At 37.5% G+C, this 461,373-nt stretch carries 481 protein-coding genes, 2 pseudogenes, 8 riboswitches and 3 other annotated features (2 of these 494 running past the window's edge); of the genes and pseudogenes, 230 read left to right on the top strand and 253 right to left on the bottom strand.

The features are described from left to right. From AC1RFD_RS07490 to AC1RFD_RS07415, 16 genes are all read left to right on the top strand, one after another. Nucleotides 1-2,181, top strand: partial view of a phage tail protein gene (locus AC1RFD_RS07490; protein WP_492474727.1) — the 3' portion only. The gene continues 1,854 nt to the left of window position 1, outside the view; 2,181 of the gene's 4,035 nt are visible here — the last part of the coding sequence; the start codon falls outside the window, past its left edge; it ends in the stop codon at nucleotides 2,179-2,181. Between the two features lie 3 nt (nucleotides 2,182-2,184). Then, entirely contained in the window at nucleotides 2,185-3,105 is a 921-nt protein-coding gene (locus tag AC1RFD_RS07485) for a phage tail domain-containing protein (protein WP_492474726.1), read from the top strand. Between the two features lie 11 nt (nucleotides 3,106-3,116). After that, nucleotides 3,117-5,678: a peptidase G2 autoproteolytic cleavage domain-containing protein gene (locus tag AC1RFD_RS07480; protein WP_492474725.1), complete on the top strand. Its 2,562-nt coding sequence runs from the start codon at nucleotides 3,117-3,119 to the stop codon at nucleotides 5,676-5,678. 25 nt (nucleotides 5,679-5,703) lie between these two features. Beyond that, the gene (locus tag AC1RFD_RS07475; RefSeq protein ID WP_155483391.1) at nucleotides 5,704-5,868 is read left to right on the top strand and encodes a hypothetical protein; all 165 of its coding nucleotides are present in this window, start codon (nucleotides 5,704-5,706) and stop codon (nucleotides 5,866-5,868) included. A gap of 49 nt (nucleotides 5,869-5,917) precedes the next feature. Next, a complete protein-coding gene (locus AC1RFD_RS07470; RefSeq protein WP_054550311.1) occupies nucleotides 5,918-6,571 on the top strand; it encodes an Ntn hydrolase family protein in 654 nt (217 codons plus the stop codon). 53 nt (nucleotides 6,572-6,624) lie between these two features. Further along, nucleotides 6,625-6,855 (top strand): hypothetical protein, encoded by a 231-nt coding sequence (locus AC1RFD_RS07465; RefSeq protein WP_054550310.1) that lies wholly within the window; start codon nucleotides 6,625-6,627, stop codon nucleotides 6,853-6,855. An 89-nt stretch (nucleotides 6,856-6,944) separates the two neighbouring features. Then, nucleotides 6,945-7,217, top strand: a complete 273-nt coding sequence (locus AC1RFD_RS07460) for a hypothetical protein (protein WP_492474724.1) — start codon at nucleotides 6,945-6,947, stop codon at nucleotides 7,215-7,217. Between the two features lie 123 nt (nucleotides 7,218-7,340). Further along, nucleotides 7,341-7,946: a hypothetical protein gene (locus AC1RFD_RS07455; RefSeq protein WP_054550308.1), complete on the top strand. Its 606-nt coding sequence runs from the start codon at nucleotides 7,341-7,343 to the stop codon at nucleotides 7,944-7,946. A 58-nt stretch (nucleotides 7,947-8,004) separates the two neighbouring features. Then, the gene (locus AC1RFD_RS07450; RefSeq protein ID WP_492474723.1) at nucleotides 8,005-9,819 is read left to right on the top strand and encodes a phage tail protein; all 1,815 of its coding nucleotides are present in this window, start codon (nucleotides 8,005-8,007) and stop codon (nucleotides 9,817-9,819) included. Nucleotides 9,820-9,836: 17 nt separating this feature from the next. Next, a complete protein-coding gene (locus tag AC1RFD_RS07445) occupies nucleotides 9,837-10,031 on the top strand; it encodes a hypothetical protein (RefSeq protein ID WP_258860524.1) in 195 nt (64 codons plus the stop codon). 95 nt (nucleotides 10,032-10,126) lie between these two features. Then, nucleotides 10,127-10,684: a hypothetical protein gene (locus AC1RFD_RS07440; RefSeq protein ID WP_492474722.1), complete on the top strand. Its 558-nt coding sequence runs from the start codon at nucleotides 10,127-10,129 to the stop codon at nucleotides 10,682-10,684. 51 nt (nucleotides 10,685-10,735) lie between these two features. Next, nucleotides 10,736-10,942, top strand: a complete 207-nt coding sequence (locus tag AC1RFD_RS07435; RefSeq protein WP_492474721.1) for a hypothetical protein — start codon at nucleotides 10,736-10,738, stop codon at nucleotides 10,940-10,942. Nucleotides 10,943-11,041: 99 nt separating this feature from the next. Then, on the top strand, nucleotides 11,042-12,010 hold the full coding sequence (locus AC1RFD_RS07430) for a hypothetical protein (protein WP_492474720.1): 969 nt from the start codon (nucleotides 11,042-11,044) through the stop codon (nucleotides 12,008-12,010). 20 nt (nucleotides 12,011-12,030) lie between these two features. Next, the gene (locus tag AC1RFD_RS07425) at nucleotides 12,031-12,507 is read left to right on the top strand and encodes a hypothetical protein (protein WP_492474719.1); all 477 of its coding nucleotides are present in this window, start codon (nucleotides 12,031-12,033) and stop codon (nucleotides 12,505-12,507) included. 138 nt (nucleotides 12,508-12,645) lie between these two features. Next, nucleotides 12,646-13,053, top strand: coding sequence for a phage holin family protein (locus tag AC1RFD_RS07420; RefSeq protein ID WP_492474718.1), 408 nt, complete (start codon nucleotides 12,646-12,648; stop codon nucleotides 13,051-13,053). Beyond that, entirely contained in the window at nucleotides 13,050-13,724 is a 675-nt protein-coding gene (locus AC1RFD_RS07415; RefSeq protein ID WP_492474716.1) for a M15 family metallopeptidase, read from the top strand. Before AC1RFD_RS07420 ends, AC1RFD_RS07415 begins: the two co-directional genes overlap by 4 nt. 52 nt (nucleotides 13,725-13,776) lie before the next feature. Here the strand turns inward: AC1RFD_RS07415 and AC1RFD_RS07410 are convergent, their stop codons facing one another. Next, the gene (locus AC1RFD_RS07410) at nucleotides 13,777-15,459 is read right to left on the bottom strand and encodes a hypothetical protein (RefSeq protein ID WP_492474715.1); all 1,683 of its coding nucleotides are present in this window, start codon (nucleotides 15,457-15,459) and stop codon (nucleotides 13,777-13,779) included. Nucleotides 15,460-15,737: 278 nt separating this feature from the next. On the opposite strand from AC1RFD_RS07410, the gene AC1RFD_RS07405 reads away from it, so the two are divergent. The 14 genes from AC1RFD_RS07405 (at nucleotide 15,738) to AC1RFD_RS07340 (ending at nucleotide 26,806) form a co-directional block, all read left to right on the top strand. Then, a complete protein-coding gene (locus AC1RFD_RS07405) occupies nucleotides 15,738-15,959 on the top strand; it encodes a transcriptional regulator (RefSeq protein WP_312145572.1) in 222 nt (73 codons plus the stop codon). Then, nucleotides 15,956-17,215: a Y-family DNA polymerase gene (locus tag AC1RFD_RS07400; RefSeq protein ID WP_492474714.1), complete on the top strand. Its 1,260-nt coding sequence runs from the start codon at nucleotides 15,956-15,958 to the stop codon at nucleotides 17,213-17,215. Before AC1RFD_RS07405 ends, AC1RFD_RS07400 begins: the two co-directional genes overlap by 4 nt. 10 nt (nucleotides 17,216-17,225) lie before the next feature. Next, nucleotides 17,226-17,564 carry a YolD-like family protein gene (locus AC1RFD_RS07395; protein WP_054550298.1) on the top strand — a complete coding sequence of 113 codons (339 nt, stop codon included), beginning with the start codon at nucleotides 17,226-17,228 and terminating at the stop codon, nucleotides 17,562-17,564. Continuing rightward, a complete protein-coding gene (locus AC1RFD_RS07390) occupies nucleotides 17,557-17,910 on the top strand; it encodes a YhjD family protein (RefSeq protein ID WP_054550297.1) in 354 nt (117 codons plus the stop codon). Before AC1RFD_RS07395 ends, AC1RFD_RS07390 begins: the two co-directional genes overlap by 8 nt. Before the next feature lie 77 nt (nucleotides 17,911-17,987). After that, nucleotides 17,988-18,713: an ATP-dependent DNA ligase gene (locus AC1RFD_RS07385; RefSeq protein WP_492474713.1), complete on the top strand. Its 726-nt coding sequence runs from the start codon at nucleotides 17,988-17,990 to the stop codon at nucleotides 18,711-18,713. A gap of 298 nt (nucleotides 18,714-19,011) precedes the next feature. Then, complete coding sequence (locus tag AC1RFD_RS07380) at nucleotides 19,012-19,437, top strand: acyl-CoA thioesterase (protein ID WP_004225136.1); 426 nt, start codon at nucleotides 19,012-19,014, stop codon at nucleotides 19,435-19,437. Between the two features lie 11 nt (nucleotides 19,438-19,448). After that, on the top strand, nucleotides 19,449-19,823 hold the full coding sequence (locus AC1RFD_RS07375) for a DUF423 domain-containing protein (RefSeq protein WP_103118262.1): 375 nt from the start codon (nucleotides 19,449-19,451) through the stop codon (nucleotides 19,821-19,823). Between the two features lie 162 nt (nucleotides 19,824-19,985). Then, nucleotides 19,986-21,317 carry an SPFH domain-containing protein gene (locus tag AC1RFD_RS07370; RefSeq protein ID WP_048392584.1) on the top strand — a complete coding sequence of 444 codons (1,332 nt, stop codon included), beginning with the start codon at nucleotides 19,986-19,988 and terminating at the stop codon, nucleotides 21,315-21,317. Nucleotides 21,318-21,331: 14 nt separating this feature from the next. Then, entirely contained in the window at nucleotides 21,332-22,435 is a 1,104-nt protein-coding gene (locus AC1RFD_RS07365; RefSeq protein WP_288584977.1) for a TFIIB-type zinc ribbon-containing protein, read from the top strand. Nucleotides 22,436-22,878: 443 nt separating this feature from the next. Beyond that, nucleotides 22,879-24,084 carry an EAL-associated domain-containing protein gene (locus AC1RFD_RS07360; RefSeq protein WP_036076413.1) on the top strand — a complete coding sequence of 402 codons (1,206 nt, stop codon included), beginning with the start codon at nucleotides 22,879-22,881 and terminating at the stop codon, nucleotides 24,082-24,084. A 324-nt stretch (nucleotides 24,085-24,408) separates the two neighbouring features. After that, the gene (locus AC1RFD_RS07355; RefSeq protein WP_281216339.1) at nucleotides 24,409-25,053 is read left to right on the top strand and encodes a copper amine oxidase N-terminal domain-containing protein; all 645 of its coding nucleotides are present in this window, start codon (nucleotides 24,409-24,411) and stop codon (nucleotides 25,051-25,053) included. Between the two features lie 17 nt (nucleotides 25,054-25,070). Further along, nucleotides 25,071-25,328, top strand: coding sequence for a hypothetical protein (locus AC1RFD_RS07350; RefSeq protein ID WP_054550292.1), 258 nt, complete (start codon nucleotides 25,071-25,073; stop codon nucleotides 25,326-25,328). Nucleotides 25,329-25,380: 52 nt separating this feature from the next. Further along, a complete protein-coding gene (locus tag AC1RFD_RS07345; protein WP_492474877.1) occupies nucleotides 25,381-26,262 on the top strand; it encodes an FAD:protein FMN transferase in 882 nt (293 codons plus the stop codon). After that, on the top strand, nucleotides 26,252-26,806 hold the full coding sequence (locus AC1RFD_RS07340) for a ferric reductase-like transmembrane domain-containing protein (RefSeq protein WP_492474711.1): 555 nt from the start codon (nucleotides 26,252-26,254) through the stop codon (nucleotides 26,804-26,806). The genes AC1RFD_RS07345 and AC1RFD_RS07340 overlap by 11 nt, the downstream gene beginning before the upstream one ends. Nucleotides 26,807-26,948: 142 nt before the next feature. On the opposite strand, the gene AC1RFD_RS07335 is transcribed toward AC1RFD_RS07340, so the two are convergent. Together AC1RFD_RS07335 and AC1RFD_RS07330 are read right to left on the bottom strand one after the other, a co-directional pair. After that, complete coding sequence (locus AC1RFD_RS07335) at nucleotides 26,949-28,091, bottom strand: sensor histidine kinase (protein ID WP_319839250.1); 1,143 nt, start codon at nucleotides 28,089-28,091, stop codon at nucleotides 26,949-26,951. A 106-nt stretch (nucleotides 28,092-28,197) separates the two neighbouring features. Beyond that, complete coding sequence (locus AC1RFD_RS07330; protein ID WP_036076407.1) at nucleotides 28,198-28,863, bottom strand: response regulator transcription factor; 666 nt, start codon at nucleotides 28,861-28,863, stop codon at nucleotides 28,198-28,200. A 217-nt stretch (nucleotides 28,864-29,080) separates the two neighbouring features. On the opposite strand from AC1RFD_RS07330, the gene AC1RFD_RS07325 reads away from it, so the two are divergent. After that, nucleotides 29,081-29,629 (top strand): hypothetical protein, encoded by a 549-nt coding sequence (locus AC1RFD_RS07325; RefSeq protein WP_492474710.1) that lies wholly within the window; start codon nucleotides 29,081-29,083, stop codon nucleotides 29,627-29,629. Nucleotides 29,630-30,336: 707 nt separating this feature from the next. Further along, nucleotides 30,337-30,729: a RidA family protein gene (locus AC1RFD_RS07320; protein WP_036076405.1), complete on the top strand. Its 393-nt coding sequence runs from the start codon at nucleotides 30,337-30,339 to the stop codon at nucleotides 30,727-30,729. Between the two features lie 53 nt (nucleotides 30,730-30,782). Here the strand turns inward: AC1RFD_RS07320 and AC1RFD_RS07315 are convergent, their stop codons facing one another. Then, nucleotides 30,783-31,028, bottom strand: coding sequence for a hypothetical protein (locus AC1RFD_RS07315; protein WP_115673264.1), 246 nt, complete (start codon nucleotides 31,026-31,028; stop codon nucleotides 30,783-30,785). 426 nt (nucleotides 31,029-31,454) lie between these two features. Here AC1RFD_RS07315 and AC1RFD_RS07310 point away from each other — a divergent pair, with 426 nt between their 5' ends. After that, nucleotides 31,455-32,309 (top strand): hypothetical protein, encoded by an 855-nt coding sequence (locus AC1RFD_RS07310; protein ID WP_054550286.1) that lies wholly within the window; start codon nucleotides 31,455-31,457, stop codon nucleotides 32,307-32,309. 358 nt (nucleotides 32,310-32,667) lie between these two features. Here the strand turns inward: AC1RFD_RS07310 and AC1RFD_RS07305 are convergent, their stop codons facing one another. Together AC1RFD_RS07305 and AC1RFD_RS07300 are read right to left on the bottom strand one after the other, a co-directional pair. Next, nucleotides 32,668-33,714 (bottom strand): DUF418 domain-containing protein, encoded by a 1,047-nt coding sequence (locus tag AC1RFD_RS07305; protein WP_492474708.1) that lies wholly within the window; start codon nucleotides 33,712-33,714, stop codon nucleotides 32,668-32,670. Between the two features lie 90 nt (nucleotides 33,715-33,804). Next, a complete protein-coding gene (locus AC1RFD_RS07300) occupies nucleotides 33,805-34,758 on the bottom strand; it encodes a helix-turn-helix transcriptional regulator (protein ID WP_492474707.1) in 954 nt (317 codons plus the stop codon). Between the two features lie 100 nt (nucleotides 34,759-34,858). Here AC1RFD_RS07300 and AC1RFD_RS07295 point away from each other — a divergent pair, with 100 nt between their 5' ends. After that, nucleotides 34,859-35,389, top strand: a complete 531-nt coding sequence (locus tag AC1RFD_RS07295; RefSeq protein ID WP_288584996.1) for a dihydrofolate reductase family protein — start codon at nucleotides 34,859-34,861, stop codon at nucleotides 35,387-35,389. Between the two features lie 14 nt (nucleotides 35,390-35,403). Here AC1RFD_RS07295 and AC1RFD_RS07290 read toward each other — a convergent pair whose 3' ends face one another. Further along, nucleotides 35,404-36,411, bottom strand: a complete 1,008-nt coding sequence (locus AC1RFD_RS07290) for a serine hydrolase domain-containing protein (protein ID WP_492474705.1) — start codon at nucleotides 36,409-36,411, stop codon at nucleotides 35,404-35,406. Between the two features lie 140 nt (nucleotides 36,412-36,551). On the opposite strand from AC1RFD_RS07290, the pseudogene AC1RFD_RS07285 reads away from it, so the two are divergent. Then, nucleotides 36,552-37,072: pseudogene (locus tag AC1RFD_RS07285) on the top strand (AAA family ATPase). Between the two features lie 31 nt (nucleotides 37,073-37,103). Here AC1RFD_RS07285 and ku read toward each other — a convergent pair. After that, complete coding sequence (gene ku / locus AC1RFD_RS07280) at nucleotides 37,104-37,925, bottom strand: non-homologous end joining protein Ku (RefSeq protein ID WP_004225181.1); 822 nt, start codon at nucleotides 37,923-37,925, stop codon at nucleotides 37,104-37,106. Nucleotides 37,926-38,031: 106 nt separating this feature from the next. Between ku and AC1RFD_RS07275 the strand changes: the two genes are divergently transcribed. Further along, nucleotides 38,032-39,849 carry a DNA ligase D gene (locus tag AC1RFD_RS07275; protein ID WP_492474703.1) on the top strand — a complete coding sequence of 606 codons (1,818 nt, stop codon included), beginning with the start codon at nucleotides 38,032-38,034 and terminating at the stop codon, nucleotides 39,847-39,849. A 194-nt stretch (nucleotides 39,850-40,043) separates the two neighbouring features. Here the strand turns inward: AC1RFD_RS07275 and AC1RFD_RS07270 are convergent, their stop codons facing one another. Beyond that, nucleotides 40,044-41,006 (bottom strand): MBL fold metallo-hydrolase, encoded by a 963-nt coding sequence (locus AC1RFD_RS07270; RefSeq protein WP_048392607.1) that lies wholly within the window; start codon nucleotides 41,004-41,006, stop codon nucleotides 40,044-40,046. A gap of 138 nt (nucleotides 41,007-41,144) precedes the next feature. Between AC1RFD_RS07270 and AC1RFD_RS07265 the strand changes: the two genes are divergently transcribed. The 6 genes from AC1RFD_RS07265 to AC1RFD_RS07240 all read left to right on the top strand — a co-directional run bounded on the left by AC1RFD_RS07265 (nucleotide 41,145) and on the right by AC1RFD_RS07240 (nucleotide 46,812). Then, nucleotides 41,145-42,620 (top strand): methyl-accepting chemotaxis protein, encoded by a 1,476-nt coding sequence (locus AC1RFD_RS07265; protein ID WP_281216346.1) that lies wholly within the window; start codon nucleotides 41,145-41,147, stop codon nucleotides 42,618-42,620. 270 nt (nucleotides 42,621-42,890) lie between these two features. Continuing rightward, nucleotides 42,891-43,364 carry a GNAT family N-acetyltransferase gene (locus AC1RFD_RS07260; RefSeq protein WP_112118527.1) on the top strand — a complete coding sequence of 158 codons (474 nt, stop codon included), beginning with the start codon at nucleotides 42,891-42,893 and terminating at the stop codon, nucleotides 43,362-43,364. Between the two features lie 46 nt (nucleotides 43,365-43,410). Beyond that, nucleotides 43,411-44,067, top strand: coding sequence for a hypothetical protein (locus AC1RFD_RS07255; protein WP_492474701.1), 657 nt, complete (start codon nucleotides 43,411-43,413; stop codon nucleotides 44,065-44,067). A 208-nt stretch (nucleotides 44,068-44,275) separates the two neighbouring features. After that, the gene (locus AC1RFD_RS07250; protein WP_112118529.1) at nucleotides 44,276-45,031 is read left to right on the top strand and encodes an SDR family oxidoreductase; all 756 of its coding nucleotides are present in this window, start codon (nucleotides 44,276-44,278) and stop codon (nucleotides 45,029-45,031) included. Between the two features lie 342 nt (nucleotides 45,032-45,373). Then, nucleotides 45,374-46,249, top strand: a complete 876-nt coding sequence (locus tag AC1RFD_RS07245; RefSeq protein ID WP_048392617.1) for a cation diffusion facilitator family transporter — start codon at nucleotides 45,374-45,376, stop codon at nucleotides 46,247-46,249. A gap of 362 nt (nucleotides 46,250-46,611) precedes the next feature. After that, nucleotides 46,612-46,812: a cold-shock protein gene (locus AC1RFD_RS07240; protein WP_004225195.1), complete on the top strand. Its 201-nt coding sequence runs from the start codon at nucleotides 46,612-46,614 to the stop codon at nucleotides 46,810-46,812. A gap of 208 nt (nucleotides 46,813-47,020) precedes the next feature. Here the strand turns inward: AC1RFD_RS07240 and AC1RFD_RS07235 are convergent, their stop codons facing one another. From AC1RFD_RS07235 to AC1RFD_RS07220, 4 genes are all read right to left on the bottom strand, one after another. After that, nucleotides 47,021-47,419, bottom strand: a complete 399-nt coding sequence (locus tag AC1RFD_RS07235; protein ID WP_115673692.1) for a hypothetical protein — start codon at nucleotides 47,417-47,419, stop codon at nucleotides 47,021-47,023. Nucleotides 47,420-47,618: 199 nt separating this feature from the next. Then, the gene (locus AC1RFD_RS07230; protein WP_004225198.1) at nucleotides 47,619-47,735 is read right to left on the bottom strand and encodes a YjcZ family sporulation protein; all 117 of its coding nucleotides are present in this window, start codon (nucleotides 47,733-47,735) and stop codon (nucleotides 47,619-47,621) included. A gap of 359 nt (nucleotides 47,736-48,094) precedes the next feature. Further along, nucleotides 48,095-48,952 carry a manganese catalase family protein gene (locus tag AC1RFD_RS07225; protein ID WP_269898388.1) on the bottom strand — a complete coding sequence of 286 codons (858 nt, stop codon included), beginning with the start codon at nucleotides 48,950-48,952 and terminating at the stop codon, nucleotides 48,095-48,097. A gap of 29 nt (nucleotides 48,953-48,981) precedes the next feature. After that, the gene (locus AC1RFD_RS07220) at nucleotides 48,982-49,491 is read right to left on the bottom strand and encodes a DUF3231 family protein (protein ID WP_048392625.1); all 510 of its coding nucleotides are present in this window, start codon (nucleotides 49,489-49,491) and stop codon (nucleotides 48,982-48,984) included. Between the two features lie 273 nt (nucleotides 49,492-49,764). Between AC1RFD_RS07220 and AC1RFD_RS07215 the strand changes: the two genes are divergently transcribed. The 11 genes from AC1RFD_RS07215 (at nucleotide 49,765) to AC1RFD_RS07165 (ending at nucleotide 57,160) form a co-directional block, all read left to right on the top strand. Further along, on the top strand, nucleotides 49,765-49,902 hold the full coding sequence (locus AC1RFD_RS07215; RefSeq protein WP_492474699.1) for a hypothetical protein: 138 nt from the start codon (nucleotides 49,765-49,767) through the stop codon (nucleotides 49,900-49,902). Nucleotides 49,903-49,994: 92 nt separating this feature from the next. Next, nucleotides 49,995-50,840 (top strand): MBL fold metallo-hydrolase, encoded by an 846-nt coding sequence (locus AC1RFD_RS07210; RefSeq protein ID WP_492474698.1) that lies wholly within the window; start codon nucleotides 49,995-49,997, stop codon nucleotides 50,838-50,840. A 345-nt stretch (nucleotides 50,841-51,185) separates the two neighbouring features. Beyond that, entirely contained in the window at nucleotides 51,186-51,491 is a 306-nt protein-coding gene (locus AC1RFD_RS07205) for a YfzA family protein (protein WP_048392629.1), read from the top strand. A 15-nt stretch (nucleotides 51,492-51,506) separates the two neighbouring features. Beyond that, a complete protein-coding gene (locus AC1RFD_RS07200; RefSeq protein WP_004225203.1) occupies nucleotides 51,507-51,878 on the top strand; it encodes a GntR family transcriptional regulator in 372 nt (123 codons plus the stop codon). Nucleotides 51,879-51,883: 5 nt separating this feature from the next. Then, a complete protein-coding gene (locus AC1RFD_RS07195) occupies nucleotides 51,884-52,750 on the top strand; it encodes an ABC transporter ATP-binding protein (RefSeq protein WP_048392631.1) in 867 nt (288 codons plus the stop codon). Next, nucleotides 52,743-53,348, top strand: coding sequence for an ABC-2 transporter permease (locus AC1RFD_RS07190; RefSeq protein ID WP_313869780.1), 606 nt, complete (start codon nucleotides 52,743-52,745; stop codon nucleotides 53,346-53,348). Before AC1RFD_RS07195 ends, AC1RFD_RS07190 begins: the two co-directional genes overlap by 8 nt. Before the next feature lie 136 nt (nucleotides 53,349-53,484). Next, nucleotides 53,485-53,991: a DUF6713 family protein gene (locus AC1RFD_RS07185; RefSeq protein WP_492474697.1), complete on the top strand. Its 507-nt coding sequence runs from the start codon at nucleotides 53,485-53,487 to the stop codon at nucleotides 53,989-53,991. Between the two features lie 95 nt (nucleotides 53,992-54,086). Continuing rightward, nucleotides 54,087-54,455: a hypothetical protein gene (locus AC1RFD_RS07180; RefSeq protein ID WP_048392639.1), complete on the top strand. Its 369-nt coding sequence runs from the start codon at nucleotides 54,087-54,089 to the stop codon at nucleotides 54,453-54,455. 118 nt (nucleotides 54,456-54,573) lie between these two features. Further along, entirely contained in the window at nucleotides 54,574-54,744 is a 171-nt protein-coding gene (locus AC1RFD_RS07175; protein ID WP_175400743.1) for a hypothetical protein, read from the top strand. An 833-nt stretch (nucleotides 54,745-55,577) separates the two neighbouring features. Then, nucleotides 55,578-56,429 (top strand): hypothetical protein, encoded by an 852-nt coding sequence (locus AC1RFD_RS07170; RefSeq protein WP_269898392.1) that lies wholly within the window; start codon nucleotides 55,578-55,580, stop codon nucleotides 56,427-56,429. Nucleotides 56,430-56,680: 251 nt separating this feature from the next. Next, entirely contained in the window at nucleotides 56,681-57,160 is a 480-nt protein-coding gene (locus AC1RFD_RS07165) for a GNAT family N-acetyltransferase (protein ID WP_054550269.1), read from the top strand. 130 nt (nucleotides 57,161-57,290) lie between these two features. On the opposite strand, the gene AC1RFD_RS07160 is transcribed toward AC1RFD_RS07165, so the two are convergent. Further along, complete coding sequence (locus AC1RFD_RS07160) at nucleotides 57,291-58,232, bottom strand: DMT family transporter (protein ID WP_492474696.1); 942 nt, start codon at nucleotides 58,230-58,232, stop codon at nucleotides 57,291-57,293. 306 nt (nucleotides 58,233-58,538) lie between these two features. Between AC1RFD_RS07160 and AC1RFD_RS07155 the strand changes: the two genes are divergently transcribed. Continuing rightward, the gene (locus AC1RFD_RS07155; protein ID WP_281216356.1) at nucleotides 58,539-59,099 is read left to right on the top strand and encodes a hypothetical protein; all 561 of its coding nucleotides are present in this window, start codon (nucleotides 58,539-58,541) and stop codon (nucleotides 59,097-59,099) included. A 334-nt stretch (nucleotides 59,100-59,433) separates the two neighbouring features. Here AC1RFD_RS07155 and AC1RFD_RS07150 read toward each other — a convergent pair whose 3' ends face one another. Both AC1RFD_RS07150 and AC1RFD_RS07145 read right to left on the bottom strand, forming a co-directional pair. After that, a complete protein-coding gene (locus tag AC1RFD_RS07150) occupies nucleotides 59,434-59,598 on the bottom strand; it encodes a DUF2197 domain-containing protein (RefSeq protein ID WP_066037314.1) in 165 nt (54 codons plus the stop codon). A gap of 28 nt (nucleotides 59,599-59,626) precedes the next feature. Next, nucleotides 59,627-60,256, bottom strand: coding sequence for a TetR/AcrR family transcriptional regulator (locus AC1RFD_RS07145; RefSeq protein WP_066037315.1), 630 nt, complete (start codon nucleotides 60,254-60,256; stop codon nucleotides 59,627-59,629). Between the two features lie 552 nt (nucleotides 60,257-60,808). On the opposite strand from AC1RFD_RS07145, the gene AC1RFD_RS07140 reads away from it, so the two are divergent. Next, nucleotides 60,809-61,213, top strand: coding sequence for a helix-turn-helix domain-containing protein (locus tag AC1RFD_RS07140; protein ID WP_053075698.1), 405 nt, complete (start codon nucleotides 60,809-60,811; stop codon nucleotides 61,211-61,213). A 234-nt stretch (nucleotides 61,214-61,447) separates the two neighbouring features. Beyond that, complete coding sequence (locus AC1RFD_RS07135; RefSeq protein ID WP_048392657.1) at nucleotides 61,448-61,837, top strand: VOC family protein; 390 nt, start codon at nucleotides 61,448-61,450, stop codon at nucleotides 61,835-61,837. Nucleotides 61,838-62,117: 280 nt separating this feature from the next. Here AC1RFD_RS07135 and AC1RFD_RS07130 read toward each other — a convergent pair whose 3' ends face one another. After that, nucleotides 62,118-62,453 (bottom strand): hypothetical protein, encoded by a 336-nt coding sequence (locus AC1RFD_RS07130; protein ID WP_054550262.1) that lies wholly within the window; start codon nucleotides 62,451-62,453, stop codon nucleotides 62,118-62,120. Nucleotides 62,454-62,756: 303 nt separating this feature from the next. Between AC1RFD_RS07130 and AC1RFD_RS07125 the strand changes: the two genes are divergently transcribed. The 6 genes from AC1RFD_RS07125 (at nucleotide 62,757) to AC1RFD_RS07100 (ending at nucleotide 71,173) form a co-directional block, all read left to right on the top strand. Next, complete coding sequence (locus AC1RFD_RS07125) at nucleotides 62,757-63,077, top strand: DUF1827 family protein (RefSeq protein ID WP_048392662.1); 321 nt, start codon at nucleotides 62,757-62,759, stop codon at nucleotides 63,075-63,077. A gap of 699 nt (nucleotides 63,078-63,776) precedes the next feature. Then, nucleotides 63,777-64,376 (top strand): undecaprenyl-diphosphatase, encoded by a 600-nt coding sequence (locus AC1RFD_RS07120; RefSeq protein WP_492474695.1) that lies wholly within the window; start codon nucleotides 63,777-63,779, stop codon nucleotides 64,374-64,376. 504 nt (nucleotides 64,377-64,880) lie between these two features. Continuing rightward, nucleotides 64,881-65,342, top strand: a complete 462-nt coding sequence (locus tag AC1RFD_RS07115; RefSeq protein WP_492474694.1) for a hypothetical protein — start codon at nucleotides 64,881-64,883, stop codon at nucleotides 65,340-65,342. A 61-nt stretch (nucleotides 65,343-65,403) separates the two neighbouring features. Then, a complete protein-coding gene (locus AC1RFD_RS07110; RefSeq protein ID WP_492474693.1) occupies nucleotides 65,404-66,225 on the top strand; it encodes a DUF2785 domain-containing protein in 822 nt (273 codons plus the stop codon). Between the two features lie 538 nt (nucleotides 66,226-66,763). Continuing rightward, nucleotides 66,764-69,469 (top strand): aconitate hydratase AcnA, encoded by a 2,706-nt coding sequence (gene acnA, locus AC1RFD_RS07105; RefSeq protein ID WP_048393126.1) that lies wholly within the window; start codon nucleotides 66,764-66,766, stop codon nucleotides 69,467-69,469. A 213-nt stretch (nucleotides 69,470-69,682) separates the two neighbouring features. Next, entirely contained in the window at nucleotides 69,683-71,173 is a 1,491-nt protein-coding gene (locus AC1RFD_RS07100) for a DUF6612 family protein (RefSeq protein ID WP_279495180.1), read from the top strand. A gap of 55 nt (nucleotides 71,174-71,228) precedes the next feature. Here the strand turns inward: AC1RFD_RS07100 and AC1RFD_RS07095 are convergent, their stop codons facing one another. Continuing rightward, entirely contained in the window at nucleotides 71,229-71,813 is a 585-nt protein-coding gene (locus AC1RFD_RS07095; protein WP_054550256.1) for a DJ-1/PfpI family protein, read from the bottom strand. 141 nt (nucleotides 71,814-71,954) lie between these two features. On the opposite strand from AC1RFD_RS07095, the gene AC1RFD_RS07090 reads away from it, so the two are divergent. The 4 genes from AC1RFD_RS07090 (at nucleotide 71,955) to ileS (ending at nucleotide 77,524) form a co-directional block, all read left to right on the top strand. Continuing rightward, nucleotides 71,955-72,398 carry an Lrp/AsnC family transcriptional regulator gene (locus AC1RFD_RS07090; RefSeq protein ID WP_048393120.1) on the top strand — a complete coding sequence of 148 codons (444 nt, stop codon included), beginning with the start codon at nucleotides 71,955-71,957 and terminating at the stop codon, nucleotides 72,396-72,398. 61 nt (nucleotides 72,399-72,459) lie between these two features. Beyond that, complete coding sequence (locus AC1RFD_RS07085; RefSeq protein WP_492474692.1) at nucleotides 72,460-72,978, top strand: sigma-70 family RNA polymerase sigma factor; 519 nt, start codon at nucleotides 72,460-72,462, stop codon at nucleotides 72,976-72,978. Beyond that, nucleotides 72,971-73,939 carry a DUF3221 domain-containing protein gene (locus tag AC1RFD_RS07080; RefSeq protein WP_387254222.1) on the top strand — a complete coding sequence of 323 codons (969 nt, stop codon included), beginning with the start codon at nucleotides 72,971-72,973 and terminating at the stop codon, nucleotides 73,937-73,939. The genes AC1RFD_RS07085 and AC1RFD_RS07080 overlap by 8 nt, the downstream gene beginning before the upstream one ends. 192 nt (nucleotides 73,940-74,131) lie before the next feature. Next, nucleotides 74,132-74,370 (top strand) — a binding site (T-box leader). A 61-nt stretch (nucleotides 74,371-74,431) separates the two neighbouring features. Beyond that, complete coding sequence (ileS, locus tag AC1RFD_RS07075; protein ID WP_492474691.1) at nucleotides 74,432-77,524, top strand: isoleucine--tRNA ligase; 3,093 nt, start codon at nucleotides 74,432-74,434, stop codon at nucleotides 77,522-77,524. A gap of 42 nt (nucleotides 77,525-77,566) precedes the next feature. Here the strand turns inward: ileS and AC1RFD_RS07070 are convergent, their stop codons facing one another. Further along, nucleotides 77,567-78,169: a LysE/ArgO family amino acid transporter gene (locus AC1RFD_RS07070; protein ID WP_054550253.1), complete on the bottom strand. Its 603-nt coding sequence runs from the start codon at nucleotides 78,167-78,169 to the stop codon at nucleotides 77,567-77,569. Nucleotides 78,170-78,279: 110 nt separating this feature from the next. Here AC1RFD_RS07070 and AC1RFD_RS07065 point away from each other — a divergent pair, with 110 nt between their 5' ends. Beyond that, a complete protein-coding gene (locus AC1RFD_RS07065) occupies nucleotides 78,280-79,722 on the top strand; it encodes an aminotransferase-like domain-containing protein (protein WP_492474690.1) in 1,443 nt (480 codons plus the stop codon). Between the two features lie 327 nt (nucleotides 79,723-80,049). Continuing rightward, nucleotides 80,050-81,234 carry an oxalate decarboxylase family bicupin gene (locus AC1RFD_RS07060; RefSeq protein WP_054550252.1) on the top strand — a complete coding sequence of 395 codons (1,185 nt, stop codon included), beginning with the start codon at nucleotides 80,050-80,052 and terminating at the stop codon, nucleotides 81,232-81,234. Between the two features lie 36 nt (nucleotides 81,235-81,270). Here AC1RFD_RS07060 and AC1RFD_RS07055 read toward each other — a convergent pair whose 3' ends face one another. Next, nucleotides 81,271-82,422: an MFS transporter gene (locus AC1RFD_RS07055; RefSeq protein ID WP_048393107.1), complete on the bottom strand. Its 1,152-nt coding sequence runs from the start codon at nucleotides 82,420-82,422 to the stop codon at nucleotides 81,271-81,273. 97 nt (nucleotides 82,423-82,519) lie between these two features. Between AC1RFD_RS07055 and yeiL the strand changes: the two genes are divergently transcribed. Beyond that, nucleotides 82,520-83,182 carry a transcriptional regulator YeiL gene (yeiL, locus tag AC1RFD_RS07050; RefSeq protein ID WP_279495168.1) on the top strand — a complete coding sequence of 221 codons (663 nt, stop codon included), beginning with the start codon at nucleotides 82,520-82,522 and terminating at the stop codon, nucleotides 83,180-83,182. A 95-nt stretch (nucleotides 83,183-83,277) separates the two neighbouring features. On the opposite strand, the gene AC1RFD_RS07045 is transcribed toward yeiL, so the two are convergent. Then, nucleotides 83,278-83,589, bottom strand: a complete 312-nt coding sequence (locus AC1RFD_RS07045) for a hypothetical protein (RefSeq protein ID WP_288582279.1) — start codon at nucleotides 83,587-83,589, stop codon at nucleotides 83,278-83,280. Nucleotides 83,590-83,873: 284 nt separating this feature from the next. Here AC1RFD_RS07045 and AC1RFD_RS07040 point away from each other — a divergent pair, with 284 nt between their 5' ends. After that, a complete protein-coding gene (locus AC1RFD_RS07040; protein ID WP_009371727.1) occupies nucleotides 83,874-84,854 on the top strand; it encodes a diaminopimelate dehydrogenase in 981 nt (326 codons plus the stop codon). A 55-nt stretch (nucleotides 84,855-84,909) separates the two neighbouring features. Here AC1RFD_RS07040 and AC1RFD_RS07035 read toward each other — a convergent pair whose 3' ends face one another. After that, on the bottom strand, nucleotides 84,910-85,119 hold the full coding sequence (locus AC1RFD_RS07035) for a hypothetical protein (protein ID WP_054550250.1): 210 nt from the start codon (nucleotides 85,117-85,119) through the stop codon (nucleotides 84,910-84,912). A 302-nt stretch (nucleotides 85,120-85,421) separates the two neighbouring features. On the opposite strand from AC1RFD_RS07035, the gene AC1RFD_RS07030 reads away from it, so the two are divergent. From AC1RFD_RS07030 to panF, 15 genes are all read left to right on the top strand, one after another. Then, nucleotides 85,422-88,610, top strand: a complete 3,189-nt coding sequence (locus AC1RFD_RS07030; RefSeq protein WP_492474689.1) for a winged helix-turn-helix domain-containing protein — start codon at nucleotides 85,422-85,424, stop codon at nucleotides 88,608-88,610. A gap of 285 nt (nucleotides 88,611-88,895) precedes the next feature. Then, nucleotides 88,896-89,714 (top strand): alpha/beta fold hydrolase, encoded by an 819-nt coding sequence (locus tag AC1RFD_RS07025; protein WP_492474687.1) that lies wholly within the window; start codon nucleotides 88,896-88,898, stop codon nucleotides 89,712-89,714. 1 nt (nucleotide 89,715) lies between these two features. Further along, nucleotides 89,716-90,249: a GNAT family N-acetyltransferase gene (locus AC1RFD_RS07020; RefSeq protein ID WP_431810529.1), complete on the top strand. Its 534-nt coding sequence runs from the start codon at nucleotides 89,716-89,718 to the stop codon at nucleotides 90,247-90,249. Between the two features lie 354 nt (nucleotides 90,250-90,603). Beyond that, the gene (locus AC1RFD_RS07015; protein ID WP_492474685.1) at nucleotides 90,604-91,839 is read left to right on the top strand and encodes a substrate-binding domain-containing protein; all 1,236 of its coding nucleotides are present in this window, start codon (nucleotides 90,604-90,606) and stop codon (nucleotides 91,837-91,839) included. Nucleotides 91,840-91,899: 60 nt separating this feature from the next. Beyond that, nucleotides 91,900-92,676 carry an ABC transporter ATP-binding protein gene (locus AC1RFD_RS07010; RefSeq protein WP_054550245.1) on the top strand — a complete coding sequence of 259 codons (777 nt, stop codon included), beginning with the start codon at nucleotides 91,900-91,902 and terminating at the stop codon, nucleotides 92,674-92,676. After that, a complete protein-coding gene (locus AC1RFD_RS07005) occupies nucleotides 92,651-93,358 on the top strand; it encodes an ABC transporter ATP-binding protein (RefSeq protein WP_054550244.1) in 708 nt (235 codons plus the stop codon). The genes AC1RFD_RS07010 and AC1RFD_RS07005 overlap by 26 nt, the downstream gene beginning before the upstream one ends. Nucleotides 93,359-93,374: 16 nt before the next feature. Next, entirely contained in the window at nucleotides 93,375-94,247 is an 873-nt protein-coding gene (locus AC1RFD_RS07000; protein WP_492474684.1) for a branched-chain amino acid ABC transporter permease, read from the top strand. Beyond that, the gene (locus AC1RFD_RS06995; RefSeq protein ID WP_492474683.1) at nucleotides 94,244-95,260 is read left to right on the top strand and encodes a branched-chain amino acid ABC transporter permease; all 1,017 of its coding nucleotides are present in this window, start codon (nucleotides 94,244-94,246) and stop codon (nucleotides 95,258-95,260) included. Before AC1RFD_RS07000 ends, AC1RFD_RS06995 begins: the two co-directional genes overlap by 4 nt. Then, a complete protein-coding gene (locus tag AC1RFD_RS06990; RefSeq protein WP_288582300.1) occupies nucleotides 95,257-96,261 on the top strand; it encodes a 3-oxoacyl-ACP synthase in 1,005 nt (334 codons plus the stop codon). The genes AC1RFD_RS06995 and AC1RFD_RS06990 overlap by 4 nt, the downstream gene beginning before the upstream one ends. A 12-nt stretch (nucleotides 96,262-96,273) precedes the next feature. Then, complete coding sequence (gene phaZ, locus AC1RFD_RS06985; RefSeq protein ID WP_288582301.1) at nucleotides 96,274-97,185, top strand: intracellular short-chain-length polyhydroxyalkanoate depolymerase; 912 nt, start codon at nucleotides 96,274-96,276, stop codon at nucleotides 97,183-97,185. Then, nucleotides 97,169-97,900 carry a 3-oxoacyl-ACP reductase FabG gene (gene fabG / locus AC1RFD_RS06980; protein WP_048393085.1) on the top strand — a complete coding sequence of 244 codons (732 nt, stop codon included), beginning with the start codon at nucleotides 97,169-97,171 and terminating at the stop codon, nucleotides 97,898-97,900. Before phaZ ends, fabG begins: the two co-directional genes overlap by 17 nt. A 15-nt stretch (nucleotides 97,901-97,915) precedes the next feature. Further along, nucleotides 97,916-99,391, top strand: coding sequence for a class I adenylate-forming enzyme family protein (locus tag AC1RFD_RS06975; RefSeq protein WP_485599481.1), 1,476 nt, complete (start codon nucleotides 97,916-97,918; stop codon nucleotides 99,389-99,391). A gap of 61 nt (nucleotides 99,392-99,452) precedes the next feature. Beyond that, a complete protein-coding gene (locus AC1RFD_RS06970) occupies nucleotides 99,453-100,007 on the top strand; it encodes a short-chain dehydrogenase (protein WP_492474681.1) in 555 nt (184 codons plus the stop codon). A 253-nt stretch (nucleotides 100,008-100,260) separates the two neighbouring features. Then, the gene (locus AC1RFD_RS06965; protein WP_004227902.1) at nucleotides 100,261-100,524 is read left to right on the top strand and encodes a YhdT family protein; all 264 of its coding nucleotides are present in this window, start codon (nucleotides 100,261-100,263) and stop codon (nucleotides 100,522-100,524) included. Continuing rightward, a complete protein-coding gene (gene panF / locus AC1RFD_RS06960; RefSeq protein ID WP_048393080.1) occupies nucleotides 100,524-101,969 on the top strand; it encodes a sodium/pantothenate symporter in 1,446 nt (481 codons plus the stop codon). Before AC1RFD_RS06965 ends, panF begins: the two co-directional genes overlap by 1 nt. Before the next feature lie 40 nt (nucleotides 101,970-102,009). Here the strand turns inward: panF and AC1RFD_RS06955 are convergent, their stop codons facing one another. Next, a complete protein-coding gene (locus tag AC1RFD_RS06955) occupies nucleotides 102,010-102,780 on the bottom strand; it encodes a TSUP family transporter (RefSeq protein WP_048393079.1) in 771 nt (256 codons plus the stop codon). A 125-nt stretch (nucleotides 102,781-102,905) separates the two neighbouring features. Here AC1RFD_RS06955 and AC1RFD_RS06950 point away from each other — a divergent pair, with 125 nt between their 5' ends. Together AC1RFD_RS06950 and AC1RFD_RS06945 are read left to right on the top strand one after the other, a co-directional pair. Continuing rightward, complete coding sequence (locus AC1RFD_RS06950; protein WP_054550238.1) at nucleotides 102,906-103,688, top strand: TrmB family transcriptional regulator; 783 nt, start codon at nucleotides 102,906-102,908, stop codon at nucleotides 103,686-103,688. A 22-nt stretch (nucleotides 103,689-103,710) separates the two neighbouring features. Next, complete coding sequence (locus AC1RFD_RS06945) at nucleotides 103,711-104,097, top strand: hypothetical protein (protein ID WP_313869691.1); 387 nt, start codon at nucleotides 103,711-103,713, stop codon at nucleotides 104,095-104,097. Nucleotides 104,098-104,149: 52 nt separating this feature from the next. On the opposite strand, the gene AC1RFD_RS06940 is transcribed toward AC1RFD_RS06945, so the two are convergent. Beyond that, nucleotides 104,150-104,521 carry a nucleotide excision repair endonuclease gene (locus tag AC1RFD_RS06940; RefSeq protein WP_004227912.1) on the bottom strand — a complete coding sequence of 124 codons (372 nt, stop codon included), beginning with the start codon at nucleotides 104,519-104,521 and terminating at the stop codon, nucleotides 104,150-104,152. Between the two features lie 203 nt (nucleotides 104,522-104,724). After that, nucleotides 104,725-104,836, top strand: a riboswitch (SAM riboswitch). Nucleotides 104,837-104,959: 123 nt separating this feature from the next. Here AC1RFD_RS06940 and metA point away from each other — a divergent pair. Then, the gene (gene metA / locus AC1RFD_RS06935) at nucleotides 104,960-105,895 is read left to right on the top strand and encodes a homoserine O-acetyltransferase MetA (RefSeq protein ID WP_004227915.1); all 936 of its coding nucleotides are present in this window, start codon (nucleotides 104,960-104,962) and stop codon (nucleotides 105,893-105,895) included. Nucleotides 105,896-105,934: 39 nt separating this feature from the next. Here the strand turns inward: metA and AC1RFD_RS06930 are convergent, their stop codons facing one another. The 6 genes from AC1RFD_RS06930 to plsY form a co-directional block, all read right to left on the bottom strand. After that, nucleotides 105,935-107,083 (bottom strand): GerAB/ArcD/ProY family transporter, encoded by a 1,149-nt coding sequence (locus AC1RFD_RS06930; RefSeq protein ID WP_066036678.1) that lies wholly within the window; start codon nucleotides 107,081-107,083, stop codon nucleotides 105,935-105,937. A gap of 31 nt (nucleotides 107,084-107,114) precedes the next feature. Further along, nucleotides 107,115-107,348: a hypothetical protein gene (locus AC1RFD_RS06925; protein ID WP_259419480.1), complete on the bottom strand. Its 234-nt coding sequence runs from the start codon at nucleotides 107,346-107,348 to the stop codon at nucleotides 107,115-107,117. 4 nt (nucleotides 107,349-107,352) lie between these two features. Then, a complete protein-coding gene (locus AC1RFD_RS06920) occupies nucleotides 107,353-108,552 on the bottom strand; it encodes a Ger(x)C family spore germination protein (protein WP_492474679.1) in 1,200 nt (399 codons plus the stop codon). A 25-nt stretch (nucleotides 108,553-108,577) separates the two neighbouring features. Beyond that, the gene (locus AC1RFD_RS06915; protein WP_054550233.1) at nucleotides 108,578-110,122 is read right to left on the bottom strand and encodes a spore germination protein; all 1,545 of its coding nucleotides are present in this window, start codon (nucleotides 110,120-110,122) and stop codon (nucleotides 108,578-108,580) included. A 188-nt stretch (nucleotides 110,123-110,310) separates the two neighbouring features. Further along, nucleotides 110,311-110,601, bottom strand: a complete 291-nt coding sequence (locus tag AC1RFD_RS06910; protein ID WP_048393071.1) for a HesB/YadR/YfhF family protein — start codon at nucleotides 110,599-110,601, stop codon at nucleotides 110,311-110,313. A 19-nt stretch (nucleotides 110,602-110,620) separates the two neighbouring features. Next, nucleotides 110,621-111,223 carry a glycerol-3-phosphate 1-O-acyltransferase PlsY gene (plsY, locus tag AC1RFD_RS06905; RefSeq protein WP_048393068.1) on the bottom strand — a complete coding sequence of 201 codons (603 nt, stop codon included), beginning with the start codon at nucleotides 111,221-111,223 and terminating at the stop codon, nucleotides 110,621-110,623. A gap of 561 nt (nucleotides 111,224-111,784) precedes the next feature. On the opposite strand from plsY, the gene parE reads away from it, so the two are divergent. The 7 genes from parE to AC1RFD_RS06870 all read left to right on the top strand — a co-directional run bounded on the left by parE (nucleotide 111,785) and on the right by AC1RFD_RS06870 (nucleotide 120,092). Then, nucleotides 111,785-113,761: a DNA topoisomerase IV subunit B gene (gene parE / locus AC1RFD_RS06900; protein WP_048393067.1), complete on the top strand. Its 1,977-nt coding sequence runs from the start codon at nucleotides 111,785-111,787 to the stop codon at nucleotides 113,759-113,761. Further along, nucleotides 113,758-116,196: a DNA topoisomerase IV subunit A gene (gene parC, locus AC1RFD_RS06895; RefSeq protein ID WP_492474677.1), complete on the top strand. Its 2,439-nt coding sequence runs from the start codon at nucleotides 113,758-113,760 to the stop codon at nucleotides 116,194-116,196. Before parE ends, parC begins: the two co-directional genes overlap by 4 nt. 108 nt (nucleotides 116,197-116,304) lie before the next feature. Then, nucleotides 116,305-116,415: riboswitch (TPP riboswitch) on the top strand. Between the two features lie 153 nt (nucleotides 116,416-116,568). Continuing rightward, nucleotides 116,569-117,564, top strand: coding sequence for an ABC transporter substrate-binding protein (locus AC1RFD_RS06890; RefSeq protein WP_103118202.1), 996 nt, complete (start codon nucleotides 116,569-116,571; stop codon nucleotides 117,562-117,564). A 1-nt stretch (nucleotide 117,565) separates the two neighbouring features. Continuing rightward, the gene (locus tag AC1RFD_RS06885) at nucleotides 117,566-117,856 is read left to right on the top strand and encodes a thiamine-binding protein (protein ID WP_004227928.1); all 291 of its coding nucleotides are present in this window, start codon (nucleotides 117,566-117,568) and stop codon (nucleotides 117,854-117,856) included. After that, nucleotides 117,856-118,629: an ABC transporter permease gene (locus tag AC1RFD_RS06880; RefSeq protein WP_492474676.1), complete on the top strand. Its 774-nt coding sequence runs from the start codon at nucleotides 117,856-117,858 to the stop codon at nucleotides 118,627-118,629. Before AC1RFD_RS06885 ends, AC1RFD_RS06880 begins: the two co-directional genes overlap by 1 nt. Further along, nucleotides 118,604-119,353 (top strand): ABC transporter ATP-binding protein, encoded by a 750-nt coding sequence (locus tag AC1RFD_RS06875; RefSeq protein ID WP_103118201.1) that lies wholly within the window; start codon nucleotides 118,604-118,606, stop codon nucleotides 119,351-119,353. Before AC1RFD_RS06880 ends, AC1RFD_RS06875 begins: the two co-directional genes overlap by 26 nt. Beyond that, complete coding sequence (locus tag AC1RFD_RS06870) at nucleotides 119,343-120,092, top strand: TatD family hydrolase (RefSeq protein ID WP_492474876.1); 750 nt, start codon at nucleotides 119,343-119,345, stop codon at nucleotides 120,090-120,092. Before AC1RFD_RS06875 ends, AC1RFD_RS06870 begins: the two co-directional genes overlap by 11 nt. Nucleotides 120,093-120,118: 26 nt before the next feature. Here AC1RFD_RS06870 and brfA read toward each other — a convergent pair whose 3' ends face one another. The 5 genes from brfA to AC1RFD_RS06845 form a co-directional block, all read right to left on the bottom strand. Continuing rightward, complete coding sequence (gene brfA / locus AC1RFD_RS06865; RefSeq protein ID WP_004227938.1) at nucleotides 120,119-120,295, bottom strand: ribosome rescue factor BrfA; 177 nt, start codon at nucleotides 120,293-120,295, stop codon at nucleotides 120,119-120,121. A 97-nt stretch (nucleotides 120,296-120,392) separates the two neighbouring features. Beyond that, complete coding sequence (locus AC1RFD_RS06860; protein WP_048393165.1) at nucleotides 120,393-121,937, bottom strand: solute symporter family protein; 1,545 nt, start codon at nucleotides 121,935-121,937, stop codon at nucleotides 120,393-120,395. 8 nt (nucleotides 121,938-121,945) lie between these two features. Next, nucleotides 121,946-122,284, bottom strand: coding sequence for a DUF485 domain-containing protein (locus AC1RFD_RS06855; protein WP_048393058.1), 339 nt, complete (start codon nucleotides 122,282-122,284; stop codon nucleotides 121,946-121,948). A gap of 481 nt (nucleotides 122,285-122,765) precedes the next feature. Next, a complete protein-coding gene (locus tag AC1RFD_RS06850) occupies nucleotides 122,766-124,319 on the bottom strand; it encodes a solute symporter family protein (RefSeq protein ID WP_016993894.1) in 1,554 nt (517 codons plus the stop codon). After that, on the bottom strand, nucleotides 124,320-124,655 hold the full coding sequence (locus AC1RFD_RS06845; RefSeq protein ID WP_004227946.1) for a DUF485 domain-containing protein: 336 nt from the start codon (nucleotides 124,653-124,655) through the stop codon (nucleotides 124,320-124,322). 585 nt (nucleotides 124,656-125,240) lie between these two features. On the opposite strand from AC1RFD_RS06845, the gene AC1RFD_RS06840 reads away from it, so the two are divergent. From AC1RFD_RS06840 to AC1RFD_RS06785, 12 genes are all read left to right on the top strand, one after another. After that, a complete protein-coding gene (locus tag AC1RFD_RS06840) occupies nucleotides 125,241-125,837 on the top strand; it encodes an SCO family protein (RefSeq protein WP_004227948.1) in 597 nt (198 codons plus the stop codon). 189 nt (nucleotides 125,838-126,026) lie between these two features. Next, on the top strand, nucleotides 126,027-126,362 hold the full coding sequence (locus AC1RFD_RS06835) for an ArsR/SmtB family transcription factor (RefSeq protein ID WP_054550229.1): 336 nt from the start codon (nucleotides 126,027-126,029) through the stop codon (nucleotides 126,360-126,362). Nucleotides 126,363-126,393: 31 nt separating this feature from the next. Next, nucleotides 126,394-127,392 (top strand): NADP-dependent oxidoreductase, encoded by a 999-nt coding sequence (locus AC1RFD_RS06830; RefSeq protein ID WP_492474672.1) that lies wholly within the window; start codon nucleotides 126,394-126,396, stop codon nucleotides 127,390-127,392. A gap of 261 nt (nucleotides 127,393-127,653) precedes the next feature. Beyond that, entirely contained in the window at nucleotides 127,654-128,325 is a 672-nt protein-coding gene (locus AC1RFD_RS06825; RefSeq protein WP_048393050.1) for a GntR family transcriptional regulator, read from the top strand. Between the two features lie 278 nt (nucleotides 128,326-128,603). Beyond that, nucleotides 128,604-130,070: a 4-hydroxyphenylacetate 3-hydroxylase family protein gene (locus AC1RFD_RS06820; protein ID WP_492474670.1), complete on the top strand. Its 1,467-nt coding sequence runs from the start codon at nucleotides 128,604-128,606 to the stop codon at nucleotides 130,068-130,070. Nucleotides 130,071-130,098: 28 nt separating this feature from the next. Further along, nucleotides 130,099-130,890: a carbon-nitrogen family hydrolase gene (locus AC1RFD_RS06815; protein WP_054550228.1), complete on the top strand. Its 792-nt coding sequence runs from the start codon at nucleotides 130,099-130,101 to the stop codon at nucleotides 130,888-130,890. Further along, on the top strand, nucleotides 130,890-131,564 hold the full coding sequence (locus tag AC1RFD_RS06810) for a DUF2848 family protein (protein WP_054550227.1): 675 nt from the start codon (nucleotides 130,890-130,892) through the stop codon (nucleotides 131,562-131,564). The genes AC1RFD_RS06815 and AC1RFD_RS06810 overlap by 1 nt, the downstream gene beginning before the upstream one ends. A 1-nt stretch (nucleotide 131,565) precedes the next feature. After that, a complete protein-coding gene (locus tag AC1RFD_RS06805; RefSeq protein ID WP_115673652.1) occupies nucleotides 131,566-132,279 on the top strand; it encodes a cupin domain-containing protein in 714 nt (237 codons plus the stop codon). A gap of 161 nt (nucleotides 132,280-132,440) precedes the next feature. Continuing rightward, nucleotides 132,441-133,307: an adenylyltransferase/cytidyltransferase family protein gene (locus tag AC1RFD_RS06800; RefSeq protein ID WP_081011024.1), complete on the top strand. Its 867-nt coding sequence runs from the start codon at nucleotides 132,441-132,443 to the stop codon at nucleotides 133,305-133,307. 54 nt (nucleotides 133,308-133,361) lie between these two features. Further along, nucleotides 133,362-134,690: an MFS transporter gene (locus AC1RFD_RS06795; protein ID WP_048393044.1), complete on the top strand. Its 1,329-nt coding sequence runs from the start codon at nucleotides 133,362-133,364 to the stop codon at nucleotides 134,688-134,690. Between the two features lie 59 nt (nucleotides 134,691-134,749). After that, entirely contained in the window at nucleotides 134,750-135,223 is a 474-nt protein-coding gene (locus AC1RFD_RS06790; protein ID WP_048393159.1) for a flavin reductase family protein, read from the top strand. Between the two features lie 171 nt (nucleotides 135,224-135,394). Beyond that, nucleotides 135,395-135,937, top strand: coding sequence for a pyridoxamine 5'-phosphate oxidase family protein (locus AC1RFD_RS06785; protein ID WP_054550225.1), 543 nt, complete (start codon nucleotides 135,395-135,397; stop codon nucleotides 135,935-135,937). Nucleotides 135,938-136,195: 258 nt separating this feature from the next. Here the strand turns inward: AC1RFD_RS06785 and AC1RFD_RS06780 are convergent, their stop codons facing one another. Then, complete coding sequence (locus AC1RFD_RS06780; protein WP_054550224.1) at nucleotides 136,196-137,227, bottom strand: S66 family peptidase; 1,032 nt, start codon at nucleotides 137,225-137,227, stop codon at nucleotides 136,196-136,198. Nucleotides 137,228-137,817: 590 nt separating this feature from the next. Here AC1RFD_RS06780 and AC1RFD_RS06775 point away from each other — a divergent pair. The 9 genes from AC1RFD_RS06775 (at nucleotide 137,818) to AC1RFD_RS06735 (ending at nucleotide 146,225) form a co-directional block, all read left to right on the top strand. Continuing rightward, nucleotides 137,818-139,044: a benzoate/H(+) symporter BenE family transporter gene (locus AC1RFD_RS06775; RefSeq protein WP_281216392.1), complete on the top strand. Its 1,227-nt coding sequence runs from the start codon at nucleotides 137,818-137,820 to the stop codon at nucleotides 139,042-139,044. A gap of 26 nt (nucleotides 139,045-139,070) precedes the next feature. Then, nucleotides 139,071-140,360 (top strand): glutamate-1-semialdehyde 2,1-aminomutase, encoded by a 1,290-nt coding sequence (gene hemL / locus AC1RFD_RS06770; protein WP_281217064.1) that lies wholly within the window; start codon nucleotides 139,071-139,073, stop codon nucleotides 140,358-140,360. 133 nt (nucleotides 140,361-140,493) lie between these two features. Continuing rightward, on the top strand, nucleotides 140,494-141,933 hold the full coding sequence (gene pdxR / locus AC1RFD_RS06765) for a MocR-like pyridoxine biosynthesis transcription factor PdxR (protein WP_066036688.1): 1,440 nt from the start codon (nucleotides 140,494-140,496) through the stop codon (nucleotides 141,931-141,933). 40 nt (nucleotides 141,934-141,973) lie between these two features. Next, a complete protein-coding gene (locus AC1RFD_RS06760; RefSeq protein WP_485599447.1) occupies nucleotides 141,974-142,291 on the top strand; it encodes a hypothetical protein in 318 nt (105 codons plus the stop codon). A 210-nt stretch (nucleotides 142,292-142,501) separates the two neighbouring features. Next, nucleotides 142,502-143,002, top strand: a complete 501-nt coding sequence (locus AC1RFD_RS06755) for a sigma-70 family RNA polymerase sigma factor (protein ID WP_492474669.1) — start codon at nucleotides 142,502-142,504, stop codon at nucleotides 143,000-143,002. After that, entirely contained in the window at nucleotides 142,999-144,255 is a 1,257-nt protein-coding gene (locus tag AC1RFD_RS06750; protein ID WP_492474667.1) for a DUF4179 domain-containing protein, read from the top strand. Before AC1RFD_RS06755 ends, AC1RFD_RS06750 begins: the two co-directional genes overlap by 4 nt. Before the next feature lie 275 nt (nucleotides 144,256-144,530). Continuing rightward, on the top strand, nucleotides 144,531-145,046 hold the full coding sequence (locus AC1RFD_RS06745) for a hypothetical protein (protein WP_066036692.1): 516 nt from the start codon (nucleotides 144,531-144,533) through the stop codon (nucleotides 145,044-145,046). 58 nt (nucleotides 145,047-145,104) lie between these two features. Further along, nucleotides 145,105-145,401, top strand: coding sequence for a hypothetical protein (locus AC1RFD_RS06740; protein WP_048393027.1), 297 nt, complete (start codon nucleotides 145,105-145,107; stop codon nucleotides 145,399-145,401). Nucleotides 145,402-145,472: 71 nt separating this feature from the next. Then, a complete protein-coding gene (locus AC1RFD_RS06735; protein WP_313869679.1) occupies nucleotides 145,473-146,225 on the top strand; it encodes an SDR family NAD(P)-dependent oxidoreductase in 753 nt (250 codons plus the stop codon). A gap of 126 nt (nucleotides 146,226-146,351) precedes the next feature. Here AC1RFD_RS06735 and AC1RFD_RS06730 read toward each other — a convergent pair whose 3' ends face one another. After that, entirely contained in the window at nucleotides 146,352-147,119 is a 768-nt protein-coding gene (locus AC1RFD_RS06730; protein WP_269898423.1) for a sulfite exporter TauE/SafE family protein, read from the bottom strand. A gap of 104 nt (nucleotides 147,120-147,223) precedes the next feature. On the opposite strand from AC1RFD_RS06730, the gene AC1RFD_RS06725 reads away from it, so the two are divergent. Further along, nucleotides 147,224-148,108 carry a LysR family transcriptional regulator gene (locus AC1RFD_RS06725; RefSeq protein ID WP_269898424.1) on the top strand — a complete coding sequence of 295 codons (885 nt, stop codon included), beginning with the start codon at nucleotides 147,224-147,226 and terminating at the stop codon, nucleotides 148,106-148,108. 102 nt (nucleotides 148,109-148,210) lie between these two features. Here AC1RFD_RS06725 and AC1RFD_RS06720 read toward each other — a convergent pair whose 3' ends face one another. Continuing rightward, a complete protein-coding gene (locus tag AC1RFD_RS06720; protein ID WP_313869677.1) occupies nucleotides 148,211-149,110 on the bottom strand; it encodes a PhzF family phenazine biosynthesis protein in 900 nt (299 codons plus the stop codon). A gap of 124 nt (nucleotides 149,111-149,234) precedes the next feature. Here AC1RFD_RS06720 and AC1RFD_RS06715 point away from each other — a divergent pair, with 124 nt between their 5' ends. Beyond that, nucleotides 149,235-150,116 carry a LysR family transcriptional regulator gene (locus tag AC1RFD_RS06715; protein WP_421927000.1) on the top strand — a complete coding sequence of 294 codons (882 nt, stop codon included), beginning with the start codon at nucleotides 149,235-149,237 and terminating at the stop codon, nucleotides 150,114-150,116. Between the two features lie 123 nt (nucleotides 150,117-150,239). Here AC1RFD_RS06715 and AC1RFD_RS06710 read toward each other — a convergent pair whose 3' ends face one another. Then, the gene (locus AC1RFD_RS06710; RefSeq protein ID WP_288582362.1) at nucleotides 150,240-151,151 is read right to left on the bottom strand and encodes a DNA-3-methyladenine glycosylase 2; all 912 of its coding nucleotides are present in this window, start codon (nucleotides 151,149-151,151) and stop codon (nucleotides 150,240-150,242) included. A gap of 162 nt (nucleotides 151,152-151,313) precedes the next feature. Between AC1RFD_RS06710 and AC1RFD_RS06705 the strand changes: the two genes are divergently transcribed. From AC1RFD_RS06705 to AC1RFD_RS06690, 4 genes are all read left to right on the top strand, one after another. Beyond that, nucleotides 151,314-152,027, top strand: coding sequence for a 2OG-Fe(II) oxygenase (locus AC1RFD_RS06705; RefSeq protein ID WP_281216397.1), 714 nt, complete (start codon nucleotides 151,314-151,316; stop codon nucleotides 152,025-152,027). An 85-nt stretch (nucleotides 152,028-152,112) separates the two neighbouring features. Continuing rightward, the gene (locus AC1RFD_RS06700; RefSeq protein WP_492474666.1) at nucleotides 152,113-152,733 is read left to right on the top strand and encodes a bifunctional transcriptional activator/DNA repair enzyme AdaA; all 621 of its coding nucleotides are present in this window, start codon (nucleotides 152,113-152,115) and stop codon (nucleotides 152,731-152,733) included. Then, nucleotides 152,717-153,250 carry a methylated-DNA--[protein]-cysteine S-methyltransferase gene (gene adaB, locus AC1RFD_RS06695; RefSeq protein WP_259419687.1) on the top strand — a complete coding sequence of 178 codons (534 nt, stop codon included), beginning with the start codon at nucleotides 152,717-152,719 and terminating at the stop codon, nucleotides 153,248-153,250. The genes AC1RFD_RS06700 and adaB overlap by 17 nt, the downstream gene beginning before the upstream one ends. Before the next feature lie 30 nt (nucleotides 153,251-153,280). Then, nucleotides 153,281-154,099 (top strand): SPL family radical SAM protein, encoded by an 819-nt coding sequence (locus AC1RFD_RS06690; protein WP_387254165.1) that lies wholly within the window; start codon nucleotides 153,281-153,283, stop codon nucleotides 154,097-154,099. Nucleotides 154,100-154,186: 87 nt separating this feature from the next. Here the strand turns inward: AC1RFD_RS06690 and AC1RFD_RS06685 are convergent, their stop codons facing one another. Next, nucleotides 154,187-154,336: a hypothetical protein gene (locus tag AC1RFD_RS06685; protein WP_016992948.1), complete on the bottom strand. Its 150-nt coding sequence runs from the start codon at nucleotides 154,334-154,336 to the stop codon at nucleotides 154,187-154,189. Nucleotides 154,337-154,791: 455 nt separating this feature from the next. Between AC1RFD_RS06685 and AC1RFD_RS06680 the strand changes: the two genes are divergently transcribed. Next, complete coding sequence (locus AC1RFD_RS06680) at nucleotides 154,792-155,241, top strand: GNAT family N-acetyltransferase (RefSeq protein WP_492474665.1); 450 nt, start codon at nucleotides 154,792-154,794, stop codon at nucleotides 155,239-155,241. Between the two features lie 224 nt (nucleotides 155,242-155,465). Beyond that, nucleotides 155,466-157,622 carry an ATP-dependent helicase gene (locus tag AC1RFD_RS06675; protein WP_492474664.1) on the top strand — a complete coding sequence of 719 codons (2,157 nt, stop codon included), beginning with the start codon at nucleotides 155,466-155,468 and terminating at the stop codon, nucleotides 157,620-157,622. 55 nt (nucleotides 157,623-157,677) lie between these two features. Here AC1RFD_RS06675 and AC1RFD_RS06670 read toward each other — a convergent pair whose 3' ends face one another. Next, nucleotides 157,678-158,556 (bottom strand): LysR family transcriptional regulator, encoded by an 879-nt coding sequence (locus AC1RFD_RS06670; protein ID WP_492474663.1) that lies wholly within the window; start codon nucleotides 158,554-158,556, stop codon nucleotides 157,678-157,680. 182 nt (nucleotides 158,557-158,738) lie between these two features. On the opposite strand from AC1RFD_RS06670, the gene AC1RFD_RS06665 reads away from it, so the two are divergent. After that, entirely contained in the window at nucleotides 158,739-159,632 is an 894-nt protein-coding gene (locus AC1RFD_RS06665; protein ID WP_054550207.1) for a DMT family transporter, read from the top strand. A 188-nt stretch (nucleotides 159,633-159,820) separates the two neighbouring features. On the opposite strand, the gene AC1RFD_RS06660 is transcribed toward AC1RFD_RS06665, so the two are convergent. Continuing rightward, complete coding sequence (locus AC1RFD_RS06660) at nucleotides 159,821-160,441, bottom strand: class I SAM-dependent methyltransferase (RefSeq protein WP_492474662.1); 621 nt, start codon at nucleotides 160,439-160,441, stop codon at nucleotides 159,821-159,823. 498 nt (nucleotides 160,442-160,939) lie between these two features. Between AC1RFD_RS06660 and AC1RFD_RS06655 the strand changes: the two genes are divergently transcribed. Next, nucleotides 160,940-161,260 carry an ArsR/SmtB family transcription factor gene (locus AC1RFD_RS06655; protein ID WP_048392987.1) on the top strand — a complete coding sequence of 107 codons (321 nt, stop codon included), beginning with the start codon at nucleotides 160,940-160,942 and terminating at the stop codon, nucleotides 161,258-161,260. A gap of 548 nt (nucleotides 161,261-161,808) precedes the next feature. Here the strand turns inward: AC1RFD_RS06655 and AC1RFD_RS06650 are convergent. Further along, nucleotides 161,809-162,084: a YqhV family protein gene (locus AC1RFD_RS06650; protein WP_048395961.1), complete on the bottom strand. Its 276-nt coding sequence runs from the start codon at nucleotides 162,082-162,084 to the stop codon at nucleotides 161,809-161,811. 372 nt (nucleotides 162,085-162,456) lie between these two features. Here AC1RFD_RS06650 and AC1RFD_RS06645 point away from each other — a divergent pair, with 372 nt between their 5' ends. From AC1RFD_RS06645 to AC1RFD_RS06625, 5 genes are all read left to right on the top strand, one after another. Beyond that, complete coding sequence (locus tag AC1RFD_RS06645; protein ID WP_054550205.1) at nucleotides 162,457-163,167, top strand: cytochrome c biogenesis CcdA family protein; 711 nt, start codon at nucleotides 162,457-162,459, stop codon at nucleotides 163,165-163,167. Between the two features lie 38 nt (nucleotides 163,168-163,205). Then, nucleotides 163,206-163,739 (top strand): thiol-disulfide oxidoreductase ResA, encoded by a 534-nt coding sequence (gene resA / locus AC1RFD_RS06640; protein ID WP_115673636.1) that lies wholly within the window; start codon nucleotides 163,206-163,208, stop codon nucleotides 163,737-163,739. 3 nt (nucleotides 163,740-163,742) lie between these two features. Then, nucleotides 163,743-164,105 carry a C39 family peptidase gene (locus AC1RFD_RS06635; protein ID WP_492474661.1) on the top strand — a complete coding sequence of 121 codons (363 nt, stop codon included), beginning with the start codon at nucleotides 163,743-163,745 and terminating at the stop codon, nucleotides 164,103-164,105. Between the two features lie 50 nt (nucleotides 164,106-164,155). Then, nucleotides 164,156-164,695 (top strand): TVP38/TMEM64 family protein, encoded by a 540-nt coding sequence (locus tag AC1RFD_RS06630; protein WP_103118175.1) that lies wholly within the window; start codon nucleotides 164,156-164,158, stop codon nucleotides 164,693-164,695. A gap of 124 nt (nucleotides 164,696-164,819) precedes the next feature. Continuing rightward, nucleotides 164,820-166,355, top strand: a complete 1,536-nt coding sequence (locus tag AC1RFD_RS06625; RefSeq protein ID WP_492474660.1) for a multicopper oxidase family protein — start codon at nucleotides 164,820-164,822, stop codon at nucleotides 166,353-166,355. 446 nt (nucleotides 166,356-166,801) lie between these two features. On the opposite strand, the gene AC1RFD_RS06620 is transcribed toward AC1RFD_RS06625, so the two are convergent. Beyond that, nucleotides 166,802-168,229 carry a serine hydrolase domain-containing protein gene (locus AC1RFD_RS06620; RefSeq protein WP_492474659.1) on the bottom strand — a complete coding sequence of 476 codons (1,428 nt, stop codon included), beginning with the start codon at nucleotides 168,227-168,229 and terminating at the stop codon, nucleotides 166,802-166,804. A 559-nt stretch (nucleotides 168,230-168,788) separates the two neighbouring features. Between AC1RFD_RS06620 and AC1RFD_RS06615 the strand changes: the two genes are divergently transcribed. Next, nucleotides 168,789-169,283 carry an NUDIX hydrolase gene (locus AC1RFD_RS06615; protein WP_054550199.1) on the top strand — a complete coding sequence of 165 codons (495 nt, stop codon included), beginning with the start codon at nucleotides 168,789-168,791 and terminating at the stop codon, nucleotides 169,281-169,283. 617 nt (nucleotides 169,284-169,900) lie between these two features. Here AC1RFD_RS06615 and AC1RFD_RS06610 read toward each other — a convergent pair. Further along, complete coding sequence (locus AC1RFD_RS06610) at nucleotides 169,901-170,047, bottom strand: YrzI family small protein (protein ID WP_083225250.1); 147 nt, start codon at nucleotides 170,045-170,047, stop codon at nucleotides 169,901-169,903. Nucleotides 170,048-170,652: 605 nt separating this feature from the next. Between AC1RFD_RS06610 and AC1RFD_RS06605 the strand changes: the two are divergent. From AC1RFD_RS06605 to AC1RFD_RS06540, 14 genes and pseudogenes are all read left to right on the top strand, one after another. Continuing rightward, nucleotides 170,653-170,997: pseudogene (locus AC1RFD_RS06605) on the top strand (NUDIX hydrolase). Nucleotides 170,998-171,209: 212 nt separating this feature from the next. Next, on the top strand, nucleotides 171,210-172,157 hold the full coding sequence (locus AC1RFD_RS06600) for a helix-turn-helix transcriptional regulator (protein WP_066036714.1): 948 nt from the start codon (nucleotides 171,210-171,212) through the stop codon (nucleotides 172,155-172,157). A 67-nt stretch (nucleotides 172,158-172,224) separates the two neighbouring features. Then, nucleotides 172,225-172,761 (top strand): DinB family protein, encoded by a 537-nt coding sequence (locus tag AC1RFD_RS06595; protein ID WP_066036715.1) that lies wholly within the window; start codon nucleotides 172,225-172,227, stop codon nucleotides 172,759-172,761. Nucleotides 172,762-172,772: 11 nt separating this feature from the next. Then, nucleotides 172,773-173,246, top strand: coding sequence for an EVE domain-containing protein (locus AC1RFD_RS06590; protein WP_066036716.1), 474 nt, complete (start codon nucleotides 172,773-172,775; stop codon nucleotides 173,244-173,246). Between the two features lie 748 nt (nucleotides 173,247-173,994). After that, complete coding sequence (locus AC1RFD_RS06585; protein ID WP_333004008.1) at nucleotides 173,995-174,435, top strand: NUDIX hydrolase; 441 nt, start codon at nucleotides 173,995-173,997, stop codon at nucleotides 174,433-174,435. 346 nt (nucleotides 174,436-174,781) lie between these two features. Further along, on the top strand, nucleotides 174,782-175,108 hold the full coding sequence (locus AC1RFD_RS06580) for an ArsR/SmtB family transcription factor (protein ID WP_066036718.1): 327 nt from the start codon (nucleotides 174,782-174,784) through the stop codon (nucleotides 175,106-175,108). Beyond that, nucleotides 175,101-176,159 carry an ACR3 family arsenite efflux transporter gene (gene arsB / locus AC1RFD_RS06575; RefSeq protein WP_103118160.1) on the top strand — a complete coding sequence of 353 codons (1,059 nt, stop codon included), beginning with the start codon at nucleotides 175,101-175,103 and terminating at the stop codon, nucleotides 176,157-176,159. The genes AC1RFD_RS06580 and arsB overlap by 8 nt, the downstream gene beginning before the upstream one ends. A gap of 12 nt (nucleotides 176,160-176,171) precedes the next feature. Further along, nucleotides 176,172-176,588 carry an arsenate reductase (thioredoxin) gene (arsC, locus tag AC1RFD_RS06570; RefSeq protein ID WP_492474658.1) on the top strand — a complete coding sequence of 139 codons (417 nt, stop codon included), beginning with the start codon at nucleotides 176,172-176,174 and terminating at the stop codon, nucleotides 176,586-176,588. A gap of 45 nt (nucleotides 176,589-176,633) precedes the next feature. Beyond that, on the top strand, nucleotides 176,634-176,855 hold the full coding sequence (locus AC1RFD_RS06565; RefSeq protein ID WP_492474657.1) for a hypothetical protein: 222 nt from the start codon (nucleotides 176,634-176,636) through the stop codon (nucleotides 176,853-176,855). Nucleotides 176,856-176,951: 96 nt separating this feature from the next. Continuing rightward, on the top strand, nucleotides 176,952-178,307 hold the full coding sequence (locus AC1RFD_RS06560; protein ID WP_492474656.1) for an NAD(P)-binding domain-containing protein: 1,356 nt from the start codon (nucleotides 176,952-176,954) through the stop codon (nucleotides 178,305-178,307). A gap of 57 nt (nucleotides 178,308-178,364) precedes the next feature. Beyond that, nucleotides 178,365-178,490, top strand: coding sequence for a hypothetical protein (locus tag AC1RFD_RS06555; RefSeq protein WP_492474655.1), 126 nt, complete (start codon nucleotides 178,365-178,367; stop codon nucleotides 178,488-178,490). A gap of 306 nt (nucleotides 178,491-178,796) precedes the next feature. Further along, the gene (locus AC1RFD_RS06550) at nucleotides 178,797-179,735 is read left to right on the top strand and encodes a C39 family peptidase (protein ID WP_492474654.1); all 939 of its coding nucleotides are present in this window, start codon (nucleotides 178,797-178,799) and stop codon (nucleotides 179,733-179,735) included. A gap of 31 nt (nucleotides 179,736-179,766) precedes the next feature. Then, on the top strand, nucleotides 179,767-180,249 hold the full coding sequence (locus AC1RFD_RS06545) for a hypothetical protein (RefSeq protein WP_492474653.1): 483 nt from the start codon (nucleotides 179,767-179,769) through the stop codon (nucleotides 180,247-180,249). Between the two features lie 1,060 nt (nucleotides 180,250-181,309). Next, nucleotides 181,310-182,191 (top strand): alpha/beta fold hydrolase, encoded by an 882-nt coding sequence (locus AC1RFD_RS06540; RefSeq protein WP_376748063.1) that lies wholly within the window; start codon nucleotides 181,310-181,312, stop codon nucleotides 182,189-182,191. Nucleotides 182,192-183,180: 989 nt separating this feature from the next. Here AC1RFD_RS06540 and AC1RFD_RS06535 read toward each other — a convergent pair. After that, nucleotides 183,181-183,519, bottom strand: coding sequence for a winged helix-turn-helix transcriptional regulator (locus AC1RFD_RS06535; protein ID WP_492474652.1), 339 nt, complete (start codon nucleotides 183,517-183,519; stop codon nucleotides 183,181-183,183). 370 nt (nucleotides 183,520-183,889) lie between these two features. Between AC1RFD_RS06535 and AC1RFD_RS06530 the strand changes: the two genes are divergently transcribed. After that, on the top strand, nucleotides 183,890-184,441 hold the full coding sequence (locus AC1RFD_RS06530) for an NAD(P)H-dependent oxidoreductase (protein WP_420281887.1): 552 nt from the start codon (nucleotides 183,890-183,892) through the stop codon (nucleotides 184,439-184,441). Between the two features lie 32 nt (nucleotides 184,442-184,473). Next, nucleotides 184,474-185,187 (top strand): SDR family oxidoreductase, encoded by a 714-nt coding sequence (locus tag AC1RFD_RS06525; RefSeq protein WP_492474650.1) that lies wholly within the window; start codon nucleotides 184,474-184,476, stop codon nucleotides 185,185-185,187. Between the two features lie 150 nt (nucleotides 185,188-185,337). On the opposite strand, the gene AC1RFD_RS06520 is transcribed toward AC1RFD_RS06525, so the two are convergent. From AC1RFD_RS06520 to AC1RFD_RS06510, 3 genes are all read right to left on the bottom strand, one after another. Then, nucleotides 185,338-185,535, bottom strand: a complete 198-nt coding sequence (locus tag AC1RFD_RS06520; RefSeq protein ID WP_288582435.1) for a site-specific integrase — start codon at nucleotides 185,533-185,535, stop codon at nucleotides 185,338-185,340. Between the two features lie 274 nt (nucleotides 185,536-185,809). After that, the gene (locus AC1RFD_RS06515) at nucleotides 185,810-186,010 is read right to left on the bottom strand and encodes a site-specific integrase (protein ID WP_407716998.1); all 201 of its coding nucleotides are present in this window, start codon (nucleotides 186,008-186,010) and stop codon (nucleotides 185,810-185,812) included. Nucleotides 186,011-186,559: 549 nt separating this feature from the next. Continuing rightward, a complete protein-coding gene (locus AC1RFD_RS06510) occupies nucleotides 186,560-187,957 on the bottom strand; it encodes an MFS transporter (RefSeq protein ID WP_492474649.1) in 1,398 nt (465 codons plus the stop codon). 118 nt (nucleotides 187,958-188,075) lie between these two features. On the opposite strand from AC1RFD_RS06510, the gene AC1RFD_RS06505 reads away from it, so the two are divergent. Then, nucleotides 188,076-188,963, top strand: a complete 888-nt coding sequence (locus AC1RFD_RS06505; protein WP_048392734.1) for a LysR family transcriptional regulator — start codon at nucleotides 188,076-188,078, stop codon at nucleotides 188,961-188,963. Nucleotides 188,964-189,636: 673 nt separating this feature from the next. Here AC1RFD_RS06505 and AC1RFD_RS06500 read toward each other — a convergent pair. The 6 genes from AC1RFD_RS06500 to AC1RFD_RS06475 all read right to left on the bottom strand — a co-directional run bounded on the left by AC1RFD_RS06500 (nucleotide 189,637) and on the right by AC1RFD_RS06475 (nucleotide 195,482). After that, entirely contained in the window at nucleotides 189,637-191,517 is a 1,881-nt protein-coding gene (locus tag AC1RFD_RS06500; RefSeq protein ID WP_492474647.1) for an alpha/beta fold hydrolase, read from the bottom strand. Nucleotides 191,518-191,574: 57 nt separating this feature from the next. Beyond that, a complete protein-coding gene (locus AC1RFD_RS06495; protein WP_054550174.1) occupies nucleotides 191,575-192,141 on the bottom strand; it encodes a TetR/AcrR family transcriptional regulator in 567 nt (188 codons plus the stop codon). A gap of 330 nt (nucleotides 192,142-192,471) precedes the next feature. Continuing rightward, nucleotides 192,472-193,416, bottom strand: coding sequence for a serine hydrolase domain-containing protein (locus tag AC1RFD_RS06490; protein ID WP_492474646.1), 945 nt, complete (start codon nucleotides 193,414-193,416; stop codon nucleotides 192,472-192,474). Nucleotides 193,417-193,609: 193 nt separating this feature from the next. After that, complete coding sequence (locus tag AC1RFD_RS06485; protein WP_103118142.1) at nucleotides 193,610-194,371, bottom strand: glycosyltransferase; 762 nt, start codon at nucleotides 194,369-194,371, stop codon at nucleotides 193,610-193,612. Nucleotides 194,372-194,385: 14 nt separating this feature from the next. Beyond that, nucleotides 194,386-194,940: a GNAT family N-acetyltransferase gene (locus AC1RFD_RS06480; RefSeq protein WP_016991743.1), complete on the bottom strand. Its 555-nt coding sequence runs from the start codon at nucleotides 194,938-194,940 to the stop codon at nucleotides 194,386-194,388. A gap of 47 nt (nucleotides 194,941-194,987) precedes the next feature. Then, a complete protein-coding gene (locus tag AC1RFD_RS06475; protein WP_048392745.1) occupies nucleotides 194,988-195,482 on the bottom strand; it encodes a DinB family protein in 495 nt (164 codons plus the stop codon). A 192-nt stretch (nucleotides 195,483-195,674) separates the two neighbouring features. Here AC1RFD_RS06475 and AC1RFD_RS06470 point away from each other — a divergent pair, with 192 nt between their 5' ends. After that, on the top strand, nucleotides 195,675-196,061 hold the full coding sequence (locus AC1RFD_RS06470; RefSeq protein WP_054550170.1) for a hypothetical protein: 387 nt from the start codon (nucleotides 195,675-195,677) through the stop codon (nucleotides 196,059-196,061). Nucleotides 196,062-196,172: 111 nt separating this feature from the next. Here AC1RFD_RS06470 and AC1RFD_RS06465 read toward each other — a convergent pair whose 3' ends face one another. After that, nucleotides 196,173-196,769, bottom strand: a complete 597-nt coding sequence (locus tag AC1RFD_RS06465) for a hypothetical protein (protein WP_403018811.1) — start codon at nucleotides 196,767-196,769, stop codon at nucleotides 196,173-196,175. 307 nt (nucleotides 196,770-197,076) lie between these two features. Here AC1RFD_RS06465 and AC1RFD_RS06460 point away from each other — a divergent pair, with 307 nt between their 5' ends. Beyond that, the gene (locus AC1RFD_RS06460) at nucleotides 197,077-197,568 is read left to right on the top strand and encodes a PaaI family thioesterase (RefSeq protein WP_048392750.1); all 492 of its coding nucleotides are present in this window, start codon (nucleotides 197,077-197,079) and stop codon (nucleotides 197,566-197,568) included. An 84-nt stretch (nucleotides 197,569-197,652) separates the two neighbouring features. Here the strand turns inward: AC1RFD_RS06460 and AC1RFD_RS06455 are convergent, their stop codons facing one another. The 16 genes from AC1RFD_RS06455 to metE all read right to left on the bottom strand — a co-directional run bounded on the left by AC1RFD_RS06455 (nucleotide 197,653) and on the right by metE (nucleotide 212,475). After that, nucleotides 197,653-198,501, bottom strand: a complete 849-nt coding sequence (locus AC1RFD_RS06455; RefSeq protein ID WP_115673609.1) for a stalk domain-containing protein — start codon at nucleotides 198,499-198,501, stop codon at nucleotides 197,653-197,655. 145 nt (nucleotides 198,502-198,646) lie between these two features. Beyond that, the gene (dut, locus tag AC1RFD_RS06450; RefSeq protein ID WP_048392753.1) at nucleotides 198,647-199,084 is read right to left on the bottom strand and encodes a dUTP diphosphatase; all 438 of its coding nucleotides are present in this window, start codon (nucleotides 199,082-199,084) and stop codon (nucleotides 198,647-198,649) included. 12 nt (nucleotides 199,085-199,096) lie between these two features. Next, a complete protein-coding gene (gene nrdF / locus AC1RFD_RS06445; RefSeq protein WP_004229921.1) occupies nucleotides 199,097-200,065 on the bottom strand; it encodes a class 1b ribonucleoside-diphosphate reductase subunit beta in 969 nt (322 codons plus the stop codon). Then, on the bottom strand, nucleotides 200,053-202,146 hold the full coding sequence (gene nrdE, locus AC1RFD_RS06440) for a class 1b ribonucleoside-diphosphate reductase subunit alpha (RefSeq protein WP_054550167.1): 2,094 nt from the start codon (nucleotides 202,144-202,146) through the stop codon (nucleotides 200,053-200,055). The genes nrdF and nrdE overlap by 13 nt, the downstream gene beginning before the upstream one ends. Continuing rightward, nucleotides 202,143-202,502, bottom strand: a complete 360-nt coding sequence (gene nrdI / locus AC1RFD_RS06435) for a class Ib ribonucleoside-diphosphate reductase assembly flavoprotein NrdI (protein WP_048392755.1) — start codon at nucleotides 202,500-202,502, stop codon at nucleotides 202,143-202,145. Before nrdI ends, nrdE begins: the two co-directional genes overlap by 4 nt. After that, complete coding sequence (locus AC1RFD_RS06430) at nucleotides 202,499-202,723, bottom strand: glutaredoxin family protein (protein ID WP_004229925.1); 225 nt, start codon at nucleotides 202,721-202,723, stop codon at nucleotides 202,499-202,501. Before AC1RFD_RS06430 ends, nrdI begins: the two co-directional genes overlap by 4 nt. Nucleotides 202,724-202,841: 118 nt before the next feature. Continuing rightward, a riboswitch (cobalamin riboswitch) is annotated at nucleotides 202,842-203,019 on the bottom strand. A 370-nt stretch (nucleotides 203,020-203,389) separates the two neighbouring features. After that, on the bottom strand, nucleotides 203,390-203,671 hold the full coding sequence (locus AC1RFD_RS06425) for a hypothetical protein (protein ID WP_048392756.1): 282 nt from the start codon (nucleotides 203,669-203,671) through the stop codon (nucleotides 203,390-203,392). 9 nt (nucleotides 203,672-203,680) lie between these two features. Next, nucleotides 203,681-204,067: an SHOCT-like domain-containing protein gene (locus tag AC1RFD_RS06420; protein ID WP_016991732.1), complete on the bottom strand. Its 387-nt coding sequence runs from the start codon at nucleotides 204,065-204,067 to the stop codon at nucleotides 203,681-203,683. 12 nt (nucleotides 204,068-204,079) lie between these two features. After that, nucleotides 204,080-204,445 carry a DUF2089 domain-containing protein gene (locus AC1RFD_RS06415; protein WP_004229931.1) on the bottom strand — a complete coding sequence of 122 codons (366 nt, stop codon included), beginning with the start codon at nucleotides 204,443-204,445 and terminating at the stop codon, nucleotides 204,080-204,082. A gap of 190 nt (nucleotides 204,446-204,635) precedes the next feature. Further along, nucleotides 204,636-205,442 carry an ABC transporter ATP-binding protein gene (locus tag AC1RFD_RS06410; RefSeq protein ID WP_492474645.1) on the bottom strand — a complete coding sequence of 269 codons (807 nt, stop codon included), beginning with the start codon at nucleotides 205,440-205,442 and terminating at the stop codon, nucleotides 204,636-204,638. A 9-nt stretch (nucleotides 205,443-205,451) separates the two neighbouring features. Beyond that, entirely contained in the window at nucleotides 205,452-206,222 is a 771-nt protein-coding gene (locus AC1RFD_RS06405; RefSeq protein ID WP_269898459.1) for an ABC transporter ATP-binding protein, read from the bottom strand. Between the two features lie 13 nt (nucleotides 206,223-206,235). Further along, entirely contained in the window at nucleotides 206,236-207,045 is an 810-nt protein-coding gene (locus AC1RFD_RS06400; RefSeq protein ID WP_492474644.1) for an ABC transporter permease subunit, read from the bottom strand. A gap of 2 nt (nucleotides 207,046-207,047) precedes the next feature. Next, on the bottom strand, nucleotides 207,048-208,001 hold the full coding sequence (gene nikB, locus AC1RFD_RS06395) for a nickel ABC transporter permease (RefSeq protein ID WP_115673607.1): 954 nt from the start codon (nucleotides 207,999-208,001) through the stop codon (nucleotides 207,048-207,050). A gap of 71 nt (nucleotides 208,002-208,072) precedes the next feature. Continuing rightward, the gene (nikA, locus tag AC1RFD_RS06390; protein WP_066036744.1) at nucleotides 208,073-209,689 is read right to left on the bottom strand and encodes a nickel ABC transporter substrate-binding protein; all 1,617 of its coding nucleotides are present in this window, start codon (nucleotides 209,687-209,689) and stop codon (nucleotides 208,073-208,075) included. A 149-nt stretch (nucleotides 209,690-209,838) separates the two neighbouring features. Beyond that, nucleotides 209,839-210,031, bottom strand: a riboswitch (cobalamin riboswitch). A gap of 147 nt (nucleotides 210,032-210,178) precedes the next feature. Beyond that, nucleotides 210,179-210,538, bottom strand: a complete 360-nt coding sequence (locus AC1RFD_RS06385; protein ID WP_492474643.1) for a hypothetical protein — start codon at nucleotides 210,536-210,538, stop codon at nucleotides 210,179-210,181. Further along, the gene (metE, locus tag AC1RFD_RS06380) at nucleotides 210,490-212,475 is read right to left on the bottom strand and encodes a 5-methyltetrahydropteroyltriglutamate--homocysteine S-methyltransferase (protein WP_492474642.1); all 1,986 of its coding nucleotides are present in this window, start codon (nucleotides 212,473-212,475) and stop codon (nucleotides 210,490-210,492) included. The genes AC1RFD_RS06385 and metE overlap by 49 nt, the downstream gene beginning before the upstream one ends. 174 nt (nucleotides 212,476-212,649) lie before the next feature. After that, nucleotides 212,650-212,829: riboswitch (cobalamin riboswitch) on the bottom strand. Nucleotides 212,830-213,393: 564 nt separating this feature from the next. Here metE and AC1RFD_RS06375 point away from each other — a divergent pair. Continuing rightward, complete coding sequence (locus tag AC1RFD_RS06375) at nucleotides 213,394-214,875, top strand: Lsa family ABC-F type ribosomal protection protein (protein ID WP_492474641.1); 1,482 nt, start codon at nucleotides 213,394-213,396, stop codon at nucleotides 214,873-214,875. Between the two features lie 31 nt (nucleotides 214,876-214,906). Here the strand turns inward: AC1RFD_RS06375 and AC1RFD_RS06370 are convergent, their stop codons facing one another. Next, nucleotides 214,907-215,326 (bottom strand): hypothetical protein, encoded by a 420-nt coding sequence (locus AC1RFD_RS06370; protein WP_259950769.1) that lies wholly within the window; start codon nucleotides 215,324-215,326, stop codon nucleotides 214,907-214,909. A gap of 90 nt (nucleotides 215,327-215,416) precedes the next feature. On the opposite strand from AC1RFD_RS06370, the gene AC1RFD_RS06365 reads away from it, so the two are divergent. Further along, a complete protein-coding gene (locus AC1RFD_RS06365; protein WP_227744873.1) occupies nucleotides 215,417-215,827 on the top strand; it encodes a DUF3888 domain-containing protein in 411 nt (136 codons plus the stop codon). Between the two features lie 48 nt (nucleotides 215,828-215,875). Continuing rightward, nucleotides 215,876-216,157, top strand: a complete 282-nt coding sequence (locus AC1RFD_RS06360; RefSeq protein WP_227744874.1) for a hypothetical protein — start codon at nucleotides 215,876-215,878, stop codon at nucleotides 216,155-216,157. Between the two features lie 27 nt (nucleotides 216,158-216,184). Here the strand turns inward: AC1RFD_RS06360 and AC1RFD_RS06355 are convergent, their stop codons facing one another. The 4 genes from AC1RFD_RS06355 to AC1RFD_RS06340 all read right to left on the bottom strand — a co-directional run bounded on the left by AC1RFD_RS06355 (nucleotide 216,185) and on the right by AC1RFD_RS06340 (nucleotide 221,428). Beyond that, nucleotides 216,185-216,652 carry a DinB family protein gene (locus tag AC1RFD_RS06355; RefSeq protein WP_259950768.1) on the bottom strand — a complete coding sequence of 156 codons (468 nt, stop codon included), beginning with the start codon at nucleotides 216,650-216,652 and terminating at the stop codon, nucleotides 216,185-216,187. A gap of 48 nt (nucleotides 216,653-216,700) precedes the next feature. Continuing rightward, entirely contained in the window at nucleotides 216,701-217,204 is a 504-nt protein-coding gene (locus tag AC1RFD_RS06350) for a GNAT family N-acetyltransferase (protein WP_259950767.1), read from the bottom strand. Between the two features lie 73 nt (nucleotides 217,205-217,277). Further along, on the bottom strand, nucleotides 217,278-218,384 hold the full coding sequence (locus AC1RFD_RS06345) for a response regulator (protein WP_259950766.1): 1,107 nt from the start codon (nucleotides 218,382-218,384) through the stop codon (nucleotides 217,278-217,280). Further along, a complete protein-coding gene (locus tag AC1RFD_RS06340) occupies nucleotides 218,381-221,428 on the bottom strand; it encodes a sensor histidine kinase (RefSeq protein ID WP_259950765.1) in 3,048 nt (1,015 codons plus the stop codon). Before AC1RFD_RS06340 ends, AC1RFD_RS06345 begins: the two co-directional genes overlap by 4 nt. A gap of 347 nt (nucleotides 221,429-221,775) precedes the next feature. Between AC1RFD_RS06340 and AC1RFD_RS06335 the strand changes: the two genes are divergently transcribed. Then, a complete protein-coding gene (locus AC1RFD_RS06335; protein ID WP_048392769.1) occupies nucleotides 221,776-222,141 on the top strand; it encodes a hypothetical protein in 366 nt (121 codons plus the stop codon). A 79-nt stretch (nucleotides 222,142-222,220) separates the two neighbouring features. Here the strand turns inward: AC1RFD_RS06335 and AC1RFD_RS06330 are convergent, their stop codons facing one another. Both AC1RFD_RS06330 and pdxR (AC1RFD_RS06325) read right to left on the bottom strand, forming a co-directional pair. Next, a complete protein-coding gene (locus tag AC1RFD_RS06330) occupies nucleotides 222,221-222,652 on the bottom strand; it encodes a DUF2935 domain-containing protein (RefSeq protein WP_054550154.1) in 432 nt (143 codons plus the stop codon). A 69-nt stretch (nucleotides 222,653-222,721) separates the two neighbouring features. Continuing rightward, on the bottom strand, nucleotides 222,722-224,137 hold the full coding sequence (gene pdxR, locus AC1RFD_RS06325) for a MocR-like pyridoxine biosynthesis transcription factor PdxR (protein ID WP_103118135.1): 1,416 nt from the start codon (nucleotides 224,135-224,137) through the stop codon (nucleotides 222,722-222,724). A gap of 166 nt (nucleotides 224,138-224,303) precedes the next feature. On the opposite strand from pdxR (AC1RFD_RS06325), the gene AC1RFD_RS06320 reads away from it, so the two are divergent. Continuing rightward, nucleotides 224,304-224,921: an FMN-binding negative transcriptional regulator gene (locus AC1RFD_RS06320; protein ID WP_237900843.1), complete on the top strand. Its 618-nt coding sequence runs from the start codon at nucleotides 224,304-224,306 to the stop codon at nucleotides 224,919-224,921. 45 nt (nucleotides 224,922-224,966) lie between these two features. Here the strand turns inward: AC1RFD_RS06320 and paiA are convergent, their stop codons facing one another. Then, nucleotides 224,967-225,485 (bottom strand): spermidine/spermine N(1)-acetyltransferase, encoded by a 519-nt coding sequence (gene paiA, locus AC1RFD_RS06315; RefSeq protein WP_066036756.1) that lies wholly within the window; start codon nucleotides 225,483-225,485, stop codon nucleotides 224,967-224,969. A gap of 127 nt (nucleotides 225,486-225,612) precedes the next feature. On the opposite strand from paiA, the gene AC1RFD_RS06310 reads away from it, so the two are divergent. Beyond that, entirely contained in the window at nucleotides 225,613-226,215 is a 603-nt protein-coding gene (locus tag AC1RFD_RS06310; RefSeq protein WP_131520219.1) for a YczE/YyaS/YitT family protein, read from the top strand. Between the two features lie 47 nt (nucleotides 226,216-226,262). Here the strand turns inward: AC1RFD_RS06310 and AC1RFD_RS06305 are convergent, their stop codons facing one another. Further along, a complete protein-coding gene (locus AC1RFD_RS06305) occupies nucleotides 226,263-226,871 on the bottom strand; it encodes a DUF4304 domain-containing protein (RefSeq protein WP_288582480.1) in 609 nt (202 codons plus the stop codon). 538 nt (nucleotides 226,872-227,409) lie between these two features. On the opposite strand from AC1RFD_RS06305, the gene AC1RFD_RS06300 reads away from it, so the two are divergent. Beyond that, nucleotides 227,410-228,318 carry a C40 family peptidase gene (locus AC1RFD_RS06300; RefSeq protein ID WP_048392783.1) on the top strand — a complete coding sequence of 303 codons (909 nt, stop codon included), beginning with the start codon at nucleotides 227,410-227,412 and terminating at the stop codon, nucleotides 228,316-228,318. Nucleotides 228,319-228,446: 128 nt separating this feature from the next. Here the strand turns inward: AC1RFD_RS06300 and AC1RFD_RS06295 are convergent, their stop codons facing one another. Continuing rightward, complete coding sequence (locus AC1RFD_RS06295; protein ID WP_492474639.1) at nucleotides 228,447-229,976, bottom strand: DHA2 family efflux MFS transporter permease subunit; 1,530 nt, start codon at nucleotides 229,974-229,976, stop codon at nucleotides 228,447-228,449. 1,020 nt (nucleotides 229,977-230,996) lie between these two features. Beyond that, entirely contained in the window at nucleotides 230,997-232,427 is a 1,431-nt protein-coding gene (gene pdxR, locus AC1RFD_RS06290; protein WP_431810498.1) for a MocR-like pyridoxine biosynthesis transcription factor PdxR, read from the bottom strand. A 352-nt stretch (nucleotides 232,428-232,779) separates the two neighbouring features. On the opposite strand from pdxR (AC1RFD_RS06290), the gene qoxA reads away from it, so the two are divergent. From qoxA to qoxD, 4 genes are read left to right on the top strand one after another with little or no spacing between them, the layout of a single operon-like run. After that, nucleotides 232,780-233,670 (top strand): cytochrome aa3 quinol oxidase subunit II, encoded by an 891-nt coding sequence (gene qoxA, locus AC1RFD_RS06285; protein WP_054550145.1) that lies wholly within the window; start codon nucleotides 232,780-232,782, stop codon nucleotides 233,668-233,670. 20 nt (nucleotides 233,671-233,690) lie between these two features. Beyond that, nucleotides 233,691-235,640 carry a cytochrome aa3 quinol oxidase subunit I gene (gene qoxB / locus AC1RFD_RS06280; RefSeq protein WP_048392790.1) on the top strand — a complete coding sequence of 650 codons (1,950 nt, stop codon included), beginning with the start codon at nucleotides 233,691-233,693 and terminating at the stop codon, nucleotides 235,638-235,640. Further along, complete coding sequence (qoxC, locus tag AC1RFD_RS06275; protein WP_048392792.1) at nucleotides 235,637-236,233, top strand: cytochrome aa3 quinol oxidase subunit III; 597 nt, start codon at nucleotides 235,637-235,639, stop codon at nucleotides 236,231-236,233. Before qoxB ends, qoxC begins: the two co-directional genes overlap by 4 nt. Nucleotide 236,234: 1 nt before the next feature. After that, nucleotides 236,235-236,519 carry a cytochrome aa3 quinol oxidase subunit IV gene (gene qoxD, locus AC1RFD_RS06270; protein ID WP_036079092.1) on the top strand — a complete coding sequence of 95 codons (285 nt, stop codon included), beginning with the start codon at nucleotides 236,235-236,237 and terminating at the stop codon, nucleotides 236,517-236,519. A 385-nt stretch (nucleotides 236,520-236,904) separates the two neighbouring features. Here the strand turns inward: qoxD and AC1RFD_RS06265 are convergent, their stop codons facing one another. Further along, nucleotides 236,905-237,459: a helix-turn-helix domain-containing protein gene (locus AC1RFD_RS06265; protein ID WP_131520223.1), complete on the bottom strand. Its 555-nt coding sequence runs from the start codon at nucleotides 237,457-237,459 to the stop codon at nucleotides 236,905-236,907. A 132-nt stretch (nucleotides 237,460-237,591) separates the two neighbouring features. Here AC1RFD_RS06265 and AC1RFD_RS06260 point away from each other — a divergent pair, with 132 nt between their 5' ends. Further along, nucleotides 237,592-238,800: an MFS transporter gene (locus AC1RFD_RS06260; protein ID WP_103118129.1), complete on the top strand. Its 1,209-nt coding sequence runs from the start codon at nucleotides 237,592-237,594 to the stop codon at nucleotides 238,798-238,800. 166 nt (nucleotides 238,801-238,966) lie between these two features. Next, entirely contained in the window at nucleotides 238,967-239,824 is an 858-nt protein-coding gene (locus AC1RFD_RS06255; RefSeq protein WP_492474638.1) for a PhzF family phenazine biosynthesis protein, read from the top strand. Nucleotides 239,825-240,079: 255 nt separating this feature from the next. Here AC1RFD_RS06255 and argH read toward each other — a convergent pair whose 3' ends face one another. The 4 genes from argH to AC1RFD_RS06235 form a co-directional block, all read right to left on the bottom strand. Further along, on the bottom strand, nucleotides 240,080-241,402 hold the full coding sequence (gene argH / locus AC1RFD_RS06250; RefSeq protein ID WP_492474636.1) for an argininosuccinate lyase: 1,323 nt from the start codon (nucleotides 241,400-241,402) through the stop codon (nucleotides 240,080-240,082). 29 nt (nucleotides 241,403-241,431) lie between these two features. After that, nucleotides 241,432-243,003 (bottom strand): APC family permease, encoded by a 1,572-nt coding sequence (locus tag AC1RFD_RS06245; RefSeq protein ID WP_492474635.1) that lies wholly within the window; start codon nucleotides 243,001-243,003, stop codon nucleotides 241,432-241,434. A 292-nt stretch (nucleotides 243,004-243,295) separates the two neighbouring features. Next, a complete protein-coding gene (locus AC1RFD_RS06240) occupies nucleotides 243,296-244,591 on the bottom strand; it encodes a helix-turn-helix domain-containing protein (RefSeq protein WP_048392800.1) in 1,296 nt (431 codons plus the stop codon). Nucleotides 244,592-244,775: 184 nt separating this feature from the next. Next, nucleotides 244,776-245,657 carry a GNAT family N-acetyltransferase gene (locus tag AC1RFD_RS06235; protein ID WP_492474634.1) on the bottom strand — a complete coding sequence of 294 codons (882 nt, stop codon included), beginning with the start codon at nucleotides 245,655-245,657 and terminating at the stop codon, nucleotides 244,776-244,778. Between the two features lie 418 nt (nucleotides 245,658-246,075). On the opposite strand from AC1RFD_RS06235, the gene AC1RFD_RS06230 reads away from it, so the two are divergent. From AC1RFD_RS06230 to AC1RFD_RS06220, 3 genes are read left to right on the top strand one after another with little or no spacing between them, the layout of a single operon-like run. Beyond that, on the top strand, nucleotides 246,076-247,596 hold the full coding sequence (locus AC1RFD_RS06230) for a spore germination protein (RefSeq protein WP_054550138.1): 1,521 nt from the start codon (nucleotides 246,076-246,078) through the stop codon (nucleotides 247,594-247,596). Nucleotides 247,597-247,612: 16 nt separating this feature from the next. After that, entirely contained in the window at nucleotides 247,613-248,728 is a 1,116-nt protein-coding gene (locus tag AC1RFD_RS06225) for a GerAB/ArcD/ProY family transporter (RefSeq protein WP_115673591.1), read from the top strand. Continuing rightward, nucleotides 248,721-249,845 carry a Ger(x)C family spore germination protein gene (locus tag AC1RFD_RS06220; RefSeq protein ID WP_259950753.1) on the top strand — a complete coding sequence of 375 codons (1,125 nt, stop codon included), beginning with the start codon at nucleotides 248,721-248,723 and terminating at the stop codon, nucleotides 249,843-249,845. The genes AC1RFD_RS06225 and AC1RFD_RS06220 overlap by 8 nt, the downstream gene beginning before the upstream one ends. Here AC1RFD_RS06220 and AC1RFD_RS06215 read toward each other — a convergent pair whose 3' ends face one another. From AC1RFD_RS06215 to AC1RFD_RS06190, 6 genes are all read right to left on the bottom strand, one after another. Then, nucleotides 249,846-250,796 carry a nucleoside hydrolase gene (locus AC1RFD_RS06215; protein WP_054550135.1) on the bottom strand — a complete coding sequence of 317 codons (951 nt, stop codon included), beginning with the start codon at nucleotides 250,794-250,796 and terminating at the stop codon, nucleotides 249,846-249,848. Between the two features lie 144 nt (nucleotides 250,797-250,940). Beyond that, nucleotides 250,941-254,111 carry an ATP-binding cassette domain-containing protein gene (locus AC1RFD_RS06210; protein ID WP_054550134.1) on the bottom strand — a complete coding sequence of 1,057 codons (3,171 nt, stop codon included), beginning with the start codon at nucleotides 254,109-254,111 and terminating at the stop codon, nucleotides 250,941-250,943. 103 nt (nucleotides 254,112-254,214) lie between these two features. Continuing rightward, nucleotides 254,215-254,625 (bottom strand): SRPBCC family protein, encoded by a 411-nt coding sequence (locus AC1RFD_RS06205; protein WP_054550133.1) that lies wholly within the window; start codon nucleotides 254,623-254,625, stop codon nucleotides 254,215-254,217. Then, complete coding sequence (locus tag AC1RFD_RS06200) at nucleotides 254,622-254,948, bottom strand: ArsR/SmtB family transcription factor (RefSeq protein WP_009371344.1); 327 nt, start codon at nucleotides 254,946-254,948, stop codon at nucleotides 254,622-254,624. Before AC1RFD_RS06200 ends, AC1RFD_RS06205 begins: the two co-directional genes overlap by 4 nt. A 280-nt stretch (nucleotides 254,949-255,228) precedes the next feature. Then, a complete protein-coding gene (locus tag AC1RFD_RS06195) occupies nucleotides 255,229-255,915 on the bottom strand; it encodes a Dph6-related ATP pyrophosphatase (protein ID WP_492474633.1) in 687 nt (228 codons plus the stop codon). A 14-nt stretch (nucleotides 255,916-255,929) separates the two neighbouring features. Beyond that, nucleotides 255,930-257,006, bottom strand: coding sequence for a hypothetical protein (locus AC1RFD_RS06190; RefSeq protein ID WP_492474631.1), 1,077 nt, complete (start codon nucleotides 257,004-257,006; stop codon nucleotides 255,930-255,932). A gap of 123 nt (nucleotides 257,007-257,129) precedes the next feature. On the opposite strand from AC1RFD_RS06190, the gene AC1RFD_RS06185 reads away from it, so the two are divergent. Continuing rightward, nucleotides 257,130-257,591, top strand: a complete 462-nt coding sequence (locus AC1RFD_RS06185) for an NUDIX hydrolase (protein ID WP_492474630.1) — start codon at nucleotides 257,130-257,132, stop codon at nucleotides 257,589-257,591. 60 nt (nucleotides 257,592-257,651) lie between these two features. On the opposite strand, the gene proS is transcribed toward AC1RFD_RS06185, so the two are convergent. The 7 genes from proS to AC1RFD_RS06150 all read right to left on the bottom strand — a co-directional run bounded on the left by proS (nucleotide 257,652) and on the right by AC1RFD_RS06150 (nucleotide 264,502). Next, nucleotides 257,652-259,088, bottom strand: a complete 1,437-nt coding sequence (gene proS / locus AC1RFD_RS06180; protein WP_492474629.1) for a proline--tRNA ligase — start codon at nucleotides 259,086-259,088, stop codon at nucleotides 257,652-257,654. A 367-nt stretch (nucleotides 259,089-259,455) separates the two neighbouring features. Next, on the bottom strand, nucleotides 259,456-261,174 hold the full coding sequence (locus AC1RFD_RS06175) for a putative bifunctional diguanylate cyclase/phosphodiesterase (RefSeq protein ID WP_054550129.1): 1,719 nt from the start codon (nucleotides 261,172-261,174) through the stop codon (nucleotides 259,456-259,458). 391 nt (nucleotides 261,175-261,565) lie between these two features. Further along, nucleotides 261,566-261,736, bottom strand: a complete 171-nt coding sequence (locus AC1RFD_RS06170) for a transcriptional regulator (RefSeq protein WP_492474628.1) — start codon at nucleotides 261,734-261,736, stop codon at nucleotides 261,566-261,568. Nucleotides 261,737-261,951: 215 nt separating this feature from the next. After that, complete coding sequence (locus tag AC1RFD_RS06165) at nucleotides 261,952-262,101, bottom strand: hypothetical protein (protein ID WP_004230023.1); 150 nt, start codon at nucleotides 262,099-262,101, stop codon at nucleotides 261,952-261,954. A gap of 161 nt (nucleotides 262,102-262,262) precedes the next feature. After that, nucleotides 262,263-262,757 carry a DinB family protein gene (locus AC1RFD_RS06160; RefSeq protein ID WP_048392831.1) on the bottom strand — a complete coding sequence of 165 codons (495 nt, stop codon included), beginning with the start codon at nucleotides 262,755-262,757 and terminating at the stop codon, nucleotides 262,263-262,265. A 57-nt stretch (nucleotides 262,758-262,814) separates the two neighbouring features. After that, on the bottom strand, nucleotides 262,815-263,777 hold the full coding sequence (locus AC1RFD_RS06155) for a tyrosine recombinase XerC (RefSeq protein WP_054550128.1): 963 nt from the start codon (nucleotides 263,775-263,777) through the stop codon (nucleotides 262,815-262,817). Between the two features lie 311 nt (nucleotides 263,778-264,088). Beyond that, a complete protein-coding gene (locus AC1RFD_RS06150; RefSeq protein ID WP_103118120.1) occupies nucleotides 264,089-264,502 on the bottom strand; it encodes a hypothetical protein in 414 nt (137 codons plus the stop codon). Nucleotides 264,503-264,578: 76 nt separating this feature from the next. On the opposite strand from AC1RFD_RS06150, the gene AC1RFD_RS06145 reads away from it, so the two are divergent. From AC1RFD_RS06145 to AC1RFD_RS06135, 3 genes are all read left to right on the top strand, one after another. Then, nucleotides 264,579-266,069: a circularly permuted type 2 ATP-grasp protein gene (locus tag AC1RFD_RS06145; protein WP_492474627.1), complete on the top strand. Its 1,491-nt coding sequence runs from the start codon at nucleotides 264,579-264,581 to the stop codon at nucleotides 266,067-266,069. Further along, nucleotides 266,023-266,988, top strand: coding sequence for an alpha-E domain-containing protein (locus AC1RFD_RS06140; RefSeq protein WP_279495015.1), 966 nt, complete (start codon nucleotides 266,023-266,025; stop codon nucleotides 266,986-266,988). The genes AC1RFD_RS06145 and AC1RFD_RS06140 overlap by 47 nt, the downstream gene beginning before the upstream one ends. Nucleotides 266,989-267,049: 61 nt before the next feature. Continuing rightward, nucleotides 267,050-267,904, top strand: a complete 855-nt coding sequence (locus tag AC1RFD_RS06135) for a transglutaminase family protein (protein WP_112118676.1) — start codon at nucleotides 267,050-267,052, stop codon at nucleotides 267,902-267,904. A gap of 43 nt (nucleotides 267,905-267,947) precedes the next feature. Here AC1RFD_RS06135 and AC1RFD_RS06130 read toward each other — a convergent pair whose 3' ends face one another. Next, nucleotides 267,948-268,823: a tyrosine-type recombinase/integrase gene (locus tag AC1RFD_RS06130; RefSeq protein ID WP_315058313.1), complete on the bottom strand. Its 876-nt coding sequence runs from the start codon at nucleotides 268,821-268,823 to the stop codon at nucleotides 267,948-267,950. Nucleotides 268,824-269,190: 367 nt separating this feature from the next. Here AC1RFD_RS06130 and AC1RFD_RS06125 point away from each other — a divergent pair, with 367 nt between their 5' ends. Continuing rightward, nucleotides 269,191-269,985 carry an enoyl-CoA hydratase/isomerase family protein gene (locus AC1RFD_RS06125; RefSeq protein ID WP_492474624.1) on the top strand — a complete coding sequence of 265 codons (795 nt, stop codon included), beginning with the start codon at nucleotides 269,191-269,193 and terminating at the stop codon, nucleotides 269,983-269,985. Between the two features lie 46 nt (nucleotides 269,986-270,031). Here AC1RFD_RS06125 and AC1RFD_RS06120 read toward each other — a convergent pair whose 3' ends face one another. Beyond that, on the bottom strand, nucleotides 270,032-270,847 hold the full coding sequence (locus AC1RFD_RS06120) for an ATP-binding protein (RefSeq protein WP_492474623.1): 816 nt from the start codon (nucleotides 270,845-270,847) through the stop codon (nucleotides 270,032-270,034). A 14-nt stretch (nucleotides 270,848-270,861) separates the two neighbouring features. Continuing rightward, complete coding sequence (locus AC1RFD_RS06115) at nucleotides 270,862-271,743, bottom strand: aminoglycoside 6-adenylyltransferase (RefSeq protein ID WP_066036780.1); 882 nt, start codon at nucleotides 271,741-271,743, stop codon at nucleotides 270,862-270,864. A gap of 232 nt (nucleotides 271,744-271,975) precedes the next feature. Between AC1RFD_RS06115 and AC1RFD_RS06110 the strand changes: the two genes are divergently transcribed. Continuing rightward, nucleotides 271,976-273,151, top strand: coding sequence for an aminotransferase class I/II-fold pyridoxal phosphate-dependent enzyme (locus tag AC1RFD_RS06110; protein ID WP_016992684.1), 1,176 nt, complete (start codon nucleotides 271,976-271,978; stop codon nucleotides 273,149-273,151). A gap of 55 nt (nucleotides 273,152-273,206) precedes the next feature. On the opposite strand, the gene AC1RFD_RS06105 is transcribed toward AC1RFD_RS06110, so the two are convergent. The 3 genes from AC1RFD_RS06105 to AC1RFD_RS06095 form a co-directional block, all read right to left on the bottom strand. Beyond that, nucleotides 273,207-273,572 carry a cupin domain-containing protein gene (locus tag AC1RFD_RS06105; protein ID WP_492474621.1) on the bottom strand — a complete coding sequence of 122 codons (366 nt, stop codon included), beginning with the start codon at nucleotides 273,570-273,572 and terminating at the stop codon, nucleotides 273,207-273,209. A gap of 101 nt (nucleotides 273,573-273,673) precedes the next feature. After that, a complete protein-coding gene (locus AC1RFD_RS06100) occupies nucleotides 273,674-274,873 on the bottom strand; it encodes an AI-2E family transporter (RefSeq protein ID WP_048392857.1) in 1,200 nt (399 codons plus the stop codon). 64 nt (nucleotides 274,874-274,937) lie between these two features. Next, the gene (locus AC1RFD_RS06095) at nucleotides 274,938-275,888 is read right to left on the bottom strand and encodes an LCP family protein (protein ID WP_326141721.1); all 951 of its coding nucleotides are present in this window, start codon (nucleotides 275,886-275,888) and stop codon (nucleotides 274,938-274,940) included. Nucleotides 275,889-276,062: 174 nt separating this feature from the next. On the opposite strand from AC1RFD_RS06095, the gene msrA (AC1RFD_RS06090) reads away from it, so the two are divergent. After that, nucleotides 276,063-276,584, top strand: a complete 522-nt coding sequence (msrA, locus tag AC1RFD_RS06090) for a peptide-methionine (S)-S-oxide reductase MsrA (protein ID WP_082148145.1) — start codon at nucleotides 276,063-276,065, stop codon at nucleotides 276,582-276,584. Nucleotides 276,585-276,645: 61 nt separating this feature from the next. Here the strand turns inward: msrA (AC1RFD_RS06090) and recQ are convergent, their stop codons facing one another. From recQ to AC1RFD_RS06065, 5 genes are all read right to left on the bottom strand, one after another. Next, nucleotides 276,646-278,418, bottom strand: coding sequence for a DNA helicase RecQ (gene recQ, locus AC1RFD_RS06085; RefSeq protein ID WP_066036782.1), 1,773 nt, complete (start codon nucleotides 278,416-278,418; stop codon nucleotides 276,646-276,648). 7 nt (nucleotides 278,419-278,425) lie between these two features. Further along, nucleotides 278,426-279,529: a TcaA NTF2-like domain-containing protein gene (locus AC1RFD_RS06080; protein ID WP_342557872.1), complete on the bottom strand. Its 1,104-nt coding sequence runs from the start codon at nucleotides 279,527-279,529 to the stop codon at nucleotides 278,426-278,428. Nucleotides 279,530-279,783: 254 nt separating this feature from the next. Then, nucleotides 279,784-280,959: an MFS transporter gene (locus AC1RFD_RS06075; RefSeq protein ID WP_342557871.1), complete on the bottom strand. Its 1,176-nt coding sequence runs from the start codon at nucleotides 280,957-280,959 to the stop codon at nucleotides 279,784-279,786. 130 nt (nucleotides 280,960-281,089) lie between these two features. Then, nucleotides 281,090-282,763, bottom strand: coding sequence for an arginine--tRNA ligase (gene argS / locus AC1RFD_RS06070; protein ID WP_492474619.1), 1,674 nt, complete (start codon nucleotides 282,761-282,763; stop codon nucleotides 281,090-281,092). 44 nt (nucleotides 282,764-282,807) lie between these two features. Next, nucleotides 282,808-283,027, bottom strand: a binding site (T-box leader). A gap of 80 nt (nucleotides 283,028-283,107) precedes the next feature. Then, nucleotides 283,108-284,994, bottom strand: a complete 1,887-nt coding sequence (locus tag AC1RFD_RS06065) for an FAD-dependent oxidoreductase (protein WP_492474617.1) — start codon at nucleotides 284,992-284,994, stop codon at nucleotides 283,108-283,110. Between the two features lie 600 nt (nucleotides 284,995-285,594). Between AC1RFD_RS06065 and AC1RFD_RS06060 the strand changes: the two genes are divergently transcribed. Together AC1RFD_RS06060 and AC1RFD_RS06055 are read left to right on the top strand one after the other, a co-directional pair. Continuing rightward, a complete protein-coding gene (locus tag AC1RFD_RS06060; protein WP_004230062.1) occupies nucleotides 285,595-287,199 on the top strand; it encodes an ABC-F family ATP-binding cassette domain-containing protein in 1,605 nt (534 codons plus the stop codon). A gap of 129 nt (nucleotides 287,200-287,328) precedes the next feature. Next, entirely contained in the window at nucleotides 287,329-288,048 is a 720-nt protein-coding gene (locus AC1RFD_RS06055) for a metallophosphoesterase family protein (RefSeq protein ID WP_048392870.1), read from the top strand. Nucleotides 288,049-288,105: 57 nt separating this feature from the next. On the opposite strand, the gene AC1RFD_RS06050 is transcribed toward AC1RFD_RS06055, so the two are convergent. From AC1RFD_RS06050 to AC1RFD_RS06035, 4 genes are all read right to left on the bottom strand, one after another. Beyond that, nucleotides 288,106-288,852 carry an amidohydrolase family protein gene (locus tag AC1RFD_RS06050; RefSeq protein WP_288582546.1) on the bottom strand — a complete coding sequence of 249 codons (747 nt, stop codon included), beginning with the start codon at nucleotides 288,850-288,852 and terminating at the stop codon, nucleotides 288,106-288,108. A 201-nt stretch (nucleotides 288,853-289,053) separates the two neighbouring features. Continuing rightward, on the bottom strand, nucleotides 289,054-290,289 hold the full coding sequence (fabF, locus tag AC1RFD_RS06045; RefSeq protein WP_492474615.1) for a beta-ketoacyl-ACP synthase II: 1,236 nt from the start codon (nucleotides 290,287-290,289) through the stop codon (nucleotides 289,054-289,056). A 26-nt stretch (nucleotides 290,290-290,315) separates the two neighbouring features. Next, complete coding sequence (locus tag AC1RFD_RS06040) at nucleotides 290,316-290,873, bottom strand: TetR/AcrR family transcriptional regulator (RefSeq protein ID WP_048392873.1); 558 nt, start codon at nucleotides 290,871-290,873, stop codon at nucleotides 290,316-290,318. Between the two features lie 80 nt (nucleotides 290,874-290,953). Further along, complete coding sequence (locus AC1RFD_RS06035) at nucleotides 290,954-291,424, bottom strand: DinB family protein (RefSeq protein ID WP_016993631.1); 471 nt, start codon at nucleotides 291,422-291,424, stop codon at nucleotides 290,954-290,956. Between the two features lie 169 nt (nucleotides 291,425-291,593). Between AC1RFD_RS06035 and AC1RFD_RS06030 the strand changes: the two genes are divergently transcribed. Together AC1RFD_RS06030 and AC1RFD_RS06025 are read left to right on the top strand one after the other, a co-directional pair. Then, nucleotides 291,594-292,232 carry a hypothetical protein gene (locus tag AC1RFD_RS06030; RefSeq protein WP_048392874.1) on the top strand — a complete coding sequence of 213 codons (639 nt, stop codon included), beginning with the start codon at nucleotides 291,594-291,596 and terminating at the stop codon, nucleotides 292,230-292,232. 58 nt (nucleotides 292,233-292,290) lie between these two features. Beyond that, nucleotides 292,291-293,106, top strand: a complete 816-nt coding sequence (locus tag AC1RFD_RS06025) for a S1C family serine protease (protein WP_492474613.1) — start codon at nucleotides 292,291-292,293, stop codon at nucleotides 293,104-293,106. Between the two features lie 61 nt (nucleotides 293,107-293,167). Here the strand turns inward: AC1RFD_RS06025 and AC1RFD_RS06020 are convergent, their stop codons facing one another. The 3 genes from AC1RFD_RS06020 to AC1RFD_RS06010 form a co-directional block, all read right to left on the bottom strand. After that, the gene (locus tag AC1RFD_RS06020) at nucleotides 293,168-293,659 is read right to left on the bottom strand and encodes a YkvA family protein (protein WP_066036791.1); all 492 of its coding nucleotides are present in this window, start codon (nucleotides 293,657-293,659) and stop codon (nucleotides 293,168-293,170) included. A 274-nt stretch (nucleotides 293,660-293,933) separates the two neighbouring features. Continuing rightward, nucleotides 293,934-294,134 (bottom strand): cold-shock protein, encoded by a 201-nt coding sequence (locus AC1RFD_RS06015; protein WP_004230088.1) that lies wholly within the window; start codon nucleotides 294,132-294,134, stop codon nucleotides 293,934-293,936. 222 nt (nucleotides 294,135-294,356) lie between these two features. Continuing rightward, on the bottom strand, nucleotides 294,357-294,641 hold the full coding sequence (locus tag AC1RFD_RS06010; protein ID WP_492474612.1) for a DUF1033 family protein: 285 nt from the start codon (nucleotides 294,639-294,641) through the stop codon (nucleotides 294,357-294,359). Between the two features lie 123 nt (nucleotides 294,642-294,764). Here AC1RFD_RS06010 and AC1RFD_RS06005 point away from each other — a divergent pair, with 123 nt between their 5' ends. The 3 genes from AC1RFD_RS06005 to AC1RFD_RS05995 all read left to right on the top strand — a co-directional run bounded on the left by AC1RFD_RS06005 (nucleotide 294,765) and on the right by AC1RFD_RS05995 (nucleotide 297,197). Next, entirely contained in the window at nucleotides 294,765-296,492 is a 1,728-nt protein-coding gene (locus AC1RFD_RS06005; protein ID WP_257961003.1) for a globin-coupled sensor protein, read from the top strand. A gap of 45 nt (nucleotides 296,493-296,537) precedes the next feature. Beyond that, nucleotides 296,538-296,819: an acylphosphatase gene (locus AC1RFD_RS06000; RefSeq protein WP_016994023.1), complete on the top strand. Its 282-nt coding sequence runs from the start codon at nucleotides 296,538-296,540 to the stop codon at nucleotides 296,817-296,819. Between the two features lie 111 nt (nucleotides 296,820-296,930). Continuing rightward, on the top strand, nucleotides 296,931-297,197 hold the full coding sequence (locus AC1RFD_RS05995; RefSeq protein ID WP_016994024.1) for a CPCC family cysteine-rich protein: 267 nt from the start codon (nucleotides 296,931-296,933) through the stop codon (nucleotides 297,195-297,197). Between the two features lie 94 nt (nucleotides 297,198-297,291). Here the strand turns inward: AC1RFD_RS05995 and AC1RFD_RS05990 are convergent, their stop codons facing one another. Continuing rightward, the gene (locus tag AC1RFD_RS05990) at nucleotides 297,292-297,504 is read right to left on the bottom strand and encodes a hypothetical protein (RefSeq protein WP_048392884.1); all 213 of its coding nucleotides are present in this window, start codon (nucleotides 297,502-297,504) and stop codon (nucleotides 297,292-297,294) included. 416 nt (nucleotides 297,505-297,920) lie between these two features. Here AC1RFD_RS05990 and AC1RFD_RS05985 point away from each other — a divergent pair, with 416 nt between their 5' ends. Further along, complete coding sequence (locus AC1RFD_RS05985; RefSeq protein ID WP_004230101.1) at nucleotides 297,921-298,571, top strand: 5-bromo-4-chloroindolyl phosphate hydrolysis family protein; 651 nt, start codon at nucleotides 297,921-297,923, stop codon at nucleotides 298,569-298,571. Next, entirely contained in the window at nucleotides 298,568-299,635 is a 1,068-nt protein-coding gene (locus tag AC1RFD_RS05980) for a toxic anion resistance protein (RefSeq protein WP_009371332.1), read from the top strand. The genes AC1RFD_RS05985 and AC1RFD_RS05980 overlap by 4 nt, the downstream gene beginning before the upstream one ends. A 48-nt stretch (nucleotides 299,636-299,683) precedes the next feature. Here the strand turns inward: AC1RFD_RS05980 and AC1RFD_RS05975 are convergent, their stop codons facing one another. The 9 genes from AC1RFD_RS05975 to AC1RFD_RS05935 form a co-directional block, all read right to left on the bottom strand. Next, nucleotides 299,684-299,881, bottom strand: a complete 198-nt coding sequence (locus AC1RFD_RS05975; RefSeq protein ID WP_048392887.1) for a DUF6501 family protein — start codon at nucleotides 299,879-299,881, stop codon at nucleotides 299,684-299,686. A 263-nt stretch (nucleotides 299,882-300,144) separates the two neighbouring features. Continuing rightward, nucleotides 300,145-300,876: an amino acid ABC transporter ATP-binding protein gene (locus AC1RFD_RS05970; protein WP_004230107.1), complete on the bottom strand. Its 732-nt coding sequence runs from the start codon at nucleotides 300,874-300,876 to the stop codon at nucleotides 300,145-300,147. Nucleotides 300,877-300,888: 12 nt separating this feature from the next. Continuing rightward, a complete protein-coding gene (locus AC1RFD_RS05965; protein ID WP_004230111.1) occupies nucleotides 300,889-301,614 on the bottom strand; it encodes an amino acid ABC transporter permease in 726 nt (241 codons plus the stop codon). Nucleotides 301,615-301,784: 170 nt separating this feature from the next. Continuing rightward, entirely contained in the window at nucleotides 301,785-302,642 is an 858-nt protein-coding gene (locus AC1RFD_RS05960; RefSeq protein WP_492474610.1) for a transporter substrate-binding domain-containing protein, read from the bottom strand. A gap of 119 nt (nucleotides 302,643-302,761) precedes the next feature. Next, nucleotides 302,762-302,948, bottom strand: a riboswitch (Lysine riboswitch). Between the two features lie 340 nt (nucleotides 302,949-303,288). After that, entirely contained in the window at nucleotides 303,289-304,551 is a 1,263-nt protein-coding gene (gene odhB, locus AC1RFD_RS05955; RefSeq protein ID WP_131520250.1) for a 2-oxoglutarate dehydrogenase complex dihydrolipoyllysine-residue succinyltransferase, read from the bottom strand. 90 nt (nucleotides 304,552-304,641) lie between these two features. Next, entirely contained in the window at nucleotides 304,642-307,467 is a 2,826-nt protein-coding gene (locus AC1RFD_RS05950) for a 2-oxoglutarate dehydrogenase E1 component (RefSeq protein WP_131520251.1), read from the bottom strand. Nucleotides 307,468-307,699: 232 nt separating this feature from the next. After that, entirely contained in the window at nucleotides 307,700-309,085 is a 1,386-nt protein-coding gene (locus tag AC1RFD_RS05945) for a HAMP domain-containing sensor histidine kinase (protein ID WP_054548609.1), read from the bottom strand. After that, nucleotides 309,082-309,756 carry a response regulator transcription factor gene (locus AC1RFD_RS05940; RefSeq protein ID WP_048392894.1) on the bottom strand — a complete coding sequence of 225 codons (675 nt, stop codon included), beginning with the start codon at nucleotides 309,754-309,756 and terminating at the stop codon, nucleotides 309,082-309,084. Before AC1RFD_RS05940 ends, AC1RFD_RS05945 begins: the two co-directional genes overlap by 4 nt. 112 nt (nucleotides 309,757-309,868) lie before the next feature. Next, a complete protein-coding gene (locus AC1RFD_RS05935) occupies nucleotides 309,869-311,896 on the bottom strand; it encodes a diguanylate cyclase domain-containing protein (protein WP_048392897.1) in 2,028 nt (675 codons plus the stop codon). 542 nt (nucleotides 311,897-312,438) lie between these two features. Between AC1RFD_RS05935 and AC1RFD_RS05930 the strand changes: the two genes are divergently transcribed. Then, nucleotides 312,439-312,987: a GNAT family N-acetyltransferase gene (locus AC1RFD_RS05930; RefSeq protein ID WP_004230128.1), complete on the top strand. Its 549-nt coding sequence runs from the start codon at nucleotides 312,439-312,441 to the stop codon at nucleotides 312,985-312,987. A gap of 80 nt (nucleotides 312,988-313,067) precedes the next feature. Here the strand turns inward: AC1RFD_RS05930 and murG are convergent, their stop codons facing one another. Further along, a complete protein-coding gene (gene murG / locus AC1RFD_RS05925; RefSeq protein ID WP_048392899.1) occupies nucleotides 313,068-314,144 on the bottom strand; it encodes an undecaprenyldiphospho-muramoylpentapeptide beta-N-acetylglucosaminyltransferase in 1,077 nt (358 codons plus the stop codon). A 171-nt stretch (nucleotides 314,145-314,315) separates the two neighbouring features. On the opposite strand from murG, the gene AC1RFD_RS05920 reads away from it, so the two are divergent. Further along, the gene (locus AC1RFD_RS05920; protein ID WP_066036795.1) at nucleotides 314,316-315,662 is read left to right on the top strand and encodes an MATE family efflux transporter; all 1,347 of its coding nucleotides are present in this window, start codon (nucleotides 314,316-314,318) and stop codon (nucleotides 315,660-315,662) included. 43 nt (nucleotides 315,663-315,705) lie between these two features. Here the strand turns inward: AC1RFD_RS05920 and AC1RFD_RS05915 are convergent, their stop codons facing one another. From AC1RFD_RS05915 to AC1RFD_RS05875, 9 genes are all read right to left on the bottom strand, one after another. After that, entirely contained in the window at nucleotides 315,706-316,782 is a 1,077-nt protein-coding gene (locus AC1RFD_RS05915) for a Ger(x)C family spore germination protein (RefSeq protein WP_349724756.1), read from the bottom strand. After that, the gene (locus AC1RFD_RS05910; RefSeq protein ID WP_048392904.1) at nucleotides 316,772-317,800 is read right to left on the bottom strand and encodes a GerAB/ArcD/ProY family transporter; all 1,029 of its coding nucleotides are present in this window, start codon (nucleotides 317,798-317,800) and stop codon (nucleotides 316,772-316,774) included. Before AC1RFD_RS05910 ends, AC1RFD_RS05915 begins: the two co-directional genes overlap by 11 nt. Then, the gene (locus tag AC1RFD_RS05905) at nucleotides 317,797-319,230 is read right to left on the bottom strand and encodes a spore germination protein (protein WP_048392906.1); all 1,434 of its coding nucleotides are present in this window, start codon (nucleotides 319,228-319,230) and stop codon (nucleotides 317,797-317,799) included. The genes AC1RFD_RS05910 and AC1RFD_RS05905 overlap by 4 nt, the downstream gene beginning before the upstream one ends. A 121-nt stretch (nucleotides 319,231-319,351) precedes the next feature. Further along, on the bottom strand, nucleotides 319,352-322,306 hold the full coding sequence (locus AC1RFD_RS05900; protein ID WP_054548613.1) for an EAL domain-containing protein: 2,955 nt from the start codon (nucleotides 322,304-322,306) through the stop codon (nucleotides 319,352-319,354). Nucleotides 322,307-322,484: 178 nt separating this feature from the next. Further along, nucleotides 322,485-322,796, bottom strand: coding sequence for a helix-turn-helix domain-containing protein (locus tag AC1RFD_RS05895; protein ID WP_054548614.1), 312 nt, complete (start codon nucleotides 322,794-322,796; stop codon nucleotides 322,485-322,487). Nucleotides 322,797-322,898: 102 nt separating this feature from the next. Continuing rightward, nucleotides 322,899-323,588: a CAP domain-containing protein gene (locus AC1RFD_RS05890; protein ID WP_048392912.1), complete on the bottom strand. Its 690-nt coding sequence runs from the start codon at nucleotides 323,586-323,588 to the stop codon at nucleotides 322,899-322,901. Nucleotides 323,589-324,030: 442 nt separating this feature from the next. After that, nucleotides 324,031-324,933 (bottom strand): CobW family GTP-binding protein, encoded by a 903-nt coding sequence (locus tag AC1RFD_RS05885; RefSeq protein ID WP_054548615.1) that lies wholly within the window; start codon nucleotides 324,931-324,933, stop codon nucleotides 324,031-324,033. 68 nt (nucleotides 324,934-325,001) lie between these two features. Further along, on the bottom strand, nucleotides 325,002-326,516 hold the full coding sequence (locus AC1RFD_RS05880) for a lmo1851 family serine protease (RefSeq protein ID WP_054548616.1): 1,515 nt from the start codon (nucleotides 326,514-326,516) through the stop codon (nucleotides 325,002-325,004). Nucleotides 326,517-326,816: 300 nt separating this feature from the next. After that, a complete protein-coding gene (locus AC1RFD_RS05875) occupies nucleotides 326,817-327,590 on the bottom strand; it encodes a GNAT family N-acetyltransferase (protein ID WP_492474609.1) in 774 nt (257 codons plus the stop codon). Nucleotides 327,591-327,721: 131 nt separating this feature from the next. On the opposite strand from AC1RFD_RS05875, the gene AC1RFD_RS05870 reads away from it, so the two are divergent. After that, on the top strand, nucleotides 327,722-328,000 hold the full coding sequence (locus AC1RFD_RS05870) for a translation initiation factor 2 (protein ID WP_492474608.1): 279 nt from the start codon (nucleotides 327,722-327,724) through the stop codon (nucleotides 327,998-328,000). 43 nt (nucleotides 328,001-328,043) lie between these two features. Here AC1RFD_RS05870 and AC1RFD_RS05865 read toward each other — a convergent pair whose 3' ends face one another. The 5 genes from AC1RFD_RS05865 to fabZ all read right to left on the bottom strand — a co-directional run bounded on the left by AC1RFD_RS05865 (nucleotide 328,044) and on the right by fabZ (nucleotide 330,504). Beyond that, nucleotides 328,044-328,790, bottom strand: coding sequence for a polysaccharide deacetylase family protein (locus AC1RFD_RS05865; RefSeq protein ID WP_066036803.1), 747 nt, complete (start codon nucleotides 328,788-328,790; stop codon nucleotides 328,044-328,046). A 63-nt stretch (nucleotides 328,791-328,853) separates the two neighbouring features. Then, entirely contained in the window at nucleotides 328,854-329,252 is a 399-nt protein-coding gene (locus AC1RFD_RS05860) for a DinB family protein (RefSeq protein ID WP_492474607.1), read from the bottom strand. 43 nt (nucleotides 329,253-329,295) lie between these two features. After that, on the bottom strand, nucleotides 329,296-329,790 hold the full coding sequence (locus AC1RFD_RS05855) for a hypothetical protein (protein ID WP_048392926.1): 495 nt from the start codon (nucleotides 329,788-329,790) through the stop codon (nucleotides 329,296-329,298). 88 nt (nucleotides 329,791-329,878) lie between these two features. Further along, nucleotides 329,879-330,061 (bottom strand): hypothetical protein, encoded by a 183-nt coding sequence (locus AC1RFD_RS05850; protein WP_066036806.1) that lies wholly within the window; start codon nucleotides 330,059-330,061, stop codon nucleotides 329,879-329,881. Nucleotides 330,062-330,078: 17 nt separating this feature from the next. Continuing rightward, on the bottom strand, nucleotides 330,079-330,504 hold the full coding sequence (fabZ, locus tag AC1RFD_RS05845) for a 3-hydroxyacyl-ACP dehydratase FabZ (RefSeq protein ID WP_004230156.1): 426 nt from the start codon (nucleotides 330,502-330,504) through the stop codon (nucleotides 330,079-330,081). Between the two features lie 213 nt (nucleotides 330,505-330,717). On the opposite strand from fabZ, the gene AC1RFD_RS05840 reads away from it, so the two are divergent. Then, complete coding sequence (locus AC1RFD_RS05840) at nucleotides 330,718-331,335, top strand: LysE family translocator (RefSeq protein ID WP_004230157.1); 618 nt, start codon at nucleotides 330,718-330,720, stop codon at nucleotides 331,333-331,335. An 87-nt stretch (nucleotides 331,336-331,422) separates the two neighbouring features. Continuing rightward, a complete protein-coding gene (locus AC1RFD_RS05835; RefSeq protein WP_054548622.1) occupies nucleotides 331,423-331,902 on the top strand; it encodes a DinB family protein in 480 nt (159 codons plus the stop codon). 23 nt (nucleotides 331,903-331,925) lie between these two features. Here the strand turns inward: AC1RFD_RS05835 and AC1RFD_RS05830 are convergent, their stop codons facing one another. The 3 genes from AC1RFD_RS05830 to AC1RFD_RS05820 form a co-directional block, all read right to left on the bottom strand. Then, on the bottom strand, nucleotides 331,926-332,864 hold the full coding sequence (locus AC1RFD_RS05830; RefSeq protein WP_054548623.1) for a DUF2268 domain-containing putative Zn-dependent protease: 939 nt from the start codon (nucleotides 332,862-332,864) through the stop codon (nucleotides 331,926-331,928). Nucleotides 332,865-332,869: 5 nt separating this feature from the next. Continuing rightward, nucleotides 332,870-333,361, bottom strand: coding sequence for a GNAT family N-acetyltransferase (locus AC1RFD_RS05825; protein WP_288583104.1), 492 nt, complete (start codon nucleotides 333,359-333,361; stop codon nucleotides 332,870-332,872). Between the two features lie 99 nt (nucleotides 333,362-333,460). After that, a complete protein-coding gene (locus tag AC1RFD_RS05820; RefSeq protein ID WP_004230164.1) occupies nucleotides 333,461-333,625 on the bottom strand; it encodes a hypothetical protein in 165 nt (54 codons plus the stop codon). A 223-nt stretch (nucleotides 333,626-333,848) separates the two neighbouring features. Here AC1RFD_RS05820 and AC1RFD_RS05815 point away from each other — a divergent pair, with 223 nt between their 5' ends. Next, a complete protein-coding gene (locus AC1RFD_RS05815; protein WP_492474606.1) occupies nucleotides 333,849-334,694 on the top strand; it encodes a copper amine oxidase N-terminal domain-containing protein in 846 nt (281 codons plus the stop codon). Between the two features lie 91 nt (nucleotides 334,695-334,785). Next, the gene (locus AC1RFD_RS05810; RefSeq protein WP_196333020.1) at nucleotides 334,786-334,959 is read left to right on the top strand and encodes a hypothetical protein; all 174 of its coding nucleotides are present in this window, start codon (nucleotides 334,786-334,788) and stop codon (nucleotides 334,957-334,959) included. A 47-nt stretch (nucleotides 334,960-335,006) separates the two neighbouring features. Here the strand turns inward: AC1RFD_RS05810 and AC1RFD_RS05805 are convergent, their stop codons facing one another. From AC1RFD_RS05805 to AC1RFD_RS05795, 3 genes are all read right to left on the bottom strand, one after another. Next, the gene (locus tag AC1RFD_RS05805) at nucleotides 335,007-335,390 is read right to left on the bottom strand and encodes a VOC family protein (RefSeq protein ID WP_054548625.1); all 384 of its coding nucleotides are present in this window, start codon (nucleotides 335,388-335,390) and stop codon (nucleotides 335,007-335,009) included. A gap of 51 nt (nucleotides 335,391-335,441) precedes the next feature. After that, a complete protein-coding gene (locus AC1RFD_RS05800; RefSeq protein ID WP_054548639.1) occupies nucleotides 335,442-335,720 on the bottom strand; it encodes an ArsR/SmtB family transcription factor in 279 nt (92 codons plus the stop codon). Between the two features lie 150 nt (nucleotides 335,721-335,870). Further along, on the bottom strand, nucleotides 335,871-336,362 hold the full coding sequence (locus AC1RFD_RS05795; RefSeq protein WP_054548626.1) for an Lrp/AsnC family transcriptional regulator: 492 nt from the start codon (nucleotides 336,360-336,362) through the stop codon (nucleotides 335,871-335,873). 206 nt (nucleotides 336,363-336,568) lie between these two features. On the opposite strand from AC1RFD_RS05795, the gene AC1RFD_RS05790 reads away from it, so the two are divergent. Continuing rightward, nucleotides 336,569-337,444 (top strand): DMT family transporter, encoded by an 876-nt coding sequence (locus AC1RFD_RS05790; protein ID WP_411825116.1) that lies wholly within the window; start codon nucleotides 336,569-336,571, stop codon nucleotides 337,442-337,444. A gap of 759 nt (nucleotides 337,445-338,203) precedes the next feature. Next, nucleotides 338,204-338,716, top strand: coding sequence for a GNAT family N-acetyltransferase (locus AC1RFD_RS05785; protein WP_288583112.1), 513 nt, complete (start codon nucleotides 338,204-338,206; stop codon nucleotides 338,714-338,716). A 50-nt stretch (nucleotides 338,717-338,766) separates the two neighbouring features. Here the strand turns inward: AC1RFD_RS05785 and AC1RFD_RS05780 are convergent, their stop codons facing one another. From AC1RFD_RS05780 to AC1RFD_RS05750, 7 genes are all read right to left on the bottom strand, one after another. After that, nucleotides 338,767-338,991: a hypothetical protein gene (locus AC1RFD_RS05780; protein ID WP_492474603.1), complete on the bottom strand. Its 225-nt coding sequence runs from the start codon at nucleotides 338,989-338,991 to the stop codon at nucleotides 338,767-338,769. Nucleotides 338,992-339,236: 245 nt separating this feature from the next. Beyond that, nucleotides 339,237-339,575, bottom strand: a complete 339-nt coding sequence (locus tag AC1RFD_RS05775) for a hypothetical protein (protein ID WP_048392945.1) — start codon at nucleotides 339,573-339,575, stop codon at nucleotides 339,237-339,239. A 99-nt stretch (nucleotides 339,576-339,674) separates the two neighbouring features. Beyond that, nucleotides 339,675-340,211, bottom strand: a complete 537-nt coding sequence (locus tag AC1RFD_RS05770; protein WP_048392947.1) for a TlpA family protein disulfide reductase — start codon at nucleotides 340,209-340,211, stop codon at nucleotides 339,675-339,677. A 117-nt stretch (nucleotides 340,212-340,328) separates the two neighbouring features. Continuing rightward, nucleotides 340,329-341,522, bottom strand: a complete 1,194-nt coding sequence (locus AC1RFD_RS05765) for an MFS transporter (protein ID WP_492474602.1) — start codon at nucleotides 341,520-341,522, stop codon at nucleotides 340,329-340,331. 552 nt (nucleotides 341,523-342,074) lie between these two features. Continuing rightward, complete coding sequence (locus tag AC1RFD_RS05760) at nucleotides 342,075-344,867, bottom strand: ATP-binding protein (protein ID WP_492474601.1); 2,793 nt, start codon at nucleotides 344,865-344,867, stop codon at nucleotides 342,075-342,077. Next, complete coding sequence (locus AC1RFD_RS05755) at nucleotides 344,860-345,222, bottom strand: response regulator transcription factor (protein ID WP_048392951.1); 363 nt, start codon at nucleotides 345,220-345,222, stop codon at nucleotides 344,860-344,862. Before AC1RFD_RS05755 ends, AC1RFD_RS05760 begins: the two co-directional genes overlap by 8 nt. A gap of 23 nt (nucleotides 345,223-345,245) precedes the next feature. Beyond that, complete coding sequence (locus tag AC1RFD_RS05750; protein ID WP_404803971.1) at nucleotides 345,246-346,877, bottom strand: diguanylate cyclase; 1,632 nt, start codon at nucleotides 346,875-346,877, stop codon at nucleotides 345,246-345,248. A gap of 243 nt (nucleotides 346,878-347,120) precedes the next feature. Between AC1RFD_RS05750 and AC1RFD_RS05745 the strand changes: the two genes are divergently transcribed. Both AC1RFD_RS05745 and AC1RFD_RS05740 read left to right on the top strand, forming a co-directional pair. Then, nucleotides 347,121-347,600, top strand: coding sequence for a DUF6530 family protein (locus tag AC1RFD_RS05745; protein ID WP_016994140.1), 480 nt, complete (start codon nucleotides 347,121-347,123; stop codon nucleotides 347,598-347,600). Between the two features lie 17 nt (nucleotides 347,601-347,617). Then, nucleotides 347,618-348,997: an MATE family efflux transporter gene (locus tag AC1RFD_RS05740; RefSeq protein ID WP_492474600.1), complete on the top strand. Its 1,380-nt coding sequence runs from the start codon at nucleotides 347,618-347,620 to the stop codon at nucleotides 348,995-348,997. A gap of 271 nt (nucleotides 348,998-349,268) precedes the next feature. Here the strand turns inward: AC1RFD_RS05740 and AC1RFD_RS05735 are convergent, their stop codons facing one another. Beyond that, a complete protein-coding gene (locus AC1RFD_RS05735; protein WP_326141698.1) occupies nucleotides 349,269-350,063 on the bottom strand; it encodes a PhzF family phenazine biosynthesis protein in 795 nt (264 codons plus the stop codon). A gap of 156 nt (nucleotides 350,064-350,219) precedes the next feature. Here AC1RFD_RS05735 and AC1RFD_RS05730 point away from each other — a divergent pair, with 156 nt between their 5' ends. Then, nucleotides 350,220-351,377 (top strand): Ger(x)C family spore germination protein, encoded by a 1,158-nt coding sequence (locus tag AC1RFD_RS05730; protein WP_103118086.1) that lies wholly within the window; start codon nucleotides 350,220-350,222, stop codon nucleotides 351,375-351,377. 32 nt (nucleotides 351,378-351,409) lie between these two features. Here AC1RFD_RS05730 and AC1RFD_RS05725 read toward each other — a convergent pair whose 3' ends face one another. Beyond that, nucleotides 351,410-351,934: a GNAT family N-acetyltransferase gene (locus AC1RFD_RS05725; protein ID WP_054548635.1), complete on the bottom strand. Its 525-nt coding sequence runs from the start codon at nucleotides 351,932-351,934 to the stop codon at nucleotides 351,410-351,412. A gap of 283 nt (nucleotides 351,935-352,217) precedes the next feature. On the opposite strand from AC1RFD_RS05725, the gene AC1RFD_RS05720 reads away from it, so the two are divergent. Together AC1RFD_RS05720 and AC1RFD_RS05715 are read left to right on the top strand one after the other, a co-directional pair. Further along, nucleotides 352,218-352,523, top strand: a complete 306-nt coding sequence (locus AC1RFD_RS05720) for a hypothetical protein (RefSeq protein WP_048392961.1) — start codon at nucleotides 352,218-352,220, stop codon at nucleotides 352,521-352,523. A gap of 362 nt (nucleotides 352,524-352,885) precedes the next feature. Further along, nucleotides 352,886-353,077 (top strand): hypothetical protein, encoded by a 192-nt coding sequence (locus AC1RFD_RS05715; RefSeq protein ID WP_492474598.1) that lies wholly within the window; start codon nucleotides 352,886-352,888, stop codon nucleotides 353,075-353,077. Between the two features lie 12 nt (nucleotides 353,078-353,089). Here the strand turns inward: AC1RFD_RS05715 and AC1RFD_RS05710 are convergent, their stop codons facing one another. Next, nucleotides 353,090-353,389, bottom strand: a complete 300-nt coding sequence (locus tag AC1RFD_RS05710) for a hypothetical protein (protein WP_492474597.1) — start codon at nucleotides 353,387-353,389, stop codon at nucleotides 353,090-353,092. 320 nt (nucleotides 353,390-353,709) lie between these two features. On the opposite strand from AC1RFD_RS05710, the gene AC1RFD_RS05705 reads away from it, so the two are divergent. Next, nucleotides 353,710-354,387, top strand: a complete 678-nt coding sequence (locus AC1RFD_RS05705) for a hypothetical protein (RefSeq protein WP_233436401.1) — start codon at nucleotides 353,710-353,712, stop codon at nucleotides 354,385-354,387. A gap of 52 nt (nucleotides 354,388-354,439) precedes the next feature. Here AC1RFD_RS05705 and AC1RFD_RS05700 read toward each other — a convergent pair whose 3' ends face one another. Continuing rightward, the gene (locus tag AC1RFD_RS05700; RefSeq protein ID WP_326141695.1) at nucleotides 354,440-355,459 is read right to left on the bottom strand and encodes a serine hydrolase domain-containing protein; all 1,020 of its coding nucleotides are present in this window, start codon (nucleotides 355,457-355,459) and stop codon (nucleotides 354,440-354,442) included. A gap of 160 nt (nucleotides 355,460-355,619) precedes the next feature. Between AC1RFD_RS05700 and AC1RFD_RS05695 the strand changes: the two genes are divergently transcribed. Beyond that, nucleotides 355,620-356,318 carry a DUF421 domain-containing protein gene (locus AC1RFD_RS05695; RefSeq protein WP_492474596.1) on the top strand — a complete coding sequence of 233 codons (699 nt, stop codon included), beginning with the start codon at nucleotides 355,620-355,622 and terminating at the stop codon, nucleotides 356,316-356,318. 36 nt (nucleotides 356,319-356,354) lie between these two features. Here AC1RFD_RS05695 and AC1RFD_RS05690 read toward each other — a convergent pair whose 3' ends face one another. The 4 genes from AC1RFD_RS05690 to AC1RFD_RS05675 form a co-directional block, all read right to left on the bottom strand. Then, nucleotides 356,355-357,692: a collagen-like domain-containing protein gene (locus AC1RFD_RS05690; RefSeq protein ID WP_492474875.1), complete on the bottom strand. Its 1,338-nt coding sequence runs from the start codon at nucleotides 357,690-357,692 to the stop codon at nucleotides 356,355-356,357. Nucleotides 357,693-358,486: 794 nt separating this feature from the next. Continuing rightward, entirely contained in the window at nucleotides 358,487-359,119 is a 633-nt protein-coding gene (locus tag AC1RFD_RS05685) for a DUF2306 domain-containing protein (protein WP_048395672.1), read from the bottom strand. Between the two features lie 120 nt (nucleotides 359,120-359,239). Then, nucleotides 359,240-359,653: a GNAT family N-acetyltransferase gene (locus AC1RFD_RS05680; protein WP_259950695.1), complete on the bottom strand. Its 414-nt coding sequence runs from the start codon at nucleotides 359,651-359,653 to the stop codon at nucleotides 359,240-359,242. Nucleotides 359,654-360,368: 715 nt separating this feature from the next. Continuing rightward, the gene (locus AC1RFD_RS05675) at nucleotides 360,369-360,827 is read right to left on the bottom strand and encodes a group-specific protein (RefSeq protein WP_492474595.1); all 459 of its coding nucleotides are present in this window, start codon (nucleotides 360,825-360,827) and stop codon (nucleotides 360,369-360,371) included. Between the two features lie 83 nt (nucleotides 360,828-360,910). Here AC1RFD_RS05675 and AC1RFD_RS05670 point away from each other — a divergent pair, with 83 nt between their 5' ends. Beyond that, on the top strand, nucleotides 360,911-361,054 hold the full coding sequence (locus AC1RFD_RS05670; protein ID WP_237900703.1) for a hypothetical protein: 144 nt from the start codon (nucleotides 360,911-360,913) through the stop codon (nucleotides 361,052-361,054). Between the two features lie 5 nt (nucleotides 361,055-361,059). Here AC1RFD_RS05670 and AC1RFD_RS05665 read toward each other — a convergent pair whose 3' ends face one another. The 5 genes from AC1RFD_RS05665 to AC1RFD_RS05645 form a co-directional block, all read right to left on the bottom strand. Beyond that, entirely contained in the window at nucleotides 361,060-361,614 is a 555-nt protein-coding gene (locus AC1RFD_RS05665) for a hypothetical protein (RefSeq protein WP_492474594.1), read from the bottom strand. 69 nt (nucleotides 361,615-361,683) lie between these two features. After that, entirely contained in the window at nucleotides 361,684-361,971 is a 288-nt protein-coding gene (locus AC1RFD_RS05660; RefSeq protein WP_326141371.1) for an NUDIX domain-containing protein, read from the bottom strand. 27 nt (nucleotides 361,972-361,998) lie between these two features. Further along, nucleotides 361,999-362,187 (bottom strand): NUDIX hydrolase, encoded by a 189-nt coding sequence (locus tag AC1RFD_RS05655; protein WP_492474593.1) that lies wholly within the window; start codon nucleotides 362,185-362,187, stop codon nucleotides 361,999-362,001. 8 nt (nucleotides 362,188-362,195) lie between these two features. Further along, complete coding sequence (locus AC1RFD_RS05650; protein WP_492474592.1) at nucleotides 362,196-362,570, bottom strand: hypothetical protein; 375 nt, start codon at nucleotides 362,568-362,570, stop codon at nucleotides 362,196-362,198. A 104-nt stretch (nucleotides 362,571-362,674) separates the two neighbouring features. Further along, nucleotides 362,675-363,127 (bottom strand): hypothetical protein, encoded by a 453-nt coding sequence (locus AC1RFD_RS05645; RefSeq protein WP_492474590.1) that lies wholly within the window; start codon nucleotides 363,125-363,127, stop codon nucleotides 362,675-362,677. Nucleotides 363,128-363,721: 594 nt separating this feature from the next. Here AC1RFD_RS05645 and AC1RFD_RS05640 point away from each other — a divergent pair. Next, nucleotides 363,722-364,756, top strand: a complete 1,035-nt coding sequence (locus AC1RFD_RS05640; protein ID WP_416141681.1) for a beta-propeller fold lactonase family protein — start codon at nucleotides 363,722-363,724, stop codon at nucleotides 364,754-364,756. A 106-nt stretch (nucleotides 364,757-364,862) separates the two neighbouring features. On the opposite strand, the gene deoD is transcribed toward AC1RFD_RS05640, so the two are convergent. Continuing rightward, nucleotides 364,863-365,570 carry a purine-nucleoside phosphorylase gene (gene deoD, locus AC1RFD_RS05635; RefSeq protein WP_048395686.1) on the bottom strand — a complete coding sequence of 236 codons (708 nt, stop codon included), beginning with the start codon at nucleotides 365,568-365,570 and terminating at the stop codon, nucleotides 364,863-364,865. Nucleotides 365,571-365,681: 111 nt separating this feature from the next. Next, the gene (locus tag AC1RFD_RS05630; RefSeq protein ID WP_048395688.1) at nucleotides 365,682-365,900 is read right to left on the bottom strand and encodes a YozE family protein; all 219 of its coding nucleotides are present in this window, start codon (nucleotides 365,898-365,900) and stop codon (nucleotides 365,682-365,684) included. Nucleotides 365,901-366,148: 248 nt separating this feature from the next. Here AC1RFD_RS05630 and AC1RFD_RS05625 point away from each other — a divergent pair, with 248 nt between their 5' ends. Then, the gene (locus AC1RFD_RS05625; RefSeq protein WP_492474589.1) at nucleotides 366,149-367,990 is read left to right on the top strand and encodes a methyl-accepting chemotaxis protein; all 1,842 of its coding nucleotides are present in this window, start codon (nucleotides 366,149-366,151) and stop codon (nucleotides 367,988-367,990) included. Nucleotides 367,991-368,308: 318 nt separating this feature from the next. On the opposite strand, the gene msrB is transcribed toward AC1RFD_RS05625, so the two are convergent. The 5 genes from msrB to AC1RFD_RS05600 all read right to left on the bottom strand — a co-directional run bounded on the left by msrB (nucleotide 368,309) and on the right by AC1RFD_RS05600 (nucleotide 372,035). After that, nucleotides 368,309-368,737 (bottom strand): peptide-methionine (R)-S-oxide reductase MsrB, encoded by a 429-nt coding sequence (gene msrB / locus AC1RFD_RS05620; RefSeq protein ID WP_485599252.1) that lies wholly within the window; start codon nucleotides 368,735-368,737, stop codon nucleotides 368,309-368,311. Continuing rightward, a complete protein-coding gene (msrA, locus tag AC1RFD_RS05615; RefSeq protein WP_004230216.1) occupies nucleotides 368,730-369,263 on the bottom strand; it encodes a peptide-methionine (S)-S-oxide reductase MsrA in 534 nt (177 codons plus the stop codon). The genes msrB and msrA (AC1RFD_RS05615) overlap by 8 nt, the downstream gene beginning before the upstream one ends. 12 nt (nucleotides 369,264-369,275) lie before the next feature. Next, entirely contained in the window at nucleotides 369,276-369,857 is a 582-nt protein-coding gene (locus AC1RFD_RS05610; protein ID WP_048395694.1) for a YpmS family protein, read from the bottom strand. A gap of 4 nt (nucleotides 369,858-369,861) precedes the next feature. Beyond that, nucleotides 369,862-370,791: a GDSL-type esterase/lipase family protein gene (locus tag AC1RFD_RS05605; protein WP_244205727.1), complete on the bottom strand. Its 930-nt coding sequence runs from the start codon at nucleotides 370,789-370,791 to the stop codon at nucleotides 369,862-369,864. Nucleotides 370,792-371,192: 401 nt separating this feature from the next. Next, nucleotides 371,193-372,035: a DegV family protein gene (locus AC1RFD_RS05600; protein ID WP_036080608.1), complete on the bottom strand. Its 843-nt coding sequence runs from the start codon at nucleotides 372,033-372,035 to the stop codon at nucleotides 371,193-371,195. 275 nt (nucleotides 372,036-372,310) lie between these two features. Here AC1RFD_RS05600 and trhA point away from each other — a divergent pair, with 275 nt between their 5' ends. Next, on the top strand, nucleotides 372,311-372,946 hold the full coding sequence (gene trhA / locus AC1RFD_RS05595; RefSeq protein ID WP_054549235.1) for a PAQR family membrane homeostasis protein TrhA: 636 nt from the start codon (nucleotides 372,311-372,313) through the stop codon (nucleotides 372,944-372,946). Between the two features lie 43 nt (nucleotides 372,947-372,989). On the opposite strand, the gene AC1RFD_RS05590 is transcribed toward trhA, so the two are convergent. Beyond that, the gene (locus tag AC1RFD_RS05590; protein WP_492474588.1) at nucleotides 372,990-373,466 is read right to left on the bottom strand and encodes a dihydrofolate reductase; all 477 of its coding nucleotides are present in this window, start codon (nucleotides 373,464-373,466) and stop codon (nucleotides 372,990-372,992) included. A gap of 160 nt (nucleotides 373,467-373,626) precedes the next feature. Here AC1RFD_RS05590 and AC1RFD_RS05585 point away from each other — a divergent pair, with 160 nt between their 5' ends. Both AC1RFD_RS05585 and AC1RFD_RS05580 read left to right on the top strand, forming a co-directional pair. After that, nucleotides 373,627-374,544, top strand: a complete 918-nt coding sequence (locus tag AC1RFD_RS05585; RefSeq protein ID WP_492474587.1) for an alpha/beta hydrolase — start codon at nucleotides 373,627-373,629, stop codon at nucleotides 374,542-374,544. Nucleotides 374,545-374,606: 62 nt separating this feature from the next. Then, complete coding sequence (locus AC1RFD_RS05580; protein WP_115674429.1) at nucleotides 374,607-375,803, top strand: class I SAM-dependent rRNA methyltransferase; 1,197 nt, start codon at nucleotides 374,607-374,609, stop codon at nucleotides 375,801-375,803. Between the two features lie 174 nt (nucleotides 375,804-375,977). On the opposite strand, the gene AC1RFD_RS05575 is transcribed toward AC1RFD_RS05580, so the two are convergent. The 3 genes from AC1RFD_RS05575 to AC1RFD_RS05565 form a co-directional block, all read right to left on the bottom strand. Continuing rightward, nucleotides 375,978-377,966, bottom strand: a complete 1,989-nt coding sequence (locus AC1RFD_RS05575) for a S9 family peptidase (RefSeq protein WP_492474586.1) — start codon at nucleotides 377,964-377,966, stop codon at nucleotides 375,978-375,980. Between the two features lie 70 nt (nucleotides 377,967-378,036). Continuing rightward, on the bottom strand, nucleotides 378,037-378,714 hold the full coding sequence (locus tag AC1RFD_RS05570) for a precorrin-3B methylase (protein WP_269898528.1): 678 nt from the start codon (nucleotides 378,712-378,714) through the stop codon (nucleotides 378,037-378,039). A 52-nt stretch (nucleotides 378,715-378,766) separates the two neighbouring features. Next, complete coding sequence (locus AC1RFD_RS05565; protein WP_054549241.1) at nucleotides 378,767-379,759, bottom strand: ABC transporter substrate-binding protein; 993 nt, start codon at nucleotides 379,757-379,759, stop codon at nucleotides 378,767-378,769. Between the two features lie 163 nt (nucleotides 379,760-379,922). Continuing rightward, nucleotides 379,923-380,109: riboswitch (cobalamin riboswitch) on the bottom strand. Between the two features lie 182 nt (nucleotides 380,110-380,291). On the opposite strand from AC1RFD_RS05565, the gene AC1RFD_RS05560 reads away from it, so the two are divergent. Continuing rightward, nucleotides 380,292-382,229 carry a GTP-binding protein gene (locus tag AC1RFD_RS05560; RefSeq protein ID WP_054549242.1) on the top strand — a complete coding sequence of 646 codons (1,938 nt, stop codon included), beginning with the start codon at nucleotides 380,292-380,294 and terminating at the stop codon, nucleotides 382,227-382,229. A 136-nt stretch (nucleotides 382,230-382,365) separates the two neighbouring features. Here AC1RFD_RS05560 and AC1RFD_RS05555 read toward each other — a convergent pair whose 3' ends face one another. Next, complete coding sequence (locus AC1RFD_RS05555) at nucleotides 382,366-383,121, bottom strand: hypothetical protein (protein WP_288581013.1); 756 nt, start codon at nucleotides 383,119-383,121, stop codon at nucleotides 382,366-382,368. 226 nt (nucleotides 383,122-383,347) lie between these two features. Continuing rightward, nucleotides 383,348-383,531: riboswitch (cobalamin riboswitch) on the bottom strand. Nucleotides 383,532-383,742: 211 nt separating this feature from the next. Between AC1RFD_RS05555 and AC1RFD_RS05550 the strand changes: the two genes are divergently transcribed. After that, entirely contained in the window at nucleotides 383,743-384,510 is a 768-nt protein-coding gene (locus tag AC1RFD_RS05550) for a GNAT family N-acetyltransferase (RefSeq protein ID WP_054549244.1), read from the top strand. A 163-nt stretch (nucleotides 384,511-384,673) separates the two neighbouring features. Here the strand turns inward: AC1RFD_RS05550 and AC1RFD_RS05545 are convergent, their stop codons facing one another. Then, a complete protein-coding gene (locus AC1RFD_RS05545) occupies nucleotides 384,674-385,054 on the bottom strand; it encodes a PH domain-containing protein (protein WP_048395723.1) in 381 nt (126 codons plus the stop codon). Between the two features lie 110 nt (nucleotides 385,055-385,164). Here AC1RFD_RS05545 and AC1RFD_RS05540 point away from each other — a divergent pair, with 110 nt between their 5' ends. Beyond that, nucleotides 385,165-385,554, top strand: a complete 390-nt coding sequence (locus tag AC1RFD_RS05540) for a YhfM domain-containing protein (RefSeq protein WP_279496328.1) — start codon at nucleotides 385,165-385,167, stop codon at nucleotides 385,552-385,554. A 37-nt stretch (nucleotides 385,555-385,591) separates the two neighbouring features. On the opposite strand, the gene AC1RFD_RS05535 is transcribed toward AC1RFD_RS05540, so the two are convergent. The 20 genes from AC1RFD_RS05535 to AC1RFD_RS05440 form a co-directional block, all read right to left on the bottom strand. Next, on the bottom strand, nucleotides 385,592-386,326 hold the full coding sequence (locus tag AC1RFD_RS05535) for an ABC transporter ATP-binding protein (protein WP_244205756.1): 735 nt from the start codon (nucleotides 386,324-386,326) through the stop codon (nucleotides 385,592-385,594). 6 nt (nucleotides 386,327-386,332) lie between these two features. After that, nucleotides 386,333-387,082, bottom strand: a complete 750-nt coding sequence (locus AC1RFD_RS05530) for an ATP-binding cassette domain-containing protein (protein ID WP_054549247.1) — start codon at nucleotides 387,080-387,082, stop codon at nucleotides 386,333-386,335. Further along, the gene (locus AC1RFD_RS05525) at nucleotides 387,075-387,887 is read right to left on the bottom strand and encodes an ABC transporter permease (protein WP_054549248.1); all 813 of its coding nucleotides are present in this window, start codon (nucleotides 387,885-387,887) and stop codon (nucleotides 387,075-387,077) included. The genes AC1RFD_RS05530 and AC1RFD_RS05525 overlap by 8 nt, the downstream gene beginning before the upstream one ends. Next, nucleotides 387,884-388,852 (bottom strand): ABC transporter permease, encoded by a 969-nt coding sequence (locus AC1RFD_RS05520; protein WP_131520313.1) that lies wholly within the window; start codon nucleotides 388,850-388,852, stop codon nucleotides 387,884-387,886. Before AC1RFD_RS05520 ends, AC1RFD_RS05525 begins: the two co-directional genes overlap by 4 nt. Beyond that, nucleotides 388,842-390,428 (bottom strand): ABC transporter substrate-binding protein, encoded by a 1,587-nt coding sequence (locus AC1RFD_RS05515; protein WP_233732696.1) that lies wholly within the window; start codon nucleotides 390,426-390,428, stop codon nucleotides 388,842-388,844. Before AC1RFD_RS05515 ends, AC1RFD_RS05520 begins: the two co-directional genes overlap by 11 nt. Before the next feature lie 28 nt (nucleotides 390,429-390,456). Continuing rightward, nucleotides 390,457-391,263 (bottom strand): urease accessory protein UreD, encoded by an 807-nt coding sequence (locus AC1RFD_RS05510; protein WP_492474874.1) that lies wholly within the window; start codon nucleotides 391,261-391,263, stop codon nucleotides 390,457-390,459. Then, the gene (ureG, locus tag AC1RFD_RS05505; protein WP_048395735.1) at nucleotides 391,256-391,885 is read right to left on the bottom strand and encodes an urease accessory protein UreG; all 630 of its coding nucleotides are present in this window, start codon (nucleotides 391,883-391,885) and stop codon (nucleotides 391,256-391,258) included. The genes AC1RFD_RS05510 and ureG overlap by 8 nt, the downstream gene beginning before the upstream one ends. Nucleotides 391,886-391,902: 17 nt before the next feature. After that, a complete protein-coding gene (locus AC1RFD_RS05500) occupies nucleotides 391,903-392,643 on the bottom strand; it encodes an urease accessory protein UreF (RefSeq protein ID WP_231595761.1) in 741 nt (246 codons plus the stop codon). Further along, on the bottom strand, nucleotides 392,585-393,031 hold the full coding sequence (locus AC1RFD_RS05495) for an urease accessory protein UreE (protein ID WP_048395740.1): 447 nt from the start codon (nucleotides 393,029-393,031) through the stop codon (nucleotides 392,585-392,587). The genes AC1RFD_RS05500 and AC1RFD_RS05495 overlap by 59 nt, the downstream gene beginning before the upstream one ends. A gap of 53 nt (nucleotides 393,032-393,084) precedes the next feature. Continuing rightward, a complete protein-coding gene (gene ureC, locus AC1RFD_RS05490; protein ID WP_036080661.1) occupies nucleotides 393,085-394,800 on the bottom strand; it encodes an urease subunit alpha in 1,716 nt (571 codons plus the stop codon). Continuing rightward, nucleotides 394,797-395,165, bottom strand: coding sequence for an urease subunit beta (locus AC1RFD_RS05485; RefSeq protein ID WP_237900676.1), 369 nt, complete (start codon nucleotides 395,163-395,165; stop codon nucleotides 394,797-394,799). The genes ureC and AC1RFD_RS05485 overlap by 4 nt, the downstream gene beginning before the upstream one ends. Before the next feature lie 15 nt (nucleotides 395,166-395,180). Then, on the bottom strand, nucleotides 395,181-395,483 hold the full coding sequence (ureA, locus tag AC1RFD_RS05480; protein WP_036080666.1) for an urease subunit gamma: 303 nt from the start codon (nucleotides 395,481-395,483) through the stop codon (nucleotides 395,181-395,183). A gap of 468 nt (nucleotides 395,484-395,951) precedes the next feature. Further along, nucleotides 395,952-397,196 (bottom strand): methyl-accepting chemotaxis protein, encoded by a 1,245-nt coding sequence (locus AC1RFD_RS05475; RefSeq protein ID WP_048394485.1) that lies wholly within the window; start codon nucleotides 397,194-397,196, stop codon nucleotides 395,952-395,954. A 159-nt stretch (nucleotides 397,197-397,355) separates the two neighbouring features. After that, nucleotides 397,356-398,774, bottom strand: coding sequence for an aspartate ammonia-lyase (gene aspA, locus AC1RFD_RS05470; protein ID WP_004230240.1), 1,419 nt, complete (start codon nucleotides 398,772-398,774; stop codon nucleotides 397,356-397,358). Nucleotides 398,775-398,929: 155 nt separating this feature from the next. Beyond that, nucleotides 398,930-399,559: an NAD(P)-dependent oxidoreductase gene (locus AC1RFD_RS05465; protein WP_492474581.1), complete on the bottom strand. Its 630-nt coding sequence runs from the start codon at nucleotides 399,557-399,559 to the stop codon at nucleotides 398,930-398,932. A gap of 70 nt (nucleotides 399,560-399,629) precedes the next feature. Continuing rightward, entirely contained in the window at nucleotides 399,630-400,043 is a 414-nt protein-coding gene (locus AC1RFD_RS05460; RefSeq protein ID WP_048394490.1) for an Rrf2 family transcriptional regulator, read from the bottom strand. A gap of 105 nt (nucleotides 400,044-400,148) precedes the next feature. Then, nucleotides 400,149-400,355: a hypothetical protein gene (locus tag AC1RFD_RS05455; protein WP_036080672.1), complete on the bottom strand. Its 207-nt coding sequence runs from the start codon at nucleotides 400,353-400,355 to the stop codon at nucleotides 400,149-400,151. 45 nt (nucleotides 400,356-400,400) lie between these two features. Continuing rightward, a complete protein-coding gene (locus AC1RFD_RS05450) occupies nucleotides 400,401-400,586 on the bottom strand; it encodes a hypothetical protein (protein WP_103118057.1) in 186 nt (61 codons plus the stop codon). Nucleotides 400,587-400,770: 184 nt separating this feature from the next. Continuing rightward, entirely contained in the window at nucleotides 400,771-401,748 is a 978-nt protein-coding gene (locus tag AC1RFD_RS05445) for a thymidylate synthase (protein ID WP_279494871.1), read from the bottom strand. 47 nt (nucleotides 401,749-401,795) lie between these two features. Continuing rightward, nucleotides 401,796-402,704 carry a hypothetical protein gene (locus AC1RFD_RS05440; RefSeq protein WP_054549258.1) on the bottom strand — a complete coding sequence of 303 codons (909 nt, stop codon included), beginning with the start codon at nucleotides 402,702-402,704 and terminating at the stop codon, nucleotides 401,796-401,798. 190 nt (nucleotides 402,705-402,894) lie between these two features. On the opposite strand from AC1RFD_RS05440, the gene AC1RFD_RS05435 reads away from it, so the two are divergent. The 3 genes from AC1RFD_RS05435 to AC1RFD_RS05425 all read left to right on the top strand — a co-directional run bounded on the left by AC1RFD_RS05435 (nucleotide 402,895) and on the right by AC1RFD_RS05425 (nucleotide 406,118). Then, nucleotides 402,895-405,087 carry an ATP-binding protein gene (locus AC1RFD_RS05435; protein ID WP_288580973.1) on the top strand — a complete coding sequence of 731 codons (2,193 nt, stop codon included), beginning with the start codon at nucleotides 402,895-402,897 and terminating at the stop codon, nucleotides 405,085-405,087. After that, nucleotides 405,062-405,688, top strand: a complete 627-nt coding sequence (locus tag AC1RFD_RS05430) for a response regulator transcription factor (protein ID WP_048394499.1) — start codon at nucleotides 405,062-405,064, stop codon at nucleotides 405,686-405,688. The genes AC1RFD_RS05435 and AC1RFD_RS05430 overlap by 26 nt, the downstream gene beginning before the upstream one ends. Before the next feature lie 229 nt (nucleotides 405,689-405,917). After that, the gene (locus AC1RFD_RS05425) at nucleotides 405,918-406,118 is read left to right on the top strand and encodes a cold-shock protein (RefSeq protein ID WP_004230248.1); all 201 of its coding nucleotides are present in this window, start codon (nucleotides 405,918-405,920) and stop codon (nucleotides 406,116-406,118) included. A 130-nt stretch (nucleotides 406,119-406,248) separates the two neighbouring features. Here the strand turns inward: AC1RFD_RS05425 and AC1RFD_RS05420 are convergent, their stop codons facing one another. Continuing rightward, on the bottom strand, nucleotides 406,249-407,547 hold the full coding sequence (locus tag AC1RFD_RS05420; protein WP_048394501.1) for a hypothetical protein: 1,299 nt from the start codon (nucleotides 407,545-407,547) through the stop codon (nucleotides 406,249-406,251). A gap of 150 nt (nucleotides 407,548-407,697) precedes the next feature. Between AC1RFD_RS05420 and AC1RFD_RS05415 the strand changes: the two genes are divergently transcribed. Next, nucleotides 407,698-409,227: an AbgT family transporter gene (locus AC1RFD_RS05415; RefSeq protein WP_048394502.1), complete on the top strand. Its 1,530-nt coding sequence runs from the start codon at nucleotides 407,698-407,700 to the stop codon at nucleotides 409,225-409,227. 13 nt (nucleotides 409,228-409,240) lie between these two features. Continuing rightward, complete coding sequence (locus AC1RFD_RS05410) at nucleotides 409,241-410,431, top strand: amidohydrolase (protein WP_048394504.1); 1,191 nt, start codon at nucleotides 409,241-409,243, stop codon at nucleotides 410,429-410,431. 250 nt (nucleotides 410,432-410,681) lie between these two features. On the opposite strand, the gene ccsB is transcribed toward AC1RFD_RS05410, so the two are convergent. Further along, a complete protein-coding gene (ccsB, locus tag AC1RFD_RS05405) occupies nucleotides 410,682-411,851 on the bottom strand; it encodes a c-type cytochrome biogenesis protein CcsB (protein ID WP_416141670.1) in 1,170 nt (389 codons plus the stop codon). 344 nt (nucleotides 411,852-412,195) lie between these two features. Between ccsB and AC1RFD_RS05400 the strand changes: the two genes are divergently transcribed. Then, nucleotides 412,196-412,933: a class I SAM-dependent methyltransferase gene (locus AC1RFD_RS05400; RefSeq protein WP_066036846.1), complete on the top strand. Its 738-nt coding sequence runs from the start codon at nucleotides 412,196-412,198 to the stop codon at nucleotides 412,931-412,933. A gap of 14 nt (nucleotides 412,934-412,947) precedes the next feature. Here AC1RFD_RS05400 and AC1RFD_RS05395 read toward each other — a convergent pair whose 3' ends face one another. Genes AC1RFD_RS05395 through AC1RFD_RS05385 form a run of 3 tightly spaced genes read right to left on the bottom strand, consistent with a single transcriptional unit; the run spans nucleotide 412,948 to nucleotide 414,451 of the window. After that, entirely contained in the window at nucleotides 412,948-413,382 is a 435-nt protein-coding gene (locus AC1RFD_RS05395; protein ID WP_054549263.1) for a GNAT family N-acetyltransferase, read from the bottom strand. Then, entirely contained in the window at nucleotides 413,379-413,861 is a 483-nt protein-coding gene (locus AC1RFD_RS05390; protein WP_420282325.1) for a GNAT family N-acetyltransferase, read from the bottom strand. The genes AC1RFD_RS05395 and AC1RFD_RS05390 overlap by 4 nt, the downstream gene beginning before the upstream one ends. A gap of 2 nt (nucleotides 413,862-413,863) precedes the next feature. Further along, on the bottom strand, nucleotides 413,864-414,451 hold the full coding sequence (locus AC1RFD_RS05385; RefSeq protein ID WP_048394514.1) for an SMI1/KNR4 family protein: 588 nt from the start codon (nucleotides 414,449-414,451) through the stop codon (nucleotides 413,864-413,866). A 201-nt stretch (nucleotides 414,452-414,652) separates the two neighbouring features. Here AC1RFD_RS05385 and AC1RFD_RS05380 point away from each other — a divergent pair, with 201 nt between their 5' ends. Continuing rightward, the gene (locus tag AC1RFD_RS05380) at nucleotides 414,653-415,204 is read left to right on the top strand and encodes a GNAT family N-acetyltransferase (protein ID WP_048394516.1); all 552 of its coding nucleotides are present in this window, start codon (nucleotides 414,653-414,655) and stop codon (nucleotides 415,202-415,204) included. A 51-nt stretch (nucleotides 415,205-415,255) separates the two neighbouring features. Here the strand turns inward: AC1RFD_RS05380 and AC1RFD_RS05375 are convergent, their stop codons facing one another. Both AC1RFD_RS05375 and AC1RFD_RS05370 read right to left on the bottom strand, forming a co-directional pair. Beyond that, nucleotides 415,256-415,813 carry a histidine phosphatase family protein gene (locus AC1RFD_RS05375; RefSeq protein ID WP_492474579.1) on the bottom strand — a complete coding sequence of 186 codons (558 nt, stop codon included), beginning with the start codon at nucleotides 415,811-415,813 and terminating at the stop codon, nucleotides 415,256-415,258. Continuing rightward, nucleotides 415,806-416,372, bottom strand: coding sequence for a hypothetical protein (locus AC1RFD_RS05370; protein WP_416141667.1), 567 nt, complete (start codon nucleotides 416,370-416,372; stop codon nucleotides 415,806-415,808). Before AC1RFD_RS05370 ends, AC1RFD_RS05375 begins: the two co-directional genes overlap by 8 nt. A gap of 518 nt (nucleotides 416,373-416,890) precedes the next feature. On the opposite strand from AC1RFD_RS05370, the gene AC1RFD_RS05365 reads away from it, so the two are divergent. Together AC1RFD_RS05365 and AC1RFD_RS05360 are read left to right on the top strand one after the other, a co-directional pair. Next, entirely contained in the window at nucleotides 416,891-417,061 is a 171-nt protein-coding gene (locus AC1RFD_RS05365) for an aspartyl-phosphate phosphatase Spo0E family protein (RefSeq protein ID WP_004230265.1), read from the top strand. A gap of 172 nt (nucleotides 417,062-417,233) precedes the next feature. Then, on the top strand, nucleotides 417,234-417,704 hold the full coding sequence (locus AC1RFD_RS05360; RefSeq protein WP_048394519.1) for a hypothetical protein: 471 nt from the start codon (nucleotides 417,234-417,236) through the stop codon (nucleotides 417,702-417,704). Between the two features lie 124 nt (nucleotides 417,705-417,828). On the opposite strand, the gene thrS is transcribed toward AC1RFD_RS05360, so the two are convergent. From thrS to AC1RFD_RS05310, 10 genes are all read right to left on the bottom strand, one after another. Beyond that, nucleotides 417,829-419,745: a threonine--tRNA ligase gene (thrS, locus tag AC1RFD_RS05355; protein WP_492474578.1), complete on the bottom strand. Its 1,917-nt coding sequence runs from the start codon at nucleotides 419,743-419,745 to the stop codon at nucleotides 417,829-417,831. A 379-nt stretch (nucleotides 419,746-420,124) separates the two neighbouring features. Further along, nucleotides 420,125-420,355 (bottom strand): hypothetical protein, encoded by a 231-nt coding sequence (locus tag AC1RFD_RS05350; RefSeq protein WP_004230268.1) that lies wholly within the window; start codon nucleotides 420,353-420,355, stop codon nucleotides 420,125-420,127. A 14-nt stretch (nucleotides 420,356-420,369) separates the two neighbouring features. After that, a complete protein-coding gene (locus AC1RFD_RS05345; RefSeq protein WP_054549268.1) occupies nucleotides 420,370-420,726 on the bottom strand; it encodes a hypothetical protein in 357 nt (118 codons plus the stop codon). A gap of 11 nt (nucleotides 420,727-420,737) precedes the next feature. Beyond that, complete coding sequence (locus AC1RFD_RS05340; RefSeq protein ID WP_066036851.1) at nucleotides 420,738-421,334, bottom strand: hypothetical protein; 597 nt, start codon at nucleotides 421,332-421,334, stop codon at nucleotides 420,738-420,740. Between the two features lie 121 nt (nucleotides 421,335-421,455). Next, complete coding sequence (locus AC1RFD_RS05335) at nucleotides 421,456-421,962, bottom strand: hypothetical protein (RefSeq protein ID WP_112118757.1); 507 nt, start codon at nucleotides 421,960-421,962, stop codon at nucleotides 421,456-421,458. A 123-nt stretch (nucleotides 421,963-422,085) separates the two neighbouring features. After that, complete coding sequence (locus AC1RFD_RS05330; RefSeq protein WP_054549271.1) at nucleotides 422,086-422,550, bottom strand: hypothetical protein; 465 nt, start codon at nucleotides 422,548-422,550, stop codon at nucleotides 422,086-422,088. A gap of 47 nt (nucleotides 422,551-422,597) precedes the next feature. Beyond that, entirely contained in the window at nucleotides 422,598-423,083 is a 486-nt protein-coding gene (locus tag AC1RFD_RS05325; RefSeq protein ID WP_492474576.1) for a GNAT family N-acetyltransferase, read from the bottom strand. A 15-nt stretch (nucleotides 423,084-423,098) separates the two neighbouring features. Further along, entirely contained in the window at nucleotides 423,099-423,446 is a 348-nt protein-coding gene (locus tag AC1RFD_RS05320; RefSeq protein WP_221682317.1) for a DUF3147 family protein, read from the bottom strand. Further along, nucleotides 423,446-423,844 carry a MarR family winged helix-turn-helix transcriptional regulator gene (locus AC1RFD_RS05315; RefSeq protein ID WP_036219134.1) on the bottom strand — a complete coding sequence of 133 codons (399 nt, stop codon included), beginning with the start codon at nucleotides 423,842-423,844 and terminating at the stop codon, nucleotides 423,446-423,448. Before AC1RFD_RS05315 ends, AC1RFD_RS05320 begins: the two co-directional genes overlap by 1 nt. Before the next feature lie 34 nt (nucleotides 423,845-423,878). Beyond that, nucleotides 423,879-424,412 carry a hypothetical protein gene (locus AC1RFD_RS05310; RefSeq protein WP_115674625.1) on the bottom strand — a complete coding sequence of 178 codons (534 nt, stop codon included), beginning with the start codon at nucleotides 424,410-424,412 and terminating at the stop codon, nucleotides 423,879-423,881. 148 nt (nucleotides 424,413-424,560) lie between these two features. Between AC1RFD_RS05310 and AC1RFD_RS05305 the strand changes: the two genes are divergently transcribed. Next, a complete protein-coding gene (locus tag AC1RFD_RS05305) occupies nucleotides 424,561-424,896 on the top strand; it encodes a hypothetical protein (RefSeq protein ID WP_066036854.1) in 336 nt (111 codons plus the stop codon). A gap of 15 nt (nucleotides 424,897-424,911) precedes the next feature. Here AC1RFD_RS05305 and AC1RFD_RS05300 read toward each other — a convergent pair whose 3' ends face one another. Then, nucleotides 424,912-425,895: an HD domain-containing protein gene (locus AC1RFD_RS05300; RefSeq protein ID WP_492474575.1), complete on the bottom strand. Its 984-nt coding sequence runs from the start codon at nucleotides 425,893-425,895 to the stop codon at nucleotides 424,912-424,914. Continuing rightward, nucleotides 425,885-426,532 (bottom strand): class I SAM-dependent methyltransferase, encoded by a 648-nt coding sequence (locus AC1RFD_RS05295; RefSeq protein ID WP_066036856.1) that lies wholly within the window; start codon nucleotides 426,530-426,532, stop codon nucleotides 425,885-425,887. Before AC1RFD_RS05295 ends, AC1RFD_RS05300 begins: the two co-directional genes overlap by 11 nt. A gap of 1,068 nt (nucleotides 426,533-427,600) precedes the next feature. Between AC1RFD_RS05295 and AC1RFD_RS05290 the strand changes: the two genes are divergently transcribed. Next, on the top strand, nucleotides 427,601-428,254 hold the full coding sequence (locus AC1RFD_RS05290; protein ID WP_048394543.1) for a FusB/FusC family EF-G-binding protein: 654 nt from the start codon (nucleotides 427,601-427,603) through the stop codon (nucleotides 428,252-428,254). An 81-nt stretch (nucleotides 428,255-428,335) separates the two neighbouring features. Here AC1RFD_RS05290 and AC1RFD_RS05285 read toward each other — a convergent pair whose 3' ends face one another. The 4 genes from AC1RFD_RS05285 to AC1RFD_RS05270 all read right to left on the bottom strand — a co-directional run bounded on the left by AC1RFD_RS05285 (nucleotide 428,336) and on the right by AC1RFD_RS05270 (nucleotide 430,948). Further along, nucleotides 428,336-428,713, bottom strand: a complete 378-nt coding sequence (locus AC1RFD_RS05285) for a hypothetical protein (RefSeq protein WP_048394545.1) — start codon at nucleotides 428,711-428,713, stop codon at nucleotides 428,336-428,338. A gap of 157 nt (nucleotides 428,714-428,870) precedes the next feature. After that, nucleotides 428,871-429,317 carry an HTH domain-containing protein gene (locus AC1RFD_RS05280; RefSeq protein ID WP_048394546.1) on the bottom strand — a complete coding sequence of 149 codons (447 nt, stop codon included), beginning with the start codon at nucleotides 429,315-429,317 and terminating at the stop codon, nucleotides 428,871-428,873. Nucleotides 429,318-429,365: 48 nt separating this feature from the next. Beyond that, complete coding sequence (locus tag AC1RFD_RS05275; RefSeq protein WP_231595711.1) at nucleotides 429,366-429,704, bottom strand: hypothetical protein; 339 nt, start codon at nucleotides 429,702-429,704, stop codon at nucleotides 429,366-429,368. A gap of 347 nt (nucleotides 429,705-430,051) precedes the next feature. Continuing rightward, nucleotides 430,052-430,948, bottom strand: coding sequence for a TetR/AcrR family transcriptional regulator (locus tag AC1RFD_RS05270; RefSeq protein ID WP_054549280.1), 897 nt, complete (start codon nucleotides 430,946-430,948; stop codon nucleotides 430,052-430,054). Between the two features lie 194 nt (nucleotides 430,949-431,142). On the opposite strand from AC1RFD_RS05270, the gene AC1RFD_RS05265 reads away from it, so the two are divergent. Then, nucleotides 431,143-431,445, top strand: a complete 303-nt coding sequence (locus AC1RFD_RS05265; protein WP_259418912.1) for a gamma-type small acid-soluble spore protein — start codon at nucleotides 431,143-431,145, stop codon at nucleotides 431,443-431,445. Between the two features lie 146 nt (nucleotides 431,446-431,591). Here AC1RFD_RS05265 and AC1RFD_RS05260 read toward each other — a convergent pair whose 3' ends face one another. Further along, complete coding sequence (locus AC1RFD_RS05260) at nucleotides 431,592-432,092, bottom strand: RrF2 family transcriptional regulator (protein WP_492474574.1); 501 nt, start codon at nucleotides 432,090-432,092, stop codon at nucleotides 431,592-431,594. A 170-nt stretch (nucleotides 432,093-432,262) separates the two neighbouring features. Between AC1RFD_RS05260 and AC1RFD_RS05255 the strand changes: the two genes are divergently transcribed. Both AC1RFD_RS05255 and AC1RFD_RS05250 read left to right on the top strand, forming a co-directional pair. Next, nucleotides 432,263-432,904: an FMN-dependent NADH-azoreductase gene (locus AC1RFD_RS05255; protein WP_054549282.1), complete on the top strand. Its 642-nt coding sequence runs from the start codon at nucleotides 432,263-432,265 to the stop codon at nucleotides 432,902-432,904. 14 nt (nucleotides 432,905-432,918) lie between these two features. Further along, the gene (locus AC1RFD_RS05250; RefSeq protein WP_054549283.1) at nucleotides 432,919-433,356 is read left to right on the top strand and encodes a carboxymuconolactone decarboxylase family protein; all 438 of its coding nucleotides are present in this window, start codon (nucleotides 432,919-432,921) and stop codon (nucleotides 433,354-433,356) included. A gap of 639 nt (nucleotides 433,357-433,995) precedes the next feature. On the opposite strand, the gene AC1RFD_RS05245 is transcribed toward AC1RFD_RS05250, so the two are convergent. After that, a complete protein-coding gene (locus AC1RFD_RS05245; RefSeq protein WP_313872171.1) occupies nucleotides 433,996-434,541 on the bottom strand; it encodes a hypothetical protein in 546 nt (181 codons plus the stop codon). Between the two features lie 302 nt (nucleotides 434,542-434,843). Beyond that, nucleotides 434,844-435,191 carry a hypothetical protein gene (locus AC1RFD_RS05240; protein WP_048394556.1) on the bottom strand — a complete coding sequence of 116 codons (348 nt, stop codon included), beginning with the start codon at nucleotides 435,189-435,191 and terminating at the stop codon, nucleotides 434,844-434,846. Nucleotides 435,192-435,643: 452 nt separating this feature from the next. On the opposite strand from AC1RFD_RS05240, the gene AC1RFD_RS05235 reads away from it, so the two are divergent. Continuing rightward, complete coding sequence (locus AC1RFD_RS05235; RefSeq protein WP_333880728.1) at nucleotides 435,644-437,146, top strand: SH3 domain-containing protein; 1,503 nt, start codon at nucleotides 435,644-435,646, stop codon at nucleotides 437,144-437,146. Nucleotides 437,147-437,554: 408 nt separating this feature from the next. Here the strand turns inward: AC1RFD_RS05235 and AC1RFD_RS05230 are convergent, their stop codons facing one another. Next, a complete protein-coding gene (locus AC1RFD_RS05230; protein ID WP_036080766.1) occupies nucleotides 437,555-438,163 on the bottom strand; it encodes a YpjP family protein in 609 nt (202 codons plus the stop codon). Nucleotides 438,164-439,063: 900 nt separating this feature from the next. On the opposite strand from AC1RFD_RS05230, the gene AC1RFD_RS05225 reads away from it, so the two are divergent. Genes AC1RFD_RS05225 through AC1RFD_RS05215 form a run of 3 tightly spaced genes read left to right on the top strand, consistent with a single transcriptional unit; the run spans nucleotide 439,064 to nucleotide 440,807 of the window. Next, nucleotides 439,064-439,273: a hypothetical protein gene (locus AC1RFD_RS05225; protein WP_016993944.1), complete on the top strand. Its 210-nt coding sequence runs from the start codon at nucleotides 439,064-439,066 to the stop codon at nucleotides 439,271-439,273. 12 nt (nucleotides 439,274-439,285) lie between these two features. Next, the gene (locus tag AC1RFD_RS05220; RefSeq protein ID WP_416141623.1) at nucleotides 439,286-439,648 is read left to right on the top strand and encodes a spore coat protein; all 363 of its coding nucleotides are present in this window, start codon (nucleotides 439,286-439,288) and stop codon (nucleotides 439,646-439,648) included. A gap of 22 nt (nucleotides 439,649-439,670) precedes the next feature. Continuing rightward, nucleotides 439,671-440,807: a zinc-dependent alcohol dehydrogenase gene (locus AC1RFD_RS05215; RefSeq protein ID WP_416141622.1), complete on the top strand. Its 1,137-nt coding sequence runs from the start codon at nucleotides 439,671-439,673 to the stop codon at nucleotides 440,805-440,807. A 348-nt stretch (nucleotides 440,808-441,155) separates the two neighbouring features. Here the strand turns inward: AC1RFD_RS05215 and AC1RFD_RS05210 are convergent, their stop codons facing one another. The 4 genes from AC1RFD_RS05210 to AC1RFD_RS05195 all read right to left on the bottom strand — a co-directional run bounded on the left by AC1RFD_RS05210 (nucleotide 441,156) and on the right by AC1RFD_RS05195 (nucleotide 443,851). After that, on the bottom strand, nucleotides 441,156-441,890 hold the full coding sequence (locus AC1RFD_RS05210; protein ID WP_048394621.1) for an SDR family NAD(P)-dependent oxidoreductase: 735 nt from the start codon (nucleotides 441,888-441,890) through the stop codon (nucleotides 441,156-441,158). A 480-nt stretch (nucleotides 441,891-442,370) separates the two neighbouring features. Then, nucleotides 442,371-442,730: a DUF1304 domain-containing protein gene (locus AC1RFD_RS05205; RefSeq protein ID WP_054549300.1), complete on the bottom strand. Its 360-nt coding sequence runs from the start codon at nucleotides 442,728-442,730 to the stop codon at nucleotides 442,371-442,373. A 67-nt stretch (nucleotides 442,731-442,797) separates the two neighbouring features. Further along, entirely contained in the window at nucleotides 442,798-443,424 is a 627-nt protein-coding gene (locus AC1RFD_RS05200; protein WP_016995324.1) for a nitroreductase family protein, read from the bottom strand. A 22-nt stretch (nucleotides 443,425-443,446) separates the two neighbouring features. Continuing rightward, nucleotides 443,447-443,851: an Ohr family peroxiredoxin gene (locus AC1RFD_RS05195; protein WP_004228436.1), complete on the bottom strand. Its 405-nt coding sequence runs from the start codon at nucleotides 443,849-443,851 to the stop codon at nucleotides 443,447-443,449. 150 nt (nucleotides 443,852-444,001) lie between these two features. On the opposite strand from AC1RFD_RS05195, the gene AC1RFD_RS05190 reads away from it, so the two are divergent. Continuing rightward, nucleotides 444,002-444,439 carry a MarR family winged helix-turn-helix transcriptional regulator gene (locus tag AC1RFD_RS05190; protein WP_054549302.1) on the top strand — a complete coding sequence of 146 codons (438 nt, stop codon included), beginning with the start codon at nucleotides 444,002-444,004 and terminating at the stop codon, nucleotides 444,437-444,439. 204 nt (nucleotides 444,440-444,643) lie between these two features. Beyond that, nucleotides 444,644-445,093 (top strand): SRPBCC family protein, encoded by a 450-nt coding sequence (locus AC1RFD_RS05185; protein ID WP_048394580.1) that lies wholly within the window; start codon nucleotides 444,644-444,646, stop codon nucleotides 445,091-445,093. Between the two features lie 59 nt (nucleotides 445,094-445,152). Here the strand turns inward: AC1RFD_RS05185 and AC1RFD_RS05180 are convergent, their stop codons facing one another. The 10 genes from AC1RFD_RS05180 to AC1RFD_RS05135 all read right to left on the bottom strand — a co-directional run bounded on the left by AC1RFD_RS05180 (nucleotide 445,153) and on the right by AC1RFD_RS05135 (nucleotide 452,940). Further along, nucleotides 445,153-445,929 (bottom strand): basic amino acid ABC transporter substrate-binding protein, encoded by a 777-nt coding sequence (locus tag AC1RFD_RS05180; RefSeq protein WP_004228443.1) that lies wholly within the window; start codon nucleotides 445,927-445,929, stop codon nucleotides 445,153-445,155. 250 nt (nucleotides 445,930-446,179) lie between these two features. Continuing rightward, nucleotides 446,180-446,689 carry a hypothetical protein gene (locus tag AC1RFD_RS05175; RefSeq protein WP_066037867.1) on the bottom strand — a complete coding sequence of 170 codons (510 nt, stop codon included), beginning with the start codon at nucleotides 446,687-446,689 and terminating at the stop codon, nucleotides 446,180-446,182. Further along, a complete protein-coding gene (locus AC1RFD_RS05170; protein ID WP_004228445.1) occupies nucleotides 446,686-447,165 on the bottom strand; it encodes an RNA polymerase sigma factor in 480 nt (159 codons plus the stop codon). The genes AC1RFD_RS05175 and AC1RFD_RS05170 overlap by 4 nt, the downstream gene beginning before the upstream one ends. Before the next feature lie 193 nt (nucleotides 447,166-447,358). Then, nucleotides 447,359-448,153: a nucleotidyl transferase AbiEii/AbiGii toxin family protein gene (locus AC1RFD_RS05165; protein WP_492474572.1), complete on the bottom strand. Its 795-nt coding sequence runs from the start codon at nucleotides 448,151-448,153 to the stop codon at nucleotides 447,359-447,361. A 494-nt stretch (nucleotides 448,154-448,647) separates the two neighbouring features. Further along, a complete protein-coding gene (locus tag AC1RFD_RS05160; RefSeq protein WP_054549307.1) occupies nucleotides 448,648-449,409 on the bottom strand; it encodes an ANT(4')-I family aminoglycoside nucleotidyltransferase in 762 nt (253 codons plus the stop codon). Nucleotides 449,410-449,512: 103 nt separating this feature from the next. Next, nucleotides 449,513-450,004: an immunity 22 family protein gene (locus tag AC1RFD_RS05155; protein WP_492474571.1), complete on the bottom strand. Its 492-nt coding sequence runs from the start codon at nucleotides 450,002-450,004 to the stop codon at nucleotides 449,513-449,515. 4 nt (nucleotides 450,005-450,008) lie between these two features. Further along, entirely contained in the window at nucleotides 450,009-450,563 is a 555-nt protein-coding gene (locus tag AC1RFD_RS05150; protein WP_492474570.1) for a hypothetical protein, read from the bottom strand. 63 nt (nucleotides 450,564-450,626) lie between these two features. Continuing rightward, nucleotides 450,627-451,415: a class I SAM-dependent methyltransferase gene (locus tag AC1RFD_RS05145; RefSeq protein WP_328025219.1), complete on the bottom strand. Its 789-nt coding sequence runs from the start codon at nucleotides 451,413-451,415 to the stop codon at nucleotides 450,627-450,629. Beyond that, the gene (locus tag AC1RFD_RS05140; RefSeq protein ID WP_004228455.1) at nucleotides 451,403-451,834 is read right to left on the bottom strand and encodes a BrxA/BrxB family bacilliredoxin; all 432 of its coding nucleotides are present in this window, start codon (nucleotides 451,832-451,834) and stop codon (nucleotides 451,403-451,405) included. The genes AC1RFD_RS05145 and AC1RFD_RS05140 overlap by 13 nt, the downstream gene beginning before the upstream one ends. A 476-nt stretch (nucleotides 451,835-452,310) precedes the next feature. After that, nucleotides 452,311-452,940, bottom strand: a complete 630-nt coding sequence (locus AC1RFD_RS05135; RefSeq protein ID WP_288580865.1) for a hypothetical protein — start codon at nucleotides 452,938-452,940, stop codon at nucleotides 452,311-452,313. Nucleotides 452,941-453,410: 470 nt separating this feature from the next. Here AC1RFD_RS05135 and AC1RFD_RS05130 point away from each other — a divergent pair, with 470 nt between their 5' ends. Next, nucleotides 453,411-453,668 carry a hypothetical protein gene (locus AC1RFD_RS05130; protein ID WP_241489978.1) on the top strand — a complete coding sequence of 86 codons (258 nt, stop codon included), beginning with the start codon at nucleotides 453,411-453,413 and terminating at the stop codon, nucleotides 453,666-453,668. Between the two features lie 173 nt (nucleotides 453,669-453,841). On the opposite strand, the gene AC1RFD_RS05125 is transcribed toward AC1RFD_RS05130, so the two are convergent. The 5 genes from AC1RFD_RS05125 to AC1RFD_RS05105 all read right to left on the bottom strand — a co-directional run bounded on the left by AC1RFD_RS05125 (nucleotide 453,842) and on the right by AC1RFD_RS05105 (nucleotide 456,367). Next, nucleotides 453,842-454,042 carry a hypothetical protein gene (locus tag AC1RFD_RS05125; protein WP_004228479.1) on the bottom strand — a complete coding sequence of 67 codons (201 nt, stop codon included), beginning with the start codon at nucleotides 454,040-454,042 and terminating at the stop codon, nucleotides 453,842-453,844. Between the two features lie 408 nt (nucleotides 454,043-454,450). Continuing rightward, nucleotides 454,451-454,684 carry a DUF3953 domain-containing protein gene (locus tag AC1RFD_RS05120; RefSeq protein WP_048393774.1) on the bottom strand — a complete coding sequence of 78 codons (234 nt, stop codon included), beginning with the start codon at nucleotides 454,682-454,684 and terminating at the stop codon, nucleotides 454,451-454,453. A 93-nt stretch (nucleotides 454,685-454,777) separates the two neighbouring features. Beyond that, on the bottom strand, nucleotides 454,778-455,242 hold the full coding sequence (locus AC1RFD_RS05115) for a hypothetical protein (protein ID WP_288580857.1): 465 nt from the start codon (nucleotides 455,240-455,242) through the stop codon (nucleotides 454,778-454,780). A 258-nt stretch (nucleotides 455,243-455,500) separates the two neighbouring features. After that, entirely contained in the window at nucleotides 455,501-456,061 is a 561-nt protein-coding gene (locus tag AC1RFD_RS05110; protein WP_054549374.1) for a DUF4256 domain-containing protein, read from the bottom strand. A gap of 18 nt (nucleotides 456,062-456,079) precedes the next feature. Next, nucleotides 456,080-456,367, bottom strand: coding sequence for an RNA polymerase alpha subunit C-terminal domain-containing protein (locus AC1RFD_RS05105; RefSeq protein WP_054549422.1), 288 nt, complete (start codon nucleotides 456,365-456,367; stop codon nucleotides 456,080-456,082). Between the two features lie 420 nt (nucleotides 456,368-456,787). Here AC1RFD_RS05105 and AC1RFD_RS05100 point away from each other — a divergent pair, with 420 nt between their 5' ends. Then, nucleotides 456,788-457,075 (top strand): hypothetical protein, encoded by a 288-nt coding sequence (locus AC1RFD_RS05100; RefSeq protein WP_328025227.1) that lies wholly within the window; start codon nucleotides 456,788-456,790, stop codon nucleotides 457,073-457,075. A 193-nt stretch (nucleotides 457,076-457,268) separates the two neighbouring features. Here AC1RFD_RS05100 and AC1RFD_RS05095 read toward each other — a convergent pair whose 3' ends face one another. The 4 genes from AC1RFD_RS05095 to AC1RFD_RS05080 form a co-directional block, all read right to left on the bottom strand. After that, nucleotides 457,269-458,111, bottom strand: coding sequence for a DUF5700 domain-containing putative Zn-dependent protease (locus AC1RFD_RS05095; protein ID WP_328025229.1), 843 nt, complete (start codon nucleotides 458,109-458,111; stop codon nucleotides 457,269-457,271). 516 nt (nucleotides 458,112-458,627) lie between these two features. Next, complete coding sequence (locus tag AC1RFD_RS05090) at nucleotides 458,628-459,098, bottom strand: peptide-methionine (S)-S-oxide reductase (RefSeq protein ID WP_103117995.1); 471 nt, start codon at nucleotides 459,096-459,098, stop codon at nucleotides 458,628-458,630. 189 nt (nucleotides 459,099-459,287) lie between these two features. Then, complete coding sequence (locus AC1RFD_RS05085; RefSeq protein WP_281216532.1) at nucleotides 459,288-460,649, bottom strand: amino acid permease; 1,362 nt, start codon at nucleotides 460,647-460,649, stop codon at nucleotides 459,288-459,290. 78 nt (nucleotides 460,650-460,727) lie between these two features. Further along, nucleotides 460,728-460,979: a binding site (T-box leader), on the bottom strand. Nucleotides 460,980-461,135: 156 nt separating this feature from the next. After that, nucleotides 461,136-461,373, bottom strand: the 3' end of a protein-coding gene (locus tag AC1RFD_RS05080) for a P-loop nucleotide/nucleoside kinase family protein (protein WP_066037845.1). 260 nt of this gene lie beyond the right edge of the window; 238 of the gene's 498 nt are visible here — the last part of the coding sequence; its start codon lies off the right edge, out of view; the stop codon is at nucleotides 461,136-461,138.

Genomic DNA, 461,373 nt, shown 5'->3' with positions numbered 1-461,373 from the left:
GTAAAAATTGCGTGGAACGTCATTAAATCTGCTGTTGAAATCGGCATTAATTTAGTGATGGGTATTATCCAAACCGTAATGCAGTTAATAAATGGTGATTGGAAAGGTGCTTGGGAAACGCTAAAACAGACAGCATCGAGCGTCTGGAAATCCATTGAATCGTTCTTCCGAAATATAAACTTATTTGAAATTGGTAAGAACATTATCCAAGGGTTGATTAAAGGTATCAACTCAATGTGGGAAAATGTAAAGAAAACTGCTGCAGGTATTGCTGATTTAATTCCTGATTGGTTAAAGAAAAAGTTGGGTATCCATTCCCCTTCAAGGGTTATGGCAAGTGTGGCTAAATGGATTCCTGCGGGTGTAGCAAAAGGAGTATATTCAAACCTTGATTACGTAAAACAATCTGCTGAAGCTATGTCAAAAGCTGCTATACCGAACTTCCAACAAACAGTACAAGCTACAACAAACATGATGGATAGCGCTAAGAAAATACTTGCTTCGAAAACCAAAGAAATTGAAAAGGAAATTAGAACAGTCGAAGAAGAGTATGCGAAGAAAAAAGCAGAGGCTACTAAGAAGTCAAACAACAAGATAGCAGAGATCAATGCTAAAGCTAATGACAAAAAGAAAAAGCTTACAGCTGCTCAACAACGACAAATCTTGAAATTGCATGATGATGAAAAATCAGCACTAGAAAAAATCGAAAAAGAAAAGGCCAAAAAGATTGATGCTATTCGTGCTAAGTCAGCAAAAGAGCAGTACGACAAGTTGAAAGAATATGCAGAACATCAAGTAGGGTTGGAAAAGTGGTCTACTAAGAAACAAGCTGCTTACTGGCAGTATGCGACTAGCTTGTTTAAAGAAGGTACAGAAGAACGCATCAAAGCTCAAATTGAATACAACAAATCGATGGCTGAGTTAACTACAGAACAATTCAACAAAGAAAAGGACTACGTTGACCGTCGCAAAAAGTACAACTTGATGTCGTTGACTCAAGAGCTCGCAGCATACGAAAAGTATGTTAAAGCTTACAAGGTTGGTAGTGAAGAACGTATCTACTACGAGGATAAGATCGTTGAGACAAAGCAAGCAATCCATGACCGACTAATGGCCTTAAACGAGGAATACATTAGCAAAATTAAAGATGTGCAACAGGCTGAAATTGATGGTATCAAGGAGCTCCAAAAAGCTTATCAAGATGTGGAGGATGCCCGCGCTAAAGAGATTGCTAATGCGATCAGTATCTTTGATGAATTTGAGCGTAAAACAGATGTATTTGGTTCTAAGCTAATAGAAAACCTACGCGGCCAAGTAGACGCAATGCGTGACTGGGCAAATGATCTTCAAATGCTCGCAGCGAAGGGTGTAGACCAAGGCTTGATTGCAGAGCTACAAGCAATTGGACCGAGTGCTCAAGCTGAAATTGCGGCATTAAACAAGCTAAGTCTTGGTGAATTGAATGAGTACGAAAATCTTTGGAAAGAAAAAACGCAGATTGCTAGAGAGCGTGCTCAATTTGAGTTAACAGGTCAACGCAAAGACATGGCAGATCAAATTGAAAAGCTCCAAACAGAAACAAAATCTAAGCTAGAGCAATACCAAACCGAATGGGTTGAACAAATCAAGCAAATTCGCGAAGGTACAAAAAATGAATTTAACCCAATGATTAGTAGCATGAAAGAGATTGGTATCAATGCTATTGAAGGCTTACGTAATGGACTAGCTAGTCAAGTGCCAGCTTTACAAGCTCAAGCTAATGAGATAGCAAATACAATCGATAAAACGATTCGTAAAGCGTTACAAATCAAATCACCATCAAGGGTTCTTGAAAAATCAGGGGCGTTTTCTGGACAGGGCATTATTCAAGGACTAGCAAGCACAAAAGGCATGTTAGAAAACACTGTAAGAAGCCTAACGGATATAATGCAGACCGATATTTCAGCAGCTTCAATTGGACTGTCAACAGCTCTTAATGGTGGTATGGATTCACATTTATTAAACAGCTACGAATTAACATCAAGCCAAGATCAAATTGGAGTATTAAAACAGATTGCTGCATTGATTAGCAAACTGGATTTTGTTGTGGAATTAGATGGTGATGTGATTAGTGAATACGTAGATAGAAACCAAAGCAATAGGGTGTCATCAAGAAGAACAACTATAGGTAAAGGGGTGTAGTCAATGGATACATTAATCGAATACGGTACAGGGGCTACACTCTCCCTTGTCAAAGAGGGATACATCACACAGGATTTATTAATCAGACCTATCGAACAAAAAGCATCAAGTGTTGATTTAGATGGGCGACCAGGAGTAGTACGAGAATCAGTGAATCACGGAACAAGGGTAATCATTTTATCTATTATGTATATAGCTTCAGATGAATTAGATTTTGCTCTAAGACGCGATAAATTGTTTTCAATTTTTAGCGACTTGGAGCCTTTTTATATCTACGAAGGACGACCAACCTATAAGACTAGTACTTACGAGTTTGAATTGCCAGGGCAAACATGGGGCGAGAATCCTCAACTACCAACCAATATCGAAATACTTAAAGGTAAACGATACAAAGTGATTCGTACCAATATGAATGAGGTTGAACAGAATGGGTTGATAGGAAAGGTTGATATTGAATTTGAGACCTATCAATTACCCTACGCTGAGTCATCGGGTACCACGCTAGATGAACGTACCTTCGATAAAGAGATATGGCAAACAGGGCAGGGTTTAATTGCTGTGGATCCATCAACCTTAAAATATGTATTCCAAAACCAAACCTCTTTTCAGGTTTACAATGCTGGTGATGTGCCACTAAAAACTAATTTGCGAGATATGCTTTTTGAAATAGAGTTCCGGGGTGCAAGCACTAATCTAAGTATCATGAATGTCACGAACAATACGCAGTGGCAATACAATGGATCTAGTGGCGCAAATGATGTTATTAAGCTTGAAACACCAACTAGATTTACTAAAAACGGTAGCAGTATTTTCAAAGATACAAATCGTAAAGTGTTGGTATTGAATCCTGGATGGAACACTATTCAAATTACTGGTGCAACTCAATTTCTAATATCGTTTAAATTCAAATTTTATTACAAGTGAGGAGGGCTACAATGGCACGTATGCGTGTTGTCGGTTCATCTTTAGATAAGGGATACCGAGACGATTTAAATTATAATTTCGGGCTGTTAGAAGCCTTAATCGGTGAAGCCAATGGACTGACCGATAACTTGAGAGAGGAAATGCTTGAAAAGGTAAATAACCTTCAGCAACAAATTGATATGCTGACTGGTGAAAATATCGGGGAATTATTAGAGAGACTGAACGATTCTATACAACAAGCCTTAACTGCAGCACAGGATGCAAGGACTGCTAAAACAGCAACGGAAGAAGCGACAGCATTAGCTACAGCAGCCACAGAATTAGCGAATGCTAGTGCTTTGCTTGCAGAAGAGAAAGCAAATTATGCCAACGAAAAAGCAGTACTCGCTCAAGAGGCAGCAGATAACGCCAATCAAGAGGCCTCTAACTTATCGCAGTTAAAGATTGATGTTGTACAAGCTACACAAGATGCAAACGTAGCTACCGGAAACGCGAATCAAGCAACACTAGCAGCACAGACAGCTACTGATGCAATAAATGTAGTTTTACCAAATGTAACAGGGTTAGTGAATCTAAAGGAATGGTCCATAGAAACACAGTACAAAAAGAACAACTTCGTCACTTTAGAAGGTAACGGTTATATGGCCTTACGTGACAATAAAGGTGTTAAGCCACCCTCTTTTCCAGTCCTGTCAAATGCTGATTGGGCAATGTTTGTTCAAAAGGGGGAGAAAGGTGAACAAGGTACAGGGGTAAGGATTTTAGGAACACTTCCAGATGAAAGTGCTTTACCACCCCTTGGCGAACCAGGTGATGCTTATTTAATTAACGGTGACTTATATGTATGGTCAGATACTACAAATGACTGGACCAATGTTGGTACCATTAAAGGTCCAAAAGGTGATACAGGACCTCAAGGCCCACAAGGTGAACAAGGTCCTCCAGGACAGGATGCTGATCTTACGGAAGTTAATCAAGAAATAGCAAGTTTACAGCAAACTGTAACAAACAATCAGCAAGTTGTTGCTGAACATTTGGGACAAGATGTATTTTCCGAAGATGGCGCACATGGTATAAGGTACTTTAATGACCAGTTAGCTGTTAAAAATGACCAAGAACAATGGAATGTCGTGGAATTGGGTGGCTCAGGTGAAGTATACCAAGAAAATATAGTAGTTAATGCTACAGGTAACGCCTTAGGTAAAGCAACGTGGGCAGAAAGTGCAGACTACTTCGCCCGAGTCGGATATGTAGACACAGCTACTAACTTACTACTTGTTTCTAGTTCTGTCGGGCTTAATGTAGGCGATACTATAAAACTGTATGAGGGTGATGCTGCCTCGATTATAGATGCAGAAGTTCTAACAATAGGTACTCCTAACGCATCAGGAAACGCTCAAATAACAGTTAATCCTGCTGAGCCTTTAAGTAAAGGTATAGTCTACGCTTTCAAATCAGGAGGTACAGGAGTTAACCAGGTCGCTCTAGGGTACGCTGCTGCGGCAGTAGGAGACTCGGCTTTCGCAGTAGGTAAAGGAGCTGTGGCTAAAAATAGAGGTTCTATAGCTATAGGTAGTGATACTAAGTCATACGCTGATACTGCTGTAGCTATTGGTTCGGCAGCAGCAGCGTTAGGAAATGGTTCTATAGCATTAATGAACGCTGTAGCTAGAGGTGGTAGCGCATTTGCTTTAGGTACAGGTTCAACAGAGGCATCAGGTATAGGTTCTTTTGCTATCGGTGGGAATAGTATAGCATCAGGAACGAGAGGATACGCTATAGGTAATGAAGTTTTAGCATCAGGAAACAACTCTCATGCACAGAACATTAAAACTACAGCCAATATCTTTGCGTCAACAGCTATTGGGGTTAATAACAAGCCGCTAACAGGTCAACCGAATAATTTCTTAGCTACAGCAGATGCTTTTGTTATTGGCGGTGCTGACTACTACGCTACAACAGCCGCCAATGCTTTTCGTGTAACTTTTGACGGTAAAGCCTATGGTAAAGCTGCTTACAACTCTACAGGAGCTGACTATGCAGAATACTTCGAATGGCTAGATGGAAATGTAAATGACGAGGATAGAGTAGGCTTTGTTGTAGCTTTAGATGGTGATAAGATTCGAAAGGCTACGGCAGACGATACTTACATCTTAGGCATCATATCAGCCAACCCTTCAGTTATTGGTGACTCGTATCAAGATGATTGGAAAGGAAGGTACTTAACAGATGAATGGGAACGTATTCGCTACCATTGGGTAGAGAACTACTACCCTAGTGGTGTGCTAGACGAGGAAGGTAACGAAAAGATGGAACTACGAAAGTCTTACGTTGCTATGGAAAACCCTGATTTCATAGAGCATGAGGATTACATTCCACGGGAAAATCGTAAAGAGTGGGACGCTGTAGGTCTGATAGGTAAACTTTTGGTTCGTGAGGATGGTACTTGCGAAGTTAATAGCTATGCGAAGGTTAGTGCTGACGAGGGTACTTTAACAGCATCTAATGAACGTACAGACATGCGTGTAATTGAACGTGTAGCTCCTAATATTGTTCGTGTGTTTATAAAATAAAAAACCAATGGAGGTATAAAGAGTTATGCAATTAAAATTTGATAAGTATGTATTTGAAGGTACACCCGTTGAAATAGCAGAGTTTATTAATAAAAAACAGTTAATAGATCAGTGTAAAACACAACAACTAGTACCACAAACAGGGAATACAAAAGGACAATCTATAGGGAGTGGGGTAAAAAAAGATTGAATTAATATTTACTCCTTGTATACTAAATTATGTAAAAGGAGGAATATAAATGACGATTATTACATCAGTATATGTACCTGAAGGTATAGTTATGGCTGCAGATAGTAGGTTAACAGGTTGGATACAAAACGAATCAGGTACTGATAGATTTACACTTTCTGATAACTCACAGAAACTAATGTTAGTTAGAGAGTCAACTGTTGGAGTTTCGTTCTGTGGAGATGCAATTATTGATGGGAAAACAGTGGCGGATTTAATAAGGGTGTTTGATATAAATTTAGTCAATCGGGCAGATACTGTAAAACAAATTTCATCAAAATTGAAGGATTTTTTATATAATTATTACCCCGAATCTGAGGTAGCTTTTATCGTTGCAGGTTTTGATAATGATGAGCCTTATGTTTTTACTGTAGATAAAATGACTTGTAATAGATGTAATGTAGTAGATACAGGAGAATTATATTCTGGTGCGTTTTGGAATGGAGAGTTATTACCTGTACAAAAAATTCTCGAAGATACCGTAATTAATTTTGACTTTATGCCATTAAAGGATGCTGTTGATCTAGCAGAATTTATTGTTGAATTAACTATAAAATATGAAAGATTTGCTGATAAAATCCCAACCTGTGGAGGGCCGATAGATATTTTAGTGATAACGAAAGATTATACACAATTCTATCGACATAAAACTCTTAAGCCATAACGTTTAATAGGGAAAGTTTATCTGATGATAATTTTAATATGGAGGTAAGTAAATTGTTCAAAGAAAATATGACTTATGAAGAATTGGATAAAATGATACGAGAGCTCGAAAACGAAAATGATTTTAACTTTCATGAAGTAGCAAATAAGTTATTGAAATCAGATTTAAAGATGTATTTAAAGGCGTATCGTGAAAGGTTTGAATTAAAAGAGTCGGATTTATCGAATAATATGAAAGTGCCAGAATCTATTTATATTTATTCGGCATATTTATATAAACAATAGTTGGAAATTATGAACTAACTGAATAAGGATTATTTATTTTATCATCTTCTGATTTTCTAGTAAAATGGTAAAAAAGGAGATGACTTTTTATGAAGAGTTTAAATGGTTCTGCTGGTACTGGGGAAAAAATCTTGGATAATTGGGATTTATTTAAATATAAGTTTAATGATGAACGCAGTGAAGGGAATTTCTATTCTTATGAAGTTTCTTTTGGAAGGCAGCTAGGATATTTAAATTACGAGGTCAATAACAATGATATAGAAAATGTTAATTTGTATCTTAATGGTTTTCCCAAACCATTAAGCCAAAACAATGATAGTGCCCTAAAAAGGGTAGCGTTATTTGTTCATCCATCAAAATAGATCCATATTGTTCAGTAAGCGCTACTCAATTGAGTGGCGTATTTTTATTGAAAATTTTACTATAGCTAACCATAGAATATTTAAATCCAGTTCGGAAACAATATCGCTAAAAGGGATGAGAAAATGAAGCGAATTGTTTTTATTGGCGTACTTTTATTATTTACAGTAGGTGCTTTTGTAAAAGTTTCTGCTCTTTCTTCGCCATCAATTCATATACTAAAAGTTGATGACCACCAAGAATTATCGATAATACAAGCAATTGAATTAGCCTTTCCTTCAGCATTGAAATGGAATAAAGATGCTCAATTATTACAAGCAATAAATATAGATTTGGATAAACCAGGGAAGTCAATCGGAAGTGATGGTAAAAGAAAACATTGGAATATTTCATTTGGAGTACCAGATACGAATAAGTATTTCTTAGTTACCATTCACGATGGAAAAATTGATATGGTCAATGATCTAACAGGAGAAGGTACATCTCCCTTCCCTAAAAAGGAGTTTGTACTAATGAAGGATGTCAAATATGATTCACCGGAGTTGCTAAAAAGAGCATTAAAAATAGGTGGCATCTACCCTGGTAAAGAATGGGCGAAAGGTTATAACTTTATTCTTAGAAAAGACACTGAGAGAAATATTAACTTGTTACAAGTGATAGGTTGGAATAGAGATCAAACAGAAATGAAATCAGCTCCCTTTGATGCTTCAACAGGAAAGTATATACCTTAGATTAACCAGCGCTACTCACACCGAGTAGCGTATTTTTATTGTGAAAGAAGGTGAAGCGATGCTATCAATCACTAACTATGATGGTACCTTAACAGAAGCTTTAGTTTGTAGTGGCAAGCCAGTGGTGCGAAAAAATATAGATGGATTGTTTGAACTGACCTTGGATGCAAGTGAACGTGATAACCCACATTCATTTCATTTGATTGCAGAGGAAAGTGTTATCGAGGCAGGTGGATTTCAATTCAGGATAAAGCAGCTACAACGAAAATCGAGAGGGAATGTGAAATCAATCCTTGGACAGCATATCTTCTTTGATAACATCTGGCGCAGACAAGAGGGCACCAACGGAGGACATAAAACCTTAAATGAATTTGCTACTTTTGCATTGCGGAATACAAATTGGACCTTCACAAGTGATTTTGACGAAGATGGCTATATCGAGGCTTTTGGTAATGACAATATCGTTAAATTAGTGAATCAAATATGCGAAGCATTTGAATGTGAATATGAGATCACATCAAACAACAACATCCATTTCAGCAAAATGCTTGGCCCAGGTAACGATTTTGTCTATCAATATGGAGACAATATAGTTGAACTATCTAAATCGGTTAATACAGATAATCTAAGGACTCGTATTAGTGCTAAGGGAAAAGATAACCTTGTTGTCCGATACACATCACCACAGGCTGCTAAATGGGGTATTCGTGATGCCGATGACATGAGCGATGAACGATTTTCAGATTTAGAGAATTTGATGGATAAAGCAAGAAAATCACTAAAAGATCAGCCAGAAATATCTATTGAGTTGGATTCAATCGAGTTGTTAGATAAACAGCTCGGGGAACGTATCTGGCTAATCTATGAGCCTTGGGATTATGAAATGCAGACTCGTATTTTAGAGGTCACTCAAGTTATTGATGAAGAAACAGATGAATTCAAGACAGTGGCCGTAGTTATCGGGAATGCACTACCTCAAACATTATCAGATGAATTAACTGAAACACAAGAGATCTTGAAAGAGTCCATTAAGGAATATCGCTCATCCTTTACGCAAACAGACTCGAATATTCGTTTAGAAGTTGAACGTATCAATCATAGTATTGCAGCTATTGATATTAAAGCTGATAACATTAATTTAAGCGTGAACAACCGTATTACTAACGAGGTGGCTCAACTCAACATCCGAGCTGATAGCATAACAGCAGAGGTTACAAGGGTAGAACGTAAAGCTGATAGCACTCAAACACAAGTGTCGTCTTTATCTATTGAAGTTGGTCAGATATCAACAAGGGTGTCTAATGTCGATTCGAGGTTAGGGACAGCTGAGAGTTCTATTGTTCAACAAGCTGGTCAAATCAGTAGTAAGGTTTCTCAAACAGATTACAACGGTAATACAATAGCATCGTTGATTAACCAAACATCAACGTCAGTCACTATTCAGGCTTCAAAAATCAATTTAGTTGGTGCTGTAAGTGTTCTTTCTGATATAAGTGGGAACTTAGGGACGATTTATGCTGGAAGGATAGAAGGTGCAACAATTGATATTAGCACTGATGCTACAGTAGGGAACAATTTGTATTTAGGTAAAAGTGGTGGTTTTAAGTCATTAGTATTTAATAACTCAAATCGTATCAACAGTTCAGGTTACGGTATGGAATTAAATGCTCAAGAAATTAATTTGAACTCTGCAGATATAACAATCGGAACAGGTAGTGGCATTACTGATTTTAATGGGACGGTAGATTTTTCATACGCAACTGTTCGAGGAGTAGCTAGAGCGAATTCGTCAGGTATAGGTATTTCTTATTCAAACGGAAGATTATATGTGCAAGTTGACGGTTCAACAAAAGGCTCAGTGGCATTAACATAAAAAAGGAGATTGATATTATGAACTATCAAGTACAACTAAACAACGGTCAAGCGATCAACTTAACAAATGCCGAGTTTGATGCAACGGCATTTACGGCTACACTCAATGATCAAAAAATTAATTTTGTGAATATCGGTGGAGCTATCATTAATAAACACATTATAGTTAGTGTGTTGCCAGCAGAAGCTACACAAACAGAAACGCAAGCATAGGCTTAGCGTTATTTTTATTGTCAAAAATATATTACTGACTTTACCTACATTAAACTCAATAATAAGTAATAGAAAAGTAAATGGGGGTTTTGTCAGTGGAGTCAATTTATAAAAAAATACATGAGACAATAATAGAAGTATGGCGTTATGATATAAAAAGTGATTACAATCTTCATTTTTTATTGAGGGAAGATACGTTAAAAAATGCAATGTATTATCATATTAGAAACCGGTTGGGTGATACATTTATAAAAGATAATCATTTAGCCATTTTTACGGAATATGCTATAGATACTAGCCAAAAGATAGATTTAGTTGTTGTTAAATTAGATGTAGAAAAAGCAAAAAATGATTATCTGGGGAATTGTGTTGAAGAAATAATTGCAATTGTAGAAATGAAATATAAAGGACAATATGTCCCTGAGAAGGTTTTTATTAATGATGTAGAGAAAATAATGGCTTATACAAATAAATTTACATTTAAAGAAACTAAGTTCTTTCTAGCATTCATAAGAGAAAAGTACTTTTTTAGTGATGAAGTTACTAATTTTTTGTCGGAATATGAAGATGTACCAAAGGGTAAGATTGTTGAACTTTTATCATATAGATCAATTGAGGATGATGATATGGTTTGGAAAGTATTCGAATCTTAAGTAAAGGAAAACCAACCTTTATGTGGAAAGATAAATAAAGGAGGGATGTATATGGATGAAAAAGTGCATTTAAAGTGTGGTTACACATACTTAAGAAAAGGTGTAGAAAAATCAGCTACTTACATTTCACCTAAGGTCAGTCAGAATTTTACGAATCCAAATGTTATCGCGAGTAGGCTTGCAAATGAAATTTTAAATGCAACAGGAAGAACCGTCCAAAAGTTTCTATTTGTTGGAAAAGAACCAGCAAAAAAATAAATGAGTTCTCTCATTGGAGAGAGCTTAATTAATTGCCTATTAATAGGAGGAAATTCCTTTTTATTGTCGAATATTGGTAGATGAAAGGGAGGAATTGACTTGGTAATAAAAATTAAAGAAAAAACAAAACTTAAAATTAAAAAACCGAAGACTATTGAAAGGAAAATACATTTCTTTAAATTTGATATCAAAGAATTGCGAAGTGGTTCTAATGATTTTCACGATCATTCGAATCCATTTGACATTTTCGAAAAAATATCAAAACTTAGTTTTGTGGGAAACCATCAAAAGTCAAGGTTTATGTATTATTCCAATAATGATGTTAGTTTTCTAAATAATGTGCAAATTAGTCAAAACAAGATTAGAGGTAAATTTGCAATTTCTAGAAGAAGTTCACTACCCGAATTAGAAAAGGACGGCGTTTTAGAGCCATTAAATATTCCTGCGAATAGTGGGCTTGCCGAAATTACTCATTTCATTTATTATCATGACGAAAAAGTTTTAGGAGTTGAATTCAATTTTCACGGTCCTCGAACAACTAGCTTGGTAAGCTATTTACTGCAGAAAAGTAAGAATTTCAAAAATCCATTTGAATATATTTATCTAAATCCAATTTTAAATAAAGATTTAGACAATCGTTTAAAGGAAATTGGGGAAATTAATTTGTTGCAAATGGAAGTAGCAAGAAATGAGTTGTCAATAATTAAAGAATTAGATGAAGATTTATTCAGTGCTTTTAATTCAGCAGCAAAAGTTTCCGATGCAGAATCTGTTGAAATAATAATGAGAAAAAAGAAATATGCAAGAGAGGGTTTCGCTTGGCCATTTTCTATCCAAAAGTTAAAATCTATTTTATCTACAGAAGACAATAGACAGAAAATTAATAAACTAAAGGTCGATGCTGAATCTAAATCGGAAGAAAAAAGCCGTATGTTCGATCTGTTAGAGGACAAAATGATAAAATCTAAACAGGTTGTAACAATTGATAATAGAAGTAGATCAGTTGATTCGGAGAGTATGTTTGAAAAAATTGAGGAAGCTTTTAGTGAACTAAATGGGAATTTCTAATGAGAAGGCTGTGGTATTTATTGAAAAAATACTATAAACTGCATTTTTTAGGGATTGAGTTAGTATTAACTTTGATATTTTTAACGATTGTGGTTATATTGACGAATAAATATATTGGGTTTAATGTGATAGAACTTAGTTTAAATGGTACAAGAACAACTCTCTATGGGACCCTTGCTGCTGTAGCTGGTGCAATGTTAGGATTTGTTATAACTGGTCTCTCAGTTTTACTAACTACAAATAATGATAAACAAATGGAACAGTTAAGGAAGAGTAAACATTATAAAACTATTTTTATTATATTTTTCAGCACTAGTAAATATTTAGGGCTATTGTTAATTACATCATTAATTAGTTTAGTCCTTGATAAAGATAATAGCCCTATTATAGCATTAACAATTATTGCGCTTAGTTTGACAATAATTGTAGGAATTAGGCTTCTTCGATGTATATGGGTGTTAGAAAAAATAGTAGAAATACAAATATTAAAAAGGTAAGTTTCTTAGCACTCCCTAATGAGAGTGCTTTTATTTTTGCTATGAGAACAATCGAGATGTGCAACGGTATGCTGTACTGAATCTCGATACTTCTCATGGCTTTTTATTTACACAAAAAAGGGCAAAGGTCGTGGATAAATGGAACAAACATTTAAGTATTTACTTAGCACAGTTGGTGGAGTAGTATCGTGGCTCGTAGGTGGTTGGGGCTTATTAATGACAGTACTTTTAATTTTGAATGCGATCGATTTCTTATCCGGTATGGCAGCTAACTGGGGGACGATTAATAGCAAGCGAGGCTATCAAGGAATCATTAAAAAAGGCATGATGTGGGTCTGGATTGTAGTAGCTAATCTAATCTATTTAGTACTACAAGATCAAGGCTTTTCAATCGGACAAATCATTCCAGATGCTGTAGTATTAATGTTCATTTTGAACGAGTTAGTGAGTTTAGGAGAAAATTCAGCAAAGCTAGGGGTAGACATGCCAGCACCAGTGAAAAAGGCTTTAGAAATCTTCAATTCGAAGGAGGAAAATGCTAAATGAGCACAAGTGTTTCAACAACATGCCGCGATCTAAGCGAATTAACAGCAGCCGCACAAACAGCCTGTCAATTGCTCTTTCAAGAATGTTACAAGGCAGGAATAGACTTCGTATTCATCACAGAAACATACCGTAGCCAAGCACGCCAAAACTATTTATATGAACAAGGTCGAACAAGACCAGGGCAAGTAGTTACCTGGACGCGTAACAGCAATCATACATCGCGTAGAGCTTGGGACATTGCTGTAGCACCACCACGAAACCTTTATGATATTTCTACTCTGTCTAAGGTAGGGTACATTGCTAAGAAACTAGGTATCACTTGGGGAGGATATTGGCCTGTTGGACAGTATGATGCACCTCATTTTGAAATACCTACAAATTGGACAATGCCTAAAGGTTATAAAATCGAAGGACAAGTAATGGTGCCTACAAGCAGTTTTGCTAAAGTGCAATTGATCAAAGATGATAATAAGCAAATTCTAAATGAAAAGGATGATGACACAATGAAATTTACTAATGAAACAACAAAAACAGCAGTACGTGACTTCCTTAAGCAAGCAATAGATAAAAATCTGATTGATAAGTCGTGGCTAGATAAATTCGACCAAGGCACAATGACAAATGGCGATATTGAAGGACTAAAAATCATCATTGCACAGCGTAGGAATTAAATGTAATGACCAAGACAGCTTAAATGCCGTCTTGGTCTTCAAATACAAGTGTTTATTTTAAAACCCATCTTCTAATATTTAAAATGATAATTATAGTTATTAATACTCCCCATACAACTATAGAATAAAATATATGATTAGGATTATCTTCTCCTAAAATTGTTTTAAAGATAGTTAATAAACCTGTAAAACCTAATACAATTGTTAAGATCGAACTTATGCTTAATAGCAATAATTCATTAGCATTCTTTTTTTTATCTTTAATAATCTGAATGTCATCCTTAGATAATTTTAAAAAGTTTTCTACCTTATCTTCTAAATCATTTATATTACTTTTTTCTAATATTCGTTCGTAAAGGGTTTTAGGACTCCCGTCGGTAAAGAAAATTACATCCTTATCATAATTAAACTTTATTGTATTTAATTGCTTTATCATTCGGTTATATTCATCAATACTTCTATTTTTCGATTCACTAATTTGATTAAGTAAGTCTTTAAGAAAGTACTTTTTTACAAATGACATTTCATAAAATTTCACAAAATTTAAATTTGCATTAAGAAAATGTATTGCGGTAATTCTTTTGTATGCATCTTTATAGTAAGGAGAAGTTTTTAATTCCTCAATATTCTTTTCGATTATATTTTTCATTCTTTCACTTCGGAGTGTGAAAACAGAAGTATATGAACTACAGTAAAAGGAAAGGTCTTTATCATTCCGAATTCTAGAACTTTGTATTTCTTCTTCGCTTTCATTATTTTCAGCTAGCTGTTTATCAAAATTGAATAAATACTGCCCTATATTAGATTTATACCTAGTATAAAATGCAGAATAATCTTTATAAGGATTTTTAAAAGAACTAAAATCTCCTATACCCCAGCTAACTGAATCAAAATCATCATTTGAATATAAATCCAAGTTAATTAAATTGATAATTCTTTTTTTGTATTCAGTCAGAATATAATCAATATTTATATTTTCGAAGGTTTCTTCTTCCCAATAGTCATCAAAACTATAATATTCTTTACTTTTGTAAAAAGAGACTTCATCAAAACAATTATATCTAGGAGGTGATTCAGATAATAGTAATTGCTTTTCGATGAAATCTTGTACACAAATTTGCAATGATATTATTCCCTCTTTAAAAATTGTAATCATAACATAGTTTAATAGGTATTTTCCGTTATGCTTAATTCTTAGCGGAAGTAACATTATTCTTTCTTGAGAACTAAACCTTGCTTTAGGTGTTAAACACATTTTTTCAGCTTCGTAGAAGGTCTTATCTGCTTGGACAGCACAGTTAAATAAGTCTTCTTCATAAAGGTGGATTTTATGAAATTTTGTTACAAATTTACCTCCATATATATGAGATATTTCCTCAGTTGTGCTAAAAGTAAAGTCATCTTCTCTAATAAAATTATTTTTTAGTTTATTGAAGATTGTTTCGCTTATTTCTTCAGGATTAGTTTTAAATATTATTAATGATTCATCTTCAGTCTTGATTCCTTCAGACATGTATAAAGCGTTTTTATATTTTAAGTATTCTTCAAATTCTCTGTTTACATAAATATTTTCTGGATCTTCATGAGGTGTATAGGTAATAAAAAGTCCTGTATCATGTAATTTCTGAACAACATCATGAAAATCCTTTGAATCAAATTTGATAATGGAAAAACCAAAAATATTTTTAAAAATCAAATTAACTACCCCCGGAATATCAACCTTACTTATTTGCATTTTGAACAGTATCCAATTTTAGTACAAACAGTTGAAAATATACTTTTTATCAATTTGGATTTGAAATTTAATGTAATCTATAGACATTGGAATATTATAACATAGTAAGTAAAGGTGAGTTAAATGACTGTATATAACAAACTATAGAGTCTGGGCTTTTTTTATTTCCAAAAATTTTATCTTGTCAAAATACAAACGTTTGTTCTATCATGTATAACAAACAAGTGTTCTTGTATAAATTATAATGAGGAACATTTCACGTATTAGGAGGAACTGTGATGAGAGAGCAACTGGTTAAAGCTATGCAGCGTAATCAATTAGTAAACATGATGTATGTATCTAAAAATGGGTCTGTAACAAAAAGGCGAGTAAAAGTTATTAAAATCGTCGGTGATTCATTTCAAGCATTCTGTTTCATGAGACAAACAAAGCGTACATTTTTAATCAGTAATGTTCTTGCTGTTGTTCCAGTTGTTTATAAGGAGCGTGGCGTTGTATGAACTATGAGAATATGCCGAATCGACCCATCATTTGTGTAGACATGAAAAGCTTCTATGCCAGCTGTATCGCCATGTTAGAAGGGTTGGATATACTGAAGTACCCAATCGCAGTTGTCGGCAATTTTAGTCAACCAGGTAGTGTGGTGCTGGCTGCGTCTCCAGTCATGAAAGAACGATTCAACATTAAGACAGGGAATCGTCGTTATGAAATTCCTAAGCATCCAGATATTAAACTGTTTGAACCCAAAATGGCTTTCTTTATTCAGATGTCCATGTCAATTACAAAGTTGATCTCGAACTATGTTCCTCCAGAGGCAATCCATGTTTATAGTGTGGACGAAAGCTTCGTTGATCTAACTGGCACTGAAAAATTGTGGGGGTCTGCTGAAGAAACCGCCAAGGAAATACAAAGAGCTATACTTGATCAATTTAACGTACCTTCAGCAGTTGGCATGGGTCCTAACATGTTAATGGCTAAATTAGCGTTGGACTTGGACGCTAAAAAAACAGGATTCGCTAAATGGACTTTTGAGGATGTACCAACAAAATTGTGGCCTGTGAGACCTCTGTCGGAAATGTGGGGCATAGGTAAGCAGATGGAGGCTAATCTTAATAAGATGGGCATTCAAACGGTCGGTGGATTAGCAAATGCTGATTTAGATGAATTAGAAAAGCAGTTTGGTGTTATGGGCAATCAATTGTATCACCATGCTTGGGGTATTGACCTATCTAAACTAGGTGAACCTTTAGTCAAGAATCCATCACTAAGTTTTGGAAAAGGGCAAATGTTGATGAGGGACTATCACACTCGAAAGGAAATATCAGTAGTACTTTTAGAGATGTGCGAGGATGTGATGAAACGAGCGAGGGATGCTGGATTTGTTGGCCGCACCATTAGTTTAGGTCTATCATATAGCCGAAATGCTATGACGAAAGGATTTCATCGTTCTAAAACAATTTCTGCACCTACAAACGAGACACTTGAAATGTATAAAGTCTGTCTTGAATTACTCGATGAGCATTTTGCAGGGGAGCCAGCTCGACAGCTTTCTGTCCGGATATCCAACTTAGATCGTGAGCACAGTATTCAGTTAGATTTATTCGATGAGAGAAAACCTCAGAGACAATTAATTGGCCCTACCATGGACGCCATTAGAAATAAATTTGGATCAACTGCAATATTACGTGCTGTATCATTTACTGGAGCAGGGACAGCTATTGGACGTGATCGCCTAGTTGGTGGGCATTTAGCATAGGAGTGATTGGATGATAAAAGATCGTGGAAACATTAAATGGGCATCCATGATGATGCCTGAACATTTGGATGGACTTAGGGAATACAAAAAAGGCTTCACAGAGCAGCCGAGAGAACTAGCTGAATGGGAACTTGAAGAAATACAACAAACAATTGATCAAGCGTATAGTCGGCAACTGGACATTAAATTAGAAATGTGGCAGGACAACAAAATCATACAATGGACTGGAACTATCAAAACAATTAATTTTAATACTAATGAACTCATACTTGATACACTACTTAAAACAAAACGAATTCCAATTCAAAACATACAGTCAGCTCAATTAGAAGCTGATTTTTATGATTAAACCTGATCAACGACAGTTGTTACACAAATACTTACTAATTGAACTAGCAGTGAAGTCCTTACAGATTGATTATCAAAAAACAGAACAATTTAAAATGAAAGTTGTATTTCTTCCGCTGATGGATGCCCTTTTAAAAGATTTACGCCAAGAATATTTTGAACTTAAAAGAAAACTTGCGCAACAAAAGATACGAGTTATAGGATGGACTAATGTAGATGAATATTTCAGTGATGTACAAATAGCAACTGCTGGTAATGATGTTGTGCTTCGATATGCCAACCAAGCACTAAAGACTCAAGTAGAAAAATTATTGATCAATCATATTAATGAGAAAATGAAATTGTAATTGCCATCAATCCCTTGATTTACATGTATTCTTGTCTTATCTAACATGAGATAATGTAGAGTAAGGAGGGATATACAATGTTATTTACTCCAATAAAACCTATGCTTTTACACATGGGAAATAATGAAGAAATAAATGATAATCCTGAATGGATTTACGATATAAAATGGGATGGTTGGCGGATTCTTTTACACAAGCAAGGAGAACGGATAGAGGCTTTTACTCGACATGGTAACAATGTGACAGCTAAGTTTCCTGAACTTCAAGAGGTTGGCCGTTCAATTCAGTCACATACAGCAATTATTGACTGTGAAGGTGTAGTTCTTCGAAATGGTGTATCTGTATTTGATGATTTTGCATTCAGGGGCAGACTTTCTAATACGAGTAAGATTCAGCAGGCTACTTTAACCCATCCAGCAACCTTTATTGCGTTTGATGTATTAGGGACCAATAAACCGCATACCAACAAGCCATTAGTGGAACGGAAAGAAATCCTTTTATCAATTATAGAACCTTCTAATAGTCTGCTTATCACACCTTCTGTAACGGGTAATGGTAACAATATCTTTCAGCTAACAAAAGACAAAGGCATGGAAGGTATTGTAGGAAAGCGAAGTAATTCAACATACAAAACTAATCATAGATCCCATGATTGGCTCAAATATAAGCATTTCAAAGTAATCGATACTGTTATCTTAGGTTATAAAGAAAATCCTTTTACAATGCTTGTAGGTAAACAATTAAGTAACGGTAAGTGTAAACCATTGGCAAATGTAGAATTTGGATTCAAGCCAGAGCAATAAACTGATAACCAGGCGCTCGAATGAGTACCTGGTTATTTTTGTAGGTGCTGTATTGTAACTGCTCGTGCACGTTTATTTAATTATTCAAAAAGTGGTACCCCACGGTACCCCAGATAGTACCCCATTTAAAAGTGTTTATATGAGTTTATATGGAATAAAAATTTATATTAGAAAAATCGATATTTATTTTAAATACCGAGAAAAGCAACGCTCTATTTTTCACCGTTCTAATTTCCTCAGAGCAAAAACCCCACCAAATCAACACTTTTGCGCTATAATGTAGGACGAGGTGAAGAAAATGTTTGTGAGTGAGAAACAGATTGAAATACGGTACGCAGAGACAGACCAAATGGGCGTGGTGTACCATGCAAACTATATTATTTGGATGGAAATTGGGCGTACCCAGCTTGTAAGTGATGCGGGCTTTGAGTATGCTGCCTTAGAAAAAGATGGCTATGTATCGCCAGTGATGGATTTATCGATTTCGTATAAAGCAGCCATGCATTATGGACAAGTGGCGACGGTGCGCACTTGGGTAGAAAAGCATGATCGTTTACGAACGACGTATGGCTATGAAATTTTACATGAGGATGGCACGGTAGCAGCCACAGCTCAATCCGTACATATTCTTGCGCATAAGGATACATTGCGACCGGTATCATTAAGTAAGATTGACCCAGCTTGGGATGCCAAATATAAAGAAATTGCCGTCGAGGCAAAATAGGAGAACAATAGATGGAAATGTTTATAGCTTTAGGCGCTATTTTGGCAGCTCTTGGTGTTGTTTTAGGTGCTTTTGGTGCACATGCACTCAAGGATAAGTTTGCCTCACCGCATTATGCAGCCATTTGGGAAACGGCTGTGCAATATCAGATGTATCATGCTTTAGGGATTCTAGCCCTTGGCATTCTATCCAATGATGCATTTTTAGGAAGCTCAAGTCTACTTTCTTGGGCAGGCTACTTGATGTTTACAGGGATTGTATTCTTCTCTGGTAGTCTATATGTGCTAGCCGTGACAGGTGTGAAAAAGCTAGGTGCGATTACGCCAATTGGTGGCATGTTATTTATTGTTGCGTGGGTGCTTGTTATAATTGCTGCCTTATCCTAATACAGAAAAAGTAACGAGAACGTTCTGATGATTTATATCATTGGCGCTTCTCGTTTTTTTGTTGATAAGAAGAAAATGAAACAATTTGTCTGATTTTGCGTATTACATAGTATGAAGAGATGTTAAAATAAGCTAAACATCAATGTGAAGGTGGGAATATTTATGGGTTTATTGAAAGCAGGCGTAGGGGCATTAACAGGTGTTTTAGAGGATCAATGGCGTGAATATTTTTATTGTGAGGCATTATCCTCAGATGTTCTAGTAACTAAAGGTATTAAACGCACTTCTAAACGAGGTTCAAATAAAGGAAATGACAACATTATTAGCAATGGCTCGATTATTGCCATCAATGAAGGGCAATGTATGATGATTGTTGAACAGGGGAAGGTTGTAGAGTTTTCTTCAGAAGCTGGGGAATATGTCTATGATACATCTACAGAGCCTTCGATTATGTATGGCTCAGATTTATCTCATGGCATTATGGAAACATTTAAACAGATAGGCAAGCGTTTTACATTTGGTGGAGAACCTGCTAAAGATCAGCGAGTTTATTATTTTAATAAAAAGGAGATTGTTGGCAATAAATATGGTACTCCCGCACCAATTCCATTCCGTGTTATTGATCGTAATATCGGATTAGATATCGACATTGCCATTCGTTGTCATGGTGAGTATTCTTATAGAATCATTGATCCGTTATTATTCTATACAAATGTATGTGGAAATGTAGAGCGTGAATATACGCGAGAGGCCATTGATAGCCAGTTAAAATCAGAATTAATGACAGCGTTACAGCCAGCCTTTGCACAAATTTCAGCAAGTGGCGTTCGTTATAGTGAAATACCTGCGCATACGGTTGCGTTAGCAGACGCACTCAATAAGGTATTATCAGAAAAGTGGCTTGCTACACGTGGTTTAGCTGTTGTGTCATTTGGGATTAGTACCCTAAAGGCTTCTGAGGAAGACGAAGCCATGATAAAACAACTACAACGCAATGCGGTTATGCGTGATCCAGGTATGGCTGCTGCCCATTTAACAGGCGCTCAGGCAGAAGCGATGATTGCAGCTGCTAACAATGATGGTGGCGCTATGGCAGGCTTTATGGGGATGAATATGGCTGCACAAGCAGGTGGAGTCAATGCTGGTCAGCTTTATCAAATGAATGAGCAAAATAAGCAAGCGCAAATGGCTCAGGCTGCGATGCAAAATCAATCAGCCAAAGCATCTGGTACATGGACATGTGCATGTGGTCATGACAACACAGGGAAATTCTGTTCAAATTGTGGCGCAGCAAAACCAGCGGAAGAGGGCTGGACATGTACATGTGGAGCGGTGAATAAAGGAAAGTTTTGTAGCGAGTGTGGCTCTAAAAAACCAGCTGGTGCTTTACTCTATGCATGCGATAAATGTGGGTGGGCACCAGAGGACCCTGCCAATCCGCCTAAATTCTGTCCAGAATGCGGCGATGTTTTTGATGAAAAGGATGTCAAGTAAGGAGATGATGACCTATGTCAACGCAAGAAGTTGAACATGTCAAACAAGTAAACCTTGACTTTGATGCGGAATGTCCATCCTGTAGTGCATCAATTGAGTTTAATCCTGCTACAGGTAAGCTGACCTGTCCGTATTGTGGATTTGAATCTGAAATTGCAACCCCTGAGCAAGAAGAGGAAAAGGTTGCACAGGAAATGGACTTCTTAAAAGCAGAGGAACGTGGGAATTTCAATTGGGGCGTGGAGAAGAAAACAGTTATTTGTAAAGCTTGCGCGGCCGAGACAATTTATGATGCTCTGCAGGTCGCTGACAGTTGTCCTTACTGCGGCTCAAATCAGGTCATGGAAGCGAGCGCTGAAAATACGCTTGCTCCCAATGGCGTATGTGCTTTTGAAGTAACGGATAAGCAGGCAGGAGAACATTTTCAGAAATGGATCAAAGGTCGATGGTTTACACCAAAGGCTGCCAAAATAAGTGCAAAGCCTGATGCCTTTAAAGGGGTATACCTCCCGTATTGGACGTTTGATTCAAAAACAAGCTCCAGATACTCCGCAAGATATGGACGACATCGAACGGTTACGGATAAAGATGGTAAAACGCATACTGAAACGGATTGGTATTCAACAAGTGGGTTTTATCAGGAATTTATAGACGATCATTTAGTGAGTGCCACAACACGCTATGATCGAGATATGATGCGAAAAATTGAACCATTTAATCTTCTTAATAATAAGGCCTATAAACCTCAATATGTAGCTGGATTTTTATCAGAGCGTTACAGTGTTGGTTTGCAGGATGGCTGGAGCCAAGCAAAAAGTGAAATCCATGATCACCTCCATGCGCAGATTACATCCAAAATCCGTTGGGAAAATAGGGCGGATGTAGTATCCAATCTACGCTTTTCCACAAACCATGATGATATTACATACAAATATTTAATGTTACCGATTTGGTTATCTTCTTTCCGCTATAAGGAGAAGATTTACCGCTTTATGGTGAATGGACAAACGGGTCGAGTTGGTGGTAATGCCCCTATTTCACCGCTTCGGGTGACAATTGCAGTTATTTTATCATTAGCAGTAATCGCTCTGATTTGGTATTTCTTTATGTCTGAATAATAATAAACAGTATGCCAGTAGGAGCCTCTTATTGTCCTTTTGGGATACTGTTTTTTTCATAAAATTGTCCTTAAATACTGGGTAAATGACTGAATTAATTGACTGGTATAGGATAATCATCATCCATTATCACGGCTGTCATTGCGTCAAGTTGCATAGATTAAAGGGAGAGTAAAATATCAGAACAGCCTTGGTTGGACAAAAGCATAACGTTGCAAGATGGTGTAACAAGCAACCTACTATGTAGGAAAGTCGTTAGAAATAATGCAATTATGGTGGTTAAAAATTAGGACGGATTTCCTTTAATGATGAGAAGTGAAGTTGCGATTTTACTTTAAACAACTTATTATACAGTCAGAGAGCATTTTTTAGGCTAGTCATGATAAATGTAATGTTATTTTTGAATAACAATGAAAACGTTATTCATATTGGAGGTTTCGATGATGGACGCAATTGAAGTGTTAACAAATTTAGATCAAATACATGGGTATTATCAACCGATATTTAGCGCAGATGCGCATACGGTGATTGCCTACGAAATTTCCGGATATCTACAAATTCAAGGTCAGCAAATTAATTTAAAGGATTTTGTCAACAATGAAGATATTCCAGAAGAATATCGAATTGATATGGAACATAAAATTTTACATGCGGCATTAGCCAAAATTGATGAAATTGCACCAGAAATTGATATTTATATCCCAAGCAATCCAAATTTATTGATGCAAGATTTTGGTGAAAGTCATTTTAATATTATCCAACAATATATAGAGGAAAAAGATTTACAGCGTATCGTACTTGTGGTATCAGAGCATCGTTTTATAGGGGATATTAACAAATTACATCACGCCCTACGCTATTTTACGACGTTTGGGGTAAAAATTGCCGTTCAGGAAGTAGGAGCCGAAAGTCATTTAGAGCATATTGCGCTATTGGCACCACATATCTTAAAGGTCAATACACGTGATTTAAATTACGATTCTTGGTCCGCTCAATCGGACATGATTTCTGCCATTGGTAGCCTAGCTTATAAAATTGGAGCGAATCTATTATTTGAAGATATTGAAACGGTTTATCAGCTACAATTTGCTTGGAAAAATGGCGGTAGATTTTATCAAGGGCCATACCTAGCAAATCCAGCTATGACTTTTGTCGATAAGGATATATTAAAGGAACGTTTTAAAAAAGAATGCCAGCAATTTATTACTTCCGAAAAGAAAATGCTGGAGGCGCAATATTTGCAGTTGAAAAAATTAAGGGAGGAATTAGAGGCGATTGTTCACCGTGTGAAACCAACAAGCGACAATGTCTCCCATTTAGAGTATTTAGCTGAATTATTGGATAACTACTCCTTCCGTCTCTATATTTGTAATGAGGATGGGTTCCAGTTAACGCCTAACGTTATGCGAATTGATGGGAACTGGGAGCTACAGCCACGTGCCATCAATAAAAATTGGAGCTGGCGCCCTTATTTCCTTCAAACGATTATCAAAATGCGCAACGATCAAAGTGGGGAAATCTCTGAATTGTATCGGGATATTGAAACAGGAGAAATTACAAGAACATTCTCCATTGCCATCAACGAGCATGAATATTTGTTTGTTGACCTTTCCTATGACTATCTTTATGAGCATAAAATCTTTAGATAATATTAGTAATTTCTTTAGTGACAACATTTCATGGGTACAAATTGCAATTCGATCTATTTATTTTAATTAAATGTATTAGGTATTATGGGGGAGAATCCTAAAAGCCTAGTAAAATACTGAAGTTGCCTTCTATATTTGCAGAAGGCAATTTTTTTTGATTTCAATCAAGAATGCTATTTAAGTTCTCATAGAAAATTAACTTTCTCTATCGAAACAAAAATGGCAGTCTATACATTTGTTAAATTTGTAATGAATGATTTTGTTTTTTCAGTATTTTTTCATTTAGCTTAATTAAGATGGAAATATCATAAAGGAGCTGAAAAAATGAGGATTATCAAAATACTGCTAATTATTAGTTTAATTTGGCCATTTGTTGATGCCAACATAGCAAATGCGGATGATGAAGAAGATTATAAAAAATACGAGGGTGATGTTCATAAAAAGCACAATGATGATTATGATGATGACGAGGAAGATGATGATTATGATTATTATAAAGAAGAGGATGAATATGAATATTATGACCAAAGATACCCTGAAACAAATAGTAATACATGGAATATTTGGACAAGATCGACTTATGTAAATAAAGGAGGGTTACCCCTAAAAGAAGCGAAAGAAATTCAATTAAAACTAGAAAATAATAATAATACAGTGTCACTTTACTTGATTCCTTTAGATGGTGAAATATATGTGCCAGGTAAAATTGTTGCTGAACTTTTAGGTGCAAAAGTAGTTAATTATGATAATAGTAAAATATTGGAAATTAATAAAGCTGGTACAGAACTAATTTTTCGTGCGGGGACAAATGTAGTGTACTATAACGAGATAAAAACACCGATACCAGCTGTTACATTTTACTTGAATGATAATATATATGTTCCAATTAGTGTAATTTCAAATGGTTTGGGCTATGTGGCTGAATGGCAAGAAATGAATAACGCTGTTGTATTGAAGTTATTAAAATAAAAAAGGGAGATGATTGAATGAAAGATCAAAAGAAAGCTAAATGGATATTAGGCACTTCTGGAGTAATATTATCTTCTTTACTATTAACGCAATTTAATAATGTTCCATCAGATATAAACATAGCTGATCTAAATTTGACAAATGAACAATCAAAAAAAATGTCAGACCGAGAAAAGGAACTTGTTCAATTAGATTGGACAAATTTTGAAATTGTTGGAGTGAATCAACTACAACAAAATAAAATTCGTACCGATCGAACTACCAAACGATCCTAAACTTAGTTTGAAGTGGAGTTGAAGTTGCTTGGATACCCTTTCATTAAACACGATGAATACAAACTTTTATATTGAAATTGCAGGAACGCAAAAAATGGATTGGAAAGACAAAGTGGTGAAATGGTTGCAACACGTTGCAAGAGAGTGGTCGAGATTTGAGCCAAATAATGAGTTAAATCAAATTAATCAACTAAAGGTAGGAGAAATAGGTAGAATTTCTCCTGCATTATATGATTGTTTAAAAGCAGCAGACAACTATTATACATTAACTAATAATATATTTTCTCCGTATTTAAAATTACATTTAGAACAACATGGGTATGATCGATCCTTTCCTTTTCAAGAATCAACGTATAAGGCAATACAAATAGAAAAAAAGACAAATAAGCCATTTCTTTTTTTGGATCACAATGAAGTTTTAAAAACGGATAATCAATTAATTGATTTAGGTGGATTTGCCAAAGGATACGTAGTTGAAAAAATAGCTGATTGGCTTAGACAGGTTTCTCCAGAGTTTGGAATTGTAGATGGTGGTGGAGATATGAAAATGTGGTCGTCAGGCAAAAAGACATGGACCATTGGGATTGCTCATCCATTTCATATACACGAAGAGATCAGTTCAATTAGAATTCAAAATGGAGCAATTGCCACATCGAATCGTATATTCAGAAGTTGGAAACAGCAGGGGAAAGAAAAGCATCACTTATTAGATGGAAGAACCGGAGAGGTAATCATTAGCCCAATCCTTCAAACAACGATAATAACAAACTCATTATGTCAAGCAGAAGTGGCAACAAAACTGGCTTTTTTATTTAATGAACAAGAATTACAAGTATGGTTTGACAAACTACAGATGCCTTGTGCTTGCTTAATAGCAAAAGATGATGGAAGTATATATTGGCTGAAAGGAGGAGAAAAATTAGATGTTATTTAGTACTTGGGAATGGATTCGATTATTAGGGCTTTTAAGTTATTTTTACTTCAGTATGTCAATTTTTTTTGGTTTACTAAGGAAATCTCCTACTCTCAAGTCCAATAAAAACTTATACTTTCAATTACATCAAATGAGTGGATGGATGGGATTTATAACTGTTATTGCACATTTACTTTTACTAATGATTGATCAATACGAACCCTATACTATTTCTGAAATCCTATTACCTTTTAGCGCTAACTATCAGGCATTGTTGTCTGGGCTAGGAACCATAGCTTTTTATTTATTTTTAATAGTTCTTTTAACATCAGATATATGGATAAATAAAATGAACTTTTCACTTTGGAAGAAGATGCATTTTCTTGTTTTACCTGCTTGGATATTATCACTTATTCATGGGCTATTCATTGGTACTGACTCTAATCAAATGTTGGTAATTTTATTTTATAGCAGTACGGTAATGGTTATAATTACCGCACTACTTGTAAGATTGATGAGTGATGGATTTAAGAAGAAAGATCAAAAGCAAGGGGTTAGCAAGTAAGCGGTGCATGAATGGATGAAAGGCAGTTTCTCCATGTTAGCTAGACTGCCAAAGTAGCTCAAAAAAAATAAACTAGTTGAATGGCACTACTGATACATGTAATGCCATTCTATGGTTTATCCATCATGTAACGATGAAGAGCCTATTTTTTAGTATAAAGAGGAAATTGAATACAAAATGTTGTACCTTTTTCCAATTCGCTTTGAACTGTGAGTGTTCCTCCGTGATCTTGAACAATAGAATCAGCTATAGCAAGTCCTAGTCCTGTTCCGTTTCTGTTTCTCACAGCATCACTCCGGAAAAATCTATCAAAAATAAAAGGGAGGTCTTCCTTAGAAATCCCAATGCCTGTATCTTCAATGTAGATATATATCATTTTATCAGTTTGTAAAAGCTTTAGATAGATTGATCCTCTTTGTGTGTACTGAGCGGCATTATCTAATAATATATAAATTAATTCAGTTATATTATTTGAATTTCCAATAAATTCAACATTAGGTTGGATTTCTGTTTCGAAAACGATTGATTTCGGTAACGCTCTTTTAAACTTCCTACTAATCGTTAGTAGCAACTCTGTTAAGGAGATTTTTTCTTTAGTTGAATGAATACGATTTTTGTCATGTCGGGCTAAAAATAATAGTTTATCTAATAGCTCTTTCATTAACTCTGCTTCATGCTTTAAATCTTCAATCAATTCTTTACCGAAATCACTCATATTACTAGCTTCATCAGATTCTAAAATATCGAGTGAACTATAAAATACGCTTAGCGGTGTTCTTAACTCATGAGAAGCATCTGAAACAAAGCTTTTCTGTTTTTCAAGTGCATGTTGAATGGGAATCATGGCTTTTCCTGCCATGTAGTAACTTAAGAATCCAATTATTATTGTAAAAATTATAATTAAAACAATAAACAGTAAGATCATTTTTTGAAAAAAATGATATTGTGATGTGGTCGATTTGCCTATAACAATATATCCAAGAAATTCATCGTTCGGCTGAATGGGTTTCGATAAAATTAAAAGATGTTTATCGTTCCACTTTATATTTTTTACAAAACGTTTAGAAGGATCTTCCGTTTGAATGATTTTTTCTAGATCTTTAAATAAACCTTGATAGTTTTCGTCACCGTGGACTAGTATCTGCTCTTTTGTATAAATATAGTAAAAATACATACCATTTGGGTTAAATTCTAATTTCCCTTCATTATCATTTTTGTGCTCAAAAAAGTCATGATATTGTTCTTTATAATAAGTTTCTAGTTCTTCTATTTGTTGATAATCCATTAGTTGAACTAATGAAAAATATAGAATAATAAGAAAAGCAAAGAAAAAGCCTATAAAATAAATGGAGTTAAATAAAGTTAGTTTTTTACGAGTTTTCTTAAACATGCTACCTCACTCTGTATCCTATTCCTCTAATGTTTTCAATAATGGATTTTGGACGATTATGATCGATTTTTTTACGAACTAATTTTACTAACGCATCAAGGTTGTTGTTTGTCATTTCATGATCAAAGCCCCATACTTGTGTGTAAATTTGTTCTCTAGTAAGAATGATGCCTTTGTTGATAAAAAGGTACTCTAACAATAAAAATTCGTTTTTAGTTAATAGTATTTCTTGATTATCTTTAAAAAGTGTTCTGGAATCCAAATATAACTTTAAATCATCAATTTGAATGATTTGATGAATGGATTTATTTTTTCTTCTTAAAATGGCACGTATTCTCGCTAAGAGTTCTTCCATTTTAAATGGTTTAACAACATAATCGTCAGCACCTGCATCTAATCCGCAGATGATGTCATTGCAATCATCCTTTGCTGTTAGTATTAAAATGCCACCTTCATAACCATTTCTTCTAGCTTCTTTGCACACATCAATACCGCTTATTTCTGGCATCATCCAATCTAAAATGACTAGATCGTATGTATGAAACAGTATGTATTCTAATGCATGCTGACCATTATCTACAGCATCCACCTGATGAAATTCTTTTTGAATGATGTGAACAATGTTTTTTCTTAATCGATTATCATCTTCTGCTATCAGTATTTTCAACGAAGCTCCTCCTACCTTTTTTATATTCAATATAACTAATTTATAACAACATTATGAAATCCACCTGAATTTTTTGTGCGACCAATCTTCTACTTATTCTAAGCCAAAAAAGAAATTTAAATTAAATATCGTAATTTTTTCTAGTACCGTTTTTCAGATTTTTTTCATATTGGTTGCTTAGACTAATGTTGAACCTCAATATGGAAGGAGATCTCCTATGCGATATTTAAAAATGTTTGGGATAGTATTGGTAGTTATGTTTTTTTTGTATGATGTAAATCCCATTTATGCTGATGATATTTTTGAAGGAAAAGATGAGTATGATGAGGGTAACGGTAGACAACAACACGAAGAAGGGCGTTATGAGGACCTTGGTGAATTAATTGGTTGGTGTGCATTCATAGGAATTGGTGCAGCGGGTATGATTTTTCCTATTAGAACCTTCTTGAAGTCTGTAATTCGTACTTTCCCACAATCTAAAGGGCTATATTTATACGTAGCAAAGTTAATAGGTAGATATCATACTCTTTTTGGCACAATGGCATTGTTGTTAGGTATTGGTCATGGGATAATCATGTACTTTAATGAGGGTGAATTGGAGAATGAAGGAATTATTGGCTTAATTGCAATTATTCTTTTATCAATTACTGCTATTATAGGAATGAATTTATTCAACTATAGAAAAAATCGAAGCTTGCGAACAATCCATATCTCAATAGCGGCATTAAGTGTTATTACAGGAGGGATTCATATTTTTATCTCTTAATTATGTAAACATGACTCGGCTCATAATTACTAAGCTTAACATTTTTGTTGCATACTGCATTCATTTTCTATATTTGTTGTATAAACAATGCTTAGACAAAGAATCTCTAGTATTTGAGCTTAAAGCAAAAGGATCGCATTAGGGAAGTGTGCTGTGTAATTATATTTAAGTTTATAGTTCTTGTATTGGCTATGGTATATTTCCGTATAAGAATTCTACATCTCAGCATTACTTGCAGATGAATTAAAACTAGCTGTAATGCAGGTGGACAAAACTTAGCCAACATAAGTGCGACTCGACCCCAAATAACAAAAAAAACAGGTACCGCCAAAGAGGGGTACCTAGTTCTTTTATGCAAAGGGACACTTGGGATGGAGTGACCCTAGTAACAATTTCGGAGGTGTAAGGCTAATTTAGCTTTACACTACTATATATATGTTGTGATTGCTATGGTTGAATAGTTAATTGCCTGAGAAATAATCGATGAAATGCAAAAGAGTTTGGGTATTTCATTGATTGTCTAGGATAGAAATGGTAAAGTGAACATAACTTTAGGGACAAGGAGGAGAATTCACATGAAAAAAAGAGCTATTCGTTTTTTAAGCATGGGTATAGGGTTCTCCACAGCTGTTTTTTTCTAAAATCAACGAACAAGGGATAAGTCTGCCCTTTTTTAGAAAAAAAACAATCCTAAAGGAGAAAAGAATATGAAAACAAACATAGTACGTAAAAATCCAATGCAGGTACCTAGCCCTGTTGGGAAGTATAGCCACATCACAATCATTCCGAAAGATGCAACAATGTATGCATTCTCTGGACAAATTGGGGTTGATCAAGATGATCAACTGCCTGCAGATTTAATTGAACAAACCACCAATACATTTAGAAATATTGAAGCGCTTTTAGCAACTGAGGGATTGGATGCATCTCATGTGGTAAAGGTGAATATATGGGCGACAGAGGAGATTGATTGGCATCATTTCTATCAGCAATGGGAAGTAATGTTTGGTCATTCCTATCCCTCTATGACTATTGCTTATGTATCTGCATTAGGGCTACCAGATATAAAAATAGAGATTGAACTTTGGGCTGCTAAATAGCTTAAAAAACGACAATATCCATGTGGTATTGTCGTTTTTGTATACAGACTGAATTAACGTAACATCCTTTTTAATTGTTTCATTTCATAATTTAAATCGTCAATTTGCTTTTGTAGTTTGTCAATATCATTGCTATTACTTTCAATTTCCTTCAACTCATCCTCTAGAGCAAGACCAGCCGCAATGGTCGCTAGAGCGTCTCCAAGTGTTGTAATCGCCCCCGCAATGACAGCCAACTTAGCTGCTTGACTCACGGATTCCAATCCCTCATTATTCCGATTACCTTTATTTTGCTTCATATAATCCTCCCTACAAAAAAGGGTATTATTTGCATTGTATGCTAAGAATAAGAAACAGGTGAAGAATTTATGGGCATCAAATAGGTAACAAGGAAAAGTTGGATTTTATAAGGCGTTTTTTAGAAGTTTATGGTCTTTTCTAACATGATTCTAATGACATTCAGAGAATAAATAAATATTTTAACTCATGTAAAAATGTGTTGTCAATAATAAATTTGTAATTTTATTAAAAAATGTTATAATAGTCTTACGATCATTTTTTTATAAACGTATTTCGAATTCCGATGTCCTATTTTGCAGAAAGAATTTGGATACGTTTTTTTATTTTTAAACAGAAGAAAAATTCGAAATTGTTTTAAAGAAGTTATTTGAAATTTTACTATCTAATAGTAACTTAATTTTTATTCCATAAGGAGGACTAGATGAATGAATCTAATTAATAAGAAAGTTACACACAAGCGTTTTGGCATAGGTAGTATAGTTAATCAAAATGATTCAAGTATTGAAATACATTTTGCATCAGAAAATAAAAGGTTTGTTTTTCCAGATGTATTTGGAAAGCACCTAACAATACATGATAAAAGTGATGCTAAGTTACTTGAGGAAATTATACAAAAAAAAGAAATTGAACGAAAAGAAGAAGAATCGCGGATGGAAGAGGCCAAAGAGCTTCAACGGAAAGAACTCTTGCTTCGCTTGGAACACGAAAAACTTATGAGTAATCATAAACTTCATCCCGCATCACAGATGGTTTTTTGGTGTGATTCAGAGGAACAGAATAGTTCTGTTTCAGAGTGGAATGTTTTTTCAGGTATATTAAAGAGTGGTAATAATAAAGGGAAGCCAAACAAGCCGAGCCGCTTGCACCAAAATAGCGCTGTCCTTTTAACAGCAAGAGATTCCAGCCAGCCTGAAAGTGATAGACGCATCTTAGGTGTCTATATGGTGAATGAAAAATTCGTCGGCAAGCTGTGTGAAGATGGACATATTCCTGCTCATTCAAAATACAGAATTCAACTGACAGAACAGGAATCGGATCAGTTACTTTTCTGGCAATATTATATCAATGAAAAATTCCCCGAAAAAATGACATGGAAAACAGGGAAATATCGTTATTTCGAAAATTTATGGATGGCTCAAATTTTACTTGATATCATTTCGTTGAAAAGTGACCCAAAAGAACTGGAGTTGGCACAACAATTCTTTAAACATTTTTGTAAAATGAATCAGCTAACAGTTCAAGAAATTCCCAAACCTGATGGCGCATTAACCCGTATTTAGTACAGTGAACCAATTATCAAGATGAAGAGCTATACTTGCTTGCAAGAGAAAAATAATGGTAATGAATACAAGTCACTGGATTTTAAAATCCAGTGACTTGTATGTTTATGTCCCAGTAACTTTATTAGCTTTTAATACCTATTCCCCACAAAGTAACCCCAATGATTCACTTATTAGATGTAATAAAAGTAAAAAAACAGCGTTAATAATGGCTTAACGCTGTTTTTAAATTAGTCACTTTGGTGACTAAATAAAATGGGGATGTGTTTCTTGCTGAAGATATGAGCAAAGATGGAAAGCGAGTAGGGTACATTACCAATATATGATGTTTACCACCAAGCTGATAGGTGTTTATCCTTTACGATAAATAATCTTTCGTACTTTGTCGTAGGGGAGGAATTGTCCAATATGTCCCGATTCGCCATAGCCATTCCATAGGGCCAAAGCGGAAAAAGTATAGCCATAGCTTACTAAAGAGCAATTGGCAACCATAAATGCCTAGACAAATCCACAAAGATTCAAGATAGCGAAGTTGTCCAATTAAACCGAAAGTATGGCCAATTAAGAGAATAAGCGCTGTTTGCCCCAGGTAATTAGTCAAGGCCATGCGCCCATATGCTTTTAACGGTGCCAATAGTCGCTGGAACAAAGTGCTTTGTAATAATAGGATGATTGTTCCCATGTAAAAGGCAGAAGCGAATGGGCTAAACTGTAGTCCGATTAATGAAAATTGCTCAATATTTGTAATATGAGCCGCTAGCTGATCCTTGGGCAAATGCTGGATATTAACAAGAGGCTCAGGGACATACTGCCATTGATAAAACCAGCTAGCCATGCTTATAAAGCCCATTACAATCGTCACGAACATGATTTTATTTCGATGTAACGAGATATTTTCAAATAAATGATATTGACCAGCAGCTAGACCAAGCAAAATCAGTGGAAATGGCATTAAAATTTTTAGACCAAAATAGGCAGTGATGACTAATAGGATGAATCCAAGGATGAGATTGATGTCTTTGCGCATTTTATAAAAAGGTAAGGCTACAAAGCCAAAGATAGCATAGACAGTTAAGGCTTCACCTGGTTGGAAATAAAAATGCACTAGCCCCATAAACAGTAAAATCAAAAGCCTACGACTAAATAAGGCATAGGCTTTTTCGTCCCTTGCCTGTGCGCGTGAAATAAAGAGATAGAATCCTATTCCAAATAAAAATGAAAAAATGATAAAAAATTTACCCTCTACAAAAAGTGTCAGAAAGCGGTTATAGGCAATATCGTTTGCCAATTCAGGTGGTTCAATCCACATTAATGAGGGGATATTGACTAAAATAATGCCCAGTAAGGCGAACCCTCTTAAATAATCTAATGTGTCAATTCGTTTATTACTGTTGGTCGGTTGCAACGTATATCTCCTCCTTCAAGACCAATTATAAGGAAGATCTTTTAAAAGTAGTAACGATGAATGTTACGTGAATCTAACAAAATTGTCATCTTATAGAGGCTCTATTGGCTCAGGGTAAATCGCTAATAGCTCATATGCATGCTGACGTATAAGCTGAATTAGTGTGTACGGTTCTTTGACAATCGCATGTTGACCAAGGCGAAAGAAAAGGGAGCTATTAAAGTGGAGCTCATGTTGATCGATAATCGTATCGATATAGCCTGTTCCATCACTATGTCGAACAACCGCTTTTTCAAGATGGGGCTCACTTAAACATTGACGAACGCCCTCGCTTGATAATTCTACATATAACCGAATAGGCTGCGGAGGCTCATAGTCAGTTTCAAGCCATTGCTGCAAATTCATCGTCGTTTTATGGTTTGCTTCACTAATTTTTATCCCTTTAATTCGATCTACACGGAAGAGTAATATTCTTTCATTTGATAGCAGTAGCGCAGGCATATACCATAAGCCATCATGAGCGTACACGCCAATAGGCTGGATATGCTTAGAGGTGATACCAGATTTCGATTCATACTGGATATGCAATTGTGATTGGTTAATGATAGCCTCTAAAACGTCTGTTAAGAGTGGTGTTGTAATGGCTCTTTTAGGGTTCCAAAAGGCAATATAGGATTGCAGCGTATCCACCTTTTTCTTGGCTTCCTTCTGTAAGGATTCATACAGTTTTTGAGAGACAGACTTCATTTCAGTATTAAAGGGTAAATCACGATAATAGTGCAAAGACTGGAATGCAAAGAAAATGGCGACCGCCTCTTCCTCGGTAAATAATATCGGGGGGAGAATGGCATTTGATAGCACCGTATAGCCCCCATGTCTTCCTTGTTCCGCATAAATGGGTAGCCCCATATCACTTAAATCCAAAAGGTAACGATGCACCGTTCGCACGGAAATATGGAAGGTGTCGGCAATTTCCTGCGCTGTAAATTTCTTTTTCACACTGACGAATAGCAAAATATCAATTAATCGTTTAGCTTTGGTCATATTTTTTCACCTTTTTATTTAATCATGCCAATAGTTGTCATGTTTTATATTTAGTATAGAGATTGTACAAGAGATTTTCAAAAGAAGAGGAGCTGACGTAATGTCACGAGAAATACTGGTATTTATTGCAGGGAGTTTAGATGGATTTATTGCTAAGGAAAATGATGATCTACAGTGGCTAGAGGAAACAGAGGGAGAGGGTGATAATGGCTATACTGATATGTATCAGACTATTGATACCGTCATTATGGGAAAACGAACATATGATTATATCCTAGAACATCTTAAACCGTTCCCTTATCCTGATAAAAAATGCTATGTGTTCTCAACAACTCAAACTGGGGAAAATGAGCATGTGACGTTTATCCAGGAGGATGTCATCACATTTACTCAACGTTTAAAAGAGCAAGAAGGCACAAAGATTTGGATGGTAGGGGGAGGTAACCTTCTAGATGCTTTTTTACAGGAGCGGCTAATTGACGAATGGATTATTACGATTACACCCCATTTACTGGGCTCAGGGATACCCTTGTTTAAATCTCCCCGTCCATTCGAAAACTTAAGGCTATTGGAAACAAAACGATATGGTCAAATGGTACAACTGCATTATGAGGTAAGGAAAGAGGCTTAAATCAAGCCTCTTCTTTATTGGATAAAGGAACGATAGATTTCTCCTAAGAGACCTTGCATTTGATGGACGCCTGTATCGGTGTTAGTCATGGCAACAAAGCCTTTGTCTAGGTGGGGGTAGGCCACTAGCATACATTGATAGCCAACGCCCCAGCCAAGCGAGGATATTTCAAGCTGCTCACCAGCACCATCAAGAAATACACCAAGGCCCATCCATTCTTTACAGCCCTGAGGACGAATTAGCTCATGGATTGAAGCTAAACCAAGTGTACCCTTTCCCTTTAAGGCCTGCATTACCTCTTGTAATAATTTTGCTAGATCTGACGGTGTTGTCCATAATCCACAAGCTGCATCATACGGGTAAATAGGGTATCTTTGTGCTGTTAGGGTGCCATCTTTCTGATGACCACTTGCTGTATTGGCAGTTGGGACCGCGGAAGAAAAAAAGCTATTTGTCATGGCTAGTGGTCGGAAAATCACGTCTGTCATAAGTGTTGAAAAACTTGAGCCTATTGTATCCTCAATCAGCAATTGAACAATGCAAAAGCCAGCATCTGAATAGTGAAATTCTTGCCCGGCCTCAAAAGTACTATCGATTGGTATGGAACAATAAGGAGTTGTACCTTTTAATAAGTCAACCATCGAAGGCCTCTGCCATCGTGAATGTAAGGGAGAGAAGCTGCCTTTAGGGTCAATAATTCCGGCCTGATGACTTAACAAATGTCGTAATGTTACTTTTTCTCCCTGAGTGTAGCTATGATCTGGCATCTTCCAAGATGTGAGCTTTTGATTAATATCCTCATCTAAATCTACGATACCTTGCTCGACCAGCTTCATCACTAAAATGCTTGTAACTAATTTACTAATTGAACAGGCATTGAAGATGGTTTCGGTATTGATTCTGTTAGTTTTCCCGACCTCTAATAGACCAAAGCATTCTGCCTTCTGAAGCTCACCATCCTTTATATAGGCAATGCTGAGGCCAGCTATTTGTTGTTGCGACATTTGCTCATGTATTGTCATGAATAAAGATCTCCTAGTTTTTCCTTTATTATACCATAATTAGGAACGAATGTTCTTGGAAAACTATCGTTATGTCAGCTGAAATCTATTGTATAATAAAGGAATTATTTCTACAAAGGTACATATAATGGAGGGGTTTTGTGACAAAAGCGTTTCCACAAAAAATACATATCATTGGGTCCGTTGGCAGTGGGAAAACAACATTGGCGAGGAAGTTATCTAAAACCTTGCAGATTCCTTATTATGAGCTTGATAATGTGGCATGGATGCGAAAGGAATCAGGGGATATTCTAAGAACAGATGAAGAAAAAAAGGAGCACTTACAAACCATTCTCCAAACAACAGTTGGATTATAGAGGGGATCCATCAGGAGGAGTGGGTTGTTGATAGCTTCCAGCAAGCTGATTGCATTATCTTTCTCGATACGCCTTATAAAATTCGAGTCTTTCGTATAATAAAAAGATTTATAAAACAAAAAATGGGCTTCGAAAAAGCTCACTATCAACCTACTTTTTCGATCTTTTTTAAAATGTTTCGTTGGAATAAACGCTTTGAAAGGGTAGGAAAGCCTAAATTCTTTAAACAGCAACATGCTGTATTGGCTAAACTTTTAATGATTCAGCGCAAAAAGGATTTAGATTCCTATTTTCGACAATTCTAAAGCGTATCCCGATGTCAGGATACGCTTGTTCTTAGGCATTTTTCTTTGTACGTGTAGTCCGTTTTCTTGTAGCGGGCTTTTTTGTTTTTTCTAAAGAGGCCTGTAGAGCTGTCATTAAATCCGTGACATTTTCAGGAATTGGACGTTGTTTATCGCTTGTAGATATCGTATTTGTAGCTTTCTTTTCTTCAATTAGTTCTAATAAAGCATTGCGGTAATCATCTGTATATTTTTCAGGGTTGAATGTAGTTGTTAGTTGTTCCACTAACATGAGGGCTGTATCAAGCTCCTTTTGTACTACATCCTGTTCACTTGGAATATTAGGGACATCGCCAATGCTTCTTACCTCATCTGGATAGTGAATTGTTTCCATCACAAGGGCATTTTGATAAACACGCACAATGGCAAGCTGCTCTTTAGAGCGGATAACGATTTTGGCAATGCCAATTTTCCCTGATTGTTCTAATGTTTTTCGTAACAATGAATAGGCTTTGGCTCCCGTCGAATCGGGTGATAAAAAATAGGTGCGTTCAAAATAGATTGGATCGATTTCAGTTAATTGCACAAAATCAATAATTTCCACAGCCTTATCTTCATTTTCCTTACGCAAGTTTTCTAAATCCTCTTGATCCAACACAACAAATTTATTTTTGGCATATTCATAAGCCTTCACGATATCCTCATCTGTTACCTCTTGGTTACAGCCCTCACAAACCTTTTTATAGCTAATCGGCGTATGGCAGTCTTTGTGAAGCTGACGCAATTTGACATCTTTATTTTCAGTTGCAGCATGTAGTTTCACAGGAATATTAACAAGTCCAAAGGAAATACTGCCTTTCCACACTGTATGCATTGTTGTCACCTCGTTTTTCTTACTATGATGTATTTTGAGGTTTTTTATGTATCTTAAAATGAAATCTTCAAACACTGAATATAAAAAGCAAAGTAGGTATAGCGGAATGAAACCAATGCTTTTATCCGAAACAAACGATATTCCTAGTGGAGATGAATGGCTATTTGAAACGAAATATGATGGTTTTCGCTGCTTATTAGTTTGGGATGAGGAGCCGAAGCTCATTAGCAGAAATGGACGACAGTTAAATCACTTGTTTCCCGAAATTTTAGCTTTTTGTCAGCAAATATATACATCCATCCAAACCTTTTTACCCCTAACCTTGGATGGGGAGTTAGTTTATTTACGCAATCATTTTAAAAGTGATTTTGCCGTTGTTCAGAAGAGGGGGAGAATGCAAAATCAAGACGTGATTCAGGAACATGCTCATTCATGTCCTTTTCACTATCTAGCATTTGATGTTTTAACCCTTAAAGGAGAATCTCTCCAAAACCACTATTTAAAAACGCGTAAGGAGCAATTGGGCAAGCTTGCGACGAAGTTCAAATGGCCAAGCGTAAACTATGAGAATCCAACGCCTATCCAAGTCATACATGGTAGTGAGGAGCATGAGAGCTTATGGCAGTCCATCAAACTTTACAATGGGGAAGGCATTGTTGCTAAGAAGAAAACAAGTAAATGGCTTGAAAACATACGATCAAATCACTGGTTAAAGATAAAAAATTGGCGTTATGTCACTGTCATTGTCACACAATATGACCATAGCAATAGTTATTTTCATGGTGCAGTTTTTGAGGACAATCAATTACGAGAAGTTGTTACGTTTAAGCATGGGATGACAGAGGAAGAGCATCAAACACTTGTCAAATTCTTTCAGACTAATGGACTGCGTAAAAAGGAGCTATGGGAACTTGAGCCTTCGATTTGTGTTGATATTGCCTGTATTGATTTTGATGGTAGTAAGCTTAGGGAACCTAGATTTCATGCCTTTCGATTAGAGATATCACCTGAGGAATGTCATTGGCTGCACATGCAACGTCAACTGTATCCTATCCCTGATTCAGTTGCTATCACACATCCAGACAAGCCTGTATGGTCGAATATGGGTATTACAAAGGATCAATACTTGTTCTATTTGCAAAATATTTCGCCCTATGTAATGCCTTTTCTAAAGGATCGTCCTCTAACGCTAATACGCTATCCACATGGTGTTCCAGGCGAAAGTTTTTATCAAAAAAGTAAACCAGAAAAAATGCCTAATTTTGTGGCAACAGCTGTGATGGATGATATTGATTATATCGTGTGTAATAACTTGGAAACGTTATTGTGGCTTGGAAATCAGCTTGCATTAGAGTTCCACATTCCATTTCAAACACATCATTCTTCGTACCCGACAGAAATCGTTTTCGACTTAGATCCTCCCTCAATACAAGATTTTTCATTAGCCGTTTCAGGAGCACTTGATTTAAAGAACATTATTGATTATTTTCAGCTCCAATCCTTTGTCAAAACATCAGGTGGAAAAGGTTTACAGCTGTATATTCCTTTACCCGCAAATACATTTACTTATGAAGAGGTACGTATATTTACAGAGTTTGTTTGTCGCTTTTTATGTGAGCAAAAGCCAAATTTATATACAATTGAGCGTTTAAAAAAGAATCGTCATGAAAAATTATATTTAGATTATGTACAGCATGCAGAGGGCAAGACTATCATTGCCCCGTATTCCACTCGGGGCAATGAAATGGGTTTAGTAGCAACACCGCTTCTATGGGAGGAGGTCAATGAAAACCTAACGCCAACACTTTTTACGATTCCCTTTGTCATGGAGCGCATGAAAAAAATGAGTAATCCCTTTCAATTATTTCGTGAAGTAGGGGAGCAACAAAATTTTCAAGCAGTTCTAGATCAATTAAAGGCATGAGGACACTTATGGAGATAGGGAAAGCTTGGACAGGGCATAAGCGCAGTGCGATGTAAAGCGAGCGGTTCACCTGAAAAAAGAGCGCCTTCCGATGTAAAAGGACAGGTTTTACAAAAAGCTTGCATTGACCAGTACTATAAGCGCTTCTAAAAAAGAGGTGTCCCCAATGTCATTGGGAACACCTCTTATTGCCGTTAAAGTGGAATCTGCGCATTTGCTTTTTCGAGATAATCCAGTATGCCCATTGCGGACACAATGGTATCGAATGGGATGGTTTGATAAACAGGATGATCGGACGGAATGCCGTTTTCCTGTAGATAGTTAAATAAAAGTTCCTTTAAGCGAGCATCTAAGTAGTGAACTTGTTCTTGGAACTGGCTGGATGCTGCTTGCGCTTTTCTACCTTCTTCTAAAAAGAGTGGTGTCCAATAGCGCACCTGACGATAGGCTTCAGCTGGATTTTTATAAGCCCCATAGTGACCGAAGTACAATTCACTTGCTTGTAGCTTTTCGTACAATTTTAAGGATTGTTCCATTGTTTCAGGGTTGTATTGATTTGGAGAGGTGGACGGAATGATTAAATCAATTGCTTCCTCATCCATTTCGGGATAGCGAACACCTGTTGTATCTCCTACAAACAAGCCATTTGTTGCGGAATAAAGCATTGAAACATGATGCTTAGCATGCCCCTCAGTATGATAAAACGTTAAATGATGTTGACCTAATTGTAATAGCTGTTCGTGTTGGACTTCAATAATTCTTGTAGCGTCAATGGGCACAATTGGATCAAAAAGGCGGTCAAATTCAGCGCCATAAACCCCTTTAGCACTGCGGATAAGACGACTTGGATCAATCATGTGGGCTGCGCCTCGTGGATGAACCACTAATTTAGCATTGGGACAGCTTTGCAAAAATAACCCTGCTCCGCCTGCATGGTCTAAATGAATATGTGTCACGATGACATAGTCTATATCCTCTACTGCAATATTTAATTTCTGTAACCCTTCCATAATATAAGGTACGGATGGACTGGCCGAAGTTTCGATGAGAGCAATCTTTTCATCGATTAATAGATAGGAGCTTGTTCGCTGCTCTCGACCTAAATCATGTGTATCGATACAGTAGAAATTTGGTGCGATTTGTTGGACGCTAGTCAATTCAATTTCCCCCTTTTTTTTCAAAAATAAGCTAATTCTGCTTATAAATGCAATATTTAGCTACAAAAAGTAGTTGTTATACTATATAATAATAGAAAATTAAACTGAATGTCTATTCATTTTTTTAGGGGGATAGTAATGGAGCATAAAATTCGTTATGATACACGAAAAGTTCATCGTGTAAATTTGGCTATTATCTCAATTTTGGCCATTCTAATATGTGGACCTATGATTCTATCAAAGGGCATCCATTTTTTATTTATTGGGTTAGCTGTCATTGCTTTGGCGGTATGCAATTATTTTTTACCTATAAAGACGTATGTCAAAGGCTTTATTTTTGGTCTCATTCCATCAAGTGTTGTGTTTACCTTATTTTTGCTTGATAGCTTCTCATTAAATAAACATTATATTTTACTGTGCACAGTGGCCATTATTGCCCTGTATTTTAAAAAAGAATTGATTGTTTTTTTTGGAATTCTAACCAATCTTAGTTTTTTCATTTTATATATGGTCAACTCATCATCATTGTTAGGACCATTTGATGACACCATTGTCTTTGTGACACTTCTGGCAATTATGAATGGGGTCATTATTGCTTTTTATTTGCTGGCAAAATGGGGAAATGAATTGATTCAACATGCAGAAATCCAGCAAAATGAAGTGCAAGCATCCTTCAATCAACTACAAAATACATTTCAGGAAATCGAAAAGAGTAGTCAGGCATTGGACAAACATGTCACGCAATTCCAACAAACAATGCAAAGGATTTCTGGCTCTAGTAAGCAAATTTTAGTAGCGACAGAGGATATTTCTGCAAGTATTCAGCAGGAGGCATCTAGTTTACAAATGATTCATGGCACAATGGGTGACTCGGTTCATTTTGTCAATAAAACATTGACGATTTCGAAGGATACGGTCGCTAAATCTACTGATCTACAACAAGAAGTATTAGCAGGGTGGGATAAAATGCAGGATGCAATGACTCAAATGAGCGTCATGAGTCATGCCATGGGCTCAACTGCAGAAACTGTCAACGAGCTGCAACACAGCCTGCAAACAGTGGATAGTCTATTAAAGGGGATTACCCATATTGCAGAACAGACTAATTTATTGGCCTTAAATGCGGCGATAGAAGCAGCTAGAGCGGGAGAACATGGAAAAGGATTTGCTATTGTAGCAGATGAAGTGCGTAAGCTAGCAGAGGAAAGCGCTGCAATTACTGTCAGCATTACCAATGTGACAAAAACCTTGTTTGAAAAATCAACAGAGGCTCATCAACGCTCTGATGACGGTGAAAAGGCACTCCAGCATGGAGAACAGCTTTTACAGGATGTCAGTCATTTCTTTAATAGTTTAAAGGATTCTTTTACGGAAACGAATACAGATTTAACAAGAGGGATGCATGAATTAAGCAGTGCCATCTCCCAATTCGAGGTAATTCAAAAGCAAATTGAAAAACTGAATCACATGACCGAGCAAAATGCGGCTTCTACTGGTGCTATTCTACATTCAGTGGAGGACGAAAATCAGCTTCTAGTAAGCATGACGGATACAACGAACCACATTCAGGCTTTAAGCAACACGTTAAAGGCATTAGTGATGGCAAAGGTATAATAGAACCATTGATATTGAAATAAATGGTAGGGTAAAATAAGAGTAGGATTAACCTTCCTAGATGGAGGGTATAGAGATAGTATTCATCTACATTGTTTTATCCATATCTGGTTGTGGTGATTGTTTTTGAGTTTGTATGAGCCTCAGCACAATAACTTAAATATGCATTTGTAGTGTGTTTGTCATGGTGATTGTCACCATTTAAATAATAGCTGTAGATACATTCAGACCATAAATCTGTTGTATGACTTGAAAAGGAGGAGGGATTCCATGAACATTCGTAGTGTACAGAGTTCAGATTACTATACTTTATCTCCATTGATTAATGAGTGGTGGGGTGGTAGGAATATGTCAGACAAGCTGCCTAAATTATTTTTTGATCACTTTACAAATACAAGCCTTATTATGGAGAAGGATGGCGAAATTATTGGCTTCCTCATTGGCTTTTTATCGCAGTCCAAAACAAATGAAGCGTTCATCCATTTTGTTGGGGTCCATCCTGATTACAGAAAACAGAATATTGCAAAAAGATTATATGATGTATTCTTTCATGTGGTGAAGCAATACCATCGAAATATTGTGAAATGTGTCACGTCGCCTATTAATGAAGTATCCATCGCCTTCCATACGAATCTGGGTTTTAGAATGGAAAAAGGTGACAAAGTGATAGAAAATATGTCCATTCATAGTAATTATGGTGGTGAAAATCAAGATCGTGTGTTGTTTTATAAAATTCTACCGTAATTTACTTTCGATAGTTGGCATATAGTCCCGAATAAGGGGGCTATACATGTTTATTAAAAGGTTATTTACGTTATGGTTTCTACTTTTAAGCATTGTTTGTGGTGCATTTTTCTTTTTGGCAAATGCACCTATTCAATATGCTGAAAAAACCAATGTTTCTATGTCACAGCCTAGTAATGATGAATTATTGCGTTATATTCAGCAATATCAATTTTTAATTAGTGAGATTTCCTATACATTGCGTAAAGAATCCTATAGCTTTCTATTAGATTATGGAATTTTACCTAATGGAAAAATAGAGCTCCTTGTGTCATTACCCGACAAGGTCGATCACAAGACAAAGCAACATATAGAAGAAACAATGCTGGACGTTATCAAAGCTAATGAATTAAACCCCATCTCTTTTCAAATAACGTTAAAGCAACTCTATGAGCCAGTAGAAGCGATCTCAACTCGGCTAAGTTATAATGATGTCATGGCCAATCTATTTGAGGTGATGTTTGCAGAAAATTTTGGCACTTTCAGCATTGACCATAGTATGACGTCTGAGGAAATTCAAGTAAGAATTAATTTAACTCAAGAGAAAAATCACAAGGCTAAAAAGAAGGCTCAACAGTTAGCAGAAGATACGATAAAGCAGCATCAATTTGATGTAGAAACCTTTTCTATTGATGTTCAAAATACGATGAAAACTTTAGATTAAAAAATAATTCAGATTAGATGAAGAGGGGAATACATACTCTACATGTGACAAACTCTGTATCTTTTTCCTTTATAGGTGTGTGTCAAGGTATGATGGTCATTTTCAAAGAAGTGCAGTGTAAGGGTTTTGATTTCTAAAAACGGAGCGGACCATTATGGTGATGCTCTTTTTTTATTAATAATCTCAATAACCATGGGGGTAAAAAGAAATGAATAAAACACAACATAAAATAGCAATCATTACGGGTGCAAGCCACCCTCAAGATATTGGAACAGCTATTTGTAGAAGACTGGCTATGGATGGTGTTAATGTTTTTTTCACACACTGGCATGCTGATCGTAAGTGGATAGGAGAATTCAAACAGGAAATTTTGAGTAAGGGTGTTTCATGTGAAGAATTGTCGATTGATTTATCAGATTCCCAAGCTCCAAAAACGATACTCCAAACGGTTTTCGAAAAACTAGGTGTACCTTCCATTTTAGTGAATAATGCTGCCCATTCAGCACAAGATGGTTATCTAGCATTAGATGCTCAAACATTAGACGAGCATTACGCGGTGAATATAAGGTCAACCCTACTACTTTGTGTGGAATTTGCACGTCTTTTTGAAAAAGCTAATTTAAACTCAGGGAGAATTATTAATATGACTTCTGGTCAAGATTTAGGTCCTATGATGGGAGAGCTAGCCTATGTGGCAACGAAAGGGGCAATTTCAGCCTTTACTAGATCATTAGCACAGGAGCTAGCACCGCTGGGCATTACCGTCAATGCTGTCAATCCAGGGCCAACAGATTCTACATGGATGAATGATGAGATTAGAAGTTATCTGTTACCCAAATTTCCAATGGGGCGGATTGGGACACCAGTGGATGTGGCCAAGGTGATTAGCTTTCTTGCTAGCGAGGAGGCTACATGGATAACTGGTCAAATAATCCACTCAGAGGGCGGATTTTTACGAGGATAATTGATTAAAAGCCTTGCTACAGTTGTGGCGAGGCTTTTCTACGTGCTTATATGTACGTAAAAAGGGTCACTCCCGAAATTGGAAATGACCAAGGTTTGTTAGGTGTGTTCGTTGGAGGAAAAAATCTTAAAGAACAGATACACTACTATTTTATTCGGTTAGTATAATAATTTATAGGCTTTAAACCAGTGACAGCGTATCTTCCTAAGGGCTTTATTTTTTCCCCACATCAACACTTTTATAGTCCTCCTACTTATGTATAGCAAGGCAAAAAGGTTGCTGTAGACCCACTCGATGTTGGGTTGTTATGATGATGATGTACGTAAGTGGGAGGTAAGTGAATTGGAAGCAGAAAGATATAATAATCTTAAATTAGGTGAACGTGGTGCCATTATCAGTATTATTGCTTATATAATTTTATCCATCATAAAAGTTGGCATTGGTTACTTGAGTGGTTCAGAAGCTTTAAAAGCGGATGGTTTGAATAATACGACAGATATTATTGCCTCTATTGCAGTACTTATTGGACTAAAGCTTTCACAAAAACCAGCAGATCATGATCATCGCTATGGTCATTGGAAAAGTGAAACCATTGCATCAATGGTCGCTTCATTTATTATGATGGCCGTTGGTATTCAAGTATTGGTCGGTGGGTTTTCTTCCATTTTTCAAGGTGGAAAAGAATCGCCGGATATGGTCGCAGCCTATGTAGGGATAGGATCAGCATTGGTGATGTATTTAGTCTATCGTTACAACAAACAATTGGCTAAAAAAATCAATAGTAAAGCCGTTATGGCTGCAGCTAAAGATAATTTGTCAGACGCTTGGGTAAGTATTGGAACCGCTGTAGGAATTTTAGGGTCACAACTACATATGCCTTGGTTAGATACGGGTACTGCGATTGTCGTAGGTTTCATCATTTGTAAAACAGCTTGGGAGATTTTCAAGGAAGCCTCTCATGAACTATCGGATGGATTTGATGAGAAAATTCTTCAAACATACAAAGAGATTATTTTAAAAATAGATGGCGTTAAAGGATTGAAAGAAATCAGAGGAAGAAATTATGGGAATAATGAGGTAATTGATGTCGTTATACTTGTAGATGCAAAGTTAGATATCACGAAAGCGCATGATGTTGCTTCGGTTGTTGAAAAAAATATGGTGGAAGAGCAAGGGGTTTATGAAGTGCATGTCCATGTAGAGCCTAAGGATGCATAGGGCAATTAAGTCCTAAAATGTAATATTCAGCTTCAAAAAATATACGAGGTAAGGAATGTCGCTATTGAAATACAAAAACAATTGCCTCTAGCTACTTAATGGCGTTGAAATGACTAATTTTAACCTTTAAAATTGGTGGTACGTGCAGGTTTTAGCCTTCATTGATAAAAAAATTCACTTTTCACTGGACTAATACGATTTTTTATCATATACTGTATGTAATAGAATCTTTCTTAAAGAAATAATAAATTCACATATTACAAAGAGTAATCGTGTTTTGTTAGTTACTTTTTGTAATATGTGAATTTTTTTCTTTGGAAGTAGTATGATTTTATTTAATAACATTATTGGAGGTCATTTAAATGACACAAGGTACAGTAAAATGGTTTAACGCAGAAAAAGGTTTTGGTTTCATCGAAGTAGAAGGCGGACAAGACGTATTCGCTCACTTCTCAGCTATCCAAGGTGAAGGTTTCAAATCACTTGAAGAAGGTCAAAAAGTTGAATTCACAGTTGAAGAAGGTCAACGTGGACCACAAGCTGCTAACATCGTTAAACTTTAATTTTTAAATGAAGAAAAACATTCTTAAATAGAGTGGTTTCAGTAGACAAAGTCGATTTTTTCGACTTTGTCTTTATTTTTTTTCTCATTACATTTCAAATCAAAATACATTTGTTACTTGCCTATTCTCGATGAAAGAAGTGAGGATATGAGGTTTTACCAAGAAGAATGTAAAAGCAACACGAGGGAGTTTGTTTAGTATGATCTGTTTACAAATCAAAACTACCTAAAATCATAAAATCTACAATCACGCCACTTACTGGATTTTCCGATCCTAATACATTAATTCCTAATACTGTCACACCACTAATATTTGTAATATTAGCAGAGACATATTTCCCACTAATATTCTTCTCTCTCATTTGAACTCTCGGTCTTAAGTTTATCGTTGGATTTGTCGAGTATACACTTGCAACTGCATAGTCAATAGTAGATAAAAGAGCATTGCCATTCGCTAATGCATTGTCTGTAAAATATAATGTGGCTATTCCATTTGCATCAGAGGTAGCTTGTCCATAAACGATGCGCTTTACTTTTTTTGGATTTGCATCTCCTGCTTTAAACACCTGCATGACAGTTGGGGCAAGTGTAATAAAATCAATGCTCATAGGCATTCTCCTTTGTTATTTTTAGCCCAAATTATGCTTGATATATTCTATGAACTGTTTGTTAGATTAGTACACTAAGCAACAAACTTCCTACATACATTCTTCTATGCAACAAAGTAAGTAGTAAAAAAGGGTCACCAGGGTGGAAGACGACCCTTTGATCATAGCATGAATATTTGAGGATAATAGAAGGTAATTATTAATGATATAAGAAAGTAGCACCAGCAATAATTAAAAGAATAAAGAGGACAACAATTAGAGCGAATGATAAATTATCATGCTTGCCATAGTTTGAACCGTAAACTTCATATCCCATATGAAAGTCCCTCCTTTCGAAAATCTAGAATATGTAAAGTATAGAAAGCTTCAGGCAAAATAATCTCCTTTAAAACGAGGTTTATATAAATGAATAAATATTTAAGGGTCACTCGGCTGAAAGTGACCCTAAGTAACAATTCGGGAGGTACATGTTAAACTAGATTAGCTTAACACTACTATTTATATGAAAAGTTAACTCATTGTGCATAGTTTATTGCCTTTAAAATAAAAATAAGACTATGACGGTCAACCAACGTCACAGCCTATGCGATACACTTATTAATAGTTTGTGTAAATACAGTCTATTTTTACATTCAAAAAGCCGCAGCGTCGACAAACGCTACAGCTAAAAGTATTTTAGTTATTCATATCCATCAGGCCAGGACTGTGTTCATTTGGCATCTCTGGCATAACAGGTACTGGGAATCCTTCTGGTGGAGGGGTCACATTTAATTCTCCACCATTTCTACTTGGAGTTTGTCCTTGAAAGATTTCCCCGATACGAGTTGGATCTAATCTAAAGTTAAATTGAGCATTGTGATAACCCATTTCAACAAACTTTCTACACTCTGGGTATTTGTTGATATCGTAGTTCGGTACAGGGAATAATTTTCCCCAATCTACCCCTAAAGTTTCTAATGCTTTGGCAAATGCATTTTGATGAGCATTGTCACGAACAATTAGAAAAGCAAGTGTTTCTCTAAATGTCTGATTAGAGCTCATCTCATATATACGTGTCTTTTGAAGTACACCCGTTGACTCCAATACTAAATTATCCAATAAATCTGCAATAAGGTTTCCATGTGCATAAACCCACGAACCATTCCAGGGATTACCTGCTGCATCTACAGGCAAAGATGATTGTGCACCCACAATATAATGGTGTGGATTGGCATGTTTAACTGCCTCATCTAAAGGTGCTTGGTCCATGCCGTTATTTCCAGGAGCAGAGGATTCCCCAGAATCATTTAGTAATTGGTTGATTGTATTTTGTACAAGTTCAACGTGTGCAATTTCTTCTAAGAAAACACCCCGTAATAAATCACGATATTGGGTTTCTTTGCCTCTAAAATTAGAGCTTTGAAAAAAGTACTGCATCATGGTTCTCATTTCACCATAATGACCACCAAGTATTTCTTGCATTACTCGTGCTGCTTGAGGATCTGGTTTGTCAGGTTTAATAATGTTTATCAATTCTTCTTTATAATAATACATTTACTTTCCTCAATTCGGGGGAATAGTCTTTATTTTTCAGGATAATTAACATGTAATGGCGGTGGTACAAGCCAGCCTTTATTTTTGTTTAAACGTAAAAGTTTTGCACCAAGTTGAGCTTTAGCCATATGGAATTGCCCAAACATTAATGCGATGTCTTCACGAGTAGAAGTACCCATTGCCTGACTACATGCAACTAATCCAGCTGCTAGGTCAGCACTTAGAGCAGCGCTTATTTCTGGATCATTAAACTTTGCACCTGGAGGAATATCTTCCAGTCTTGCTACAGGTCTCTCGGGTGATGCAGGAGGTAGTGCAATCCCGTTTGTTTTTAGAATTTTTTCTAATTGCTTTACTTCTTCCCTGCATGTTTCGATGATATCTTCAATAATTTTTTTAAGATCTTCATCACCAGCATGATTATAAAACGTTTGATAGCCAGAAATCATGCCATAGTCTGCAATTAAACCCGACCAAACACTAAATACCTCACCATAATGCAACGGTTCATCTTTTGGATTTCCACCAAGAATACCCATCTGTACACATCCTTTTCTTATTTTTCGCCATTAAAGCCATGTTAGTATGGCTGAAAAAATAAGTAAAATTCACTTTTAATAAAATTTTTATTGCTAAAAATCAAAAGAAGCCACAGAGAAAGAAATCTCTGCAGCTCTTTAAGTAGTGAGACACTACGCACTTATAGAATGGATGTTTTTTGTTTAGTTATACGTTTAATGTAGCTTTGAAAAAGTGAAAAGTATAGATTTTCTTAAGAAAGGCCACTTTAAAGCATATTGGAGGTGAGTGTTTTGACAAAAGAAAAGCAAAAGAATGAAGTAGAGCAAGAAGAAATAGCAATGGAATTTAATCCTGAAGAATTAGAAGCAGTAAAAGAGGAACAAGAGCAAAAGAAAGAACAGTCCTTCAATAAAAAAGAAAAGAAGTAAGAAGGTAAGTATGCCATCATCAATGGTTATGGCATTTCCATAAAGGTTATGCTTGAACCTCCAATGACTTAATTGAAAGAAGATGATTTAAAATGGACAAGAATTTGAATTACGGGGAAGATTATAAATTTATCCCAGCAACTTCTGTTGGAAGCGGTGTAGGTATAGACATATTACCTGATTTATATCAATATACGATTCAAATTGTAAATATTGTACTTTATGGTGAACCGCAGATGAAAGATTTTGTGCTAATAGATGCGGGGATGCCCAAAAGTGCGGATGAGATCATTTCAGTTGTTGAAGAACGTTATGGTTCTAAGTCTCGACCGAAGGCAATCATACTGACTCACGGTCATTTTGATCATGTCGGAGGAATCATAGAATTAATAGAGCGGTGGGATGTTCCTGTCTATGCGCATACATTGGAAATACCCTTTTTATCTGGAAAACAAAATTATCCCGAGCCTGATCCAACGGTAAATAACGGCTTGGTTGCTAAAATGTCACCTATTTTTCCAAATGAAGCTATAAATTTAGGTGGTAACCTCAAAGTTTTACCTTCTGATGGTAGTGTTCCATTTATGGCAGGTTTCAGATGGATTCATACGCCTGGCCATTCACCAGGGCATATATCTTTATTCCGTGAGAAGGATAAGGTGCTTATTGCTGGAGATGCATTTGTTACGGTCAAGCAAGAATCTCTTTATAAGGTGATTACGCAGACAAAAGAAATCAGTGGTCCCCCTCAATATTTTACAACAGATTGGCTGGCTGCTCGAGCATCTATTGAAAAATTAGCAATACTAAAACCTTTAGTTGCCATCACAGGGCACGGATTACCAATGAAGGGCGAAGAACTGACAAGCAACCTAAAAAAACTTGTCGATGATTTTGAACAAATCGCACTACCCAAGCAGGGTAAATATTTAAATTAACCACGTAAGGAAAAAACAAAGAAAAAGCCGCAGCGTCGTCACACGCTACAGCCATTGTCTTGCCAATTTAGTCAGATGATTCATTATATCATAAATTATCAGATTGCAACTGCAGAATGAACATATTTGAATGACAAGACACAATGAGTGACCAGATTGTTAATAGGAGCCTGTTTTGATAATAGCTATCAAAACAGGCTCCTTCTTTGTATTTGAATGTCATAGATCATTTCATGGTATAAAATTTCCTTTTTAAAAAAGTGGTTGAACAAATTTTTTATTTGTGTATATAATGTTTATATAGTATATATACAATATAATAAATTTGTGGGGGGAATTGTTTAAGTGATAGGCACTGAAAAAGCGGATGAAAGTAATCTGTTAAAACGATGGATCATCACTATTGGTATATTTTTAATTGTTCAATTGATCTTTATCGCGGTCGATGGCACTGCTCTTGAGCCGAACATGAACGATAGTAATAATTTAGTTGCCAGAATGGGAAGATGGATTTTGGATTCGAGGCTTTTCACCGAATGGATAACGCCTTATTCCTTTCCTTTTTTTAATATGTTCATCACAATCCATGTTATTGCTATACTGATTGCAGCACTAGGGAATATTATTTCAACGATATTCTCAAAAAAATAAAGAAGAGGGATTGGCATGCAAATAATTATTTCGAACAGTTCAAAGGAGCCAATTTATGAACAAATTACGAATCAAATTAAATCACTTATTTTAGCAGGTGAACTACAGGAGGGCACTGCAATACCTTCCATGCGTAACCTCGCAAAGGATTTACAAATTAGTGTAATAACGACAAAACGGGCTTATGAAGAATTGGAGAAGGCGGGCTTTATCTATTCCATTGTTGGCAAAGGATCTTTTGTAGCGGAGCAAAATTTGGAGGTTATACGGGAAAAGAAGCTGAAGGTTATTGAGGAACAACTGAGTGCGGTCATTGCGAATAGCAGAGAAATAGGCCTGTCACTTGATGAGCTAAAGGAATTATTGAAGATTTTATACGAGGAGTGAAAGGGATGGAAAATGTAGTCGAATTAAAGAATGTCACAAAGAGGTTCAAGGGCTTTTCCGTAAATCATATAAATTTACAGGTAAAGCGAGGCTTTGTAACGGGTTTCATTGGAGCAAATGGAGCTGGTAAGTCTACAACGATAAAAACGATGATGAATCTATTAAGGCCAGATGCTGGAGAAGTAAAGCTTTTCGGATTAGACTACAAGACGCATGAGAAGGAGATTAAGCAGCGCATTGGGTTTGTATACGATGGCAATATATTTTTTGAAGGGTTGAACTTAAAAGATATAAAACGTATAGTTGCACCTGCTTACAAACGCTGGGACGATACAATATTTTATCAATATGTAGAACAATTCGAATTACCACTTAACAAAGCAATAAAAACATTTTCTAAAGGGATGCAAATGAAGGCTTCATTAGCAATAGCCCTCTCACATCATGCAGAGCTAATCATTATGGATGAGCCGACAGCAGGATTAGATCCCATTTTTAGACGGGAGCTGTTAGATCTATTACAGGAATTAATGGTTGATGGCAATCGCACTATTTTCTTTTCTACGCACATTACAACTGATTTAGATCGTATCGCAGATTACATAGCTTTTATACAGAAAGGGGAATTAGTATTTAATCAATCTATACACGATGTAGCTGAAAACTATGCGCTCGTTAAAGGTGAGTTGAATCTACTTGATAGAGACACTGAAAAAGCATTTGTCCATGTTCATCGTGCATCCACAGGATTTGAAGCATTAACGGATAATATTAAAGCAGCGAAAAATATTTTTGGAGACACAGTTATTATTGAACGTGCCTCTCTGGAAGATATCATGTATTACTTTAAAGGAGGCATCCATCATGCTTAATTTAATTAAACGCGATGTCATACTACAGAAAAGGCAGCTATTACTTTTTATTCCTTTTATCTTAGTTTTTATTTTGTTGGGGGCACCACCCATTTTAATTTTTCTGGTCGCCAGTATTTTTATTCCCTTTAACACATATGCATACGATGAAAAAGTTGAGACGAATATATTATTAAACTCCTTGCCATACACACGTACAGAAATTATCGCATCCCGCTATCTTGGAGCGATTGTCTATATGATTTTATCCATAGGTGTTACAAGTCTAGCGCTGCTAGCTTTCAATAAACATTTTACGGTATCTGACATTGCCATTGGTAGTGGCTTATTCTTACTATTTGCTGCGTTGACCTTCCCATTATTTCAGATATTTAAACAGGGTTATATTACAACGGTTATACTTATTAGCTTTATCCTCTTAACTTGGATTTCAAGACCGATTGCATTGTATATGAATGAACACTTAACAACAATTATTGATTTTGTTGATAATACATCCGTTACGGTTTTATATACAGGGGCGACGTTTTTTATTATGCTAATCTATATTATTTCTTGGGGGATTACACATATTATTTATCAACGAAAAGCCTTCTGATTGTGTGCTTTTGTTTACTTCTAGCAAGGAAAGTGGTCAATTTTAGAATGGTGCCCACTTGATAAAATATCATTTGGAACTAAATGTAAGATGGATTTAAATGTCTTTATGCAAAAATGAATGAAGTAAAAAGGTTATGTTGCTTAATATAAGGGAAAGAATGAAAGCCTCCATATGCCTACAAATCGACATATTTAGGCATGTTTACTTAGTATTTCGAAAGTTGTTTTATAGTAATATTTGGTATATAGTCTGTAGGAGGTTTTATATGCCTGATTTATTACTCGTTCTTTTTTTATTTAACTTTTCTTTATTTCTTTTGCACGAAATGGATGCAATAAGATGCTCTGAGTGGCGATTGTTTATAATACTTAAAGATATGGAAGATTCAAAGGCTTATAAAGTATTCACTTTTATTCACCTGTTTCTATACGTATTAATCCTTTCCTTACTTTTCAGTCAGTATCAAACCATCATTTTTTGGGTCCTTGATCTATTCTTTATCATTCATGCAATCCTGCATTTATTTTTTGAAAGGCATCCTCGAAATGAATTTAAAAATAGGTTTTCAAGATCCATTATTTATCCAATGGGGGTCCTTTCTGTCATACATTTAGTATTATTAATTAATATTTCGACTTAATTGTATTATAAAGGAAGATTTCAGCTAGTAATTTGCAGAAAATTATTCCAATTTGTTGGTTTTCTGCTTATTATAAAGATGGAGGTGATTATCAGATGTATAGTAATACGGCAAATATGTTGAAGCAAACGAACAATCTTATCAATGCATTGAAAAAATTGAAGCAAAATCTATCTTTTGTGAAATTGTATATTAATAGCGATAGAATACTGGCTATCTATTTTTTAAGTAATGCGTATAGTGATTTTAATTTATTTAAAACAATTTATTTATCTGTAACACCTGGTGATCAAACGATTGATAAGTTTTTACAGGAGTATGAAAAATTCTTTGTAGAAGTGAATAAATACTTAGAGGTCTTTAATGATGATAGCGTTGTCGAGGATAGACTTCATAAGGAAGTTTTGTTTGCGATTAATGAATTAGAAAGATATTTGTTAAATCTGTTAGATGTGTATAGATAAAAAGTTAGACATTCCTTATTTCTGAGGGGTGTCTTTTATTTTAAAGAAGCTCCTTAGATTAAGCTTCTCTGGTTGTAGGGAGAAATGAATAAGAAATGTTAAGGGATAGGAGAAAAATATGATTAGAAAAATTGAAATGGGTTTGTTTGTAATTGGAGTAGTAATGGCTGTAATAGGTATGCCTTATTTATTGGGGTATTCAACGAATGAATGTTTAAAATATCCTCTCTATCTAGGGTTAATATTAATGGTTGCCACTATCCCTGTAACAATATCCAAAAGAAAGTAATCCATTGAGATTTAAATACTTGGTGTCTAGAGATTGTAGAGACACACTTGTGATATTGATCCTAAAGAGTAGTATTATTCATAAGTAACGAGTTATCTTGCTGATACGTACTATAAAAATGATTTTAAGTAATAGAAAATTAAACAGTCACAAAAGTATTAAACAAAAATGCTATCTTGCTTTGAAACCTAATTTTAAAGAGAGACAACACTAAATGATGAAGAAATAAATACATTGTTAAAATAACAAAATGAATGCAAGAAAATAAGAAGCTCCATATAACTAAAGAAATACTACTCAAATCGCCTGGATAACTTTCTGCAGCTGTAAATCGAATACCTCCCATAAAAAGCACAGTCACCGATTGGATACAATAAGTTAAGAAAAGTACGATTACAAAATAAACAATATACGATAAAGTAAGAAAAATGTCTTATGAACTATTCCAGTCTCCTCCAACAATAATGATATTAGTTAGTTGCACATTTCTAAAAGTAATGCTCCTTCCATTACGAAAAAGGAAAATATTACATATATAAAATTAGGTGAGACATTGTTAAGATTTGATAGGTAAAGTATTCGATGGAATTGGAATAGAAAGCTAGTTAGTCATTACAAACTTTAAAAAATGGTACATAGGTCTAAACTTAGGGACAATTAAAAAAGTAGTCAAAATAAAATATAGGAGCAGAAATGGCAGTCCTTACGTAATAAAGAAAGGAAAAACAGAGCTGATAATTGAGAATAGAGAAACTATTGTAGAGAAATTATCCGAACTTTTCTTAGTGCGACCATAGCTTTTAGAGGGTTTGTAAAAGGAAGGGAAGTATTTTATGAAAAATCAATTGATACGAATAATCGCTATCGCTCTACTTGGTGTGTGTGTATATATTAATATGTACGAAATAGATGAATTAGGGTTGATGCAATTTTTTGCATATGCTGGCTTATTAGGTTTTACTTTTGCGGTGGGTATTCCAATTATCTTTATTAAAAATAAGATTAGTTTATCCAAAAAATTTGGTTTGTTGTTTTTAAGCATGATTATCGCAGCAATAATTCCTTTATTGGGATTTGGAAATTTAAAATATATCCTTGAAGAACATTTAATGAATAAAGAGATGAATAAAGTTGTAAATCAATATAATGTAAATTTGCAAACTGATGAGGTGTTTTTAACCTTTCAAAATCATCTTCTCGTTGGAAAAAGAGATGATTTGTTTGGAAGTATAGACAAAACACTATTGGTTTATAATGCCGTAGGGAAAGAAACGAAAAGAATAAAAATAACGGAATTAGCAAAAGCAGCCGTTCCTTATCTGCCCCTTACTGATAAAGAAAAGGAAACAACTTATTTTGATGGTATGAAGACACAAGGAAATACATATGACCTTTGGGAAAAAATAGATGATAACGACATACAACTATTTTTTAGATACGTTACAACGGAAGTTTCTGAGGATTATCAACCTGAACCAGATATGCCAGCCGATGCAAAGGACATAAAGTTCCATTATGATATCACCTATTCACCGGTTTTAGATGAGAACGGGGAATTTGTTTTTAGTTCGGATACTTTCCATTTATATAAAAGCAACGACTCAATTCGAGTTAGCTACAAAGCTTCGGGCATTGAAGCGATTGTTGCTCCAAATACTGCAGTGTTAGTGAACGAAATCAAGTAAAGATTACATACATTGCTAACAAAAGTACAACATGAAGCCAGTAGAGTGTTAGCGGCAAATCCAAAAACGGTATTAGGATGAATATACTAAGTAACAACAAAGCCTAGGTACTCAAATTAATGTTGAGCCTGGGCATTTTTTACGTGATTTATTTATCTAACGAACGTGTTGTTTTCGAAATTTCAAATAAATGAATGACCACAACCTAATAAAGTGGTAAAGTATAGAAAAAGTGAATGGAGAATTATGTAATGGAAAAACTGAAGAAGGTTGAATTAAAACATTTTTCAAGTGAATATATGCAAGGACTGAACGCTTTTGTACTTACTGAAGAGCAAAAACAATTTTCTGCACTGCCGAGTAATTTTGAGGAAATTAATGAAGGACAGCATCGCATTGTAATTCTAAGTGAAAATACACCTGTTGGTTTCTTTCTCCTAAATGCAAATGAACGAGTTAAGAAATATTCTACGAATAGAAATGCGATGCTATTATCTGCATTATCAATTAATCATACAGAACAAGGGAAGGGCTATGCAAAACAAGGAATGACATTACTAGTTGAGTTTGTTAAAGCAGAATTTCCAAATTGCGATGAAATTGTTTTAGTTGTAGACAAAGATAATATTCCAGCACAGAAACTATATGTAAAAGTAGGTTTTGAAGATACGAATGAAAGGCTAATAGGACGTATCGGCGAAGAAATAATCATGAGGCAATTCATAAAATAAAGTTAGACCACCATTGTCACCAGAGTTTATGCTACATTTTGTAGATGAACTCTGGTTTTATGTTTTGGGGAAATGTCGCATCCATTCTTGAAAAAGAGTTTCATCGATCAAAATTAGCAAAGAAAATTATTTAAAATATCCTGATTAAAAATACACCGGCTATCATCACCATTAAACCAATTATTTGTAATGGTTGAATTCGATTCTTTAGCGAGTTAAACAATCCGAATTGCTGTACCAGCAAGCTACCAGTGATTTGACCGAATAAAGCAAGAACTACAGTTTGGCCATTTCCAATTTGATTGACAAGAAATACATTGATGAGAACATAAGATCCTCCTAAGATCCCGCCAATCCATATCCACCAAGGAGCAGCTTGTTTAAAAGGCTCTTTAATACTTGTGTAAGATCGATCCTTTAACCCAACAATTATAATCAAGGTAATAGTACCAACAAAGAATGAAACAAGGGCAGCATGAGAAGAAGAATGAAGAACTTTTCCTAATTGTCCATTAACAGCGATTTGGATAGCTAGTAACATCCCTGCTAGAATCCCTACTATGCGCCAAATCCATAGATTCCGCACATTCTCCTTATTTGTTCGGGGAGAATACTGTTCATTTTTCTTGCTTCGTATAGCTGTAGCTAAAAGGACGCCTAGTAAGACTAGTAATATGCCAAAGATTCGATTCCATCCAAAGGAATATTGTGTTGCATTAAACCAGCCATTATGATCGATGAACATACTCATGAGAGTCATTCCAAAGATCGGTAGGATAGTTGTTTGCACACTTCCCAATTTAGGAAACAAGAGAATGTTAGTAGTTATCGCAATAGCGCCACCAATTCCCCCCAACCATATATAGATAGGTTGGTTCAACAATAAATCTAATGGAATCCCCAGTGATGAACCACTACTTACTAATGTAATAGTTAAGAAGATGACACCAACAGCGAAGGAAATCATTGAAGCTAAAAAAGGAGAAATCACAAACTTTCTTAATTGAGCATTAATGGCTGTTTGCACAGCAAGAATAGCTCCAATACTTATAGCCAAAAGTACTGCAAACATAAAAATTCATCACAACCTTTGTTGAAGAAAATGTAAAGAAAAAGAAATGTAAAACAACGCATGATTGATTATATCAAAGTACGTGTTGAATTTTATAAAATTAAGCACTGAACACTAAGTAAGAAATAGATTTTATTTATGATGTGGAACGTCACCAAACACATTAAGATAATGATAAAAAATCAGTTTCTCAAAAAAGAAATGATTTTTCATGTATAGAAGCGATTAAGAAATAGAGCTTTATGTTAATAAAGTATAGTGTAATCTCTTCATATTCTGTATATTGGTGTATGAGGAGGAGATTTCATGGCAAGAAAATGGATACTACCATTATTTATATTACTAGGTGTTTTGATCTCTGGTTGTAGTGAGGGCCAGGAAAAAGGTAGCAAAGATGGTGGAGATGTGGAAGTAACTATTCCAGCTCTATTTTTTGAGGGTCAGGACATTGATTCTGTTATTTCAAAGGCAAAAAGCAGTGGGATGAAGGAAGTCAGTAAGAATGAGGATGGTTCTTTAACTTATAAAATGTCTGAAACAGAACATAAAGAAATGATGAAAGGTTTAAAAGAAGGCATTCTAGCAAGTGTAGATGAGCTTAAAGCAAGTGAAGAGTTCAAATCTATTAAAGATGTAACCTATGACAAGTCTTTTTCAGAATTCACTTTATCTGTAAACAAAGAAGAATTTGATAATAGTCTTGACACCATGGCCTCATTCGGGCTAGCTTTAACAGGTATGTACTATCAATTATTTAATGGTGTGGATGAAAAGGATTATAAAGTCAAAGTAATTTTTAAAGATGAATCAAATGGAGATGTAATTAACACGATAGTTTATCCAGATGATTTAAACAAGAAAAAATGATCGGAAGAGCACCTAACATAGGTGTTCTTTTTAAATGCTTTGAGTGCAATCGAGTTGGGCAGTAGTAGTTGTTCCTGATTCTTGATGGCTTTTTATTTTTGCAAAGGTTTTGTGTTCAAAGTAGAATGTCAGCAGCAAATTCTTAATGCAAACATGGATAGGCATAAGAAAATGATAGAATTTGTTTTGAGAAACGACTGACGATAGCATAGTTGTAAGTAGAGATAGAACTAAATGATCCCACAAAGCCCAGATACTCATTAATTTTGAGCCTGGGCTTTATACTTATTTAACTTGTAATCCCTTTTATTATTCTCAAGATCGGCTGAAGGAGCTATCTAAAGAAATTTTTAATAGCATCCATACGAATTTTGCTATAACATTCTTCGCAACGAAAAATCTTATCGGTTCTTTCCTTTAACTGTCTAAATCTCAGTGATCCCTCGTATACTCTGAATTTATTCCTACAACTAGAACAAATTACCTCATAGTAATGCATAGCTATCCTCCTCAAGTTTTCTGACATATTACTTTTTAGTTGATTTATCGAATATTGTAATCAGTTCTCTCGTATATTCCTCAACATTTAACTGGGGATTTCTCATTAATTCAATAGTGAATCCGTCAATAGAATTTCGTATCGTTAACGCCATTACTCTTGAAGCCAATTTGGTGAATTCTCGGAAGACACCCGCGTGCATTCCTAGTGTAAGTATGTTTTCAATGGGTAGAAAAATAGTATCATCATGATCCGCCGCAAATCGAAGTTTGCCATCAGCAGTTCTTTCATTAGAAACAATTTCAATGACAGCAAATACATGTTGCCGATTTTCATCTATGAATCTAAGGTTTGATTCAATATAAATGCTAAGCATATCTATAGGAGATTTTTGATTTTCGATTAGAGGAGCAGTATAAGCTTGACATGCCATATAGTAATCATAAATTACTTGCTCTAACAATTCCCCCTTACTTGCAAAGTGATAGGAGATAACCCCCTTGCTGATTTGTGCCCGTTTTGCAATTTGACCTAAAGAAGCTTGAGCGTAACCCACCTCTGCAATGGTTTCAATAGCACATTCCACAATTTGAGTTCTACGAGCTTTTTCAATAAATGACATTTCTTTTTGATTAGTTGTTTTATTTTTTTTACTCATGTATTTATTTTAGCACGGTTGTACTAATTAAGCGATTAAAAAAACATTTAGGAAGGTTCCTAAATGGAGGCTTTTCTTTTACTTTGAAATGTCAAGGGCTAGACTAGGGCGTTTCGTGAGGAAGATTAAGATACTTGAGCTTAATGGAACTATTTCTTATCTGTTGACATGGAGTCGGCTCCATCTTTTAAGATGAATGAAATCAAAGAATGGAGTGATGGGATGGTAATTTTGACAACTATACTAATTGTGTTATATGCGGTTTTAATAGGAGTGGCAGGGATAAAAAAATGGAAAGAAGTTGGATTTGAAGTACGAACATTTATATTTGTTATCATATCAATTAGTATTCTCTTAATATTATGGATACCAAGCAAAGGTTGGTTATTTATATTACTGATAATTGCGTTTATCTTGTTACATATACTAGCAGTTATAGAAGGGAGGTTAACAAATGGACGAATTACTTTCAGCCATCATATCATTCGTTTCATTTTCCATTGTATAATTGCCCTAATGGTTTATAAATCTATATTATAGAAGGAGATTTTAATGAAAATTGGTGAATTTGCAATATGTACTGGTCTTAGTAAAGATACTATTCGTTATTATGAAAAAATGAATTTATTGCAACCGGAAATTAAAAATAAGCACCGCTATTATAACAAGAAAGACATTGATACAGTAGAAGCAATTCTTAAACTTAAACAAACGGGATTTTCTCTCCAAGAAATCAAAATGCTTTTTGATTGGTCGGGAAATATTGATCAAAATAAAAAACTGACAAAAGAAGAAATACAAAATCTACTTGAAATAAAAGTTATATTCCAAGAAAAGTATGAGCAGATGTTACAAAGAGAACATCAGCTTAAACAAATTAAACAGGTTTTATTAAATATAGATAATAAAATAAAGCACCTTTTAGAGAAAAATAAAGAAGAAAATTGCTGGTTTTAACGATGTGTTTAGAAAATAAAGAAAAAGAATGTACCAATAATTAAAGCTGTTTGACGTTCTAATTGAACGTTTGAAACGAACGTCTGAAGGTGAGAAACAATATTTTAAGCTGCTTCTATTTAGTTATTTCTAAAAGTGTTGTTTCTTCAACTTATCGAGAAGGTGTGCAAGAAGGAATAGTAGAATATCACGTTGAAATAGAAGTAGAAATAAATTAGTAAGGAGGATGTATTTGTGACTAGCCATGACTATAAATCACCAATAAAAAACAGAATCGGCGGTGTATTTGTTCCAGTTCGTAACCTAGAGAAAGCAAAAGAATGGTACAGAAAAATACTTGGTTTGGAAGGGGGAGAAGAATATTTTGGACATTTATTCGTGGTACCCATGAAAGGTACAGCTGGATTAATTTTAGATTCCATGCCAAAGTGGAGAAAAGAAGATGGTGATATTACCACTTACCAAGTTCCGTCAATTCAGCTTTTGACCGATGATATTGAAGCTTCATATCAATTTATGAAAGAGAATAATGTTGAACTGGTTACAGAGATTCAGGATAATTTTTATTTTGTGTTCAAAGATTTAGATGGCAATTTACTAATGATTTGTAAAGAAACTTCTTAAAAAAATGCGAAAATTGTTCTTTGGACTACTGGAAAGAAAGTGGGGAGTCAATAGCAACTGAAAAGTATTGTACAAAGTGATATACGACAAACAATTCAAGATTGATGATAAATTAATCAAGTTTTACATGACATCAAAAGCGTACTAGCGAGGAGAAGGTAGACAATTAATTAAGTTTACCGAGGATTAATCGAAAGAAAAAGGTCACTTCTATTAAAAGTGACCAGGATGCTTAGTTATGCTTTATTAAAACTCTAGGGGATTAGGTGTTTATTCAATTTTATTGAATTGTAATATTTCCTTTATATGTTGCAAAGTAAATACCTGCATCAGGATCGTATGCATAATCAAATCTTGTTAGGTATCCTGCGTATTTAAAATCTCCATCCCATTCAACATGATAAATTTGTCCAGGTGGAAACGTTGAAGTTCTTGTATTAACTGTGACATATTTAGTATACACAGCAGCTGGACTAACATTGTCTATACTAGTAGAGTTTTGAACAACGTTGATTTCGGCTGCTGAAACATTACCTGATGGATAGATGAAAAATGAAACAAGTAAAGCTGAGAGTAGAGCAAAACCAAAAATGCGACCTTTAATTGTTTTTACCATTATTATTCCTCCATTCTAGTATAATCCCCTAGTAATTTACATTTAAACATATATTGGTATTTATAGCAACGAATGGTGGCTATTGGTTATGAAATTGATTAAAAAGTAGGTGTTACACATGCATTATGAGTGGTTAAAGAACTATCAATAATTAGCAGATTAATTTGTACATAGAATAAGCGTTAATCTCAAAAAAATCTACATAACATACTTTTTATATTTTCATAAATTTCTCCTTGCTAAAGAGCGAATGTTTGTTCTAATATAAATACAAACAAACGTTCCGTAGAAGGAGAGGTCAAAATGGCGAAAATATATAATTTTCCAACTAAAGCATTTCGAGATATAACAAAAGAAAGAGTCGATGTTGTAACTATTGCTTCTGGTTTTATGGGTGGTGTTGTAAAGGTATATGAATGTGAAGGGACAGTCATTATTCATAGTGAAAATAAGAAATCCAGCCATGCTAGTATTTCAAATGATCTTGGTCAGGTTAAAGAATGGGAGATTAGATATGCAATAGAACATATTTTAAAAAGAGGCATTACAGAAGTGAATATAAAAGTTAGTAATACAGGAGTTGTTCATATTCGTAATAAAGATATTAATTCACTTTCTCAGTAAAGTCAGGTCACTTATAAAATAATATGAGTACTGGTTATATCGTTAATGGTCTTTTTAAAACGTAGTTTGCAACTATCCCTTCGACTGTTAGAGGCTTTTAAATTTGTTCCAGCTAACTCTGATAGCAAGTAATTATCAACTTGCTTGGAATGATCATGTACAAGAAATAACAGGTCAATTGGAGTTAGATATTTAAAAGATATTGTTCTGTAAAGTTATTTAACTTTTAGAGGTTTTACAAAGAATGAAATGAACATAACAGAAATGCCCATAGATATGTATAGTAGTGCAACAGATTGGTTTGGAATAACTGAATCATATTCAAAGAAACCAGATAATCTTCCTAATCCAGTTATCATCAAAGTAATGCCAAAAATAAATATGATATATCTATTTGTAGAATGTATTTTCAACACAAAACAACCCCCGAGGCTTCCTAATAATTTATATAAGGATAACATAAACTGGTAAATATTTCACTATTCAGATTGAGTCAATATACATTATGAATATGTAAAATAAACACGTTCACTTGTACGTGTATGTCAGAAACGAGCAATTGATACAACTAATCATAAAGGCTTTCAAATCAAAGTGACAATAATGTTAGCTTAAGCAATTAATTGTCACCTTTTACGATGGTTTAAAGATACATTTTTTCTTAACATAGCTTTATTAAGCTATAAAGGAGAAAATGTCTTGAATATATTAGAAATAAATAATGATTTATTTAGAATGCTTAATAGTTTAGGAAAAGAATTTCAATTCTTCAATTTACCAATGATTATTATTGCTGAATACACAGTTATTTTTTTAGCTATTTTTGTTATTCTGTTCTGGTTTACCAAAGATAGAGAAAATAAAATAATGCTCATGTGCGCAAGCATAGCTTTCGTTTTGGCTGAAATTATAGGGAAATTTGCAGGGTTATTACATTTTAATCACCAACCATTTGCTGTCCTTTTGAATACAAATCAGTTGATAGAAAAAGCAATAAATAATTCATTTCCAAGCGATCATACCATATTATTTTTTTCATTCTGTATGTCCTTTTGGTTATTTAAAAAAGGAAAATGGATTCTATGGATTTTGCTTGCTATATTAGTCGGAATTTCACGAATTTGGGTAGGAGTTCATTATCCATTAGATGTAATGGTAGGTGCTCTTATTGGAATTACTTCTGCAATAATAATTTACTTTACACTTCCGAAATTAACACTAATAGAAAATGGAATTACCAAATATGAATCCATTGAAAAAGTAATTAGAAGAAAATTCCATAAAACAAATCTAATGTAAAACAATATTAAAGGTCACGTCTAAAATTAAAGTGTACCCTTTACAAAGGGTACACTTTATATGGGTTGTGGCTTTTTCTTTTGCTTTGAAAACTGCATCAAACAGCCAAAACGCTTTGAGTTGAGAGGGCAGAGTTTGGTGATGTTTTGAAAGTGGAATTTGTAGAAAATTGTTCCAATTTATTATCTCTCAGATTATGATTTAGTGGGAGGTTAAATAATGTCAGATAAAATTTAAAACATTTTTATTGGAATCATATTTTTTTGTTGTCCTAATTTTAGGGACATCATTCGTAATTGATACAATAATGATCGATGGATTAAATGTTGATAATGGACTTATAGGTAGTATAGTGGGTGGGATAATAGGAATGGTAGGCGTAATTGTAACTACTTATTTCATTATCGAAGCAAACCAAAAATCAGTGGAGGATTCGTTAAAAAACAAGATAAGCAGGCAAGGGATAGAGATTACATTGCATTAATTCTTACCAAAGCAGAAGAGTTGAACCATGAAATTATAAAATCTACTCAAATCTACAAAAAAATAATGGATAATTTCAGAATTACTAAAACACACCAAATCTTAATGAACACATATGAGGATAGATTTTCTTTAAAACGTAAAGATGACGAAATTTATGATATGGCTAAAAGGGATTTGGTCGAAAACAATCTGAAACTCGAAAAACTGCGAAACGAATTAACAGTTTGTTTAAATACTTTAATTATAAAAAATATTTACATCGGAATTTTATCAGACCAAATTAATGGTTACGAACATACAGTTAATCGGAATATCGAAATAATAATTAATAGATTAGATTCGATAGGTAATTTAAATGAACTAGAAGAAACGTTCCGATGGCATAATAAGTATTACATAAATGATTCAAATAAATTACTAAAAGATTTGAATGATTTTGTTGTAGTAAAACTGAGCGAATTAAGAAAAGGCGTAAGTTGAATACTTTACTAATCAATAAAGGGTTGATTTCAAACAAATTTTTCTAATAGGAGCGTGTAAAATGAATTTAAAAGAAAAGTTGATAGTAATAAAAGAAAAAGGGTACCAAGTACCTCCCGATAGATTTCAGTTGATACTAGAAATGATAAATAACATTGGCTCTTTGGATGCCCAACTACGTGATGAGCTAATTTATACAACCTTATCACACTGGATTCCTGATAAATCTCTCACCGCAAACGAACTAGAACAACTTTTACCGGTTGTTTTGGATAAAAACCATTTGCTTTTTAAGCTTGGTGAAACAAATACAGACTCTGTCTTCACTCGGTCTTTCTCCATGCTAGTCATACCGCTTCTCTTAACGAGGCATAGAGAATCACCATTTCTCTCAAGAGAGCAAATTCATCACATAAAAGAGAAAATATTTTACAATGTACAAGAAGAGCGAGATTACCGTGGGTATGATGAAGAAAAAGGCTGGGCTCATGCCATAGCCCATGCAGCAGATGCGTTAGATGATTTGGCTCAATGTTCCGAACTGGATAAAAGCGACCTCTTAACTATCCTCGATTTGGTTTACGAAAAGATGACTATAACAGAGCGAATTTACTCCGATGGGGAAGATGAGAGAATGGTCAAATCCATAATTAGTGTTTTAAATAGAAAAATACTTAGTCAGACTTGTGTAGAGCAGTGGATTCAAAGTTTTGGTGATGTGGAGAAAAATTCAGAATTTCTCCCTGCCTTTAAGCAAAAAAATAATATAAAGAACTTTTTGAAAAGTTTATACTTTCGAGTTAAATTTTACAAAGCGGATGCCGTTCTCTGCTCCACTATCGAGCAGACATTATATAAAGTAGAAAAAGTATACTATTCCTAATTTTAAAAGTGTCGAATAAAAAAAAAGAATATCTTCATAATGAATTACTCTCTTGGTAGTTATTTGTAATCATAAAAAAGTATTAATATAGTAGAATGTTGTTTGTATATTAAAAAATAAAAATGCCACAGATTGTGACAAAGAAATACTATTAACTTTAAAGGAATTCATATTGTTCTTTCCTTATAATAATACCTGCCAAAACCTTCATGTTTTACATTTTACAAATTGGGGTACACATTTTACAAAAAGTCCGCGTATCCCAGTTTGTACCCCACATCGTACCCCAGTTAAATACACTTAGATACACTTCGTTAGACAGGTATAGAAACCTTCATTAATACAAAACCTTGATATTATGCACATCAAAAAATTAAAAACATCAGGATAGAAACCAAGGTCATAAGTTATGCTTATCAAAAAAGATAATATTAATGTAATTTACTTATGAATATAAATGCGCTATCATGGGTATTGGAGAAAAGATGCTACACATTTTTAAAGCCTTTTCAAAAAGATATATTAGGGGGATCCGCAAATGGCACAAGGTAATTTACACAACAGCCGTGCATCATTCGAAGTGAATGGTAAAACTTACAATTACTATGACTTAGCTGCGATTGAAAAAGCTGGCGTTGCAAAAGTTTCAAACCTTCCTTACTCAATTAAAGTATTATTAGAATCTGTTTTACGTCAATATGATGCGTATGTAATTAAAGAAGAACACGTAAACGAATTAGCAAAATGGGGTAACGGTGCTGACCCAGAGGCAGAAGTACCATTCAAACCTTCTCGTGTTGTATTACAAGACTTTACTGGTGTACCAGTAGTTGTTGACCTTGCATCTCTTCGTTCTGCAATGAAAGAAATGGGCGGCGACCCAAGCAAAATCAACCCTGCTATTCCAGTTGACCTTGTAATTGACCACTCAGTACAAGTTGACAAATATGGTAATGCATCTGCATTACAAGCAAACATGGACCTAGAATTTGAACGTAACGCTGAGCGTTATAACTTCTTAAAATGGGCTCAAACTGCTTACAATAACTTCCGTGCTGTACCACCAGCAACAGGTATCGTTCACCAAGTAAACTTAGAGTACTTAGCTCCAGTTGTACACGTAAACGAAAATGCTGACGGCACATTCGAAACATTCCCAGATTCAGTAGTAGGTACTGACTCTCATACAACAATGATCAACGGTATCGGCGTTCTTGGATGGGGCGTAGGTGGTATCGAAGCTGAAGCAGGTATGCTTGGTCAGCCTTCATACTTCCCAATTCCAGAAGTTATCGGTGTTAAATTAGTTGGCGATCTTCCAAACGGAACAACTGCTACTGACTTAGCATTAAAAGTAACACAAGTATTACGTCAACGTGGCGTAGTTGGTAAATTCGTTGAGTTCTTCGGACCTGGCGTATCTAAATTACCACTAGCTGACCGTGCGACAATCTCTAACATGGCTCCTGAATATGGTGCTACATGTGGTTACTTCGCAATCGACGAAGAATCATTAAACTACATGCGTTTAACTGGTCGTGACGAAGAGCACATTGCGGTTGTAGAAGCTTACCTAAAAGCGAACCACATGTTCTTTGATCCAACATTAGAGCCAGTTTACACAGACGTTTTAGAAGTAAACTTAGCTGAAATCGAACCAAACCTTTCTGGTCCTAAACGTCCACAAGACTTAATTCCACTATCTCAAATGCGTTCTCGTTACAAAGAAGCAGTAGTGGCACCACAAGGTACACAAGGTTTCGGTTTAACAGAAGATGAATTCGAAAAAACTTCTGTAGCGAAATTCGCTGAAGGCGATGTAGAAATTCCAACAGGTGCTGTTGCGATTGCTGCGATCACTTCTTGTACAAATACTTCTAACCCATACGTATTAATTGCTGCGGGCTTAGTGGCGAAAAAAGCTGTAGAAAAAGGTCTAACAGTGCCGAAATGGGTAAAAACTTCTTTAGCACCAGGTTCTAAAGTTGTAACTGGTTACCTTGAAGATTCAGGTTTACAAACATACCTTGACCAAATCGGTTTCAACACTGTAGGTTACGGTTGTACAACATGTATCGGTAACTCAGGTCCATTATTACCTGAAATCGAAGAAGCAATTAAAGCAAATGACTTATTCGTAACTTCAGTTCTTTCTGGTAACCGTAACTTTGAAGGTCGTGTACACCCACTTGTAAAAGCTAACTACTTAGCTTCACCACCACTTGTTGTTGCTTATGCACTTGCTGGTACAGTGGATATCGATCTACAAAAAGATTCATTCGGTAAAGACAAAGATGGTAACGAAGTATTCTTCGCTGATATCTGGCCATCAACTGAAGAAGTTAATGCAGTATTAGGTACTGTTGTTAACCGTGAGTTATTCCAAAAAGAATACGAAACTGTATTCACAGCGAACGAAAAATGGAATGCAATTGAAACATCAACTGAGTCTCTATACACATTTGATGACAAATCAACTTACATCCAAAACCCACCATTCTTCCAAGGTCTTGCAAAAGAGCCAGAAGCTATTAAAGGCTTAGACGGCTTACGCATTATGGCGAAGTTCGGTGACTCAATCACAACTGACCATATTTCTCCAGCTGGTGCAATCGGTAAAGATACACCTGCAGGTAAATATTTAATTGAAAACGGTGTTGCAATCCGTGACTTCAACTCTTACGGTTCTCGTCGTGGTAACCACGAAGTAATGATGCGTGGTACATTTGCAAACATCCGTATCCGTAACCAAGTTGCTCCTGGTACAGAGGGTGGATTCACTACTTACTGGCCAACAGGCGAAGTAGAGTACATCTATGACGCATGTATGAAATACCAAGAGCAAGGTACTGGCTTAGTCGTACTTGCTGGTAACGACTACGGTATGGGTTCTTCTCGTGACTGGGCTGCGAAAGGTACATTCCTACTTGGCGTGAAAACTGTTATCGCACAATCTTACGAGCGTATCCACCGTTCTAACCTAGTAATGATGGGTGTTCTTCCACTTCAATTTATGCCAGGTGAATCTGCTGATACATTAGGCTTAACTGGTAAAGAAGAAATCTCTGTTAACATTACTGACAACGTAAAACCACGTGAAATCTTAACAGTAACTGCTAAATCTGAAGACGGCACAGTTAAAACTTTCCAAGCTTTAGCTCGTTTCGACTCAGAAGTAGAGGTAGACTACTACCGCCATGGTGGTATCCTACAAATGGTTCTACGCGCAAAAGCTGCTGAGTAATCATCACCATAAAAACCGATCTCTTAGGAGGTCGGTTTTTTATTTATTAAGAGAGTGTTGGATAGAAGTGACCAAAATATGTATAAATAGCACCAAATGACGGATTTAATGGATAATTATAATTTAATTTCCAATGAACCTAGCATTTTTCCAATTCTTTCGCTAAAATTAATAGGTAAGCATTAAATTTACATAAACGGGGGACGATTGATTATGACAAAGAAAAAACATAAGTTTTATACAGCGGCAACAGCGGCAATGGCGGTTACTGCTGTTGCGGTAGTACCTGTATCGGCGGCTAGTCCATTTTCAGATGTGAGTGAGGATTATGCGCATTTTAATAGTATTTCTACATTGCATGCAGCAGACATCATTAATGGTTTTCCAGATGGTACATTTAAGCCTTCAAAGGATGTGACACGTGGACAGGCAGCAAAGATGATAGCAAGTGCTTTTCATCTAACTACAACGGATACGGCTGTCGAGAATCCGAATTTCAAGGATGTCGACTCATCTAGCCCATACTATAAAGCGATTGTTACATTAGTTAATCTTGGCGTCGTACAAGGCTATGAGGATGATACATTCCGTCCAGATGACACTATTACTCGTGGTCAAATGGCAGTAATGGTAGCAGAGGCTGCAGGTTTAACAGCAGAAGGTAAAAGTCCATTCACAGATGTACAGCAAGATAGTCCATTTGCAGATGCAGTAACAGCTCTGTATGAGGCAGGCATTGCGAAGGGTGTTACTGCCACAGAATTTGGTGTAGATAAAAATGTTACTCGTGGTCAGTTAGCAACATTTATTGTGAACGCATTAGGCATAGCTGAGGATACACAGCCTACAACAGAAGTAAAAGAGGAAGAGCCTAAAGAGGAGCAAGTAACAGAAGAACAACCTACTACAACAAAGGATAGTGCTTTGTTAGAGGAAGTATTTACGAAAACATTAGCCAAGCAAAAAGAGCTAAAAAGCATGAAGGCTACCATGACGATCTCTCAGACAGTGGAGGCAAACGATGGTAAGGAAACCATGAAAATGGATTCTAAAGGCAACATGAAGATGGAAATTGTTACAGAGCCAATGCAATTCTTTGCTGATGGTTCAATGGCTTTAACAGATCCAACAAGTGGTGAAGCGATTAATTTGCCGATTAAAATGTATATGACGGCTAAAGATGGTATGTATATGTATGAGGCAGAACAAAAGGCCTGGGTAAAGTTCCCGAAACAATTATTTGAAGATGTACTGAGCCAAACAGGGATGCAGCCAGATGCAACTGAACAATTGGAGATGCTACAAGCATTTGCCGAAGATTTTACATTAGTAGAATCAGCAAACCGTTATGAATTAACATTAAAAGGCTCTGGCGATAAATTCACAGAGCTAGTGAAGCAGCAGCTTGGCGCAATGGATTTAGGAATGGAAGCGGATCTAGAGGCACAATTAGGCAATATTTCCTTTGATGGTCTCACATATAAATTATTGATTAATAAAGAAACATTCGATGTAGAAGAAATTGCTATGGACATGACATTAAAGATGCAAGTAGAAGGCAATTCGATCAAAACAAGACAGCAAACAACGATCAAATATCATGATTTCAATGCGGTAACGACAATTACGATTCCAAAAGATGTGCTAGACAATGCAAAGGAAATGGATTTGAGTGCATCAGAAACAGCACCAGTAAGTAAATAATACAAAAAGTAGGTTTATGCCAAGTATATTGGTGTAAGCCTACTTTTTTTATGCTTTAGTGGAAGCCCATTAATTCTTTTACTTTCGCTGTGTTTGGAGCAGATGTTAGAGTTTCTAGTAAGCGAAAGGCAACATCAAAGGCTGTTCCTGGATTGGAGGAGGTGATGATATGATCAGTTTGCACAATGCGCTCGTTGACAATTGCTGCACCATAGCCCTTTAGCTGTGCTAAACGTTTACTTGTTGGATGATTATAGGTTGTTGCTTGACGATGCTGAAGAATTCCACTGTGGCCTAAAATAAGAGAAGCTACACAGATTGTTGCAATCGGTTTTTTGTGTTCATCAAAGTGACGAACGACTGCCTGAAATTCCTCGCTAAACGCATCCTCATAAAAACCGGCTTCCTCAAAGCCTCCAGGAATCGCTAATGCATCAAAATCCTCTAATACAATTTCATGGAGCAATTTTTCAGGAGTGACTTTAAAATTCCAGGTGCATTGCAGCTGTTCATGCAGGCCGACCGTAACCACATCTGTTGTACCATCACCTTCCCACTTATTCCAGCCGAGCACATCAGTAAAGACGCTTGCCTCTACCGCTTCAAAGCCATTTGCTAATAGTAACAATATTTTTTTCATGTTTGATTTGCCTCCTTTATTGATATTATTGTAAACAAAAGGGAGAAAAGATTACATACGTTGTATAATGGATTTTAGGTAAAAAACTTTATTTGAAAAGGTATTATGTCATAAATAATTTATTTAGAAAGGTGAAGGACCATGGATCATATTGATACACAAATATTACAGCAGTTACAGCAAAATGCCAAAATCTCTATGAAGGAATTAGCCACTACCGTTCATTTATCCTCTCCTGCCGTTATTGAAAGAATCAGAAAGCTAGAGGAGCAGGGTGTGATTGAGGGCTATCATGCAAAGGTAAATCTGAAAAAGATGGAGCGTACGATTGAAGCCATTATTTTATTTAAGTCCATTGATTGTAAAAGTCTTTCTTCATTTTGTAATGCTCATCCTGATGTTTTGGCATGTTATCGAGTGGCTGGGGAAATTAGCTATATTGTTAAATTAGCGACCTATTCAGTAGAAACATTAGAACAATTTATTGATGCGGCTATGCCCTATGGCACACCTTCTACTAATATCGTGTTATCTTCAACGGAAAAACAAGTGATTACACCATTTGCTGACAATGATTTGGAGTAAATGACAAAAAAAGCAAACCTCGAAGCCGTGAGCACCGTTTATAGGGTAGAGAGGAGGAAGAATGTTGCTAATTCATGAACTGGAAAGAATAATGGAACAGCATACAGAGAGGCTTATTCGTCTTGCCTTTTACTATGTGAGAGATTTACAAAGTGCTGAAGATATCGTACAGGATGTCTTTATTAAGTTCTATGATAATCAGCAAAACTATGAGGAACGCGGGGAGCTAAAGGCGTATTTATCGAAATTAGTTAGTAATCGAAGTAAAGATTATTTACGCAGCTGGACCTATCGGAAAATTCAAGTGCAACAGAAGATTTTTCCGCAGCAAACCGTTATGAGAAGAGATATGCTTGTACAGCAAGATGAACGTACTTTGATTGAAAATGCGATTCTAGCTCTCCCATTCAAACAGCGAGAGGTCATTATACATTTTTATTTTGAAGAAATGCCTGTATTAGACATTGCAGAGCTGTTAACGATTCCTGAAAGCACCGTCAAAACAAGGCTACGTCGTGGGCGAGATTTATTGAAGCTACAATTACAGCATGTTGAATGGGAGGTGCTCCTGCATGAGTAAAATGGATGCACGCGTAGTAAGGGATTTATCAGAAAGTAAAAAGCGTGTGATGACAAATGTGGTTCAGCATTTACAGCAACGCCATGAAAAAAAATCTGCAAAACGCTGGCCATATGGTGTTTTGGCTATGATTTTAAGTGTCTGCATAGGGCTGTTTATATATCAGCAATATAATGAACAACAACAGCAAGCTTCTACTATTCCACCCGTATTAGATGAGCGGATTTTAGAGCTATATTTACAACTTGATTCTTTTATGAACGGAAAGAATCGTTTATATAAGGCAAGCTTTGATAACTTTTTATATTTTGAATCGACCTTTGCTTATGCACAATCGAAAAAACTAGTACCTACACAAGAGCAAGTAGATAAGGCACTCGAACAGTTCATGGAAGAGTGGAGCTATGAGGATGATACTCGGCCAACTTATGATAAGCTTCTGCAAATGTTGCAAGTCACAAACGAAGGGTTTATAGAGAACTATGGCAAGCCAATTGCCTATAAAATGGCTACATTTGACTTGTTATGGGAGGCAAGCCAAGCCGATTATAAGGATGTAAGTAATCCCATTCGTACATGGCTTGTCGAGCAAGAAGCCATGAATTATTTAGAACAACATTATCATAAAGACCTTGCTTCCTTACGAGAAAAATATAAAATCCCTGAAAAGGACAGCCAAATGAAGCTCATCAGAAGTGGAACCGTCTTAGCGATCAAGGAACATGAATTTTTAGTTGTCTCAGGCGTATTGGCTAGCGAGGTTGGGCAAAAATCTGTCGATGAATTAGTGCAAAAACATAGTAATGGTACATGGTTTCCTCTAGTGGATGTCCCGCAAACACTATCAGTTGGTGATCGAGTAGAAGTTCAATATAGACAGTCGATTGGGAACGATGACGCTCAGCCATTCATTGATTATAAGGATATCGTAGAAATGAAAATAGTAAAGGAATCTCCCTAACAAGAAGCTAGACATTCTCGTGCTATTCAATAGTAAAACATTGCTGAAGAGCTTTTTGATTCAAACCATTCAACAGCCACAATATGCTGATCTCCATCAAAGTATTGCCACTTGTCTCAACGAAATTTTTTAAGATTGTCCACCGTTGACAGACAATTGGTAATTTGCTAAGATGAAGGACAATAAAAGCATACAAATTCGTTGATGAGAAAGAGTAGTGTTTCACTTTGTTCTACAGAGAGCCGACATTTGGTGGAAGTCGGTGTGCAGGTGTTACATGAAAATCCTCTCTGAGAAGATTAGCTGAATGGAGTAAGCTAATCCGGGTGTCTACCGTTAAAAAGAACACGTATGATTGTACGTTGCTGAGTGCTATTGGCCATCGTGTCAATAGAATTAGGGTGGTATTCGCGGTTAACCCCGTCCCTTTTCCTTGGGACGGGGTTTTTTGTATGCCTTTTATACAAATTTGCTTGTATAGGAGGAACTAATATGCAGAAAGAACAAAAGAAAGAAACAACGGTTGAACGAGAAACAAGGATTCGTACATTATGGGCGCAAGAAGGGACCTTTGCAAAATCTGTAAGTAATCGTGCTGAACAGCAGCCCTTTGTATTTTATGAGGGACCCCCAACAGCGAATGGTTTACCACATGTTGGCCATGCATTTGGTAGAACCATAAAAGATGTGGTGGCACGTTATAAAACAATGCAAGGCTATTTAGTTGAACGCAAAGCAGGTTGGGATACACATGGGTTGCCTGTGGAATTAGGGGTAGAAAAGGCATTAGGAATCTCAGGAAAGCAGGAGATTGAGAACTATGGAGTGGAGCAATTTATTCAAGCATGTAAGAAGAGCGTTTTTACCTATGAGCAAAAATGGCGTACTTTTACAGAGCAGCTTGGCTACTGGCTTGACATGGATGATCCTTACCTAACATTAAGTAATGACTATATTGAATCTGTGTGGCATATTTTAAGCCATGTTCACAAGGAAAAACTGTTATACAAAGGACATCGCGTTTCACCTTATTGCCCTAGCTGTCAAACTTCCTTAAGCTCTCATGAGGTGGCACAGGGCTATAAGGATGTTAAGGATTTATCCGTTACTGCAATGTTTAAGCTAGAGGATCGAGACGAATATATCTTAGGCTGGACAACGACGCCTTGGACACTACCAGCCAATGTAGCCTTGGCTATGAATCCTGCTCTTCGATATGTCCGTGTAAGGCATGCAAACAGCATCTATATACTAGCTAAATCGTTGGTATCAAAGGTTTTTTCAGAGCCTGTAGAAATATTAAGTGAGCATGACGGACAGGAGTTTGCAGGTGTTTCCTATCTATCACCATTTTCCTATGTAACCGTCGATAAAGGGCATATCATTGTCATGGCAGATTATGTGACAGAGCATAGTGGAACAGGAATTGTACACATAGCGCCTGCTTATGGAGAGGACGATTATAAAACGGTGCAGCAACATGGCTTGTCCTTTGTCAATGTAGTTGATCTAAAAGGCTGTTATACAGAAGCGGTACCTGAGCTTGTTGGACGATTTGTGAAGGACTGTGATGTCGATATCATTAAACTGCTTGCAGCAAAAGAGCTTTTATTTGCTAAAGAAAAATATGAGCATAGCTATCCGCATTGCTGGCGCTGTGATTCACCATTATTGTACTATGCAACAGATAGCTGGTTTATCAAAATGTCGGCATTAAAAGAGCAGCTTTTACAAAATAATCAGCAGGTGACATGGTACCCTAGCCATATTAAGGATGGACGATTTGGCAACTTCCTAGAAAACTTAGTGGATTGGAATATTAGTCGTAATCGTTATTGGGGAACACCACTCAATGTGTGGATTTGTCAGGATTGCAATCATGAGGAGGCACCTAACAGTGTTGCAGCGCTACAACAATTAGCCAAAGGAGCTGTCAATGAACAATTAGAGCTGCATAAGCCATTTATAGATGACATTGACTGTACCTGTCCTGTCTGCCAGGGCAACATGAAACGTACGCCTGAAGTTATCGATGTTTGGTTTGACAGTGGCTCGATGCCATTTGCCCAACAGCATTATCCTTTTGAAGACGTAGCGAACTTTCATCATCTGTTTCCAGCAGATGTGGTCATTGAGGGCATCGACCAAACGCGAGGATTTTTCTATAGCTTATTAGCAGTATCGACCTTGTTTACAGGAAAACCACCTTATAAAAATGTGCTATCGTTAGGGCATGTACTCGATGAGCATGGACAGAAGATGTCCAAAAGTAAAGGCAATGCATTAGAGCCTGTTGAGTTAATCCAGGAGTATGGAGCAGATGCTCTACGTTGGGCATTTTTAGTTGATAGCTCACCATGGAATCCAAAGCGTTTTTCGAAGAAAATTGTCTTAGATGCGAAATCTAAGCTAGTGGATACACTCGACAATACGTTTAAATTTTATGACATGTATGCCCAAATCGATAACTTTACGTATGATGCTACAAATACAGGTACACGTTCACAGCTAGATCATTGGATATTGTCCCGCTTACATCACACTATCCAGCTTGTCACAACCTCTATGGATGATTATCAATTTACACAGGCTACAAGGGAAATTGGTCAATTGGTGGAAGAGTTAAGCAATTGGTATATACGTCGTTCACGTGCTAGATTTTGGGCAAATGGAATGACAGCAGATAAACGAGGTGCATTTAGCACACTTTACGAGGCACTGACATCCATTTGTCAATTAATAGCACCGTTTACACCTTTTATAGCAGAGGATATCTACCATCAACTATGTGGAAAAAGTGTTCATCTTGAGGAATATCCAATATTCGACGATCAACTAGTGGATGTGAAACTTGAACAAGAAATGGCAACGGTCTTAACAGTTGTCGAACTTGGACGTAGCATTCGCAATAGTCAGGGAATAAAGGTCAAGCAGCCTTTAAGTGAACTCATTGTTGCCCTAAAAGGTGAACTGTCGGATTACCAAGCCTATAGCGAACTCATTCAGGATGAGTTAAACATCAAAGCTTGTAGATGGACACATGATTTTTCAGCCTATGAAAGCGTGCATTATAAATTGAATTTTAAAACAGCGGGAGCGGCATTTGGTCCAAAGGTTCATCAAGTAAAAGAGTATGTGTTATCATTAACAGAGGAAGAGAAACAAAGGTTACAACATCATGAAACTGTGGATCTCATGATGGACGGTCAACAGCTAACATTATTAAGAGAACATGTAATAGCTGAATCAATCGTCAAGGACCATTATATTTTAGCGGAGGATAGCACTTGCCGTGTCTTGATGAATGTTCAACTTACAGAGAGCTTACTACAAGAAGGGCAAATACGAGAATTGATTCGTACTATACAAGATGCACGAAAAAAATGGCAGCTACCAGTGGCGCAATATGTATCGATTGCCTTTAATGGTAGTGCAGGGGTACTTTTCATGATTCAGCAGCACGAAGCTTTATTACAAGAAAATGTATTAGTTAAAGCAATTCATTATGGTGAGCAATGGCCTCATGCAAAATCCATTGAGACGGCATTGTTTAATGAAAAGCTCACTTTATTTGTTACTCTATAAAAGAAAAGCTCAGGGTTACCTCCTGAGCTTTTTCTATGTACGTTAAAATAAGCCACTTGCGAGATAACATGCTGTTGCCCAAATAAAGACGGCGGAGCATTTATTAAATAGTCGCATCAATTTTCCAGAGCCGTCTAGTTTTTTGAACGAGGCGCCAGTCAATGTGAGACCGAAAAACCATAGCCAGGAAATGAACACACAAGCAACAGTGAACATTATTTGCTCGGTTCCACTATATTTTAATGCGCTTGTACCAATAACACCGATTGTATCTAAAATAGCATGTGGATTTAGAAGTGATACAGAGAGTGCGAAGAGAATTTGTTTTTTTATAGGCAATGCTTCGCTATTTTCAGTGTTTGCTGGATTTGAACGCCAAATGCTATAGCCCATGTAAAGTAAAAAAATAATACCAATAGTCATTAAAGTGATACGCAACCATTCAAACTGTAGAACAATTAATGACAGACCGAATACCGCAAGTAGAATAAGCAGTGTATCACAGATCGCAGCAGTCACACCTGCTGGCAAAGCGCGTAATAAACTTGGTTGTGTAGCACCTTGTGAAAAAACAAAAACATTTTGTACACCTAATGGCAAAATGAGTCCAAATGCTAAAATGATCCCATGAAGAAAAGCTTCCAATGACCATTCCTCCTTTCTTTACTTATTTTAGATATGGTATAACTAAAAGAAAACGACCAATTGGATGGTTTTTTATCCACCCAATTTCATTGCATGGAAGGAGAAGGAACATGAGCTGGCAGCCGAATAGACGAAGTGAAAATACATTACAGCAGCAGATTGTACAGTGGATAACAGCCAATGTGGAGCGAGGAGACTGGGCAGCAGGGACAAAACTACCTACCCAAAGACAGCTAGCCATGCAGTTCGATGTGAATCGTAGCACAGTTCAGCAGGCTTTGGAGGAATTAAAAGCAATGGGCATTCTTGAAGCAAAGGTAGGCTCTGGTGTTTATGTTACGCACAATTCCTGGCATGCATTAATCCAACAAACACAGCCGAATTGGCAAACTTATATCGAAACAAGCATCCACAAGCCAAACTACCACACCATCCAATTAATTAACGAATACGAACAGCGCGAGGATGTAATTCGTTTAGGAACGGGAGAGCTAGCACCCAGTTTGTTGCCTACCGAGGAAATAGAAGCTTCACTGCGAGAGCTATCCTTTCAACCCAAAGCATTAGGCTACTCTTCGCCACAAGGTAATGATCAGCTTCGTAAAGCTATTTGTAAATATGTTCAAAAAAGAGGCATTCCCGCTGAGCCTCAAAACGTCTGTATTGTTTCAGGTGCACTTCAGGCACTACAATTAATTGCTGTTGGCTTATTAGAGCAAGGGTCTATTGTGTTTCAGGAGCCAACCTCCTATTTAAATTCTGTTCACCCTTTTCAGTCAGTTGGCATGCAAATGATTAGCATTGAACGTGATGTACAGCTTGCTCAAACATTAGCGCAAAGGAAACGAAAGAAACAAGCCGTGTTTTATGCCATTCCTACTTTACATAATCCAACAGGTCATGTATGGACAACAAGAGAAAAAGAACAGCTATATGAAGCTTGTCAGGCATCACGGATTCCGATTGTAGAAGATGATGTTTATCATGAATTGCTTTTTGAAGAGGCATCACCGCCGCTTAAGGCCATGGATAATAGCGGACAAGTTCTTTATATTGGCAGCGTCTCTAAAACCTTAAGCCCAGGGCTACGCATTGGCTGGCTCATCGGTCCAACCACTGTCATTGAGCGATTAGCCGATATAAAAATGCAAACAGACTATGGCTCAAGTGCCATTTCTCAGGAAATTGTCCTACATTGGCTGCAATCAGGAAAATATGAAAAGCATCTCGCAGGATTACGTCAACAATTACAGGAGCGAGCCGATTTTACGGAACAGCTTTTAAAGGAGAAGTTTACAGATGTGGCGAATTGGAGCAAACCAAGGGGAGGCTTTTATATTTGGCTCAAGTTTCATGAGCCGCTTGTAGATAAAGACTTCTTTATGAAGCTGTTGCAGCGGCAAGTATTAATCAATCCCGGCTATATCTATGATCCACAAGATCATCATCATATTCGTCTATCCTACGCCTATGCAACCTATGAAGAATTACAGGAAGGCTTACAAATCCTACATGAATGTGCGGTGGAGGCTATTGGACGAAAGAGTAAATAAGGGCTTGTCCTGAAGTTAGGGAAACGAGAGAAGGTTGCTCTAAAAGTGATCAAAGAAGTGAGAAACCCGCTCTAAAGTGGTTGAGAAACGATCAAACAAGTAAGGAACCCTCTCCAAAGTAGATGAGAAGTGATCAAACAACTGAAGAACCCGCTCGAAAATTAGCGAAAAGTGATCAATATAGCAAGCTCCTCTCTCAATAAAGTATCTATGCTTAGTAGCCAACCCACTGCCAGAAAAGAAAGAGAATAATCCAAGCTGTGTATCCATACATTTTAGAAGAATAGAAGTATTTTATTTTGATTACAAACATAAAGAGGTGAACGATTGGAAAATTTGCCACCGGGTTATTTTCAGGTGCCTCAGCCTATTCGAGGTGATGGGGCTGGAGGGGTGGATAAGGGGCCACGGGATATTATGAGGGATTTAGAAAATCCTGATATGCTAGTGCCACCAACGACTGATGCGGGTTTGATTCCTAATTTACGATTCTCGTTTTCAGACACGCATATGACCTTAAATCAAGGTGGGTGGTCACGGGAAATTACGGTTCGTGAATTACCGATTGCTACGACTTTGGCGGGTGTGAACATGAGTTTGACACCAGGAGGCGTACGTGAGCTGCACTGGCATCAACAGGCAGAGTGGTCTTATATGCTGCTTGGCCATGCTCGCATTACAGCCGTCGATCAGAATGGTTGTAACTTTATAGCGGATGTGGGACCTGGTGATTTATGGTATTTTCCACCTGGCATTCCTCATTCCATTCAAGGACTTGAGGATGGCTGTGAATTCTTATTAGTATTTGATGATGGGCATTTCTCAGATCTGAACACACTGTCAATTTCAGATTGGTTTGCTCATACGCCAAAAGAAGTGTTATCAGCGAATTTTGGGGTTCCTATTCATGCTTTCGATCACATCCCGAGTGAACAGGTATATATTTATCAGGATCGGGTTCCGGGGCCAATTGATTCTCAGAAAGTGCAATCTCCATATGGTGAGGTTCCGCAAACCTTTAAACATCGTTTGTTGGCACAGCCTCCATTAAAAACACCTGGAGGCAGTGTGCGCATTGTCGATTCGACTAATTTTCCAATTTCTAAAAATATCGCGGCTGCACTGGTGGAAATTGAGCCAGGGGCGATGCGGGAGTTGCATTGGCATCCTAACAACGATGAATGGCAATATTATCTGCAAGGAAAAGGCCGTATGACAGTTTTCACAGGGAATGGAACGGCTCGAACATTTGATTATCGGGCGGGAGATGTTGGCTATGTCCCATTTGCGACGGGGCATTATATTGAAAATACTGGAACAGAGCCATTATGGTTTTTAGAAATGTTTAAAAGTGATCGATTCCAGGATGTGTCCTTAAATCAATGGATGGCGTTAACGCCGACAGAATTGGTGCGAAGTAATTTACAGGTCGGTCCTGAGCTGCTTGAGGCTCTCAGAAAAGAAAAATGGCCGGTTGTAAAATATCCTGGTTTTTCCTATTATCCGAAATAATTAAAGCAGGTGGGAAGTTCTCCACCTGCTTTTTGTTTAATATTGATATTTTTTGCGTGTCATTAGCAAAATAGCGATGGCTGGTATTGTACAAATGAGCATGGCTGCGAAGGACAGACCTGGTGATATTTCGTATAAATAGCCACCTAAAAATGTAAGGATGGCAGTACTTAAGCCCATAGCTAATGCAGAGTATAAACCTTGTGCATTGGGGATTTGTTCCTTTGGTAGCGCTTTTGTTAAGTAGCGAATAAAGGCAAAATGGGCTAATGCAAAGGATAATGCGTGCAAGGTTTGAGAAGCGATAAATACCCAGACATTTGGGAACAAAAAGATAAGTAACCAACGTAGGGAAGAGCCGCTCGCTGCTAAGAGTAATAAGGATGATGAGCGCCATTTCGTCAATAACGTATCAGCCTTCATAAAGTAAAGAATTTCGCAAATAACAGCGATATTAATAATCATACCCATATAGAATGGATCAACCTGTAAATCTTCTAAATAAATATAACCGTAGCTATAATAGGAGGCATGTGCACCCTGTAGCAAGATCACGATGAATAAAACAATCGGGAAGCCTTTGATAGTCCATAGTGTTTTCATCGACAATGATTTTGCACGCTGTTCTTTTGTTGGTACTACGAGTAATTCCTTTGGTGTTGCTAATTGTTGCATAAGTAACATGCCCACCAACCCTATAATCATGCTCCAGAAGATGATGTTCTTTCCAAAAACGCCGGTCAGCATACTAATAATTAAAACAGCGATGACAAAGCCAAATGAACCATAGGAACGGCTTTTACCATAATGAATATTGCCATACTGCACAAGCGTAGCGGCACTGCTTTCCACAGCAGGTAATAGTGCTGGGTAAAAAACACTAAATAAAATGGTCACGATTAATAATGCTGTAAAGCCTGTGCTTGGAATATAGAGCAAGGCAGTTAGCAACGAGCCTATTGCTAAAATTGTAATGAGTCGTTTATTGTGTACGTATTTTGCAAGTGTTGGGAAGAAGAAGAGATTGGATGTGGCACGAGCTAGGAGCCCACAGCCCATCACTACACTTGCCTGCGAGACGGTTAGATGTTTCGCATCCACCAGCCAACCTGTCCAGTAGGGTAAGAAAATGCCCCAAGTGATAAAAAATGTAAAGAAATTCTGAGAAAGCCATCGTTGATTGTTCATATAATTTCCGTACCTCCATTAACTATGTTGAATAATAGCATGTTCATCGCTACAATAATGTGAGATATCTCATATTTTTTATAGGAGAGAGTAAAAAATGCATATTTTAACAGCTGAAGCCCGTACCCATTATCTTGAAAAATATCCGATCGATGATTTTTTCTCATTTGATATCAATCCCTATTTAGAAGTCCGCCAGTTTGACAAGGGGGAGTGGATCTTCCAGGAAGGCTCCTTTCCAGACACCGTGTATTACATGATAGAAGGAAAGGCGAAGCTCTATATGACACATAAAAATGGGAAGGTATCTCTTATTGAATACCTAGAGGCTCCTCTTTTTATGGGGGAAATTGAATTGTTAAATGAGGCTAGGTATACAAAGGGGATACAAACCGTCACCAAAACAATTTGCTATTCGATTACACAGTCATGTAAGGAGAAGTTACTTGCGGATGCTTTGTTTTTACGTAGACTTTGTGTATTTTTAGGGGAAAAAGCGACAAAAATGACATCTAAATATACACAAAATCAGGCCTATCCGCTGGAAAATCGCTTAGCAGCCTTTATCCAATTATCAGCCGACCAAGGTGTCTACAAGGAAAAACATACGGAAATCTGCGAATATTTAGGGGTCTCTTATCGCCATTTACTATATGTCTTGGCACAGTTTTGTGAAGAGAGGATATTGGAAAAGCGTAAGACAGGCTACCAAATTATTGATAAAAATCGTCTCGCACAACTGGCACAGGAAGTACTATGAAAACAACCATTCCATAAAGGTTGTCTATTAGTGCAGATCAGCTGAGGGAATTAATTCAATTTTATAAGTTATAAATTAAAAAGGATTTGACTTCTTTAAATGAAGTCAAATCCATTTTTGTTGTATTCACTTTTTTTAATTAACCAGCGAGCGATATCCTTACCACTATGGTAAAAGTCCACTTCATTTACCTTGTTTTTTTGGATGGAGAGGTCAGGGATGTTTTCTAAAACGTCAAAAGGTAAAACACCGATACATAAATGATTATTTGTTGGAAAATCTCCTTGTTGCTTACTGCCACTTTGTATCGATTCACTATGCTTGTTCATTGAGTTTTGTGTCATATGGAATGCAAGTAGTTCTCCTTGTGCCAATGCTGTCCTTGATGAGTAACCAGTACTTTTCATTCAACATGCCCCCTTTTGTCGTTACAGTTATTGTACAAGACTAAGTGGGAAAATAGCCGTTATTTACAAGGCTTTTACAATAACTTTAAGGTTCATGGAAAATTTAGTGATTTGTAACCGTATTCATACCATTATGGGATAAAAACCATAGAAAACTGATATAAATTCTTTTTAAAAAACTCATACTCAAACTATTGTGAATTTTTCTAACACGAAGTATTATTGTAATTAGATTTAACGTGAAAGTTTTCACAAAGTCGCGAAATCGTTAGGAGGAATTTTTAATGAGTGCAATTCGAGTAGGTATTGTAGGATATGGAAATTTAGGACGTGGTGTGGAGTATGCCATTTCACAAAATCCAGATATGGAATTAGTAGCAGTGTTCACACGACGTGATCCTTCAACAGTAAACGTAGCAAGCAATGCAAGCGTATATTTAGTAGATGACGCTGAAAAATTCCAAAACGACATTGATGTTATGATTTTATGTGGTGGTTCTGCAACAGATTTACCAGAGCAAGGTCCACATTTTGCACAATGGTTTAATACAATTGATAGCTTCGATACACATGCGAAAATTCCTGAATTTTTCGATGCTGTAGATGCAGCGGCACAAAAATCTGGTAAAGTATCTGTTATCTCAGTTGGTTGGGATCCAGGTCTATTCTCTTTAAATCGTCTACTTGGAGAATCAGTATTACCAGTTGGTACAACATATACATTCTGGGGCGATGGCCTAAGTCAAGGACATTCAGATGCTGTTCGTCGTATTGAAGGCGTAAAAAATGCTGTTCAATACACATTACCGATTAAAGAAGCGGTAGAACGAGTTCGTAACGGTGAAAACCCTGAACTAACAACACGTGAAAAACATGCACGTGAATGTTGGGTTGTATTAGAAGAAGGTGCAGATGCAACAAAGGTTGAACAAGAAATTGTCACAATGCCTAACTATTTCGATGAATATGACACAACAGTGAACTTCATTTCTGAAGATGAATTTAAAGCAAATCATACTGGTATGCCACATGGTGGTTTTGTCATTCGCAGTGGTGACAGTGGTGCAAACGATAAACAAATTCTCGAATTCTCATTAAAACTGGACAGTAATCCAAACTTTACATCTAGCGTATTAGTGGCTTATGCACGTGCAGCACACCGTTTAAGTCAAGCGGGTGATAAAGGGGCGAAAACAGTATTTGATATCCCATTCAGCCTACTTTCGCCAAAATCAGCTGCTGAATTACGTAAAGAATTACTATAAACGTAGCTAATAATCCCGATTATCATTGAGTTGATAATCGGGAATTTTTTTAAGCCTAATTTTTTGCTAAAGTAGGTTGCCAATGAAACGATTCATCTACATGTCTAATGCCAAATTCTAAGACTGCTTGATCAATAAAAATGGAGGCGTATTGTGTGGGAAAATGAAGTAATGCTTCCTTTATAGCAAGAATAGCCTTTCTAGTTGCCACTGTTAAATTTTCTTTCATAAATGGTACTAAGTCTTTTGGAATTGCAATAACCACATATCCATACTTCACTCAAATTCCTTTGCTCGGTAAAGCAGTTCCATTATAATCGGAACTCGTATAATCTCTATATTTAAAGGCGGTTCATTTAGCCACTTTCCTTCTAAATTTTAGTAATATAACAGGATACTAAAATTGGGAAGAAAATACCAACTAAATTTAACTTCCATCCCTCAAACAAAAAATGGGGATAAAATCTATAAAAATACATAAAAAATATGGTAAACTGTCAATAATTTAATAATCTGAATTTTTGGAGAAATTTTTGTAACCTTACAAAATATGGAGGTTATGTTTATATGACAGCAGATATTATTATTCAATCAAAATGTATGGCCCCCAATCCATCCACGCATTGTATTAATAGAGCAACACTAATGCGAACGCTAAAGAAAAGTCATCATCATACTTGTACTTTCTTGCATAGTGGTGCAGGGTACGGTAAAACAACCATTCTAACTCAATTTCTTGCAACCGAATCAAGTACGTTTTCTTGGTATAGTATTTCTGATGAAGATGATAATTTATTACCCTTTTTGAGGCACTTCTTTTTTAGTATACAGCGCGTCGTACCGAATTTTGGTCATACATTTGATGGGTGGAACCAATTATCGCGCTTTCCAAAAATGGATGAGCTCAATCGATGGTATAAGCTTTTTGTCAATTGCCTCTGCGATCTAGACGAGCCTCTTCTCATCGTGATTGACGACTTTCACCTAGTAGATCATGTTTTTCCTATTAATTATTTCATGGAAAAAATCATTGAATTTGCTCCACCCAGCATTCATTTTATTTTGGCTTCTAGAACACTACCCAATTGGGATATTATGAGGAAATTAAAGCTACAAAAAAGATGGCTCGTTATAAAAGAGGACGAACTGGCATTTTCAACTGAGGAGATTGCAGTGTTTTTTGAAGAATATGTAGATGTACATTTATCCGAGGCTGAAATGAAAAAAGTATTAGAGATCACTGAAGGCTGGGCCATTAGCATTTCCTTATTGGCAGAGCAATGGCATCATGCTTCGCTAGATCATTGGCTGACGATTCCCACAAATGAGCTATTCACATATTTATCAGAGGAAGTTTATAGTAGGATGACTGCTACTGAGCAGGAGACGATCTTAAAATTAGCGATTTTTCCTACCTTTTCTGCGGAGCTATTGAAAGCGTTTTATGGCGCTGAGATTGCGCAAATGCTGAATGCATTAACTCAGCGTCATTTATTTATCCAACCTGTGACAACAGATGGCTTCTATCGTTTTCATGCATTGTTTAGTCGATTTTTAGAAATGAAATGGCGACAGTATCCAACACAACATGCGGACCTTCATAAACAAGCAGCATTGTATTATGTAGAACATCAAAATATTCAAGCTGTCCTGTATCATGCCTTTAAAACGAATGATCATCATTTCTGCGGAGAGCTCCTACAGCTTCATGCAGAATCAATCGTACGGGCTGGTCAATTTGAATGGTTGCTCGAAAAAATCAATCGATTCACTGTACAGGAAAAAGATAAATTTTATAAATTAAATTATTTTGAGGGTGAATGTCATCGCTACCGAGCTTATTATGAAAAAGCGAAACAATCCTATGAAAAATGTGCAATCCTCGCACAGCAGCAGCGGGATCACCTATTTATGACAAAGTCACAAGCTGGGATAGCCCATATTTACTTAGACACCATTCAACCTGCTTTAGCAGAGCCATATCTCGAGAAAGCATTAGAGCTAGCGAAACATACACCATTGCGCAAAGAGGAATTACTAGAACTTCAACGGCAATACGCTGAAAATTTAGTGAATCTAGGGAAGGCCAAGGGTGCACAGCTCTTTATGGAGGACGTCGCATTGCCAGAGGATGTCATACAGCGAGCAAATGTTGATGTACGTGTTTTACTACGAACAGGACAACTACGGGAGGCCAAGGAGTTATTAGCGCAGCGACTTGAATTACCGCCTCAGCTTGTTGCAACCCATCGAGAAAGTGAACTGCTGGCAGCTTTCGTTTATGCACTGTTAGGTCAAGGCAAAGAAGCCTGGTATGCTGCCCAGCATGGTATTCGAAGAGGATTAAAAGAGAAGTCTATTTTCATAGAGGCGGTTGGCTATATCAGAAAGGCTCATGCTCTGCTGTTAATGGATTTCCCAGATCATTATGGGGCATGTCAAGCCTATGAAAAAGCGTTGACCCTCATGAATGCCATTAATATTTCTCGTGTGAAGGCGGAGCCATATATGGGGTTAGCCATTGTCAAACATTTGTTAGGAGATATGGTAGCGGCTAAGAAATACTTAGCACTGGGCTTACAGGAAACGGAGCAAGTTCAAGATGCTTGGATGACAGCGCTTATTCTTTTAGCAGAAGTAAAAATAATACTTTCTGAGCAAGAAATAGGGCGAGCGAAGCAATTATTAAAGAAGACACAGCAACTATTTCAGGAGTGCGGTGATCGCAATGGCTTGATGCATGTCTTATTTTATCAATCAATGATTGCCCTGAAAGAGTGTAATAAGAAGCCGTTTCAACAGTATTTTCAACAGTTTGCACAACTATGTGTCTCAAATGGCTATGAATACTTCTTACAAAGGCCAACGATACTTGGTCCGAGCAATCGAATGGTTTTTTACGAGCTATTGCAATTTAGTCAAAAATGCCAGATGGAGCATCCAGCTATATTAGCATTGCAAAATCATTTTCAGGTCGAGGATAGTATTAGTTATCCGCATGATGAAATACAGATGAATCTTTTCGGGAGTTTAAATTTAATTCGTACACAACGAAAGCTAGAAGACAAAGAATGGCAACGTGATAAATCAAAGGAATTATTCGTATATCTCTATTGCCATCGCCATCGCTTTACACCAAAGGAAGAAATAGCACAGGCATTATGGCCAGATCGTAGTGTCGAGTCCTTGGATCGTGATTTTAAGGTGGTCTTAAATACGTTACTCAAAGTGTTGGAGCCGCAACGACATGCAAGACAAGAGAGCTTTTTCATTCAGCGGAAAAATAATATGTATCAGCTACAAAATATTGCTTTTCTCCAAATTGATGTTGAACGTTTTCACTATTATTACAGCTTAGGAATCGACGAATTTGATCCACAGCTGTCCAATGAGTGGCTCTTATTAGCAGAAGCGAGCTATACGGATGCGCTCTATGCGGAAAAAAAGCAAATCGACTGGCTAACGCAGGACCGTGAAAAGCTACAATTTTTATATATCGAAGTCTTGGAACGACTAGCACAAAATGCAACAAGGCAACAGCAATATAAAAAAGCCATTTTTTTCGCAGAAAAGATGCTACGCGAGGATGCACTCTGGGAGGAAGCGTATCGCCTGCTCATGTACAGCCACTACCAACTCCAAAACCGCTCCCTAGCCTTAAAATGGTATGAAAAATGTGTCCAGCAATTACAACAGGAGCTAAACACAACCCCGATGGAATCCACCATGACGGTCTATGACTTGATAATGGGGTAATTGGTGTTGTTATTAAGGCTAGGTGAAGTGATTTTGTATTGGATGGGCTTGCTCAAGTGTGGGGAAGTGCTCCATTGATTATGGGAATGCTCATTCATATGAGGAAACCCGCTCCAACTGAGAGTAGAGCCGCTCCTAAGTAATGTGAAAACGCTCCAACAGAGGGGGTGCCCCTCCTAGTCAAAGCGCTCATTCTATGAGGAACTCACTCATAAACTATGTCAATCCGCTCCAACAGTGGGGTAGACAATACTATAAAAATGTAACCTATATGGAGGAACAACAATGCCATTTTGTCAGACGAAAAAAGCGAATATTTACTATGAAATGATTGGAACAGGGGTACCTATCATCATGCTACATGGTTTTTCTCCTGATCATCGTTTGATGAAGGGCTGTATGGAGCCTGTTTTTAAAGAACGTGAAGGGTGGAAACGTATTTATCTGGATCTTCCAGGAATGGGGAAGACAACAGACTATTCATCAATTCAAAACTCGGATGAAATGCTAGAAGCGATTATCGAATTGATACACACAATCATTCCGCAAGAATCGTACCTGTTGGTTGGTGAATCTTATGGTGGCTATTTAGCGCGCGGTATTATGAGGAAATCAGTGGATCAACTTTTAGGTACTGCCTTTATTTGCCCTCTCATCATTCCTGAAAAAGAACAACGTACGGTGCCACCGCATTGTATTGTACAAGCAGACACTGCTTTTTTATCAACATTAAGTCAGCAGGAGCAAGATGATTTTATGGCTAATCAAGTTGTCTTAGATGCCTATAATTGGGAGCGTTATTCAACAGAGGTGTTGGCAGGGTGTAATCTAGCAGATCAGGCATTTTTAGAAAAAATTCAGCAAAGCTACGGATTTTCCTTTGCCATTGACGAAAAGTCCTTTGATAAGCCAAGTCTCTTTTTGCTTGGTAAACAAGATTCTGTGGTTGGCTATAAGGACGCGTTTTCACTTCTAGAGAAGTTTCCCAGAGCAAGCTTTGCCATTTTAGATAGAGCAGGCCACAATTTGCAGATCGAGCAACCTGAATTGTTTACCGAGCTGATGAGTGAATGGTTGAATCGTGTAGAGGGAGCGATGGATTAAAGTGATACTTGCAAATGATAAATTATTTTTAAGAGAATTCAGGCAGCAAGACTGGGTTGATGTGCATAAATATGCCTCTCAGGAGGTTGTTTGTAGGTATCAAACATGGGGACCGAATTCAGAAGAGGATACAAAAGAATTCATTCAGGATGCTCTCGATGAAGCAACACAAATACCAAGGGAACGATATGTTTTTGCTATTATTCATCAAGAAACATTAATAGGTGCGGTAGAAATCATGATTAGGGATTTTGTAAATGAAGTCGGGGAAATTGGCTATATCGTGAACCCTGATTATTGGGGTAAGGGAATAGCAACGCAGAGTGCTAAATTGATGATGACTTTCGGCTTTGAAACATTAAAGCTCCATCGTATTTATGCAACATGCGACCCTCGAAATATTGGATCATCCAAAGTATTAGAGAAAATAGGAATGTCAAAGGAAGGAATATTACGTGAAAACATGTTAATGAAAGATGGCGTTTGGCGAGATTCATTATTGTATAGTATGTTGAAACAGGAATGGTTATCATGAAGCGTACGATTAAAAGTCATCTTTATTTAGGGGTATAAAGTTATGCAGAAGGAAAAGAGCAATAAGAATCCGATGTATCACTGCAATTAAATGCAGTAGTGAATGAGAAAAAAATTATAAGAAAAATAGATGTGGACTCTAAAAAGCAAGAATGTTGATTTCTAAACATTCTTGCTTTTTGTTTTAAGAAATGTTGTTTAGTTGCCATTCTGCTTCGCTCCATTTTCGGGACAGAGCTAGGTGGCTCATATTTGAGCTATCTAGCTTGTAACTAATTTGTAACTGAACTCTTATATAGTGTTGTCATAGCAAGAAAGCGCTTTCTAGGGAGCTTATTTTGAAGGGGGATATGGGATGAGGAAGCAGTGGTATTGGTTTCTTTTAGTGATGTTGGCTGTGGTGTTGGTGGCTTGTAATGGGGATACGAAAGAGGGTGCAACGGAAGCGGATTCTTCTGATGGGGAGACGAAGGCGGTTACTGCGGAAGGCGGCACAATTAAGATTGGTGTGCTTGCATCGTTAACTGGGGCGCTTGAGTCATATGGGAAGCAGACGCAGCGAGGATTTGATTTAGGAATTGAGTATGCAACAGGCGGCACGATGGAGGTCAATGGTAAGAAAATAGAAATTGTATATGAGGATACCGAAACAAAGCCAGAGGTGGCTGTGCAAAAAGCGACAAAGCTTTTAGAAGATGATCAGGTTGATTTTTTAGTCGGCTCTTCAAGCTCGGGTGATACGCTCGCTGTTCTACCACTTGCCGAGGAGTATGAAAAAATTATGGTGGTAGAGCCTGCAGTGGCTGACAGTATTACAGGTTCAGAGTTCAATGAGTATATTTTCCGAACAGGTCGTAATTCATCCCAGGATGCCTATGCGGCAGCAGCGGCTATTGCAGGCAAAGGTGTGAAGATTGCTACATTTGCGCCAGATTATTCGTTTGGCTGGGATGGTGTGAATGCCTTTAAAACGGCAGCGGAGAAATTAGGGGCTGAAATTGTACTAGAGGAGTATGCAGATCCTGCCGCAACAGATTTTACTTCCAATTTGCAAAAAGTGATTGATGCGAAGCCAGACTATTTGTTTGTGGTTTGGGCAGGAGCAAATTCACCATGGAATCAAATTGCAGATCTTAAAATTCAAGAAAAGGGCATTAAAATTTCGACGGGTGCGCCGGATATTATTGCGCTTCAATTTATGAATCCATTGGTTGGGATGGAAGGCTTCTCGGTGTATTATCATACACTTCCTCAAAATGATGTCAATCAATGGTTAGTAGATGAACATCAAAAACGTTTCAATGAAGTGCCCGACTTATTTACTCCTGGCGGCATGTCTGCGGCGATTGCTATTGTGGAGGCATTGAAACAATCGGATGGGGATGCAGACGCCAACAAGTTAATCGACGTTATGGAAGGTATGTCCTTTGAAACACCAAAAGGGACAATGACATTCCGTGAAGAGGATCACCAGGCTCTACAATCCATGTATTCGATTCGCTTAGAGCAACAAGATGGTGTGGATTATCCAGTACCAGTACTTATTCGGGAGCTTAGTCCTGAAGAGACAGCACCTCCCGTTATGAATTAAAGAATTGAGAGGCAGCATAGCTGTCTCTCTACATAAATGTGAGAAGGAAGGGAGTAGAGAATGGAGCCTATATTATATACAGATAATTTAACAATTCGTTTTGGGGGACATACGGCTGTAGATGGCGTTAATTTTCAAATGCCTGAGAAGCATTTAAAGTCCATTATTGGGCCGAATGGTGCTGGGAAAACAACCTTCTTTAATTTGATTAGTGGTGAGCTAATGCCAACTGCGGGTGATGTTTATTTTAAAGGGCAATCACTTGCACAAAAGTCGGCCATTGAAAGAACTCGAATGGGATTGGGACGATCTTTTCAGATTACCAATGTTTTTCCAAACTTAACGGTTCTCGAAAATGTTCGTTTAGCCGTTCAATCCAAGGAGAGAATTCGTTATCAGCTATTCCGCCATTACAAAAGCTATCAGGCGATTACGGACAAAGCGGAGGAGTTATTGGCACTTGTGTTACTCGACAATAAACGAGATGCCCTGACAACAATGCTATCCCATGGAGAGAAAAGAAAGCTTGAGATTGCCATGCTACTCGCGTTAGATACAGAAATTCTACTGCTCGATGAACCAACTGCAGGTATGTCATTAGAGGAAGTACCTACGATTTTAGAAATTATTCGAAGCATAAAACAGCAGGGGGATAAAACCATTTTGCTCATTGAACACAAAATGGATATGATTTTGGATTTATCGGATTCTATTATGGTGTTGTTCAATGGTCAGCTATTAGCAGATGGCTCACCAGAAGAAATTATGAATAATGATACTGTGCAACATGCATATTTAGGAGGGCTGTACGATGACCACCTTACTGACATTAAATGAGGTTCACACGCATATTGGTCAATATCATATTTTGCAGGGCGTTAATTTTGAAGCGAAGGAGGGGCAGGTTACAGTACTGCTCGGACGCAATGGCGCAGGGAAAACGACCACCCTGAAAACAATAATGGGTTTAACGCCTGCAACAAAGGGTGACATTGCCTTTCGCTCCCAATCGATTAAAAAAAGTCCTACCTATAAGGTGGCGAAATTAGGAATCGGCTATGTACCTGAAAATCAAGGGATTTTTGCAGATTTAACGGTAGAGGAAAACATGAAGGTAGCGATGCGCAAGGAGGATACAGCCACATTAGAGAGACAGCAATATGTGCTAGAGCTGTTTCCTGACTTAAAGAAGTTTTGGAAAAAGGCTGGTGGGCATTTATCGGGTGGTCAAAAGCAAATGCTGTCCATGGCAAGAGCCTTTATCAATGATAGCCAATTAATATTGATAGATGAGCCTTCCAAGGGACTTGCTCCGATAGTTGTGGAAAAAGTGATGGAAGCGATTGTGGAAATGAAAAAGAAAACGTCCATTGTTCTAGTGGAGCAAAACTTTATAATGGCTAGTCGAATTGGTGATACCTATACATTAATCGATGATGGTAGAACAGTAAATTCGGGCAATATGCAGGATTTGATTGATGATGAAGAGCTAAAACGCAAGTATCTTGGCATTGGATAGAGGGGGGTGACTATCATTGGAGCTATTGGTCAATTTAATCATTAATGGCTTGGCCACTGGGATGTTAATTTTTCTGCTAGCAGCTGGTTTGACATTAATTTTCGGTTTAATGGATGTATTGAATTTTGCGCATGGTGGGCTCTTTGTTTGGGGGGCCTATGCGGGCATCTTTACCTATATGTTGACAGAAAGTTTTATCGTTGGGATTATAGGCGCGATTGTGACCGGAGCGTTGCTTGGACTGCTGACAGAGAAATTCATTATTACGCCTGTTTACGGCAATCATATTCAGCAAATTTTAATTACCTTAGGGCTGATGCTCGTGTTGCAGGAGCTTATTAAGGTGGTCTTTGGACCAAATGGGGTGGCAGTAAAAACACCAAGTTATTTAGCAGGTAGCTGGGAAATTGGTGATGTGATCATCATTAAATATCGTTTATTTATTATTGTCATAGGGTTTGTGATTTTTGGTATTTTCCAATACATGCTGAAGCGTACGAAGATTGGCTTGATCGTTCGGGCTGGGGTGCAGGATAAGGAAATGGCGCAGGCTCTCGGTATTCATATTAAGCGTGTATTTTTATACGTCTTTATGGTGGGCGCTGCTCTGGCGGCACTTAGTGGGATGTTGATGGCTCCCTATTCAGGTGTGATTTATGCGGAAATGGGCATGGAGTATGCCATTTTAGGCTTTATTGTTGTGGTAATTGGCGGTATGGGTAGTTTTTCCGGCTCCTTGCTTGCAGCGATTTTAGTAGGGCTAGCAGGTAGCTTTATGGCTTATTATGTCCCTGTGCTGTCACTGGCGGTCAATATGATTTTAATGGCCATCGTTTTAATTTTCCGTCCTCAGGGGCTGTTTGCGATGCGAAAGGAGCTGACATCATGAACAACAAAATATCTTTACGCGCTTTCGCTTTTTTCCTGTTACTTGTCATTTTTATTATCCTTCCTTTTGTCAATGATTCAAGGACACTACTTATTTTACTCACACAAATCTTTATTTTTGGGATATTGGCAATGAGCTATGATATTTTACTAGGCTATACAGGCATCGTCTCCTTTGGGCACGCCATGTTCTTCGGCATTGGTGCCTACACAACAGCAGTCATGCTTAAGCAGATGGATCACACACTCTTGATCTTTGTACTGTCCATCGTGATTGGTATGGTACTAGCAGGCTTCATTAGCTTTTTAGTAGGTTTATTAACCTTACGCTTAAAAAGTCATTTTTTTGCGATGCTGACGCTAGCCTTTTCGGGGTTATTTTTAGTCTTAGCTGAAAAGTGGCGCTCTGTTACGTATGGCAATGATGGCTTTACATTCAGAGCACCTGATCTATTTAGAGATCGAATGACCTTCTATTTCTTTGTGCTAGCAAGCTTGGTTGTCATCTTTTTGGCGCTCTACCGCTTTGTTAATTCACCAACAGGCCGTATTTTAATTGCCGTTCGTGAAAATGAACAGCGGACCAAATCATTAGGTTTTAATACGTTGCATTATAAAGTCATTGCCTCAGTTGTGGCAGGCATTGTAGCAAGTTTTGCTGGCTCCTTATATGCAGTGTCATTGCGCTTCGTTAATACGAGTGTGATGGCCATGGATATTACGCTGGATGCATTGTTAATGACGATTATCGGTGGGGTTGGTACTTTAGTGGGGCCGTTATTAGGCTCGGCGGTCATTGAATATGCGCAACATGCACTGTCGGGGCTTGCACGAGATTATCCTATTTTCGAACGTTGGATTATCTTCTTCGGGATTCTCTATATTTTAGCCGTTATCTTCTTCCCAAAAGGTATTATTGGCTCATTAAGATTGCTCTTTTGGAAGTGGCGAGGAAGGCTAAAGCAAAGAAAAACGACAGGTCCCTTGCCTCAGGAAAAGGAGCGATTTGAATGACAGTTGGTATTGTTAGTACAGGTATTTATCTACCTCAACAGAAGATGGCGTCGCAGGAAATTGCGGCTCTTTCCAATATTCCTGAGGCCATTATCCGTCAAAAAATGGGCATTCATGAAAAGCCAATTCCTGATAAGTCTGATCATACCGTGCAAATGGGTATATGGGCAGCACAGGAGGCGATTCAAAAAGCGAATATAGACCCTAAGGATATTGATGTTGTCATCTATATGGGGGAGGAGCATAAGGAATATCCACTTTGGACAGCCTCCATTAAAATGCAGGAGGAGCTTGGTGCTGTGAATGCATGGGCATTTGATGTGCAATTACGCTGCGGCACTACAATCATGGCGTTGAAAGTGGCGAAAAGCCTAATGGCCTCAGATGACACGATACGAACCATTCTGTTAGCAGGTGGTTATCGCAATGTTGATTTTATCGATTACAGCAATCCACGAACGCGCTTTATGTACAATTTAGCGGCTGGTGGAGGGGCCATGTTATTACAAAAAAACTATGAAAAAAATTTGCTACTAGAGGCAGATATTATAACGGATGGTTCTTTCTCAGAGGATGTAGTCGTGCCAGTCGGGGGAACGAAAAATCCATTAACCCCAACCCATTTAACCGAAAATTTATATAAGCTTGACGTTTTGGACCCCATTGGGATGAAGGAGCGGCTAGAACAAAAATCTTTAAGCAATTTTTTGAAGGTCATTCGCAGTTCTTTAGCGAAAAGTGGATACAGTGACGATCAGCTAGATTATTTAGCGATGTTGCACATGAAAAGATCTGCACATGATTATATTTTAACGGAGCTTGGCTTACAGCAGGAGCAGTCTATTTATTTGCAAGACTATGGACATATTGGTCAGATCGATCAAATATTGTCCCTACAGCTAGCACAGGAGCAAAACCAAATTCAAGCAGGCAATATTGTGACGCTTGTTAGTGCTGGCATTGGCTATGTATGGGGAGCTATCACAATACGTTGGGGATAAGGGGGAAATGGCATGGTAAAAACGATTCAACTAGCAAATGGAGAAACAATGGCCTATCGCAAGCGATCAGGTGGAGGTCATCCTTTAGTGTTGGTACATGGCAATATGACATCTTCTAAGCATTGGGATATTCTGATGGATGCTTTAGATGAGAAATACACCATTTACGCGATAGATTTACGTGGTTTTGGTGAATCATCCTATCTTAAGCCAATCACTGCTATTAAAGATTTTAGTGATGATGTCAAACTATTTGTGGATGCACTGCAACTGCACAGCTTTGATATGATTGGCTGGTCAACAGGTGGAGCTGTCTGTATGCAGTTTGTAGCAAATTATCCAGGACACTGTCAACGACTAATTTTACTTGCGTCTGCTTCTACACGTGGTTATCCATTTTACACGGATTTAGGAACAGGCAATCCAGCCTCCTTTAAGCGAGCCTATCATTATGAGGAGGTATTGGTGGATACATCCAAAACAAAGCTTATTCAAGGCTTCTACGATGAAAAAAATGCGGAAGGCTTACAGTCTATATGGAATGTATTAATTTATACGCATCATCGACCAAACGAGGGAAAATATCAAGAATATGTAGAAGATATGCTTACACAGCGCAATTTAGCAGAAGTATATCATGCACTCAATACATTTAATATAAGCGCTGTTGACAATGAGGTGGCAAAAGGCTCTCGGGAGGCCATGCTGCTTCATATCCCAATTTTAGTGCTCCGAGGGGATCGTGATTTGGTGATTACAGAGGAAATGAATGCAGAGATATTACATGATTTAGGCAAAACAGCACAGTTTGTAAGCCTAAAAAATTGTGGGCATTCGCCTTTGGTCGATGATTTAGCACAATTGACAGCTGAAATTGAAGCTTTTTTAGAAATTGGAGGAAGACAGTATGCGTTTGAACAATAAAGTGGCTATCATTACAGGCGCTGCAAATGGTATTGGCTATGCGGCTGCTGAGCGTTTTATCGAGGAGGGGGCATGGGTGTTTATCGCCGATTATGACGATAAAGCAGGCATTCTAGCAGCACAACAACTAGGCGAAAATGCTGTATTTATACAAGTAGATGTTGCAAGTAGAGAGAGCGTTAATCAGCTGGTGACGGCAGTGATCGAACAGGCAGGACGGATTGATATTTTAGTGAATAATGCGGGGATTACAAGAGACGCGATGCTGACAAAAATGACGGAGGATCAATTTCAGCAGGTGCTAGATGTCAATTTGACAGGTGTTTTCCATTGTACACAGGAGGTCATTCCCTATATGGTGGCAGCAGGTGGAGGCAAAATTATAAATACATCCTCAGTTAGTGGAGTATATGGCAATGTTGGTCAAACCAATTATGCAGCGACAAAAGCAGCGATTGTAGGTATGACAAAAACATGGGCGAAGGAATTAGGGCGTAAGGGGATTAACGTTAATGCAGTGGCACCTGGCTTTACAGAAACAGATATGGTCAAAAAAATGCCTGAAAATATTTTGGCTCAAATGCGATCAATCGTCCCCCTACAACGCCTAGGGACACCACGTGATATTGCCAATGCCTATTTATTTTTAGCATCTGATGAGGCCTCCTATGTTCATGGGCATACTCTGCATGTGGATGGCGCAATTATGATGTGATAGGGGGTAGTCAAGATGTTTGTTGAGCAAGAATGGATTTTAAAACGTGCAGCTTTAACACCTCACCACCTCGCCTTGATTAATTTAACATCAAAGGAACAATTGACCTACCAGCAATTATCTGAGGAAATCGGCAAATGGAGTCAATTTTTCGAACGGCAGCAGCTACAAAAGGGAAGTAGAGTCGCTGTTTTTGCGAAAAATCATATCCAATTGTTTGCTGTTTTATTTGCCTGTGGGCTACGTGGGCTCATTTATGTACCTTTAAATTGGCGCTTAAGCAAGGAGGAGCTAACACAAATTTTGGAGGATGCAACTCCTGCTATCCTATTATACGAAGAGGATAGTCATTGTCCCTTAGTTTTAGAAAAAATGTTTTCACTTCATGTTAGCCAGCATGAGAAGGAGATACAACCAAGTAGGCAAGACGTGGATGTGGATGATCCATGGTTAATGATTTATACAGGAGGCACGACGGGTCAGCCAAAGGGAGTAGTGTTATCCTTTCAGTCGGTCAATTGGAATGCCATGAATACTATTATTAGCTGGGGTTTACATGCTCAAGATCGGACATTAAATTATATGCCGATGTTTCATACTGGTGGCTTAAATGCTTTATGCATTCCCTTACTGATGGCGGGAGGAACCGTCATTATTGGCGATAAATTTGATGCAGAAGAGGCACTACAAGCAACGAACCAATATCAAACGACAATTTCTCTTTTTGTGCCAACAATGTATCAAGCAATGATTGCTACGAAGTATTTTCAGGAAAATCAATTTCCTTCCATGAAGGTATTTTTATCTGGAGGTGCCCCGTGCCCTCATCCTATTTACGATGCTTTTTATAATAAGGGATTATTTTTTAAAGAGGGATATGGTTTAACAGAAGCAGGACCCAATAATTTTTATATTGACCGAGAGCGTGCCTATGCAAAAAAGGGGGCTGTCGGGAAAAGCATGCAATTCAATGAAGCTAAAATCATCAATCATACAGGAAAAAGTTGTGCACCTGGAGAAGTAGGAGAGCTATTGGTAAGAGGGAAGCATATGTTTCGCTTTTACTGGAATAACAAGCAAGAAACTGCCAATATCCTGCAAGATGGCTGGTTGAAAACAGGGGATTTAGCGATGATGGATGCGGAAGGCGATTTTTATATTGTTGGGCGTAGAAAAGAAATGATAATTTCAGGTGGTGAAAATATCTATCCTCAGGAAGTAGAACAATGTCTACTACGGCATCCAGATGTGCGGGAGGTGGCCGTGATTGGTGTAGGTGATGACTATTGGGGTGAGATCGTGACAGCTTTTATTGTTTGTCCCCACCAAGTAGCCTCTCTATTAGATGATCTTAATGAGCTATGTCATCAACAATTAGGACGTTATAAGATTCCAAAACAAATGATTTTCTTAGACGAACTACCAAAAACAAGCGTTGGTAAAATCGATAAAAAGGCATTGTATAGGCTTGTCGACTCATCTATCTGTTAAGTATGATGAGAAGGAAGAAACGCTCGTCTTTCTAAATCCGAAATAAGAGAGGGACACATAAATGGCCCACGCATTAGTTATTGGTGGAACAGGGATGTTGGCTGACACATCCTGTAGGTTAGTGAATGATGGCTACCATGTCTCACTAATTGGACGTAGTGCCCATCGAATGGAAGATTTGCGAAGTAGAACAACCAAACCCGCCCTTCTAACGCCGATTTTAGTAGATTATTGTAATATAGCCTTATTAAAAGAGAAGCTAGAAGAAACGCTTAAGCATAATGGGCCCATTGAATTGGTCGTTGCTTGGATTCATTCCTATGCGGACACTACATTAGAGAACATCTCCAATGTAATTTCAATAGAGAATAACGGGGAATGGAAACTGTTTCATGTGTTGGGGAGTAAGGCGAATTTAAGTGAAGTCCAAGAGAAATTGAAGCTCCCTGCTCGTTCGCAATACAGGCAAATCCAGCTAGGTTTTATGATGGAAGAAGGTCATGCGAGATGGCTTACGCATGAGCAAATATCGCAAGGTGTCGTTGCTGCTATTCAACAGGATCAACCTATCCATATTGTCGGGACGCTACAACCTTGGGAAAAGCGACCATTATAAACTAACTAACCTTCGTCTAACTAGATGGACGAAGGTTTTTACTTATCTCCATTATCAGTTTGTTGTAGATGTCTACATAATTGTGAGGGATAGTTAGGTTTGTGTGAAAAACGTCAGGATCAAGCAACTTTCTTCTCCTTACCTTTTACTTAGTATAACAAAATCATTTCCATATAACTTATCCTTATTTACTCACATCTCTTCCCATCAGAGCGACATATCAGTAAAATAGAGTAGGTTAGGGGGATTACATGTGAAAGATCAACGCTTTAAAATAGCGCATCGAGAGGCGCTTATCGGAATTGGACTCGTCCTTGTCAACTTTGCGATTTGGTTTGGCTTTGCCTATGGATTAGGTTCAGGAGATCCAAGAAATTATACGTATGTATTTGGTTTTCCTGCCTGGTTTTTCTATAGCTGTATCGCTGGGACAGGCTTTATGATCCTTCTTATCTGGATTGTGATGAAACTCTTTTTCAAAGAGGTACCATTCGATGATGAGGAGGTGGATCGCTAATGCATTGGCAAGTTGTATTTCCATTGCTATTATTTTTAATTATTATTTTTGGAATCGGTATTTGGGCCAATAAGCATGTCCGCTCCTCTAATTCATTCCTGCAGGAGTATTTCCTAGGTGGTCGTGAAATGGGTGGTTTTATCCTTGCAATGACGATGATTGCTACATATGGCAGTGCGAGTAGTTTTATCGGAGGACCGGGTGTAGCCTATACAAAAGGACTTGGGTGGGTATTACTGGCAATGGCTCAGCTACCAGCAGGTTATTTTGTACTCATGATTTTAGGGAAAAAATTCGCCATTATTGCTCGTCGTTACCAGGCCATTACGTTAATCGACTTTTTACGTGAACGCTACAAAAGCCATGTCATTGTTATTTTATCAGCCATTAGCATCATTGTTTTCTTATTTTCGGCTATGATGGCTCAATGGGTTGGGGGTGCACGCTTAATTGAGTCATTAACTGGCTTAAGCTACACAGCAGCACTGTTTATTTTTGCGATTTCCGTGTTAGTATATGTGATTATCGGAGGCTTTCGTGCGGTTGCACTTACAGATACGGTCCAAGGTTCAATTATGGTGATTGGTACAATTATTTTATTAATCGGCACGATTGTGGCAGGTGGAGGCATCGACAATATAATGGCCTCACTGGTCGCTGAAAATCCTGACTTTGTGTCACCATTTGGCGCACAAGGAGATTTAACGCCTCTGTATGTCTCAACATTTTGGATTCTCATTGGTGTAGGGGTTGTAGGACTTCCGCAAATTGCGGTTCGTGCGATGAGCTATAAGGATTCCAAAAGTATGCATCAAGCGATTCTTATTGGCACGATTGCCATAGGGACAATCATGTTTGGCATGCATTTAATTGGGGTGTTAGCCCGACCTGTCTTACCGGGCATTGAGATTGGTGATAAAGTCATGCCGCTCCTGACATTGAAGGTATTACCGCCATTTTTAGCAGGAATCGTTTTAGCTGCACCAATGGCTGCGACAATGTCTACGGTTAATGCTTTACTAATGCTTGTCAGCTCTACAGTTGTCAAAGATATCTATTTAAATTATATGAAGCCGAAAGCTAGTGATGCAGAGATAAAGCGTGCAAGCTTTATTGTAACAACAGTCATTGGCCTAGCCGTTGTCATCTTTGCACTCAATCCACCTGATTTATTAGTGTGGTTGAACTTATTTGCCTTCGGTGGACTAGAGGCTGTCTTTATTTGGACAGTCGTTTTAGGATTGTATTGGAAAAAAGCGAATAAATACGGAGCGATTGCGTCAATGATTTCAGGCATGTTGTTGTATATTATGATTGATCGGTTTTATCCTTCTGTCTTTGGTATGCATACAGTCACGATACCAATTGTCGCATCCTTCTTTATTTTTGTGATTGTCAGTTTGTCCACTAGTCATAAATTTAAAAACGAAAAGCTTATGATTTAACGCCAAAACGCCACAGATTTCAAATTCTGTGGCGTTTATTTTAATGCATCATAAAATCATAGGCATTTTTCGCAAGTAATGTCATTGTAACGACAATAAATAGTGTGCGGACAAAGCCACTTCCTTTCTTGATTGCCATCCGTGAGCCAAGCATAGCCCCACCAATTTGCGCAATGCCCATGACTAGACCATAAACATAATGAATTTGACCTAAGTAAGCAAACATACAAACACCAGCCACATTACTCGCCAAATTTAAAAACTTCGCATTACCAGCCGCCTTTAAAAAATCGAAGCCTACCAATAAGAAGCTAAAGATTAAAAACGACCCTGTGCCAGGACCAAGAAATCCATCATAAAAACCAATAGCAAATAATAGCAGCATAAATAAAAACAAATGTTTTTTAGATAGATTTTTTACGGTAGAGACAGCACCCCAATCTTTTTTAAAGATCGTATATACCCCAACAGCCGCCAGCATAACAAGCATTAATGGCTTTAGTAATGCTGGATTAATCAGATGCACAGTCCAAGCACCACATAATGATCCGATAAATGCTAGTGGAAAATATTTGAGGACAGAGCGAATGTCCAGCTGGCCAGAACGATAGAAAGAAATAGAGGAAGTGAGCGAGCCCATAGCTCCTGCTAGTTTGTTCGTGGCAACCGCAGCAGCTGGATTGAGCCCAACAAATAGTAAGGCTGGTAGTGAAATTAAACCGCCCCCTCCCACTACTGAGTCAACAAAAGCCGCCAGAAATCCAAAAGAAATTAATAATATTAGAATATGTACATCGATTTCAAACAACATATGACACCTCTTTAAATTTAGTTACTACTGAAATAGTAACTAATTTTATTTGCGCTGTAAACCCCATTTTTTCATTGGCAAAACTTCACATTGGTAGCCTATAATAAAGATAACGGAGGGATTACATGGAGGAATTAATCACCCAGCTGAAAGAAATGGGTTTTACAGAATATGAAGCGAAGGCCTATACGGCACTTGTTCAGCAAAGTCATGTCAGTGCTTATCAGGTTAGTAAAAATTCTGGCATACCACGTGCAAGAGTGTATGATATTTTAAATATCCTTGTAGAAAAGGGCATCGTGTTAAAAGAAGAGACCGCAGAACAAACGACCTATTCGGCAATGCCTGTGTCTGTGTTCTTACAGCAAATGCAACAGCGCTGGGAGTCGAATTTTACGTCTATAAGCGGGAAATTAGAGAAATTAGAGGAAAAAGTACAGGAAGCTGAGCCTAAAGTGGTCATGCTGAAGGGCAAGGAATCCATTATCAACTATTGTCAGTCACTTCTAAAGAAGGCGAAGAAAAAAGTGATGCTGTCGATGTGGGAAGATATGTATGATGCCTTACGTGAAGATTTGCAAGAGGTGGCGCTGCATGTTCCTGTTCATGGCATTACGTTGTATGTAGGAGAGCATCTCGCCTCAATTGACCAGCATAGAGCCACACATTATACAAAAAAAGCGTCTACACCGCATTGGTTTATCTTATCGATAGATGGTCAGGAAATGATTTATGGTCATTCTCCATCTACCCAAGAGACGGCCTTTATCACCAATGATCCGGTTCATATTTATTTGTTAGAGGATTATATATGGCATGATGTGCTCATCAATCGGTTAGTAAAACGTGATGACCAGGAGTTAGAAGACTGGATTGCTAAGGAACGTAAAGCTTTTTTCTTAGAATAGTCGTATAAGGAAGGGGAGGAACTTGAAAAAATTCGTGTTGCTAGGTTTAATAAGCCTACTAATGCTAGGAGCCTGTAATGCTACACCACCTACCGAACCACCAACGATTCATGAGCTAACGGTTGTCCCAGATAAGGTCCAAAAAAATATCGTTTCTAATGACAGAATACAACTATTACATGAAAAGGATGCTCCATATTACCTTGTTTATTATTCAAAAGGGAATGTATTGGCAAGTATTACAGCTGAGGGAAATAGGCTTATTATCCAGTTAGAAGAAGGCAGCGAGCAAAGGAAAGAGGCTCAACCCTATGTTTTTAAAGTCACCGTCAAGAATCCTGAGCTGGATACCATTGATTTGCGAATAAACGGTCAGAGTACGCCAATTGATCGTATGACCATTATGTGATAAAAGAAACCGAAATCCCTTTAGATGAGATTTCGGTTTCTTTACGTGATATCTAATAAAAGACTTTGTCTACGTTATATTTAGAGCGGAAAGTATTAATCGCATATGTTTCGTAAATTTCACGTTCCATTGGATCTTCTACTTCATAGACTTCAATTTTGAACACTTCATCACGATGGTTTTTCATCGGAGATACATTATCCTCGAAATGTTTTTTAATACGTTGACGAATTTTACGTGCTTTCCCAACAAACAATAGCTCATTCTTGTCATTATAGAATAAGAAAATGCCGCCTTTATCACGTGTGATTTTATGGAAGTCAATAAAACCGAAGTAAGGTGTGATTGGCACATCACCTGGTTTTAAATCTTGTTCACGTTGACGGATTACTAGATCTGGTTTTGGAAATTCAATTTTAATCAAACTATTCACGTTCCTCTCTCTTACTAAAAGTATATGGTAACATAATTACGGCATGTTTACCATAAATTTTAAATGTAGAAACCCCACAGATAGCAAGCTTAGTGTACATCAAATGACCAAGAAACATGCGCGTGAATCACAAAATATTCTATGAATTATTGATATTCTAACTAGTTCGTGTTACAATTCAAGATAATTAAATAATCTTATCAAGAGAAGCTGAGGGATTTGGCCCGATGACGCTTCAGCAACCTCTAACAATTGTTAGAAAGGTGCTAATTCCAGCAAAGGATTTTTTCCTTTGAGAGATAAGAGTGGACGTGAAAAAAATCCTTCTCATTCTATCTCGTATGGAATGAGGAGGATTTTTTAATTTCGTTGCATCCTACGCAAGCAAGATTTGCTAAAAGAGAGTGATTATAGAGAGGGGAAAGCAAGATGCCAATTAATATTCCGAAAAATTTACCAGCTGGAGAACATTTACGTGAGGAAAAAATCTTCGTCATGGAAGAAGATCGTGCGAAAACACAGCAAATCCGTCCATTAAATATATTAATATTAAATTTAATGCCTGAAAAAGAAAAAACAGAGCTCCAATTATTACGTTTATTGGGGAATACACCATTACAAGTGAATATTACCTTTTTGAATACAGCCACACACGAGTCTAAAAATGTGAGTAAATCCCATTTGCAGCTTTTCTACACAACGTTCAATCAGATTCGACACCGACGCTATGATGGTATGATTATAACTGGTGCGCCAGTAGAAAAAATGGCTTTTGAAGAGGTCAACTATTGGCAGGAAATTTCAGAAATTATGGATTGGTCTAAAAAGAATGTGACATCCGTGCTACATATATGTTGGGGGGCACAGGCTGCATTGTATCATCATTATGGCATTGGGAAGGTTGAGCTTTCTGCTAAATGCTCAGGCGTCTATTCCCATGTGATTACAGATTTAACTGTAGATTTGGTACGTGGCTTTAGTGATTTATTTACTGCGCCCCATTCACGCTATACATCTGTTTCGATTGACGAGGTTCGCAATCATCCAGATCTACGATTATTATCCTATTCAGAGGATGCTGGGGTATTTATTGTACAATCAAAAGATAATAAAAATATTATGATTACGGGGCATCTAGAGTATGATGCGACAACGCTAGCCGATGAATACAGTCGCGATGTGGCGAAGGGCATAGATATCGCCGTTCCTGTAAACTACTTCCCGAATGACGATCCGACACAAGTGCCGATGAATACATGGCGTGCCCATACGCATCTATTATTCTCTAACTGGTTGAACTACTATGTTTACCAAGAAACACCATATGAATGGGATTTTGTAGATGAAATCGAATATCATATTTAATTAATAAAAAGTCTAATTTCTTTTCTAGCTTAGAAGAAATTAGACTTTTTGATTGTCATTTTCTGTTTCCTGCTGAGGTGTTTCGTTATTTTGAGCCTTGGATTTACGATTGCGAATAACTACTACAATCAGCAAAAGTATGGGTAATAAAATGGTGAAAATAAAGGAAAAAATTGGCCAAATTTCATTATTATAATTAGTAGAATGCACAATATCTGGATGAACAATTTGAGAAAGTCCAATGACAATTATACCCATCGGTATAATAAGCGGACGATGATCCTTAATCTTCAAAATTTGTGCAAGGCCAACAACGGTCGTATAGAAATACATAAATGTACGAATATATATAGACGTAATCCACATAAATGCCATAATGATTTCAATGCGCTGTAAAAAATTCCCTATAGATATTCTTTGCGCTAAGGCATAGCTAGGAAATGTCCTTGATGCAGTGTTTTCAGGACCTAATACAAGAATCGATAGGACAATCAACGTAACTAAGACGATTCCGCCAAGGATTGCCCCAATATATAGCCCTTTCTGTGCAGACGGCTGTACATTGACGCCAGTAGGATAGAGCATCAATAATACAATTAATGGAAAGGAAAAGATACTCATAAAGCGTGCAATACTATAAAACATAGATGCTTTGGTCGCTTCTAGTAGAGGCTGAATATTCTCAAATGTAATTTGAGGGGTAATACTAATGACGAAAAAAATAAAAATAAAGATAAACAATGGGAAGAGGATTTCTGCCGAACGGGCAAAGGTCTCAATCCCTAAATAAGCGGCATACATAATAAGGATACTGAACAGTAGGGCAAATGCTAATGTCGGTGTCTCTGGCATAACTTCCGTTTTCATGAAAATACCGATAAAATAAAGTAATTCTCCAGCCGAAAGAAAGGTCATAATCAGGAAACAAATCGCTGTGATTTTCCCGAAAAAACGCCCAAGAATTTTTTCATTGGCCTCGATAAAGTTTAGGGACGGTGTTTGATTGGCCAGTGTTAAAAATAATTTTAGAACCAGTAAACTGAGCAGAACACCAATGCTTGCCGCTATCCAAGCATCTTGCTTAGCGGCACCAGTAATACTCGAAGGGATAATTAAAATCGCTGTACCGATAGAATAGAGAAAGGTAACGATTGTAAACTGTCTTGAACTAATTATCTCTTTTTCCATCAAGCTACCCTCCGTTTCTCAGTCCATCTTTCTATTTTGTGAATGACACAATGTAATCCCTAATTGGTGTGAAGATAAAGGTAATCAAATCTAATGGGCTAGGAATATGGATTTTAAGGGCAATCCCCATATTTAAAGCCGTTCCAATAAGTAGCAAAAAGGAGAATACAATAATGGCTTTTCTATCCTGTTGCTTTTTTAGCTTTGGAATAAAAACAAGAGCAACAATGATTGCAATAATCAAGATAGCTACGGCTAGTACCATCTCATTACTCCTCCTTTGGCTTGTTTAATAATGAATTTTGCATCGTACCTGAACCTTGGGTTGTTACCTTTACATGAACAGCCACTGCTAAATCTGGAAAAATGGAAGTCCAGTCATCCTTGATTTTTTTCCACTGCTTTGGATCTGCCCGATGTAGGGCATCCCCAAATCCAAAAACATCGACTTCATATTGCTGTTGAATTTTCTCTACAGTTTTTTCAATGCGTTCATCAATACCCTGGGCTGTTTTTTTATTAACGTAATCAATCGATTTATTTTTGGTAAGATCGATAACACATTCGACCTCTCCAACATTCTGCTCTACATTAATATGGACATCGATTTTCGGTTTCCCGTTTTTAAATGACCCTTTCACCTTTGTAGTGGATTGGGTGATTTCAGTAGACAAAGTCCCTTTATTAGGACAGGCGATGATTTCTATCGTACTTTGAATTTTGTCATTAAGAAAACTAATACTTTTGCTTTCGCTCTCAGTCAGTAGCCCTATATATTTATCCCCTTTAAAGACTGCTAAACCTGTATAACGTAATAGCACAGGTGTTTTAACACGTTGCACATTTGTTTGATCTACCCCTAATTTCTTATCCCCATGAACTTCAATAGCAGAAATTAACGCCCCTTTATGCTTATTGCTTAATGTATTGACTAATTCATCAATATTAACAGCTATCGTGGAGCCCCAAGCCTTCTCAGAGACATCAAGAGAATTTAACATTTTATTAGCAGGAACTTTTTCGATGGGTGTTAGTACATTTAATACTTCCTTTGCTGTTGCATCGTGAGACATAATGACGTCGAAATCCTTACGAAATTCATGGTCCCTTACAATTAAATCAAGTGCATCACTAATGCCTTCTTTCGCGAGATCTTCCCCTAATACAACCACTTGAAGGTGGGCAAAATAAGGTTTTCGAGCTGCAATAGTCGTCATTTTCCGAATGGCTTCAAAGATGGTCTCGCCTCTCGAATGATAGCTAACGACAGGAGAGCGTTGAGTGGAAGCTTGGCGCACTGAGACTTCACTAGGATCAACAATTTGAACTGTAATTTCATATTCCTCATCTATTTTGTCAATGCCAAATGCTACGACTATGGCCAATTCATTTAATTCACGCTTACTCCAGCAGCCACTTAACAGTATTGTGAGGATACATAGTAAGCAAATCCAGTTTATTTTTGCCATATTCCATTCCTCATTTATCCAGTTGTTATTTCCTGCTTTTTACATTGATATATTTATGTCCTCTAACAATATTTTTTTGATTGACCAAACGAGGTCGTGTAAGTAACTTTCTACGCGGGAACAGCAGAAACGCATCCTTCTGATCCTGTAATACCAACGGTGCGAATGGGCTTAAATAAGGTACACCAAATGAACGAATGCTACATAGATGAAGAATAATTAGCATAATGCCAAACATTACACCGAATAAACCAAACATAGCAGCTAAAATCATTAATGGGAAACGTAGTACACGAATCGTATTCGATAAGCCATAGGCAGGGAATAGAAAGCTACAAATCGCTGTTAAGGCTACAATAATTACCATTACAGCGGAAACGACGCCTGCATCAACTGCTGCCTGACCAATAACTAAAGTACCTACGATGGATACCGCAGGACCGATTGTTCGAGGCATACGAAGTCCAGCTTCCCTTAAGACCTCAAAGGCAACCTCCATAATAAGCGCTTCTACTACTGCAGGAAAGGGTACGCCTTCCCTTTGTGAAGCAATGCTAATTAACATGGGTGTCGGTAGCATTTCCTGATGAAAGGTAGTAATCGCCACATACAAGGATGGTGCTACTAATGCTAGACTGATACCAAAGAAACGCAAGATACGTACAAGTGAGCTAATCATCCAATGCTGATAATAATCTTCTGCTGATTGTAAAAAGGATGTAAATAGCGCTGGAACGACTAAGACAAAAGGTGTGCCATCAACTAGAATCGCCACTTTGCCATCTAATAATTCACCTGCGATGACATCAGGTCGTTCAGAGTTGTAGACGGTAGGAAACATAGAGTTTTTTGAGTCTTGAATAAAATCCTCAATATAGCCACTTTCCAGAATGCCATCAATATTAATACGATCTAATCGAGCCAATACCTCTGCGACGATTTTGTCACTGGCGATGCCATTTATATACATCACTGCTACATCTGTTTGTGTCACATCTCCGATAACGCGTGATTTTATCCAGAGATTCGGACTTTTTATTTTGCGACGAATGAGCGCTGTATTCGTACGCAAGGTTTCCGTAAAGGATTCCCTCGGTCCGCGAATTACGGATTCCGTCGATGGCTCTGTGACAGCTCGATCCTTGGCACTTCTAGTACTTGTCACAATCCCTTCGGCAAAGCCATCTAATAAAATAACCGTTTCACCATTGAGAATGGCATTGTAAAGTGTTGTGAAATGCTCAATATTCGTCACATCGCCTACCGTTAAATAGGAATTCCGAACATATTGATTAATGGTTGTTATTTCAATATCTTGTTCTTCTTCAATATTTGCCATCAGTTTATCGATAACAGAATCAGAAATAGTCGTTTTATCCGATAAGCCATCAATGGAAATAATGGCGAGGCTATGGGGATCAGTTTCTCCAATCGCAATTTCACGTATGATAATATCATTACTATGCCCTAGTGATTGTTGAATGATTTTTATATTTTTAGATAGGGAAGTATACAATAAATCGTTCGTTGTATGGGATGGGGAGGTCTCGTTATTGTTAGACATGGACATGTGTTTTCCTCCTCAAATGGTCGTTCATTACCTTTAGAATGGACAATTTTTTTGAGAGATAAACGAAAGTGATATGAAAAATCTAGCTATTTGTGGCAATATCACATTCCTTGCAACTTTCGTGTGTCTTGTTTTGTAATAAATAAAAAAACAGTCTGTCCTTTCATGTATGGAAAGGACAGACTGCTTTATGTACGATAGTCGTATTGTAATTCATCATTACTTGTATCAACATCAACATGTAAATTGTGATCGTTAAAGAACCAAAGATCTTTCTCATCAATGTAATAGATAACACCATCAATTTCTGTTTGCACACCTATGGCAATAGGTTCCTCACGTGTCATTCCTAGTGAAAAGCCTTCGTGAAACGGACTTGAGCCACCATAACGTGCATAAAAACGAATTGTATCACCAGGTTCAACTTCCATTTCATGTTTGAACCATTGTAGGGCTTCATCTGTCAATGCAATATTCATTTCAAATGCTCCTCTCTTCCTACAGCCATTTTACCTTTGGTTCGGTGCCGTTTTTAATACGAGCAATATTGGCACGGTGACGATAAATAATAAAGGTAAATAAAAAGGCTACCAAGATGCCTAATGCAAAGTCACCTGTAATAAAATAATAAACGATTGCATAGATAAGCGCTACTAAAGCGGCTATCATTGATGTTAAGCTGACGATTTTTGTGATTTTTAATGTCACAATAAAGGTAATAAATAGTAGGACAAAGAGTGGCCAAGAATAGCCTAATAATACACCAGCTGACGTTGCCACAGCTTTCCCACCACGGAAGTTGGCAAAGATCGGGAACATATGACCGATAACAGCGACAAGACCCAGTAATAAAGAGTGGAGTGTAGTATCAGAGAAAACAGGAAGTGTCACGAGTAAGACAGCGGCAGTTCCTTTTAAGACATCCATCACCGTAACAATAATACCAGCCTTTTTCCCTAATGTTCTAAAAGTATTGGTCGCACCAAGATTACCGCTCCCGTGTTCACGAATATCGGTATTATAAAAAATTTTGCCTATCCATAATCCAGAAGGTATAGAGCCGATTAGATAAGCACATAAAATAATAAGTCCATTGATCATAGTTGGACTCCTTTCATTCATAGTCCATCACTTGGTACTAATAGTTTGTAACAAGTATTTTACACTTTTTCTTGCTAATCTACAATGTTATGAAGGAGATTTCATCCGAAGTCTTGAATCAATACAAAAGAGAATCTATTAGTGAGGACTAGGCTTTTAGACATAAATTTGTAGGAAGCACTAAAACCTTTATAAAAATATAGGCAAAATGGCAATTTTGTCAATCGCTCATTCCTTTGGTAGAATAGAAGTCTAACTTTATCCTGTTTAATCGCAAGGCACGAGTTAGTGTGCTTTTATTTGCAAGCATCACAACTTTATTTTGCAACTAAGTAGGCTTCAATGCGTCAAATGATGATGGAAGCTAGAAGCAGTCTGTCTTGCTCAAATACCAATTTTAAGCAACTGTTGAAGATGTTTACTATTAATAAAAAAGATCAAAACTGTGAGCAAATTTTAAAATTTTATTGGACCTGTCGCTAGCTATTGACAGGAAATGCTATTATTATTAGGATGAGAACATAAATAGAACATGTGTTTGTTTTTTGGAGGGGAATTTTTTTGACGAATAAACAGTCACCTAGCGTCTATAATGATGACGCTATACAAGTATTAGAAGGATTAGAAGCGGTACGCAAACGACCTGGCATGTATATCGGTTCTACGGATGGCCGTGGACTTCATCACCTTGTGTATGAAATCGTAGATAATGCGGTGGATGAAGCACTGGCTGGCTTTGGATCTCATATTATTGTCACAATTCATAAAGATCAAAGTATGAGTGTGCGCGACTTTGGCCGTGGGATGCCAACCGGTATGCATAAAATGGGCAAACCGACACCAGAAATTATTTTTACAGTGCTACACGCTGGTGGTAAATTTGGTCAAGGTGGCTATAAAACAAGTGGAGGTTTACATGGTGTTGGTTCTTCCGTTGTGAATGCGCTCTCAACATTTTTAGAGGTGACAATCCATCGCGATGGTAAAAAGTATCGTCAACGCTTTGAACATGGTGGACAGCCTGTCACAACACTTGAAAATATTGGGCAGACCAAGCAGACAGGAACGCTTGTTCATTTCCTACCAGATGAAACGATCTTCTCTGTCACAAAATTCAATTATGATACGTTAGCAGAACGATTACGTGAATCAGCCTTTTTATTAAAGGGCTTAAAAATTGAATTAATTGATGAGCGCGAGGAAGGCAAGAGCGATGTGTTCTTTTATGAGAATGGCATCGAGGCTTTCGTTGCGTATTTGAATGAGGAAAAAGATGTCCTTCATCCAGTAAAATATGTAGAAGGCGTACAGGATGAAATCGAAGTAGAGTTCGCTTTCCAGTATAACGATGGTTATTCAGAAACGATTTTATCATTCGTTAATAATGTCCGTACACGTGATGGTGGTACACATGAAACGGGTGCAAAGGCAGCATTGACACGTGTCTTTAATGAATATGCAAGAAAAATTGGCCTGTTAAAGGACAAGGATAAAAACCTTGAGGGGACAGATATTCGTGAGGGCTTAGCAGCGATCGTGTCTGTTCGTATCCCAGAGCATTTACTGCAATTTGAAGGACAAACAAAGGGCAAGCTTGGGACAAGTGAGGCTCGTTCTGCAGTAGATAGTGTAGTGTCTGAGCAAATTTTGTATGTGCTAGAGGAAAATGCAGAGTTATCAGCTTCTCTTGTTCGTAAAGCGATTCGAGCGCAGCAAGTGCGTGAAGCAGCTCGTAAAGCGCGTGAGGATGCACGAAATGGCAAGAAAAACAAAAAGGGTAGTACGATTTTATCTGGAAAATTAACACCAGCTCAGTCACGTAATGCGGCAAAAAATGAGCTGTATTTAGTCGAGGGTGATTCTGCGGGTGGCTCTGCTAAACAAGGTCGTGACCGTACATTCCAAGCGATTCTGCCATTGCGCGGGAAGGTAATCAATACAGAGAAAGCCAAGCTACAGGATATTATGAAAAACGAAGAAATTTCAACGATTATCCATGCCATTGGGGCAGGTGTTGGTACGGATTTTGCGGTGGAGGATTCTGCCTACAATAAAGTAGTCATCATGACCGATGCGGATACGGATGGGGCACATATTCAAGTCTTGCTATTAACATTCTTCTATCGTTATATGCGTCCGCTCATTGAGTCTGGAAAGGTCTATATCGCACTACCGCCGCTTTATAAAGTCTCAAGAGGTACAGGGAAAAAAGAAGTCATTGAATATGCTTGGACAGAAAGTGACTTACAAAAGGCCATCAAGAAGGTTGGAAAGGGTTACATATTACAGCGCTATAAAGGTCTTGGTGAGATGAATGCAGACCAACTATGGGACACAACAATGAACCCTGAAACACGGACATTGATTCGTGTCACAATCGAGGATGGTGCACGAGCGGAGAGACGTGTCACGACGTTAATGGGTGATAAGGTGGAACCACGTCGTAAATGGATCGAAGCCAATGTAGACTTCGGTATGGAGGATGATTCTAACATTTTAGAGAATGAATTCATCCAACAAGAGGAGGACCAAGCATGAGTAGTACAGAAAAGTTTCAAGATTTACCGTTAGAAGAAGTAATGGGTGACCGTTTTGGTCGCTATAGTAAATATATTATTCAAGACCGCGCGTTGCCTGATGCACGTGACGGTCTTAAACCAGTACAGCGCCGTATTTTATATGCGATGTTTACGGAAGGCAACACACATGATAAGCCGTTCCGTAAATCCGCAAAAACAGTGGGTAATGTAATTGGTAATTATCATCCGCACGGCGATAGCTCTGTGTATGAAGCGATGGTACGGATGAGTCAGGACTGGAAGGCACGTCATATGCTCATTGAGATGCACGGGAACAATGGCTCGGTAGATGGCGATCCTCCAGCTGCAATGCGTTATACAGAGGCGAGACTATCAGCTATTGCCGCTGAAATGCTTCGAGATATTGGCAAGAAAACGGTCGAATTTGTGCCAAACTTTGATGATCAGGATATGGAGCCAACTGTATTACCAGCACGTTTTCCTAACCTTTTAGTCAATGGCTCTACAGGAATTTCCGCTGGTTATGCGACAGATATTCCGCCACATGCCTTAGATGAAGTACTGGATGCTGTGTTGATGCGCTTAGACAAGCCTAATGTTACTGTAGATGAATTGATGACGGTGATTAAAGGACCTGATTTCCCAACGGGTGGAATCATTCAAGGTGTTGATGGCATTAAAAAGGCGTATGAAACAGGTCGTGGTAAAATCATCGTCCGTGCACAAGCAGTTGTTGAACCAACCAAGGGTGGTAAAGAGCAAATTGTTATCACTGAGTTACCATATGATGTAAATAAAGCGAATCTTGTGAAAAAAATTGATGAGCAACGTGTAGATAAACGACTAGAAGGCATTGCGGAAATTCGTGATGAATCAGACCGTACAGGCTTACGTGTCGTAATTGAGCTGAAAAAGGATGTACCAGGACAAGGAATTTTACAGTACTTGTTTAAAACAACTGATTTACAGGTAGCTTATAATTTTAATATGATTGCCATTCATAATCGTCGTCCAACGATGATGACATTGCCATTATTGCTAGATGCGTATATTGCCCATCAAAAAGAAGTGGTAACAAACCGTTCCATTTATGATTTACAAAAGGCAAAGGATCGTTCTCATATTGTAGATGGATTAATTAAAGCTCTTTCCATTTTAGATGAAGTCATTGCGACGATCCGTTCTTCAAATGATAAGAAGGATGCGAAGCTTAATTTACAAGCAAAGTTTGATTTTACAGAGGTACAGGCAGAGGCCATTGTAAGCCTGCAATTATATCGTTTAACGAATACGGATATTACAGAGCTTCGTCAGGAACAGGACGAGTTAAATAAGCTAATTGCGAAGCTAGAGGGGATTCTACAAAGTGAAGCAAAGCTAGTGCGTGTTATTAAACAAGAGTTACTAGATATTAAGAAACGCTTTACAGAGCCTCGTCGCTCGAAGATTGAGCAAGAAATTGAAGAAATCAAAATTACATTGGATGTCCTTGTGCCAAGTGAAGAGGTTGTCGTAACAGTAACGAAGGATGGTTATATTAAACGTACATCCACACGTTCTCATGCCGCTTCAAACGGGCAAGATTTTGCCATGAAGGATTCAGATTATTTATTGTATGAAGCAAATTTAAATACTCAGCACCATCTACTGCTTTTCACAAATCGAGGCAATTATATTTATCAGCCTGTTCATGAGCTGCCTGATATACGCTGGAAGGATCTCGGCCAGCATATTTCAAGTATTGTGCCAACAGGGGAAGATGAATCCATTATTGCGGTTTATGGCTTCGAAACATTTGAACAGCCAAATACGTATGTCTTCACAGCCACAAAAGATGGCCAAATTAAGCGCTCACCACTCGCAGACTATGCGGTAACACGTTATTCAAAGCCAATTAAAACGATGAACGTCAAGGCTGGTGATGCGATGATCTATGCATCATTTGTAACAGATGACGTGGAGCTGATGCTCACAACGGATACAGCCTATGCGATTCGTTTCCCTATGGAGGAGTTACCAGTTACAGGTGTGAAAACAGGCGGTGTGAAAGGGATCACACTAAAAGATGGAGAAGCCTTAGTTGGAGTCAATGTGTTACAGCCTGATGTTACCCACTATGTAGTAATTGTGACACAGCGTGGGGCCGTAAAGAAAATGAATGTCGCTGAAGTTGAAGTAGCGAGTCGTGCAAAACGTGGACTAAAAGTATTAACAGAGTTAAAAGCAAACCCTCACCGAATTGTGGCAGTTGTTCAAGCAACAGACGAGGAGCAGGTTGTGATTGAAACTGAAAAAGGTGTTCAAGAGATGATTGACGTACAAGCATTGTCTCGTGCGGATCGCCATTCCAATGGTTCATTTAAAGTGGATATTGCAACAGATGGAGCAATTTCTCATGTTGTAACAGCCAAAAAAGAACAGAAACCAAGCTAAAAGCATGCCCAGCCTCTTAGGAGCGCAGGGCTTTAAGCTCTATTCAAAAATAGCACCTTGTCATTTAAGTGAAACTATGGGTATAATAATCATCGAAAAGTTCATAGCGAAAGAATGTAGGGGGGCTAGTAATTGCTAGCTGAGATTGTGTCCGGTAGACGCTGACCCTTTGAACCTGATTTGGCTCGTACCAGCGTAGGGAACATCTATTCAAAAAGCAAAGTTTTGAAGATTGATTGCAATACGTCTGGGAGGAATCCTAGGCGTTTTTTTATGTTTTCAAGCAACAGCTTGCCAACATTGTATACGCTTTCTTCTGGTAACAACATTCATTCATGAACACTTTCATATTACAAACTGGGAGGCTTTCGCATGAAAAAATGGTTTTTTATTTTATTGGCAGCACTATTGACATTAGTAGGCTGTAGTGACAAGGATGACAAGCAGGCTGCAGACAAGCTGAAAAAGGTGTCTGTGGTACTGGATTGGACGCCGAATACAAATCATACAGGACTATATGTTGCCAAAAAACTCGGTTATTTTGAGGAACAGGGTTTAGATGTTGATATTATTATGCCTGGTGAGGCGGGCGCAGATCAGCTTGTTGCTTCTGGAAAGGCGGATTTTGGCGTGAGCTATCAGGAAGGCATAACACAGGCACGAGTCCAGGATGTGCCGCTGGTCTCCATCGCAGCAATTATACAGCATAATACATCTGGCTTTGCTTCTATTGCTTCAAAGGGCATTACATCGCCAAAGGATTTTGAAGGTAAAACCTATGGTGGTTGGGGCGCGCCATTAGAGCAAGCCGTTTTACAATCACTCATGCAAAAAGAAAAGGCAGATATTAATAAGCTAGATATCGTCAATGCAGGGGATTTAGATTTCTTCACAATGATGGAAAAAGATATAGATTTTGCTTGGATTTATTATGCATGGACTGGGATTGAGGCTGAGCTGCGTGGGGAAAAGATTAATATGCTATATCTTACAGATTATAGTGATCAATTGGATTATTATACGCCAGTTTTAGCTACAAATGAAAAAATGATACAGGACAACCCGGATGTAGTCAAAGCCTTTGTGGCAGCTGCATCGAAGGGCTATGAATACGCAATTGAAAACCCAAGTGAAGCGGCTGATATTTTAATCGAAGCAGCTCCTGATTTAGATAAAGCGTTAGTGCATAAAAGTCAGGAATGGCTGGCTGATAAATATCAGGATGATGCCAAGCAATGGGGAGAGCAAAAGCTTTCTGTGTGGGAAAATTACGCGAAATGGATGTCAAGCAATCAAGTACTAGAGGGCGAATTTGATGCGAAAAAAGCCTTTACTAATGATTTCTTACCTAAAAAGGAGGCCAAATAAGATGGCAAATTCATTAATCAGTGTACAAATCATTCCGAAGACAGAGAAATATGAAGATGTTATACCATATGTCGATGCAGCAATTGCGGTGATCGATGCTTCTGGGGTGAAATATGAGGTACATCCATTGGAAACAACGATGGAGGGTGAGCTTTCAACATTGCTCCAAATCATTGAAAAAATGAATGAGAAGATGATTGAACTTGGTGCCATTAATGTCATTACACAAGTGAAAATTTTATATCAGCCAACGGGTATTACGATGGATACATTAACGGAGAAATATCAGTAATGAAACGTGCATTACAGAAGGGAAGGACGATAATTTTTATCGCCTTCCTCTTGTTCATATGGGAACTAATCGTGCGGTTTGCTGAAGTTCCTCATTGGTTAGTACCCACACCAAGTAGTATTTTGTCAGAAGCCATCCAGTCGTATCAAACCTTTCTACCACATGCATTCGCTACAGTACAATTAGCTCTACTAGGTTTGGCCATTGGCATCGCTTGTGGGCTAACGGTGGCAATAGTGTTGCATCGATTTACATTTATTCGAGAACTGTTTTATCCAATTCTTATCATGTCGCAGAATGTTCCTATTCTTGTCTTGGCACCGCTCCTTATTATTTGGTTTGGCTTTGGCTTATTACCGAAGCTTATCATTATTTGTCTTGTGTGCTTTTTCCCGATAGTCATTGCAGCGATGGATGGATTTAGACAAACAGTTCCAGAATTAAAGCATTATTTTGCCATGATTGGTGCTACAAGGGCACAAACCTTTTGGAAGCTGGAATGGCCTTATGCCTATCCTGCTATTTTTTCAGGCATTAAAATTGCGGCTACATATAGTGTGATGGGGGCTGTGATTGCGGAATGGCTTGGTGCAAAAAAGGGTATTGGTGTTTACATGACCCTAGCCCAATCCTCCTTCCGTACGGATCGCGTATTTGTGGCAATTTTTGCGATTGTTCTCTTGAGCTTACTATTGTTTAGTGGTATTCGTTTAATTGAAAAATTCATGGTGAAGGGAAGAGGCTATCATGCTCAGCATTCAAAACATCGCTAAATCCTTCGACGCGCTCAAAGTCCTTGATCAACTTTCTTTTGACGTCAAGGATGGAGAGTTTGTGGCCATCGTTGGTCCTTCAGGCAGTGGTAAAAGTACACTTTTTCAATTAATTGGTGGTGTTTCGCCAATTGATCAAGGAGCCATTTTATTAAATGGAGAGGATATCCAACAAAAAAAAGGAACGATTGGCTATATGCCACAGCAGCCATGTCTATTACCCTGGCGTACAATAGTAGAAAATGTCACGCTTGTAGAGGAATTACAACATAAACCAAATGTTGAACGTGCCAAGGAATGGTTAGAAAAGGTTGGTCTTGCCTCTTTTATCCATGCCTACCCGAACGAACTGTCTGGAGGCATGCAGCAGCGTGTGTCCTTTATTCGAGCAATGGTCAGTGATAAGCCGATTTTATGCTTAGACGAACCATTTTCTGCGTTGGATGAATTTACTCGACTGGAAATGCAAGCATGGCTTTTATCTATCTGGGAGGAGTACCGCAAATCCATTCTATTTGTTACACATAGTATTGAGGAAGCTCTCTTTTTAGCAGATCGCATACTTGTTTTAACCAAACGTCCAGCTACCGTTAAAAAGGAAATCATCGTGCCGTTTGAAAGACCTCGGAAAGAGGAAATTCGACATTCTGCAGCATTCACAGCGTTAAAGCAACAATTATTTATGTATTTACAGGAGGAAAAGGGTGATATGTATGTTGATTGATGCGCATATTCATTTGGATCAGTACACCGATGAGGAAATTCCTTCCTTATTAGAAGAAGTGAAAGCTGTAATCGCGGTTAGTATGCAACTTTCCTCTTGTGAAAGAACGTTGCGTTTATCGAATAGCTATCAGCAAGTAAAGGCTGCTTTTGGCTTTCATCCTGAACAGCCTTTACTAAGTCCAAATGATGAGACAGCTTTATTTGATTGGATTCATTCGCATCAGGATGATATGGTTGCTATTGGTGAGGTGGGTCTACCTTATTATTTAAAACAAGAGCAAGCGATTGATGAACGTCCCTATGTGGCGCTATTAGAGCGTTTTGTTGTATTGGCGAAGGAGCTGGACAAGCCAATTGTGTTACACGCAGTATATGAGGACGCCCATATTGTGTGTGATTTGCTGGAAAAGCATCACCTTCACGAAGCCCATTTTCATTGGTTTAAAGGGGATGAAGCTATTGTGAAGCGCATGATAGAGCGAGGTTATTTTATTTCCATTACGCCAGATTGCTTGTACGAAGAGGAAATTCAACAGCTAATTCATGCTTATCCCATTGAACTAATGATGGTAGAAACGGATGGACCTTGGCCGTTTGAGGGACCGTTTACGAAGAAGCGTACATCTCCCTGGATGATGCACTCAACGATTGAGGTGATTGCCTCCATCAAAGGGCTATCAACACAGGAAGTGGCCAAAATTATTACACGAAACACGAAAACATTTTATCGGCTTTAATAAGAAAAAGCAGTATAGGGTACGAGTTATTCGTCCTTATACTGCTTTTTATATTTCGTATAATCATGCTCTAATTTTTCGTTTTTTGTTTTCGTTAGACGTTCATGTGTACTAAAAGAGATAGATTGTCGATTTTTTTCAACATCTTTACCAACTGTGCGTTTAATGTGCATCCGCTTCTTTTTAGCTTTAGATTGTGACATGAGCATCGCCTCCAATTCATTTTTAATTCTATAGTAGCGAATAGGGAAGAAAAAGTAAAACCTCGTAAGCAAGATACTTACGAGGCTGTCGAGTGTATTAGTGAGATACGTCCTGTACAGAAATACCTGTGTTTGCTTTAACGTCAACTTCACGATACTTCGCATCATCTGTTTCTTTAGAAAGTAATGTGCCGATGAAACCACCAAGGAAACCAAGTGGTACAGAGATTAAGGCTGGGTTCGTTAACATAATTAAAGGATCACCAACGAAAATTGCCTTACCTTCAACTGGATTCCAAACGTTTGGAGACATAGCAACTAATACTAACGCAGAGATTAAACCTGTTAACATCGCAGTAACAGCACCCGCTGTATTAAAGCGTTTCCAATAAATTGTGTAGATGATAACTGGAAGGTTAGCAGATCCTGCGATACAGAATGCTAAAGATACTAAGAATGCAACGTTTAATGTTTGTGCACCAAGTGCTAATAGGATAGAAATAACAGCGATTGTAATCGAACCGATACGAGCTGCAAGAACTTGCTCTTTTTCTGTAATTTTACCCTTTTTGATAATTTGTCCATAAATATCATGAGATAGGGCAGATGCACCAGAAAGTACAAGACCTGCTACTACCGCTAAAATTGTTGCGAATGCTACTGCACAAACGAATGAGAATAGAATGTCGCCACCAAGTGCTTCTGCAAGAAGTGGGGCAGCCATGTTACCAGCAGCGTTTGCTGCGATAATATCTTCTTTCCCAACGAATGCTGCTGCACCGAAGCCTAAGAAAATTGTTAGAACGTAGAAGATACCTACGATCCAAGTAGCCCAAATAACAGATGAACGAGCTGTTTTCGCGTCTTTTACTGTGAAGAAACGCATTAAGATATGTGGAAGACCCGCAGTACCTAATACTAACGCAATTAACATAGAGATTGTATCAAGTCCATTTGTATATTTAAGACCTGGGTTTAAATAAGCAGCTCCACTGTCAGTAACCGTTGTCATTTCTTTAAACATTGTAGAGATACTGAAGCCGAACTCTTTTAATACTAAGAACGAAATAATAACTGTACCCAACATTAAAAGACAAGCTTTAATAATTTGTACCCAAGATGTTGCTGTCATACCACCGAATAGTACGTAAGTTGTCATCATGAATCCTACGATTAATACGGCGATCCAATAGTCGATTCCTAAAAGTAATTGAATAAGTGCTCCTGCACCAACTAGTTGTGCAATCATGTAGAATAAAACAATTGTAATAGTGCTTAAAGCAGCTGTTCCACGGACTTTGGCGTTATCAAAACGCGCTGTAATCATGTCAGCTAATGTAAATTTCCCAAGGTTACGTAATGGCTCAGCAACGATATATAATACCACTAAGTAAGCTACTAAATAACCAATAGAGAAGAAGAATCCATCAAATCCAAATAATGCTACAGCACCAGCGATACCCAAGAAGGATGCTGCTGATAAGTAGTCACCAGCGATAGCTAGTCCATTTTGCCAGCCTGTTAAGCCACCACCAGCAGTATAGAAATCACTTGCTGAAGATGTACGTTTAGATGCCCACCATGTAATAACTAATGTTAAACCAACAATGGCTACGAAGAAGAATATGGCTGTAAGACTCATTCCGTTACTCATCGGCGGCCACCTCCGTTCTCGTATTCAGCGATAATCGCTTTTGCTTCTCTATCGAAGCTGTTTGCCTTTGCTACATATAAATGACATAACCCCCATGTCATGATGAAAAGACCTGCTGCATAGATCCACACCCAAGTAATTTCCCCAAATGCCTTTTGGTGTAGAATTGTCGTGTACGATGTCAGAATTGGTAACAACATGTATGCCGATAAAAATATGGCAGTCATTGACCAAAGAAAAGAGTTCTTTCTTCGTACAAGAGACTTAAATGATTCTTGATTTGCAATTGAATCATAGTCAATCACGATACCTTTTTTTGCTTGATTGTTCGCCATTAACATTCCCCATTTTGTGTATATTTTTTCTACCTCAAGACTTGATTTTGCTAGTTTAGTGAATTCACATTTTCATTTTATGTAACAGTTCACAAAATTGCAATACATTTCAGAAAAATTATGTAAAAAAAATTTTTCAGAAAATACTCTTAAGAGAGAAAAAATGGCGCAAAGCCAAGAATATAAAGGGTTTTAGAAAATTCAGATAAATAAATGAAGTGAAGAGAAATCTAGATTCTTAACAAAAAATGAAGGGTAAATTTACAAAAAAATCTTGTTTTTTCAATTAAAAATAAACACTATTTACCTAGTGAAAATTGGATTTTTTCTGTTTTTTGGAAGTGAAATAATATTGTTCGATAAATAAATTGGTAGATATTGAATAACAAAAAAGGCGAAAAACTCGACCAAAAATCGAATTTTTTGCCTATTTTTTTGCATTTTTTGAATTGAGATTCATTATGCAGGAGGTGTATAAATATTAATGTGAAATATCAGAGACAGACACGCCTGTATTTGCTTTCACACGAATTTCTTTATAAATACGTTCTGCTTCTTCCTGTGGCACTTTGTTAGATGAAAGAACAGTACCTAAGTATCCAGCAATAAAGCCTAATGGAATCGTAATAATCGCTGGAACAGCAAGTGGCACAAGTGGTTGTCCAACAAAGATAGCCGCACCTTCAACAGGGCTCCACACATTTGGTCCCATTGCTCCTAAAATTAAACATGATACTAACCCCGTTACCATCGCAGTTACAGCACCTGTAGAATTAAATTTCTTCCAATAGATTGTATAAAGGATTACAGGTAGGTTTGCTGACGCACCGATACAAAAGGCGAATGATACTAGGAATGAAACGTTTAAGCTTTGTGCAAACAGAGCGAGAATTATAGACACGATCGCAATCGAGATAGAGCCTGTACGAGCTGCTACTACCTGTTGCTTCTCTGTTAATTTACCGCCCTTAATGATTTCTCCATAAATATCATGAGAAATGGCTGAAGCCCCTGTTAGTACTAAACCAGAAACAACGGCTAAAATAGTCGCAAATGCCACTGCGCCGATAAATGCCATCAATACATCTCCACCTAAGTAATGCGCAAGAAGCGGAGCAGCTGTATTACCAGCCTTACTTTCAGCAAGAATTTGATCTAAACCTACAAAGTTTAATGCACCGAACCCTAAGAAAATTGTTAATGAAAAGAAAATAGCTGTAATCCAAGTTGTCCAAGAAATAGAGGCACGTGCTGTCTTTGCATCCTTTACTGTAAAGAAACGCATTAAAATATGTGGTAAACCAGATGTTCCTAAAACTAAAGCCATCATCATCGAAACGGAGTCGATTGTGCTTGTATACTTAATTCCAGGTACAAGGAACTTTTCGCCATGATCTACTGCAATTGTGTCGAACATCTTCATAAGAGAGAAGTCAAATTTCATTAACACTAAAACCGCTAATAAACCTGTTCCGAATAATAATAGACTTGCTTTAATGATTTGCACCCAAGAAGTCGCTGTCATACCACCAAACAATACATAAGTTGTCATCATAACACCGACAATTAAAACGGCAATCCAATACTCAATACCGAATAATAGCTTAATCAATGCACCAGCACCAACTAGCTGTGCAATCATATAAAGAATTACGATAATAATGGTACCAGACGCTGCCACACCACGAATTCGCTTTTCATTGAAACGAGCCGTTAACATATCTGCTAACGTGTAGCGGCCTAAGTTTCGCATTGGCTCAGCAATGACATAAAGCAGCACTAAATTCGCTACTACATAGCCTACAGAAAAGAAGAAACCATCAAAGCCAGTTAAGGCAATTGCACCAGACACCCCAAGAAAGGCTGCCGCAGATAAATAGTCACCAGCAATCGCAAAGCCGTTTTGCCACCCCTTTAAACCACCACCAGCAGTGTAAAAATCAGCCGCAGAAGATGTACGCTTTGCTGCAATATAAGTAACAACAAGTGTTAAGCCAACAATAGCTAAAAAGAAACCTATAGATACGATATTCATTTATTTTCCACCTTTCGCCTGATACTCTGCAAGAACAGCGGCTGCAGCTTTATCGAATGAAGCAGCTTTTTTTACATATACTGTACAAAGCACAATGGTCATGATAAATAATCCTGCAGAATAAACCCATACACCCGTAATATTTCCGAAGAATTTTTGTTGTAGTACAGGCTGGAAAGCAAGAATCGGAAGCAGGATATAAAGAATTAAAAACACTGCTGTAATCGAGAAAAGAAAGGTATTTTTCTTTTTTACAAAGCTATTAAACGATTCCATTGCTTCAATTGCATGATAATCAATTGATTGGGCCTGTTTTTTGCTTGAAACATTCGCCATTATTTTTCCCCCTAAAGTTATATATTTCTGTTTTAAACGACATATTTCTTTTTCGTTCGTCGTTATATTCACTTATTTTATGGGGGAGAATCCTATAATGCAATACTAAATTTTGAGTTTTTATAATTTTTAGTCACTTCTGTTTTGTGGAAATAACATAGAAATAATAAGGATTTATTAGAAAAATTCTGTTTAAAAGAGCGTGCGGTTTTCTGATGAAATAATATTGTTAAAATAGTTTGTTGTTGATAAAAATGAATGTAGGAGAAAATACAAACATAAAAGAGAATTTTCTGTATTTTATTATTCTGCTATTAAATTCCAGGGGAGCTTGTTAAGTAGAAATAATTTGTTATATAACAATTATCTGAGATTTTGGGAAATAACGAAAATGATAAAAAAAAGCTATGAAAAAATTTTTAAAAAGGATGTGTCATTTGGAAGAATTAGTGAGGTGGAATTCCAGAATCAGTTAATGTTCACATGTTATACAAATAGCCATCTGGGTGTAAGTCCATTATCTTGTGTTTAGCTTCTATAATGAATAAAATAAGGTGATGAAATGAAGGGAAGTGGGCACCACTAATGACAAAGAAAAGTATATTGCTAGTTTTAGTTCTAGCATTTAGTAGCATTCTAGCTGCTTGCGGTAGTTACAAGTTTGAACCAACATTAAATCTCGAGGTTCAAGATTTCACAGTAACAAATCAAAAAAATGAACAAGTGACCCTAGATGATCTTAAAGGTAAGCCTTGGCTAGCCATGTTTATTTTTACAAACTGTACGACAATCTGTCCACCCATGACATTTAATATGACAGAAGTTCAACAAGCATTACAGGATGAAGGCCTTGAAGATTATCAAATTGTGGCATTTAGCGTCGATCCAGAAGTGGATAAGCCTGATGTTTTAACAAATTACTTAAATACGTATAATGTTGTAGATGAAAGCAAATGGCAGCTACTAACTGGCTATCAACAAAAATTCATTGAACAATTTGCACGTAAATCATTTAATTCATTAGTTAAAAACGATCCTAACTCAGACCAAGTCATACATATGTCGAGCTATTATTTAGTAAACGCAGACGGCACAGTTGTAAAAGACTATGATGGCGCGACAAACGTACCAGTTGAAACAATCGTTGGAGATATGAAGGCTCTTATTAAGGAGAGCAAATAACACAGAAGTCCATGTGACTTCTGTGTTTTTTTATGGAAAGAGGGGAAAGTAAGATGTACGCCTTTAAAAATCATTCGTCTCGATTTACTTTCCCAATATTGCAGCGAATACGGCAATATTATATCGTTATATGCAGCAATGGTTCATTAACTTAAACTATTCAACTGATTAGTAAGAGGAGGGATTTTAATGAATAAACAGGACCAGCTTAACTTGATTAAGGACGACTTTATAAATTCTCAAAAGGTACTATTAGCAATTGGTGATGAAACCAGACAAGCTATTTTAATGGTATTAATGAGCACAGATTGTCAAACGGGATTGCGTGTAGGTGAAATCACAGAACAAACACATCTATCTCGACCAGCTGTGTCACATCATCTTAAGATTTTGCGAGATGCTGGTGTTATTTTAATGCGCAAAGAAGGTACAAAAAACTTTTACTATATAGATATACGGACAAAACTAGGTTCGTTAAAAAATCTGGTGTTGGATATTGAGACGTTGTTAACGGAATTTTATTGACAATATAGTAGGTTATCTGGAGGAATGAACGATGAAAGCAATGGTGATAGATCAATATGGCAAAGCCCCAATGCACATGGCAGAAGTGCCTACACCTGAAATAAATGAATATGAGGTACTTGCTGAAATCCATGCAGCAAGTATTAATCCGATTGATTTTAAAATCCGTGATGGGAAAGTAAAGCTGTTAATCCACTATAAAATGCCACTGATCCTTGGAAATGATTTTTCAGGAGTCGTCGTAAAGGTTGGCGTAAAAGTGACTCGCTTTAAAGTAGGAGATGAAATTTATGCACGTCCAAGGAAGAGTAAAATTGGTACTTTTGCGGAATATATCTCGATTCATGAAGATGACATAGCCCTAAAGCCTAAAAATTTGAGCTTTGAGGAAGCTGCATCAATCCCACTGGTTGGCTTAACGTCATACCAAGCTTTACATGACATCATGCAATTACAAAAAGGTCAAAAGATTTTAATTCATGCTGGCTCTGGTGGTGTAGGTACCTTTGCTATACAACTAGCAAAAGTAATGGGTGCCTCAGTGGCAACAACGGCTAGCGAAGCTGGTGCAAACCTAGTTACATCTTTGGGTGCAGATAAAGTGATTAATTATAAGAAAGAAAACTTTGAAGCTATACTGAAAAATTATGATGCAGTCTTTGATACGCTTGGAGGAAAGACCTTAGAAAAATCTTTCGAGATTATCAAGGATGGTGGAAAAATTGTCTCCGTATCAGGCACGCCGAATGCACGTTTCGCCAAAGAATATGGTTCAGGATTTTTCAAAACATTATTATTTTCAGCAGCAAGTCATAAACTGACCTCACTTGAAAAGAAATATCATGCTCAATATTCCTTCTTATTTATGAAACCAAGTGGCGATCAATTACGCATAATCGCCGATTTAATTGAATCTGGTAAAATCAAACCAGTCATTGATAGAACTTTTTCATTTGAAGATGCTCAAAAGGCGATGGAATATGCGGAGTCAGGTAGAGCAAAGGGGAAGATTATCGTAAAAATGAAATAGTCTTTATGTTCCCTGAAATTCTTTAATTCAAACAGCCCTTTTCAGTTTTCACAGTTCTTGTTTTGCAGGATAGATGAGATTGGAAAAGGGCTGACTGTTTATAGCAGAGTTAAAATTTCAGAAAAAACAAAAAATAATGTTGACTTATAATAAAAGTGTTTTGTATTATGTATACATAAAACATAAAGAGTTTAAACCATTCATATAAATTCAAATTTTTAATTTCGTATGGTAAAGACTTAATAAAAAGGATGGATTATTATGGAAGGGGCAAAATTAAAGCCGATTGAGAAGGAAAAAACAACGCAAGACAAAGTGTATAAAGAAATTAAAAAAGCGATTTTATACGGTGGTATAACGAGTGATGAGATCTTTACAGAGGTTCAATTAGCAGAGAAATTAAATACTTCAAGAACGCCAGTAAGAGCAGCTCTTCAAGACTTGATAAAGGAAGGTTTACTTGTCTCTATTCCCAGAAAAGGAATGACTGTAAAAAAACTGACGGAAGATGAGCAAAAAGAAGTGTTCTTATTAAGAAGTGCTATTGAAGTGGAGGCAGTAAAGAAGCTAATTGAAATCATAACATCTCCTGAGCAGCTAAAGTCACTCAAGCTAATTTTGAAGCAACAAGATGAAGCGCTCCAAAATGATGATGCTATCCGATTTATTGGGTTAGACCATGAATTTCATTTGTCGCTTACAAAGTTGGCTAAATTCACGATAATGGAACAAATTTTGACCAATTTGCACAATCTAACACAGCTAATGGGCTTAAGAGCAATTAGGCAGCCTGGAAGAATGAAAAGTGTTTTAGTTGAGCATCAACAAATTATTCAAGCTATTGAGGAAAAAAATCCTGATTTAGCTTCAAAAATGATTTTAAATCATTTAGAAAAAACAAAAGAAACATTAATGGTTATTGATAATAGCTAATAGTCATGAATGCTTTGAAGGGAGGTGTTAAGGAAGTTACTACTATCGTGTAGGGTGTACTTCAATGAAGATAAATTTTAAAGCGTGAGAGGTTTACTTATTTGTTCGGTGTAAGCGCTTGCGTCTTCGTCCATGCTGAATTATTGTAATTTTTTGAATTATTTCAGAGATTTATGTATACACAATACAGTATACAGAATACTTGATTGGGTTCATTAATTTCTGAAAGATTGTCTCTTATAGCTTCTATTTAAACAACACATGGGGAGGAATTAAATATGGTGAGAACAAGTCAAGAGTACTTACAAGCATTGAAAGACGATCGTGTGATCTACATAAATGGGGAAAGAGTCAAAGATGTAGCAACACATCCTGCCTTTAAAGGTATTACAAATACAATTGCAGGTTTATATGATTTAGCGTTAGATGAATCAAACAATATGATTTATCAAACAGAAGATGGAACGCTAGCAAACAAAATTTATATGATTCCCAAGAGTCGTGAAGAACTGAAAGAACGAAGATTGGCCATTTCAAAATGGTCTGAGGCCACTTGTGGTTTTGTTGGAAGAAGCCCTGATCATGTTGCTAGTTTTTTAGCTTCATTTGCTAGTGCACCTGAAGTATTCGAACGTGGAGGAAAAGCCTATGGAGAAAATGTTTTAAATTTCTATAAGCATGTACGAGATAATGATTTATATGTAACGTACGTAATTATTCCTCCTCAAATTGATCGAAGTAAAGCAGCTCATGAACTAGAAGATAAATACCTTCCTGTAGGCGTTTATGAAGAGGTAGAGGACGGTATTATTGTGAGAGGTTCTCAAATGCTTGGTACAGCTTCAGCAGTATCCGACTACTTATTTGTAAGCTGTCTTACGCCACTCCGTCCTGGGGATGAAGACTATGCATTATCCTTTGTCTTACCGATTCACGCGAAAGGATTAAAATTCTATGCAAGACCTAGCTATGCGGAAAAATCACCGAGTACATTTGATTATCCGTTGTCTTCTCGTTTTGATGAAAGTGATTCGTTAGTGGTTTTTGATGATGTATTTATTCCATGGACAGATATTTTTGTGTATAAAAACATTGATATTGTAAGAGCTCAGTTCCATGAAACACCAGCTCACGTATTAGGCAATAATCAAGCTCAAATAAGATTTAGTAATAAATTGAAATTCTTAATTGGTGCAGCACGTAAAGTAACAGCTATGAATGGCATTGATAAAATTCCTTCTGTTCAAGAAAAGCTAGGTGAGTTGGCATCCATTGCAGCTTCTGTTGAAGGTAACCTATTAGCATCCGAATATAACTGCACGATTGATAAAAATGGGGTCGCTCGACCAGATCCACGTTTCCTGTATGGTGTAGTTGGTCAACAGGATATTATTTATGCGTCTACGATTCGGATTTTAAGGGAGCTTTGTGGTGGAGGTGTTTTACAATTACCTTCTTCCTATAAAGAAATGATTAATCCTGAGACGAAAGATGATATCTATCAATATATTCGTTCAACTGGAGTTGGAGCTGAAGAGAGAATCAAATTATTTAAGTTAGTGTGGGATATCATTGGCTCAGAGTTTGGTGGTAGACATCAACAATATGAATTGTTCTATAATGGTGCACCATTCGTTACGAAAGGCTATTCATTTAGAAATTATGGATATGAAGAGCCAGTAAAAATGGTTGAAACATTTTTAGAAAGTTATTCCCTTCCTACGCAAGTGGAGGAGCTGGTTTAGGAAAAAAAGATAAAAGGATGTTGAAAAAATGAAAATTGCATCAATACAGTTAGAGATTAAAGATCAGGAATCGAAAAATGCTCGTATCGATCGTGTCGAAGCAATGATTGATCAATTAAAGGGACAAGATTTAATTGTACTACCCGAAACATGGGCGACAGGGTACTTTGCATTTGATCGTTATGTTGATGAATCAGAAGAAATAAACGGTGATTTTGTACAGCGATTTTCTTCAAAGGCAAAAGAAATCCAATCCTATCTATTTGCAGGCAGTTTCATAGAAAGAAACAATGGAAAGTACTATAACACAAGTGTTCTATTTTCTCCCGAGGGTACACTCATTGGAACCTATAGAAAAATACATTTATTCCGTTATGGTTCGCAAGAGGGGAAAATTTTAACAAGAGGAATCGAAACGACTGTAGTAGATACGGACTTTGGGAAGGTAGGATTATCAACTTGCTATGATTTACGTTTCCCTGAATTGTACCGCGCAGAAGTTGATTTAGGAGCAGAATTACTTCTTGTGACATCTGCTTGGCCACATGCTAGATTAGAGCATTGGAAAATATTTAATACAGCACGCGCATTAGAAAACCAATGTTTCTTAATTTCAAGTAATTGTGTAGGTAATACACATGGCATCCAGTTAGGTGGTCACAGTCAAGTGGTTGATCCTTGGGGAATAGTTATGGCAAGTGGAGGCGATGAGGAAACCATTGTAAAAACAGAAATTGATCCTTCCCAAATTGCTACTATTCGTGATGCCTTCCCTAATTTAAAGCATCGAGTTTTAGATAGACAGGAGGAATTGATTTAATGAATATTATCGTTTCTGGAAAGCAAATGGAGGCTACACCTAAACGCTTACTTATTGCTGGCTATACAGGTAAAGATCAAGCATCTGTAAAAAAACATATTGATGAATTAAGAGAGATTGGTGTTCCAGCCCCACCTCAAGTGCCAATGATTTACGATGTTTCAACTAATCTTCTTACAACAAGTCCATCCATTTCAGTAGTTCAGGAAAGTAGTAGTGGAGAAGCAGAAGTCGTTATTATGAACGTGAAAGGGAAATGGTACGTAGGACTGGGTAGTGATCACACAGATCGGGAGCTTGAAAAATTGTCCATTCAAAAATCCAAACAGGTTTGCAGTAAGCCGATTTCCACTCAATTTTGGTTGCTAGATGACATAGAGAGTCGCTGGGATGACATTGAAATGCGAAGTTGGATGATTGTGAATGGTGAAAAAAAAGAATACCAAACTGGAACACTTGGAGAGTTTTTGCATCCAAAAGAGCTAATAAAAATTATTACAGAGCGTGGATATTACAGTGAGGATTTGATGGTTTTTTGTGGGACTCTACCAATCGTAACTGGAGAATTTATTTACGGTGATGGTTTTTCAGCAGAATTGTATGATGCTTTAACAGACCGAAAAATTCAACTAGATTATAAGGTTCATATTTTAACAGATGCGGAGGTAGTATGAAATGGGGAATTCAGAAATAGAAGTGGTTATTAAACCAGAACATGAATTTGTTGATTACAAAACATTTGAGGCTGTCCCATCAAAAACTGTAGAGGGTTCCTCCCAACGAATTATTGCACAGATTCCAGGTACTGAAGTAGCAACACGTATTCTAGAACTAGGAGCAGGGACAGATACATCTCCAGACGGTGTACAAATTCATGATTTCTGGGAAGAATTATACATTATCGAAGGATCGTTAATTGATTTACGTTTAAATGAGGAATTTACAGCAGGAATGGTTGCATGTCGTCCTCCTGGAATGGAGCATGGGCCATGGCAGTCCCCAAATGGCTGCACAATTTTTGAAGTTCGTTATTATGCTGATCAGGAAAAGCAAGAGCATGAGTTTGTTGACTTCAAGACGTTTGAGGCTGTCCCATCAAAAACTGTAGAAGGCTCCTCCCAACGAATTATTGCACAGATTCCAGGTACTGAAGTAGCAACACGTATTCTAGAACTAGGAGCAGGGACAGATACATCTCCAGACGGTGTGCAAATTCATGATTTCTGGGAAGAATTATACATTATCGAAGGATCGTTAATTGATTTACGTTTAAACGAGGAATTTACAGCAGGAATGGTTGCGTGTCGTCCTCCTGGAATGGAGCATGGACCATGGCAGTCCCCAAATGGCTGTAAAATTTTCGAAGTTCGCTATTACGCCAATAAATAAGCGATTCAATTTTAGAGAAGCTAATTTTTTAGATGGGGTCAAGAATCTCATCTAAAATTGCCTCTGATGCATATAAACTTCTACATTTTTATTGTTCATCAATGTATACACAGTACAGTATACATTAAAGATTAGCTAACTTGTAAGGAAGGTGAAGCGTAGTGGAAATTATCCATTTAACACATCCAATGAAGGAGCATTTTGACATGCAAGAACCCCATGTAATGGCGTTAGGCTTTTTCGACGGTGTTCATATAGGCCATCAATTTTTACTGCAGCAAGCAAAGAAAATTGCTCATAAAAATAATTGTAAATTATCAGTCATGACTTTTGATCCTCACCCTAGTGAGATTATCAAAGGTGAAACAGATAGAAAATATTTAACCCCTTTGTCTTCTAAGCTTGAAGAAATGTCTCAAATCGGTGTTGATAAAGTTTTTGTCATGAAATTCACATCGCTTTTCGCTTCACTTCCTGCAAGTGAATTTATTAACCAATATATCATCAAGCTCCATGCTACACACATTGTTGTGGGCTTTGACTTTAACTTTGGCTATAAAGCACAAGGCAATATAAATTATTTGCGCAAGGCTAGTAGATACAATCCCTTTAAAGTGACAGTGATCTCCAAAAGGGTCACGAATGATAACAAAATAAGTTCAACATTCATTAGAGAGTTAATAAGTGAAGGGGATGTTCACCTAGTTCCATACTACTTGGGCAAACATTATGAAGTAAAAGGATTTATAAATTATCCGAAAGATTTGTATAGACAACCGCAATTGAATAGTATGGCTTTTCAAATTCAGGGTAAATATGTTTTGCCAAAACAAGGTTTATACAAAGTAGAGATTACTAATGGCTGTAAAACCATTCAAGGTTTTTTAAACCATAATAGCTCTCACGAAATCAGATTTGAACTGCTTAGTAATAAATTAGAAAGATTGAAAGAGGTACACCAAAAGGAAATAACGGTGAAATTTTTTAACAGAGTCGCTTATATGGATACAATCCCTATTTGGAATTAAAGTTTATCCACAAATCTGTATATAAAAAAACAAATAGTTGGGGGAATGTGATGAATGGGAAAAGAAAAATCAACTGCAAGTTCCCGAAAAGTATTATTCGCTAGTTTAGTTGGCAGTACAATTGAATTTTACGATTTCTTTCTTTATGGTACCGTGGCAGCGCTTGTCTTCAATAAATTATTTTTCCCAAGCCATGATCCATATGTAAGTCTGTTACTCGCTTATGCTTCGTTTGGTGTAACGTTTTTCATTCGACCTCTTGGTGGGCTCATTTTTAGTCATATGGGCGATAAATTTGGAAGGAAAAACACCCTTGTTGTTTCACTTTTATTAATGGGGATTTCAACCGTATGTATAGGCTTGCTACCAACATATAGTTCAATCGGCATTTTCGCGCCTATTCTACTAGTATTCTTGAGACTCCTCCAAGGTATAGCTGTTGGTGGGGAATGGGGAGGCGCTGTTCTCCTAGCAGTTGAAAATGCACCAAAAGAAAAACGAGGATTCTTTGGAAGTTTTCCTGCAATGGGAATACCTCTAGGTATGCTACTTGGCACAACGGCTATTTCAATCGTCAGTTTGCTTCCAGAGGAGCAATTTCTTTCATGGGGCTGGAGACTTCCTTTTCTATTAAGTGCCGTTCTAGTGATTACGGGATTCTGGATACGCCGTGGCATCGAGGAGACATCGGCATTTAGTGAAGAAAAGCAAAAAGGCAATGTTGTAAAAGTACCCCTTTTTGAGACATTACGTTATCACTGGAAAGCTGTATTAATTTCCTTAGGGGCAAAATGTGTGGAAGTGGGTCCATTCTATGTTTTCACAACATTCTTTATCTCCTATGCAACAGATAACATTGGTTTCTCAAGGACTACAGCACTGAACATTATTACTGCTGCAACTATTGTGACGACATTGTGTATTCCAGTCATGGGGAAATTATCTGACGTACTGGGACGTAAACGCCTATTCATGATGGGAGCGGCAGGAATTGCGTTATTCTCTTTCCCTTACTATTATTTATTATCAACAGCATCAACGTTTTGGGCTTATGCCGCTTCTATTATCGGTTTAGGCATTCTATGGTCAGCTATTGCCAGTATAATTGGCACCATGTTTACAGAAATGTTTAGTACGAATGTCGGCTATACAGGAATAACACTTGGTTATCAAGCAGGGTCGGCGTTGTTTGGAGGAACTGCTCCTATGATTGCGACAGTTTTACTTAGCACTTACAATAACTCCTGGATTCCACTCGCTATTTTCATTGTGATTCTGTCAGTGGCTTCCTTTATCTCTGTTACATTTTTACGCAAAGCGCCAGTAATAGAAGAGAGCTTAGTAGAGCAATCATTGCCTCAAAAGGAATTGGTTATTAAATAGCTTTTTATATCAGAATATTCAAATAATAAATTTAGGAATTTTAAGGAGGAAATAACATGATGGATGATAGAACTTTTAGAAATGCAATGGGTAAATTTGCTACAGGGGTAACAGTAATTACGACTGTGATTGAAGGGGAAGCACACGGTATGACAGCAAACGCATTTATGTCCGTTTCGCTTGACCCGAAATTAGTCTTAATATCCATTGGCGAAAAAGCTAGAATGCTAGATAAAATTAATACTTCAGGTAAATTTGCTGTGAATATATTATCAGAGGAACAAAAAGAGCTATCCATGCATTTTGCAGGACAAATTAAAGAAGAACGTGAAGTTGAATTTGACTGGGTAAATGGACTACCGGTATTAAAAAATGCATTAGCAAATATTGTATGTAATGTTCATAGCAAACAAATTGCAGGAGACCATACACTCTTTATTGGAGAGGTAACCGATATTGAGATGAGCGATGGTTCACCACTTGCGTTCTTTGAAGGCAAATATAGCAAAGTTAGTCAGCCAATAAGCTTATAATTACCTATCTTCTAAAAAGTAGAACCATCGTTTGAGCATTCTTTGTTGAACGGTGGTTTTGTCTTTGTTTCAAGTTGGAAAATGGATTGCTTAATTGCTGTAGTTATGGACGTTTTTATTCAATCCAAAGGTTGATAAAATCACATCATACTACAAGTAGGAGTGATAACAATGGATAAGGTACGTTATAAAGTCAGAGAAGTGTTGGACAAGAACAAAATTGATGCATTTTTGCAGCAAGCTCGCATTGGGCATTTGGGTATGGTTGATGGTCATTTGCCATATGTTGTCCCCCTTAATTTTGTGTGGACAAATGGAGTGCTTTATTTCCATGGAGCCACTGGCGGGAGACGAAATCAAGTGATGGAAGAGAACCCAGAGGTTTGCTTTACGGTTTGCGATGAATATGGAACCATTACAAATCCAGTACCTGCAAAAACGGACACGGCTTATATGAGTGTCATGGTTTTTGGCAAGGCTCAGCCTATTTTGGATTTGAATGAAGCGACACACATGTTGCAAGAAATGATAAATAAATATGTACCTGGTTACTATAATCGCCCCTTATCCCAGCAACACGTGGATAAATATCGATCAGCCGTTTTCGGAGGGCCTGTTCAAGTTTACCGTATTGATCCTCAACATATTACCGCGAAAGAAAATCCAATTGCCTTAGGGGAGATGTTCAATATTGAGAAAATCCCACATACATAGTATTGGTTTTAGAAATTGGTAAATCAAATCACTGTAAACTAGAATAAAGATGGATTAAAAAATATCCCATCCCTTAATCCTTATCTAATAGCAACATCAAAAACTCCATTTTGAAAAAAGATTGCTCAAAATGGAGTTACTCTCTATAGATAAGTATGAGATTTTTATAAAAAAGTTTGAACATTTTTTAGCTATGTTGTTCCAAAATTGCGCCCGATTATTGAATATCCTTATTCATCCCAAAAAGCCGCTAACATCTTACAGTACAGCGTTTTCTAAAATAGTAAAAGAGCTTGTATTACAATTAATTTCTGCTAATGCACCAAGAGGTAAAATGAATTTTGGTTCAGTATGTCCAAAGTTCATATTGTATAGAATTGGTGTATCCTCCAAGTTAAATTCTCCCATCACTTTTAAAATCTCTTCTTTGTATTCTTCGAAATACTTTTCATCTTGTGGTTTACCAAATATAATTCCGTTTGCTTTTTGTAAAATACCTTGTACACCGTAGTTTCTCAGCCAATATCTAAGTAGGTTAGGCTCCGGTTGATCTTCAGATGTTTCAAAGAAAAGGATGCAATTTTCCCAGTATTTTTCTTCAGGCCATAGCACGGTACCTTTAGCAAACTCTAGTACTTCAATGCACCCTCCTATTAAACGTCCCTGCACTATACCTTTACCTTGCAGCAATTCGTATCCTTTATTAGGTTGCATTGTGCGTTTTTGATTTTTATTTGATTCTATCCATTCTAAATGCTCACTTGTCCATTCTACAGAAGGAACAATTTCACCTATTACTTCATTAGAAAATAGCGTTTTCTGAATAGATTGAACGGTATATGAGTTCATTTCAACGTTTTCTGCAAAATCGGTTAAAATTGCTGGTCCATAAAATGAAGATATACCCGCCTTCAAACAAAATAAATGAGCAATCGTTACATCTGAATAACCCATTAAAATTTTAGGATTTTTAGTTATAACCTCAAAATCAATGTAAGGGAGTAAACGAACACTATCATCTCCACCAATATTTGCAATAATAGCTTTAATCTTGGGGTCCTTAAAAGCCATCATTAAGTCCTCTGCACGTGCTTTTGGATTTTTGTCTAGATAATCTGCACCTTTCAAGCTATTTGGCATTGCTATAACTTTCAGTCCAAAAACCTCTTCAAGTCTTTTTACGCCCTGTTCATAACGCCATTTTAATTCTGGATCTCCAGCACCTCCCCAAGAAGGACTTATAGTGGCGATATAATCTCCTTGCTGGAGTTTATTTGGCTTTAATAACATATAAATTCACCTCAAATTAGATTTAATTTCATTAAAAATAACATATTAATGGAAATTTTTAAACAGTCTATCATTTATGTTAAATAAGCTACTAAATTCTTGTTTGGTAACATTGCACAAAATGATTTTATTTCACAATCTGGCCCGTTTGTTGACAAAAAAACCTACATAGCAACACAGTTTTTTTAATCAATCTTTGTTTTAAACGTTCAATTCTTTTTTAAAACTACAATATAAGGATAGTGTTTTTTTATTGTACCTAATTTTATGGACTGCTAAAATTCGTAGTTTTGGATGTTTTTTATCAATCCGTATTACGTTATGCTAAGACCGTTCATTTATTAGCAAGGAGGGGAAGTGCTACTGTTTAGTTCAGGTAGATTGACATTTTATCAAAAAGCGGCAAGTAAAGCGTTACTTGGAATCAAGCAAATTGACATTTTAATGGAATGACACGTTACATACAGAGGGCTAATGACAATAGGAAAACGACATTCCACAAGGGAACAGTCCTTAAAGGACGAGAATACGTGATGAATTTCTAGTATGAAGAAGAGATTAAAATAATTTGTAGAAAGGTAGGAAAGTGTATGAACTCAACATACGTTTCACTGAATGTACGGGATTTCCTGTCGCCCACCATCGCTGCTTTTATATCTGTCTTAGTTAACTATGGGGGCACTTTTATCTTGGTGTTTCAGGCTGCCAAGGTTGCCGGTCTAAGTCCAGAAATGACTGCATCATGGATATGGTCGATTTCCATTGGTGTGGGGGTAACGGGTATCTGGCTAAGTTACCGATATCGTGAACCCATTATTACAGCCTGGTCAACACCAGGCGTGGCGTTTCTTGTTTCGGCTTTAGCTGTTACCCCATATGCTGAAGCCATTGGAGCTTATATTATTTCTGCAATAGCATTTGTTTTGTTAGGTTTATCAGGCATGTTCGAACGTTTTGTCCAACTTATTCCTCCAGGTATTGCTTCAGGTCTACTGGCAGGTATTTTATTACAATTTGGTATTTCAGCCTTTGGTGGTGCGAAAGTGGAACCTTTACTTGTCATCGTCCTGTTTACTACGTATATCGTTCTAAGAAGGTTTACATCTCGCTATGCAATTGTAGGTATTCTAGTCATTGGCTTGATTTATTTAATAAGTATGGGGCAGGTAGATTTCAGCCATATCGAGTTGGCCTTCGCGTCTCCTGTATTTGTTGCGCCAACGTTTTCTCTACATGCATTATTGGGTGTCGCTTTGCCGCTTTTTATTATTACCTTAACAGGACAGTACATGCCAGGCATGTTAGTGTTGCGAAATGATGGATTTAAAACGAGTGCCAATCCGATATTGATTGTAACAGGATTGGGATCACTCCTGACAGCACCCTTTGGATCGCATGCTTTTAACATAGCAGCAATTACAGCAGCCATCTGTACGGGGAAGGACGCTCATGAGGATTCAAGAAAACGTTATATTGCAGGTATTGTCTGTGGCATTTTATATATAATTGTCGGAATTTTTGGGGTAACATTGGCTGCATTGTTTTTAATTCTCCCAGCTACGTTCATTGCAACATTAGCGGGATTAGCGTTGCTAGGCACAATTGGTAGTAGCCTTGCCAATGCTTTAACAAATCCTATTGGACGCGAAACAGCACTCATTACTTTTTTGGCAACAGCCGCAAATGTTACTTTACTTGGAGTTGGCGGGGCATTTTGGGGGCTTGTAGCTGGTTTGGGCGCACATTTATTAATGAATGTTCCATTGCTTAGAAAACAGCAAAGTATAAATGAGGGACAACAAATTAGACAAAGATAATATCACTACGAAAGGTGGTTTTTAACATCGATACGAAAAAATCAATAGAAGCCTTCGAAATAGCAAAAAAACTTATGCCTGGTGGGGTAAATAGCCCAGTGAGAGCATTTCAATCAGTTGGGATGGAGCCAATTTTTATGAGTCACGGGAAAGGCTCAAACATATATGATATTGATGGCAATCGCTATATAGATTATGTTCTATCTTGGGGGCCATTAATTCATGGACATGCAGATAAGGAAGTTTCAGATGCACTTCTTGAAGCCATCATGAGGGGGACAAGTTTTGGATTGCCAACTTTACAAGAAAATAAGCTAGCAACATTAATAGCTACTCGCATACCTTCCATAGAGAAGATTCGAATGGTTAATTCGGGTACAGAAGCGACAATGAGCGCCATTAGACTAGCTAGAGGCTTTACTGGCAAAGACATGATTGTGAAATTTGATGGAAACTATCATGGGCATAGTGATCATCTATTAGTAAAGGCAGGCTCAGGAATTGCTACCTTCAGCCTTCCTGATAGTCTGGGTGTACCTATAGAGATCACTAAGCATACAATCTCCATACCTTATAATAATATCGAAGTCCTGAAAAAGATCTTTGATAAATATGGCTCACAAATAGCAGCAGTCATCGTAGAACCGTTTGCAGGCAATATGGCGGGAATACCAGCTAACCCTGAATTTCTTCAAGCAATACGTTCTTTCACTACAAAGTATGGTGGACTATTTATACTCGATGAGGTCATGACTGGTTTTCGTATAGATTACCACTCTGCTCAAGGGCTATATAACATAAAACCAGACTTAACATGTTTAGGAAAGATCATTGGTGGAGGGATGCCTGTTGGGGCATATGGTGGAAAAAAAGAAATCATGAATCACATTGCACCTGAAGGTAGTATTTATCAGGCTGGAACCTTATCGGGTAATCCAATCGCTATGGTAGCAGGGTATACCACAATCAATAAATTAAATCATAACAGTTATACGTATATCGAAGCGTTAGCAGAGCGGCTTATTCAAGGCTTATCAAAAGTAGCTCATAACAATCATATTCCACTTAAAACAACGAAAGCTGGGACAATGATTGGCTACGCATTCATCGATCATCCCTTACAAAATTTTAATGATGCTCAAAAAATAGATGCTGAGATGTTTCGCCGTTTTTATAAAGAAATGCTTAAAGAGGGTATACTTCTACCTCCTTCTCAATATGAAAGCATATTTATCTCGACTGCTCATTCCATACATGATATTGATAGAACGATTCATGCTGCAGATGTAGCCTTTAAAAGGATGTCGTGTAATTAGATGATGCAAAGTGGACTACAAACATCCTATATCTATAAAATGATCGATTTGATAGTATAATACTTATTGACGGTACAAAACGATTAATTTTCGCATATTTTAACAATCCCTATTCTAACTGGAAGTGAATTGAATGTTACAAGTTAACCGAGACGATAAAAATCCTATATGGCAACAGTTACTTGACCAAGCTATTCATCATATTACAACAGGCAAATGGCCACCAGGGGAGTTACTTCCTCCATCCCGAGAACTCGCCTTATTAGTAGGTGTTTCACGCTCAACCATACAAATTGTTTATGAGGAATTATTTAGTCGAGGGTATACTGTGACAAATTGGCGTGGAGGAACAAGAGTAAGTGAATGGGGGTTTAAAACCAACTTGGCAGAAGAGGTGATTCCTCAAGGTCCATCTACGCCAACATTACCTTTATTAAACGTGGCAGTTGATGAATTAAACAGTTGGTTTAGAGGCAAAGAAAATGGAAACGTCGCAATCGATTTTTGTCCCCATGAGCCGTATTTGGACGAGCATTTCCGAAAAACTTGGCGACAATCGTTTTTACAGGCTTCAGCAGAAACAGATCTGACCAATTGGGGCTATGGCGATGCCTACGGTTTCACACCGCTCCGTGAACAGATTCAACGTTACCTGACATTTGAAAGAGGTGTACATGTAGAGATTGACCAAATCATCTTAACCTCTGGCGCACAGCATAGCATCGATCTGATTGCCCAAGCCCTTCTTAAGGAAGGAGAAACGGTTTCTGTTGAAGATCCAGGCTTTCCTGCAGCCTGGATGACCATGAAATATCGGCGTATGAATGTTGTTGCTGTACCCGTGGATGAGTATGGCGTACAAGTAGAGCAGATTGATCCACAAACCAAGCTTATTTTTGTTACACCTTCTCACCAATGTGCGGTTGGTGTCATAATGTCTGAGCCACGCAAACAACAATTGCTGCAAAAATCCGCGAAAAATCAATTCTGGATTGTAGAAGATGATTATGATGGTGAGTTTAGGTATCGAGGTGGCCCGCTTCCTACCTTGTTTAGCCAACAACCTCACAACACATTATATATGATGAGTTTTTCTAAAATGGTTGCTCCTGGCATACGAATATCGGCTGTTATCGGCCCCAAAGATGCTATTCGTCAGCTTGCGCAAGTACAACAATTAACCTATCGGCATCTTCCCATTATGGAGCAATTAACGCTTGCTCATTTTATTGAGCACGGTCATTTTATGCGTCATATGAGGAGAGCCAGAAATGTCTATCGACGTAGACATGAAGCGATGACAAAGGCAATTATGGCGACAGGACTAGCCGAACGTTTCAAGCTAAGTGGCATTGAAACGGGTTTGCATATGCTTCTTGAGGCGGAAGAATCGTTTGATGAAGAAGCAATGACGAACCTCGCACTCGAAAATGGGATACGTGTTTATCCACTGAGCAAGTATTGCTTAGAAAATAATCGAAAAGGATGGGTACTAGGCTTTGCTAAAATTGATGAGCAAGCCATTGAGGAAGGCATTTTTCGTCTTGCAAAGATCCTCTTGCAAGAAACGTAATCATTAGCTGGGCATAAAGGGAATTGGGGGTTGCGATACTATGCCATACATTCATGAGTTTGGAATCATTGCTTGTATAGAAAAAGACAAGGAGTATGCTGCTTATGAACCTGAAAAATACAATTGCATCGGTGTAGATGGTGACCTCTTTGATGAACTGCTTTCTAAGGATTTTGGCAAAAAAATACATCACCTCGAAACTTTTGCACACAACACAAATAGGCCATTTAAAAGTCTCGTCTATTGGGGGATAACCTTGATACCACCACCGAGCTCCCATAAACAATTTTTAAATATGGTGAGTGAAGCCAATGTCGAGTACCAATCTGCAGAACTTGAAGAATTAATCAAAAAATAGCTGAAGCAATAAAACAAGATAAATGGATGATTCATTATGGTGTTTAATGTTTACCAATACATACAGCAAAAGGGAAGAGGCGATTGTTCAATTAGAGCAATCGCTTCTTACTATTAATGGGGAGATGAATGACAGTTCCCTAAAAAGTTTAAAAAATTTTGAACGAAATGCAACAATGTTGAGTCTAATGAGAGAAGGAGGCGAAAAAGGATGAAATTTGAATTAGAGCAGCGTGCTATACGTGGAGATCAAGAAGCGATACTTTCACTGATTGAAATGGATGAGGAAATTTTATATCGCATGGCCTTTACATATATGAAAAATGAGCAAGATGCTATGGACGTGATGCAGGAGCTTGTTTACAAGGCACTCAAAAAAATGCATACCGTTCAACAGCACGAATATGCCAGAACATGGCTTGTGCGCGTCTTAATCAATTGCTGTAAAGACCATTTACGAAAACGTCCGCCGACTGTTCAGATTGAGGAACACCACTTATCTGAATGGGTCATCTACTCAGATATGGAGAGATTATTGGAACATTTATCTTTGTCAGAGCAGCAAATGGTCTATATGAAATATTTCCAGCAACTAAAAAATAAAGAAATTGCTGAGCTCAATCAAATTCCTGAGGGTACTGTGAAATCGAAGCTTCATCACATTTTAAAGAAGCTTAGAAGCTTTGCTAGAGAGAAGGAGGACTGGCTATGAGTAAACTATTAATTGACGTTCCAAAGGAGAAACTGCAACAAGTTCGCATGGACATGTTTCGAAAGGTTCAACGAGAAAAAAGAAGAAAGAAGCGCATTGTTTCGGTTGCATGCATCTCCATGCTTTGCCTAAGCCTTCTCTTTTCAATTCGCGTCTCGCCAACGATTGCTAGCCAAGTTGCCAAAATACCCGGCTTTCAAGCAATTGTAACAGCGATTGCAATAGATAAAGGAATAAAAGATATTGTAGACCATGAATACTATGAAGAAATCAATGTGACGCAATCTAGAAAAGGTCTAGCACTTACATTGCAGGGCGTGATTGCCGACAATTTAGGATTTGTCCTGTTCTATGACGCTGATGCCTCATTTGATATTTCAAAATTAAACTTAGAGAAAGTTCAATTGTTTCAAGGAGCTGAGGAGATTGAATGCGGCTGTACGTTTACCATGAATGCTAGCAATCAAACATACATCTCTTCATCCGTGAAATATAGTTTTTTAAAGCCTATCGCCTATACTTCCAAGGATTTTAAAGCAGTTTTTCACTTTCAGGATGAAGAGAAAGGTAACATTGTAATATCTTTACCGTTTTCACTGAAAAACGAGATCGCAAAGGAGAAAATTTTTACTGCAAATCGTACGATCGATGTCAATGGGCAGAAATTTACGATTACACAAATTCGCCGTTCGCCATTAAAAGTGGCACTCGATATTGAGGTAGCCAAAGATAATACAATGCAACTATTAGCGCTAGATGATGTTGCCATCATGACAGAAAACGGTGAACGTAGAGAAAGTATTAGAAATGACAGTTCAACAGACGGGAATATTCGCGATGGCAAATTTACGCTCTATTTGCAAAGTAATTATTTCGATGATCCAGCGTCATTGACGGTTATGATTGGCGCCGTTCAAGCTGTGCCAAAGGGTGAGGATTTTATCGAAGTTGATTTTGGCACAAAAGAGATACTCACAAAGCCTACTTATTTTAAGGGGGACATTTCAATAGTGCAGCAAAGTGTAGCAGTTAAGATGAATAAAAATAATGAAGGCAAATTATTAATGCTCTCTGACGCCATAAAAGAAGATGGCACGCCATTAGAATTCAAAAGTTTGACCATTTCACGAGACGAGCAGTATGTAGTGGAGACATCACAATTTGAAAAATATAATGGAAAAGCTAAGCTATATTTAAACTATTACCCTAATCCGATTGGGGAAAATATTGAAGTAAACATTCCATTGCAATAAAATGCAGCAGCTGTTCAAAAAGACGTACCTTTTTGAATAGCTGTTTTGCTATTTTGACTGCAAGGGTTGGGGGCTTCTTTTTTGAACAACTTGATAGATGATAGATTAAAGAGGCACTTGATTTAGTCAAAACAGGGGTAACGATATGTTTAGATTCGAAGCGGTTATCTTTTCTAGAATTTACATAGCTAGCTCTTTTTTCTTTTTGAACTTACAATGGTTGTAGAGTGATGATGGTATAATTTAAGTAAACTTACTTTAAACGGAGGTGGAAAATGGACTCTTTAGAATTAAACAAATCAAAATATACGGTCTCTAATATCAAAGACATTTTGCAGAATAAGCTTATTCTTGCAAAACCGTTGACTAAAGATGACATCAAAGAATTAAACCTAGTCAATCCCCCTGTATACAATAAAGAAAAGTATCTTATTCAGGAACAGTGGTTATACAGCATGAATATTGGGGAATGGGAGGATGTAGAGATTATTATCCAAGGAAATAATGAAAATCCTGAGGTGAGAATAATCGAACTAGCAGAAAGAATTTTCGATGAACTCCATTTACATATAAGCCGCGCATTGGCGTATTTACATAAGTTTTTTCCTAATCAAGAAATAAACAGTTATTATTTATCCACAATAAGCTTTGGAAATATGGCTAACTTTGATAGTTATATCTTTTCAGGCTTTAGTTTAGATTTTATTTATGAGGGTCACTTTGAGTTTCAGTATAAAGTGAAATTTAAAGAAAATGGTTGGCCTATTGGTTTTGAGGGTGGACCACTTTAATTCAAGGGGGAAGAAATAGTTATCCCATGACAAAATCGTTTTGAAAAGAGGGAGTTGAATGGAAGGTTTTTTCTTCATACTGATAGGCTTTTTAATTGTTGTTGCAAATGTGATTGGGTTTGTATTCTACAAAAAAAAGAAAAATCTATATAATGCTGCTTTTATCATTTTACTACTGGCAGGTGTATTTGGTGGACTAGGAAGTGTATTAGCACTAATTATTATTCGTGATCCCTTTGCATTATTCTATGGATTGAACATTGCCTATTATTTACTCATTAATAGCTTGATTGTATTTATTCTGGCGATTTTAGTTACGATCATTAAAAAATATACTAGTAGTAGAACCATATAATTAACTATCGTGGTGCGTGAGCATTAGTTGTTTATGAACGAATTACTATTAAAAACGTTAGGGGGGACGCTATGCATAACTTGTCAGGAAAGGTTATTCTTATCACAGGTGCAAGCTCTGGGATTGGATTTGCCACGGCTGAGCTAGTGGCAAAACACGGGGCTAAAGTAATTATCAATTATCATACAAATGTGGAAGGTGCCAACGAAGCTGTCCAACGAATTCAAGAACAAGGTGGAGACGCCATTGCTATTCAAGCTAATATTGTGAATAAAGAAGAAGTGAACGCAATGATTGAGCAGGCTATTTCTACATTCGGCACGATTGATGTTTTAGTGAATAACGCTGGAGGCGGCATCCGTCAAAGTACTTTTATGGAGATGAGTGAAGAGCTATGGGAAGAAACATTCAAGCTAAATGTCAATAGTGTGCTCTTATGCTCTCAAGCTGTATTAATACATATGATTCCGAAGAAATGCGGAAAAATTATTAATGTCTCTTCTGCAGCTGCACGTATTGGTGGGGCAGGGGAAAGTATTCATTATGCATCTGCTAAGGGAGCTATCAATACAATGACGATTGGTATGTCCAGAGAATTAATTGAATATGGAATTATCGTGAACGGGGTAGCGCCTGGAATGGTAGAGACACCCTTTCACGATAAATTTGCTCCTGGCGACAATCGGCTAGAACGGATGGCTTCCGCTGTACCAATTAAACGAGCTGCAGCGCCTAAAGAGATAGCAGAAGTAATTGCCTTCCTTTCTTCTGATGCCTCAAATTACATCCTTGGAGAAATTATACATGTGAGTGGCGGTAGATAAATAAAAAATAGGCAAATTATTATTGTGTTCCTCTATTATACTAACAGTCGTAAATTTCGGATTCTAAACAAGCTCCACCTTAGATGTCCTTAAATTTGGGGGCAAAAAAGGTAGGACTTGTTTCGTTTATTTTATTAAATCCGACACTACTTGAACAATTAAGAACAAAAAAATGATTGGTAAAATAATTTGAATCCATTTTGTTTGGATATACGGAACGATCTTTAAACCAAAGAAAGAGCCAGCAATAGAGCCAAGTGAAACAGGGATAGCAATTCCCCAATTAACAATGCCAGTAAAGTAATAAAAGAGAAAAGCACCTGTACAGCTTGATAACGAGAGCATTCTTGTTAACTCGACTGCTTTTAAATAATGGTATTGTTTTTTCAAGAAATAGGTTATATTCATTAGAGCTGAGCCTGGTCCAAAACCACCGTCATATATGGAAATTGCAAATGGAATAAGCTTGTTCAAGGGTTGTTCCTCTGTTTCTTTTACATCTTTGACAATCCATTTATTACTGCAAAGGACAATCAGAAATGCAAAAATTAAGCTTATACAAGCGACGACATTCATGATTTGTTCCGATAAGAGGATTGCGAATAATGCCCCAAATACTCCACCTATACTAGCAACAAACATGAAAGAAAAATACTTTTTTACAGATAAATGTCCTTTTATGACAAATGAAACAACATTTGATAGGGCTGATAAGCCTGTCGCAAATTTATTAACAGCAACGGTTGTATGAATTGGAATGCCGACGAGCAACAATGAAGGCATCAAAATAAAGCCTGCTGCACCAAAAAGAACGCCTATTATGGCTGCGAGTAAACCAATTGTAAATAAAATAACTCCTTTTACTGTTAACCATTCATGTAGTAAAATTTCCATTCAATCACCTCAATACTTAAATTACTGGTAAACTATACATAAAACAAATATATAATTATTGCTTATTCATAAATATTATTTATGGATAGAAAGGTTGGAATGGAATGAATTTACATGCATTGAGGATCTTTACGAATGTAGCCAAGCTTGGGGGAATTACTGCAGCGGCGAATAGTATGCTACTAAGTCAACCTGCTGTTACCATACAAATTCGAAAATTAGAGAATGAAATAGGGGCAAAATTGATTGAAGGTAAAGGGCGTGGAATTCAATTAACGTCAGAGGGGAAGTTTTTATACGAGCAAGGCATGCGTTTATTTTACTTAGAAGCACAAATCGATGAGAAGCTTGGTAAGTTTTTAGCAAAGGAAGACAAAATACATATTGCGTCTTCTTACATCCCTATTAATTATATACTTCCGCCTATCATAGCTAAATACAAGCTTGCAAATCCTCAAATTGAATTTTTTGTATCGTTAGGCAATGTTCAATCTGTGGAGGAGCAAGTTCTGAATTATGAAGTAGATTTTGGCTTTGTCGTTCAAAGTAAAATTGGTCATGAAGATTTACAATTTGAAAAGGTATTGGATATCCCGTTTTGGTTTACAGTCCATCCTTCACATCCTCTAGCAAATCAAACGGTCTCCATCTATGAATTATCGAACGAGGACTTTATTTATCGGGAACGTGGTAGCTCGACACTCGATTTATTGGAGTCCATTTTTTACACATTTAATGCGCCATTACCTAAGTTAGGGCTTCAAATGCAGGGCTTACACGAATCCATAAAAGTAGTGGAAGCGGGGTACGGCATGACTTTAGCTCCGTCCTATAGTGTAGATGAAAGTATAGCAAACGGGAAACTTGCTCAAGTGTATGTTGAGCAGGCAGCTATTCAGCAAAGTTTATTTATTTGCTCTCGAAAAACCGATCTCATGGAGCAACCATTTTTGCAATACTTAAAAACGCATTTAAATGCATTAAACTAACCACTTTATTTGGCATAAATAAGACTTCTCTAAATTTAAGTGAAGAATTTAGAGAAGTTTATTTATGATGATAATTAACACAGAAAATTCAGAAAAATAGTATTATAAAAGTATTTTTCCCTCTATTGAAACAACTGCTGCTCCTGCTACTTCAATAACAGCATTCTCCCCATCAGGTGTAATCGTGACATAAAGAGTTCCAGGTCTATTAATCGTATGGCCTTGCCCAATTACTAATTGATGTTTTTCTTGTGGAGCTAGTATATTTTCTAGATATAAATAACCACCTAATGCACCGTTTGCTGCCCCTGTAACTGGATCTTCATCGATCCCTATATTTGGGCAAAAATCTCTTGTATAAATATCAAATTCTCCATTTGTGTCAAAGGTAAAGAGGTGAGTGGTGGATATGTTAAAATGATTGTTCATCTTTTTAAGCTCATTTAATTTAGGTTCTGCTTGATCAATTGCTTGACGTGTTTTAACGGGAACCATAAGATGTGGGACCCCTGTGTTCGCTATTTTTATCGGGTATCGATCATCAATGTCCGTTTCATCTAAACCCACAAGGTCCGCAACGACTTCATGGCTAATGTCTATACTTTTTACATGGGGACGTACTTGAGTCATGGACACGCTCTTTAAGTGATTGTTTTCCGTAATCCATTTTACAGGAATTAGTCCAATGTTTGATTCAAAGATTATTTTCTCGTCCTTATCAATCCAATTGTACTTATTAGCCATTAACCATGCTGTACCTAACGTAGCGTGACCGCAAAAGTCAACTTCTTTTGTAGGAGTAAAATATTTTATTTGATAATCTGCATTTACATTTGTTGATGGTAAAAGAAAGGCCGTTTCCGAAAGGTTTAATTCATTGGCTATGTTTAGCATTTCCTCATCTGTTAAATTTTCTGCATGAGGTATGACGCCAGCTGGATTTCCTCCAAACGTTTCTGTTGTGAATGCATCAACATAAAAAAACTCTACCACTTTTTTCATTGCTATCTCCTCCTTCATTCTAAGATTATTGTAGTATGATAGAATTGATAAGTAAAATTCATGTTTTTAATCTTAAACATGAGGAAGTCGAATGGAAAGTTAAATCTTATACGGAGGTTAGCTTGTGAACCTTTTGCAAATAGAAATATTCGTCAAAGTAGTCGATATTGGAAATTTCACAAAAGCAGGTGAAATATTGGCGATGACACAATCGGGCATTAGCCATAATATCGCTTCATTAGAGTCAGAACTCGGTATTAAACTTTTGAATAGAGGAAGAAATGGCATCTCGTTAACAGATAGTGGAGAACGTATCATCAACAATATGAGAAATATCTTATCCGAAGCAGAAAGCATTAAACTAGAAGCCGCTTCTATTTTAGGAATACAAAACGGAAAAATAAATATTGGCAGCTTTTCAAGTTTTGCCTCAAAAGTGTTGCCAACGATCATATCAAGGTTTAAAGGGGAGTTTAAGGGAATTGAAATCAATTTTTATGAGGGGAGCTATGACCAAATTACACGTTGGGTAGAAGAGGGGAAAGTGGATATCGGGTTTACATCTTTAAGTAACCCTATGGATCATTTGGAGGCTACTACCATAGTAAGAGATCGATTAGTAGCAATCGTACCGATTCATCATCATCTTGCCATCAATGAACAAGTAAAGGCGGAAGAACTTCAAGGGGAGGCTTTTATTATGCCTCAGCTAGGATGTGAAGTGAGTGTTAAGAAGTTTTTACAGGAACAAGAGGTATCCCCAAACATAGAGTTTAATGTGGAAGAAAATCAAACAATCATTGCAATGGTACGTGAAGGATTAGGCATTACAATCATACCAGAACTAGCTTTACCCTATAATTTAGCAGGTACCATTGTAAAACCTCTCTTACCAGAACCTTTCCGAGAAATAAGCATCATTACTCGCTCAAAGAAGCAACCCCTTCCCGCTGTCAAAGAGTTTATAAAAACAACCATGGATTGTATTAAAGAATTACAGCTATAAGAATTCTGTGTCCATTGCGATTGTTCATCATCATTGTGCTTTTGTAGAAGCATAAAACATACCTACGTAAGAGCATGTTTTGGTTCGTTTTTTCAAAACATGCTCAAATCAAGGTGATGATATTTAGTAAAGAACACGCCATAAATAGAAGGTAGCGTAGGATTCCCAGTTTTTCCATGGTATCGAGAGCGCTAAAATTTCCTCTTTCGTAGGCTTTTGGTTCATATTACGTAATGTTTTTATTGAATTAATCAGACCTACATCATCGATTGGAAAAGCTGTCTGAAACCGTAGGCAGCGCATTAGCACGTAATTGGCTGTCCAAGGTCCGATTCCTCGTATTTTGATTAAGCTTTTTTCTGCCTCTTTAAAATTCATTTTCATTAATTGTTCCTTCGATAATTCTCCGCATGCCATTAATCTTGCAATGCCAATGATATATTCACTTTTTTTAACCGTCATTTTAATAGCTGCTAGGTCAGTAGGTTCTAACTGTGCAATTCGTTCGTATGGAGGGAATACCCAATACTTTTTACCATTCCATTCGATAGAATCGCCAAAGCTTTCTACAAATTGTCTCTTTAAAGAGTAGGCAAAGGCAAGGTTGATTTGTTGCCCTAAAACGCCCCAGCATAACGCTTCAAATAAATCGGGAATGCCGATAACTCGTAATCCATAGAATTTTTGGGCAGGTATTTGAAGTAATGGATCTGTATTTGCCATTTCATAAAATGGCGTTAAATCGTTATCAAGATCAAACCATTCAATTATATATGTTGCAATTTTTTCCCGCTCCCTCTTTTCAATAGGCCTAGAACCATTTAGGAATTGAACAACCATTTGTTGATTATCGATTACGCTTATCTGTACTAAAGATTGCATTTCTCCAATGGCTATCACTTTTGTGATGATATTGTTCTCTATTTCATACAGGCATTCATTTTTTTCTCTTGTTAAATAGCCTAGATTTGCATTCATATCAAAATTTGCTGGTAAGGTAATGATCATCACATCGTCAACGTCATGCCATATCACTTTTTCATTCCCCTTTTCAACATACACAGTTTGTTAGTTTACTTTATCATAAAAGTAGCTTTACTCATTTTGTTATCTTGCTATTCCATTCTAAACGCCTTATTTTTTTCTATTGATGAGGTTATAGTGTTAGTTATTAAGAAGGCTAAGGAGGGAATAAAAATGGTCCAAGATATTCAAACACGTGTTGGCGGCTTGGAGTGGGATTCTATTCAACATGAACTAGATAAGCAAGGATTTGCAAAGCTTCCAGTAATTTTAACAAAAGAGGAATGTGAATTCTTAATAGGGTTGTATGGTACAGAAGAGCCATATAGAACGACCATTAATATGACCAGGTATCGCTTTGGGGAGGGGGAATACAAATATTTTTCCTATCCATTGCCTGAAATTATCGAAAGTCTAAGAGAGTCCTTTTATCAAGAATTGGCCAAAACAGCTAATCGATGGTTAGGTTATTTAAAGAAAACAGCGCAGTTTCCAGCTCAGCTTCAAGATTTTTTGAACACTTGTGAAGAATTTGAACAAACTAGACCGACACCTTTACTCTTAAAGTATGAAACAGGTGGCTTTAATTGTTTGCATCAAGATTTATATGGCGATGTGTTCTTCCCGTTTCAAGTAGTATTTGTATTAAATCAACGCGAACAAGACTTTTTTGGTGGAGAATCCCTCCTAGTGGAACAAATTCCACGTGCTCAGAGTAGGGGACATGTCATTACGTTAGATCAAGGCAGTGCGCTCATCTTTCCTACAAACCATAGACCTGTTCTAGGGAAAAGGGGATATTATAAACATACGGTTCGTCATGGAGTAAGTACGATTACTGCTGGAGAACGATACGGTCTTGGCATCATTTTTCACGATTCTAAATAAAAAAACTTCAATATCTTGCTATTCCATATCTAGAATTGTACATTGTGAATTTTTAGGGAGTATATTTTAAGGAGAGGTGAGATAAATGCTGGATCCTATGAATGATGAAAATGATATTTTGAATAATGTAGAAATGATGACAGATGAAAAATGGCAAGCCATTATCACGAATGATACAGCGTACAACAATCAATTTTTTTATGCTGTCAAGTCAACAGGGATATTCTGTAAACCATCCTGTAAGTCTCGCGTTCCGAAAAAAGAGAATGTATGTATTTTTGCAACCGCAGAACAAGCACTCCAAGCAAATTTTCGCCCTTGTAAACGTTGCAAGCCTACTAATGAAAATTTGCCTGATAGCGAGTGGGTTGATATTATCACAGCATACATTGATCAAAATTTCGCTGAAAAATTAACGCTCGAATCATTAGCAATGATTTGTCATGGGAGCCCCTATCATATGCATCGAACATTTAAAAAGATTAAAGGCTTGACGCCCATTGAGTATATACAACAAGTTCGCGTACACGCGGCTAAAAAGTATTTGATTGAGACCAATAAAGCAATAGGCGATATTGCCCTATGTGTGGGTATGGCGAATGCACCCTATTTTATTACTTTATTTAAAAAGAAAACAGGTGAGACCCCAGCGCAATTTCGTCAAATGAGAAAAATGGAGGAAATGAATGATGGAAATAAAAAATAAACCAACCCTTTTTTGGTCTTTACTCAAGTTTGAGGATTGGCATTTTTATATTGCTGCTACCTCCAAGGGCCTTGTGTTTGTTGGTTCACAGAACAAACCAATCGAGGAAATGTTTGAATGGGCGAAGAAACGCTTTCCAGGAAGTCCTTTTGTTGAAGATGAGGAAAAGCTTGAACCCTATGTCAATGAAATCATTCAGTATTTAGCAGGAAAGAGGAAAACCTTTACTATCCCATTTGAGTACGTAGGTACGCCATTTCAGCTAGCAGTCTGGCAAGCACTTTGTGAAATTCCTTATGGGCAGACGAAATCCTATTCAGACATTGCCCATGCTATCAATAAACCAGCAGCTGTTCGTGCTGTTGGAGCGGCTATTGGGGCTAATCCAGTGTTACTTACTGTACCGTGCCATCGTGTAACAGGAAAGAATGGCTCTTTAACAGGCTATCGGGGCGGATTAGCAATGAAGAAATTGCTCTTGGAACTTGAAAAGCGAGGTTCATCTAGCAATGCGTAATACTTGCTTTACATGGAATGGAGGTTTCGTATGAAAAGCGAATTATTCTATAAGCATCCAAAAACCATTTTGAATAAAGGAACTGGCTTTCTTTCTGGCTATACGCATTCACTCAATCCTTATACAGGCTGTTCATTTGGATGTTCTTATTGCTATGTACGTCAAATGCCTGTATCTCTTTTTCGAGAAGGGGAATGGGGTAGTTGGGTCGATGTTAAAAACGGTGCGGCGAAAGTATTAAAAAAGGAGCTTCATCGTGCCAAAGCCAAAGGGCCTGTAACCATTTTTATGTCCTCAAGTACAGACCCGTATCAGCCAATAGAGCATAAGGAAAAAGTGACGCGATCTTTACTAGAGGTTATGCTAGAGGATCCCCCTGATTTCTTATTTGTACAGACGAGAAGTCCACTTGTCAGTCGAGATATTGATTTGCTGCGACAATTTAAAGAAAAAGTGCGGGTAAGTATGACACTTGAGACAGATTCGGAAACGATACGTAAACATTTTACGCCAATGGCACCTCCAATCCAAGCGCGTTTTAAGACATTGGAAAAATTAGCAGCTGCGGACATACCGACCCAAGTTGCTATCGCTCCCATTTTACCAAGTGGTGAATATTTTCCTTTGAAATTGAAGCAACTCGTCGATCGGATATGTATAGATGACTACTTCATGGGAGATGGCAGTGGTGGAAAACGCACAAAAAAACTTGAGATTGAGAATAAATATGACCAACTTGGTTTAGAAGAATGGTATGGACCAGATGTAATAAAAAAAATATACAACCGATTTATTGAAATCTTTCCAGAAAATCATGTTTATATAAGTCAGGCTGGGTTTGAGCCGTAAAATGCTGTAATAGATGGATTATAAAAATAGCCCCAATACCCATCTTTACTGAAGTGAGTATTAGGGTTTCTTCACATGATAGTATGTTTAACGTTTGTTTTCATTTTGAATTTGACTGAAATCTACTTCTTCAGCAAACTCTTCTCTGTTTTTACGCTCATTGTTAGCATTTTGATTTTGATTCTGCTGTTTTTTGTTGTCTTGCGTTTTATTATTTTTATGTTTATTATTTCCCATTTTCATCTCACCTCCACCATTAGTGTGAGTGGAAGATGTTTTTTTATCCGTAGAACTTACATTTAATTCTTCAAGTAATGTGCTTTACTTTATTAAGGAGTACAGTATGAATGAAAATTATCCAAATTTAATTCTACGGTTCAAACTAGGGTAGGAAGTAATTGATAATGATAGCAGGTGGTTTATAAAAGGGCTATCACGCTGTTTGAATTACGACATTGACAAGACGAGAAAATAATTATTGTAGTCGATTAAAAATTGAAGCATACAGGAATGTCTTATATTTTTCCAGAAGATGTGAGGAAATACAAACTACATAGGTTTAGTCTTGAATGTAAAATATTTGATTTAAAGTATATTGCATTGCTAAAGTCGTATGCAATCAGGATTTAGGAATCCAACCAAGTATTTTTCATAAGATCTATTTTTTACATTATGCTTAAGGAGGCATCGTAGTGAACCAACACAAAATAATTATTACGCAATATACCCACCAATACGCTGAACAAACAGTTGCTATGTGGCGAGATAGTAAGGAACAGGCGATTGGTCAAAAAGAAATTCATACCTTTGAAAGTCATGTATATTTCTTAAATTATCTATTAGCTGAGCAGTTTCACATCGATTTAGCGTTAATGGATGAAAAAGTAGTTGGCATGATTGCCTATAACGAAGAAGAAATAAGCCAACTATATATTCATATTGACTATCAAGGGATGGGCATAGGTCATACATTACTAGATAAAGTAAAAGCACAATCAAAAGGGCGATTAACTTTATACACATTTGAGGTTAATGAAAATGCCCAACGATTTTATGAAAAACATGGATTTAAAATCATAGGGAAAGGACATGAAAATGAAGAAAATTTAGCTGATATTCAATATGAATGGATAGCCAAATAAAAAATTTCACTAACGAGCTACTAAAAAGCGTTGTACATTTTGTATATACGCTTTTTTGTTTTTGATAAGATCTAAAAATGATGAAGAGGCAAACAATTTCCTTAACAGCTAAGATCACTCGAATGAGTAGTAGTCGAGCTTAGTTGCTTTTAATGCTCTTAAGAAGTTAATCAGTATCATCTGGTATAATAGAAAATAGATTTTTTTAGAACGGAGTAATTGATATGAATGGAGCGCAAAAAGCATTTTTTGAAGAAAAGGAGCGTTCACTTGGCGTTTATCTAAATGATGTGCAAAAGCAGGCCGTATTGCAAACGAATGGACCGCTGCTACTATTGGCATCTCCTGGTTCAGGAAAAACGACGACGATTATTATGCGTATTGGCTATATGATCGAGGCGCTTGGTGTCAAGCCTGCTCGCATAAAGGCTGTTACGTTTAGTAAGGCATCAGCAAATGATATGAAGGCACGTTTTGCAAAGTTTTTTCCGCATTTGCCACCAGTTGATTTTTCGACGATTCATAGTTTAGCATTTCAAGTTGTGCGGCAGACACTTGAACGTCAGGGCATTTCGTACGGGATTATCGAAGAAGCGGACGGGCCTGGTGTAATGTCAAAAAAACGAGTGCTTCGTGAGATTTTTGAACAATTAAATGGCTCCAAAATTACGGAAGATCAGTTAGACGAGCTACTGACGTACATAACGTTCATCAAAAATAAAATGCTGCCAGAACAGGAATGGGCAATTGCAGAAGTAAAGGTGCCAAGAAAAGTCGAGATTTTACAGCATTATGAGGAATATAAGCGCACAGCTAGTGACCGATTGCTCATTGATTTTGACGATATGCTGTTAATGGCGAATGATATTTTTACGAAAAATCGAGAGGTGTTGGCGCAATTTCAACGTCGATACGATTTTTATTTAACGGATGAAAGTCAGGATACATCGCCTGTTCAACATGCGATCATCGAGAAGCTTGTCGCTGTCCATCAAAATTTATGCGTCGTTGCCGATGAGGATCAGGCCATTTATAGCTGGCGCGGTGCAGAGCCATATTATTTGTTGAATTTCCAAAAGATTTATCCAGAGGCACGTGTTTTACTAATGACACAAAATTATCGTTCATCTGCCTCGATTGTAGAGCCAGCCAATCTTTTCATTCAGCGAAATAAAAAACGATATAACAAACAAATGTTTACGCAAAATCCTGCAGCAGAGCCAATCTCGTTTAAAATCCTAGAGAATTACAGCTTACAGGCCAAATATGTAGTGAATCAGTTAAAAAGCTTGTCTAAGCGTGGCTCAACGGCTGTTTTATATCGAAATAATACGTCAGCCATTCCTCTTATGGACGCATTAGACAGAGCGGGCTTGCCTTTCTATATGAAAGATTCCACCATTCGCTTTTTTACGCATTGGGTTGTGGAGGATATAATGAACTTCATGCGTCTAGCGTACAATACAAAAAATATCTCGATATTTGAAAAAGTTTACAGAAAAATGAATGCTTATATTACACCAACGCAATTAAAGGCACTGCAGAAAGTACCGGAGGATGGCTGTGTATTCTCACTATTACTAGAGCATGTGGAATTAAAGGATTATCAGCCTGAATATATTAAGCGAATTCGCAAAACGTATGATAGCATTCAATTTGATCAAACAACACCAACAGCCATGCTAGAGCATATCCGTTATGACTTTGGTTATGAGCGTGCCTTAAAGAAAATGAGCGAGGACCTCGGTTTTAATTATGAAAATTTACTAGATATTGTGGATGTACTTGGACTAATTGCTCGCCATACGTCGACGATGACTGAATTTGCGGGTCGTTTGAAGAACCTTGAAAATTTAGCACGTACATCTCATCTGAAAAATGAAATGAATGCCATTACATTAACAACCTTACACAGTTCAAAGGGCTTGGAATTTGATCGTGTGTATTTGATTGACTTAATTGATGGGATTTTACCTACTGAGACGGAAGAAGCAATAGAGGAAGAAACAAGACTCTTTTATGTCGGTATCACACGTGCAATTCGCCATTTGGAATTAATTTCGTACAGCAAGCGCTTTAAAGCAAGTGTGGTGCCATCAATATTTATGAAGGCGTTAAAGCAAATCGTTTCACCTCAGGAATTACCAAAGAAAGCGTCGAAAAGTCCGAGGAAAGCATTGAAGCAATACCGTAATGATCAGACAATTACAACGGAGTCAGAGTTAATCGTTGGCTCAAAGGTGAAGCATGTGATGTTTGGAGAGGGAAAAATTTTGGAGGTCACAAGTAGCACGATCAAATTGTCATTTGATGCAGGGATAAAGCAGTTTATGACGGATACATGTTTACAGCAAGGCTATTTAGAAGCGGTGGAAGATTAATGCAGCGTATTCGAGATTTTTTCGAATACGCTTTTTATAGTGTGCAAAATAATAGCTAAACTTCTTTTTTTCTCTTTCTATAGGATAAATATTCTATAAATCTCTTTGCTGCAAGTGACAGCGATTTTTGCTCTCTCATCGCAATCCCAATAGTTCGAAAAGCAGGGATCTCAAGCTCTTTCGCGATAATTTGGTACGGAATGCGTTCTAAAATCAGTTCAGGTAATATACTGATTCCCAACCCGTTTTCCACCATTGACATAATGGCATAGTCGTCCCATGTTGTAAAAGAAATGTGCGGCGAGATATTATGTTTCTCAAAAATTTCGGAGATTTCAGCTTTTGCGCCTTTTTCTAAAAGCATGAATGGACTGGTCAATAGTTCACTTATAGGAAATTTATCGCAATCAGCAAGAGGATGATCCTGATGAATGACTACCAACAAACGGTCTTGCTCTACAAAGATTGTTTCCATTTTAGCTTTTGTTGGTAGTCGCAAAAATCCAAAGTCGACCCTACCTTCGATAATCCAGCTTTCGATTTCGGTGTAATCTCCTAAGAGTAACTCGAAATCAATCCCTGGATAATCCTGCTTAAAGAATTTGATCATATAAGGTAGCCAATGTGTTGCTACACTAGAGAATGTACCAATTCGGATGATTCCTGATTGGATATCATGTAAGTCTTCGATCTGCATCATTAACATTTCATGCTCATTACATATACGTTGTAATTGGGGCAGTAACTTTAAGCCATCGGATGTTAAACTGATTCCGGCATGACCTCGTTCAAAAAGGGAAATTCCCCATTCTGATTCTAAATCGTTGATCATACGGCTGATACCAGACTGTGTATAGTTTAATGCATCGGCAGCACTTGTAAAGCTCCCATATTCTACTGCTTTGACAAAGGCCATATATTTTTGGATATTCATTGCGCTATCCCCCTTGCATGCTATTTTGTTATGTGTAGCATGACAAACATTCAATTTTGTAATACATATAAGTATGCTATGCTATTCCCATTACAAAAGCAAGTTGAAAGGGAGTGGAAGGAAAGGACGGAAAAAACACCTAATAGTTCCTATTAAATTGCGGTAGGTTAGGGGAGTAGACCATGAAATCTAAATTTCAATTTATCGTATCAATGATTATTTTTGGCACAATCGGTTTAGTTGTGCGTTACATTGATTTAGCGGCGAGTGAAAGAGCTTTACTAAGTAGTTTACTAGGATGCTTATTTTTATTCTTCATCTTCTCCATAATGAAGAAAAAAATATCCTGGAATTTAGTGAAATCGAATGCTTTATTTTTGTTTCTCTCAGGCGTTGCATTGGGAGGAAACTGGATTTTTCTCTATCAATCCTACGACCACACATCACTTGCCAATGCCACACTAGGATATTACTTTGCACCAGTATTTGTAATGATTCTTTCACCTGTTGTACTTAGGGAACAATTATCCATAAAGAAAATAATATGCATTGTCATAGCAATTATCGGTATGATAATGATTGTAGGAGAAGGGGTGAGTGCAACGGAATCAGATGATTTCCTTGGACTTACCTTTGGATTGATGGCAGCTGCGTTTTATGCGGCATTGTTACTTTTAAACAAATTTATTAAAGAGATGGACAAGCTAGAGATGACCATTATTCAACTTGGAACGACTGCATTATTACTGCTGCCGTATGTTTTTTTGACAGAAGGCTTTGGGATTTTTGGATTATCAAGCGCATCTATTCCTTTTATTTTAATTTTAGGTATCGTTAATACAGGGATTGGATTTTGGTTGTTTTTCTCGGGAATGGAAAAATTGAAAGGGCAGAGTATTGCGATGCTAAGTTATGTCGATCCTTTTGTAGCAATATTGATTTCTGCAATGATATTGCAAGAGCAAATGACCCTAGTGCAAATTATCGGAGGGGTATTTTTATTAGGTTCTACATTTGTTAGCGAAATTCGATTTTTTAACTTTTCAAAACAACTCATGAAAAAACAAATAGAGTAACAATTTATCACGGGAGACTTAAATCGATAGTACATGGTATTTAACATTTATAGGGTTGTTCAATTACTAAGACAACAATCAGCCAATTGAAGTTGGCTAATTGTTGTTTTTTAAACTCTTGATAAGATGCTTGAGCTTCTTGATGAGTTTCTCCAAAACGTTAACTGCTAGTTCAGCTATGCCCTTAGCTAAGAGAGTTTAAGAACTTCAATATATCTATACATACCCTTTAACATAACAGATTCATCTCTTATAATTCTGAGCCTTTGATCATTTTGTTTAAACAACTCCTCAAAACTTCTACCAATATCTGTTCCTAACATACTTATAAATGGCCTTACCAATTTTTTTGTTAGCGTTAGTTTTTGATTTTTAGGAGCAAATTTATCAAAGATAAGAATTCTACCATCCTTCTTTAAAACTCTTATCATCTCTTCAAAGCATTTATTTTCACTAGGAACCACAGAAAGTATTAAACTAGCTACAATATAGTCAAATGATTCATCTGCAAAAGACATTTTTTGAGCATCCATTTCTAAAAAATTGATAGAAGAGTGCTCGAATTTATGTTGAGCTTTCGCTAGCATATCAGGAGAATAATCAATGGCAGTTATATCATAATCAACATAGTTGATTAATTCTAAATCAGCCCCAGTACCAATACCTACATAGAGGATTTTTTGTTTACGCTGAAAAGGTACTTCTTGAAAAATCCTCTTTCTAGTCTTTAAAAAAGTACCTGTATTAAAAAGTTTATCGTAAAAGGAAGAGCCAATTTTATAGATAATTTTGTTCCACGTATTATTCAATACTACATCCAACCTTTCTACAGAGCGTATGAACTTCTAAAATCCTGTGTCCCCTCCGAAAATAGGAGTGACCCACGCAATAATCTTTGTCATCATGTCAAAAATAATAAAATCCCATTAAAATCAATAATCATGAATGGATTTTTTTGGAAGAAACGTAATTTGAGACAGCTTAAGAAAATAAATTGAAAAACCAGTACATTAATAAGTATGTATAATAAGCCTTTATCAGGGTTTGTTAGCCCTAAAGCCATTATTACAAGTGTCCAGCCAGTTGCGAAACCTGTCCCAAATTTAAACTAATATTCCTTTTCAGCCAGTAAAAAATCTAACTTGAGGATGCCTACGTTTATTAGCTGAAGAGAGACCCATATTTTTTTAAAATTTTTGACACACATATTAGGTAGTGCTAGTATGTTTGACACACATATTAGTGATATCGAATATGATCATATCAAAACATATTAGCTAAGTCTAATATGAATTGGAGGAGATTTTGTGACAGAAAAAAATATTGACTTAAAAATTAAACTAATTCATGGATTTTCAAACAAGGTAAGACTTCAAATTTTAGAGTGTATCAAAGAGAAAGAGAAGACAGTATCTCAAATCGTCGAGGAATTAAAGGGGAATCAGTCTAATATCTCTCAACACTTAGCCTGTTTAAAAGGGTGTGGCATTATTGTTGGTCGTAATGAAGGAAAATATTGCTACTATAGTTTGAGAAATGAGCGTATTCGCGAACTTCTTGAAATGTTTGATACGGTTTTAGAAGATGTTCATTCTGATGTTGCGTGCTGTGCAAACCACGTAGATTAAAGATATATATAAATAAAAGCAGATTCCATAATATATAGGGAAGGATGCAGGAGATTTAAAATTATGAGGAAATAGGTGTTCCTTAACTATATGAATGAGCTAGTACAGAAAAAATCAAAGATAGAGGAACATCTTTACCAATAGGGTTAGTGGTCGTAAAGGTTTAATTAAGGTTAGTCCAAAGTAGAAAACTACCTGATCTGAATAGAAATTATAAAAGGGTTACTGAGATAATGTAACCCTTATTGAGGGAGGTCGTGACGGTCAACCAACGCCACCACCGTATAAGTGCGTGCGATACACTCAATATAAATTTGTGCAAATAAAGGCTAATTATACATAAAAAAAAGCAGCGTCGTCACACGCTACAGTAATTTAATGAACATGTTAGGTGATTCATAAAAGAGTTTAACAAAGATTATGAATGGAACCATGCTATAAAGATACAGAAGATAACTTGGATCCAAAAGGTTGTGAAGATTATTTTTTCGTCAAACTCATATTCTGACACTTGTATGCTTTTGCTGAATTTTAGTAATCTTTTATTTTTACTTAATATGTGAGCTAATAATAATAAGTGTTATACCCGTAAATAAGCAAACGATTCTTGTCACAGGTATTTTATCTGCTAGTCCAAATAATGCAATTGCTGTCGTTACGATTAATACTGTTGGACCAACCAAAGCAAGCATTGTATTAATATAAAATGCTTTTTCTAGATTATTTAACTTTAGCATCAACAATCCAGCACTTACTTCAATACTCCCAGACAATACACGTAAAATAACCATAGCAAGAACCGACTTTTCAATAATTGTCATCATCCTATCTTTATAGAAAATTTAATATAATTCCATCATGAATAGAATAATAGATTTTTGTTTTAATGAAATACTAAAATCAATATATGTATGATTCGTATCTAATATTCTTGTTAGATTATGCTTTAATCCTTAGACTAGGAATATAATTAAAGATTTTTTCCAATGTTTAGAATTATCATAATAAATGAGCTGTGTTTCTATAGTTGAAACACGGCTCATTTTTATTTTTAATCCCTATTTAGATAAATGCTCAATTCGAAAGCTATCAAAAAAATTCTAATTCTTATATCACGCTGCATATGCATATATTCTCCATATTTATAGTCTATACTTTATTTTCAAATGGACTATAGAAAGGTTGAGTGAGCGTATTTGTTAGAGCAATTAAATTTACTTCTTGCATTTGGTGCTGGATTATTATCATTTGTATCACCTTGTTCATTACCATTGTATCCAGCTTTTCTATCTTATGTAACAGGAATATCCTTTAATGAACTAAAAGAAGAAAAAGGGATTTTGAGACGAAAATCTCTGATACATACCCTGCTTTTTTTACTTGGTTTTTCTATTATTTTTATGGCATTAGGTTTTTCAACTTCTTTTATCGGACAGATTTTTATTCAGTATAAAGAGTTCCTAAGACAAATTGGAGCAATTATCATGGTCTTTTTTGGATTAGTTATTCTAGGTTTTTTTAAAATCGATATTTTACAATCTGAAAAAAAGATTCATTTTAAAAAAAGGCCCAAAGGATATTTTGGTTCCGTACTTATTGGTATGGGTTTTGCAGCTGGATGGACACCTTGTACTGGACCAATTCTTGCAGGAGTAATAGCTTTAGGCGTGTCTGATCCTGGGAAGGGTATGTTGTACATGCTATTTTATGTGCTAGGTTTCTCTATACCTTTCCTAATAATGTCTTTATTTATCGGAAAAATGAAGTTTCTTCAAAGAAAAAATGGACTATTTATGAAAATAGGTGGTGCAATAATGATTGTGATGGGGGTTTTATTATACTTTGATATGATGACTAAAATTATTGCGTTTTTAACACCGATTTTTGGAGGATTTACTGGTTTCTAGTTTTACATATATAAGAGAGGAAGGGACCTAACTTCATTATGGATAAAAAAAAGAGAAGATTTCTTATGCGTTCAATTATATTAATTATATTATTTGGGGCAATATTCTTCACAGTCTATACAACTTTAACGCAAGATAAAAATGAAGTATTAAAAATAGGGGATGATGCTCCAAATTTTACTCTAGTTGATATGCATGGTGAGAAACATAATTTGGAGGAATACAAAGGACAAGGCGTCTTTTTAAACTTTTGGGGTACTTGGTGCAAACCTTGCGAAAGAGAATTTCCAATTATAGATAGATATTATAATGATTATAAAGAAAAGGGGATACAGGTATTAGCTATAAATATAGCAGAATCCGACTTCGTGGTTCAAAATTATATTGACCGAAAAGGTCTAACTTTCCCGGTTTTAATAGATAAAAATAAAAGTGTAATGGAAGCATATAATATCAATCCATTACCAACGACTATTCTTATTAATTCTGAGGGGAAAATAGAAAAAATAATCACTGGAGAAATGAAAGAACAAGATATAAAGAATTATATGGAACTAATTCTACCAGACTAAATAATGATTTTTAATATCTCTAACGTCAATTTTAATTTTATCACCGAGAGAAAGTTAGATTTACATGCAAAAAATAGTAGTGGAAGTACAATAAAAGAAATAACAAATTATATTAGACAGGGAATACCAGTTATTATATGGGAAACATTGGACCTCTCACCACCAAAGGTTAAAGGGGGATGGATTATGGAAGAAACAGGTGAGTACCATCAAATGTATCAAAATTTACATACAATGGTACTATTATCTGTGGGAAATACGACTGTGGAAGTAATGGATCCACGTAAGGGATTGATAACATTGGATAAGGGAGCATTTTTTAATAGCTATGAAGCATTAGGCGAACAGGCAGTTGTTGTTTATTAACAATAGTTCATTATATGCAAGTAATAGGTTAAAAAAGATAGCGTTTAATCATGGAAGAAAAATTACTTCAATTACTTGAACAATCTGGATTATTTGCAATTTTGGTTAGTTTAATGATAAATACTTTGGTTAGTATTATAGGTGTACTACCAAGTGTTTTTGTTACAGCTACTAACCTTGTGTTTTTTGGCGTATTCAACGGTTTGTTGATTTCTATTATCGGTGAATCACTTGGTGCAGTTATTAGCTTTATTTTATATAGAAAAGGAATCAATAAATGGAAAAGACCGTTCGTATTACACCCTAAACTTTTAAAATTAAAGGAGTTGGAAGGGTCTGATGCATTTTGGATAATTGTCAGTTTAAGGATTTTACCTTTTATGTCATCAGGTCTTGTGACTTTTACTAGTGCATTTTCTAAGGTGTCTTTAGGCACATTTGCGCTTGCTAGTACGATTGGAAAAATACCAGCCTTAATCTTTGAAGCAGGAGCCGTATATGGTTTTATGCAAGTAAATTTAATAGGGAAAATTGTAATAAGTATCTTATTAATGTCAATTATCATTTTGATTTGGAAAGTTAAGAAGTAAAAAAGTCATATCAAAGTTTTCTTAGATAGCGTGGTTAATACTTGTCTTATTTAATTACAAATCCATAATTTCTCCATACTTCTTTGTTATAGTGCCTATGTAAAGAATAAAAGGAGGAAACATAATGAAATCTAAACTTTTGATTGCTTCATTATTGGTAGGCGCTATTATAATGGGGGGATGTAGTGCGGGTAATTCGGAATCTAATAATAATTCAAATATGGACCATTCTACTATGTCTGGTATGGACCATTCCAATATGAGTGATGAAGAAATGAAAAACATGGAGGGTATGGATAATAAAGATAGTAGCATGGAAAATGGTCATGCGAGTCACAACAATCCATTAGCATTAAATAATTCAACTGGGGAAAATGAGCTTGCGCTTCCACCTATTATTGAACCTAAAAATGGAATTGTTAATATTACTGCTCAAAAAGGAACGACAGAAATCTTTAAGGGAACTAAAACAGAGACATATGGATATAATGGTTCCTTTTTAGGGCCAATCATTCGTATTTATAAAGATCAAACGGTAACGTTTAGAACTAAAAATGATTTATCTGAACCAACAACATTTCACTGGCATGGATTAGAAATCCCCGGAAATGGTGATGGCGGTCCACATCAAGTCTTAGAGCCAGGTGTAACAGAAGATGTAAATTTTACAGTTAATCAAGGAGCATCTACGCTGTGGTTCCATCCACATCCAGAAGGTGCTACAGCAGAGCAAGTATATAAAGGTTTAGCTGGCTTAATTTATATTGATGATGAAAATTCGCAAAAAATCAATTTACCGAATGAGTATGGTGTGAATGATTTTCCGTTAGTATTCCAAGATAGACAATTTACTGAAGAAAAGCAATTAAATTATCAAGCAGTCCTTAATGAGGATGGTACAATAGGAGATACTTTGTTAATTAATGGTACTTTGAATCCTAAACTTACTGTCGGTAAAGAAAAAATAAGACTACGATTATTAAACGGTTCTAATGCTCGTAATTATACGTTTAAATTGAATAATGGAGCTACATTCCAACAAATTGCTACTGATGGAGGTTTCTTAAATCAACCAACTGATATGAAAGAAATTACCTTAACACCAGGTGAGCGAGCAGAGGTAATAGTGGATTTTTCAAAGATGGATGACAAAACTGATATAGCATTAATAAATGAAGAAGGAATTACCCTTTTACCATTTAAAATTGAACAAAAAGCTGCAAGTACAAGTAACATTGCACAAAAATTAAATGATTTTGGTGTTACGGAAGAGGAAAAAACCTTACCAGTTACAAAGAAACTTGAACTTTTTGGTATGGGCACAATGGTTTCAATCAATGGTTCACAGTTTGATATGAATCGCATTGATTTCACTCAAAAACAGGGAGATACTGAAATTTGGGAAATTTATAATAAACCTGATATGATGGGTGGCATGACACATCCTTTCCACATACATGGCACTCAATTTAAAATCGTGTCGATTGATGGGAAAGAACCTCCTTTAAATTTAAAAGGGTGGAAGGATACTGTTTCAGTTGAAGCTGGTCAAACAGTTAAATTAGCAGTGAAGTTCAATAATAAGGGCATTTACATGTTCCATTGCCATGTCCTTGAACATGAAGAAAATGGGATGATGGGTCAAGTTGAAGTAAAATAAAAATAGATACAATTTTAAAAACCTCCAAATATTTGGAGGTTTTTTAGATGTCATTCAAGGGCAGATTTTAAACTACTTAAAACACCAGATAAAGCCATTTCGAGCCATTTAAATGCTTTCTGTTGCTTTAAAGACTTCTAGGATACGACCTTTTTGTAACTTAACAATTAAATAAGCTACCATTAGTCTGAAAACTAATTTTTGTTCAACAAACGGGCCAGCTTGTTGAATAACAGTCTTTTAAGAAATGTTACCTAACGACGCTTTTGTAAAAATAATATAGTTGTTTTTATTCCACGAACAGAGCAGGTTAGTGGAAGCAATAGTAATTAGGTTTGACTGGGAAAATTGCCGATGATATTAAAAAAGACACCTAAGTGTCTTATGTTTTTCAAATTAAGCATACCGATAAATTTAAATTTTTATTATCTTGGAAGCGAGGTATTTTATCGGTGAGTGTATACAAACCATGTAATGCTGGCTGTTAATAATGCTGACGAAATCAACGCTGTTAGAACACTATATGTTTGCCAAATAAGTATCGTTGACCAATCGAGAGCACAGCACAGTATACCAAGGGCAATCGTAGCCATCAGGAAAATAACTGTTATGATTATCCTCTTTTTTGTCATTGGCTGTCTCTTATTCATTTTCTTTTTTCGTAATCCTAAGAGAAATAGCAGAACAGCCAATAGGCAAAGAATAATAGTGATAGACGACAAAATGATATCCAAAAGCTGTGTGCCACTTATTTCATATGACTGAGTTAGATTGCCGTCTAATATATCTTTAACTTTTAGTACCAAGTTTATATTGGTATTTGCGCCGTTGCTCAGCAAGCAGATGGCTGTTCTGTCATTTAGCAGTATGGCTACTTCGGTTCGGAAATTTGGATTGCCCCCAGTATGTTCGATAATTGTTTGGTCGGCGTTTACCGACCAGCCTGCCGCATAATACATATCGTTGACAGCCGAGACAGACATATCACCCCTATGTGATTTTTCGATAACCGTGTGAAATATTTCGGGTATGTCCTGCACAATACCCATCTGTATGCCCATCCAACGTGCCATATCTTTTGTATTAGAAATGATGTAGCCTGCGGGTTTGTTCCCAGCATAATCCGGAGCTTTAAATGGAGTTGTCATAAAAAAGGAAGAACGGTAGCCTTGTGCCAACTGTCCAGTGGCTTGAGCATCTTCTTTATAAACATACGTCTGGTGAAGACCTAACGGCTGAAATACTTGTTCCTTCATAAAGTCTTCATAGCTTTGTTGCGACACAATCTCAATAACCAAACCCAATACGTCATAATTAACGGTTCCATAGTTATACTGTTCACCAGGATTGAACGCCAATTCAGCATCTACGAGCATTTCCACAGTCTTTTGCAACATATCCGGTGTATTGCCTTGTGGAATATTTTGAGTATGCCTAATATTTGTTAGACCACTGGTATGGTGAAGAAAGTTATTTAGTGTAAGGCTTTGCGTATCAACAGGTTTTCCTTGATACTTTAACGTAAACCAAGGTAAATATTTTTGCACAGGGTCCGTCATTGAGAGCAGCCCTTGCTCTTCCAACAGCATAATACCCATACCAGTAAAAGCTTTACTGACAGAAGCTAACTCATAGAGTGTATTTTCACTTGCAGTCAACCCCTTTTCACGGTCAGCATACCCTGAAGAAAAGTAGAACACTTCATCATCGACAATTATTGAGATTGAAATTCCTGGAACACCTGATATTCGAGAGGCATCATCTAGCAACGCTTGTATTGCCGCAGATTTCGAATCTGACAGTGCATAACTTTGTGTTGTGGATCCTAAGAATAATATAAATATCATTAATACAACAACAATAATCTTTTTCATAAACACTCCTTTTTGAAAAATTATAAGAGAATAATATAAATAACCTACTTTTACAACTATTAAACTAAATTATAACTTATCTTTCTATTCACCTTTATAATATTAAGTAAAATGTGAAGAGTTACCTTTAACGAACAGATACGTTAGTTCAATAAGTAAAACGATCTTCAACAAAAGGGTGCATTCTGTAATAAGGATCAGCGCTTGTTTGCATTAAAGGGCCAGATTGTGGAATAAAAGTTGTAAAACAAACAAGAAATCTATTACCATGAGGGAGGCTTTGCTGATAAGACTTTTAAATCTACTAGATGACGAGAACTCGAATAAGAGTCAGAAGCCTCATTCTTTTAAACGGACCAATATGCAAATTCCAAATATATTCTATTGGCATAAGAATGGTTACTCGTAATATATTCTACAATTGATGCAACATAAGAAACGTATATTTACCACGTTTTAAAATCTATTTCCGGTTTGTTGTATAAGAGGGATTTTTGAAACAGTGTAGAAAGTTAATATTAGGTGATAAATTGCATTTAACAGGAGATGGGATAGATATATGCAGACGATTTTTGTAGACTGGGGTGGAAATAATGTGAAGCTAACTTGGATGCCTCGAATGAAATTAACAGAATCTTTAATAGTGACGAGTGTTCATGCAGTGTGCTTTAGAGATGGGAAAGTGTTATTATCACAAATAAAAAATCGAGGGTTTAATTATCCAGGTGGACACGTAGAGATTGGGGAGAACGTAGAAGAAGCTATACTACGCGAAACATATGAAGAGGGGTATGTAAAGGGAACAATTAAATACATAGGTTCTATTGAAGTAAGCCATAAAGAAAATCTGTCCTTTGATTCAAGTGGAAAATATCCATTGATTGCTTATCAGGCATTTTTTAGAATGGATGTTACCGAATGCTTACCTTTTCTCCGAGAACATGAATCATCTGCTCGAATTTGGGTAGAACCCTCTGAAATACCATTTGTAATTAATGACCATAAACTTTCAAAATTAATCTTAGACGATGCGTTAACCTTTTGTTCTTCTTAAACTAACGTGTGCTTTAATTTAATAACAACGATCTTCAACAATCGGACTCTTTCCTGGAAAAAGGAAAGCTCATTTTTCAGTTTAAGGGCTATTTAATTGAATATCGTTTTTAAAGGAATTATGTGAAAATTAGGTTAGTTGGAAAAGTAATGTATTTAACTAACTGGGAAGGTTAATGTAATAAGGATTTAATGATTTTCTAAGCAAGCAGGATTATCACTGTGTAGTCTGGAATAGTTAGTTTATAAGTTTTTTTTAACTTAATTAACATTGCGATTGGAGTTTTTGAGCAGTTAAAGTAGTCCCACAATCGGGAAATTTAATTGAAAAAGACTAAACAAAAAGTTACTTTCCCGTATGTAAATTGTGCATTTTCTTAAACTACATCAAGTTGCATGTGTAACATATCGCTTAATAAAAGTGCGAAATATCTCCTGAAGCAACCCGTCCTAGATTAGAACGGGTTAGCTCATCTGAGATTATAAAATTAGCTATATTATCACTTTATATTACTTCATCTGGTGGTTGTGTCTTTCTCCAGCCATAAAACTGCATGACGTCTTTTGATCATATAATACATTTCAATTACCACCTTTCATGTTTTTTAATTAACAAGATTAAAATTGACGAATACGAATATAATCGTCAATTTTTTTTCGGTTCTCTTCAAAGATTTTTTTCACATATTCATCATGAAGTGCTTTCTCAAGAGAGACCTTACGTTTTGTAATAGTTATCGTGAGCGCAAAAAAGTTTAATATCATTTATTATCACCTCCTTAAAATGTCATGAAAAATGAAAAAAACCGTAGAGAGACTCCTCTACGGCGAAAAAAGGCACAAAAATACCGCAGGGGCACACTTCTCCCTGCGGTATGGGTATGCTTATTTACAAAAAAACCTTAAGCGATCCATTCCGATGCGGTCGAATGTGTGATTTTCATTTTTAATGAAGTTGTAGCTACCAATGACATCAATTTAACGATAACGATCATTTTATTCGACCTCCTTAAGAATTTTTTGTTTACTTTGTAAGTATATCTAAATTTAAGTTGTTTGTAAACATCTTTTACAAAGCTTTCCTAATTATTGAAGAGAGAGCAGTTATGGATGCTACGATACATGGGGGGAATCCAAATCCAGTAATTTCTACAGGGATATAATTACAAAATGAATAAGTATTAGCAGATCATAAAGTATGGTATCCCAACTATAAATACGCATACGAAAGAAAATTACAGTTTTGGGTGGTGGCCATTCTGTTATTGCTAGCACTTGCGGAATTACAGGTAGAGAATTCTGCAACAAAGCTAGTGTGGAATGCGTAAGAAGTCTGTAGAAAAAGCCTATAGGTCGAAGAAAAAGATGCTTTGGCCAGCACATGGCGCACTCGGTGTTTACTTTCACGGGTTGAATATGCAATTTTTAATAGAAGTGATTATGGATATTGGCAGGGATTAGCTGGTGCTGGAGAAGAGGGTGAGACTCCTACTAAACGAGAAGCATTTGAAGAGGTTGGCTTTACAAGAGATTATCCATATATTGAATTAGCTTCTATTTCTTCACTACCAGTAGAAGGTGGAGTTGGGAATTTCCTTTGGAGACAAGACGTTTATGTATTAAAAGAATTTTTATTTGGTGTTAAAGTTCCCTACAAAAGATATATCATTATCCAAAGAGCATGTTTTGAAGAGGCAGTAACACTTTTGAAATAGGATAGCAATAAAACGGCGTTATGGGAGGTTATTAAATCTGATTAACCCCAAACATATGAAAGAAAATATTTAAGCTAAAACGGGTGCTTTGCTTGAAGAACACGGAGTTGCATAGGCAGCTCATTTTTAGGAATACAGCTTCAATATTGCTTGCTGTTATTCAATTATTGGGCAAGTACTGTAATAGAATGCTGAAATTGTGGAGGAAAAAAATGAATAAAACGGAGAGGCAGCTTGCGATCACGCTTGAATTACAGCGAAGCAAAACATTGAGAGCAGAAGATTTAGCTTCTCAATTTGAGACAAGTGTACGTACGATATATAGGGATATTCAAGCACTAAGTGAGGCTGGGGTTCCCATTTTAGGCGCCCCTGGTCAGGGTTATTCCTTAATGGAAGGATATTTTCTACCCCCGGTTAGGTTCACAGCAGAAGAGGCCGTCTCCCTGCTCATGGGAGCTGATTTTATCGAGCAAAGGTTGGATACAGATTATGGTATTAATGCAAGGTCCGCTAAACGCAAAATCGAGGCTACTTTGTCGGAGTCAGTTCGTAACGAGTCAAGGCTTGTTCGGGAAACAATGCGACTGCTTCATATAGGTGAGCAGTCAACTGAAGAGCGGGTAAAAACGTATCTTAATCAAGTTCGCGATGCAATTTTGAAACAGTGCAAAATCAGTTTTATGTATATTAAAAAAATGCCAGGAACAGATGGAAATCGGAAAAATAAACGTGTGGTCTCTCCATATGGATTAACACTTGTCCATGAAAATTGGGTTTTACTAGCATACTGTGATATGAGGCAAGAAATGCGCCATTTCCGCTTGTCCCGGATGTCCGAGCTTTCTGTGTTGGAAGATCAATTTCTTCTACCAAATGATTTTGACCTAAGTAGCTATCGGCCACCTGACAATCGAGATGAAAGAATAATAATGAGGGCAAACCCCGAAATTGCCGACAAAATCATTGAGGCAGTTAATTTTTATATTGAATCTATTGAGGAGCGGAAGGAGGATGTAATCTTTCAATTTCGTGTTCGGTATCCAGAGGAACTATTACAGCATTTACTTGGCTGGGGCGGAGATATCGAGGTGATTGAGCCGAAGTCTTTACGCTTCAAGATTCGGGAAGTAGCGAAAAAAATTCTAGAACACTACTGACATACACCTGTCAGTAGTGTTCTTTTATACTGTGACTATACCAAGATGAAGAGGAGCTGCTTGAAGGATGAAAAGTACAAAGGAAGTATTGAAGTCATTTGAACTTACAGTAGAAAGATATTTGGCAGAACTGACAAAACTCAATATGGATAAAATGCATAGAAAGCTGAACGAAGAAGATTGGTCCATTGGACAGATGTATGTACATTTAATTCAATCAGCTTTCATGCATCTACATAATGTCGAGCAATGTTTAGCTGGTAGCGAATCGACATTGAACCCAGCGAAGGAAAAAACTGAGCAGGGTAAGATTGTTTTTAAACTAGAACAATTTCCTGCTGTTCGTATTAAGGTCCCTGCTTCGCCAAACTATACTCCGCAACCACCAGAGAGCATGGAGCATTTGGTAGAAGGACTTCACAGTGTAGTGGAACGGATGAGGAATACGGAATCAGTTCTACTTCAAGTGCCTGTAAGTAACAAGATACTTCATCCGGCGTTCGGTGCTTTAAACGCGCAGGAATGGTTTATGTTGATTGAAATGCATTACAGACATCATTTTTTACAACTGGATCGTTTGAAAAGTTCAGCATTTGAAGAGTAGGGGGATGCATCATGTCGAATATAACAAGTCAGAAAAGCAGATATTGGATTGGCGTTGTATCCGCTTCTCATGTGAATTTAGCCATAGAAGGTGGTTTTGCACAGTTATGTCACGGTAAGGCAGCACCTTTGCGTAAAATGTCTCCAGGTGATTGGCTGATATACTATTCCCCTCGCACAGACATGTCCAAAGGGAAGCCAGTTCAAGCATTTACTGCTATTGGTCAGGTTACGGATAACGGTGCTTACAAACATCAAGTGTCGGAGTCGTTTGTGCCATTTCGCAGAGATATGCGTTATATTCCTTGTCGAGAAGTTAAGATTGCACTGTTGTTAAACCAGCTCACTTTTACGCGTGGAAATCGCAATTGGGGGTTACCATTCCGTCGAGGTCATTTTGAAATTGGAGCTGAAGATTTTATGACAATCGTTACTTCGATGTTAGATGGTGAGGAACAGGCATTATCCGAGATCCTTAAACACTGATTGTAAGTTGTGAACAGTTTCACTTAAACTTTAGAGTGCTTTAGTTAGATAACAATATTCAACAATTGGACGCTATTGTTGAATAGCGTTCTGTTCTTCTGAATTCACGAGACGAGAATTGTTAAGTAAATAAGAACAAATTAAAAGCGGTCCTCCACAGATTAGTTTGTGGAAGGCCGCCTTTATTAAAAACAGTCACCATTTATAATTGTTTACATCTTGGTTCACTTAACCATATAGATGTAAAATAAAAGATCTATTTAGCTTACGGAGCTTTCCGCAATGATTGCACGAATCAGAAATCAGAAAATTTAGGACTTCACCATACAACAAGCATTCCACCAATCCATGCACCGAAGATATCGTTAATCAAAATGTTGAGCAAATGTGCTTTAATAATTTAATTGCGTCAAACGCCTTTTAGAGCAAACAAAATACAAGAGGGTTTGTTTATCATTTATTTACTAATACAAATGAAGTAGCTAATGACAATGAAATGCATAGCAATTTGTTCTTTCCTTTTCTTGTGGAATGTTGATGGTGGATTTTCATTTTAAAAATCTATTTTATTAGTTCAAATTAAAGTGCTGGAGTCGTGGTGGTAATAATTGGTGTGTGATATGATTAACAGAATATTGTGAATGTTCTATAACTGGGCGCATTTCTGCAGAAAAAAATGCGTCTACGAAATAAAATGGGCCATGTGTTTATGGATAAAGTATAAATTTTAGATTTTAGGGGGTATTTTATGTTTGTAGTAAATGTAGAAGGGGCTATTCGTCGCAATGAGAAATGGCTTTTAATCCGCAGAAGTGAAAAGGAGGAGCATGCTGGTGGAGGTCTCTCATTAGTAGGAGGAAAGTGTGAAATTGAAGGTGATTCGTCTGATATTCTGGAAAGAACATTAAAACGAGAAGTTTTTGAAGAAGTAGGTAGCGAAATTACAGGCATTAAATATGTAAATAGCTCTTCCTTCGTGACAGAATCAGGGATAAATGTAATCGATATAGTTTTCCTATGTCATCATAAATCCGGAGAACCTTACGCTAAAAGTACTGAAGAAGTGGATGATGTTATTTGGATGACTACATCAGAGGTTCTTGCACATACGGAACTACCTTTATTTCTAAAAGAAAACATTAAACTTGCAGAGAAAATACTACAAGATAATATGCAGGTGAAATATTAGTTATACATTTTCCATAATAGGGCGCGATAGTGGAGTAACACATGTAGAAAACAATCAAACTTTTTTATAAAAACCTAACTTAAAACTGCTCAAGAGGTATCCCTTTTGATCAATCTTTTTCAAAAAGGGATTCTTCTTATTTAACTTGAAATAAAGGTTTGCGAGGCATTTTTGCTCAAACTTTATTTCAAAGCAACGTCAAATTGGATAAAAATCTGTTGCAATTCAAAACATTAAATCATAATATAAGAATATAGTTATATACGAATTAATTCACCTTTCTTTAACGAGGTGATTTTATTTAAAATAATATATAAGCAAATAATTATATAAGGAGTGCAGATAAATGGAAAATACACTAATTGAAAAACAACTAAAAGCAGCTGCAGATTTAAACCGCATTAAATTACTTGCATGCATGAAGAATGGGGAGGTATGTGTATGTGATTTTGTAGATGTTCTCGGAATATCGCAACCAGCTGTTAGTCAACATCTTCGAAAATTAAAGGAGGCAGGCATTATTACAGAACGAAAAGTAGGGACTTGGAAACATTACCGTTTAGTAGAGGATCAAACTCCACTGATGAAGGGCATTTTAGAACAAATTCAACCTTTAAACGGGTGTAACTGTGGCACAGATTGTTGCCATGTAGGAGGAAATATAAATGAGTAATGATTCTTTAACCAAGCAGCTATCTTTTCTAGATCGTTACCTTACCTTATGGATATTTGTTGCTATGGGAATAGGTGTTTTATTAAGTTTGACAATGCCTAATATTGGAGAAGCATTAGAGGCCATGTCTATTGGCACAACATCCATACCGATTGCTATCGGGTTAATTGTCATGATGTACCCACCATTAGCGAAAGTAAAGTATGAAGAAATGTGGCGTGTGTTTAAGGATTGGAAAGTGCTTTTACTTTCTCTTTTTCAAAACTGGTTACTCGGACCGTTCTTAATGTTCTTTTTAGCCATCATTTTCCTGCACGATTATCCAGAGTATATGGCTGGACTGATTATGATTGGTTTAGCTCGTTGTATTGCAATGGTCATTGTATGGAACGATTTAGCACGTGGAGACCGTGAATATGTAGCTGGTTTAGTTGCGTTTAACTCCATCTTTCAAATCGTGACTTATTCAATTTTTGCTTACTTTTTCTTAAATGTATTACCTGGTTGGTTTGGTTTAGAGAATTTCCATGTATCCATTTCTATGTGGGAGATTACTAAGAGCGTACTTATATACTTAGGTATCCCGTTTGCTGCAGGGTTCCTCACACGTTGGATAGGGATTAAAACAAAAGGGAAACATTGGTATGAGGAAAAGTTCTTACCGAAGATTTCACCACTGACTCTAATTGCACTGTTGTTCACGATTGTGATGATGTTTGCTTTAAAGGGTGAGCAATTAGTAGAACTGCCACTTGATGTAGTGCGAATTGCTATTCCATTATTTATTTACTTTGTGATCATGTTTGCTGTGTCATTCTTCTCTTCCCGTAAAGTTGGGGCATCTTATCCTGTCACAGCAGCTCTTTCTTTTACAGCTGCAAGTAACAATTTTGAGCTAGCGATTGCGGTTGCAGTGGGTGTGTTTGGCCTGCATAGTGGCGTGGCATTTGCTGCTGTTATTGGTCCACTTGTAGAAGTACCTGTTCTCATAGGACTTGTATGGGTTGCCCTACGTTGGCAGAAAAAATACTTTAAAACCATTAAATTATAGGGAGCAATTACTATGACAAATATACTTTATTTCTTATGTACAGGAAACTCATGTCGAAGTCAAATGGCTGAAGGATGGGCAAAAAAGCTACTACCAATCAATTGGACTGTAAAAAGTGCTGGTATTGAAGCACATGGCGTAAATCCGAAGGCCATTAAAGCGATGGCTGAGGTAGGGGTTGATATTTCAAATCATACATCCGATTTAATTGATAGGGAGACATTAAACAACGCCAGGTTAGTTGTCACGTTATGTGGGGATGCAGCAGATAAATGCCCGATGACACCTCCTCACGTTCGTCGTGAGCATTGGGGATTTGAAGATCCTGCGAAAGCGACAGGTACAGATGAAGAAAAATGGATTGTATTCCAAACTGTACGTGATGCAATTGGAAAACGGATTGATCAATTTGTAGCTGAGCAGCTGTAATACTTCTGTTAGCAATTATTCAATCTGTTGAATGGAGGATTAAAAATGGTAGTAAATCATGCTAGCGTATTAACAAAAGATTATTTTATCGCCTATTTAAAGTTAATTATGAATAGTAGAGACTACACTTTGAAACAGGCTAAAGAGTTCGCTTTTGATTTCTTCTTTAAAGGAGATATGGATCGTTACGGCACTTCGACATGTTTGCAATTTGAAAAAGCCATAAAAGAAATTGATAAAACAATGTGTGAAATTGAAATTTTTTAATTACAAAGTTTACAACGTCTAGCTAACTGCTAGGCGTAAAAAATATATTTTATATAAGGGAATGCTTATATAGAGAAAATAGAGGAGAAATTAATGATGAAAACACTTAAAATAATCAACCAAAATGGATCTTGTTGTACTACTACTAACGCTATTGAAGTCCAAGAGACTGTTAATAATTCCAATAAGAATTTACCGATTGCCATAATTGGTGCAGGCCCCATTGGATTAGCTGCAGCTGCTCATTTAGTGGAGCAAAAGCAAGCATTTATTTTACTTGAGGCTGGGCATGAAATAGCACACAATATTCGTACATGGGGGCATGTTACATTATTTTCACCATGGCGATATAACATTAATAAGGCTGCTAAAGCTTTATTAGATATTTCTGGTTGGGTAGAACCTAATTTAGATACGTTACCGACAGGGCATGAATTAATAGATCTATATTTAAAACCTTTGTCTGAGCTAGTACAAATAAAGCCTAACATTCAATTGAACGCAAAAGTAGTCGGGATTTCACGACAATTGAATGATAAGATGAAGACAAAAAATCGAGCAGATCAGTCCTTTATTATTTATATAGAACAAGAGAATGACATTCGTGTGATTGAGGCGAGAGCAGTTATTGATGCAACAGGAACATGGGGGAATCCAAACCCAGCAAATTCTACAGGTGTTTGGCTGAAAAATGAAAAAGCATTAGCAGATCACATTGAGTATGGTATTCCAGATATAAATACGAACCCTAAGAGATATGCAAATAAGAAGGTTGCTGTCATTGGTGGTGGTCATTCAGCGATCAATACCTTATTAGCTTTGGCTGAATTACAGAGTGAAAACCCTTCAACAAAGCTAGTATGGATTATGCGTAAAGGAACTGTAGAAGAAGCCTATGGTGGTGAAGAAAAGGATGCATTGGCAGCACGTGGCGCACTCGGTGTTCGCATTCACGAATTAGTAGACACAGGTAAGGTTGAAGTAATAACACCTTTTTATATCTCCCAGGTGAAGAAAGAAGAGAACATCCATATTGTTGGTACTATAAACGGAGAACAAAAAGTATTATCAGGATTTGAAGAGCTTGTTGTCAATGCGGGAAATAGACCAGACCTATCGATTAACAGCGAATTACGCCTTTCGATTGACTCAGCAACAGAAAGTGTGCAAGCATTAGCGCCCTTAATTGATCCTAATGAGCATAGTTGTGGCACAGTAAGGGCGCATGGAGAAGAAACACTACGACAACCAGAAAAGAACTTCTACATTGTCGGTGCAAAAAGTTATGGACGCGCACCTACATTCTTAATGGCCACAGGCTATGAACAGGTTCGTTCCATAACAGCTTATTTATCAGGAGATGAAGAAGCTTCAAAACGTGTGGAATTGGAGTTACCTGAAACAGGTGTATGCGGTATAAATCTTACTGATCCATTAAATTCATGTTGTTAAAAATTTGACTGTTAGCGCAAGCTAGCAGTCCTTTTAAAATACTAAGGGGGAAATGGGATGGACACACTAATTATTCGTAAAATGGAAAAGAAGGATTTAAAAAAGGTATTAAATATTTATAAAGAGGGAATCGAAACAGGGATGGCAACCTTTGAAACAATTGTGCCAAGTGAACAGAGGTAATGGTAAGGTGAAAATAGTTAAAATTGTTTGAAATATCTATCTGATGTTATATAATAGAAAATAAAAATGTATAAATTTAGAAATAGAGGAATTAAAATGTATATTTTTGAAAAAGTAAGTGGGAAATTTTAGGCATCACTTTTTCTTGTCCTTGTGACATTTTTCTTGTTTAATTTTAACACAGAAGCAAGTGGTAAGGATTCGATTGATTCCAACGCAGAGATTTTGGTCGAATTAAAGAAATAGAAATTCAATATTACTAACGATGACTCATATAACTTGGTTCACATCCGTGAATTGTATGGTTTGGATGATACTGTAATTGCACATTACTACAATATATATGTTAATAAAAAATTAACAGGCTTTGTTTTAGCTGCCAATGACGAAAGATTAGATGCCATTTTGGAATTTGGCAATTTCGATGAAAATATTGATACAAAGTATGGAGAAATCTTAGAGAAAAACACTAATCAAAAGGCATTCTATTTAGGACTTGATGAAATAGAGTTTAGTGATTCAGGAGAGTCACTTAAAGCAAAATTGAACGATAGACTAAATGGAATGGTAAAGAAAGCTCAAGAAGCTAAGGATTTCGAGGGTGCTAGAGAACTTCAAAGATATAAATTTGGACTTCAATACAAGCAAAAGCAAGATCAAATTCAAACGAATGAGGTTTCCACATTTTCAGAAAATACTTTAGATATTACTCCGTTGGGCGTTATAGGTCCAAAAGAATTACCTATCACAAGAGTGTGTGAGAGATTGACGAACGTTGCCAATCCCGATTCATCGTGTGGACCTGCTACTGGTGCAATGATCACCAACTACTATAAAACTCAAGGTTATTCTGTTAGAGACTATAACTACTATTCATATTCAAATGCAAATCTTATAAATCATTTATATTTTGATATGAATTCATCTTTATGGGGTACTAATGCATATTCTTTTGCAAATGGTCTAAAACTTCACTTAAATCATAACATGACAGGATGGAACTATAATTCTAGTGGTGCACCAACATTTGGAGGTATCCAAACAGCGATAAACGGTAATAATCCTGTTGGAGCAGTATGGTTATTACTTAGTGGAGAAAACTACCATTGGAGACTAATACATGGTTATGACACTGAAGGTGGAAATTATGTAGGTTATAAAGATCCAGACGGTGGACAATATAATACATCTACTAATTATGAAGTTGGACAAGTATATCTGATAAAATCAATACAGTTTACATGAGTAGATAATTTAAAGATTGTGAGGGGGAAAAGTGAATAAATTATCATTGTTTTTTTATTCTTTAAACATTATTGTAACTTCTATCGCCTTTTACTTGATTAATTTTTTAACTGAACCAGTTTTGATAGGTAGTTCAAAGAATAATATTAGTAATGGTAATCCAGGACTCTTTCCTTTAGTATTTTTAATCCCGTTCTTGATAGTTTCGATTATTGGTACATTTAAAATTGCATATTCTTTTGCTAAAAGAACTTTCAAGACAATGCAATATAAAATAATAATTATATTTTCATTCCTTCTTTCGAGTATTATATATTTCTTTACTTTTAAAGAAGCAAGAGAATTTAGATTATTAGTCTTTGAAAATAATGATTCAGTTACTAAAATAACTCAAATTCCATTACTTAACACACATTCAAATAATATCTTCTTTAATGGATGGACATTACTTGCGTTACTATTTACCACTGTTTTTATAGCTTATTGTTTCGCATTAGTTAAGCAAAGAGATTAATTTTTAAACAAGATGAATAAATGAAGCGTTGATCCAAATGGATTAACGCTTTTTATGTGTGCCCGGCATGTACAACAACTCGATGGTAAAAGTCCATACAGGCTTGGCAGTAGGATCTGTTAGCAAAAGACAGGGGTGTCCATGGCGACGTGGAATCTGGAGGTAATAGGACGCAAACTCTCAAACTGTTGAACAGAAATCAGATAGAAGGCTGGCTTGGGATGGATAAACTTGCATAACAAAGCGAAGTCTAATACTGTTCGAATCCCATACAGTAAATCTGGCGGTTATATGAGAGGAAAGTGGTTGTGCTTACCCGGGGAGGTCTCTTGAGGGTTATTTTAATTAACAATTTGACTAGTGATAGTCAGATGAGCCAAGTCAACTATGGTGAATGACAGAACAAACTCAAATCTTGAAAAAAACAAGGAGGAGGTGGAGACATCCCGCCGAAGCACAGAAAACATCGGGATATAGACCGAATAGATGGCTACTTATAGAGGGATAAGCTGGAAGCAAAAGAGCATATAAGAGTTTGTAGGGATGTAAACATGGAAATGAAGAACCAAGATGATATCGAACTAATTGACAAAATCATAGCTGATAAAAATTTATGGAGAGCCCAACAACTGTTGTAGAGTTTGAACCAATATCATGAACGAAGGGTCTGTAGATTCTTGTCCATATACAAGTCTGGACATTTCTTATTCTTATATTTAAGAATCATTTCAAACGCAAAAGAAGTCCGTATTATTGTCTCAGAAAATGAAAAAGAAGTTTTAAGGACTGAACCGTTTATAATGTTGAAAAAACTCCCATGTGATATTCAACATTGAGTGTGATACTGTAATAAGAAACAGCGCTCGTTCTCATTAAAGATCCAGATTCAAGATAATGATCGTGCAATTCTTTTCTCATCTAAAAAGGCAGGGTTACGCATTTTTTTTGTAGAACTAAATGTACAAGAAGTTAATAAAAGAATAAAACGATATTAGATCCTATATATGTATCAATATTCTAAGTTTTTTTAAAAAAAGGGGTGTAAGTTGTGCAAACTTCAATGGGGGAAACGGAGCTTTATCAGGAAAGAGTTATCGATCATTTTATTGACGACATTGGAAGAAAAATGGAATATTCAATTATAGGAAAAGGTACACCAATACTTGTGTTTCATGGTGGACATTCTAATTGTAAAGAAGAGTTTGGCTACGCTGAATTATTGGAACAAGGTTATTCAATAATAACTCCTTCTAGAGCTGGATATGGTAATACAGATCCACTTCTCGGGAAAGATCTTCAAACAGCCTGCCATGCTTATTTAAATATACTCAATCATTTGAATATCGAAAAGGTACATGTAATTGCCATTTCTGCTGGAGGACCAAGTGGAATCTTTTTTGCTTCTAATTATCCAGAACGTGTAAGAAGTCTTACTCTACAATCGGCCGTAACGAAACAATGGCTTACATCTAAAGATATGGAATATAAAGCAGCCAAAATTTTATTTCGTCCTACTATAGAAAAATATACTTGGAGAATAATTAGTCACTTAAGTAACCGATTTTCCGAATTTATGTTTAAACAAATGGCCTCTTCTTTTAGTAAACTTCCTTATATTGAAGTAGCCGCTCAAATTACTGATGTTGATATTGAGATGTTTCGTAAAATGAACAATAGACAACGCTCTGGATATGGTTTTATGATCGACTTATCACAAACTGGAACAATTTCTGCAGCTGATTTATGCTCAATTAAGTGTCCTACATTAATTTTACATAGTATAAATGATAGTGCTGCACCTGTTGAACATGCTTATCATGCACAACATAACATCACAAATTCGAAACTTTGTATTCTTCAAAATTGGGGTCATTTAATTTGGCTCGGGCATGATTCCGATAGAATGTATGATGAATTAATAAAATTTTTGATTACCTATTAACAACTTCATATGTATTTAAATTAGTATACGAATCACCTTCTTGTATTTTGTAATAGATATTTCTACTTTAGGAGATGCATGAAAAGGATTATTTATTTGATTAACTAGAGATATGGATGACTTTACAATATTCAATGTAAGGTTGTCCATTTTTATTTTGGACTCTTTGACTCTGTTTATTTAGTAATATTCAAAAAATTAGACTGTTAGAATACTTCGAACAGCCAAGAACTTCAGAATTACAAGTCGAAATGTACAGATATAATGGGAAGTTGACGTATTCAAGCCCTCCTCCTCGCCAAATGATTTTAGTTTACATAATATAAATACCTCTGACACAACCTTCTAGTTATCCAATGGTTCTTATAGATTATCGTTCAAAAGGGGATTATTCGTTTAAATAATGTTAATTATCGTTTAATGTAGATTTGTCTAATATTCATAAAAATTATTCTAAGAGAGATGAACTTAGCTTGTTGTTAAAGAATCACGATTCAAGTTCATAAGAAAATATATATTGAGATTTTAAAACGGGAATACTTAAAGAGTCGAACATACAAATTTGTATGTTCGACTCTTTTTTACACATTATATAGAACCAATGGATAACTTTTTTATTGTTGAATTGACTGAGAAAAGATTACTAAAGGATTGAAGTAGCGACAAGTAATAAATTTGATACGCTGAATTTTTAAAAAGTATTTAAAAAAGGTGTTGATTATGATCTTGCAAAATCTAATAAAAGACAAAGTGAAGCAGCCTAGGTTCATTTAAATAAATTTAAACAATAAAAAGGGTCACTTGGGATAGGAGTGACCCTAAGTAACAAAATTCGGAGGTTTAAGGCTAAAATAGCTTTACTTTACTATCAATATGCGGTGATAGCGTAGTTTGTATAGTTCATAGCCTGAGAAATAGATTTAAAAATAAAAATGCTCTGATATGATTCATAATTAACTTACCAAAATTTAAAGAATGACTTTAATTTCTTATAAATTTAATCCAAATCTCTTTAATTCAATGAAAATACCTTCCAATTGTTTTCCTTTGTCTGTTAACGTATATTCCACACGAGGGGGAACCTCCGGGAATACCTTTTTATTCAATATCCCATAATCTTCTAGTGTCTTAAGACGGAGTGAAAGTGTTTTCGGGCTAATTCCATTCATTGATTTCAATAGGTCACTGAATCGCATTGTTCCTTCTATAAGCAGATCGCGAATAATTAAAAAAGTCCATTTAGTCCCAATCACGTCGAGCGTTTTAGCAATGGGGCAAGTCTCACCTTGTGCTCCTTTGGTTAATATTACTGGCTCAATAACACTCATATGAAACATCCTCCCGAAAAATTTTTTTGTTTAATTCACCTTATCATATCACAATAGTATACTTTCAGAAACTTTATGAAATAAATATCACTACTTCCTTAAATAAAGTTACTATATTTATAATATCGTAGTACTTATAATTTCAACCCTTATTGAGGAGGTGACTAAAATTATTGCAAGAAATCAACGAAACAAACTACCGTTTGCTCTCATTGCTATATAAATCAATGCTTTTGCTATTGATACATAATCATGAGTATTCTTCCGGATGAAGCAAACGATTTGAATTTTACCTTAAGTACAGTAGGGTTATTAACTACACGCTAGGCAGTTTTTTAGAAATCATATAAATTGAAGGAGCTAGATAAAGATGAAAAATATACTTATAATTAACGGTCATCAGAAGTATAGTTCAGCAGAGGGGAATTTAAACCAAACATTGATGAACAAAATGGTCAGTTTTTTAAGTGAAAAAAACAATGTAAAAACAACAATTATTCAAAAAGGATATAAAATCGAAGAAGAACAACAAAAATTTATATGGGCTGATATTGTCATTTACCAAACACCTATCTATTGGTTCAGTGTCCCGGGCTTATTGAAGTCGTATATGGATGAAGTATATGCTTATGGTTTATTTTTTAGGGGTGCTGATCAGTATGGAAAAGGCGGGTTGTTGACTGAAAAGAAATATATGTTTTCGACTACCTGGAATGCTCCTGAAAAAGCATTTAACGATCCAAGTCAATTTTTTGAAGGGAGCAGCCTAGAAGAAGCATTAAGTCATTTACATCGTATACAGAAATTTCTCGGAATGAAACCTTTAAAGAGTTTCTCTTGTTATGATGTAGTCAAAAATCCGAAAGTTGAAAAGTTTGTATCCGAACTTGATTTACATCTGCAAGAGGTTTTGAATTTTTAATCTATTAAGAAAACGTATAAGGGGAGAAAAACATGTTAAAAGATAAAAAAGTTGTAATTATCGGTGGAAGCTCTGGGATTGGTTTGGAATCAGCTAAACAGCTAATAGCTCATGGGGCAGAAGTAATCATTGCCAGCCGTTCCGAAGATAAATTACGGAATGCAAAAGAGCAACTAGGAGATAGAGCAACGGCTTATACTTTAGATTCAACGCAAGAACAGCAAGTCCAGTCTTTCTTTGAAAAGATCGGCCAGTTCGATCATCTTGTGGTAAGCGCGGCAGAAACCTCCGGCGGATCATTCCTCCAAACGGATACAGCCCAAGCCCGAGAACTGTTTGAAAATAAATTCTGGGGACAATATTATGCAGCGAAATACGGTGCTTCAAAAATTTTACCAAACGGTTCAATCACTTTGTTCTCGGGGGTTGTAGCCTACAAGTCTATGGTTGGCTCAGCAATTCTAGGTGCAGTCAATGCGGCTATTTCGAATCTAGGACAGACTTTGGCTTTAGAACTTGCTCCGATCCGAGTAAACATCGTTTCACCTGGAATAATTGATACACCTTCCCGTAGCAAAATGCCAGAAGAAGCACGTAATAACTTCTATTATGCAGTTGAAAACAAACTCCCTGTGAAACGAATAGGAAGAGCTGAAGATGTTGCACAAAGCGTACTATACTTGCTACAAAATAGTTTCGTGACTGGAACCGTTCTTCATGTAGAAGGTGGTCATATTTTAACTTAAGCCAGCAGCTGAGGAAAATATATCCACTAAACAAGAAAAAACGCTATTCTTTTTGTAGAACTATACGAAAGGATGGTGTTTTTTTTAATCTTCCCATCTTCATTGGGCTTAAAAGGCACTCTAACACGTTTTCCTTATTTTGTTGTAACATCAATTATGCAGTGTAAAGCGGGTAGGTGGGAAGCCTGCCTTTTTCAGCACATCTTTGAAGATGACATGTAACCCCCGCGGATCTAATGCTTTACGATTTTTATTTAGAAAAACAGGTTCTGTTGGATAAATTTGATATGATCTTAAAGAAGTTTTATAGGATTCCAGAAGCGGTATTAAGTGTGGATGAAGGGGCAATATCCGTTCTTTTTTTCCTTTTCCATCAATTCGAATCGTTTCATTTACCAGAGCAACTTGTTCTCATGTTAATGAAACAAGTTCAGAACGTCTTAAACCTGTTGTTGCTAATAATTTAAACATTAGCTCATTTCGCTTTGAAAAACGTGATTGGGCGCGTTCTAAATAGTCAAATAGCTGCTTTAGATCCCGTTAATGTCATATAGACAGGAAGCTTATCATCGGTCTTTGGCGATTCAATCCCGCGCGTAAAATCATTCACCAAATATTGTTCTTATAAACAATATTTGGTGAATGATTTTAAAGAAGAAATTTTTCGGTTCACCGAATGAGGTTTTTGTTTTAATGATCCTAATAAATACTGGATAAAGCGACGTACTTGGGACTTGGTAATCTCATTTAAACAGGTTGAACAGCCATGATCCTTTAAAAAACTTAAGAAGGGTTGTAAATCGTATTCATAACTCGTAACCATATTAACTGAGTAATTTTTTTCAATCTAGATATACAAAATAAATTCATCAATGGCAGCATGTAGTTGCAAGTATAAAACCTCCAGATATCGTATTAAACAATAATTATTATCCGTACAAAATCATCCCATTATCGTAAAAAAGGAGAGTTATCGTTCACATGATTATTATAAGGAACTTCAGAATGGGTAGTTGACTTATCCAAGCCCTCTTCACGCCAAATAATTTTAGTTTACATAATATAAATTATAGGAAGTTATATTTCATTGAAAAGTATACTAATAATAGTGAGACGAAATGAATTTAAAATGTAGTATTAACCAATTCTTTTGTCGTAATCCTCATTCTATTGAACCATTGAATAACCGTTTTTGACCTGCATTTCCAAGGGTATTCGCGGCGAAAGTTTGCGCTCTCGCATTCAACTTCTGGATGACTTTCTCATCTTGGGGTTGTTTATCCTTTTGCATTTCCTTCCAAGCTTGATCTCATGAGGACCATTCCTTAATACTAACAGTTGTCACATTCAACTCCTATTTTTATTTTTTGTTTTAATTGCTTGTACGCGGTTCATCCAATTGCTCAGAATATCTGAATCGCAGACTTATAAATACTAAGACCAATGCAATGACCGTTAGGAAAACTCCCAGCAATCGGAATCCTGTCAAGTTGAACGCACCTCCCATAATGATACCTGTCAACAGTGAAGATAAAATTGTTCCCAAGTATCTCGATGTATTAAATAGGCCAGATGCTACACCAGCAATTTCTTTTGGAGAGCTTTTAAACAAAGCTGCCTGCATACTAACAGCGTTTAGCCCGTTGCTAAAACCGAATGCGGCTAACGCCAGGCACACACTGATGACTGGTGAACTTTGCGTCCATGTCACAATCCACACTGCCCCCACTACCATCAGTAATGAGGATACAATCAATGCAGGTCTTGGTCCCGATTTACCGACCCATTTCCCTGCTATTGGCGAAGCTACAATCGAGCTCAAGCCCAAGGTTAACATAAGAATCCCTGTTTGAAATTCACTGACATGACGCACCATTTGCAGGTATGATGGAATCCCAAAAAAGAGTGAATAATAAAGTAAGTTAACTAGCAAGTATTGTATATTGACCCAAGTCATCCCTGGATATTTGGCGAAGGTGCGTAAAGGAATAAATGGCGACATTGTTTTTAGCTCATGTTGTACGAATATTCCCAACGCAACGAGCCCGATTAGCACAACAATGACATTCCATAGAGAGAAATGCCCAGATGATTTCGCTGACAGCAAGCCAACTAGAAGTGCAATCAGACCCACCGCAAAGAGCAGAATTCCTGGCACATCAATCACACCCAGTAATTTTTGAAACGACATGTCACGTGAAACAATTGCTGCCGATCCATCATTAGGAATCATTTTCCAAGCTAATATAAAGCTCGCCACAACAAACGGGATATTGACGATGAAGATCGCTGGCCAGTCCCACCATTGAATAAGTACTCCTCCTGCAAAAGGTCCTATAGCTGCCGCACCGGATAGGAAAATCGATAAACCTGCTAAAGCATCTGCTTGCTTTTCTGTAATATGAATGCGTACGATAGCTGTTCCAACTGCAATCAGCATACTAGTTCCGATTGATTGTACAATTCTGGACACTATAAGCCATCCGAAATTTGGAGAAAATGGAGCCAGAATAGAAGAAATTAAGGATACAACAAGACCAGCCAGAAATATCTTTCTCCGACCGAATAAATCACTAGCTTTCCCCATTACAGGTTGGGCGATAGCACTAGCGATATAAAATGAAAAAACAATCCAGGAAACAGTAGTAAAATCAATGCTATACACATGTTGCAACCTAGCAATAGCAACAGAAATCATTGATGAATTTAAAGGGTTTAATAATATTCCTAGTCCAACGGATATCATTAACCACCTGCTACGAGAATTCATATTTTACCCCCCCTTTATATTTGTTACATTGATATCTTACTTGAAATTTTACATTCATTCCAACGCATTTAAAGTTATGATATCATTGACCAAAAGGAATGATTGGAGAGAAAAAGAAATGGAACTTCTTCAACTACAATATTTTCTTGAGGTAGCTCGATTAGAGCATGTAACCGAAGCTGCCCGAAGTCTCCACGTTACGCAATCGTCGCTAAGCAAAACGATTCAGCGTCTGGAAGAAGATTTAGGGGTACCTTTATTTGATCGCACAGGCAGGAAATTGCGATTAAATGAATTTGGCAACAAATTCATTCGTCGCGCGGAAAGGGCATTGTTTGAGTTGGAACAGGGGAAGCAGGAGATAAGCGATTTGTCCAGAGCAGAATCTGGTACACTTAAGCTTGCGGTAACCACAGCAAGCACTTTGCCCCAGATTATGCGAGAGTTTCGTAAAAAACGTCCTAATATCCAATTTCATGTGCAAATGCTGACCACACTGGAAATGGTCACGCTTTTACATCGAGGCGAAGTCGATTTTTGCTTGTCGTCCTCTCCTTTTCAAGGGCAAGACATCGAATGTCAAGTTGTCTTTGTTGATCCCATTCTTGTTGCAGTTCCTAATGGGCATCGGCTGGCAGACCGAAGTAGCGTATGTTTAACAGAACTTAAGGATGAAAGCTTTGTCGGTGTGAAAAGAGGATACGGCACTCGTGATTTAGTAGACGCTGTATGCAAATCGGCTGGAATTGACCTTAAATATGTGTATGAGGGCGATGAACCTACACGTTTGATCACTCTTGTAGAAGCTGAAATTGGACTTGCCTTCATACCAAGCACAGCAAAAATATCATGGGAAAAGATTAAATATTTGCAAGTTGAGGATCATGAACTTGTACGTGATATCGCTTTATTATGGCATAAAAGTCGATACATGACGCAAGCTTCATTGGAATTCCGCAAGGTAGTTCTAGACTATTTTGAGGCAATATCAAACCAGTCCAATTAATCTTATTGCATGACTCATACCGATTCGATGAGGTTATGGAACAACCTACAATTAAATTGAGTATTATAACTTCTAACGAATAACGTGCATAGTATATTTATTAGTTAGAAGTTATGCCCTGAAGTTACTCTACAATCTGGCCCAATTGTTGAATGAAAGTTTAATATATGTTAAAAAAACTTAATACATTGGTGCCTAAGATAGTATTACTTTAAAAAATAGTTTCCCCATTTCATATAATAAAAAAGTTGTTTTCAGCTGCCATATCCAATAAGAGGACAAATGAACATAGGCGATTATTTACGAATGCTCATTGAAAAAGATATTAATCCTCAATCACCTCGATATCTATTAAATCGTTTTATAAAAATGCAATTAGATCTTGAATTATCTTCAAATAATTCTTTTAATGTCTCTGTTGGAATATGAATAATTTCGTAGTCCCTTTCGTCTTCCCCATACTCTAAAAAAGAATTTTCTTTAAATAAAACAATATACTGCATCGAGTTTCCTTTTATTAAATTCGTTCTTCTTGATTCCTCAATTCTGAAGAATAATACTAAATAACCAGTCGTCAAATAAATTTTGACAACTGGTTAGGTGTATACTTTTTCGGCTGTAATATATCAGTAATTTTCACTGCTACCTGTAGAAAGGACACTAAATAGTAGTTTTACCGAAGCAAGATCTCAGCTTCTTTTGCAAATGCATTACTGTTTTTTATGACCAAATTAGCCGTTTCACTCGGATGGCTAAGAGGAAAATGATGACCATATGGAACAAAATCAACCTTACCCAGATGTGAAGGAGCAGAATAGCCTCTGTCAGAATCCCCCCAAATAATGTGAAGATTATACTTTGTTACTTCATTGAAATCACCTTGAACGTTTTTCGTTAGTAAACTGTTAAGCTGAACCGTAGTATTTAAAATTCTAGGAGAAGTAAAACTTTTACTTAGTTTTTCAATATAATGTTCAGGGATGCTCTCTGTACTTTCAAATAAACCATTACTTAATAAATATCGCTCTATCAAATTAGTAGTTGCCAATTTCAATGTCCATTTGTTCATAAATTGAGGAACATTTATCGATTTAGCATTTTTTTTAGTAATAGGTGGCTGAAGTAAAGTAATTGTATACTTCTTATCTATGTACTTTTGTACTAATGCTTCCAAAAGAATATACGCACCAAATGAATGGCCAATTAGATGGGCGCCGTTAGTAGCTTTCTCCAATAACTTTTTTACTACATTCAAATAGATATTTAAAAGATTTTTCTCGCGTTTAAAAGGAGAACGTCCCAAACCTGGAAGATCCAAGATCCATACAGGTTGACCCGTTTTTTCATGAAGCTCATGCGCTAAAGGAAATAAATCCTCCCCATCACTCAATAAACCATGTAATAAAATAAACGGTTTTCCCTCTCCGTGTAATTGGTAAAGGGTATTGTTATCGCATAATGTTCGCTCAAATAAATGATGATGCTCCCCATTTTGATACATCAATCGATAATCCAGATCAGCTACTACGGCAGGGAAAAAGTTCATGACACTCATCTTCTTAAACCAATCTCCACCCCTCATGGTTTTCACCGAACCATTTGAAAATGTTCGTTTTGTGATAAAATTCAGTCCATCAGAAGGAATGTTTGTTATTTTACTTACTCCACTTTTCATTATTGTTTTCATAAGCGGCATTGGAACAGAGATTTTTGGTGCCCTCATATTCATACTTTCCGACATAACACTTAATAATTCAGCAATGTTCGGATCGTTCTCTTTGTCATCAACAAGTGTATATGTTTGAATAGCCGGCTGCTCCAATTTGAAAACCTGCACAATAAACTTCGCAAACTCATCGTTTGAAATCAGTGGCAACCTATATCCCTTACCTCCCGGAATCACTGGCATGAGCCCTCTTCGCATACTTGTCACAAGCAAACCTAATCCTGCTATCTGCTCTGTACTCCCTGTTTTACTACTACCAACCACAGTTGGCGGATTAATGACAGACAGCGGATAACCTACTGCTGATGCCTGTTGACGGATATAAAGATCAGCTAAAAATTTTGTTTTCTCATATGGATTTTTTATTTTTAAAAATTTGTTTCCTTCTTTAAATACATCTATCGTAACCTTGCTATTATTATCATCAAAGGGACTCATGTAACCTACAACATGAATAAATTGCTGCAAGCCCTTCAATTGATGAATACTTTTAGCGAATTCACTAATATGTTTGGCGCCATTCAAAAATACAGAAGTTGCCTCTTTGTTTGTCGCTTGAATATCCATGGAGCCTCCTGCGTGAATAATCACATCCGTTTTCAATACCAACTCCTTATCTTCAGCACTTAGACCTAAGTCTATTTTCGTTAAATCACCTTCAATAAAGTGCATATTTTCCTCTTTTAAGATGCCTCTTTCCTGAAAAATGTGTGTTGCTTTACTTTTCGACCTCACTAAAAGAAGAATGTTCACATCCTCTTTGGCTAATTCCTTCACTAATTGCTTTCCAATAAAACCTGTTCCACCCGTTAAAAATACTGTTCTCATAAAAATCCTCCTAGTAGTACTGAGCAGTACTAATTTGATGTAAAAAAAATGCTTCTTTTACCGAAGCAAGTTAAACAAATGATCTGCTGTTTTCATGATTACAGTTGCATCCTCCAGTGTTTCTGAAATAAATAGCGCTCCTTCAAGATTTGTAATAAAAAGAGATGCAACCTCGTCAATATTTATTGTCTTTCTAAATTCACCATTCTCTACCCCTTGTTTAAGGAATAGAGAAACTTTCGTTTGTAAGCCTTTAAAAAAAAGACCTATTTTTTCTTTTACTTTTGTGGCATTTGTAGGACTTTGAATATAAAGGGTAATAAATGGACAGCTCCCCTTATATTCTCTCGTCTGAACTCCTTGTGTTATTTGCTTTAAAAATAGTTTGATACGATCTTCAACTAATAAATGGTTTTGAGATAGTAAGTCATCTATTGCAGATTGATACATTTCAATCCAATAATCAACGACCCCTTCCAACAATTCTTCCTTATTAGAGAAGTGATAATACACATTAGACTTTGAAACTTTGCTTACACGAACTAATTCATCCATGCTTGTATAAGCAAACCCTTTTTCTAAAAATAATGTTGCAGCTACTTCAATTACACGTTTTTGATTCATTAATTTTACCTTTGTCATAATTAGTACTATACAGTACTATAATGGGTGTTGCAAGTATTTTTGTTAGTTTAAAAAAATTTTGATTAAAAATGCGAAACTTTAATTGATTTTAAAAATGTCATTTTGAACAAAGTTGAACGGATCCCCAAAACTGTTTTGGATGGCTTGTAATGTTATTTTGTAGTCAATAAAGTAGATGCTTTTATGCTCATTAAGGATGATTGACAAAATTGATTCATTAATATCCTTTATTCAATATAAAAACTCCATTTTGATTGATGATGATCAAAATGGAGTGTATTTACCATAATTTTTTATTATCCCTAGCTGTTATTCAAACAATGGCATCATATGTTTTCTAATCAATTCAACACGATCTTTGGCACGTGGCATAAAGCGCGAAGCAATCGAAATGACCATCTTCTTTTGAGGATTTATGAATATTACATTTCCACCATCCCCCAAAGCTGCATAGCAATCATCAAGTATCCACCACAAATAACCATAGGTCAGCTTTCCTGATCGAATTTGTAATTTAGTGCTGTCCTCTATCCATTGAGAAGAAAGAATTTGGCGACCGTTCCATACACCCCCATTTAAATAGAGCTGACCTATTTTGGCCATATCTCGGGTTGTTAACGTAAGTCCCCAACCAGCGGTATTTACTTCCTTAGGATCTACTATCCAGCCAGTGACATATTTATCCTTCAGAAAAGCGAAATAGTCTTCTTTATTTTGTATAGTTGTATTTGTGGGAGCTTTGATTGAAAGAGGTTTAAACAAGTTTTCTGTAGCGAAATCAAGAACAGATTGACCAGTGGCAGTTGTAAGAACACCTGATAAAATATGTGTGCCAACGGTAGAATAGTTAAACACCCCAATACTACCTTTGCCCCCTAGCAAATCCAATGCAGCTTTTACCCAGTCATCACTTGAATATACTTTCGTATAAGGCTCTGACTTGTATTTATAGGGTGCAGTCATTGACAACAAATTTGCTATGGTGATGTTTTGAATGGTTTTTTCGCCACGTTTCACTATATAATTTGGAAAAAAATCTACCACATGCTGTTCTATATTTTTTATATATCCTTTATCAATTGCCATTCCAATAAGAATGGAGATGATACTTTTAGTGACAGATGCTATATGCAAAGCATCATCTGGGGTGTACCCATCAAAATATTTTTCGTAAATTAAATGATTATCTTTTCTAATAGCGATGCCTGCTATATTGGAATACTCTTTTTCTATTAAATCTTCAAAGTTATTCATCATTCTGATTGTTAGGGTTTGACACATTGACGTCAGCTATATCAATCCCCATCCTTTCGCTAAAATGAATCATCAATATTGATGTAATAAAGAATAATTTATTATAAAAAATTATTCAATTCTTTTCTTTTTTCCAGCTAGTGTGATAACAAAAAAACGTTAATCCTTGTTCGATCAACGTTACGGTTTCTTTTTATCTATCTTCATTTTCATAATATGCTTCATTCGCATGTTTCTGATCTGTACCTTTAAGGTATGCTAGGATCATTTTAGGACGTTTAAGTAAAACCCAGTCTCCATGCTTATCAAATTTTCTGCTTGAAGTGATCATTCCATTTTGAATTGTTCCGTATTTTTTTCCGTTCTTTTTTCCCCAATCTTTTAATCGTTTAGCAAAATCGGCATCTTCTGCCATGAGCATATTTTCATTAAATCCATTAATTGCTTGAAAATCCTTTTTGTAGCACCAAAAGATGCCTACAGAAATTGCACCATATTTTAAAAATATTGGTCCGATTAATAACAAAGCTGAAACAAAAATTCCTAAGGACATTCTTTCAAACTTTCCTGTAACGCCCCCGCCAATGTACTTACCTGTGATTAAGTTCTCTACTGCCTTCGATAACACATGTTCGTTCATCTGTGTATCGGCATCAATTGTGACGATGATTTCCCCTCTTGCTATATCAACGCCAGCGTTCCTAATCTTCGAAAGGTTCTTATCGCTATTTTTTAGTAGGATACAATTATACGATTTTGCAATTTCCTCTGTTCTATCTGTACAGCGATTTAAAACAACAATAATCTCTACTTGATTTTCAAAGGATTTGGAAGCCTTTAAAATAGATTCTAAGCATTTTCCAATGTATTTTTCTTCATTATGGGCTGGTATGACTATTGAAATTTTTATATCCTCTTTCTTTTGCACTTCTAAAGAGTTCTCCATGTCGTACATACAGCTCCTCCCTTTTAAATGTCTTCTGCATTTATAAAATAAACCAGCTGATCAGTCCACTTGTTGTCCTCGTATATGAATCCTTTCCTCGTGCATTCATAAAGCATCCCAACATTTTCTGCTAATTTTATAGATGCTGTATTGTCGAGGTTTATATGAGCTTCTATTCGATGATAATTTAATTTTTCAAATGCTAGATCAATCGCTGCCTTTACAGCCTCTTTACCATAACCTTTTCTCCAAAAATGGTTATGAATGGTATACCCGAACCTAGCCCATTGAAATTCTTCCCTCATAATTGTGGAAAAGTCTACAAACCCAATATGCGTATTATCTGTTTTTCTAAATACTCCAAATACATACACCTTATCATCCTCAGCCATCTGATGATGCTTAGTAACTAAATCACGAAACCATTCTTTCGTACAGATGCTCATATCTAATTTACCTTCATCGTATTTATGCTGGGAAGGTAAACGATTTTCATATTGCGTAAGCCAAGAAGAGTAATCTCCCTCTTCCATTAATCGAATAATTAATCGTTCTGTTTTCGTCATTATCTTAGTCAATCGAACACCTCATACCTTTCTAAATAGCGATTCATGGAAGTAGTTTACTAGGCTTCTTCGTCTGCAGAGGGGCCGTAGATGCCTGGTACTGGAATATCGAGAAGTCGCAAGTATACCCCAAGTTGCGCCCGATGATGGACCATGTGGCTTAATCCGAAGGTGCGGAACGCAATTGCTCGAGGCTCTTGGCGAATAATATGGTCACCATGACGTAGTGTCCATTCCTCTCCGAGCGTTTTCTCATCACATTCAGTAAGCATCATTTCCAGTTTTCTTACGTTTGTATCGAACTCATCCAGAATGTCAGCTCGCTTTTCTAATGCCTCTCGTCGTAACGGAACGGTGGAAAGATCAAAGTCTAAGTACTGTAAAATAGCCATTTGCCAGTTTAGCAGATTGATTAGGTGCGTGGCCAGACCTCCTAGTGTCATTGATTTCTCATGTGGCCTCCATGTCATATGCTCGTCGGGCAAGCGTTCCAGCATGCGACGAGTAGAAGCCAATTCCTGTGTTGTATCCCCAACAATCAATTGTTTAACCATAAAATCCCTCTCCTCCCTTTTAATCAGCATACTATAAATTCCATTCAAGGGGAAAGCTCTCAAATAAGTTTTTATGCTATGGTTAAACCTTTTTTAGACTGTTAGAATATGTAAATACTTCGAGGGTTTTGCAGTTTGAAGAAATGTTCATAAGGGAATATACTAGATTGAACAAAAAGGGGTGAAGACAAGGTGAAAATAAGAACATTTTTGTTGTTAATGATTTGTTCCTTAGCGTTAGTTGCTTGTAACGATCAGAAAGAAGCATCGGAGGTGATAGAAATTCAAGAATTAATTAATTTCGATGAAGTGCAACCCGATACTTTACAACAAATCTCCGATGCGAAAGATATTAAAATTATAGAAAAAACATTTAAAAAAGCTAGAGAATTCGGTGAGGTCGATAACGAAATTGCTCCGCAGTATAAGATCAAACTAAACGATGATGAATACTATCTATGGATTGATAATACAATCACTGGGACAATAGCAAACGTAAACAGTAAAAATATGTTCTACAATATCCTAGCTACCGATGAATTTAAAGAGGCCATTAATTATCGAGAGCAGAATAAATGATTTTTAAATAATTGTAGCAACGATCTGTAAGAAACATAGATTGTTGCTATTTTTTTAGGGTATGTTTCATATTATCTAGCTTCATGTTGCTGGGAATGTTCTCTCACTTTTTCAACGGATATAGAGCCCCTCCGTATTAGCGATCTTTTCTAATAACTCAAGATTATGTTGGCTGAAAATTAAAAAGGCTAAGCCATTCCCACTAAATACAATATTCTCCTCAGGTAAAATAAAATGTAAATGGAGATGGTCCGAAACAGCTAATTTTATTAGTGAATTTAACATTGTGTATTCATCAATGTTTACAAAAGTTCCTTCTGTAAGATCTTTAGGTATAATTTTACCCCACTCATTCTCGTAGACTTTATAATACAATTGATCCTTATATAAAGGATCTGGTAAATAATAAAATGCATAAAATTCAGATGATTTTAACCACATCAATTCAAAAAATCTCTCGAATTTTTCAAGGCTTTTCTGGTACGAATGATAATCCTGCGTTTTTTGTTGGAAATCGACCATCTCTAATTTATCGAAGAATACTTCTACTTGACTATATTTTTCATTACTTTTTATCTGATAAGGGTAAATATCAAGTATTTTAGCACTTTCATAATCATACAATTGCTCTAGTAATTCTTCTAATTTTTTACTGTCTTTATTAGTTGCTTCCTTGCAAATACAATCGATTATATTTTCTAATGACATACCTTTTGACTCCTTTAATTCCTTCTTCAGCACGGTAAAAGAAAAATGTAACGATCTTAGTATACCATCTTTCTTTTGTTGACCATGCCAGCGTTTTACAAGCTATGCAGCTTTTCCTTCTTCCTGATACCAGCCCTCCCCATCTGTCATTAATAAAACTTGTCCAACTTTATGGTAGTGCTTTTTTACATAGTTTAAATAGATGGAATATTTAGATTTTTATTGATGGAATGGAAATGATTAATTATACTTAAATGATTAACGTTCGATTAGAAACAAATAATACTAGAGTATTGGGGAGAGAAGAATGGAAGAATTAAAAGTAGAAAAAGCAATTCAAGATATTTATCCAGATGATATCGCTTGGTGTTATGGGTGTGGCCGTTTGAATGATGATGGTCATCATCTTCGCACGGGGTGGCATGGTGATAAGACGATTACAATCTATACACCTGAATCAAAATATATGGGTATTCCAGGATTTATCTATGGTGGTTTAATTGCTTCATTAATTGATTGCCATGGAACAGGGTCAGCAGCGCTTGCCTTGCATCGTAAAAATGGACATGAAATTGGTGATGGAGCGGAGCCACCTCGATTTGTAACGGCTAACCTTAATGTAGATTTCCTAAAGCCAACACCCCAACATGTTCCATTAAAGGCAATTGGCACTGTTGAGGAAATTCACCCGAAAAAATGGAAAGTAGAAACTGAAGTTTACGCGCAGGATACGCTTTGTGCTCGTGGAACAGTAGTTCTTGTAGTCATGCCTAGTACTTTTCTAAATAAAAATGATTAGCATTTTTTATCCTCACTAAAAATAAGAAGAGCACATCTTATTTATAGATGTGCTCTTCTACTGCGTTTTTAATGGATTATATAATCAAGGAACTGTATTACTAATAACTGTCACAAAGCCATTTCTCGTGGCAGTTTCCATTAACGAATAAATAGAGTCACTGGCTGTTTTGTTAAACTCATACCATTTGTCAACAGTGGCATCATAAATCAACACGTCTGGCTGTCCAGTCAAAGGTTTATCTGAAGATTGCACCAACGAATAGAGATCATAACGTGCTATGCTACTACCTTCCTTGTTCAAGAAATCATATTGGCCCATTTTATAATAGCCCCCAATTACGGTGCTATGGACAGACCAGGTGTAGTCGTTAGGCTGTTTTATCTTCTTGCCCATATTTTTAGTAAATATACGGTGCATTTCTTCCATATAGGCATTGCCATTGATTTGCTCGACTACTCCCCCCATTGTCATGTGGTATTCATGAAGTAATGCTTTCACTTCCACACCCTTAATCATCAATGGCTCTGTATCGATTGAGATCGTTAAATGATCGTAATGAACTTTACAGCCAAAGGTTTCTGCTAGAAAACGTAATGGTACAATGGTGCGTCCATTCTTTAAGTATGGCTTTGCATCCAATAATACCGTTTTTCCATTTACGGTGGCTTTACTACTGTTTAACTTTAAACTGACTTTCATCTCACTTTGGGTCAGTATCACTTGCCCTTCCGACCAATGCACCTTAGCCCCTAAATTTTCACTAATCACGCGTAAAGGTACCATTGTTCGATTGTTTTTTATTTCGGGCTTCACATCCGTTTGTACTGTCATACCGTCCACTTTTAGTTGACTACTAGCTGCTGTAGCAGTTGTGATAGATGTAAGAATGACAATCAACATAAGGAAAATACCTGAACATATTTTTTTCATGATTATTAGCTCCTTTAATTCGCTATCATTACTTCATTCCATATGTACCCTATTATTTCCTTCTGCTATTAGCAACGGTAACAAAAAAATCCTGCATTTTCGCAGGATTTTTAAGTAAACTTTATGCGGTTTATATATAGGTACGCTATTTCGTACCACTTGCACCAAATCCAGATTCTCCACGGACCGTTTGAGATAATTCATCTACTTCCACTAATTGAATAGAAGGAACAAATTGTATAACCATTTGAGCAATGCGCATTGATTTTTCTACGATAAATGGTTCTTGACCATGGTTGATTAAAATAACACCGATTTCGCCTCTATAGCCTTCATCTATAGTGCCTGGGCTATTCAGTACGGTTACACTATGCTTTAATGCTAGTCCACTTCTTGGTCGAATTTGGGCTTCCGTTCCCTTAGGTAACTCAATCTGAATACCTGTCTTAATGAGTTTGGCTACGCCTGCTGGGATTTCTACTGCTTCTATGGAATAGAGGTCCATGCCTGCATCACCAGGGTTGGCTTGTATCGGTAGCATGGCATCAGCGTGAACTTTTTTAATTTTTACTTCTAGATTCATTGTTCTTCATCCTTAACGATTAAAATTGAATGTGTCATCTGTGATCGGCGCAACTTTTGCCTTGGCATAGGTAGCACCCTTTTGTGAAAAGAAATCATATGTGGAACCTTCATTACGAATACCATTCATCACAATTGGATTGACTTCCTCTTCTGGGAACATGGCTTCAAAGCCGACATTCATTAAAGCTTTATTAGCATTATAACGTACATATGCTCGAACTTCAGGTGATAATCCTGTTTCCGCATAAATATCATCTGTATACTTCATTTCATTTTGATATAAATCTAATAATAGCTCATAGCCCCATAAATGTAGCTCTTCTTGCTTTTCCTTTGAAAATTGCTTGAATAAATTTTGAGCAAAAAATCCAACTGCTACCCCATGGATAGATTCATCGCGCAAGATGAGTGAAATAATCTCGGCACTGTTTCGTAGGAAGCCTTGTCCTCCTAAGTATAGTGGATAGAAAAAGCCAGAATAAAACAGGAAAGATTCAAGCATAACGGATGAAAACATCGCTTTCCATAAGCTCTCTGGATTGCCTTCTTCAATACTATTATAAATGTCTGCTATTTTATTGGCTTTATACTGTAGAAATTCATTTTTCTTGACCCATTCAAATAGCTCGTCGATTTCTTCGTTTGTACAAAGCGTTGTGAAAATATAAGAATAGGACTTGGCATGTATCGCCTCGAATGCATCAAAAACGGTTAGGACAGCCTTTTCCTGTAAATCGTCTGTATAAGCAGCAACACGATTCATCCCGATATTTGTTTGTACAGTATCCAGTAAGGTTAATCCTGCAAATACTTTTTTATATGTGTCCTGATGCTCAAAGCTTTTCCATTGTTTAATATCTTTACTGACCGCAATTTCTTCTGGAAACCAAATTTGCTTCCATTGCTGGTCCCAAAATATTTGGGCAAGCTCACTTGTTGCCTTATTCCAATTGACTGCCTCATATATTATATTTGACATGCTACACACTCCTCTAAGCTTTGTAATCGTTGACGAACATAGTAAACAGACTTAATGCCCTTTATCCACGCATAAATGTATACTTTAGCCAATTGTTCGGTTGTCCAATTGTCCGTTACATAAAGCGTCATGGAAATACCTTGGTCAACGTGCTTTTGAGAAGCTGCATATAAATCAATTAAATCATACGGATTTACATCATACGCCTCCACATATAAATGACTATTGTCATTTGTTAAATGAGGCATTGGATAAATGGTTCTACTATCGGCGTAATCACGAACCTCTACGCGCTCTGTACATGGTGCGATTGAAGCCGTACAGCTACGAATATATGAAATACTACCAGTTGGGGCAATAGCCAAACGATAGGAATGGAATAGACCGTACTGCATTACATCCTGCTTTAACGTTTCCCACATCTTGTTTGTGATGATTGGAATATTGCCAAGCGCCTTCAACACAGCAGGCGATAGTTCTTCTTCAGTTTTATTGATATATTGGTCAAAATAGCTACCTGATGCATAATCACTGTCCTCAAATCGGTAGAAGGTTGCAGCTTTTTCTTTCGCCATTTCCATCGAAGATTTCAGAGAATAATAGTTCATCGCTTCCATAAAGTGATCCATGAAATCAATGGAATCTTTTGAGCCGTACAGGATGCCTTCTGTCACGAGATGCCCATGGAGGTTCATACAGCCAAGCCCTACAGAATGCATTAATTGATTGGCTTTTGCAACAGACGGAACATTCTTAATGTGTGTCATTTGCGATACATTCGTTAATAGGTGCATGGCTGTATCGACTAATGCGCCGAAATCATTGACTTTACTTGCTGCATGGATATCGATGGAACCTAAGTTACACGATACATCTAATCCATAGTCATTTGGTTGATCCTGGTCCGTAATGATACTTGTCTCTTGTACTTGTAAGATTTCTGTACATAAATTGGACATTTTGACACGTCCAATATTTTTTAAAGGATGTACCTTATTGACATTATCATCAAAGATTTCAAACGGATAACCTGATTCAAATTGTGCTTTTTTCACCTCTGTGTAAAGCTTTCGTGCATTTAAACGTTTAATTTTACGAATTTTAGGGTTATCAAGTAGCTCGTAGTACATGTCTGAAATAGAAATTTCAGACATACGTTTGCCATATTCTTTAAAAATATCGTATGGGCTAAACAAAACAATATCCTTATCACGTTTCATCAGTTCGAAGAAAATACTAGGTATAATAATCCCTGTTGAAAGGGTAGCGAGGCGAATTTTATCATCAGCATTTGGTTTTTTTGATGAAATGAAATTTTCTATGTCTGCATGGAAAATATTTAGATAGACAACACCTGAGCCATTTCGTTGCCCTAACTGATTAGAATAACTGAAAGAATTTTCTAACAGTTTCGCTACTGGGATGACACCACTTGCACGATTTAATATCTCTTTAATTGGATCACCTAATGGACGTAAATCTGTTAAGTTGACCCCAACTCCACCACCAAGGCGTGATAGCTCTAAACAATAGCCAATATTTTCAGCAATACTATTCATGGAGTCATCCATTGATAATTTAAAGCAGCTGACTAATTCACCACGTGCTTTCTTACCACTATTTAAAGCAGTTGGTGTTGCAGGCTGATAGGCTTCCATCATTGCTTCGACAGAGCGTTCTGCTAGAGCCGTGTTGCCTTGAGCTAAATACAAAGCAATAATGACAATACGATCCTCATACTTTTCTAAGATTTCTTCCCCATCACGACTTTTCATAGCATAGCTATCGTAAAATTTGCTTGCGCTCATAAAGGATGGAAAGCGGAAATTATAATCATAGGCTTTCTTGTACAGCTTCTTAATAAATTCCATTTCGTACATGTCGATAAATGCTTTCTCATAGTAGCCCTCATCAACTAAATAGCGTATTTTTTCCTCAATATCTATAAAATAACGCAAACGTACGTTAACATACTCTAAAAAGTAGCGGCGCGTAGCTTCGCGGTCCTTTTCTAACTCAAGTAATCCAGTTGTACTATAACGATTCAGTACGTCATTATTAAGCTTTAAATAGGTTTTCATCTCATTACCCTCGTTTCATAAAACGTTTGTATTGCTTCGTAATCCGTTTGATTACCTCGTAAATCTAATTTCCTTACTAAGGGTACATGATAGGTAGCAGCGATTTTCTCACCAGCAGCGCCAAATACATGATGACCGAAGTTACTATTACCACTGGCAACTACTCCTTTACAAAAATCCCTGTTTTTTTCTAAGAAACGTTGTACCTTTGCTGGAATGTCACCTAAACCATCTGTGTAGGTAATTAAGAGATATGGCTTGTTCAATCGCAATTCTTCCGAGAGCTCGATACATTCTGCCTTTAATTTGGATACAACATTTCGGACATTACCTGTACGACTCGCGTAAACAATCATAGGGCAATCAACTCAATTTGAGAAACAATTTCCTGAACATCTCCTATAAAAGTTTCATTCATCTCTAAAACAGGCACACTTAAAAAACCTGCGTCAATAATCGTTTGCTTTGCTTGTTCATCGTGATCGATGTTAACAATTTCAGCTTCAAGTCCTGCACGTTGTAGTTCAGATTTTACCCAAAGGCATTTTGGACAAATTGTTTTCGTATAAAGTTTCATAGAAATCCCTCTTTTCATAAAATAAAAAAGCCTATCTCCTCTAGAGAGATAGGCTAAATGGAAACGTTAACATACCAAAAATACTGACGTTCCCATCTCTTAATCCCCGAAGAAATGATAAATTTGTTTTATAAAGGCAGGTCTCCTGGCTTTGCTTCATTCTCTGATTCCCTTCCCATGCAAATGCACAGTGGTTGCAATCATCGTCAGCTTCACAGTTGCGGGGACAGCGTCGGAATTGTACCGAACTTCCCTTTTAAACTACATGTAGTAGTACCTTTGTAAAACGAACACAATATATAGTTGTTGTTCAATAGTTTTAAGTGTACCATCCTTCAAATGAAAAGTAAATCAAGATTCTAAACTTCTTTATTTTTGGATTATTCAGTATTTTTAATTATGTAGTTCCAAATAGATTACCACTAATCACTTATACCCAAATCAAAAATCTATTTTTAACGATGTACGTGATTTTCTATTAAAATGGATCTAGAATTCTAATTTGAGTTTAAAGAAATCTTCTATTTTATGTACCATTGAAAAATAGTTGTCTCTATCGTAAGTCCTGAAATAATGATCATCTCTTACCCATTTCAAATGATGCTCATTACATTAATAAAGAGCATGCTTTTATCATAACATGCTCTTACCATTCTATCATTGGGATTATAGTCTAACCTTAACCTCAGTCCCGTCCTGAGCTTTGACATCGACTAGCACAAGTCCTTTATAATTTTGTAGTTCCTTGATAATCGGCTTTAGCATTTCTTTGTCGATGAGGGGAAAGGTAAAGTCTATTTTCTTTTTATCGAAGTATGCCTTTGTCCACTTATTGGCTTGTTGCTGTATCCATTTAGAAGTTAAAATGGAGAGGACAATGGTTAGCACAGTATAGGGAACAGGGACGGTAAAGCGAACGTCTTTTGCTTTCACTTTTACATGCATCATTCGTCGCCTCTACTCAATGAAGACTGCAACGGAATCCCCGTTTGCTGATTTTATATCTACAATTTGTCCATCTAGTTCATTTTCAATTGCTTCAAGAAGAAGATTGATGTCGATATCTTTTACGTATTTTTCCGATTGCGGAATACTTGCAGCGATGCTGTGTCCTGCCATCAATACGGCTTTGACAAGTTTAATTGGTAAATTTACCGTGACATTATCATTTTCGGTGGATACAACACGGACCTTTAACGTTTTATCTAAATACTTTGTTTTTTCCACAAATTTATTCTCTGATTCTTCTTTCTGTTGTAGCACTTGAATCAGCTCTGATCCTTTATCCGCATCAATTTTGCCCTCTTGAATCATCGTTAAAACTTTTGTAATTTCCTCTTTCATGGTCGTTCCTCCCTATTCATCTTTTAAGAGCTTTATGGCTTCATCTGTTGTGATTTCGCCATTTTCAAGCATGCTTACAATTTTTTTCTCATCTACTTCATTTTTCTTCTTTTGAGCATAGCCAAGGGATGAAATAATATCATTTAGCTTGCCTCGAACTGTTGGATACGAAACCCCCAGTTCCTTTTCAACCTCTTTAATATTTCCTCGGCAGGTTAAAAATACTTCCACAAAATGAAGCTGATCCTGTGATAAGGATGCTAGCTTCGACAATTCAAACTCATTTTCAATGGTCGTGTGACAATGAGAACACTGTAACTTCGTAATTTTTAATGTTTTACTGCAGACAGGACAATTTGTGATTACTTGATAAGCCATAGTGAACTCCTTCCTTTAAGTTAAGCTGATTATATAATAAAGAAATTAAAGATGTAAATAATAAAATTAATAATTTTAATTAAAAAATAAATAAAATTAATATCTTGATTAATTTTATTTATTTTTGTTTCTATATTGCTTTAAAAATTAAGAAAACGCCATTTTTAATTTCTCAAAATGGCGTTTCTGTTTAATTGGGTCTATCCTTCTTTTTTCTTTCCCGCGGGTGTGATGGCAAAATTGCATTGTATAACGCTTGTGAAGCGGGGTGCTGATATTTCCCACCCTTGCCTATCTCCTCCACTAGCTGACCATGCTGCATCACAAGGATGCGATCTGACATAAAACGTGTGGCCTGTAAATCATGTGAAATGAATAGATAAGCAAGCTGTAGCTCTTTTTGAAGTCTTTGCAGTAGCTCTATAATCGTCTTTTGCAAAATCATATCAAGACTACTAATGGCCTCATCTAAAACAATCAGTTTCGGCTTTAATGCAAGAGCTCTAGCAATGTTGACTCGTTGCTGCTGTCCCCCACTTAGCTGTGAGGGATAGTTTTGAGCCATTGCCCACTCTAACTCTACACAGTCTAGTAATTCCCTTACTTTCTGTTGTCGCTCTGCTTTGCTAAAATGCTCGAAATTCAAAAACGGTTCTTCGAGTATTTCGAAAATCGTCTGTTTTGGATTAAATGAATGATAACTATTTTGAAAAACAGCCTGTAAATTTCTTCGTATCATTTTTTTCTCTTTGCTGGGTGCTTCGTATAAATTGACACCTTGAAAGATCAGCTCTCCGTTTGTTGGTCGTTCAATCCCTAAAATAATGCGCCCTAATGTGCTTTTTCCAGAACCACTTTGACCGACGATGCCAAGACATTCTCCTTCCTGAAGTGAAAATGTCACATTCTCTAATACAGGGGCTTCCTGTCCTCGTTTGAATAGAAATGGTCTTTGCGCATAGTATTTCTCAATATTTTTTACTTCTAGTAGCGTCATTTTATCACCTCATAGCATTCTCGCTTGTAAAAGTTTCTTGGTATAGGGATGCTGAGGCGCATCAAAAAAATCAAAAACATTTGCTTGCTCAACGATTTCTCCTTGATACATCACAGCCACATCGTCCGCAAGCTCAGCAATGACACCTAAATCATGCGTGACAAGGAGTATGGTAGCATCTGTTTCTGAGCGAATTTGATTAAATAGTGTTAATACTTGTTTCTGATTGATGGTATCCAGAGCAGTCGTAGGCTCGTCTGCGATGTAGAGGGAGGCCTGTATCGCCATTGACAGAGCAATCATCACTCGCTGTAGCATGCCTCCACTTAACTGGAAAGGATAGTAGGACAAGAGCTGCTCTGGCTGAGGTAAATGAACTTTTTTCAAAGCATCAAGGGCGATCTGTCTCATTTCTTTTTTTGTAAGCTTAAAGTGTGCTTTTAATGTTTCTCGAAAATGACTTTCAATCGTTTGAATATGATCAAATGCAGCGGGTGGGTTTTGCAAAATCATCGAAAGATGTCTGCCACGATAAGCTCTCCATTTAGTAGCTGAAACGTTTAATAAATTTTCTTGCAGATAGAGTACTTCCCCTTGGCTGACATGGGCAAAGGACGGTAATGTTTGCATGATGGCATGGCAAAGCATAGACTTGCCACTGCCACTTTCCCCGATAATTCCTAGGACTCGCCCTTTATAAGCTGTCAGGTTGATAGAGGTTAATATATTTTTCTCCCCTATTTTGACTGTGAGGTCTATCACTTCTAAAACTTTCTCCATAACTTCCCCTTTCCTAGTCAAGCCTTTTTAAACGATTTGCTAATTGATTAAACAATAACACAACAAGGATGATGGCAAGTCCTGGATAAAGCATTAATTCAGGATGCTGTCTCATGTATTGCTTTCCTTCATTGATCATCATGCCCCATTCTGGAATCGGTGCCTGCACCCCAAGTCCGATAAAGGAAAAGCCTGCAATTTCTAAAATCACCTTCCCGATATCTAATGCGACAATCGTGACAATAGATGGCAATAGATTGGGTATATAATGGCGTCTAATTAATTGGATACCTGTAGTGCCCGTTATCCTAGCAGCTTGAACAAAGTCTTTCTCATTGATGCCAATAAACAAACCTCGGATCATTCTTGCATAATAAATAAGCTGTGTGAAAATGAGCGCTATTAAAACATTTTTTAAGCTAGGACCTAATATACCTAACAGCCCAAATGCAAGTACGAGTGTCGGAAAGGCTAATAAAATATCACATAATCGAATAAAAAGAAAATCAATTAATCCTCTTTTCAACGCTACAAAAGCACCCAGTAGGATAGCTAAAACAATAGCGACTAGCTGAATGATGAGCGCTGCACCTAAAGAATAACGAATACCTAAAAGAAGGCGTGACAAGATACACCTTCCTAAATGATCTGTACCTAATGGATAGTCCCAAGACGGGACTGAAAATTTCTTAGCAATATCGACAGCAAAAGGGTCGTGTGGCATTAAAATTGGCGCCAACAGTCCTAATAAGCCAGTAATGACAAGGAGGAATAGACTGATTAATCCTGTTAAGTTGACACTTTTTGTTCGTACAAATTTCATTTTTAATCTCTCCTACCCTTCATCATTAGATGAGGGTCCAATAAACGATGCAATATATCTGTACATAAATTGGCAAGCACATAGATAACCGCAATAATTAACACATAGCATTGTACAACTGGATAATCCCTGTTCATAATGGATTCTATTAAGTACCTGCCGAGTCCGGGCCAGCTAAAAACCTGCTCCACAATCACGGCTCCACCTAAAAGATTGCCAAGGGTCATGCCTAGCAAGGAAGTCAAGGGAATAGCAGCATTTCGCAAAACATGACGGATAAGAATCACGGAGCTTTTTAATCCTCTTAGCCGTGCATATTGAACATATTGCTGCTGTAATTCTTCTAGGATGGTTGAACGGATAAGCTGAACGAATAATCCAATTGTTGGTAACGCCAGTGCGAAGGCGGGTAAAACTAAATGAGCAGGTGTGCCCTTCCCGTTTGTCGGAAAGAGTCCTAATTTTAAGCTAAATAAATAGAGTAATAGGAAACCTAACCAAAAGGCTGGAATCGACACACTCAATATGCTAAAGAATCGTATGATTTTATCGATGATGGTGTGCTTATACAATGCGCTTATTACTCCGAATGGAATACTTAGCCCTAAAATGAGGATAAACGCAGCAATAGCTAATTCAATGGTTGCGGGTAATTTCACGAATAGTTCATGTGCCACAGGTAATTTACTAACAAAAGATGTTCCAAAATCTAGCTGGATTATGCCCTTTCCCCATAGCAAATATTGAAGAAAAAACGACTTGTCCGTTCCCAGTTCCTCACGTAATGCCTGAATGGCTTCCTCTGTTGGCGCAACCCTTGCCAAACGTAGTATGACTTCAGCAGGCTCTACAGGAACAAAACGAATAAATACAAAGGTTAGGATGGAAACGCCTAATAAGACAAAGGGCAATGTTAAAATTCTTTTTAAACAAAAGATCCATGTTGATTCATACATGCTGTCACTTCCTACTCAATCCTATGATAAAGAGAGAGCTGTCTCTGCTAGACACACTCTCTCCTCCACTTTTATTTTTCTTTAGCCATTTGTGCATAAGGTATATCATATTCAGATGCACGTGGTGCAAAATCCTTTAGAGATGGTTGATAAATCACATTATTTGTTTCGTAAGAAATAGGGTAAAAGAGTGCCTGGTCATGAAACATCGTTAAAATATTCGTGTAAAGCTGCACGCGTTCCTGTTCATCTGTTCCTACTAATAATTGGTGAATTTTCGTATCGATTTCTTTGGCGTTTGCTAGGCCTAATTTCGCCTCGTACACACCACTAGCATTTGGTGTAGCTGATTCATTTGCAAAGCTATGTGGATCTGTAGGTGGTCCATTGGTACGCCAGAAATTAATATCCACCTGGTCATCCATCAATTTTTGAAGACCGACCATTACATCTGCCCCTTCTAAATTCAACTGAACGCCAATTTTTGCGAGTTCACCTTGCATTAATTCTGCCATTGGTTTTTGAATTGCATCGGATGCAATGTAAATCAAATCTAAAGACAACAGCTGTCCGTTTTTTGAACGAATTTTTTCACCCTTAGGTAATAACCACCCTGCCTCATCTAGCAATTGTTGGGCTTTTTCTGGATTGTATACAATAGGTGCTAGATCTATATTGGCATAAGGAATCGCATCCCAGAACAATGTGTTCGCTACTTTTTCCGTACCATGTGTAATACTGTCGACCATTTGTTCCTTATTAATAGCATATTGAATGGCTTGACGTACCTTTAGCTCAGATAATGGACCAGATTGTGTATTGAATAGCAGTGCTTTCGTAGATAAAGGCTCAGAGGTAGCAGTTTTGTATTTGCCACTGTCTTTTAAATACGTATAGTTATCTAAACTAATAATGCCACGCCCATAAATTAAATCTAATTCTTCGTTTTCAAATGCTAATGAAATAGATTCTGAGTCAGGAATAATTTTTACTTTTATTTGTTCAACTAGTGGTTTTTCTCCCCAATAGTTTTCATTGCGACTAAATAATGCATATTCGTCCTTTTTGTATTCAGTTAATACCCAAGGGCCTGTTCCAATCGGTGCTTTGATAGAATCTTGCGTCATATCATCCTTTGGGAATCCGTTATCCCCTAAAAAACGGAAAGGTCTGACGAAGGCAAGTTCGTTTAAGACTGGATAATAAGGCTCATCCAATTGCAGACGAATTGTAAAATCATCTACTTTTACAACCTCTTTCATGTGGTTAACCATGCCCATCCAAGAATGCATGTCTCGATTCGCTAAAACGGCGTCAAAGTTACGAATGACATTATCTGCATTAAATGCAGTGCCGTCTGAATATTTCACGTCTTTTCTTAGATGGAAAGTATACGAAGTTTTATCCTCAGAGATGTCCCAGCTTTCGGCGAGCTTAGGCGTAACAGTACCATCATCATTGTATTCCACCAAGGATTCATAAACCATTGCTTGGGCAGTCATTTGATTCGGTAAATATGTATGAGGATTCAATGGACCGACATCTAATGGCCAGCCAATCGTTATTATTTTTTCATCTGTTTGGTTTGCTGAGGTCTTTTCCTTTTCTTCATCCGTGCCTGTACAGCCAGCAAGTAAACTGAACGTCAGGACAAGCAGGAAAGGAAGTAAATACTTTGTCAATCTCATTTTCTGTCTCCTATCTCTATTCGTAGTACAAATACATCTACTTGTTGAAGAAGAGAAGGCATAAAAAAACCTTATTCTAAAAAAGAATAAGGACAGAAAAACCCACGATGAGCAAGTCTCCATCCATCTCCCTATCTTTCGTAGATCATCAATGAATCTTCTTACAAGCAGGCATTCTGGCTCATGAATCATCATTTTGTTTCACCTTCCCAAGTACTCACTCAGTGGTATTTGAAACAAAACTCCTCATTTACAGCTGCGGGACAGCATGGGATTTTCACCCATTTTCCTTTTAATTGAATGAAAGACGATTTCACTCAAACTTGTAATGATTGCTATGAAATTAGTAATAAACATAACATGCTCGCCTGTTCACGTCAATTTTACTTTCTGAAGATAATATATATATCGACGTAAGATAAAAAGACTAGGGATTTACCCTAGTCTTCGTTATTGGAGAGTAGATGTAGTAGATTAAAAATCATTTCGTTAGCTTGATGTAGATTGTTGTACAGCTTGACGCAACGTTTTAGTAGCAGCAACCATATTCGCTAAAGCTGCAACGGTTTCATCTTCTTTTCTCGTTTTTAAGCCACAATCTGGATTCACCCAGAATTGATAACGGTCCAGCACCTGTAGACTATCTTTCATAATAGCGAGCATTTCATCCTCGCTTGGTACACGAGGGCTATGAATATCATAGACGCCTAAGCCAATTCCTTTTTTATAGGTCTGTACTTGTAGTGAGGTAATAAGTTCCCCATGACTTCGTGATGTTTCTATGGAAATCACATCTGCATCTAGTGCGCTAATTGGTTCGATGAAATCATTAAACTCACAGTAACACATATGTGTATGGATTTGTGTTTCATCTTTACACTAGATGTCGCAAGCTTAAAGGAATTGACAGCCCACTCTAAGTAAGCCCCCCATTCCTCCTTTCTAAGCGGTAAACCTTCTCTTAACGCTGGCTCGTCCACTTGAATAATTGATATACCTGCGTTTTCTAGTGCTTCCACCTCTTTACGGAGTGCTAATGCAATTTGATAAGCGACATCTTTACGGGACAAATCATCTCGCACAAAGGACCAATTTAATATTGTTACTGGCCCTGTCAGCATGCCTTTTACAAATCGCTTCGTTAGGCTTTGGGCATAGGCGGATTCTTTTACGGTAATTGGTGAAGCCCATGCAACATCTCCATAAATGATCGGAGGCTTCACACAGCGTGATCCATATGAAACAACCCACGCTTTCTCTGTAAAGGCAAAGCCAGTCAGCTTTTCACCGAAATATTCGACCATATCTGTACGCTCAAATTCACCATGAACAAGTACATCGATATCTAATTCCTCTTGTATGGAGATCCAGCGCTTTGTTTCGTCTTCTAAAAATGTTTCATAGGCTTCATTCGATAATTGTTTCTTTCGCCACGCATTACGATTTCTTTTCACTTCATCTGATTGCGGGAAGCTACCGATTGTAGTTGTTGGAAACAGCGGTAATCCTAAGGCTTGTTGTTGGATCGTTTGTCGCTTCGTAAAATTACTGTGTCGTTCAAAATCTTGCTTTGTCACAGTTTGAACGGCTTGATGAATTAACTTATTTTGGCGGATTGGATGATTTTTTAGAGCCTCAATCGCCTTCATACTTTCTGAAAAATTATGTTGTAAGGAACCATCTTTATCTCGTCTATATTTAGTCAGCCCCGTGATTTCTACGATTTTCTCATCTGCGAAGGCCAGAGACTGCTTTAAAACAGGGTCAAGTTCATTTTCAAGAGAGGTTGTGATTGGAACGTGCTGTAGGTTACTTGATGGTTGAATCCATAGTTCAGCAGCATGACTTAGCTGTTCAATGGCTTGAATTGTCGCATTGACCTCCGCCAGGTTTGAACGCCAAATATCACGGCCATTCACTACCCCTATTCCTAATACTTTATCCTGCGGGAAACCAAATTGACGAAGTGACGCCATATTTCCTTTATAGCCATGAACAAAGTCCAAACCGAATCCTTGAACAGGCAATGTACTTAATGCTTCATAGGCACTTAAAGCTTCGAAATAAGTCTGTAGCATTATTTTAGCCTCAGGAACGGCAGTGGCTAACTGGTCATACATTTCTTTCACCAGCTTTATCTCTGCTGGATCAAGTGTTAAGACGAGGGATGGCTCTTCTAGCTGAATCCAAGTGGCACCTGCATCCACTAATTCTTTTAATACCTGCGTATAGAGTGGTAATAAAGCTAATAAGTACTCAACCTGTGTTAATTTGTTGTAGCCTTTCGTTAACTTATAAAATGTATAGGGACCAATTAGTGTCGGCTTCGCAATGATACCGAAAGTTTCCTTCGCCTCTAAAAAGTCGGCTAACACTTTATTTTCTGTTAGTTGTAAGGCTTGTCCCTCATACTCTGGAACAATGTAGTGATAATTTGTATTAAACCATTTTGTCATTTCACTAGCTACGGCTGTTTTGTCTCCTCTTGCTACACTGAAGTAGGTATGAAAATCGACTTTACCACCTTGCCAGTTAAAGCGCTTTGGAACTAAACCAAACATCAAAGCTGTATCTAACATTCTATCGTAAAACGTAAAGTCGCCAACTGTCACCATATCGATTCCAAGTTGCAGCTGCTTGTTTATTCTTGATAAACGGATTTTCTTTAATTTTTCCTCAAAGTCCTCCTCAGAAAGTTCATTGCGCCAAAATGCTTCTAGTGCTTTTTTCCATTCGCGTTCCTCCCCTATATAGGGATAACCGATCAATGTACTTGTATAGTTCATGTTTTTAAGCTCCTTTTTTAGAAAAAATAAAAAGCCATTCTCCTATTAGGAAAATGGCTGCATGTTAAAATTAATAATGCTAAAACAATACGAAAAAGTATCTACTTTCGCATAAACGTTATCGCACAGTGCCTATTTGGTCACTTTTCACCACCTATTTCCACGTAGGTATTTGGTGTGTACTAGAAATTGGCAGGTCTCCTGGCTTTCCATCAACACGCCTCACAGCCTTCCCAGTTTCCCCAGTGGCATTTGTGATTTGCTCCGAATTACAGTTGCGGGACAGCGTCGGATTTGCACCGACTTCCCTTTTAAGCCAAACTTTCATTTGGCACCAAGTCTTACACAATATTCAATTATGCTCCTACTATAGCACATATTTCAGAATAGTAGAAATTATTTTTCAACTATTATATAAATTATTTCTATAAATATTATAGGAATTATTGTATAGTACTAAGTGAAAATAAGGTTACATTGTATTCTGTAAAAAAATTTGTTACTATAAAAAGACAATTATGAGAGGACTGATGAATGGACAATGAAGAACTAAACTATATTTTTATTTGAATTGAATGATTTCAAACACAAAATATAGGGTTAGTCTATCCATTTTTAACTATCAGTTTGCATTTTATTTGTCATGACACAAATTGCAAATCGCATTTATTCAGAGAAAGACTAATCCTTCCAATGTACAATTGGAGGGTTTTTTTCTTGCTTTCATAGTTGATTTTGTACCTTTCATTTACCCATAAAGGAGAGGAAAAATATGAGCGATTCAGAAACTATTGTAACGCATGTAACACTCCGTATAAGTCGTTAATATCCATCTGCTTATACGGAGAAATCAACCATAGATGGATAGACCGACTTTGTATGAAAAGTAAACTGTTGCAATACAAAGGAGGAATTATCATGTCCATGATACAAGTACAAAACCTAACTTTTTCTTATCCAAGCAGCTTTGACAATATTTTTGAGAATGTCAACTTTCAAATCGATACGGATTGGAAACTTGGATTTATCGGTAGAAACGGACGAGGTAAAACAACATTCTTTCAGTTGTTATTAGGAAATTATGAGTATAGCGGAAAAATCATCTCTTCTGTAGACTTCACTTATTTCCCCTATCCAGTTTCTGATCCAAATAAATATACCCATGAAATATTTGAAGAAATTTGTCCTCAGGCAGAAGATTGGGAATGTCTACGTGAAATAGCTTACCTACATGTAGATGCGGAGGTCATGTATCGTCCTTTTAAAACATTATCCAATGGCGAACAAACAAAGGTGCTGCTTGCTGCGTTGTTTTTGACAGAGGGTCAATTTTTATTAATTGATGAACCAACCAATCACCTAGACACGAATGCACGAAAGACGGTTTCCGATTATCTTCGCAGGAAAAAAGGATTTATTTTAATTTCACATGACAGAAGCTTTTTAGATGGCTGTGTTGACCATATCCTATCGATTAATAGAGCCAATATTGACGTTCAAAGTGGAAATTATTCTTCTTGGAAGTTAAATTTTGATCGTCAGCAGGAACACGAAGAAGTAACCAATCAACGACTGCAAAAAGATATCGACCGATTAAAACAATCCTCAAAGCGTTCGTCAGGTTGGTCTAATCAAGTGGAAGCCTCCAAAAACGGCACAACCAATTCAGGTTCCAAACTGGACAAAGGCTTTGTTGGACATAAAGCAGCCAAGATGATGAAACGAGCGAAGAACCTGGAATCCAGACAACAAAGAGCTATTGAGGAAAAATCAAAACTGCTAAAAAATGTTGAAAAAACCGAGTCATTGAAAGTAGAGCCATTGGCATATCCATCAAAAGAAATGGTTGTTGTCACGGATGTATCGATTCGGTACGATGACCATATCGTGAATAAGCCTATTAGCTTCAAAGTGGCACAAGGGGATCGAGTTGTTTTAGATGGCAAAAATGGAAGCGGAAAAAGTAGTATGTTAAAACTTATTCTAAGTAAGCCCATCCAACATACAGGCTCCATAAAGTTAGCTTCAGGTCTAGTCATTTCCTATGTTCAGCAGGATACATCCCATTTAAAGGGATTGCTATCGGAATTTATTGAAGAGCATGGTATTGATGAGACGTTATTTAAATCAATCCTGCGCAAGATGGATTTTGAGCGTATTCAATTTGAGAAGGATATCTCTCATTATTCTGGTGGGCAAAAGAAAAAGCTGCTGATTGCTAAAAGCTTGTGTGAGAAGGCTCATTTATATATTTGGGATGAACCACTCAATTTTATTGATATCTATTCACGCATGCAGATTGAAGAGCTCATAAAAAGCTCTCATCTCACAATGGTGATTGTTGAGCATGATCAGGCATTTCAACAAACTGTAGCAACGAAAACGATAGCTATGTCGTAAAGAGAAGAATCCATTTATGGATTCTTCCTTTTTAATGATATTGAAACCAATGGATCCATTTAGAATTTGTCTCTTTCACGATATATAGCTCACCTAGTGATGCACTTTGCGCTGGCAGTAATCTTGGAAACCTTAATCGAACAAACCAGGAGTGATTAGCCACATTTTCTCCACAGAAGTTCACCGCCATTTTATAGTAATTCTCCTCCATGCCAGTTAATATGGGCATGGGCTTTATCACCTCAATTTGCCACTCCTGATAATCAGGGCTTGAGCCATATACTTTTGGAATGATGTCAGCTAATGCTTGACTAAGCTCGTCTTTGTCTTTCACCGTTGTTTTCATCAATACATCTGGATTTGGACATTTTAAGCCTTCAGGTTCTGACCCCGAAGTAGCTGTTGGAAATAACAAAAGCATACATAAAAAGGGCAGTATTATTTTTCCCATTGTTCAATTCCCTTTCTTTAAAAATGCTCGATAATTTGCTGTGATTGGTGCACTCTATAAAGTATCATCCTGCAGAAAGGTCACTATTCCATGAAAAAATTTGCTTATGTTTTAATGTTTATCTTCACTATGTTCATTCTGCCATGTAAGATTTATGCGCAAAGTGAACAAGCTGATGAGCAACTAATCAGGGACACATTCATTACAATCCTTAATCCATTTATTGAAAAGGAAATTGATCATTACTATGGCTATCCTAAGCAGTATGGCTTGTATGATGTGAAAATTTTAAAAATTGTCAAAGAAAGTCAGTTTAGCTTTAAAGTTAGCGTGGAAGTTACGACCTTTGAGCATGCGCATTCCCCACCCTACAGTAAGGAAATCATTACGTTTGAAGTCAGTCCAACTGGTGTCATCACACTTCGCTATATACATGAGGCAGATGATGTAGAAAAGGCAATAAACGCATTCTATAGGGCAACACTGTTAGATATACAGTAGAGTTTTAAGCTGGACTTAGCATCTTATACTTCCTACCGATACGATCAATTGCAATATCAAGCTGAAATTAATAATGATATGAAATCCCTTGCTATGATTGCAGAGGAAATAGTGACCCATATTTTATTTCCTGAGCGAAAGATTCCCTACAAAAATGTCATAGACCCTGTCACTTTTATCAAGGGTAATATAGGTTATATGCTCTTTAAAAGAGCGGATGGTACAAATGTAAGCTATCAGCTGCAAAAGAAAGACGGCACATGGATCGTAACAGATAAAACAAGTAAGCCAGGTAAGAAAATGGAGGATCTGTTACCGTGGTATATATAGAAAAATGAAGCCAACTGATTCCATCAGTTAGGCTTCATTCTTTAAGAGCGTTTGCATCATACTTTTTATAATTCCCATGTGAAAATTTTCATGGTTCATATGAAAGACAACCATATCACCTAATGTTTTCATACCTAAAAAAGGTTCTTTAAGCGGTTCATGTAGATGTCCTGCACAAGCTTGTTCAATCAGAATTGGTTGTTCCTCTAGGAGTATAATAATTTGATCCATTGTTGGCGGTTGCTCAGTCCAGTTATCTGGTTTACTGCCACTAGGAAACATTACATGATAGGATAGAGGCAAATGCCTTTCTTGTGTAACAGCTGGAAAAATGGTATGATCCCAACCAACTAATAGATGACCAGCATTCCAACGAATATTGTTATGATGTCCTGCGGGTATCTGATCAGCAATATTCTCAGGGATCGTACGTAGAAATTCAACAGTCCAATTACGCCACATTTTCATTTGCATAAATAATTGTGCTTCGTTCATATACTAGCTCCCTTTCTACACGTTTTCAGTTATATTCAATACCATGGATTAAATTAATTTATAGTAAATTACGGTTGCTTCTAATTCTCCATCTGGTGAAATAGTATATTGAGGAATTTTCCCCACTTCTTGATAATCTAATGATTTATATAATTTATTGGAAGGATCCCCTTCTCTCGTATCTAAAACTAGCAAGGAGCGGTTTTCTTGTTTTGCTCGTTCCTCTGCTTGTTGCATCAGCGCTCGTCCAATACCGTTGCGTCTAAAGTTGGGATGTGTCATTAACTTGCAAATTTCAGCACGATGAATGCCATTTGGTTTGCTAGTTAAATGCAATTGAATACTACCTGCAATTTCATTATTTATTTTCGCAATGAATAGTAAGACATCTGACGCTAAGACAGATTGCCAATATTTTATCGCTTGTTCTTGTGTGAGTGGAGGTAAAAAACCTATGGATGCTCCTTCATCTACGACCATAATCAATAATTCAGTAAGCTTCTCCAAATCTTGCTCAATATGGTGAAGCTCAATTATTTCAATCTTTTGCATGCCGAAAGAGCATCTCCTTTTTATAAAATTATTACCTACTATTAAAACAGAAATTACTTTTCCGAAATCGTTTCTAAACGTTGAGTAAGAACTCGTTGTATTTTCTATAAAATTTTTCTGGCACGGGGAGATCAATTTCAGCTAATTTTGCCTCTATAGATTCAAATAATTTTATACATTCTTGTTTCCTATTTTGTTGAATTAAGAATTCTAACAATTGAAACATATACTGTTCATTGTATTCGTCTAGCTCTAAAAGCTTTTGTAGGCAATTATACTTTAATAAAGTGTGGGCAACGTCTGTACGTGCAATATACTGTTCAAGCACATGTAATACAGATTGCTTTAAGCGGAGCCTGATTTGATTAACCCATAAATACTCCTCATCTATTAAAAAATCACCCTCATAGCAATTCAATAACTGCTGAATGGATTTCTCATCATGTTGATCCTGCTCCAATAGTTGATTCAGCTCATCATAATCAGTTTGAATTTCCGCATTTAATTTATAGTGATTATTGACCAAGAGTATGGGATCTTGAATACCATTGTCCTTTAATATCTTTCTTAAATGATAAATAGTTGTATGTAAATTACTAGCTGCCTTTTCAAAGTTCAAATCTGGCCACAATTCCTCTAAAAGAACTGCATTTAACATAGGCCGTTTTTGGTGAAATAGTAAATATAAAAATAGTTCACGTACTTTTCTTGTTCGCCACTTAATCACATTATGTTGAACATCCAGTAGATAAAAGCTGCCTAATGTATGCGCATATAATGAGTTTTTCTTCTCATCCCTCGGCGCCACCGTCACGACCATTTTTTTCTGTGCTTTTGTTAACGCATTAATCAGTCGTTTTTCCTGTACTGGCTTTAATAAATAATCTGTTGCCTCAACTTCAAAAGCCTCCACGGCAAATTGTGTATGAGCTGTAACAAAAATGATTTGTAAGGATGGTTGCTTGTGTAGGAGATGCTTTGCAAGTTGCATACCGTGTGTGTCAATCATTTCAATATCTAAAAACACTAAATCAATTATTTCTTTTTCAAGAAACTGGAGGGCCTCAGTTGGATTTGTAAATGTTCCCTTAATGTTAATCTGAAATTGGGCAAGTTGTTTAACCATAATAGATAAAACATCAATGGCCAATTTTTCATCATCAACGATCATTATATTCATGTGACACCACCCTCTGGTAATAAAATGACAATTGTTGTTCCCTTTCCTTCTTCGCTGTAAATTCGTAAACTAGCATTTTTTATTAATTTAAATTTTTTTAATGGATTCATAAAGCCAATTCTTGTACTTTCTTCATTTAGCAATTGGTGCAATTTTTCTTCTGAAATTCCTACACCATTATCATAGATTTTAATTCTTACAAATTGTCCCTCTCTCTGTAGGCTTAATTCTATGGTCCCTCCCTCTACTTTCTTAGAGATCCCATGGAACACTGCGTTTTCAATTAAAGGTTGAATGGACAATGCAGGGATTCCTAATTGTATCGATTCGTCAATATCATATTTAATACGTAAACGATCTCCAAAGCGCATTTTTTCAATTGATAAATAGGCTTTTACAAGCTCCATCTCCTCATCAATGGGGACAATGCTATTTCGATAATGAACATTCAGTTTTGCACGGAAATAAGTGGCTAAACAATAAAGAGCTTCACGTGTGTTTTCCATATCTGTATAACTTAAACCAATAATCGTATTAAGTGTGTTATATACAAAATGTGGTGTGACCTGTGAATATAAATAGTTCATTTCTACTTCGATTGCATCGATTGATGATTGTCGAACAGCCAATAAAGATTCAATACGAATAAAAAGTTCATCGGTAGAAATCGGCTTTTGTAGATAATCATTCGCCCCTACTTTTAACGTTTGCAGTAAGTCAGATTGCTTCATAACTGTAGTTAAGATAATTATTGGTAGTTCCAGCATATCATATTGTTTACGTACACGTTTACATAACTCATAACCTGACATCCCATTCATCATTAGGTCGATTAACATACAATCTACATGATTGGTTTTAATATAATCGATCGCATCAAAGCCGTTATCTAAGGCGATCACTGTATATCCCTTTAAACTTAGTGCTTCCGTTAAAGTTTTTATATTGACATGGTTGTCATCTACCACCAGTATTTTTTTATCACTTCCTTTATAAATAAGGGGCAGTCGAAGCTGTATTTCTGTATCTGTATGTGATGTAATGGTAGCTTGTTCATTACTTACGTTTTCTAGTGTTGAGAGGGGCATTGTAAATGTAAATGTTGTCCCTTCCCCTACAGTGCTTGTCACATAAATGTTACCATTTAATTTTTCAACAATATTTTTAGTGATACTTAGTCCCAAACCTAGCCCTTCTTTATTATGATGATTGTTTCCTTGATAAAAGGCGTTAAAAATACGATCTAATTCTTGTGTCGGAATTCCACAGCCTGTATCACTTACTTGGATGACCATCTGCTCCTGTTCAACATGCGCAGTGACTATGATTGTTCCATTTTGTGTGAATTTAATTGCATTATGCAGCAAGTTATATAAAATTTGTTTAAAGCGTAATTCATCCGTGTAGATCTTTGGCAAATCTAAGTTTATCTCTGCTGTTACCCTTACTTGACTATTTTTGGGCATAAGACTACGAATTTCGGCTACTACCTCATGTATAACAGATAGAGATACACTGCGTAGACTAATCCTTACTTCCCCTGTCATTTGATTAGAAGAAAACAATAAATCTTCTACTAAATGACCTATGCGCTGTGTAACGCTGTGAATTAGAATAACTTGCTCCTGTTGAGATCGTTTTAATGGTCCTTGAGCACCTTCCATTAAGGATCTGGATATATTTAATATTCCGTTTAGGGGGGCACGGAGTTCATGCGAAGTTTTCAGAAGAAATTCATTCTTCATTTGATTATGTTCAAGCAATTCTTCTGACAATGCTGCTATTTTTAAAACAGCTTTATTGGCACGATAATTTAATAATGAGGCAAAGCCAAATAATATTAGTAAAAATAACATAAATTCTGTATAGTCAAAAGGCATCCCAAATAAAAAGTTACAAATGAGTAAAATAGAATAACAACTAATCGCTGTAATAACTATTAGCACATAACGCACAGCCTCTAAACGTTTTAGCATGACCTTTATAAGCAACCATATATTATAGAAAATAACTGGAGCCGTGACACTGATATAGATTATTTTTCTCATAATCATTTCAAATTCTGAGGAGGCCCTTTCATTTTTTGTAAAGGGATTATAGATACCGTACATAACAAACACGATACCAAGTAATATGGCAAGCGTGTATAAAATTTTTCTTTCTAGTAATTGTGGATACATCGCATTTATAAAAAATGTTAAAGCAAGCAGTGCGAGTGGAATGATTCCTAATTGCAGACGTAATTGATTGACCGTCGATAGATCAGTGAATAAAAGGAAAAACACCTTTTGATTGATAAACGACATATAAAATCCTAATGAAATAGTAAATAGACCAAAGAATAACTCTTCCTTACGCTTGCGATTCTGTAAAAATGTAAAGACATAGATCGCACCAACTATAATATGACCTATACTCACTACTATATCTAAAAACACTTTCCAGTGATAATGCTTTTGAATAGCCTTCATCGTACCAAATTCAATAGGATAAACAATTCCAGCCTGAGGATAATTGTAATTTGCAACATGGATGACAATGTCTAGTCTTTTATTGACACTAGGAGAAAAAACGGTATATTTATCATCATTTTCAGATGCATATGCGCTTAAAACAGTACTTGGATTTCCTTTAGCCCCCACCTCAACGCCATTAATGAATACACGACTAGCTTGACGAATCGTTCGAATATATAGGCCGTAAACTCCATCTGATGGTACCTCTATGTTGACGTGATAGGTTCCCACCGAAAGCCCCTCTTCATTTGGCTCTACATATGCTTGCCAATTAAAGGGTATATTTAAATCCAGTTTTTTATGTTGATAGCTATCAAAATTTTCCCCCAAAGAAATTAATACATTTGGATAAAAGGCCCATTCTCCTTCTAGCTTTACAGGCTTTAATAATTGCTCTTCCTCTAACTTTCCTATACCTTTATGTATAATTTTTGGCTGATTAGTGGAGAAATAATGCCAATTACCAATAAAAAAAACAATCACAAAAAGCATGATTATACTTACAATAATTATGATATTTTTTTTCATTTTCGTGCCCCCAAAGATCGATCATTTATGATGTATCTTTACATCATATTGCTCACTGTTTTTACAATCAACCCTTTTTGAGATAGTAGCATACTGTGTTTGAACAAAATCTAAACAAACAATAATAATACCTTTCTTGATGTTTTGTTTGTTGTTATTTTAAAAAAATGATTGTGAGCGGATTAAAAATTTTTATTAACCTCTGGAAACATGTGAAGTGAATTGTTTTCAATAAATTACTATTGTCTAAATAGACTTTCCACATTATTGAAGGAAAATATTAATCATTAAAATTTTTCTAAAAAAATGTTATTATCAGAAAGGATTTTGATTGATGGAGGATTTTGATGAAGGTTGATTTTGAAGAGTTATTAAATGGTGTTTTTTCATCTTTACAAACTATTGATGGAGTAAAATCCGTGAATTCCATTCTTGAAGTACTAAAGGATCGAATTATTTTCCCTGAGATTACCACTTTAATATTGAACACTAGGTTTGAACTGGTTTATTTATTTAACGAGCAGAAAGTAGTGTTTAAAACATTAAAAGAAGTATTGATTGATTCAAATTATATAGAAGAAATTAATTTAATCAATCAACATTGTCATTCAATTGAAAGTATTCTAAATGACTTTGTTCACACAGATACACTTAAAAATTATTCTTTAAGTCTCCTTTCCTTTAAATATAAAGAGAAAATTCCGAATAGTTAATATTGTGGTGGTGAAAACGTCCAAAAAATGGAGTGTGGCAAGTGTTTTTTCTCCAAACTCCATTTTCCAGACGCTAGACCTAGTATTTCTGTTGATATAAAATGGTTTGGGCAATTCCGATAAAATATTCGGATTCTACAATGATATGATTTAATACAACTTTAGCTGTAGGATTTGCGCTTATCGGTTGACTTTCTTGCATAAGCGTTTGGCAAAACTGGATAAATTGATCACTCTGTTGCAAACAGAAGGAAGTAAGCTGTAAAATATCCTGAAACAGAGCTGGAGAAACTTGTCCCTGGGAACGATTGACGGTTTCTATATATCTCACAACTTGCTGATGTGTTTGAGCGAAAGCTTTTTCCCATTCCTTTAACGCATCGACATATTGCTGCTCCAAATCTTTCACAAGCTCTCTTATTACTACTGTATGCTCCTCTTCTTGATGTTTCCAAAATTCAGCTTCATCTAATACACGTAATGGCATTTGATGGCCATAGTAAAATTGCATAAAAATCCCCTCCCACTTATCTCTATTATGTATATACAAGAAATGTGGAAATAGAACTTTGAAAGAGATTCACGTCATAGTAGAACTGTTAAACCAAGCATTGTTTAATAGCTTAATGCCTGTGTCAATCTCATCTTCCGCTAGATTAGCAAATCCAAGTAATACCTTTGCAGGCTGAACAACCAATGGATTTTCATAAAAAATAGATGTTGGGTAGACCTTAACACCAGCCATTTTTGCTGTATCAATCAATTCCTCTTCAGTCATCTTATTTTTTGGTTCAAGTAAAATATGTAAGCCACTGCTGGCTCCATAAATTTTCCCATTTTCCCCGAACTTTTGTTGAATGGACTTTAGTAATGCCTCATATCTTCGCTTATAACTATTTCGTGTTTTATTCAAGTGTCTCTCCCAATACCCACTCTCTATAAATAGCTGTAACGTATGCTGATGGAGTCTAGACACAGTTTGAACATAGTAATTGTTTTGATGAAATAAATCCATTAATTTTCTAGGTAATACCATATAGCTTAGCTTAATGGCTGGAATCAAAGATTTTGAAAAGGTGCCCATATAGATGACGCGATCACTTGAATCTAATCCCTGTAGTGCAGGAATCGGTTTTCCAGCATATCGAAATTCCCCATCATAATCATCCTCGATGATATAAGCATCTTCTTCCTTAGCCCACTCTAGTAATGCTAATCTTCTTGAGATAGGCATAACCGTTCCAAGGGGAAATTGATGGGAGGGTGTGACATAAACAGCCTTGATGTTATTGTTTCTTAAGGGATCGATATGAATACCATGCTCGTCAAGTGGGATTGGTTTCACCTTTATACCATTATCTTTAAACAAGTAACGAACGCGATAATAACCTGGATCTTCCATAGCAAAAAGCTCATTCCGTCCAATTAGGTTACATACGATACCAAGAAGAAACTGCAAGCCTGCTCCTATAACGATTTGCTCTGCACTGCATTGCACCCCTCTTGATTCATAAAGATAGCTTGCCATATAATTTCTTAATTCCAGCTCTCCCTGTGGATCTCCATATAAAAGGAGTTGAGCCTGTTCTTCATCAAGGCTCTGCATTGATAATTTACGCCATATTTTAAAGGGAAAATCTTTTAAATTAATATCTCCATAATTAAAATCGTACTTAATTGCTGGTCGTTCTTGTTTCTGCTGAGTCGCTAATTGTGGTTCAAAATGATGAGGGCCTCCTTGAAAATAACCTTTTTCAAGATCAACCACATATAGTCCATCTCGCTCTTTACTTATCACATAGCCCTCTGCAAGGAGCTGCTGATAAGCTGCATCTACAGTGTTGCGACTAATCTGTAAATGTTTAGCTAGACTACGCTGAGACGGCAATTTGCTTTGAGCCCTTATCTTTCCGTTTTGAATTTCTGCTTTTATATAGTTATATAATTGAAGGTAAAGTGGCTCCTCATTATTCAGGTTTGGTGTCATTTCGAGCATGATTTTTGGCTCCTTTAGAAATAGCGTTGTTGGCACTTTTATGAGGTGCCAGTGATTGATTATAATAAAATCTACATCGTTGAGTAGAAAATGTAAAGATGTGCCTACATAATTATTTGTTTATTCAAAAAACTCACGATGATTTTATGTATAAGGAGAGGTTTCCATGTATGTTCCTAAGTATTACAAAGTATCGGATTTAGAAGAAATCAAAGAATTTATTCAACATAATTCCTTTGCAACAATCGTTTCAATTCGAAAAGGTAAGCCTATTGCAGCCCATATACCCGTGTTGCTGAAAAAAATCGAGGATGACTATTATCTGACAGGTCACTTAGCCTATGGTAACCCTTTATGGAAGACCTTTGAGGAAGTACAAGACATTCTCGTGATATTTAATGGTCCACATGCCTATATCTCTTCCTCTTGGTATGAGCATGAAAATGTGCCAACCTGGAATTATCAAGCTGTCCATGTATATGGAAAGGCAAGTCTGATTGAAGGAATAGCTTTAGAACAAGATTTGACTAGCTTACTTGAAAAATATGAGTCATTCCGTGAAAATCCTGTGTTGTGGGATAAACTATCTCCTGAGCTTTTGCAGCAAGAAATGAAAGGAATAAAAGGGTTTAAAATAAAGGTGGAAGAAGTGCAGGCAGCCTATAAATTAAGTCAAAATCGAAATGCTAGTGATTACGCCAACATAATAAAGGAACTTTATAAAGAGGAAAATCCACATGCTGATGCGTTAGCTGAGGCGATGAAGAAAAATAGAAGCCATTAAAATAGCAGGCAGAAATGTTGTGAATCAACGTTTCTGCCATAAAATTTAGGCAAGTGTTTTCGTCATGATAAGATCAATTTGTTCTTCATCACCCATATAAAATGAATGGGCGCCTGTTTGGACAAAGCCTATTTTCTGATAAAAACCGATGGCACTGTCATTTTTCTCCCAAACCCCTAGCCAAATGCTTTTTTTGTTTTGAGCCACAGCCTCCTCTATTGCTTTATTCATAAGGTATTTGCCAAGCCCTTTTCCTTGATATTGATGTCGAACATAAATTCTCTCCACCTCTAATGACTCATTCCCCATTAGTTCGGATTGTGCTTCGTTGACATTTACTTTTAAATACCCAGCTATTTCTTCCTCATAATAGATAAAATAGAATGCTGAATCCAAATTGGCCAATTCCTTCTCTAGCTGTTGCTTATGAAAGGCACGCTCTAAATAAGCCTTCATATTTTCAGGGGAGTTCTGGTCTTTAAATGTATCATTAAATGTTTCAATACTTATTGCTTGAAGCTGTTTTAAATCTGCGTGCTCACACTTCTCTAATTTAACAGACATTGATTCCACTCCTTTGTTGTAAACTCTTTCTGGATTTTATATTGCAAATGCAATAAAAAGAGTATATAGTCAATTTAACGCAATTTTGTTGTATTTGCAATAAAAATAGTAGGAGGAGATCTTTTTGTTGAAATATGTCTTTTATGTAGTGGGCATTTTAATTTTAACGCTAGGTATTTCGCTCACGATTCAATCTAAACTCGGCACATCACCTTTCGATGCGCTTCTAGTAGGATTATCTAAAAATGTGGGGCTAACTGTAGGTAGTTGGGAAATCATCTTAGCTCTCCTATTAATAGGTAGTAATTCCCTATTAGCTAGACAAAGACCTGAAATTTTAGGGTTGGTTACTGCATTGATCACTGGCATAGGGATTGATATGTGGTTATTTTTATTACATGATATAGTGTCCCCAGATCTTTGGTTTAGCCAAGCTGTCTGTTTTACCACTGGATTAGTTGTAGTTGGGTTAGGAACGGCAACTTATTTACATACAAATTTTGCACCAATTCCTGTAGATCGACTTACTTTGATCATCAAAGAATTAACAAGAAAAACGGTTTTCTTCTCAAGAACCCTTATTTATATTTTATTTTTAATGTTAGCTATCATTTTTAATGGCCCCATCGGTGTCGGGACCTTATTAACAGTTTGCTTAGGTGGTTATATCCTCCATTTTTTTATGCCGATAACTGGAAGAATACTAGATAATATACTGAACAACTCCTAAAATATAAAACCAGATTCTCGTTCAAGAATGAGCTCTGGTTTTGATGACTAATTTTCCCCAAATTCCACACCGTATTGATTGAAAATGGCTTGGTATTTATTTTGAAAAATGGACCACCTCTGTTCGGTTCCATGCTTCTTCTGCAATGCATTATAATAGAGCTTTGCTGTTGTTACATCATTGGCTTGTAATAACAAATGAAAACTTTCTTCGCCCAAGTGCAAAAATGGCCCTGCTATATAATAATCAACAATGGATCTTGCAGAAGTCATCGTTTCATAGAAATTATGAACCTCCTCTAACCCCAGCAGCAATAATTTTGTTATTTCGTCCAAATTTGTAGTGGCTGTGATGGAAAATCGATCAGGTGCATCTTCGACAATGGAGTTAATCCTTCCTCGGAAGTGACATTCTGCTTCTTTGGGTGCTGTCACCATTTCTCTTGATTGTAGCCGTGCTAGCTCTGCCGCATATATCCCACAGTTCACATAAAACATCATAGTGTCGGCTGTATTACCAGAGGATTTTTGGAAATTGATCAGATAGATAAGGTTTTCAGTTGTTCGATAGAAATTCAATCCTTTCTTTTTAAAGCCTAGCTTGATTAGAAATGGCTTGATGTCCTGTTTTATTAATTCATTAAAAATTTGCTGCAATGGAATACCTCCTTCTCCTTTAGTATCCATTCGATTTATGTTTCCTTATTATTTCATTAGCTCGCAGCTGTATTTCTTCATGTTGAACCTACTTATTTTATATAGTTTAACGTATCCATTGCTCAAAAACATAAATTAAGGCTAACTTTTCCTATCTAACAGTAAACGACTTTGCAGTTACGGGAGCTACATAAAAGCAGAATTTTCTACCACCATCCTTAGTGTCATAACGTAGTATCACCTAAAAATAATAATGTTTAAATAACCGTTATGTTGGAAAGCCACTATTACAATAACGATTTTTCAATTGGATAAAACGTTTAAATTAACACTTATGTCCCTATAAATCCATTAATTTCATATATTTTTAGTAAAATTGCCCATTATTATTGCAAAAGTTTTACACAATTAAAATTAAGGTTTCAATTTTGGTGATTAGGGGTAATTGGTAATATTATTGAAAAATAACTCTGCCCTATTTCATGCTATTCTTACTTTAGTTCAAAGGCGAAAGCTTTTTGAGAGGAGTAAGATTGATTTGAAGAAAAAATGGTTACTACCCATTTTCGCATCGTTTATGTTCTTTACAGGTATGGGTATTCATGATGCGAAAGCGGCAACAATAGCAGATATAACAAATACAGCCAAAGCATATATAGGAGCTCCTTATAAATATGGAGGAACGGATATTAAGACAGGTGTGGATTGCTCTGCATATACACAGTTAGTTTTTTCTAAGCTAGGCATTTCATTAGAGCGTACATCTAAAGCTCAATACCAACAAGGTACTTCGATCGCAAAAGACAATTTAAAAACGGGTGATCTCGTATTTTTTAATACATCTGGAAGCGGTGTTTCACACGTTGGTATATACATAGGTGACAATAATTTTATCTCAGCTACTACAAGTTCTGGGGTTAAGGTAGATACAGTGAATGACCCATACTATTGGGGTTCACGTTATGTAGGGGCAAAACGTATTGCCAACTTCTCAGATTATGGAGAAGTAAAAGATGCGGAAATTGACTTTAGCATATATGCATCGCGTGGTGAGGTAGCTCTTCGATTAGCTAATAAATTACATTTAGATACGAGTAATACGAATTCAAGTTTCCCAGATATTAAGCCTTCGTCTAAATATGCAGGTGCTGCAGAGGCACTTAAAAAAATTGGCGTTTTTACGGGTGATGATAATGGAAAGTTCAATCCTGGTTCTCCAATGACACGTGGACAACTATCTAAAGTCTTAGTGGAAGCATTTCATTTAACACAACAAGGGACAGCTGAACAATTTATTGATGTTCCAGGCTCACATTGGGCAAATAATTATGTAGGGATCCTTGCTTCGAATAAAGTAACCGTAGGTAAAGGTGACGGCACATTCGGTGTGAACGACAATGTCACATTGGTCCAATTAGAAGCCTTTATCCAACGATTAGCTCAATAACTACTAGAATAGGTATTTCATCTATAGATGAAATGCCTTTTTTTAGTCTTACTAGGTTTCCCCACCTCTATATAAAATTTCTTAAGAAAAAACGGGCGTTGCTAAACTGAAGCAACACCCGTCTACTATTATTCCTCTACCTGTTTTCCAGCAACTTCCCCACCTGTGTGATTATCATAGTTAGGCTTAACTCGCTTTATAAAGAAGGCAAGTATGAGTGCGATGGCCGCAATCAATGTGGAAAGGAAGAACGTATAATTGATGCCATGTAGCATGGCTTCGTTTAAGATTTGCTGTTTTACTTCGCTGGCAGACTGTGTCGTAGCCTGTGCTGCATTGGCACTCATATTGTTCATCGCAGCTGTAGCCAATTCCTCTGCCTTGGCAGTTGTTTTATTGTTCATAATCGTAATCAGCACCGCAGAACCAATCGCACCAGAAACCTGTTGTAATGTGTTGTTCATAGCTGTACCGTGTGGATTATTGTGTGCTGGTAGCTGATTTAAACCATTTGTCATCACGGGCATCATTACCATAGACATCCCAAACATACGTAATGTATACAGCAGCACCAATGTAGAATAAGCTGTATCCATGCTAATTTTACTGAAGTAATATGTCGTAACAATGGTAATGATCAAGCCAAATACAGCCAAGCTTCTTGCCCCGTATTTATCAAAGAGCTTCCCTGTAATCGGAGACATAATTCCCATCACTATGGCACCAGGCAGCATGAGTAGACCTGAATCCATTGGGGAAATACCACGAATGGTTTGTACGTAAATAGGCATTAAAATCATAGCCGAGAACATCGCCACCGAAATAACGATGGAGATGGCTGAGGATAAGGCAAACATTGGATATTTGAAAATCCGAAACTCAAGCATGGGCTCATCCATTCGTAGCTGACGAAGGGTAAATGTAATTAAAGCAATTGTCCCAATAATAATTGTTCCATATACAAGGATATGATCCCATCCTTTTTCACCTGCGGAACTAAAGCCATAAAGCAAGCCGCCAAATCCAATGCTTGATAGAATAAGAGAAATCACATCGAGCTTAATGGCACGTTGTGGTGTCACATCCTTTAATTTAAAGGCTGCAAAAATTAAAGTTAAAATGGCAATTGGTAGCACAAGATCAAATAACATTCTCCAGCTATAATGCTCGATTATCCAACCAGAAAGCGTCGGCCCGATCGCTGGAGCTGTAATCATGACAAGACCGAACATTCCCATTGCAGCTCCTCGTTTTTCAACTGGAAATGCAGTTAGCATCACATTCATTAATAAAGGCATCATGATTGCTGAGCCTGCAGCTTGAATCATACGTGCTGCTAATAACACACCAAATGCAGGTGCAATACTAGCTAGAAATGTACCTAATGTAAACAGAGCCATCGCTGTAATAAATAATTTTTTATCTGTAAAGCGTTGAATGAAGAATGCACTGGCAGGAATTAAAATACCGTTAATTAGCATATAGCCTGTTGAAAGCCATTGTACTGCAGTGGCTTTCACATCGAATTCGTCCATAATGGCTGGTAGTGCAATGTTGAGTAAGGTCTCATTTAAAATAGCAACAAAGGCCCCGATAAATAAAATGGCAATCATGCCATAAGGCGCTTTTGTCTCAACTGAAATGGTTTTCTCTGACATATAGTATCAGTCCTACTTTCTTTATCTTTTTCAATTTCATTCACATGTTTAGGAAGCCATTTGATTGTCTCAAACAATGGAGCTTCTTCGTGTGTTTGTTCCCCCAATCTGCTGTTTTGCCCCTGCTGATTTCATCGCAACCACCCCTCAAAAAAATTAAAATTAAAATTGTTGACGACACAATAGATTGTATTGTATAATTAAAATAGGGATAATGTGCGGTATAATAATTATACAGTGTCTATCTCTATAAATTTATCACAAGACTATACATATTTCAATGTATTTCTCATAAATTTTTTCCCAAAAAGTCGATCCCTGAACTACAGGAATGCGACTTTTTTTGTTGTCGTTATTTTTTAAATATTCCTTCCCTAGTGTTAATTCATAATGTAGGCGGCTTCTTGTAAGTGTAGCGGCGATTATGCAAAACACTAATGATAGCTCCACCAAATTGTCTTCTTGCACTACTCAACTACTTTTAATGAAAAAAAGCAGCCACCTAGTATCGATTGAATATCGAGACTAAGTGGCTGGATGGTGTTTTTTTAACTAAGATTTAAGTGTCCGTATAGAAGGGGTGCCTATTTCCCCACTATACCTTTGTGGGAATTAAAATATAATAAGGTGTGACTGCCTTGATGTTTTCTCATCAGCAGCCTAAAGCTAACGATTGAGACTGTTTGAACAGGTAAAACTGAGAAAACCAACGATACTTGTTGTGAATTTTTTAAATCTCTTGATTAAAGTGTTTGCCTATTTTTATAGCGAATCAAGTGAACTACCTCTTCACTGATATCTTTCTCTTGCTACTAATAGGTTTGTCCTATCACCTTCCAGATCATAAAAAATTTCATTACTTGTGTGAATAATTGTGAATCCATCCACACTGCCATGATAGTAGTTAGCCTTGATGGATAGTTGTTATCCATGACTCTATCTTAAATACTTTCTAGCGAATTTAAACCATCCACTTAAGCACTTTCTTAGCCATCCACTTGGCTATAATTTACAAAATTACTAGAAGCTATTTAGAGCTTGTGCAAACCTTTTAATCCCCTCATTGATTGAATGAACATCCTCCCTCGCATAAGTGAAGCGTACAAAACCCTTTTTGGAGCCCATCGTAGATCCAGGAACATAAATGACGCCTCGCTTAATGGATTCCTCAAGTAATTGCGTTTCGTTATATTCCTTGAGAACATGACACCATAAATGTATCCCACCTCGAGGAATGGAAAACGTCACTTCGTCCTTTAAATACATATCGAGGCTCTGTACAATGGTATCTCGTCGTGTTTCTAATTCCTTCACTAAATGCTTAATATGCAAATTAAAATTAGGGGATTCTAAAAAATCATTGGCAATCCATTGCGTGAAACTAGAATGCCCAAAGTCAATTTGTTGCTTGGCATCGGATAGTCGTTCGATTACAGATGTAGGACCAACAATCCATCCTATTCGTAAGCCTGAGGCTACAATTTTGGACAAAGAGCTAATATATAAAACATTCCCGTTCTTATCGAGCGATTTAAGCGTAGGCATTTTATCCCCCGAAAAAGCTGTTAGGCTATAGGGGTCATCTTCTACTACTGGTATACCTAGTTTAGAGGATATGTCTAGAATAGCTTCTCTTTTCTTTAAATCTAAGGAAGATCCCGTAGGATTATGAAAATCAGGATTTAGAAAAATCATTTTAATTCGATGTTTTTTATATAATACTTGCAAATCATCCGGGTTAATGCCATCCTTATTGACAGGAAGATAATGGATTTGTAAGCCTGCTGTTTTAAATATAGGCAGATTAAAGTTGTAAGAAGGATCTTCTATGGCGACTGCATCTCCAGGCTTTAACAGGCATTGGACAATCAAATGTAGGGCTTGCTGTGCTCCTGAAGTAATCAGTATGGAGGAAGGCTTTGTCTCAATTCCTCTGCTTTTTTTAATATGCCGTGAAAGAGTTGTCCGTAATATGTCACTCCCTAAAGGATGGTCATACCCAAGGCTACCGATAAATGAACGCGTTGCGGTAATTTCTCTCAAGGCGCTTTTGGGAAAAAGATCCTCGGATAATTCGCCAGTAGCTAGATTAATTAATTTATGTTCAATAGCCTCTTTTCTAATTTTTTGGGTAACAGGAAGGTTCGGTAAAAAGGAACCTGCCTCAATATAGCGATTCCAGCTAGGAATTCGTTTCCTCGTAATGCCCCAGATGTCTTTGCTAATGGTTGTGCCACTTCCACGATTTCGTTCAATCAGCCCCATTGCTTCCAATTCATCGTATGCATTAACTACCGTACTTCTGTTTACACTCAAAGCGTTTGCTAAATAGCGCTCAGATGGTAAGGGTTTATCGGGCGGGAATGTCCCATCTGCAATCCCCTTTTCAATGTATTCTGCGAGCTGCTTATAAATCGCTTTTTTTACTGTTCGATCAGGTTTCCAATCCATGTTTACTCACCTCAGTTATGCCTTATCCTTTCTTAGCTCTAGTAAATAAGCTAAAAAGACAATCATACTATAACAATATTTGAAACTAACCATCCATTTCCTTATTAATTTCACCATCCACTTTCAATTTCAATCCATTTTTTTTGATAAAAGCCCTTATTTGATGCGCATTTCCCTCTATAAAATTATACTGAAATTATTTTTCTCGTTTGAGAACATTCTGTGTTATCTTGGAAAACGCCTTGTCTTTCAAAAGAAGTCCCCCTATTATAAAAATCAATTGTGAATCGAATTCCATACAAACCCGTAGTAGCCTATAGCACTTCAATGAAACAGTTAAAGGGGTTTGTTTATGAAAAAAAGTTGGCTCAGATTAATTGGTCTTTCCACTATTGTCACTATGCTAACAGGCTGTGACCCATTGTTAGTATTAGATCCAAAAGGACCTCAAGCTCAAGTGCAAGCCAAAGATATTATGCTTTCGATAGGGATTATGTCCTTTATCGTACTCATTGTTTTTGTGTTGTTAGCTTATATGTTAGTGAAATTTCGTGCATCTAAGCAAAGCCCTGACTATAAGCCTCCCCACATTAAAGGGAGTACAAAGGTGGAAATCATTTGTGTAGGTATACCCGTTTTAATTGTAGCGTACCTATCCTTTATTTCTGTTGAAAGTAACTATAAGGTGGAATCTACACCAGAGAAATACAAACAGGAAGAGCCGTTAATCATTTATGCTTCAACATCGAACTGGAAATGGCATTTTAGCTATCCAGAGGAAGATATTGAAACGGTGAATTATTTGTATATTCCTGCAGAGCGTCCTATCGAATTTAAACTTTATTCTTACGGACCAATTACAAGTTTCTGGATTCCTCAACTGGGTGGTCAAAAATATGCAATGGCCGATATGGTGAATACATTGCATCTGGCTGCGGATCTACCTGGGGAGTATATGGGGAGAAATGCAAACTTTAATGGTAAAGGGTTCGCTGAAAATACGTTTAACGTAACAGCAGTGACTCAGGATGAGTTTGATGATTGGGTGAAGGAAGTAAAAGCAACAGCTGAACCATTAACAGAAGAAAAATTTAATACGTTGCTAGAACCAGGACACGTTGGCCAATCAACCTACACTGGTACACATTTAACATTCCTGCCAGCCCCTGAGGGTGAGAATGGTGGACATCAGCATGGCACATCACACATTAAAGATCATGCTTCTCAACAAAACGATCATTAATTAAAAGGAGACATAGTCATATGGAGTACTTCGAACGATTTGCTATACCCCATCCAAGCCCAGCTATCTATGCATCGATGGTTGCGATTGGACTGACGGTGATAGCAATTATAGTTGGCTTAACCTACTTTAAAAAATGGGGCTACCTTTGGCGTGAATGGTTAACAACCGTTGATCATAAACGTATTGGTATTATGTATCTAATTTCTGCCCTTCTGATGCTTTTCCGTGGTGGAGCAGATGCGATTATGATGCGCGCCCAAATGGCTGTACCTGACAATACATTACTTGATGCGCAGCATTATAATGAAATCTTCACAACACATGGAACAGTCATGATTATTTTTATGGCCATGCCTTTTATTATGGCCTTTATGAATTATATTGTGCCCTTACAAATCGGTGCAAGAGACGTTGCTTTCCCGCGATTGAATGCACTAAGCTTTTGGCTATTTTTCATGGGGGCCATGCTACTAAATATATCCTTTGTTATAGGTGGCTCCCCTGATGCTGGCTGGACGAATTATTTCCCTCTAGCAAATAATGAATTTAGCCAATCTGTAGGAACAAACTATTATTTATTTGCCTTACAGATTTCAGGTCTTGGCACATTAATTACTGGTATTAATATGATTGTGACGATACTTAAAATGAGAGCACCAGGCATGACACTTATGAAAATGCCGATGTTTACGTGGTCTTCATTAGTAGCAAACGTAATTATCGTTTTTGCCTTTCCGGTTTTAACGGTTGCCTTAACGATGGGAACTTTTGACCGACTATTTGCTACTAATTTTTTCACAACATCCGATGGTGGTATGGATATGCTGTGGGCAAACTTTTTCTGGGTCTGGGGGCATCCTGAGGTTTATATCCTGATTTTACCTGCCTTTGGGATCTACAGTGAGATCATTTCTACTTTTTCAGGACGCAATCTCTATGGCTATAAATCAATGGTCGGCTCCATGGTAATCATTTCCTTCCTTTCGTTTTTAGTATGGACACATCATTTCTTTACGATGGGACAAGGTGCTTTAACAAATAGTATTTTCTCGATTACAACGATGGCTATTGCCGTCCCAACTGGGGTTAAAATTTTTAACTGGTTATTCACCCTTTGGAAAGGAAAAATTGTTTTTACAACGCCAATGCTTTACTCCATGTTATTTATTCCTACCTTTACAATAGGTGGCGTAACGGGTGTAATGCTTGGCATGTCAGCCGCTGACTATCAATACCATAACACAATGTTCTTGGTTGCCCACTTCCATATGGTGATTATTCCTGGTGTTGTCTTTGCTATGCTAGCTGGCTTACATTACTATTGGCCAAAAATGTTTGGCTTTATGTTGAATGAAAAAATCGGCAAGTGGACGGCTTGGATTATTGCCGTCAGTACGCTGCTAGCCTTTATGCCAATGTTTGTCTCTGGCTTAGATGGACAAGCACGCCGTATGTACACTTATTCTGCCTCTACTGGTTTCGGGCTGTGGAATATGATTTCGTTTATCGGTGCAATTGGCTTAACAATTGGTTTTATCTTAATTGTTTACAATGTTATTTACAGTATTCGTTATTCACCAAGGAATGTTGGGTCGGATCCATGGGACGCTCGCACATTAGAGTGGGCTACACCAAGCCCTGTGCCTTATTATAATTTTGCCAAGGTTCCACACGTGATTTCAACAGAAGCGTTATGGGATGCAAAATATCATCAGCATGAACTGTTCCCAGAGCCATATGAAAAGATTCATATGCCGAATAATAGCGGTGTACCTTTCATATTAGGCTGTATTTTCTTTGCATGGGGCTTCTCCTTTGTTTTTGGTATGTGGATACCAACAATTCTCACAACCATTGGTATTTTTATCTGCATGGCTCACCGTTCATTGGAAAAAGATCCAGGACACTATGTACCTGTCGAAAAAGTGAAAGCAACGGAATCGAAATTGCGAGGTAGTCAATTATGAAAATCGATCAATCACTTCCTTTAGAATATAGTACTCAGCAAAATCAATTGAATATATTAGGCTTCTGGGTGTTTATTGGTGCTGAAATTATGCTTTTCGGCACATTATTCGCAGGTTATTTTGTTTTAGTAGACCGTACTGGGAATGGTCCAACAGGAGCGGAGATTTTTGAAATTACACCTGTTTTATTTGAAACGTTTATTCTTTTAACAAGTAGCTTTACCATTGGCTTAGGTATACATGCTATGCGTAAGGGCTATACGAAAGCAATGATATGGTTTTATGTTTTGACATTAGTACTCGGTGTCGTATTTATTGGTTTTGAAGTTTACGAGTTTATGCACTATATTCATGTTGGTGCGAGCTTACAGACGAGTGCCTTTACGGCTGCCCTTTTAACAACATTAGGAACACATGGTGCACACGTTACCTTTGGGGTATTTTGGGGAATGTTCATCGTCTATCAGCTCATCCAACGTGGTTTAACACCAGAAACAGCCAATAAATCGTTTATCTTCTCTTTATACTGGCACTTTTTAGATGTGGTCTGGATTTTTATTTTCAGCTTCATTTACTTGAAAGGAATGGTGTAACATGAGTGATTTATTCCCGATGAAACAAGTCATGGGGTTTGGTGTGTCCATAATCCTTACGATCATTGCGGCATGTGTATATTTTTTCAATCTATCTTTTCCAATTACCATGACTATTTTATTAGTCACAGCATTTATTCAGGCAGGCTTGCAGTTAGTTGTCTTTATGCATGCTGGTGAAACAAATGATAAACCAGCCATCTATACCAATATTTATTATGGCTTAATCATTGCGCTCGTGACCATTTTCGGAACATTATTATGTATGATTTGGGGTTATATCTAAATAGAAAAAAATCGTCCTTACTTAACTTAGTAAGGACGATTTTTGTATGGAAACGCATGATATATAGTCAAAAGACAATGAGGGTAAACAATTCTTTGAAATTTTCACCATCAAAGTAAGAGTCCACACTTTCATTCATTGTGATATCAAGTAATCATTGTTGAGATTGATTGAATGGGATAAATATAGGATTGCCTTTATCAATGTTTATTTTTATAATGCCAATTTTATCGATTTCTTCTTTTAAATGATTGGCGTATAGCACATCCTTTACAAGCTTTTATTGATATTCATGAAAATAATAAACAATGATGAAATCGATAATCAGAATTATTTTTTTCCTCCCCAAAATAGGATCATCTTCTGCTTGATTATTGTAGAACAATCATGGGGTTGTATATGTTAATGACAGCATTAAATGTACTTTTTCATCCGAGTGATTGATATACGTGTGAAGTTCTTCACCCTTGAATTTAATGACATCCCATTGGTTTAGCTGATGGGTTTTCTCTCCGACCTTTAGCTCCAATTGCCCATTTAATACAAGCACAATTTCCTCGGAACCTGCTAGGTGACACTCGCTGTATTCACTATTCGGTTCAAGACGACCTCTAAACCACTCAGTCCCATTTGTTTTGAATAATGGATCGACAAACCAGTCGTTATTATGACCTGCGAATTGGTAGTCTGAGCCAAAACGATGAACCTCTATATTTTCTTCAAAAGATAGTAAAGCGACAAGCGGAATATTAAGCCCTCTACAAATTTTCCACAGAATATTGACAGTCGGATTCGTTTCCCCTCGTTCAATTTTCCCTAACGTCAATTTACTAACATTACTGACATTCGCCAGCTCCTCTAAACTCATCCTTTTGCTTTTTCTAATTTCCCGTAAATTTCCTCCAACTTGTCCAGATAAGTCGATATTTTCCTCCTGCATTCTGCGCACCCTCCCATTGACTTTGTATAAATAGTATATTATAGTATACAAGTCGATTAATTATAGTTTATTTTTTAATTTAAAAGTTAACTATAGTATATCAAATAATAACTAAAAGAGGTGTTTTCAGTGATGGCGAAATCAAAAAACTTTCCGATTATTTGGAGCGTTTTTTCTTTGTTTATACTATCTATGAATTTACGAGCTTCGATCACATCTATCTCGCCGGTATTGAAAAATATTCAAATGGATTTGCAGATGACAAGTGTTGTTGTAAGTTTATTAACAGCACTTCCCGTATTTTGTATGGGGATTTTTGCACCATTGGCTGGCAAGCTAAGTGAACGATGGGGTATCGAATGGACGATTGGGCTATCCGTTTTATTAATTGGTGTATCAACAGCTTTACGGTTAGTGGCAACTTTTCCTTTATTTTTATTAGTAACAGCTATTCTTAGTGGGATAGGTATTGCTATTACAGGTCCACTGATTTCAGGCTATATCAAAAAGGAATTTCCTAAATATTCTTCTACGATGATCGGTGTATATTCTGCGGGTATGGGAATTGGAGCGTCATTAAGTGCTGGGTTAGTTGTGCCTGCTATGCATGCTTTTCATCAATCATGGAACGCAGCTTTAGCAATATGGTCGGTATTTGCTTTTATGGGTATTATTGTTTGGATTCCAATTATCAAAAAATCCAAGCATTCTCAAGAGTCATTAGAGAAATCTACAGGTCAAAAAAGTCGACTACCTTGGGGAAACCGATATGTTTGGCTCCTTATGGTCATGTTCGGTTTACAATCTGGCGTTTATTATTCCCTCGCGACATGGCTCGCTCCAAAAGTACAGGATATGGGATATAGTGACGCCTACGCCGCAACAACGGTCACTATTTTTTCTGTCATGCAAATGATTTGTAGCTTTATCATCCCCATCTTAATAAATAATAGTTTCAAGAGAAAGCCTTGGATGCTACTTTGCGCTTCAAGCTCCTTTATTGGCATTTTGATGTTAATTATGGGCGGCATCTCGCCAATTTTCTGTGCGACGTTGACAGGGATCGGTGCTGGTGGTTTATTCCCGTTAGCAATGATTTTACCTTTAGATGCTACGACTACACCAAAAGAGGCAAGTGAATGGACAGCGATGATTCAATTCGGTGGCTATATCATTAGCGGCATCATTCCAATGCTTGTTGGTGTCATCAAGGATATGACGAATACATTTGACGTTGCCCTTTTCACTTTATTATTTATCATCATCATTATCATGGGTCTGACGTTAAAGGTTAAAACAAAGACGGAATCAGCTACTATTCGCGTTCTTCCTAGTAGATGAAGTAAGGCGTCTTTAAACCGTTTTTCAGACAGTAGACAATCTACTTTTGGAGATTTAAGTTGCTAAAATAGTTTGTCTCTTGCTTTATAGCAGATTTATCCAACAACATTTTTACGTAGTTCTTTTTATGCTACAATTCACTATAAATGAGGAAGGAAGATGTTTTATGAAAATATCCGTTTATGTTGCAAGTGCATTTAGCAAGGATCATCAAGGCGGAAATAAAGCAGGAGTGGTATTGAATGAAAATACATTGACCACTACTCAAAAAATGGCCATAGCCAAACAACTAGGCTATGCGGAAACCGCATTTATATCAGCATCGGAAATGGCTGATTATAAATTTGAGTATTTTACACCTAAGGAAGAAGTAGATTTATGTGGACATGCCACAATTGGTGCTTTCACGATACTGATGCATTTAAATAAACTTTTCAAAGATCGCTATACGATTGAAACAAACAGCGGTGTTCTTACTATTACCATAAAAGATGACATCATTTTCATGGAACAAAACAAACCGATATTCTATGATATTATTGCTCCAAACGACTTTATCGATTGTTTTGACATTAAAGATATAGACAATAAATACCCAATACAAATTGTTTCCACTGGCTTAAAAGATATTTTAATTCCGATAACAAGCGAAACACAATTACATGCACTGCAACCTAATTTTGAAAAAATAAAAGAAATCAGCGAGTATTATCATGTTGTCGGGACGCATCTGTATACGTTTAATGACAATCGAATAATATGTAGAAATTTTGCTCCACTATACGATATTAATGAAGAAGCGGCAACTGGAACTTCAAATGGTGCACTAGCCTGCTACCTTTATGAACAGCACCACTTGCAAAAAGAAGTCTATGTATTTGAACAAGGTTATTCTTTACACTCTCCTTCCGAAATATTAGTGAAATTAGCAACCAATAGCAAGAATGAAATAGAAAAAGTTTATGTTGGTGGCAAAGGCTATTACTGTGAAACAAAATATTTAAATGTAGAAGATATGGTGTGAACAATTAATTTCTCAACCTCAGACTGTAGATTTTTTGAATTTTAATATTAAAAATAGAAAAATAGATAAAAAGACAAACACATTTTTGTAATTGAACAATGTGTTTGTCTTCAATTTCTGCTACCTTTTATGATCTTGTGGGACATAACCGATTCGTTTCCATTGCTTAAGTGGCACATCCTCAATGAATGCCTTGCCTTTTTTCCACCCTAGAAGCCCGTCATGCATTTCAACAAAGTCGTTTTCCCTGCTTCATTATAATAATAAACCTACTTTAATCCCCTTATTTAAAATATTTTGATAGTCAATATAGTCATAGATATCGTCATCGATGAACGAACTTAATTCTTTCAATTCATCCATTGTTAAATCTTCAATGGCTTTGTCATGATCTTCACAATAAATAACGATGGAACCCACGATGCTGTGTGCATCTCTGAACGCAACGCCTTTGCTCACTAAATAATCAGCGACCTCTGTTGCATTCAGAAAACCTCCTTTGACTGCTTTTTTCATGTTTTCACTGTTCACCTTCATCGTAGCAATCATTTTTGACATAATTTGTAGACAAGATAATACGGTGTCCAATGCATCGAAAAATGGCTCCTTATCTTCTTGCATATCTTTATTGTAAGCAAGTGGTAAGCCCTTCATTGTTGTTAAGAGTGAAGTCAGTGAACCATATACACGTCCTGTTTTGCCTCGTATCAGCTCAGCGGCATCAGGGTTTTTCTTCTGTGGCATAATACTGCTGCCAGTAGAATAGGCATCATCAATCGTAATAAATCTAAACTCTTGACTACTCCACAAAATGAGCTCTTCACTTAATCTACTTAAATGCATCATAATGATTGAAAAATCTGACATTAACTCTAATAAATAGTCGCGATCACTTACTCCATCTAAGAAATTATCTACAGGCTTAGAGAAGCCTAGCTCATTAGCTGTCATCTCACGGTTAATCGCATGAGTAGTTCCTGCTAATGCTCCACATCCAAGTGGGCTTTCGTTCATAATTTCTATCGCTTTCACAATTCTTTTTTTATCGCGGTTTAACATATGATAATAAGCCATCAAATGATGTTGAAACGTTACAACCTGCGCACGTTGAAGATGTGTGTATCCTGGCATCATAACGTTATTGTCTTTTGCTTTTTGTTCTAAGCTCTGTTGTAACGCTTCAATTGAGGCAATCACCTCAAACGCCTTGTTTTTTGCATAAAGTCTAATATCTGTTGCTACTTGGTCATTACGACTTCTCGCTGTATGAAGTTTTTTCCCTGTGTCACCGATCCGTTGAGTCAAATTCGACTCTACGAAACTATGAATATCTTCATAATTTCCTTCAACTTGTAATGTGCCATTATCAATATCCTCTAAAATGGAAAGAAGTGCATTCTCAATACCTTGTCCTTCCCTCTCAGTCAATAAATTGCATTGTACTAGCATATGGACATGGGCAATACTGCCTTTAATATCTTCTTTGTAAAGTCTTTGATCCACCTTTAATGAACTATTGAAATCTTCCATTAATTTGTTTTCTTCTTTTCTAAAGCGACCGCCCCAAAGCTTCATCATTCATTCTCCTTCAATCAATCTATTAAACGTTATGATATTTCAGAAATGCTTTCCTGTAATTCCTCAATATTTCCTCTTTTACGCATATACCAGACACCATTGTAAACAGCAAAATAGTAAAAGGCTAAGCCAAATATAGCGACAATTACGGACATATAAGGGTCAGGAATGATACCTTTCCCACCGAAATTCCCTAAGAAAGACATCAATACAAGCATTAAAATATAAATAATAATGTAGATACCACCAAAAAATTCAACTGATTGGTGTTTTTGAATAAAGAAAATTACTAAATAACAAACAATACCTATTATTAATCCAGTAATGGCTAGCTGTACCTTACTCCAATTTGTCCAATAAATAAGCAGTGTGGCAAAAACGAATGCCATTGGCGCAATGAATTGCATACCAGGTAGCCCATTATTTTTTGTCAGACCTACTCTACGGAAAACCATAACCGTTACACATGCTGAAGCATATTTAAAAATACCGATAGCTCCTACAATCGCAACGATAGCTGTCCAGCTTTTCAGTGGGAATAAAAATAATAATCCTACTAGGAAATTGAGTGCAAGTGCACGTGTTGGAACACCGAATATTTTATTAATTGTTCCAAAATAAGATGGTAGGAATCCACTTTTCGCCATACCAAATACATGTCTTGACGTACCAGCTGTATAAGTAAGAGCTGAACCTGTTGGCGAAACCATCGCATCAGCTGTAATAATCCAAGATAGCCAAACCATATTAGCCATCATTGCTAAATTAGCAAATGGTGAATCAAATTTAATGCCACTCCAACCATTCGCTAACATTTCTGTTGGAACTGCGCCGATAAATGTAATTTGAAGTAACACATATAATACTGCCGCAACACCTAATGATGTAATGAGGGCAAGTGGAATATTTCTTCTAGGGTTGACGACTTCCCCACTCATCATGATGACGTTGCCAAACCCAGTATAAGCAAAAAATATTCCGGTTGTTAAAATGGCACTTAAACCAGCGCTATAGCCATTTGGTGCAAATCCTTGGCTTGAAAAATTCTCTGGATGAAAGCCTGTCATAAAAAATGCAATGATTGTTAGTACAGGGACTATAAACTTAATTGTTGTAATGATATTGTTCGTGACTGCGAATAATTTCACCCCAAAATAATTGAAAACAACAAAGAATATCATTAAAACCATCGCTGCAAGAATACCTGATGTTGTCAGTTGTTCTTTTCCTACATCATATAACCCTGGCCAAAACTGATTGGCATATTGAATAACACCTGATGATTCTACGGGAGCTGTAGCACAATAGCCAAACCAGATTGAATAACTAGTAACGGTAGCAAGCATTTTTCCGTGAGAATAAAGCGGATATCTTGCTAGGCCTCCTGTTTCAGGTTTTACTCTACCTAATTCAGCATAAACAAGCGCTATGAGTGTGATAACAAACGCACCAATAATCCAAGAAAGTATGGCTGCCGGGCCTGCTAATTTAGCAGCTACCCATGGTCCAAAGAGCCAACTAGATCCTATTATTCCCCCTAGAGATAATGTTGTAAGTGACCAAAACCCCATTTTCTTTTTCAAATATTGTTCTTGACTCATGAATGTTCCCCTCTCTGAAAAGAGAATATTGGTATGACCCTTTTAATTTGGACGCTTCAATAAAATGACGTTTTGACAGAAAAAATTTACATATTTTACTCTGCAGTGCAATGTAGTGTAGGTGACTAATATAGATTGTGCTCCTTTCTAGATGATGAAACATTGCACACATTTTTCATGCACCATTAATTAAAGGTTATTAAAAGGTGTTTACCTTAAAATGATTTTATTTTAATCGTTTGAATTTTTCAACACTTTTTTTACAAAAAAAATAACCATCTCACTTAGATGGTTATTTCAAACGATAAATTTTACTTGGTCGTCCTCTGGATATTTGTGCGTCTTTCCCTGTGTATTCGACGAGATCAACCTCACATAAACTGGCTAAAATGCGTCTAGCATTACTTTCATCCCAATAGAGATGTGCTGCTAAATCTTTAATGGTGAATTCCTGCCAATTCATTTTTTTAATAAGTGTGTATAATTTACTGTAATTTTTTAAACTAATTTTTGCTTTTTTTAATTTCTCTAATAAAATGTCATCATTAATACGGTATGAAAAGCTCACTTCATCTTCTTCACCAGCCGATTCAGTAATCGTTCCATTTTCTTGGACAATCACAATTGGTTGCTCCGATTTCTCCTTGGAGAGCTGGATGGCTCGCTGCGCATTGATTTCCGCAGAGTGAACGGTTACCCCATAGCCAATTCCGACAGTGACTGTTGTATGGGATTCATGTGATAGCTGATAGATGGTATCCTGTAAATCCTTGATTTTACGTTCAATGGCTCCTCTCGAACTAAAAATGATATAGCGACCATTTCCTTTTTCTAACAAGGAGCCATCTAGTTGCTCACAAAATCGCAATAACGTTTCCTTCAATTTTAATTCTAAATACTGTAAATGATAGGAACTCTTCGCTTTTTCAGAGATTTTATCAAAATGTTCGATTTCGATAATTTGCACACCGATCTGTGTATCCTTAAAATAGAAGGCTCTGAGTTTTTCTTCCAGTATTCGTAATGTTTGGCGGATTTCCATATCTGTAGTGGAAATGTGATAAGCAGGGACACCTGCCTCTTTCAGCCCGCGATAAACAGCTTCAAAGCAAGTCAAAGCACCTGCTGTTTTTTGTTGATTCCATAAGTCGATATGAAAATCCATTAATTCTTTTGTACTGGTATTTACATCAAAGGTTTTCACATAGATTTCTTTAGGCGCAAAATCTAGCTGTTTGACGGCTTGCTCCAAGTGTGAAGTCGTGATTTCATCAATGCTTACCTTGTTCAAAAATTCTCCCTGATAAAAGCCCATATGCAATAGACATTTATAAATGCCGGATTCAGTATGTTGAATATAAACTAAGTTTTCACCTGATTGTAACGTATTTTTCGCAACCATATACGAAATTTGGCCAGAAAAAAACCATGCATCAACAGCGTGATGATTATCCTTTACGATATTTACGGTTTCATGAAAATCATGATAGGGAAATGCTACGAAATTCATAGTCATTTCGTATTCTTTGCCTAATTGAATGATGCGCTCTACAGATGAATTAGGGCCAATGACTCCAACTGTATACATTTTTTCCTCCTAGTAAAATTACTTTATATATACCATTCTATAGAGAATTGCCCAATATTTATAGTGTCAATTAAAAAAGTCTGTTTTGGTAAAGGAAAAGGGGACAGGAGTCGCTCATATTTTATTCAAAAACGCGCTCATTCTTTAATTCACAACGCTCCGATACAGCCTTCTGAAACCCAACCTAGCAATGGGATGTTAACGGAAACATAAAGTGCCCTTGTAAGAAGGGCTTTTTCGAGAGAATGAATAAGGCATCGTCATCATTTGTGGTGATGGTGGCTGTCATGCCTTCGATTGAAAAGTCAGGTGTAAAATAGAATACTACTTTTTTTGTTGTATCCTTAATAATGCTTGCTAATACAGTCTCTGCATTGGTTGCCTGTAAAGAGATGATATCATAAATATTTAATACCCCTTCCTCCTCCTCCATTAATACTATTGTGTCAAATTCTTCTAAATAGTAAATAGCATGAGGGAAAACTAACGTAAAATAAAACATTAATAAACTTTCATTTTCCTCAACAGCAATCATACTAGAATGGATATAACGATTTTTTGCATACTCTTCAAGAAGTGCTAGATTCTGCTCAATTGTCAGCTGTTGGACGCTGGTCTGCTTTGGCTGAATAGGTCTTGTGGTAAGATCTAAGCTGTATTCACTTTCATGGATTCGCGTAAAGCCAAACTTCGGATAAAAATCTAGTACTGTTTCATTGGCAAAGAGATACATGAAATCACAGGCATCTTCGTACTCTTTCATGAGATGCAGCATCAACTGCTTTGCCAAGCCTTGATGACGATAATGTTCATCCGTCATCACTGTACCAATCTGAATTCCCTTTAATCGCTCACCATTTACGCGAATCGACATCTTATAAATAGAAGCATTCGCGATTACTTTTCCTGCTTGTACAAATGAGTAAGGAATATATTGGTCATTCCAATAGCCTTTGTTATACCAGCCTCGAAAGTCCAAACCAAATGTTTTCATTGCTAAATCATTAAAACTTGCCTTTAAATTTTCATTGTGACGATAATCACTAACTAATTCATATTTTGCCACGTCTATTCCCTCCTATTTTATGTTTCAATCGCTAATTTTTGTGGGAATCATCACCTCCTAAAAACAGAAAAAGACCCTATGAGAACAAGCTCATAAAGTCCTTTGTTATACAAAATATAACTGTGGATTAGACATCATTATGCTTCTCTTTTATCGCAAAAGGGCATTACTAAATAGACCCTATAATTTTAAAAAAAATTATAGAATAACCCCTTTATTAAATTCATTGAATTTAATTTGCGATAATTAGTTTTAGCATAAAAAAGCTAATCTCCCTTCTGTTTTTAAGATTACTATTATATTACCGTTATTTGTTAGATATGTCTACATGATGAAAATAACTGAAATAAGTATAGAATGCCCCTTTAAAGCCTATTCTATAAACGAAGTTAGCAATGAAGGGAGCCTACCATTTACTATGAAATTTAAACTACCTTTCAACAAACAACAACAACAACCAGTTCAAGAGGCGCCTAAAGAAAATCTTGTGAGAGTTGCACATGCCACAGATCATTTTATTCAATCGATTAAAAATGCTACTAATAATCCGGCAGATTTAATCGTTAAATCTCTTCCACCAAACGTCACTCTTATTTACATCGATAATTTGATCGATGATCAGACTTTAAATAATGATATTATTGCTAATTTACAGAGGAAGCCTCACGATACACCCGAGGCAATTGAGATGGCCCTTTCTATTGCAGAAGTCAGTCAATCCAGTCTACTAAGGGAAACCGTAGAATTGATGGTCAATGGTCATGTTGTGATTCACATAGGTGGCTTCCCGCAGACTATTTTAGCCAATATCGCTAGCAGAGAGTCTAGAGCATTGTCAGCGCCTGAGAATGAATCGCAGGTAATTGGTACACAGGTTGGATTTAATGAGAGTCTATCTACCAATATTTCCTTGATTCGTCGCTACATAGTGAGTCCTAATCTTTGTAATGAAAAAATAAAAATTGGTACACGGACAAGTACCTCTGTTTCTCTTTTATATATGCGTGGCATTGCCAATGATCAAATGGTTCAAACAATGCGTCAACGAATCAAAGATCTTTATATCGATGAGCTTATCGATAGTGCCGTATTAGCTGAAATGATTGATGATAATTCACTATCTGTCTTTCCACAAATGCTATTGACAGAAAGACCTGACAGATTTTGTGATGGCATTTTAGATGGGAAAATTGGGGTTCTCGTAGATGGTAGTTCAATGGCTATCGTTTCCCCTCAAGGATTTACTGAGTTTTTTCAAAGTCAAGAAGATCAAAATTTAAGATGGCAAATTGCTACTTTTCTTCGTTTATTACGACTGGCTGCCTTCTTTTTATCTGTTTATTTAACACCATTTTATGTGGCAGCTCTTACCTTTCATTATGAAGTGATTCCACAAGCCTTTCTCGTACCATTAAGTGAATCAAGGGCTTTAGTTCCTTTCCCGCCCATATTTGAGGCTTTGCTGCTGGAATTTATTATTGAACTACTGAGAGAAGCAGGAGCCAGATTACCAACTAAAATTGGACAAACAATCGGTATCGTTGGTGGTATCGTTATTGGAACAGCAGCTGTACAGGCAGGGATTACCAGTAATATATTGCTGATTATCATTGCGTTAAGTGCTCTAGCCTCTTTTACGTCGCCAAGTTATATGATGGGCAATGTGATTCGTCTTATTCGCTTCCCTATTATTATACTTGCAGGATTTTGGGGTTTTTATGGTATCATGTTGGCTTTTTGTTTTATTCTGATTCATTTGTTACGTCAGTCAAGCTTGGGTGCTCCGTATATGTCTCCCTTCTATCCACCGAGGTTGAAGGAAATGCGGGATAGTATTATTAGAATGCCTGTCCCATTAACATCAAAAAGACCTGCTTTGACAAGACCAAAGGATGAACATAAATTTGTGCCAGAGCCAGTGAAACCTGATAAAAGTTGAACTGAAGGTGAAATAAATGGCAAAACCTATACAACTTAGCCCTAAAGATATGATTAATGCTTATTTGCTTTTTTTTGTGGTACACGGTGCTCAAATTGGGGTTGGTATACAGGGATTTCAACGCATTATCTATCAGGATGCTAGACAGGATGCATGGATTTCTGTTCTACTGGCTGGGATTGCCACACATCTTGTTACGTTTTGTATGATTAAAACGTTAGAAATTTACGGCTCTGATGATCTTTACGGAATTCAAATTGATATTTTTGGCAAATGGATTGGCAATTTTTTAAATGCAATTTATGTCATCTATTGCTCCGTAGCGTTCTTTTCTGTTTTACGAAATTATATTGAAGTTATACAAGCATGGATTTTTCCTAGCATCGAGACCTGGTTCCTATCCGCAACTTTATTAATTATTATTATTTATGCCTTTACGGGAGGGCTTCGTGTCATTGTAGGCGTGTCTTTTTTTAGTATCATTCTCTCCTTATGGATTTTCCCAATGCTAGTATTTCCGATGGAATACGCTACAGTAGATAGTCTTCTCCCTATTTTAGAAAATGATATTCGCTCCATTTTAAAAGGGGCACAATCAATGACCTTTACGATTATCGGCTTTGAAATTCTAAACGTGATTTACCCCTTTGTAAAAGACAAGAAAAAAATCAGAAAACCTGTCCATTTAGGACTATTAGTTACAACCATCATCTATTTAGCCGTGATGCTGGTGTCCATTGCTTATTATAGTGAGGGCAAGCTATTGAAAACGATATGGGCAACCTTGACATTATTTAGTTTTATTAGCTTCCCCTTTATGGAACGCTTTGAATTTGTAGCGGTTTGTTTTTGGATGCTAATCATTTTACCGAATCTATGTCTATACTTATGGGCTGCGTACCGCGGAGCAATTCGTTTATTCCCGATAAGTGAAAAGACATTTGTTTGGCTCTTTTCATTCATCGTTTTAATTGGAACATTATTGGTTCAAACACGGACACAGATTAATACAATTAACACGGTGTTTGGACAGATTGCATTTTACGTAATCTTTGTCTACCCTATTTTACTTTGGCCAATAGCACGACTAAAGAAGAACTTCGCATCAAAGAAGGTGAAAAAGAATGAATAAACTTAGAGTAAGATGGATGATTCTTCTATCCTTTGTTTTTTTATATGGATGTGCACAAACCAATATTTTGGATAAAGTTGGATTAACTACTTTAGTCGGCTATGATGTAGGAACAGAGGATAAAATAAAGACAACAGCTGTTATTCGTGAAGTAAACCCCGAATTTCAAAGCAATGTGGAAGTTCTGTCTACAGAAAACGATACGAGTAAAGGAAATCGGATGGAAGCCAATCGTAAGCTTTCGAAAAAAATCATGGTTGGTCAAATGAGAGTCATCCTATTTGGAGAGGAATTGGCAAAAAAAGACCTTCGCTATTATATTGATACAAACCTAGAAAATGCTAGTGTCAGCAATGGAATCTTTATGGCTATTGTGGAAGGTGAAACAGAAACATTACTGAAATACGAATATCAAAATATTGAGGATATTGGGCAGCATATTTTTAGGTTGATTGAACAAAATGTCAAGCAGGAATATATGATTTCCTCTACACTTCATCAAATTGCCCATGATTATTATTCATCTGGAAAAGAATTTGCCATGCCTATTATTAAAAGAGATGACGAGCTGGTGGAATTAAGTGGGATAGCACTTTTTAAAGGCAGCAAAATGGTCAGTACCCTTCCAGCAAAAGATAGCTTTTACGTAAAGATTGTCAGAGATACCTTTAAAGTAGGTTTATATGAAACCGTTCTGGAAAACGAAGATGTACCTTCCGAAATTCTTCAAAAGCCTGCCAATAAAATAACGGTAGCTTTTGATGCAATCCAGTCGAAACGAGAAATGATGTTAGTTGATGCGGATACGCCAACATTTGACCTGAACATCAAAATCAAATCGAGAGTATTAGAGGTGTACCCTGATATCAATCAAGGGGACCCAAAAAGTGTGGCGGCACTGGAAAAAGCAATCGAGAAAAAATTGTCAAAGGAAATACGTAGAGTGATTGCTCATAGTCAGGAAGTTGAGTCTGATATCTTTGGCTTTGGTGAGAAATATCGAAGCGAAGTAAGACATTCTAAGCTAACAAAGGATAAATGGCAAAAAATATATAAAGACATGAAGGTAAATGTCCATGTTGATTTTACAATTTTAAGAGATGGTGTTTTTGAATAACTAGTGAAATGGTTGCCCTGTCATAACCGATAAAAAGTTTTGGAAAAAATGTTCATAATGAATATCAAAGGCAATACGATGCTTTTTTTCGCCATTATTATTTTCATAAGGTCTTGTCTCGGCAATACTTTGCCCCCTTGCAGGTCCTTCTAACTTGTCGACAACGGTTACAGGATAGGACTCATAAATAAACATGTCAGGATAAATAACTGCCATTAGTGTTAACGCATCATGCACGGGACTTCCTAGAAGTGAGGGGTCCCGTTCTTTATAAAAACGTGTATAGTATTCCATTAAGGGCTTTAGAATTTTTGTTTTGCCAAAGGAGTCAATATAGTCCACCATCCCAGGTGTGACAATGGCCTTTTGTGTCGCATTTAAAGGGATGATTGTCACATTCGTTGCATAGGTAAGCACAATATTAACGGCAAAGGGATCACCATGGAAATTCGCTTCAGCCACTGTCGTTACATTACCTGGCACCCAAAATGCTCCACCCATAATATAAAATTCCTTGATATTTTTCATAAGCTCTTTATAAAGGATAAGCATCGTGGCTAGTGAGGTTAATCGCCCAATATTGACAATAATTAGCTCATCATGCTTATACCTTTCAATAATGTTGACGATTTCAAAAAAGTTCTCAATTTTTAATTCGTGATTATCATTTGGAATGATGGGTCCAAGTCCTCGTTTACCATGAATTTCTGGGTAATAGGTCGGCTGCTCTCCTGTTAAGGGTACTTCTGCTCCTAAAATCACAGGAATTCCTTGAGGGAAGTCGAACAATTTCATGACATAATAAATATTGGATACCGCATCCTCTCGCGATACATTGCCATAATCTGCAACGAGTCCCACAATTTCTATTTCTTGATTAAGCCGTGCATAGATCAATGCCACCGTATCATCAATGCCAATATCCCCGAATAACAGCACTTTTTTTACCAAACCATGTCCTCCCTTTTACTACCATTACTGTTATCTTTATAGTAATCAAAGATGACACGAATTATGAATTTTTGTGGAAAAATGAGTGAGTAATTCTAGTCCAACGAAAGAAACCCATATGCCGAAGCACATGGGTTTGATGATTTAGTGATTTGATTGGAGGAACTGATAGACTGCCATCATTTCCTGCTTATTCAATTCGCGTATACGATTAAAAATAGGAATATTGGCAACGGCTTCAAGATGGGAGCCCTCTGTAACAACATCGCTTACAGTACCAGTTAGCCATGTTTCCACATCAATGCCATCAACGATTTGCTGGCGTCCCTCCTCATTAATGCCACTTGCGCCACAGCTTACACAGGGCACGGTTAATTTATGGACTCCATCATGCAGTCCATCTTCAGAGAGCACCTTTTTCCCTTTACAGAATGGACAGGAATGACTGGCTTTGACTTTATTGATTTGGGTTACGATTTTCTTGTAGCCAAATGCTTCATATACATATGTTAGTTTTTTATATTTACCATTCGTAAAATATTGATCGATGATGGTTTCTCTTGTCTCCTGTATATTGGCAAAATCACAGATGGTCACTTGATTTTTATGGCTGATGCGCTCTAGATTATCTTTGATTTTGGCCCAAAAAGGAAAAGCGTTTTGTAGTACGATTTCATAGCCGACAAAGCTTGCTAGCTCTAATTCCAGCATTTTTAGGGATACCTGTGTTTCCCTTGGCAATAAGGAAACATCCTGTAGCAGTGACATGTCTCCGCCCACGATGGCTTTGATTTTTTCTAATTGTGGTAAGTTGCCTACAATGTTGATGACTTCATCAAGCGGCTGGCGAATTAAGTCACGAATATCTGTGTCCCCAAATCGTAATTTCTTTTGGTGGTTGAGCACAGTCCCATGACAAATTGGGCATGGTACCATTTCTCTTGTTTCCTTCATTTGCTCTTTAATAATGGATTTTGAAATCACGATATAACGACCAATGATAAAATTAAAGCCCTCCCACTTTTTCGAGGATTTTGTTGCCTTATCATAAAAGGACTTGTCCCAATAACCATATAAAAATGTATGCTTTTCTTCCTCAGTCATATCATGATAGCTTTTACTAATGTCCTGACCCAGCTCTATTTTAATCTGCTCAAAGAGAAATTCTAATTTAGAATGTTGATAGTATTTTAAAACCTCCATTATATCGGGATGTAGTAGGCCGTCCCAAAATGGCACGTTTTTGTCTTGTACCACAAGATCAAAATCGAATTTTTCAATTTCCAATCGACCAGAGCAGCTAGGGCAATGATTTTCTTGGCTATAAAAATCGAAGCTTCTCGTATCCTTATTTGTTGGATGAGCAGCCACAATATGATTGATTAGACCACCTATTTCATACAGGAAGCTATATTGGCTATATAAATGTCTTTCCAAATCAATGGCAACAACTGGGGCAATTTTGTTCGATTCATATTCACCGTAAATCAGACGAGCCATGGAAGATAAGCTTTTTAAGATGCCACCCTTATATATATTTTCCGCATTTTTGAAATAGCTAATATGGTTGTCTTCTAAGTATTGAATGCCCTGCCTTAATGCGAGTGTAGATGTGATTTGTAATGGAGTTGAACCCATTGAATGATTATCCTGATTAAAATAATCTTCATGGCTAACTACATTTAGATGTGTTACAGGCTCCTGCTGTCTTTTACCGAAGTCAACAACAAAATCAGAGCTTTCCAGCATATAGGCATTATGCTCAATCATGATGATGGAGATAGATTCATCCTCTAGGATGTCCCTGACACTATCGATGAATTGGTTTAAAATGTTCTGAGATAGCCCTTTAGAAGGCTCATCAAAAATAAATAATGTATGGGGATTACGAGCGTTGGCAAATAACTCTGAGACTAGATGCACACATTGGAATTCACCAGTCGATAGAGATTGCGTTTTTCTCTCAAGCGTTAAGTAGCCTAGTCCAAGCTTAATCAATAAGCTTAAGCGTTTATGTGCGATATCCTCATTAGGTAGTTCATCGATTATATCTTCAATCGAGCGTTGGAAAATATCATCAATGTCCTCACTATATTTTGTTAGTTTCTTTTTAATATCAAGGAATGTCGCGACAGTGGAACGACTCGTAATGGATTGGTTACGATCTTGCCCAACCATCACGAGTTTGTCCTTGGGATAGCGTTTGATAAAATCTTTAGCAATACACTCATTAACAAGCGTTGATTTCCCACAACCAGACTCTCCTGTAAAGGTAACAAGTCGATTTTGTGGAATGTCTATTGCATCCATTTGGATATTACGGCAATATAAATCTCCGAATTGATAATAGGATGTTGGTGCTGCTGGATTTCGTTCCCAATAGATAGGCTTTGGCCGTGGAGATTCTTCAACGATTTTTCCTCCGTATTTTCCACTACCTGGTCCAAAGAATAGATGCTCGTCTGCCGTGTCTAACACAGTATCAGAATGATCAATCAACCAAATTTGGTTTTTAGCGCCTAGCTGTTGTATTTGCTCTAAAATTTTTAGTAAGGTGTTATGGTCCAGACCCACAGAAATTTCATCAACAATAATCACGGTGTTTTCGCTTGTTGCCATGAATTCTGCTAAGTACAGCCTTGTTAATTCTCCACCTGATAAAGTCCCCATAATACGATTTAAGGTTAAGTAGCCAATATTCATTTGCATAATATTATGCAGAATATGCTGTTTTTCTTCACTGATATTTAATTCTTTTGATAAGGAATAGATGGCCTCTATACTTAAATGATGAATATCAGAAATACTATAGAGTTCATTCCATAAAGGGATTTTATACTGCTCCACATCTGGACTATAGCGCTTACCCAAACATTTTTTACATTCTACATTTTTTGTCGTGCCTCGCCCCTTACATGCAGGACACCAGCCTAACGCATTGTTAAAGGAAAACATCTCTGGCGATAGCTGAAACTCATCTGCCAGTCGATTACGAATTTCTTTAAAAACACCTGTATGTGTACCAATTGTGGAACGTGGATTGCTAGAGATTGAGGATTTTCCTAGAAAAAGTACAAGGGGCATGTCCTCCATTTTGATGGCACTGAAGTTCGTTTCCATAATGTTTGGAAACAAATATTGATATTCAGCCTTTGGCAATAAAGAAACAAGACGTTTTTTGGATTCTTCTCCAATCGTTTGACAAAATGTCGTCTTCCCTGAGCCAGACAAACCTGCTATGGCTAAAGATTGATCGTCGGATAAAACGACATCTAGACGGTTAATATTATTGGCAATTAGTTCATTAATTTTCATTTAGTTATCCTTCCATTTAAGAAAATTAAAAGATGAGACTGAACATGAAAGAACACAATTCTTGCTACGGAATTGCGCTCTTCTTGCTGTTATTTAATTTATACTACGCTAATACTTTTTCAAGCTGTGCACTCATATTTGTCCAAGCATATTTTGCTCCCTCGATTGCACCTTGACGTGCCTTTGTTTCTTCGCTGAAGCCACCTTGATCAAGATGAAGCTGAGTCATACCATCTGCTACCTGTGTTAATGTCCATGTAACTGTTGTTGTTTCGCCAGCACTTGTCCAAGTATAAGATAATTTGTGAGGCTCTTCCACTTCAAGTACCTCACAGTCTACAATACCGTCCCACCATTCATTTGGTTCAGCACGGAATTGGAATTTATGTCCTACGATTGGTTGGAAGTCATTGTTCCAGATCCATTTTGCTAGTGTATCTGAGTCTGTTAAAGCATGCCATACTTGTTCGATGGAACTTGTAAATTTAAAATCTAATGATACATCTGGTTTCATTTTTTTTCCTCCAATAATAGATGTAATTTCGCGATTCTTTCTTTCCAAAAACCTTCATAAAACGATACCCAATCTTGTATTTCTTTCAATGGAGCTGCATTCAATCGATATCTCGTCTCTCTACCTTCCTTGCGTGCAAGAACAAGGCCTGCATCTTTTAGAATGCCTAAATGTTTCGAGACAGCAGTACGCCCCATATCAAATTGAGCGGTTAATTCGTGAAGCGGTAACTCATCTACCTCTGCCAATAAACGGATCAACTTTCGTCTTGTTGGGTCAGCAATGGCTACATAAACGTCACGCTCTTGATGATTGTTATTCAAAACCACCACCCTTTCTAATAGGACACTGATTGGTGTCTTAATTATATGACACCAAATAGTGTCCAGTCAAATAATATTTTGGTCAAAGTGGTAGGAGTTCTATACCTACAAGGAAAACTAGCTAAAATACAAAAAAGTACAGAGGAGGAGCCTATGTACTTTCGGGTAATTATTCATTTGTTAACTTCAGTTGTTATGGAGACATGTAACAATATGCCTCAAAAGAAAAACCCTTATTGTCATGAATTGCGCATCCCAATAAAGGTTTTCTGATGTGGATTTATGCTAGCTCTAAGAGTAAAAAGGCGTAGTCTCCATCTCTTATAACGGAACCTTTACGCACCGCAATTGACTGCTTGAATAGAGGGCCATCAATGACGGTCGTATGGAATTCGCCGCCTTCTCCGCATGGGTCAATGCTACGGGCTTCAAGCTCCTTTACATATTCAGGGGTAAGCACTCGCCCTAAATCGTCCTCCGTCATGCCCAAGGATAGGTTGACCGTGACAATCATTGTAATAAATCCTAAGTGAATAAATTCATCGACAGCCTCACGATGGTTCATCTCCCACAATGGCATGCCTAGCTTTAAACCTACCTTTTTAGTGACTTTATCGTGCCAGCAGCCATGTGCAGGCATATCTAAGTCTCCTGTTACTAATACTTCAGCTCCCTGTTGCTTTGCATTTACTAATAAATCTACAAATACTTCTTCATAATCCGCCCAGCTTGCTGCAGCAGTATAGACTGGCAGCCCAATAGAGTCAGCTTGTGCCTGGATAAGCGCAGGTGGCATCCCGTGGGACCTTGAACGTTTCCCTTCTTCCTCTAGCATCACTATGAGCCCCATTGCTTGGCCCACCTGTGATGCTTTATATAAAGCTAAAACACTATCCTTGCCACCACTAAATGAAGCAATAAATGTGCGATTTTGTGCATTCTGTTTCCAGCCTGTTGTGTTGGTCATTTCCTTGTCTCCTTTTACTGTTCATCAAGATATATGCTTCTAGCATCCTCGTCAAAAAACTCTATAATCGTTGGATAATTATTAAGGTTAATATTGGCCTCTTTCAATATCTTTTGCATAAAGATGGTATCGACAAAAATTTTATTGATAATCATCCTACCTATTGATGGTAAGTCATGGAAATACGCTATTAACTGAATAAGGTCATCAAAGTGAAAAGTCAAAATATAAGTGACATAATTCTGTAATAGCATACTAAAGCAATGCTCACGATAAGGATTCGATTGATGATGATCGAATAGAAAGCTATGAAGCAATTGATAGAATGCCTTATTATTTTGATTAAACATATGTAAAAAATCATCTACATTATTAATTAGATGTAGGTACTCTATGCCATCTTCAAAAGGCATAACGAGTCTATTTGATTTTCCTTCGATGCTTCTCAAAAGTTCGATTGTCAGCTTCTTGCAAGCATTTATCTCATGTGGTGTTAATAATGCTCTGTCATGCTTATGCTGACAAATATAATCATGATAATGAGAAAAATATTGCTCCATATTGATATTCGTTTTAGCATGAATTAGTGTTCCTTCTTTGAACGAAAAAGCATAAAGTGTTTCCTCGTTCACTGGATGGCTATACAGATAGAAAAAGAATAAAAAGTCCTTTAACTGTTGTTTCTGCTCTTTGCTGAGTATCGTAACATGCTCTAATTGAGCAAGTTGAAAGAAGCAATAGTTTTTCATAAAATCATTCATTTTGTTATACGGGTTCCGTGGAATTATTCTAGTCGTTGCATTTATTGTGTAGAGCAAATAATAGCAAACTTGCTCATCATAAACATCTAGCTGCTTGAAGCAAGATGTAAGCATAGGCTGCCAGTCTGGCTTTTGAACATAATGTGGATTTTGTGGTTGAAATGCCTCTGCCCATTCCAAAAATGTCCCCTGTTCGTGATCAATAAAAAAGAGCTCTGCGCTAGTATCTTCTAATAAAACATATTCAAAGTCATTCATTTGAACAGCTGGTAAACCCCGATTAAACTTGATATTTAGGTAGTGATCAAATACTTCTTGTAATACTGTCATTCATATCCCCATTTCTTTAGGATTTTTCAGAAGCGAACGCCACTTCATTTTATCACAATCATGTTGAGAATTTGGCGATATATGTTATGGTTTAGATAGATTACAAGAAACGGAGGGGTCACTATGAGTGATTATGTAACCAAATTAAGACAGCTCGTTGGATCAATGCCTGTTATATTAGTAGGTTCGACCGTAATTGTGTTAAATGAGAAAAGAGAAGTTCTTCTTCAATTTCGTTCTGATATTAGCATGTGGGGGTTACCTGGAGGAGCCATGGAACCAGGAGAAACGCTGGAAGAAACAGCGAAGCGAGAATTATACGAAGAGACAGGATTACGAGCAAGTAAGCTTCAGTTTTTAACCATTTTATCGGGCCATCAGGACTATTTTAAATATCCAAATGGGGATGAAGTCTTTGGTGTAACAGCGGTCTTTTTAGCAGAACAGGTAGATGGTCAACTATCCGCGGTAGATGGTGAAAGCTTAGCGTTAAACTATTTTTCTTTAAATGCTTTACCTTCAAATCTTGTTAAGAAAGCACAGGATATTATTGTTCACCATCTTAACATGAAAAACCCGAACTAAATTATAAAACAACCTAGTGTGCTTCATAATTGTTCGGGCGTTCTGTTCATGCTTTGTTAATTAATAAGCTTGTGCAAACCAAACTGTATGTTTTGCTTCATTTCCACAGCCAATACATGTGGTTTTCGTTGTTGGTGGATTGAAAGGAATATTGCGAGATGTGTATTTCGTTTCTTCCTTTACTTTTTCCTCACATGCATCCTCGCCACACCAGCCAGCAAGCACCCAGCCTGGAATTGTGCCATTGTCTTTTGCTGTGTCAATGTGCTGTTGTAATTGTGGAAGTGTGTCAATTGTTGTGTGAGCATTTGCTTCACGGAATTGACGAGCTTTTTCTAATAAGCGCGTTTGCATGGTTGTTAATTCTTCTTCAATAGCTGTGATGATTGTAGCTAAATCAACAGTTCGTTTTTCTTCTTCATCACGCGCTTTCAGTAAAGCTTGCTTGTTTTCTAGGTCACGTGGCCCTAATTCAACACGCACAGGCACGCCCTTTAGCTCCCATTCATTGAACTTATAGCCTGGCGATTGGTCTGAATCATCCAAACATACTCGAATACCCTTCGCTTTTAAGGCTGCAAAAATCTCATCTAAATGCTCCATGATTTGAGGGTTCTTTTTCCATGGTCCTACTGGAATTAAAACGACTTGCGTTGGTGCGATGCGTGGAGGTAAAACAAGTCCCTGCTCATCACCATGCACCATAATAACTGAACCAATTAAGCGTGTAGATGTACCCCAAGATGTTGTGTGTACGTATTCGTGCTGGTTCGCTTTATTTAAATACTTGATATTAAAGGCTTCAGCAAATTTTGTTCCTAAATAATGCGATGTTCCTGCTTGCACAGCCTTGCCATTTTTCATCATTGCCTCAATAGAGTACGTATCGACAGCCCCTGCGAAACGTTCAGAAGGTGTTTTTTGTCCATCATAGACAGGAATTGCTAGCACCTGTTCTACTACTTCTTTATAAATGTCTAGCATTTGCATTGTTTCCTGCCGAGCATCTGCTTCATCCACGTGCGCTGTATGCCCTTCTTGCCATAAAAATTCTGATGTCCGGATAAAAGGCAGTGTTTTCTTTTCCCAACGGAAGACATTTGCCCATTGGTTGATTAGCACTGGTAGGTCACGGTAGCTTTTAATCCAATTAGAGTAAAGATGACCAATCATCGTCTCAGATGTTGGACGAAGGGCTAGCCGTTCTTCTAATTGTTCCCCTGCTGCCTCGGTTACCCAAGGAAGCTCAGGTGAGAAACCTTCGATATGATCCTTTTCCTTTTGAAAGAAGGATTCAGGGATAAGCATTGGGAAATAGGCATTACGATGTCCTGTCTCTTTAAAGCGACGATCCATTTCCTCCTGAATATGCTCCCAAATTTCATAGCCGTCTGGCTTAAAGGCGATACAGCCTCGAACAGGTGTATAATCCATTAAATCGGCTTTTTGGATGGTCTCGATATACCATTTCGAAAAATCTTCTAGTTGTTTTGACATGTGTTCTCCTCCAATTTTGTTAAATGAATACTTGTTCAACCCGTATAAAGATTTAGCTGAAGCAAGAAAAAAGCACAAAGCTGTCCTCTGAATAAGGACGTCTTTGTGCTGGAATGACGTGGTACCACCTTGATTTAGCTTTACGCAGATTATAAAGCCCTCTCACGTTTGGTAACGAAAACGACTCGGTTATGTTTGCATAACATCTCCGTGGTAGGTGTTCAGTCAAGAAGCGGTGATATAGCTCTCAGCAGGTGCTATATTTTCTGTTTCACAATTCTTACTTACTTGGCCACATCATCAAATGGTTTATCATGTTAACAGTTTTACTTTATCCCACTTTAGCAAAATCATTCAGGAATAGCAATTAATAACTGGATTTATTTGTGACAGTATTAACAATGAGATTCGTAAAATCTTCTACAGATAAAGGCTTACTAAAATAATAGCCCTGCACATACTCACATCCATGCTCACGCAGAACATTTAATTCAGCTTCCTCCTCTACACCTTCAGCTACTACTTGGAGATTTAAGGCATGTGCTAATGAAATCATGGCTGAAATCATAGCGATTCCAGACTTCTCAGGTACGATATCACGGACAAAGGCACGATCAATTTTAAGTACATCCACTGGGAATTTTTTTAAATAATTTAACGATGAATAGCCTGTCCCAAAATCATCTAATGAAATAGTTATACCTAGTTCTCGTAATTGCTTGATAGTATCAATTAAATCTTCCGTATAATCAAGCATACTCATCTCGGTAATTTCAATTTCTAATAAATTAGGGTCAATGCCTGTTTCTGCAATGACACTACGCACCATATCTACAAAGCCACCCGTACTAATATGAATTGGTGAAATATTTACAGCTACCCGCAATGATAAATCATGTGATTCATTCCACTGACGAGCTTGAGCACAGGCTTTACGTAAAACCCATACACCAATATCATTAATCAATCCACAATCCTCTGCAAATGGAATAAAACGATCTGGCGGAATATGACCTAATTCAGGGTCATACCAGCGTAGCAATGCCTCCATACCAATAACAGAATCCGTTTTTAAGTCGATCTTAGGCTGATAATGTAATTCTAGACGATCTTGCTTTAATGCTTGATGTAATTTCGTTTCCAGCAAAAGCCATTTATCATTGGCCTCGTCCATATTATCACGATATAGTCGATATTGATTACCTCGTGTAGATTTTGCAGCATACATAGCAATATCCGCATTTTTCAATAATTCTTCCACAGAGTTTGCATGATCTGGGAATACACTGATGCCGATACTAATACTCGCATAAAATTCATAGGTATCGACAATAAAGCTTTCATTGAAGACGCCAATAATTTCCTTAGCCATTTCATCAATGCGATTGACATCATTTAGAATCATGACAAATTCATCGCTATTGTGGCGATAAAAAGAATTCGAAGTATGATCAATATTGCGCAGACGATTGGACATTTCCACTAAAAACATATCGCCAATAATATGACCAAGTCCGTCGTTAATGTGTTTGAAACGATTCACATCAATGAAAAATAACGCAAACTTCTCTCCTGTACGTCGAGATTGATGAAATTCATTTTCTAAACGCTGTTCTAATTTGCGACGATTTGGTAGCCCTGTTAGTTCATCGTGATAGGCAATATGAGTAATTTTTTTAATGTCCTTTTGCGCTGTAATATCTACGCGAATGGCAATATATTGATAAGGCTTTCCTCGTTCATCTAGGAACGGAAAAATCGTTGTTTTCACCCAATATAAACTGCCATCCTTTGCACGATTGCACACCTCGCCATTCCACATATCGCCATTACCGATTGTTTTCCACATCTCTCTAAAGAAAGATTTGGGATGAAAGCCTGAATTTAGTAAACGGTGATCTTGACCAACTAATTCTTCACGCGTATACTTCGAAATTTTACAAAAATGATCATTAACAAAAGTAATTTTTCCGGTACGATCTGTAATCGCTACAATGATGGAACTATTCATGGCGGAAAAGATATCTTGTAATTCTTTTAGACTGTAGTTCATTTGATTAACACTACTAGGCGTGATATTCATCATTTTCATTCTCCATTCATTAAAATATGAAGGGTTTGGTACTTTTGCTTTATCTTACAGCGAGGTATAAAGTTGTGGTATATCGCCCTTTTTTATGTAATTATATTATAGTCTTAGAAAAGCAGTTAATTCAACCCAAATCTCAAAAACATTCAAAGCTGCATTTGATAGTTTTTAATAAAATAGACAAAAATTAGTGGATATAACCTCCTTGTAATTGTCTAAATATATTGTTATTCAATACTTTTGAACTATATTAAATAGTTTATTTAGGCTATTTATCTTTTTAATACAAAATATAAAAGTTTTATATAATATGTTTGAATGTCTTGTAAAATTTTTGTTAAAGTAAAATGCCTTACTGTCCCACATAGGAAGTAAGGCATTTTATATGTTAAGAGACCTCATATTCTATTGAACCCCCTATTGATTTCTTCTGCATGTTGTAGGCATCTAATTGCTCTTGGGATAAACTTGAAATGTAATAGTGAAAATTAATAGGCTCTAGCCCATGCTCCTCACATACTTGACGATAAAATTCATAACCTTCACGATAATCTGTCATCCTCATAACTTCCTTTCACATTCCCTATTTTACGTCTGATTTTTTTGTTATATAACAGAAATATTATTTGTTTAAAAATATATAACAGACTACTGTACTTGTCAATGAATTATCTGAAATTTCTTGCTGAAATCACGAAAGCCCAGACCATTTTATTTAGTATGGCTGGGCTTTTCATAAAATATTCACGGCGGCTTCCGTCATAATCACTCCTTTTAAATTCCTAATTGTTTTGCTTGCATATTGTAAGCCGAAAGTTGTTGCTGTGATAATTGTAATACATAGTAACGGAAAGAAATTGGCTCCAATCCATAGCGCTCACACATTTCACAATAAAATTCATAACCATCACGATACTTTGACATTTAAATTTCCTCCTCTAACTAAATCTGTTTTATAACAGTTGTTATTATTTTTATTTAATATATAACAGATTATGTAGCACGTCAAGAGATTATAACAGAAAAATTGAATAACAATAAAAGGAATTTAGCTCGTCTCCTGTGCCAAATTCCTTTCATATATGTTATTCTCTAACGATTTCTTGTAATTGCTTGATATGACGCTGCTCGTGCATATAGACCATTTCAATCCATTGGTCGAGTGGTAATTCTCCTAAGGCTGGGTGCTTCACAGCGCGCTTAGTTAATGCTTCAGGTTCCTCGATTGTTTGCAAAAAGGCGAGGAGGTTCTTTCTTGTTGTAGCTAGTAAATCCAGCATCGCTTGAACAGTGAAAGGCTCTTCTGCTGGCTCTACAATAGGCGGTGCTTGGAACTTTCTTGTTCGATCTAAGATGAGCTGAACATTTTTTCGAGCGGGTGTTGACTGTTCCTCTGCCTTTAATCCCCATGTAATGGCTTTCTTTGTTGCTTCCTCTACTAATACGAGATGATGACAGATTTGTGCCACACTCCAGCTTTGTGCATCTGGTTTCTTATTAAAGGTTGTATCGTCCAATAAGTGAATTTCCTGAAGCAATTGTGTTCTTGTGGTATCGAGATGTTCTTTGACGTTTGACATCCTTGGCTCCCCTTTCATTAGGTCTTCTACTATATATTCGATATGGAGAGGGGAAAATCATCTTTCACGAACAATATTAAATGGATTATTCTCTAAAACATGCTGTAGCTGCTCATCTTCAATATGTGTATAAATTTGCGTGGTTGCGACGCTAGAATGCCCTAAAATGTGCTGCAAACTACGGATATCTGCCCCTGCTTTATACATCATCGTTGCGGATGTATGGCGTAGCTTGTGTGGTGTAAGTCGTTCTTTTTGAAGACCTGACTGCTGATTAATGCGTTTAACGATTTTGGCAACGGTTTGACGTGTAAAGCGTGTTCCCTTCTGAGACACAAATAGGGGCTCCTCGCCTTCGCCTTTATAGGGTGTCTTCCCACTGTTTTCATAGTCAGCAAGTGCCTGCATACAGCTATCATTTAAATAGACGGTGCGCTCTTTGTTGCCCTTCCCAATTACCGTTAAATAACGTCCTTGAATGGATGTCTTATTAAGCTGACATAGCTCGGTGACACGTATTCCTAAATTTAAGAAAAACATCATCATGCAATAATTTCTCGGGGAGGCCTGATTGCTTTTAATCCCATCTATAAATTGTGTAGCTTCTTGTAGATTCATATAAATGGGTCGTTTTCTGCCTATCTTTGGTGTCTCTAATTCATCTGCAGGATTTTCCTCGATAAGTCGACGTTTGCCTTTTAAATATTTAAAAAAGGATTTTAATGTGGCCACTTTTCGTGCTCGTGCAGCAGCTGAATTGCCTCGCTGTACTTCGCAATATTCCATGAATAAATAAAGATCCTCTAATGTCATTTCGCGTATTTCTTCTATTGTAATAGTGCCAATATCAATGGCGGATAAATTCTCTATATCCAAATCCTCCTGGACAGCTTTGTGGAAGCGGAAAAATAAGGTCAGGTCATATTCATATTCTTTTCTTGTGCGCTGAGACTTTCCTTTGATGGTTGTTAAATAGACAAGAAAATCCTTCATGAATTTTGGTTGTTTTGTTTTTTGCATGCTCATCACCTCTATTTGCTCTATTTTACCATGAAAAAACGTTCCCAAATATAAATTTGGGAACTTTATTAAAAAAAATGCCCTTTTTCGTACGTTAGAACAAATGTTCTGTTCGAAGGTAATAAAAAAACCCCTTTTTAAAAAGAGGATTTTTGTTACAACTATTTTGTGACAGTTATAGGATTTTAGGCATAAAATTCTCGGTAAATGAATATTAAAATCTAGTAGACTTTATTTGCTGTGTGAGACGCTTCGAAAAAACAATAGATGGGTAACTGTCCATGTCGATTCGTCTCACAACGCGCATGGGATTATTTTACAAAAACTGAATAATTCCCATCCTCTTGTTTTGTTAGTGACCAGTTTGTCGATAACATTTGCTGAAGTCTTGTGACTGTTTCCTCATCACACGTTAAATGCTGGATACCTGTTTCTAATAGTTGGTAATCCTTCCCTTCTTCTAATTGAAAGCGTAGCTGCAATAAACGTTGGATGCCTGGTAATGTTACATACTTGATTCGATAATGGCCATGGTATGCATTTAAGAACTGTTGTTCCCCTTCCTGATATAGAGCCATTGTCTCGCTAAATTCATAGTTTGGCACTTGTTCTTGCCAAGCTGACACATCCCCCGAACGCAAAGCTCGTAAAATTTCCTCGTCTGATAAATTTAATTTGGATAGTTTATCTAATTCATATGCTTGCATTAAATTAATGATGGTCATGGTTGTTAGCTCCTTTTATGTATTTATTCACAGTGTAACATGTTTTCACTACTACTTGAATTCGGAGGCGTTCCATATGATGAATTTATATGATTCTAGTCTGTTTTTCGATGAAATGTTTGATGGCAATAAGCCAAAGCCTCATTATCGATCTTTTCATCATAAGCTAACCTTTTTTTCGCGGGAGCAACTTGAAGAAAAATACCGACAAGCGCAAGCGAGCTTTCTCAGACAAGGGATTACTTTTACGGTATATGGTGCACAAGATGGAACAGAACGTACCATGCCTTTTGATTGTGTCCCAATTATTATTCCTCAAACCAAATGGGCCATGATTGAAGCAGGTGTCAAGCAGCGCGTGGAGGCACTCAACAAATTTTTACAGGATGTTTATGGACGGCAAAAGATCTTTCAGGACGGTCTTATTCCGAGGCAGCTTGTTGAAAATAATCCTTATTTCAAACCAACCATGAGAGGACTTCAAGTACCAATTGCGAATCATATATTTTTAGCAGGGATTGATTTAATTCGGGATGAAAAAGGTGATTATCATGTACTCGAAGATAATTTACGCAACCCTTCCGGCATTTCCTATGTCTTTGAAAATCGGGATGTGATGAAGGAAGTATACCCTGAATTTTTCTCCAAGCATACGATTCGACCTCTTGATAAACAAATGGCTTATATGAAAAAAGCACTTCTTGCCCATCGTCCACCTTCCATGCAAGCAGAAAGAGAGCCTAAAGCTGTACTTCTGACAGCAGGCATGTACAATTCTGCGTATTACGATCATGTTTTTTTAGCCCAGCATTTAAACATCCAGCTCGTCGAGGGCCGTGATTTAGTTGTACAGGATTTGAAGGTCTATATGAAAACCATTTATGGCCTACAGCAAATCGATATTATTTATCGGCGGATTGATGATGACTTTCTAGATCCTACTGTCTTTCGTGAGGATTCTTTATTAGGTGTTCCACATTTAATGGCTGCTTATCAAGCAGGCCATGTATCCATCTTGAATGCCGTTGGGAATGGAGTGGCAGATGATAAAGCAATGTATGCCTATGTGCCTGAGATGATTCGCTATTATTTACAGGAAGAACCTATTCTACCGAATGTGAAAACCTATCATCTAGGAGATGACAGTCAGCGTGAATGGGTGCTAGAGCATATACACGAGCTCGTTATTAAAAACGTAGGAGCCTCTGGTGGCTATGACATGTTAATTGGTCCACATGCGAGTAAGGAAGAGATTGCTTTATTTAAGCAAAAAATTGTTGAACAGCCCTATCAATACATTGCACAACCAACGATTAAATTGTCCAGAGCACCTGCCTTCCAGAATGGGCGATTTTATCCTTGCCATGTTGATTTACGTGTCTATGTCATGAAAGGTGAGGAATGCTATGTGTTGCCTGGTGGTTTATCCAGAGTGGCACTACAAGAAGGGTCTCTTGTGGTGAATTCCTCTCAAGGGGGCGGTGCAAAGGATACGTGGATTTTAAAGGAGGAATTGCAGCATGCTAAGTCGAGTAGCCGACGCGTTGTACTGGATGGCACGTTATAGTGAACGTACACAAACAAATGCACATATATTACAGGTACAGCTGTTGAATATGTTGGAGCAATCTGGGCAAGAACATGATTATATTGATCATTGGGAGGCTGTTTTAAATATTTGTGCCTCTAAGGAGGAGTATTTAGCAAATTACACAACGATTCGTGTTAACCCTTTGATTGATTATCTTCTGTTTTCTGAGAAAAATGGCAATGCCCTTCATGCCACATTACGTGCTATTCGGGAAAATGCACGAGTTACACGTGATAGTATGCCAACGGAACTTTGGGAAATTCAAAATTCCTTTTATTTAACAAAGCAACAGTCCATACTAAAAAGAGAACGACCGATTCCACTCATTGCCCTTCAAGATTTTTTACAGGATGTACGAAAGACTTTATGGATGGAGACAGGGTTAATTGAGGGCTCGATGGATCGCGATCTTCCCTTCTATTTTATGCAGGTCGGCAAATGGCTTGAACGAGCAGAAAAAACCATTCGGATGATCGTGATAATCGTAGAACAACAGAAGCGAACAGGTACGTCACTGTTAGAGGATGATGGTACCTTTTTATTGGATCTTTCCGCAGCAAGAGAATCTTTCATGCGGAAGCATCGCCAGACCAATTTACTAACGGTCATTCGGTATTTAGTCCAAGATGCGCATTTCCCATGTTCTGTGATGTTCTGTGTAAAGAAAATAGAAGAAGCCATAACGGCTATTGAACATGATTCTTTATCCCCACGATTTTTAACGCTTCAGTCGGATATTAGTAGCCTGGTTCTTGCAATCGATCATATCGATTTTTGGCAAATGACTATTGAGGAAACCCTAAAAATGATGGAGGAAAGATTGTCTCAATGTATGGCTTTTAGTGATGCCTTTTCGACAATCTATCATTTATATGAACCCAGCGTACAACCTTGAAAGGAATTCACCACAGCTCCCTTTCAACAGGCAAGTCAGTAAGCAGAAGGAAGCGGACACGATGAAATTTGAAATTCAGCATACAAATATTTTTCAATATGAGTCTGAAGTCGATCAAAGCTTGAATACTATTCGTTTAAAGCCGCGTAGCGATGAGCGTCAGCGATTATTATCTTATCGAATTGCCATAACGCCATCCTCCCTAACCCGTGAGCATACGGATATTTGGGGCAATACTGTTGGTTCCTTTTATATACCAGAGCAACATCAAATATTAGAAATTCATACATCTTCAATTGTTAGTATTCAGCGTGCACCATTTATTCATCGTATTCAATATTCGCCCGAAATGCAGACCATCTTTCACTCACAGCTATTCTATGAGCATTATTTACCGTATTTAAAAGCAACACATTTTACATTTATGACAGAGCAGCAGCTAGAGGAAGTTTATCATGCGATTGGTCATGCTGAAAATCCTGTGCTCTTTTCGCTTAATTTAATGCAGTATTTATATTCTAGCTTTGAGTATGACCCGACAGCGACCGATGTAACTACAATAGCAAGTGAGGCATTTGCATTAAAACGTGGTGTTTGTCAGGATTTCACCCATGTCATGCTTGCTGTTTTACGGGCGAAAGGAATACCAGCTCGCTATGTCAGTGGCTATCTATATGTCGATGAAAACTCAGCCCTCATCGGAGATATCGCTACACATGCCTGGGTAGAAGTCATGATTCCAGGTATTGGCTGGATCGGTCTTGATCCCACAAATAATGTGGAAGTATTAGAAAACCATATTATTTTATGTATTGGACGCGATTATAGTGACATTAGCCCTGTGGAAGGGGTATATACAGGAGGCAAGCATGATTTAACAGTCAAAGTAAATGTCAAAGCATTGAATCATTTATAAAAGGCGTGCAGTAATGGTGATAAATCGCGATTACTGCACGCTTTTATTCTAGGCGCTGCTGTCTTTCTGTTAGCACCCATTTCCGTACATAGCCCATTTCTTGTTGAATGTGCTCCAGCGTTTTTTCCTGTTGAAACGCCCGTTGCATCACAGTATAACGCAAGTCAGTGGCTCTTACATTCTTCCCTATATCTTGTGACATCGTTTGAAAAATGCGTTCAACTGTTTTCGTAGTAATCGGCTTCGCTAAACTTGCCTCGCTTACCCAAACCCATTCCCCTATCTCTTGCTCATGTAAATTGGTCGTCTCTTTTTTATACTGTGCGAGCATGTCCATGAGGATCGTTGAACACTTTATTTCTCGACGTCCATTTCGGTTGGCTATAAAAAGAGTCGCTTTCTCTTCATTAAAGTGTGTCCATTTCATGCGAACGAGCTCGGCAGGCTTACAACCTGTTTCCATCAACACTTGAACGATACAGCCATTGCGTCTTGCCAGCCATGCATGCTCCTTTGTCTTAGCATATTGAAAATAGGTCGGCCATACGTTAGCAATTTGCATGATCTGCTTATTTGTCAGTGCTTGCAGTGCTTCTTTTTGTCTTTTTTTCGGCTGTAAAAGATGCTGATAATCAAAAGGCTCCACCCATTCTCGTAAAAAAATAAAGTCTACAAAGCCTCGTAATGTCGCTATTTTATGGTTAAAAGTATTGATATTACTGTAGGTTTCCTTTAAATAGTCGCAGTAGAGCTGTAATAAATTTTTCAATTGATGATCTACATACAAGTAGTTTTGCTTATGGGCGAAAGTTAAAAATTGCTGTCCATCCATATTGTATTGTTTTTTTGTGGCAGGACTTTTTTTCAATGATTGCAGCAGTAATACATAGCTATTCCATGCGTCCTTGAGTGTAACCATACAGCCCCTCCTTGTCTACTTTGCGTGTGTTATTTGTATTTTACTATATTTTGGGTGCGTAGGTTCAACTTCATTTTATCATATTGTAATGTCGGATAATCTGTATTTCTATAACAGGAACCCGCTTCTACCATTCAAATGCCCTTTACGTAATGAAGAAACATACGTTCCTAAAGTAGTTTCTCATAATTTTTGCTTTCTTACAATAGTAAATTCCGCTCCCCTGTTGTAGTACAATAAATGCTTACTATGCCCTACATTCTTGTATAACAATACAATTTTATGTGAAAATTCGTATAATTTCGTGTTTATGGTTAATTGTGTTATATAATAAAGATAGACACTAACATGTAGGAGGCTTTCCGATATGCAAGTAAAAACGACTCGACTGGAAGCAGAAGATGCGAAAATTATTTATCAAGAAACAGCTGGACTAGCGATTATTACGATTCATCGACCACAAGCAAAAAATGCATTAACCGCAAACATGTGGGATCAATTAGCCAAAATTGCCCTACAAGTATTAGATAATCCGAAAAATAAAGTACTAATTTTACGAGGCTCTGGCCAAAACTTTACAGCGGGCTCCGATATTAAAGAGTTCAATGCCATTTCTCTTGAACAAGCTGAAGAAGCCTTTGTACATATGGAAAAAACCATTTCTACCATTGAGCGCCTCCCGATTCCAACGATTGGCGTCATCAATGGGCCTGCGATGGGCGCTGGCTTGGAATTAGCCTTAGCCTGCGATATCCGCATTGGCTCTGAAAAGGCCAAGCTCGGCATTCCTGTCGGTAAATTAGGAATCACCTTAAATAACAAATTTGCACAGCGTTTAGTTCAGCTTGTTGGCCCTGCCACAACCAAGGATTTAGTCTTTACAGGACGAATGTTTAAAGCAGAGGAAGCCTTCAAGCTTGGAATGCTTAACTACCTAGTAGGTGAAAAAGATTTAAATAAATACATGATTCGAATGGGTAAGCTGGTTGCAGGAATGTCGCCTGAATCCTTACTTGCCGTGAAGCAATCTGTTCAAGAATGTCTCGATAGTGCGCCGACCTTATGGCAAGGCTCTTCACCATTTGTAGGCAGTGATTTCGCGGAGGGTTGTCGTGCCTTTGTGGAAAAACGCCAGCCACAGTTCACTCGCCAGCCTAAATAAAAAACAGGTACTCTTAACGCCAACGTGCGAGCAGAGTACCTGTTTTTTACGCTTTTTTCTTTTGCAAAGCCGTTTTTACATGTACATGAATAGCATCTAATTCATAGCCAAAATGTAGATAAAAATCTTGCTGCATAGCTCGTTGTAATTCTACTAAACGCGCTGCTAATGGATAATCGATCGGCAGCTTTACTTGAATAGTGAGGATAGCTTGAACCTGATCCCCTAGCACAAATTGTGCTTGCTCGACCTTTTGTACAAATGCCTGTTGGCTACAGCAGTATGTCAGTAGCTGTACATAAACATGCTTGCTGATTTCTATATATTCCCGCTGAAAATCAGGACGTACAATCGTCGTTTCCCCGATTTTTTCTCGTTTCGAAGAAAAAATCTCCATGCCCTTTTGCACCAATCGTTTAAAGAAATTTTGCTCCACTTGTCTATATGGAATCGGCATAACATGCTTGCCCTGTGTTTGACGGATAAAGCGTGCTTTTTGAATTTCTTTCAATGAACGGACATCTTCTACATTATAATAGTGTTCAATCGGACCCAGCTCTAGCTGCTTGGCAATACTATTCGTCATTTTAGTCGATGTACCTATCAGTAAAATAGATTGTACCTGATGATGAGCTAGCGCCTTTTGGACAGCCTCACGATGAGCTGGATCTGTAAAAATGGCACGTCGTACAGCAGTAATTGTATTCTTTTCGAATTTAGCAGAAAGACCTGCCACTCTGACGCCATTCACAATGAGTAATCCATCATCAACAATGGCCTCCACCCCTAATTTATGGGCAAAGGCCAGCGCACTTGTACTTTTGCCTGTGCCGCTTGGTCCACTTAATGAATAAACCTTCAATGCCCTCTTCCCCCTTACAAAATCGTTTTCGCATCTGGTGGTAATGTACGTACATGCTTCAAATAGGCTGACATACGAGCATCATCCTCGTGAGGGTACGAGAACTGGAAGTGATGGGCAACCTCCTTTGCGATGCTTCGAAAGAGTGTACATGCCGCAAACAGGGCATTCCACATGTTAGCATAATCAGCGTCGGCATAGGTTTTTACGTACAATGCCCAATAATTAGCTGGCACATAGTTTTTTAAATACTTTCCCATTTTGCCTGTAGATATCTGAAAATGATGATGCTGACCAATCCACCAATTAAGCATTTGATGTAAGGACTGCCTTGTCGTTTCCTCAAACATTTGCTTGGCATATGGGAGTTCGTCTCGCCAAATGCCCTTGGCTATATTTTGTAAGCACCACCAAAAATCATTGGTACAGCTGGCAAATTGCCCCACAGTCGGTGGACTAATATGATAGCCACAATCTGAAGATGGAGAGATAGATGGCAAAAGCTGATCCTTATCGAGTAAAGGGACTGTCAGCTTGTCTTGTCCATATTCATCCAGCATAGCTTGTGTCGATAATAAGCGAAGGTCAATGCGATGCCCATCCTTTAATAACATTAAATATGTATAGCTATAAGAAAAGTCTTTGTCCAAGCCAAGCCCCTTATCCAATCGATCAGGCTCCTGCACCATCAGCTGCTCACCAAATACTTGAATCCATTTATCATCTTGTAAGAAAGAGGCTATATCTGTTACGACATACACAACATCAAAATCCTGAAACATATCCCTTGGTACATTCGGATTTGCTCTTGAGCCATTTAGGTAAACAGCACGAATTCTAGTGTCCTGTTGTGCAGTGGCTAGGATTAAATCATACATTTCTTGCTCTGTTCTCATAAGACTCACCCCACCTGAAAAGCTTTATACTCAGTATAATACACTTTCCTCTTTGAAGGAATTTATAGTAGCATCTCCCAATGGCAGAAAATCTTTTTTCGCTAGTCTATGCACACATCCTCTCCATTATATAAATATTTTCTTTTTTCAGAATATCTGTCCCTTTCTGCGCTTCAGTATGATAAAATGTGAACTACTATTCTGTTATACAACTACAAGGAGTGTACTAGTTTTGAAAATCGTACCATCTAAAAAAATGTCATTATTTACACCAGCAATTTTCGGAGATTTGAAAAATTTTGCTCGAGAGCAGCAAGCAAAGGGCATGACCTTAATTGACTTAAGCTTAGGCAGCCCTGATCTTCCTCCGCATGCCAAAATACGTGAGCATCTTTCCTATCGTGCAGGTTTAGCCGAGTCTTATGGCTATACACTGACTGGCACACAGCGTTTTTATGACGCGGTGAGTCGCTACTATAAGCGTCGTAGTAATGTTGATCTAGATCCCGCGACAGAAATTATTCAAACAATTGGTTCGCAAGAAGGCTTAGTGCATTTACCAATTGCCTTTTGTGATCCAGGAGACATCGTCTTATCCACAAACCCAGCTTATGTAGCGTATGACGCAGGGATTCACTTAGCTGGCGCAACACCTTATTACATGCCTCAAACAGCCGACAACGATTATTTACCTGATTTAGACGCTGTACCAGAAGAAATTGCACAGAAAGCAAAGTTATTGATTTTAAACTTACCAGGAAATCCTGTACCAGCGATGCCGTCATTAGCATACTTTGAAAAAGTCATCGCCTTTGCTAAAAAGTATAATATCATCGTCCTCCATGATGCTGCCTATTCAGAGTTCTATTTTACGGGAGATGGCCCTATTAGCTTCCTAGCTGCACCAGGAGCAAAAGAGGTCGGTATGGAGATTAACTCCCTCTCTAAAAGCTTTAGCCTTGCTGGAACGCGTATTGCCTATATCGCAGGAAATGCAGAAATGATCGCTGTTATTAAGCAATTAAAATCAAATTTAGATTTCGGTATTTTCGAGCCTATCCAGGATGCGGCTGTCGTAGCACTGGATAACGCAGAGGAAATTACGGAAAGCTTACGTGCCACTTTCTCAGAGCGCCATAAAACGCTGATGAATGGCTTACAAGCTTTAGGCTGGGAAGCAGCACCCTCTGATGGTGGAATGTTCGTATGGGCTAAATATCCCTATGCTATCGATTGCACAGAATTAGCCTTTCAATTGATTGAACAAGTAGGCGTTGTCACAGTTCCAGGAACCGTATTTGGTACAGCAGGACAAGGCTATTTACGTTTAGCATTAGTTCAACCAAAGGAACTTCTACAAGAAGCCGTGGATCGCTTAGCAAAAGTACAATTATTAGCAAAGCAATAATTAGTCAATGTAAAAACCCTTCTAACATTTTGTTGGAAGGGTTTTTCTATGATGGTTAAATCCACACATCATTTTCAGCGGTAAGCTCTGATTGCTCCTCACCTGTATTCACGACACCCATTGGCTCTACAATCAGAATTTTACACTCCGAAGCTGCAATGGGTTTATGTTCCACATTGCGTGGGACAACAAACATCTCTCCTGCACGCAAGCTTACCTGGCCATCTCGGAATTCGATGATTAATTGCCCCTCAAGGACGATAAATACCTCATCCGTATCCTCATGCTTATGCCAAACAAAATCCCCCTGAACTTTGACGAGTTTGAATTGATAATCATTCATTTCAGCAATAACCTTTGGAGACCAATGCTCTTGAAATTTAGCCAGTTTCTCTTGAAAATTAATCGGTATGTATGCCATTTCCTTTTCCCCCTTGCTTTGACTCTACTACTAGAATAGCATAATGCCGTTTTCTACAGCAAAAACCAGCTACTGCGTTGCTAGCAGTAGCTGGTCGTTTATTAGATATCATATTTTTGATGAACGTCATCTTCGTAGCGATTATAGCGCTGCTTAAAGAGCTTGAATAAATGCGTGACAAGTACCTTAAAGATTGCATAGCCCGGAATCCCTAAAATAACGCCTGGGACACCAAATAACGAGCCTGCCGTTAATAGTACAAAGATAATCGTAATCGGGTGAATACTGAGTGATTTCCCCATAATTTGCGGTGAAATGAACTTTCCTTCGATTAATTGAACGATTGTCCATACAATTGCCAGCTTAATCAGCATCAATGGGGATGTAACAAGAGCGATAATGACTGCTGGTGTGATCGCAATAACGGGTCCTAAATAGGGCACCACACTTGTAATCATGGCAAGGAAGCCGAGCAATAAAGCATACTTCATGCCAATAATTAAGAAGCCAATCGTTACCATTGCCCCAATACACATGGATACTAAAATCTGTCCCTGTATGTACGAACTAATTTGCTTGTCCATGTCATGGAAAATGTCAGTTACCTCTTTACGCATACGTGGTGGGCACACTTTCAGCATAAATTTCGGTAATTTTTCGCCCTCTTTTAGTAAATAAAACAGGATGAATGGCACCGTTACAAGTGATAGCACAATACCTGTTAACGTTGAAAGGAAGCCGGTAATACCAGATGCCACACCCTGTGCTACATTGGTCGCCATATCCTTCACTGTTTTTACCATATCCGTTGTGAAGTTATTCAAAACTTCATCAAAATTAAAACTAATTTTATCTAAGTACTCATTAAAACGTGAATGATTTAGGAATTCTACAATGTTTTGTGTAAATGCCATGAAGTACTCTGGGAATTCCTGTGCTAAATTCGTGAACTGATCGCGTAAAAACGGATAGACTAGCACCACAAGTAACGTAATGACACCAATGACCGCAATATAGAGGATTAAAATACCCCATATTCTTGGTATGCGCCATCGTACTAGAATCGCCAGCAATGGGCGTAATAAATAGTAACCAATGACGGCTAGTACCCCTGGTAAAATGACTACTTCAAATAAAACTTGTAGCGGGGTAAAGATAAAGGAAACTTGATTAAACATAAAAATAACACATGCCACCAGTAATAAAATTACCAGTGTAAATAATAGGTTTCTACCACCTAAAAAACGAATAAACTTGGTTGCTAACAGGCTTGAACGCTCTTTTGGTCTCTCTTTTTCCATATATCCACCCCAATCCAAATGCTCTCCCTTTATATTACAGGATAATGCTGGTTTTTGCGAAACATCACTCTAGTGAAATACCTAAAAAATCACTTAAAAAGGCTTTGTTTTGCTCCACATCGATGACAATAGAATCGCCCGCATGGCTAAAGTTTTGGAATTGATAGCTACCCTCGATAGGGATGGTTGCTTTCTCAATGTTTACCTTGCCCTTTGATAGCAATTTAAGTACTTGCTGCATTTCCTCAGTAGATGAATAATCTGTTGTGATATAGCCCTGTGCCGCACCAACAAATTTTGGTAAATGCAACATATTCGTAGGCGTTAATAACTCTGTTTTTAATGCCTCAATCACTTTTTGCTGACGTGCAACACGCCCAAAATCTCCTTCTGCATCATGACGGAAACGCGCATAACCTAGTAACTCCTGTCCATTTAAACGATGAACACCTTGCTTTAACTCTACCCCAATATTTTCAGACATGTCCTTTTCAACATCCATTTCCACACCATTTGGCGCTAAAATATCCACTAAGGATTCAAAGTTTTTAAAATCAATTAGTGCATAGTGATGAATCGGTAGGCCAAACATATTTGTCAATGTATCCTTTAATAGCTGAACACCGTCTAGGTAGTAAGCTGTATTAAGCTTATAGGATTGATAGCCTGGAATATCCGCGTAAATATCGCGCATAAAGGATACGAGTTTAATGTCGTTGTTTGCTTTATTCCAGGATAATACCATCATTGTATCAGTCCGTGATTTTTCCTCTCCACGTGTATCGACCCCTAAAATCAAATAGTTTTCGATATCCCCTTTGATGCTATCACCCGAAAAATCTTCCTGTGCAACTTTGGTGTCGTTGGCTAGCTCAAGCCCGCTGCGATATTGCATGACCGAATAGCCGACAATCACAATGATACACAATAGTAATAGTGTAAAAAATGCTCTCCCTTTACGTAATCGACGCTTTTTAGGACGTTGGGAGCGTCTCGTATAATCTTGCTCTTCCATAACAACTAACTCCTCTATTTTGATATAGTTAATGTAACGATTGATTAGCTAGAAAGTTTCAATATAAAAAGGATCTATTCCATGTTTTTCTATCTAAACGTTATTTTACACCCATTTGCACAGTTTGGCGTAAAACAATGCTATAATATTTTCACAAAAGAAAGGATGATTCAAATGATAGAAAAAGCGACATTTGCTGGCGGCTGTTTTTGGTGTATGGTCAAGCCATTTGTCGAGTGGGACGGTATACATAAAGTCACTTCAGGCTATATGGGTGGCCACTTAGAAAACCCAACCTATGAAGATGTCAAAAAAGGAACGTCAGGTCATTTAGAAGTAGTCGAAATCGAATTCGACCCTGCTATTTTTAGTTATGAGCAGCTCCTTGATATTTATTGGATGCAAATTGACCCGACAGATGCGTATGGACAGTTCCATGACCGTGGTGAATCCTATACTACTGCAATCTTTACCTATACAGATGAGCAAAAGCAAATCGCAGAGGCATCGAAAGAAAAGCTTGCCAATAGCGGACGCTTTGATAAACCTATTGTAACCAAAATTCGCGATGCTGAACGCTTTTATCCAGCAGAGGATTATCACCAGGATTATTATAAAAAAGAGACAGCACACTATCAGCAAGACCGTGCCATTTCTGGGCGTGATACGTTCATTGCAAAGCATTGGGAAAAATAATATAAAAGAGGTGTCTCCAGCTTGTGGGACACCTCTCTTTTATACAATAGCAACAAATTTATTAAACAGAGGCTTCTAAAAACGATTGTAGTGCGTCAAAGAAGCGTTGACCATACTTCTCAAATTTTACTTCGCCTATACCACTCACCTGTCGTAAATCCTCCAGTACAGTTGGTCTCTTATCACATAATTCACGTAACGTTTTATCAGAAAATACAACAAATGGTGGGACCTTTTCCTCGTCGGCAATCTCTTTGCGTAATACCCGTAAGTGTTCAAATAATGGATCATTATCCACCAGCTTCTTCACTGTAACAGCTTCCTTACGCATGACCTGTCGATTGCCAAGCAGCACTTCCTTGCCTTCAGCAGATACATAAATTGTAGGGAATGTACCGTGCTTCACGGCCAGCAAGCCCTCTGCAATTAAAAATTCGATAAAGTTGGAGACATCCTTTGAGGTATATTGTCCTTTTAAAATGCCATAGGTCGATAAACGGGCAAAGCCAAATTCAGCGATCTTTTGATTTTTAGAGCCAATTAGCACCTGTGCCACCATGGTCTTCCCGAATTTTTGTCCCATACGCACAACACAGGCCAGCACCTTTTGCGCATCCTCTGTCACATCTGTCACTGCTCGCCCGTCAATACAGTTACTACAACGCCCACATGGCTCCTCCTCAACTTCTCCAAAATACGCTAAAATCGCATTCTGTAGGCAGCCCTCAGTATGGCAATAATCGACCATTGTTTGTAGTTTAGCTAGCTCCTGTGTAATACGAGCCTCATCCTGTGACTGTTCGATAAGAAAACGCTGTGTTTGAACGTCCCCTGAAGCATACAATAAAATACAAGCACTTGGCAGACCATCTCGACCAGCACGGCCCGCTTCCTGGTAATAGCTCTCCATATTACGAGGCATTTGATAATGCAACACAAAGCGCACATTACTTTTATCAATACCCATACCAAAAGCATTCGTTGCCACCATGATACGTGCCTCATCTTTTAAAAACCGCTCCTGCTCAGCCATTCTTAAATTCTCTGATAGACCTGCATGATATTTCGCAACGTCTTCACCAGAGCGACTCAGCACATCATAAATGGCATCCACAGCTTTTCGAGTAGCTGCATAAATGATGCCCACTTCCTGTTTATTTTGTTGAACATAATTTTTTACATAGCGTTCTTTATTTTCACCAATTAACACCGAAAGTGCCAAATTCTCACGTGAAAAGCCTGTCATGACCGTTGCCTGCTCATCAATCGCTAACAATTGACGAATATCATCACAAACCGTTGGCGTTGCAGTAGCTGTCAGCGCTAAAACAGTGGGCTTTTGGGGCCATAGCGTAAAAAGCTTGTGGATCGAACGATAGCTTGGTCTAAAATCATGCCCCCATTGCGATATACAATGAGCCTCGTCAATCGCAAGTAATGGGACAGATAAATACGACAATGCTTGAAGAAACGTAGTACTTTCCAGTCGTTCAGGTGCAATATAGAGGAGCTTTAAATAACCCGCACTAGCAAGCTGCATGGTTTCATCCACTTCCTGTGCCGTCAGCGTACTATTAATATAGGCTGCTGGAATATTTGCTGTACGTAAAGCCTCCACCTGATCTTGCATCAGTGAAATCAGTGGTGAAATCACGATGGTTAACCCCTCAAGCATTAGCGCTGGAATTTGATAGCAAATGGATTTCCCTCCACCTGTTGGCATGACACAAAGACTTGACTGCCCTCGTAATGTTTGTTCAATAATCTGGGCTTGTCCTTGCCGAAAGGTATCATAGCCAAAATGATGCTGTAGCATTTGTCTAGCTTGCTCCATGCAAAATTCACTCCTTGTTTGTGAGACCAAGTAGCTTGTACTCGCCCTGTTCATTTTTTTCTAACTCATACAACATGTCGGAGTAGGCAAGTGCCTCCTGTCCAGCAGCATTCGTCAGGATATATTCCGTTTTAGCCTGTACGATAAGACGCTGCCCTTCTACGCGAATTGCCTGAATATCCGTGTCTGAGAAATGAATTTTGGCTTGCTTGGAAGCATAATAGGCAACCATACTAGCCAAGGTTTCCTGTATAGCCTCTGTCCCGACAATCGGTTTCAAAACACTTGCATCCTGGGTTGTCACAGCCCCCTTTAAATACTTGTGAAACGTATCTAAAAATAGCATAATTTCATCGGTATTATACGCAAATATATTTTCTCCATATTGTTCGATTGCTTGCTGTACAGCTTCTTTATCCCCTTGTTCAATATAGGGGTATAAGTTTTTCGATTGGGAAAGTCGTACACTGGCTGTCATGCCCTCCTCAATCCATTCATCGATGGATGCTTGGAATTCCTTTATAGGCAATATGTATGGCTGCGACGCTCCTTGCTGTTGTCGATTAAAATATAACCCGACAATGGCTCCGTTTTCAGCCTCCATGACAGGGCTTCCTAGTGGTATCGATTGTTCCGCTTTTATATAATAAGCCGCTACTTTATCTTGGTATTTTTGAATTGTATAGGGTAAGCCATTCACATAAACAGCCAGTTGATTTAGCTCACCTTCATATAAATTAGGCACTTGCACATCCGCTTGATAGGTTACTCGTAGCAGGGCCATATTATAGGCTGTTGACATGACATGAATAGTCGCTGCTACCAGCTTGTCCTGACCAAATTGAACAAGGGCAGTTGGTTTGGAAGCCACTAGTGCGCCATTCGTTAAAATATACAGTTGATCATCCTGCTGCCTGATAATAATGCCTGCTCCAACACCATACTCTCCAATCACTTTGACCTCTGGGACAATTTTTTCCTGTTGCTTCGTCACAGCTCCCTCTGTTTCCACCTCTGCCTTTTTATTTTGAAACCATCCTGTCCCTATTTGACTGTCACAGCCTGCTACAAGAATAGCTGCCGCTCCTAAAATGAGCACTTTTTTATACATACCTTCACCAAAACTTTCTATTCTACATTCTCTCTTCTCTATCATAATCAAGGACTAGTAATGTTTCAAGTTTACATAATATTATTATTGGATAATCAATATTAGAAAAATGCAGCAACTTCCCTAAAGTCATTTCTTTCTACCCATTAATATTGATGGAAGACAAAATTTGCTGTGAGGATGGAAGGATATTATACCCTCAAAATAATTTTCACATAAAAAGACATGTGCAACCTGACACATGTCTCTTACAATCATTTTTTTCTTAATAGTCCAGTCGTTACTAGAATGCCGAGCATTAATAATACAAAGATCAGATACGTCCATGTATGGTTGCCCGTTAGGTCATAGCAAATGCCTATTAGAATGGGGATAATGGCACTTACCATAAAGCCACCTGCCAGCACCATAGATGACCAACTGGTGGCCTCCTGATCATTTTTGGCTTCATCAAGAGGCAGCAATAGTCCGATTGGAAATAGCCCGCTTAGCACAATGCCAATTAATAAAACAGCCAGCCATAGGTAAATACCCGCTGTCAGCCAGAGTAGCATAAATCCAATCACGCCGACAAAGCTAAACACTAGTAGCCAGGCCATTCGACTTGGCCATTTTTCCATGAGAATTGGTACCGCCATATTCCCTATCATTTGTACAATAGACATAATTGTTAGCATAGCACTGGATGCCTCTAATGACAGGCCTTTATCCTGCAATAGCGGCGTAAGCCATGACATGATTGAGAAAAAGAGTGATGTTTGTAAACCAAAGTACAGTAAAATTACCCAGGCACGTCTAGATGTCCACGGATTACGGACTTCTTCTGACGTAGTTACTTGTTGGAGCTGCTCGTTGTGTTCGGATGGAATTGCCGCTAGCCAGATAACGAGAGCAACTATAGCAAGGATTGACCACATACCAAGGGCGATTGTCCAGCTATTACTGAAACTCTGATAAAAAGTCACGGTTAAGGCTGCACTTAAAGTAGCCCCTACGCCTATACCGAATGAATAGATACCGACTACTGTCGTAAAACGTTCTGGAAACTTTTTCTTAATATAAGCATTTAGAATAGGACCAATCATTGCAATTGCTAAGCCTGCCGCAAAGCTTGTCACGATAAGCAAGAGATAGCTTGCTTGGAAAAAGCGTAGCCCATTCGCAACGACAAGGATGGCCACTAAAAGGGTGATAGCTGATTTCGTGCCCATTTTTCGCTGAAGCGGGACAGCCAAAGGTGCGAATAATCCCATACAAAAAACGGGGATAGCTGTTAGAAAGCTCATGCTTGTATTCGAGACATGTAAGGATGTCATGAGGACATTAAAAAGCGGTCCTATTCCCGTGACAGCTGGCCTCATATTAAGAGCGACAAAAAATATACTAATGACCACGAAGGTGAGTGATAATGTCCAATGTTTTTTAACCAATTGTTTGATCCCCTCTGTTATTACGCAGCCTTCATTTATGAAAAGCTTGCATGGATTCCTCTATCCTTTTATCATGTTTTCGATGGTTGGTCAATGATTGGACAGTTTACCTTTACATGGCTAAGGCTTCTTACATATTTTCAGGTGATTCAATACCTAATAAGGCTAATGACTCTTTTAAAACAATAGCAACACTCTGACATAATGCAAGACGGGATGCTTGCTGTTCATCTTCTGCTAATATTTTGTACTGTGCATAATATTTATTAAATAAACGTGCCAGTTGTAAGGCATATTTCGCTATTTGGGACGGATCAGCCTGCTCAAAAGCCATAGCTACCGTTTTAGGAAATTGTTCTAGTAATAAAATAATCGGCCAAGCCTGCTCTCCTAAAGATTTGAATAGCATATCTTGAGTCGGAGCTTTCTTTTTATCTAAAATAGAGCAAATACGTGCATATGTATACTGTACATATGGCCCTGTTTCACCTTCAAAATTCATCATTTGCTCGATTGAAAATTCTATATCGTTGAGACGATAGGATTTTAAATCATTAAAAATTACCGCTCCAACCCCCACTTGCTTTGCGACTTGCTCTTTGTTAGGTAGAGAAGGGTTTTTCTGCTCCATATTACGCTGTGCCGTCGTTATAGCTTCTGCTAGTACATCAGCTAATAACACCACTTTACCTTTACGCGTCGACATTTTTTTGCCATCCTTCAGCATCATGCCAAATGACACATGTTGCAGATTCTTTGCCCAAGGATAGCCCATTTTTTCGATGACCTGAAAAAGTTGTTTAAAGTGGAGGGACTGCTCATTGCCAACAACGTAGAACATCTTTTGGGGCTGGTAGTGCTGTTGGCGATACAGGGCTGCTGCTAAATCACGCGTCGCATAAAGCGTGGCTCCATCCGTTTTCGTTATTAAACATGGAGGCATCTCCTCCATCTCCACAACATACGCACCTTCTGATTCCACGAGGAGCCCTTTTTCTTTTAATTCTGTTACAACGGACGGCATTTTGTCATTGTAAAAGGCTTCACCTATAAAGGCATCAAAATGAATTCCTAATAGCTCATATATTGTTTGAAATTCTACGAATGACACATCTCGGAACCATTGCCATAATGCGTGTGCCTCTTCATTACCGCCCTCCAATGCTTTAAAGGCGGCACGAGCCTGTTCATTGAGCGTTTGGTCTTGCTCAGCCTCTTCATGAAACTTCACATAAATCTTTAATAACTCCTCTATTGGTGATGCTGAAATAGCTTGTTTATCACCCCAAAGCTGATAAGCAACAATAAGCTTGCCAAATTGTGTACCCCAGTCCCCTAAATGATTGATACGAATGGCTTGATAGCCATTTTTTTCTGCAATATTTGCTAAGGCATTGCCGATGACCGTTGAACGTAAATGTCCCATCGAGAATGGCTTGGCGATATTAGGAGAGGAAAAATCTAAGACGACCGTTCCCATCTTTGTTGGCGTAGTACCATATTGTTGCTTGTCGCGCAGAATCTTGCGTAACACCTGTTGCGTCACCTTTTGTTGATCAAGAAAAATATTGACATAGCCACCAACAGCTTGCACACGCTCGATACTGTCATGATTTAATTGACTTGCTATCTGTGTTGCGATACTCTGCGGTGATTTTTTCCACACTTTTGCTAGAGTAAAGCATGGAAAGGCTACGTCCCCTAGCTCCAAGCTTTTTGGTTTTTCTAATAATGACAATATGTCCTCTCCTATTATTTGCTGCTTTAATGTGACTGCTATACTGTCGGCGATTTGTTGATTCATTTTGCTCCTCCTCCTGTTCAAATAAAAAAGCCCTCGCCTCTATAATTAGAGACGAGAGCATGATAATCCCGTGGTACCACTCTAGTTGCCATGTCACATGACCACTTTCCATTGTTAACGAGGTGACGCCCCGCTATTCTCTACTATTTGTTCGAGAATCTTCTCCAAAGTGCGCTTCATTCATGCTTCCTGTATTAGGCTCCCACCATCCCTAACTCGCTTGCCAGTCATTCCATCAATTACTCTCTTTTTCATCGAATTTTTTATGATTTTGACATATATTACAGGACTTTCTAATTGGCGTCAACCCTTTTTTACGTTGCCGTTTCAGCAAAAAACGCTCCTCACAAGGAGGAACGTTTTTTTTCTACATAATGAATCACATCAGCCATAATCGCATACATCTCTTTTAATTTTAATTTCTTATTATCAGAGACTTTCTTCGCTACTTTCTCCGTGACAATTCCTTTTTCTACTAATGTATCCCAGCTAGTCGCATTGGATTCACCCATGAGGACGTCAGCCAAATATTGAGCTAACTCATCTCGCTCAATAGCTTCATCGCCTTGATTATAAACTTTATTGATGACAATTTCGAGCTGGTCCTTCATTCCTGCTGCACTTTCTCCACCAGCACGTAGCATGCTCTCTTTTAACATTTTAGCAAACTTTATTTTCGTCGCCTTACTGTCTACTTTTAGGTCATTATCATAGCCGCCCACAACAAGGCCGTAATTAATGAGGGTTTGAATGGCTTCATCATACCATTCTCCTTGATATGGATACTCAATTGAAAATGAATCAACATAGGCACCTTGTTTAGCTAATTGCTTTCGTAATGTAGCGATTAATGATTTATCCTTACTCATGTCTCTAAAGGTTACATCGTGCTTCTGTGCAAGAGCAGCCGCAGTCCCAGCCGCTTCACCTGTCACCATCCCTGTTGGAACAATACGTGCACTACCAGCTGCAAGTGAAGAATAACCAGCAGAGCGTCCGACAACCAGTAAGCCATCAATATCCTTCGGTACTAAAGACCGGAAAGGAATAGCATATTGCTTTGGTGCAGCGATCACATAGCCATAATCATGAGGCGTTTGCGCTTGCACATCGACTGGATAAGAAGCAATGCCAATGCTATCCCACTGATCACTATTTTTCCACAGGTCTGCCATTGGTAATTGATACTCTGCCCAAATATGTCTCGTTTCTCGGACGTAGAGTTCTTCTGGATAGCTGACAATTTCAGCCTTTTCAAACCCTGGGAAGTTTGTTTGTAAATATTTTAGAATGTGTAACGTTTCTTTCTTCCCAGCGACAATCGCCGCTTGTTTTGAGGATTCATTCAAGCCATCAATACCAAAAATCTGTAAGGCATTGATGAAATATTCATCATCTACACGAGCTAAGTTTAACCCTCGTAATCTTGTACCCTCTTGTAATGGCTTGTATTCATCATGTAGCTTTGTAAAGCCCCACATCACCGTATGATTTAAATTAGCACCGCCAAATACACCGGAATTAGCCGCTTTTTTGACTTCATCCCAATTGACATTTTTTAAATGTAGCATTAAAGTCACAGCCATACGCTTATCCTTTATGCCAATATCTTCTCCGCCCACAAAGAAAGGAACGCCCGACAAGGCAGCAAAATCAGCATCCTGTGTAGCATCTATGAATGATTTCCCCGTCACAACATATGTACCGTACTCATTTTTTAATTCCACAGACGTTAATTGTTGTTGTTTGACATTTGCTTTCACAACCTCGGTTTGCACGGATAACGTTAAGTTGGGCTCTTCATCGATTAGCTTTTTAAAGGCTGCCTTAGCACCTACAATGCCAAAAGCGTCATTCCCTCTAACAAGCTCATGCCATTCCTTAAATATTCCCTCACTAATCGAGTTGTTATGGCCATCACGAGGAATGTCGAGGAAATTCAGCATACCATATGTAAATAAACCACCTAACTCTTGTCGTTTTTCGACCAGCAATGTTTTCGCACCATTTCGAGCAGCAGCCACAGCCGCAGCCACTCCCTCTGGCTCACCACCGATGACAATAACATCATATTCTTCCTCTATATGTTCAATTGGTTCTGGCTTTTTATACTCATCTACTAATTTATTGTATGCCATAGAGTTTGTTATTTCTTTAATAAAATAGTAGCTACCAAACCCAACTAAAACTACTATTACACAAGTGGCTGTCCATAATAAGCCCTTACCCATAATATACCTCCAATTGTTAAAATTTCCATCGATGTGTTTATTTAATCATCATTCCCGCCACAAGGGCTGAATGTCCTAGTTGAACGCAGGCATAGCATATCATTACCACAAACGAATAATTCTTTAGCTTACAGCATTCTTATATGAAATTATCATCAAGATAAATGAATGAAATCATTTATGAGGATTGTGATGTTTTTCGTCTAACTTTAGCAACATCTATCTAGTATAAATGAAAGAGCCACGAATAGCTGGCATTCAAAACGGGGATGGGCTTGTGGGCACCAGTGATGATTTACTTGATATATAAACAGTCAGAATCATTTTAGACGAAACCTTTGTGAATAAGCAACTAAAATCCCCGTGGTAAATGATGTCATTTTTCTATTCTTTTTCAAAAATAGTTAATCACACTACAATATAGACGCCTCACTCTCAAAGAAAGTTACACCAAATTTAAATTTTTTATTGTATCTTTATTCAGTTTATGTTTAACAAAAAATGTGGAAAGAACGCCAAACCTTGATTTAATAATGTTTATAGACTATGGAACATATTTCATGCTATACTAGAGCCATTGTGAAAAAAGGAGGAACTTGCATGATTCAAGTTAGTAATGTAGGTCTTCGCTATGGCGATCGTAAACTATTTGAAGACGTAAATATAAAATTCACACCAGGCAATTGCTACGGTTTAATTGGGGCAAATGGTGCTGGTAAATCAACATTTTTAAAAATCCTTTCTGGTGAAATTGAAGCGCAGGAAGGAAATGTATCGATGGGTAAGGACGAACGTTTATCTGTCCTGAAACAAAACCACTTCGAATACGATGAGCATACAGTGCTCGACACAGTTATTATGGGGAATAAACGCCTATATGACGTGAAAACAGAAAAAGACGCTATCTATGCAAAGGAAGATTTCTCAGATGAGGATGGCATGCGTGCTGCAGAGTTAGAAGGTGAATTTGCAGAGCTAAACGGTTGGGAAGCTGATTCAGAAGCGGCTACACTATTAAACGGTTTAGGTATCTCCGATGATCTTCATTACATGCTAATGGGCGATCTTGAAGGTTCTGACAAAGTTAAAGTATTACTGGCACAGGCACTGTTTGGTCAGCCTGATGTACTATTACTCGATGAGCCTACCAACCACCTTGACTTAAAGGCAATTCAGTGGCTGGAAGAGTTCCTGATTAACTTTGAGAATACAGTTATTGTTGTATCCCATGACCGTCACTTCTTAAATAAAGTATGTACACATATTGCGGATTTGGACTTCTCTAAAATCCAATTATATGTAGGGAACTATGATTTCTGGTATGAATCTTCTCAATTAGCGCAAAAAATGGCACAAGACCAAAATGCGAAAAAAGAAGAGAAAATTAAAGAATTACAAGCGTTTATCGCACGTTTCTCTGCCAATGCTTCTAAATCGAAGCAAGCAACATCTCGTAAAAAAATGCTTGATAAAATTGAGCTTGATGATATTAAGCCATCAAGCCGTAAATATCCATTCATCAACTTCCAAATCGGGCGTGAAATTGGTAACGATGTCCTAACAGTAGACGGTCTAACAGCAAGTCATGAAGGCGAAACGCTATTCAAGGACATGCGCTTCTCGATGAACAAAGAAGATAAAATTGTTTTACTTGGTAGCCCAATGGCGAAAACAGCACTTCTTGATATTTTAATGGAAGAAAAAGAAGCGGATGCTGGCACATTTAAATGGGGGGTAACGACATCTCAAAGCTACTTCGAAAACGATCATGACAAGTACTTCGAAGGTTCTGAAAAAACATTAGTAGAATGGTTACGTCAATATTCTCCAGACGATGAAACAGAAAGCTTCCTTCGTGGTTTCCTAGGACGTATGCTGTTCTCTGGTGAAGAAGTGAAGAAATCCCCTGCTGTTCTTTCTGGGGGCGAAAAGGTACGTTGTATGCTATCGAAAATGATGCTTGCGACAGCAAATGTTATTTTATTAGATGAACCTACGAACCACCTTGACCTTGAATCTATTCAAGCATTGAACGAAGGCTTAATTCGTTTCAAAGGCGCAATGATTTTCACATCACATGACCATCAGTTCATCCAAACAATTGCTAACCGTGTCATCGAAATCCGTGAAGACGGCTCTATTTTAGATAAGCAGTTAACATATGATGAATTCCTAGAGTGGAAAGATAGCCAAGGCTTAAGCTAAGCTTTACAAAAATCCTCTACCCATAGTGGGTAGAGGGTTTTTTTGTATTTTGTGTTTATATGGTTTTTAAAGGATTAAAAGGATTTTTATTGAATGATATAGTATAGCATTAATGAGGGGGTAATCTTCGTGAAGAAAATTGCAATTATATCAGATATTCATGGGAATAAAACGGCATTAGAGGCCGTATTAAAAGACATTCGCTTAAGAAAGATTGACAGAATTTTTTGTTTAGGTGATTTAATCGGCAAGGGCCCTCAAGGTTCTGCCTGTATAGAACTTATCCAACAGAATTGTGAACAAGTCGTACGAGGCAATTGGGACGTATTTATTCAATCCCCTACTGACAATGATTTTCTCCAATGGTTTAAAGATCGATTAACAGCAAAAGACTATCAATATCTCGGGTCATTACCCTTCCATATTGATCTTGAATTAAATGAACAGCTCATAAGATTTTTCCATGCGTCTCCAAGAAGTGAATTTGAACGTATCCTACCAAATCATCCACTTGAAAAGCGTTTATCTATGTTTGAGAATACGGCAGTAACCAATTCAAGCCATTACAAGAAACATCCTGATATTGTGTTCTATGGCGATATCCATACAACTTTTTTACATACATATAAACAAGGAATTCTTTGTAATGTAGGGAGTGTTGGTAATTCACTTGACCTAACTTCTGCTTCCTATGCCATTCTAGATGGAACACAGTCAAACAATGCCATCCAATTTATTAGAGTAGCATATGACCGAGAGGCTGAGCTAATGATCGCAAAAGAACTAGGTATGCCTCAATTAGATCAGTATTATAATGAAATTATGTTTGCCAACTATCGAAATGCTTAGTACCGTCATAATTAAAAAAGAATCCATTTTCATGCCAACATGGATTCTTTTTTATATTCAACGCTGAAAATACCATTGTAGCGCATTCTTGTAGAGGATTTTATCAGCAGCCTGTTGATCAAATAGCTGTTGAATCAATTCCACATCCCCATAATTAAAAGGTCGTTTAGCTCTTGTAGACGGGCAATCTGTTCCAAACATGAGGGCATCTGGATTAGCATTATAAATCGCTTGTAAAGCATGCTTCACATCCAGCTCCACACGACCAAAGCCAGTCGCCTTGACACGTACTCCCTTATCAACAAGCTTTAATAAATGTGGCAGCCCTTCTTCCGACAACCCTAAATGATCGATGGAGATGGCTGGTAATGCTTCAATTGTCGAGGCTATCTCCGGTATTTCCTTCGCATCGATATATAATTCACTATGCCAGCCCACCAAATCATAAACCCGTCGTGCAAAGGTTTCTAGCTGTGATAAATCCTCTGAGCCACCTCGTCTACTATTAAAGCGTAATGCCCGTACCCCATTGTTATGTAAATGTACAATTTCATCATCCGTGACCGTATTAGGTAATTGCGTTACCCCACAAAACGTGGGACCCAGTTGTTTCAATGCTTTTAAAAGATAGGCTTGGTCAAATCCTTGAAAAGATCCTGATACAATGGCGCCTCCCGCTATCTGGAGACTCACTGTGTCCTTTTGATAATCCTCTACTACATAGCTTGGTGGCATATAACCTTGATTTTCGATAATCGGAAAATTAAAGTCAATGATATGAAAGTGTGCATCAAAGATTCGCATCATTTGTCCCCCTTTACCTTTGAATTTACCATACTCTAACTATAAGTTATAATACGAATTTCTAGCTATTTATCATAAGGAAAACTTATTGAATTGCAATAGCTTAAGTTCCTTCTTCTCTTTTCAAGTTGATAAAACAAACGTAAAAAATGGTATGAACGATTAAATTCATACCATTCTTTTTAGCTAATAGCTAATGCCTTATTCCTCAAATTTTTTAAATGCTAGCACAGCATTATGACCACCAAAGCCAAACCCATTCGATAGCGCAAAGTTAACGTCTTGATGAAGTGCCTCATTAGGAACATAGTTTAAATCACATTCGGGATCTGGTGTTTCATAATTGATGGTTGGTGGAATAATGCCATCCATTATACTTTTCAATGTAATAATGGCTTCAATTCCACCGGCCGCGCCAAAGAGATGTCCTGTCATCGATTTTGTGGAGCTAACCTTTAGTTGATAGGCATGGTCACCAAAAACGTGTTTAATAGCCTTTGTTTCAGATTTATCTCCCTCTGGAGTACTTGTGCCGTGTGCGTTGATATAATCGATAGCTGACCCATCGATAGCACCCATTTTTAATGCCAGCTTCATGGCATTGGCAGCACCCGTAAAATCAGGAGCTGTAATATGATAAGCATCTGTTGTCACACCATAGCCAACAATCTCACCCAGAATCGTAGCACCCCTTTGTTTGGCGTGTTCATACTCCTCTAGGAATACGATGCCAGCTCCTTCAGACATGACAAAGCCATCCCGCTCGCTATCGAATGGTCGACTGGCCTTTGTTGGCTCTTCATTCCTAGTGGACATGGCTTTCATGCGGGAGAATCCTGCAAAGCTAAGTGGATTGATCGGTGCCTCCGCTCCGCCTGCTAAAATGCCATCCGCATAGCCATGTCGAATCGCTAAGAAAGCTTCTCCAATCGCCTGGTTTCCTGTCGCACAGGCAGAAACAGGTGAAAAGCTTGGTCCTTTAAAGCCCGTTTTGATTGCTAGTATTCCTGCAGCCATATTGCTAATCATCATCGGCACCATAAATGGTGACACCTTCCTAGGCCCTTGATTGAGCATCGCTTGATGATTTTCTAAAATCGTTTCAATGCCCCCAATGCCAGAGCCAATGTAAACGCCTAAACGCTCCTTATCTACCTGTTCCATATTTAAATTGGCTTGTGTCAGAGCTTGCTGGGCAGCGGCAACAGCATATTGCACAAATAGATCATATTTACTGATTTCTTTTTTATCCATATACAGCGTTGCATCGAAATCCGCACTCGTCCCAGCAATTTGCGTATTAATGCCGCTAAATGCCTCCCCTTGAATTTTTTGAATCCCTGATTCTCCTGCCTTAATATTCTCCCATAAGGCTGATACCGAATTACCTAACGGGGAAACAACACCATATCCAGTAACAACGACTCTTCGTACCATGCACATCGCTCCTTCTCGTTCATGTCTTACTTTAACAGTTCCTTTAATTGCTCCAGCATCTTTTGAAAGAACGCTTCTCCTACAACACGTTTATATTGTAATGCCCCTTTCGTACTTGAAATCAGTAATACAGCTAGAGCCTCCAAATCATTAGTAGCTTGGAGTGCGCCCTGTTGTTTAGCTTCTTTCAATAGCTCAACAAAGACATCGATTTCCATTTGACTAAGCTGCTGAAGTTTTTCTTGCATTGGTTGCGGTAATTCTTGATAATCCGCCTGTAAAGCTGATATAGGGCAAATGCCGTCTTGCTCTAGAAATTTTATTCGCTGCATAATAAAGGCAAATGGCTTTTCCTCAGCTGGCAAAGTGGACTCCTTCATCAATGTAAAAGTTCTCTCTAATCCTTGTTGAATTCTTTCGCAAACAGCAATCCCTAAGTCTCCCTTCTTCTCGAAATGATAGTGAATACTGGCTTTCGTGACGCCAAGCTCCTTTGCTAAATGCTCATAACTAAATGATGTGAATCCTTTTTCCTGAATATTCTTCAATGTTAATTCTATAATTTGCATTTTTCTATTTGTCATGGCTTTATACTAACTTACTAGTAGGTAAGTGTCAATCTAAAAAATGCAGCAGATAAACGATTTATCTGCTGCTCGCGTAATTATTGCATTTCCTTTGTTGGTCCCATCACGCCAGGTACTGGTAAACCTGCTTGACGTAGTAGGACCGTCATTTGTCCACGATGATGTGTTTGATGGTCAATTAATACACGTAATAAAGCCCCTTTTGGCATCGGCGCTTTAAAGCCTGTTACTACCTCTAGTAACTCTTCATTCGAAAGCTTAGCCACTTCCTCTTTAATACCATTTGCTACGCTTTCATAGGCTGTCACGATCTCAGCCGCAGTCGTTGGCACAGGATCTTCTTGACGAATCATTGGTACTTTTAACCCTGCTAGATAGCTAAAATATCCTGCTGCTCCAACTAAATGCCAGCCTAACCAACCAAGTGTACTGTGACCCTCTACAATGCTTTGCTGAAGCTTGTCATCTGTTAAAGCCTGTAATACCTGTAGTGTCCCGTTTGATGCATTTGACCATTCTTGTAAGAAATCATCTACATGTCTATACATGTCTTTGCCCCCCATTTTTTCACTTCATTTCTATCATAGATAATTTTCCATGCTGTTACAAGTTTTCATTTAATAGTTTACATAATAATATTATTTATATAATCTCATATTATTCGTATAACACTCCTCGTTCACGTATAATGAAAGAAAATAGCGAAGGAGTGTGCCCATGAGATACCCTGTTCTAGTACTTTCTGTAGTATTTTTACTGGCTGGCTGTCGTGAAGAAGTTCAGGAAGAGCCTGTGCCAGCTCCAACACCATCTGTGGAAGACAAGCAAGCAGTGGAACAAGATCAAACGTCACTTCTCTCCTATTTTCCACCTGATGGATCTGTTGCTTCTTTTCAAGGGGAAGGAAATGAATTTGCTAGCTTCACACTAAAAACTACCTACCTCGATACACAGCATATCGTACAAATAGAGGATAATGGTGGTGTGACACTATTAAAAATCTACCGCATAACGGATACAAGTATTGATCTTGTCTATCGAGAACCTGTTGACAGTAATCCAAGCATGCCAAGTGCAGCTGAGGCAGCATCTTATCCTGTACTGGAAACCGTACTTCAAAAGCCTTTACAAGTCGGGACAAGCTTTCAAGGTTGGACAATTGAATCAACGACCGCTACTGTTGATACTGGTACAACGGTCTATCAAGATGTCATCCAGCTAAGTCGCTCTGAAGATCAAATGACCACAACCAAATATTTTGCAAAGGACATTGGTCTAATTCGCAAAGAGGATACGATGGAAACAGAGCAAGATGAGCCATTTGTTGTGACATCAACCTTGCAAAAAATAGAATAATTGAAAGAAAACAGGCGTCCTGCTTGGGCGTCTGTTTTTTAGCAAAGGAGGCCAATCAATGAGTGATATACATAATGCAACACCAAAGCAAGATGAATTAACGGAAGAAGAATTTATTGAACTTGTACTCGAGGAACAGCAAGAAGCATTAGCACAGGCGCGAGAAGAACGCATTTATGGAAAAAAGCCAAAAAAACAAAAGCCTCTTGTACGCTGGATCGTGTGGGGTATGGCACTAGTGCTGTTTTTCAATACATTTGCCCTCATTTTTCAAATCTACTCCATACCTGCGCTTGAATTTATCAAGGTTTCAACGCGGCTCTCTGCACAAGAAGATATACAAACCTATAAAAAGGCAGTCGTTGAAATTTCAACAGGCTCCAGTAAAGGCACTGGTTTTGCCATCTCACCAGATGGTCTGATTGTCACCAACGCCCATGTTGTCGAACATGCCACAACATTATCAGTTGTCTTTCCTGATGAGGGACTGATGGAAGCAACATTAATCGAGAGCTATCCAGCCGTAGATTTAGCCTTTGTACAGGTGCAAGCTGAGCAACTTCCCTATCTACCTCTTGCAGAAGATCCACCTTACACTGTTAATGAACATGTCTATTTTATTGGAAATCCACTTGCTTTCACCGGCATCGCTAATGAAGGAACATTGCTAGAAGCCATTCAATTAGAAGATTGGCAGGAGCCAGTTAGGATGCTAAAAGCTCCTGTTTATCGGGGCAATAGTGGTAGCCCTGTAATCGATCAACATGGTGAGGTCATTGGGGTTATCTTTGCCACGATGAAATATGAGCCCATTGGAAATGTTGGCCTAATTGTACCTGTACAACAACTCCGAAATTTATTAGAAGAGCAATAAAAAATGAACCTGTAATAAGCAGGTTCATTTTTATAGGGCGTCTTAGGTTTACATAATATTATTATTTATCTTTACTTTCTTGCTTGACGAACTGAGCAATTGGCGATTTTACAGGAATTTTACTGACAACCTCATCACTCACTTCTGCAACCTTTTGTAGCACATGTAAAAGCTTGTCATCCCCTGTCCAATGCTTTTCCACTACATCTGGACCCAACTTATTAATAATGGTATTTACCACAAAAGTTGCTAGTACAACATCATCTAAATAGCCACCAAAGCCTAGCAGTCCTTCTGGCATTAAATCCATCGGTAATACAAAATACGCAATGGATGCCCCAATTAATGCACGACTCTTTTTATCTACACCCGCATCGGTTACTGTTTTAATTAACAAATGAAATAAATCAGGCACAAACATTAAATACGGAGTAAACTTGTTACTTTTTCCCTTTTTCGACCCAAGGAAAGCTACTAATTTTGTACGTAGTTTCTGATAAAAATCCTGTTGCTCCTGTTCTTCAGGCAATTTTTCTTCATTATTCACATTCATCTGCCTCCTTCTTTACAGCGATGCGCTATTTTGGCGGGGCTACCCTCCATTTTATGGGGTTATCCGCTACTTTTGTGCAGCTATCCTTCAGTTTCACATAGCTATCCGCTACTTTTATAGCGCTATCCTTTACTTTTGCATGGCTATCCGCCACTACTATATATTTAACCTAAAATAGGATTTGTAATCCTTAAACTTGCAAATGATACAAAAAAGACATCCTATTTGCATAGGATGTCTTGGGTTTAACGAAAGTAATTTTAATTACTGAGAATTAAAGTTTAGTTACGTTAGCAGCTTGTGGTCCGCGGTTGCCATCTACAACTTCGAATTCCACTTTTTGACCTTCGTCAAGAGTTTTGAAACCTTCGCCTTGGATAGCTGAGAAGTGTACGAATACGTCGTTTTCACCTTCAACTTCGATGAATCCAAAACCTTTTTCTGAGTTAAACCATTTTACTGTACCTTGTTTCATTTAAGAAAACCTCCAAAAAATAAAAGTGAACAATATGTAATTTCTTCAGCGATTGAAAAAAATTCACATATTACAAAGAGTACCGAACTAACGCGATCACTTTTTGTAATATGTGAATTCATGTTTCCGGTGAAGCAATTAAATTGTTAAGTTAAGTATAACTGCCATCCATAATTTTGTCAAATAAAGAAAAAATCTTTTTTACTTTTTTTCAAAATTTTTTTACTTCTCTTCTATTTTACACGCAATTATTCCATGATATACTTGTGCATCATCATCGCAAGCCTCACAGTAAAAGCTTTCATCCTCAGACCAAAAAGCCCAATACTTCTCCTCTTTCGTTGCCTCATTATCGTAAGAGGAACGAAAATGCGCTAATTTTTGCTGTAATGCACGTTCAAAGAGCTCCTTCGTGTCAAATGTATCTTCAGTTTGAATATAAGCTTCCCAGCCTTCAAATTTCCACCAAGGCTCATAGTCCGCTTTCATGTAAATAATTGTATACATATTTGCCCATTCCTTGCTGTCATAAGATAGTTTCATTTTAGCAAACACAATTGAAATGTCTATTAAAACCACCTGAATTATGCTATTATTACCTTATTATACATACTTTTTGGAGGTATTTTTATGTTTTCAAGTATTCGACCTAAAGCAGAGCTAGAAGAACTACTCAAACGTGGTACAGATTTACATGCAACAGGCCGATTTTACCAAACACTGGCATTCAATCATTTCACTTCACAAGATGAGGAGCACTTAAAGGCACTCTATCAAAAGCTCAAAGACATTACCCCTTCCATGAATGCCATTTTTCATCATTATTTAAGCGAGATATCCCCTACCTCTCAATTAATCATTAGTGAAGAAAATATTAATCAATACTTAACACAGTTTTTCTTAGCAACTCGTGATGATCATTATGTAGATGAAACTGTCAAATTTTTCAATCTATTCCGCAAGCATCAATACGAGCCTGGTAAATTAATTGTTGTCTTCAACCAATTTGCCTTCTATATTACTACATATATTTTATACAATTTTGGTATCAAGCCAAATAAAGCATTTCAATATATGAAATCATTCCAATCCGCTGTCAATGTCGATCAAGAATTATTAGTGGAAGTGTTAACAGAACGCATTATTGAAAATGTGGTAGGAGAAGTATCTTCTTTAATGGATGTCAATGCCAAAATTATGTACATGAAAGATTTAGTTTTTAGCCTAGATAAGCAAAATGAAGAGATTCAATCCTCTACTGCTGCCACAGAACAGATTGCAGCTTCTATCAATGAGGTTGCACGCATGTCTTCTCATATATCAGAGAAAACAACTGAATCTGTTGACCATGCTACAAAAGGTAAAAACGCTATTGAGCATGCCCTATCGGAGATTTTTAAAACAGAGGAGACCTTTACATCCATTGTTGACTCATTTTCGGAATTACAAAAAAGGGTAAATGATATTGAGCAGGTTGTCACATTAATCAATCAAATCGCCGATCAAACGAATCTACTCGCACTTAATGCCTCCATTGAAGCAGCGCGTGCAGGTGAACATGGGAAAGGCTTTGCGGTCGTTGCACAGGAAGTACGAAAGCTTGCTGAAAACACGGTAGCTGCGCTAAGTGAAGTATCCGCAAATGTTCATCATTTAAAGAGTTATTCGAATGATGTTTCTAACTCAATTACAGATACGACAGCTATTATTAAAGAAGCAACCGTTGAAGCAAAAGATTCGTTACCATTATTAAATGCCATTGTTCAAGCGATTGAGGGTATTAATTTAGATGTGACAAATACGGCTGCCATTTCCCAGGAACAAGCAGCCGCGATTGATGAAGTTTCAGCAAGAATGATCGAAATTTCAAGCTTGCAGGAAGATATTCGTGATTATAGTCATAATACATCCAGCGATATTCATTTATTAGGGAAAGAAATTAACCGTTTCCGTAATGATCTTATTGCTAACAATAATGTACAGCTTTCATCTATTGCCCTACTACAATTATCGAAGGCGGATCATATTTTATGGAAATGGCGCATTTATAACATGTTCCTTGGCCTAGAAAACGTTGATCCAAGCGATGTTTCTTCTCATAGAGACTGTCGACTTGGCAAATGGTACACTGCGCCTCGTACAGTCGAACGTTTCGGTCATTTACAGGACTATCATGAATTAGATGGCTATCATTTACGCGTCCATGAATCAGCGAAGCTTGCGGCTGAAGCCCATAAAGCGGGTCATATCGAACAAGCTGATGTTCATCTAAAAGAAGTCGATGAGGCATCTAAGCATGTACTTTATCACATTAATAACTTAATTGCCTATTTAGAAAAAGAACGTGTCATGCAATAAAAGGAGAGGTTCGCCCCTCTCCTCTATTAAGTAGGAGGTATTCCCTTGAACAAACGAGCAAGTATAAAATTTTTTGGTGATGTCTATGGCACAGGCTACCGATTCTTCATCAAGCAAAAAGCTATTGAATTAGGGTTAAAAGGATACTGTCGATTGAATGACGCAGAGCAAATTGAGGTGGAAGTGGAGGGCTCAGAAAAGGCACTCAATGAATTTCTCCTTTTTGTCCAAAAAGGCGTTAGTCCCCAAGCCGATTCCAATTCATTTTCTTTAGAATTATACGATGATTTAAAAGGCTATATACGTATGGAGTCAGACATTGTTTAATGTCTGGCTTTTTTGTAGTGTTGTTGGGTTCAACAAATTTTAAACTAACACGGCGTTTTGTCATATAGGAAGTATGATAAAATTATCGAAAAATATTTGGGAGTGATTATAATGAAATTTACTTGTCCTTGTTGCGGATATAAGACAATGAAAGGAAAACCACCAGGTACATACGAGATATGTGAAATTTGTTTTTGGGAAGATGACGGCGTTCAATTTTATGATTATGACTTTGGAGGTGGAGCTAATACGCTATCCTTAAGGCAAGCACAGAAAAATTTTAATATATTTGGTGCATGCGAAGAACGATGTATTGCGTTTGTAAGAAAACCAAACGAAAAAGACGAAAAAGATTCAAATTGGAAGCCGTTTTTCTAGAGAGCTGACACTGGGCTATGGGTTCTTTGAATGATGCCTCCTCTCCTAGTTATTGAAATCAAAAAAGTCATGCTCTTAAGAACATGACCTATCATCATTTTTTGATTTTTATTTTTTGAATGGCAGCAACTAATATCGATTCATCAGTGATTTTCACATATTGATTTTTAGATTCCTTCATATAGCCTTCTTTGTTTAAATAGGCTTTTAATTTTGATTTTTTCTCAAAGACTTTTTCTTTCACTTTCTGTTCACTTACTGGTTCATCCATATTTTTTGTAATAGACACCAGAAAAATTTTCGTCATCCTATATCCCCCTTTGTATCAGTTACGAATTCATTTGGAAAAAGTTTCATACAAGACTCATTCATTTTGGATGAAGATGCTCTTCTTAGAGAATAAACCGCTCCTTTTCGAGTTGGAGCCGCTCATGGATCTCACTTAACAGCTCGCTTTGAGGCAGAAGCCGCTCTTGAATCAAATTACGCTCCTCTATTCAGTAATCGAGATGCAAAAAATCGCTCATTTCGATGTCAGAATGGCTCCTTAGGATAACAAAACCGACTTATTCATCGAAACAACTCACTTATTCTATGTATTATCATTGAGAAAGTTCACAAATAGCAGTAAAATTTATGTAAGGGATTAATTTTCAATGAAACTTTATGTCGATTATTTCGTATAAGAAGATAGACATATTGAAAAGCAAGGAGGATGAAACAATGCTTAGTGTCGGACAGTTTTTCTCTAGACATAGTGCCAGCTTTCTTATTTCGCTCACAACTGTTTCTATCGCAGCAATTGCGGCAAATCCTGGATTCTTCCTTGGTGGTTTACTGTTTGCGGGTTCCTATGCGACGAGTACAGCGTTGCTGAAACATAGACAAAAAAAGAAAGTCATGCAAATAGCAGGCATCACAAAAGAAGAATTCAAACACATTGAAACACAAGTATTAACAGCTAATAAGCATATTCAAACATTGAGTCAAAACTATTTACGTGTACGTTCTGTTTCAGCGTTTAAACAACTACTTGAAATGACGCGTATCTCCAAAAATATCGTCAAAATCGTCAAGACAGACCCACGTAAATTTTATAATGTGGAACCATTTTTCTATGCACACTTACCTTCTGCTGTAGAATTAACGGATAAATATACAATGCTTTCCAAGCAGCCAGTGAAGGATAAGGAAATTCAATTAACTTTATCCAAAACACGTGAAACCCTAACTGATTTGAATGACACAATTCAAATTGATTTGAAGGATGCGCTTGCAAATGATATCGATCATCTGCAAATGGAGATTGAATTCGCAAATCGTTCCAATCTTAGACGTAGAGAACAATTGGACTGGCGAGGCGATGATAAATGACAGCAAACGAACACGCATTTCAACTAAATACCATACCAGGGCTTTCTCCACTAGTCCAATCCTATTTAGAAACAACTCCGCAAAACGAGGCGATGGCGACTTATGAAACGCTATCGCCTCTTGCACAAAGTCGTGCATTACTGTATGCCAGTCAAATCGATTTGACTGATTTTGAATCATTGCTGTCCCTTGGGCAAGATTCACAGCGAGCTCTGTCTCAATTTGCCGACCGCATGCTTGCTCAAGTAAAGCAAAAGGATGTCACTAAAATTGGTCAAATGCTGGATTCTTTAATGCAGACGTTAGATCGAGTAGATCCGACTGCTTTGGAACCAAAAAAGCAAACCTTTTTCAAAAAAATCTTTGGCAAAACCGAGCCTAATGTGAAGCAAACACTCACAGAATTTGAACGTATTAGTATACAGGTGGAGCGCATTGGCGTTCAGCTAGAACGTGCACAGCTTCAGCTGATAAAAGATGTTGAAAACTTAGAGGCGCTTTATGCCCATAATCGAGGATTTTTTGAGGAATTGGCAACGGCGATTGCCGCAGGACAAATGAAAAAGCAGCAAGCCATTGAGGTAGAGCTACCTGCACAAATAACGAGTGTCCAAGCTACCAAACAGCCACTTGCGATCCAGCAATTAAATGACTTTGCTGCTCAAATCGAAAGACTCGATCAACGTATTTATGATTTACAAGTATCACAGCAAGTCGCTCTGCAAACAGCTCCTCAAATTCGTATGATTCAGCAGGCCAATCAAACATTAGCTGAAAAAATTGAGTTTTCTATCGTTACCTTGATTCCGCTCTGGAAAAACCAACTGGCGATGATGCTATCGATGCATATGGATCATCATTATGCACGTTTAGAGGAGCGATTATCAAGGGCTCATGATCGCTTCTCAAGTCCCACGTTTGAACAGCAAGTTTCGAAGTTTAAAGAAACACAGCAAGAGCTGCAAACAGCAATTAAAGATGTCTTTGCCCTGCATACCGCAACTGAACAAGAGAAACAACAGCTACAGGATGTGGCGGGTGCTAGCAGCTATCAGCGAGATTAACAAAAAAATGGGTGGCTCAGCAAATGTTCTGAACCACCCTGTTTGTTTTTATTCAAAATAATCTTTATAGTAGCCACCGACATTACCTGTGTTGTCGATGATAAAAACGAACTCTTCTGTTTCATTTTTCACTTCATACTCTTTTCCTACTGTTAATACGTTTGATACTAAGTATTTCGATGCATTTGTATGTTTGCAAGTAACCGTTCGTAATGTTGGCGCATCTTTCCATTTTAAATGTAACATATTCTCTCTACCTCTCTTTACTAGCAAAAGCTAATGTCTATTGCTTATTTTATAATATTTTTGGTCTTTTGTGGAGAAAAAAGAAATACTATACCTATTCTATCCAAAAAAAATGAATATTTGAGGTGTTATGATGAGTTTTGGTGGTGTACCGCAATGGTTTTTTATCATTGCTGTAGCATTCGCAATCTGCTTTGTACTTTATGCAGAATGGAATTCTAGAAAATAAGTGAGTCCAACAGGTTGGACTCACTTTTTTGTGCTTATTTTAATGTACGCTTTAAAAATTCCTTCGTACGTTCATGTTGTGGATTGACTAATACTTGTGCTGGAGGGCCTTCTTCCACAATTACACCTTTATCCATAAAGACAACACGATCTGCTACTTCTTTGGCAAATTCCATCTCATGTGTCACGATGAGCATCGTATTGCCCTCGTTTGCTAGCTGACGCATTACCTTTAATACCTCACCCACCATTTCTGGGTCTAATGCGGATGTTGGCTCATCGAATAGCATTACATCAGGATTCATTGATAAGGCACGAGCGATGGCCACACGCTGCTTTTGTCCGCCTGAGAGTTGACGGGGCTTGGCATTCACATATTGATCCATGCCAACGATTTTCAAGTATTTAAGCGCCGTTTCTTCTGCTTCTTTTTTCGAACGTTTTAACACTTTGATTTGGCCCACTGTGCAATTACTTATGACATTGTGGTTGTTAAATAAATTGAACTGCTGGAACACCATGCCTAAATGTGTGCGATATTCTTGAATATTGTGCTTTTCATCTAGGATGTCTTCCCCTTTATAAATAATTTGACCGCCACTTGGCGTTTCTAATAAATTTATGCAACGAAGCAATGTGGATTTACCAGAGCCAGAGGAGCCAATTAAACAAACTACCTCCCCTTTTTCCACTTGGAAATTCACATCTTTTAACACTTGGTTACGTCCAAATGATTTACTTAAATGCTCGATTTTAATGACTGCCATTTGTGCGTCCCCCTATACGGCTTCTTTTTGTTCTTTTTGATAGGCATCAGGACCATCTAGACGTTTTTCAACATACAGAAGGATGCGAGATGCGGTAAATGTCATGATGAAATAAAGAACACATGCAACGAAGAATGATTCGAAATAACGGAAGTTGTTACCCGAAATTGATTTTGTTTGGAAGAATAATTCCGTTACTCCAATGACATTTAATACGGCTGTATCTTTAATATTCATGATTAATTGGTTACCTGTCGCTGGTAAAACATTACGCGCTACTTGTGGTAAGACAACATGAAGCATAATTTGGAAGTGATTCATGCCAATTGCTGATGCTGCCTCGTATTGACCATTATCAATGGATACAATACCGCCACGAACAATTTCTGCCATATATGCCCCAGTATTGAGGGAAACGACTAAAATACCTGCTGTAATAAAGTGCATATCGATACCGAATGCGATATCTAATCCGTAGTAGACAACCATAGCTTGTACAATCATTGGTGTACCACGGAAAAATTCAACATAGCATGTTAGTATAAAATTAATGAGCTTTAAGCTATAAAATTTCACACCTTTTTTACGAACTGGAATCGTATGCATAATTCCGATGAAAAATCCGATAAATGCACCAATAATTGTACTAATACTCGAAATCAGTAACGTATAATACGCACCTCGTAAAAACATTTGCCAGTTGTTTTCAATAATTGAAAGTATCCATTCAAGACTCATGATGTTCCTCCTAACAATGTCATCTTGCTCGCTTATTTCTTTTGTGTCCTAGCTCTTTCTACTATTCTATGATTTGTCACGCTAGGACATTATCATTATGTAGAGAGGTTCTCATTTTGATAATGATGAAATGATCATGCACGGACTAATTGCTAGTCCGTGCCATGTCATTATTGTGCTGCGGGTTGTTGAGAAATAGCTTCTTCCATAATCGCTTGACGATCATCTTCTGAAATGCCTTTTAGGATTTCATTGATTTTTTCACGATTTGCGTCATCTTTACGTAAGCCTACAGCAATTGAAGTATTTGATAGGTCTGTATCAAAGCCTTCTTCAAATGCTACATATGTGAATTTATCGTTGGCAGCAGAAGCCGAAATGCCCTCTGGACGTTCAGCTACATAGCCATCAATTTTACCTGCTTCCAACGCCACACGCATTGCTGGGAAGCTCTCCATTGCTGTTTGCTTTTCTACGCCTTTAATTTGATCGATAACTGTGTAGTTTGATGTATTTAATTGTGATGTAATTTTAGCACCTGAGAAGTCTTGAATCGATTTTGCGCCTTCATATTTGCTACCTTTTTTAATAACCATAACAAAATCAGAAGTATAATAGTTTTCTGTAAAATCAATTGTTTTCTTGCGTTCTTCTGTTGGTGACATACCTGCAATAATTGCATCAATTTTGTTTGATTGTAGCGCTGGAACTAAACCGTCCCACTCCATTTTAACAATGACTAACTCTTTGCCTAGACCTTCAGCGATTTTCTTTGCCATTTGTACATCATAGCCACCTGCATACTCTGCATTATCCGCAATTTTCACTGCGCCATTTGCATCGTCTTGCTGTGTCCAGTTGAACGGTGGGTAGCCAGCCTCCATTCCAATTCGGAATTCACCGCCACCTTCTTCTTTGTCAGTTCCAGCATCACTTGAACCGCCCTCTTTTTTGTCACTTGCGCCACATGCAGCTAGCACAATTGCCGTCATGATAGAGATCATTACTAACAACCATTTTCTTTTCATGAAAAACTCCCCTTTTCTGTAAAAAAATAAGACAACTGTACTAAAAAAGACCTAAGTTTATTGAACTTAGGTCTTACCTTTTATGACAGTTGCCCAAATCCTCACTATAATTTCCATGTTTCCGAGATAGCACAACCTAGTAAATCTGGAAATCCATTTACTAGGACAGTCCTGCACTTATTCACTGCAGACCCAGTATAAAAGTACGAGCTCCTTTTATACTTCGGCGATATTTCCTTCTTCATTGCGTCTTCGCTTGCTTTTACTCAACAATGAACTAATAAATACCGCGCCTCTACCTCACTGGTAACAATTCGTGAGGTTTGTTTATTTAATTGATATTTAGATACTACTATAAAACTAATATGTTCGTCAAGACGATTTTAACATTTTTCTGACTAATGACAATATTAGGATATTGTGCGTTCTGCTTCCACTTTAAATCGTTGAACTTTTGTTGATATTTCTGAAAATTACAACAAATATTTATTATAGAGTATGTTCTATATGTAAGAAAAGTTGCGTTTTTTTCTTTCTTTGCTCCTCTAAACGATGTAACATTCGTACTCTTTCAAGCATAGAATCGGTCAATACCTTTCGTCATACAAAAAACCCTGCTGAACATTGTTCGCAGGGTTTAATGGAATTATGAATTTAATAATAAATCTTCAGGATTTTCGATTAATTCTTTAACTGTTTTTAAGAATCCTACAGAATCTTTACCATCGATGATACGGTGATCGTATGAAAGTGCTACATACATCATTGGACGGATTTGAACTTCACCATTTACTGCAACTGGACGGTTTACAATTGAGTGCATACCTAAAATACCAGCTTGCGTACCGTTCATAATTGGTGTTGACATTAATGAACCGAATACACCACCATTTGTGATTGTGAATGATCCACCAGCCATGTCATTTAAGCCTAATTTTTTATCACGAGCTTTTGTCGCTAAGTTAGCAATATCTTTTTCGATTTCTGCAAAGTTTTTGCTATTTGCATCGCGTACAACTGGTACGACTAAACCTTCTTCAGTCGATACAGCAATACCGATATCAAAGAAGTTATTTAAATGAATTTCATCGCCAGAGATTTGAGCGTTTACGTATGGGTATTTTTTCAGTGCTGCAACAACAGCTTTAGTGAAGAATGACATGAAACCAAGTTTGATGTCGTTTGCTTTTACAAACTCTTCTTGTTTACGTTTACGAAGTGCCATGATGTTTGTCATGTCAATTTCGTTGAATGTTGTTAACATTGCTGTTGATTGTTTAACTTCTAATAAACGTTTTGCAATTGTTTGGCGACGACGGCTCATTTTTTCAATTGTTACACGGTCAGAATTAGCTGCTGGTGTGAATACTACTGGGCCTCCTGAAGTTGCTACGGATGTAGGTGCTGCTGCTGGTGCTACAGCTGGTGCTGTACCATGAGCTGCTACATCTTGTACACGTACACGTCCTTGTGGATCTACTGGAGATACCGCTGCAAGGTCAATACCTTTTTCACGTGCAAGACGACGTGCTGCTGGAGATGCAACTACACGCTCACCAGAAGTTTCTTCTACTGCTGGAGCTGCTGCAACTGGTGCAGGTGCTGCTTGTGGCGCTGCTGGTGCAGGTGCTGCCTCAGTTGGTGCTGCCGCTGCTGGAGCTGCTGCTGCGCCTTCGCCTGCTTCTACTACTGCGATAACTTGACCAACTAGTACAGTATCGCCTTCTTCAGCTAAAATTTGTGTTAATACACCTGCTTCTTCAGAAATGATCTCAGCGTTTACTTTATCTGTTTCAAGTTCAACGATGAATTCACCTTTTTCAACGCGATCGCCCACTTTTTTTACCCACTGTGCGATACTACCTTCTGTAATCGATTCTGCTAATTCAGGGACTTTAATTTCAGCCACTTTCATTTCCTCCTTTGATTAACGTGCATGACGCACATAGAAGGGCTACTGCTTAAGGGCAAGTAGCCCGGTTTCAAAAATTGATATATATTATTTAACCTTTACTGGCTCAGCAACCGCTTCTTCAATAAGAGCTGCTTGTGCTGCTTTATGAGAATCTGCATCCCCTTCAGAAGTTGAGCTCATTGCAGGACGGCCTACATAGCGAAGTTTTTTACCTTCTGAAAGTTCATATAATGTTTCTAATGCATAATTCCATGAGCCTTGGTTTTTAGGTTCTTCTTGTACCCAAACAATCTCTTTTGCATTAGGATACTTAGCAATGATACCAGCTACTTGCTCTTTTGGGAATGGGTAAAGTTGTTCTACACGAATAATGTGTAGGTGATCGAAGCCTTCGCCGTCTTTCACGCGCTCTGCTAAGTCGATCATCACTTTACCTGTACCTAAAACGATACGCTCTACAGCTTCTGGTTTAGCCCCTAAGCCTGGTTGTTCAATCACTTCTTGGAATGAACCATTTGCTAATTGCTCAGCATTCGCCGCAGCTAATGGGTGACGTAATAATGATTTTGGTGATACGACTACAAGTGGACGTACCCCTTCTGTACCTAATAATGCTGCTTGACGGCGTAATAAGTGGTAGTAGTTTCCTGCATTTGAACAGTTCGCTACAAACCAGTTATTTTCAGCTGACATTTGTAAATAGCGTTCCATACGGCTTGAAGAGTGCTCTGGACCTTGACCTTCATAACCATGAGGTAAAAGGATAACTAGACCAGATTTTTGACCCCATTTTGAGCGTGCCCCTGAAATAAAGTTATCAAACATCACTTGTGCCATATTCGCAAAGTCACCGAATTGTGCTTCCCATACTGTTAGTACATGGCTATTTTCTAGGTTGTAACCATACTCAAAGCCTACCACCCCAGCTTCAGTCAGTGGAGAGTTGTGTACTGTAAAGGATGCGTTCGCACCAGAAATATGGTGTAGTGGTGTGAAGACATTGCCATTGTTTTTATCATGCAGTACTAAGTGACGTTGAGAGAATGTACCACGTTGTGCATCTTGACCTGTAAAGCGTACTGGTGTTCCATCTTGAATAATCGTTGCATACGCTAAAGTTTCAGCATGACCCCAGTCAACTTTTGCAGACGCATAAGCATCACGGCGTTTTTCTAAGATTTTACCAAGCTTTTTCTGTGGTTCAAAGTTTTCTTCAAACACTAAAAGCTCTTCATTGATTTTTTCTAAACGTTCCGCACCTACTGCTGTATCAATTTGTGGGAACTCTACTTTTAATTCTTCTGGCATTTCTAAATGATGATGATCATCTTTTTCTGCCATTTCTTTGACGTGGTCATAGGCTGCTTGCATTTCTGCATAGATAGCTGTATCTAGTGCAGCTACATCAGCAGCAGTTACAAGACCTTCTGCCACTAATTGTGCACCATATAATGCACGCACTGTTTCATGTTTAGACACTAATTTGTATGTTTCTGGGTTTGTCACTGTTGGGTCATCTGTTTCATTATGACCATGGCGACGGTAACCTACTAAGTCCACAATAATGTCTTTGCCAAATGTTTGACGGTAGTTTGCCGCAAAACGTCCAACTTGCACTACTGCCTCTGGGCTATCTGCGTTGACATGGATTACTGGTACTTCATAGCCTTTTGCAGGGTCAGAAGAATACACAGAAGAACGAGAATCATAATGTTCTGTTGTGAATCCAATCATATTGTTTGCGATAATATGGATTGTTCCACCTGTTGTAAAGCCTTCTGTTTTAGCGAAGTTTAACACTTCTGTTACAATCCCTTGACCTGGGAATGCAGCATCACCGTGTACAAGAATGCCTAAGCCCTTTGTACGGTCAAAAATAGGTTGCCCTGGTTTAGATGTATCATCTTGTGTTGCACGAGTAGCACCAAGTACTACTGGATTGCCCACTTCTAAGTGAGATGGGTTGTAAGCCAATTTCACATTCATACCGGATTCACGGTTGTAAGAAGCACCCATGTGGTATTTCACATCACCTGTCCAACCTTTTGTAATTTCAAGGCGGCCATGCTCTGGCATAAATAAATCATTGGAAACATGTGCAAAATCAGAGAACATCATGTCATAAGGTTTATTTAAAATGTGTGTTAAAACGTTTAAGCGACCACGGTGTGCCATACCAATACGTACGTTTTCCACATTTTTTGCTTCTGCCGTTTTAATAATTTCATCAAATAGAACGATTTGCGTATCTAAGCCCTCACCAGAGAAACGCTTTTGTCCTACAAAAGTTTTATGAATAAATTTCTCGAAATTTTCAACGCGAGTTAAACGATCTAATAAGGCTTTCTTCTCATCCGCAGATAATGCTTGTTTGAATGAGCCTGATTCGATTTGCGCTTGAATCCAATCACGTTCTTCAGTAGCTACTACGTGACCATATTCAAATGCTACTTTATCTGTATAAATAGCTTTTAAATAGTCGATTGCATCCTTACCATTTTTCACGTTTGCTGGCACATCTTTGAAGAAGATTGCTGCAGGAATTTCAGCTAAATCTGCAGCGCTTAAGTTGAACGCGCTTTCTTCAATTTGAGCTGTTTGTAGTTCACGGTTTTTCAGAGGATAGATATCTGCTGCTAAATGACCGCGTGAACGAATTGCATCTGCTAGTTTTACAGCGGCTAACACTTTTTTGTAATCGCCAGCAGGAGCCGCTGCTGTATGACTAGCTACAGCTACTTCACCTTCTACTACTACTGGTGCACCAAATTGTTGGAATAAAGAAACTAACTCCGGTTCTACTTCTTCAGGAGACTGTAAGAATAAGTCGTATTGCTCCATCACATATCCTAGGTTAGGACCAGAGAAAGCTGACCATGGAGAACTTACAGTTGTAACGTTGTTCGACATGAAAAATGACCTCCAAATTTTGCCTTTCGGCAGTTCCATTAATTAAATTGCAATTAATTATATAATATTTAGCCGTTCTTTAAAAGAATGTTTCTCACTACTTTTCCATATTTTAAAGAACGTTTTTTCCATCTCAATCTTACTACTCTTCACAAAAAATACAACTCTTTTTAGCAAATTAAGCAATTTTTTTCGCAAAGGATAGAATAATGAAATAAAGCGTGTATTTTTCTTAATATTTTAGCGGGATTTTCAGCGAGAAAACGGTTCCAATATTAACCTCACTCTTGACTTCTACTGTGGCATTGTATTTTTCAAGTAACATCTTCGAAATACTAAGCCCTAAGCCTGTTCCACCAATTTGGCGATTTCTTGCTTCATCCACTCGATAAAAACGATCAAAGATAAACGGAATATTGTCTTGTGCTATTCCTATACCATTATCAGTAATTTCTAAACATGCATAATTTCCAGCAACAGAAATAGAAATTTGTATCTCAGGAATTTTTTCACAATAACGAATGGCATTCTCTATTATATTACGAACGATTTGACTTAGTGCATTTTCGGTGATAAATAACGGACCAATTTCACCATGTTTCGACAGCGATATTCGCGCTTGTGGATGAACAAGCTTTACCTCATCCATCACTGCTTCGATGACCACTAATGCATTGGCCTCACTTGTTTCATCTTTTTCCTCACGCCGTGCAAGTTCTAATAATTCCTCAATCATTTTGCGCATACGAGCAATTTCTGTTAAGGAGGTATCAATGGATTCCTCTAATATGGCAGGATCATGTTTGCCCCATCTTTTTAAAAGAGAAAGATGCCCTTCAATTGCTTGAATCGGTGTACGCAGCTCATGAGAAGCATCGGCGACAAATTGCTGCTGCTGGGTAAATGAGATTTGCAGCTCGTTCATCATGGCATTATACATCTTCAGTAAATCACCAATTTCGTCATGTGATGTATAGGTTAGCTGTATAGGCTCCTTAAATCCTTGATCCATCACAGTTTTCATGGATGCACGCAATTCGTGTAGTGGCTTCATTAAATAGTTCGCTAGATAATAGCCAATAGAGCCAGATAACACTAAGGCTCCTAACCCTGCAATCAGCATGGCTGTCAAAAGATAATGCATGAGAGATTGAAAACTAGTTAACGGATGAATCACCTGAATATAGCCTTGGAAAAAGCCCATCCGAATCGGTTCATTGATGACCAGCACATCCTGCTTATCAATGGTCATCTCAAAAATTTCTTGCAACGAATTAAGTGGTGCAGCAGCAGAGGTATCATTGATTCGTAAAATATCCACCCCATCAGCATTAAATATTCGGACCGTCTCATCACGATCCGCAATCGATTTGAGCAAGCCTGTATTTTGCTGAATTTGCTGAATGGTAATTGTAGGACCTTGGGACTCTAAAAAAGAGATGATATCCTTACTTGTCCGATTGACCTTACTCTCCTCATCATTTAATAACCATGTATGCAGAGAAAGATAGACGACTACACAAATTATCGTAAAGCTAATAAAGATGACACTGCTTGAGGTCAGCATCCATTTTTTTTGCAGGGACTGCTGACGTAAATAATTTCTTAACTTATTCATTCTCGCATCACATACCCAACACCGCGAACGGTTTCAATATAATCATTCATCGCCCCAGGGAGTTTTGTACGTAAATGTCTGATATAAACATCTACCACGTTGGTCTCGATATCCGTATCATAGCCCCAAACGGATGTTAAAATATGCTCTCGTGTACATACTCTATTTTTGTGCTCAATTAATAGTTTCAATAAGTCATATTCTGTCTTTGTTAGATCAAGTTTATTCCCCTGAACGAAAACTTCATAGGCAGCTACATCTATTTCAATATCCCGTAGGCATAAAGATTCACTGCTTGTCTGCTCTGGCGTGACACGACGTAATATCGTCCGTATCCTAGCCAGCAGCTCTTCAATCGCAAAAGGTTTGACGATATAGTCATCAGCCCCTGCATCGAGTCCTGCTACACGATCCATCACAGCATCTCGTGCCGTTAATAAAATGATCGGTACTTGTGATTGTGTTCGGATACGACGGCAAATCTCAATCCCATTAATACTTGGTAACATCACATCCAGTAAAAGTACATCAAAATTTTCCGATGTTGCCAAAGCCAATCCTTCTCGACCATCAAAGGCAGTTTTTACTTCATAGCCTTCGTGTTGTAATTCAAGTTCGACAAAGCGAGCGATATGCTTTTCATCTTCTACCAACAATATCTTCTTAGGCATCATATCACCTTCTATTCCAAAATAACGATGTAGGATTTTTATCCCTATACTGTTATAGCATAACATCAAATAAAAAGTCTGTCTCACAAGGAAAACCTTGTGGACAGACTTTTTAGTGTATATCTGAAATGGAGAGGTTGTTTTTCCCCGACTCTTTTGATTTATATAATGCTTGGTCAGCTAAATCCATTAGCTCATCCAATGTTCGAGCATGGTCTGGGTAATAGGCAATGCCAATTGAAGCAGTTGGTGTAAAAAGATGGTCCTCTATCATCCAGCCTTCTGCTAATTCATCGCGAATCCGTCGAATAATATGCATAATTTGATGATGTCTTTTTTCCTGATCTCTTGTTAAGCCAGTTAAGATGACAATAAATTCATCGCCACCTATTCGAATAACCATATCATGGCTTCGAACTGTTTTGTTCAAGGAACTGCCGAATCGCTGAATAAACGCATCGCCCGTCTCATGGCCAAAGCGATCATTTACTTCTTTAAAATCATCACCATCTATATAGAGCATCGCCACACAGGTTTGATTTTCATTTGCTTCTGCTAGGATTTTAGGAAACTCCTTTTCTAAAAAACGCCGATTAGGTAGCTGTGTTAAAGCGTCGTGATAGGCTAAATACAGCAAATCATTTTCCCTTTCTTTGCGATGTGTAATTTCACGAGACACCATCATAATTTGAGAAACTTTTTCACGTTCAGGGTCGTGCACAACCGTGACATTTCCTTCTGTCCATATCGGTGTTCCATCTTTCGCCTTCAGTAAAAGCTCAAACTGTGAATCTGTTTGCCCTGTATAATTATTCAAGAATGTTTGCCATTCGCCTTTACTTTCTCGATCAATAATGTCACTGTAAAACTGTCCTTGTAGCTCTACATTTTCATAACCTAAATAAATACCATAGGACGGGGAAGCATAAATAATGATGCCATCCTCATTTGTAATCACAATTAAATCATTTGTATTTTCTGTGATGAGTCTGAAAGTACGTTCAATATTTTTTAATTCTGTGAACATTCTTTTCTTATCCGTAATATCATAGTTAATGGTTAAAATTTGTTCGATTTGACCAAACTCATCTTTTAATGGAACGATGGTAGTTTCTACCCAGTAATCTGCATGATATTTCGTTCGATAGCAAAGTTCTCCACGCCACATTCCCATCGTGTCCAGCTTATCTTCAATTATTTGAAAAAGGTCTTGCCCACGGAATCGTGGTTCGATCAATGCGTAGGGCTGACCGATTAACTCCTCCGCCGTGTAGCCAGAAGCCTGTAAAAACATCTCACTCACTTCGGTAATGTTACCCTTATGATCTAATACAGCAATGGCTGTAGCTGAATTTAATGCAGATTTAAATACTTCTAGCCCGTGAGACTTCGAGCGTAATTCTGCTTTTTGTAAAGTAAATTGTGTAAAATCTTGCATGATAAGAAATATGGCAAAGGAATTATCATCCTGCATCACTGGTGATAGTGACAGTAAATACATGCGTTCCTGCTGGTCCAATGTATGCAATTTAATAAACTTCTCGCCAACGTTTTCCCCTCTTGCAGCTTTCTGCAAACAAATTTTTATTTGTTCAACTTCTTCCTTTGGAATAATCGGTAAATCCACAAACATTTTCTGTTTGACGGTTTCATTATCTAATTGAAAATCTTCCATAAAGCTTGAATTCACTTCGTATATCATTCCTTCAGCCGATAAAATGACTGTTGAGAAAAAGGCATGGTCAAACATGGACCGCATAAATAAAAATTTATCTTCAATACTGCGGTCATAAAGTATTTCCTTCGTGATGGCTAAAATATAGTCTTCGTTCTTATATTTCAACGGTCTGACGGATGTTTCATATTTACGAACCTCCGACTGAACATATGCATAATCTACATAGTCAACCTGTTTATGTTCTCTAATGGCCTCATGGTAATTTTTCTGAATGATCAAAAAATTACGCTTTGAGGTAACGGTCGAAATCATTTTACCAATCGCCTCATTCGATAACAGATCTTGAGCTGCTTGATTTAAGCGAATATATTGATAATCGTCCCCTACTTTTTTCACGAGAAAAACAAAATCCTTGCCAATAAATAATGAGTTAAAGAAATCTTCGCTTAAAATATACTCCATGCTGTCACCTCCAGAAAAGCCATTGCCATCATGATAGAAATGTTCGTATGTATGTGTTGTTAGATTAAAAATAATACTACTATTATAACATAAAAATAAAAAATTACCTTTCTAGAATCGTAAAAATTATATCCTTTTAAGGATAATATTTGATATATTACCTATTATAACAAGCCAACAATCCTACTAAAGATGCAGATAAATGATTAATATTAGTTAAAATTGATAGGTTAGTCTTAATGCTAAAAAACAACAATATTATGGATAATCACATTTCATTTATCAGAATTTACTGACTATTAAACTCAAATTTTGTTTTTTTACGAGCAAAATGATTGCATCAAGCAGTTTATATGTTATATTATATTTAAAAAACTAGCCTTTTTTCGGTATGGTCGAAATCAGTAAGACAGCGGGAGATTATGGAATATCATAGTTATAACGTCTAGTTCTTTGGGTTTTAATTCCAGTACGAATTTTAGTTTTCTTCTTTATGCTTCAACGGAATTGTTTTAACTACCCTAGTAAAGGAGGCGTTTCGTATGCTTAAACATCGAGACCTGCATGAATGTACAGAGCTTTATGAGCTATTATCACACCCTTCTGTATTCCCTTTTGTCCGTCAAAAAGCCACATCCGCTGATGAATATTGGTTTATGACAAAACAACTGATTGAAGAGGAAGCGAGAGGACTCGCTATCTCGAGGACCATAACTGATGATTGGGGTCAACCAATCGGCACCATTAGTATTCACGATGTGGAGGACGGTGCAGGCTTTCTAGGAACGTGGATTGGACTCCCTTACCAAGGTAAAGGTTATAATCAAAAAGCAAAAATGTTATTTTTGAACGAGTTATTTTTTGACTATAATTTTCATACGGTCTTTCTCCGTATACGTGTTGAAAATTTAAAATCACAGCGTGCTGCTTTAAAGCTTCCCTATGTGGTGAGTGCCAATGAAAGTCATCCAACATTATTAGCGCAGGTTAATAGCGGTGAGGCACAATTTAATTTATTTAAAATTCCAAAAGATTTATTCTACCTAACAACGGCACATCAAATGCAAGAAGGCGAAGAGCAAGCAATGTAGTGTGTATATATAAAAGAGAAGCTATAAGGTTTTGTCATTTCGACCTACCTCATAGCTTCTTTTCTTTTTTCAAATAGCACTTATTTCTTGTACCGTAAAATTAATGACGCCATTTCATCTGGTGTTTTTGGTTTTTGCGTTTTTGCCATTGTCTCCACCATTTCCACTTTACGCTCTGTTAGTGTATGAACAGACTTCATAAAAGATTCCTTTGTCAACTCGTCTTCCTGTAACACTTCTGCGTAACCTTGTTTTTTAAACAAGTTGGCATTTAAAATTTGATCTCCACGACTTTTTTGCGCTGAGAGAGGTACTAATAGCATCGGCTTGTGAAGCGCTAAAAATTCAAAAATGGAGTTAGAGCCTGCTCGTGACACAATAAAGTCTGCAGCATGCAATAAATCAGGTAACTCTGTTGTCACATACTCAAATTGCTTGTAGCCTGGCATTGCCTCCAGTGCTTCATCATAATTCCCCTTCCCACATAAATGAATGATGTGAAATTGCTTGAGGAGCTCTGGTAAGTTTTTACGTAGTGCCTCATTTAAGACAACAGAGCCTAAACTCCCTCCCATAACAAGTAAAACAGGCTTTAAAGTAGAAAAGCCGCAGAAAGCTAGCCCCCTTGCTCTTTCTCCCTCAAATAACTCAGGACGAATAATGGAGCCTGTGCAAGTAGCCTTCTCTTGAGGTAAATGCTTCAGAGTTTCTTCAAAAATTGTGAATACATGTGAAGCAAAAGGTAAGGCTATTTTATTAGCAAGACCAGGTGTTACATCAGATTCATGGATGACGACTGGCACACCTGCTAATTTCGCTGCCATCACAACGGGTACAGAGACAAACCCTCCCTTTGAAAAGACAACCTGTGGCTTCACTTTTTTAATAATACGAAAAGCCTGCATCATTCCAGCAAGCACTTTAAATGGATCTGTAAAATTTTTCATGGAGAAATAACGACGCAATTTACCACTCGCAATGCCATAAAACGGAACATCGGGGAACGCCTCGCCAATTAATTCTTTTTCAATACCTTGCTCTGAGCCAATATAGTGGACATCATAACCAAGTTCTAGTAAAGACGGGAGTATCGCCTGATTTAACGATACATGGCCAGCTGTCCCACCACCGGTTAAAATGATTGTTTGTTGTTTCACACAAATTCTCCTATTCCTTAAAAACCATTGTAGTTAGCACTACTTTTTGTTTACAGTGTTCTATTTTACTATATGCTGACGAAAAGATATAGATGAAGCATGAAAATTTCAGCTTTTCTCTCTTTACATATGCTATACTTGTTCATTATGTTCATGAAGGAAGTAGAAAATATGTATCAAACATCCACAATTAAGGAAAAATACGTGCTACTCTTAAAAATGATTGTCCCTATTTTAGTGACACAGGTAGCTATTTATCTTATTTCATTTTTTGATATTTTAATGTCCAGTCGTTACGGGACGGTTGATTTAGCAGGTGTTTCGATTGGTTCCTCTATATGGATGCCGATTTATACTGGACTTTCAGGTATACTCCTAGCTATTACGCCAATTGTCTCACAGCTTGTGGGAGCGAAAAAAGAGATGGATGCAAAAAAGGCAGTCCAGCAAGGCATTTATGTCGCCATATTGCTGGCGATCCTTATTTTTACAGGACTCTTCTTTGGCATTGATTGGATACTTAGTAAGATGAACTTAGAGTCTGCTGTACATAGCATTGCAAAAGGCTACATCTATGCGATGTGTGCGGGTCTTTTGCCACTTTTCTTATTTTTTGTAATGCGTTGCTTTATTGATGCCCTTGGTCAGACACGGGTCACGATGATCATTACCTTAATGACAACACCCATTAATATCGTGCTGAACTATATCTTTATTTTCGGCAAATTTGGTGCGCCTGAGCTTGGCGGCATCGGAGCTGGTGTAGCGACAGCAATAACGTACTGGCTAATATTCATGATTACAGTATGGATCATCGCTAAACGAGTACCGTTCGAACGATTCCGTCTGTTTCATGATTGGCCAAAGCTTGAATGGCTTCGATGGAAGGAAATTTTATTGATTGGGGTACCGATCGGTATTTCCCTATTTGCAGAAACAAGTATTTTTTCTGCTGTGACCATGATGATGAGTAATTTTAGCACAGAAATCATCGCAGCCCATCAGATTGCCATCAATTTCACTTCTCTGTTATACATGGTTCCGCTCAGTATTTCTATGGGTGTCACCATATTAGTAGGTTTTGAGATCGGCGCTGGTCGCATGCGAGATGCTCGTATGTATAGTTATTTATGTGTCGGCACAGCCATTTTATTTAGCTTTATATCAGCTTGCATCTTGTTTATTTTACGTGAACCTGTAGCACATATGTATACGACAGATCAGATGGTACTTGAGTATGCTGTACAATTTTTAGTCTACGCAGCCATTTTCCAGCTATCTGATGCGATACAAGCACCAGTACAAGGCGCATTGAGAGGCTATAAAGATGTTATGATCACGTTTATCATGGCCATTATATCTTATTGGGTGATTGGCTTGCCAGTTGGGTATACCCTTGCCACACATACGGATTTCGGTCCATTTGGCTATTGGATTGGCCTTGTGGCAGGTTTAACAATGGGCGCAATTACTCTTTTAATCCGTCTATTGGTTGTTCAAAAAAGAGTCACTGTTTAACAACAAAAAATCGCTTTTCTCTAACTTGAGAAAGGCGATTTTTTTAGCGTAAAACACCTGTACGAATGATTTTCACTTGAACAGACGGCACTAGCTGTAAGGATGCATAGATAGCAGGCCAATCCTTCTGAAACATTTTGGGGTGATAAGCACGAATATATCGACCAATCCCCAACGTATCCGATTGCTGACCTTGAAGAATCCGCAAAACCTCCTCAAACTCTGCCTGCACATGATCTTGAATCAACTGCTGAACCTCCTTGAAAACGGGGTCTTTATATAAATGGTCATGTGCAAATTCCTCAATTTCTACCTCTATGAGATAATCCATGTCTATTCTTTTTAATTCCTCATTCACCGTCCATTGACGCTTGATATGAATAACATCAGCCGTGATTGGCATCGATTTTCCATCATGCTTCCACATATAGCTCATCCGCGCTTGTTTGCTAGGTTGATTCATTAAGAGAAGCATCGTGAGAGATTGTTTTGGTGTTAATATTGTACCCGTAAACGTTTGACCTGAGAACAAAGCGACACCTGCCGCAACAGCATGCTTTTTATCCTCACTTAACTGAATATACGGAAGTGCTATATCAATTGTCTGTTCAAATAGCATGGAGCCAACCGTCTGTAAATCTAATTTCGGAAAAATTGTATTTTCCTCTGTGCTTTCCATAAAACGTTCATAATAGCCTCCTGCCCCCCCTGCTAAATCCTTTGTTAGCTCTATAAACGGCTTGACATCCCCTTCTGTTACAGCAATTTTTATCGAAATCGGGTTTTGGGGATCACGAAAATAAATATCCAAAATATCATAAAGAGGCTCTCTTACCGTTTGGTCCGATACAAGGATGGTCGATAACTCAGATAAATCAAGTGTTTGTTCTACTTTTAAATTGGCTTGATTCCGTACATCTCTTGGTGAAATGCCGTCCGCTTCAATCACTTCATTTTGCTGAGCTGCTGTATTCGGATAGGCATAATATCCCTTGTATGCCCCTATATATCCGTCCACCCCAACGAGCGTCACAACGGAAGCGTTTTTATAAAGTCGTTCATCCCAACAGCCAGCTAAAAGTAACATAGACAAGAGGAGCATAATCCCTTTACGATACACGTTTTCCCCTCCATTTATTCCAACAAATTATCATCATTGGTAGTAGAATCGTAAACACAATGAGTACGTAGTGTATAGAATTTTTGATAAACTCAATGCGCTGAAATTGCATGACAAATAGCGGCAGGATGGCTAAGAGAAGATGAAAAAAAACAATACTTCGTTTCGGATGCTTCCGTTTTTTTGACAAATAAAGCACACGAAAGGACAAACCGTAGATCATGACCGTAACAATGGACCAAGAAAGCCAAATATAGATGAAAAAAATATCCAGCCGTTTTACAAAATTCACTTCCTGTGATTTTAAAATATACATAATAGGCTCTGGTATTAGTTGAACCTCCTCCAAAGCAAAGAACATTTGTGTAAAGACAACCGAAATAAAATAAAAGATAAAAATGACGAGTTGATAAATCAATAAGGGCTTTCCCTTCACCTGTAAATCCTGTTTGAGAAATGGACGATAAAGGAGGTACATTTCAATCCCAAAAAAGGCATACATGCTATGAATCATGCCCGCCATGATTTGCCTAGTATTATTCCACTCAACGGGAAAAAGATTACTCCACGTTAAATCTGGAATAGCCAGCATTAAAAAAATGACAAAGAGGAAAATAATAGGAATTAGCATGACACCAATATTGATGATGGTTTCTGGTCTAACTAAATTGGCATACAAAGATAGCCCTACAATCATCATGACAACAATCCATTCAGGTGTTCGGGGCAAGACCCATGAGGCCAGAACATACCCCATATAGGCAATTAATACAGCTGTTATTAATAACCAATAGATCAGATAGACCCAGCGAAAGAACCCATTTAAAAAGAAAAATTGATAATAGCGTTCAAAAAATAACAGCAAGCCGTAATGGAAGATGCTAGCAAGGAAGAAGACATACCATGCACTATGTTGACTGTATATGATTAACGGTGTTTGAAAGGCAATGTAGACAACACCTGTCTGAATGATAAAGAGTAGTAAAAAAAATTGTGCCTTTGATAGAGAAAAATTCATGGTGTATCCTCATTTTTTCCCTTTTCATCCTTCGGTGGTTGAAAGGAAGTAACTTGGACTGTCGGTCTAATAAATGGCCAGCGTAAAAAAATTTTATAAACAGCTTTCGGTTGAAATGGTACGATAGGTGAAAAATACGGCTGTTTCAATGACGTTAAACTAATTAAATGAATTAATAGGATGACAACTCCTACCACAATGCCTAAAAACCCAAATAATGAGGCAAGTAGCATAAACGGAAAACGGATCATGCGAATCGTGCTATTCAATTCAACGGACGGGACAACATAGCTTGAAATGGCCGTTAAGGCGACAACAATGACCATTAAGTTCGACACGAGTCCCGCACTTACAATGGCATCTCCTATCACTAATCCCCCTACGATCCCAATCGTTTGCCCTACTGATTGTGGTAAACGAATACTTGATTCTCGAATGAGCTCCATAATAATCTCAAGTATCAGTGCTTCAATTAACGGTCGATAAGGTATATCATTAACATCATTTTTTACTTGATTACTTAATTCTAAGGGTAATACCTCAAAGTGAAAGCTAATCACAGCAATATAAAATGCTGGTAAAAAAACCGCCGTTACAAACGACAGTAAACGCACTATTTTATAAAAAGAGCCAACCACTACCCGACTATTATAGTCATCAGGTGTTTGATAGAAAGAGAAAAATGTCACAGGGCCAATCAAGGCAGACGGCGAAATATTGGTCATGACCACAACTTTACCCTCCACTAAGTGGGCTACCACACGATCTGGATGCTCTGTATTTAACAATTGTGGAAATGGCGATAACACGGAATCCTCTAGTGCATCACTTAACTGGCCAATACTATAAAAATAGTCGATTTTAATGTCCGCAATCCGCTTTTCCATCTCTTGTAAGGTTTCAGGCTGTATAACCCCATCCATATAGAGATAATAAGCTTTAGTGTTAGTTTGTTGTCCAATTGTAAAAGATTTGACCACAAGAGCGGGATTATTCACTCGTTTTCGTATCAATGTTAAATTGGTATCCGCCCGCTCCACAAGACCCTCATGGGAGCCTCGCAGAATATGTTCATTGTTTGGCTCCTCAAGATTACGACGAACTTCATTGGTAATCGCTAACGTCAGCATTTTTCCCGTATCAGGCAAAATCACGAGCGTTTCACCTTGGCAAACCCGTTCAATCGCTTGCGGTAGCGCAAAATTATCGAGTGTTGTAAGTAGGGTTTCACTCCAAAAAGGTTTTTCTGTATCTAAACGTGCATAAATGGTATCCAGTATTTTTTGGACTTCCTTCGCATCAACAAGAGAAGCGTAAAAGCATAAAATAGCCGTGTCCCCTTCATGCCAATCTATTTGTCTGACGGTCAAATCCGAGGAATGGTAGAATGCTTTTTGTAGGCTTTTGATCATATACTCCACTTTATCCATAAAACGCCTCCTCTACTGGAGAGTATAAGCATTTTTCGTGTATTTCAAACGCTTAGTTCGTGTGATTCCACGCCATGAAAAAAAGATGCCCTCTAGAACATTTGGGCATCTTCATGATCAGCTATTTTTTAAAATAAGCTTCAATATCCTCATACATAAAGGGCGTTCCCTCTATTTTTTCATGGTGATTATGCAAGGCTGTCATTCGATTGATGATCGGGGCTAATTTTCCTTCATCCTCCTGCGTCAAATTAAAGGCGACGCCATAAGAATAGATTTGGTATTTTTCTTCTAAGGTCCATCTAAAAGTACCCTCTAGGTTAAATGATTGATTCATTAAAATAAAGCTAAATTTAAATTTCATCGTTTGATTAACGGGTAGCTTCAAAGAAGAGCGAATCTTCATGCCGCCTAAGCTAATATTTTCAATGATGATCGGGGTATGACCGATATTAATTTTTTGCTCATTCATTTCGATAATCGTCATAAAGCCCTTCACATAGGCCGGGAATTGAAAACGATAATATTTGCGTCGCTCCACCACAGGTTTTTTATGAATAATCGCTTTTTGTGGTGTTAAAATGCCTTGTGCCAGCATTTTTTCAAAGGCTTTCGCGGGAACAGCCTTCGTATAAATACTACCTTGCAAATAATCACATTCTTGCTGCTTTAAAAAGATAAATTGCTCGTAACTTTCAACTCCTTTTGCCACAACCTGAATACCAAGCATTTTGGCTAAATAAATCGTTGCTGAAATGAGTCCATTTTCAATCGGACGATCATGACGAATTTCACGGATAAACGCTTCATAGATATGGAGTGTCGTTGGTTGGAATGTTCGCAATGATTCTAAGGAAGAGTAGCCTGTTCCAAAATCACCAATAGCAATTTTGACACCGATGTCTTGTAATTCTTTAAGAACGGTCATCACACTTGTACTATTTTTTAAGATGGTACTTTCGCTAATCTCGAACTGTATATAATGAGCGTCAATCGAATTTACCTGTAATTGCTCTTGGACAAACTGAATAAAGCCTTTTTTCATCAGACGGATTGGCGATATCTTAATACTAATTGTTCGCAGCACATGCCCTTGCTGCTTCCAGTGCTGTAACAACGCACATGCTTTTTTAATCACCCAATCTGTAATGATGTGAATCATATGGTTTTCTTCCGCTAATGGAATAAATTCACCAGGTGACACAAGGCCCCATTCTTTATGATGCCAACGAATTAACGCTTCTGCACCATTGATAACCCCCTTTTGCGGCTCTACCATTGGTTGGAAATATAATTCGAATTCCTCATTTAACATGGCTTGTCGCATATCTCGGTCTAACACATACTGCTTATAGGAAGTAATATCCTCTGTAAAGGCATAAATATGAAAACGATTCCTTCCCTGCTGTTGCGCATAGCATAAAGCAGAATATGCATTTTCTAATAAAATGTTTCTCGTTAAGCCCTCCTCTGGGTAAAAAGCAATACCAATACTAGCAGATAGGTGCAAGTGATAGTCTTTTATCGAAAAAGGTGTATCAAAGGTTTTCAGTACACGGCTAGCCAGCGCGTAAATATGTTGCTTGCTCACATATTTTTTTATGACAATGATAAAATGCTGATTGTCTAAACGTGCCATGTAACTGTGATCATCTGTTAGTGTTGAAAAGTAGTTGGTCACCGTGCGCAGAAGCTCATCACCGATTTTCGTACCTAGCGCATTATTTAAGATATGAAAGCGGTTAATCGAAATATATAATAGTGCGAAGGGTTCGCCAGCTAAGCATAAGGTATCAACTTTATCATGTAAGCTCAAGCGATTTGGTAAACCTGTCAATTCATCATAATACACTAAATAATTAAGCTTCTTTTCTCGTTCAATCTCCTTTGTAATATCAGTTACTAAGCCGAAAATATGGTTGACCTCCCCTTGCTGATCGAGTCTCGGCACAATTTGCTCCAGCAACCACTTTGTCTGATTCTCCCCCGTTAGGATACGATAAATCACTTGATAGCTTTTGCCTGAAGCGAGATGATCTGTATACGCTAATACCTCCTCACGATGTGCAGGATGAATCATATTAATCCATACTTCTGAGTCATCATAAAGCTTAGCTAATGGAATACCAAGAATTCCTTCCAACCCTTTAGAGGCGAACAGCATATTGCCCCGAATGGAATCTCGCATCCAAATCCCTGCATCTAAATTGTCAAAGATAGAATGATAGTTGGCTAATGTATCATTTAGTGTTTTCTCAAGTAGTTTGAAAGCTGTTTCGTCTTTGACAACCCCAATCATCTTAAAGGGCTTGTCATCCTTCCATATGACTTCGGCGGCTGCCTGTAGAAAACGCAGCTCATTGGTTTTACCGTGATAAATTCGGAAGTCACTGTCAAAATTAGTCCCTTTTCGAGCATGATTAAATGCATCATATGTCCTTTCATAATCATCTGGATGAATGAACTGGAAAACGTGCTCAATACCATCGTTATCTGAACGTGCAAAGCCAAAAATATGATAAAAGTTATCTGAGCAAAACAGTTTGTCATGCTGAATAAAGTACTCCCAGCTCCCAACTGCCGCAATATGCTGGGCGTAATTTAAATGCTTCTCATGTAGCATTAACTGATGCTTCATGGCTGAATACGTGGACATATCTTCAATGATTAAATAGAGCCCCTCCGCCTGATTGTCGTCATTTTTTATTGGTATAAACGTCAGTACGAGGCTTAGGTTTTGTCCTTGATGCTGGAGTCTTTCAATATCAATCTTGACCGACTTTCCTCGTAATGTTCGATTGAACGCTCTTTTTAATCGTTTATAATCTGCATCAGTCAGAATTTTCTTGAAATCTTCTGCATGACTAGGTCGATATTGTAATAGTTCATAGAGTGCTTCTTGATTGACGTAAATAATTTCGCCATCTGCCGAAAACACAATCATCATATCGGGGTGATACTTGGCAAAGGACATGGCATATGAAAATAAACGATGATCTTGAGCTGTTGCCAGCGCAAACGTATGCGGTCTTTCTTCTTTTGTAAAAAACTGCTTTAATAGATTCGGCTTTTTCATCCATCTCACCTCTCCCTACTTTTTACCCACTACTTATTTATCAATTCCCCCAAAATACAGTTTAAAAACTACTATTTATAAAAGAGAAAGAAAAGTTTCATCGACCGTTTTTCGCTGGAGAAGCGCTCTTTTTTATTAGGTGATGCCCCTATCCAAAGAAATAGTTCATATGTTTTTCTTAAGGTACTACGATTAATTCCATATCCAATAGCCAGCGATCAATGGCTTGCTTTGGATAATAGACTTTGTCCCCTACCTTCACATGAGGGATTTCGCTTATGTAACTATTAGATCCGTCTGGCACTTCTGTTAATTTTAGCACTTCCACTACACTGATTCCTAAATAATCAGCTGCCTCTTGCTGTGACAATAGCTGGTGTTGCACGGATTCCTTTGGCTGCTCTTTTAAACTAGTGGCGATGAGCCAGCTTCCTATTAAAAACGACACGGCTAATGAGAAAATCGCCATTGCTATGCTATATTGTTTCAATTCTATCCTCCCTTTCTCATCAAATTTTACCATTAATTCAATAAAAAAAGATGCTCTATAAGCCTTTAAAGACTTATAGAGCATCTTTCTATTAATAAATGATTATTTTTGGATAAATTGTTGTGTCCAGTAGTTACCTGATTTCACATAACCTACACCGATGTGTGTAAATTTACCGTTTAAAATGTTCGCACGGTGTCCTGGTGAGTCCATCCACGCTTGTACTACTTCTTGTGGTGAACGTTGACCTTGAGCAATGTTTTCACCTGCAGCTTTATAAGCGATACCTAAAGCTTTCATACGATCAAATGGTGAACCAAATGTTGGGCTCGTATGTGAGAAATATTTATTTGTTTGCATATCTTGTGATTTTTCACGAGCTGCAGCCATTAATTTTGCATCTGTTTGAAGTGGTGATAAACCAGCTTTTGTACGCTCAGCGTTTGTTAATTTTACTACTTCTTGTTCAAATGCGTCCACATCTGAAGTTGTTGTTGATGGTGTTGAAGTAGTTGGTGGTGTTGCTGGCTTTTCATTTTGTGATGATTGATTATTATTTGGCTTTGTTGGTGTTGTATTATTTGTTGTTGGCGTCTCATTAGATGGTGTCGATGCCTGTGGAAGTTTAATCGTCCACTTATGATTATTGTTTGACCATTTATAATAATAAACATTACAGTTTGTTGATTGCTGTACGGAATTCCCCTCTGTTGTATTTGCAGCAGCAGAAGCTATTTGAATTGGAGCTGCTAAAAGAAATGTTGCACAAATTGCAGTTAGTGTTTTTTTCATGTTTGCAATTCCTCCTTCTCTGCCACTAATCGTAAGGGATGATTTTCATTAAAATCTTACCAACATCTGCTAACTACGCCAACGAAGAAGAAAATGCGCGAAAAATCACGTTTTTTTCGCGTTATTTTTTAGCAGGTTTCACCAATCTATGAAATACTTACGTTTGAAAGAGGGTTGACACCCCTCCTAAACTCGTAAATATTTTAGAAAATAAACAGCTGATATGAATAAAAAATGTATGTTTTATACACTCATTTTTTAATCGCCTTTCTTCATTACTTTCTTTGCATCACCCTGAGACGGCTAGTGTCGTAGCCTCATGTTAGCTTAATATTACAATTGTGTTACAAGATCGTTACATTTCATTTACATAAAAATAAAACAACCTGTGTAAAGCTACACAGGTTGTTCACGTGCAGAAATTCACTGGTTGCTTTATTCTTCAATTCTCCCCAATAACAGGTAAAGCACTAACATTCTCTCCAATAATAACAAGTTTTGCTGGCATTTTTATATATTCTGGGAGCCATTGCACCATTCCATAAGCATATTGGAACAACATTGGGTTTTTGATGCCCTTAATTGGTACATAGCCTTTCATACGATAAATCGTTTCAGGTAATTCACGCACCCAATCTTCAAACTGCTCCTGTGTAAATTCCTGATCTGTAAAATCTACTAAGCGAGAGCCCAGCTGCATTGAGGCTATTGGCGCTTTAACTATATCTGCTTTATCGACCTGTGTTGTTGCCTTCAGCCCCTCTAATAAGCTGAGTGGTACGCGTCCATTTGTCGTTTGCAATATAAAGGCATGAGGGTTCAAGCCCTGCAGTTCATAGACGACCTGACCTTGCTCTGCCTCTGTTAATAAGTCTGTTTTATTTGCTAACAATAGATGTGCATGGCGAATTTGCTCCAGAAATAAAGAGCGCACTTGTGGTGTTAATGTATCACGGTGTAGCCAGAGCTTAGAATCCGCCACCGTGATAATGCCTTTCACATTGAGCTGATCTGCAAAAAGCGGTGAAAAAACGGCATCCAAAGCTTCTACAGGATGTGCTGCACCTGTTGTCTCGATAATGAGCACATCAAAATCACTATCTAATAGAAGAGATTGAATTTGTGCCTCTGTTTTTTCAGCACCCGAACAGCAAATACAGCCCTCTAGCATCTCCTTTAGCGGGATATCCTTTTCCACTGCCTGCGAGTCAAATGGCAGCTTCCCGAGCTCATTCATAATAACAGCAGGCTTTAATTTCTTTTCTTTTAGCTGGCGAATGACATCTGTCAGCATGGATGTTTTGCCACTCCCTAAAAAGCCACTAAATAGGTACACATCTTTCATATTAGTTCCTCCCATAAAAAAAGCTGTCGCAGATGCCGTGAAAGACAACTGTTGCGACAGCTACATTGTTAGTTTGTTGTTTCCTCTGTTTTTTCGGCTGTTCCTACAAGAAGCTCTTTCGCTTTTAGTAACTGAGGATCATCGGCTTTCATTTTTGCACGTAACGCATCCATTAAAGCATACGTTGTATTACCTGTTAGAATGCCTGTTTCTTCAAGGTTGTTCGCTGCTTGTAGTTTTTCTACTGCCTGTGCGGTATTGTCATCAAAGATCCCATCTACTTCACCAGGCTCATACCCTAGCACCTGAAGCATCTCCTCTGCTGCTTTCACAGAGTCAGATTGTAGGCCTGTCTTCATTTCTAAAGAGGTATTCAAGTATGGTAAAGAGGCATAGGATGGATACGCAACTTTGACATCAGGCTCAATTCCTTTTTCATTAATCCAGTTGCCCTTCGGTGTTAACCATTTACCTGTCGTAAATTTCAAATTAGAGCCGTCTTTTAATGGTGTAACATTTTGGACAGTTCCTTTACCGAATGATGTTTCACCAACAACTTTAGCACCAACTGACTCTTTTAATGCTCCTGCCAAAATCTCAGAGGCTGAAGCACTGCCACTATCAACTAGTACCGTAATCGGTAGGTTATATTTTTTACCTGCTATGGCATTTGTAATTTGAGGCTCCGCATCTTTTTCTTGTACCTGCACAATCGCCTTTCCTTCTGGTACAAAGAAATTAGAGATATCGACTGCAGCCTTTAGGTAGCCACCAGGATTTTGACGTAAATCTAATACAATGCCCTTCATTCCTTTGCCTTCATACTCAGTAAGGATTTTTTCAAGCTCTTGGGCAGTTTGTTCACTAAATGATGTAACTTGAATATGGGCAATATTGCCATCCAGCATTTCACCATAAACGGTTTCGACTGGGATGTCATCACGAACAATTGTCATTTGAATAGGTTCCGTATTTTCGCCACGTTTTACCGTTAATTTTACGGGTGTTCCTTTTTCGCCACGAATCAGTGCAACTGCCTCTGTTGCACTTAAGCCCTGAATACTTTTCCCATCAACTGTTAAGATAATATCTTTTGGTAATAAGCCTGCCTTTTCAGCAGGAGAATTTTTGATAGGTGACACAACTGTAATATAACCATTACGTTCTTGGATTTCTGCACCAATTCCTTGGAAGCTTGAAGATAAGCCAGAATTAAATTGATCCGCTTCTTCCTTTACCATGAAATCGGAATAAGGATCGCCTAATGCATCAAACATACCATTGATCGCACCATCGACCACTTTTTCATCGTCAATATCTTGGTAATAGTTATTTTTCAGTAAATCAAATGCTTCATATAATTTTGTAAATTCCTCTCGTTCAATCGGAACTTTCACTTCTACTACTTTCTTATCACCAAAGGTTAACGCAAATATTGTTAAACCTGCCGTAATAAGAATTGTAAAGAACATTAGCATGATAAATTTAAACGGTTTCAGTTGTATAAATTGTCCTGCCGGCTTTATTTCAGCTGGAGTCGGCTCCTGCTGCTGTTCTGTACTTTCTTTTTTCTGTTCATCCATCTTGATTGTCACCACTCTCATTTACACTAACTTGTTGTCACACTACTACCATCTTAACAGGTTATCCAGAAGACGAAAAGAAAAAGACTGTCAAAATTTCATGACAGACCTTGTCCGATCATGCTTCATTATAACTAGCATTCCAGCACCTATTCAGCCATCATACTACTAAGTTTAGGCATATTATGGTACTGCCTTTTAATTTTACTCATTTCCTAGTAGCAGTCAACAAAAAACTCAAAGAATCATAGAAATGCTATAAGAATATAACGTGCCAGTGTCCAAAAAAGTTGCATCCTATCAGAAATTATTCATGAGTTTTTGCAGTTTTTTATATACGGAATGCACGGTTAATCGATGAAAGGCAATCAATTGTCCTTTATAAACTACTGAAAAAATACCATATGGTGTCGGTGATTTCTCCATCAGCTCTTCTCTCGTTTGAAGATCCACCAGCACTGGCTGCAATCCTAATTTTTCGGCAGCTAATTGAATATTTTCCGTGGCGACGTCTACATATGGACATTGAAAGGAACGTAAAATCGTTAAATGAGGAAATCTCGTTAATCGTTCCTGCCAATTATCAGGAAAGTATGGCCGTTCAACGCTTTCATGAAATGGAAAGGCCCATAATTCAAAATCATTGAGTGCTGTTGCCATATGCTGAAACTGATGCTGTAAAAATAAATCCTTGCTTGGCGTCCAGGAAGTTTGGTCATTTGTAATGACCACCACTCCCTTTTTCCCACGTTCCTTGGCATCCTTTAAGCACCTCTTCAGTAATTGTGTACCATAGCCCTTACCCACTGCACTTACCCATAAACAGTGAATCACCACATAGCCATCTGCATGTAAAACTCTTGAAGAGTATTCCGCGTCTGTATATTCTATAAAACCTACTTGTTTTTGATTTTCAAGTACTTGTATGTAATGTAAGCCCTTTTCAAATTGTTGATTAAGCCATTTGTTTTTGTTCTGATAGCCCTCTGTTTTTTTCTTGCTTCGTAAACAAAAGCTGCCCTTCCCCTCTAACAGCTCACTATTCATTTCAATCAGCTCTACATGGTGTGTCAATGCTAGTCCCCCCATCCGTTGATTGTACTAATTTTACCATTTTTAGTGAATCATTCAACGATCATCGGAATCGCCTTTTCACTTGTTGTCGCATATGATGCAAGTAATGACAAATGTAAGGAGGAAAAACAATGGGGAGAAATAATAAACCGAGCCAAGGCAATGAATCCATAGAAATTTTTGCGGCTAAGCTATCCTATATTGGCACAGCCATTTCAACATTAGGGGATGGTTTACAAACCATTGCAGCGGGACTCGCATTAGAAGCGCTCCAAAACGCGAACAATGATTCTTCTCAAACGAATAATGGCAATGGAAATGGGCATCAAACAGTTAAAATAGATAATATGCAGAAACAAATTGATTATTTAATTGCTGAGCTTAAACACATCAAAAAAATGTTTAAATAACCTTTACATAAAGAAAAGTGTTGAAGACGTTTCTGCTTCAACACTACTGTTTTTTTTCCATTTTCTTATGTGTCCTTTGGATTTCCAATAATTCAGAAACCGTCACAAACTGATAGCCCTGTTTTTCAAGCTCCGGTATGATTTGTTCCATTGCCTGAACCGTTTGTGCTCGATTTCCCCCACCGTCATGAAATAGGACAATATTGCCTGCTTTCACACCTTTTAAAACGGTATTCACGATGCGATGAACACCTGGGCTTTTCCAGTCAAGCGTATCTAAATGCCAAGACCACATAACAACCTTATAGCCTTTTTTTGAAATTGCATCAATCATCGCATCGGTATATTGTCCTTCAACTGGTCTAAATAATGTTGGCTGATAGCCTGTAATCCCTGCAATCACTTCATCTGTTTGCTGTATTTCTTTCATTAAATTGGTAACATTTGTTCTTAAAGGGTGTGTATAGGTATGATTGGCCAATTCATGTCCTTCTTCGTACATTCTTGTAATCAGCTCAGGATTTTTTTCTGCATTTTGACCGACAATAAAAAAGGTTGCTTTTGCATTATATTTTTCCAATACATCAAGGATATCCGCTGTATATTTGCGATGTGGCCCATCATCAAATGTTAAGGCAATGATTTTTTCATCTGTCTGAATTTCCCAAAGAATTTGACCTGCTTCCTCATAATACTTTCTTCCTTTATTTTCAGAAGAACTCACTTTTACATAAAAAAGCGATACCGTGATTAGACTAAGTGGTAGTAAAAGCAATAAAAACTTTTTCACATCTTCACGTCCCCAAATAATTATTTTCGTACTTTATTATTTGAGGATTTCCTAAAAAAATGCTTATGTTTCACATTCATTCATTAAAATTTGATGATGGATATGATGTGCCAGATGTTGCATATACTCCTCTATCAACCATCCCAATGTCCTTTGTTGTTGATTCAACACACATGGCTGGGCCAATGTCTCTTCATCAAGGTGGTCCAGTACATACATGATTTTTTTGTTGATGCTTGTCCACAACATTAAAATATCTTCTATTGGTAATTCCTGATAGCCCTGTAACGCGACCCATTGTACTTGGTCGTATGTAGTCACTACATAGGGTGAAGCTTCATTCTGAACTTGAAGAAATCGTTCAAGATTGACAATAGCCGAATCACATAAATGACCGATTACTTCTTTTTTGGACCATTTTTTTGGAGCAGGTCGTTGTGTTATTTCCGCTTCTGTCATCACACGAAATACTTCTGGTACTTTTATAAGTCAATAATGTAATTGTTCAACTGTCTTTTGCACGAAGGTCACTCCCTTCTGAAACAATTGTTACGTAATAATCTAATAATGCAATCACTGCCTGCACCCGCTTATGTTCGATTTCAATTTTAAAGGAAATCCATATAATGGCGACATTAAAACTCAAGACGGCTAATGCAACGATTTGGACAAGCGACATGCCTATCATGAGCTTGCTATTCATGGTTGTAGCAAGCAATGTAAACATGGATAAAATAACACCACTCATGGTAATAAACATGGGCTTCATGCGTATTATCTCATTTGCCTGTACCTTTAACAGATGGACAATAAATCGCAGCTCTTGCCTTGTATATTGTTGCTGAAGGATAACAAAATAGGACTGATACACATCCTCATCAAGCTTTTTATGCAATATATTTTTATGCATCTTTTGCACAAATTGATCACAGAAATCGTGCGCCAACGCTTGCTCTGGCTGTAGCTGTTCTTCTTTATGTTCTATAAAAGCGACCCTCAAACCTCCTCACCCTCTCATATTAAAACTTTCACTCCATTTACTATATGAAGGAAAGAGAGCCGTGTAGTACGAATTGAAGCAAAGTCGTTTATTTTTGAGTGTCTTTTTGCCGCGCTCTACTTAATCCAAATATAGCTGTTGCGAAAACAAAAACTACCGTACAAAGCCACATTGTCACCCCATTCCAAGCGCCTTTAGCAATCGTAATATTCGCTAATAGCGCTATTTGCATGATACAAACGGCGATATAAAGCATAAATGTGTAATTCAACCGAGAGCCTCCATTTTCTAAGATCCAAAAGCGAAAACAAGATCCGTCTCGCAAACTATTTCTCCATCTACCATTGCAATCCCTCTGCCTTTCCCAACAGCGCCCTTCACACGCGTAATCTCCACTTCTAGATGTAGCTGATCACCAGGCTTTACTTGCTTTTTAAAGCGACAATGATCGATTCCTGCCAATAAACCTAATCTTCCCTCATTCCCAGCCTTTGTCAGCATAATCACTGCACTAACCTGTGCTAATGCTTCAACAATTAGCACACCTGGCATCACAGGATACTGTGGAAAATGACCTTTAAAAAACTCTTCATTAATCGTTACATTTTTCAACCCCATTGCGCGCTTGCCCTCTTCTAACTCCACAATACGGTCTACCAAAAGAAATGGATATCGGTGTGGCAAAATAGCTTGTAATTGTTGACTTGTTAACATATGAATTCCTCCAAAGTATTTTTTATAATCTTATTCTAACACTAAATATTAGTACTAGGTAATAAAATTTAATAAGTATTATTCATTAGTTTTCTGAATTATTTTTCATTATTTTTTCAATATTTCTTTATCGACAGCCACACAATAGCTAGAATATAATATTCCATGCATTCACCCTAGAATGATTAGTTTATTAGAATAGGATGGTTTCGCATGTTATCTTTTATCGCAATAGTTCTTTTATTATTTTTAATTCCAGGTCCTGCAGTAATTATTACCATTACACAAACATTAAAAAGCGGAAAAAAGAATGGTATTTATACAGCTTTAGGTATCGGTCTTGGTGACTTGGTTCATACATTAGCGGCTGTTTTAGGTCTCTCTGCTATTTTAATGAAATCAGCCACTGCCTTTGAAGTGGTGAAATATATTGGTGTGGCATACCTTGTTTACTTAGGCATTCAGATGCTCCTCACAAAGCCAAAGAAAATTGAGCAACCGACTGTCGAACAAAGTCCTGCTAGTACTTCATTCCGTCAAGGCTTTTTAGCAGAAATCCTCAATCCAAAGACGGCACTGTTTTTCCTAGCCTTCCTACCGCAATTTGTTCAGCATAACGAGCAATCTGTCACAAGCCAATTGCTAACACTCGGTATAACATTTGTCGTGATGAGTGCTTTATATACAATCCTACTCGCAGTAATTACAAGCTTCATTGGCGAAAAAATCTTTACAAAAACAAGCGGTAGCTCACGCTGGCTCGAAAAGACAGTTGGCTTCGTTTATATCGGTCTCGGTGTCCGTTTAGCATTACAGACACAAAGTAGATAAATTGGAGAAGAACACAAAAAGTGTTCTTCTTTTTTTGCAGGAAAATGGAGTTTTAATAGCCAATAATATTAAAAAGGAGGGTTACATTTGAATCAACGTCAAGAAAATCTATTTCAGCAGCTAGCCAATTATCGTGGCGAGCTGCTTCACTTACTCGAGCATGTATCAGAAGAAAAAGCGAACATCATCCCAGCTGGATTTCATAATAATATTCGCTGGAATATGGGTCATGTTTATCTCGATCAATATTTATGGATAGAGGCATTAACAAAGGAAAAGGATACAGATTTAGAAGCTCTCAAGAAATGGTTTGGCTTTGGTACATCGCCAAAGCATTTTGACGACGAAACGCCATCCTTCGAGGAATTAAAGAAGTATTTAGCTCAGCAGCCTGAACAATTAAAGGAACAGTATGGCCATCGATTGTCAGAGGAATTCCCTCCTATTGATATGGGTATGCAAACCATTGAACAAGTACTGTTACGCACCATCTTTCATGAAGGTATGCATTTACAAGCGATTTTAACCATTTATCGATGCCTAAACGAAGCAACAGACCGAGTTTGATACTGGGTCTGTTGCTTACTTGTTTATTGGTAGTTTTCAAGATAGTTGCCTTTGTCAAAAATTTCTTTCGGACTTAAGGCGGTCCATTCCTCTATCGATACATTGGGATGCAAATCCAGATAGGATTTTACCATTTTATAGCCTTCACTATACCCATATTGATAGGGTAGATCATTTCCACCTCTAATTATATCTAATGCACGATTCAGATCAGGCTTATCCAAATCTACTGCAACATCTGCCCAGTAGACTTTGTTATAATCTAAATCAACTCGCGTAAAGTTCAAATCAGGATAAACCAATTTTTCAAACATCACAGCCCTTCCTTCAAATATGAGATGATCTAACACTTTATCTTCACCACGTGGGCGGTTTTCAGTTGCAACACTATGATGATATTCATGAGCGATAATGGCCCTGATAGATTCATCGGTATAATATTTATTATAGAGGGCTGTTATTTTACCTGCACCAATCGTTACCATATTGGCGTTAACATCTGTGGCTGGAAACACACATACCGTTGTTTCATTATTAGTTGGAAGAAATTCAGAAGATTTGAATAGACCCTCTTTGAAACTCTTTTCAGTTGCTTCCCTATCAATTTTTTTGCTTAATAATTGATTTTCTTTCAATTGTGTGGGCGTGATATTCAACACCGTCTCAGCCATATTTATATATTCACCATTCTCAAAACATGCACTATAAACTGGATCAACAACCTCTTCTCGATAGATGTCCAATGGCGAACGATCTGGGTCACTGTCTACCTTTTCCGTATAGTTTTGAAAAAGCTCATAAGCATGAATAATTTTAAATGGTTGCTTTGTTTCAGGATGTTCGAATGAAACCGTGATATTTTCTACATCTGGTTTCTCATGAGAAGGCTTTTCTGTTTGCGCACAGGCACTAAGTATGAAGCATAACATCATTAATACGATAAAACCCTTTACACAATTCATCCTTTTCATCCGTCCTTTTCATCAGGAAATAATTTAACCATGCTAACGTTCATCAACGATATGCCCTGTCGCTCGACTTTTTGTGTTTGCATGATTTGGTATCCTTTCCGTTCAAAAAATGGTCTCGCTGTAAGACTAGCATCCGTGTAAATATAGGTAAGAGCAAGTTTTCTTGCGTCTGCTTCTAGTAAATCTACGATGGCTGATGCAATCCCCTGTCCTTGAAAATCCTTATGGACATAAAGTCGATCTAAATAGCCCTCCATTGTCATATCCCCAAAGCCAACAATTTGATGATGCTTCCGTGCGACATAGGTCTTATTATGTCTTAAAGTCTTTTGCCAAGTCGCTACTTTAACTGGCTGTATGGCTAACGGTGCCCAAGCCTCCAATTGGGCCTGTGAATAATCTTTTGCGTTTACACTATGTACGGTTTCGTAAAATAATTGCAGAATTTCTTCTAAATCATCGTCATGATAGTTTGTAAAATGAAGCATCTATACACCCCTTTTCTCGCAATCTATTATACCAATGATAGGATATTTATGTAAAATTATAGCAAGCTTATAGATCCCTATAATCTATAAGCTTTTGTTCTACTGTTTCGGTGTATTGGCTGTCAGCGGATTCGCATTGGCAACTAATTGTACAGGCGTGGTTGTTTGTTGAAAGCTATCCTTTTGCCCTTGATTCGATTTTCCGTAGCCTTTCATCACAGCAAATAATGCCGCACCAACAATGCCCCATGTCAAAAACTTCATTTAAAAAACCTCCTTTCAGCGTTAGTATTCGAGAACAAATACAGATTATACGCTGTCAAAAAGTAGCTATTAGCGATGGTGACTTTGTGTCATTATGCATCTGATAATTAAAAAGGTTATTGAATTTAGAGAAAAAATAGTAATATTTTTATTATATATTGAAGAATATTATGGTAAAATTTCCGGTGGTGGTAAATGTTAAAATATAAGGAGGCTATATACCATGAAAAAATTTTTTACAGGGCTATTTTTAACATCTACATTATTTGTAGCAACACCTGCTGATGCCGCAACGACACAAATCAAAATCGACAATGTTGTGGTAAAATCTGATACAGCACCCGAGCAAAAAAACAATCGAACGATGGTGCCATTACGAGTGATCAGTGAAAATCTTGGTGCGCAAGTTCATTGGCAGGATTCACAAATCACCCTTTCAATGGATCAAACAACTATTAAATTGAATCTTAATAACCGAACAGTCATTAAAAATGGTCAAAAAGAACAATTGGATGTACAACCATACATGAAAAACAATCGCACCTATGTACCAATTCGCTTTATTGCTGAAACATTCGGCAGTCAAGTGCATTATAATGATGGCACAGTAAATATTACGACTGAACCATTGCTAATTGAAGATGAAAAAATCAAGGTACTACGCTATGAATACCATATGACAATGGGTGGTGTCATTCAGGACATCAAGGGCAATGCCTATCACCAAGCACTTTTCAAAATTTTCCAAGAAAAGAAAGGCGACAAAGTAGAGGCTCCGAAAGATTATTATTGGCACCTCAATCTAGAAACTCCTGGATCTTATTACAAGCTTGGTCAATTTGATTTTATGAGCCATGATCAAAACAGTGTTCGACAATATGATATCTATACATTAAATCAACCTTTCCCAGAGGAATTATTACAAGGCTATCCTGAGTATTTACTCCATGATTTCGATGGCGATAACTGGTATATTTTCTCTGAGCAAGCAGTGAAGTCAATACAGCAGCTGATTAATAGTGCATATAATAATGGCTTTAGCAAAATAATTAGTAATACAGTCGCTTAAAAAAATTTTTAATGGCAGCTATACACAACATATTCTGTAAAAAGATGTGCAAAATATTCATATCAACGATTGATTGATGGAGGTTTGCCTCATGCAGAAATTCCTATCATTAAGTATAGCGCTACTATTCCTTTTATCTGCTTGTTCGTCGGAAGAAGCTCCGCCCAGCGAGGAAGCAGAAGCCAAAGAACAGACCGTAAATGCGCAGCCAAAAGAAAAACTAAACGTTTTGAACGATGATAAAGTTTGGGTAATGGCTGAGTAATGAGAAAAGCGTGTTTTGATATTTTTTATCAAACACGCTTTTCTTCACTATTTTTGTATAATCTGAATAAGGTTGCCACATGTATCATTAAAAACTGCTATTGTGACTTCTCCCGCTTTTGTCGGCTTAAGTGTAAATTCAACGCCTTTCTCCAGTAAACGGCTATACTCCTTTTCTAAATCAGCAACTCCAAACATTGTTGCTGGAATGCCTTCAGCGAAAATCCTCCTTTGATAGTCCTTTGCTGCAGGATGCTCATCTGGCTCAAGTAATAGCTCAGTGCCCTCTAAATCATCAGGCGACACAAGCGTTAGCCATCTATGTTTTCCTACTGGGACATCCTCCTTTTTTACAAACCCTAGCTTTTCCGTATAAAATGCCAGTGCCTTTTCCTGATCTTGTACAAAGATACTGTTGACAATAATATTCAATTGCTTTTCCTCCTTTTAAGTCGTTTAAGAAGCATCCTTCACACGTAAACTTTACTCTACCCATCCTTTCAGTAAATCTTTAAGTGGTTCCTTATTGAAAAGAATGACTCGATATTTTCCCTTCCGCTGTGATAGGACGAGTCCAGCACTCTCCAAGACAGACAGATGCTTAGCAATCCCCTGCCTCGAAATTGAAAGTTCATGTTTCATTAGAAGACGCACCGTCAATTCATACAACGTCATCTCATCACACTCAGCCAGTTCATCTAATATAAGTCTCCGAGTCGAGTCCCCTAGTGCTTTAAAAACAGCGTCTTTATCCCAATTCATAGCTTGATTATAGGCAACTCTATGGTTGCATGTCAACTATAAGCAACTTGTGGGTTGTATGATTTTTGTACGTGTGGTCTCCTTATTTGAACAGGGTGAATCTTTAGGAGCGGGGCTCTAGAGTAAAAAAAACAGCAAGCCTGAGTTAGCTTACTCAGGCTTGCTGTTTTCTTCGATCGGTAACACTGTAGAATATTTAATTTCTCGTAAGGATAAATTCGTTTGAATTCTAGAAACGCCAAGCTTATTTAATTTTCGAATAAATTGATTTAAGTCTTGGCGGTCTCGAATTACGACCTTTAACAAATAATCATAGGCACCTGTTAAGCAATGACATTCCAAAATTTCGGTCATTGTTTTCAAGCTGTTTTCTAACTCCTCTATTTCCTTCTCCTGATGAATATTTGTGCTCATAAATATATAGCACAATAAATCAAACCCTAGTTTCTCCTGATTTAAAATTGCGACTTGTTGATCAATATAGCCTTCATTTTCTAGACGTTTCACCCTTGTATGGGTTGCTGGTGGGGACAGATTCACACGTCTAGCTAATTCCGCATTGCTAATGTGAACCTCTCGCTGCAAAATCGCTAATATTTGCAGATCGACATTATCTAATCCTTTATTTTTTATATCCTCCATTGTTTTCTCCTCTTTTGATTATTTTTAGACAAGGAAGTTTTTAATGCGATTTCAAAATATTATTTTGATATTCATTAAATAACTTTCGATTATTTTGATTTTATTCAATTCTACAAAATATTATACTGATAAATCACTAATAGTGCTATGATTCTTATTATACATAAAAGCAAAAGGAGTGTACCTATACTGTGGTTAAATTTTATATGGGCTTAATGCTTGTCACGAGCTTACTATGGGGAGGCAATTTTGTTGTGGCTAAGACGCTAGTGGCTCATGCCTCTCCAATGACCTTAACGTTGGTCAGATGGCTGATCGCAGTGATCGTCCTGCTACCGTTAGTTTGGTGGAAAGAGAAGAGATTGGTTCCTGCTAAAGCCGCTCTTGTGCCATTATTACTGATGGGCATTACAGGTGTTGCCTTATTTAATATATTTCAATTTTTAGCGTTGGAACGAACAACATCCACGAATGCTGGTCTTATTTCTACAATGAATACCATGTCCATCGCCCTTTTTTCCTTCGCCTTTCTGAAAGAAAAAATAAATGGCTTGCAACTTCTGGCGATGGTACTCTCTTTAATTGGTGTTTTTCTTGTCCTTTCGAAAGGAGATTGGCAGCTGTTATGGCACTTCCAATTGAATACAGGAGATTTATGGATGGTGGCAGCCGTTTGCGTATGGGGACTTTATTCTGTATGTAGTAAGTGGGCTATGCAAACAACCTCTCCGTTAATGGCGACATTGTATGCAGGTTTGTTTGGGGTACTCATCCTAGTCCCATTCACAATTACGGATTTTACCTTCTCCGAAATCGACTCCTCTTTCATCCTTTCGCTTCTTTATACAGGGGTCATCTCTACAGTAGTTTGTATGGTATTTTGGAATATTGGCGTTCAACAATTAGGTGCCACAACCTCTGGTATTTTTCTAAACTTTAATCCTATTTTCACAGCATTGCTCGCCTTTTTATTTATCGGTGAACAGCTAAGCTGGCTGCAAGGCATTGGGGGAATCATCGTGATTTTGGGATGTTACTTATTCACACATTTTAAAACGAAGACGCCTCAGGCTGTGCTCTAAATTTCTATTTTTCAAACTTGCAAATAATAAAAGATGCATTCCCCCTCTTAAAACTCATCGAGAGGCAATGCATCTAATGATGTAGATGTTTTTTTGCTACTACCACAAATGAATCCGCCGTTCCTTCGTGAAGCTTGCTTGTCATACGTAGACCTTGGCTTAATGGTGTTGCAATCTGATGGATAAAAGTTCTTTAGGCTGTAGTAGTTTTGCCAATTGCTCTTCATCCATTTCAACGCATTATCCGCTACGGTGATTTCGAGATGGGTATCAAAATTGATAATACGAATATGTATCGTTCCCCCGTCAGAAAGCTTTAACATTCCATGCTTTAATGCATTTTCAATTAATGGCTGGTTAGTCAGTGATGGGATGAGGACAGTTGTCTCCGACTTTAGTTGCCATACAACCTGAATACGCTTGCCAAAACGCTCCTACTGTATATAGAGGTAGACTTGAACCAACCTAAGTTCATTTTCTAGTAGAACAAGTGCTTCCACATTTTGAAAATTACTGGACTCTCTTAAAAAATCTCAATGCCTCTATTAATTTACTTGTCCGCTCACTATTTAATTCACTAAACCCGACAGGAAGTGGGTCTTTTTAATGACGGTCCTTTTTTAGTGGATGGCTGAAAAAGCAAACCAGTATTCATGTCTATCCGCACATCTACAAAATCTGAACAATCCATAAACTGGGTGAGATTAACCCTAGATTACAGGTATAATGAAAGAAAAACCAAAATTGATTGGAGATGCCATGAAAATTCGATTAGAAACATTAACACAGGGTGATTTTGAAAACTTATATGCATTTGAGGTTAAAAATAGGGCCTATTTTGAAAAAACAGTCCCAAGTCGAGGGGATGACTATTACGAATTACCAAATTTCATAAGAAAAAATGACATGCTTTTAGAGGAACAAGCTCAACAGCTATCCTATTTCTATCTAATAAAAAATGAACTTGAAGAAATTATAGGAAGAATCAATGTAATCGATATTGATAAGGAGCAACGATTAGGCCATATCGGTTATAGAGTAGGAAAAGATTTTAGTGGGAAAGGGGTTGCCCATACAGCCTTACAATTAGTATTAGACCTTATGCGCCAGCAAGGCATGCTCATCATTGAGGCACAAACAACAACGAACAATATAGCCTCTCAAAAAGTATTAGAAAAAAACGGTTTTAAACAATTGGATAGAAGCGGAGAATCATTTGAAATGAATGGTCAAAACTTCACTTTTACTTATTACCGGTGGATTAATTCCTAGGATGATCTGACAAACCGTATTGTCAGATCATCCAATTTAAAAGAATGTGCCTAATCTAATGAGACCTCTTTAATCGCTGTTTTCAATTCCTCTAAACTCTTAATCATTTGCAGTAAAGAATGATATTCAGCTGCATTCAAGTGATCACCATGCACTGTTATGTATCTTTTTATGCTACTTTCCATTGTTTGAATCTCTAGCATAGCATCATACTGAACGTCAGGTTCTTGGTGTCTACTCTTTTCTCTATTTTGTTGGTTTGGATTTTGGGGCACTGCGGTTTGATAGCTCCTTTAACATCTTGTATACCTCCATAGATATACATATTTTGCATGACAAATTACTAATAACGAAGGGTAATTATAGTATAATAGTTACCTTTTTATTCCTTTATAATTGTAAAAATACAATTATCGAAGCCTATTTTATAATATAGCACTCTACAAATTCTATACAACGCAAAAAAATCAAAATGAGCACCTAGCCATCTTGATTTTTTGCAGGTGGAAGCCAATAACTTTCACACCTTTTGTGGTGGAATAATGCCTGTTACAAGTAAAATAAAGAATACCAATCCAATAAGGAAAAATATCAGTGACGCTATAAATACGGGCCCAAGTTTAACCTTGAACCGTTCTCGCTCATGAATGATCCCTGTTTGTGCACTCACTTGGGATGTATAAAGCCTTGACATCGCTCCACCGCTACTCGAAAAGTAAAACGTTCCTAAGGTAAAGGCAATGCCGGTGAAAAACATCACTTCGATAAATCGCACAGAGAATATTGTGGCAACCCAGTACGTCAACGATATTTCTACAATCCATGCAATGATGATAATAATCATGTGTTTCCGTGGCATTAAAGGAGCCCCTTCCTTTTTTCTTTAGCTACTTCTACGCATCTTTTTAGAAAAAGTTTCATTTTTCTAAATATATTGTCTATAAGACTTATTTTGTTCTTAGAGATCATCAATCAATTGTATTAATTGTTGTTGAGTGAGTTCGCCTTTCACGCTGTGCTGTAATTTTCCTTCTTTATCAAAGATAAAGGTACTAGGATAATTCACCACTTCAAACGTTTTCTGTAGTACTCCCTCTTCGTCTAGGAAGATAGGAAATGATAAAGCATAAGTATCCTTAAATGCTGCCGCCTTCTTATAGCTATCATAGGCTGTGGCATTGATGGCTAGCAGCTCGACATCCTTTGATTTTTGTTGATAGAATGCCTCTAGTTCAGGTGCTTCCTGTTGACAAGGCCCACACCAGGACGCCCAAAAATTCACTACTACTATTTTGCCCTTATATGCTTCAAACGTTGTGGAGGATTGATCTAGCTTTGTTAAAGCAGTTTCATAATTAATTTGTTTGGTGCCATCCTCCAAAACAGTCATAGATGGTGTAAGAGATGCTTGGAAAAAAACATTTTTTAATGCCACACCAATAAAGATTGCTATGATAAGTGCAGAGATAATGAAACTTATTTTTTTACGATTCATACTTACTCTCCTTTTAAAATATACAAATATTTGTATATTTTACCATACTATCAACAAACAGGATATGAACTTTTTATAAAAAATAGCCCCTACTCTAAAAGTAAGGGCTACTCTTTCTTACGTGAATGATGTTTTATTTTTATAGGCAATCACACTTACGAGAAGTAGCATACTAGCTGAAAGGAAAAAAACAACTCGTATCCCATACCATTCTGACAAACTGCCCATCATTAAAGATGAAAGGCCGAATACCCCTGTCACAATGACATTCAACGATGTATACACCGTTGGTAATTTCTCCTTTGAGACACTTGTTTGAATGATGGTTTGCTGTGGAATGTTTTTTAATTGCCCACATAAGCCAATCAGCAAAGAACAGAGTAAAGCCATCAATGGTGTGATACTAACCGCAAAGAATAATGTAAAAATAGCGGACAACAGCGCACCTCCACTTATGAACATAGCTTTCTTACGCTCAATAAATTTGGTCCATCTTAAACAAATCATACTCCCTATAATCATGCCAATAAAAAAAATGCCGTTGAGATAACCCCACCATTGAGAAGAAGCCTGCAATGCTTCTTCTACAAAAACAAGTAAAATCGCTGCGACCCACACTGCACCTGCCATCGATTCCAGTAAATCCATACGTGCAGCTACCTTTAGTACAGGTGTTTGATGGATGGATTGCCACCCTTGCATAAATAACATCCATTTCTTTTTTTCTGGACGTTCCATACGTGCCACATCTGGTAAAAGCTTTAAAAGCAATGTTGCCATGAAAAAAAGGACGACAACGCCCCATATAAGCTGTGAGGTTGTAAAGAGAAGCAGCAAGGAACTGCCAACAAACCAAGAACCCACCTGAATGGATTGGATAACCGTTTCTGCAATACTATTTGCTCGCAATAAATCCTTTTCTTTCACATAATGAGGCAGCAAGGATTGACGGATAGGATTGGCACAACCATCCAAAAACGCAACCATCGCAATCAATAAAAACACAAAGCCAATCATCGGCTGGTCGCCTACCCATTGTACATACAAGGCAAGGCCCAAAATGACAGCGGTTTTAAAGCCTTGAGAAATAGTTAGCAATTGATTCAACGACACTTTTGTCGTAATAAGAGGTGTTAGCAGACTGGAAATCAACATAAAAGTAGTTATAATAAACGGTACGAAGGAAGTAGCAATCGCCGAGTTGGTGAAACGATAAATTATACTAATCACGCTTACTATATAGAGAATATCACCAATATCCGCTAAAGATTGACCTGTCAATAAAAGTGAAAAAGATCGGTTTTTAAACACGTTTTATCCCCCAAAATTAAGATTTTATTTTTTCTTGGGAGATTTTTAAATTGGACGAACCTGCATGTCTGAACTCCTTTTTACGCCTAGTTGAAAAAACGATGGGGGATTTCATTTTTTTCAAATTTCTATGCGTGATTTTGATTAAATTTCATGAAAATTCTAAAGTATTTATCTTATTTTAGCATTACTTCCACTTTGTTGCCAGCACGCAAAAAGACCAGGTGTTCTCAAAAAATTTGAGCCCTGATCTTTTTGTGAAAAGTGAAACCTACTAGTTTGCTTTAGTGTTTTGTATTCTACTAGTATAGTAGTCGTGCCAGCTTGGCAAAGGTTACACATTTTTGAAGAAAAATTCACGAAACTTATTTTTCTAGTTTTAAGTTGTTCGCCTTCAAAAATGAATTGATAGAGATTCGGTTAATGCCTAGTTGAATGGGGCAACTTTCGACATACGCTTTGGCTTCACCTATTATAGTTTTTATGAATTTAAGCTACTGCTCACATTTTCCTTACAATATAATGCTACGGACAATGAATCAAGCTATCCTATTATTTCACAAACAGTTTTGATATTTCTTCAGGTGGATATGGTTTGGTTAAGTATTTTTTAATTTGAAATTGGTCCACCATTTCTTTTACCTCATCTAATGCTGAGGATATAATAATCGGTATCTCTTTTGTATGCTCTCTTTCCCTTAGTGCACGGACTAAATCCCAGCCGCTCATTTCTTCGCCCAGCATTATGTCAATCACAATACCAAGTAAAGGCGTATTGAGTGTATCTTCAAAAGCTTTTTTTGGGTCATGATGATGAATCACGGTAAAGCCCTTGCTTTTTAGCTCTTCAGACAACAATAGAGCTAAGCTTAAGTCATCCTCAACAAGCATAATGTTTAAGCCGTTGCTATCCTCCATTACATCCTCTTCATCGAAGGTGATAGTGTTATTTGCGAGTGGTAAAGTAAAGTACACAGTAGTACCTTGTCCCTCTTCTGACTCTATCCATATTTCTCCCTCATGCTTTAAGATGATTTCTCTACAAATGGAAAGACCCAGTCCAGTTCCTCCTATTTTACGTCTTAAACTATTATCGATTCGTTTGAATTTTTGGAACAACTGAGCAATATCCTGTTTAGATATGCCAATCCCCTCATCTTTTATACTCACTTGGATGCTATTATTTTTGTTTTCTAACAAAATCTCCACATCCCCACCTTGTGGAGAAAATTTAATCGCATTTCCTATTAAATTAATAAATAATTGGACGAGTCTATCTTGATCTGCATTGACATAGACCTCTCTTGCTTTATCAATTAGATGGACATTATGCTTTTGCTCATGTCGGAAGCGATTGACAATTTCAAAGGCTATTTCATTTAATTGTAGTGTCTCCATGTTATATTGCTGCTTGCCTGACTCCATTCGCTGTAAATCTAAGAAGTCATTTATAAGATTGGTTAGTCGTACCGCTTCTCTATGAATTGTATCGATATATTTATTTTGTCGTTCGGGTTTTATATTTTTCGTTAACAGAAGCTCTGTAAAGCCAAGTACGCTCGATAAAGGCGTTCGCAGTTCATGACTTACCGTACTCACTAATTCGGATTTCATTTGATCTACTTCATATTCTCTTGTAATATCACGATGCACAAAAATTGTGCCTACTTTTTCCTGTCCATCAAAAAGACAAGTTGCATACACCTCGACAAAGATTTCATGTTCAGCCGTCATACAATAGCGGCATTTTCGTGTCTCCTCAAAGCTCTCCATAATAGATGCCTCTAAAAATTCAATTAATTCATCAGGTTGGGCACTACATTTTTGAAAATGCTGTAGCCAATCCTTTTTAGGGATACTTGTTTCTGTTGTCAAGTTAAGGAGGTTGACAATACCACACAGCGCTCTATTGATAAGAACGGTATCGCCTGTAGCAGAAACTAATTGGATTCCTTCGTTGACATTATCAATAATCGTTTGATTTAACGTCCTCGATTTTTCTACCTCTTCATACATAAGAATACGTTCAAATGCGATGGACACACGATTTAATAGTCCGTTTAAACTATCTATATCCCGATCATTATGGGGATGCCCCTCTCGTGTCGCCATTAAAATAGCGACTAGCTCTCGTTTAGAATTAAACACGGAAGAATACAAGTCATAGGCATAATAAGACTCTTGTGCAATTCCTTTTTCATTTGCTGTCAATTGACGTGTAATAACAAAGGATTTTTCCTGCTTTAATCGTGCTTGTTTATCTATGTCAAAATTTTCCACTAGGGCTGCAGCAGATTGGTGTGATAAACCTTTTGTCGCATAAACATTGCCCTCCATCCAATACAGCACACTCGTATCATATTGATAAATGTCGTTTAAATAATTATGGAGATTATCGATTAGTTTCTGTTTATTTAACGTAAAGGTTAGTACATGATTTAATTGATTATACTTTTCTAAATAATTTAATGAATTTTGTAATTGTAGCTGATTTTCTTGAAGCTCGTCCTGCTGCGCTAAAAGCTCCTCATTTTGAGTGGTCAGTACCTCTTCCTTATCCTGAATGGAGAGTATCATTTTAAGAAATGAGTTCGCTAGAATGCCTAACTCATCCTCCTTTTGTACAAGATTACCTAAATCAATGGATTTCCCTGACGCCAAAGCGTTTGTCGCAAGTGTTAATTGTTCAATTGGTCGAATCATATTATTCAGCACTCTTCGTAAAATGACCCCAACAAATAGTAAAATGAGACCGCTAATCATGAGCGAAATAAAAGTAAATAATTGCCCCTGCTCCACTGTCTTGCTAAAAATTTGGTTTAAGGAGTGGTCTGTTTTTTTCTTATAGGATTTTGTATAGGCAATAAATTTATTGACAAGGTCATTTGCGCCACTATTCGAAAGCTCTCGCAAAGCCTCATAATCCCCCATCTTCGCAAAGCTTAACCCTTTTGGGAGAGTAACTGTTTTATAATTATAATGAAAGTCAACTAGCTCATTATAGAGCCCTCGTTCTTCTTCCGTTAAATCCAGTTGCGAAAACTGCTGTAATAGAACTTCGAACTTCTCCAAATTTTCATACAATAGCTTTAATTCCTGCTCATTTTGAAAGGCATAGTAGCCCCTTGCTCGAAAAAATATGCCATTAAAATTTTCTTCCAATTCATCCACAAGCATTGATTTTTCATACATTTGCTCTCTCTTCTGCTGTAGGGCATTTTGACTTGCATTGACTACGACAAGAAAGGCAGCAATGATGATTAAAAAGCTAACAACTAGAAAAAGCAGCATTTTAAAGAATTGGCTGCGTATACTTTTATTCAGCAAGGGTGTCGACTTAATCATTTAAGATGTCCTCCACCAGGTTCATTAGCTTAATGGGACTAAACGGTTTGGACATAAAGTAATCTGCCCCTAAATCAAATACCTTTTGACGATCACTTTCCTGTGATTTTGCTGTCAGCATGAGAATAGGCATTGACATTTTAATCTCTTGTGGGAGAAGCTCGATCACCTCAATTCCTGTTAAATTCGGCATCATATAGTCGAGTATCATTAAATCATAGGAGCTTTCCATCATTTTTTTTAGGGCTTCTTCGCCATCCTCTGCCTCATCAATATCAAATTCTAAATCTTCTAATGTTTCACGTATTAACATGCGTAATATTTCTTCATCATCTACTACTAAAATTCTAGCCATCCTGTCTTTTTCTCCCTTTCCCATTAAAGAAACATTTGATGAATTAAACGAACAATACGTTCCGATACTTCAGCCACATTAAACGGCTTCACAATATAATCATCCGCCCCATTAATGAAAGCCTTCATGACGTATTCTTCCCCCACACGTGAAGTTAGCATGGAGACGATTACATTACTTGAAGCATGCTGCTCTCTTATCTTACTCAGCACCTCGATGCCGTCCATTTGCGGCAATATCCAATCTAATAAGATAATGTATTTGCATGCAGGGTCATACCAATTGGATTCCAGAAAACTAATGCCATCAGGAAATGATAATGTTTCAATCCTATAATCGTCATTTTCCTCCAAATGCTTAAAATGATTGGTAATCAGATCACGAATAATATACACATCATCAATGACAACGATCTTAATTTTCACCTTTCTTTTCTCCACAGCAGCTACGTTATCAAAGATGATCGTTTGATTTCTCCCTAATTGCTTGGCCGTATAAAGTGCTTGATCTGCCTCTTCTAGCATCTTTTTAGGATGTAAATTGGTAGAAGTGGCTTCCGCAATTCCACTCGAAAATGTAACATGGAAGCTAGTTCCATTTGCTGTAAATGTCTTTTTCTCCATGGAGGTACGAAGTTTTTCAATAAAAATAAATGCCTCTTTTTTAGTTGTACGAGGCATTAAAATTACAAATTCTTCTCCACCATAGCGACAAGCAATTTCTTCAGCTCCTTTTAGCTCCTTCACCAATGAAGCGAAACCCTTAAGCACCTCATCCCCCACTAGGTGACCATATGTATCATTTACTTTTTTAAAATAATCTAAATCGATCATCGCAATTGAAAAATGTTCTTTGTTTTGCTGATGGTGTTTAATGAAAAGCTTCATTTGCGATTCCATAAATTTACGATTATAAATTTGGGTTAATTCGTCAATGACGATAGCCTGTTCTAATTCTCTTTTATAGGCTAAGCGATTGGAAACATAAGCGATTAATAGCTCTTCATCAATGGGCTTTGCCATAAAATCCATAGCACCCATTTCCAATGTGCGAATACGATTTTCTTTACAATCATTACTACTAATCACTGTCACAAACATGAGCTCTTTTTTCGTCTTTTTAATATTGTCTAAAATAGAAAAGCCATTAGAATCTGGAAGCATGATATCTAGAAATACGATGGATGGTTGCAATTCATAAATTAACGCTAATCCTCGTTTACCATTATGAGCTGCAATGACAGAGTAGCCCTTTTTCTCTAAAACATTTTTTAAATAGGAAATAAATACAACATCATCATCTATTATCAGAATAAAATCTTGTTTTGCTGGATTTTTAATGATGGTTGTAGGATGTTCCATATGTTGTGTCATTGAATCATTTTCTTTATAAAAATGAACGCTTTCAATAAATGGAGCAAGAAACTTTTTCCATTCTGATTGGGTCCATTGCTTGTTACTATCTTCATTCAAAAGCTCTAGCTTTTCACGAGCAATCGACGTTAATTCATGTAAACCGATTGATCCAGCGGTGCCTTTTAACGTATGTAAAAATGAATAGAGCTCGTCTTCTCTAACAAAGTCACTATTATCCCATTTTTGTAAATTTTCACATATACGTGTATAAACCATTCGGTGATATTTAGCTGTTTCCATCCTATTTCTCTCCAATCAATCATACTTCTATAAATTATAACTTACTATTTTGTAAAAACCACGGCAGATTTTGAACGTTTATTGTAATGAATCCCTTACTCTAAGCCCATCTTTAGCTGGTCTTAAAAGAAAGGGTTCAAACTTTGCTCTTTTGGATTGACTTATAGAAACGTTTAATGTTAAATTTACTAAAGCAGTAATTTACTAAATTACTAAATTCGAAATGATAAGGAGTACGGATACATGAAAATTCCAACACATTTAAAACATAAACCTGTCATCGTGGCAGAAAATTATGCCAATATTGATGGGCGCACGGCTTATCAAACAGATGCACAAGGGCTTTCCCTTGGTCTGGCACAATGGAATGATCGAGGAAAGGTTGATATTTCTGCGAAGGTTTGGCGGCATACAGGTGGCAAGTGGTCTCGCCAATCAGAAGAACTTCCCCTACACCGCGTACTTGATCTCGCTATTTTAGTGTGTGAAACGGAACTTTATTTTAAGGAGGCTTATCGTCATGAGCATTTATATGATGAAGAAAACCCTGTAATTAATCGTGTAGGCTTACAGGGAGATGCCATGACAGTGGAAGTTTGCACAGAAAATGAACAGATTAAAGAGGATATTCAGCTTTTTCAGCAAGCACTTAATAATGATGGTGAGCTAATTGGTGAACGCCTACGCACACTTTCAAGAATCTTAAAAGAAATGGGTTATTAAAACTCAAGAGGAACTTAATGATGAACGAACAAATGTTACAGGATGATCAACAGCTACGCAAAGCTTTTTTTAATTTCTTAATTCCCGTGATGCTAGCGAATGTGCTGCAATCTGTTGGCCAAGTTTTTGCTATGTTTATCGTCGGACGCAATTTAGGGGTCGATGCCCTAGCAGCCATTTCGGCATTTTTTCCATTTTTCTTCTTTTTAATGGCCTTTGCAATTGGCATTGGTTCAGGAAGCTCTATTTTAGTCGGGCAAACATTTGGGGCTGGTAATCATGCCAAAATGAAAGAGGTTGTTGGTGTAACACTCGCCTTTACAACTATTTTATCCATCGCTGTCGCGATTTTTGGTGGCTTTTTCATCGAATGGATTTTACGTTTTATGCAGACACCTGCGAATATTTTAGACATGAGTATTAGTTATGCCCAAATACTTTTCTTCACGTTACCAATTATGTTTTGGTATTTGGTGTATACAACCTTTATGCGAGGAGTCGGCGATTCCAAAACACCTTTTCTATTCTTAGTAATTAGTGTTGTGTTAAATATCGCCTTCCTCCCCCCTTTAGTATTCGGATGGTTGGGGTTGCCTGCGTTCGGCTTAAATGGGGCTGCCTATGCTTCTGTGTTATCAAACCTGGTGACAATGATTCTGTTGTTAGCCTATTTGCATAAGACAAAGCATTTACTACGTTTTGATAAAACAATCTTACAGCATTTTAAATTAAAGAAAGATATTTTATCGTCCTTATTAAAGCTAGCCATTCCATCCAGTATTAGCATGGTTGCCATTTCAGTAGCCGAAATTGCCGTTATTGGCTTTGTGAATGGCTATGGTTCGGATGCTACTGCCGCTTATGGCGTTGTCAATCAGGTAGCTAGCTATGCACAAGTCCCAGCAATGAGTATTGCCATTGCAACATCTGTCTTTGTAGCACAGGCGTTAGGGGCTAATTCTACAGAGATGATTAAAAAAATCCGTCAAATGGGTGTGCGCATTAATTATCTTCTAGGTGGCGCGATCATACTCATTATGTATCTGTTTGCAGAGCCTATTTTGGCTTTCTTTATCGATTCACATGAGACTGTGCTTATTGCCAAGAATTATTTATATATCGCCTTTTGGAGCTATTTAATTTTCGGACACACACAAACTGTTTCTGCTACAATGCGTGCCACTGGTGTCGTATTATGGCCAACTATCTTCTTAGTCATTACGATTTGGGTTGTACAGGTACCATTAGCGTTCCTATTATCTCACCATACGTCACTAGAACTAAATGGCGTTTGGTTAGCCTATCCAATCACCTTCTGCGTCCACTTCATTATGCAATATGCATACTTCAAGCTAGGCTGGCAAAAACGAACATTAAAAGCTATGCTGAGCGAATAAAATGGAAGAGGGCATGCCATATGGTGCCCTCTTTTTATTATGGCAACAAAATAACCAGGCACTCAAAATTGAGCCCTGGTCATTTTGTGAAAAGTGAATGTTACTACTTGCTTTAGTTCTTTTGTATTCTACTAATAGAGTAGTCGTTTAACATTGAAAAAGGTTACAACCAATTTCAATTTTTTTCTCACTTTTTAGCAGTTACCAAAATAAGGCGAACTATAGAAAACGAACTGTATACTTTGAATACAAATCTCCTTCTAAACCGTATCTAGATGTTTAATTTTCCTTGCAATGCTGTAACTGCTGCGCCTGCAATCAATACCTTGTTGTGATGAGGGGCCACATAGATTACACCTCCACGTTTAGAAAGCTGCTTGCTGACAAGTTGTTGTTTAGATAATTTCTCACACCAATAAGGGCCTAGTGCGCCATGACTTGATCCATTTACCTGATCCTCATCAATGCCTTGTGCTGGAGAAAAAAAGCGAGATACGATATCGATGTCTTCTTCCTTCGATTGACTAGTTAGACATATACCTCGAACAGGAAACTGCTTCATCGCAGAAAAGTCAGGTTCAAACTGTACAATTAGGTCTTCATTGCCTACTTCCACGATATAATCCAATTCGGTCCTCCCTACAAAGATGGGCTTACATCCTAACCAGTCCTCCAATGCTGAAGGACATTCCATTTCAGCAATTGGATACGTTTTGATGGCGATTTCCACTCGTTCATGTTGCCACTTGGCATGTAAAGGACCACTTGCTGTATGAAATGTAATTGTGTGCTCCTTTGGCACAATTCCTTGTTGCCAAAGGACAAAGGCACTAGCAAGGGTGCCGTGACCACAAATGGGTATTTGCCTATTTGGCGTAAACCATTTCAGCGTAAATTCAACCTGTCTTTTTTCAATAAAGGCTGTTGTCGGGACAGGTATCTCCTGTGCAATTTTTTGCATGGTCTCCTCAGAAACTTCTTCATCTAATAGACATATTGCTGCAGGATTCCCTTTATATAGCTCATTCGTAAATGTATTAATTAGCCAATATGAAATACTAGTCACCGTTCTCCCCTCCTTGCCTCATCATACCTGAAAATTGTTTCATTGGATATAATTTTCCAAATACTATTTCCTCAGCTAGCACTTTATAAAAAAGCCATCTTTTGTCTAAGCTAACACTATAAAATACAACTGAAGAGCAATTCGAGTGGAGAAACCATGAAAACTTATTTCAAATTTTTATTGATCATCGGATTGACGACATTACTCGCAGGATGCTGGGATATTACGGAGCCGCAAAGAATGTACTATATAAATGCAGTAGGTGTAGACTACGAAAACGACGAGTATATTGTCTATTTACAAGTGATTAATTTCGCTGATGTCGCGAAATCTATACAACCTAGCGCAACGGTGGCGCCTGCTGAAGTAGGACGTGCCACTGGTAAAACAATAGAAGAGGCAATTTACAAATTATATCGCTCCTCGGATCAAGAAATTTTTTGGGGGCATATGCGATATATGATTTTTTCAGAGCAGGCTATGGAAAATGAACACATTATTCCTGTCATCGATACATTCATACGCTTTCGTGATACTAGGTATCAAATCTGGGTGTATTGTACAAAAAACCCAGTTGAAGATATATTGCTTGTCACACCAATCTTAAGAAATTCGTTATCCTCATCAAAATTAAGTAACCCAATCAACCCAACAGAACAAGAAACATTTATCGAACCAAAAGACTTAAGAGATGTTGTCATTGGCTTAAATGAGCCAAGTTATGAAGTAACAATTCCTTATGTGTCCATTAAAGACGATTGGGAAACAGATGAGGAGCAAGTTGAGGAAACCTATTTTTCAGGGGTTGGTGTCCTATCGAAAGATGGCTTTAAGGGGTTCGTGCAAGACACTGCGGCTCGCGGAAGTCAATGGATGCATAACTATACAAATCGCGGGGAGATTACCTTTCAATTAAACACAAGTGACCAGGAAGAACTAACGGTCAGTATTGAGAAAATACATGTCGATGTGGAACCACTTGTCAAACAAGAGGCTGTTACATTTGAAGTCAAATTGAGAATCAATGCGACCATCAATGGTTTTAAAGGAAAAGTAACCGAACAGGAGCTGAAAGAGCTTATTGTAAAAGAAGTGAAAAAGGAAATTCAGGAAACCTATAAAGAAGGTCTAAAATTAGATGTGGATATCTATCGATTGTCAGAATATCTCTACCGCGATAACGTCAAGGCTTGGAAAAAGCTTGAGAAAGATGGAAAAATCCCATTATCAGAGGATTCAATTAGTAAAATTGATGTGGATGTAGCCAAAATCAATCCAGGTCGAAAAACTTTTACAGAAACAATAAAAAAATGACCAGATGTCCTCATAGGAATCTGGTCTCCCGATTATTTTATAAGTGAGTATATATAAGTATCGTGGGGTACATTATGTTGATGCATATATTTTTTTAATAATCCTTCTTGTTCGAAGCCTATTTTTTGCAATAGTAGATTGGAAGCTTCATTTTCTTTAAATACAATGGCTCCAATACGTACTAAATCCATTTCTTCAAAACCATAGGAAATAGCTCGTTTAACAGCTTCCTGAGCATAGCCATTTCCCCAATATTCAGGAAAAAGGGCATAGCTGATTTCCGCTCTTCGATGTTCTATTGACCACTCTTGAAAGCCGATTGTACCAATAATTCCTTCTTGATCCTTTAATGCAATGCCCCATTTAATACCACGTTTTTCGGCAAAATTGTTGGCAAAATTTTGAATGATTTGCTGCACTTGAACTAAGCTCGTTAAAGGTTGTTGTCCATAATGGCGCAAAACTTCAGGATTCGAAAAGCACGCAAGAAGAGCTTGTCCATCAGAACTCGTCAATTCCCTTAACACTAATCGTTCAGTATGTAAAATTGGAAACATCATATACCTCTTTTATTGTAGATTTATTAATCAAATTTTACATTTGTCAACTAGCTATTGCAATCACTATTTCCATTTGATGCCACTTTGTTAAAAGGACAAGGCTAGTTGCCCTGTCCTTTTTGTGCGTGTTAGTTTGCTTGTGCATCCCGACAGAGTAAGTCTACCAGAGCTATCTATACATTCTCTCTACAAATCCTCCATGATTTCTCAATACACTACTGCATAAAATTTTCCTTTATGTCCACAATAAGTTCAAAATAGTCAATGAGAGGTGAACAGAATGGAACACTTTCCACTCATACATACAAATTTTTGGGATGCCGTCGTTGCAGTCCCTGTAGTTATGATGATTACCCAACTCATTAAGAAAATGTGTCATATAAAGCCTTTTTGGGTTCCAACCATTGCACTAGTTGTCGGCTTATTCATTTCTATTTTCATCAGCCACCGACATAATCTTCTTGCAGGACTATTCATGGGCTGGTTTTATGGCTATGCAGCAATTGGAAGTTATGCCTCCTTAAAAACTTCTTATCTTACCTATAAGCAAAAGAAGAGAAGAAAACAGAAGTATACTGCTCCTTAATGGTGACTATTACACCTACATGTACAAAAGCTTATACTAAATTTCAACAAAAATACTTTATAAATTTCATACTTGTTACATTACCTTTTGACAATTAGATATACTAAATATGACGGCAGCAATCACTCTTGAACTAGCAAAAGAACAAAAGCTGAAACACCGAATGAACAAATAATCTAACCGTTAAAACAATTGCTAGAAAATTATGCTACTTACACTGTCTCTATTCATGATAATTCAGCCGACAGCATTTTCTATTCTTTTTACCCAAAGATAAAAAATTTATTTACAAATATCAACGACATTCAATTTCTAATAATTGGCTCATAAATGTACACGCTAGAAAACGGAGGAAAATCAACGTGTCTAAACTCATTACGTTTACCTTTAATACGAAATATACCGATCAAATTCAGGAAACATTTTCGTTTGAACAATTAGGGATTAATGAGCAATTACCTAGCGATGAAATAAAAAAACAAATTGATCATCTATTTAAAAATTGGGTATGTGATCGTCTCAACCTATCCTATAGCAGTTGTAGAAGAGAATGAATGACCGTTGTATCACCTTTTACTTTTGAATTTCTTTACTTGTTCTCGCAAGGTGGTAATGAACACTCGGATTTGTTCCATCGTCACAATAATACATAATGCAGGCCCACATTCTCTTGCACCATGATGATTCTTCTCATAAGCATCTAGTACAAACACTAATTTATAACGTTGCTCTGCTTCCTCCCTCTCCTCTTCAGGAATTTGAAAGATACCGTATCCAGGAAAAAAATATTCACCATAATGAGGGATATGATAGATGCATAGGCCAGGATCATGCGGCTCCAGCATACTTAAATAAGCAGGCTCCAATTGTGTTATGTCTTCTAATAATTGAAGGAAATCTCTTTTTATTCAATAAATCTCAGTATTTATCGCTGAGAAAGCTGGCCCAAAGCGAAATTCAATACGAAACTTTACACTTTCCTCGTTCACCATTAAAATATCTAGCTCTACCTCACAACTCGGATGACTCGAATCATCTTTTAAAATTGCCACTATACCGCCCCTTACACTTGCTTAATCGTTGTTCTCTCTACAATATACTAGGAAATTATCATTTTACCAAAAAAACGAAATTATACATATTTATGTATGGTATAATAGATTTTATTCATTTTTGGGAGGTAAAGGTGTTGAAAAGATATTTGGTGACAAGCATTGTAGTAGGAGCCATCTTCCTAACAGGCTGTGAAAAGGATGACAAAGCAGCCTCACCACTATCTACATCAGTAGATAAACAAATAATAGCAATGGAATCTGTCATGGCACCTGTTCCATTAGTTTTAACGCTACCACAGAAAGAATACTACTATAAAGAATATTCGGCTATTGTCAATAAACTAAATGAAGAGTATGGTACAGGCTTTAAGTTAGATCCCATTACAACATTTTCAGCAAATTATTGGCTTGAATTAAAAGATTTTGAAGACATGTTAAAAGGCAGAATAGACACTTCTTATGTCGTGGTCGATAATAAGGAAGTTTTTTCTCCAGTTAAAGTACCAAAATTCGTTGAATTACATATGGGGGCACATCGAACAATCATTCGTGTTGATGGTTCATTTGACACCCAACTAAGCATGGACATTCCTGGTGGAAGACAGTTATTTTCGGTTATGCATTCCTTGTCTTCTAAAATTGAACAGGGTAAAGGCTACTGGACGCAAACGGGGTATGATCCTTCCATTAAAGATCATGGCAGTGCTTACAATATTGCAATCGGTGGTTACTATTCATATAATGGTGTATCCTCACCTCATATTATTGAGATCGAGTATTATTGTAATATACATGGTGGCATTACTTAATAACTAGCAATAGGCTTGCCTGTAATCTTTTTCACAGACAAGCCTTATTCTTTTATAGGATAGCCTCTATTCCTTTCATCATATCAAGAGCGCCCTTAGATTTATTGGAACATACGACAACTTTGATGGAAGAAGCAGGATAATAGGCTGAATGGAAGCACACGCCAGGATCATACCCCATCACATGGTATTTCAGTATTGCTTGTTCACTATTCTTCTTAATCCATACACCATAGCCATAACAATCATTTTCATTCAGTTCGACATGAGGCATTAACAGTTGATTCGTTAACGCCTCATTTAAAAGTTCGAAATTCATAAGTGCACTCCAGAACTTTGCCATATCCTTCCCTGTTACGAATGCTCCCCCATCAGAACCCCCTTTTACAGGTAAAGAATAGATATTTGTTTTCCAAGTTCCATCTGGGTTGTCTATGTACCCTAATGCTGTATTAGCTGGCAAAGAATCTAACGAAAAATAGCCTGATTCCGTCATATTCACCCGATCGAAAAGATGTTGTTGAATGTAAGCGGAAAAATCCATACCAGTTGCATGCTCTACAATTAACCCTAATACAATATATCCTGCATTATTATAGTGAAATCGCTCACCAACTTTATACTTCATTGGACGATTCTGAAATAATGGTAAAAAATCTCGCAATGTTCGAAGCTGGTACATCGGATTTTCAACCCATAACGCTTCAAAATTCTCCATTTCTTCCTCATCAAAATAATCGGGTATTCCTGACGTATGTGTTAGCAGATGAGCGATGGTTACTTGCTCATCGAAGTGCTTAAATAGTTGAGGCAGACAATCGCATAATTTCGTATCAAATGCTAGCTTCCCTTTTTCAATAAGCTGACAAATAGCGACTGCAGTAAAAATTTTACAGCCAGAGGCAATGCCAAAACGAGTTTTTGCATGATTGTCGATTTGTTCTGAGCGATTCGCATAGCCAAAACTTTGGCTGACTAAGGCAACCTTCTCCTGATTTTCCACTAGCACCGTTCCTGAAAAATTAACCTTCTCTTGTATGTCGATAAGAATATTTTGTAATTTTGTTTGCATAGATATTCTCCTGATTTTCTTAAAATTACTAAATAATAGCTTTTTTATTTTAACAATATCGTTTTGAACATATTTTTACAAGTCTATTTCGTTTCAATCCTGAAGATCCGCATAATCATGTAACGGAAGGAAACAATAAGAAAAAAGAGGATGTGTCGCTGTGGAATTTTTTCATAGTCAAGAATCACTTACTGCTATTCAATGGATTCTCCGAGCCATTGTCGCTTTTTTCTTCCTACTTTTCGCAACAAAAATTATGGGACAGCGCTCTATTTCTCAGTTAAGAATGCTGGATTTTGCAATGGCTATCACACTTGGGAATATTATCGCACATCCCTTATCTGATGAAGGGTTAGGAATGAAGGGTTCCAAGATTACCATGGCCGTTTTAGTTGCGCTCTACCTCATCGGTGTTTTTTTGAGCCTAAAATGGGTTGCCTTTCGTCATTTGATAGACTCCCCGCCGATTCCCCTGATTAAAAATGGGCAAATTATTAGCGCCAACTTACAAAAGGCTAGAATATCTGTTGATTTACTTTTATCAGAGTTAAGAAAAGAAAAAATTGAAGAAGTTCAAAATGTAGCACTCGCTTTATGGGAACCAGACGGATCGATCTCTAGTTTTTTGCATACACCCTACCAAACACCAACACGAGCAGATATAAGTGTACAGTCTAATCCTTTTTTTCTTCCCACGGTTCTTATTAAAGAGGGAAAAATTGATTACCATGAGTTGAATAAAACAACACTAACCGAGAGTTGGTTAAAAGACCAACTATCAACTTATAACATTGATGTAAAGGATGTCCTATTAGCAACAATCAACCAGAATAATAAATTGCATATCTTTCCTTATTAACTTCCCCTCAAAAAACTCACAAATAAAAACGCGTAATTAAACTGTATTAAAAAGTATCGTTGCTGAAACACCGTTTGAAAATGCTCCTCCCGTTGTACTTACTTGTACAGAAAGAAGTGTACAACTATTAACTGGGTAATTTGCAATCACTTTTGCACAACAATTGGGTGTTGTAGATGAATTTGGTCCTGATACGCTCGCAATGATACCTGTAGCAACGCTAGTAAATCCGCAATTTGTGCTGATAAATATTTGTGCTGAAGCCGTTTGACCTGCACTTAAAGCATGGTCGCGAATATTCAATGTTAAGCTTCTAATTGTAGCATTTTCAGGAATAACAATTGAACTTCTCACGAATGAAGCTGACGAATTACCAGTACCAAGAAAATCATTATTACCAACTGATTGATCTGTAGAGAGGAAAACTTCCATCAAACCTGAACCACTTGGACCTGTTGTTCCAGTAACACCTGTAGTCCCTCTTGCGCCAGTCGCTCCTGTGCTTCCTGTTACGCCTTGGACTCCTGTTGCCCCTGTTATTCCCTGTGAACCTGTTGCTCCTGTACTCCCTGTTACGCCTTGGACTCCTGTTGCCCCTGTTATTCCCTGTGAACCTGTTGCTCCTGTACTTCCTGTTACGCCTTGGGCTCCTGTTGCCCCTGTTATTCCCTGTGAACCAGTCACTCCTGTGCTTCCTGTTACGCCTTGGGCTCCTGTTACCCCTGTTATTCCCTGTGAACCTGTTGCGCCTGTGCTTCCTGTTACGCCTTGGACTCCTGTCGCCCCTGTTATTCCCTGTGAACCTGTTGCTCCTGTGCTCCCTGTTACGCCCTGGACTCCTGTCGCCCCTGTTATTCCCTGTGAACCTGTTGCTCCTGTACTCCCTGTTACGCCTTGGACTCCTGTCGCCCCTGTTATTCCCTGTGAACCAGTTGCTCCTGTACTTCCTGTTACGCCTTGGGCTCCTGTTGCCCCTGTCATTCCTGCTAGTCCCCGTTCTCCTGTTGCTCCTGTTATTCCCGCAAGTCCTCGAAGTCCAGTGGCCCCTATTATTCCCTGTGGACCCGTTGCTCCCGTTACTCCTGCTACTCCTTGGAGACCCATTTCTCCCTGTGGACCTGTTGCCCCCGTCACTCCTGCTACTCCTTGGAGACCCATTTCTCCCTGTGGACCCGTTGCTCCCGTTACTCCTGCTACTCCTTGAGGTCCTATTTCTCCCTGTGGACCTGTTGCCCCCGTCACTCCTGCTACTCCTTGGAGACCCATTTCTCCCTGTGGACCCGTTGCTCCCGTTACTCCTGCTACTCCTTGAGGTCCTATTTCTCCCTGTGGACCCGTTGCTCCCGTTACTCCTGCTACTCCTTGGAGACCCATTTCTCCCTGTGGACCTGTTGCCCCCGTCACTCCAGCTACTCCCTGAGGGCCTATTTCTCCCTGCGGACCTGTTGCCCCCGTCACTCCAGCTACTCCCTGAGGGCCTATTTCTCCCTGTGGACCTGTTGCCCCCGTCACTCCAGCTACTCCCTGCGGACCTGATGCTCCCGTTACTCCTGCTACTCCTTGGAGACCCATTTCTCCCTGTGGACCCGTTGCTCCCGTTACTCCTGCTACTCCTTGAGGGCCTATTTCTCCCTGTGAACCCGTTGCTCCCGTTACTCCTGCTACCCCTTGAGGTCCTATTTCTCCCTGTGGACCCGTTGCTCCCGTTACTCCTGCTACTCCTTGGAGACCCATTTCTCCCTGTGGACCTGTTGCTCCTGTTGCTCCCGTTACTCCTGCTACTCCTTGAGGTCCTGGTGCTCCTGGGGGACCTTGTGCTCCTGTAGCACCAGTAGCTCCTGTTGCTCCTGTTACACCGATTGGATCCTCAATACCATAAACATATGGGTAGCCATTACACCCAAATTCATTACATTTATATTTCATTGGATAATTACATTTTGCATCACATTTAAAATTATCAAAATTACGATTGTAACTAAACCTCAATGCGACTTCACCTCCTGTCCCTTTTTATCATATTCAAAAGTCTACTTATTGAGATAATTAATGTACCTAGAATATTAGAATGAATTAACTATGTATCTTAAAATAAAAAGAACATTAGGCCATGTAGAACCCAATGCTCAATAATATGTTTCAACATTATCCATTTGTCTTTGCCATTCTCAGTAAGCTGCAAATTTAGGGAGTTTCTGCTGGATATACCATTCCATCACGATTAAATTTGGCACCCAACATAGCCAAGCGATAGAGGCATAACTATACTCAAAATTATCAAAGCCAAATACTACCGTAAACAAAGGGAGCCAAATTCGCAATGTGACAGCTGCGAAGGTTAAAGCATAATTTCTTAGCATCCATTTCTGATGGCCTTGGATATTTCTTTTTTTAATATGGACCAGCGCTTGAAACATGGTGAAGAGCCACCCTATGGCTAATAAAGCAAAGCCTAGCTGTGCTACCCATCCCCCTGTTGCGTTCAGCGCTAAATAAAGTCCTGCCAAGCCACCAAACAAAATACTAACCATATAGATATTGCCTAGTAGTCTATGGCGTTTCACATTTTTCTCTCGTAACTTTGATGACAACGTAAAAGGACCGATGACGAGGGCTAATATACCGAATACAATATGTATATAGAGCATGATATACCAAAATGAATGCAATGTTGCACTAAGCATAAGCTTTAATTGAACAAATCCCGCCTGCCGTGCATCGAATAGTAAATATTGAACAACCGAATAGCCTGCTATGAACAATGCCAAGCCACATACAATCCACCACAATTTTTGTTTCATTTTTATAGCTCCTTTCTATGTTAGCGTACCATTCAAATCTCCGATCTTTTAACACAGACAAATAACAGGGCGTAAAAAGCATATAAGTGGACGTTTATCGACAGTACAACGAATTGACCATTAGATAGTGCAGGTTAATAGACAGCCAAAACGCTCCACTCCAGGGTATTTTTCTCCTAAACTTGTAATGTGAAAGCCGAGATTTTTATAAAAGAGGACGGCTTCTTGATCTGTTTCTGCATAAATGGAAGAAAAAGCATGATGTTCTTCTACATACCGAATCATCTCACGTCCAATGCCCTTTCCACGAAAAACGGGCGATACGGCAATATGTTTAATTTCACAGCGATTTGCCTCTCCTTTAACGATTCCTATACAACCGACTAAATCTTGCTCGATGGTATAGCCATACAACACTCTTTCAGGATTTTCGATATACAATGGATATTCCCTATCCACTTTCTTTTCGGAAGTAGCATAGGATAATAATGTTTTCACTTCGGGTTGAATCTTGCTTGAATGGATCATTTTCATGGAATTATACCTTTCTGGGCATTATGTCAACTTACTAATAATACCTTTAAATTACTATAATTGTAAATAACGTATTCGTATTATCACTAAATACTTCCATAATATACTAAAATATTTTCTTTTATGTTATGATGGCTTTAAAATTGAGGAGGGTGTACCTTGCTGGTGAAAGGCTATAAATTTAGTTTACCTCGCTTTTATTGGCTACTTTTCATCCCTTTCTTTGTGGGGACGAGTTACAAAGCATTGTTTTTTGATTGGCACATACAAACATATACTTTTCATGAGTTAGAAGATTTCGGTCGTTATGTAATAATACTAGCAACAAGCTTTATTGAGGCCTTTTTCTATCTACTTATATTTCGATTGATTGTCTATTTGCTTCATCTCGTTTTTCAAAAGTTTACTAGGAACAATAGCTAATGAGCTGGAGAAAGAAGGCGTGTTTGCTCCATTGAAAGAATCCTTTTATGATTAATTATGAAGGTTTAATAAGTTTTCCAGAAGAGGGATGTATTATTTTTCCACCGCTATTCAATTTGCGACAAAAAAGGGTAGCCTGCTATTTGGCAAACCCTATTTTTTTCCCACTTCAATTAGTATTCATACTAGGATTATGTGGATTCCATGAAATAATTTTCGCCTCGTCTACGTTGACATTGCCTAAGCTCAAGAGATGCGGAATATACGCAAAAAGCCCAAAGTTCTTCCCTTTTTATTTCTCCGTTTGGAAATAGTCTACTGTTGCTGATGGTAGCTGTTCTAGTTCTCTATAATCAGGTAACGACAGTAGTTTTATATCCTCTGCAGCAATTGCCCCTGCTGGCCCTTTGTAGTGTTCCTTGGAATACAGGTACATCGCATTACGATTAACCGCTAGTTTTTGGATTGGAATTTGATAAAACATTAGGCTTTCTCTCTTTGCAATACCAAGCTCTGTTAAAGCCTTATATAGATGACTAGGATGGATTGGTAGGAAATGAACAACATCATTCCACAAGCAATTTAAGTGAGGAATTTCTTTCATGAATAATTTCGGTCTCTCAGGATGATCAAAATATTTTTTCGAATATCGTTCATATAAATGTGGAAATAATGCCCCTAACCTATTTAATGGCATAAGCTCAAGACCCACCATTTCCCTTGGAACCATATGATAAACATATCTCTGCATGACAAGCACCTCCACCTAACTAATTCTTCGAATATTTGGAAATTCCTGTTACAATCATTGTAAAAATAGAAAGTAGGTGCACAATGGAATTATTAGTCATCATTCTTATTTTTGCCGGGATTTTTGCTATATATGATTCGATTAGACGAGTTAACAATACTATTTTGGAGCAAACGGAGGAACTAAAGAAATTACGAGAAGAGCTGAAAGGTAAGAATAAAAATTAGAGGGGCTAATACTTTTGCTTTGGATAATCAATTGAATTAGCAATATCCATCAAGACTTCAGCCGTTACTTGATCTGTCACATCTCGATCAATACTAAAGACATATTGCCAATTGTCTCTTTCAAACACGAGTAAATGAAAACCAATTAGTGGATTTTCAATATAGGCTGCCTCACTGCCATTTTTCAACTTAAATACATCTATTTTATATTTTTCAAATGACATTTTATGCTGAACTGGTCGAACCTTGATTTTGAAATGATTTTGTGGCAATTGATCACTGATCATTACCACCTCCAGCTGATCATTCATTTCTCCTTCTAAATCACTAAACCTTCCAAAGTGATGCGTAAAGCTGATTGGCGGTACTCGTAGGGGTAGCTTCAGCTCTTTATTATAGTGGTGTTCGAACTCTTTTACAGCTATTTCTACTGTTTTATAGCCGATTTCAGGAAGAAATTCTTCAAGAGGTTGTGGCGAATCAATGTCCTTTGCAAAAACCAAATTAAAAGTGGAAACATACGTAAATAAAGCTAGTCCAATAAGAATACGCTTAGTCATTTTACCGCTCCTCTAACCTATTTAGGTATAGGTTAACCTACAGAATCAGAATTATGCTGACACATAACACTAACATGGCGTAGTCTTATCGTTAAAAATGGACATAAAGTAGCGAAGTGTCGGTACTACGTTATTCGCGTGAAGCATATTTTCAAGCTCTAGCTTTGTGACCCATTGAACTGCTGTCACTTCCTCCTCCTGAAGTTTTGTGTCACTAATTTCAAAGCTTTGCTCAAATAACCAAACGTCATAAAAATCATTGAAACAATCACGTCGTTCACTCTTTACTAATTGTCCATTGGTCCTCAATAATGATATCCCTATTTCCTCTTCTACCTCACGAATAGCCCCGTCCAAACTGCTTTCACCCGTTACTATAGAGCCTCATGGACATTCCCATAAATGAGGATAATGTTTATTGGGATGTCTTTTTGTTAAAAGGAATTCTCCCTTGGTATTGCGAATCCATACGTGCACAACGATATGGTAATCTTCAGCTGCTAATGCTGTCCCACGTACATGACGCTTATTTGTTTTTTGGCGATTTTTATCATAGAGATCCCAGACTTCCATAGAGCACCTCATTTCTGAATTTGAACAAGCACATACTGCTTCGTCCACATTTCTGTTGTCACAATAGAACGTTCCCCATTTTTTTCGAAAAATAACCCGCTCCCCTCTTTTTCAAGAAATACCCATCCTTCATTAGCCATCATTTGCTGAATGTCCTCGTCCACCTTCTGTATGCCCCTAGCTGAAATGGCTGCGAGGTACCAAGTTGCCTTCTTATCATTGGAGAGCGCCACTAAATCAAAGGGGGATGCATTTAATTTTTGTATAGCTTCCTTTGGTGTAAAGGAATCGATTGGCAAAGGAGGATATAATAATTTATTGCTATCAATAAAGACCCCACTTACTACGAAAAGAGTTGCTATTAGTAAACCTATTTTTTTCAAGGTTCACCCTCCTCCTTGTCTGGTTAAGAATCGGCTGCTAAAATTTATCTGTAAAAGAGAGCTTCTATTTTGAAGCGGTCATACTTTAATTTTTTCATTGCTCTTCAAGCTTTTAATAATGAAGAAAAGTTATAGAAAGCATTTAAAACATCTTCTCCTAAAGGATCAGCAAATGCATGATTTTCCAATGGGAAGATGCCTTCATTCTCTAACTGCTCCAAATATTTCTTGAAGCCTTGATCTATAGCCTCCATATACCCCTTAAGAGAAAATTGATAATTAAATATTCTTTCGATAGGATAATGACTTTTATGTTCAATTAATATGTATTCACCATCGCTGGAAAAAATATAGTAATCATAATTTCCGTGACAATCTATTTTTACTTCATTTGTATTACCTTGATAAAAACTGGTGAGCGTAGAGAAAAATTGTGGGATGGCTATAAAGGCTAAACCAGATCTAAAACTAAATAGTTGTTCATCATTTGACACATCAAATTGAATATCTCCACCCTCTAAATTAATTTTTATCGTACACATATACTTATTTTCCAAAAATATCCCCTCTAGAAACCTATACATTTCATATTTTACCTTATTAAGTAAATAAACTATAGAACATGTTATCATTCTGTTTATAAAGATTTAATAGAAGGTGATAAAATTGATCGTTAGAAGGCAACTATACAAGATGTGAAAGGTATTGGAAAAGAACTACCAAACTATATTTGTCGAAGTCTTAGCTATAGAATAAAACACGTTATTTTTATGAACATTATGGGGCGAAGCTTAGAAATTACAATTGGTGGAAAAGGTTAAAAGAGTTAGTGTACGAATGAAAAGATAACGAAGAAGCTATTGAAAAGCTAATGTAATAAAATTGATTTTTATCGTCAAATCAGGAAATGTTTTCGAAGATCATATTCAATTTCAATGAATCTTATATCATTTTTAATCAAGCTAAACATCTTCATGTCTCCTATGCTTTTTAGTTTCATCATACTGCATTGTTTAGAAGAACCGTACTCAGAAGTTTAGAACTGTTCCAATAACAAGTAAAAATGGTAAAGGAGAATGGCTAGGTAAACGTACAACAAGCCTAGCTCTTTACGCATAAAGTAGCCATATATGACTGAAAGGATGTCCTGTGTGGGGAAAGAACATAAATATTTGAAAAAATTTAAGTTTACGTCAAATCCAAATTGTCATTGTCGCTGTTGTTGTCCTTGTTGTCGTTGTAAATGTAAGCCGCCATTTTTACCCATACCACCAAGTTGTCATTATCTCGTCTATGTGACAGATGCTGGGCAGCTCGCAACGCCTGATAATAGAGTTTCTGTGATCGATACCGCAACAAACACAATCGTCGCTACCATTCCTGTAGGATCTGCTCCGCTAGAAGTAGCGATTACACCTAATGGCGCTTTCGGCTATGTTCCAGCGCTCTTCTCGGATAATGTAACGGTTTTTAGTACTGCCACAAACTTGCCAATCGCTACCATTCCTGTAGGCATTGACCCCCTTGGTGTCGCCATTTCACCAAATGGAGCACTTGCTTATGTATCCAATCACGGATCGAACACTATATCGGTCATTAATACAGCCACCAATACCGTAACAGCCACTATTCCAGTAGGGCTACAACCTCAAGGTATTGCCTTTACGCCAAACAGTGCGTTTGCTTATGTTGCCAACGAGAATTCCAATTCAGTATCTGTTATTAATACTGCAACCAATACGGTGATTGCTACAATCCCTGTGGGAATTCGTCCTAGATCCATTGTTTTGACTCCAAGCGGGCAATTTGCTTATGTGACAAATGAAAATAGCAATTCCGTATCGGTTATTAATACCACTACCAATACAGTAGTGGCTACCATTCCTGTTGGTACAGGACCTGTAGGAACAGCGATTACCCCTGATGGAACGCTTGTTTACATTGTGAATAAAGGCAATAATACCGTATCTGTCATCAATACAGCCACCAATACGGTGATTGCAACTATTCCTGTAGGTGCATCTCCAGACCAAGTAACCATCTTGCCAGATGGTACTTTTGCCTATGTAACAAATCAAGTAGACAATACGGTGTCTGTCATCGACATAGCAACAAACATGGTAATTGCCACAATCCCAGGATTTAACGGGCCGACTGGTATCAAAACTGGAACAATCTGTCTATAATTACACCAAAAAAAGCAACCGACTACTTCCACCCCATCTTAGAAAATGGGCTGTTTTTTGTCGGTTGCCTGCATTCTTTATAAAGTTAATTATGGCTAAAGTTAGCTTAGTCTTGAATCGCTGCGTCTAAAGCGACCACGATCATGTCATTGAATGTTGTTTGACGTTCTTCAGCTGTCGTTACTTCACCAGTGATGATATGGTCACTTACTGTTAGAACAGCAAGTGCTTTACGGCCGAATTTTGCCGCTAATGTGTAAAGAGCTGCTGATTCCATTTCTACCGCTAGTACGCCGTATTGAGCTAATTTTTCGTTTTGGTGCTCATCTGAGTAGAATAAATCTGCTGTGAAGATATTCCCTACTTGTAAGTTAAGACCTGCATCTTTACCTGCATTGTATGCTTTTAATAAAAGATCAAAGTCAGCGATTGGTGCGAAATCGATAGCACCGCCCCAGATGATTTGGTTCATACGTGTATCAGATGTTGCTCCTTGTGCTAAAATCACGTCACGTACTTTTACATCTTTTTGAATTGCACCACAAGTACCTACACGGATTAATTTTTGAACATCATATTCTTGCATTAATTCTGTTGCGTAGATTGAAATAGATGGCACACCCATACCAGTTCCTTGTACAGAAATACGTTTCCCTTTATACGTACCAGTGTATCCGAACATATTACGTACTTCGTTGTAGCAAATTACATCTTCTAAAAATGTTTCCGCAATGTATTTTGCACGTAATGGATCTCCTGGAAGTAAAATTGTGTCAGCGATTTCACCTTTTTTTGCATTAATATGAATACTCATACTGCAATCCCTCTTTTCTGTCAGTTATCACTATAAATAATACTGTGTTTCTGTCATTTACGCAATGCTAGACGTCTAGCAACTACAAAATTATTTATAGTTTTCGTACAATTATGCTTGTTCCTCATAAAGTGTCCACAAAGTATCAAAGGTCTGGATTGTTAGGTTTTCCGTTGCATAGGTTTCTATATAGTCGGACAACTCATTAAAGTCTGTGCTCTGCTTTGGAAAATTATGCTCATGAAACACTTCCTCTGCAAAGCGTACTTTAGGGTCAGACCAATCGCCACCTCGATAGGTTAGGACATATAAATAAAAACTTTTCTTCATCGAACAAATTCCCCTTTTTATGCATTGGCTTTTCGCTAGTGTATCAAAAAAAATAGCATTCGTCATAAATTCCACTACTACTATATTTTACCCACTTATGATTTTAGAACTATTTTCATGGTCGATCCTGACTTTTGTCATAGTTATTTTATCTGAAAAATTTTAATTTTTAGAAATAAAGATAGAAAAATCTAGCAAAATAAGATAAAATTGAAATCGATTATTTAAAAAATAGGAAGGTGATGGCGATGAAAAAGACTAAAAAAACCCATGGTACAGCGAAAAAACGCCCGTCTCTCTTTACTTTTAGCTTTTTTAAGAAGAGGAAAGCTTCTACACAAGGGGAAACTGGGAAAAATCCCCCTCCTATTAAAGAAAAACGACAACGTTTTTACCATTTAATTCGGGGTAAAGTGCTTATTATGTTTGCACTTCTTATTGTAATTAACGGTATTATGGGTATATTGTCCTATGTCAATATACAAAACTTGCAGCACCAAATGGAAGATTTCACAAAGAAAAATGTGCAGGAGCAACTAACGGTGAATCAACTTGCCTATGAGATTGCTAGACTGACCAATTTAGAGCAATCGTATTTAATTACGGGTAACGGCATTTATTCTACTTCTTATCATTTAAAAATAGATACCATTAATAAAAAGCTAGCCGCTTTGAAAGATCAATTTCAAGATCGCCAAGTGGAACTTGGTCATATGCAGGCAATCGAGCAATATTATAAAAATTACCTTGATTATTCAGATAAAGTCATGACAATGCGTGATGAGCTCGGTCTTGAGCAGGCTCGTAAACTGATGATGGGTGCTACTGGGGAAACAATGAAAACACATATCGATCAAAACATTGAGACCATTAATACTGTCATGGACGATTCCAATAAAACAAAATTAGACAAGCTTAACCAGCAGGTAAATATTTCTATCACTACATTCTTTCTCGTTTCAATCGTTGGCTTTTTAGCGATTGTAATTTTTGGCTTTATGCTATTTAAATCATTAAAACGTAATACACAGGCGATTAATGACTCTATCCTTGATATTGCGCAAGCAGGAGGCGATTTGACAAGACGTGTAAATGTGCGTAATCGTGATGAATTTTCGATTATTGCAGCCTCGACAAATACGTTAATTGAGTCGATTTCTAACTTAATTCGACGCGTAAGTGAGTTGGCGGATCATGTATCAAGCAGCAGTCAGGAGCTAATGTCCTTAGCAGATGAAAATGCGCGTACAATTCAGGATATTGCGGATGCGACAGCAGATATTGCGAGTGATAGTGACAATACGATTTCCAGTATGAATAGTGCGCAGCAAAAAATGAGCGACTTAGAGCATTCAATGCATCAATTAAATGAGCAAGCGAGTGCTGTCCATCGTGCCTCTATCGCCATGCAGCAAGCAGCCGATGAAGGTAGCCGCTCTGTGGAGCAATCATCACTCGTCATGCAATCCATTGAAGAAACAATGGCTTCTACAACATCTACTGTGGAGGCGTTAGGTCGTAAATCTGCGGATATTACCTCTATTATTGGTACGATCACGGCCATTTCTGAGCAAACGAATCTCCTCGCTTTAAATGCGGCGATTGAAGCGGCAAGGGCTGGTGAGTATGGACGAGGCTTTGCTGTCGTAGCCGATGAGGTTCGCAAACTGGCAGAGCAATCCCAAAGTGCAGCGAAAGAGGTCACATCGATTGTCACATCAATCCAAGATGAGGTCACATCCATTATTGCTCAAAATCATGAGGGTGTGACAACGGTCATCCGAGGCGTTGAAGTAACAAACGAAACAAATCAATCCTTAGCCAACATTTTATCGCATACCGAAGAAACAACGTCAATCATCGCGGCCATGGTAGATAAAATTGCAACAACGCTTGAAAATAGCAATGCGGTGGCAAGTGACTTCATTCATGTCAATGCCTACGCAGAACAATCCGCGGCCAACACTGTGACATCTGCGGCAGCAGCCACACAAGGCTCCGCCTCCATGCAGGAAATCAACGCTGCTGCCACTGAGCTTGCCCAACAAGCAGATAGCCTACGCAACCTCGTGAGCGAGTTTAAAGTTTAAGCGAACTGAAAGAGAGAGGGAGAACCAATTTTTTATTGGTTCTCCCTTAACTTTGCGGTGCTATCCTTCTAATTTGCAGGGCTATCCCTCACTTTGAGCATGCTATCCGCTACTTTTTCAGGTTTATCCTCCACTTTCAGATTTCTATCCAATTATTTGAGAGCTATCCCCCTAATTTGCGGGGCTATCCCTCACTTTGAGCATGCTATCCGCTACTTTTTCAGGTTTATCCTCCACTTTTAGATTTCTATCCTTCTAATCTGCTGTGTCTCATGACCATAAAAAAACCTAGCAAGGAGCTACCTTGCTAGGTTTTTACTATTTAAATAGTACTAGGTATTCGCCATAGCCTTCCTTTTCTAAATCTTCTTTTGCGATAAATCGAAGCGCTGCTGAGTTAATGCAGTAGCGTAAGCCACCTTGCTCACTTGGGCCGTCTGGGAAGACATGTCCTAGATGCGAATCCGCTTCTTTGCTGCGTACCTCCACACGACGCATACCGTGAGATGTATCGAAATGCTCGGTTACCTGTTCTTTTTCAATCGGCTTTGTGAAGGCTGGCCAGCCACAGCCTGAGTTGTATTTATCGAGTGAGCTGAATAAAGGCTTGCCAGACACAATGTCTACGTAGATGCCTTCTGCAAAATGGTCATCAAACTCATTACGGAATGGTGGCTCTGTGCCATTTTCCTGTGTGACATAGTATTGCATCTCTGTTAGTTCTTTTAAACGTTGTTCCTTATTCATGTTTGTTCCCCCAGTGTTGCTCCTGAAACGCTCGACGACCTGATCCAATCGAATAGCGCTCATAGTGCATTGGATTTTTCTTATAATACTGTTGATGATAATCCTCAGCCGGATAAAACGTAGTGGCTGGTAAAATTTTTACCATAATTGGTTTATCAAACTTGCCAGACGCTTGTAAATCTGACTTTGAACGTTCAGCTAGCTCACGCTGTTCTTCGTTATGATAAAAAATGGCCGTTGTGTAGGATTCTCCACGGTCGTAAAATTGACCCCCTGCATCTGTTGGGTCAATTAAAGTCCAATAAATCGCAAGTAGCTGCTCGTAGCTATATAACTCATCATCAAATGTGATTTGTACAGCTTCCACATGCCCTGTTGTTTCCGAGCAAACCTGTTCATAGGTAGGATTTACAACATGTCCACCTGTATAGCCTGAGATTACGGAATCAATCCCAGGTGTTTCGTCAAAGGGCTTGACCATACACCAAAAACAGCCTCCCGCAAATGTTGCATATTGCTTTGCCATTCATTTCACTCCTTATTCACCAGGAACAATAATTTCCAATAAGATTTTATCCTTTGGTAAGTCCAATTCTTTAGCACGTACACGTGAACCAGAGGCAATATTAATGCGCGATAAATCAATATATATTTCTGCTTTATTCGGATTCACGGTAATCCATGAGGGAAATTCCACCGAATCGCGCATGATTTTCATTGTCGTTTCTGGTGGAATGTTTAATAACCCTACATTCATGCCTGTCTGTTTTAAAATAATATTCCCCTTGTCATCCACAATAGGATCAAAATTCATGGAAATGGGGATTTCCGTATAGAATACCGTCAGTGTGCTACGTAGTTGAATATCATCCCCAATTGTGAAATCAAGTGGTAAAGGTGAGCCTTTCGCTGCATCCTTTAGGTATTTTTTTGAGATCGATTCTAATTCCTTTGTTGTGGTTTGCACCACGAGTACATTTCCTTTGCTTTCACTTTCACCTGCTGAACTCTTCGCAACATGGACGCCATCCACTGGTCTAGTTGCTAAAAAAACGACGAGGAGGATTGCAAAAAGCACTGTGCCCGCTAAGGCGAAAAACGCGACTTTCCATTTATTCATTTTGTCACTCCTCGAAGCCTATTGCCTTGTTAATCTTTTTTTCCATACCACACTGCTCCATTGCTGCTAGTATACGCTCTGTCATTTTTTCATACCCCTTTGCATTCGGGTGGAAAAAGTCTGTATGATAGACGAGCTCTTCATTTGAATCAAACAAATCTTCTACTGATACGTAACAAGCATTGGAATCCTTGCTGGCTACTTCCTCTATCACATTATTCCATTCTGTGATAATCGTATCAAATTCATTCGCCTCATTGGTTACAATCGAAAATGGATTGTAAAAACCAATGAGTAATAAGGGCACTGTCGGATTTTTAGCACGAATGCCTTCTACGATTTTGCTGTAACGTTCCTTGTATGCTAGTAATTCCTTATCAAAAGCATCACGTTTCAGGTTAAATAAATCCTGCCTGACGACCTTCATGACATCATTGCCACCCATTGTTAAGGAAATTAGCTGTGCTTCTTGCAGCTCCTCATCATAATGCCCTTTTTTCACTAATTTTAGTAGCTGATCGCTGCGTCTGCCACGTTTGCCCCGATTATCAACCTCTACATCCGAAATCGAAGGCCATGCGAGCAATGAATCTGCTAATCTTCCAACATAACCGTCTTGACTATACTCATCACCGACACCATCTGTCAACGAATCTCCCAGTGCCAAGTAATGTAGTTGCTTTGCTTGTTCTTCATCAATTTGCGATAAATCCTCTGCTGATGGCTCAAAAAAATGTTCAAAAATTTGCGTCAACATATTCTTAGATGTTTTTTCCTCATCTTCTGTTTGTTGCTCATCCTGCGGTATATCTTGCTCCGTTCCTGCTTGCTCACCTTCAGGTTCTGCTTGCGGATTCGGTTCATCGATTGATATTGCACAACCACTTAGTACAAAGACGGTCAAACATGACAATATAAATCGCCAAATGTCCATTTGACCACCTTCCATCCCTTTCTATTACTTCTATTATAGAATAGTTCATGCCGCAATGAAAAGTGACTTCCCCTTAGTTCTCCATAATTTTGTGTGCTTGCCAAATTTCCTCAGGTGTATGTATGGAAAAATGTGTGTTTATACAGTGTGCCTTTATGCAGAAGGGATGATAATTAGTAGGATGTCTGATTTATTTTTGGTGGCAACGTGATCACTGTTTGATTGAAGCTACTGTTCAACACGATCACTATTAAATTGAAGCCGCTCAAGCTCATAGTTAGTTGAAAACTGATCACAGCTAAACAAAAACTGCTCATCTTTGAATAATCCGCTCATCCTGCTAGGTGATCCACGCATAATAAAAAAGCCACTACATTTACTTATGTAGTAGCTCCTTCCTGTTATTCTGCAAAATAAATAAAACCAATTGCTCCTGGACCTGTGTGTGTCGAGATGATTGGAGATGTAAAGGCAATTTCAACATCGTTAAAGCCAGTTTCTTCGATAAGCGCTTTTAATGGGTTGCCCATCGTTACTAGGCCATCTGCATGGGAAATGCCGACTGCCTTAACTGTTTTTCCAGCTGTATCTGCTTGGAATTGTTTAAATAAAAAATTGACTACTTGTTTATGACTACGTACCTTTGACACAGGATTGTATACGCCACCTTCAAGGTTGGCAATGACTTTGATGTTTAGGAGGGAACCGATAAAGCCTGTGCCTTTACCAATTCGACCGCCTTTGATTAAGTTTTCGAGCGTGTCTACAATAACGTATAAATGTGTATTGTCTCGTACCTTTTCTAAACGTGCCACGATGTCCTCCACAGTGGCGCCTTCATCTCGCATGCGGATGGCCTCTCGTAGTTGGATAGCTAAACCAATCGCGATAAAGCGTGAGTCAATGACTGTCACATCGGCGTCTGTCATTTGAGCTGCTTGACGAGCTGATTCTACTGTGCCACTCATACCACCAGTCATATGGATGGAGATAATTTGATCGCCATCTTTACCGAGCTCATCATATAATTCCTTAAATTTACCTGGTGCTGGTTGTGAACTTTTCGGTAAATTTTTTGCATTTTTCATTAAGCCTAAAAAAGATTGTGGCTCTAAGTCCACTCCATCTGTATATGTTTGACCATCAATTTGAATCGTTAAAGGCACGATATGTATGCCATGTTGTGCTACTTCTTCTTTTGTTAAATCACAAGTTGAGTCCGTTACTATATGAATTCGTCTCACTTCGACACATCCTTTTACTTCATTAAAATTTATTATATAGACTAATGAATCATTATGTAAACATGACATTTGTCATTAGGCAAAGCTCTGTCCTAGCTAGCATGTAAACGCTACCTTGGATACTATAGCGTTTTCACCTACCTCTTGTCTATCAATGCCCCTCAAAGAATATGACAGGCTTATGACATTTTTGATATGAACTATATGACAAATGTAAATGTTCATCTATAAATTATTGGGGTATAGTAAATGTATGAACGAAAGGAGTGTTTCAAATGGTTGATTCATTTGACTATAAATCATGGAGGGAAGAGCTGTGGAATGCCATAACACACGGTATTGGTTTCATTGCTAGTATTCCAGCACTGGTTGTTCTACTGTTAGCAGCCGCACAAACAGGAAATGCCCTACATATTACAACCTTCAGCATTTTCGGTGCGTCTGTCATCATTCTGTTTTTAATGTCTACATTACTACACAGTATGCCAGAAAAATATAAACACTTTTTCGCTATTTTGGACCATTCGTCCATTTATATTTTAATTGCCGGCACCTATACGCCGTTTTTATTAATTGCCGTTGGTGGTTCCCTTGGATTGACGCTACTATGTATTATTTGGTCATTGGCTGTGCTTGGTGTATTGTTTAAATGTTTCTTTATTAATCGCTTTGAAGTACTTTCATTAATTTTTTATATTGGTATGGGCTGGTTAATTATTTTTGCCATTAAGCCCGTTTATCTGTATTTAGGTTTACATGGCTTTGCTTTACTGCTAGCAGGTGGGCTATTCTATACGATTGGAGCCATCTTTTATGCATGGCGCTCTCTGCCCTTTAACCATGCAATCTGGCATCTCTTTGTGCTAGCTGGCTGTGCCTCCATGTATGCGTGTGTTTATTTTTATCTATAATAAAAGCAATCGCTCATTGTGAAGGGAGCGATTGCTTTTTCGATTATTTACGTTCAAAAATTTGATATTGGAATGTATAACCTTCTGGTGCTGTTTCAGGCTCCTCTGAAGAGACTGGAACAAAATCTTGCTCATAGCTCGGGAAATAGGTGTCTCCCTGAAAGGCATGATTAATTTTTGTGATATACAAGCGATCAGCCATCTCCATCACTAAACGGAAAATTTGCTCGCCGCCAATAATCATCACCTCAGGTACATCTCCAGCTAGCGCTAAAGCACCTTCCAAGCTAGTCACAATTTCAATGCCTTCTGCCTGATAGTTTTCGTCACGAGTAATGACGATGTTGCGTCGCCCTGGAAGTGGTCGACCGATGGATTCAAATGTTTTACGTCCCATAATCATAGGCTTGCCCATTGTTTTTTGTTTAAAATACTGCAGATCCCCAGGTAAATGCCAAGGCATCCCATTGTTATATCCGATGACGTGATTGTCATCATGTGCCACAATTAAAGAAATCATACTGTCCCTCCAAATACTTTCGTCCCTTTTATTATAAACATAATGCGCTTATTTCACCTATTTTTAAATAAATAAACATTTGTTACACCTAAATCCTAGTAAAATTATATGAATAGTTTATAATAAGAATAACAAACCTCTCAATAAAGGAATGATGAAGATGATAACTTTAAGAAAAGAAGCTGTTCAATATCTAGAAGCTCAGCGTACTGGTACACCTTATTACAAAGTTTCACCGCAGGAAGCGAGAGCCATGCGGACTGTTACACAATGGCAATCTGCACACAAACCGAAGCTAGCATCCATTGAGGATCACAAAATTACAGTGCGAGATGGCGAACAAATTACAGTTCGGCTTTATACGCCCGTTCTCGGTAAAACATTACCTGTTATTGTTTATTATCATGGTGGAGGCTGGGTCTATGGCAATCTAGAATCTGTCGATGCAGGCTGCCAGTTATTAGCAGACCAGGCACAGGCGATTGTGGTATCAGTGGATTACCGCTTAGCACCTGAATATCCTTTCCCAACACCCTTACATGATGCCTATGATAGCTTAGTATGGGTGCACGATCATATGGAATCCTTAGGTGGCGATGCAAGTCGATTATCAGTTGCTGGGGACAGTGCTGGCGGAAATTTGGCTACTGTGGTTGCATACTTAGCTACTGCACTCGAGGGACCATCGTTACACGCTCAAACACTCATCTATCCTGTCACAAATGTCGATTTTTCAACAGTATCTTATTTGGCATATGGTGAAGATTACGGCTTAGATACACAAGCCATGCAGTGGTTCTCTCATCACTATACAGAGGAAGCAAACTTCACAAATCCACTTGTGTCCCCACTTCAGCTAGAGGAAGTCCGTAACATGCCGAAAACATTCATTATAGCTGCAGAGGCAGATGTTCTCTTTGATGAGGGTCTAAGCTATGCACAAAAGTTAAAGGCTGCTGGTGTGGTAGTGAAACATATTACAATGCCAGGTTTAATCCATAGTTATTTCAGTAAAATGAATTATTTTGAAGAAGCAACGATTGAAACCGTGACAAAAATTGCGCAATTCCTGAAATAAGTTTGGCTATCCCGCGCAAACAGTGCGATAATAGAGCAAAACGTTTTTTAAAGGATGACACTATGACACAAACAATAGCTCTACAAATACAACAGCCCTTTTCTGATCAATTAAAAAAAGGCTTCCCACTTATTTCAAAGGATGCGGTTGATGCACGACGTTTACCTGCTGAGCAAGGAACACTCCTCAGACTCATGGATCATCATAACCGTTTTATTGGAACAGGTTACTACGGCATCCAAAACAAAGGGATTGGCTGGGTGCTAACGACCGATGCGAATGAAACAATTGATAAAACTTTTTTTATAAAAAAATTCAAAAAAGCCATCGACAATCGTGCTGCATTTTTTAGCAATGAAAACACAACAGCCTTTCGTGTGTTTAATGGTGAAGGAGATGGCATAGGCGGTCTTACGATTGATTTTTTTAACAGCTACTACATGGTAAGCTGGTATAGTGAGGGCATTTATTCATTTAAAGAAGTCGTGTATGAGGCGCTTGCTGAGACAGTAGACTACCAAGCGATTTATGAGAAAAAACGCTTTGATAGCAAAGGACAATATATCGAGCAAGATGATTTTGTAATGGGCACGCCAGGAGAATTTCCTATTATGGTGAAGGAAAATGGTATGACCTATGCGGTGCATTTAAACGATGGCGCCATGACAGGGATTTTCCTCGATCAACGTGAGGTACGATTGGCTATTCGAGAGCGTTATGCCAACAACACAGACATGCTGAATACGTTTTCCTATACAGGAGCATTTTCTGTGGCAGCCGCTCTAGGAGGAGCCATCAAGACAACGAGTGTAGATGTGGCAAAGCGTAGTTTAGCCAAAACGATTGAGCAATTTAGTGTCAATCATATTGATTATGAGGCACAGGATATAAAAGTCATGGATGTCTTCCATTATTTTAAATATGCACAGCGCCATGCTTTACAGTTTGACCTTGTCGTATTAGACCCACCTAGCTTTGCACGTACGAAGCAAATGACCTTTTCAACGGCAAAGGACTACCCTAAATTACTAAAGGACACGATTGCCATTACCGCTAAAAACGGCATCATTGTGGCTTCCACAAATAATGCCAGCTTTGGCATGAAAAAGTTCAAAGGCTTTATTGACCAAGCCTTTAAAGAGACTCGTACACGCTATAAAATTGTCGAGGAATACGGTTTACCGAAGGATTTCCGTGTACCACGTGAATACCCTGAATTTAATTATCTGAAGGTCGTGTTCATCCAGAAAATCGACTAACCAATCGAGAATCACACCAAGGTGTGATTCTTTTTATGTAAGGAAAAGTTGATTCTACCTAAGGAGGTTCGGTACCTCTACAATAAAGGTTCCAAAAGATTGAAACGTTATAAACAAACAGAGCCTTTCTATTAAAAGTAGCCTAAGAAGATGTTCTCTTCTTAGGCCACCCGATTATAGATATTTCACAAACCAATCACGGATATATTCAAGTCGATTAATTCGTAATGTAGGCTTTCCACTTCTTGAAAGTTCATGATTCGCCTCAGGGAAACGCACGAATTTTGTTTGTTTTTTACGATATTTTAAGGCGATAAACAATTGCTCTGCCTGCTCAATTGGACAACGATAGTCTTTTTCACCATGTAAAATCAATAATGGTGTCTCCACTTTGTCTACATACTTCAGTGGCGAATGATGCCATAGCTTCTCTATATCATCGAGTCCTGCTTGAATTTGCCAGTCTGTAAAATAATAGCCGATATCACTGACACCAGCAAAGCTAATCCAGTTCGAAATGGAGCGCTGCGTCACAGCTGCTTTAAAGCGATTTGTATGGCCCACAATCCAGTTGGTCATAAAACCACCGTAGCTTCCACCAGTTACACCTAGACGATCTTGATCAATAAAATCATAGTGCTCCAGAGCGTAGTCTACCGCTGCCATTAAGTCCGCATAATCATTACCACCATAATCGCCACGTACTGCATCCACAAATTTTTGGCCATAGCCATGACTACCACGCGGATTAGTATAAAGCACTGCAAAGCCTTGTGCAGCAAGGATTTGGAATTCATTAAAGTAGGTATTGCCATACATTGCATGCGGACCACCATGGATTTCAAGAATGAGAGGATATTTCTTCCCTGCTTCATAGCCAACTGGCCTCATAATCCAGCCATTGACCTTCCAGCCTTCTGCACCTTCAAATTCGATACTCTCGGGAACAGCTAATGTTTTGGTTTTTAAAAAATCTTCATTAATGGACGTCAACTGTTCTTTGTCACCTGTTTTTAGGTTCACATAAAACAGATCGCCTGGATTGGTCGTTGTGCTAATAGCCGCAATAGCCTGATCATTTTGCGCATCAAGTGAGAAGCCATAGACATATTGATCATCATGGATAGCTGGGTAAATTTCGCCATCTACATTTCCGTAATAAATCGCCGCATTGCCGTGATCTGTGACTTGGAAGTAGAAGCTATGATTATCATTCATCCATTGCACACGTGGTGACGCTACACCTTGCAGGAAATCACCGATGACATAATCACCAACAGGCGCATCAAATTCACTTGTTACACAGTTTAGTAGTTTTTGCTCCATGTCATAAATCCAAAGCTTTGCTTGTGTGGCATTTTCAAATTCACGTTCTCCACCTACAAAAGAAAGATAGCGACTATTCGGAGACCAAGCTGTTTGGTAATAAGCACCCGAACCTTCTGTTAGCTTGTGACTCTGTTTCGTTTCTAACTCCAATAAATAGATATCCACATTAAATGAGAAATCTAAATCCTCCGCTTTATCTGCTAAGTACGTAAGGTATTTGCCATCTGGCGACCAAGTACCCAGATGGCAGTACTCTTTGCCTTCTGTCACTTGTTCTAGCTCTCCTGATGCCACATTGACAATGGCAATATGGGTAAACTGCTCCATATCAATAAATCCACCAGCATCCGATTTGTGTTTCATTTTCTCGATTTCTAGTGGCTTTAGTTCTTTGTCCTTTTTCTTCTCATCCTCCGCTTTATCTAGGATGGTTTCATCTTTCCCTAGCACGACTGAAAAAGCAATTTTCTTGCCACATGGTGACCAGACAGGGGAGGTCGCTCCATTTTTACAATGTGTCACCTGTTTTGCCTCTCCACCTGCTCTCGAAAGAACATAAATTTGCGGCTTACCTGTTCTCGTTGACAAAAATGCAATTTGACTGCCATCTGGTGACCAAACAGGGGAACTCGTTCTATCTTCACCAAATGTCCATTGCTGTGGTGTTTTGTCCTTCAAGTTTATGTAAAACAAATTCGATATATAGTCATTTTTCTTCTCGTCCATACGAGTCTCTACATAAACTACCTCTGTCCCATCTGGTGAAAGCTGTGGATCTGCTACTGATTTTAAGTGATAAAGATCTTCTGGTTGAATCCCTTGTTTCGATGTCATGTTCTTGCTCCTTTGTATTGTAATTTTCTGTGCCTTACTACAATACTTCGACACCCTAAGTAATATTCCTCTATTTAATTGAATTTTTTACTAGTTCCCAATATTCTGCTGACTTTGTTCTGCGATAAAATTTATAAAAGGGCTCATTTGGGCGAGCATGCTCCTTATAAAGATTTATCAGGTGCAGTAAAAAATCTTCAATTTGTGTGACGTCTACCCTCTTAGCGAATAACGTGCCTGCCTGTGCCTTTGTTCCCATTGGTACTGCCCCTAAATAGACATCAAAGCTTTCTTGTTGGTAAACGAGTCCAATATCATCATAGACTGCATTGTAGCAAGCTGATGCACAGCCATTAATATTGACACGCACTCTTGCAGGTACCTTCATCCCCTCTATGGCATGATAGAGCTGTTCGGTTATCGGAGCAGCCTCCATTTTCTCCCCATCACAAAAATCGCAGGCCTTCATGGCTATGATTGAACCAGAGGGAGCAACATAAAGACCTGCTTCCTGTAAGGCTTGCACCGCTTCCGTGGCATCGCACGTTGGTATGGATACGAGTATACTATAGGAAGCAGAATATTTTATCGCCCCCTTTTCGCCAGCAATTTCGGCTATTTTTTGGAATTGTGCAGGAGTATAATGCTTATTAATAATGCCAGGGCTAACGGCTAGACGGGTAAACTCACCATGACGGTTCAGTGTTTCAAATGTTTGATCTGGTACATTTTTTTGAAATGCGTTCATTTTTATCGCTCCTTATAAAAAAGGAGCTAGCAAAAACGCTAGCTCGAATGGATTAAAAGTTTTCAGGATAGAAGCCCTTTGCTAAAATTTCAATGGCCTCTGCCGCACGAACCCCTTCAGACGCTGCTGAAAGTGGCAGGATGACAAAGCGCTCATTTTTGACCGCTTCCATCTCCTTTAAGGCTGGATCATTTTTTAAGAATTGGATCTTTTGGTCTGCCGTTGTTTCACCGTAATCAATCACGACAACTACCTCTGGGTTGCGGTCTACTGCATCTTCCTTCGACACAGTTGTCCAGCCTGATTCCACATCACCAAAGATATTTTGTCCACCCGCGATTGTCACAAGCTCATTCATAAAGTTTTGACCAGCTGTAAATACATCCTTTTCACCGCTATCAAACACAAGAACACGTAATTTTTCGCTATCTTTTGGTAATTTAGCTTGTACTGCCTCTACATCTTTCGTCATTTGCTCAATTAAAGCTTCGCCACGATCCTCAATACGGAAAATCTTCGCGATATTTCGAATATCAGTGAAAATATCCTCTAATGTTGGCTTTGTCATGTTGGAAGCCGTATGTAAATACGTATGGATGCCTAATTCTTCAAGCTCTTCTGGTGTGCCTACACCCTTTTCGCCAAAGCCACTTTTCCAGCCTGCATATAGGAAATCTGCCTCGGCATCGATGACTTGCTCCTTCGTTGGGTATTGATCGGAAAGAACAGGGACTTTATCGTATGCCTCTTGCAGTGGTTCATAGATTTTATCATCTAAGTAAGCTGTCCCTACCATAGAATCCTCTAAACCAAGTGCTAGCATAATTTCTGTCACATGTTGATTTAAGCTAATCGCTTTTGTTGGTGCTTCCGTATATGTTTGCGTTGTGTCATTATTTTCAATGGTTACTTCTGCTGCCGCCTCAGATGGCTCAACCTTTTCACCTTGTGCAGCTGATTCCGTTTTGTCCTTTGCGTTACAAGCCCCTAAAACAGCGACCAAGGCAATGATCATCATCAGCCATATACTTTTCCATTTCTTCATGTCCTTTTCTCCTTTGCTGTTAAAATATAGAAAGAAATCAGAGACTTCTTTACTACTAAGGTAGTTGGAAGGGCATAAAAAAACCCTCTTGTCGCCAAGAGAGTAGCATAGTGAAATAACGGTATCATTACCTTCATCACTATCCCCATCCTCGTGGTTCTTAGTCAAAAAATACATACTGGCAGGTATCCTGGCTTAGGTTCATCATCTATACGCCTTCCCATAGTTTCACTACAGTGGCATGCTGTATAGACTCCCCATTTACAGTTGCGGGACAGCATCGGAATTGCACCGATTTCCCTTTTAAGCAAATGACAAATGCCATTTGCACCAATACGTTCTATAATGGTCAATACTATTGATAGACTAGCAGAAGAAAATTTATCGCGCAATCAGTAGTATGACACTAAAAGTATAATCATCATTATATTAGCACTATTTCGACATAAAGACGAACTATTTTACAAGAAATATAGAAGCTAGTATTCTGTTACAATAAAAAGATAGCATTCTATAGAAACGAGGATTTCTTATGTACAAAACGATCGGTGTACTTGCGCACGTGGATGCAGGAAAAACGACCTTCTCTGAGCAAGTGCTTTTTCATACAAATAGTATTCAAGCACGGGGGCGTGTTGATCATCAGGATACCTTTCTTGATCATCATGAGCTAGAGCGCAGACGAGGCATTACGATATTTGCCGAGCAAGGGCGCATGAATATTGGCGATGATACATACACATTGATTGATACGCCAGGGCATGTCGATTTCTCCCCTGAGATGGAGCGTGCCATTCGTGTGATGGATTATGCCATTATTATCATTAGCGCTGTCGAAGGGATACAGGGCCATACAGAAACAGTGTGGCAACTTTTACGTCAATACCATGTCCCTACCTTCTTCTTTATCAACAAAATGGATCGTGAGGGTGCCAATATGGAGGCCGTCATCAGCCAGCTTCGTAAAGATTGCTCTCAGTATGTATTATTCATCGATGAGCCACTGCGAGCAGACTATGTATCAAATAATATTATGGAATGGCTGGCGGAGCGCGACGAAAAATTGCTTGATGCCTTTCTAAATGAGTCATTGGAGCATGAACAGTGTCTTGCTCAATTAAAGGAAATGATTAAAAATGAAGGTGCCTTCCCTTGCTTTGCTGGCTCGGCCTTAAAGGATGAGGGCATTCAGGAATTTCTTGACCAGCTCCCGTTGTTAACGGCTTCCCATTTTGACAAGGATGCCCCATTTGAGGGCGAGGTTTTTAAGATTCGTCATGATGGTCACCAGCGTTTAACCTTTATGAAGGCAACCAAGGGCTCGTTGCATGTACGAGATGAATTTTCATTTGACGAAGTAACAGAAAAAGTGACCGAAATTCGCCTTTATAACGGCAGTCGCTTTGAGACCGTTCAACAGGTAGAGGCAGGAGAAATTTTCGCTGTCAAAGGACTGAGCCAAGCAAACATTGGGGATCGAATCGGTACAACGATGCTATCACAGCCCTATGAGCTTGTCCCAACCTTACAGGCAAAGGTTCAATATGAGGGTGATCAGCATATCAAGGAAGTGCTACAGATTTTCCGTTTACTCGAAGCAGAAGAACCGTCCTTGCGTGTGGTCTGGCAGGAAAAATTTCAGGAAATCCATGTGCATATTATGGGTGCCATTCAATTGGAGGTCCTGACTGAGGTATTAATGACGCGTTTTTCATTAGCTGTCTCCTTTGGTGAGCCGCAAATTTTATACATGGAAACCATTGCGACGACCGTAACGGGCTATGGTCATTTCGAGCCCCTCAAGCATTATGCAGAAGTTCATTTATTAATGGAGCCAAATCCACGTGGAACAGGTAATACCTTCACCAATGCCTGTCATGCCGATCATTTATCTGTAGGCAATCAGCGCCTTGTTGAAAAGCATCTGTTTGAGCGTGACCATCATGGGCTACTAACAGGCTTCCCTGTAACAGATATTCATTTTACACTTCTAACAGGTCGCGGGCACAATGAACATACATCGGGGGGAGATTTCCGTGAAGCCAGTTTCCGTGCCCTGCGTCAGGGGCTGGAGCAGGCACAAAATGTCCTACTTGAACCCTATTATCGCTTTAAAATGAAAGCTTCAAATGACTTTATCGGTCGTATGATGACTGATATTCAGCAAGCAGCTGGCACGTTCGATGACCCGATTTTATCCGAAACGGATGTTATCCTAACAGGTCGTGCACCTGTTGCCACTTTAATGAGCTACAGCACAACCTTTGCCGCCTATACAAATGGGAAAGGTGCACTCACACTCCAATTTGATGGCTATGATGTGTGCCATAATACAGAGGATGTGATTGCACAGATTGGCTACGATAAAAATGCCGACCCTGAGTATAGTTCCTCTAGTATCTTTTGTGCTAAGGGCAAAGGATATTCGGTTCCATGGCAAGAAGCACAGGCAGCCATGCATTGCCTGTAGGGTGGGCACTTCTGGTATTTCCTCGGCTTCCACTGGTATCCATCGCTCTAGCGCGGGTATTTCTTGCTTGGGCATCAATATATCTCTACCCTGCCATAAGATATTACAAGCCCTCCAAAAAATGGAGGGCTTGTTTTTATAGTGCACCGACAGCTTTCTTTGTTGGATTGTCCAACAAATATGCGGGTTCAACTATTACATAGTCATGCTTGTTCGTAAAATCAATTAGTACCTTACCAGGTTGACTTTTTAATAGTTGTAGATGATCAATTAATTGCAGTAAAAGCTCGTGACCGTTTCCACGTGGATGCCAGTTGAAATGATAATCATTTAACGCTTGCACCGCTTCAATAAATTGGGCATATTCCTGCTGCACAAATGCAATGAGTTTGTCATGATGAGATGCTAAATCATATAAATATGTTTCGTAAAAGCGCATGACAATCGAGCATAATAAGTCATTGACACGAGCAGCACTTAAAACAGGCTTTGGCTCCAATGATAGACGGTCGAGGTTGGGCTTTGCGCGTGTAGAATCAATGCGCGTAATTAAGTGATACGCTTCTCCGTTGACCTCATAGACAATCGGATTGGTCGGCATGTACATCATAAAACTATTTGTCTTTGTTTTTAGTTCATCTGCTATGGCTGCTTTCGCTAAAAGATGACCGTCCACATCCCCATTTTGTATCCAAATAATTTCTTTATTATATAAGATTTGCTCAAAGAAGCGATCATTGCGAATCAGCTTCGTTGCTAATAATTGATCGATCAGAGACTCGACCACCATTCTTGTTTTCGCTTTCTTGGCAACTTCTGTGCGTGGTTGCTTACAAATGTTCAGATCTTCATAAGGCGTTTCCAACATTGTCGTTACATGAATATTTGTCATACGTGCATCCCCTTTGCGTACATATTTTCAAAACAAAAAGGACTCCCTACTTTTGAGGAAATCCTTCATTTTATCTTCTTTCATCACACAATGCCAAACAAACCCTAAGTATGTGTGAACGAGTTCGATTGTGAACCCTTTCATTTACTATGGGCGTTTGACGTACTGTGACGAACAGAGCATTCTGTTTTGTCAACATGCCACCTCCTATTCCTCGTAGGTTTATGGTGTGTACTCGTAACAGGCAGGTATCCTGACTCATGATCATCGCTTCTTTTCTCCTTCCCGTCCAAAGACAGTGGATACTGAAAAGTCGCTCACATTTACAGTTGCGGGACAGTGTCGGATTCGCACCGACTTCCCTTTTAAGCAAATTGCACGCAATTTACACCTATTACTACACGCTATTCAGTTGTCATAGGAATGAGTATATGCACATTCCTATTAGATTACTAAAATCAATTGTAAAGTAGTGTTTTTCTAAAGTCAAATATCACAATATTTTCCAAACTACTAATAAAGTTATAGCGGGATATAAAAAAGGTGAACTGCGTATTTTTTATCTTTCATTGACTTTATAATGAAAGATAGTGAACTTCTAATAGGGGAAGGATGAAAAATATGAAAACAAGTCAACAATTAGTAACGAGTAATTTAGAGGAAAAAATGAAACTATTTACTCGAGCCGTTTCTGGACAAATTATAGAGGAAGCTCATTTTGTCATAGCCAATACAAATATTCCAACTGATACATTTAATTTGTTAGTAGCGAAATCGCCTATAATTCATAAGGAAAATCATCTTAAACAAAGGATTAATCATTTCATTGTGAATAAACTTCCCTTCAGCACGTGGGTGGATGCCAACTATCTAAGCGATGATTGGCTACAACTGATAAAAGACTGCAATTTACAGGAAGCTGAACGAAATATGATGATGAAGCTTGACCATACACTTCACACAGGTCCACGAATTTCCAATTATCTTACCATCACAGAAGTAAGTAACAAGGAAGAGCTTCTACAATATAAGGAAGTTTTTCTAAGTTTATTTGGAGAAACAGCAGAAAGAGATGCATTAGAAATTTACTTTCATCAATTCTCACAGGAAAAACTAGCATCAAATGCTCGCATGTTTATTGGTTGTATAAAGGAAGTACCTATCGCTACGGGATTATTAATCGACAGTAAACATAGCTATGGGATTTATGATGTGATGACAAAAGATGCGTATAGGGGCAAGGGTTATGGCAGTGAGATGTTTCAATTCCTACTCAGTCAAACAATCGATAAGCAAAAGCCCGTAGTCTTACAGGCATCAGAGGATGGAAAAAATATTTATAAACGCTTCGGGTTTAAAGAAGTCGGAGAAATGATTGTATTTGAATAAGACTTCGCCAAGGCGCTCTTATTTACACTTGACAGTATTTTCGAGCTTACCGTAATCATGAAGCCGATTTAAAATCCGTTACACCGACCCCTTCCTGGCACGACAGAAAAGCCTCGCAAATCTGCGGGCTTTTGGTTGTGCACACGTACTATTAGCACCTTCATTACGTCCCCAAAACATACTGTGCTAAGACGCTTTGCACCTTATAAATATTTGTCGCCTTATTGAAGTTTTTTTGAATCGGTAATGGACTGCCAGACACCCATATTTTAAGCTCTGCATCTAAATCAAATGTTCCAGCTGTTTCGACTGAAAAATGAACGATATTTTTATAGGGAATGGAATGATACTCTGTTTTCTTGCCAGTCACTCCTTGCTTATCAATGAGGATCAATCGTTTATTGGTAAAAATAAACGTGTCTCTAATAATTTTATAGGCGTTCTTGACTGTCTCGTTTGGAATTAATAAATTATGGACCTCCTCCTGTAGTTTTTCTAAATTCACCTCGCTTGCATTGCCGATCAATCCATCAAATAAGCCCACTATCTGTCCCCTTTCGCTCTCGTTTATTTAATGTATTACAAAAAAGTGAGAGCTACGACAGGAAATGGTGGTATTATTTAGCCTATAGAGGGGGTGAGTGGTTGCGAATAATGATAGCTGCCTTAGTGTCTCTACTAGCCGTTGTTTTACTAGGATGTAATGAAAAACCAGATGATAAATTAGCTAAGGTCAGCATTTCTATTGGTGCTAAATTTAACAAGGTGAACACTGATTTTTTTAAAGAATATACGGATGAAGAATCACTTACACTATTCCAACAAGCCATTGCAACAACAGTCAAAAACGAGGGTGTTGTCAATATGGCTTCGCCAGAATATGATGTACAAATAGTGGACAAGGCAGGAAACAAATATCGCTATCATCTTTGGTTAGGTGATAAAGGGCAAAACAGTAGTTTGATGCATGTCGAGGATACGCATACTATCTACACAATATCTGAGGAGTTCACTGAAAAATTAGCTGCGCTAGTTCACTCATAAAAAAAACACTTCCCATTCAAGGAAGTGTTTTGCCAAATCAATGATCCATTGCCTGAAACAGCATTTTTGCATAGCTGTCCGTGAAGGTAAAGCCGTTATTCTCTTTGTTGCTCTCATCAACAATGGTTCCAGCCTTCATCACATAAATGCGATCGCATAAATAGGAAACAGCCTTTAAGTCATGAGAGATAAAGAGAATGGCCATTGCCCTTTCTTTATTCAAGGTCTTTAATAAATCAACGATTTCTCGTTGAATCAAGCGATCTAGGCTTGAAATAATTTCATCACATACGATTAATTGTGGCTCGACCAAAAGGGATCGTAATAAATTAACTCGCTGTTTTTCTCCGCCACTTAGCTCAGAGGGCAAGGCATGTAAGATATCTGTGGGTAGCTTGACCTTCTCCAGCATGGTCTGTAAATAGGTGTCCGTTATAGGTTGCTTATGCTGAAGCGGCTCTCTTAATAGGTCCCTTACAGTCCACACGGGATTTAAAGCGGCTGTTGCATTTTGAAAAATAATCTGGCAGTTGTCATAAAAAGCTGCGCGACGATGCTTGGTTATTGGTTGCTGTTGAAAGTATACTGCCCCTTTTTCAGGAGCTTCTAGCTGCATAATTACTTTGGCCAATGTGCTTTTGCCACTGCCACTTTCTCCTACTAAGCCGACTATTTCCCCTTTTCCTACAGTAAGATGAATATGATTTAATATTGGGCGTCCCTTTCGATAGCTTTTACAAATATTGTGAACCTGAAGTAACAAAGCCCACACCTCCTCCTAAAAATGATGCGCTACTAGCTGCCTAGTGTATGGATGCTTAGGCTGCTCAAAGATTTCTGTTACTTGCCCTCGCTCCACAATTTCTCCATTTTTCATGACGAGGATAAAATCCGCGATGGAAGCAGCTACATCTAAATCATGGGTAATTAAGAGTACGGTTGTTTCTAGCCGTGTATGAAGCCTTTTCAATTGTTGAATAAATTCCTGTTGATGCAGCATATCTAAGGAAGAGGTTGGTTCATCCGCTAATAAAACAGCTGGCGCCAGATAGAGAGCACAGGCAAGCATACAGCGTTGTAGCATCCCTCCTGAAAGCTCGAAGGGATAGCGCTCCAACACATCTGCTGGTAAATGTAAATCCTGTACAATATGCTTCATTTTAGCTAGAAATACTGCCTTTGTCTGCCCCATCCGTAAGGCAGTTAATCCATACAATTGCTGTTTCATTTTTTGCGTTGGCGAAAAGCTATTAGCAGCATCCTGAAAAATCGTAAAGAAGTGCCTTTGGCGTAGTACAGATTGATCCTGTTTTGCTAATTCCACTATATTTCTTCCATTAAAAAAGATTGAGCCTTCAACTGTTGCTTGCGCTGGAAGCATGCCTAGAATGGCAGAGAGCATGGTGCTTTTTCCACTACCGCTTTCACCTATCATCACGGTAATCTGACCTTTTGGCACCGTAAACGAGAGATCGTTCAATATAAATTTTTCGTTTATTCGAACAGTAACATGCTCTATTTTAAACATGGGTCTGTCCCCCTCTCTGCTTAAATCTACTACCAATAGCTTGCACGCATAAAATCGTTACGAAAATGAACATCCCAGGAAAAAGGCCCATCCACCAAGCCCCGACAAGTAAATCATTTTGTGCCGTATAGAGCATCGTCCCCCACGATGGAATGGACGGTGGAACACCGATACCTAAAAAGCTTAAGGATACTTCCGTAAAAATAGCACCAGCAAAATTAAATATCGTCACGACAAAAATGGCGGGAAGACTATTACGCAATAAATGACGAAAAAGAATCTTCCACAGCGGCGTGCGAAACATCTTCGCCATGTGGATAAACTCTAATTCCTTCAACCGGATAAATTCAGAGCGCACGATACGGGCAGTGACAAACCAGCCTGTGCACCCCATAATCATTGCCATGCGCCATACACTTCCTTGCATAATCGCTTGAAGAGCAAGCACAATCACTAAAGATGGAATTGTTAAAAATGCCTCTAGTATACGCATCATCACTGCATCAATAGCTCCACCGAAATAGCCACTTATACCGCCATAGATAATGCCAATTATGCTGGATAGAACAACCGATAACGTAGCGATAAAAAGGGTCACTCTACCACCAACGAGTAGGCGGGAAAGAACATCTCTACCTAGCTGATCTGTGCCAAGGAGGTGTGTTCCATTAGGTGCTTCATAAATATGATTCATATCCATCGCGTTTGGCTCAAAAGGCACTAACCATGAGGAAAATAGGGTGAAGCCTACTAAAAGACCAAGAATCACTAGCCAAAAGATGAGCATTTTTTGCTCTTTTCTCATACGATTCCCCCTCTTCTTAAGCGGGGATTGAGACAAATCATGAGGACATCAATCACAAATAAACAGATAACGACTACTACGCCAGTGATTAAAATGGCACCCATCAGCACAGGAAAGTCCTTTACCATCACTGCTTTCACTAAAAGCTGACCTAAGCCTGACCAGCCAAATAATGTTTCAACCACGATGGATCCTCCAAAAAATGATGGGATGGTCACACCGACATAATTGATATATGGAATAATGGCATTGCGTAAAATCATCCTACGAATAGCTCGCTCTGGTACTCCGTTGGCACGTGCCACCTCTACATAATAACGATGCTTCTCTGCCTTCACATTTTCCTGTAAAAAACGTGCGAATACCCCGACATGTGCCAGTACAAGGACCGATAAAGGAAGAACCATATGGTATAGTCGGTCCACAAGGCCGCCATCCCCTCGTACATCCTTCATCCCCGATGAAGGAAACCAGCCTAGTTGTACAGAGAACACCATGATGAATAAAATGCCAAGCCAAAATGGAGGAATGGCTGAGCTAGCAATACTTACAAAGGAAAGTCCGCGATCTAATAACGAACCCTCCTTCATGCCTGCCTGTAAGCCGAGCCATGTTGAGGCAATGGCTACGATGCCTAAAGTTCCAACAACGAGCTGTAATGTATTTGGTAAACGTTCTTGTATAATTGTCGCTACTGGTCTGCCTTCTTTTGCCGAGTAGCCTAAATTTCCTTGCATCGCTTCACGGAGCCACACACCATATTGATAGAGTATCGGTTGATCCAGACCAAAAGCTGTTTCAATGCGTTCTTTCTCCGCTGTCGATAACGTTTGAGCATTGCCACCATAATACGCTGCAGCTGGATTACCAGGAGCCGCATGCATCAGGAAAAAAGAGAGGAAGCTCACGATAATGAGGACAATTGTCCCCATTATCACGCGCTTCCCGATCCATTTAGCGATCATGCCATTTCCACTCCTCGACATTCCAGAGGAAGCCTGCCCCATGATGACCTAAAATGCGCTCTTTGACGCCACTAATCTGCTGATTAATACCATACACAGCATCCACATAGGCAAAGTAGGCGAATGGTGGATCTTGTGCTAGCTCCTCCTGTAATGCCCCATAGACTTCCTTACGTTTTTCAGGATCAACGGTTGTACGCCCCTCCTCTAGCAATGCATCCACTTTCGGATTGTTATAGCTACCATAATTGTAGCCAGCACTTGTGAGACTGGATTCACCAGAATGGAAGAGACTATACGTATGATGGTCAGCATCATACGGGCTTCCCCAGCCAACCATAAAGGCTTCTGTTTCTTCAATGACAATATTGCTCCAATCGAGTGCAGCTACTTGCACATCTGCCCCAATCTCTTTATAGCCTTCTGCCACATAATTAGCCATGTTCACACGCACTGTGTCAGTAATAGGTGCCGTAATAGTAAATGCTAATTTTTGATCATTCTTATAGCGGAAACCATCCTCAGCTAGTTGCCAGCCCGCTTGGTCGAGTAGCTCGTTTGCTTTATCAAGGTCATATTTATAATGCTCAATGTTGGCGTTTACAAAGGCATGCTTTTGTAGCGGTGAGTATGCTTCTGTACCGTATCCATGTAAAATGCCTTTGACAATACCTGCACGATCTGTCCCATAGCTAATGGCCTTGCGAACAGCAACGTCTTGCCAAATAGGATACTTCATATTAAAGAGAACACCACGATAATCTGCTGATTCCACCTCGTATAGCTTTAAATGCTCAACCTTCGATAGCTCCTCTACCTGATTCGGGTCTAGTAACGCTATATCGACCTCACCCGATTTTAGCTGGAGCGCACGCACATTACTATCGGGGATAAATTTAAAAATTACTTTCTCGATAGAAGCTTTTGTGCCAAAGAAAGATGGATATGCCTTTAGTGTCAGGCTTGTCCCTTTGTCCCATTGTTCAAACATATACGGACCCGCACCGATTGGCTGCTGGTTAAATGTAGCGGTTCTCATCTCTTGCCCTTCAAAGGCATGCTTTGGTAAAATTGGCACCGTTAATTTGTCTAATAGCGGTGTAAATGGCTCATCTAATTGGATAGTCATCGTCATGTCATTGACCTTTTCCATTGACACAACATGGCTAAAATCAGACTTTAAATAAGAACCGTTTGCATCATCCAAAATACTGTTAATGGTAAACATAATATCGTCCACCGTTAATGGGTGCCCATCATGGAAGGTTACATCCCTGTGAATCGAAATGGTATAAGTCATCTGGTCATCTGATATTTTAATACTTTGAGCAATATCATTGATGGGTACATTATGCTCATCAAAGCGCATCAGACCTCTAAATAAAAAGGCATCTAAATTGGTTTCTTCCAAAAGAGGATTTAAGCCTGCAAACTCAGACTCTGAGGCAAAAACAAGCTCATTTGCCTGGGCAGATGATGTAGCTGTCGGTTGTTTCTCTCCTCCTTGATTAGACGAGCAGCCCACAAAAACTACCGCTAGCACCATCAAAAGTATCAATACGGAAAACTTTTTCAATTTAATATCTCCTTTATCACAACAGAAATTACAGCAATGCTGCGATGTACTCGAACATGCGGTTTATTTCTTTGTGAAGTGTTCGTTGCTCCTTGGCAAGCCATCTACAATGAATGGCTTGATCTGTCAATTTTGTCACACTCGCCTGAAGGGACTTTTCCTGTTGGATTTGATCCTGTAAATCCCTTATTTGAAGTTTGTTAACCGATGGAGAGACAATCCACAAAGAACCAATATAGCGTGCCTTTTCAAGCAAGCCGATTTCGGCAAAATTCATCTCCTGCGGCTTAAACTGCAACGAGTCATAAGCTATCAAAGTATCCTCTACATAGATCTTGTATTTGGATTGGAATGTTTGATAGTCAAAGATTTCTCCTCGCATTTCTCTACCTGGAGCAACAATTTCTCCCCAGATCAATGTCGAGCTTTCCTTCATACGAATGGTTGTATGTACCTGAAATTTTGCTCGTTCAAATGGAATCGTCACTTCAGGGAGCCATTCTAATCTCGCCTGCTCTGCAAGTTCCACCTTTATAGCTTGTGTACAAAACTCACCATTGTGAGAAGGGTAAATTTTTAATGCTGATTGTTGCTTGAGCTTCACCTGACTATCTGACGCTAGTGTAACCGTAATTTCATTGCGATCTCCCGCAACCATGCCCCCTGAGGATTCCATGATAAAAACGGTGGCTGCTGGATGATTGCCTTCGTATAGTTCACGACTGGCCTTTAATGGGGGTTGCTGGTACACATGAACCAGTCGTGTATAGCCCCGTCTCGGTTCAAAGGCCATCTCTAATTTGCCAAAATGATTAACTTTGCTAGGGTTAAACATCTTCTTCAACTGCTTCGGCACCTTCAAGTAACAAATGGTGCTGAATCCATTCAACCACCTTATCTACATTCGTTTGGGAGCGAACATCTGCAAAAATATATGGACGTCCAGCACGCATTTTTTTCACGTCCTGATCCATTAGCTCAAGATCAACCCCAACATGAGGAGCTAGTGATGTTTTATTAATAAGCAATAAATCTGAACGTGTTAGCGCTGGACCACCCTTACGTGGGATGTCCTGTCCCTCTGCCACATCAATCACATAAATATAGCCATGCACGAGCTCAGGACTAAATGTTGCCGATAGATTATCGCCACCGCTTTCAATAAAAATAATATCTAAATCTGGAAAGCTTTTATTCAAATCATCAATCGCAGCAAAATTCATCGAGGCATCCTCTCGAATGGCTGTATGTGGACAACCACCTGTTTCTACCCCAATAATTCGCTCCTCTGCTAACACGCCGTTTGTGATTAAATACTGTGCATCTTCTCTTGTATAAATATCGTTGGTAATCACGGCTACGTTGTAATGCTCATGCATTACCCGTGTTAATTGATCGACTAAAGATGTTTTGCCTGATCCAACAGGCCCACCGATACCAATACGTACTGGTTTCATGTATATCCTCTCGCTTTCTATGAAATAAATAATCTCGAAAATAAAAACTCATGCTTCATGGACGCCAGTTCAATACCTAGTGCATTGTTGGCTAGATCATCCATTGTTAACGTCAACACCGTTTCGGCTGCTTCCTCCACAGAGGCTAATAGCTCATGTAATGCTTGCACACCTGTATTTTGACCAAAGGGTACAGCACGGACAGCATTTTGCACTAAACCACTAATTGATGCGTACATAAAGGTCATGATTGCATGAAAAACGTTCACACCTAGTGCTTCACAATAAATCCCATAGAGAACTGCATAATGGCCTTTTACTTCTTCATGGTCAATCTTCTCTTTCCATTGCAATAAAAAAGGACTCTCCATTAGAGGGGCTACTGTTCGCATAAATTGCTTCCCTACATTGACACTAGCATCTCTAGATTCTTTCGCTAGCTTCATTGCCCCACAAAGTTGGTCGAGCTCAATAAGATGAGCAACATCTCGTCTTTTAGCTGCATGGAATGCCTCTTGTATAAGAATTGCATCACCGTAAACTACATTGTGAAATAAATAGACCTGACAAAACTCAACTAATTGTTCCTTTGTGCGAATGATATCTTCCTGAATATACGTTTCCATACCATAGGAATGTGTATAGGAACCGATTGGAAATGCGGAGTCATGAATTTGCAATAATTGTAATAAGGATAAATTAGTGAGCGTGTCCACGGTATTTGAACGGTTGCTTGAAGCGTCGTTCAGTTGTTTCATAGTGCACCCCAATTTCATCTAATAATGGATTAATCGTATGATCTGCTCGTACGATGATTTCATTGTTTGCAATCAAGCTAGGAGTATGACGGTTGCCCAATTCAAAGGCAGCTTTCCCCATTTCATACATATCTTTTGGTGTAATGACGATAACTGGCTCCAATTTTGTACGAATTGCAATTCGTCGTTGCTCATCCTCGAATAATAGGTCACCATATTGTAGAGGCTCTTCACCCTCTATACGTAAAGCGATATCTGTTCCTTGATCCGTTGCTGTGCGAAGAATGCGTTTGCTTAATTCCTCCCACTCTAGCTCAATCCATTCCGTTGCCTTTTGTGGATGTTCTTCTTCATTCGCTATATTGCCAATAATTTTTTCTATTAACATATGGTTTAGCTCCTCTTTTTCTTTGTATTCGCTGTTACACTCATATCATGTGCTTAGAATAAGAAATAGCGTTGTGCCATTGGAAGTACATCCACTGGCTCACATGTTGCTAGCTCCCCATCAATTTTCACTTCATAGGTTTCTGGATTAACATCAATCTGCGGAGTGGCATTATTAAGCTTCATGTCAGCTTTACGAATATTTCGGCAATTTGAAACCGTGCCAATCATTCGTTTTAGGCCTAATTTTTCTGGCAAGCCTTCTTCCACAGCAATTTTCGGTAAAAATGTCATGCCGCAATGCTGTGGCCCTTGACCGTAGAAGCCATATGTTCGACGGCCTTTCATTGGCTGTGGTGTAGGAATGGAAGCATTTGGATCACCTGTTATGCCATACACAGCAATACCAGCCTTAATGACAACTTCCGCCTTCACCCCAAAGAACGCTGGGTCCCATAAGACAATATCCGCTAATTTACCTTCTTCCAGCGAGCCTACTTCATGGCTTATGCCATGGGCAATAGCTGGGTTAATATTTAGTTTTGCTATATAACGCTTAACGCGATAATTATCGTGATCCTTGCCTTCATCCTGTGGTAATGGACCACGCTGTTTTTTCATTTTGTCTGCTGTTTGGAACGTTCGGATTGTGACCTCACCAACACGTCCCATCGCTTGTGAATCGGAAGACATGATGCTCAAAATCCCTAAATCCTGCATAATATCTTCTGCTGCAATAGTTTCTGGGCGTATGCGTGAATCTGCAAATGCCACATCCTCTGGTACATCATGCTTTAGATGGTGACAAACCATCAGCATATCTAAATGCTCATCAATCGTGTTTGTCGTAAACGGTTTCGTAGGATTCGTCGATGCTGGCAAAATATTAGGTAAGGAAGCCATCACTAATTGGTCTGGAGCATGACCGCCACCCGCACCTTCCGTATGGAAAATATGAATGACACGGCCATCAATCGCATTGATTGTATCTTCTACAAACCCTGCTTCATTCAATGTATCGGAGTGGAGGGCAACTTGAATATCATATTCATCTGCCACCGATAGACTTTGATCGAGTGCAGCTGGTGTGGCACCCCAGTCCTCATGTATTTTCAACCCGATCGCACCTGCACGAACCTGCTCGATAATAGGCGCAGGATCAGATGCACTACCCTTTCCAAGCAAACCAACATTGATGGGGAATCCCTCTACAGCCTGTAGCATGCGATGCAGATGCCATTCACCAGCCGTTAAGCTTGTCGCTTTTGAGCCTGCTGCTGGACCTGTTCCACCGCCTATAAATGTCGTTGTCCCTGCTAATAATGCTGTTTCCACCTGATCAGGGCTGATGAAATGGATATGCGTGTCGATTGCTCCTGCTGTTGCAATAAGCCCTTCGCCTGCATAAACCTCTGTTCCCACACCTATGATCATATCCTGATCCACACCATCCATACTGTTCGGATTGCCTGCTTTCCCTATACCGATAATGCGACCATCTTTGATACCGATATCTGCTTTTACAATCCCTGTATAGTCGATAATCATGACATTGGTAATAACTGTATCCAGCACACCTTCATTACGTGTATTTTTACCATTTTGCCCCATTGAGACACGTAGTGATTTACCACCACCAAAGACCCCCTCATCACCGTATGAAGTATAGTCCTTCTCAATTTCAATCCATAAATCCGTATCGGCTAAACGGACTTTATCACCCACAGTGGGACCAAACATTTTTGCGTAAGCTTCATGTGTTACCTTCATTTTTCTTCCGCTCCTTTAAAGCCACCTTCAATTGCCTTGTCCAAAATTTCGTCCTTATGGTGGGTAGAGCCCTCTGTTAGCATATTTAAGCCAAAGACATGTTGTTTACCACCAAATTCGACAAGTTCCACCTCTTTTTCTTCCCCAGGTTCAAATCGCACGGCTGTACCTGATGGAATATTGAGATGCATACCAATCGCATCTTGTCGATTAAAAGCTAGAAATCTATTGACTTCAATAAAATGAAAATGGGAACCTACTTGTATCGGGCGGTCACCTGTGTTCGCCACCAATACCTTCTTCGTCGCTCGACCCACATTGATCTCAATCTCTCCGCTTTTCGGTCGAATTTCTCCAGGAATCATTCACAAACACTCCTTTTACTGAATTGGACGGTGAACTGTGACCAGTTTCGTCCCATCTGGGAATGTACATTCAACCTGCACATCTGAAATCATGTCCCCGACACCTTCCATCACATCTTCCGCTGTCAGTACATGCTTGGCATCACTCATAAGCTGTGCTACCGTTTTACCATCTCGAGCACCTTCCATAATAAAACTGCTAATTAGAGCGACAGCTTCTGGATAATTCAGCTTTAAGCCCCGAGCTTTTCTTTTCAGCGCAAGTTCTCCTGCCACATGGAGGAGTAATTTTTCTTGTTCAACTGGTGATAGCTTCAATCCAATCTCTCTCTTTCTTTTATTCAGAATTATCTTTCAATAATATTTTTTCGAGGCATGACTTCCTTTCAATTTTTTGTAATGGTTTTACGATTCAGTTTTAGTTACATTTAGTTGTTGTCTTACAAATTATAATTTCGCAAGGGATATGCGAAGAGAAATAGAAATGACTTGTTGACCCGGCGAGTGCGGGTTGCAATAGTTGAAGTGAGTAATAGAGGTAACAGCTAGTCCATTATAAGAAACTCGATTAGAAAATTCAACATTTTTATTTATCTGTTAATTTACAAGTTTACGAAATAAATAATAAAAAAAGAGGCATATTTTACAGAAAATTGGTCGTCTGTAAAAAAGCCTCTTCTCGAATGTGTGACAGGAAGATAAAAATTATACTAAAAAACTTATAAAATTATTAATATGTGATAGTTATTTCAGGGCTAAAAAATCTTGAAAATATCAATTTCTTACCTAGACATGAAATTGATTTGTTAACTTTTGTAAGTTATCCGCTTGGACACTTAAATCCTGTGTGACATGATTAACTGCTTGCATTGAGGCTGTTTGCTCATCCATTGAATGTAAAACAGCTTCTGTATAATTCGATAGCTTGCCCATGCCAGCTGCGATGGTTGTCACAGTGGATGCCACTTCATTGGCGCTACTTGAAAGCTGCTCAGCTGTCGTCGAAATATCCTCTAGCTGACTTGTCATCTGACTAACATGCTGTGAAATTGTGCCAAATGATTTTGTCGCTTCGTCAATGACATACACTCCTTGTTGAACATTTTTCAAATCATCTTCTACTGATGAAGCTACTTGTTTTGTATCACTTTCTATTCCTACAACTAAATCCACAATTTGCGTAGCAGAGTGCTTTGATTGTTCTGCTAATTGACGCACTTCTTCAGCTACAACGGCGAAGCCTTTACCATGCTCCCCAGCGCGCGCTGCTTCTATGGCCGCATTTAATGCTAGTAGATTTGTTTGATCTGTAATGGTAGTAATCATATCTGTCATTGATTTAATATCTGACATTTTAAGGGATAATTGCTGCATCAATCCACTTGTTTTTTCTGTTGAAGATGAAATAAATTGCATTTGCTCTTTTGCCACATGTAAAATATTTGCACCATTTCCTGCTATCTCGCTAGCATCTTTCGCATGCACAAACACATCTTGTGTGGCTACTGTAATTCGCTCAATGCCATCAACGGTTTCTTGCATAGATTTAGCACTATCATTAGCCGATTGTGCTGCTTGCTTCAAGCCCTCTGACGTCTTCTCCATTTGTTGATCTACTTCTTCCACAGCAAGCGTAATTTCATTCGTACTCGCAGATAATTCCTCGATGCTTGCTGATAAATCTGTAGAGCTGTGCGCAATTTTTTGTGTCATTGTTCGTAATTGTTCCTGCATCTCTAAAAAGGATTGTGCTAGTTGAGAAATTTCACCATTATCACGAACCTCAATGACAACGGTATCTAATTGACCTGCCGTAATTCCTTGTGCAGCCTCTGTGATTTGTTTGATAGGCTGTATCACTTTGTAGTGAACATACACTGTGTAAGATAGTGTAATAGCAATGCCTACAATCGTTAACACGGTAGAAAACCAATCTAATGTCGTTACATTGGCTAAATCGATAAATAAAATAACGATCATTAAAACATTTAAAACGGAAAAGCCAAGTAAACTCTTTTTTCGTAAACTCATTACAAATTCCCCCAACTAAAATATGTCTTCCATACCATTATTATAGTTGAATAATCCTAAAATACATAAGGATACGCTCTATTTTATATGAGAAAAGGTCTACAAAAAAAGACTATAGACAGCCTTTTAGGGCATGTCTACAGTCCATCATTGCTCGTTTTATTTTAATTTCATGATACTAGAACCCGCAATACCTGGGTGTGTCATTTCATATGGATCTAAAATCAAGTCTAATTGTTCTTTTGTTAGGACGCCTTCTTCAATGCAAAGCTCACGAATTGAACGACCTGTTAAAATAGCTTCACGTGCTAGACGAGCAGCTACTTCATAACCGATGTGAGGGTTAACTGCTGTTAGCACGCCTACACTTTTTTCTACATATTCTTTCATGCGCTCTTCATTTGCTTCAATATCTTTTAAGCAGTTTTCTGTAAACGCACGGAATACATTATTCATAATGCTAATCGATTGGATTAGGTTGAACACTAATACAGGCTCCATTACGTTTAATTCTAATTGACCAGCTTCCGATGCTAGAGAAATTGTATGGTCATTCCCAATTACTTGGAAGGCTACTTGATTCAGCACCTCAGGCATAACTGGGTTAACTTTACCTGGCATAATTGAAGAACCTGGTTGACGAGCTGGTAACAGGATTTCTCCTAAGCCTGCGCGAGGACCAGAAGCCATTAAACGCAAGTCATTAGCAATTTTAGACATATTAATCATACAGATTTTTAAAGCGCCTGATACTTCTGTGTAGGCATCTGTATTTTGTGTTGCATCCACTAAATGCGTTGCACCTTTTAATGGTAAACCAGAAATTTCAGCAAGATGCTCATCAACAGATTTAATGTAGTCTGGGAAGGCATTTAAGCCTGTTCCGACAGCCGTTGCACCCATGTTCACATCATATAAATTCGGACGAGTTTGACGAATGCGTACGATGTCACGGTTGATCACGCGGCAATAAGCTTCAAACTCTTGTCCTAAGCGGATTGGCACGGCATCCTGTAAATGCGTACGTCCCATTTTAATGACATGAGCAAATTGCTCTGCTTTTTGATGGAAAACGGATTGCATATAATCCATCGTTACTAATAATTCATCTATTAAATTTAACACAGCGATATGAATAGCTGTTGGGAAAGCATCATTTGTTGATTGTGACATATTGACATGACTGTTTGGGCTTACTGTGTGATAGTCACCTTTTTCTTTCCCTAAAATTTCTAGGGCACGGTTAGCGATGACTTCATTGGCATTCATATTGATGGATGTACCTGCACCACCTTGAATTGGGTCTACAATAAATTCAGCATCCCATTTGCCATCAATCACTTCTTGCGCTGCTTCGACAATTGCCTCACCAATTTCTTTTGATAATAGGTGTACTTCCATATTACTTAATGCAGCTGCCTTCTTCACAATCCCCATTGCTTTAATAAGTGAAGAGTGAATTGTGTAGCCTGTAATTGGGAAGTTTTCCGTAGCACGTAGTGTTTGAATTCCGTAATACGCCTCTGCTGGTAATACGCGCTCACCTAAAAAATCTTTTTCTATTCTTTGTGTTGACATTATTGTCGTCTCCTTTTATGTAATACTCACACTTGATAGTAGCTAATAAAAGTCGTATTGTAAACAGTCATTTTTCTGTAAACGAAAAAAATCCTTCAAAAAAGCAAAAAAATCACAAAAAACCGAGCGCATTTCCTACGCTCGGTTGCATTTTATTATTTATTTGACGTTACTGTGAAACGGCTATTAACGTGCTGTGGGTTTTCTAATTCATCGACGACAGCCACTGCGTAATCGGCATAGCTGACATAGCTTTCCCCCGTCTCATTTACTAATAAGTGGTCGACTCCTGCTGTATAGTGACCTGTACGTGGTCCTTCTGGATCGAAAAATGCAGATGGACTAATAAATGTCCAAGTAATGGATGATTGTTGTAAATCCTGTAGGTTTTGTCCTTGATTTTGCGCTGTTGCTAAATAAATGGCTGGGAAATCTGGTGTATCCATCACACGCACTTTTTTCTCTGGGTCCACAAATAGACTGCCCGCTCCCCCTACAACCACTAATTTTGTAGGAATACCTTGGAAAATCGAGATTAAATGACGACCAGCTTTGACATGTAAATCTTCTTGTCCAGCTGGAGCACCGAATGCATTGACAACGACATCGAAGCCTTTTACATCATCTTGCGTCACATCAAACACATCTTTTTCAATTACTGGAATAGCAGCTGTCACTTTTGCAGCTGAACGAACGATGGCTGTAACCTCATGACCACGTTGTACCGCTTCCTCTACTATTTTTTGTCCAGCTTTTCCTGTTGCACCAATTACGGCAATTTTCATGATTTATTCCTCCTAAGGTTTAGTTGTAACCATTTTAGTTACAGGTTAGATACAAGAAGACCATCTCCGTCTAAGTACGAAGCTGATCTAGAACATCCTGTAGCGTCTGTGCTTGTAATTGCTCTTCCATTGCCAGCCACACAGATGTATAGACACCCTCCAATGTATGCTTGATTTTTTGACCTACTGCACACGCTGGATTTGGCTCATCATGAATGGCAAATAGCTGCTCTGGCCCATCAATTGCCTGATAAATCGCTAGCAGTGTTAAATCCTTTGGCTCTACTAATAGCTCATAGCCAGCCATGCCAGAATGAGAAGAAAGTAAGCCTGCTTTTTTTAGCACACCAATCATTCTTCTTACGACTACTGGATTGGTATTCACACTTCCAGCTATAAAATCGGACGTAAGGAGACTTTTATCAGAGGTTGTAGCAATGAGCGAAAGAATATGGATCGCCACCGAAAATCGACTGTTCACCATATGTATCACCACCTGTTGTAACTATTATAGTTACAGGTGTACAAAAAAGTCAAGCACTGTCACCTGTATATATTGTTCCCCGTTAAGCTGTTGCTAATGTATCGCTTATATTTTTTTTACGTAAATGACTAATTCCTGTCGTATTTGACCGTTGTCCTCATAAAAATCTAAATTATGAAATTCATATTTAAAGTGACCTACAGGAAATGTCACACTTTCTCCTTGCGCTGCTGCCAAAATGCCTGCTACATCTTGTGACACCATATGTAGCAGCTCTTCCCCAGAATAAGAATCGATAAAAATAACGTTCATAAAAAAACACCTCCATAGCCATTATAGCTTAGGAGGCGCTTACATTTATAGTGTATCTTTATAACCTTTCAAACGAATCTCTTCGATGATTTGCATCATTTCTTGAATTTGCTGCTGCGACAATTCGATCTTGTTACAAGAATATGCATGTTGCACAGAACCCATGCTTTGTTCTGGCTTGCTTTGCTGTCGATCATATTCATCTACTAGAAGTACCATTGTATTTTTCACAACTATCACCCCTACAATATAATGGACTATTCCCATTATACCAAATAATGCTAATTATACCATAATAACTATAATTAATTTCTTTTCATCCAGTCATCCAACTACTTGCCTATTTCGTAAAACAAATAGTTAGACCTAGATCTTTGTTTGAAAAAAACAGCAACCCAAATGGCTGCTGTTAGCATTATACGGCAATTGGTGCTTTAATCGCAGGATGTGGATCATATCCTTCAATCGATAAATCCTCAAGCTCTATATCAAAGATGGATGCTTTATTTGGATTGATGTGCAATGTTGGTAGGTTTCTTGGCTCACGTGATAGCTGCTCTTTCACTTGCTCCACATGGTTTGCATAAATATGTGCATCCCCAATGCTATGAATAAATTCGCCAACCTCTAGGCCACACTCATGTGCAACCAAATGTGTTAATAAGGCGTAAGACGCAATATTGAATGGACAGCCTAATAATGTATCAAGGCTTCTTTGCATTAACTGGCAGCTTAATTTACCATTTGCTACATAAAATTGGAACATCACATGGCACGGTGGTAATGCAGCTTTACTGCCCTTTGCGCCCGCATTAATGACATCCTCAGGATTCCATGCATTGACAATGATACGGCGTGAATCAGGTTGATGCTTAATCTGATGAATGACATCCTGTAGCTGATCAAGGCTATCGCCATCAGAGGTTGTCCAATGGCGCCATTGTTTGCCATAGACATTTCCGAGATCTCCATATTGCTGTGCAAAGTCATCATCTGTTAAGACACGTTCACAAAATGAGGCAAGTTCTTTTTGATACAATGCGTTAAATGACTCGTCTACTAAACAGCGTCGACCAAAATCTGTCATATCAGGACCTTTATACTCATCAGATTCCACCCATTTTTTAAATGCCCATTCATCCCAGATGTGGTTATTATGCTGCAATAGGTAACGGATATTGGTATCTCCTTTAATGAACCATAATAATTCACTTGCTACAAGCTTAAAGGGCACACGCTTTGTCGTTAGAAGAGGAAAACCTTTGCTTAAATCAAAACGCATTTGATACCCAAAGACACTGTATGTACCTGTCCCCGTTCGATCCTCTTTCTTTGTGCCATTTTCTAATATATGTTGTAGTAAATTTAAGTACGCGAATTCTGGATGCGTCATTTTTCTTCAACAGCTCCTTCAAGTTTGCTGTTGATCATTATACCATTTCACAACGAATTATTGTTGAGCTCCCTTGAAATTTCACTCTCTGTTGTGACAAAAAAAGTGGGCAGCAAGATGATATTTAATAAAACAGGTCCAACAATCACTAATAAATCAATGCCAGGACTAAAGTATAATCCAAATGCTGTAATCAGACCCGATAATACAAGGAACACGATTTGTGCGACAATGATCAAAATCGGCACCAATTGATACAGGTAATTGAGTTTACGGAACTGATGCATATTGTCTGGGTTTTTAATGATTTTCCTTTTTAACCGTCTGGATAAAATAAGACAAGCAAGCAGTTGGATAGCCATAAAGCAAAAATAAATGACACTGTATAAAAGCAACTGACTTTTTTGAATGGTGCCATCAAAATGGCCCACTCTTTGGTTTAATAACTCTTGGACTGCTCCCTCATAGACATATTCACGTTCACTTAAAAAAGTAAAGGGCTCCATAAAGCCAAGCGCTGTCCAATCCTTTGTATTGACAGTCCACTTGGATAATTTACTTGCTAAAATACGCAATTGAATAGGATCTTGCTCGCCAAACATCCCTACTAGATGACGATAGGGAATGGCTACTTTTAGCTGACCACCCTGCTTTTCTTGAAATAAATCCTGAATATAAAAGGTATAGGCAACATCGGATTTATTGGCCTCATAACGAGTCTCACCAATTTTCCAATGATTAGCTAAGGAAGCTTGAATGCCATTTTTCATTTCTGTATAGGGCATATCCTTATGTAAATGCTTCGGAATCTTATAGACAAAATGATGATCACTACCTATGAGACCAATTTCTACCTCGACTTTATCCTGATTCACCGTTTTGGCCTTCGTGGTCAATGGAATGGTGATCATAGCGATGAGAAAAAAAAGTAAAAGTGTTAAAATGCCTTTTTTCACGCAGAAGTCCCCCTATTCGTCACTAATGATTAAATTTACCCTATCATAGCCATGTCCGAAAACACTATTTCGTTATTCCGAAAAAACAATAGTGGTTTTCCGAAACTCGTTATTTCGGTATTCCAAATTTATCAATAATTAGCGATAATATATAGGAGATTATGATCATAAGCAAATAAGAGGTTTTACAATGAAAAAATGTACTTATTGTATTTTTCTTACATACTTAATACTCGGTATTTATGTGTTAGGTATTACCATCAAAACACCCTTTGTGAGTCTCACTCTCGATACGACAAACGGTCAGCCTGTTTTTGTGGATAGCTATTACCCTCTATGGGCAGAGCAAAAAAATATTGAAAAAGGGGATATTATTGTGGCTATCGATGGGCAGCCTGCCATGGAGAATCGCTACGTTCAACAGCAAATGATCGTTAGAAGCGCCAATGCATTAACAATCCAAAAGGCTGATAAGAGTATTCAAACCATTGCTGTCAAACATCGAGACATGCCAGAAGAATTATATTTGCAAATTTTGTTCCCTATCTTTTATTTTTTCCTAGCTTTTGGTGTCGCACTTTATGTTTGGCGACGCAATCAAAATAATCTTTCAACGTTTTTATTGATCCTATTTTTATTAACTTGTTCGACCGCCTATATCAGTACTGGCGCATCAGCTAGAGGAAATATGATTGGGATGTTTGTCATTAGTAGCTGTATTATTTTATGCATGGTTCTCTTTATTCACTTTTTACAACACTTTTTCAAATACCTACAAATTAAGTGGACCTACCCTCACAGCAAATGGCTGTACTTATTAATACTGTTCATCCCTGGCTTTTATCTAATGGAGGAAGTTGAGCCATCATTACGTGAGTTCACACCTATATTGAACCTAAGTTTATTTGCTGTCCTGGTAGTCTATGCAATTTTTATTTTAGTAACGAGTTATTTACGTACTAAATTGGCCAAAATTCGTTTAATTGCGCTTGCCTTTATCGTGCCGTTTTTACCCTTTTTATTATTCTTCGTTACACCTGAAATATTAGGACATAAGCCGATATTACACGCTGAAATCGCCGCATTATTTTTATTATTTATTCCGTTCTCTTTTCTGTTCATTCAGGTGAACGAACGATTATTCGATATTGAATACCAATTATCACGATTACGCTATTATTCAACGCTAGCCTTTTTCAGTGCGCTTCTGTTGACAGCAGGGATTGCCCTGTTATTCATGGGGGAGCTATCCATCGTCCATGTCACAAGTATTTTTTTACTTGTCTTTATGGTGATCATTGCAAGCTTTTATATAAAAGAACGCATTGATTTTAAGTATCGAAAAATTATCTTCTCTTCTACTGGAAATTATGTACATAATTTATATGCAGCCGTTCAGCGTATGGGCAAAGCAAAAAACCAACAAGAATTATTGGATCGTTTTAAATATGAAATCACCGAGAAGCTTGGAACCACAGCGTTTCATATCCGGACAATAACAGACGATTCTCCACAGCATGTAAGTTACTATCCGCATTTACTGTTACATGATGCTGGTGAGGAAAAGATTATGTTAGAAATACGCCATGCTCTGCAAAAGGAAGAGCTGCTTTGGTTAGAATTGCTTGCACTGTATGTGTCCATGTTTATCAATAACTTACAGCAAATTGAGGATTTAGTGCGTGAAATTCAGCATATAAAAAATACCAGCGATACACCGCTTCCTTGGCTCGATAAATTGCTATGGAATATTATTGAGAAGGAAAAGAGTATTTTAGCACAGGAATTACATGATACCATTTTGCAGGAGCAGCTTCATTTAGCCAGAGAGCTTGATGTCCTAGCTGGCTCCCCTACTATTCAGAAGGAGACCGTGCTAGCTATACGCGAGCAGCTATTGAATGCAACGAAGGACTTACGAGAATATTGCGAGAACTTAAGTCCCCCACTATTGGATACCTTTGGTTTACAAATGGCATTAAAAAAACTCATTCAAAAGGTAAAAATAAGGGCTGATTTTTTATTAAGCGCCCAAATTGATCGTGTAGAATTTCAGGATGTCACCCTGCATCTCGTAGTCTATCGTCTTGTTCAGGAGCTGTTAAATAATGCAATCAAGCATGCCGAAGCAACAGAGGTTTCGCTTCAATTACAAGCAATCCCTCAAGGCTTTATCCTTCGATACGATGATAATGGTATAGGCTGCGACATTGACGATTTAATACAGTCCTCTGCATCAATGGGCATTAATGGCATTCGCGAACGTGTCCGTGCTTTTAATGGTGACATTACCATTCAATCGAGCCTTAACGAGGGCATGCATATTTATATACAAATACAAGAGGACGGGGATTCATATGATGAACATACTTATTATAGATGACCATCCTGTCGTTTTAGATGGTACGAAAACATTGTTGCAGGATTTAGCCAATGTTCAAATCGAAACAGAACAGGATTGCGCAGCCGTTTTATCAAGAATGGATACAGCTACCTTTCAGTTGTTTCTCATTGATATCAATATGAAGCCAATCAACGGCATTCAACTATCAGAGATGATTAAGAAAAAACAAGCAGATGCATTGATTATTCTTTACACAGGCTACGAACTTTCCGATTATTATGAGCTATTGATTGAGAAAAAAATTGACGGTCTATTATCAAAGCTAGCGACAAAGGAGCAAGTGATCCAAACCATTCAAGCAGCCATAAGAGGTGAGATTTTACTAGCAGCCGATTTCTTAGACTTTGTTCAGCAACGCACCAACCTGCCGAATGTGCAGCAGGAGGTTCTACTGAGCGATAAGGAACAGGAAATACTACAGCTCGTTGCCCAAGGCTGTACAAATAAAGCCATCGCCTCTGCAATTGGTGTCACCCAGCGCACGGTGGAGAACTATTTATCGAAGCTATTCGTCAAGCTAAATGTAGAATCGCGGGCAGAGGCGGTCATTGTTGCGAAGGAAAAAGCATGGATTAAATAATGAGGAAATAGCGTTTCTTTACTATTAGATTACAAATGTAAATTTTTCCTTACTAAAAACGGAATTTACTGGATATACAAACAATTCTGTACTATAATAAGGGTAATAATTACATTACTTCATTGCTATGATTAAAAACACGTATTCAAAAGTAATACGAGCTTTTGAATACGTTTTTTATATGTGATAGAAGCAATTGATTGTTGAATTTTTTTGGGAGGGTGTTTACATGACACAAGGTACAGTAAAATGGTTTAACGCAGAAAAAGGTTTTGGCTTCATCGCAGTTGAAGGTGGCAATGATGTATTCGTACATTTCTCAGCTATCCAATCTGATGGCTTCAAAACTTTAGAAGAGGGCCAAAAAGTTGAATTCGGCGTAGAAGAAGGCAGCCGTGGACCTCAAGCAACGAATGTAGTGAAACTATAATCTTCACTTAACATAGACGTGCATATAAAAAGAGACATTCGTAAATGGATGTCTCTTTTTCCTGTGTCAGGATTTATTCATCCTATCAACTTGCACAGGTAGCCCCACCGTATGAACCATTCCATCCTGACTAATATAAATGAATTTGATAATACTTTTTTGGGCGTCCACGCGTGGTGGACGTGTTGCTTGGTAATTCGTGTGCTAAATTTTTCTCATGGAGCTGCTTTAAAATGCGGTTTGCAGAGCGTACCGTAATGCCAAGATGTGTACTGAGCAGTTCTCCACTGACGATCGTTGTCGTTAGTTTTTCCAGCATCGCTTCTATTTTTTGTAATTGTAATAAGGGAATATCATATGTCGTACTTAAATTTTTTAGATGCTGTTGTTTTTCATCGTCAAACTGTAGCATCGTTCCATATAGTAAAGGCCCGATTTCTCGCGAATTTTCAATAATGTATCCCTGTGTTTCCTTTGAAGAGCAGAGGGTTGCGGCTTTTTTAGCAAACTCCTGACTTTCAATTAGAGAGTCACCAATTCCCCACCCTATTCTAACAGGAAACGATAGCTTCTCATTTAAAAAATCAACTAAATGACAATGTGAATAACGATTCGTTGTACTTAAAAATTGCTTATACGTCGTGATAATGGCAATAAACGATGCCTCACGATGTACGATAAATGAGCTAGCATACAGTTGTTTGAAATCTAATATAGTTTTATATAAGGCAATTTGCCGATATTCTAGGTCTTCTATATTCGATTTATCGATCGGAATTAAAATATGCACTACCACTACTTTATTTTGGTTAAGCTGTCGAATTCGCAGTTGATTGAGAAAATGATCTAATGTTAATTGCATGGCATATTGAGACGGGTAAAAAGCGATAAATGGTATATTTTGATCAGCTAAGCGCTCACGTATTTCTGCAATGCGGGTAAAGCTCAAATCAACCTTGTTTTCCTTATGCAATTGTAGATGCCATTCAGCAGCTTTATCGACAATATCGCTACTTGCGTACTCGCTCATCGTTTGGCTAAAAAGATAAGGTTTTTTTCCTATCGACCATTCATGAATGCCCAAATAGCCGTTTTCCTCATAGCAAAAGTCGATGGCAATGCGATTCATAGCAATCTTTTTCTCATAAAAAAGCTCCGTAACGGTACGGTAAAAATCACGCTCTGAAATATCAAAATAATGCATAGGTACCGTTGCTTCTTGAAAATGCGTTTGAGCATAAAAATATGGAATTTGTCCGCTAAAAAGCGCTCCATCTCCCCCCTCCAAATACTTTTCTAAAAGCTCATTCAAATGTTCAAAATCAGTATAAGCATAGTAATGAAATTCACAAAAAGAGGGTTTAATTTTTTCAAGCTGTTGAACCCATGAAAGTGAGCGTTTTGCGGTAAAAACATTAATTTTATACATACATATAGCTCCTTAATAAAAAATAAATATTGAAAATAGTCAGAAAATATGGTTTCTTTGTATAAAGGACATAGATTTTCAATGTCTTAAAATAGAGACATTGGATTCTTAAAGGTTAAGTCTAATAAAGTATAAAAGGAGATGAAATTTATGCAAGGGAATTCACAAACAATTAAGAAAAAATCTTGGATTGACAATATGTTAGATAAAATCGAGCGTGCAGGTAATAAGCTACCGGACCCTATCACGTTATTTATTATTCTAGCAGGTATAGTACTAGTTTTATCATGGGTTTTATCCATGCTCGGTATTTCAGCAGTTCAACCTGGGACCGAAGATGTCATTCAAGTAAAAAATCTGCTAAGTCAAGAAGGACTTATCTTAATTTTAACGCAGATGGTTTCAACATTTACAGGTTTCGCTCCATTAGGGCTAGTAATCGTGACCATGATTGGTATTGGTTTAGCTGAGCAAACAGGCTTAATTTCAGCTGTCATGAAGAAAATTGTGATGTCAGCACCTACAAAATTAATTGTACCTTTTATCATATTTACAGGTTTAGTTGGTAACTTAGCGGCTGACGCGGCATTTATCATTTTACCACCAATTGCAGCCATGATTTTTATGAGTATTGGTCGAAATCCATTAGCAGGCTTAATTATTACATATGCAGCTGTAGCTGGGGGCTTCAGTGCGAACATATTAATTAGCTCTCTAGATGTATTATTATTAGGGATTACAGAATCAGCAGCACAAATAGCAGACCCCGCGTACACTGGTCGTGCAACGATGAACTACTATTTCTTAATTGCTTCGACGTTTTTATTAGTCATTATTGGTACATGGGTTGCAAAGAAGTTTACAGAGCCTCGCTTTGGTTCGTTCCATGGTGAAATTGAAAAGCTAGAGCCATTGACAGCTTTAGAGAAGAGAGGATTAAAGTGGGCTGGAATCGTAACGCTAGTTTATATTTTAGTCATTGCTTTTACAGTCATACCTTCGAACGGTCTTTTACGAGATCCTGCCACAGGTGGCTTTTTAAACTCACCTTTCATGGCAGGCATTGTACCTATCATGTTATTCTTCTTCCTATTACCTGGGCTTGCCTATGGGATAGCAGCGAAGGAGGTTAAAAACGATAAGGAAGTTGCAGAGAAAATTTTTAAATCCATTGCAGATATGGCGCCATTTATTGTATTAGCATTTGCCGCTTCACAAATGATTGCCTTTTTCAACTGGAGCAATATTGGTTCTATTTTAGCCATTAAAGGTGCAGAGCTTTTACAAGCATTGAATTTTACAGGTTTACCAATGATGATAGGATTTGTTTTAATTTGTGCCTTTGTCAACCTATTAATCGCCAGTGCTTCTGCAAAATGGGCTTTACTTGCACCAATTTTCGTACCAATGTTCTTATACTTAGGCTATTCCCCAGCGGTTACGCAGATGGCCTATCGTGTAGGGGATTCGATTACAAATCCAATTACCCCTATGTTACCGTATTTCGCGATTTTACTATCATTTGCAAAGCGCTATGATAAAAATATCGGTATAGGCACGCTTATATCTTCTTTATTGCCGTTCTCGGTGTTTTTCGCAATCGGTTGGATTATCCTCTTCGCCATTTGGTTCCTACTAGGTTTACCGCTTGGCCCTGGAGATTATATTTACTTAAAATAAGGAGTGTTAGAGAATGACAACATTACAACAACAGTTAGCAGATTTATTAAAACATTATGAAGAAGAGACAATACAGCTTCGTCGTCATTTCCATGAAAATCCTGAGCTTTCCTTTGAGGAAGTTGAAACGCCAAAAACCATTGCTGCCTTTCATCGTGCATTAGGTCATGAGGTTCGTGAAGGTGTAGGTGGCAATGGAGTTGTGGCAAAGCTAGTTGGTGGAAAACCAGGGAAAACAGTAGCGTTACGAGCAGACTTTGATGCTTTAGCCATTACGGAAGAAACCGGCTTACCTTTCCAATCGAAAATTAAAGGGCGTATGCATGCTTGTGGCCATGATGGACACACAGCTTCCCTCTTAATCTTAGCGAAGGCGTTTAATCAAATGAAGGATGATTTAGAAGGAACAATCGTCTTTATTCATCAACATGCTGAGGAACTTGCGCCAGGTGGAGCTATTTCGATGATTAGAGATGGCTGCTTAGAAGGTGTAGATGTTATTTTTGGGACACATTTATGGGCACCCACTGATCTTGGCAAAGTGCAAACAGCTAAAGGACCATTAATGGCTGCAGCAGATGGTATTTATATAACGATAAAAGGCAAGGGCGGCCATGGTTCAAACCCAAGTGACACCAAGGACTCCATTGTCCTTGCAGCTCAGTTTATTACAAATTTACAGCAGCTTGTGGCACGTCGCATCAACCCATTACGTCCAGCAGTAGTATCAATTGGCCATATTGAGGCATTAAATCCATTCAACGTCATTGCTGATCAAGTGTACATGAAGGGTACGGTGCGCACTTTCCACGAGGAGGAGCGTAGTTTGTTAGAGCATGAAATCGAAGAGCTTTTAAAGGCAACTTGTTATTTAACAAAAGCTGATTACGAGTATGAGTATGTGCGAGGCTATCCGCCTGTTGTGAACCATGATGCAGAGACTGAGCATATAATGGCGTCCGCAGAGAAAATTGCAGATGTTGAGACTGTTGAAATAGTTGATCCCAATATGGGCGGTGAGGACTTTGCCTATTTCTTAGAGGAAATCCCCGGCGCGTTTTTCTTCACAGGGGCGAAAAACCCTGATTGGGAGGAAGTCTATCCACACCATCATCCGAAATTCGATATCGACGAGCGCTCATTACGAATTGCCGCCAACGTTTTAGGTCAAGCAACGCTAGACTATTTCGCAAAAAATAATTAATAAAAAGCATTACGAAGTGCTACATGCATTTCGTAATGCTTTTTTCGGTTGAATATTTTAATAAGAAGAAAAGGATGGTCAAAGCTAAGAGGTTCTCTCACTAGTTGGAGCAGTTACCTAACTAGTTTGAGCGCTTTCTTTTCACTTTGGAGCGATTACCTGACTAGCTTGGGCGCTCTCTCCTCACTTTAGAGCGGGCTCCTCCTCACTCAGTCAGGATTACTTAGGAGTCAAGACCCCCTACCTCTAACTAGGCATAGGAATGTAAGCCGGCAATGACTAGATTGACAAATACTTGGTTGAACACAATAATGCCGAAGCCGATGATGGCCAACCAGGCTGTTTTTTCTCCTTCCCAGCCTTTGGATAAGCGAAAATGGAGGAAGGCTGCGTAGAATAAAAAGGTAATTAATGCCCACACCTCTTTCGGGTCCCAGCCCCAATAGCGACTCCAGGCAATTTGCGCCCAAATCATGGCGAATAGCAGGCCACCTAATGCAAATAATGGGAAGCCGATAACAACTGCGCGATAGGAAATCTCATCCATTAATTGTGGCTGTACGCGGCTTGTCCATGGCTTTAATAAGGCACTCACTGATTTTCTTGTGATGAATCGAATGACACCATATAAAATAGTACCCACGATAAATGCCCAGACAATCGAGTTTAATTTCTTGGCATCTATTTTATTTGTGATTTCGACACCACCGATTGCTTCACCCTTCTCGGTGACGGCTCCTTTACTGACAATCAGGGGCATCATGGAGTAAGTGGCTTTTTCTTGCTGTCCCTGTGCATTATCGAATTGTACCTGCACCTCTTCTGTGGCAAGACTGAAAAACGTCGCTACGCCAATAAAGCCAATGACAACCACCAAACAATACAACACAAACTCAAGCCCGTATGTACTGATAGATTTTTTGGAAACATCCAGCGTTCTTAATAAGTAAATTAAACCTGTAGCAAAGGATACAGATAAAATGGCACTAGAAAAGGCCACAGTCATGACATGAATTGTTAACCAGTGACTTTGTAATGATGGAACAAGCGGCGATACTTCCTTCGCGAAAACGCTTCCATAACCAAGGATGATTAAGGATACAGGAATCGTGAATAAGCCTACCACGATTTGCTTATATAAGAAATGGATAATTAAGTAACTTCCTGTAAGCATGATGCCAAAGAACGTCATAAATTCATACATATTACTGACAGGTGCATGGTCAACCGCCACCCATCTGACAACAAAGTACACGAGCTGTAGGGCAAAGGCTATATAAGTGAGCAATAGTCCTAGCTTACCGAATGTTTTTCTCTTTGATTTGACTGCTAGCCCTAATGGCACAATAGCAATGAGTAGTAGAATAAAGGCAATAAATAAGGCATTGCTACTAATGGATAATAAACTTTCTTGATTCAATAGAATCCCTCCAACGTCTCTTTTTCGGAATATGCTTCCAAATAGTAAGAACGTTATAGCGTGTAAGAAGTGCCATGTTTTCCCTTTAAATATTTTTATTTTTTCAAATTGTTACATTTTTATGACATGGAAATGGGGATGTGCTTGGTAGGATCAATCATTATGTAGAGGGAACGATAAAATGTCCCATTAAATGGAAGATAACTGTATCAAAAAAATGGTATGCCTCTATCTACATCTTACAAAAAATTGTAATAAAAGTCTATTTCTTTTTCTATCTACATGGGACAATAATGATGCGCACAAATAACATAACGTTATGTTTCATAAACTGGAGGCTTTTAATGAAACAAAATATTTATGATAATCCGATATTTTTTCATCACTACAAGACATTGAGACAAAAAGCATCTAATTATAACCGTCTTTTGGAGCAGCCCACGATGAAGGCTTTACTTCCACCGTTGACAAATTTACAGGTACTCGATATTGGCTGTGGTATGGGGGATTTCGCCAAGTATTGTATCGACCATCAAGCCAAGCACGTAACCGCATTAGATGTTTCGAGCAATATGCTGTCCGTCGCTAAACAGGAGCATGCCCACTCACAAATTGACTATCAGCTACAGGCAATAGAGGATTATGAGGCTCCTTCGGCTAGTTTTGATTGTATAACCAGCTCCCTATCTCTTCATTATGTCAAAGATTTCGATGCGGTCATTGGTCAAATTGCTCACATGCTACGTCCTAACGGTGTATTTATTTTCTCTGTAGAGCATCCTATTGCTACAGCTCGTCATACAACAGATGATAATTGGGTATATGATGACAATCATCAACGTCTGCACTATGCTGTGGATCATTACCAGGAAGAAGGCTTGCGTGAGCAAACATGGTTGGTGGATGGTGTTGTCAAATATCATCGCACTATAGCGACACTGGTCAATACATTGATTACCCATGGGTTAACCATTGATAAAATCGTAGAACCAATTCCAAGCACAGCAGCCATTCAACAGCTTCCTTCTATTGAAAAGGAGCTACGCAGACCATCCTTTTTATTCATCAAAGCAAAAAAATAAACGAAAGCCTCACCCTATGTTTGTGGTGAGGCTTGTTTCATATAAATAATTTCCGGGTCTCCCTCATCCAAGTTGTCGATAAAACCGCTTTTGACAAAGCCTAGGTTATGAAAAAGCTGGTGCATACGCCTATTGGACTGATTTGTAGAGGAGAAAACCTTTGCTGTTTTAGCCATTTGGATATAAGCGGTCATTAAGGCAGATGCGATCCCCTTTCTGCGCTCGGACGGCTTGACAATGACTAAGGAAATAAAGCTATAGCCAAAAAAGTCATTGCTAAATAGCAAAAACCCCCCAATGGTATCGGCGGATTGGTATAGCAAACAGCGTTTCTCTTTGATAGCTTGCTGAATTTCTTCCGCTCTGGATGAATCTCCAATTACTTCTTGATCGATTGTACAAAGTGCTTGTAAATGCTCCATTCTTGCTTCAATTATATGATGGCTCAATTTTCAACCTCCTTCATATAGTAGCTCATCACCTTTAGCTCATTTCGAAGTCCCATCGCCTGTCTGCCTTCATCGACAAAGCCACATCGCTTATAAAGTTCTTGAGCAGCTCTATTTGGTACATTGACCCCGAGCACCAGCTCATTGATGGATGGGAAATGCTTGCGAACAAAGTCAGGCAATAATTGGAGTGCTGTCTTGGCATAGCCTTTGCCCTGCTCATAAAAATCAGTGGAAAAGGAACGGATTAATAGCGCCTGTTCGTTGGAGGAGTAAGGCGTCACCCCCTCTTTTTCATGTAAGACAAAGAACGTGACTAGCTTGTTACCGTCCATTGCTAAAATGGCATGCCGACTATTATCCTGCTTAGCAAGTGCAATGCTTTCTTTTGGAGACTTTGTATAGCGTAGCTGCTCTTCTGTTAGGGTGTATTGTTCTACTAAATTTTGTGCTTTGTCCTCATAGAACATGAGCTGCATAGTCACTCGAATTCCTCCTCGTAAATAGCGGTGAATTCATAGTCTCCCTCTATAAGTTGCTGTAAATAATCCTCAAACGAAGCTGCAATCACCTCAAAGCTATCAGGATCATGGACATAACGAACCACCTGGCCAACTTGTCCTGCTTCATTTGGCGTAAAATCAATATATAGGCTTGATGTGCCCCCATTATTCATACAATCTGCAAAGCAGAGCCGTTCATTTAACGGGACATGCATATTAATCTTTTCATCTACTTCCACATACGCTAAAAATTCCTGATAGCGCTCATAAATTGTTTCACGCTTGTCATGATAATCTTTCACGATTTGCTCCACCGATTTTAAATAATACGGATAATCCCCTAAATCAGAGCCTAGCACTAAAACACAGATCGTTTCTTGCCCATGCTGACAATAATATGTACCATTGACATCCTGTAATAGCTCCACCAAAGCTTGTGGGCAGTTCGGAAATACTTCTAACAAGGCCTGAATTTGTGTCTCTGAAGCACCAAAAGCCTGTTGTAATTGTTGCTGCTCTTCTTGTGGTAAGTATTGTAATAAATTTGCAAAATATGTTGTGCGCATCTTAATCCCTCTCTCTCTTTAACTATGACATATTTTAACATAATTTCTTCCATTCTCTTAGTCCCTCATGCTACTATGGAAGTATGCACAAAAAAAGGGGTGGATTTATGAGTGTGAAAGATGCAGTAGACGTGAAAATATTACCAACAATCGTAGGGTTGTAACGCTACTTGCAGCCCTTATATAAGGGAGAATACAATAATGGAACATTATTTGAAAACATTTTTAACAGGTCAATCGATCACTTTACAACAAATGACTACTGCTGACCTAGAGGCTTTTATAGCAATCGAAAGCGAAATCACCTCTTTGCTACTTGCTAATGATGAGATTCCCTTTCCACAAACTGTAGAGGATCACACCGCTTTCTTTAACAGTATCAGCGGAAAGAAGGAGGAATACTTTTTCGGTATCTATGAAAAAGCGTCACAACAGTTAATAGGCTCCTGTGGCGTTTATGCAGTGAATTGGCAAAATAGCACTTGCTCAGTGGGCATTTCAATTGGGAAAGAGTGGCACGGCAAGGGCTATGGCACGGATGCAATGAAAACGCTTATTGATTTTATCTTCCAATATATAGCTGTTCAGAAAATCAAGCTTCAGGTTTTTAGCTTTAACCCAGCAGCTATTCGCTCCTATGAAAAATGTGGCTTCACAAAAGAAGGCATTTTACGCCAAGAAATTTTCCGCTTCGGTACATTCCATGACGTAGTTTTATTTGGCCTCTTACGCTCCGATTGGGAGAGGAATTAACAGAATAGCACAAGAGAGATACTATGATTGCTGTAGTATCTCTTTTTTTGTTCAGTCCTCTTGCCACACGCGTGTTACTTCCTGTAAGGATAGCCCTTGAAAGGCTAATCGATAGATATCTGGCATACTTAACGTTTGCCAAAATGCATAATCGTATTGGGCATCAAAATATTGCATCATCAATGCCATGATATTGCCATGTGTACCGTTAACGACAGACTCCTGTGGATGCGTGAGAAGGATGTTTCGCAAACTTGGAATAGCGCGAGCCATTGCCTGTTGATTGGACTCCCCACCTGCCCATGCAAAGCTTGGCTCCTGCCACACCCGTTGAACTGCTGCATGAAAATCCTCCAGCTTCCCAGTAGCAAGTTGTCTTTCTTTTAAAGCATCTATCGTTTGAACGGGTAAATGACGCGCCTGTGCAATCCCCTCCACTGTTTGAATGGCTCTACGATAAGGACTAGCATAAACTGCGTCGATTCGATGATGCTTCAAAAGATTTCTGACACACTCTGCATCCCTTTGTCCCTGAGCAGATAGTGGACGATGATATTCATCCTCTGAATAATGAGCATGTGCGTGTCTAACAAAATAAATTTCAGTCATCTGTTTCTCCTCTTTGATCTTTAGCTAAATGAACCTTCCAAATCCCCTCTTGCTGTTGCAGGGCGTATGTTTTTATGTAGCGCTGACTCCCAACGGAAATTTCCAGTTGAACGACCTGTAAATCAGGGGTGCTCGATTCATTAATCACTATTCGATCATAAAATCTATACATGAAATAGGTAACAAGCAAATCACCTGCAAGTGAATCCGTATAGTATTGCTCAAACAATTCTTTTGTGGGGAATGCATCATTGCTGTAAGTAATCGCATACAATGCATCCATACGAGGTTCCTCCACTAAATCAAACATAATTAGCAGCATTTCCTCTGGCGAAAAGGTCTGCAAATGACGAATTTCTCCATCGTTTAAAAATGCTTGATAGGCCTCTCTTTTTTCCAAAGATAAATCGGCTACATAGCTAAATTCAGTGGATGTGGATGTGGATTTCGATGTCGTATCCATGTCATACACAATGGTCGATTCCTGTAAGGGCTTCTCCCTTTCACATGCCGTTAGTAAACTTAAAAAAGCAATGATTGAAACCAGTTTTTTCATCATGCGCTGCATCACCTCATCTACCATCCATTATTCCATTAATTCCAAAAATTCTCAACATTTCACCATAGACAATGAAATGTCCCCATTTCTAAACAACAAAAAAGGGAATTTGCTAAAATGTGACAAGATATGAATTCTGCGATTAATTATCGGAAAATTCAATCTCTAATCACAACTTTTTTCTTAGTATAAAAGGCTTAAGACTTCTCTATTTTCCCCTTAATATTTTCTAAAACAAAGAACGTGAATAACCCTATCCAGCACATGAATAGGGTTTTAAGTCATGCATTAAATTCTATAAAAGGGGAAATTCACAGTATTATTTATCTATAATACATAAAAATTTTCAATCGAGCTAAATAGGATGAAGTACCTTATCTATGACTAAATTACGAATTTAAGAAACGATACACAATGTGACATTTTTTTTAATATAAGTGATATACAATGAAAAAGTTGAATCGAGGTCATAAAAATTTATTTCAAGAATATGGATAAAAAATTAGGAGGAAAATATCTTGGTTAACTTATTACTTAAACAATTCTTGAAGGCGGAAATTGAGATCAAACGAAGAATTATGTATAAAAAAGCAAAGGATCTTGGTTTCACCCACCCTATTGTAGTAGATTACAGTCAAGAATTGGATGTCTTACTTAATAGATATTTAAAACAAGCACAAGCTTCCTAATCATAACGAGGCATATAATAGAAGAAAGTATAGATATGATAAAGCCAGGCCATGTTTTATTGGCTGGTTTTATCGGGGATGATACATGCATTCACCTAGCCATTTCTCAGAATGTATAGAGAATGAAAAAGTAGGCGATGTTTTTGATAAGAAAACATTTGGAGGTTGAATGATGCACGTATTCATCTTAACTTTTATGGTTGTTTCCAAAATATTATTGCCACCTCAACATTCAGTAGACCATACATCACCCACACTTTGCACACCAACTGAAATAAATACACTATATCAATACCCAAACAACCAATTTCAATCGTTTCGTGATGAGGACACATTTTATCAGCAGCTTAATCGTGCGATTTATGAGGAATATACCAATGCTTCATTGAATATTCGTCAAAAGATGGCTTTTAAAGATGTAGCAAATGCGACAAAACGTTTTTATTTACAAACAGATGGTAAACAGGAAACAATAGACCTCTCTCAACATACTTTTATTCATCCCAATCGACAAGTTTATTTTTTAGCATCCTTTCAGCACAATACCGATGAATCCTATCGCAAATTTCTTGTCATCGACGCTGAAACACAAGAAGTAATACTGGGACATTCGCTTTTTCAAGAAAGTTCCAAGCACCTTTAATTCATTGTATGCACACCATGTAGATTCTAGTAGTCATTTCAAAAAAATAGAAGTAAAAATTTCTTAACAATTAAAAAGCTTGCGATGAATGACAAACATTCATCGCAAGCTTTCTTTACTTAAATTAAGCTAAACTTTTTTGTTGAATGGCTGCTGTGACTTCTTCTATTAATTGCTGTAGTGACTTATCAGTGGAATTTTGCTGACCATGTCTGCGAACAGCTACAGTTTGGTTGGCAACCTCACGATCACCGATAACCACAATATATGGTATTTTTTGCAATTGGGCTTCTCGTATCTTTTTGCCGAGCTTTTCTTGACGGTCATCTAATTGCACACGGATGTCTGCCTGTTGTAAAGCTTCAACAACTTGCTTGGCATAGCCTTGATGTGCCTCTGCTACCCCAATCACTTGGACTTGCTGTGGTGCCAGCCAAGTTGGAAATGCTCCGCCAAAATGCTCGATTAAAATACCTAAGAAGCGATCAATTGAGCCAAACACTGCACGATGGATGACAACAGGTCTCACCCTTTCATTGTGCTCATTAATATACGTTAAATCAAATTTCTCTGGTAGCTGGAAATCAAGTTGAACCGTTGCACATTGATGACTGCGCTGAATCGCATCTTTAATATGGATGTCAATTTTCGGTCCATAGAAAGCCCCGTCCCCTGCATTAATTGTATAGGCAATACCTAAATTGTTTAGGACATTTTCAAGTGCTGCTTCTGCTTGATCCCACAGTGCCAAATCACCCATATAATCATCTGGTCGTGTCGATAATTCAATCGTATACGCAAATCCAAAGACGTTGTACACTTCATCTATAATCTTTAAGGCCAGTGCAATTTCATCCTCAATTTGCTGTGGTGTTGCAAAAATATGGGCATCATCCTGACAAAAAGTTCGTACACGTAACAGACCATTCAAGGCGCCACTTAATTCATGTCGGTGCACTTGCCCAAATTCTGCCATACGTATAGGTAAATCCCGATAGGAATGTAAGGCATTTTTGAAGATCAGCATATGCCCAGGACAGTTCATCGGCTTTAAGGCAAAGCTTTGGTCATCCACCTGTGTGAAATACATATTGTCCTTATAATGATCCCAGTGACCTGACTGCTCCCATAAGCGTTGGTTCATCATCAGCGGTGTTCGTACTTCCCTATAGTCATATTTTGCTTGTAAATGTCGCAAATACGATTCCAGTTCATTGCGTAAAATTTGACCATTGGCTAAATAGAAGGGCATGCCAGGTGCTTCCTCTGAAAACATAAATAACGATAGCTCTTTACCTAGCTTGCGATGATTTCGCTTTTCTGCTTCCTCCAAGAAGATAAAATGATCGCGCAGTTCCTCTTTTGTAGCAAAGGCAACGCCATAAATACGCTGAAGCATTTGATTCTTGCTATCGCCTCGCCAATAAGCGCCTGACACATGCATTAATTTAAAATGCTGTAATTTGCCTGTAGACGGGACATGTGGACCACGACATAAATCATAAAAATCTCCCTGCTCATAAATCGTAACTAGCTCATCTACAGGAATTGCCTCCAACAGCTCTAGCTTTAACGCATCATGGGCGAATAATTGCTTTGCTTCTTCACGTGAAACCTCGCGTCTATGAATCGGGATATTTTCCTGTACAATTTGTTTCATTTTCTTTTCAATTTGCTGTAAATCACTCGGTGTCAGTGTATCAGCAATATCTATATCATAATAAAAGCCATTTTCAATGACTGGTCCTACTCCAAATTGTGCATGTGGATAAAGTCGTTTAATTGCCTGAGCTAATAAATGGGCCGTAGAATGGCGAATGACCTCGATCCCTTCCTTTGAGCTTGCATCGTACAATGTAATTTGTGCATCTTCCATAATCGGGCGCGTCAAATCAATGATGGTTCCGTTAACACTCCCTGCGACTGCCTTTTTACGAAGCTCTGGACGAATCGCTTGTGCAATATCGGTTAGTGTCACACCTTTAGTAAATGCTTGTTGTTGACCATCTGGAAATTGAATGTGAATACGTTGATTTGACATGTTTCTCTACTCCTTTTAGTAATAAAATCAATTACACCTTGGCATAATTGTGTAGATAAAAAAAACACATATCCGCCCCTAAGAAGGGACGAGTATGTGTTGATTACCCGTGGTTCCACCCAAATTCCCACTAGTTTATAAGCTAGTGGCTCATTGATTTTGCTGTAACGCCGCAAAAAAACGGTGCAAGTTTCCAAGCACGGCTCCAAGGTAGTAAGATGGGAATACGACATTAGGAAGCTTGCAGCCAAGGCCTCCCTCTCTATAAATGGTTAATCGCATCTCTTGTCCTTATCATTGCCCATTTCATTTTGTATGAAATTGTTAATTACTATAACGAATAGTGAATTCTTTGTCAAACACTAAAAAAGAAAAAAATTTAGCGACGGACTTGCAATGGGCGTTCTGGACGTTGAACACAATAGTGACAATGCGGGTCATCACATGCCTCCTCTTGCCACTCATTACACATCGCACAAAAATAACTATCAAACGTGTCATCATAGATGATGGAATTTTGACAACTCGGGCATTGTTGATTTTTTTGAATCGTACCGCTGATTTCTAGCCCATCAATAATCACTATATCTTCGCGCTGTTCAATTCGCATTTTATTATTATCTCCTAATGATTTTTCACTTCTAAGGTCTCATCTTCAGATTGCCATTCTACATGGATCATTGGCTTTGTTTCTCGTTTAAAGATTTTCTCACTTTCTTTTTTTGTGAAGGAATAATAGCCATCTTTATTTAACTGAACATCACTTAAATTTTGGGATTCTTTTGTCCCCTCAATTGTAATTTCTAAAGGCCCCAAATCATCATCATCTCCCAAATAAAATAAGCGTAAGCCCACCTCACCATTACTATGATAGATGGCTTTCCAATGTTCACTTTTGGCGATATAATGTATCTCCTGCTTGGGGCTTTGACAAGCTGTCAATAGGATGATGAGGGCAAGTGGAAACATCCATTTTTTCATTAAATATCCCCCTAACCTTGTATGGTGATAGCCCACCCTGTCGGCTTTTCTTCAAAGGCATCCTCGTATTCTGTAAAAACAAAATGAAGTCCCCTTAAATCATCTGGCAAGGGTGGTGTCACCACATACGTACTGCTTTCATGTCCATTTGAGCCACCTGTACCTTTACTTCGGCATTCATAGGACGCATCAATGTATAGACCAAAATGTTTTCGTTCTAATTTTTGCTGAATCGTTAGCTGAGGTTCTTGCTGCTCATCCCAATCGATTAATAATTGCACCACACTTGCATTGTCATATTGACGAACATAAGAAACCGTATACAAACGCTCTCCCTTTGTTACCGTTTTCAATACAGGGATATAGTGACGGAAGCCTGAAGGTTCTACCTTTGAAGTATAGTATTTTTCTGATTTAATCAACTGGAAGAACAACGCTAAAAAAGTATCATCGAAACCATATTGCTGTGCCCATTTCGAAATGGTATCATCCGAAGGCAAGCCTGGAGTAAGAGCAGCTTGCTCTTTTCGTTGCTGCAAAAGTGCACATATTTGCTCATCTATTGTGACAAGCCTTGAATCATTGTATTTGCTATGTTGTTCGGACATCTATATCCTCCTTCCTCCTGCAAGTCCTTCTTCTTTCTATACGTTATTTTCCGCAATTGGTTCCATAAACAGCCTATTTTTACTTGTAAATACAAAAAAAGCTATCCAATACATTGGATAGCTAGTTCGCTAGCATATCATTGTGCCAGCTAGTCGAGTCTGATAATTGATATGTAACCATATTGGCTGTCACAGCGAGAATAACACCCGCTCGGGACATATGAGAGGTATTTGGCTTTTCCAATACAAGGACCACGTAGCCCTCTCCACGTCCTTGCTCATCAAGCGCATTCGTCGCATTGATTTCAAAGGTGGAATACGTTTGCTCATTCGTTGCATACAGAAGTCGTTCTTCATCATACACGCCATGTTCTTTTAAATTATAGCTGACAGGCATCCACCCTTCAGACCATTCAATACTGCCTATCATTTCTCGTTTCCTTCTGGCAAGACGTCCAATGGAATACCTAAAATATATCTTCATAATCGCTTGATTGTCTTCATTTTTTCCTTCACAAGTGGCTGTCACTTCAAGCATAATATCATTTTTTAAAAGCTTTTTCATAAACACTAATGCCACAGTGATAACACAGATAAATAGTACTATACCCAAGATGATAAATGCCATTAGGTCCCTCCTAGTATCACAATTGCTGTTAATACAATATTACCATGTTCTAGGAGGGATAGGAGCTTTTCACCAAACAATCTTAGAAATTGACACAGGCATAAAGGATAAGACAAAAAGTGATTATTTGTTGGCTTGAAGCTCAACTGTAAGCGTAAAAGGTATTTTTAAGTATTCATAGTGTATCGTTACTTTCTGGTTGTTAGATGCTAGAACTTGTACTGCATAATGCTGTGGCTGCTCGCCAATAGCTTGTTGATTTATGTATCTTTGAGGTACGATCGTTCGCTGTGCTAATTTATGAAAAGATAGTTGATCATTTCCCTCTAGCTTTGTTTCCGCCTCAAAAGGTTCTGACATACTTATTACAAGCTTCGTATTATCAGGACGCTGATCATTCACCAGTATTTGCTTTAGCTTAATTTCACGCAGCCCTGTATTTTCAAGTGCGATGATTTTGATTGCTTCATTGCCTTGTTTGCTGCTATAGCTTTGAATAACAAGTGGTGGATTGCTCTTGAGATAAATCATAAAGATTGCCCCGACCACTAGCACACTCAGTACTAAAATAAATAGTATTTTTTTCATACTTTCCCTCCCTTTCCTCCCAACTAGTATAACAAAAACAACCTGACTTATTGACAGTCAAGTTGTTTTTGTAAACGTATTTCATCTCGTATTGGAATACCATCATTACCAATGAGTGGGATAGAAGGCTTATAGGCTCTTGCTTTTTCCACTGCATTACGCAGTATTTCTATTAAACAATAGCCTCGTTTTTGATAGAATTTCAATGCATGCAAATTATCGTTTGTTGTAATAAGTGATATGCTTGTACAGCCCTGCTCCATTGCTGCTTGTTCTACTGCTTTCACAAGAGCAGAACCAATACCTTTCCCCTCAACCGTACTATCTAACGAAATGATTTCACAGTCCTCTTCCCACATGATATAAGTGATTAAACCGATCATCATTTGTTGCTCATTCATAAAAGCAAAGCCCGCTAATTCACTACAATCATAAATGCCACTGGAAATGACCATCTCTGTCGTACCCCAATGTTCCTGAAAAAATTCGCTTACAGTTCGTTTTGGTAGTTGATGTATGGCAATAATCGTCATTTTATAAACTCCTTCTTAAATGGAAATATGAAAAACCCCTGCAATCGCTTTTTGTATGCCTAAAAATATAGCCCAGGATAGCACACCAAGTCCAATAGCTAGTACAATATGTACGGAGGATTTCATCGCCATGTAAATCACAAATAGCATGCACATCGTTGCAGGCAAGCCAACGATAACGCCTACCGTAAAGCGTTGAATGTGCTCACTCGACTCACTTTGCACTGTCAGCCAAATAATGCTTAAAATACTCACCAATGGCAACGCAGCAATAATTCCTCCATAGGTAGGAAATCGTCGTGCAACCTCCGTCACAACGCCAATGATGGCTGCTGAACTCAAAATTTTAAAGAATGTATACATTATTTTGCCACCTCACTTAGACGTCGAAACGCCTGTAGAATGGCTTGCTGTTCCTGCTCAGTTAGCTGATTAAGTGCATGCTGTAGCTTATCATCATCTAGCTCCGAGTTTTTCTTCAACACTTGTAGCCCTTCTGCTGTCAAATGTAGCATGACCTTACGCTGGTCGTCACTTGCACGCTCCTTCATCACCCAGCCATGACGCTCTAGCTTTTTCACATGCTCTGATGCCGTATTAGGAGAAATATTTAGTAACCCTGCTATATCACGCACCGTCACTTCCTCTTCCTTTTGTATCATTTGCAAAATACGCACACTCTGATGGGAAATAACATCTTCATGGGTTGTATGTAGATGATAGAATATCGTTGTAAAATAATCATTTATATCTTTAATCATTGTAATAACTCCTTTAATATATCGTTCAAAACGATTATATCGTATACAACGATATATTAAAAGTGACCTCGTTAAAGTTTTTATTTTCAGATATTTTCTTCAGTAAGCTTAGCATCTGATAGCCATCTGAGGGTAAACCTGCATAGGGCTTATACCAGTTTGGATAAATTAGCGGGACTGCTGTTGCAAGAAATTGAAAAGTATTCAAATAAAAAAGGCTATTGAAAAAATAGTGTATCCCTGCATAAGCAGCAAAATAACGGGCTAGATAGCTGGCAAAAAGTAATACTGCTAAAGTCATGATAGGGCCACCCGCTATAAATCCTAGCGACTGCTTGCGCGTTAAGCTACTCCCTTGTTGTGGGGTACAGAAGCCAAACAATCCCCATCGAATATGGAAATGTATACGACCTATACGCAAGTTTTCAGGAAGATGTTTTGCACCTAAATAAACATGGACTCGTTCCTTTGAACATACTATAACACCCAATGTATGCCCAATTTCATGCAGCAGCGTAGAGATTGGTATGCCTACTACATATAAAAGCATAAAGGATAGAATGGACATTACTACTCACCCCCTCTCAAAAATTCTATCTATTTTTCATAAACATCTATCTTTCTGCGCTTCTTGCTAAATAGTATCAATGGGTACTTGTGAACACTTACGTTCTACAGTATTATTACTCTATTCTGAATTTAATTGAGGGCATCCCATGTTATACTTTCTCTATTTTTTAGTAGGTGGCACAATCATGGTGCTAGCGCTACTACTTAGCCAATCTAAGTATTTATTTTTATCAGGTATTATTACGGCCTTACCGATATTGACGCTCATTAATATGGGCATGCAAATGAAAAATATGAAAGAAGATACCTTTCATACTGTTCTTCAAAACACGGTATTTGGAGCGGTTGGCATGCTATTATTTACTGTGCTCACGTTTCTCCTAACAAGCTGGTTTAAACCAGGCATCTCTGTTATGAGCGCGCTCGCTGTCTATGCCCTATTTATGCTTTCTGGCAAATATATTTTATCCATGTTTGCCTAAAGAAAAGGAGCTGCCCTATGACAGCTCCTCATTGATTATTTTCACATAAACACCCTGCTCAAACCTTTCCAAAGCAGAGACATTCATTGCTTTGACATAGTTAGATACCTCGCTCGCCTTCCATAGTCGCTGTTGATGATAGATAGCTGGATCGATGAGTCGCACTTTATTGCGAAAATGAATGTCATGATTCTCTTGTTCTTCTCTTACCTCTACATTTTCATGTAATTGTTGTACAAGAGCTTGAACGTCTCGATCATGTGAAGCCTTCATCTGCTGCAATACCTCATGATCAGTCTTTAGGAAATCTTCAAGCGTTAGAATTTGTTTTGCTAGCGACAGTTTTAATACATTCGCTAACGAACTTGTCGCATAGATATTTAAAGGGTGCAAGAAAAAATCTAACACTTCCTGATAATAAATTTTTACAAACCATTCTGCACGCTCAATCGTTTTAACACACAATTTCCCCTGAAAAACGAATAAGTCCTGTAAAAATTTTTGGATATCTTCAAGGGCTAAATTTCCATAAAAATACATATCTCTTAATGTATAATCTATACGATCCGCACACAATGCTGGAGCAGGTTGTTCAAGTAACGACCATCTGGATGTATCTAGTATGTTCTCTACCTCGTAGCCATATTTTTCAAGAATCGCAGGTATTGAAGACTGTTTGATAACATCCATGAATATCGCTTCATGGTAATCTTCCGCCTCATTTTCAAGGACCACATCCACCACATAGGAAAAAGCGGTATGGGACACATCATGTAATAAGCCTGCCACCTGCTCCTGCAATGAACCGCCAAGCTGTCTAATAAGCAGCATGACACCTACAGAATGCTCAAATCTTGAAATAGTCCACTTGCTATTTACTAGAAAGCCTGCCCCAGCCTGATGAATTTCCTTTAAGCGTTGAACTGGCTTACTTACAATCAATTCCTCTAACAAACCATCGATTTCGAACTCCCCATATAAGGGGTCACTAATCAGCATTTATATTCTTCCGACTAATCACAAAGACTCCACCACAATGCGATAGTGGGTAAAATGTTAACTCACAAATTTCCTGTAAGGCAACCTTTAGCTCCTCATGGACAAAGTAAAATTCATCCTCGTCCCAGTATCCCTTGCTATCTTGACGACATTGCTCCAGCTGCTCTCTTGTCTGGAAAGCTACATCGCCAATTAAAATTTTCCCTGTTGGTGATAGGTGCTGTAATAATTGTGTGATATACAAAGACTTTTGCTCATCTGTAAAATGATGGAGCGCATACGTACTAATAATCGCATCATAGGGCTGCTGTAATAGCTCCTGTGGCAAGCCATTCATTAAATCCCACTCCATTAAGTGAGCCTCTGGCATTTTTTCCTTGGCAATGGCAATCATGTTCGCAGAAAAATCAAAGCCATAAATCGAATGCCCCTGTTCATAAAGCTTCGCCGTTAATACCCCTGTTCCAAAGCCAATATCTAAAACTGTGGAAGCGGGAACAGCCATCACTTCATTGAAAATTTTATTTAAAATCGCTTTATAGCCTGCAAATGGGTATTGATACTTTTCCTCACTGTGTTGTACCGTTTGGTCGTATCCATCGGCCCATAAATCAAAACCTTCTTTATTTAATAGCATAGTGCCTCCTACAATGTATAAATTCTCCAAGCATTCATTAATTTACGTTCAGTCATCTGTTTCATCATAAATCCCCCTTCATTAACCAATTCAGTCCATTATACCAATTTATTACCTTTCCAACAATTCAGAAAATAAACAGTGCATTATCAATTTTCAAATTTTCATAAGCTGTTATAATATCAATATGTATAAAAATTACAATAAACATTCTGGATAATATTTTATTATAAATTACCAAAATATTACCACATTCAACTTTTTACGATATTATAATACTGGGTAGTTAAAATATAAAAGGAGATGACTTAATGCAAGGTACAAACAAAAAGGCGTTGTTATGGATTAGCATTATAATGAGCTTAATGTCCATTTTCTTTGCATCTTTTGGTTCTAACAAATTTGGAGCCCCATTCCCCTTTATAAGTTACATCGGTGAGAATGAGTTATCATCTGCAATTGCTCTATTTACTAAAAATGGCATTACTCAAATTAACTTTAATATACTTTATTTCTTTATAAATGTTACACTAATTTACTTTATTCTTTTTTATGGTAGAAATATAATTAGTTCATTAAAATTAATTAAACAATCCTAATTCTTATACATCAAGATTACAAAAATTAGCCTAACAAAAGAAAAATAAATAGTGTCCTACATATAATGAAGATGGAAATGTTGATTATAGACAAACAATTTCGTCTAATAAATTTGCATGAACCTTTGCATCTTATACCATTGTAAAGGGAGTAAATTTCAAAACAATTCAAGAGCAATTAGGGCAATCACATGTTACTATATCTATAGACACTTATAATTTTTAACAAATTAATGTAAATTGGTCGCCTGTTTAATTCAACCTATTATAAAACCTCATGTAAAACCCATATAAATCAACGTTTCCTTTAAAGGAGGGATCTAAATGATCGCATTCACTTGTAATGCATGCTCTAGAACGACTTCTTTAGGTCAAAGAGGTCAAGATTAAGTTATAAACTAACAGAAATTGAATGATCTCTTTAGGCCAAAAAGTAATCAAATAGCCTAATAAACAGGAGAGATTTCAAATGGAACAACAAACAATTCAGCCGTTTTTAACGGTTGCCAACTATCATTTACTAGAACAGCAATTAAATAAAATTTTACATGCACTGACAACAACAAAGGATAAAAACGTTATCCTAGCGGTACGTGGCCTTGTTGATACGGAGGTAACAACAAAATTAGCATTATCAGCAGCAGAAACAATGCTGATAGACCAGCTTTTTGCTGTCACAGATCGTGCACAAGGTGATGCATTTTTAGAGCAATTAAAACCATATGTCATCCCATTCAAGCCGGTGACCGCTAGTACGCTTAAAGCCTTATTTAAAAAAGAAAAGAAGCTCAAGCTACCAAATCTAGAAGCACTCGATTTTCAGCAAATTTGTTATCTTGCTTGGGATGATGCTGGCACACATCGAAAGTATGTTGTCCTTGAGCAAAATGGGCAGCTAAAAGGGATCAAAGGGATATTTGCCAATAACACCGTTCGCGGCATTTGCGCTATCTGTAATCGCCATTCAGATGTAGGCCTATTTACTACGTCCATTAAAGGACAGGTGGTAGGCACGTTTACCAACCACAGTAATTACATTTGTGCAGATAGTCAAACATGCAATGAACATGTTACGGATATGAACAGAACACTGGAGTTTTTCGAGCGTATTACACAAAAATAAATGAACGAAGGCAGAAATGTTGTGCAAACAACATTTCTGCCTTTTAACTTTAAAAGATTAACTTTTCGGGTTTAGAAAAAGTTATCGGTTGGGATTACGATCAATAAATTCCTCTATTTCATCGGCTAATCCGTACACAAGATGGAAATAGTGTTTCTCCGACATGACACCCTTTTTTCGCCATTTTTGCATTTCTTCATAATGAAATTGATAAAAATAGCCTTCTACATCTCTTCTAGCAATTCCTTTTTTCTCCGCCATCTCTGCAATCGAAAGACCTTTCCTCCACTCTTGGTCGTATTCCTGCACTGTCATGCCCAAAAATTTACTTATAGCTTCATAATCATATTTCACATGGTATACAAGAATACCTTCCTTATTTTCTTCTGCATATACGGTTGAAGAAAATGAGAAAACTACGATAAATAAAAGCACATACACTTTATTGGCACTTTTCATTTTGGAACCCCCATACTTTTTGAGGTTAATGTGTGTGGTTCTCATCATTACTATGTATGAAGGAAATCGTGGAAGTGATGAAGAATGTCAGCGAAGAAGAGAAGATTTTTTATTTATCCTTCGTGAATGATTTAGTCCAAAATACCAGGGTTTGTCATTAGTCATGTAATACAAAATGAAGCATGATACTATTCACGCAAATTTTCAATTCTACGTTCTTATCGATCGATATCTCTTGTCTAAAATCGATTAAGTCCTTTTCCTCTACATGAATCATTTTCGCGACACTAGCCGTTGAAAACATGTAATCCTTAATGAGGTCATTCAAAAGCAATGCGGCTCTTTCCCTTGCATCAAAGCCTTCAAAGCCAACACATAACATAACTATTTTTCGTTCAATCTTATCTAGCTGCTCCGTCGTGATGCTGCCCTTGTTATTCAATAAACTATCCAGCTCATTCATTGGTAAATCAAATATTTTCGCAAGTTGCTGATGATTGAAACTGAATTTTTCAGCCACTTCTTGAATTTGCTGTCTCAGGTAATCGAATCGGGAAATATCCGTGACAAAAGATACTTCTGCCCTATCCTTCCATTCTTTCACAGTAGTAACCCTCTTTTCATTCTTTTTTATGTATCAAATGAAACTATATTAAAAATGAGGACGCCAAAAAAGTGGCAGTATTAATAAAAAAACGGAAATCGTAATAAAAATGGTAGTGGTTGTAGGGGATAATTTTTGGCGATATGGACCATTATAAAATCCCGAAAACTGCAGTTTATTACGATAGAGGACAAACAATAAACTATATATGGCGATTCCCCCCAGCCACCCAGCGTATGAACCATCAACATTTATTCCAAAAGAGGTATAAATAAGCCTGGCGCCTCCCCACATCACGCATCCAATAATGGAAAAAAGGATAATAATTCTTATTAATTCTAAAAATATTTTAAATGTAATCATCCATAGTTCTCTTATTTCCTTCACCAGCTCTCTCCACCTCCACAATCTGTAAAATTATTATAACACTTCCTGAATTAGTAATTCACTTAAACCGAGAATGTATTGTCGTCTATGGTGAGCTTACTTGTTGTGTCTTAATACGGTTTCAACATGAATTGGGTAGGAATTATAGAACAAAGTATAATTGGTGGGAAATGTATACTTTTATTATTTCCGCTTTATGAAAAATGACACGATTCCACCAAGTATCGAATATTCACTGACAAAAGAATGAAAAAACTTAATGCCCTCACTAGTATTAATAGCCAGCGAATACAAAAGAAAAAACCAACTTTATGCTAAAAAGCTGGTCTAGTTATTCAATCATTCATTTATGACTTGCTGTTTTTCATCTTCATAAAGAGCCAGAAAAGGTTGGCTATTTCTTCAGCTTCATATTTATAAATCGTTTCAGCGAAAGAAGCACGAAATGGCTGTAGCATGATCTCTAAAACACTCATGCGGGGTGTTTCTCTCTTCACTTCATCCAAAAGTAAGCTAGAGAGTTCGAGTGATTTTTGTGGAAGTTCGATTGTCGAGATTTTTTTACAAAATTTCTCTAATTTCTCTTGTATTTCTTTATTAGTAATGGACTTATAGGCTAGATCCTTTTCTAATAAAAACATTTCCTGTGGCTCTAATAGAATTTCTCCACTCTTAATCATTTCTGGCAGAAAACTTTCTACATATTTCAATGACCGAGTAACCACTTTTTTTAGATCTATCGTCATATTAGTAGCCAAATTCCAATAAAAAGATAAATATTGGAATGTGCCAAAAAAGACGACCGCACACTCATAATAATAGTGCTTTCCTTCTTCTCCATAAATATCATAGAATCTGTTTTTTAACCAGGTGATTTCATGAAAGCGATGTTCCGCAAGAATTTCTTGCAGCTCTTCATCATGCAAAAAGGAGATTTCTCGAAATAATGGCATTAAATTATATTTTTCTTTAATTTTTAATGTGGCGATTAATTGTTCAATTAAAACGTCTACATCATCTTTTTTCTTACCAACTAAAATTTCCTCTTTTAAAACATTTCGCTCTTGACGATTTTGCTCTAATACGGCTTTCAGGCATTCGTTTTTAGATGAAAAATAATTATAAAATGTACCTTTCGAAATATTTGCCTTATCTAAAATATCCTGAACCGATGTATGCTGATACCCTTTTTCAGTAAATAATTGTAATGTTGATTCGATAACGATTTGTTTACGATCTTTCATACATTTCTCCAATCTCTAAACACAATAACGAACTTACTACAATTATACTAGGAAAACTAGATTTCTTAAACTATGCAAATTTGATACTAGAGGTCCTCACTCTGTAGTGCCAATCCAAATCGGTTAGGTTTTTCTAAAATGTATGGATAGTAAAAAACCTTCTGCACACACTACTTTTCAGGAGGTGATATTTAATGGCGAATAATAACAACAACCAAAATTTCAACTCAAAAATTCCTAATGCAGCTCCAAACGCAATGAATTCAATGAATGTTGAATTCGGGAACGAGACTGATGTTAATCAAATCAGACAACAAATTCAACAAGCTGAAGCTAAAAAGCAACAGGCTTCTGGTTCTATGAACGCAATGAAGTCAACGAACGTTGAATTTGGGAATGAAACTGATGTTAATCAAATCAGACAACAAATTCAACAAGCTGAAGCAAACAAAAAATTTGCTTCTGGTAAATTTGCTAACGAAAATAATTCAAAATAGCTTTCATTCAACATCCGCAGCCGGCATCCTTGCCGGTTTTTAGTTTTTCACAATTTTGGTTAATTCCTTCAGGATAAAATTCCCGCTTTAGATTTTCATTCAGGTAAACCGAATTTACATACATCCAAATGATTCGATTCAAGTTATCAATTTGTTTTTTTAAAAAAATTTTTTGCTTCTTCTATTTGCTCCTTTGGTAGAGTCCGCAGTAATTCTTCTTCTAACCACGCTATCGTTTTGCTTCTTAAATAATTTCGCATGTGTTCTTCCGCTTCCAGCATGACACTATTGATCGTACAGTTCGATTGACTTGAACAAGACTCACACTTTTGGTTTTTATTTTGATAAGCAAAATTCGCTTTAATATTCTTACACTGAAATATCGGATCTTCACCTTCAACAGCTCGCACAACATCCCAAAATGTAATATCTTCAGGTTTTCTATTGAGTCGATAACCCCCTTTTACACCAGATACCGAGCTAACAATTCCTTCCTTGGACAATTTCCCTAAAACTTTTGAAAGATAGGTCTCCGATAATCCTTGAAATTCTGATAAATCCTTTATTCCTATACTTTCATTTTTTGGTACATCAATTAAATAAACAAGACTGTGTAGGGCATATTCAACCATCACACTATATTTCATTATTCCACCCTCTTAAAACATTTTGCTTACCATGATAGTAACACATTTTAGCTATACATAAATGAATCAGTTTGACAAACGAAAATGAAAAGCGTATATTGTAGACAAAGTTAATCAACGATAAAATCAATCGACGATTAGTAACAACTTTATTTAACTGGAGGATTTTTATGCGTAAACTACTTGTGATAAATGCACACCCTGAAGTGGAGTCAAAGACATCTTTGAGCCTTCAAGTATTAGATCATTTTCTAGGGACATACAAAGAAAATAAACAGGATGATGAAGTAATTGAGCAAATTAATCTATATGAAGACGTTGTTCCGATGATAGATAAGATTGTTTTAAGTGGCTGGGAACATTCACGAAATGGAGATCCTTTAACACACGAAGAAAATGAAGTTTTGGAACGCATGAATGAAATTTTAGTTCAATTTAAAAGTGCTAATAAATATTTAATTGTAATGCCTTTGCATAATTTTAATATTCCTTCAAAGCTAAAGGATTATATGGATAACATTCTAATTGCGCGAGAAACATTCAAATATACGGAAAATGGTTCTGTGGGCTTATTAAATGATGGAAGGAGCATGATCCTCATACAGGCAAGTGGTTCAATTTATACAAATGGCGATTGGTATACCGAAGTAGAGTATTCTTACAAATACCTTAAATCAATGTTTGCCTTTCTTGGAATAGAAGATTTTAATATTCTTCGTGTCCAAGGAACAGCCTTATTGAATACAGAAGATGTCTTGCAAAATGCACTTTATCAAGCGGATCAATTATCAGTTGAATTAGCTAATAAATAATGGAGGGATTCACAATGACACAACGTATGAATTATTATGAAATTGCACCAGATGCTATGAAGATAATGATGGAAATGGAAAAATACACTAAAAAAAGTAGTATTGAGAGAAAGCTTCGTGAGCTTATTAAAATTAGAGCTTCTCAAATTAATGGCTGTGCCTATTGCATCAACATGCACACTGCTGATGCGAAGAAAATGGGAGAGACTGAACAGCGCTTATACTGCATTAGCGCTTGGAGAGAATGTACTTTTTATTCAGATGCTGAAAAAGTAGCATTAGAATTAACGGAACATATTACGCTTATTCCAGAAAAACGCGTTCCTGATGAATTATATGAGCGTGTGCGCAAGCATTTTGATGAAAAGGCTTATGTCGATTTGGTTATCTTGATTAATCAAATTAACAGTTGGAATCGAATTTCTATTGCTATGGGCAATGTTGCGGAATAATAAATGGCTGCCTTAACAGGTAGCTATTTTTCTTATAGTAGTTTGATATCAATTTGAGTCGTACTTTCATTTGTCAGTCCCCCCTATCTCCCTTTAACAAAATGTTCAAATGTTTGTTTAGGCAATAAAAAAATTTCCCGGGTAAGCGCAAGAAAAGACAAATTCAATCCCACATTCCTCCATCAAGCGACTGATTTCTTCATTTTCCTTGCCTTTTGAAATACTGGCAGAAGGCAGGGGCTATAATTATTTCCTGTTAAATGTCTTCTATGACCATGCAATCTTAGAAAATTATTAGTGCACATACTTTCACTTACCTCTCTCAGTATTGTTTTTTCGCACAAAAAACACTCGTCATGTAAACGAGTGTTTCGTAATTAGTATGATAACCACTTAGGTGCTGTGTAGGTTTTTAAGGCTTTTTAAATTCTTAAATTCTTACAAGTTTATTAAGATTGGGGTTAAATATTGAGTGGTCTTTCACTTGTTTCCAACATACACGTACAGTGAACGTGTTTATTTTGTAATGGAAATTTGATTAGCGTATTTCGTATACTTTTGATAAAACTTAATAATATCAACTTACACCGTTTATTAACGTAATTCACTATATCGCATAGTTCATTGTATTTGTTTAACCTATGCAACTTTTGTTACTACCAATGCAGCATTATCATAAGTTATGACTCCCGTTGAACTTACTATGGCAACTCGTATAACATCACCCTGGTTTAACGCTAATTGGTCTGTTCTTGATACTAAATCTACTTCAATATTAGCAGCAGTTACAAAGGTTTGATATTCAATCTGTTTTGTTGCAAGAGGAGTCCCATTTATAGAGAGGCGGAAAATAATATTATTCGATATTCCTCCTGAACTTGCTCTTAATTCAATTGTAAACGTAACAGTATATACCCCTTGACTATTAACAGTAATAGAATCATCAATTGTACTTGGTGTTGTTCCACTGGAAGGTCCGACTGTGTCGAAATTAACATTTGGATCAATAGTAGGATTTCCTCCAGCTACGTTATATATTGAACCATAAGCTGGGATAAATTGTACTGCTTCTTCTTGAGTTGGCACATTGGGACAACTAGAAACCCTAAACTTGGAGAAACTTTTACAGTCTTCACACCCCTCGCAATCATTGCAAAGCTTATTGAATCCATGATTATTAGACAAATGTATCCTCCCTTCTATTATTTCGATTAGAATATTTTATGTTTTTTAGGTCATATTCGTTTGTACATAAGAAAGGAGTTTGCCCATGACATTTTTCCTTTTAATAAATACTAAGTACATCCCAGTCATTTAGCTGTTTCATCAATCAGCATATTTCGCTTAACCAATACCCTTTGTACTGAAACTCAGTCAAAAATGGTTTGAGTTTTTTTGTGTATGTGAATCCTTTAATTTATCAAAATATTATAGGTGTGTAACTTTTTCTCCAAAAATGAGCATCAAATGGCATAAGCTAAATACTATTATTTTATGTCAACAATTATTCTCGCTACTCTATATTCACCTTCTATCTCTATCGCCATATTGCTATCAATATCATTCGTAATTTCCACAGCCCTTATTTTATATATATTCGTTCCGGTATTCAGCCTGTAACCCTCTTCGTGCTTTGTAGGTAAATCTGTTGTTTGTTCTTTTATTTCTCCGACTTTTTCTTCTATTTTATCATTTGGGATCGGTTCATTAGTAACAATATAATTATGACCATTCCAATTAAATACAGGGAAAGAAATATTGTCTTGATTTCGTTCATTGCACCCAGTTAACAGAAGGAAAGTAACTAAAAATAACAAAATTGATCTTTTTATCATATTTGTTCCTCCACAAAAGAAGATGAGGGTATTAACCAAATCTTCTTTTGCATCTTTTTATTTTTTAGTATTCATATAATATTTTTTCATAAGTTCTATCAGCCTATGGATAGTTTTTATAAGTTGTTGAAAAATTTTTCCAGCAACGTTGTATTTTACTTCTTTATAATTTGTCACCATATATACGACTCCACCTACTATAATCTGCATGAATATAAAAACCCGTAGAAGCAGATTCGGCTGACTTACTGATACATATACTCCAAATGACAGATTTTGTTACACTAACACCCCTTTCCCCGAATCATATGTTAGGGCTATCATTTATCACTCTACCCTGTTAAATGAAAGAAACATTGAATATTACCCCTATCCCAAATATTGGGTTTATGATAACATATATCTGAATCTTTTAACTTTGGAAAATATGAAAGGAAGTGTAATAACCAGATATGAAAAAGATATTGAAACCATTGATTAGTGGTATTGTCATTGGTGCCCTCTCTCTAACTATAAATATAGATAAAAATGTATTAGCTAATGATATTGCAAATACATGTAAGTATGATTCGGCATCGAAGGTCAACCCTGATTATTCCACAATGAACTGTTTGTTAACCGAAACAGCACTGAGTTATAATGTTCCTCCTGAAATTGTGAAGGCAATAGCGGAAGGTGAAAGTGGAAATTGGCGTCATTTCGATATGAATGGTAAAGCGATTGTGACAGCTGATAATGGAATTGGCATTATGCAAATTACAAATCAAGCTGACTACAATCAAGATAGACTAAAAAGCGATATTGTCTATAATATTCGAGCTGGTGTGGAGACTCTAGATGATATGTTTAAGCGGAAGGATTTGCCTAGCATCAACAGTGGGGAAAGAGATATATTGGAACATTGGTACTTCGCTATCATGGCTTATAACGGTACTAAGCCGGTAAATAGTCCATTTGTCCAAGCAACTGGGGAAAGAAATGCAAATGCCTATCAAGAAAAAATTCTCCGAATTATTGAGAGATTAGAATTAATAGACTTAACAGAGCTGCCTTTTACACGCGAACATTTTCAATATGACTCTAACAGCAGGGAAAATATTAAATTTTCAGCGATGAACTATGATTTTGATTTACCATTAACAAAATCAAAGTACTTTTTTAAAACAAATCAAAAAGTTAGTGCAACAACTAATGTAACAGTTAGGACAAGACCTACTACGGATAGTCCTTCTATGGGTACTTTACGTACAGGCGAAATTGTTACTATTACGGGCCCTTTTGAATATGAAGCCGTATCAACGAAGAAAAACCATTTTGTTTGGTATCCTGTGAAAAGAAATGACGGGACAGAGGGGTATGTAGCATCAAGTTATTTAAACTACTCAGCGTCAACAACTACACCTCCTACTACTCCAGTAGGTAGTATAGATGTATCAAAGTTCGCTGATTACAAGGCAGACCAGTACTGGGCAGAGGATTTTCAATGGGCAGTAAACAAAGGACTTATCAGCGGTTATCCAAACGTATACAACCCTGCAACAAAGAAATACGAAAACTTACTGAAACCAAACACGAATTTAACAGAAAATCAGATGTTATCTGTACTTTTCCGTTACTTTAAGTCTGATGAATTAGCTTCAACAAAACCTAGTTCTTCATGGAGTGCAGATGTAAACTATCAACTAGCAAGTAAGTACGCTCTACCAACGCTTGGTGGTATATCAGCGTCTAAACAGGTATATGCAGTCAAAGACATCACACGTGGTAATTTTGCTCGTATCCTAGCATCTATGCATTATGGAAAAACAGTATCTCAGCCAGAAGCCATCCAGTTTCTACGTGACTTCGACTTAACAACTACTAAAAATGATGCAGAGTTTAAACCGAATGATTCACTAACAAGAGCGCACGCAGTGGCATTCTTCCACCGTTATGAGCAAATATTCAATAAATAAATTGCTATCTATAAGTGAAAAGGTGACTATAAAAGTCACCTTTCTTTTATATGGTTCTCTAAATGGTGCTATAAAGCCCTATGTGGAGTTACGGGAGAGGCTGTGAAAGCATAACAAAAGGACTTGCATATAGGGTAATCAATCATAAACAAAAGTCCTGTTCATATTGATGGAAAGCACCTTCAATCGAGAGTGCTCAATGTAGCTATTGATATCAGCTATCGCTACAATTCAATTGATAAATCTAAGAAAATCAAAAACTTAAGAGTTTGGGGTACTTTTTAGGGTACATGCTTTCCCCTACCTCCCCCACTCTGAAAAATTAAAAGTTATAACTCAATGACTTTTTACAAACGCTGAGATATTCACAAAAAAACACTCGTCATGTAAACGAGTGTTTCGTACTTATTATGACAACCACTTAGGTGGTGTGTTTTTTTCCCAATAGATATCGCCAAGGTTGTTGTGTGCCATGAAGTTGTCCTCGACACTGTGGTAATGGAAGTTGTAGTAGTAGCCTTCCTGCGGTCTTTTTTCTGTGCGCACATGGAAACGAATTAAATCTGTGCCTGTTTCATTGTTGATGACATTGAAAATTTTCTCACCGTAATTACCACTTGGTCTTTCAGAGATGGTTAAAGATGCAGCAGTTTGATCATCAAGATTAGCCACTGTCATTGCAATGGCTTCCTCCATTTTTGGGAAGATGATGCTGTCGAATTCATTGCTAATTTTTGGACCAATTTTTGTGCCAAATTTTATGTACGATTGTTCTCTAGCTGCATCCACCAGTAAGGCATTATAATCAATCGCTTCCTCTTGTATCTGTAGCTGCTCGTCACTGCTGTCATCATGCTCAGCAGCTAAAGCAGTGCTTGTCCCTGATGAAGGGCCGATGGATGCACGGTTCGAAGGATTTTGATCAAATGCTTCCCAAATCTCATGTGTAGGCGTTATTAAACCAAATGTTAAAAACGCAACCATGATGACTATACTTTTCTTAACCCACGTTTTCATTTATTGTCACCTACTCTTTATGTACAAATTGGTAATTCTCCTATTATTATATACGTTCTCGCCATTAAAAGGTTTCATATTTCTATAATTCATTGTACAATATTTATGAATAATGTGTCGTTTTTTTAAAGGAGGTACAAAGCATGAGCATCGCAATGGGTATTGGTCTTTTATTAATGTTAGGTTACTTATCATCTTTATGTTTCACGGACTAATTTTTATATTTTGTAATATGTACCCTACAAAGCCCTAAAAGCCTGTTATATGCAGCTTTTGGGGTTTTTTATTTTTCTTTACATTACAATGTATAGTAATGCATGCACACAGTTGGCTTGTTGGGAATAATATAATGTTAATAATTCTTGGCGGCGTGTTAAGCAAATTTATGGTTGCATTCAAAAGATGATGAACCATTGAAGCTCAAAGCGTTATATCCAGAGTTATTGGGCTTGTTTGTTGTCTTGAAGTTTACCAAAGTAGAAGATATTAAAAAACAAATGAAATAGTATAAAAAATAAGGACCTGACAGCTATAGAGACTGAAGGTCCTTTTTTATATCCAATTTTATATAAATTTATCTAAAAAAAGCGTTGCTCCCTTCTTCCATTAAATGACCCATTTATGAAAAAAAGAAGCTTCCCTTATTTCAGAAAAGCGCCCTTTAGGATACATCCCGCATTTTCTTTAGACAAAGAGAAAAACGCCTAAAACCAATTTTCATAAGGTTTCAAGCAAATAAGTAATGTAATAAATGGGTTGAATGAAAAGAATGGAGGAAATTCAATTTTAAATCAAATTCTAGCTATCAATATAGTCTTAGATTTAATCCAATGCGAATTTGCATAAATAGACTTGCTACAGGGAAGACTTTTTAAAGAAAATTATGGAGGTGCGAATTACGTGTTTGAGAAAAAATTAGCACTTCATGAAACAATGGAATTTCATGAAGTCATTAACTTTATGACAACTAGTTTACTTAAATCGAAGCTGAGTCAAGGTGTGGTCTTTGATGATGATTTAAGAGCGTTATTGGACAAAAATGTAAAATTATCTACCCCGGCACTCACTGCTATGGTTAAGCTCTACTCGAAATCAGAATTAGAATATTAGGAGGACAATTGTATGGAAGACTATTTAGATCCTATAAATTCAGTTGGAATGCCTGAACTAACTGATTCGGGGCTTGCTCTTGAGTTTTTGCTTACAACCAAAACGGGTATTCGGAATCTTTCAATTGCCTTAACAGAAACAGCTTCTCCTGCTCTTCAAAAAATCTTGAGAACTCAGCTGGATGTCATGGTCGATTTATATTTCGAAATTTCTGAACTGATGGTAAAAAAAGAATGGCTAAAACCTTATGATCTTGCAGGTCAAAAGGAACTGGATATTAAATCTGCAGAAAATGCGATTAGTATTGCCCAGTTGGATTTATTCCCTAAAGATATGAATCGAAAAGGAATGTTCCCTACCCCACCGAAAAAATAAACGAAAATGAGGGATTTTTTTAATGAAAGCTGTCACTTTTCAAGGTGTAAAAAATGTTGAGGTTAAAGAAGTACAAGACCCTAAAATAAAAAAAGCCGATGATATTATTGTTCGTTTAACTACAACTGCCATTTGCGGATCAGACTTGCATTTGATTCATGGTATGATTCCGAATCTTGGAAAAGATTATGTCATTGGTCACGAACCAATGGGTATTGTAGAAGAAGTTGGAAAAGATGTGACGAAGGTTAAAAAGGGTGACAGGATTGTCATTCCTTTTAATATTGCATGCGGGGAATGCTGGTACTGCAATCATGATCTGGAAAGTCAATGTGATAATGCAAACGATAATGGCGAAATGGGTGCCTACTTTGGTTATTCAGACACAACAGGCGGTTTTCCAGGAGGACAGGCAGAGTTTATGCGAGTGCCCTATGGTAATTTTATCCCTTTCAAAATTCCAGAGAAATCAGAAGTTCCTGATGAAAGTCTTGTTCTCCTTGCCGATGCCGCCTCTACTGCTTTTTGGAGTGTAGATAATGCTGGTGTAAAAAAAGGAGATACTGTTATTATTCTTGGCTGCGGACCTGTTGGACTGCTAGCACAAAAATTTGCTTGGCTGAAAGGAGCAGAAAGAGTAATCGCAGTTGACTACATCGGGTATCGTCTTAAACATGCAAAGAAGACAAATAACGTGGAAATCGTTAATTTTGAAGACCAAGAAAATTGTGGTGAATACTTGAGAGAGATTACCAAGGGCGGTGCAGACGTTGTCATTGATTGTGTAGGGATGAGCGGAAAAATGACGCCTCTAGAATTTCTTGCAAGTGGGGTAAAACTTCAAGGTGGTGCTATGGGAGCCCTTGTCACAGCCAGTCAAGCTGTACGTAAAGGAGGAACAATCCAAATTACCGGTGTATACGGCGGTCGATACAACGCCTTCCCACTTGGAGATATATTCCAACGCAATGTAGCGATTCGTACTGGACAGGCTCCAGTTGTTCATATCATGCCCCATGTCTATAACTTAATGGCTGAAGGAAAAGTGAATGTCGGTGATATCATTACACATGTACTCCCCCTTGAAAAAGCAAAACATGCTTATGAAATATTCGATACAAAGCAAGAAGGTTGCATTAAAGTGGTTTTAAAACCCTAATATAGAAGTTTTCAGGTACTTTTGTCTCTGCATTGCAAAAGTACCTTTTTCATTGACCTAGGGGTACATATTTATATGTATTACATCTGAAAGTGATTCTTCAAAATGGCATTAATATTTGAGCACCAAGCCTCTTAGACTGGCGAACTACATTTTGATCAACAGAACTAACCCCTCCCTAACCAAAAATCATTATGTAACGATTCCTTTCATTGAACAACTTCTAATGAACAACTCAACATCCCATTTGTTTTATTTCCATGAGGAAAGACGCTTTCCTTATTTGAGAAAAGCAAAAATTTCTGAGTAAATAATTAGTTTGGCAAAACAGTTGAATAAGTTTTTGAACTACCTTAGATATCCACCATTATTAATATCAAATGTCGCACCTGTGTAATGCTTTGATCTATCTGACAAGAGGAAAATAACAGTATCAGCAACATCTTCAGGCATTACAGGTGTATCGATGAGCTGATGATTTAAATATTCCTCTTTTCTCCAAATAGGTATTGCATCCATCATAGGAGTGTTTACCATTGTAGGGGCAATGGCATTAACTCTGATGTATGGTGAGAAATTCACTGCACAGCTTTTAGTTAATCCCAATATAGCAGCTTTTGAGAGTCCATATATTGCATCTGAACTGCCTTCCATACCTGATACAGAAGACATATTCACGATGACTCCCTTACGTTCGCTCTGAAGTAGATATTTCCCGAACATTTGAGAAAAATAAATACATCCCTTTAAGTTTATATCTATTACTTTATCAATTTCCTCGGTTTGATAATCCAGTATATTCTTACCCAAATAAATCCCTGCATTATTAACTAAACTATCTACATCACAATGTTCTCTTTCCAAATTTCCAAAAAAATTGACTACTTCTTCATAAATACTTACATCTAATTGATATGTATACAAATCTGAGGGGACATTCATTGATTGTTTTAATTCCCTTAAGGCGTCTTCATTAATATCACAAGCAAGTACTGAAGCACCCTCATCTAAACATTGTTTAACAATTTCTTTTCCTATACCAGAAGCTGCACCTGTTACTATTACTTTTCTATTTTTAAGCATCATCTATTTTACCCCTTTATTAAAAAGTTAGGATGTTATGAAAAACTCTACCTAAATTCTATCTTTGGCGCAAGAAGAACATTGTTTAACCTCTCTTTATAAAAGACCTGTTTTTTTAACTTATTACAAATTTGATTGATATGTTGTCTTGGTTTAATATCCAACTTTTCAGAGAGACAATCATCACAATATATATCTTTTTGACTGTTAATAAAGTTTTGGACAATCTGTATATTAGAAGTAAGCTAATTATCTTCCTTAAAAAGAAATCTTTGCTCACAATTATATAAGTCTTCCACTATACTTCCATTAGAACAGAGATAACGTCTGTTATGCATTACGTCGTGTTATCAATGTTTTGCTATTGAATTTCTTTGTGGCCAACTGAGGTAAAAAATGTGCGACACGCTTTAGAATATGTGTGCAGGAAAGATTGAAGTTTACATTAACTTCAATCTTTTTATTATTGTAGAGATTCCTTTAGAAAAATAAACTAATAAGTGCTAAAATAGCAGGTCCACCTTGTTTTAATAGAATCGATTTAGAGCTTGTTAAGCTACCATACAAAGCGACAATGAATACAAAGATTAAAAAAATGGCAACAATTTCAGTTTGCTGATGTGACAAAAATAATCCATACAATAAGGCGATCGCAATCAGACCATTATAAACGCCTTGATTTTTGAAAAGAACTTGAACATTTGCATTTTCTAATGCTTCTTCAGAAAGACTAAATGTTTTTGCTGTTCTTTTAGAAGTAGTTGCAAACGTTTCTAAATACATAATATACAAATGCTCAGCTGCTACGACTAAGCTTAAAATAAAAGTTAATGAAGACATCCTATTCCCTCCTAAAAAATCTTTAAAAAAGCAATGTCCTCAAGTGTATCAAGGACATTGCTTGAAACTATTTATTAAAACGAACAATGCGGTCTATTGGTAGGCGTGAAGAACCATATGCTGGGGCTGCCGCTTCACCAATGGCTAATAATAAAATAGGAATTTCATTTGCTGGTAATTCCATGTATTCAGCGAATTTTGCTTTATCAAATCCACCCATCGGAACGGTATCATAGCCCATTTCCTTCGCTAATAGCATGATTTGCATCGATACTAAGCCAGCATCAAAGTGTACGATATTTTCTAATGTTTTTGTTGGTGCTGAACCATACATTGTCAGCGCATCTTGTGCAAGCTTATTGGCAATTGGTTCTGGCATATAGCCCAGCTCCACGTTTTTTGCATAGATTTCCTCAGCATTTACATACATCTCTATATCACCAATGACAGCAATAATGGCAGAGGCTGTTTCGATTTGCTCTTGATTAAATGAAAAGAAGTTGATATTCTTCTGAATTTCCTTATCATCAATGACAAGAAAGCGCCATGGCTGCATATTACTTGAAGAAGGTGCTGAAGTAGCATCCTGCAGCAGCTGCATGATTGTTTCACGCGGAATTTTAGTCTCTGCATTGTATTTACGAACAGATTTACGCATTTGCATAATTTGTTTTAATGGTGTATTTGATAACATGTAGTTTCCCTCTTTTCACAATTTAAACTGCTTTTATTGTTACATTAATATTGCCCATTGTTGCTTTTGAATATGGGCATACCGTATGTGTGACCTCTAATAATTCCTGTGCTTCCTCCACTGCTAGTCCTTCAATATGCCCTTCGATTTCCACTGCAAGCACATAGTCAAAAGAAGCTTGCTCCATTAATTTCACTGTTACTTTAATGGTTGATGCATTTTTTAGTTTCTTTTGGCGTTTGATTAAATCTAATGCACTATTAAAGCAAGCACTATAGCCAGCCGCAAATAATTGTTCTGGGTTTGTAACATCCGCTAATTTGGAGCCTGGTGGTGCAATTTTTAATGATAAAGATTGATCTTCTGCATAGGATGTGCCACTACGGCCACCTTCATTAATCATTGTAGTTGCGTATAATTCTTTCATAACTGAAAACCCCTTATCTTTTGTTATTAATTAAATTTTGTACAATCTAATTTTTACAAATTGAATTGTACACAATTTAATTGCGTTTGACAAGTAGGAACTTTATTTTTAATATAAATGGTAGTAGAAGAACTTTAAGAGGGGATTTTTATGCCTAATCATTTAGATAATCAGCTGTGCTTTCTTTTGTATGCAACATCTAAGGAAATCACTCGGCAATATACATTATTATTGAAGCCTTACGATCTTACTTATACAGGCTATATCACTTTATTAGCTTTAGAGGAAAACGAACAGATAACGGTGAAAGAATTGGGCCAACGTTTATTTTTAGATTCAGGAACATTAACACCGTTGTTAAAAAAATTAGAGGCAAAGAATTACATTTGTCGTGAACGTTCTAAGGAGGACGAACGATTAATGAAAATATATTTAACCAAGGAAGGCGTAGATGTAAGAAGGAAACTACCTGAAGTGTCCCGCCAAGTGATGAAGCAATCTAATATCTCAGAGCAGCAATTTGTACAACTGAAAAATGTACTTCAAGATATCGTTTATAACGATTGGAAAATAAAAGATGAAAACTAACACATAGCTATTCCATTAATAGGATGAATATGTAAATAAGAAGGATTGGAGCTACATTGGCTTCAATCTTTTTCTGTTTTTCTCTCCCTGATCTCTTCAAATGTTAATAATCATGTGGCTACCGTTAAAATTTAGTATACTTACATTTATTAATTAGTTTAATTTACAGCATAGATAAGTAATTTTGAAAGTAGAGGTGTTTGGATGAAAACATGGACAAAGACTATAAACATAAATGCCCCCATCGAAAACGTTTGGAAATTACTTGATGGCTCTTTAGCTGACATGCAGAAGATTATGCCACAGGTAATTGAAAACAAGCCTGTAAAAGTAACAGAAGAAGGGGTTGGCAGTATTTATCGCCAAAAATATAAAGAAGGAAAACGTATCGAAACGTATGATGTAGAAACATTGGAATATTCGAATACACCTGATAAAAAAATATTGAAAGTAGGCTTTGTACTCGCTAATTTGTTTGAAATTACGGCTTACTATGAATTAAATAAAATAAATGAAACAGAGACTTCCTTTACTTATTCCGTAACAAATAATGCGTTAAAATGGTTCGTCAAATTATTTTTATTGTTTGCATCGGACAAAGTAGTCGTACAATTTTTAGAACGGGTCAAAACAGTTGCTGAAGCGCAAGACTAGCACCTAAAAAATAAACCGTAGAACTCCCCTTGAGGTGAGCTTCTACGGTTTATTTATTACTAAAAGTCTGAACCTGTAATTTCTTTTAACTTACCGTTTTCTTTAATCTTTTTAAGGCCTTCATTTAACTTATCTAAAAGCTCTTTGTTCCCCTTTTGAACCATGAAACCATAGTATTCTTTTTCGAAGGAATCATCTTTAATTACTTTGATTTTGTCATTTGGATGTGCCTTGATATATTCATAAACAACTGAATTATCTCCAATCGCCGCTTCTACGTTGCCATTTAGCATCTCTTGAATAGCAATTGGTTGATTTTCGAAAGCAAAAATGTTGGGACTAGATTCACCCTGTAGCTTCTTGGCAGCCATATGACCAGTAGCATTAATTTGTACAGAAATCTTTTTATCTTTTAATTCATCCAATGATTGGATCTTTGAATCTTCTTTCACCACGATTAATAATTGAGATTCGTAGTACGGCTCAGTAAAATCAAATGTTTCCTTACGCTCGTCCGTAATTGTAATCCCTGCACCACCAATATCTGTTTCACCATTTTTAATTGTTTGGAATACAGGCTCCCAACCAATACTTTCCCACTTCACTTCAAAATCCATTTCATCCGCGATTGCTTGTAACACATCCACATCAATCCCTACAATATTCCCTTTATCATCAAGAGATACGATAGGTGCAAATGTAGCCTCAGTACCTACCTTATAAACTTTTTTACTATCTCCATCACCTGATGATGTATTGTCTTTCGAGCCGCAACCCGCTAAAACTAGCGTGAAAGCTGCCATAATTGTAAGCAACACCATTAAATTTCTTTTCATAGCCCATCCCCCTAGTATGATATTTTTTCCATAATGCGTATTATTTTTCGCAATTCGGAAATGTGAGACTATTACGTAAATTATAGTGACAATATTCTCTTTAGACAATACTTTTTTGTATAAAAATAATCATTTCTTTATAAATAGTATTATTCAATCTCGTTTTTAGGATAAAAAGGAATAAATAGTTAATCAGAAGCTATAAAAAAAGAATCTCCCCTCGGAAATTCTTTTTTGCGCATCTAAATCTTTATCGTATTGGATGTTCAAAATTCCAATTTGTATAAATGGCAGCAGCCTGAACTGGATTTGAGGAGGTATCTTCTGTATAGCCCCCAATTAAATTACCTACTCTAAAAGTAGGCTCAAATAGCTGTTCCTCCTTAGGTGGTGCTGTCGGTCCATCTATTCCTATTTTGGTTTTATCTGTCACGACTACTTCCATACCGTTATCCAATGTAAAGCTCAGCCCATCTTCTCCTACTTCCGTAATGGTCCCTTCGATATTTACTAGCGCACTTGCCGCAGGAGCTGAATGGTCCGCAACAATTCTCTCCGTCAAATCAATTGGTGTATCATGATTTATATTTACCATAGCAAGGACAGCAATCACTGCACAGGCTACTAAGCTTCCAACACTAATTCTTACTTTTTTCATAAAGGACCTCTTTTCATATTTCATCATCTCTTCCTGCATCTTACGCTTAAATTCCTCAGAAGCATGAATCTGCTTCATCACATTCTTATAAGCATTCATCATACTTTGCTCCCCTCTTCTAGAATCGTTTTCAGCTTCATTCGTGCCCTTCTGAGCTTTGAGCCTACTGTATTTACGTTGATCTCTAATAAATCAGCAATTTCTGCCGTTGTATAGCCCTCGTAATAATGTAAATAAACAATGACTCTCTCTTCTGAAGGAAGCTCAAAAATTTCCGTAAGAACCATCTGCTCCTCTTTTGCAATAAAGGCCATTTCGTCTGTAATGGGTACCGTCTTCTTCACACGTGAGGACTTAAAATAATCCTTGCACTTATTAAATGTCACCTTTATGAGCCAAGCCTTTAAATGTGCTTCATGAGCAAAGGGCTTGTTCTGCCTCATCAGTGTCATATAAACCTCCTGCACAATGTCCTCCGCCTCAGCCATATTTTTGGTCTGTTGCACAGCAATTCGTATGAGGGTGTCACTATATGTTTGAACAATTTCTTGCACACTTAAGCCAGCAAACTTTATCATATTTTTCACCTAACCTCCTTCATGACATAATACGATTCAACTTTATCTATTCGTGCAACAGATACACTTTAGCTACATTTTAATAAAAAGAAGAAACCATTCATGAGACATACAAATGTATCCCCCTAATAAATTACTGAATAATAGCCATGCAAAAACCCGCAAACCGTAGATGATTTGCGGGTCCCTCTCTTCATTGCCAAGCTCGATTGTTCCATTGCTTGAAAAATTCGTCCTCAGCCAAAATAGCTTCATAAACAGGGATAAAGAATTGTTTCAGAATCCCTGTCATCTCGAGTGTAGAAGTTAGCTCGATTGTAAAATGATATAGATCAAATAAGTCCACAATATACGCCTGCAATCTTCGTCCTTCAATAGTTTGCGTTTGTAGCAATTGTTGTACTTCATTTATTGTTTTTTCAGTCTTTTCTAATGCTGGGTACTGGTAAATTTCGATAAATTTTTGTGCAAGCACGAATTCTGTTGGATATGTATAAACCACCGCAGCCTTATTGTCTAGCAAGCTCGGAAAATTAATGGTCTTTGGTGTTATTCGCATGTTTTCTTTAAAGGTAATCCTAACTTCTATGTATACAGTCATTTTGCCCAATGTAGCTGGTATGCTTAGTTGAATATTGTCATTCGATATGGACGATTCGATCAGCTGTGCATTCCATTCAATGCCATCCGCTGGTGTTGCTAGTGAGCAAATTTCATAAAAGGCCTGTTTCACTATATCGTGTTGATGAACGCTTGCTTGCGCAGTCAGCGTGACTTCTTTGGAAGGCTTCACCAATCCATTTGTTAAAGCAAATAATAATAGATCCCCATCTAGATAAAATTGATCTTCATAGGAGGATATGGATAGACGATAAAGCAGTCTTTCTTGGCAATAGCGTGATACTAGCTGATCCATATTGTCTTGCCGTATAGCCATTTCTTCTAATTGTGTCACGACATTCGTCGATAGTGTGTCGATATTTCCCATTGACATCCCTCACCTTTTTGATTTTTCTGATTTTTAATGCAGAATTTAGATTTTTACTAAAATTCATGCTTTTATTATCACTTATTTATGGAAGAGAGTAAACGGTAATGTATACCAAAAAGGCCTGTCATGGTTGGACATGACAGGCCTTAAAATTAGACAAGGGGCAGCCTCGCTGTTGCGAAACTACCCCTTTAGTATTTATAGGTAACATTCTCGTAAATTGTAAAAGTCTCAACCCAATCGTCTGGGGAATATTATCTTGAAACCAGATTCGTTTCATCACCGCGGTAAAATTCCACTGTGTGCCTTCTAACTTAAGCAACGCAAACCCTACCATCTTTTGCGTCCTTGCAGCCCCAAAGCATGCGCCAGTGTGAATAAGTATCTACAAAAACAAAAAGCAGAATGCCAGATTACGGAAATATGCTACCTAAAATAGCACGTGTTCTATTATAGCACCTTATACTATAAAAGTAAAGGTCTATAAAAAATTACCAAGGAATCTCCTTAGAGCATTTAATCTGATAGCCCTTTTCAGCTGCCCATTGGAGAAGTGTTTGCCAAAAGTTTTCACAGGCAGCTATGATTTGCTGAGGATTCGTTAGATTGCCTGTCATGACCATTTCAGCTAATGCTTTTAACCCGTGTGGCTGATCATCCATCGCTAAAGCCTCAGGTAATACTTGTGCAGATGTTGTATAGCACTGCCTATGGTGTAATCCTACTATCATGGCACCAGTCATCGCTATTTTCATCGCCAGTATCGGCAAAAATGTGGTGGGACCCTGAACAGCTATGTTCCTTAATTTCCCCATGTATTCATACATTTCTTCTACAATGGTTTTGCAAATTGCTTCCTTAAATCGGGCATTCTCCACAGTGGCCGCTTTGTCTTTGAGTTCTAGAAAAAAGCCAGAAGGATCGTAAAGTGGCTGTAAATCGAAAAACTTCCCATTTGTTAATGGCCAATCTTCCTCAACCGTTATTGCCTCTTCGATAATCACTTCTGCTTGATCGAAATTAACCTCTGCCTTCCAATCTCCTGCTGTCCATTCATAGCTATAGCTGTGATCTAATTGATGACAGACACACTTAAGCTCAATGTCAGAAAACGGACCATCTGATTTTCTAGCCAACGAGCCATAAATACCAATTGCTCGAACATTTCCTCCATATTTTGCGAGAACTTGTTGCGCAATCGAATGGGCAATCTGCATGCGTTCATCACTTGTCTTTTTTCTTGGTCCAATCATTTACATCGCTCCTTTTATAAGTAAGATCGTTGTTATTGAACCAAGGTGGACCACGGGCTTAACGAGGAATTTTTGCTGGTAACATCATCAAAACCTCCTTTCATCACATTTCCTGTAATTTAATAGAGCATACAAAATCGATATGAAACGCTTCATGGCTTACAGATTGAATGTGACCCTCATATTTCATGTCATATAGTAAAATTATTGCATTATAAGCTTTCTGTAGTTCTTTGCCCATTTTGGCTAGCACTTGATGTTTAAATTGCTGCGAATAGGAAAATTCATCACAAAGTAGTTGCTTAAGTTGGTTTGAAGCTGCTTCGTAAAATAGCGCTTCACAAAAATCCTCGTCGAAGGTTAAGCCGAAATCATATTCAAATTGATTGTAGAACTCATCATAAAGTGCTTTAAACTCTTCCTCACAAGTACGGTGCTGATTTTCTGGTAAAAAAAGCTTTGCTAATTTTTGTGAAAAGGCTTCGTCCGTTTCATCTTCTCCCTGATAGACAGTGGCAAGATATGTATGTAACTGTTCTTCGCTTGTAAAATTACCAGCCCATATGGAAACATAGCCATTTTGTTCATCATCCATGACCTCATCCCTTTCTCGAATAAATCAATGCACCGCCTGAGCCCATTATTATTAAATGCTTGCCAGATGGCGAAAATCCACATTTAATCATGCCATCCAATCGCTGTAAATCAATAGCTGTCGCATTTTTTAAATAAGTATAATTAGTTATATAAAGATAATCGATTACTACTGTTGCACGTGGCCACCAAGGATAAATAACTTCAACCTGCCAGCCATCTGCTGTCATATGAATCCCATCCCCAGCTTCAAAGCCGAAAATAGATATTGTCCCCTGAGGCAATTGAAACGTTAAACGGTCATCACTCATTCTGTCGTAGGTTTCATCCACGTCTCGTTCTCGATGAAGACGACGACCTGTTATAGGCTCAGTGACACTATAGCCAGAGCCACTAATTAGTACGATGTTTTCCTCATGATCCCAACCGCAAGCCAAAACACCATTGGCAGCAATGCTCGTTTCATACGCCCATGGAATAGGAGGTTTCGTGCAGATCAACGACTGTGCATTCGCCAGCAAGTCTAGCTCAAAGGGAGTTCGTTTATCATTGTTCACCATATTATTCCACCCTCCTCTTTTATTACCATATACTAAAAAAAGGCTTGTCTCAAGAACAAGCCTCTATACCTCTAACACACCATAATGAAATTTTGCAGTTATCCGTTCATGCTGCTGAAAGTCATAGGTCGCAAACCACTCTGAGCGAAAATGTGCCTTTAACACCACACGCTTTTTCGCTACACGCTTGGCTTCATAAACCCATTCATCGGTTAATGTGACATGCTCCCCTGCTAGCCGTAATGCCTGAAAATTATTGGCCTCTTCTATAACCTTCTCAAACATTGGGTCCATATAAACCACATCAAATGCGTTGTCTGGTAGGGTTTTTAAATAGCGAACAGCCTCAGACTGTATTACCTCGATGTGTCGCATACAGGCAGTTAACGGTAGCTCGGATGTATCATAGGCTTGCATCCCCTGTCTAACAATAAACGCTACATTTGGATTTGCTTCCAGTCCCACAACACGACCTGCTTCACCCACTGTATAAGCCGCTAACATGGCATCTGCCGCTAAACCTAACGTACAATCCAACACCGAATCCCCCAGTTGAAGCTGTGCCGCTTTCAAAAAAGGCTCTGCCTCACCACGGGCCACACGCTTTAATCGAAACGCCGCAGAATTGGGGTGAAAGAAAAACGGCTCCTGCGCCCCATAGGCATAATACTCGAAGCGATTCTTCCCAGCGACCATCACATGTGCCTGCAACTCCTGCGAAATTTTGCGAACAGAGCGCTTGTTTCGTGGCTCAAACGCAGCACCTAATTCTTGACACGCAAAAGCAGCGAGCGCCATCGATACATCGTCTGGTCTGCCCGCTGTCGTCACAATCGTTTTTAGTTCTCGCATGTTTGCTCTAACACGCCAGTTAAATGAGAGACAATCTGCTCCACAGGGAATCCCTCAATTTGTTCACGTGGGATAAAGTAAGCCAACTCCCCATCCTTTAAAATCGCCATAGATGGTGAGCTAGGTGGCACATCCTCAAAATAACCACGCATCGCCGCAGTCGCCTCTGGATCCTGCCCCGCAAACACCGTCACAAGATGATCTGGCTTCACCGCTGCAATTGCCTCACGCGCCGCTGGACGAGCAAGCCCTGCCGCACAACCACAAACCGAGTTAATCACCACTAACGATGTTCCCTTCGTCTCCGCCATAAATTCATTCACCGCATCCGCAGTCGTTAGCTCCGTAAAACCAGCCTCCACAAGCTCCTCACGCATCGGCTTCACAACCTGCTTCATATATTCATCATAAGCGTTCATGCTTTTACCCTCTTTCATATGTATTCGCAAAGCTTATTATAGCAAGGTTTTGTGTGAATGTACAAAGACATGCTTTTCGCCTGATTTCGTGGATTTTCGGGGGGTGTGACTTTTTTATGATTGCACAATTTGAACAATCAAAGCTTTCATTATGTTTCATCGCTTCTAGTATGTATTCATATAAAGTAATATTTAATTACTAAATATACCAATAATACAAAAGGAAAAAGCCCAGGCTCAAAATTATTGAATACCTGGGTTTATCACAAAATTATTTACTTTTGGACTTTCTTATATTCCTTACATAATCCATTATTAGAAATACAACCATAGTGATAATACCGTACATTATCGTCTCTTTACTATCAAAATAGTAGTCCTCTTTATTATAAATAAACTTAGAAATGTTTATAATTATCGCACCGACTATAAAATAAATTAGAAAGTTCCTGATTAATTTCATGTTTTATTTTTCCTTATTCACAATTAGAACTTCCTGGGAATAGTTTGTTCATCTTAGTAGAACAGCTTACTGAGATAACACTAAGATTTATTACTAAACCTGGAAGTGTTGCACCTGCAACTTTTTTAGGAAACTCTTTTAAAATTAATTTTGCAGCTTGTTTGAAATTAGATGCTCTAATTGCATCAACAATAATCGTTAATGATGTAGCAATACCAAAATAACTCGATAAACCTTCTTTAATACATTCATTTTCTGCTGCTCTAAATTCCATTGTTTCTCTTTTACCATGCCATTCACAAGCTACTGCAAATAGTGTAATTTGTGGTTCAGATATTATATTAACGTCTTCAGAAGAAATTAGTAGGTTTTCTACTTCTAATCCCTCAATGATCGCCTCTTTCATAGAATTACCTTTTAATTCTGTCTCTATTATTTCTCTATCATAACCTACAATAACTTCTTTATTATTTTTTAAAACTGCTTTGTCAAAAATCAATTCAAGTGCTTCTGCTAAATCATTTTCTAATTTTTGTTCTTGATTCATACTTTCAACAGTACTAATTGCATACGAACTAGAGACCCCTGAAAAAAGTAACGTCATTGTGATCATTAAAATAGTCATTAATTTATATTTTCTCATGAAATAAACTCCTATTGTAATCTATTTAGTAATAGTTATTGAATTACTATAGTAAATATCCCTCGAGGTAATTTTATCCTAACATTCTTAACTTTTCTAAATCAATACTCAATCAACGCCATTTTTTTGGCGTTTATTATGTATATTTTGGCGTAATTTATAAATAAAAAACAAATCACGCCACTTATTTTCTCAAGGCTTAAAGGTGCCATCATCTGATCTGATTATTACCTTTACTCTAAATCTAACAATCACTGTTCTTCCCCACAACCTAGTTAATAAAGCCTGAAAATCAATTACTAAAAAAAGTAAATATACTAAATCTTTTCAAGTTCAGTACGATAACAACTATGGAACTAAAAATGTGAATGGGAAGGTGACAATTTATCATGATGACGACAAAATTTTCTAATATGCAATATTTAATGTCACGTAGATCCTCGTCTAAGTATTATGGGTTGACGCGACAAATGAACAAGGAAGTTAAAGCTACATCAAAAGAGGATCAAGAAAAAATAAATAATGTAAATAAAATTCTTGAAGAAAGTAAAACTTCTAAACTATCTAGCAAACAAATTGATACGTTAAAAAGCGCTGTAAAGCAAGGGTTATTAGGATCTAGTTCTAATCATTTAAGCCCATTAGGTATGTATAACTATAAAAAATCAATCACAAGTTCGAATTCAAACTTACATTCAACTTTGAGAGCTTATCGAAACTCTATCTAGTTTTTAAACACCCTTTAAACCTATTAAAGGGTGTTTTGTCTTGTAAGACAGGTTTCATATCATGGTATTCAATTAACCAAAGTCGAACATCATGTATGCTTTTAAATCCTTATCCCTTTTAAACGTCCACTATATAAAAAGGATCACTTTCTTATCAGTGACCCTTTCAACGATTATTTAAAATTCTGTGGTTTTACCACTTTAAATGAAGCGACTTCCCCGCAGTTTTTACAAAAAGTCATTTGGAGTGGTGACCCTACCGCCATGATTGCGCCAATAGGTCTTATATTGCCCTGGCTTGTAGTACCTCCCACCTGTCCAGTTGTAAATTTATCTCGACCACAAGCCTTGCACACTAATTTTTCATTCTCCATCTTACCACCTCATTATGTAATTTATGTAAATTATAGCATAAAAACCTTTAGTATGAGCGACGAGCGGTCTGCCCCATCAAATGATTAGCATTAAGTCATATTCTTATTATTCATTTTGTTAATTCTTGTAGAGTGTAAATGAAACGGTTAAAACGGAGGAAAAAACGTTTGAATTTCCTGATGAAATTCAAAAAGTAATTGTGATGGGACAAGTGGCAAATCGTGAGATAAAGAGACGGACTATTGAACATGCTGATGATATCGACAGAATAAAGAAACGCCATGCAAATTTTAACTGAATCCCATACAAATATAGGGCTATTATATAAGTTGAAAGTGATTGATGAAAATGGCTGGAAGGACTTGATTGATGTATGGTATTACGAAAATTAACAGTGGTTGCTTCCTTTAAATCAAGACAAAGCTCTGAACGGACACATAGATTGAAAATATAGATACCCCCATTAGGAACCAACCATAAACTGTTCGCTGTTTTTGAAATTCTTGAATACCTAAAGTGAACATGAAAAAGCCTAAGAACAATATCATGAGGTAATTCAATTGGAAATCTCGTGTGATTAGTCCGTAAGCTGCGAGAGATATGCCTGTGATGGAAAAAATAATTTTTAAACAATTTAACATAACTTTCCACCTCCTGCTTAGTTCATCAAAAAACCAGCTCTTACTTAATGTAAAGCCACATTCACTGAAAATGTGGCTTTGTATCCCTATGTATTAAACAGTTTTTTCTAAGCTTATACTTTTTACCTTATAATTATAGAATCTATAGGTTTCACGAGATAAATAGTATAAGGACATTATACAATTTTTAGTAATTATTAAACCTAACACTAATATTACTCCAAAAATTGCACCCATTGTAGCGGATCCATCGTTTCGTCTCGAAAATATGGATTCTAATACGGCAGTAAATGCAACAATACTTATACCTGCAGATGCAGCACCGAGCAATGGTTTTACAGAATTATATCTAGTCATAAATAGTATCGTTACAATTAAAAATATTACAGCAAAGAATTCAACGATAGAATTATTACCAAATTTTGTAGCAATATCTACTAGAAAAATAGATAATAGTGCAATAATAATTAATGACCAACCATAAATTACTGAAGCTTTTAATTTTTCTTCCTCGGTTTCAGCTTTAAAGATATAGTTTAATACTAATTTAAAGACCATCTAACAACCTCCTAAAGTAACTTCTGAAAATATTTCCTAATAAATTAAATTATACCTATATTTAGAAATATTTCTACATAAATATATACATTAATATAAAATATTTACATGACTAAAGTTATAAAATAGCCTGTTCCATAATAGAATAGACTTGAAAAACGCTACTCAATTTGAGTAGCGCCTAAAAAATCAATTATGAAGTATAGTTTTAAATTTAATTAAACGATACTAAACTCTAAAATAAGATAAAATTTAAAATTAAACTCTTAACGATCCACGGAAGCCTCTTGCCGCGTAGTAGGATTCTGCCCCATTGTGGTACATAAAGACCATGTCATAGCGACGATCGCAGAAAATAGCTCCGCCTAGTTTGCGAATGTTGTCAGGTGTTTGTACCCAGCTTGATGTTTTTAAATCGAACTTGCCAAGCTCCTGTAGTTGGCGATATTGCTCCTCTGTTAACAGCTCAATGCCTATATCCTTGGCAACATCCATAGCCGTATTTTCAGGCTTGTGATTTTTTCTAGATTCCCATGCTTCACGGTCATAACATAAACTTCTGCGACCTTTAGGACTTTCCGCAGAACAATCATAAAAAATGAACTCGTCCGTGTTTGCATCATAGCCTACTACATCTGGTTCACCGCCTGTTGCCTCCATTTCGTGGAGCGACCATAGTTTCTCCCTATTAGCCTCTAGCCTAGCTTGGACATTTGCCCAATCAAGCCCTTCATGGCGAGATGTATTTTTCTCGAAGCGAACTTGCAAAGTATTGATTAGTTCCTCGGTTTGCTCTTGTGACAATTCTTTCGTTGACATTGTTGTCTTCCCCCTCACTTATTTAAATGACAAGCCTTCTTCTTTCAATGATGATCTCATAATCGGTAAGGAGGCTGGTCCAACACCATGTAATTTTAAGATATCCTTTTCCGTATACATAGATAGTTTTTCCAACGTATCAATACCTGCGTGTACTAATGCATTTCTTGCAGGTGAACTCAATTTGGAAAGGAAGCCACTGCTAGGTTTATTTTCCTGATCACAGGTAGGGCAGCTTGGACAATCTGTGCTTTTGTAAAATGGATGTCCTTTTTCACAAACTTTTAACCTTTTTTCTGCCAATATCATCCCTCCAAAGCCTTTACTTTTGTCCATTTTACCATATTTCATCAAAGGGATTGAAAATGGAAACTTTAATTTTTCTGCAATTCACGATCTAATGAAGTTGCTGCTACATTTACGATATAGCAACTTTCTATAGTTAACTTTAGCCAAATTCAATTACTCATCAAAAAACCTGTTAAAACAACCTAACCTCAACATTGGACCAGATAAACCTCTTGAACAAAATGAACGGTAAGTTTTTTATTGGAAATCTATACTGCAAGGGAGTAGCATCCTTGGATTTTAAATCATTGGTAAAAGAATATCTTGATATGATACAAGAAAGAGCTGAACGAGAAGTATTCTCCTAATACGATAAGAACATACTACTACAACTTATGGTATTTCATTGTGTATTTGAAGAAAAAGGGGTTGGATATTTTGGATTTAGACGGTAAACCTGATGTTCTTACTAACTTCAAATTGTGGCTCAAGAACCCATATAGATTTCATGGAAATGAGGAGAGGTTAGATTACGAATATGTTGAAGATGACCTTAAAGTTTCTACTGTCAATGCCATCATAGATAGGGTAAGTTCTTTATTTCTTTGGCTTAAAGCTAGTGGAAGGATTAAAGAGAATCCGGTTGTGTATCGTAATGTCATGTTTACAAATGCGATGAGAGATAAAGATATATTATTTCCTACTCAGAGAAGCAAGTTGAAATAAGTTCGAGCAACACCTCTCGTAAATACTTGTTTTAAGATAAATAAGAAGAATCCATTTTGAAAGAGATTGTTCAAAATGGACTCTTCTTTAGCAGTTTTAAGTTTGTTTTTTATAAAAAGCTTGTTCATTTTCATCCTCTGTTACTCGACAATCGGGCCCGAATGTCAAATAACTTAACTCTAATTAAATCATTTTAAGTAAGTTCTAAAAGCACATTCTCTATTTCTTTATTGAAGGTAGATTCTTTCCAAAGTGTAACAGCCTCTTTCTCTTGATACTTTTCAATTAAGATTTGAATCACATTGTATCCAATAAAATACCCTAAACGTGTGAAACCAAAGTTGGAACCTCCATTAATTGAAAACCATTCATGGATAATTTCAGGTTGTGTACGTTTGTTCATATCTCCCAAAAAACTAGTGATAATATCTTTTTTGTTATCTTCTGCAAATCTTAACCATTCTTCTCCAGTATCATCGTATAAAAAATAGACCGATTTATCAGCATCAGCAACTTGTTCTGAAAAATACGTTGCACAACCTTCCTGAAACAGCGCTGTAAAGGGATGAAACCACTGAACTTTAGACCAATCCATACCCTCCTGATCTGATAAAATATTATGAAGCGTATGACCAAATTCATGAGCAATAATTACTTTTAAATGCTTATCATTAGAAGAGAGCTTTTCTAAACAAAAAGTCACTTCAGGAATAATTTGACGATGTGTAAATGCATTTGACCCATATGCTCCAACAATAATATGTACATCTTTAGTGAACTCGACATTATATTTTTGTCTGTAAGTTAACACAACTTGTTGAATTAGACTTTCGATTTTTCCACTCGATTCCTTTATCTCACTCATTTTGGAAGGATATTTTTGAATTGCGTTTTTAATCTTCTCATCTGCATTTTTACAATGATACACAAAATATTCCTTGAAGTGTTGGGAGAACTTTTCATGGTAGTGTTTTAAGAACCGCTCCGAAGGCTTGTAGTTTAATAAAAAATATGGAACTGTATTATAAATGTTCATAATTACCGTCCTCCATTATATAACAATCCTCTTCATTAATTTGAACTATACTTTTAAATTTCTCCAAATAATTTTTAGTTCCTGCTTATTTCATACAGTTTTTTCATCAAAAATTTATTATAACTAATCGAACTTAATTATTATCAATCTTTATTAAAAGGCCACAAAAAAAAGCCTGTATCCATAATTACTTGGTAATTGAAGATACAGGCTTTATCTTTAAAAAATAATAGTGATGTATTGATTTGATAATACATTGTTCAATACTATATACCAATACACTATCTTCCTTATTCTAACTACCATTTTTAGGTATAATGTTTACAAATAGCTGTCTCTCTTATTTTACTTGAATAATTCCGTTTGGAACAAGCCTATATAGAACGGGTTTAGCTACACCGCACTAGCCCTTCTTACGCACTTATCATTTCCTTCCAATTTTCTGCGTTTTAGCAAATACATAACCTGATAATCCAAATGACGCACTAATAACATAGAAAGGTCTCGTGAATTCCGTTATTTATATTTATTTAAAATTTCTGCGGGAATATGACAATAATCATTTGGACATCTGGTTAATCTATCTTGATGTTCCTCTGCACTTCTGACATAGTTTGTAAGGGGCAATATTTCAACCATTATAAGCTCGTAATCATTTTGCTCTCTAAGAAATGCCTTCGCCTCTTTTAAATGCTCAGGATTTTCACTATATACGCCCGTTCTATATTTCTCGCCAACATCCTGTCCTTGTTTATTCAAACTGTAAGGATCAATGATTTCGAATAAATAGCCCATTAAATCCCGAATGGTTACAACTGTTGGATCAAACCCTGTTTTTACACATTCAGCGTATCCATCATAATCGCCCTCAAGCGTACGACTTGTTCCATTCGCTCTTCCTGCTTCTGTAAACGTAACTCCTGGTAGCGTTTTTATAAAAGCTTGTACGCCCCATAAACATCCACCAGCCAAATATACTACTTCCATCATGCCCCTCCTTTTTTGTCTAAATACAGATCAATTTTATTATGAACCTATTCATAAAGGAAGGCACTCATCACATTCTTTACTAATGGCTAAAAATTATTAAACCTTAGATAAACGTAACGAATCGAGTATACCAAAATGATTTTTTAACAATTTGCGCAGTAGAAGTATCAGTATAAAAAGATGTAACTACTTTTTAACATGTATTACTTTGTAGCCAATAAATAAGATGAAAAACCAAACTGGTGCCACATATAGGGCAACACGCATATCTGGAATAAACGCCATTAACACAATCACCATTAATAAAAATACAATAGCAATATACGCAGAAAGTGGGTAAAGCGGAATTTTGAATTTCAATTTGGCTACTTCCTCTTTCGTTTTTGACTTCCTAAATTTCAACTGTGCTAATAAAATAATCATCCAGCTTGTAATGACTGCAACCGTCGCAACAGCAGAAATATAGATGAACACTTTTTCAGGTACTACATAGTTTAAGACAACCGCGATTAATAACACAGCTGACGAAAATAATATCCCTCGACTCGGACTACCGTTTTTGCTTACTGTTTTAAAATATTCTGGACCATTTTTTTGAACCGATAAGTTGTGTAGCATACGTCCTGAACCATATAAGCCACTATTAAAGGCAGACATTGCAGCTGTAATGACGACAAAGTTAATAATGTGAGCCGCAGCAGGGATACCAACGTAATCGAAAATTTGAACGAACGGGCTACCTTCTGAGCCAACTTCGTTCCAAGGATAAATAACCATCATAACGCCTAGCGCCCCAATGTAGAAAATTAAAATACGCCAAACGATGTTGTTAATCGCTGATGGAATGGACTTGCTAGGATTTTTTGCTTCTCCTGCAGAAATACCCACTAATTCAACCCCACCGAATGAGAACATAACTAATACGAGTGACATTAAAATACCATGGAAACCATTTGGCATGAAGCCACCATGTGCCCATAAATTATCAAAGCCAATTGCTTCACCGTGATTGCCGACACCGAAGAAAATAATGGCTAATCCTAGAACGATCATCCCGATAATTGCCACAACTTTAATCATCGCAAACCAGAATTCGAATTCTCCATATGCTTTTACATTTGCTAAGTTTACAAGCGTCATCATCACAAGTACGACAAGGGCAGTTACCCATTGTGGAATATCTGGAAACCAGTAGTTAATATATACACCGACAACTGTTAGTTCTGCCATGCCCACGACAATCCACATGAACCAATATGTCCATCCAGATAAGAAGCCAGCAAAGCGCCCTAAATATTTATTCGCGTACATACTGAATGAGCCTGATACAGGTTCTGCTACTGCCATTTCGCCTAATGCACGCATAATGGTGAAAATAACTAACCCGCCAATTAAATAAGCTAGTAAAATAGATGGTCCCGCCATTTGAATGGTTGAACTAGAGCCATAAAATAAACCGACTCCAATGGACCCCCCTAGTGCAATTAATTGCATGTGACGAGTACTTAATTCCCGCTTTAGTTGTGAATCTTGATGATTATCTTTCATAATGCTTACTCCTCATACGTTTAGATTTTCAAATACTTGCTCAAAAAAGGAATAAAAAAAACGCCCTTTTGGATTAACCAAAAGGACGATTCAACTCGTGTTACCACCTTTAATTTATAAGCAATTCACATTACTTACCTTAAGAAGTACGGTCATTTGACGATACTCTCGCACATGATTACGGGTGCTTACCGGCGTAGCCTACTTAGAATAATCCTTTCGGTACACAGCTCCAAGATGAATTCTCAATCGTTTTACATGCACCTCTCATCGACCGGTAACTTTCTGTTCGTAAAAATAATTGATACTACTTCTTTTCATAGCCTTTGTTCTATACAAATATTTTTGAATTGTTTTTCATTTTACAGAAAAAAAATAGTTTGTCAATATAATTTTCAAAAATTCTTCATAAACCGCATAAATTACATATGACAATTCTATAGGCGGTTTAGTCAAGCTAATTTTTCCTGGTGCTATAACTCTGTGTTATTCTTTCCCACTAAACTCCCATATATTTAAACCCTCGGAAGCTTCTGGTGCTTCAAAAAATTTAGTAACTTCAATAAACGTCGCTTCCGTGTCAAAAGCTGCTCTTTCGGGTTGTTCGTTACGCCTTTGCGCAATTTGACGCAAGCATTGCTGGTTATTTAAATTAAGGTAGATTAGTTGATGGTTTGCATTAACGTCTGACGCTATATCCAAAAACCACTTTCGCTGTTTTTGA

It is taken from the genome of Lysinibacillus sp. GW823-FHT02G10 (assembly GCF_058797135.1).
The sequence above is the reverse complement of the archived record's forward strand: the minus strand, read 5'-3'. Positions and strand labels throughout refer to the sequence as shown.

Coding starts and splice junctions, on each gene's coding strand:
- AC1RFD_RS07485 (WP_492474726.1), top strand. CDS start 2,185: ATGGATACATTAATCGAATACGGTACAGGGGCTACACTCTCCCTTGTC.
- AC1RFD_RS07480 (WP_492474725.1), top strand. CDS start 3,117: ATGGCACGTATGCGTGTTGTCGGTTCATCTTTAGATAAGGGATACCGA.
- AC1RFD_RS07475 (WP_155483391.1), top strand. CDS start 5,704: ATGCAATTAAAATTTGATAAGTATGTATTTGAAGGTACACCCGTTGAA.
- AC1RFD_RS07470 (WP_054550311.1), top strand. CDS start 5,918: ATGACGATTATTACATCAGTATATGTACCTGAAGGTATAGTTATGGCT.
- AC1RFD_RS07460 (WP_492474724.1), top strand. CDS start 6,945: ATGAAGAGTTTAAATGGTTCTGCTGGTACTGGGGAAAAAATCTTGGAT.
- AC1RFD_RS07455 (WP_054550308.1), top strand. CDS start 7,341: ATGAAGCGAATTGTTTTTATTGGCGTACTTTTATTATTTACAGTAGGT.
- AC1RFD_RS07450 (WP_492474723.1), top strand. CDS start 8,005: ATGCTATCAATCACTAACTATGATGGTACCTTAACAGAAGCTTTAGTT.
- AC1RFD_RS07445 (WP_258860524.1), top strand. CDS start 9,837: ATGAACTATCAAGTACAACTAAACAACGGTCAAGCGATCAACTTAACA.
- AC1RFD_RS07435 (WP_492474721.1), top strand. CDS start 10,736: ATGGATGAAAAAGTGCATTTAAAGTGTGGTTACACATACTTAAGAAAA.
- AC1RFD_RS07420 (WP_492474718.1), top strand. CDS start 12,646: ATGGAACAAACATTTAAGTATTTACTTAGCACAGTTGGTGGAGTAGTA.
- AC1RFD_RS07415 (WP_492474716.1), top strand. CDS start 13,050: ATGAGCACAAGTGTTTCAACAACATGCCGCGATCTAAGCGAATTAACA.
- AC1RFD_RS07410 (WP_492474715.1), bottom strand. CDS start 15,459: ATGCAAATAAGTAAGGTTGATATTCCGGGGGTAGTTAATTTGATTTTT.
- AC1RFD_RS07405 (WP_312145572.1), top strand. CDS start 15,738: ATGAGAGAGCAACTGGTTAAAGCTATGCAGCGTAATCAATTAGTAAAC.
- AC1RFD_RS07400 (WP_492474714.1), top strand. CDS start 15,956: ATGAACTATGAGAATATGCCGAATCGACCCATCATTTGTGTAGACATG.
- AC1RFD_RS07395 (WP_054550298.1), top strand. CDS start 17,226: ATGATAAAAGATCGTGGAAACATTAAATGGGCATCCATGATGATGCCT.
- AC1RFD_RS07390 (WP_054550297.1), top strand. CDS start 17,557: ATGATTAAACCTGATCAACGACAGTTGTTACACAAATACTTACTAATT.
- AC1RFD_RS07385 (WP_492474713.1), top strand. CDS start 17,988: ATGTTATTTACTCCAATAAAACCTATGCTTTTACACATGGGAAATAAT.
- AC1RFD_RS07380 (WP_004225136.1), top strand. CDS start 19,012: ATGTTTGTGAGTGAGAAACAGATTGAAATACGGTACGCAGAGACAGAC.
- AC1RFD_RS07375 (WP_103118262.1), top strand. CDS start 19,449: ATGGAAATGTTTATAGCTTTAGGCGCTATTTTGGCAGCTCTTGGTGTT.
- AC1RFD_RS07370 (WP_048392584.1), top strand. CDS start 19,986: ATGGGTTTATTGAAAGCAGGCGTAGGGGCATTAACAGGTGTTTTAGAG.
- AC1RFD_RS07365 (WP_288584977.1), top strand. CDS start 21,332: ATGTCAACGCAAGAAGTTGAACATGTCAAACAAGTAAACCTTGACTTT.
- AC1RFD_RS07360 (WP_036076413.1), top strand. CDS start 22,879: ATGGACGCAATTGAAGTGTTAACAAATTTAGATCAAATACATGGGTAT.
- AC1RFD_RS07355 (WP_281216339.1), top strand. CDS start 24,409: ATGAGGATTATCAAAATACTGCTAATTATTAGTTTAATTTGGCCATTT.
- AC1RFD_RS07350 (WP_054550292.1), top strand. CDS start 25,071: ATGAAAGATCAAAAGAAAGCTAAATGGATATTAGGCACTTCTGGAGTA.
- AC1RFD_RS07345 (WP_492474877.1), top strand. CDS start 25,381: ATGAATACAAACTTTTATATTGAAATTGCAGGAACGCAAAAAATGGAT.
- AC1RFD_RS07340 (WP_492474711.1), top strand. CDS start 26,252: ATGTTATTTAGTACTTGGGAATGGATTCGATTATTAGGGCTTTTAAGT.
- AC1RFD_RS07335 (WP_319839250.1), bottom strand. CDS start 28,091: ATGGATTATCAACAAATAGAAGAACTAGAAACTTATTATAAAGAACAA.
- AC1RFD_RS07325 (WP_492474710.1), top strand. CDS start 29,081: ATGCGATATTTAAAAATGTTTGGGATAGTATTGGTAGTTATGTTTTTT.
- AC1RFD_RS07320 (WP_036076405.1), top strand. CDS start 30,337: ATGAAAACAAACATAGTACGTAAAAATCCAATGCAGGTACCTAGCCCT.
- AC1RFD_RS07315 (WP_115673264.1), bottom strand. CDS start 31,028: ATGAAGCAAAATAAAGGTAATCGGAATAATGAGGGATTGGAATCCGTG.
- AC1RFD_RS07310 (WP_054550286.1), top strand. CDS start 31,455: ATGAATCTAATTAATAAGAAAGTTACACACAAGCGTTTTGGCATAGGT.
- AC1RFD_RS07300 (WP_492474707.1), bottom strand. CDS start 34,758: ATGACCAAAGCTAAACGATTAATTGATATTTTGCTATTCGTCAGTGTG.
- AC1RFD_RS07295 (WP_288584996.1), top strand. CDS start 34,859: ATGTCACGAGAAATACTGGTATTTATTGCAGGGAGTTTAGATGGATTT.
- AC1RFD_RS07290 (WP_492474705.1), bottom strand. CDS start 36,411: ATGACAATACATGAGCAAATGTCGCAACAACAAATAGCTGGCCTCAGC.
- ku (WP_004225181.1), bottom strand. CDS start 37,925: ATGCATACAGTGTGGAAAGGCAGTATTTCCTTTGGACTTGTTAATATT.
- AC1RFD_RS07275 (WP_492474703.1), top strand. CDS start 38,032: ATGAAACCAATGCTTTTATCCGAAACAAACGATATTCCTAGTGGAGAT.
- AC1RFD_RS07265 (WP_281216346.1), top strand. CDS start 41,145: ATGGAGCATAAAATTCGTTATGATACACGAAAAGTTCATCGTGTAAAT.
- AC1RFD_RS07260 (WP_112118527.1), top strand. CDS start 42,891: ATGAACATTCGTAGTGTACAGAGTTCAGATTACTATACTTTATCTCCA.
- AC1RFD_RS07255 (WP_492474701.1), top strand. CDS start 43,411: ATGTTTATTAAAAGGTTATTTACGTTATGGTTTCTACTTTTAAGCATT.
- AC1RFD_RS07250 (WP_112118529.1), top strand. CDS start 44,276: ATGAATAAAACACAACATAAAATAGCAATCATTACGGGTGCAAGCCAC.
- AC1RFD_RS07240 (WP_004225195.1), top strand. CDS start 46,612: ATGACACAAGGTACAGTAAAATGGTTTAACGCAGAAAAAGGTTTTGGT.
- AC1RFD_RS07235 (WP_115673692.1), bottom strand. CDS start 47,419: ATGAGCATTGATTTTATTACACTTGCCCCAACTGTCATGCAGGTGTTT.
- AC1RFD_RS07230 (WP_004225198.1), bottom strand. CDS start 47,735: ATGGGATATGAAGTTTACGGTTCAAACTATGGCAAGCATGATAATTTA.
- AC1RFD_RS07225 (WP_269898388.1), bottom strand. CDS start 48,952: ATGTATTATTATAAAGAAGAATTGATAAACATTATTAAACCTGACAAA.
- AC1RFD_RS07220 (WP_048392625.1), bottom strand. CDS start 49,491: ATGGGTATTCTTGGTGGAAATCCAAAAGATGAACCGTTGCATTATGGT.
- AC1RFD_RS07210 (WP_492474698.1), top strand. CDS start 49,995: ATGGACAAGAATTTGAATTACGGGGAAGATTATAAATTTATCCCAGCA.
- AC1RFD_RS07200 (WP_004225203.1), top strand. CDS start 51,507: ATGCAAATAATTATTTCGAACAGTTCAAAGGAGCCAATTTATGAACAA.
- AC1RFD_RS07195 (WP_048392631.1), top strand. CDS start 51,884: ATGGAAAATGTAGTCGAATTAAAGAATGTCACAAAGAGGTTCAAGGGC.
- AC1RFD_RS07190 (WP_313869780.1), top strand. CDS start 52,743: ATGCTTAATTTAATTAAACGCGATGTCATACTACAGAAAAGGCAGCTA.
- AC1RFD_RS07185 (WP_492474697.1), top strand. CDS start 53,485: ATGTTGCTTAATATAAGGGAAAGAATGAAAGCCTCCATATGCCTACAA.
- AC1RFD_RS07180 (WP_048392639.1), top strand. CDS start 54,087: ATGTATAGTAATACGGCAAATATGTTGAAGCAAACGAACAATCTTATC.
- AC1RFD_RS07175 (WP_175400743.1), top strand. CDS start 54,574: ATGATTAGAAAAATTGAAATGGGTTTGTTTGTAATTGGAGTAGTAATG.
- AC1RFD_RS07170 (WP_269898392.1), top strand. CDS start 55,578: ATGAAAAATCAATTGATACGAATAATCGCTATCGCTCTACTTGGTGTG.
- AC1RFD_RS07165 (WP_054550269.1), top strand. CDS start 56,681: ATGGAAAAACTGAAGAAGGTTGAATTAAAACATTTTTCAAGTGAATAT.
- AC1RFD_RS07160 (WP_492474696.1), bottom strand. CDS start 58,232: ATGTTTGCAGTACTTTTGGCTATAAGTATTGGAGCTATTCTTGCTGTG.
- AC1RFD_RS07155 (WP_281216356.1), top strand. CDS start 58,539: ATGGCAAGAAAATGGATACTACCATTATTTATATTACTAGGTGTTTTG.
- AC1RFD_RS07150 (WP_066037314.1), bottom strand. CDS start 59,598: ATGCATTACTATGAGGTAATTTGTTCTAGTTGTAGGAATAAATTCAGA.
- AC1RFD_RS07145 (WP_066037315.1), bottom strand. CDS start 60,256: ATGAGTAAAAAAAATAAAACAACTAATCAAAAAGAAATGTCATTTATT.
- AC1RFD_RS07140 (WP_053075698.1), top strand. CDS start 60,809: ATGAAAATTGGTGAATTTGCAATATGTACTGGTCTTAGTAAAGATACT.
- AC1RFD_RS07130 (WP_054550262.1), bottom strand. CDS start 62,453: ATGGTAAAAACAATTAAAGGTCGCATTTTTGGTTTTGCTCTACTCTCA.
- AC1RFD_RS07125 (WP_048392662.1), top strand. CDS start 62,757: ATGGCGAAAATATATAATTTTCCAACTAAAGCATTTCGAGATATAACA.
- AC1RFD_RS07110 (WP_492474693.1), top strand. CDS start 65,404: ATGAATTTAAAAGAAAAGTTGATAGTAATAAAAGAAAAAGGGTACCAA.
- acnA (WP_048393126.1), top strand. CDS start 66,764: ATGGCACAAGGTAATTTACACAACAGCCGTGCATCATTCGAAGTGAAT.
- AC1RFD_RS07100 (WP_279495180.1), top strand. CDS start 69,683: ATGACAAAGAAAAAACATAAGTTTTATACAGCGGCAACAGCGGCAATG.
- AC1RFD_RS07095 (WP_054550256.1), bottom strand. CDS start 71,813: ATGAAAAAAATATTGTTACTATTAGCAAATGGCTTTGAAGCGGTAGAG.
- AC1RFD_RS07090 (WP_048393120.1), top strand. CDS start 71,955: ATGGATCATATTGATACACAAATATTACAGCAGTTACAGCAAAATGCC.
- AC1RFD_RS07085 (WP_492474692.1), top strand. CDS start 72,460: ATGTTGCTAATTCATGAACTGGAAAGAATAATGGAACAGCATACAGAG.
- AC1RFD_RS07080 (WP_387254222.1), top strand. CDS start 72,971: ATGAGTAAAATGGATGCACGCGTAGTAAGGGATTTATCAGAAAGTAAA.
- ileS (WP_492474691.1), top strand. CDS start 74,432: ATGCAGAAAGAACAAAAGAAAGAAACAACGGTTGAACGAGAAACAAGG.
- AC1RFD_RS07065 (WP_492474690.1), top strand. CDS start 78,280: ATGAGCTGGCAGCCGAATAGACGAAGTGAAAATACATTACAGCAGCAG.
- AC1RFD_RS07055 (WP_048393107.1), bottom strand. CDS start 82,422: ATGAACAATCAACGATGGCTTTCTCAGAATTTCTTTACATTTTTTATC.
- yeiL (WP_279495168.1), top strand. CDS start 82,520: ATGCATATTTTAACAGCTGAAGCCCGTACCCATTATCTTGAAAAATAT.
- AC1RFD_RS07045 (WP_288582279.1), bottom strand. CDS start 83,589: ATGAAAAGTACTGGTTACTCATCAAGGACAGCATTGGCACAAGGAGAA.
- AC1RFD_RS07040 (WP_009371727.1), top strand. CDS start 83,874: ATGAGTGCAATTCGAGTAGGTATTGTAGGATATGGAAATTTAGGACGT.
- AC1RFD_RS07030 (WP_492474689.1), top strand. CDS start 85,422: ATGACAGCAGATATTATTATTCAATCAAAATGTATGGCCCCCAATCCA.
- AC1RFD_RS07025 (WP_492474687.1), top strand. CDS start 88,896: ATGCCATTTTGTCAGACGAAAAAAGCGAATATTTACTATGAAATGATT.
- AC1RFD_RS07015 (WP_492474685.1), top strand. CDS start 90,604: ATGAGGAAGCAGTGGTATTGGTTTCTTTTAGTGATGTTGGCTGTGGTG.
- AC1RFD_RS07010 (WP_054550245.1), top strand. CDS start 91,900: ATGGAGCCTATATTATATACAGATAATTTAACAATTCGTTTTGGGGGA.
- AC1RFD_RS07005 (WP_054550244.1), top strand. CDS start 92,651: ATGACCACCTTACTGACATTAAATGAGGTTCACACGCATATTGGTCAA.
- AC1RFD_RS06995 (WP_492474683.1), top strand. CDS start 94,244: ATGAACAACAAAATATCTTTACGCGCTTTCGCTTTTTTCCTGTTACTT.
- AC1RFD_RS06990 (WP_288582300.1), top strand. CDS start 95,257: ATGACAGTTGGTATTGTTAGTACAGGTATTTATCTACCTCAACAGAAG.
- phaZ (WP_288582301.1), top strand. CDS start 96,274: ATGGTAAAAACGATTCAACTAGCAAATGGAGAAACAATGGCCTATCGC.
- fabG (WP_048393085.1), top strand. CDS start 97,169: ATGCGTTTGAACAATAAAGTGGCTATCATTACAGGCGCTGCAAATGGT.
- AC1RFD_RS06975 (WP_485599481.1), top strand. CDS start 97,916: ATGTTTGTTGAGCAAGAATGGATTTTAAAACGTGCAGCTTTAACACCT.
- AC1RFD_RS06970 (WP_492474681.1), top strand. CDS start 99,453: ATGGCCCACGCATTAGTTATTGGTGGAACAGGGATGTTGGCTGACACA.
- panF (WP_048393080.1), top strand. CDS start 100,524: ATGCATTGGCAAGTTGTATTTCCATTGCTATTATTTTTAATTATTATT.
- AC1RFD_RS06955 (WP_048393079.1), bottom strand. CDS start 102,780: ATGTTGTTTGAAATCGATGTACATATTCTAATATTATTAATTTCTTTT.
- AC1RFD_RS06950 (WP_054550238.1), top strand. CDS start 102,906: ATGGAGGAATTAATCACCCAGCTGAAAGAAATGGGTTTTACAGAATAT.
- metA (WP_004227915.1), top strand. CDS start 104,960: ATGCCAATTAATATTCCGAAAAATTTACCAGCTGGAGAACATTTACGT.
- AC1RFD_RS06930 (WP_066036678.1), bottom strand. CDS start 107,083: ATGGAAAAAGAGATAATTAGTTCAAGACAGTTTACAATCGTTACCTTT.
- AC1RFD_RS06925 (WP_259419480.1), bottom strand. CDS start 107,348: ATGGTACTAGCCGTAGCTATCTTGATTATTGCAATCATTGTTGCTCTT.
- AC1RFD_RS06920 (WP_492474679.1), bottom strand. CDS start 108,552: ATGGCAAAAATAAACTGGATTTGCTTACTATGTATCCTCACAATACTG.
- AC1RFD_RS06915 (WP_054550233.1), bottom strand. CDS start 110,122: ATGTCCATGTCTAACAATAACGAGACCTCCCCATCCCATACAACGAAC.
- AC1RFD_RS06910 (WP_048393071.1), bottom strand. CDS start 110,601: ATGAATATTGCATTGACAGATGAAGCCCTACAATGGTTCAAACATGAA.
- plsY (WP_048393068.1), bottom strand. CDS start 111,223: ATGATCAATGGACTTATTATTTTATGTGCTTATCTAATCGGCTCTATA.
- parC (WP_492474677.1), top strand. CDS start 113,758: ATGAGTAGTACAGAAAAGTTTCAAGATTTACCGTTAGAAGAAGTAATG.
- AC1RFD_RS06890 (WP_103118202.1), top strand. CDS start 116,569: ATGAAAAAATGGTTTTTTATTTTATTGGCAGCACTATTGACATTAGTA.
- AC1RFD_RS06885 (WP_004227928.1), top strand. CDS start 117,566: ATGGCAAATTCATTAATCAGTGTACAAATCATTCCGAAGACAGAGAAA.
- AC1RFD_RS06880 (WP_492474676.1), top strand. CDS start 117,856: ATGAAACGTGCATTACAGAAGGGAAGGACGATAATTTTTATCGCCTTC.
- AC1RFD_RS06875 (WP_103118201.1), top strand. CDS start 118,604: ATGCTCAGCATTCAAAACATCGCTAAATCCTTCGACGCGCTCAAAGTC.
- AC1RFD_RS06870 (WP_492474876.1), top strand. CDS start 119,343: ATGTTGATTGATGCGCATATTCATTTGGATCAGTACACCGATGAGGAA.
- brfA (WP_004227938.1), bottom strand. CDS start 120,295: ATGTCACAATCTAAAGCTAAAAAGAAGCGGATGCACATTAAACGCACA.
- AC1RFD_RS06860 (WP_048393165.1), bottom strand. CDS start 121,937: ATGAGTCTTACAGCCATATTCTTCTTCGTAGCCATTGTTGGTTTAACA.
- AC1RFD_RS06855 (WP_048393058.1), bottom strand. CDS start 122,284: ATGGCGAACAATCAAGCAAAAAAAGGTATCGTGATTGACTATGATTCA.
- AC1RFD_RS06850 (WP_016993894.1), bottom strand. CDS start 124,319: ATGAATATCGTATCTATAGGTTTCTTTTTAGCTATTGTTGGCTTAACA.
- AC1RFD_RS06845 (WP_004227946.1), bottom strand. CDS start 124,655: ATGGCGAATGTTTCAAGCAAAAAACAGGCCCAATCAATTGATTATCAT.
- AC1RFD_RS06840 (WP_004227948.1), top strand. CDS start 125,241: ATGACAAAGAAAAGTATATTGCTAGTTTTAGTTCTAGCATTTAGTAGC.
- AC1RFD_RS06835 (WP_054550229.1), top strand. CDS start 126,027: ATGAATAAACAGGACCAGCTTAACTTGATTAAGGACGACTTTATAAAT.
- AC1RFD_RS06830 (WP_492474672.1), top strand. CDS start 126,394: ATGAAAGCAATGGTGATAGATCAATATGGCAAAGCCCCAATGCACATG.
- AC1RFD_RS06825 (WP_048393050.1), top strand. CDS start 127,654: ATGGAAGGGGCAAAATTAAAGCCGATTGAGAAGGAAAAAACAACGCAA.
- AC1RFD_RS06820 (WP_492474670.1), top strand. CDS start 128,604: ATGGTGAGAACAAGTCAAGAGTACTTACAAGCATTGAAAGACGATCGT.
- AC1RFD_RS06815 (WP_054550228.1), top strand. CDS start 130,099: ATGAAAATTGCATCAATACAGTTAGAGATTAAAGATCAGGAATCGAAA.
- AC1RFD_RS06810 (WP_054550227.1), top strand. CDS start 130,890: ATGAATATTATCGTTTCTGGAAAGCAAATGGAGGCTACACCTAAACGC.
- AC1RFD_RS06805 (WP_115673652.1), top strand. CDS start 131,566: ATGGGGAATTCAGAAATAGAAGTGGTTATTAAACCAGAACATGAATTT.
- AC1RFD_RS06795 (WP_048393044.1), top strand. CDS start 133,362: ATGGGAAAAGAAAAATCAACTGCAAGTTCCCGAAAAGTATTATTCGCT.
- AC1RFD_RS06790 (WP_048393159.1), top strand. CDS start 134,750: ATGGATGATAGAACTTTTAGAAATGCAATGGGTAAATTTGCTACAGGG.
- AC1RFD_RS06785 (WP_054550225.1), top strand. CDS start 135,395: ATGGATAAGGTACGTTATAAAGTCAGAGAAGTGTTGGACAAGAACAAA.
- AC1RFD_RS06780 (WP_054550224.1), bottom strand. CDS start 137,227: ATGTTATTAAAGCCAAATAAACTCCAGCAAGGAGATTATATCGCCACT.
- AC1RFD_RS06775 (WP_281216392.1), top strand. CDS start 137,818: ATGAACTCAACATACGTTTCACTGAATGTACGGGATTTCCTGTCGCCC.
- pdxR (WP_066036688.1), top strand. CDS start 140,494: ATGTTACAAGTTAACCGAGACGATAAAAATCCTATATGGCAACAGTTA.
- AC1RFD_RS06760 (WP_485599447.1), top strand. CDS start 141,974: ATGCCATACATTCATGAGTTTGGAATCATTGCTTGTATAGAAAAAGAC.
- AC1RFD_RS06755 (WP_492474669.1), top strand. CDS start 142,502: ATGAAATTTGAATTAGAGCAGCGTGCTATACGTGGAGATCAAGAAGCG.
- AC1RFD_RS06750 (WP_492474667.1), top strand. CDS start 142,999: ATGAGTAAACTATTAATTGACGTTCCAAAGGAGAAACTGCAACAAGTT.
- AC1RFD_RS06745 (WP_066036692.1), top strand. CDS start 144,531: ATGGACTCTTTAGAATTAAACAAATCAAAATATACGGTCTCTAATATC.
- AC1RFD_RS06740 (WP_048393027.1), top strand. CDS start 145,105: ATGGAAGGTTTTTTCTTCATACTGATAGGCTTTTTAATTGTTGTTGCA.
- AC1RFD_RS06735 (WP_313869679.1), top strand. CDS start 145,473: ATGCATAACTTGTCAGGAAAGGTTATTCTTATCACAGGTGCAAGCTCT.
- AC1RFD_RS06730 (WP_269898423.1), bottom strand. CDS start 147,119: ATGGAAATTTTACTACATGAATGGTTAACAGTAAAAGGAGTTATTTTA.
- AC1RFD_RS06725 (WP_269898424.1), top strand. CDS start 147,224: ATGAATTTACATGCATTGAGGATCTTTACGAATGTAGCCAAGCTTGGG.
- AC1RFD_RS06720 (WP_313869677.1), bottom strand. CDS start 149,110: ATGAAAAAAGTGGTAGAGTTTTTTTATGTTGATGCATTCACAACAGAA.
- AC1RFD_RS06705 (WP_281216397.1), top strand. CDS start 151,314: ATGGTCCAAGATATTCAAACACGTGTTGGCGGCTTGGAGTGGGATTCT.
- AC1RFD_RS06700 (WP_492474666.1), top strand. CDS start 152,113: ATGCTGGATCCTATGAATGATGAAAATGATATTTTGAATAATGTAGAA.
- adaB (WP_259419687.1), top strand. CDS start 152,717: ATGGAAATAAAAAATAAACCAACCCTTTTTTGGTCTTTACTCAAGTTT.
- AC1RFD_RS06690 (WP_387254165.1), top strand. CDS start 153,281: ATGAAAAGCGAATTATTCTATAAGCATCCAAAAACCATTTTGAATAAA.
- AC1RFD_RS06685 (WP_016992948.1), bottom strand. CDS start 154,336: ATGGGAAATAATAAACATAAAAATAATAAAACGCAAGACAACAAAAAA.
- AC1RFD_RS06675 (WP_492474664.1), top strand. CDS start 155,466: ATGAATGGAGCGCAAAAAGCATTTTTTGAAGAAAAGGAGCGTTCACTT.
- AC1RFD_RS06670 (WP_492474663.1), bottom strand. CDS start 158,556: ATGAATATCCAAAAATATATGGCCTTTGTCAAAGCAGTAGAATATGGG.
- AC1RFD_RS06665 (WP_054550207.1), top strand. CDS start 158,739: ATGAAATCTAAATTTCAATTTATCGTATCAATGATTATTTTTGGCACA.
- AC1RFD_RS06650 (WP_048395961.1), bottom strand. CDS start 162,084: ATGATGACAATTATTGAAAAGTCGGTTCTTGCTATGGTTATTTTACGT.
- resA (WP_115673636.1), top strand. CDS start 163,206: ATGGATAAAAAAAAGAGAAGATTTCTTATGCGTTCAATTATATTAATT.
- AC1RFD_RS06635 (WP_492474661.1), top strand. CDS start 163,743: ATGATTTTTAATATCTCTAACGTCAATTTTAATTTTATCACCGAGAGA.
- AC1RFD_RS06630 (WP_103118175.1), top strand. CDS start 164,156: ATGGAAGAAAAATTACTTCAATTACTTGAACAATCTGGATTATTTGCA.
- AC1RFD_RS06625 (WP_492474660.1), top strand. CDS start 164,820: ATGAAATCTAAACTTTTGATTGCTTCATTATTGGTAGGCGCTATTATA.
- AC1RFD_RS06620 (WP_492474659.1), bottom strand. CDS start 168,229: ATGAAAAAGATTATTGTTGTTGTATTAATGATATTTATATTATTCTTA.
- AC1RFD_RS06615 (WP_054550199.1), top strand. CDS start 168,789: ATGCAGACGATTTTTGTAGACTGGGGTGGAAATAATGTGAAGCTAACT.
- AC1RFD_RS06610 (WP_083225250.1), bottom strand. CDS start 170,047: ATGATATTAAACTTTTTTGCGCTCACGATAACTATTACAAAACGTAAG.
- AC1RFD_RS06600 (WP_066036714.1), top strand. CDS start 171,210: ATGAATAAAACGGAGAGGCAGCTTGCGATCACGCTTGAATTACAGCGA.
- AC1RFD_RS06595 (WP_066036715.1), top strand. CDS start 172,225: ATGAAAAGTACAAAGGAAGTATTGAAGTCATTTGAACTTACAGTAGAA.
- AC1RFD_RS06590 (WP_066036716.1), top strand. CDS start 172,773: ATGTCGAATATAACAAGTCAGAAAAGCAGATATTGGATTGGCGTTGTA.
- AC1RFD_RS06585 (WP_333004008.1), top strand. CDS start 173,995: ATGTTTGTAGTAAATGTAGAAGGGGCTATTCGTCGCAATGAGAAATGG.
- AC1RFD_RS06580 (WP_066036718.1), top strand. CDS start 174,782: ATGGAAAATACACTAATTGAAAAACAACTAAAAGCAGCTGCAGATTTA.
- arsB (WP_103118160.1), top strand. CDS start 175,101: ATGAGTAATGATTCTTTAACCAAGCAGCTATCTTTTCTAGATCGTTAC.
- arsC (WP_492474658.1), top strand. CDS start 176,172: ATGACAAATATACTTTATTTCTTATGTACAGGAAACTCATGTCGAAGT.
- AC1RFD_RS06565 (WP_492474657.1), top strand. CDS start 176,634: ATGGTAGTAAATCATGCTAGCGTATTAACAAAAGATTATTTTATCGCC.
- AC1RFD_RS06560 (WP_492474656.1), top strand. CDS start 176,952: ATGAAAACACTTAAAATAATCAACCAAAATGGATCTTGTTGTACTACT.
- AC1RFD_RS06555 (WP_492474655.1), top strand. CDS start 178,365: ATGGACACACTAATTATTCGTAAAATGGAAAAGAAGGATTTAAAAAAG.
- AC1RFD_RS06540 (WP_376748063.1), top strand. CDS start 181,310: ATGGGGGAAACGGAGCTTTATCAGGAAAGAGTTATCGATCATTTTATT.
- AC1RFD_RS06535 (WP_492474652.1), bottom strand. CDS start 183,519: ATGAGTGTTATTGAGCCAGTAATATTAACCAAAGGAGCACAAGGTGAG.
- AC1RFD_RS06530 (WP_420281887.1), top strand. CDS start 183,890: ATGAAAAATATACTTATAATTAACGGTCATCAGAAGTATAGTTCAGCA.
- AC1RFD_RS06525 (WP_492474650.1), top strand. CDS start 184,474: ATGTTAAAAGATAAAAAAGTTGTAATTATCGGTGGAAGCTCTGGGATT.
- AC1RFD_RS06515 (WP_407716998.1), bottom strand. CDS start 186,010: ATGGTTACGAGTTATGAATACGATTTACAACCCTTCTTAAGTTTTTTA.
- AC1RFD_RS06510 (WP_492474649.1), bottom strand. CDS start 187,957: ATGAATTCTCGTAGCAGGTGGTTAATGATATCCGTTGGACTAGGAATA.
- AC1RFD_RS06505 (WP_048392734.1), top strand. CDS start 188,076: ATGGAACTTCTTCAACTACAATATTTTCTTGAGGTAGCTCGATTAGAG.
- AC1RFD_RS06500 (WP_492474647.1), bottom strand. CDS start 191,517: ATGAGAACAGTATTTTTAACGGGTGGAACAGGTTTTATTGGAAAGCAA.
- AC1RFD_RS06495 (WP_054550174.1), bottom strand. CDS start 192,141: ATGAATCAAAAACGTGTAATTGAAGTAGCTGCAACATTATTTTTAGAA.
- AC1RFD_RS06490 (WP_492474646.1), bottom strand. CDS start 193,416: ATGAATAACTTTGAAGATTTAATAGAAAAAGAGTATTCCAATATAGCA.
- AC1RFD_RS06485 (WP_103118142.1), bottom strand. CDS start 194,371: ATGTACGACATGGAGAACTCTTTAGAAGTGCAAAAGAAAGAGGATATA.
- AC1RFD_RS06475 (WP_048392745.1), bottom strand. CDS start 195,482: ATGGTTAAACAATTGATTGTTGGGGATACAACACAGGAATTGGCTTCT.
- AC1RFD_RS06465 (WP_403018811.1), bottom strand. CDS start 196,769: ATGTCATTAGAAAATATAATCGATTGTATTTGCAAGGAAGCAACTAAT.
- AC1RFD_RS06460 (WP_048392750.1), top strand. CDS start 197,077: ATGGAAGAATTAAAAGTAGAAAAAGCAATTCAAGATATTTATCCAGAT.
- AC1RFD_RS06455 (WP_115673609.1), bottom strand. CDS start 198,501: ATGAAAAAAATATGTTCAGGTATTTTCCTTATGTTGATTGTCATTCTT.
- dut (WP_048392753.1), bottom strand. CDS start 199,084: ATGAATCTAGAAGTAAAAATTAAAAAAGTTCACGCTGATGCCATGCTA.
- nrdF (WP_004229921.1), bottom strand. CDS start 200,065: ATGTCAAATATAATATATGAGGCAGTCAATTGGAATAAGGCAACAAGT.
- nrdE (WP_054550167.1), bottom strand. CDS start 202,146: ATGAAAACCTATTTAAAGCTTAATAATGACGTACTGAATCGTTATAGT.
- nrdI (WP_048392755.1), bottom strand. CDS start 202,502: ATGATTGTTTACGCGAGTCGTACAGGTAATGTCCGAAATGTTGTATCC.
- AC1RFD_RS06430 (WP_004229925.1), bottom strand. CDS start 202,723: ATGAAACTTTATACGAAAACAATTTGTCCAAAATGCCTTTGGGTAAAA.
- AC1RFD_RS06425 (WP_048392756.1), bottom strand. CDS start 203,671: ATGATGCATGTAAAAGTGAAAGCAAAAGACGTTCGCTTTACCGTCCCT.
- AC1RFD_RS06420 (WP_016991732.1), bottom strand. CDS start 204,067: ATGAAAGAGGAAATTACAAAAGTTTTAACGATGATTCAAGAGGGCAAA.
- AC1RFD_RS06415 (WP_004229931.1), bottom strand. CDS start 204,445: ATGGCTTATCAAGTAATCACAAATTGTCCTGTCTGCAGTAAAACATTA.
- AC1RFD_RS06410 (WP_492474645.1), bottom strand. CDS start 205,442: ATGACGCTACTAGAAGTAAAAAATATTGAGAAATACTATGCGCAAAGA.
- AC1RFD_RS06405 (WP_269898459.1), bottom strand. CDS start 206,222: ATGGAGAAAGTTTTAGAAGTGATAGACCTCACAGTCAAAATAGGGGAG.
- AC1RFD_RS06400 (WP_492474644.1), bottom strand. CDS start 207,045: ATGAAATTTGTACGAACAAAAAGTGTCAACTTAACAGGATTAATCAGT.
- nikB (WP_115673607.1), bottom strand. CDS start 208,001: ATGTATGAATCAACATGGATCTTTTGTTTAAAAAGAATTTTAACATTG.
- nikA (WP_066036744.1), bottom strand. CDS start 209,689: ATGAGATTGACAAAGTATTTACTTCCTTTCCTGCTTGTCCTGACGTTC.
- AC1RFD_RS06385 (WP_492474643.1), bottom strand. CDS start 210,538: ATGTGTTACTGTGAGTTTAATGATTTCATCGAACCAATTAGCGCACTA.
- metE (WP_492474642.1), bottom strand. CDS start 212,475: ATGAACTATACAAGTACATTGATCGGTTATCCCTATATAGGGGAGGAA.
- AC1RFD_RS06375 (WP_492474641.1), top strand. CDS start 213,394: ATGTCCATGATACAAGTACAAAACCTAACTTTTTCTTATCCAAGCAGC.
- AC1RFD_RS06370 (WP_259950769.1), bottom strand. CDS start 215,326: ATGGGAAAAATAATACTGCCCTTTTTATGTATGCTTTTGTTATTTCCA.
- AC1RFD_RS06365 (WP_227744873.1), top strand. CDS start 215,417: ATGAAAAAATTTGCTTATGTTTTAATGTTTATCTTCACTATGTTCATT.
- AC1RFD_RS06355 (WP_259950768.1), bottom strand. CDS start 216,652: ATGAACGAAGCACAATTATTTATGCAAATGAAAATGTGGCGTAATTGG.
- AC1RFD_RS06350 (WP_259950767.1), bottom strand. CDS start 217,204: ATGCAAAAGATTGAAATAATTGAGCTTCACCATATTGAGCAAGATTTG.
- AC1RFD_RS06345 (WP_259950766.1), bottom strand. CDS start 218,384: ATGAATATAATGATCGTTGATGATGAAAAATTGGCCATTGATGTTTTA.
- AC1RFD_RS06340 (WP_259950765.1), bottom strand. CDS start 221,428: ATGAAAAAAAATATCATAATTATTGTAAGTATAATCATGCTTTTTGTG.
- AC1RFD_RS06335 (WP_048392769.1), top strand. CDS start 221,776: ATGAAGGTTGATTTTGAAGAGTTATTAAATGGTGTTTTTTCATCTTTA.
- AC1RFD_RS06330 (WP_054550154.1), bottom strand. CDS start 222,652: ATGCAATTTTACTATGGCCATCAAATGCCATTACGTGTATTAGATGAA.
- pdxR (WP_103118135.1), bottom strand. CDS start 224,137: ATGCTCGAAATGACACCAAACCTGAATAATGAGGAGCCACTTTACCTT.
- AC1RFD_RS06320 (WP_237900843.1), top strand. CDS start 224,304: ATGTATGTTCCTAAGTATTACAAAGTATCGGATTTAGAAGAAATCAAA.
- paiA (WP_066036756.1), bottom strand. CDS start 225,485: ATGTCTGTTAAATTAGAGAAGTGTGAGCACGCAGATTTAAAACAGCTT.
- AC1RFD_RS06295 (WP_492474639.1), bottom strand. CDS start 229,976: ATGTCAGAGAAAACCATTTCAGTTGAGACAAAAGCGCCTTATGGCATG.
- pdxR (WP_431810498.1), bottom strand. CDS start 232,427: ATGGATTGGAAACCTGATCGAACAGTAAAAAAAGCGATTTATAAGCAG.
- qoxA (WP_054550145.1), top strand. CDS start 232,780: ATGAAAAAAAGTTGGCTCAGATTAATTGGTCTTTCCACTATTGTCACT.
- qoxB (WP_048392790.1), top strand. CDS start 233,691: ATGGAGTACTTCGAACGATTTGCTATACCCCATCCAAGCCCAGCTATC.
- qoxC (WP_048392792.1), top strand. CDS start 235,637: ATGAAAATCGATCAATCACTTCCTTTAGAATATAGTACTCAGCAAAAT.
- qoxD (WP_036079092.1), top strand. CDS start 236,235: ATGAGTGATTTATTCCCGATGAAACAAGTCATGGGGTTTGGTGTGTCC.
- AC1RFD_RS06265 (WP_131520223.1), bottom strand. CDS start 237,459: ATGCAGGAGGAAAATATCGACTTATCTGGACAAGTTGGAGGAAATTTA.
- AC1RFD_RS06260 (WP_103118129.1), top strand. CDS start 237,592: ATGGCGAAATCAAAAAACTTTCCGATTATTTGGAGCGTTTTTTCTTTG.
- AC1RFD_RS06255 (WP_492474638.1), top strand. CDS start 238,967: ATGAAAATATCCGTTTATGTTGCAAGTGCATTTAGCAAGGATCATCAA.
- argH (WP_492474636.1), bottom strand. CDS start 241,402: ATGATGAAGCTTTGGGGCGGTCGCTTTAGAAAAGAAGAAAACAAATTA.
- AC1RFD_RS06245 (WP_492474635.1), bottom strand. CDS start 243,003: ATGAGTCAAGAACAATATTTGAAAAAGAAAATGGGGTTTTGGTCACTT.
- AC1RFD_RS06240 (WP_048392800.1), bottom strand. CDS start 244,591: ATGTATACAGTTGGAGTCATTGGCCCTAATTCATCTGTAGAGCGCATC.
- AC1RFD_RS06230 (WP_054550138.1), top strand. CDS start 246,076: ATGAAATTTAAACTACCTTTCAACAAACAACAACAACAACCAGTTCAA.
- AC1RFD_RS06225 (WP_115673591.1), top strand. CDS start 247,613: ATGGCAAAACCTATACAACTTAGCCCTAAAGATATGATTAATGCTTAT.
- AC1RFD_RS06220 (WP_259950753.1), top strand. CDS start 248,721: ATGAATAAACTTAGAGTAAGATGGATGATTCTTCTATCCTTTGTTTTT.
- AC1RFD_RS06210 (WP_054550134.1), bottom strand. CDS start 254,111: ATGAAAATTAATGAACTAATTGCCAATAATATTAACCGTCTAGATGTC.
- AC1RFD_RS06205 (WP_054550133.1), bottom strand. CDS start 254,625: ATGAAACCAGATGTATCATTAGATTTTAAATTTACAAGTTCCATCGAA.
- AC1RFD_RS06195 (WP_492474633.1), bottom strand. CDS start 255,915: ATGACCAACACAACAGGCTGGAAACAGAATGCACAAAATCGCACATTT.
- AC1RFD_RS06190 (WP_492474631.1), bottom strand. CDS start 257,006: ATGACAGTATTACAAGAAGTATTTGATCACTACCTAAATATCAAGTTT.
- AC1RFD_RS06185 (WP_492474630.1), top strand. CDS start 257,130: ATGAGTGATTATGTAACCAAATTAAGACAGCTCGTTGGATCAATGCCT.
- proS (WP_492474629.1), bottom strand. CDS start 259,088: ATGTCAAAACAACTAGAAGATTTTTCGAAATGGTATATCGAGACCATC.
- AC1RFD_RS06175 (WP_054550129.1), bottom strand. CDS start 261,174: ATGATGAATATCACGCCTAGTAGTGTTAATCAAATGAACTACAGTCTA.
- AC1RFD_RS06170 (WP_492474628.1), bottom strand. CDS start 261,736: ATGACAGATTATCGTGAAGGTTATGAATTTTATCGTCAAGTATGTGAG.
- AC1RFD_RS06165 (WP_004230023.1), bottom strand. CDS start 262,101: ATGTCAAAGTATCGTGATGGTTATGAATTTTATTGTGAAATGTGTGAG.
- AC1RFD_RS06160 (WP_048392831.1), bottom strand. CDS start 262,757: ATGTCAAACGTCAAAGAACATCTCGATACCACAAGAACACAATTGCTT.
- AC1RFD_RS06155 (WP_054550128.1), bottom strand. CDS start 263,777: ATGCAAAAAACAAAACAACCAAAATTCATGAAGGATTTTCTTGTCTAT.
- AC1RFD_RS06150 (WP_103118120.1), bottom strand. CDS start 264,502: ATGACCATCATTAATTTAATGCAAGCATATGAATTAGATAAACTATCC.
- AC1RFD_RS06145 (WP_492474627.1), top strand. CDS start 264,579: ATGATGAATTTATATGATTCTAGTCTGTTTTTCGATGAAATGTTTGAT.
- AC1RFD_RS06140 (WP_279495015.1), top strand. CDS start 266,023: ATGCTAAGTCGAGTAGCCGACGCGTTGTACTGGATGGCACGTTATAGT.
- AC1RFD_RS06135 (WP_112118676.1), top strand. CDS start 267,050: ATGAAATTTGAAATTCAGCATACAAATATTTTTCAATATGAGTCTGAA.
- AC1RFD_RS06130 (WP_315058313.1), bottom strand. CDS start 268,823: ATGGTTACACTCAAGGACGCATGGAATAGCTATGTATTACTGCTGCAA.
- AC1RFD_RS06125 (WP_492474624.1), top strand. CDS start 269,191: ATGCAAGTAAAAACGACTCGACTGGAAGCAGAAGATGCGAAAATTATT.
- AC1RFD_RS06115 (WP_066036780.1), bottom strand. CDS start 271,743: ATGAGAACAGAGCAAGAAATGTATGATTTAATCCTAGCCACTGCACAA.
- AC1RFD_RS06105 (WP_492474621.1), bottom strand. CDS start 273,572: ATGGCATACATACCGATTAATTTTCAAGAGAAACTGGCTAAATTTCAA.
- AC1RFD_RS06100 (WP_048392857.1), bottom strand. CDS start 274,873: ATGGAAAAAGAGAGACCAAAAGAGCGTTCAAGCCTGTTAGCAACCAAG.
- AC1RFD_RS06095 (WP_326141721.1), bottom strand. CDS start 275,888: ATGGAAGAGCAAGATTATACGAGACGCTCCCAACGTCCTAAAAAGCGT.
- msrA (WP_082148145.1), top strand. CDS start 276,063: ATGATAGAAAAAGCGACATTTGCTGGCGGCTGTTTTTGGTGTATGGTC.
- recQ (WP_066036782.1), bottom strand. CDS start 278,418: ATGGAGCAAGCTAGACAAATGCTACAGCATCATTTTGGCTATGATACC.
- AC1RFD_RS06080 (WP_342557872.1), bottom strand. CDS start 279,529: ATGTATAAAAAAGTGCTCATTTTAGGAGCGGCAGCTATTCTTGTAGCA.
- argS (WP_492474619.1), bottom strand. CDS start 282,763: ATGAATCAACAAATCGCCGACAGTATAGCAGTCACATTAAAGCAGCAA.
- AC1RFD_RS06065 (WP_492474617.1), bottom strand. CDS start 284,994: ATGGGTAAGGGCTTATTATGGACAGCCACTTGTGTAATAGTAGTTTTA.
- AC1RFD_RS06060 (WP_004230062.1), top strand. CDS start 285,595: ATGATTCAAGTTAGTAATGTAGGTCTTCGCTATGGCGATCGTAAACTA.
- AC1RFD_RS06050 (WP_288582546.1), bottom strand. CDS start 288,852: ATGCGAATCTTTGATGCACACTTTCATATCATTGACTTTAATTTTCCG.
- fabF (WP_492474615.1), bottom strand. CDS start 290,289: ATGGTACGAAGAGTCGTTGTTACTGGATATGGTGTTGTTTCCCCGTTA.
- AC1RFD_RS06040 (WP_048392873.1), bottom strand. CDS start 290,873: ATGACAAATAGAAAAATGCAAATTATAGAATTAACATTGAAGAATATT.
- AC1RFD_RS06035 (WP_016993631.1), bottom strand. CDS start 291,424: ATGTATAGACATGTAGATGATTTCTTACAAGAATGGTCAAATGCATCA.
- AC1RFD_RS06030 (WP_048392874.1), top strand. CDS start 291,594: ATGAGATACCCTGTTCTAGTACTTTCTGTAGTATTTTTACTGGCTGGC.
- AC1RFD_RS06025 (WP_492474613.1), top strand. CDS start 292,291: ATGAGTGATATACATAATGCAACACCAAAGCAAGATGAATTAACGGAA.
- AC1RFD_RS06020 (WP_066036791.1), bottom strand. CDS start 293,659: ATGAATGTGAATAATGAAGAAAAATTGCCTGAAGAACAGGAGCAACAG.
- AC1RFD_RS06015 (WP_004230088.1), bottom strand. CDS start 294,134: ATGAAACAAGGTACAGTAAAATGGTTTAACTCAGAAAAAGGTTTTGGA.
- AC1RFD_RS06010 (WP_492474612.1), bottom strand. CDS start 294,641: ATGTATACAATTATTTACATGAAAGCGGACTATGAGCCTTGGTGGAAA.
- AC1RFD_RS06005 (WP_257961003.1), top strand. CDS start 294,765: ATGTTTTCAAGTATTCGACCTAAAGCAGAGCTAGAAGAACTACTCAAA.
- AC1RFD_RS05995 (WP_016994024.1), top strand. CDS start 296,931: ATGAAATTTACTTGTCCTTGTTGCGGATATAAGACAATGAAAGGAAAA.
- AC1RFD_RS05990 (WP_048392884.1), bottom strand. CDS start 297,504: ATGACGAAAATTTTTCTGGTGTCTATTACAAAAAATATGGATGAACCA.
- AC1RFD_RS05985 (WP_004230101.1), top strand. CDS start 297,921: ATGCTTAGTGTCGGACAGTTTTTCTCTAGACATAGTGCCAGCTTTCTT.
- AC1RFD_RS05980 (WP_009371332.1), top strand. CDS start 298,568: ATGACAGCAAACGAACACGCATTTCAACTAAATACCATACCAGGGCTT.
- AC1RFD_RS05975 (WP_048392887.1), bottom strand. CDS start 299,881: ATGTTACATTTAAAATGGAAAGATGCGCCAACATTACGAACGGTTACT.
- AC1RFD_RS05970 (WP_004230107.1), bottom strand. CDS start 300,876: ATGGCAGTCATTAAAATCGAGCATTTAAGTAAATCATTTGGACGTAAC.
- AC1RFD_RS05965 (WP_004230111.1), bottom strand. CDS start 301,614: ATGAGTCTTGAATGGATACTTTCAATTATTGAAAACAACTGGCAAATG.
- AC1RFD_RS05960 (WP_492474610.1), bottom strand. CDS start 302,642: ATGAAAAGAAAATGGTTGTTAGTAATGATCTCTATCATGACGGCAATT.
- AC1RFD_RS05950 (WP_131520251.1), bottom strand. CDS start 307,467: ATGTCGAACAACGTTACAACTGTAAGTTCTCCATGGTCAGCTTTCTCT.
- AC1RFD_RS05945 (WP_054548609.1), bottom strand. CDS start 309,085: ATGAATAAGTTAAGAAATTATTTACGTCAGCAGTCCCTGCAAAAAAAA.
- AC1RFD_RS05940 (WP_048392894.1), bottom strand. CDS start 309,756: ATGCCTAAGAAGATATTGTTGGTAGAAGATGAAAAGCATATCGCTCGC.
- AC1RFD_RS05935 (WP_048392897.1), bottom strand. CDS start 311,896: ATGGAGTATATTTTAAGCGAAGATTTCTTTAACTCATTATTTATTGGC.
- AC1RFD_RS05930 (WP_004230128.1), top strand. CDS start 312,439: ATGCTTAAACATCGAGACCTGCATGAATGTACAGAGCTTTATGAGCTA.
- AC1RFD_RS05920 (WP_066036795.1), top strand. CDS start 314,316: ATGTATCAAACATCCACAATTAAGGAAAAATACGTGCTACTCTTAAAA.
- AC1RFD_RS05910 (WP_048392904.1), bottom strand. CDS start 317,800: ATGAATTTTTCTCTATCAAAGGCACAATTTTTTTTACTACTCTTTATC.
- AC1RFD_RS05905 (WP_048392906.1), bottom strand. CDS start 319,230: ATGGATAAAGTGGAGTATATGATCAAAAGCCTACAAAAAGCATTCTAC.
- AC1RFD_RS05900 (WP_054548613.1), bottom strand. CDS start 322,306: ATGAAAAAGCCGAATCTATTAAAGCAGTTTTTTACAAAAGAAGAAAGA.
- AC1RFD_RS05890 (WP_048392912.1), bottom strand. CDS start 323,588: ATGAAAAAAACACTAACTGCAATTTGTGCAACATTTCTTTTAGCAGCT.
- AC1RFD_RS05885 (WP_054548615.1), bottom strand. CDS start 324,933: ATGAAAGATGTGTACCTATTTAGTGGCTTTTTAGGGAGTGGCAAAACA.
- AC1RFD_RS05880 (WP_054548616.1), bottom strand. CDS start 326,516: ATGGATGAACAGAAAAAAGAAAGTACAGAACAGCAGCAGGAGCCGACT.
- AC1RFD_RS05870 (WP_492474608.1), top strand. CDS start 327,722: ATGGGGAGAAATAATAAACCGAGCCAAGGCAATGAATCCATAGAAATT.
- fabZ (WP_004230156.1), bottom strand. CDS start 330,504: ATGTTAACAAGTCAACAATTACAAGCTATTTTGCCACACCGATATCCA.
- AC1RFD_RS05840 (WP_004230157.1), top strand. CDS start 330,718: ATGTTATCTTTTATCGCAATAGTTCTTTTATTATTTTTAATTCCAGGT.
- AC1RFD_RS05830 (WP_054548623.1), bottom strand. CDS start 332,864: ATGAATTGTGTAAAGGGTTTTATCGTATTAATGATGTTATGCTTCATA.
- AC1RFD_RS05825 (WP_288583104.1), bottom strand. CDS start 333,361: ATGCTTCATTTTACAAACTATCATGACGATGATTTAGAAGAAATTCTG.
- AC1RFD_RS05820 (WP_004230164.1), bottom strand. CDS start 333,625: ATGAAGTTTTTGACATGGGGCATTGTTGGTGCGGCATTATTTGCTGTG.
- AC1RFD_RS05815 (WP_492474606.1), top strand. CDS start 333,849: ATGAAAAAATTTTTTACAGGGCTATTTTTAACATCTACATTATTTGTA.
- AC1RFD_RS05810 (WP_196333020.1), top strand. CDS start 334,786: ATGCAGAAATTCCTATCATTAAGTATAGCGCTACTATTCCTTTTATCT.
- AC1RFD_RS05800 (WP_054548639.1), bottom strand. CDS start 335,720: ATGAATTGGGATAAAGACGCTGTTTTTAAAGCACTAGGGGACTCGACT.
- AC1RFD_RS05795 (WP_054548626.1), bottom strand. CDS start 336,362: ATGGAGGATATAAAAAATAAAGGATTAGATAATGTCGATCTGCAAATA.
- AC1RFD_RS05790 (WP_411825116.1), top strand. CDS start 336,569: ATGGGCTTAATGCTTGTCACGAGCTTACTATGGGGAGGCAATTTTGTT.
- AC1RFD_RS05785 (WP_288583112.1), top strand. CDS start 338,204: ATGAAAATTCGATTAGAAACATTAACACAGGGTGATTTTGAAAACTTA.
- AC1RFD_RS05775 (WP_048392945.1), bottom strand. CDS start 339,575: ATGCCACGGAAACACATGATTATTATCATCATTGCATGGATTGTAGAA.
- AC1RFD_RS05770 (WP_048392947.1), bottom strand. CDS start 340,211: ATGAATCGTAAAAAAATAAGTTTCATTATCTCTGCACTTATCATAGCA.
- AC1RFD_RS05760 (WP_492474601.1), bottom strand. CDS start 344,867: ATGATTAAGTCGACACCCTTGCTGAATAAAAGTATACGCAGCCAATTC.
- AC1RFD_RS05755 (WP_048392951.1), bottom strand. CDS start 345,222: ATGGCTAGAATTTTAGTAGTAGATGATGAAGAAATATTACGCATGTTA.
- AC1RFD_RS05750 (WP_404803971.1), bottom strand. CDS start 346,877: ATGGAAACAGCTAAATATCACCGAATGGTTTATACACGTATATGTGAA.
- AC1RFD_RS05745 (WP_016994140.1), top strand. CDS start 347,121: ATGAAAATTCCAACACATTTAAAACATAAACCTGTCATCGTGGCAGAA.
- AC1RFD_RS05740 (WP_492474600.1), top strand. CDS start 347,618: ATGATGAACGAACAAATGTTACAGGATGATCAACAGCTACGCAAAGCT.
- AC1RFD_RS05730 (WP_103118086.1), top strand. CDS start 350,220: ATGAAAACTTATTTCAAATTTTTATTGATCATCGGATTGACGACATTA.
- AC1RFD_RS05725 (WP_054548635.1), bottom strand. CDS start 351,934: ATGTTTCCAATTTTACATACTGAACGATTAGTGTTAAGGGAATTGACG.
- AC1RFD_RS05720 (WP_048392961.1), top strand. CDS start 352,218: ATGGAACACTTTCCACTCATACATACAAATTTTTGGGATGCCGTCGTT.
- AC1RFD_RS05700 (WP_326141695.1), bottom strand. CDS start 355,459: ATGCAAACAAAATTACAAAATATTCTTATCGACATACAAGAGAAGGTT.
- AC1RFD_RS05690 (WP_492474875.1), bottom strand. CDS start 357,692: ATGGGTCTCCAAGGAGTAGCAGGAGTAACGGGAGCAACGGGTCCACAG.
- AC1RFD_RS05685 (WP_048395672.1), bottom strand. CDS start 359,119: ATGAAACAAAAATTGTGGTGGATTGTATGTGGCTTGGCATTGTTCATA.
- AC1RFD_RS05680 (WP_259950695.1), bottom strand. CDS start 359,653: ATGAAAATGATCCATTCAAGCAAGATTCAACCCGAAGTGAAAACATTA.
- AC1RFD_RS05675 (WP_492474595.1), bottom strand. CDS start 360,827: ATGCAGAGATATGTTTATCATATGGTTCCAAGGGAAATGGTGGGTCTT.
- AC1RFD_RS05670 (WP_237900703.1), top strand. CDS start 360,911: ATGGAATTATTAGTCATCATTCTTATTTTTGCCGGGATTTTTGCTATA.
- AC1RFD_RS05665 (WP_492474594.1), bottom strand. CDS start 361,614: ATGACTAAGCGTATTCTTATTGGACTAGCTTTATTTACGTATGTTTCC.
- AC1RFD_RS05655 (WP_492474593.1), bottom strand. CDS start 362,187: ATGGAAGTCTGGGATCTCTATGATAAAAATCGCCAAAAAACAAATAAG.
- deoD (WP_048395686.1), bottom strand. CDS start 365,570: ATGAGTATTCATATTAATGCAAAAAAAGGTGAAATCGCTGACACAATT.
- AC1RFD_RS05630 (WP_048395688.1), bottom strand. CDS start 365,900: ATGAAGAAAAGTTTTTATTTATATGTCCTAACCTATCGAGGTGGCGAT.
- AC1RFD_RS05625 (WP_492474589.1), top strand. CDS start 366,149: ATGAAAAAGACTAAAAAAACCCATGGTACAGCGAAAAAACGCCCGTCT.
- msrB (WP_485599252.1), bottom strand. CDS start 368,737: ATGAATAAGGAACAACGTTTAAAAGAACTAACAGAGATGCAATACTAT.
- msrA (WP_004230216.1), bottom strand. CDS start 369,263: ATGGCAAAGCAATATGCAACATTTGCGGGAGGCTGTTTTTGGTGTATG.
- AC1RFD_RS05610 (WP_048395694.1), bottom strand. CDS start 369,857: ATGAATAAATGGAAAGTCGCGTTTTTCGCCTTAGCGGGCACAGTGCTT.
- AC1RFD_RS05605 (WP_244205727.1), bottom strand. CDS start 370,791: ATGGACATTTGGCGATTTATATTGTCATGTTTGACCGTCTTTGTACTA.
- trhA (WP_054549235.1), top strand. CDS start 372,311: ATGGTTGATTCATTTGACTATAAATCATGGAGGGAAGAGCTGTGGAAT.
- AC1RFD_RS05590 (WP_492474588.1), bottom strand. CDS start 373,466: ATGATTTCTTTAATTGTGGCACATGATGACAATCACGTCATCGGATAT.
- AC1RFD_RS05585 (WP_492474587.1), top strand. CDS start 373,627: ATGATAACTTTAAGAAAAGAAGCTGTTCAATATCTAGAAGCTCAGCGT.
- AC1RFD_RS05580 (WP_115674429.1), top strand. CDS start 374,607: ATGACACAAACAATAGCTCTACAAATACAACAGCCCTTTTCTGATCAA.
- AC1RFD_RS05575 (WP_492474586.1), bottom strand. CDS start 377,966: ATGACATCGAAACAAGGGATTCAACCAGAAGATCTTTATCACTTAAAA.
- AC1RFD_RS05570 (WP_269898528.1), bottom strand. CDS start 378,714: ATGAACGCATTTCAAAAAAATGTACCAGATCAAACATTTGAAACACTG.
- AC1RFD_RS05565 (WP_054549241.1), bottom strand. CDS start 379,759: ATGAAGAAATGGAAAAGTATATGGCTGATGATGATCATTGCCTTGGTC.
- AC1RFD_RS05560 (WP_054549242.1), top strand. CDS start 380,292: ATGTACAAAACGATCGGTGTACTTGCGCACGTGGATGCAGGAAAAACG.
- AC1RFD_RS05555 (WP_288581013.1), bottom strand. CDS start 383,121: ATGACAAATATTCATGTAACGACAATGTTGGAAACGCCTTATGAAGAT.
- AC1RFD_RS05550 (WP_054549244.1), top strand. CDS start 383,743: ATGAAAACAAGTCAACAATTAGTAACGAGTAATTTAGAGGAAAAAATG.
- AC1RFD_RS05540 (WP_279496328.1), top strand. CDS start 385,165: ATGATAGCTGCCTTAGTGTCTCTACTAGCCGTTGTTTTACTAGGATGT.
- AC1RFD_RS05530 (WP_054549247.1), bottom strand. CDS start 387,082: ATGTTTAAAATAGAGCATGTTACTGTTCGAATAAACGAAAAATTTATA.
- AC1RFD_RS05525 (WP_054549248.1), bottom strand. CDS start 387,887: ATGAGAAAAGAGCAAAAAATGCTCATCTTTTGGCTAGTGATTCTTGGT.
- AC1RFD_RS05520 (WP_131520313.1), bottom strand. CDS start 388,852: ATGATCGCTAAATGGATCGGGAAGCGCGTGATAATGGGGACAATTGTC.
- AC1RFD_RS05510 (WP_492474874.1), bottom strand. CDS start 391,263: ATGTTTAACCCTAGCAAAGTTAATCATTTTGGCAAATTAGAGATGGCC.
- ureG (WP_048395735.1), bottom strand. CDS start 391,885: ATGAAACCAGTACGTATTGGTATCGGTGGGCCTGTTGGATCAGGCAAA.
- AC1RFD_RS05500 (WP_231595761.1), bottom strand. CDS start 392,643: ATGAAACAACTGAACGACGCTTCAAGCAACCGTTCAAATACCGTGGAC.
- AC1RFD_RS05495 (WP_048395740.1), bottom strand. CDS start 393,031: ATGTTAATAGAAAAAATTATTGGCAATATAGCGAATGAAGAAGAACAT.
- ureC (WP_036080661.1), bottom strand. CDS start 394,800: ATGAAGGTAACACATGAAGCTTACGCAAAAATGTTTGGTCCCACTGTG.
- AC1RFD_RS05485 (WP_237900676.1), bottom strand. CDS start 395,165: ATGATTCCTGGAGAAATTCGACCGAAAAGCGGAGAGATTGAGATCAAT.
- AC1RFD_RS05475 (WP_048394485.1), bottom strand. CDS start 397,196: ATGAGTTTACGAAAAAAGAGTTTACTTGGCTTTTCCGTTTTAAATGTT.
- aspA (WP_004230240.1), bottom strand. CDS start 398,774: ATGTCAACACAAAGAATAGAAAAAGATTTTTTAGGTGAGCGCGTATTA.
- AC1RFD_RS05465 (WP_492474581.1), bottom strand. CDS start 399,559: ATGAAAATTGCCGTAATTGGTGCAACAGGAAAAGCTGGACAAAAAATA.
- AC1RFD_RS05460 (WP_048394490.1), bottom strand. CDS start 400,043: ATGGTGAACAGTCGATTTTCGGTGGCGATCCATATTCTTTCGCTCATT.
- AC1RFD_RS05455 (WP_036080672.1), bottom strand. CDS start 400,355: ATGAACGTTATTTTTATCGATTCTTATTCTGGGGAAGAGCTGCTACAT.
- AC1RFD_RS05445 (WP_279494871.1), bottom strand. CDS start 401,748: ATGACGCATCCAGAATTCGCGTACTTAAATTTACTACAACATATATTA.
- AC1RFD_RS05435 (WP_288580973.1), top strand. CDS start 402,895: ATGAAAAAATGTACTTATTGTATTTTTCTTACATACTTAATACTCGGT.
- AC1RFD_RS05430 (WP_048394499.1), top strand. CDS start 405,062: ATGATGAACATACTTATTATAGATGACCATCCTGTCGTTTTAGATGGT.
- AC1RFD_RS05425 (WP_004230248.1), top strand. CDS start 405,918: ATGACACAAGGTACAGTAAAATGGTTTAACGCAGAAAAAGGTTTTGGC.
- AC1RFD_RS05420 (WP_048394501.1), bottom strand. CDS start 407,547: ATGTATAAAATTAATGTTTTTACCGCAAAACGCTCACTTTCATGGGTT.
- AC1RFD_RS05415 (WP_048394502.1), top strand. CDS start 407,698: ATGCAAGGGAATTCACAAACAATTAAGAAAAAATCTTGGATTGACAAT.
- AC1RFD_RS05410 (WP_048394504.1), top strand. CDS start 409,241: ATGACAACATTACAACAACAGTTAGCAGATTTATTAAAACATTATGAA.
- AC1RFD_RS05400 (WP_066036846.1), top strand. CDS start 412,196: ATGAAACAAAATATTTATGATAATCCGATATTTTTTCATCACTACAAG.
- AC1RFD_RS05390 (WP_420282325.1), bottom strand. CDS start 413,861: ATGCAGCTCATGTTCTATGAGGACAAAGCACAAAATTTAGTAGAACAA.
- AC1RFD_RS05385 (WP_048394514.1), bottom strand. CDS start 414,451: ATGCGCACAACATATTTTGCAAATTTATTACAATACTTACCACAAGAA.
- AC1RFD_RS05380 (WP_048394516.1), top strand. CDS start 414,653: ATGGAACATTATTTGAAAACATTTTTAACAGGTCAATCGATCACTTTA.
- AC1RFD_RS05375 (WP_492474579.1), bottom strand. CDS start 415,813: ATGACTGAAATTTATTTTGTTAGACACGCACATGCTCATTATTCAGAG.
- AC1RFD_RS05370 (WP_416141667.1), bottom strand. CDS start 416,372: ATGATGAAAAAACTGGTTTCAATCATTGCTTTTTTAAGTTTACTAACG.
- AC1RFD_RS05360 (WP_048394519.1), top strand. CDS start 417,234: ATGCACGTATTCATCTTAACTTTTATGGTTGTTTCCAAAATATTATTG.
- thrS (WP_492474578.1), bottom strand. CDS start 419,745: ATGTCAAATCAACGTATTCACATTCAATTTCCAGATGGTCAACAACAA.
- AC1RFD_RS05350 (WP_004230268.1), bottom strand. CDS start 420,355: ATGCGAATTGAACAGCGCGAAGATATAGTGATTATTGATGGGCTAGAA.
- AC1RFD_RS05345 (WP_054549268.1), bottom strand. CDS start 420,726: ATGAAAAAATGGATGTTTCCACTTGCCCTCATCATCCTATTGACAGCT.
- AC1RFD_RS05340 (WP_066036851.1), bottom strand. CDS start 421,334: ATGTCCGAACAACATAGCAAATACAATGATTCAAGGCTTGTCACAATA.
- AC1RFD_RS05335 (WP_112118757.1), bottom strand. CDS start 421,962: ATGGCATTTATCATCTTGGGTATAGTACTATTTATCTGTGTTATCACT.
- AC1RFD_RS05330 (WP_054549271.1), bottom strand. CDS start 422,550: ATGAAAAAAATACTATTTATTTTAGTACTGAGTGTGCTAGTGGTCGGG.
- AC1RFD_RS05325 (WP_492474576.1), bottom strand. CDS start 423,083: ATGACGATTATTGCCATACATCAACTACCAAAACGAACTGTAAGCGAA.
- AC1RFD_RS05320 (WP_221682317.1), bottom strand. CDS start 423,446: ATGTATACATTCTTTAAAATTTTGAGTTCAGCAGCCATCATTGGCGTT.
- AC1RFD_RS05315 (WP_036219134.1), bottom strand. CDS start 423,844: ATGATTAAAGATATAAATGATTATTTTACAACGATATTCTATCATCTA.
- AC1RFD_RS05310 (WP_115674625.1), bottom strand. CDS start 424,412: ATGTCCATTCTATCCTTTATGCTTTTATATGTAGTAGGCATACCAATC.
- AC1RFD_RS05305 (WP_066036854.1), top strand. CDS start 424,561: ATGTTATACTTTCTCTATTTTTTAGTAGGTGGCACAATCATGGTGCTA.
- AC1RFD_RS05300 (WP_492474575.1), bottom strand. CDS start 425,895: ATGCTGATTAGTGACCCCTTATATGGGGAGTTCGAAATCGATGGTTTG.
- AC1RFD_RS05295 (WP_066036856.1), bottom strand. CDS start 426,532: ATGCTATTAAATAAAGAAGGTTTTGATTTATGGGCCGATGGATACGAC.
- AC1RFD_RS05290 (WP_048394543.1), top strand. CDS start 427,601: ATGGAACAACAAACAATTCAGCCGTTTTTAACGGTTGCCAACTATCAT.
- AC1RFD_RS05285 (WP_048394545.1), bottom strand. CDS start 428,713: ATGAAAAGTGCCAATAAAGTGTATGTGCTTTTATTTATCGTAGTTTTC.
- AC1RFD_RS05270 (WP_054549280.1), bottom strand. CDS start 430,948: ATGAAAGATCGTAAACAAATCGTTATCGAATCAACATTACAATTATTT.
- AC1RFD_RS05265 (WP_259418912.1), top strand. CDS start 431,143: ATGGCGAATAATAACAACAACCAAAATTTCAACTCAAAAATTCCTAAT.
- AC1RFD_RS05260 (WP_492474574.1), bottom strand. CDS start 432,092: ATGAAATATAGTGTGATGGTTGAATATGCCCTACACAGTCTTGTTTAT.
- AC1RFD_RS05255 (WP_054549282.1), top strand. CDS start 432,263: ATGCGTAAACTACTTGTGATAAATGCACACCCTGAAGTGGAGTCAAAG.
- AC1RFD_RS05250 (WP_054549283.1), top strand. CDS start 432,919: ATGACACAACGTATGAATTATTATGAAATTGCACCAGATGCTATGAAG.
- AC1RFD_RS05240 (WP_048394556.1), bottom strand. CDS start 435,191: ATGATAAAAAGATCAATTTTGTTATTTTTAGTTACTTTCCTTCTGTTA.
- AC1RFD_RS05235 (WP_333880728.1), top strand. CDS start 435,644: ATGAAAAAGATATTGAAACCATTGATTAGTGGTATTGTCATTGGTGCC.
- AC1RFD_RS05230 (WP_036080766.1), bottom strand. CDS start 438,163: ATGAAAACGTGGGTTAAGAAAAGTATAGTCATCATGGTTGCGTTTTTA.
- AC1RFD_RS05220 (WP_416141623.1), top strand. CDS start 439,286: ATGGAAGACTATTTAGATCCTATAAATTCAGTTGGAATGCCTGAACTA.
- AC1RFD_RS05215 (WP_416141622.1), top strand. CDS start 439,671: ATGAAAGCTGTCACTTTTCAAGGTGTAAAAAATGTTGAGGTTAAAGAA.
- AC1RFD_RS05210 (WP_048394621.1), bottom strand. CDS start 441,890: ATGCTTAAAAATAGAAAAGTAATAGTAACAGGTGCAGCTTCTGGTATA.
- AC1RFD_RS05205 (WP_054549300.1), bottom strand. CDS start 442,730: ATGTCTTCATTAACTTTTATTTTAAGCTTAGTCGTAGCAGCTGAGCAT.
- AC1RFD_RS05200 (WP_016995324.1), bottom strand. CDS start 443,424: ATGTTATCAAATACACCATTAAAACAAATTATGCAAATGCGTAAATCT.
- AC1RFD_RS05195 (WP_004228436.1), bottom strand. CDS start 443,851: ATGAAAGAATTATACGCAACTACAATGATTAATGAAGGTGGCCGTAGT.
- AC1RFD_RS05190 (WP_054549302.1), top strand. CDS start 444,002: ATGCCTAATCATTTAGATAATCAGCTGTGCTTTCTTTTGTATGCAACA.
- AC1RFD_RS05185 (WP_048394580.1), top strand. CDS start 444,644: ATGAAAACATGGACAAAGACTATAAACATAAATGCCCCCATCGAAAAC.
- AC1RFD_RS05180 (WP_004228443.1), bottom strand. CDS start 445,929: ATGAAAAGAAATTTAATGGTGTTGCTTACAATTATGGCAGCTTTCACG.
- AC1RFD_RS05175 (WP_066037867.1), bottom strand. CDS start 446,689: ATGATGAATGCTTATAAGAATGTGATGAAGCAGATTCATGCTTCTGAG.
- AC1RFD_RS05170 (WP_004228445.1), bottom strand. CDS start 447,165: ATGATAAAGTTTGCTGGCTTAAGTGTGCAAGAAATTGTTCAAACATAT.
- AC1RFD_RS05165 (WP_492474572.1), bottom strand. CDS start 448,153: ATGGGAAATATCGACACACTATCGACGAATGTCGTGACACAATTAGAA.
- AC1RFD_RS05160 (WP_054549307.1), bottom strand. CDS start 449,409: ATGATTGGACCAAGAAAAAAGACAAGTGATGAACGCATGCAGATTGCC.
- AC1RFD_RS05155 (WP_492474571.1), bottom strand. CDS start 450,004: ATGGATGATGAACAAAATGGCTATGTTTCCATATGGGCTGGTAATTTT.
- AC1RFD_RS05150 (WP_492474570.1), bottom strand. CDS start 450,563: ATGGTGAACAATGATAAACGAACTCCCTTTGAGCTAGACTTGCTGGCG.
- AC1RFD_RS05145 (WP_328025219.1), bottom strand. CDS start 451,415: ATGCGAGAACTAAAAACGATTGTGACGACAGCGGGCAGACCAGACGAT.
- AC1RFD_RS05140 (WP_004228455.1), bottom strand. CDS start 451,834: ATGAACGCTTATGATGAATATATGAAGCAGGTTGTGAAGCCGATGCGT.
- AC1RFD_RS05135 (WP_288580865.1), bottom strand. CDS start 452,940: ATGAGAAAATATAAATTAATGACTATTTTAATGATCACAATGACGTTA.
- AC1RFD_RS05130 (WP_241489978.1), top strand. CDS start 453,411: ATGAACAAGGAAGTTAAAGCTACATCAAAAGAGGATCAAGAAAAAATA.
- AC1RFD_RS05125 (WP_004228479.1), bottom strand. CDS start 454,042: ATGGAGAATGAAAAATTAGTGTGCAAGGCTTGTGGTCGAGATAAATTT.
- AC1RFD_RS05120 (WP_048393774.1), bottom strand. CDS start 454,684: ATGTTAAATTGTTTAAAAATTATTTTTTCCATCACAGGCATATCTCTC.
- AC1RFD_RS05115 (WP_288580857.1), bottom strand. CDS start 455,242: ATGGTCTTTAAATTAGTATTAAACTATATCTTTAAAGCTGAAACCGAG.
- AC1RFD_RS05110 (WP_054549374.1), bottom strand. CDS start 456,061: ATGTCAACGAAAGAATTGTCACAAGAGCAAACCGAGGAACTAATCAAT.
- AC1RFD_RS05095 (WP_328025229.1), bottom strand. CDS start 458,111: ATGAACATTTATAATACAGTTCCATATTTTTTATTAAACTACAAGCCT.
- AC1RFD_RS05090 (WP_103117995.1), bottom strand. CDS start 459,098: ATGGAAGTAGTATATTTGGCTGGTGGATGTTTATGGGGCGTACAAGCT.
- AC1RFD_RS05085 (WP_281216532.1), bottom strand. CDS start 460,649: ATGAAAGATAATCATCAAGATTCACAACTAAAGCGGGAATTAAGTACT.